Genomic DNA, 350,850 nt, shown 5'->3' on the forward strand with positions numbered 1-350,850 from the left:
TCACCGAGCCGGGCCCCGCGGCCCAGCCCGGCGCGGCCGCGTACGGAGACGGGCGTACCCGGCACGCGGTTGCGCGGTTGCTGCTGGAACGGGGGCCGATCGCCGCTGCGGCGGTGGCCGACGAACTCGGGTTGAGCCCCACCGCGGTACGTCGGCACCTCGACGTGCTGGTCGCCGAAGGTGAGGCCTACACCAGGGAGTCCTCGCCGCGAGGCCGTCGCGGTCGAGGCCGACCCGCGAAGTTGTTCCTGCTCACCGAGGTGGGCCGGGCGCGGTTCGGACACGCCTACGACGACCTGGCGGTGGCGGCGCTGCGGTTCATCGCCGAGCACGAGGGTGAGCGGGCGGTCCGCGAGTTCGCCGACCGGCGGATGGCCGAACTGGTGGCCAACCACCGGGAGGTGCTGGCGGCCGCGGCCAACCCGGCCGAGCGCGCGGAGGTCCTTGCCGACGCGCTCACCAGGGAGGGCTACGCTGCCTCGACGCGTAGCGTCGGAACCGGCGAACAGCTCTGCCAACACCACTGCCCGGTGGCGCACGTCGCTGCGGACTTCCCGCAGCTGTGCGAGGCCGAGACGGCGGCGTTCGCCGAAGTGCTCGGTACCCATGTGCAGCGGCTGGCCACCATCGCGAACGGTGATGCGGCCTGCACCACGCACGTACCAACCGCGCGGTTCGCGGATTCGGGCGGCGATTGCCCGGACCCCGCCCAGAAATCCGCTGGTCCAATCCCGAAGGATCAGTGGAGCACCGCCCCGATTCCTGATGGAGGGGAGTCCGTATGACTGCCGCTGCCGAGCAGCGCACACCCACCACGGCGCCCAACGCCTCTGGCCAGCTCAGCCAGGAAGAGACCCTCGCGACCTTGGGGGGTTACGAGTACGGCTGGGCCGACTCGGACGTCGCGGGCGCTGGTGCCCGCCGTGGTCTCAACGAGGACGTCGTCCGCGACATCTCGGGCAAGAAGGACGAGCCCGAGTGGATGCTTGAGGCCCGGCTGAAGGCGCTGCGGTTGTTCGACCGCAAGCCGATGCCGAACTGGGGCGCCGACCTGTCGGGGATCGACTTCGACAACATCAAGTACTTCGTCCGCTCCACCGAGCAGCAGGCCCAGACCTGGGAAGACCTGCCCGAGGACATCAAGAACACCTACGACAAGCTGGGCATCCCGGAGGCGGAGAAGCAGCGCCTGGTCGCGGGGGTGGCCGCGCAGTACGAGTCCGAGGTCGTCTACCACAAGATCCGCGAGGACTTGGAGGAGCAGGGCGTCATCTTCCTGGACACCGACACCGGTCTCAAGGAACACCCGGAGATCTTCAAGGAGTACTTCGGCTCGGTCATCCCGGCCGGGGACAACAAGTTCTCCGCGCTGAACACCTCGGTCTGGTCGGGTGGGTCGTTCATCTACGTGCCGCCGGGCGTGCACGTGGACATCCCGCTGCAGGCCTACTTCCGGATCAACACCGAGAACATGGGCCAGTTCGAGCGGACCCTGATCATCGTCGACGAGGGCGCTTACGTGCACTACGTCGAGGGCTGCACGGCGCCGATCTACTCCAGCGACTCGCTGCACTCGGCGGTGGTGGAGATCATCGTCAAGAAGGGCGGCCGCTGCCGGTACACGACCATCCAGAACTGGTCGACCAACGTCTACAACCTGGTCACCAAGCGGGCCAAGGCCGAAGAGGGCGCCACCATGGAATGGGTGGACGGCAACCTCGGTTCCAAGGTGACCATGAAGTACCCGTCGGTGTTCCTGATGGGCGAGCACGCCAAGGGCGAGGTGCTCTCGGTGGCCTTCGCCGGTGAGGGCCAGCACCAGGACGCGGGCGCGAAGATGGAGCACCTGGCGCCGCACACCTCCTCGACGATCGTGTCCAAGTCGATCGCGCGCGGCGGTGGCCGCACCTCCTACCGCGGCCTGGTCAAGGTCGCCAAGCGGGCGCACCACTCGTCGTCCAACGTCAAGTGCGACGCGCTGCTGGTGGACACCATCAGCCGCTCCGACACCTACCCGTACGTGGACGTCCGGGTCGACGACGTGTCGATGGGGCACGAGGCGACGGTGTCCAAGGTCAGCGAAGACCAGCTGTTCTACCTGATGCAGCGGGGCCTGACCGAGGACGAGGCGATGGCGATGATCGTGCGCGGCTTCGTCGAGCCGATCGCCCGCGAGCTGCCGATGGAATACGCGCTGGAACTGAACCGGCTGATCGAACTGCAGATGGAAGGGGCCGTCGGCTGAGATGAGCACCACCAAGACCGACGCCCAGCACGGCCTCGGCCAGCACTCGCACGGAGGCGGCACGGGCGTCCCGCAGTCCTCGCGCGGGGCCCGCTTCACCTCCTACGACGTCGAGGCGTTCGAGGTGCCCGGCGGCCGCGAGGAGGACTGGCGCTTCACGCCGATGAAGCGGCTCAAGGGCCTGCACGACGGCACCGCCACCGCCACCGGCAACATCAAGGTCGAGGTCATCGGCGCGGGTGCGTCGGTGGAGACCGTGGACCGCGACGACAAGCGGATCGGCGGCGGCGGGATCCCGTCGGACCGGATCGCCGCGCAGGCCTGGAGTTCTTTCACCGAGGCCACCGTGGTCACGGTGCCCAAGGACACCAAGCCCGCGGACCCGATCACCATCACGGTGCACGGTCCCGGTGCGGGCGAGGTCGCCTTCGGGCACCTGCAGGTGCGCGCCGAGCAGTTCGCCGAGGCCGTCGTGGTGATCGACTACCGCGGCTCCGGCACGCTGGGCGAAAACGTCGAGTTCGTCGTCGGCGACGGCGCGCAGTTGCGGATCGTTTCCGTGCACGACTGGGCCGACGACGCCACCCAGGTCAGCGCCGAGCACGCCCACCTGGGCCGCGACGCGGTGTTCCGGCACCTCGCCGTCACCCTCGGCGGCGACCTGGTGCGGGTCAACACGACCGTCACCTACGGCGATCGGGGCGGGGACGCCGAACTGCTCGGCCTGTACTTCGCCGACGCCGGGCAGCACCTGGAGCACCGGATGCTGGTGGACCACGCGGTGCCGAACTGCCGCAGCAACGTGCTCTACAAGGGGGCGCTGCAGGGCAACTCGGCGCACTCCGTGTGGATCGGCGATGTGCTGATCCGCGCCGCGGCCGAGGGCACCGACACCTACGAGCTCAACCGCAACCTGGTGCTGACCGAGGGCGCGCGGGCCGACTCGGTGCCGAACCTGGAGATCGAGACCGGCGAGATCGAAGGTGCCGGGCACGCCAGCGCCACCGGCCGGTTCGACGACGAGCAGCTGTTCTACCTGCAGGCCCGAGGCATCCCGCAGGACCAGGCCCGGCGCCTGGTGGTGCGCGGGTTCTTCGGCGAACTGCTGCAGAAGATCACGGTGCCCGCGGTCCGGGAGCGGCTGGAAGCCGCGATCGAGGCAGAACTCGCCGTCGTCGGCGCCTGACCAGAGCTTTCACACACCCAGGAGAACGAAGAAGAAATGGCCACCCTGGAGATCAAGGACCTGCACGGCTCGGTCCTCACCGCCGAGGAAGGCGCCAAGCCGATCCTCAACGGCGTCAACCTGACCGTCGGCTCGGGCGAGATCCACGCGATCATGGGCCCCAACGGCTCCGGCAAGTCGACCCTGGCCTACGCCATCGCCGGGCACCCGAAGTACCGGATCGACTCGGGTTCGGTGCTGCTCGACGGCGAGGACGTGCTGGAGATGACCGTCGACGAGCGGGCCCGCGCGGGTCTGTTCCTCGCCATGCAGTACCCGGTGGAGGTGCCGGGCGTGTCGATGTCGAACTTCCTGCGGTCCGCGGCGACCGCGGTCCGCGGCGAGGCGCCGCAGATCCGGCACTGGGTCAAGGAAGTCAAGCAGGCCATGTCGGACCTGGACATCGACCCGTCCTTCGCCGAGCGCAGCGTCAACGAGGGCTTCTCCGGTGGTGAGAAGAAGCGCCACGAGATCCTGCAGCTGGACGTGCTGGACCCGAAGTTCGCGATCCTCGACGAAACCGACTCCGGCCTGGACGTCGACGCGCTGCGGGTGGTTTCCGAGGGCGTCAACCGCTACCACACCAAGGGTGGCAAGGGTGTGCTGCTGATCACCCACTACACCCGGATCCTCAAGCACATCACGCCCGACTACGTGCACGTCTTCGCCGACGGCAAGGTCGTCGAGTCCGGTGGCGCCGAACTCGCCGACGAGCTGGAGGAGAAGGGCTACGTGCGCTTCACCGGCAAGAAGGAGGCGGCCGTCCAGTCATGACCGTTCAGCCTCCTCGCACCTCGGGTGCGAGGTCCTCGACCACGCCACTCGACGTGGCGGCCATCCGCGCGGACTTCCCGATCCTGGGACGCACCATCCGCGAGGGACGGCGCCTGGTGTACCTGGACTCCGGTGCGACTTCGCAACGGCCGCGCCAGGTGCTCGATGCGGAGCGCTCCTTCCTGGAGACCTCCAACGCCGCCGTGCACCGCGGCGCGCACCAGCTTGCCGAGGAGGCGACGGACGCGTACGAGGGTGCCCGCGGGCGGATCGCCGACTTCGTCGGTGTTGACGCGGACGAGGTGGTGTTCACCAAGAACGCCACCGAGGGCATCAACCTGGTCGCCTACGCCATGAGCAACGCCGCCACGTCCGGGGCGGAGGCCGAGCGCTTCCGCCTCGGGCCGGGCGACGAGGTCGTGGTGACCGAGATGGAGCACCACGCGAACCTGGTGCCGTGGCAGCAGTTGTGCGAGCGCACCGGCGCCACGCTGCGCTGGTTCGGGGTCACCGACGAAGGCCGCCTCGATCTGTCCGATGTGGACGGTTTGATCACCGAGCGGGCCAAGCTGGTGGCCTTCACCCACCAGTCCAACGTGCTGGGCACGGTCAACCCGACCGAGCAGATCGTGTCGCGGGCGCACCAGGTCGGGGCGCTGGTGGTGCTGGACGCCTGCCAGTCGGTGCCGCACTCGCCGGTGGACTTCAAGGCGCTGGACGTGGACTTCGCGGCGTTCTCCGGGCACAAGATGCTCGGCCCCTCCGGGGTCGGCGTGCTCTACGGCCGCCGCGAGCTGCTGGCCGCGATGCCGCCGTTCATCACCGGCGGTTCGATGATCGAGCTGGTGCACATCGATCGGTCCACCTTCGCCGCGCCGCCGCAGCGGTTCGAGGCGGGCGTGCCGATGACCTCGCAGGCCGTGGGGTTGGGTGCGGCCGTCGACTACCTCAACGCGATCGGCATGGACCGCGTCGCCGCGCACGAGCGGCAGCTCACCGAGCTGGCGCTGCGGGAACTGTCGGTGATCGACGGGGTGCGCATCATCGGGCCCACCAACACCGAGCACCGCGGCGGTGCGGTGTCCTTCGTGATCGACGGCGTGCACCCGCACGACGCCGGTCAGGTCCTCGACGATCAAGGCGTCGAGGTTCGGGTCGGACACCACTGCGCATGGCCATTGCACCGCCGGATGGGAATTCCAGCGACCGTGCGGGCGTCGTTCTACCTGTACAACGAACTGGACGAGGTCAAGGCGTTGGTGGATGCGGTGCGCGAGGCGCAGCGCTTCTTCGGGGTGGCTTGATCGAGACTGCCGGGGATTCTTGATGCAGCTGGAGCAGATGTACCAGGAGATCATCCTGGACCACTACCGCAAACCGCACCGCCACGGCCTGCGGGAACCGTTCGACGCCGAGTCGTTCCAGATCAACCCGACCTGCGGTGACGAGGTCACCCTCCGGGTGCGGTTGACCGGCACCGACACGGATGCCATCGTCGACGACGTTTCGTACTCGGGGCAGGGCTGTTCGATCAGCCAGGCTTCCGTGTCGGTGCTCACCGACCTGGTGGTCGGCAGGCCGCTGCGGGAGGCGATGACCACCGAGGCCGCGTTCAGCGAGTTGATGCACGGCCGCGGCAAGATCGAGCCGGACGAGGACGTGCTGGAGGACGGCATCGCGTTCGCGGGGGTGGCGAAGTACCCGATGCGCGTGAAGTGCGCGCTGCTGGGTTGGATGGCTTTCAAGGACGCGGTGTCGCGTGTCGTGGTTGAGGAGGCGTCATGAGCAGCCCTGTGTCAACCTCAGTCCTCCTCCTAAACCGCACCTCAGGGGACCGTGACGCAAGCCAGCCACAAGAAACCGCGAAACGCGAGATTGAGCCGGACGCAACCACCACTGAGAAACGCGGAGAGGCGGAACAGTGAATCGCGGAGAGGCGGAACTGTCATGAGCGACGAAGCCCTGGTGCAGGAAACCGACGTGGTGCGCAGCGCCGAGGCGTTGCCCGAGCAGGCCGCGCCGTCCGCTGAGGTCGCCGCGCTGGAGGACGTCGAGGAAGCGTTGCGCGACGTGGTCGACCCGGAGTTGGGGATCAACGTGGTTGATCTCGGCCTGGTCTACGACATCCGCGTCGAGCAGGACAACACCGCTACCGTCGACATGACGTTGACCTCGGCGGCCTGCCCGCTGACCGACGTCATCGAGGACCAGGCGCGCGCCGCGCTGACCAGCGGGCCGGGTGGCGGGCTGGTCAACGACTTCCGCATCAACTGGGTCTGGATGCCGCCGTGGGGTCCGGAGAAGATCACCGAAGAGGGCCGCGAACAGCTGCGCGCCCTCGGCTTCACGGTCTGAGCGCCTCTTTCCAACCGGTTTCGGGCAGTGGCCCCCGTGCGAGTCGCCGTGGCGGCTCCGCACGGGGGCCACTGCCGTGAAATCCGATTCCTGTCCCGCACTCTCTTACCCGAAGTCGCGGCGGCGGAGTGCGAGCAGTCCGCCGCCGAGCGGGGCCGCCGTGACCGCGAGCAGGACCAGGACCGGTCTGGCGTCCGGTGCTGCGGCGAAGGCGTTGGGGATGTAGTGGAACGGCTCCAGCGGGCTGCCGCCCCACGCCCCGTACAGGGGACCGGCGACCTGCCCGAGCGCGGCGGTCAGGATCCACGCGATCCAGGAGATCGCCGTGCTCGCCCGCGGCAGCATCGCGTAGGCGAGCACGCACACCGCTGCGACGCACCAGGCGGCCGGGACGGCGCCGAGCGCCCCGGCCAGGAAGCGGGGCAGGTCGGTGGCGAGGTCGCCCACGAGCACCGAGTACAGCGTGCCGAGCCCGGTCACGACCAGGTGCCCGACCGCCCACCGGAGCCGGGTCACCGGGGTGGCCAGTACCGCCTCCGCGCGGCCTGAGGTCTCCTCCGAGCGCAGCCGCAGCGTCATGAGCACGGGGTAGAGAGCGATGGCGTACGCGAGGATCAGGATCATGTACCAGCAGTACGCGCCGAGCGTCGCGTCCGCGGGCACGCCGAGGGTGTTCCTGATGTTGTCGACCACGATGCTCGGTCGCGCGAGCAGATCCCGGCCCAGCGGGCTCAACCCGGCGCCCGCCGCCGCGAAGAACGCGACTCCGGCCATCCATTTCACCAGCAGGCCGCGGTGCAGCCGCCAGGCCAGGCTGATCGGGCCGCGCAGCTCCGGGGCCGTCGCGCGCCCGAGGCGTTCGGGCAACAGTCCGGCGCCGAGGTCGCGGCGGTCGAGCAGCTGATAGGCGACGGCGAGCAGGACAGCGCCGACGAGGATCGAGATCCCGAGCATCCACCACCGCTCGTCCTGGTAGGCCCGCACCAGATGGCTCCAGCCGATCGGGGACAGGTACTTCAGCCAGTGCCGCGAGCTCGCGTCACCGGCATAGCGCAGCACGTAGGAGATGGCGAGCACGGACAGGCTGACCGCGGTCGCCGTGCGGGCATTGCGCGCCAGCTGGGCGGCGACGGCGGCGATGCCCGCGAACACCCAGCCCGCCACCGCGATGGCGGCCCCGTAGGCCAGGACCCGGAGCGATCGGCAACACGAGAGAATTTTGCGAGCGTTTACTCGCCAACTGCTGACGTGGCGGGGTCCGCGGCGCTAGATTCCTGATCACCTGTTCCCTTTGGGCGTTTTGACTGGAGGTCGGCGTGATCGGTCGAGGTCGTTGGTCGGGTGTCTGCGCGGTGGTCGCGGTCGCGCTGCTGGCCGTTCCTGGCGCGGCGTACGCGCACCACGGCCTGACCGGGGAGTACGCGGTGGGTCAGCCGGTCTACATCACCGGGACGGTGGTCTCCAGCGACTGGCGGATGCCGCACGGCAGCCTGGTCGTCGACGTGCCACCGACCGCTGCCTTGCCGGCGGATCGCAGCGGCCTGGCGCCGCTGGACGAAGGCGCCGGGCGCGAGGTCTCCGGTCTCCTGCGGCCTTCGCCGGGCGGACAGCACACGTTCCTGCTCGACGGGACCGTCACCTCGGGTTTCATCGACGATGCCGCGCGACCCGAGCAGGGCCACCAGATGCGGGCCGTGGCATATCCGCGCTGCGCGCAGGGCAGCGAGTACGACGGGGAGTTCCGCATCATGGCGCTGGCCCGACCCGACGGCCAGTGGGTGATCAACGACGACGACATCTCCGACATGCCGGACGAATGCCCGGCCGGTGACGCCGCGGCGGCTCCCGCCGACGGCGGATCCGGTGCCACCCTCGCGGTCGTGGGCATCGCCGGTGTCTTGGTGGTGGCGGGGATCGTCGGCGGAGTCGTCCTGGTGCGCCGCCGCTCGACCGGTGGTTGATCTTGCTCGACGATCTGTTGACGCTGGTCCAGGGCAGCCCGATCGCCCAGTTCGTCGGGGGCGGCTTCGCGTATCCGGTGCTGGAAGTCGTGCACTTGGCCGGGCTCGCCGTGCTGGTCGGTGCCGCGGCCGGGTTCGACCTGCGGTTGCTCGGGGTCGCCAGTTCGCTACCCGTGCGCACGGTCGCCGGGCTCCTGCTGCCCGCCTCGCGGATCGGGTTCTCCGTGGCGGTTTGCAGCGGGCTGCTCCTGTTCAGCAGCAGCGCGGTCAGCCTGGCCGCCAATCCCGCCTTCCAGCTCAAGGTCGCGCTGCTCGCCGTCGCCGGGGCGAACATCGCGGTGTTCCACTTCGGCGTCTACCGGCGGGTCGGCGAGTGGGAGGTCGGCGACACGCCCCTGCCCGCGGTGGCTGCCGGGGCCGTGTCGCTGGTGGTGTGGGTCGGGGTCATCGCCTGCGGGCGGTGGATCGCTTATGCGTGACGGAATTGCTGGTTTCTGCCCGGCCGGGTCGGGTGCTCGCCGCGGCGGAGTTTGACGATCAGGTTGCCGCGCAAGGGGAAACCGGTGCGGCGTCGGGACCGGTGGCCCAGTCGGTGGGTTGGTCGGCGAGGCGGTGTTCGATCGTGCCGCCCACCCGCAGCCGCTCCAGATCCACCCACACCCGCTCCTGCGGGACACCGGCGACCCGGACTTCGTCGATGTACTGCAACTTCGCGCCGTCGGCACCCGGCGCGCCGATCGTCAGCGGTGCCCCGCCGGGCAGTTCCACGACGGCGCTGGTGAACCGCGGCGCGTTCAGCACGAACTGGCCGGTGCCGGGTGTTGTCGGGTACAGGCCCAGCGCGCTGAAGACGTACCACGCCGACATGGTGCCCAGGTCGTCGTTGCCGGTCACCCCGTCCGGGGCGCCGGTGAACAGGGTTTGCTGGGCGCGCACCACCGCCGAGGTCTTCGCCGGTTGGCCGACCAGCGAGTACATCCACGGCGCGTGCAGGTCGGGTTCGTTGTTGGGGTTGTAGCGGAACTGCCCGTAGTAGTCGTACGGGTCGATCACCCACTCCTCCCGCGCGGTGCGGGCGGGATCCCGCACCAGCAGGTCGTAGGCGAAGAAGGTGTCCAGCCGCCGACCGGCCTGGTCCGCGCCGCCGACCGCATCGAGCAGTCCTGGCACGTCCTGCTGCACGAGCCACTGGTACTGCCACGCGGTGCCCTCGTGGAAACCCTTGTCCGAGATCGGTTCGTACGGCTGGAACCAGGAGCCGTCGGCGCCCCGGGGCCGGGGGAATCCGGTGAAGCCCCGCTGCGGATCGGCCACCTGCGGATCCCAGACGTTGCGCCACGACCGGCCGCGCCCGGCCAGCGCGGCGGCGTCATCGGTGCGGCCCAGCGCCCTGGCCAGCAACGACAGCGAGCAGTCCGCCAACGCGTACTCCATCGTCGCCGAACCGCCGTGCGCCGGGTCGACGTCCTGGCCCTTCTTCGGGAAGTTCGGGTCGTACTGCACGAAACCCCGTGCCAGGTAAGACGTATTGCCCGCGCGGCCCTCGAACGGCGACTGCGCTGGCGGGACTTCGGTGGCATTGCGCCACAACGCCTGGTAGGCCTGCTGCTCGCGCCCGCCCAGCGCGCCGAACCGCCACAGGTCCACCAGGAACGGCGTGACCGGGTCGCCGGTCATGGTGTTGGTCTCGAAGTTGGCGTAGGCCCACCTCGGCAGCCAGCCGCCCTGCTCGTGGACGGTCAGCACGCTTCGGGCGATGTCGCGGGCGCGGTCGGGAACCAGCAGCGCCAGCAGCTGGTTCTGCGTCCGGTAGGTGTCCCACAGCGAGAAGTACTGGTAGTAGGTCCAGCCGTCGGCGCGGTGGATCCGCTCGTCGAACCCCCGGTAACGGCCGTCCGTGTCGGTGGCGGTCAGCGGCTGCAGCAGCACGTGGTAGAGGGAGGTGTAGAACACCGCGGTGTCGTCCGGAGTTCCGCCGGAGACCCGGATCCGGTCGAGCTCCCGGCCCCAGCGATCTTGGGTGCGCTGGCGCACCGCGTCGAAGCCGAGCAGCCGCGCGCCGTCGGCGCCTTCGGCCGCTAGGTTGGCGTCCGCGCCGTTGGAGTCCACATAGGATATTGCCGTTGTCGCGGTGACCTGGCGGTCGGCGAAGGTCAGCCACGCGCCGCGCAGGCCTGCACCGCCGGAGACGGACCTGCGCTCGAACTGCCCGCCGTCGGGCTGCCAGGTGCCGAACGAGCTCAGCGGCCGGTCGAAGCGCGTGGTGAACCACAGCGTGTAATCCCGGCCGCCGCAGAAGCCCTTGCTGCGCACCCAACCTCGCACCGTCCGGTCGTCGACGACCTCCAGCCCGCTGGCCTTGACCGGGTTGCGCTCGTTGGCCTGGCCGACGTTGAGGAACAGGTGCGCGGGGTCGCCGCTGTCGAAGGTGTAGCGCTCGACGCCGATCCTGGTGTCCGCGGTCGCCTCGACGTCGATACCGCCGTAGTCGGTCAGCCGGGTGCGGTAGTAGCCCGCATCGCCGACCTCGCCTTCGTGCGTGGCGGCCGCGGCGTAGGTCTCGTGGTCGAAAGTGGACGGTGTGCTGATGTCGAAGTCGTGGCCAGCTCCCGCGCCGATGCTGCCGGTGGTCGGCAGCGTCGTGATCAGCCCGCCCTGCTCCCAGCATCCCGCGCCGGAGAGGAAGGAGTGGCCGAACCCCTTGATCCGGGCGTCGTCGTAGTGCCAGCCCGCGTAGTGCGAACCGATCGGGCTGACCTGCGTCATGCCGAACGGCGCGGCCGCGCCGGGGAAGGTGTTGCCCTCGTCCTTGGTGCCGATGAACGTGTTCACCGCCTGGACCGGGTCGACGGGTTGTGCGGCGGCGGGCAGCCCGGCCGCGGTCAGCGCGGTGAGCAGCAGCGCGCCGGTGGCCGTGATCCGGCGCCGGTGGTGTGGTGGCACTTGCCCTCCCACGGCTTGACAACGTTGTCAGCTGGTGCCTGGTCACCAGCCTAGGGTGACCTCGGGCGGGCAGGGCAATCGTCGAAAAGGGTGATTGGCGCGAAAAACACCCGTCCGCGCGGCATTTCCGCTGTTGGCGGGCAATCCGGGGGCGATCCGGTTTCGTGCCGTGATTACCAGTTGCGGCCGGGCAGCTGTTCCGGGTCGTAGGTCGGAAAACCCGTCGGCGGTGTTGGCGGAGCCCCCGGCCGCGACCCGCGGAGCACCTCGATGCGATCCGAACCCGGTCGCGACATGACCCAGCTGGAGCCGTGCAGCGACTTGGCGCGCTGCTTCAGCGGCGCCAACTTGCGGGACACCTCGTCGTAGCTGTCGACCGTGCTCTGCGTGCACACCAGGGTCGCCAGCGACATGCTCACGTCGAGTTCGCCCGCCGAGCGCGGCGGGTCGAGCACCATCTCGGCCAGCGCCACCAGGTCGTCCAAGTCGGCCACCAGCAGGAAGTCATCGCCGCCGACGTGCCCGACCTGCACCGAGCTCAACGACGCGGCCGCATCGGTGAGGCTGCGGCCGATCGCGCGGATCAGGTCGTCGCCCGCCGAGAAGCCCGCCGAGTCGTTGACCGTCTTGAAGCCGTCGATGTCCAGCCAGCTCACCGCGAAGATCTCACCGGAGGCGATCCGGCGCGCCACATCGCGAGCGATCGCGTCGCTGCCCGGCAGCCGGGTCAGCGGGTTCAGCGCGGCCGCCTCCTCCACCTTCAGCTCCGCCATGCCCCGGATCAGGTCGCCGGCGCGGACCGCCCCCAGGCAGCGGCCGGACTCGTCCACCACGATCGCGTCGTCGTACATCCGGTACTGGTCCGAGCGGGTCACCATGTTCAGCGCTTCGATCGCCGTCGTCGCGGTGTTGACCACCCGCGGCTCGTCGGCCAGCCGCGACGCCGGGCGCTTGGCGTGCAGCGCGTGCCCGTAGGGGCCGGTCACCGCCAGCAGGAACCGGTTGCGGTCGATGGTCCACTGCGGCCGGTTCTGCTCGTCGACCAGCACCACGCCGCTGATCTCCGGGTGGTCGGCCAGCACGCTGCGCACCTTGTCCGCGGTGACGTCGATCGGCAGCATCGTCGCCGGGGACAGGAACTCCGTCACCCGCGGCCCGCTGGCCAGGGTGCTGATCGACGGCACGTGCGGATCGGTCACCTCCGCGGCCACGCCCGGGACGCTGCTCGCCGTCGGCGGACGGCGGGCCGCCGGGGCCAGCAGGTTGCCCTGCACCAAGCGGATTCCGTTGTGGCGCAGCGCGGTCAGCTGGCGCTCGTTCTCCACGCCTTCGGCCACCAGTTGGCTCTCGGTCGACTCGCAGAGGTGGCGGACCGACTCCACGAGCGCGACCCGGGCCGAGCTGTCCGGCAGGCCCGCCACCACGCCCCGGTCCAGCTTCACCACGGCGGGCCCGATGTCGGCGACCAGGGTCAGCGGCACATCGCCCTCGCCCACACCGTCCAGGGCGATCTGGAATCCGTCGGCGCGCAGCTTCTCCACCCCGGCGAGCAGCTGGTTGCGGTTCAGCTTCGCGAACGGCGGGCCGATCTCCAGCGTCACCTCCTGCTCGCGGCGGCCGATCTCGCGGAGCTTCTTGCGCACCAGGTCGAACCGGCCGATGTCGTGGGTCACCGTGCCGCCGAAGACGTTCAGGTGCAGGGGGAGCAGCGACTCGTGCTCCGCAGCCGAATTCAACGCGGCCACGGCGAGTTCCACGTCCAGCTCGGTCAGCCGTCGCTGCCGGGCGGCCTCCCGGAACAGGTCCTGGACATGCGCACCCGCCGGCCGGGCCAACGCCTCGACCGCGACGATGGCACCGGTCTTGATGTTGATCAACGGCTGGAACGCGAAGCGCACTTCGTCAACCAGCGCAAGCACGGAGTCGATGTTGCCCGGACTCATGCCGCTCCATCGACGGTGTTCACGACCTGTTCACCGACATCTCAGTGTTCCTCCTCCTTCGCGGAGGACCGCTCACTCCCCGCAGACCAACCTAGCCTGCCTGAACAGGGGGGAACATCAGCCGGACGGGAAACCTGTGGCCATCGACACAGCGAAACGGAGCAGTTTCGTTACTGTCTGTAGGGATTTGTCGGTTCAAATCCGTTTGCACTGTGCACGGTGGGCGTACCTGATGTGAATACGGTAATCACAATTACATTTCCGTAATTCGCGTCCGACCGCGTCAACCGCCGCCGAGCCCGTGGCGGGCCGGCGGCCGCCCCACCGACAGACCGCCCAGCACCAGGCGTCGGCGGATCCGCCACGGCGCATTGCGGAACAGCGCCGACATCGCCGCCGCGGTCCCGGCCGCGCTGCCGCCGTCGGCGGCCAGGAACTCCCGCCGGTGCGGCTCGTCCAGCCGGAAGAACGCCTCGAAGAAGACCGGCACCAGGTCCGGGGGCAGCGACAGCAGGGCGCGCAGCGCCCGGTGCCGCAGCACGTGCGCGGCCACCGCGCTCGGCGGCCACAGGATCGACCAGCTTGCCCTGGCCGCGACCGCCGGGCCGGACGGGAGCGCGGCGCTGATCGCCGCCGCCAGCCACGGCGCGCGGTGCAGCGACGTCGCCACGCTGAAGCCGGTCGCCGGGTGCACGAAGCTCGCCGCCGCGCCGAAGGGGATCACCCGACCCGGCCGGGGCAGCGGATCGTCCACCGGGAAGCGCACCCGCTCCTCGGTGAGCCGCTCCGAAGCGCCCAGCCCGGCCGCGTCCAGCCGACCGACCAGCCGCCTGCGCAGCAACGCCAGCGGCAGCGCCGGGCGGCGCGCCAGCGACGTCTCCTCCAACAGCACCCGATCCGGACCGAGGTGGACGGCGTAGAGGAAGGTCGGCCAGCCGCCGCGGGTCTGCGGGGCCGGGCGCCAGTCCATGAACACCCCGGTGTCCGGCCCGCAGAACGGTTCCGCGGCCGCGGCGCTGACCACCCAGCCGACGGCGGTCTGCTGCACCGAGGTGTGCGCCGGTCGGCCACCGGTGAGCGCCCGCACCGGGCCGGTCGCGTCGACCACGACCGCCGCGGCGATCCGGCGGCCGTCCTTGAGCACCACCGTCGATCCGGTGGGCCCGTGCTCGGCGGCCATCGCGCGGCCGGTCACCTCGACGACGTCGGAGCGCCAGAAGTGCTTCCACAGCGCCGTGTTGTCCAGCACCGCGTACGGCCTGCGCCATTCGTGCCGGTCAGTGCCGTGCACCAGCATCCGCCGCTGGACCGAGGCCAGTGCGCTCGACGGCACCGACGGAGGAAGTTCGTCGAGCCAGGCCCCGTAGGTGTGCGGCCAGACGCGGCGCGGCGCCGGGTCGACCAGGGCGGCCCGCAGGCCCGTGTCGCTGCAGGCTGCCGCCGCCGCACGACCCGCCGGGCCGCCACCTACCACAACGACATCCACCACAGCATCAGATCACGGCGACCGGAGAAATCGCCGCGCGGGCGGCTAACGTGTGGCCATGCAAGATGTGCAGCCTTCTCGGACGGGTCGGCGCAGTGGTCGCTCCGGTCTCCGCAAAGCCCCTGGTGATCTTGCCGCGAGCCCGTTCCGGGCGGACCGCGACCGGGTGTCCAGCTCGGCGTTCTTCGCCCGGCTCGGCGGCGTGACCCAGGTCGTCAGCCCCAGCGGCTCGGGCCTGCTGCTGCACAACCGGCTGACCCACAGCCTCAAGGTCGCCCAGGTCGCGCGGGCGATCACCGAGCGGCTGATGGCCAATCCCGACCACCTGGCGCGGTTGGACCTGCTCGGCGGCTGCGACCTGGACGTGGTCGAGGCCGCCGGGCTCGGCCACGACCTCGGCCACCCGCCGTTCGGGCACCTCGGCGAGAGCGTGCTGGACCGGCTGGCCCGGCAGCGGTTCGCGCTGCCCGACGGGTTCGAGGGCAACGCCCAGACCTACCGCGTGGTCACCCGCATCGACGTGCGCGGCATCGACGGCGAGGGCCTGGATCTGACCGCCGCGGTGCGGGCCGCGCTGCTGAAGTACCCGTGGACGCGGCTGTCCCGCCCGCAACCGCACCCCAGGCACCTGCCGACGCCGCCGCGCGGCGCGTCCGAGCCGGCGGACCAGCCGGGCACCGGCTCGGCCAAGTTCTCCTGCTACAGCACCGAGCTCGACGACATGATCGACGCCCGCGAGCCGTTCCGGGGTCGCCTGGCGGACTGGCAGCAGACCGTCGAGGCGTCGATCATGGACACCGCCGACGACATCGCCTACGCGATCCACGACCTGGAGGACTTCCACCGCGTCGGGATCCTGCAGCACACCAGCGTCTCGCACGAGCTGGCCGAGTGGCTCGGGCACGTCGCCGAGTTCGCCGCCCGCAGCGACGCCGACCTGGCCGATGACGGGCTGCGCTCCGGCGGTTCGCTGGAGCGGCTGCGCCGCCGCCTGCACGCCAAGGACGACTGGATCGCCGACGACGAAGCGTTCGTCAGCGCGGTCAAGAAGGTGGTCGCCAACCTGGTGAACAAGCTGCTGGAAGTGCCCTTCGACCGATCCCAGCAGGCCGAGCAGGCCGTTGCGGCCTTCTCCGGAGAGTGGACCCAGCGGCTGGTGGAGGGCATCCAGGTCGCCGAGCACCCGAGCGTCCGGTCCGGGCACGTGGCGCTGGCCGTCGAGCAGTGGCACGAGGTGCAGGTGCTGAAGTTCGTGCACCGCCGGTTCGTGCTGCAACGGCCGGACCTCGCGCTGCACCAGCGCGGCCAGGACCGGCTGCTGAGCAAACTCGTCGAGGCGCTGGACAACTGGCTGATCGACCGCAGCGAGGCCGCCCGCCTGCCGCACCGGTTGCGGGATCTGTTCGACCGGGCCCGCGCGGAGTTCTCGCAGCTGCGCCGCGACGCCCCGGAACTGCTGGTCGTGCCGGGCGCGTCGCCCCAGGTCGGCGCCGAGCACCTGGAGCGGATGGCGCGCGGCCGGGCCGTGATCGACTTCGTGGCCTCGCTCACCGATGATCAGGCCGCTGCGCTGCTGGAGGCCCTCTCGGGCCGGACCACGCAGCTGTGGAACGACACGTTCGTGCTGTGAGCCGGATTCGCCAGCTCGCGGGCGGCGGGCGCGCGGTCGAGGTGGCCCCGGAACGGCTGGCGGGCTGGTTCGACCGCTTCGCCGCGTCCCACGGCGGCGCGGCGCGCACCGTCGTGCGGGCCCAACGGGTCGAGGTGCATGCCGCCGACGGTGCTTCGGCGGCGGTCGACGTGCCGTTCGGGCCGCTGCCGCCGCCGCACGGCGAGCAGCCGGGACTGGCGGTGCGCGCGTTGGTCGAGCACGTGAACCGGCCGCGGCGGATCGGCCTGGTGCTGGTGCGCCTGGGCGCGCACAGCGTGGGCATCGCCTACGGCGGCGAGGTCGAGCAGTCCGCGACCGACCGGCACCTGGTGCACGGCCGCAACAAAGCGGGCGGCTGGTCGCAGCAGCGCTTCGCGCGGCGCCGCGCGGGCCAGTCGCGGCGCTCGCTGGACGCGGCCGCCGACGCGGTGGCCCGCCTGCTGCTGCCCGCGCGGGATCGGCTGGACGCCGTGGTGCTCGGCGGGGACAGGCACGCGTTGGAGGCGCTGCGGACCGACAGCAGGCTGGCGGAGCTGCTCGCCCGCGCCGAGGCGCGGGTGCTCGACGTGCCCGAACCGCGTCGGGCGGTGCTCGACGACGCCGCCCGGCGGGCGGTCGCGGTCGAGATCGAGGTGCGCGAGGCCGATCGGGTGTGACCGATGTGATGCGATCCGCGATCAAATCGCTCGACATCGCCCGTTACACTGAATTCGTGGTCAGCAAGCGTTTCGTGGTTCGGGTTCCCCGTGCCACCCCAACCGCCAGCTAGCGCTGTCGCCAGCACCGCGACTTCTCAACCTTGACTTGTTCAGCGGTGTTCTACGCCCACTCGGTCCCGGCCGGTGGGCGCGTTCGTGGAACTGCTCGACCACTAGATCCCGGAGTTTCCCTTGATAGCTGCCACCGGCCTGGAACTGCGCGCCGGGTCCCGCATCCTGCTCTCCGGAGCGACGCTGCGCGTTCAGCCCGGCGACCGGGTCGGCCTGGTAGGCCGCAACGGCGCGGGCAAGACGACCACGCTGCGCGTGCTCGCTGGCGAAGGCCAGGCCTACGCCGGTGACGTGGTCCGCAGCGGTGAGCTCGGCTACCTGCCGCAGGACCCGCGCGAAGGCGACCTCACCGTGACCGCCAAGGACCGGGTGCTCTCCGCCCGCGGCCTGGACCAGCTGCTGCGCGACATGGAGAAGACCCAGACCGCGATGGCCGAGCTGGTCGACGACCGGGCGCGGGACAAGGCGATCGCCCGCTACGGTCGGCTGGAGGAGCGCTTCGCCGCCCGAGGTGGCTACGCCGCCGAGAGCGAGGCCGGGCGCATCTGCAGCAACCTCGGCCTGCCCGACCGGGTGCTGGGCCAGCAGTTGAGCACGCTTTCCGGTGGTCAGCGCCGCCGCGTCGAGCTGGCCCGGATCCTGTTCGCCGCCTCCGAGTCCGGGCCCGGCGGCCGGTCGGCCAGCACGCTGCTGCTCGACGAGCCGACCAACCACCTCGACGCCGACTCGATCAACTGGCTGCGGGATTTCCTCAAGGCCCACGACGGCGGCCTGGTGGTCATCAGCCACGACGTCGATCTGCTGGCCGCCGTGGTCAACAAGGTGTGGTTCCTGGACGCCGTCCGCGGCGAGGCCGACCTGTACAACATGGATTGGGGCCGCTACCAGGAAGCCCGCGCGGCCGACGAGAAGCGCCGCCGCCGCGAGCGCACCAACGCCGAGAAGAAGGCCTCGGCGCTGATGGCGCAGGCCGACAAGATGCGGGCCAAGGCCACCAAGGCGGTCGCCGCCCAGAACATGGCCCGCCGCGCGGAGAAACTGCTGGCCAGCGCGGAGGCCGAACAGGTGCGGGACAAGGTCGCCAAGATCCGCTTCCCGGATCCCGCCCCGTGCGGGCGCACCCCGCTGACCGCCGACGGGTTGTCGAAGTCCTACGGCTCGCTGGAGATCTTCAGCGGCGTGGACCTCGCCGTGGACCGCGGCTCGAAGGTCGTGGTGCTCGGCCTCAACGGTGCCGGCAAGACCACCCTGCTGCGGCTGCTCGGCGGTATGGAGAACGCCGACTCCGGGGCGGTCGTGCCTGGTCACGGGCTGCGCATCGGGTATTTCGCGCAGGAGCACGAGACCCTCGACCACGATGCGACGGTGTGGGAGAACGTGCGCAGCGCCGCCCCGGACACCGGTGAGCAGCAGCTGCGCACGCTGCTCGGCGCGTTCCTGTTCCAGGGCGAGCAGTTGCAGCAGCCCGCGGGCACTCTCTCCGGTGGTGAAAAAACCCGGCTCGCGCTGGCTGGCCTGGTCTCCAGCGCGGCGAACGTGCTGTTGCTGGACGAGCCGACCAACAACCTGGACCCGGCCAGCCGCGAGCAGGTGTTGGACGCGCTGCGCAACTTCGCCGGTGCGGTGGTGCTGGTCACGCACGATCCAGGTGCGGTGCAGGCGCTTGAGCCGGAGCGGGTCATCCTGCTGCCGGACGGCACCGAAGACCACTGGTCGGATGATTATCTGGACCTCGTCCAACTGGCCTAGCCGTGGTTGCGCTCGCGGTGCGCGCTACTACGGATGGATTAGTGCATTCCGGTGATCGCCGCGTGGTCATCTCGACCGTTGGCCGATCTTTTTTCCATGATCGCCTGGCGTTCCTGCCTTTCCTGTTCGATCATTGCGCTGACAGGGGTCGCGAGGCCCGACCTGCTCAGAGGGAAGGCGGGGACACCGTGGCTGAGCTGAAGAAAGGCGCGCGCATCACAGGTAGTGCGCGGGACAAGCTTGCCAGTGACCTGAGAAAGAAGTACGAGAAGGGGGCGAGCATCCGCGCTTTGGCGGAGGCAACTGGCCGATCCTACGGGTTCGTGCACCGCGTCCTGAGCGAATCAGGCGTTCAGCTGCGTGGCCGTGGGGGCGCGACGCGTTCGAAGAAGAAGTGAGCACGGCGGCCACCGGTCGCCTCCATTCGACATAACACGACTCCAGCGATCTGTTCAGATCTGCAATGGAGGTCCGCTTGGCGGAGTCGATAGTGGACGCCGACCTGTTGGATCGTGGCGGTGTGGGGCTCACGATCCACGGGCGGCGCGCCACGATCACCTTGAACCGCCCGGACAAGCTCAACGCGCAGACACCGCACACCTGGCAGGCGTTGCGGGAGATCGGACGACGTCTCGGCGCGGAGGTCCGGGTGGTGGTGGTGCGCGGCGCCGGTCGGTCGTTCTCGGCCGGGCTGGATCGTCGGCTGCTCGGATTCGCCGAGGTGGACGGGGCGCCTGGGCTGGGGGACCTCGCCCGGCGTCCGACCGAACAGGCCGATGCCGAGATCGCCGGGTTCCAGCAGGGCTTCAGTTGGTTGCGGGAACCCGATCGGGTGAGCATCGCGGCGGTGCAGGGGCATGCCGTCGGTGCTGGATTCCAACTCGCGCTGGCCTGTGATCTGCGCGTGCTGACCACCGATGCCCGGTTGCGGATGGCCGAGGCCTCGTGGGGTCTCGTGCCGGATCTTGGCGGTACGTTGCCACTGGTCAGGACTGTGGGATATGCGAAAGCGGTGGAGATCTGCCTGACCGGTCGGGAAATTCAGGCCGAGGAGGCGCTGCGGCTCGGTTTGGCGAACTCCGTCGTCGAGCCCGATCGGCTCGACGCGGCGGTGGATCAGCTCGCCGAAGCGGTCTGCCAACCGCCGGTCGGCGCAGTCCGCGAGACGCTGGCGCTGCTGGTGCAGGCCGACGAGGCGGTCGATCCCGAGCAGCAGCTCGCGGCCGAACGGGCCGCGCAGCTGCGCCGCATCGTGGAACTGGCCGATCGGTTCGACTCGGAGTAGTTCAGTGCAGGCCCGGGACCCGTTCGCCGTAGTGCGCGAGGTTGGCCGCGTTGGCTTCGTCGCCGCCGATGGTGTTCGAGCTGCGCCAGACCGGCAGCTCGACGCCCGCGGCGGCTGCCAGGTTGTACATCTGCACCAGCAGCATGTTCCACAGGAACGCGTTGGCCAGCGAGGACAGCGGCGCGGTCACCGGGGCTGCCGGTGGGTAGCTGGCGTCGCCGCCGGGCACCTTGGTGTCCAGCACGATTTCGGCTTGCTCGGCCAGCGTTGTGCCCGCGCGCTTGGGGGCTTCGGCGCTCGCGGCGGGCGAGGTGATCGCGACGACCGCTGATCCGGCCGCGCGCGCCAGTTTGGCCAGCTCCACCGGATACGGGTTCACCCCGGAGTTGGAGAACACCACGAGCGCATCCGCGCCACCCCGGAATCCGGCTGCGGTGAGCACCTCTTCGGCCAGGCCGCTGCGGCGTTCGGTCTTGGTGCTGGCCACCGCGCCGTGCAGCGGCAGCAGGTCGGGGTGGTACAGCGGCCGGACCGCGGCCAGGCCGCCGGCCCGGTAGAAGGACTCCATCACGCCCGCCAGCGAGTGGCCCGCGCCGGCGGTGAAGACCAGGCCGTCCGCCCGCACGGCGGCGAACAGCCGATCGGCGGCGGTGCGCAGGTTGGCGGCGTTGTGCGCGCCGATCCTTCGCAGGTGCTCCAGCGTTTGCTCGGCGTGGACCGGCCCGTTGTCCGACATTTTGCGCTCCTGTGGCGAGGTGATCGGTGAACATGAGGTCTATACCAATCTGCCGGATATCGGTCAAGACGCCGAGCGCCCCTGTCCACCACTGCTGTGGTGCGCGAGCTACGCTGTTGATCAGCAACCGAGATCGAACCGTCCAGACCCGAATCGTCCCAAGACCCCAATCGGCAGAGGATGCATGCCGCAACGAGGCAACCGCCGGGAACTGCTCGCCGACGCCGCCATCGAAGTGCTGGCGCGCGAAGGTGGGCGCGGGCTCACGCACCGCGCCATCGACCGCGAGGCCGAGGTTCCCGAGGGCACCACCAAGAACTACTACCCGACGCGCAGCGCGCTGTTCCTGGCCGTGGCCCGGTATCTCGCCGCCCAGCACATCGCCGCCCTGCACGGGCTGCGCAGCCAGATCCCCGCCGATGTCACCGGTGAGGACATCGCGGCGGTGTACGCGGCGATTTTGCGGCGGATGGCCACCAACGCGCGGTCGCAGTTCCTGGCGCTGTTCGAACTGCACCTCGAAGCGGTGCGCAATCCCGACGTGCGGGCGGCCCTCGGGGACATCACCGGGGCCAATGTGGACACTGCGGTCGAGCTGCACGCCGCAGTGGGCCGCCGGATGAGCCGCCGCGGCGCGGGACTGCTGGACGCGGGCATGCTCGGCGTGGCGCTGTCGATGCTCAGCCTGCCCGACGATCTGGTCGAGGAGCTCGGCTTCGACGACGCCGACGGGTTGGCGCGGGCCTTATTGTCACTCGGCTCGATTCGCGACGAACCGGCGATCGGCGTGCTGCGGGACTTCGCCAGCTGACCGCCGATGGCGCTGCGGGACCGCAGGTTGACGCGCGGTAGCCTCTGGGGAATCGAGATCTGGGCAGGACGTCCTGGGGGTCGTCCCTGATCGAAGTGGGATGCGGGGAAGGCATGTCGAATCCAGCGCAAGACGAGCCAGGCCCGCTCGTCGAACCGCCCGCGGTCGTGTTCGCCCGCCTCGCCGACGTGCCGGTGGACGCCCTGGACAAGCTGATCGAGACCACGCACGCCGTCTACGACGACCTCAACAAGGTGCTCGGCCACCCGTACTGGGGCGATCTGGTGTTCCACCAGGGCGCGGCCATCAAAGCGCTGAAGGAGGCGCGGATCTGCCTGGAGGGTCTGCGCGCCGAGGCGATCGGGGCCCGAAACACCGAATTGGGCGTCACCGTCGTGACCGCGGTGGCCGACGCCGAGCGGCACTACGCGCAGACCGAGGACGACAAGGCCGCGCTGGTCGACCGGGTGCTGCGCCCGCAGCGGCCCGGCGCCAGCCACCTCTACGTCTGGGACCGGCCGCACGAAGATCCCGAAGCCGCCGGGCCCTACCAGCAGATCCGGATCGTCACCGACGTGGAATCCGAGGTCGGGGTCCTGAACTTCACCGAGGAGTCCGAGGACGGCGAACTGCAGTCCTGGCACACCCGCAACCCGGCGCCGTCGGCGGACGCACCGGCGCTGCCGTTCGACGCGGGCAGCACGCTGAAGTTCCCGCGTGACGCCGTCCTGCCGTTCCGCGAACTGCGGGCGGCACTGGACGAATTCACCCGAACCGGTCAGAGACCGGAGGCGGTGCGCTGGCAGCCCGCGCGCTGGGGGGATCTGTAGCAGCTCGCCCGCGGATGCCCTGGATGACGCGGGGCGGGACCGGGCGGCACGCCGATCGGGTAACGGTTGAGTACCTGTGCGTGACGCGGGTCGGCGACAACCGCTGGTGAACTATTGACGAACAGCGCCCGAAGGTGGTTCCTTCTTCTCACCCATTGTTAAGGAGGGTTCAACGTGCGCAGACGACTCGCCGTGCTCTGGGCTGTCTTGCTGGTCGGTTTATTGGCGCCGATGCCAGCGTTGGCGCAGGAGGACGGCGCGCGCCCAGCCGGGGCGACGCTGCGGATCGGGCTGCAGCAGCAGGTCGACTCGCTGAACCCGTTCCTGGGCTACACGTTGGCCTCCACCGACATCTTCCGGATCATCTACCCGACGCTGACCACCTACAGCCCCGACGACTTCTCGGTGATGCCGGAGTTGGCCGACACCTGGGAGTCCGCACCGGACAAGCTCACCTGGACCTTCCGCATCCGGCCCGGCGTCAAGTGGTCCGACGGGCAGCCGGTGACCGCCCGCGACGCGGCCTACACCTACAACCGGATGATGACCGAACCGGCCGCGAGCACCGCCAACGGCAACTTCGTGGAGAACTTCGAAACCGTCACCGCGCCGGACGACGCCACCCTGGTGATCCGCACCAAGACGCCGCAGGCGACGATGCTGGCCATCGACGCGCCGATCGTGCCCGAGCACATCTGGTCGAAGGTCCCCGACGTCGCGACCTTCGCCAACGACCAGATGCCGGTGGTCGGCAGCGGACCGTTCACGCTCACCGGCTACCGCGCGGAGCAGGACGTCACGCTGACCGCCAACCCGGACTTCTGGCGCGGCGCACCGAAGACCGCCGGACTGCAGTTCATCCAGTTCAAGAACAGCGACGCGGCGGTGCAGGCGCTGCGCAAGGGCGACGTGGACGTGGTCCAGAAGCTCACCCCAGCGCAGTACGAAGCGCTCGCCGACCAGCCCGACATCACGCAGGTCAAGGGCCAGGGACGGCGGTTCTACGAACTGATCCTCAACCCCGGCGCGACCAACGTCGAGAACACCCCGATCGGCACCGGGCACCCCGCGCTGAGGGACGTGCGGGTGCGCCAGGCCATCGACCGGGCGATCGACCGGCAGGTCCTGGTGGACCGGGTGCTCGGCGGCTACGGGCAAGTGGGCGGCGGGTACCTGCCGCCGATCTTCGCCGATTTCCACTGGACCCCGCCGCAACCGCGCACCTTCGACCTTGCGGCGGCCAACCGGATGCTCGACGAGGCGGGCTACGCCCGCGGCGCGGACGGCATCCGCCGGACCCCGCAGGGCGAGCCGCTGAACTTCGACTTCGTGCTGCACGGCGACGAGTCCTACGACACGCAGGTCGGTGAGTACGTCAAGCGCTGGCTGGCCGATCTGGGCATCAACGTCGAACTGCAACCGGTGTCGGACAACCAGCTCAACGACCGCACCACCGCCGGTGACTTCGACATGGTCATCAGCGGCTGGTCGGCCAACCCCGACCCGGACTACGTGCTGCGACTGCAGACCTGCGGGGCCCGCCCGGACCCCGACGGCGGCGGCACCAACGACTCGTTCCTGTGCGACCAGCAGTTCGACGGCCTCTACAACCAGCAGCTCGCCGAATTCGACGCGGCCAAGCGGACGGATCTGGTCAAGCAGGCGCAGGCCCGGTTCTACGACCAGGCGGCCGGGCTGATCCTGTACTACCAGAACTCGCTGGAGGCCTACCGGTCCGACCGCTACACCGGATTCACGCTGCAACCCAGGGGCGAAGGCGTGATCACGGGCCAGCAGGGCTACTGGGGCTACTACGGAGCCCAGCCCACCGAGGCCGCGATGAGCGGTTCGTCGGGCACCGACTACACCGGTGTCGCCTGGGTGCTCGGCGGGGTCGTGGTGCTGATCGGCGTCGTGGTGGCGCTGGTGGTGGTCCGTCGCAGGGCGACCGCCGATACCCGGGAGTGAGCCGTGTCCGATCTACTGGTCACCGTTGCCGAACCGGCCGCACCATCCGGCGGTGGTCGCCGGATGGCGCGGTACCTGGGCGGCAAGATCGGCGGCGGCCTGGTGAGCCTGTTCCTGGTGGCGGTGCTGGGTTTCTTCCTGTTCCGCGTGATGCCCGGCGACCCGGTGCGCACCATGACCCGCGGCGCACCGGTCACCGACCAGCAGCTCGCCGTGCTGCGGGAGCGGTTCGGCCTGGACCAGCCGCTGTGGAAGCAGTTCGTGGACTTCCTGGGCAATCTGCTGCGCGGTGACCTCGGCACGTCCTACACCTACAGCCGACCGGTGGGCGAGCTCATCCTCGAACGCATCGGCCCGACCGTGCTGCTGGTGGGCACCGCGACCATCATCGCCGTGCTGCTGGGGTTGTGGATGGGGGCCCGCGCCGCGTGGCGGCACGGCGGTGCCTTCGACAAGACGTCGACCTCGATCGCCCTGACGCTGTGGTCGGTGCCGACCTTCTGGCTCGGTTTGATCGTGCTGATGGCCTTCGGCGTCGGGGTCGGCCCGATCCCGGGTCTGTTCCCGGTCGGCGGGATCTCCTCGCCGGACACCCCGCCGGAGCTGCTGCCGCAGATCCTCGACGTCGCCCACCACCTGGTGCTGCCCGCGCTGACCATGGTGGCGGTGATCTACGCCGAATACCTGATGGTGATGCGCTCATCGCTGCTGGAGGAGATGGGCGAGGACTACCTGACCACCGCCCGCGCGAAGGGCCTGCGCGAGGACCTGGTGCGGCGCAAGCACGCGGTGCCCAACGCGCTGCTGCCCACCGTCACGCTGATCTTCCTGCGGCTGGGGCTGGTGGTGGGGGGTGCGATCACGGTGGAGACGGTGTTCTCCTGGCCCGGGCTGGGGCTGCTGACCTTCGAAGCGTTGCGGGTGCCGGATCTGCCACTGCTGCAAGGCATTTTCATCGTGCTCGCGGGGAGCGTGGTGGTGATGAACGTGCTGGCCGATGTGCTCTACCGGGTGCTCGATCCGAGGGTGCGGGAATCATGACCGCCACCGCAGCCCAGATCATCTGGGCCCGCCGCAAGGCCAGGGTGGGCGAGGCGTGGCGGGTCTTCCGCGCGGACCGGGCCGGGGTGGTGGGCCTGGTGCTGCTGGCCGTGATCGTCGCGCTGGCGCTGTTCGCGCCGCTGCTCAGCGACTCCAGCGGCCTGGACGTCACGCGGGCGACCGGTGAGCCGCTGCAGGCGCCCAGCGGCGAATTCTGGCTCGGCACCGACGAATCCGGTCGTTCGGTGCTGCTGCTTACCTGGTGGGGCGCGCGGGTGTCGCTGGTCGTCGGGCTGTCCGCGGCGGTGCTCTCGGTGCTGATCGGCACCGTGGTCGGCGTGCTCGCGGCGCACTTCGGCGGCTGGACGTCCCGAATCCTGTTGCGCTTCACCGATTTCTTCCTGGTGCTGCCGTCGCTGGTGCTGGCCATCGCGCTGTCCACGGTGCTCGCCCGCGGGCTGTGGACGATCGTGCTGGCCATCGGGGTGACCGCCTGGCCGGCCACCGCGCGGATGGTGCGCGCCCAGACCCTGACCATCGAGGCCCGCCCGTACATCGAGCGGGCCCGGGCGCTGGGGGCCGGGCCCGGCCACGTCATCGGCCGCCACGTGCTGCCCGCCGTGCTGCCGCTGGTGTTCGCCAACACCACGCTTTCGGTGGCCAGCGCGATCATCGCCGAGTCGACGCTGTCGTTCCTCGGGCTGGGCGACCCGAGCCGGGTTTCGTGGGGCACGATGCTGAAATCCGCGATGGACACCGGCGCGGTCACCGGCGGTGCGTGGTGGTACCTGCTGCCGCCGGGCGTCGGGATCGTGGTGGTGGTGCTCAGCTTCACGTTGTGCGGGCGGGCGCTGGAGACGGTGTTCAATCCGAGGCTTCGGGGGCGACGGTGAGTCCGATTCTGCAACTGCGCGACGTGTCGGTGACCTACCGGGGCGTCGAGGAAGCCGCGGTGCAGGGCGTGAGCCTGAGCCTCGGCGAAGGCGAAACCCTCGGTCTGGCCGGGGAATCCGGCTGCGGCAAGACGACGCTGGCGATGTCGGTGCTGCGGCTGCTGCCCAGCTCGGCGCGCATCAGCGGCGAGATCCTGCTGGACGGCGAGGACGTGCGGGAGATGTCGTTCGGGCAGCTGCGCGCGGCCCGTTGGGCGGACGCGTCGGTGGTGTTCCAGGGCGCCATGCACGCGTTGAACCCGGTGCGCACCATCGGCGATCAGATCGCCGAGCCGATCAAGCTGCACGGCCTGGCCGACGGCGACCCGCGGGCACGGGTAGCGGAACTGCTCGCCCAGGTGGAGTTGCCCGCCGAACGGGCCGATGCCTACCCGCACGAGCTCTCCGGCGGGCAGAAGCAGCGGGTCATGATCGCGATGGCGCTGGCCTGCGACCCGCGGCTGGTGATCGCCGACGAGCCGACCACGGCGCTGGACGTGGTGGTGCAGGCCCAGATCCTGGAGCTGCTGGGACGGTTGGTCACCGAGCGCGGCATCGCGCTGATGATGATCAGCCACGACCTGTCGGTGCTGTCCGCCAGCTGCGCCCGGCTGGCGGTGATGTACCAGGGCCGCGTGGTCGAGCACGGCCCGGCGCGGCAGGTGATGGCCGAGCCGCAGCACGCCCACAGCCAGGCGCTGGCCAGCGCTTTCCCGACGGTCGGCGATGCGCGGTTCCGGCTCACCGAGGGCGCCCCGAGCGGTGCGGCGCTGCTGTCCGCCGAGGACGTCAAGGTCGACTTCACCAGCCGTTCCGGGCAAAGAGTGCAGGCCGTGCGCGGGGTGGACCTGGAGGTCGACGAGAACGAGATCGTCGCGCTGGTCGGCCAGTCCGGCTCCGGCAAGACGACCCTGGCCCGCACCCTGCTTGGACTGCAGAGGCCGACCGGCGGCGCGGTGCGCTTCGACGGCGTGCCGCTGCCGACCAGCAGCGCGGGCCTCCGCTCCTACCGCAAGCAGGTGCAGTTGGTGTTGCAGGACCCGACCGGCGCGCTCAACCCGCGGCACACGGTTTACGAAGCGGTCGCCGAAGGTCTGCGCATCCACGGCAGCACCGACGACGAGCGGGGCCGGGTCGCCGCGGCGCTGGAAGCGGCCGAGCTGCGGCCCGCGGAGAAGTTCTTCGGCCGCCTGCCGCAGGAGCTCTCCGGCGGTCAGCGGCAGCGCGTGGTGATCGCCGGTGCGCTGGTGCTCCAGCCGCGCGTGCTGGTCGCCGACGAGCCGGTGGCGTCGCTGGATGCCACGGTGCGCGGCGAGATCCTGGCGCTGCTGCTGCGGCTGCGCGTCGAGCACGGCCTGTCGACCCTGGTGATCACCCACGACCTCGGCCTGGCCTGGAACATCGCCGACCGGGTGGCCGTGATGTACCAGGGCGAACTGGTCGAAGTCGGTACGGTGGAACAGGTTCTGCTCGACCCCCAGCACGGCTACACCAAAACCCTGCTGGCCGCAGTCCCATCCGTAACCCGCCGCGCGGCGTAGCGGTCAGACGAGCATCATCGGGCAACTCCCATGAAGCGCTGTATGGCCAGCATTTCCGCCTCGATGTCCGGATCATCGTTCTCGGCCCGTTCCAACAGGAACTCGTCGTACGTGCGCAGGAGCGCGTAACGGACTGCTTCGGAGCGGCTGTGCGCAGCCACCACGTGTGACGGCTCAGTGCAGGCTGTCGACGATGGCGGGGTGGCCCGGGCGGTCGACGCGGACCACGAAGTCCGCGATCTGCTCCGGGCCGACTTCCTCGGTGTAGCGGCGGAAAGCGGGCAGCGTCCACCGGTCGGGCTCGGCGGTCCGCCGTTCGAGTGCTGCCCCGGGCAGCCACAGGTGCACCGCGAAGTCGAACGGCAGGCCCGTGCCGAGCAGCAGCGGTCCGTCCACAATGGCCACGCCGAGCACCGGCAGGGTGATGCGCGGTAGGCGGGGCGATCGATCCGCCCCGGCGTCCCAGAGCGCGGGTAGCACCTGGCCGTTTCCGCTGTCGGACAACGGGTCCAGCACTTCGCGGGCCAGCCCCTTGAGGTCGAACCAGCTCTCGTAGAACGAGTCCGGGTCGTGGTGCCCGTGCTCCAGCCGCAGCGATGCCGGGCGCAGGTAGTCGGTGGTTCGCACCCGGACCACCTCGCGACCGAGGGTCCGCAGCGGTTCGACCAGGCTGGCGGCGAAGCCGTCGGTGTCAGCGGCGGGCGCACCGTCGACCGCCACCCGCACCCAGCGGCGGGGGAGCGCGTCGATGCGCTCGACCACCTCCGACGCCAGCAGATCGGGGGTGATGGGTCGGACCCGCATGCCACACCTCTCGCCGAACGCGTACGCGGCCGACGCTACCAACCGCACCGCTGGGGCTGGCACTGCGCCGATTTCGCGCGAAATCGCCCGGGCGATCCGACGGTGCGGGGCCTAGAGCAGTGCGGGTTGGAGGATGGAGAGGCGCTGCGCGTCGGTGTCGAGTTCGGCGGCCACTCCGAGCGGGATGGTGCGCTGGGCCGTGCAGTGCCCGAAGCCGAGCTCCCACATGATGGGCACGCCCAGGCTGCCCAGCAGATCGGACATCACCGCGTGCACGTCCTCCAGCGGCCCGCAGTCGGTCCAGGAGCCGAGCGCGATCCCGGCGGCGTGGTCGAACCAGCCCGCGCGCAGCAGCTGGGTGACGAAGCGGTCCAGCCGGTACGGGTCCTCCGTGACGTCTTCGAGCATGGCGATGCCCCGCTCCGGCGGGGTCGGCGCATCCGATGCGCCGAGCGAGCCCGCGACGATGCTCAGGTTGCCGCCGTAGGTGATGCCCCGCGCGCGCCCGCGCACCAGCGCGCCCGCGCTGGAGCGGGTCAGGATGGTGACCGATTCGGGCTGGAACAGGGTGCGGCGCAGGTGCTCGCGCGCCGCCTCGTCCGCCACGAACGCCTTCGTGGCCAGCATCGGGGCGAACAGCGTGACCAGGCCGAGCTGGGTGGCGAAGGCGTCGTGCAGCGCGGTGATGTCGCTGGAACCGGCGAAGATCTTCGGCCCGGCCGCGGCCATCTCGGTCCAGTCCAGGTGGTCGAGGATGCGCATGCTGCCGTAGCCGCCGCGCACGCAGAAAACCGCGGCCACATCCGGATCGCACCACGCGTCCTGCAGGTCGGCGGCGCGGTCGGCGTCGGTGCCCGCCAAGTAGTCCAAGCGCGGATGGCGGTCCCGGACGTGTTTGCCGACCCGCGCGTGCAGCCCCCAGGAGCGCAGTTGCTCCAGCCCGGCGTCGAGCAGGTCTTCGGGCACCGGCCCGGCGGGGGCGACCAGCGCCACGGTGTCCCCGCTGTGCAGCCGGTGCGGGCGACGTAGTTCGCGCATGCTCATGGCGTGCTCCATCCCGCGATCTTGACCACCGCCGGTGAGGGTATCCGCAGTCGGCGCAACGCGCTGGAGTTCGCCATCGGCGAACACCGACGAAACCGGTGGTCGGGCGCCTGTTCAGCGAGTAAACCGGCGTGTGACCCGGTGGAAACCGGGCCGGTTCGAAACGGTGATGAACAAAACGGGGGCCAGCCGCGCAGCCCCGCTGCGCGGTGGCCTAGTGTCGGAGGTGCCATGGCTCGTGTCATTCACGTCTTCCGTCAACCCGACCGATTCGTCGCCGGAACGGTCGGGGAACCCGGTGACCGCACCTTCTACCTGCAGGCGTCCGAAGATGTCCGCACGGTGAGCGTGCAGTTGGAGAAGCAGCAGGTGTCGGTGCTGGCCGAACGCATCGGCGCGCTGCTGGAGGAAGTGCAGCGCCGGTTCAACACCGAACTGCCCGGTCAGGCTCCGGACAACCTCGTCGACACCGACCCGCTGGCGGTGCCGGTCGACGAGGAGTTCCGGGTCGGCACCATGGGTCTGGGCTGGGATGCCGAAACCGAGGCGGTGGTCGTCGAACTGCTCGCGGTCACCGACGAGGAGATCGACGAGTCGGTGGTGCTCGACGACACCGAGGAAGGCCCGGACGCGCTGCGGGTGTTCCTCAGCCCCGCACACGCGCGGGCGTTCGCCGAGCGCGCCGAACGCGTCATCAACGCGGGCCGCAAGCCCTGCCCGCTGTGCTCCGAACCGCTGGATCCCACCGGGCACATCTGCCCGCGCCAGAACGGCTATCGCCGTTCGGAAGAGGCCTGACCGGCGTGCACGCCGCTGATCCCGCGGTCCGCGAGCTGCTCCAGCACGGCCGGTTGGACGTGCAGGGACGGCTGGTGGAGGCATCCAACGCGACGCTGTTCTGCGGGATCGAGGTCAACGGCGCATCCGCCGAGTGCGTCTACAAGCCGGTGCGCGGCGAACGTCCGCTGTGGGACTTCCCGGACGGCACGCTCGCCGGGCGCGAGGTCGGCTCCTACCTGCTGTCCGAGGCCACCGGCTGGGCGCTGATCCCGCCGACGCTGCTGCGCGACGGCCCGTTCGGGCCGGGCATGGTGCAGCTGTGGGTGGACGTCGAGGAGGACTCGCAGCTGGTCGACATCGTCGCCCCGGACGAGGTGCCCGACGGGTGGCTGTCGGTGCTGCGCGCCCAGGACCACCACGGCGACCCGGTCGTGCTGGCGCACGCCGACCACCAGCAGCTGCAGCGGCTCGCGGTGCTCGACATCGTGATCAACAACGCCGACCGCAAGGGCGGGCACATCCTGCACGCTCCGGACGGCCGGGTGCTGGGTGTCGATCACGGGGTGAGCCTGAACACCGACGACAAGCTGCGCACCGTGCTGTGGGGTTGGGTCGGGCGGCGGTTATCGGACGAGGCCATCGACCGGCTCGGCGAGTTGCGGGCCCTCATGGAAGGCGATCTCGCCGTCGCGCTGGCCGAACACATCACGCCGAAGGAAATCCAGGCGATCAACACGCGCATCGAACGGTTGCTGGAGACCGCGGCGTTCCCCGCGCCGTCCGGCGACTGGCCAGCCATCCCCTGGCCCGCGTTCTGATCCGCGGGTGCGGGTGGGTGGTTTTGCGAGGCAGTCTGGTCGGGTGCGAATCCAGTACCAGCAGCCGATGATCCAGCCCTCGTACGCGGACCGGCTGCACGCGCCGTTGCCCAGCTTCCGGGACGTGATGCGGCTGATGTGGACCGGCGGTTTCCGGGGTCGAGTGGAGGACGCCGACCGGATCCCGGTGCTGCGCCGCGGACTGGTCCCCGTCACACCGCAGGACACCGCGATCACCTGGGTGGGTCACGCTACCTACCTGGTGCGCATCGCCGGTGCCGCGGTGCTGACCGATCCGGTGTGGTCGGCGCGGATCCCCGGTGTGCCGCGACGGCTGACCCCGCCGGGCGTGGCCTTCAGCGAACTGCCGCCGATCGACGCGGTCGTGATCAGCCACAACCACTACGACCACCTGGACGCACCCACCGTGCTGCGGCTGCCGCGCGCGACTCCGGTGCTGGTGCCCGCCGGGTTGGGCCGCTGGTTTCGGCGCCGTGGTTTCACCGCGGTCGTCGAGCTGGACTGGTGGCAGTCGGCGCAGGTGGCGGGGTTGACGTTCGACTTCGCGCCCGCGCGGCACTGGAGCCGCCGAGGACCGCGCGACACCTGCCGGAGCCTGTGGGGCAGCTGGGTGATCAGCGGCCCGAACCACCGCGTCTACCACGCCGGGGACAGCGGCTACGGCCCGCACTTCGCCGAGATCGCGCGGCGCTACGCGAACATCGACGTGGCGATGGTGCCGATCGGGGCGTACGACCCGCGGTGGTTCATGAAGCCGGTGCACATGGATCCGGAGGAGGCCGTGCAGGCGGTGGCGGACCTGGGTGCCGAGCACGCCGCGACCATGCACTGGGGAACGTTCGTGCTGACCCGCGAACCGGTCACCGAGCCGCTGAACCGGGTGCGCAAGGCATGGCGCGAAGCCGGTCGCGACCCGGAGCGGCTGTGGGACCTGGCGATCGGCGAATCCCGAGTTCTGGAGTCGTGAGTGCCGACGGACACCCCGAGGTTTGGTGGAGTGCCAGTCTTGCCGGAAACTGAAGCCCGATTCCACGTCGTCGGGGTGGTCAGCTTCAGCGTTTGTCTTTGTTCTTTTTTGAAGCGGCGCAGCCGCTTAGCCCACCCACGGCGCTTGCGTCGCCGCGGGTTCTCAGAAGTCTTCTCGGGAGGACAGCCACGACGTGGTGTATTGGCACACATGATGTCGGGGATCCCGGACCGAGAAGGCTTCTGAGGTTCCGCTACTCGCACCGCCACGCAAAACGAGTCCGAAGACAGGCTCTTCAGTCCACCAGGGACTGGTAGACGAGCTGGTGGAGCTGGGGGCGGATCGGGTTGGCGCTCGACGGGATCAGCTGGGTCAGGAACAGCACCGTCAGGTCCTCGGCCGGATCCACCCAGAACGCCGTGCTGGCCAGGCCGCCCCAGGAGAACTCGCCCGCCGAGCTGAGCACCTTCGCCGCCACCGGGTCGTCGATCACCGCGAAGCCCAGCCCGAAGCCCTTGCCCGCGTTGGCGACCTCCGAGAAGGCCCCGAGCGCCAGCTTCTCCAGGTCCGCGCCACCCGGCAGGTGGTTGCGGGTCATGTACCGCAGGGTGCGGTTGCCGAGCAGGCGAGTTCCGTCGAGTTCGCCGCCGCGCAGCAGCATCTGGCTGAACCGGTGGTAGTCGTGCGCCGAGGAGAACAGCCCGCCACCGCCGGAGAGCGCCTTGGGCAGCTCGAACGCCGCCGCGCGCATCTGCGCCTGCCGCGGGTGCTGCCGGGCCTTGCCCTGCGGATCGGCCGCGTAGAGGGTGGCCAGCCGGTCGGCGTTGGCGCGGTCGACGGAGAAGCCGGTGTCGGTCATGCCCAGCGGCTCGAAGATCCGGGTGCGGAAGAACTCGTCCAACGTCTGCCCGGACGCCACCTCGACGATCCGGCCCAGCACGTCGGTGGCCACCGAGTAGTTCCAGGCCTGGCCGGGGTCGAACAGCAGCGGCATGCTGGCCCACTCGTCGCAGCAGCCCGCCAGGTCCAGGTCGTCGGCCATGCCGTACTCGAAACCGGCGCGGCGGTAGAGCTCGTCCACCGGGTTCAGGTAGTGGAAGGCGTAGGTGAGCCCGGAGGTGTGCGTCAGCAGGTGCCAGATGCGCATCGGCTCGGTGGCCGGGCGGGTTAGCGGCGCGTTGGCGGTGCCGCCGCTGTAGACCCGGAGGTCGGCGAACGACGGGATGAAGTCGCTGACCGGATCGGTGAGCTCGAAGGCACCTTCCTCGTGCAGCATCATGATCGCCACCGAGGTGATCGGCTTGCTCATCGAGTAGATCCGGAACAGCGTGTCCGGCTGCACCGGTGCGTTGCTGGCGACGTCCCGCATGCCGTGCGTCGAGAGGTGCGCGATCTTGCCGTGCCGGGCGACCAGCACCAGCCAGCCGGGCAGTTTGCCGGTTTCCACGTATTGCGCGAAGTGTCGGTCGATTCGTCCCAAACGTTCCGCGTCGAAGCCGACTTCGCCGGGGTCCACCTCGATTTTCAATCCCACTAGGTCCTCCTGCGCGTGCCAACACGGGTTACGTCGTTTCTACTCCTACGTACCGGCATGCGAAATCCTTTCTGCTATGGCGGCGCGTGTCGGTTCCGGGCGGTAGCGTCGAAGGGGTGACGATCCCGACTCCACCTCAAGGGCTGCCTCGCACCGCGGGGGAGCTGCGGTCCAGCGGCCACGCGCCGCGCAGCGTGAAGGCCGAGCTGCGCGCCAACCTGCTGACCGCGCTGCGCTCCGGCCGGGCGCTGTGGCCCGGCATCGTCGGCTTCGACCAAACCGTGCTGCCGCAGCTGGAGCGCGCCCTGATCGCCGGGCACGACCTCGTGCTGCTCGGCGAACGCGGGCAGGGCAAGACGCGACTGCTGCGCAGCCTCACCGAGCTGCTGGACGAGTGGACCCCGGTGATCGAGGGCTCCGAGCTGGGCGAACATCCGCTGCAGCCGATCACTCCGGCGTCCCGGCGGCGGGCCGCGGAGTTCGGCGACGACCTGCCGGTGGACTGGCGGCACCGCAGTGAACGCTACGCGGAGAAGCTGGCCACTCCGGACACCTCGGTCGGTGACCTGGTCGGCGACGTGGATCCGGTGAAGGTCGCCGAAGGCCGCTCGCTGGGCGACCCGGAGACCATCCACTTCGGACTCGTGCCGCGCGCGCACCGCGGCATCGTCAACATCAACGAGCTGCCCGACCTGGCGGAGCGCATCCAGGTGGCGCTGCTGAACGTGATGGAGGAGCGCGACATCCAGATCCGCGGCTACAGCCTGCGGCTGCCGTTGGACGTGCTGCTGGTCGCCACCGCCAACCCCGAGGACTACACCAACCGGGGCCGGATCATCACGCCGCTGAAGGACCGCTTCGGCGCCGAGATCCGCACCCACTACCCGCTGGACGTCGACGAAGAGGTGTCGCTGGTGCGCCAGGAGGCGGACCTGCCAGCGGAGGTCGGCGATCACCTGCTGGAGGTGCTGGCCCGGTTCGTCGGCCACCTGCGCGAGTCCACGGCGGTCGACCAGCGCTCCGGGGTGTCGGCCCGGTTCGCCATCGCGGCCGCCGAAACCGTCTCGGCCGCCGCGCTGCACCGCGCCGCGGTGACCGGTGAACACCCGGCGGTGGCCCGGCCGATCGACCTGGCGGCGGTGCCCGCGGTGCTGCGCGGCAAGATCGAGTTCGAGGCGGGGGAGGAGGGTCGCGAGGACGAGCTGCTCGGCTACCTGCTGCGGCGTTCGGTCGCCGACACCGCGCGTGGCCTGTTCGCCGGGCTGGACCTGCAATCGCTGGCCCAGGCCGTTGCCGACGGCCACCCGGTGGCCACCGGGGAGCGCGTGTCCGGACGCGATGTGCTCACCGCGCTGCCGGAACTGCCGGTGCTGCACCAGGTCGCCGAGCGGGCCGGGGTGCGGGCCGGTGATCCGCCGGGCCGGATCGCCAGCGCTGTGGAGCTCGCGCTGGAGTCGCTGTACCTGGCGAAGCGGCTGGGCAAGGACGCTGAGGACGATCGGTCGGTGTACAGCTGATGAGCCGCCGGTTCCGGTACAACGCGTGGCACGGCGGGGCGGATCCCCTCGAACCGCCGGTGGATCTGCGCGCGGCGCTGGACCAGATCGGCCGCGACGTCATGGAAGGCGGATCACCGCGCGCCGCGCTGGAGGAGCTGCTGCGCACCGGCACCCGCGACACCTCCGGTCTGGACGAGCTCACCCGGCGGCTGTGGCAGCGGCGCAGCGAACTGCAGCGTCGGCACCGGCTGGACGGCACGATCTCCGAGGTCCGGCGGCTGCTGGACCGCGCGCTGGAGCAGGAGCGGCTGGCGTTGGCGGCCGACACCAGCGAGGACGCGCGGTTCCGCGAGCTGCAACTGGACGCGCTGCCGCCGGATGTCGCGGGCCAGGTGTCGGAACTGGCCAACTACGACTGGCGTTCGTCGGATGCGCGGGAGACCTTCGAGGAAATCCGGCAGATGCTGGGCACCGAGTTCCTCGAACAGCGCTTCCAGGGCATGAAGCAGGCCATGCGGCAGGTCACGCCCGAGGACGTCGAGCGGGTGCGGCAGATGCTCGACGACCTGTCGATGCTGCTGGCCGCGCACGCCCGCGGCGACGCCGATATCCAGCAGAAGTTCGAGCAGTTCATGGCCCAGCACGGCGAGTTCTTCCCGGAGAACCCGCGCAACGTCGACGAGCTGATCGACGCCCTGGCGGCCCGCTCGGCTGCTGGGCAGCGGTTGCTGAACTCGATGAGCGAGCAGCAGCGAGCCGAGCTGATGTCGTTGTCGCAGCAGGCTTTCGGCGATCCGCGCATCGGGCAGGCGTTGCAGCGGCTCGACCAGCAGTTGCAGGGGTTGCGGCCCGGCGAGGACTGGACGGGGCGGGCGCGGTTCCGCGGCGACCAGCCGATGGGGCTGGCCGAGGCGACGGCGGCGATGGCCGAGCTCGGCGAGCTGGAACGGCTGGCGGAGCAGCTCGGGCAGTCGTATCCCGGCGCGAGCCTGGACGACATCGACCTGGAGGCGTTGGAGCGGCAGCTCGGCCCGCAGGCCGTTGTCGATGCGCAGCGGTTGTCGGAGATCGAGAAGCAGTTGCGGCAGCAGGGTTTGTTGCAGCGGGCCCCGGATGGCAGCCTGCGGCTGAGTCCGCGGGCGATGCGTCGGCTCGGTGAGAACGCGCTGCGCTCGGTGATCTCCCAGCTGCGGTCGCGGCGCGGTGAGCGCGACACCGACCGCGCTGGCGCGGCGGGCGAGCTGACCGGCACGACGCGGCCGTGGAGCTACGGCGACGCGGAGCCGTGGGACGCGGTGCGCACGGTGCGCAACGCGGTGCTGCGGCGGGCGGCGGAGGGGCCCGATTCGGCGCGGCTGGACATCTCGGACCTCGAAGTGGCCGAGACCGAGCAGCGCTCCCGCGCGGCGGTGGTGCTGTGCGTGGACACGTCGTGGTCGATGGTGCAGGACGGGCGTTGGGTGCCGATGAAGCGCACCGCGCTCGCGCTGCACCACCTGGTGGCGACCCGGTTCCGCTCGGATGCGTTGCAGCTGGTGACCTTCGGACGCTATGCGTCCACTGTGGACGTCGGTGAGCTGGCGGCGATGGAAGGGGTTTGGGAGCAGGGCACCAACCTGCACCACGCCCTGCTGCTGGCCGGTCGCCACCTGCGCCGCCACCCCGACGCGCAGCCGGTCGTGCTGGTGGTCACCGACGGCGAACCCACCGCCCACCTGGAACCCGATGGTGAGGCGGTGTTCCAGTACCCGCCGAGTCAGCACACCCTCGCCGTCACGCTGTCCGAAGTGGACGCATTGCAGCGCCTGGGCACCACCCTGAGCGTGTTCATGCTCGGCGAAGACCCGAGCCTGGCGGCGTTCGTGGACATCATCGCCCGCCGCGGCGGCGGGCGGGTCCTGGCGCCGACCTCGGACGGCCTGGGCGCGGCGGTCGTCGGCGACTACCTCCGCACCAAACGCCGCCGCTAACCCCCCCGGATGGGTGGTGAGTGAAGGGCACCTTTGACCGACTATGCCGGTCAAAGGTGCCCTTCACCTGGAAAATTCGCTCGTTCGGGGTGGATGAAGCGGGCCTCGGCGTTGCGGGGGAAGGGTTCGGCGGCGGGTGCGTCGCCCAGCGCATCATGCTTGCCGCACACCTGCTTGGGCTCGGCTCCTGCCCGGTGACGTTTTTCTGGGCGGAGAACGCTGAACGCGTAACCGCCATCGTCGGCTACCCGCACCCGTGGCAGGTCCGCACAGTCATCGCGCTGGGCTACCCTGCCCGCACGCCCACCGGGCTACCGGCAATCCCAACTGGCCGCCACCCCCTCAATGCCCTCTGGACGTTCTGGCGGCGCTCCAGTCCGAGGGCTGCGCCATTCGGGTGAGATCGGCTGTACGGCACGTTCTGCTTCGTCCAAATTCCTTCTGGAGCAAGGACGCTCGGATACGGTGAGCCGCTGCAGATCATGTTGACACGAGTCGGGGGAGTACGTGTCCTGGGCCTGGCGCAGATGCCGCACAGCGTCGTGCAGCTAAACACTCATGGTTCGCGCATCCGTGAATTCCCCGACTTTCGAGACATGCCCAACGACGATCTGAGCCGCTCATCGGCGTGCGTGCGGAAGCGGTGCAGCTCGTCCGAGGCGAGAAAGGCAGGTATGGACGGCACGGATGTTGACCAGTTCCTCCCCGAACCCCCTGACCTCTCCGGGGTGCGCGACAGGCTGAACGAACTGGACGTGGAGCTCGGCAACCAGCGCTATTCGGCACGGTCTCGCAATGGGGCCGCAGAGGCCACAGTGGACGGACACGGCGGATTGCTCGACATCAGGATCGACGATCGAGCATTGCGGGGTGGGCACCCGGAGCTGGTGGGACAGGCCATCGTCGAGGCTGTCGCCGCAAGTCGTGCGCGTGCATCCGAAGCCTCGCGTCCCCAGGTCCACGCCGCGTTGGCGTCGGATCAGCCGCAAGCCGCCCCGAATCCCGCGTCCCCGCCTTCCGCCCCCGCGCTCCACGGCACCCCCGAGGTGTCCCGCCCGCACAGCGGTCCGCCGGTCAACAACCGGGTGCCGAGCGACGACGGGACCAGCATCTGGCGCGGGAAGGCTTCGCGCCGCCGCGATCCCGACGACATCGAGAACGAGGAACCGCTCTTCGGCGGCCTGTAGAACGAGGGAGGGCGACTGATGAACATCTACGATCAGCTGCACGCGTTGGCCAAGGAGATCGACGCGAATGTCGCACAGGTGCAGAAGGTTGCGGGTGATACCGCGCGGCAGCAGACCCGACTGCCCATTCCGGGTGGATTGGGTTCGGTTACCGTGACCGGTGGCGGACAGCTGGTTTCGGTCGATCTCGACCGACGTGGCCTCGGGGCGACGAATGGAGCGGCCCTCGGTAGACAAGTTGTCCAGGCAATTCGGGAAGCCGAATCGCGTGCGATGGACGCCAAGAAACAGCGGATCGACGCCGTGCAGCGGCGCTACGACTGACGTATTACGCGGACGAATCCAGGAAGAATCCTACCAGGAGCCAAAAGTTGGGTGAGCAGTACAGAGTTGTCCCGGAAGCTCTTCGGCGAGCACAGCAGTCGTTCGAACACACGGCGGAGAGGTGGAACGACTTCGCGATCAACACGTTGCCCGGCTGGAAGATGAGCCCGGGTGACTTGGGTCTGATCGGGCGCATGTCGGGAATCGTCGACGAGTACAACTCCGCAGTGGATGAGATCACCAGGCGGGTCCAGGCAGGCCAGCAGACGTTGGAGCAGGCCGCCGGTTCCTTGCACGACGTCGCCTTGGACTACGAGGCGCAAGACGAGGAGTACTACGCCAAGTTCGGCTGGATCAAGCGCGATTTGGACGAGGTCGCGCCGCCGCCCGGGAACTGACCCGAAGCCCGCGAACGATTTGTGAGGAAGCTCTTCGATGAACGCACCGGCAGCGGATCTCGCGAAGGCCCCTTACCCGATGGGGGCGGACCAGCAGATCCGGCAAGCAGCAGCACTTCTCCCGTGGGATCTGGGCGTGATCAGGACCCTCGACATGATCAGGACACAACTCTTTGGTGACGCCGAGAAAGCACAGCGGTTCGCACAAGAGTGGGCGCAGTGCGCAGTCATGGCCGATTCGCGCGAAGAGATCCAGAACGCCAAGAACAACTTGGCCGGACTCTGGGAGGGGGCGGCCTTCCAGCAGTTCGACCAGTACTCCGGAAGCGTCGTAGTCGCGCTCAACACCAACCACGCCGCCGTGACCGCAATCGGCAGAACGGTCGGCGAATTCGTGCAGATCGTCTACGACAACTACGCCGCCGCGATCAAGTTCATGGGTGATTGCGCGGCAGACCTCGCTGGGCTCATGGGCTACGGTGGCCTCGCGGTACTCACCGTTTACGTGCCTGGTGTCGACCTGGTTACCCTCGGGGTCTTCCTGACGAAGCTCGTGGACACGCTTTCGGCGTTCGTGAAGAACGTGAACAACCTGATCGTCGACGCCGTATCGAAGGTCGGCACTTACAAGACCAGTGCGACTTCGCTGCTCGCGTCCGCGAACAGCTTCCAGGTACCCAGCATCCCCGGCGGGGAGGTCGGCCACACGTCCAGTTGGGTTCCCGCGAACAGGAATGCCAACTGACGTCCTGCATGGCCGGGGTGGCGATATCGGTGAGAGGACCGGCGTTGATGCGGTGGACGTTTTTCTTTGTCATGGCGGGCGCACTGCTGCTCTCAAGCTGTTCCAGCGGGGCGACGAACGACGGTTCGCCGTCCGTGCGCGAACCGCTGGACATGACCAAATTCCAAGCAGTTCCCTGCGGTCTCCTGCTGGATGAGCAAATACGTGCGGCTGGCCTGAATGATCCACAGGTGATTACGCCGGAGTCGGAGTGCGATCGGTACGACCCGGTGAGCCAGCGCAGTGTCACCCTCGGGATCTCCAACCCAACCAATGGGCTGTCCGCTGAGACGATCGCCGAAATGCACGAGAACCGGAAGAACGTCCCGCAGAGCTACGCGTACTTCGTTCCGTCCTCAGTAGACGGATACCCGGCTATTTTCGCTTCTTCGATCGATCGGCGCGGCGGCGGCGAATGCGAAATCACCGTTGGGGTGGCCGATGATGCCTCGTTCAGCGTCGAGTTCTCGGTCAACGGCGCAGCAAGCGGTGGCGGACAAGTGGACGCCTGCCCGGAAGCGCAACGAATCGCCGGAATGGTGGTCCGCAACCTCAAGACCGGTCGGATCTAACAAACCTTCACCGGGGTGGCCATTGCTCGCGCGGCGGCCAGGGCTGGTTGGCCCTCCGCTCGTTCGCCCTTCTTCGGATCCAAAGGCCGCCCAGCACGGCTACCGTCATAATCAGCAGGAAACCCACGAACGACACGCCGAGCACCACGGCCAAGCCCACCCAGAAGGCCATATCCCCCACCCTCGTCGACTTTCAACAACGGTCGTCCTACCAGTCTCGCATCAGATGACCAATCGCGGAGATCGGTGCCGGGATTTCCGAATTTCGGGCCCGCCACAGTCTGAGCTCAGCGGGACCAGGGTGTTGGTGGTGCTGCAGGCGCTTGATCGATCTTGGGCGGGCTGCCCAGAACATCGTGCTCGCCGCACATCTGCTCGGGCAACGCGCACCGTCAAGCGTCCCAACCGCGGACGTCGACCAGTGCGTCGACGCCGTCCCACGGCATCGCGGAACCCCGACCGAACTCGGCGTCGAAACCCGCACCGCCCAAGGCTTTTCGGGCCGCAGCGGTGATCCGGTCGACGTCGTCGCGCTCTGCCGGAGGTAATGGGGCGCCGACGGAGTCCCGCGCCGCCGCGGCCGCGCCGAGCAGGCGGGCGGCCTGCGCCGGTTGGTCCGCCAGGGCCTCGGCACCGGCCAGGCCTTCGAGGGTCAGCGCTACCGCTCGGGGGTCCGTGCCGCGGCGGGCTATCCGGTAGGCCGACAGGTGGAGGTCGTGGGCCGCTGGGGCGTTGCCGCGCTGTTCGGCGAGGAAGCCCAGTTCGGCCAGGATCAGGGCGTTTCCCGGCTCGAACTCCACGCGGCGGTGCCATTCCAGCACGCGGCGCAGGTGCTGTTCGGCTTCGGCGAACCGGCCTTCCCGGCGCGAACCCAGCGCCAGCCCGATCTCCGCGTACATCTCCGCCGGGGTGAAACCGCGCTCGGCGGCCAGCCGCAGCGCGCGGGTGTGCAGGTCACGCGCCCGCGCGTAGTCGTGGGTGAGCAGTGCGACCCGGCCGAGCCAGGACGTCTGGTAGGCGACCTCCGCCCACAGTCCCAGGGCCTCGGCCTCGCGCAGGCCCTCGGCGTGGTGGCGCTCGGCGCTGGCGTAGTCGCCGACGATCTGGGCGATCGTGCCGAGCCCGTACGACGCCTGCGCCAGGCCCCAGCTGTCGCCGAGTTCCTGGAAGAGTTCGGCGCTGCGCGCGGCATCCCGGTGCGCTCCGGCCAGGTCGCCGCGCGTCATGCCGTAGGTCATCCGGTCGCTGAGCGCGGCTGCCAAGCCCCACCGGTCGCCCAGTTCCACGAACTCGGCGACCAGTTCGTCCACGTCGGGTTCGGTGTTGGACACATCGCCGATGGTTGCCTTCGCGTGGTACAGGAACCACCTGGCCCTTGCCCGATCGATGCGGTTTGCGATGCTCCGCCAGGCGTCGATGCGGTCGAAGGGCGCACCGGTCAGCAGCGCGATCCCGGCGTACCAGCTGGCTGCCTTGGTCCACGACTCGCCACCGCCCACGGCCAGCGCGGCGGCCAGCGACAGCCGGGCCTCGCTGAGCCTGCCGCGCAGGAACCAGCACCAGGTCAACGCGCTGGCCAGCCGCAACGCGCGTTCGGCGTCGTGTCGGATGCCGTCGTCCAGTGCGGTGCGCAGGTTCGCCGTCTCCGCGTCGAGCCGCTCCAGCCAGCGCTGCTGATCCCGGCCGCGCAACCGCGGTTCGGCTGCCTCGGCGAGCCGCAGGTAGTGGTCGTTGTGCCGCCGCCGCAGCGTTTCGTACTCGTCGGCGTCGTCGAGCCGGGCCAGGCAGTACGCCGCGACGGACTCCAGCAGCCGGTACCGACGGCCGCCGGTGGGCGTTTCGGTCGCGACGACCAGTGATCGGTCGACCAGCCGGGTCAGCAGGTCGAGCACCTCGGCGGGCTGGACACCGTCTCCGGAGCACACCGCCTCGGCGCTTTCCAGGGTGCAGCCGTCGCGGTGGATCGCCAGGCGGCGCAACACGATTCGCTCGGCGGTCGGCAGCAGCCGCCAGCTCCAGTCGATCACCGCGTGCAGCGTCCGCTGCCGCTCCGGGGCGTCGCGGGTGCCGAAGGTCAGCAGCGCGAATCGATCGTCCAATCTGGACTCAAGGATGCTCGTGCCGAGGGCCCGCACCCGGGTGGCGGCCAGTTCCAGCGCGAGCGGGATCCCGTCCAACCGGCGGCAGATCGCGGCGACAGCGGCCGAGTTCCCGGCGTCGACGGCGAACTCCGGCGACGCGGCGGCTGCCCGCGCGGTGAACAGCCGCACCGCGGCGGACGCCCGCACGGCGGCGAGATCGGCATCGGCCGCGGGCACGTCCAACGGCGATACCGGCAGCAGCGTTTCGCCGGAGATGCCCAGCGCCTCCCGGCTCGTGGCCAGCACCCGCAGTCCCGGCACGGCCCGCAGCAGTCGCGCGGCCATCCCGGCGGCGCTGGTGATCAGGTGCTCGCAGTTGTCGAGCACCAGCAGGACTTCCTTTGCGCGCAACGCGGCGACGAGCGGATCAGCGGGCGCGACGGGCACCGCGACGGCGTTCTCGCGCACGCCCAGCGCCGCCAGCACCGCGTGTTCCAGCGAACAAGTCTCGTCGCCGTCGGCGCGGATTCCGGCCAGCTCGATCAGCCACACCCCGTCCCGGAACGTCGAGGTGCGCGCGGCCTCGACGGCCAGCCGCGTCTTGCCGACCCCGCCCGGCCCGGTCAGCGTGATCAGGCGCGAGCCGCCCAGCAGCGACTTGACCTGCTCGACCTCCCGTTCTCGGCCGATCAGGTCGGTGACCGGCACCGGCAGGTTGTGCTCCGGCGGGGGTGGGGTGGCGAGCGCGACGTCCTGCGTCAGGATCGCCTGCTGCAGTTCGGCCAGCTCCGGGCTCGGATCGATGCCGAGTTCGTCGGCCAGCCGCTGGCGCAGGTCCGCGAGGCTCGCCAACGCCTCGCTCTGCCGCCCGGTGCGGTAGAGCGCACGCACCTGCACCGCGCGCAGCCGCTCGCGCAGCGGGTGTTCGGCCACCAGCTCGCCGAGCTCGCTGCCGAGCGCGGCGTGTTCGCCCAGCTCCAACCGGGTTTCGGCGAGTTCTTCCAACGCGCCGAGGCGTTCCTCGGCGAGCCGTTGGACGACGACCTGGGCGAACGGTTCGTCGGCGAAGTCGGCGAACGCCGGGCCCCGCCACAGCGCCAGGGCGTCGGCCAGCAGGGTCTTGCGCACCGCGGGTGCGCCGGTTTCGCGGGCCTGCGCGACGAGGCCGCGGAACCGGCGCGCGTCGACGGCCTCCGGTTCGATGTTCAGCGCGTAGCTGGGCGCCCGGTAGCTGATCAAGCCGGGTTCGCCCAGCGCCCGGCGCAGTTGGGACACCTTCGTCTGCAACGTGTTCGTCGGATTGCCGGGCGGCTGATCGCCCCACAGCACATCGATCAACCGGTCCGCGGACACCGGCCCGTCGTGGGCGAGCAGCACCGCGAGCAGGGTGCGCACCTTCGCCTCCGGCACCTGGACAGGGCTGCCGTCGGATGTCCACACCACCAGCGGGCCGAGCACACCGAAACGCACAACCGCCACGTTAGCCCGCGACCGCGACAGCACCCCCAGTCGATCATGCGCGGATCGTGCGCGGTCATCGGCAGAGTGGCTGCGAAAGCGACCGAAAGGAGCGAAATGTCCGACGACGAACCGGTTGTGAGCGTGCTCGGTCTCGGCGCGATGGGTACGGCACTGGCCGAAGCACTGCTGGCGACGGGGCACCGGACCACCGTGTGGAACCGCACCGCCGAGAAGGCGGACCCGCTGGTGGCCCGAGGTGCGGCCCGCGCGGACACGGCCGCCGACGCGATCATCGCGAGTCGGCTGGTCGTGGTCTGCCTGCTCGACTACGACTCGGTCAGCCAGGTGCTCGCCCCGCACACCGACGTGCTGGCCGGGCGGACCCTGGTCAACCTGACCAACGGAACTCCCGGCCAGGCCCGCCGGATGGCGGCCTGGGCGGCCGACCACGGGGCCGACTACCTCGACGGCGGCATCATGGCCGTGCCGCCGATGATCGCGACACCGGCGGCGTTCCTGCTCTACAGCGGGCCCAGCGGCGTTTTCGAGAAATCGCGGCCGGTGCTGGACGTCTTCGGCGAGAGCGTCTACCTCGGCAGCGACCCCGGCATGGCCGCGCTGCACGATCTGGCCCTGCTCAGCGGCATGTACGGCACGATCATGGGCGCGCTGCAGGCGTTCGCGATGGTCCGCTCGGCGGGCGTGCCGACGACCGAGTTCGCGCCGCTGCTGAGCCGCTGGATGGGCAGCATGGGCGGCTGGCCCGCCGCCGCGGCCGAACAGATCGACAAGGGCGACTACCGCGACGGCGTGGTCTCCAACCTCGCGATGCAGGCCGCCGCCTACCCGAACTTCAGGGCGGCCGCCGAAGAGTTGGGCATCAGCTTCGAACTGCTCGCCCCGCTGCACTCCCTGATGCGACGCAGGGTCGCCGACGGCCACGGCCACGAGGACCTCACCGGCGTCATCGAACTGCTCAAGAAGTGAGAATCCCTTGGAGGACAACGAAATGAATGAGTCCGTCACCCTGATCGGTCTGGGTCCGATGGGGCAGGCCATGGTCGACGCCCTGCTCAAGGGCGGCCACCCGGTGACCGTGTGGAACCGGACCGCCAGCCGCGCCGACGGCGTGGTCGCCCGCGGCGCGGTCCGGGCCGCCACCCCGGCGGAGGCGGTGCGGGCCAGCGGGCTGGTCGTCCTGAGCCTCACCGACTACCAGGCGATGTACGACATCCTGGGGCCGGTGGAGGACCTCAGCGGCCGGGTGATCGTCAACCTCAGCTCCGACACCCCAAAGAAGACCCGCGAAGCGGCGCGGTGGGCGGCCCAGCGCGGCGCCGAGTTCCTCACCGGCGGTGTCATGGTCCCGGCACCGCTGGTCGGCGGGGAATCCGCCTACGTCTTCTACAGCGGGCCGCAGGATGCCTTCGAAGCGCACGAGAAGACGCTGCGGCTCATCGGCAAGCCGAACTACGTCGGCGCGGATCCGGGCCTGGCGCAGCTCTACTACCAGGCGCAGCTCGACATCTTCCTGACCAGCCTGTCGGCGTTCCTGCACGCGACCGCGCTGGTCGGCGCGGCGGGCGTGACCGCGCAGGAGTTCGTGCCCTGGGCCGTGGACAACTTCAACATGATCTCCTACTACCTGCCGACGGCGGCGGCGCAGATCGATGGCGGCGACCATCCCGGTGACCTGAGCACCGCGACCATGATGGGCGCGACCGCCGACCACATCCTGGCGGCCAGCCAGGCCGCGGGCATCGACGTCGAACTGCCGCGCGCCATCAAGGCGCACTACGACCGCGCCATCGCCGCAGGTCGGGGCGGGGACAACTGGACCAGGCTGATCGACGGCATCCGGAAACCGCGGTGACGAAAGCGGCCGGTGGGCCAACACCCACCGGCCGCCTGGCAGATCTTCAGGTCACGGGGTGAAGAACGTGTTCACCACGGCCGGGTTCTGCGCCGCCCACTGCCTGGCGGCGTCGTCCTCCTTGCCCTTCCCGGCGTTGTTGATCGCGTCTTCCAGCGACGCGAGCTGCTGGTCGTCCAGCTTGAACTTCTTGATCATGTCGGTGACCTCGGGGAAGTCCTGGCTGAAGCCCTTGCGGCCGATCGCGTGGATCTCCTCGGCCTTGCCCATCGCGCCCTGCGGGTCCTGCAGGTCCTTGATCGGGTAGCGGGCGTAGGCCCAGTGCGGGTGCCACAGCGTGACCACGATCGGCTTCTGCTCCTCGGTCGCCTTCTGCAGCGCGGCCAGCATCGCGGTCGTCGACGAGGTCTGCAGGTTGTACTCGCCGCTGAGACCGTAGGCCGGGATCGCGTTGTCCTTGGTGATGCGGGTCAGACCGGCGCCGGGGTCGATGCCGGTGATCATACCGTTGAACTGCGCAGCCTTGCCCTTGAGGTCGGCGATGGTGTTGATGTCGGTCATGTACTTCGGCACCGCGATGTTCAGCGTCGCCTGGTTGTACCAGACCGTCAGGTCCTCCAGTTGCGGTCCGTACTGCCGCCAGTAGTCGGCGTGCGTCTCGGGCAGCCAGCCGTCCAGGAACACGTCGATGTTGCCCTGCGAGAGCCCGGCGTACATCGGGCCCGCCTCCAGCTCCTGGGTTTTGACCTGGTAGCCCTTCTGCTCCAGCAGCACTTTGTAGAGGTGGGTGACCGCGATGTCCTCGTCCCAGGCGATGAAACCGATGTTGATCGTCTTCTGCTGCTGTCCCGTCTGCACTTCGCGCCCACCGCACCCGGCGGCCACCAGTACCAGCGCGGCCAGCGCGGCGAGGAGCGCGAAGAGTCTGCGTGATCTTCTTCCGGTCAACATTCCTGCCCTGCCTTTCTGCGGCGACCGCTCAACCGGCTCATCCGGTCTTGGCCGCCTTGCGCTCCGCCCGCGCCACCGGCGAGCGGTCGGACAACACGGCGGTGATGCGGTCCAGGTAAACCGCGAGGATCACCACCGAAAGCCCAGCTTCGAAACCCAGGTCCAGTTGGACGCGGGTGACCGCCTGGTAGATCTCGGAGCCCAGCCCGGTGGCACCGACCATGCCCGCGATGACCACCATCGACAGCGCGAGCATGATCACCTGGTTGATGCCCGCCATGATCGACGGCATCGCCAGCGGGAGCTGGATCCCGGTGAGGATCTTGCGGTTGGGTGCGCCGAAGGCCTCCCCGGCCTCGACGACCTCGGCGTCGACCTGCCGGATGCCCAGTTCGGTCAGCCGGACCCCCGGCGGCAACGCGAAGATCACCGTGGCGACCACGCCCGGCACCAACCCGACGTTGAAGAAGAAGATCACCGGGATCAGGTAGACGAACGCTGGCATGGTCTGCATCAGGTCCAGCACCGGCCGCACGACCATGCTGACCCGCGCGTTGCGCGCCGAGAGGATCCCCACCGGAATCGCGATGACCACCGCGATGACGGCCGCGACCAGCACCAGCGAAAGGGTCTGCATCGCCGCTTCGAATTCCTGCATGCTCACGATCAGCCCGAAGCCGATCAGGCTGAACAGCGCGAACCGCCAGCTGCGCAGCCACAGCGCCAGCGCGGTGAACACCAGCACCATGACCAGATCGGGCAGCCAGGTCAGCGCGAAGGTCAGCCCCGTGACCGCCGAATCCAGCACCAGGTAGATGAAGTCGAAAACTGGGCCGATGTTGTTGTTCAGCCAGTCCACCACGGCCGCGAACCACGTCCCGACCGGGATTCTGGGCAGCTCGAACTGGGCGGCGAGGTAGAGGGTGCCATTAGCCATCGGATGCCTCCTGGATCTCGGCGGCCACCACTGGCTCCTGGCTCAACGCCTGGAAGACCGCGGCGGGCGTGACCACACCGAGCAGCCGGTGCTGCTTGTCGACCACCGGCAACGGCACCGAGCGGGCGCTCATCCGGCTGAAGAGCTCCTTCATCGGCGTGTTGTCGGCCACCGGGTCGGCGACCGGGGTCAGCGCCGAGGCCACGTCGCCGCGGCCGTCCCGCCGAGCCCGTTCGGCGGCGGTGGCGCTGAGCTCGCCGAGCAGGCGCCGGTCGCCATCGGCGACGAACAGCAGGTCGGTGTCGTGCCGGTGCATGAGGTCGAGAGCTTCGTCCGGGCTGGCCCCGGCCACCAGCGGCGTGGCCAGCGGCTCGGCGATCGATGCGGCGGTGAGCACTCGGCTGCGGTCGACGTCCTGGACGAACCTGGCGACGTAGTCGTCGGCCGGTTCGCTGAGGATCTGCTCGGAGGTGCCGATCTGCACGATCCGCCCGGCCCGCATCACCGCGATGCGGTCCCCGAGGCGCATCGCCTCGTTGAGGTCGTGGGTGATGAAGATGATCGTCTTGCCCAGCTTGGCGTTGAGGTTGAGCAGCTGGTCCTGCATCTCGCGTTTGATCAGCGGGTCCAGCGCGCTGAACGCCTCGTCCATCAGCAGCACGTCGGTCTGCGCGGCCAGTGCGCGGGCCAGCCCGACGCGTTGCCGCATGCCGCCGGAGAGCTGCTGCGGATAGCGGTCCTCCCAGCCCTCCAGGCCGACCAGGCTCAGCGCCTCGCGGGCCCGTTCGGTGATCTCGGACTTGTCTGCGCCCTTGATCCGCAGCCCGTACCCGGCGTTGTCCAGCACGGTGCGGTGCGGGAACAGGGCGAAGTGCTGGAACACCATGCTCATCCGCTGCTGGCGCATGGTGCGCAGCGCCTTGCCGGACATCGCGGTGATGTCCTCGTCATCCAAGAACACCTGGCCCGAGCTGGGCGTGAGCAGCCCGTTGAGCATGCGGATCAGGGTCGACTTGCCGGAGCCGGACAGCCCCATGACGACGAACGTCTCGCCCTCGGAGACGGTGAACGACGCGTCCACGACCGCGGCGGTCGCACCGGCCGCCTGGATCTCCTCCTGGTCGGCTCCCGCCTGCAGGCGGCGGACCAGTTCCTTCGGCTGTGGCCCGAAGACCTTGTAGAGCCGCTCCACACGTACCGATGTCACCGATCGCCTCCACCTGCTCTACCGGTACCGGGTTGTTCTCCTGGCCGCCGGTGGCCATGCGAATTTTTGATCTCGCCGATCCAATCGTCATGTCGCAGATTTGTGTTCAGTCCTTTCGCGTGGCCGTTGATCATAGTTAGCGGTGCGGCCGTGTCCAGCCATTCGGGTGAAGATGTGATTGCGGTACGGGTGTCCGACTTGGTTGGTCCGGGTCGTTAGCGTATGCCCTTAGTGGGCCTCTGACGTGCGATTATTTTATTTCTCGTCAAAATGGTCCCACTTCGTGACAGGCGTTGCGATGTGATAGATGGAATCGATCACAATTGGTCGTTCTGGGTTGTTTTGCCGGAAATTTCCCGGTCGGAAATGATCTTGACGTGGCCTTGATTCGTGAATTGCTGGCCGGAATTCGATCGGTTCCGACAAGATCTTTTGCCCGGTTGGTGCGCCCGGGGAGCCGCCGCGCGTCCCACGATGTGATACGGGTGTTGGTCCAGGTGGCGGCGTCCACCGCGCGGGGACGTTTAAGGTCGGATGCATGCAACCCTGGTCATCGGTTCCCGTGCCTCAGGTGCCCGGCACCCCTCGGCCCCTGCACCTCTTCGACACCGCCGCCGGTGAGATCAGGCCCACCGAACCTGGGCCCGTCGCGCGGATGTACGTCTGCGGCATCACCCCGTACGACGCGACGCACCTCGGCCACGCCGCGACGTACCTGGCGTTCGACCTGGTCCACCGGGTTTGGCTGGACAACGGTCACCAGGTCCATTACGTGCAGAACGTCACCGACATCGACGACCCGCTGCTGGAGCGCGCCGAGCGCGACCACGAGGACTGGGTTGTGCTCGCGATGCGCGAGACCGCGTTGTTCCGCGAGGACATGGAGGCCCTGCGGGTGGTGCCGCCGGTCGACTTCGTCGGCGCGGTCGAATCCATCCCCGAAATCGTCGAGGCGATCGGCAAGCTGCTGTCCTCCGGCGCGGCCTACCGGGTCGACGACGAGTACCCGGACATCTACTTCCGGCACGGGTCCACCGGCAACTTCGGCTACGAGTCCAACTACGACGAGGCGACCATGCTCGGCTTCTTCGCCGAGCGCGGCGGCGACCCGGACCGGCCCGGCAAGGAGCACCCGCTGGACGCGCTGCTGTGGCGGACGGCCCGGGACGGCGAGCCGTCCTGGGAATCCGAGCTCGGCGCCGGGCGGCCGGGCTGGCACCTGGAATGTTCGGTCATCGCGCTGAACCGGCTCGGGCTCGGCTTCGACGTGCAGGGCGGCGGCTCGGACCTGATCTTCCCGCACCACGAGTTCAGCGCCGCGCACGCCGAATCGCTCACCGGCGAGTTCCCGTTCGCCAAGCACTACGTGCACGCCGGGATGATCGGCCTGGACGGCGAGAAGATGTCGAAGTCCAAGGGAAACCTGGTGTTCGTCTCCCGGCTGCGCGGTGATCAGGTGGACCCGATGGCCATCCGGCTGGCGCTGCTGGAGGGTCACTACCGCTGCGATCGGTCGTGGACGGCGGACGCGCTGGCCAGGGGCACCGAGCGCCTGGCGCGTTGGCGGGCGGCCGTCGCGCTGCCAGCCGCCCCGGCGGCGGAGGCGACGGTCGCGAGGCTGCGCGAGCGGCTGGCCGACGACCTGGACACCGCGCAGGCGCTGCGCGCCGTCGATGCCTGGGCCGAGCAAGCGCTGGCGGGCGGCGGCTCCGATCAGGGCGCCCCGCAACTGATCCGCACCGCCGTGGATGGTCTCCTGGGCGTCGAGCTCTGAGGGCCCGCGGCGATTTCGCGCGAAATCGCCCACCCACCCGCACCATCGCCACCGAACTGGGCCCCGAAATCCGCAGTCAATACGGAGGGTGATCGGAAACCTGGAAATCGGGTTTCCGGTCACCCTTCCGGAGTTGATCAATTCCGATCAGTCATCTGCTGGATTTGGAAAAATAGCCTGGTCAGCGGTTATTTTCCACCACTCGGAGATACCGTCCGTTCGTACATGGACTTCCGCAATGCCCGTCTGGTTTGATCTCGCCCGGTTACTGGGAGCAATCGGCTGAATCCGCTGCGGCAACAAGCCGCGGTGGTCGGCTGCGCCCGAAGTTCGGGGATCAAAACGAGAGGTGACCGGGTATGCGGAAGGTCCTGATCATCGGGGCGGGACAATCCGGCTTGCAGCTGGCGCTTTGCCTGCAGGCGCGCGGATATGCCGTGACGTTGATCTCGGCGCGCACGCCGGAGGAGATCCGCGGCGGCCGGATCATGTCCACCCAGTGCATGTTCCACGCCGCGTTGCAGCGCGAACGCGAGTACGGCCTGAACCTGTGGGAGGCGCAGGCGCCGAAGATCACCGCGGTGCGGCTGTCGGTCGGCGGACCGGACGGCACCCCCGCGCTGGACTGGCGGGGAGAGCTCGCCGACTACGCCCAGTCGGTGGACCAGCGCGTGAAAATGGCTGGCTGGCTCGAACTCTTCGCCGAGCGCGGCGGTACCGCCGAGTACCGCGGCGTCACACTGTCCGAATTGGACTCGCTGAGCCGGGACCACGACCTGGTGGTGATCGCGTCGGGCGCTGGGGAGCTCGGCCGGATCTTCCAGCGGAACCCGCAGCGCTCCCCGTACGCCGCACCGCAGCGGGCGCTCTCGGTCGCCTACGTGCGCGGCGCCGCGCCGTCGACCGGGCTAGACGACGCCGGGGCGGTCCGGTTCAACGCGGTGCCGGGTGTCGGCGAGCTCTTCGTCATCCCCGGCTACACCTCGGGCGGCGCCTGCGACATCCCCTTCTTCGAAGGGATTCCGGGCGGCCCGCTGGACTGCTGGTCGGATCGTCCCGGCCCGGCGGAGCACTGGGCGCGGATGCTGGAGCTGATGCGCGCCCACCTGCCGTGGGAGTACGAGCGGTTCGCCGGGGCCGAGTTGACCGACGATCGGGCTGTCCTGGCCGGTGCGGTGACCCCGGTGGTGCGCGAACCGGTGGCGCAACTGCCCTCCGGTGCGCTGGTGCTGGGCATGGGAGATGCCGTGGTGACCAACGACCCGATCACCGGGCAGGGCGCCAACTCCGCGAACAACTGCGCGCAGTCCTATTTGGACAGCATCGTGGCGCGCGGCGACCGGCCCTTCGACCGGGAGTGGATGCAGCAGTCCTTCGACCGGTTCTGGGAATACGCCAAGCACGTGGCGGCGTGGACCAACGCCTCGCTGCAACCGGCGCCGCCGCACGTGATGCGGCTTTTCGGTGCGGCGGCGCAGATTCCGGCGATCCGCAACCGCTTCGCGAACGGCTTCAACAACCCCGAGGATTTCCAGACCTGGTTCCTCGACCCGACCGGCGCGGACGAGTACCTCAGCAGCGTTAGTGGGTGAGGGGCACCCGTGACCAAGTAACTGGGTCACGGGTGCCCCTCACCGGTCACCTGATCGAGGGTTGGTAGGCGTCGTGGCTGCGGGCGAACTCGTTGTTGTGGAAGGCGTCCCAGTTGATCGACCACGCCATCAGGCCGCGTAGTGCGGGGTAGGTGCCGTGTGGTTGGTACGGGCCGCAGCCGGCGCCCGCGCGCACGCAGTCGAGTGCCTTGTGGACTTCCGGCACCGGGGTGAATCCGTTGCCCGCCGGGTTGGCCGCGGGCAGGCCGATGGCGACCTGTGCCGGGCTCAGCGGGGCGAAGACGTTGTCCGGGTTCTTCGCCAGCGGGAACCCGGTCAGCAGCATGTCGATCATCGCCACGTGGAAGTCCGCGTTGCCCATCGTGTGGTACTGGTCGTCCAGCCCCATCACCGGACCCGAGTTGTAGTTCTGCACGTGCAGCAGATCCAGCTGCGCCCGCAGCGCCTCGATCACCGGCAGGTAAGCACCCGCCCGCGGGTCGGCGCCGCTGCCACCGCCGTAGTGCTCGTAACCGACCTGGACGAAGAACGTCTCGGGCGCCATGGTCAGCACGAACGCCTCGCCGTAGCGGTCGGAGAGCGCCCGGAGGGCGTCGATCAGGTTGACCACGACCGGCGTGGTCGGATTCTTCAGGTCGGTGTCACCGGGCGCGAGTTCCAGCGAGTGGCCCTCGAAGTCGATGTCGATGCCGTCCAGGCCGTAGCGGTCGATGATCGCGGCGGCGGATTCGACGAACGCGTCCCGCGCGCCCGTGGTCTCCAGCCGCACCTGCCCGTTCGCGCCGCCGACCGACAGCAGCACCTCCTTGCCTTCGGCCTGCTTCGCCTTGATCCCGGCGATGAACTCCGCTTCGGTCTCGACGTTCGGGCATTCCTCGACGGGGCAGAGGTTGAACTCCAACTGGCCGGAGGTCGGGGAGGTGGGTTCGGCGAAGGCCAGATCGATGACGTCCCACTCCGGGGGCACATCGGCGACCGGCAGGTAGCCGGAGCCGTTGGCGAAGCTGGCGTGCAGGTACCCGACCAGGGCGTGGCTCGGGATGTCCGGGGCGGCGGGCTCGGGTGCAGCCGACGCGGGGATCGCGGGTAGCGCCAGCCCGACCAGGGCGGCGAGCGCGATGCGGAACCGTGGCATGCGGTGCTCCGATCCGGGGGAATGATCCGAGGCACAAAAATGGACTGGACCATTGAGCGGAGTCAAGATCCAGTCCATTTGTCGCCACCGGGCCTCGCGAGCGGTCGTACCGGAACGACCCCTCACGGGCACCGACGCGGATCAGCCCGGGCCAGGCCCCAGCGGACCCTTGCCGCCGGGGCCGCGGCGGCGCAGGTAGCGCTCGAACTCCGCCGCGATGGCATCGCCGCTGGCCTCGGTCAACTTGACCTCCGCGTCCCCGCGCTCCTCCAGCGCGCGGACGTAGTTGCGGACGTCCTCGTCCTCCTCGGCCATCTCGCTGACGGTCTGCTCCCACTCCTCGGCCTGCTCGGGCAGGCTGCCCAACGGCACCTCGACGTCGAGCGCGTCCTCCACCCGGTGCAGCAGCGCCAGCGTCGCCTTCGGCGACGGCGGCTGCGACACGTAGTGCGGCACCGCCGCCCAGAACGAGATCGCCGGGATCCCGGCCTGCACGCAGGCGTCCTGGAAGACCCCGACGATGCCAGTCGGCCCCTCGTAGCGGGAGCGCTCCAGGCCGTAGCGGGCCGCTGAATCGGTGTCGTAGGCGGCGCCGCTGACCGGCACCGGCCGGGTGTGCGGCGCATCCGCGAGCAGTGCGCCCAGCGTGACCACGGTGCGGGCGCCGAGCTGCTCGATCTGTTCGACGAGCTCGGCGCAGAACGCCCGCCAGCGCATGTTCGGCTCGATGCCGTGCACCAGGACCACGTCGTGATCGCAGCCCGGCGGGCGGCAGACCGTCAGCCGCGTGGTGGGCCAGGTGACCTGGCGGGTGATGCCGTCGACCAGCTTGACCGTCGGGCGGGTGACCTGGAAGTCGTAGTACGGGTCCGGGTCGATCTCGCTCAACGGCGTCGCGTCCCAGATGAGCTGCAGGTGCTCGATCGCGGAGCTGGCGGCGTCGCCCGCATCGTTCCAGCCTTCGAAGGCGCTGACCACGATCGGATCGGTCAGCTGGGGGAGTTCGGCGCGCGATGGTTCGGTGATGTGTGCGTCGCGATCGGTCACTGGGTCAGCCTACGACGCCGCGCCGACGCCAGCTCCCGACATCCCGCAGCTCGTTGCGCCTGGCCGGGGCAGCGCTGCCGGGATGTTGCCGGATGCCGGTTTGACGTGGGGTGTTGTGGGAAAGACGCTTTACCCGGGTCGCCGCGCGGGGCGGCGCGGGGCAGCGGGAGAGGAAGTCCGATCCGGGCAGTGGACAACACCAGGCCGTCACCGAGCGACGAGATCGGGATCTCGCCGAGGTCCCGGCTGCGGTTGTCGATCGGCCGCCGCCCCAGGGACTTCGCCCAGCTCGGCCTGGTCGGCGGGCTGCTGGTGCTCGGCGTGCTGCTGGTGCTGGTGCCCGCCAACCCCGTCGAGATCGCCATCTACCAGCAACTCGGTCGCATCCCGGCGGTCTCCGACCCGCTCTGGGTGGCGCTGACCTGGCTGGGTTCGTGGGCCGGGATCGCGGGCGTCACCGCGTTGGCGCTGTACTTCGGCTGGATCCGGGTGGCGCTGCTGTGCGCCGGATCGGGCGCGTTGACCTGGGGATTGGCCCAGCTGATGCACCACCTGCTGGGCGCCCGTTCGGTGCCCGCGCCGCTGCTGGGGCTGTTTCCGTTCCCCGCCGAGGAAGTGGCCATCGTGGCAGTGCTGGTGGTGGTCGCCGCGCCGTACCTGGGCGGCTCGGCGCGGTATGCCGGGTGGGGGCTGACAGCGCTGGTCGGGGTGGCGGTGGTGCACCTCGGCGGCCACCTGCCGCTGGACGCCGTGGGCGGCGCGCTGCTGGGCTGGGGTGTCGGGACGTTGTCGCACGTCGTCTGGGGCGCTCCGGGGCGCAAGATCTCCGACCAGGTGATCTACGGCGAACTTGAGTTGGCGGGGCTGAAACCGACCTCGATCGTCGCGCTGCGGCAGCGGCTGCTGGAGCCGCGCGAGTTCGCAGTGCAAACCGAAGACGGGCGGACGCTGCGGGTCAAGGTGGTGCGGCGGTTGAGCCGCCGCGCCGGGCCCTGGTACAAGATCAAACGGCTGCTCACCTTGCTCGACGTCCAGGACGAGCCGCGGCTGTCGACCCCGCACCACGAGGTCGAGCACGAGGCCTACGTGACGCTGCTCGCCGAACGTGCCGGGGTGCGCACCCCGGAGGTCGTGCTGGCCTGCGACGTCAAGCACGCGCCCGCGCTGCTGGTGGTGTGCCAGGTGACGGGGCGCAGGCTGCCGGAGCTGCGGCCCGACGAGATCGACGACGAACTGCTGGTGGCGATCTGGGCGCAGCTCGCCGCGCTGGCCGAAGCCCGCATCGCCCACCACGATCTGCGGGCGAAGAACATCCTGGTCGACACCGAGAACCGGCCCTGGCTGCTGAGCTTCACCTTCAGCCACCCGGGTGCGGACGCCGCGCGCTGCGCCCAGGACCTGGCCGAGGCGCTGGTGTCGCTGGCCTCGGTGGTGGGCACCGATCGGGCGGTGTCCACCGCGATCCGCGCGCTGCCCGGCGAGCAGTTGGCCGCGGCGCTGCGGAACCTGATCCCGCTGGCCCTGCCGAGGCGGATTCGGGCCCAGGCCGAGCGCAGGCGCTATCTGATGGCCGAACTGCGCGAGACGCTCGCGGACGGCCTCGGTCGTCCGATCCCGGGTTTCCGCTCACCGGTTCGCCCGGTCACCGTGGTGGGCCTGCTGCTCATCGGCGCTGCCGTCTACCTGCTGCTGCCGGAGCTGTCCAGCATGGGTGAGGTGCTGGGCGCCGTGCGGCGGGCCAACTGGGGTTGGCTCGCGGTGGCCGTGCTGACCGGGTTCGTGGCGATCCTGCTGTCGTCGATCTCGGTGCAGGGCTCCAGCCGCATCCCGCTGCCGTTCTGGCGCACCTTCGCGGTGCAGATGGCCGCCGCGTTCACCGGGCGAACCACGCCCGGCGGCGCCGGGTTCTTCGGCATCAACGTGGTCTACCTGGAACGGCTGGGGCTGCGTCGACCGCTGGCGGTCGGGGTGACGTTGCTGAACCAGGCGGGCACCGGGGCGGTGGCGTTCGTGGTGGCCGTGGTCGGGGCGTTCGGCGCGGGCTTGGCGGGGACGTTCCGCAACCTGTCCATCCCGACCGGCTGGCCGGTGCTGGTGGCCGTCGTCGCGGTGCTGGTGGTGGCCGGTGCGGTGATCGGCTCGCCGTTCGGTCGCCGCAAGATCGTCGGCCCGGCGCTGGCGGTCGGCCGCGAGTTGTTCGACACGCTGCGGCACCCGGTCCGCGCCGTCCAGCTGTTCGGCGGCGCGTTCGGCTACCTGGTGGTGTCGGGCCTGGGCTTGGCCGCGACGCTGGCCGCCTTCCACTCGGAGTTCTCCTGGACGGCCGTGACGGTCGTGTTCATCGTCGGCAGCACCCTCGGCCATCTGGTGCCCTCGCCCGGCGGGCTCGGCGCGGTGGAGGCCGCGCTGCTGGCCGGGCTGGGCGCGATGGGCGTGCCCGCGACGGCGGCGGTGACGGCAGTGCTGGTCTCCCGCCTGCTGACCTACTGGCTGCCCGTCCTCCCCGGCATAGCGGTGTTCCGCTACCTGCAACACCACGACGTCATCTAGTGCTCGGCTTGGGTTCGGAAGCGGGCGGCCACCTCGAAGACAGGCGTCCCAGGGCTCGGACCACACTCTGAGAACCGGGTTGGCGACCCTCCGTACATTGGGTGCTATGCCGCATTCCCCCTGGTCACCCCTGCTGGAGGCGCTTGAGCGCCGGGTCTTGGTCGCTGACGGGGCGATGGGCACCATGTTGCAGGAGGTGCCGCTGAGCCTCGACGACTTCGCGGGGTTGGAGGGCTGCAACGAGATCCTCAACGCCACTCGCCCGGACGTGGTGCGCGGTGTGCACCGCGGCTACCTCGCGGCGGGCGCGGACGCCATCGAGACCAACACCTTCGGCGCGAACCTGGCCAACCTCGGCGAGTACGGCATCGCCGATCGCATCCGCGAGCTCGCCGAGCGCGGCGCGCAGCTGGCCCGCGGCTGCGCCGACGAGTTCGGCACCGCCGAGCAGCCCCGGTTCGTGCTGGGTGCGGTGGGGCCGGGCACCAAGCTGCCGACGCTGGGGCACGTGGGTTTCGAGGCGCTGCGCGACGCCTACGAACAGCAGACCGTCGGCATGCTCGACGGCGGGATCGACGCCGTGCTGGTGGAGACCTCCCAGGACCTGCTGCAGACCAAGGCGGCGGTGCTGGCCGCCAAGCGCGGCATGGCGCGGGCCGGGCGGCGGGTGCCGATCATCGCGCAGGTGACGGTGGAAACCACCGGCACGATGCTGTTGGGCACCGAGATCACCGCGGCGCTGACCGCGCTGGAACCGCTGGGCATCGACCTGATCGGGATGAACTGCGCGACCGGCCCGGCGGAGATGAGCGAACACCTGCGCCAGCTGGCCAAGTACTCGCGGGTGCCGCTGTCGGTGATGCCCAACGCCGGACTGCCCGAACTGGGGCCGGGCGGTGCGGTCTACCCGCTGACGCCGGAGGAACTGGCCGAGGCGCTCGCCGAGTTCGTCACGAACTTCGGCGCACGCCTGGTCGGCGGCTGTTGCGGTACGACCGGCGAGCACATCCGACAGGTCGTCGCGGCGGTGCGCGAGCTGGCGCCGCCGCGCAGCGAGTCGCGTCCCGAGCCGGGCGTCAGCTCGCTGTACCAGGCGGTGCCCTTCGACCAGGACGCATCGGTGCTGGTGATCGGCGAGCGCACCAACGCCAACGGCTCCAAGGCATTCCGCGAGGCGATGCTGGCAGGCGACTACGACGACTGCATCGAGATCGCCAAGGCCCAGACCCGCGACGGCGCGCACCTGCTCGACCTGTGCGTGGACTACGTGGGCCGCGACGGGGCCGCCGACATGGCCGAGCTGGCGTCGCGGCTGGCCACCGCGTCGACGCTGCCGGTCATGCTGGACTCCACCGAGCCGCCGGTGCTGCGCGCCGGGCTGGAGCGGCTCGGCGGCCGGTGCGTGGTCAACTCGGTGAACTACGAGGACGGCGACGGCCCGGACTCCCGCTACCGGCGGGTCATGGAGCTGGTCCGCGAGCACGGCGCGGCGGTCGTGGTGATGTGCATCGACGAGGACGGGCAGGCGCGCACCGAGGACTGGAAGCTGCGGGTCGCCAACCGGATGATCCACGACCTCACCACCAACTGGGGGCAGGCCGAATCCGACATCATCATCGACTGCCTGACCTTCCCGATCTCCACCGGTCAGGAGGAGGTGCGCCGGGACGGCATCGAAACCATCGAGTCGATCCGCGAACTCAAGCGGACGCATCCGGAAGTCCGCACCACGCTTGGCATTTCGAACATCTCCTTCGGGTTGAACGCGGCGGCGCGGCAGGTGCTCAACTCGGTGTTCCTCAACGAGTGCCGGGACGCGGGTCTGGACACCGCGATCGTGCAAGCCTCGAAGATCCTGCCGATGAACAAGATCCCCGACGAGCAGCGGCAGGTCGCCTTGGACCTGGTGTACGACCGGCGCCGCGAGGGTTACGACCCGTTGCAGAAGTTGATGGAGCTCTTCGAGGGCCAGACCACCAAGTCCAGCCGGGCGTCGCGCGCCGAGGAACTGGCGGCGCTGCCGCTGTTCGAGCGGCTGGAGCGGCGCATCGTCGACGGCGAGCGGGGTGGGTTGGAAACAGACCTGGACGTGGCGATGGGTGAGAAGCCGCCGCTGGAGATCATCAACGCGAACCTGCTGGCGGGTATGAAGGTCGTCGGCGAGCTGTTCGGTTCCGGGCAGATGCAGTTGCCGTTCGTGTTGCAGTCCGCTGAGGTGATGAAGGCCGCGGTCGCCTACCTGGAACCGCACCTGGAGAAGGATTCCGCCGACGGCAAGGGCACCCTGGTGTTGGCCACCGTCAAGGGCGATGTGCACGACATCGGCAAGAACCTGGTCGACATCATCGTGTCCAACAACGGCTACCACGTGGTCAACCTCGGCATCAAGCAGCCGATCAACACGATCCTGGAGAGCGCGCAGCAGCACGGCGCGGACGCGATCGGCATGTCCGGGCTGCTGGTCAAGTCCACGGTGATCATGAAGGAGAACCTGGCGGAGATCAACGCCAGGGGAATGGCGGACCGATACCCGGTGCTGCTCGGCGGTGCGGCGCTCACCCGGTCCTATGTGGAGAGTGATCTCGACGAGCTCTACCAGGGCGAGGTGCGGTACGCGCGGGACGCCTTCGAGGGCCTGCGGCTGATGGACTCCATCATGGCCCGCAAACGTGGCGGCGTGGTGGTCCCGGACCCGGCCGAGGAGGCGAAGAAGGCCGAGCGCAAGGCGCGTCGGGAACGGTCGCTGCGGATCGCCGAGCAGCGCAGGGCGGCGGCGGAACCCGCACCGATCGGCCGGTCCGATGTGGCCACCGACGTCCCGGTGCCCACCCCGCCGTTCTGGGGGACCCGCGCGGTGCGCGGCGTGCCGATCGGCGAGTACGCGGCTTATCTGGACGAGCGGGCCACCTTCTTCGGGCAGTGGGGACTGCGCGGCGCGAAGCAGGGTCCGTCCTATCGGGAACTCGTCGAGTCGGAGGGGCGACCGAGGCTGCGCTACTGGATGGATCAGCTTGCCACCGAAGGGATTCCGCAGCACGCGGCGGTGGTCTACGGCTACTTCCCGTGCGTGTCCGAAGGCGACGATCTGGTGGTGCTGGACAAGGACGAAGTGGACGCACCGGAGCGCTGCCGCTTCACCTTCCCCAGGCAGGCCCGCGACCGGCGGCTGTGCCTGGCGGACTTCTTCCGCTCGCGGGAGCGCGCCGAGGCCACCGGCCAACTGGACGTGTTGCCGTTGCAGCTGGTGACCATGGGGCAGCCCATCGCGGACCGCGCGGGCGAACTGTTCGCCCGCAACGCCTACCGCGACTACCTGGAGCTGCACGGCCTCGGTGTGCAGCTCACCGAGGCGCTGGCCGAGTACTGGCACCGCCGCGTCCGGCAGGAACTGCTGTTCGCGCCGGGCGTTCCGGTCGCCGCGGCAGATCCGTCCACAGTGGAGGAATTCTTCGAGCTGGGCTACCGGGGTGCCCGCTTCTCGCTGGGCTACGGCGCCTGCCCGAACCTGGCGGACCGCGCCAAGATCGTCGATCTGCTGCAACCGGAGCGAATCGGCGTGGCGCTGTCCGAGGAGTTCCAACTCCACCCGGAGCAATCCACCGACGCCATCGTCGCCCACCACCCCGAAGCCAAGTACTTCAACACCTGATCCGGTGATGAGTGAAGGGCACCTTCGACCGGCATAGTCGGTCAAAGGTGCCCTTCACCTCGATGCGGACGAGTGATTGGACACTTTTGGTGGGGTATTCCGGGTTCGGGTGTTGTACTTGGGATGGCACTGGTCGAACCTCTTCGGAACGGAGCTCGCCGCCTGATGACCCGCGATGCCGGACCCGCCGCTGTGCTGTTCGACATGGATGGCACGCTCGTCGACTCCGAGAAGCTGTGGACCATCGCCCTGGACGACTACGCCGCGCATCGCGGGGGCGCGCTCACCGACACCACCAGAGAAGCGATGGTCGGCTCCAACATGACCCGCAGCATGCGGTTGCTGCTGACCGACATCGGCGTCGCCGACGGTGACGCCGATGTCGACGCGGCGGCGCAGTGGGTCACCGCCCGGATGGTCGCGCTGTTCCAGCAGGGCCTGCCGTGGCGACCGGGCGCGCCGGAGGCGCTGCGCGAAGCCCGTGCGCTGGGCATTCCCACCGCGCTGGTGACCTCGACGATCCGCTCCCTGACCGACCTGGCGCTGGAGACACTCGGCCGGGACTCCTTCGACGTGACGGTCTGCGGCGACGAGGTGGACGGCAAGAACAAGCCCGACCCCGAGCCCTACCTGAAGGCCGCCCGGCTGCTCGACGTGGACCCCGCGGAATGCGTCGCCATCGAGGATTCGCCGACCGGTGTGGCCGCCGCCGAAGCCGCCGGTTGCGTCGTGATCGCCATCCCGTGCGAGGTCCCGCTGCAGTCCGGCCCGCACCGGGTGCTGCGCGAATCGCTGGCGGACGTGGACTTCGCCGCGCTCGGCGACCTGTTCACCAGGGCGGCCTGATGCTCGACGTCCCGATCGTCCTGGCCGGATACGGCCGGGTCGGCCGGGAATACGTCGAACTCGTCCGACAGCACAGCGTGCGGTGGCGTCAGCGCTACGACGTGGACCTGCGCGTCGTCGCGGTCCGCGGCCGGAGCACCCAGACAGAGGTCGACGCGGCCGTACCGCCCCGCGAGCAGTGGGCTGCGGCAGCGGATCTCGCCGAACTGCTCGCGCGCACCGGCGCCCGCGTGCTGGCACAGGCGGTGCCCTCCGACGGCAGTGAGCAACCCGGCCTGGACGCGCTGCTCGCCCTCCGGCACGGCGCGCACGTCGTGACAGCGACCAAGTCCCACCTGCTCGCGCGGTGGCGCCAGCTCGACGCCACCGCGCGGACCGCCGGGCGGTCGGTGCGGATCTCCGGCGCCACCGGGGCCGCGATGCCCGCCGGTGACCTGGCCCGATCGGCGTTGCGCGGGTTCGACGTCCGCGCCGTGCAAGGCTGCCTCAACGGCACCGCGACCTTCGTGCTCGACCAGCTCGCCGCCGGGCAGGGGATCGCCGCGGCCGTCGCCGAAGCCCAGCGGCGCGGCATCGCCGAAGCCGACCCCACCGCGGACCTCTCCGGCCAGGACGCCGCCACCAAGTTTCGGCTGGTCAGCGGCCTGCTGTGGGGTTGGGACCCGGCCGCTGCCACGGTCGAGACCGAGCCGATCCGCGAACCGTTGCCGCCCGCCGAGCCCGGCACGCGACTCCGGCAGGTCGCCAGCGCGCGGTTCGACGAACCCGACCTGGTGCGCGTGGAGCTGCGGGCCGAGCCGGTGGCCGGCCCGCTCGGGTCGCTGGTCGGCCCGGAGAAGGCGGTGCGCTACGACTGCGGCGACGCTGGCGCGGTCACCGTTTCCGGCGGACGATCCAGCCCGCAGGGCGCCGCGCTGGCGATGATCAAGGACACGCTGGGCGCGGCGCTGGAGGCGACCACCGGATTTCGGTGACGTGGATTCGCGGTGACCTGCCGTGATGCAGCCCGCAACGAACAGGTCCGCCGTCAACCTCGACGAGCGGAGATGCGAGGATCGAGCACGTGAAGACCTTCGACGAGTTGTTCGCCGAACTGCAGGAACGAGCCCGCACCCGCCCGGCGGGCTCGGCGACGGTGGCCGCGCTCGACGCCGGGGTGCATGCCCAGGGCAAGAAGGTCCTCGAAGAAGCCGGCGAGGTGTGGATCGCGGCCGAACACGAGTCCGACGATCAGCTCGCCGAGGAGATCTCGCAGCTGCTGTACCGGCTGCAGGTCATCATGCTGGGGCGTGGACTGTCCCTTGAGGACGTCTACCGCCACCTGTGACAGGCCATGCTGATCGGAGTGGGGATGTGCTCAGGCGCACGTGCCGCAAGGCGAGCGGCGAAGCCGCTTCCTGCCATGCTCGCACTGAGGTTTCGCTACCCGCACCGCTGCTCAAGATGATCCGTGCAATTTAGAAGAAGGAGATCGAGTCCCATGCTGCGTGTGGCTGTGCCCAACAAGGGCACGCTGGCCGGTCCCGCATCCGAGATGCTCGCGGAAGCCGGGTACCGGCAGCGCCATGAGCAGCGGGACCTGACCGTGCTCGACACCACCAACGACGTCGAGTTCTTCTTCCTGCGCCCCAAGGACATCGCGATCTACGTCGGCTCCGGGGAACTCGACCTCGGGCTCACCGGTCGCGACCTGGCCCTGGATTCCGGCGCCCCGGTCGAGGAGCGGCTCGGGCTCGGCTTCGGCAACTCCACCTTCCGCTACGCCGCACCGGCCGGGCCGCACGAGTGGACCGTCGCCGACCTGCAGGGCAAGCGGATCGCCACCTCCTACCCGAAGCTGGTCGCCGACGACCTGGCCCGCCACGGCGTGACCGCCGAGGTCATCCGGCTCGACGGCGCGGTGGAGATCTCCATCCAGCTCGGCGTCGCCGACGCCATCGCCGACGTGGTCGGCTCCGGTCGAACCCTGCGCCAGCACGGGCTGGTCGCCTTCGGCGAGCCGATCTGCGACTCCGAGGCGGTGGTGGTCCAGCGGCGCGGATCCGACGAGGAGTCGGCCAAGAAGCAGCTGGTCGCCCGCCTGCAGGGCGTGGTGTTCGCCCAGCAGTACGTGATGCTGGACTACAACTGCCCGCGCGAACTGCTCGACGACGCGACGAAGATGACCCCGGGCCTGGAGTCGCCGACGATGTCGCCGCTGGCCGACGACCGCTGGGTGGCGGTGCGCGCGATGGTCTCCCGCAAGGAAGCCCCCGCGATCATGGACCGCCTGGTCATCGTCGGAGCCAAGGCGATCCTGTCCTCGGACATCCGAGCCTGCCGCCTGTAGGGGCCCACCGGCCGGATGGCCGTAGCCACTGCTCTGTTCGAGCGAACGCCATGTTCAGCCCGCTCGCATCGCGCGAGGCTGGACATGGCGTTTCGTTCGGTCTTCCGACGAAATCGGCGATCCTCGGGAGGTTGTCCGAAACGTCGGGCTGCTCCATCGGAATGTGACCAGATTGGCCCACCGAGCCGCACGCGATGCGGATAATGGAGTGCCGTAGACGATCTTGGACAAGCCGGTGGGGGTGAGGAAATGGCCGTCGTGGTACCGGGAACGACCCCGCCGCGGTGGGAGCTCTACGCGGGAATGCCCTGTTGGATAGAGCTGATCAGCACAGATCTGGAACGAGCCTGCGAGTTCTACGCGGGGCTGTTCGACTGGGAGTACGAGACGCACCGCGATCCGATCTCCGGGGAGCACTTGATCGCGTTGCGGGAAGGATTCCCGGTGGCGAGCCTGCGCGCCGCATCCGGTGACCAGTCGAGCTGGCGGCTCTACCTCGCCACCTCGGACTGCGCCGCGTCGGTCGAGCGGGCCGAATCGCTCGGTGCCGCGCTGACCGTGCCGAGCAACCACGTGCCGCGGGTGGGTACCAAGGCCGTGCTGATGGGACCGGCCGACGCCGAGTTCGGGCTGCTGGAACCCGAGGAGTCCTGGCAGTTCGACGTCGGGTTGCCGGGCACCCTGATGTGGGCCGAGCTGGTCATCATCAAGGCGCAGACCGCGGATCTCTTCTTCCAGGAGCTGTTCGGCTACGCCGCCGAGCAGTTCGGCACCGAGCACCGCTCCGACTACTCGGTCTGGTACCTCGGCGACGAGTCGGTGTTCGCGCGGGTCAGCATGATCCGCGAGTTCATCTCCGAGAACACCCGCCCGCACTGGTTGCTGTACCTCGGTGCGGACGCGGCGGTCGGCACCGACGAGCTGGTGCACAAGGCGATCGCCCTCGGCGGTCGGGTCCGGGTGGATCCCTACGACTCCAGCATCGGCCGCGTCGCGGTGCTGCGTGATCCCACCGGTGGCCGCTTCGCGGTCGTCGACCCGACCCAGGCCGGCGACTTCGGCACCGCCGCCAACTACGACCCGTACGAGGACTGACCGCTCGTGAGCGGTTGTTCCGGTTCCTGCCGGAGCAACCGCTCAGTCGGTGCGGTCGAGGACCGACTCCGGCCCGGGGTCGGGTTCCGGCCAGCCCGGATAGGGCGGGGGTGTGCCGTCGAAGGCCGGGCAGAGCGCCTTGTGGTCGCAGTAGTCGCACAGGCGGCTGGGGTTCGGGCGGAAATCACCGGTCTTCCCGGCCCGCAGGATCGCCTGCCAGATCGCCTCCAGGGTGCGCTCGAAGCGGCGCAGCTCGGTCTCGTCCGGCGTGTAGGCCAGCGACTGCTTGCTGGCCAGGTACATCAGCAGCAACTGGCGCGGGATCTCGCCGCGGGTGCGCCAAACCACCAGCGCGTAGAACTTCATCTGGAACATCGCCTTGGCCTCGCCGATCTCCCGCGGCGCGGCACCGGTCTTGTAGTCGACCAGCCGGATCTCGCCGGTCGGCGCCACATCGACCCGGTCGATGAAACCGCGCAGCAGCACCCCGGAATCCAGCTCGGTCTCCACCCGCAGCTCGCAGGCCTCCGGCTCCAGCCGACGCGGATCCTCCAGCTCGAAGTAGGCGTCCAGCAGCGTGTTCGCCGATTCCAACCAGCCCGCCAGCTCGGGATCCTCCGGCCCGTCGAACAGCTCGCCGAGCTCCGGCTGCTGCGCGAGCAGGTTCTGCCACGCGGGGCCCAGCAGCTCCCGGGCCTGGGCCGGGTCGCGCTCGGGGGTCGGCAGCCCGAACAGCCGTTCCAGCACCGAGTGCACCACCGTGCCGCGCACCTGCGCCCTGGTCGGCGTCTCCGGCAGCCGGTCCACGGCCCGGAACCGGTACAGCAGCGGGCATTGCTTGAAGTCGCTCGCGCGGGACGGGGACAGCGCCGGGCGCTTGGCCCGCCCGTCCCGGGATGTCCCGTCTGCCACCACTGGTGCCGGTTCCGCCATGGCCCGAAACCCTAATCGAGCCGTCCGACACGCGATCACCCGTGTACGGATCACAACTGCCTCACAAGTGGGGGACTACCCTTCGCGCATGCCGCCGACCGCGACGCCGCCTGCCCGGCCCAAGCTCAACGACGGCGGCCTGCTGCTGTGCCGCGTCGCCGGAGTGCCGGTGCTGCTGTCGCCGTCGTGGTGGTTGGGCGCGGCGCTGATCGTGCTGCTCTACACGCCGCTGGTCGGCCGGATCCTGCCGAGTGCGGGCATCTGGGAGAGCGCGGTGCTGGCGGCGGTGTTCACGGTGCTGCTGGCGGTTTCGGTGCTGCTGCACGAGCTCGGGCACTGCATCGTGGCGCTGCGGTTGGGCCTGCCGGTGCGGCGGGTCCGGCTGTTCCTGCTCGGCGGGCTCTCCGAGATCTCCCGGACCCCGCCCAAACCAACCCAGGAAGGGCTGATCGCCGCCGCCGGACCGGCGGTCTCGCTGGTGCTCGCGGTGGTCACCGGGCTCGGCTGGCTGGCGCTGGCGCCCGGCGGCGCGGTCTGGCTGCTGGTCGCGCAGACCTGCGTGGCGAACCTCGCGGTGGCGGTGTTCAACCTGCTGCCGGGGCTGCCGCTGGATGGTGGCCGGATGCTGCGGGCGCTGACCTGGCGGCTCACCGGCAGACGCGGCACCGGCACCACGGCCGGCGTGATCGGCGCCGGAGTCGTCGCGGCGGCCCTGATCGCCTGGGCCCTGGTCGGTCTGCTGAACAACGCCCAGGACCAGTGGCTGCGGCTGGGGGTGTGCGTGCTGATGGCCTGGTTCGTGGTGGCCGGTGCGGGCGCGGAGCACGCCGCTGAACAGCGCAGGAGCTGGCCGGTCGGGCTGAAGCTGCAAGACCTGGTGCGCCCGGTCCTGCAACTGCCCGCGGAGAGCCCGGTGGGTGACGCGCTGCTGGCCGCGGCGGGTCGGGGCGTGGTGCTGGTGCGCGCCGACGGCATCGCCGTGGGACTGCTCGACCAGACCGCGGCGGAGCGGCTGGCCACCTACGCGCCGAACGAGCCGGCCGAACGGGCCGCCGAACCGGTCGATCCGGACACCATCCTGCTCGACAGCGAGCCCCCCGACGCGGTCCTGGAACGCGTCCAGTCGGTGCTGGCCTGGCAGTTCCTGGTCGTCGACGCCGAAGGCCGCCCGAGCGGCGTGCTCCGCCGCGAAGACCTCCGCAACGCCCTCCGCACCCGCCGCGAATGACGGACACCCGATGAGTGACAGGTGAAGGGCACCTTCCACCAACTAACTTGGCGAAAGGTGCCCTTCACCCCCCACCCAATCAACGCACACCCGCGCTGGTCACCTGGATGGGGCACTCCTAACCGGATCGGGGAGTTGAGGCGAGGTGGGTTGGGTTCGGGGGGTCTGGGACGATTGGGGGCTGTAGCTGTAGCGAGAAGGTGGGCAGCAGTTGAGTGGCACCGTTAGCGGTGAGTTTCAGGTCGGTGACCGGGTTCAGTTGACCGACCCCAAGGGGCGGAAGTACACGGTTGTCCTGGAGCGGGGCGGGGAGTACCACACGCATCGCGGTGCGCTGGCGCACGACGATCTGATCGGCCAGCCGGAAGGCTCGGTGGTGAGTTCGGCGGGCGGTACGTCGTTCCTGGCGCTGCGTCCGCTGCTGGCCGACTACGTGCTGTCCATGCCGCGCGGGGCGCAGGTCATCTACCCCAAGGACGCGGCGCAGATCCTGATGTGGGGCGACATCCGACCCGGCGCGCAGGTGCTGGAGGCGGGTGCCGGATCCGGTGCGCTGAGCTGCTCCCTGCTGCGCGCCGTCGGCCCCGAGGGCAGCGTCACGTCGTACGAGGTGCGCGAAGACCACGCGGAGCACGCCGAGCGCAACGTGCAGCGCTTCTTCGGCGGGAAGCCGGAGAACTGGGCGCTGCGCCTGGGCGATGTCCGGGAGTACGACGGCGACCCGGTCGACCGGGTGGTGCTCGACATGCTCGCGCCGTGGGAGGTGCTGGACGCCATGCACGACAAGCTGCGTCCCGGCGGCGTGCTGGTGGTGTACGTCGCCACCACGACCCAGCTGTCCCGGATCACCGAAGCGATCCGCGAGCAGCAGAACTGGACGGAGCCGCAGGCCTGGGAGACGCTGCTGCGCCCCTGGCACGTGGTGGGCATGGCGGTCCGCCCGGAACACCGGATGGTGGCCCACACGGCGTTCCTGCTGACCACCCGCCGCCTGGCCGACGGAGTGACCCCACCCCGCCCCCAACGCCGCCCCAGCAAGGGCTGACGCGAAACGGCCCGCCCCGAGCGCTCGGGGCGGGCCGTTCGGTGTGGTCCAGCGGCGGTCAGCAGAGCTTCCAGTCGCCGCCCTCGACGATCATCTTGATCTCTTCGTCGATCGGCATCGGGGGCATTTCGCCGAGGCTCTGCCCCATGATCTCGACGTCACCGGCGAAGGTCATCTGGCCGGAGATCTTGGCGGTGGCGGTGTTGTCGCCGTTGTCCTTGACGTCGCCCAGCTTGACCTCGAACTTCATGCTGTCGATCATCTTCTGGATGTCGGCGTCGCTGATGCCGAGCTCCTTGAGCTCGGCGAACTCGCTGCCCTTGCCTTCGAAGGTGTCCAGCATCTTCTGGAAGTCTTCCTGGTCCTTCTGGCAGGCCATGCCCTGGAGACCGGCGAAGTCCTTGGCATTGATCTTGTCGATGCCTTCCTGGGCGACGTCTCGGGGGTCGCCGGGGCCGCCGGTGAAGACCACGACCAGGGCGATGACCACACCGATCACGACCACGGCGCCGACGCCGCCGAGGATCCAGGGCAGCGGGGACTTCTTCTTCGGCGGCTCCGCGCCGAAGCCCGCCTGGCCGTACGGATCGCCGCCCTGCGGCGGGTACGGCGGCTGCTGGCCGTAGCCCTGCTGCGGCTGCGGGCCGCTCTGCGGGTAGGCGCCGCCGGGCTGGCCGTAGCCCTGCTGGCCGTAGCCGGGCTGACCGTAGGGCTGCTGGCCGTAGCCCTGCTGGGGCTGGCCGCCGCTGGGCGGGTAGGCGCCACCGGGCTGCGGGCCGCTGGGTGGGTAAGCGCCACCCGGCTGCGGGCCGCTGGGCGGGTACTGCCCGCCCGGCTGCTGCCCCCAGCCGCCCTGACCGGGCGGTTGCTGAGGTGGGTAGGTCACTGGTCTTCCCCCTTGTCGCGATTCTTGCGCTGCTGGCTCATTGGTCGAGTTGGCAGACCTTCCACTCGCCGTTCTCGACCGTCAGGCCCATGGTCTGGTCGACAGGTTGGGACGCGCCGCCCATTTCCCAGGTTCCTAGCAACTGTGCGGTGGCCTGTTCACCACGCTCGGTGACCTGGCCGAGCCGGATGTTGAACCTGCCCGATTCCAGTTGCTGCAGCTGGCTCTGCAGCTCGGTCCTGTTGGCCTGGCAGAAGAGGTTGCGGACGCCGTTGAAGTCGTGTGCGTTGACCCTCTCGACGACCTGCTGGGCGATCGGTCGGGCCTCGCCCGGCCCGCTGGCCAGCAGGAAGTACACCCCGACACCGATTCCGGCGAGGACGACCAGCGCCCCGACCAGCCCCAGGATCAGCGGAAGCTTGGACTTCTTCTTCACCGGCGGCTCGACGTCGGCGAAACCATTGGGTTCCTGGATCCAGGAACCGGGGCCGAACTCGCTGCCCCACTGGGGGGCCATGGGCGCCTGCTGCGGCTGCTCCTGCCCCGGCTGGCCCCAGCCCGTGTGCTGGTTGCCGTACCAGGCGGGCTGCTGCTGCGGGGATTCCTGCGGACCCTGCGACGGGAATCCGTTGCCCGCGGGTTGCTGGCCCCACCCGCCCTGTCCAGGCTGCTGCGGCGGATAGGTCATGAACTCCTCCCGGAGTGGTGTGCTGCGGCTTGCGGCTGCCGTCTGCGCGGCGGCCGTAAGTAGATCAGAGCCCGTGGTGCGACGTGCACGGAGTGGACTTTTCGGCACCGAATCGTCACGGGGAGTTCGCCCCCCTGGCGTTGCGGCCGAATGCAGTTGTTCCAAATGATGGGAGAAGTGCAAGTTGGGTCGGCAGCGCTTCGGCGGTAACGCCACCCGGTTGCCGGATCGGTTAACCCAGATGTTCGCTTGGCCGCCGCGATCGGTGTGGCGCAACGGAAAACCGGTGTTCGCAAGGTGCGCTGCGGACCGCGCGCCGCCGGTGCGGAACGTATCGAACGGCCCATGATCGTCAACGCACCGTGTCCGCCCGACCAGGTCGAATCCCGACCCGCCAGTACCAACCTGGCCTACTTCATGGGTATTCGCGGATTTTTGTGGCACGCTGGGCGATCCGGCGGGCATTCACGACGCCGCCGTCGTCGGTGATCGCCGGTACCGTGGTGGTACGAGCACGGGAGGAGGGTGCCGACATGCAGCACGACCGTCCCGGCAGCCGACCTAATGAGGAGGGCGGCGAGCAGTACAGCGGTGGCTCCGCAGAACTCCGCAGCCAGATTCGTCTCCTGGAAGACGAGGTCGCTCTGCTACGCCGCAGGCTCAACGAGTCTCCCCAACAGGTCCGGTTGCTGGAAAAGCGGCTGGCCGAGGCATCCGAGAGAGTGAGCCAGCTCACCGAACGGAACGCCAAACTCACCGAGACCCTTAAGGAAGCGCGGGGCCAGCTGATGGCACTGCGCGAAGAGGTCGACCGACTTGCCCAGCCCCCGAGCGGCTACGGAGTGTTCCTGCACCGCTACGAGGACAGCACGGTCGATGTGTTCACGTCTGGTCGCAAGATGCGGGTGGCGGTATCACCCAACGTCGAGACGGAGGAACTGAGACTGGGCCAGTCAGTGCGCCTCAACGAGGCCCTGACGGTGGTAGAGGCTGGTGCGTTCGAGCAAACCGGTGAGGTGTGCACCTTCCGGGAGCTCCTGTCCAGCGGCGCCGGGGAAAGTCCGCGAGCGCTGGTGCTGGGCCACACCGATGAGGAACGCGTGGTGTGGGTGACCGAACCACTGGCCGCGTCCGGGCTGAAGGCCGGCGATTCGGTGCTGGTCGACAGCAAGGCTGGCTACGCCTACGACGTCGTGCCCAAGGCCGAGGTCGAAGACCTCGTGCTGGAAGAGGTCCCCGACGTCGGTTACCAGGACATCGGCGGTCTGGCCGGTCAGATCGAGCAGATCCGGGACGCGGTTGAGCTGCCGTTCCTGCACTCCGACCTCTACATCGAGTACCAGCTGCGGCCGCCCAAGGGCGTGTTGCTCTACGGCCCGCCGGGCTGCGGCAAGACGCTGATCGCCAAGGCGGTGGCCAACTCGCTGGCCAAGCAGGTCGCGGCCGCCCGCGGCGACGACGATGGTCAGGCCAAGTCGTACTTCCTGAACATCAAGGGCCCCGAACTGCTCAATAAGTTCGTCGGGGAGACTGAGCGGCACATCAGGCTGATCTTCCAGCGGGCGCGGGAGAAGGCCTCGGAAGGCACCCCGGTGATCGTGTTCTTCGACGAGATGGACTCGATCTTCCGGACCCGCGGCAGCGGGGTGTCCTCCGATGTGGAAACCACCATCGTGCCGCAGCTGCTCAGCGAGATAGACGGCGTCGAAGGGCTGGAGAACGTCATCGTCATCGGTGCCTCCAACCGGGAGGACATGATCGACCCGGCGATCCTGCGGCCCGGCCGACTGGACGTGAAGATCAAGATCGAGCGTCCGGACGCCGAATCGGCCAAGGACATCTTCTCCAAGTACCTGACCAAGTCACTGCCGATCCACGAGGAGGACCTCAAGGAGTTCGGCGGGGACAAGGGCGCGTGCGTGGAGGCGATGATCCAGACCACGGTCGAGCGGATGTACGCCGAGACCGAGGAGAACCGGTTCCTGGAGGTCACCTACGCCAACGGTGACAAGGAGGTCCTGTACTTCAAGGACTTCAACTCGGGCGCGATGATCCAGAACATCGTGGACCGGGCGAAGAAGGCGGCGATCAAGTCGGTGCTGGAGACCCGCCAGCCGGGCCTGCGCGTGCAGCACCTGCAGGACGCCATCATCGACGAGTTCGCGGAGAACGAGGACCTGCCCAACACCACCAACCCGGATGATTGGGCCCGCATCTCCGGCAAGAAGGGTGAGCGGATCGTCTACATCCGCACCCTGGTCAGCGGGAAGAACCAGGAATCCGGCCGAGCCATCGACACGGCCACCAACACCGGCCAGTACCTGTGACAACCGGTCCAGGGCTGGTTTGACGGAACTCGGGGCCGCCACCCCTCGCGGGTGGCGGTCCCGAGCTGTGCGCAGGGCCGACAGCGGTTAGGTTCGCAGGCATGATCCCAGCGCAACAGCCGGTGCAGCGCCTCGGCGTCGGACTCGCCGCGCTCGGCAGACCGGCCTACATCAACGTCGGTCGCGTCGATGTGCTGCCCGTGCAACGCACCGCGGAGGCGATGCGGGAACGCACCCGCACGGTGCTCGACGCCGCCTACGCCAACGGGATCCGCTGGGTGGACACCGCCCGTTCCTACGGCAGCGCCGAGCAGTTCCTCGCGGACTGGCTGCGCGAACGCGGCCACGAAGACGTCGCGGTATCCAGCAAGTGGGGCTATGCGTACGTCGCGCAGTGGCGCATCGAGACCGAGGTGCACGAGGTCAAGGAGCACTCGGTGGAACGGCTGCGCAGCCAGTGGGCCGAGACCCGGACCCTGCTCGGCGACCGGATCGACCTGTACCAGGTGCATTCGCTGACCACCAGCAGCCCGCTGTTCGAGGATCTGGCGCTGCAGCACGAGTTGGCGCGCATCCGGGACTCCGGGGTGCAGCTCGGTTTCTCCACCAGCGGCGCCGCGCAGGGCGAAACCATCGAGCGCGCCTGGGAGATCGAAGTGGGCGGGCGGCAGCTGTTCGGCGCCGTGCAGTCCACTTGGAACTCGCTGGAGCCGTCGGTGGGCCGCACGCTCGCCGAAGTGCACACCGGGGGCTGGCGGGTGCTGGTGAAGGAGACCCTGGCGAACGGGCGGCTGGCGGTGGATCCGCCGCCGGAGCTGACCGAGGTCGCGGATCGGCACGGCGTGCGGACCGATGCGATCGCGCTCGCGCACGTCCTGCGGCAGCCGTGGGCCGACGTGGTGCTGCTCGGCGCGGCCAGCGTGGCGCAGCTGGAGTCGAACCTGGCGGCCTGTCGGGTGGAGCTGACCGACCAGGACATCAGCGCGCTCAAACCGCTGGCCCGCGACGCCGCCACCTACTGGGGAGAACGCGCCGAACTCCCGTGGCTGTGAGCCTTGGACTATTTCCAGGCTCGTTTTGCATAGCGGTGCGGGTGGCGGAACCTGAGTGCCTGTTTTTGAAGTGGTCGTGTCGGGCCGTCCGCCTCGGGTGAGGTGGACGATTTCGCGCGAAATCGCCGTCTCCCACGCGGGGCGGGTGGCGATTTCGCGCGAAATCGCCAGCCCTGCCACCCGCACCGCGAAGCAGGACGAGTTCGAAGACAGGCCCTCAGACGCCGTCTCGACTCCGGGATCCCCGACTTGTGTATCTCCGATACGCGGCGTCGGGGCTGTCCTCGCGAGATATCCCGGGGTGCGGGGTGTCCCCGCATGGCACAGTTGAGAACCCGCGGCGGTGCGAGTGCCGTAGGTGGGCTAAGCGGCTGCGCCGCTTGCGGCAGCACAGGTGCGTGCGTCTGTTGTTCGTCGCGGTGGCGGTTTACCGCCGAAAGCGGCGTCGCCGCTTACCTGACGAGGCTCGCGTTGAGCGCTACACCCGCCGTGCGTTTCTTGCCGGAAGTGTTCACGTGCGGGCGAACCATTCTTCGATGAATTGGCGGCCGTCGGGTACGAAAGGCCACTGCGGGTCGCTCAGGCGGTCGTGGAGCTCCCGAAGCGGCATCCACCAGCCCGCGGCTACTTCTTCGGGCTGGTGGACGATCGGGCCGTCCCAACGGGCCTCGTAGAGGAATCCGTGGAACCGCACGCTGCCCAGCTCGTGGACGGTTCGGAACAGGAAGCGCACCGGCGCCTCGCGCACCCCCAGCTCCTCGGCGAGTTCGCGCCGCGCGGTGACGTCCGGGTGCTCCCCGGCGGCGACCACCCCACCGGCCCAGCAGTCGTGCATGCCGGGATAGATGTCCTTGGTGTCGGTGCGGCGGTGCACGTAGACCTCGCTGCGGTCGGGGGAGAGCACCAACACCGACGACGCCGCGTGCCAAAGACCTTCGGCGCGCATCCGCCGCCGCGGGGCGCTGCCCACGACACGCCCGGCCGCGTCGTACACGGCCACCGATTCCTCGTTCGAATGCCTGTTTTTGTTCTTGCTTCTTTGAAGCGGCGCCAGCCGCTTGGCCCACTCTCGCAACTTGCACCGTCCCCTGAGGTTCCGCTACCCGCACCGCAACGCAAAACGAGTTCGAAGACAGGCCCTGAACTCACACCCCGATCGTCGCACCCGCCCACCGGAGCACACGCGTTGCGCCGAACCGGGGTCATGAGTCGAACGAGTCGGGTGCCTGTGGCGTGCGGCACTCCGCTTGGTCGGCGATACCCCGTACGCTGCGAGGTATGCGGCGGATCATGGGAACCGAGGTGGAGTACGGCATTGTGGTGCCGGGTGACTCCAGCGCCAATCCGGTACTGACCTCCACGCACATCGTGCTGGCCTACGCGGCGGCGGCCGACATCCCGCGGGCGCGGCGCGCGCGCTGGGACTACGAGGTCGAATCGCCGCTGCGCGACGCCCGCGGCTTCGACCTCAGCAGCGCGGCGCAGCAGAACAACGGCTCGGACGGTGACGACCTCGGGGCGGCCAACGTCATCCTCACCAACGGCGCGCGGTTGTACGTCGACCACGCGCACCCGGAGTACTCGGCACCAGAAGTGACCAATCCGCGCGATGCGGTGATCTGGGACAAAGCGGGCGAACGCGTCATGGAAGAGGCGGCGATCCGGGCGGCCAGCGTGCCCGGTACCGCGCCGATCCAGCTGTACAAGAACAACGTCGACGGCAAGGGCGCCAGCTACGGCACCCACGAGAACTACCTGATGTCCCGCAGCACCCCGTTCACCTCGGTCATCGGCGGTCTGACCCCGTTCTTCGCATCGCGCCAGGTGATCTGCGGGTCGGGTCGGGTCGGTGTCGGCCAGGCCGGGGAGAAGGCCGGTTTCCAGCTCTCCCAGCGATCCGACTACATCGAGGTCGAGGTGGGCCTGGAGACCACCCTCAAGCGCGGCATCATCAACACCCGCGACGAACCGCACGCCGACGCCGACAAGTACCGCCGACTGCACGTCATCATCGGCGACGCCAACCTCGCGGAGACCTCGACCTACCTGAAGCTCGGCACCACCGCGCTGGTGCTGGACATGATCGAGTCGGGGCTGCGCTTCGACGACCTGAAGCTGGCCGATCCGGTGCACGCGGTGCACGTGATCAGCCACGACGCCACCCTGAAGCAGACCGTCGAGCTCACCGACGGGCGCCGGTTCACCGGTCTGGACCTGCAGCGCGCCTACCACGAGCGCGCCGCCGAGCACCTCGACGAGCGCGGCGGCGAGCGCACCGCCCGCGAGGTGCTGGAGACCTGGGCCGAGGTGCTGGACCTGCTCGATGGCGATCCGATGGACTGCGCCGACCGGCTGGACTGGCCAGCCAAGCTGCGGGTGCTGGAGAGCTACCGGTCCCGCGACAGCCTGGGCTGGGCGTCGCCGCGGCTGCACATGATCGACTTGCAGTACTCCGACGTGCGGCTGGACAAGGGCCTCTACAACCGGTTGGTTGCCCGTGGCTCGATGAAACGACTGGTCAGCGAGGACGAGGTGCGGGACGCGGTCACCGCGCCGCCGGAGGACACCCGCGCCTACTTCCGCGGTCGGTGCCTGGAGCGCTACCCGGCCGAGGTGGCCGCGGCGTCCTGGGACTCGGTGATCTTCGACCTGGGGCGGGAATCCCTGGTGCGCATCCCGACGTTGGAACCGCTGCGCGGCACGCGAGCGCACGTGGGCGCGCTGCTGGAGGCCGCCGCGAGCGCTGAGGAACTGGTCGATTCGCTGACGAAGGGGTGACCTACCGGCCGGAAGGCCACGTTTCGCGCATGTCAACCGGGCTCGAAGATCGAAATGACGCCCGGCTGGCTGTGGGCGAACGGGTGGTCGGATAGGTAGTGTTCACAGCAGGATGTCCCCACGGCCAGGGGACACCCGAAGGAAACCACCGGGAGGCAAGATGTCCCAGGAAAAGGTTCAGCGACACGGCGGCGGCGACGGGGACGAAGAGCAGGGCCCAGAGGCCGCCGGTCAGGAACGTCGCGAAAAGCTCGGTGAGGACGTTGACGCCATCCTGGACGAGATCGACGACGTCCTGGAGGAGAACGCCGAGGACTTCGTTCGCGCCTACGTGCAGAAGGGCGGGCAGTAGCCAGCGGGCCCGGAGTCTGACGCTGTCCTAGCGGGCCACGTCCGGGCCGGTGTCGAACCGGCCCGGTACTGTCTGCCGCGCGCCGGATCATGACTAAAGTGCTGTTGCAGTCGCAAGCCTTCGATCGGGAGACGATGTCGCTGATGGAACCGAGCTCGGCCCAGTTTCCGGGTCAGGCCCTGCCCGCCGCCTACCTAACGCCGGGATCTTCTTCGTTCACCGACTTCCTCCGCGCCACCGCGCCCGAACTGCTGCCCGGCGGCCGGGCGGTGCCAGACGGCGTCGTGCAGGCGCCGCACGGCACCACGATCGTGGCGGTGACCTTCCGCGGCGGCGTGCTGCTGGCCGGTGACCGCCGGGCCACCATGGGCAACGTGATCGCCCAGCGGGACATGGAAAAGCTGTTCGTCACCGACGCCTACTCGGCCGTCGGCGTCGCCGGTACCGCCGGGGTCGCGCAGGAGATCGTCCGGCTGTACGCGGTGGAGCTGGAGCACTACGAGAAACTCGAAGGCGTCTCGCTCTCGTTGGACGGCAAGGCGAACAAGCTGGCCACCCAGCTTCGCGGCAACCTCCCGGCCGCGATGCAGGGCCTCGCGGTGGTGCCGTTGTTCGTCGGGTACGACACCGAAGCCGACGACCCGGACCGGGCCGGTCGGATCGTCTCCTACGACGTCGTCGGAGGCCGGTACAACGAGGTGAGCGGTTACCACGCGGTCGGGTCGGGTTCGCCCTACGCGAAATCGGCGTTGAAGAAGCGCTTCGACCCGGACGCCGACGTCGACGCGGCCGCGCACGCCGCGGTCGAGGCGCTCTACGACGCCGCCGATGACGACACCGCCACCGGCGGCCCCGACGTGTCCCGCCGCATCTACCCGTCGATCATCACGATCACCGGTGCGGACGGCTCCGTGCGAATGTCCGAGGACCGGACGGCCGAGATCGCCACCGAGGTGGTCAACGGTCGGTTGGAGAACCCCGGCGGCTGACGCCGTGCCCGATCCCGCCTGCCCGAGCGAGCAGATTCGAACCAGGAGTGCACAGCCGTGACGATGCCGTTCTACACCTCTCCCGAGCAGTTGATGCGGGAGCGCTCCGAGTTGGCCCGCAAGGGCATCGCGCGGGGCCGCAGCGTGGTGGTGCTGAAATACGCCGGTGGCGTGCTGTTCGTCGCCGAGAACCCGTCGCCGACGCTGCACAAGGTCGCCGAGATCTACGACCGCATCGGATTCGCGGCGGTCGGCCGCTACAGCGAGTTCGAGGCGCTGCGGGTGGCCGGGGTGCGCATCGCCGACGTCCGCGGTTATTCCTACGACCGCCGGGACGTCACCGGCCGGTCGCTGGCCAACACCTACGCCCAGCACCTGGGGGCGATCTTCACCGAGCAGATCAAACCGTTCGAAGTGGAGATCTGCGTGGCCGAGGTCGGTTTCACCGCCGACAACGACCAGCTGTACCGGCTGACCTACGACGGGTCCATCGTGGACGAACCGCAGTACGTCGTGATGGGCGGCCAAGCCGACGCGATCGCCAGCACGCTCAAGGATTCCTTCAGCGACGGGCTGGAACTGGCCGACGCGGCGAAGCTGGCGATCGAGGCGCTGTCCTCCGGCGGGGACAGCACCCGGGAGTTGGGCATCGCCCAGCTGGAGGTGGCGGTCCTCGACCGCGCCCGGCCGAACCGCACCTTCCGCCGCATCCAGGGCGCGGCCCTCGAAGCACTCGTCCCGGTCCCGGAGTCGACTTCGGACGCCGACGAGTCCAACGGCGAGGACGCCGAGAGCGCGCCCGAAAAGGACGAATGATCGATCAGGTGAGGGGCACCCGTGACCAAGTAACTGGGACACGGGTGCCCCTCACCGTTCATCGGTCCGTTGTGGACGGCCGGTAGACCTGGAGGGCGTCCTTGTGGGCGGCGAAGGTGAACCTGGTGCCGGTGGGGCCGATTTCGCCGTCCGTGGCGACCGCGACGGGGCGGCCGTGCACCACCACGTCCAGTTCGGGGCAGGAGTGCTCCACATAGGTTCGGCTGCGCTTGAGGGCACCGGTCATCGCCGCGATTACGAAGCGCAGCCGGGAGAACCGGGTGTCGGCGCGCACGTAGCGCACGTCCAGCAGACCGTTGTCCAGGTTCGGCCGCCAGGTCGGTGCGAAACCGCGCGGGGCGTAGGCACCGTTGCCGATGAACAGCACCCACACCTTGTGCCGGACACCGGCTATCTCCAGGTCCAGCGGCGTCGAGTCGTAGAGCACCCGGACCGAGGCCGCCGCGGCGGCGGGCCACTTGCCCCAGCGCGGCGCCCACTTCTCCCGGAACCGCACCATTTCCGGGTAGCCGCCGAGGCTGGCGGTGTTGAGGAACCAGCGGATCGGCTGGCCGTCCACCCGTGCGGTGCCGAGGTCCACGGTGCATCCCCAGCCGTGGCGCACCGCCTCGGTCACCGGCGTCGGTCCCGGAAGCCCCAGGTCCATGGCGAAGTGGTTCAGCGTGCCGGTCGGTAGTACGGCCAGCGGGAGCCGGTGGCGGGCGGCGACAGCGGCGACCGTCGCGACCGTGCCGTCACCTCCGGCCACCCCGAGTGCGCGCACCGACTTCGCGGCCACCAACCGGTCGAGCTCGGCGACGAGATCGCCGGAGGAGGCGGGGTAGACGACCTTCGCGGCGGGCCAGTGCCGGGTGACCCACTGCTCCGGGGCCAGCGTGCCAACCCCGGCCTCCGGGTTGACCAGCACCGCGAGCCCTGCCCCGTCGGGCAGCGCGGGGAGTTCCGCCGGGCTGGCACCGGCGGCCTGCTCCGCCGGGCGCACCGGCCACCACCGCCGGGTCGCCCACGCCATCCCGGCCCCCAACGCGGCGCCGCACACCACATCGCTGGGCCAGTGCACACCCGTGTGCACCCGCGAATACGCGACTGCGGCGGCGATCGGCGCGATGATCGCACCGGCGGCCGGGGATTCCATGGCGACCGCGGTGGCGAACGCCGCGGCCGACGCCGCGTGCCCGGACGGGAAGGATGAGGACAGCGGGGGCTCGGTCAACCTGCGGTGCGGGGCAACGAGTTCGGCGGGCGGTCGGCGGCGCGGCAGCAACGGTTTGCCGAGTAAATTCGTGATTGCGCTGGCGCAGGCGATCGCCGCGATTCCCCGAATGGCTGCCCGCCGGGTGCTGCCGCTGCGCAAGCCCAACACCGCCGCAGCGGTCAGCCACAACATGCTGTGGTTGGCTGCGTTGCTGAGCACCTTCAGTGCGATGTCGGCCGTCGTCGGTGGAAGTCGCGCGCTGCGTAGCGCCAGGTCGCGGTCGGTCTTGCCGACCCCGCTGATGACGCGGTGCAACCGGTCCAGCACGTGGAACACGCTACCGGTGCCCGAACGGCGGACCGCCGAGGACCGGTGTTTGCGCCTAGTGTGGAGGCATGCAGCGGCGGATCTTCGGCATCGAAACCGAGTTCGGGGTCACCTGCACGTTCCACGGGCAGCGGCGACTGTCCCCGGACGAGGTGGCCAGGTACCTGTTCCGGCGGGTCGTGTCGTGGGGAAGGTCGTCGAACGTCTTCCTGCGAAACGGGGCGCGGCTCTACCTCGACGTGGGGTCGCACCCCGAGTACGCCACGGCCGAATGCGACGACCTCGTCCAGCTCGTCACCCACGACAAAGCAGGCGAGCGGATCCTGGAGGACCTGCTCATCGACGCCGAACGCCGACTGTCCGACGAGGGCATCGGCGGGGACATCTTCCTGTTCAAGAACAACACCGACTCGGCGGGCAACTCCTACGGCTGCCACGAGAACTACCTGGTCGGCCGGTCCGGGGAGTTCTCCCGGATCGCGGATGTCCTGCTGCCCTTCCTGGTGACCCGCCAGCTCATCTGCGGTGCCGGGAAGGTACTGCAGACGCCGCGCGGCGCGGTGTACTGCCTGTCGCAGCGCGCCGAGCACATCTGGGAAGGCGTGTCCAGCGCGACGACGCGGTCGCGGCCGATCATCAACACCCGCGACGAGCCGCACGCCGACGCGGAACGCTACCGCCGACTGCACGTCATCGTCGGTGACTCCAACATGTCCGAGGTCACCACGCTGCTCAAGGTCGGCGCGGCGAACCTGGTGCTGGAGATGGTCGAGCAGGGCGTGCAGTTCCGGGACTTCAGCCTGGACAACCCGATCCGGGCCATCCGCGAGATCAGCCACGACCTCACCGGGCGGCGCACCGTCCGGCTGGCCGGTGGCCGGGAGGCCTCCGCGCTGGACATCCAGCGGGAGTACTTCGGCCGGGCGGTCGACCACGTCGCGCGGCGCGGCTCGGACCCGATGACCGAACGCATCCTGGAGCTGTGGGGCCGGACGCTGGACGCGGTCGAGCAGCAGGACTACTCGATGATCGACCGGGAGATCGACTGGGCGATCAAGCACCGGCTGCTGGAGCGCTACCGCAACAAGCACGGGTTGGAGCTGTCCAGCCCGCGCATCGCGCAGCTCGACCTCGCCTACCACGACATCCGCCGGGGTCGCGGGCTGTTCGACATGCTGCAGCGCAAGGACCTGGTGGATCGGGCCACCGAGGACGGCGAGATCGAGGCCGCCAAGGACACCCCGCCGCAGAGCACCCGGGCCAAGCTGCGCGGCGACTTCATCGCCGCCGCGCAGGCCGCGGGCCGGGACTTCACGGTCGACTGGGTGCACCTCAAGCTCAACGACCAGGCCCAGCGCACAGTCCTGTGCAAGGACCCGTTCCGCGCAGTGGACGAGCGGGTGGAACGCCTGATCAGCTCCCTCTGACCGGAATTCACTCGATCGTGTGAGAGGTGAGGGGCACCTGTGACCAACTTACTGGGTCACAGGTGCCCCTCACCTCGAAAAATTCAGCGATCTGGGTGTTGGCCGGTGGGGCGGATGGTTAGTTCGTTTACGTCGACCGTCGGCGGCTGCTGGAGGGTGTAGAGGACTGCGTTGGCGATGTCTTCTGCGTGGAGTTTGGGGACGTTTTGGGTGGCTGCGGTCATTTCGGTTTCGACCATGCCCGGTTGGATCAGGGTTACGCGGACGCCGGTGCCGACGCATTCGGCGCGGATGTTCTGGGCCATGCCGGTCACCGCCCACTTGGTGGCCGAGTAGAGGTTTCCGGGGCGGATGCCGCGTCCGGCGTTCGAGCCGGTGAGCACCAGGTGGCCCTTGGTGCGGGTGAGCGCCGGTAGCACCGCGCGGGCGGTGATGGCCGCGCCGTAGACGTTGGTCAGGACCATCTCGCGCCACTGCTCGGGGTCCGCGCCGCCGTTGCCCAGGAACGACGTCGAGATGCTCGTCCCGGCGTTGGCGAAGGTCGCGTCGAGGCGCCCGAAGTGGTCTTCGACGCGTTGGGTGACGGCGGTGAGGTCGGGCCAGCTGGTGATGTCGCAGGGCAGGGCGAGCGCCTTCTCGGCGCCCAGTTCGTCGACCAGGGCGGACAGGGATTCGGCGGAGCGGGCCAGCAGGGCGAGGCGGTAACCGGCCGCGGCGGCGACCCGCGCGGTGGCCGCACCGATGCCGCGTGACGCCCCGGTGATCAACATGACGGGATCGGACATACCGCCAGCCTAGGAACGCGCGAGCCCCATGAATGTTTTTCATTTCCGCGATTCCTTCAGTGCTGGCCGAAACCTGTTCCTCGGCAAGGCGAATCGGCCGGGCTGGCGAAGCGGATCGGCTCGCACCGGCGTGTCGTGGGTGCGATGTGTCGCGGTCGTGCGGGATGCGCCCGATTCCGCCGAAGATCGAACACCGGCCTTTCCGGCGGAATCGGCCGCGATCGGCGCGCCGCAGTGGCCTCACCCCGCGCCACTAGGGATGATGGGTCCCGACCCAAACACATGATCGAATACTGCGGAGCTAGAGTTTCGAAGTGGCCACTGTGCGTGCTGAACGCTTGGTGAACCTGGTGCTGTGTCTGCTGTCGACCCGCCAGTACCTCACCGCGGAGCGGATCCGGGCGATCGTGCCGGGCTATGCCGACGCGCCTTCCAGCGAGGCCTTCTTCCGGACCTTCGAACGAGACAAGGCCGAGCTGCGCGATCTGGGGATCCCGCTGGAGACCGGGCGCAACTCGGTCTTCGACGCGGCCGACGGGTACCGCATCGCCCGCCGCGACTACGAGCTCGGCGACATCGACCTGGAACCCGACGAGGCGGCCGCGGTCGCCCTCGCGGTGCGGCTGTGGGACTCCCCGGAGTTCACCTCGGCGGCCCGCGGCGCGCTGCTGAAGCTGCGGGCCGCCGGGGTGGACGTCGACGAGCGCTCCTCGGCAGCGGTCGAACCCAAGGTCCGCACCAGCGAACCCGCGTTCGCACCGCTGCTGGCGGCGGTGCAGTCCGGTCGCGTGGTGGAGTTCGACTACCGGCGCCCGAGCAGTCCGGAGGTGCGTCGCCGCACCGTCGAACCGTGGGGCGTGGTGTCCTGGCGGGGCCGGTGGTACCTGGTCGGGCACGACCGCGACCGGCAGGCGCCCCGGTGCTTCCGGCTGTCCCGGATCCTCGGGCAGGTCGAGGCGGGGGGACCGGCCGGGCAGGTGCAGCGCCCGCCCGACACCGACCTGCTGCGATTCGTGGCGGGCGAGCAGCGCGAGCCCCCGCCCGGCACGCCCGCCAGGTTGTGGGTCGCGGCCGGTCGGGCGCAGGGCTTGCGCCGCAAGGCGACCGTCGTCGACACCGTGGAGCTCGGCGGCGATCCGGGCGACGTGCTGGAACTGGAGCTGAACTACCCGGAGTCGGCGTCGAGCTGGATCGCCGGGTACGGGCCCGACGTCGTGGTGCTGGAACCGGACACGCTGCGCAAGACGGTGCACGAGATCCACCTGGACGTCGTCGACCGGGAGGCCTCATGACGAGTGCGACCGAGCGGCTGCCCCGGTTGCTGGCGCTGGTGCCGTACCTGCTGAGCCGCCCGGGGATCCCGATCGCCGATGCCGCCGCGGATTTCGGGGTTGGCGAGCAGCAGCTGCGCAAAGACCTCGAACTGCTGTGGATGTGCGGGCTCCCGGGCTACGGGCCTGGTGACCTGATCGACCTGTCCTTCGAAAGCGATTCGATCACCGTCACCTACGACGCGGGCATGAGCCGACCGCTGCGGCTGACCGCCTCCGAGGCGACCGCGCTGCTGGTGGCCCTGCGGGCGCTGGCCGACACCCCGGGGATCGCCGACACCGACGCGGTGCAGCGCACCCTGGCGAAGGTGGAGGACGCGGTCGGGCAGGCGCGCCCGGCGGGCGTGGTCGTCGGCCTGGAAGGCCGGGGCGGCGCGGTGGCACCCGAGGTGCGCTCGACGGTGCAGGAGGCGACGACCCGGCGCAGGGCGCTGCGGATGCGCTACTACACCCCGTCCCGCGACGCGATCAGCGAACGGACCGTGGATCCGATGCGGGTGCTGCTCATCGACGGCCGCAACTACCTGGAGGCCTGGTGCCGCAGCGCGGCCGGGGTGCGGTTGTTCCGGCTGGACCGCATCGACGCGGTCGAGGTGCTCGACGAGGCCGCGCAACCGCCCTCGGAAGCCGAACCGACCGATGTCTCGGCCGGGCTGTTCCGCCCGACGCCCGACCAGTCCGTCGCGGAGCTGGAGCTGACCCCCGACGCGCGTTGGGTTGCGGAGTACTACCAGGTGGACGAGCTGGTCGAGTTGCCGCAGGGGTGCGCGCGGGTGCGGATGCGGTACTCCGACCAGGCGTGGATGGCCCGGCTGCTGCTCGGACTGGGCGGCCAGGTCCGGGTGATCAGCCCGCCGGAGCTGGCCCGTGACGTGCGTCAACGAGCCGAAGACGCATTGGCACGGGCGCGTCACCTGCCGTCCACCTGAGCGGGATACGGTGACCCGCGTGCCGTACGTGTGGAGTCTTGTGCTGCTGGCCGTGGGCTTGGTCCTGCTCGCGCTGCTGCTGTTCCGCCTCTTCCGGGAGCTGCGCAGGTTCAAAGCCGTGCAGCGGCAGGTCGCCCACGACCTCAGCGACCGCAGCGGCCTGGTGAAGGCGCGCGTGGCCGGCTTGAAGGTGGCGTTCGCCCAACGTCGCCATCGGTGACGCGCAAGCGGCCCCTATTTGTCGACCCCTGCCGCGCGTACCATTGCGCCTGCAGGAACATCACGAAAGGTTGTGCACGGATGGGTTTGCCAGGTGGCTGGGAGCTAATTCTCATCGTCTTGGTCTTGGTGCTGCTCTTCGGTGCCACCAAGCTCCCGCAGATGGCCCGCTCGCTCGGCCAGTCCGCGCGCGTCTTCAAGGCCGAGGCGCGCGGCATGAAGGCCGACGAGGAAGCGGCCAAGAAGGACAAGACCGAGCAGCAGCCGGAGCTGACCGCTGGTGAGCCCAGCCCGCCCCCGGTCACGGCGCCGTCGGTCGAGGAAAAGCAGCGCAACGACCCCAAGAAGTGACTGAGGACGGGACAACACGGTGGGTGCCAGCGCACTGCGTCGACTGAACCCGTTCCGCAGGGATCGCCGTCGGTGGGGGCGCAGGCACAACCCCGACGGCACCATGACGCTCGTCGATCACCTCTACGAGCTGCGGTACCGGTTGGGCGTGGCCATCACGGCGGTGGTCGTCGGTGGCATCTTCGGTTTCATCTGGTTCACCTACGCCCCCTTCGGGCTGCCCACGCTGAGCGACATCCTGCTCGGGCCGTACTGCCAGCTGCCCGTTGAACAGCGGCTGAGCCCGAACGGGCGTTGCCAGCTGTTGCAGACGGAGCCGTTCGAGATCTTCATGCTGACGCTGAAGGTCGGTCTGTCGGTCGGCGCGGTGCTGCTCAGCCCCGTGTGGCTGTACCAGCTGTGGGCGTTCATCACGCCGGGGCTGTACGCGAAGGAACGCAAGTTCGCCCGTACGTTCGTGTTCTTCGCGAGCATCCTGTTCATCGCGGGCGCGGTGCTGGCGTACTTCGTGCTGCCGGAGGCGCTGAGGTTCATGTCCGGGTTCGGCGGGGATGCCTTCTTCTCCGCGTTCACCGGTGGCAAGTACATCAACTTCATGTTGCTCCTGCTGCTGATCTTCGGTGTCAGCTTCGAGCTCCCGCTGGTCCTGGTGATGCTCAACCTGGCCGGGATCGTCAGCTACGCGAAGCTGAAGAGCTGGTGGCGGGGACTGGTGTTCGCGCTGTTCGTGTTCGCCGCGGTCGCCACGCCTGGGCAGGACCCGTTCTCGATGCTGGCGCTGGCCGCGGCGCTGTCGGTGCTGTTCGGCGTCGCGATGACCATCTGCCGGTCCAACGACAAGCGCCGGGCGAAGAAGCTCGCGGAGCAGGGTCTGGAAGGCGTTGGGCTGGACGAGGCGTCGAAGATCGACTACCGGGCCTCCGAATTGGACACCACACCGGCGCAGGGTCCCAGGCAGCACGACGACGTCACCTGATCTGCTGGCCAAGCCGGGGCCGGGTGGGCGAAGATGATCCCTCGTGCGCTGTGTCCTGGTGATCAACCCGGCTGCCGGTGGTGGGTTTTCCGCGAAGGTGGCCGGTGAACTCGTCGGCCATCTCCGCGCCGCGTGCGATTTGCAGACGGTGGTCGCCACGGATGCCCGTGGCACCGCCGATGCCGCGCAGCGCGCGGTGGCCGACGGAGCAGATGTGCTCGCGGTGGTCGGCGGCGACGGGGCCGCGCACCTGGCGGTGCAGGCCTGCGCTGAGTCGGAGACGGCGTTGGCCCTGATCCCGGCCGGGACCGGCAACGACCTCGCTCGCGGGCTCGGGGTTCCGCTCGATCCGATCGCCGCGTCGCACACCGTGGCGCGGGCGCTGCGCACCGGCCAGCGGCACCGCATCGACCTCGGCAAGGTCGCCGGTGCGGACTGGTTCGCGACGGTGCTGTGCGCCGGGTTCGATTCGCGGGTCAACGCGCGGGCGAACCGGATGCGCTGGCCGCGCGGCAAGCGCAGGTACGACCTGGCGGTGGTGCGCGAACTGGTGGGGCTGCGCCCGATGCCGTTGCGGGTGGAGACCGAGGAGGGCACCGCGGAGCTGAACGCCACGCTGGTCGCGGTCGGCAACACCGCCTGCTACGGCGGCGGCATCCCGGTCTGTCCGGACGCCGACGCTGCCGATGGCCTGTTCGACCTGACGGTGGTGGGCGAGCTGTCCCGGCGCGATCTGGTGCGGATCCTGCCGACGCTTCGAACCGGTCGGCACATCGAGCACCCGGCGGTGTGCACGCTGCGGGCGCGGCGGGTCCGGTTGGGCGGCGAGAACGGCTGGCTGGCGTACGCGGACGGCGAACCGCAGGCCCGACTGCCGCTGAGCATGCGGTGCGTGCCCGCTGCGCTCGCCGTGGTGGGGTCGTGAGCGCGAAAACCGGCTGGAGCCGGTTTTCGCACTCACGACTGTGACGAGGCGAGCGTTGACGGCTGCGACGTCGGTCGGTGGGATGTGAAAACCTTGGGGTGTGGCTGCCAGCCGTTCCAACCCGACCAAGCTCTCCCCGGCCCAGGCGTACGCGGCGAACACCCGCCGCAGTGCCCACCCGAAGTTGGCCGAATTCGCGGGTGAGCTGTCCTTCGAACTCGATCCGTTCCAGCGCACCGCCTGCCAGGCGCTCGAAGACCGCCGCGGCGTGCTGGTCTGCGCGCCCACCGGCGCAGGCAAGACCGTGGTCGGCGAGTTCGCCGTGCACCTCGCTCTCTCGGAAGGGCGCAAATGCTTCTACACCACGCCCATCAAGGCGCTGTCCAACCAGAAGTACGCAGACCTGTGCGATCGGCACGGTAGCGACGCGGTCGGGCTGCTGACCGGCGACACCTCGATCAACGGCGAAGCGCAGGTGGTCGTGATGACCACCGAGGTGCTGCGCAACATGCTCTACGCGGGCTCCCGGAGCCTCGACCAGCTCGGCTACGTCGTGATGGACGAGGTGCACTACCTCGCCGACCGGTTCCGCGGCGCCGTGTGGGAGGAAGTGATCCTGCACCTGCCGGAGTACGTGCAGGTGGCGAGCCTGTCGGCGACGGTGAGCAACGCCGAGGAGTTCGGCGAGTGGCTGCAGGAGGTGCGCGGCGACACCACGGTGGTCGTCGACGAGCACCGGCCGGTGCCGCTGTGGCAGCACATGCTCGTCGGGCCGCGGATGTTCGACCTCTTCGGTGGCGAGACCCCGGACCGGGAACTGCAGATCAACCCGAACCTGCTGCGGCACACCCAGCAGCTGGCCCGCGTGCACCTGCCCTACGGCGGGCGGCGCGGCGGGCCGAACGCCAAGCGCCGGGGCCCGCGCCCGCCGCGGTTCTTCCCGCCGTCGCGGGTGGAGATGCTGACCGGGCTGGACGCGGCCGGGCTGCTGCCGGCCATCGTGTTCATTTTCAGCCGCAACGGCTGCGATCAGGCGGTCGCCCAGTGCATGCGGGCCGGACTGCGGCTGACCAGCGAAGCGGACGTCGACGAGATCCGCGAGGTGATCGACGAGCACACCGCCAACCTGCCGGAGTCGGACTTGGCGGTGCTGGGCTTCTGGGAGTGGCGGGAGGCGCTGGAGCGCGGGCTCGCCGCGCACCACGCCGGACTGCTGCCCGCGTTCAAGGAAACCGTCGAGGAGCTGTTCGTCCGCGGCCTGGTCAAGGCCGTGTTCGCCACCGAGACGCTGGCCCTGGGCATCAACATGCCCGCCCGCACGGTGGTGCTGGAGCGGCTGGTGAAGTTCAACGGCGAGTCGCACGTGGACCTCAGCCCCGGCGAGTACACGCAGCTCACCGGCCGGGCCGGGCGGCGGGGCATCGACATCGAGGGCCACGCGGTGGTCGTCTGGCAGCCCGGCATCGACCCCAAGCAGGTCGCCGGACTGGCCTCCACCCGCACCTACCCGCTGCGGTCGTCGTTCCGGCCGGGCTACAACATGGCGGTCAACCTGGTGCAGCGCGTCGGCCAGGCCGCCGCGCGGGAACTGCTGGAGCAGTCCTTCGCGCAGTTCCAGGCCGACCGCTCGGTGGTGGGGCTGTCCCGACGGGTGGACCGCAACAACGACGCGCTGACCGGCTACGCCGAGTCGATGCACTGCCACCTCGGCGACTTCGACGAGTACTTCCAGCTGCGCCGCCGCATCTCCGAACGGGAGAAGCACCTGGCCCGGCAGAACCGGCAGTCGCGCCGCGCGGAGGCGGCCAAGTCGCTGGAGAAGCTGCGCAAGGGCGATGTGATCGAGGTGCCCGCGGGTCGCCGCTCGGGGTTGGCGGTGGTCATCGATCCGGGTCTGGAGCCGATGGGCGAGCCGCGTCCGCTGGTGGTCACCGAGGACCGCTGGTCGGGGCGGCTTTCGGTCGCCGACTTCACCTCGCCGGTGGAGCCGTTGGGCAAGATCAAACTGCCGAAGCACGTCGACACCCGTTCGCCGAAATCCCGCCGCGACCTGGCGTCGACGCTGCGCAACACCGGCCTCGCCGCTTCCGGCGGGCGCACCAAGCGGCACTCCGACGCCGCTGACGACGCGGAGCTGGCGACGCTGCGCCGCGCGCTGAAGGCGCACCCGTGCCACGGCTGCGACGACCGGGAGAACCACGCCCGGTGGGCCGAGCGGCACGAGCGACTGCACGGCGAGAACGAGCAGTTGCGGCGCAAGGTCGCGGCGACCACCCACTCGCTGGCCCGCTCCTTCGACCGGATCGTGGCGCTGCTGACCGAGCGGGACTACCTCCCGGCGGAGAACTCGGCAGCGGGCCAGGTCACGCAGCACGGGCGGCGGTTGTCCCGGCTCTACAGCGAGTCGGACCTGCTGGCCGCCGAATGCCTGCGGGTCGAGCTGTGGCGCGGCCTCGGGCCTGCCGAACTGGCGGCCGTGGTGTCGTCGCTGGTGTACGAGTCGCGTCGGGAGGGGCTGGCTCCGCAGGTCCCGGCCGGTGCGGTCAGCGACGCGCTGGCGGGCACCTGGCGGCTGTGGGCGGAGCTGGAGGACGACGAACGGCGGCACAAGCTGGACCGCACTCGCGAACCCGATGCGGGTTTCGCTTGGCCGGTGTTCCGCTGGGCGCGCGGTGAATCGCTGGAGAAGGTCCTCACCGCCGCGGAGTCCAGCGGGCACGAGCTCTCGGCCGGGGACTTCGTGCGCTGGTGCCGCCAGGTCATCGACCTGCTCGACCAGATCCGCGAGGTCGTCGGGGTGTCGGACCCGGTTGGCGCGGCGGCGGCGAAGGCGGTCACCGCGATCCGACGCGGCGTGGTCGCGGCAGGTGCGGTGTGACGACCGCCCGGCCGATTCGGGCGTCCGGTCTGTTGTGGTTGGATCTCCTGGCGTCGGCAACGTCGCGATCGCCAAGTGAACATCCTCCGGAGGTGTAGATGTCGTCCCCCTACGGTCCGCCAGGGGGCCACCCGCAGTGGGGGCAGCAACCCCAGGGCCCTGGGATGCACTCGGGTGGGTTTCCACCGGCCCCGCCGGGCTATCCGCAGCCGGGTGGCTTCGCGCCGCGACGACCACCGCAGCAGCCCTACGGTGGTGGTTACGGCCCGCAGCCGCGCCCGCCGCAGCGCGGCGGCCAGTTCCCGCCCCCGGGTGGCTACGGCCAGTACGGCCCTCCGCCGAAGAAGAAGCGATCGGTGCTGCCGTGGGTGCTCACCGGCTTCGGAGCGTTGCTGGTGATCGCCGTGGTGCTGGTGCTCGGCTTCGTCGCGCCGGGCTGGTTCGTGCGGCCGGTGTTCGACGCCACCAGCGTGGCGAAGGGCGTGGCGCAGACCCTGAAGGGCTCCTACGGGCTCACCGGCGTTGGTGAGGTCAACTGCCCGGCGGGCCAGCCGGTGGCGGCCGCGCACCGCTTCGACTGCCAGGTCAGCATCGATTCGCAGCCCAGGACCGTCACGGTCACGGTCAAGAACGACAGGGGCGTTTACGAGGTCGGCCACCCGAAGTGAAAACCGGTCGACGCGGCCGCGGGTTGTCGGGAAGATCTGGGACGTGACCCAGCACGAGGTGCGTCCGCTGACCGAATCCGAGTTCCGCGAGGCGTACGAGCTGTTCCGGCGTGCGTTGTTGGAGCCGCCGTCGAAGGACGAGGACTGGGCCCGCAACTCCGGCCGGTACGAACCGGGTCGGGTGCTGGGCGCGTTCGTCGACGGCGAGCTCGCCGGAACGGTCATGTCGACGACGAACGTGCTGGCGGTGCCGGGCGGTCGGCGGCTGTCGGCGGGCGCGGTGACCGCGGTCGGCGTTCGAGCCGACCACACCCGTCGCGGCCTGCTCACCGCGCTGATGCGCGCGCAGCTGCATGACGTGGGGCAGCGCGGCGAGCCGCTGGCGATGCTGCACGCGTCCGAAGCGGTGATCTACGAGCGGTTCGGTTACGGCGTGGCCACCAGGGCCCGGAACGTGGAGCTGGCGCGGGTGCGGGCCGCGTTCCGCGCGGACGCGCCGCTCGGTGGCCGGGTGCGGCTGGTGGAGTCGCCGAAGGCGGAGACCGGAGACGATCTTGCCGACGATCTACCGGCGGTGTGCGTTGTCCCGGCCGGGCCGGATCGGCCGGGATGACGCGTGGTGGTCGTCCCGGCTGGCGATGCTCGACAGGGGCTACCTGGTCGCGGTGCACACCGACGACGACGGCGTGGACGACGGTTTCGCCCTGTGCGAGCCGAAGCAGAACGACGGGGTCACCACGCTGCGGGTCTACGACGTGGTGGCGGCCGATACGGTCGCGACGGCGCAGCTGTGGCGCTTCCTGCTCGGCATCGATCTGGTGGACCGGATCGCGGCCTTCGACCGGCCGCTGGACGAACCGCTGGAGTGGTGGCTGACCGACCGCCGCCAGTGCCGGGTGACCGAAGTCGCCGACGATTTGTGGCTGCGGCTGGTGGATGTGCTCGCCGCGCTGCGGGCGCGCACCTACGGTCCCGCCGATCCGGTGGTGATCGAGGTGCGCGACGCGTTCCTGCCGGTCAACAACGGCTGCTACCGGGTCGGTCCCGACGAGGTGCGCCGGTGCCCCGACGAGCCGCAGCTCAGCCTCGACGTCGCCGCTCTCGCCGCGCTGTTCCTCGGTGACCAAGCGGCATCGGCGTTGGTCGCGGCCGGTCGCATCGCGGTGCACGACCCGGCTGCGGTCCCGGCGGCGGACCGGCTGTTCACCACCCTCGAATCCCCGTGGTGCGGCACGGGCTTCTAGCGCCGCGCCGGGAGCAGCCGTCCTGCTCGACCTGTTCTGCGCGCAGCTCGACCTGGTCTCCCACGGTGAGCGAGCGGAATCCCGGTGCGCGGACGAAGCAGCAGATGCTCGACACCGCGATGGAGCTGTTCCGGCGGCAGGGCTACCACGCCACCGGGGTCAACCAGGTGCTGGCGGAGGCCGCCGCACCGCGCGGCTCGCTGTACTTCCACTTCCCGGGTGGCAAGCAGCAACTCGCCGCCGAGGCCGTCGAGGCTTCCGGGCGGCAGGTGCACGACCTGCTGGCGGCGGTGCTGGACGAGGCGGGCGGACCGCGCGAGGCGGTCACGGCGGTCGTGGCGTTGTTCGGTAAGGCGCTGGAGGATTCGGATTTCCGCAGCGGATGCCCGGTGGCCACCGTCGCGCTGGAGGCGAGCGCGGACAGCCCGCAGGTCCGGTCGGCGTGCGACGGCGCGTACGGCTCGTGGCTGGCGCGCCTGAGCGCGAGGTTCGTGGGCTGGGGGATCCCGGCGGCCCGGTCGGGCGAGCTCGCCGTGATCGCGCTGTCGATGCTGGAAGGTGCGTTGTTGCTCTGCAAGGTGCAGCGAGACCTGACGCCCTTGCGGACCGTCGGCGATCAGCTGGTCGAACTGCTCACCCGGAAGGAACTCTGATGCGGGTCCACCACCTGAACTGCGGCACGACCCGTCCGGTGCTGGACGTGGCGGAAACCGCTGTGGCGCAGGTGAAACGCCTCGGCTACCGCACCGAGGACGTGCGGCACATCGTGCTGACCTACCTGGACCGCGATCACGCGGGCGGCCTGCCGGACTTCCCGCAGGCGCGGGTCCACGTGCACGACGTGGAATACCAGGCGATGCTGCACGGCCCGGAGCGGGTGCGCTACCTCGGCCACCAGTGGCAGCACGGTCCACAGTGGAGCATCCACAGCAGTGTCGACGGGGAGCGCTGGTTCGGGTTCGAGGCGGTGCGCGACCTGCCCGGCCTGCCACCGGAGATCCTGCTCGTCCCGCTGCCCGGCCACACCCGCGGGCACACCGGGGTGGCTGTCCGGGGATCGGACGGTCGTTGGTTGTTGCACGCCGGTGACGCGTACTTCTTCCACGGCGAGATGGCGCAGCGGTCGCACTGCCCGCCGGGGCTGCGGCTGTTCCAGAACCACGTGCAGGTCGAGGGTGCGTCGCGGCGGCGCAACCAGCAGCGGCTGCGCGATCTCGGCACCGCGCATCAGGGTCAGGTTCAGGTGTTCTGCGCGCACGACCCGGTCGAGTTGGACCGCTACCGCGCTTCCGAATCCACAGTGGACTTCTGAGTGTCGCTGCTGCGCCGAATGGTGCCTGTTCCGATGGGCCCTTCGGGGTAAATACCGAGTGGTGGCACGGCCATTCGGTGCGATCTTCGCCCGCTGTCTTCCCTTTGATCGTCGCGCTGCTTTTACTACGTCGGACCACGGCCGTGGGGTGCCCACGCCGGATGGAGTCGTCCAGCCACGGCTCACCTGGAGGCCCGATGAGAAGAAGCGTTGGAATCGCGATCGCCGCGTTCGCCTTGGTGGCCGCGAGCGCGTCGCCGGCTCAGGCGGAACTCGGCAGCGGTGCGGTCGGTCGCTACATCGTCGTCCTCAAGGACGGGACCGATTCGAACCTGCTGGCCCGATTGCACACCAGTGAACTCGGTGTTGCGGTTGGGCACATCTACCGCTCGGCGCTGAGCGGCTATTCCGCCACCATGACCGAAGCCACCAAGAACCGGATCGCCCGCGATCCGGCGGTCGCCTGGGTCCAGCCCGACCGGGTTTACCGCACCACCGCGCAGACCACGCCCACCGGGGTGGACCGCGCGGACGCCGACCTCAGCGGCACGGCCAACATCGACGGCGTCGACGAGCGCACCGACGTGGACGTCGCGGTGATCGACACCGGTGTCGATCTCGATCACCCGGACCTCAACGTCTACCGGGAGGGCGCCCAGAACTGCTCGCTGCTGGGCCTGAACCCCGACGACCGCAACGGGCACGGCTCCCACGTGGCGGGCACCATCGGGGCGCTGGACGACGACAACGGCGTGGTCGGTGTCGCGCCGGGTGCGCGGATCTGGCCGGTGAAGGTGCTGAACGACGCGGGCATGGGCAGCACGGCGGACGTGGTGTGCGGGATCGACTACGTCGCCGCGCACGCCGACGAGATCGAGGTGGCCAACATGAGCCTCGGCGGTGCCGGGGTCGACGACGGCAACTGCGGCGCGACCGAAGGCGACATCGAGCACGAGGCCATCTGCCGGGCCGTCGCGGCCGGGGTGACGTTCGTGGTGGCCGCCGGGAACGACGCGGCCGACGCCAAGGATTCGGTCCCGGCCGCCTACGACGAGGTGATCACGGTCAGCGCGCTGGCCGACTTCAACGGGCAACCCGGTGGCGGCGCGGCCGCGACCTGCCGGGAGGACGAGGACGACACCTTCGCCGACTTCTCCAACTTCGGCGCCGACGTCGACATCATCGCGCCGGGTGTGTGCATCTACTCGACGTGGATGAACGGCGGCTACAACACGATTTCCGGCACCTCGATGGCCAGTCCGCACGTGGCCGGTGCGGCGGCGCTGTTCAAGGCGAACAACCCGACCGCCACGCCGGAACAGGTCAAGCAGGCCCTCCAGCAGGCGGGCACCCTCGACTGGACCTGGCCGTCCCAAGACAGCGACCAAACCCAGGAAAACCTCCTGAACGTCGCCGACTTCTAGCGGTAGTGATTGGAGTGAAGGGCACCTTTGACCGGCTATGTCGGTCAAAGGTGCCCTTCACCTGTTCAACGATCGAGCAGTGCGCCGAGGGGGCGCGGCGCCTGAATCGCTTGCGCCGCCCCGAATTCGACGAGGTGTTCCCGGGGCTTCGCCGAGGTCGGGAGTGCGTGAGGGGCTCCGGCTCGGGGCTCAGGACGTCAGGGCGGTGATCAGGCGGTCGATGCTGGCTCCCAGGCCCCAGGTCCGCTGGAGGGCCACCAGGCGTTCGGTGTCTACAGTGGACCGCGGGATCTGATCCGGGCGGTCCAGGACCACCGGGGCGTCGCGGGCGACCTGGACCACCGATGGGGCGGCGGCCAGGTAGTCGGCGGCTTCGGCGAGCTTGCCCCGAATCCGCGGGGTCAGGCTGGAATCACCGGCTGCGGCGGCGGCCAGCAGCGCTTCGAGGGAACCGAACTGGGTGATCAGCTTCGCGGCCGTCTTCTCGCCGATGCCCGCCACCCCGGGCAGCCCGTCCGACGGATCGCCGCGCAGCACGGCCATGTCCGCGTAGTCGTCGCCGGCCCGGTCGGCCGTCAGGGCGTACTTCTCGGCGAGTTCGGCCGGGCCGTAGTCCTGCGCCTTGGCCAGTCCGGCGCCGATGTAGATCACCCGAACCGGGGTGGGTTGGGTGCGCACCAACTGGAACAGGTCGCGGTCGCCGGTGACGACCTCCACCGCGTCGCGGTCCTCGCGGTCGGCCAGCGCGCCGATCACGTCGTCGGCCTCGAAGCCCTCCGCTTCGGCGGTGGCCACGCCCGCCGCGTCGAGCACTTCGAGGATCACCGGGATCTGCGGGGACAGCGTGTCCGGCACCTCCTCCGCGGCGGGATCGTCGGCGGCGACGCGGTGCGCCTTGTAGGACGGCAGCGCGTCGACCCGGAACTGCGGGCGCCAGTCGTTGTCCAGGCAGGCCACCAGCCGCGACGGGCGGCGGTCGCCGATCAGCTTGGCGAGCATGTCGCAGAACCCGCGCACCGAGTTCACCGGCGTGCCGTCCGGGGCGGTCAGCGAGTCGGGCAGGGCGTAGTACGAGCGGAACCACAACCCGGCCGAGTCGACGAGCATCAGGGGGCCAGTCACAGTGCGCCAGCTTGTCACGTCACCCCGACACGTGCGTGCCGGGCCTGGAGCAACCACCAAGAAGTCTTCGCAGAGAGTTCTTGGTGGTTCTATGCTCGCCGCATGGACCGGATGCTGGACGCGAAGAGCCTGCGCGGATTGGCGCATCCGCTGCGGGTGCGGTTGTTGGGGATGCTGCGCAGCGACGGGCCCGCCACGGCCACCCAGTTGGCCGAGCGGGTGGGGGAGCGCAGCGGCACCACCAGCTGGCACCTCAGGCAGCTCGCCGAGCACGGTTTCGTCGAAGAGGACACCGAGCGGGGCAACCGGCGGGAGCGCTGGTGGCGCGCGGTGCACGAGCACACCGTGCTGGACACCGACGAACTCGCCCAGCACCCCGACTTGCGCGGTGCGCTGGAGGTGTACCTGCACGAGGTCGTCACGACGCACTACCACGAGAGCGCGGCGTTCCTGGCCGAGCGACAGCGGTGGTCGCGGGCCTGGATCAGGGCATCGTCCATGTCGGACACGCTGCTTTCGCTGACCCCGCAAGAACTTTCCGAGCTGACCCGGCGGTTCCACGATCTGCTCGACGAATACCGCCGACCTGCCCAGGACGGTGACGAGCAGGTCAGCGTGCAGTTCCACGCCTTTCCGCGGTCGCGCCCGTGACGACGCGGCGCGCTCCGATCGTCCTGCTGTGGTTGTCGACCGGTGTGTCGGTGTTGGCGACCGTGGTGGCGCTGCTGGTGATCCCGTGGTTCGTCCTGGCGCTCACCGGGAGCGCCTCGACGGTGGGTGCGGTCGCGGCGACGGAGCTGGTCGGACTGGTGGCGTTGGCGGCCGTGGGCGGTCCGCTGGTGGATCGGTTGGGTACCCGCCGCAGTGCCGTGGGTTCCGATCTCGCGGCCGCCGCGGTGGTGGCCGCGATCCCGCTGCTGCACGCCACATCCGGGCTGGCGATGTGGCAGCTGTTCGTGCTCGCCGCTTTGCTCGGGGCCAGCCGGGCACCCGGGCAGACCGCTCGCCGGGCGGTGGTTCCAGAGCTCATCACCATGGCCGGAATGCCGCTGGAGCGCGGCTCGGCGGGCATCGACGCGGCCACCCGGGCAGCGCAGCTGTTCGGTGCACCGCTGGGCGGTGCGGCCCTGGTGTTCGTCGCCGAGCCCACCGTGTTGGCTTGGACCGCAGCGGTTTTCGCGCTCGCCGCCGGTTTGGTCGCGGTCGCCGTGCCCAGCACGCCCGCCAAGCGGCCCAACACCGGTTATCTCGACGATCTGCGCGACGGCGCTCGCGCGCTGCTGGCGGACCGGCTGTTGGTGCTGATCGTGCTGATGGTGCTGTTGATCAACACCCTGGACCTGGCCGCGATCAGCGTGCTGCAACCGGTCTACGCCGCCGAGGTGCTGGGCAGCCCGGTGGCGCTCGGCGCCATCACGGGAGTCACCGCCGGTGCCGCGCTGCTTGGCAACCTCGGTTACACGTGGCTGGGCCCTCGGCTGCCCCGACGACTCGTCCTGGTCACCGCGATCGCGATCTCGGGAGCGCCGCGATACGCGGTCCTGGCGCTCGAACCGGGTCTGCCCGCCGTGCTGGTCGCCGTCGGGATCGCGGGACTTGCCTCCGGAGCGATCAATCCGATCCTGGCGGTGGTCTGCTACGAGCGCGTCGAACCGGCCATGCGCGGTCGGGTGCTCGGGCTGACCGCCGCGGTCGCGTTCGCCGGTGCTCCGGTCGGTGCGCTGGTCGGTGGGTTGCTGGTGGACGGTATTGGGCTGCGCAGCGCGCTTTGGTCGGTCGCCGCGGTCTACCTGCTGGTGGCGGCTTGGTTGGTGGCGTCCCGGGTGTGGCGGGGCGTGGACCGTGCGGGCGTCGGGGCGCTGCGGCGGCATTAGGCTGGGGCCATGGCCACCGTCTCGATGAAGCAGGACCCATCCGTGCTCGCCGCTCGCCTGACTCGGGCCGCCGAAACGGCTGCCGCGGCCGACCTCGACGCGTTGTTGATCTCGCCGGGTTCCGACCTGCGCTACCTCCTCGGCGCCGCCAAGGAATCGCACGAGCGGCTGACCTGCCTGGTGCTGCCGACCGGTGGTCGGCCCGCGCTGGTGGTGCCGAAGCTGGAGGAGCCCGGCTTCGCCGACGTGCCGCTCGCCGAACTCGGCATCGACGTCGTGACCTGGGTGGACGGCCAGGATCCGCACGCCGTGGTCGCCGACCTGGCCAGTCGCGCTGGCGCACCGGCCCGGGTGGCCGTCGCCGACGTGATGCCCGCGCTGCACACCATCCCGCTGCGCGGCGCCCTGTCCGATGCCGAGCAGGTGCTGGCCGGGGACGTGCTGCGGGAGTTGCGGATGCGCAAGGACGCCGCCGAGGTCGAGGCGCTGCGCAAGGCCGGGGCGGCCATCGACCGGGTGCACGCCCGGATGGCCGAGTTCCTCAAACCGGGCCGGACCGAGGCCGAGGTCGGCGCCGACATCAGCGCCGCGATCCTGGAAGAGGGCCACACCGAGGCGGCGTTCGTCATCGTCGGATCGGGCCCCAACGGCGCCAGCCCGCACCACGCGCTGTCGGACCGGGTGGTCGAGCGCGGCGACATCGTCGTCATCGACATCGGCGGCCCGATCGCGGAGGGCTACAACTCCGACTGCACCCGCACCTACGCCGTCGGCGAGCCCGCCCAGTCGGACGTCCGCGAGACCTACGCCGTGTTGCAGGCCGCCCAGCGCGCCGCGGTCGAGGCGGTGCGACCGGGTGCGACCGCCGAGTCGATCGACGCCGCCGCGCGGGAGCCGATCGCCGCCGCCGGATTCGGCGAGTTCTTCGTGCACCGCACCGGGCACGGCATCGGACTCGACGTGCACGAGGAGCCCTACATCGTCGGCGGGAACGCGCTCGTGCTGGAGCCGGGCATGGCCTTCAGCGTCGAGCCGGGTATCTACCAGCCGGGGCGTTGGGGGGCTCGGATCGAGGACATCGTCGTCGTCACCGACGACGGCGTGCAGCGCGTGAACGACCAGCCGCACGAGTTGGTGGTGCTGCCGGCGTGAGCGACAGGTCCGCACCGCCCGCCGTGCTGGAGGCCACCGACCGGGCGATTCTGCGCGAGTTGGCCAGCGATGGCCGGTGCAGCTTCACCGACCTGGCCGAGCGCGTCGGGTTGAGCGTTTCCGCGGTGCACCAGCGGGTTCGGCGGCTGGAGCAGCGCGGCGCCCTGCAGGGTTATGCGGCCAAAGTGGACGGTGATCAGATCGGCCTGCCGCTGACCGCGTTCATCTCGCTGACCCCGATCGATCCGGCCGCACCGGACGACTACCCGCAGCGGCTGGAGCACCTGCCGCAGATCGAATCGTGCTACTCGGTGGCGGGCGACGAGTCCTACATCCTGCAGGTGCGGGTCGCCTCACCGCTGGGTTTGGAGGAGCTGCTGCGCCAGATCCGCGAAGCCGCCAAGGTGTCGACCCGCACCACGGTCGTGCTCTCCACCCCCTTCGAAAACCGCCCCCCGTCGATCTGAGCCCCCATCCGCGACGTTCGGGTGAATGGTGAAGGGCACCTTTTACCAACTATGTTGGCGAAAGGTGCCCTTCACCTCGCCCTGATCGTGTGAGTGCGGGACCTGCCTCGGCCGAGCGGTGGCGGGGATTCAACGGGGCAGATCGGCGGCGGGTGCTGGTTGGTGGAGCAGTCAGGGGTGGGGTTGTAGGGCGGCGATGTGGTCGGGGACGGCGTGCAGGTTGCCGCGTTCGTCGGCGAGGCACACCGCTTTTGGTTCGGTACCGGCCACGAACTCGCTCAGGCAGCGGCCGAGCTGGGCGTGACCAGCGGCGTTGGAGTGGAAGGACTCCTGCATCGCGTGCGGGGCGCGGCGCTCGTCCCGGAGGCTCTCCCAGTCGACGGTCAGCCTGGTGAACCACTCGCCGTCGGCCGTCTTCGGATCCCCGGTGCACGCCTCGTGGCCCGAACCCGCCCGGGACAGGTCCAGGAACCGCGCATCGGCCTGCCGAGCCACATCCCGCAACCCGGCGGACAGCTGCGGGACACCGGTATCCCGGATCCACGCCAGGTCACCGGTCAGGAACGGGCACCCGGAGAGGTCCTGCAGCTCGGGCCGCACACCGGGCCCGACCGGCGAGGCGTAGGACTGCACGATCAGCGAATAGCTGCTCGGGGTGTAGCCCGCGCTGTCCATGGCCGCTCGGATGTCGTGCAGCGCGGCGAGCACCTTCGGTTTCATCCGGTCGATCCGCTGCGGCCACGTGGTGCGCAGCTGTCCGGCGCAACCGTCCGCCGCCTGCCGCACCCAGGCCTCGACGCACTGGTTGACCACATCGGTGAAGCCCGGTTCGTCGTTCGCGCCGACCTGCACCACGACGTTGGTGATGCGGAAGCGCTGCGCCAGCGCGCCCAGCTGCTGCGCCTGGGAACCCTCGGCGGTGCCGGGTTCCGGGTCGGCGCCGACCAGGTCGGTCTTCGCGCCGGAACAGGCCAGGTTGATGCGGGTCACCCCGGGCGGCAGCCGCAGCTGGTTGACCGCCGCGGCGGGCGAGCGGTGGCACCAGTTGTCACCTTCGCCGTTGGTCCCGGCCACGTAGTTGCCGCCGCCCTCACCGGACAACGTGCTGTCGCCGAGCGTCACCACCGCGGCCGGGAGCTGCTTGGGCTGCAACGGCAACCCCGGCAAGTACTGGTCGCTGATCAGCAGCGCGAGCGCCAGCACGCTGCCGATCAGCAGCAGGATGAGTGATTTCGACTTGTGCGCCCGCATCACGTGGAAGTCTATGGGGCCCGTACCCGACGACGTTCATCACCTCGATGGCCTGCCGGGAGCATTTGTCGGGCCTGGTTCGTTGGACCGGGTGACTGCCATTGACAGGAGGTCTCCGCGCCGTGCCGATCCTCGTTCTGCTTCTCGTCGCCGGTGTGGTCGAAATCGCCGTGCTCGTCGCCCTCGGCCAGCTGATCGGCGTGCTGCCCACCATCGGCCTGCTGCTGGCCGCCGCGGTGCTGGGCAGCTGGCTGCTGCGCCGGGAAGGCCGCCGAGCGCTGCGCGAGTTCCGCGAGGCCGCCCGCGAGCGGCGGCCACCGGAGCGCGAGCTCACCGACGGTGTGCTCATCGCCGCCGGAGGCCTTCTGATCATCCTGCCCGGTTTCATCAGCGACGTCTGCGGGCTGCTGTGCCTGTTGCCGCCGACCCGCGCCCTGCTGCGCAAGCGGCTGATGCGCGCGGCGCAGCGGCGGTCGAAGGAGATGCAGGACCAGGTGTGGCTGCACGCCCAGCGGGCCCGCCGCGAGCAGGGCTCGGCAGGCCCGGGCAGCGACGTCATCGACGGCGAGGTGGTTTCGGTCACCGACGACGACGAGCACACCCCGGACAGCGGTCCGCAACAGCTCCCGCCGCAGCGGTCTGCGCAGGCAGAACGGTCGGACGAGCAGCCGCGCAGGTGATCGGGTCGGCGTCGCGTCGGGGTCCGAGGGGCGACCGGTAAGCTCGCCAGAACGATCGCGGCCGGGTTCGCTCGTGGAGTCGTGCGCCGACCCGTCGGCCGACGTCGACCTGCGCAGTTGGAAACCCGGAACAGGGAACACTAAGGACATGTCCGAGACCACGTTGTTGCTCGGCGGACGAATTCATTCGCCCGCCGACGCGGGAGCCACCGCGATGGCCGTCACCGATGGCATCATCGCGTGGCTCGGCGGCGACGAGGTCGGCCGTGCGCTGCATCCCGATGCCGAGGTCATCGACCTCGGAGGCGCGTTCGTGGCGCCTGCTTTCGTCGACGCGCACGTGCACGCGACCTCGACTGGTTTGCTGCTCAACGGCCTCGACCTGACCGGTTGCGCGTCGCTCACGGAATTCCTGCACGCGCTGCGGGATCACGTGGCGGAATACCCGGGCGCACTGGTGTGGGGCCACGGATGGGACGAGACGTGGTGGCCGGAACGGCGGCCCCCGACCCGTGACGAGATCGACCGCGCCGCGGCGGGCGCCGCGGTGTACCTGTCCCGGATCGACGTGCATTCCGCGCTGGTGTCCACGGCCCTGGTGGATCGCGCACCGCTGGCCCGCAGTGCGGAGGGTTGGAGCGAGGACGGCCCGCTGACGCGCGCGGCGCACCACCACGTGCGCCGCGCCGCGCGCGAATCCCTCGGTGCCGGGCAGCGCAAAGACGCGCAGCTGGCGTTCCTGCGGCATGCCGCTTCGCGGGGCGTGGCGTGCGTGCACGAGTGCGCTGGGCCGGACATCTCGGGTGCCGATGATCTGGTGGATCTGCTCGCGATTTCGGCGCGCGGCGGGGTGCCGGAGGTCGTCGGCTACTGGGGTGAGCTCGGTGCGGTGGACCGCGCCAGGGAGCTCGGGGCCCGCGGACTGGCCGGAGACCTCTTCGTCGACGGTGCGGTCGGTTCGCGCACCGCGGCGCTGCGCGAGCCCTACGCGGACGACCGGACGACGGCGGGGGTGCTCTACCTCGACGCGCATGCGGTGGCCGAGCACCTGGTGGAATGCACGCGCGCCGGTTTGCAGGCCGGATTCCACGTGATCGGCGACGCGGGGGTGGCCGAGGTCTGCGACGGTTTCCGCAAAGCCGCCGAGATCGTCGGTGTGCCGGAGCTGGCGAGCATGCGCCACCGGCTCGAACACCTGGAGATGGTCGACGAGCAGCAGGCCGCTGAACTCGGCAAGTTCGGCGTGGTGGCGTCCGTCCAGCCGACCTTCGACGCGACCTGGGGTGGTTCGGAGGACATGTACGCGCGGCGCCTCGGCGTCGAACGCGGCACCCAGCTCAACCCGTTCTCGAAGCTGGCGGCGAGCGGCGTGCTGCTGGCGTTCGGTTCGGACGCCCCGGTGACGCCGGTCGAGCCGTGGAGCGCGGTGCAGGCCGCCGTCCACCACCGCACCAGCGGTTTCGGTGTTTCGCCGCGCGCCGCGTTCACCGCGCACACGCGTGGCGGCTGGCGGGCGGCCGGGGTCGACGACGGTGTCACGGGCATGCTCGTGCCCGGCGCGCCCGCGACCTACGCCGTGTGGGACGCCGGAGAACTCGTTGTGGCAGCACCGGATTCGCGGGTGCAGCGGTGGTCCACCGACCCGCGGGCCGGAGTGCCGGGGCTGCCGGACCTCTCCCCGCAGGCCCCGCAACCGCGCTGCCTGCGCACCGTCCTGCGCGGCCAAACCCTCTACACCCGCTCCCAAGACGACGACGAAATCGTCTGACAGACAAGGTGAAGGGCACCTTTGACCGGCCTAGTCGGTCAAAGGTGCCCTTCACTCTCCGCCCGAACGGGGGGGCGGCGTCGCTCGTGAGGGAGAACGGGTTCGCAGGCGGGTGTTCAGAGTGTTGTGTCTAGGTCGCCGAGGCGTTGGGTGAGGCGGAGGTTCTCGCTGTAGTCGACCGGGCAGGCGATGATCGAGACTCCTGGGTCGTCCAGTGCGGTGCGCAGGGTCGGCAGCAGCTCCGCCGCGTTGGAGATCCGGTATCCCTTGGCGCCGAAGCTTGCCGCGTAACCGACGATGTCCGGGTTGGTGAACGAGGTGGCGGCGTGCTCGCCGACTTCGAGGTCCATCTTCCACTCGATGAGCCCGTAACCGTTGTCCTCCCAGATCAGCACGGTGAGCGGGAGCTGTTCGCGGACCGCGGTTTCGATCTCCTGGGAGTGCATGAGGAAGGAACCGTCGCCGACCGCGGCCAGCACCTTGACCTCCGGTTTGGCCAGCGCGACGGCCAACGCACCGGGCAGCGCGAAGCCCATTGTGGACAGACCGTTGGAGATCAGGCAGCTGTTCGGCGTGTACGTCGGGTATAGCCGCGCCATCCACATCTTCAGCGCACCGGTGTCGACCAGCACGATGTCGTCCCTGCCGAGGGCGGCGCGGGTGTCAGCGACGATTCGCTGCGGCGCCAGCGGATATCGGTCGTCCGTGCGCCCGCGCTCCAACTCGTCGTGCACCATTTCGCGGTACAGCGCTTTGGGCGGTTCGTGGTGTTGGTCGGCGACCGCGGCCGACAGCGCGTCCAGGGACGCGGAGATGTCGCCGATGATGCCGACGTCGATCGAGTAGTGGGCGTCGACCTCCGCCGGGAACCGGTGCACGTGGATGATCTTCTTGTCGCCGCGCGGATTGATCCGCGCCGGGTCGAACTCCTGCAGTTCGTAACCGACCGCGATGATCAGGTCGGCTTGGTCGAAGCCGAAGTTGGTGTAGTCGCGGCGCATGAAGCCGATCGAACCCATCGAGTTGGGGTGGTCGTCGGCGATGACGCCCTTGCCGTGGAAGGTGGTGGCGACCGACAGTCCCAGGGCAGTGGCGAACTCGGCGAGCGACTTCTCGGCCCCGTTGCGGGCGGCGCCGTGACCGGCGAGCACGATGGGGCTGCTGGCACCGCGCAGCAGCGCGGCGGCCCGCGCGATCTGGCCCGGAGCGGGTGCCTCGGCGCGCACCACGTTGCGGGGCAGTGGGTGCAGCGCGGCTTCGGCCTTGGCGGCGTCGATGTCCTCGGGCACCGCCAGGTACACCGCGCCGGGCCGTTCGGTCTCCGCGGTCTTGAAGGCGCGGCGCACCATTTCGGGGATCGCCTTGGCGCTGGGCACGCTGCCCGACCACTTTGTGATCGGGGCGAACATGTTGACCAGGTCGACGAACTGGTGGGATTCCTTGTAGTTGCGGTCCTGGCCGACCTGCGCGGACAGCGCGACCAGCGGTGTGCTGTTGGTCATCGCGTCGGCGACGCCCAGTTGCAGGTTGATCGCCCCCGGGCCGAGGGTGGCCGACACGACCCCGGCCGATCCGGTGACCCGGCCGTACATCTCCGCCATGAACGATGCGGCCTGCTCGTGCCTGGTCAGCACGTAGCGGATGTCGGAGCGGGCCAGGGCCACGGTCAGGCGGATGTTCTCCTCACCTGGAATGCCGAAGACGACGCGGACGCCTTCGTTCTCCAAGCAGCGGAGGAGCAGTTCCGCCGCGGTCTGCTCATCTGGGCTCTGCTGGTCGTCGACGCCACTCATGCTTACCGCCCCCTTCTGGTGCTCGACTCCACCGTAGTTGCGGCAGCGGCGCATGGTGCTGGCCCGTAGGTCCCGACTTTCGGCCCGACCCTCGGTGGGGCTCTGGAGCGCCGCCACGCCCCCGCTGTGGGTGACGGCGAGCACGTCGCGCCTACGGTCGGTGACCGGTGAGCGCAGCCCCGCGGGGCTGGCGGGCGGCGATCTTTCCGGCGCGGTCACGGCCTGCTCGCCGCAGTGGCGGCGCTGGTGGCCAGCGCCGCGCTCTGCTCCGCCCCGAACTTCCGAACGCGACGGCCGACCGACGCGGATTTCGCCGCGTCAGCGGAGCAGTTCGGCGACGGCGCGGCGGATCTTCGGGCCCTCGGGGTTTTCGCGGGCGAGGAACACCGGCAGTTCGGTTGGCGGGAAGTCCAGGTAGGGCGCCGACTTTCGGGCGATGTCGGCCGGGTCTTCGCCGAGACCGTGCTCGATGAGCAGGGCCACCGTTTCGGACCACAGGTTCGGCAGGTCCATCAGTTCGCGCACGGTCGAAACCGGGCCCGGCGCATCGGTGCACGGGTCGGCCACCGTCCAGGAGTGCTGGCCGTGCCCGACGGTGACGGTCTCGGCGCCGGGGAGGTGGACGGTGGCGCGGGTGCCGACCGGGATCACCACGTCGAGCGTGAACCGACCGCCGTCCCGGCGCCACGTCACCGACGCTTCGCCGTAGGGCGTGTGGTGCCGGGCCGAGGCGTGGGTGAGCGCGGCGTGCGGCTGCGGCCGGACGGTTATCTCGCGGAATCCGGGTTCGGCCGGGGCGAGACCGGCGACGGTGCGGTGCATCCAGTCGGCGACCGCGCCGAGGGCGTAGTGGTTGAACGAGGTCATCTCGCCGGGATTGATGGAGCCGTCGGGGAGCATGCTGTCCCAGCGCTCCCAGACGGTGGTGGCGCCCATCGTGACCGGGTAGAGCCAGGACGGGCAGCCCTTTTCCAGCAGCAGCCGGTAGGCGAGGTCGAGGTGCCCGGTGGCGGTGAGGGCGTCGGCGATCAGCGGCGTGCCGACGAAGCCGGTGCTGATGCGGAATCCGTTGGCCCGCACCAGATCGGCGAGCCGCTGCCCGGCCTGCCGGCGTTGCGCGGCGGTGGGCAGCAGCGCCCATTGGATGGCCAGCGCGTAGCCGGTGGGTGCGTCGGAGAGGACGCGGCCGGAGCTGGTGACGTAGTGGCGGGCGAACGCCTCGCGGGTTCGGGTGGCCAGCGCCGCGTAGTGCTCGGCGTCGCGGCCCAGCACCCGCGCGGCGTCGGCGACGATCTCCGCCGAGCGCACCAGGTGCGCCGTGGCGACGACGTCCGGGTCGGCCTTGGCGGCGAAGGGGTTGTCGGGCGGCGCGGTGGGGTCGAGCCAGTCACCGAACTGGAATCCGCCGCGCCACACGCCGTCGGTGGTCAGGGAAGCGATCTTGTCGACCCAGGCGCGCATGCTGTCGAACTGGCGCGCCAGGACCTGCGGATCGCCGTAGCGCTGGTAGAGCACCCACGGCACCACGGCCGCCGCGTCGCCCCAGGCGGCGGCGGTCGGGGTTTCGGTGTGCAGCACGTCGGGGATCACCCACGGCACCGAGCCGTCCGAGTGCTGGTCGGCGGCGAGGTCGGCGAGCCAGGAGGACAGGAATCCGGCGGTGTCGAACAGGAAGCTCGCGGTGGGGGAGAAGACCTGGATGTCGCCGGTCCAGCCGAGCCGCTCGTCGCGCTGGGGGCAGTCGGTGGGCACGTCGAGGAAGTTGCCGCGCATGCCCCAGACGACGTTGCGGTGGAACTGCTCCAGATCCGGGTCGGAGCAGCTGAACCAGCCGGTGCGGCGCAGATCGGTGCCCACCACCACGGCTTCGAGGTCTTCGGCGCGGACCTCGGCTCCGGTGATCTCGGCGTAGCGGAAGCCGTGGAAGGTCAGGCTGGGCTCCAGCACCGCAGCGCCCGCATCGGCGAGGAGGTAGCTGTCGGTGGCCTTCGCGCTGCGCAGCGGGCGCACCCCGAGTTCGCCGTCCTCCAGCACTTCGGCGTGGCGCACGGTGACTTCCCGCGCGTCGCGCACCCGCAGCCGAACCCAACCGACGACGTTCTGCCCGAAGTCCACCAGGGTCCGCCCGGACGGCGACTGCCACACCCGCACCGCGGGCAGCACCTCGGTGACCCGCACCGGCGGCCCCTCGGGCGCGACCAGCCCGGTCGGCTCGACATCGAGCACCTCAACGGCGTCCACTGTGGACTCGGTGGGGCGGAGGTCGGTGCGCTGTCCGTCGTAGAGGTCGTCTTCGAGGATGCCGCTGCTGGTCGCCGACCACTGCTCGTCGGTGCCGATGACCTCGACCGATCCGTCGTCGTAGGTCACTTCGAGCTGGGCCAGCAGGGCGAGCCGGTCGCCGTAGAGCGCGCGTTGGCCGTACCAGGCGAGCCGACCGCCGTACCAGCCGTTGCCGAGCAGCACTTCCAGGCTGTTCGCCCCCTCCCGCAGCAGCGCGGTGACGTCGTGCGTCTGGTAGCGCAGCCGGTGCTGGTAGCTGGTCCACCCCGGTGCCAGCACCTCGTCGCCGACCCGGTTGCCGTTGATCGTCGCGACGTAGACGCCGTGCGCGGTGGCGTACAGCCGCGCGGCGGCGATGCCGGATCGCAGCGTCGCGGTGCGGGTCAGGATCGGCGCCGGGCCGCCGATGGTGCGCGGGCTGATGAACCGGGCCGACCAGTCCCTGGCGGACAGCAGACCCGTCTCCGCAGTGGACGGTTCGCTCCAGTCGGACCACTGCTCGCCGCTGGCCACCCGGACCCGCACGTTCGCGCTGGTCCGCGAGGGCAGCGGTTCGAACGGCCACGGCACCAGCACCTGCTCCGCGGATTCGACCCGCGCGGTCGTGCCGTCGAGTTCCAGCTCGTAGGCGGTCTGGGACCAGTCCGGATCGCCGGTGACCACCTGCCACGACAACCGCGGCGTCGCGGTCCCGATACCCAGCGCGCAATCCCGGTGCTCGAAACGAACAGGGCTGACGATCAACGGATCTGCTCCTTCGCAACGGTGACCATTTCCAAACCGCACAGCTCGGCGACCGACTGCAATTCGGCTCGCCGGTGGCCGGTGCCCAGCGCCCAGTGGTGGCCGATCCCCGACACGCTCCACGCGTCGGTCCACTCGCCGGGATGGCAGCCGAAATCCACTCGGGAGGTGGTGTTGCCGATCTGCAGCAGCGGTCCGGCCACCACGGCGCCCTCGGAGGCCACGAAGCGCAACGATCCGTCCCGGTCCTGCCCGAGGCCGAAGGCGGTGACCGGGCCGTGCCTGACGTCGAATTCCACCGACACGCCCCAACCGCGTTTGCCGTGGTATGTGCCGAGTCCGCGCAGGACCGGCCTGCCGTCGCTGATGGCAAGGTGCGCGGGTCCGTCGTGCCCCATCTCCACCACGTCGTCCCGGAAGTTCAACGCCTGCAACTCGGTGAACGAACCGCCCGCCCCGAGCCGGTCCAGGATCAGCATGGCCAGCGACGTGCGCAACTCGTACTCCCCGGCGGCCGGAATCCCGCGAGCGGTGAGCAGCGACGCGCCGAGGACCAGCCCGGCGCCCAGCCGTTCGTGCGTCTCCCCGTCCAGGCCGCGGTGGTAGTAGGCCAGGCTGTCCAGCTCGAAGTCCTCGACGAGCCGGTCCAGGGCGACCGAAACCCGGGCGGCCCAGCGCAGATCCTCCTCGACCACGCTGGAATCCACGGTGAACACCTCGCGGGTGTGCGCGATCCGCTCGTCGGTCGCGGCGTCGCCGACCTTCTCCACCCGCACCCGCAGGTCGTCGATCTCCAGCACCTCGACGTGCCCGCCGAACTGGGACGGCACCAGCGTCAGGTCGGTGGAGACGTCGAGCATCCCCGGGTACAGGTGGCCCAGCAAACCGTGCCGACCGTGCCGCAGTGCGGCGCGCACCCCGGCGGCCCGCACCCACCGCGCGATCTTCTCCCAAGCGGCCGGTTCGTCGAGATAGCCGCTGACGCAACGGGTTTCGACGCCGCAGCGGCGGAAGGCGTTCACCATCTCCGGCAGCGGGCAGGCCCCGCAGTAGGCCAGCCAGGCGCCCGTGTCGAAGTTGGCGTGGTCCATGGCCTCGGTGGGTTGCAGGTTCAGCAGCAGCACCGGCGCGCCGCTGCGCTGCGCGATCGGCACCAGCATGCTGGAGGTCATGTAGGTGGTCAGGAAGGCGACGATGATGTCGCACCCGGCGACCCGCAGCTGCTCGGCGGCGCGGGCGCCTTCCTGGGCGTCGGAGATGAACCCGACGTCGACCACCTCGCAGTCCAGTCCGCGCATCCGCGTCGAGACCTGCTCGGCGGACTTCTTGAGCTGCGGCAACAGGTCCGGGAACTGCGGCCAGTAAGCGCCCAGTCCACCCGCGACCAGACCCACCTTGGTCATCGCTTTCCGCCTCTCCGCATTTCACAGTTGTGGTCGCGCCCAGCCCGATCTCGGCGTTTCATGGTTTCTTGTGGCTGGTTCGCGTCACGTTCCCCTGAGGTGCGGTTCGGGACGACTGAGGTTGACACAGAGGGTGTCATCGGACCTCCTGGTGTTCGATCAGCCGCACCGGACCGAACAGGCCGGTGCGGACCTGTCCGGCGCCCACGGCGGTGGTCGGCGACGCGTCGTCGAGGTACCCGGCGAGGGTTCCGCGGACGATGAGTTCGAGCTCGTTCTCGCCCGGCCGCAGTGCGTCGGTGATCTCGGTGCGCCACGGCCCCCAGACGAGTTGGTCGACCAACCGTCCGTTGACCAGCACATCAGCCGTGCCGCGCACCGCACCCAGGTCGAGCACGACCCGGCCTGGCGGCGCCGGGAAGGTCGTGCGGTAGCGGACCTGCCCACCGAGCGCACGCAGGCCGAGCTCTTCCCAGCTGAGCAGATCCGTCTCGGTTTCGGCTACCTCGACCTCGATCGCGGTGTCGAGCAGGGCGCCACCGCGCCGCCCGTCCACCGCGCTCACCCGCAACCGGATCGGCGTTCCCGCCGCGAGGGGTTCGGGCAGCTTCACGTGCTGGTCGATCGGCTGGTATTCGGCGTCGCCGATGCACACCACGACATCCAGGTCGGTGGGGATCCGCAGCGCCGTGGTGCCCAGCGGGGCGGGAAACCGCAGCCATTCGGTGCGCTGCCCGCCGGGCGCCAGGTCGGGGATGACCGGCACGACGGTGTCGCCCGGTGCCGCGGCGGGTTCGAGCCAGTGCGCGCCGGGCAGCGGGTGCGGGCGGGCGCGGGCGCAGTGGAAACGCGGGTCGCGCTGGTGGTTCCGGCGCAGCCGCCCCCAACCGGGTCCGCTGCGCAGCCCGAGCCCGTCGACCGCGACGGCACCGTCCGCGCCGAGCCGCAGCGTGATGGTGTTCTCGCCGACCCGCAGGACCTCGCCGAGGTCGTAGGGGTGCACGCGGATCTCCCGAAATGCCGGGTACGGGTTGAAATCGCCCTGCCTGCCGACCTCGACGCCGTTGACGAGCACGGTGCACGCGCCCTCGCTGGCCACCTGGACTGCCGCGTCCGCTGGCACTTCGTCGAGCCGGAACCGGTGCGTGATCTGCTCACCGACCAGCCATTCGGGCCTGCGGTAGGCGTCGGGATCGGTGACCACCGCGAACGAAGCGCGCAGCGGACCGTCTTCTTCGGCGGTGAACTCGATCTCCAGCGAGACGGTCCGGCCGCGCGGCAGCGGGCTGAAGGACTGGTATCCCGCGCCGTCCACCGGCGTTTCGGCGCCGTCGACCAGGACCCGGCGAGCGGCGCCCGAACCCACCGCCAACCACAGCCCGGTGCGGTCCGGCAGCGCCAGGTGGGTGCGCACCGCGACCCGACCGCCCGCCGGGACGTGGCGCCAGTCGAGGAATTCCTCGGGCACGTAGCCCTTGGGACCGAGGGTCTGGTTGTGCACCGGGTCGTTGCGGATTCCCCGGGACAGCGACCACTCCGCCGGGCGCCAGTCGCCGCCGGTGTCGCGGACCTCGGCGAACGGACCGTAGCTCGCGGTGACCGCGCCGCTGGCGTGCTCGAAGCGCCACACCTCGATGGGCAGCGCACCGTCCCGCTCGACAGCCGCGAGATCACCATGCTGGTTGTCCAAAGTGGACTCCGCGACCGCTGTCCATGGGCCTTCGACGGCGGTCGCGCGCGCTGCTGCGCCCAGTGGCTCGGTGGTGGCTTCGGGCAGGTCGTCGCCGAGCACGACGAGCGAGATCGGCCCGTCGGTGAAGGGCACCTCCAGGAACCCGTCGTCGGTCACCGCCAGCTCGGTGCGCCGACCGGTGCGGGGATCCCACCGCTGGGCGCGCAGCGGCAGGCCGTCGATCCGGACCCGGGCGACCCGATCCGCGGGCGGGACGAACTCGTAGCCGTCCTCCCGCAGCTGCCGCCAGTACTCGTCCCACGGGAATCCCGAGCTGTACCAGTCCTTTTCCTCGATCTTGACGATCGGCGCCTTCGTCCCGCTGCGGTCGTCGTGCGCGGTGAGCAGCAGGACGTAGCTGTCGCCGCAACGCCGCAGCAGGAACGGCGCGTCGGCGCGCACCGGCCCCGCCGGGAGCACACCAGGCACGTCCGCCGGGCTCGCCACCTGGATCGCGCCGTCGACCGGCGCGGTGCCCACGCACACCACGGTGCCGCCCGCCCGCGCGAACTCCGCCAGCCTGCTCGCGGCGGCCGGGTGCAGCAGCTCGACCTCGGGAAGGATCACGGTGCGGTACGTCTCATCGCCGATGCGGAGTCCGTTGTGGACGATCACCGCGTTGGCGATGGTGTTCTCGTCGAGGGTGTCGTGGTCGATCCCGGCCCGCTCCAGGACGCCGCGCTGCTCGGCGAACCAGGCGCTCACGCCGTTCAGCTCGTGGTAGCAGGCGGTGGCGCGTTCGGCCGGTGGCAGCGGGCCGTCGAGGGTCAGGTACGCCTGCGCGGTCGTGGTCGGGGAGAGCAGCACGGTGTCGCAGACGTGGGTTCCGGCGCTGAGCACCGAGCACAGCCGGGTCACCGCGGTGGCGAACTGGTGGTAGGCGGGCCAGTACGGCTGCCGCCAGCAGGTCGACGGCGGCGCCCACTCCCACCAGCCGCCCACCGTCGAGTAGTAGACCGCGTGCGGGTCGTAGAGGTTCGCGCCGCGGCGCAGGAACGGCGCGAGCCAGTCGTAGGTCTCCTCCAGCGAGCCGCCCCAGCCGGAGGAGTGGAAGGCCTCGATCCAGGTGCGCGGTCGACCGTGGGCGTGCGCCAGCGAGCTGTGGACCTTCGCGTCGCCCCAGTGGTCGCTGCCCGGCGCGCCGTAGCCGCGATGGGTGCCCAGGTAGTCGCCGTAGACCTGCACACCGCCGACCGGGTCGCCTTCGCGGGCCGGGGACGGCTGGTCGAAACCGCAGATCAGACCGCGCTCGGCGAACCAGGCGTCCAGCGGGTCGAAGAACGCCCGCCGCGCCAGGCGGGCCCGGTGCTCGTGGTAGTCCCGGCGAATCCGCGCCGACTCGGGATCGGCGCCTTCGAACAGCGCCGGGAGCACGAGTTCGTAGCCGTAGTGCGCGGCGAAGGTTTCCGCGAAGTCCCGGCCCCAGGTCGGCATCGCGGGCAGTTCGTCCTGGAAGAAACCCGGGATGACGCTGCCGAACCACCGGCCCACGTGCCGCTGCAACGTGCCGTGCACCTGGTCGAGCAGCGCCGCGCACGCCTCGACGCCGAAGTAGTCGAATCCGCTGATCCGCGGCTCGATCCGGTCCCCGTCGCGGTGCAGCGCCAGGCCCGCGAACTCCGGGTTGGCGGCGATGAGGCGGCCTTGGAAGTTCGCCCCGGAGAAGCCGATCTGGTCGTACATCCACAGGTGGAAGCCGAGTTCTGCGGCGTCCTCGCACGCCCCGTCCAACAGCTCGATCCACTGTGGACTGAGAAAGGGCGGGTCGTCGGCGAGCGAGCCGAACATCGGGCCGGTGGGCGCCAGGCACATCACCACGGCCTGCCGGACGCCCTGCGACACCAGCTGCCGCATCTGCCAGCGCAACCGCTGCCGCGTGACCCTCGCCCCGCTCCACCACCAGATCGGCAGCGGGCTGTACTCGGGGCGAGGATCGGTGAACCGTTCGAGCAGGGTCATGCGAGCACGCGTTCCGCTTCGATCTGCTCCAGCGACTTGCCGGAGGTGTTGGGCATGAAGAAGAAGCCGACCACCCCGCTGATCAGCAGGAACAGCGCCAGCAGCGCGGCAACCGGGCCGATGCCGACACCCGCGAGCGCGGGCACGAAGAAGCTCCAGATGCCGAGAAAGGTCCGGGCGACGGCGAAGGTCAAGCCCTGCGCGGTGCCGCGCAGCATGGTCGGGAAGAGCTCCTGGCTGAAGATCTTGTAGAACGCCTCACCGGCGAACGCACCGCCCACCCCGAACAGCACGATGTTGACGATGATCACCGGCACCGTGAACGGGAATACCAGGTAGGCCACGAAGGCGAGGACCTGCATCACCGCGCCGACGCCCCACATCGCCTTGCGGGTCAGGTGCGAGCGGTCGACCAACCGCATGACCACCAGCCCGGCCAGGATGCCGAGCAGGAAACCCGCGCAGGACAGCGCCACGCTGGCCGCCTGGCTGCCCGCGTTGAGCGTCCTGATGATGTATGGGGTGAAGATCCCGTTGGTGCCCGCGGCGATGTTCCAGAACAGGTAGAAGGTTCCGGTCCACACCAGGGCCTTCAGGTTCGAGCCGCGGAACAGGGCGCCGAGCTTGTGCTTGGCCGAAGTGTCCGATGTGGACGCCGTCTGCCAGCGCGCCGATTCGGACAGCCCCTGGCGCAGCGCCCAGGTCACGATGGCGACCACGAACAGGTGCAGGAAGACGATCCGGATCCCGATCAGATCGAGCGCGGACAGCGCCAGGGCGAGCAGCAGCACGACCACCGGCCCGAGGTTCCAGGCTATCTGGGTGAACGAGACGAGCTTGCCGCGCGCCTTCGACGGGGAGAACTCGCCGACCAGGGCCAGCGAGGTGGGCACGTCCGCGCCGACCGCGAGACCCACGATGAAGGTGCCGATGAACAGCATCGGCGTGTTGAAGGCCAACGCGATGCACAGGATGCCCGCCGCGTACACCAGCAGGTCGTACTTGTAGATCCGCTTGCGGCCCAGCTTGTCACCGAGCCGTCCGCCGACGAACGCACCGATCGCGCAGCCGATGGCGTTCGGGCCGATCGCGGCGAGCGCACCGACCGCGCCGTCGGAAAGGCCGAGGGAGGATTGGAAGAGGGAGAGTCCGGCGCCGAGCGCGACGATCGAACCGGCATCCAGGTAGGAAGCCATCCCGGCCAGGATGGACCACTTCCACTGCTGACGAGTGACGGTGCCGCCGTCCTCGGTTGCGCTTAGGCCGACCGCGTCCTGAGAGGTCATTTGCGGGGTCTCCTAGTCCACGTTGACGTAGGTCACCTTTTGAAACGTATTAACCGGTGAGGCTAATGATGTCCGTGCTCCCGCACAAGGCTTTGCGCGAGTTCTGGGCCTTGGAGTTCGCGCGGATTGGTGCAGGGCTCAACGCGAGTCCTCGTCAGACAAGCGGCGTAGCCGCTTTCGGTGGTATGCGCCGCAGCGACGAGCAACTGAAGCCCACACCTGGGCCGTCGCAAGCGGCGCAGCCGCTTAGCCCACCTACGGCACTTGCACCGCCGCGGGTTCTCAGAGGCATTCTCGCGAGGACAGCCACGACGCCGCGTATTGGACATACGTCAGTCGGGGATCCCGGAGTCGAGAATGCCTCTGAGGTTCCGCTACCCGCACCGCTATGCAAGCCAATCCCGTACGCTCTCCTGAATGAATCGTTTCATCGTGGTTGATAGGTAGTCAGCGGCTGAGTGTGCCGCAGCAACTCGCGCATGGTGCGCCGATCGCCGCTGAACGAGCCGTGCGCGCGGGCCTGCACGAGCACGTTGCCCAGGGCGGTGGCCTCCACCGGTCCGGCGACCACCGGGAGCCCGCAGGCATCCGCGGTGAGCTGGCACAACAACTCGTTGCGGGATCCGCCGCCGACCACGTGCACCACGTCCACCCGGCGGCCCGACAGCCGCACCGCGTCTTCGATGGCCAGCCGGTAGGCCGCCGCGAGGCTGTCGAGCACGCAGCGGGTGAACTCGGCCGGTCCGCTCGGTACCGGCTGCCCGGTTTCGGCGCACGCCGCCGCGATCCGCGCGGGCATGTCGTCCGGCGGCAGGAATCGCGGATCGCCTGCGTCGATCACGGCCCGCCGGGGCAGCGTCGCCGCCTCGGCGAGCAGGCCCGTGATGTCGGAGATTCCCCACTCCCGCTGGCATTCCTGCAACAGCCACAGCCCGGTCACGTTGCGCAGGTACCGGATGGTGCCGTCGATGCCCACCTCGTTGGTGAAGTTGGCGGCGCGGCTTTCGCCGGTGAGCACCGGCGCGTCCAGCTCCAGGCCGACCAGCGACCAGGTGCCCGAGGAGATGTAGGCGAAGTTCTCGCCCTCGGCCGGAATCGCCGCCACCGCGGAGGCGGTGTCGTGCGAACCGACCGCGTAGACCGGGGTCCGCTCGTGGAATCCGCTGTGCTCGCCGGGTTTTCGAAGCGGCGGGAACAGGCCGAGATCGATCCCGGCCCGCTCGGCCACCTCTTCGGACCACCGGCCGGTGCGCGGATCGAGCAGCGCGGTGGTGGACGCGTTGGTCAGCTCGGTCCCGGCCGTTCCGGTGAGCCAGTAGGAGATCAGGTCCGGGATGAGCAGGGCCCGCTCGGCGGTCGGTGCCCGCGGGTCGGCGGCGAGCTGGAAGATCGTGTTGAACGGCAGGAACTGGATGCCCGTCGCCGCGTACAGCTGCTCGGCCGGGATCTTCGCCAGCACCTCGTCGATCACCCGCTCGGTGCGGTCGTCGCGGTAGTGCACCGGGTTTCCCAGCAGCGAGCCATCGGCATCGAGCAGGCCGTAGTCGACCGCCCACGAATCGATGCCGATCGCATCGACCTCGCCCGCCGCCCGCAGCCCGTCCAGAACTCCCCGGTAGAGCGCGAGAACGTCCCAGTGCAGGGTGCCGCCGATGCGCACCGGTCGGTTCGGGAAGCGGTGCACCTCGGTGAGTTCGAGGCCGGACGCCGAGAGGTCGCCGACCATCACGCGGCCGCTGGAAGCTCCCAGGTCGACCGCGGCGAAGGCGCTCACTGTGCCGCCTCCCCGCGATTTTCAGTGCTGGTCACGTCCAGTCCGATCGCACGTTTCGTCGTTTCTTGTGGCTGGTTTGCGTCACGGTCCCCTGAGGTGCGGTTCGGAAGAACTGAGGTTGACAGAGGATTTCTCACCGCAGGAATGCGGCGGCTACCCCGGCATCCACCGGCACGTGCAGCCCGGTGGTGTGGGACAGCTCGCCGCCGGTCAGCACGAACACCGCGTTCGCGACGTGTTCCGGCAGCACCTCCCGTTTGAGCAGGGTGCGCTGGGCGTAGAAGGCGCCGAGTTCCTCCTCCGGCACGCCGTACACGGCCGCTCGCTTGGCACCCCAACCACCGGCGAAGATGCCCGAACCGCGCACCACGCCGTCCGGGTTGACCCCGTTGACGCGGATGCCGTGCGGACCGAGTTCGGCGGCCAGCAGCCGGACCTGGTGCGCCTGGTCGGCCTTCGTCGCGCTGTAGGCGATGTTGTCCGGCCCGGCGAACACCGCGTTCTTGCTGGCGATGTAGACGATGTCGCCGCCGAAGCCCTGCGCGATCAGCACCCGCGCGGCCTCCCGCGAGACCAGGAACGAGCCGCGCGCCATCACGTCGTGCTGCAGGTCCCAGTCGCGGACCGAGGTTTCCAGCAGGGGCTTGGAAATCGACAGACCAGCGTTGTTGACGACCAGATCCACCCCGCCGAAGGCCAGGACTGCCGCCTGGAACGCCTTGGCTATCTGGGTTTCGTCGGTGACGTCGGCGGTGACCGCGACGGCGGTGTCCGGGCCGCCCAGCTCGTCGGCGACCCGCTGGGCCGCCTCGGCGTTCAGATCGGCGACCACCACGCAGGCGCCCTCGGCCGCCAGGCGCTGCGCGACGGCCTTGCCGATCCCGGAGGCCGCGCCGGTCACCAGCGCGACCCGCGTCGCGAGGGGTTTCGGCGCGGGCCGCCGTTTGAGCTTGGCCTCTTCCAGCGCCCAGTACTCGATGCGGAACTTCTCCCGCTCGTCGATCGGGGCGTAGCTGGACACCGATTCCGCGCCGCGCATCACGTTGATCGCGTTGACGTAGAACTCCCCGGCCACCCGCGCGGTCTGCGCATCCGCGCCGAAGGAGAACATGCCGACGCCGGGCACCAGCACGATCGCCGGGTCCGCGCCGCGCATCGGCGGGGAGTCCGGCTCCGCGTGGCGCTGGTAGTAGGCCCGGTACTCCTCCCGGTACGCCACGTGCAGTTCCCGCAGCCGCTCGACGACCTCTTCCAGGGCCGCGGTCGGCGGCAGGTCGAGGACCAGGGGCCGGACCTTGGTGCGCAGGAAGTGGTCGGGGCAGGAGGTGCCGAGCGCGGCCAGCCGGGGATGTTCCCGCCTGGACAGGAAGTCGAGCACCACCTCGGAATCGGTGAAGTGGCCGACCTGGCGCCGGTCGGTCGAGGCGAGGCCGCGGATCACCGGTGCGAGCGCGGCGGCCCGTTCGCGGCGCTCGGGCTCGGCCAGCGGTTCGTGCGCGACCGGACCGAACGGCTCCGGGCGGCCGTGCTCGGCGAGGAACCGGGCGGCGGTGCGGATGATCTCCAGCGAGTGCGCCTCGGCTTCGGCCGAGGTGTCGCCCCAGGCGGTGATGCCGTGCCCGCCCAGGACGCAGCCGAACGCGTTCGGGTTGTCGGCCTTGATCTTCGCGATGTCCAGTCCCAGCTGGAAACCCGGGCGGCGCCAGGGCACCCAGACCACCCGGTCGCCGAAGCACTGCTCGGTGAGCTTCTCGCCGTCGGCCGCGGTGGCCAGCGCGATGCCGGAGTCGGGGTGCAGGTGGTCCACGTGCGCGGCGTCGACCAGGCCGTGCATGGCGGTGTCGATGGACGGCGCCGCGCCGCCCTTGCCGTGCAGGCAGTAGTCGAACGCGGCGACCATCTCGTCCTCGTGCTCGACCCCCGGGTAGACGTCCACCAGCGCGCGCAGCCGGTCCAACCGAAGCACGGCGAGGCCCTGTTCGGTGAGCGTGCCGAGGTCGCCGCCGGAACCCTTGACCCACAACAGGTCCACCGGCTGCCCGGTGACCGGGTCGGGCGCGCTGCCCTTCGCGGAGGTGTTGCCGCCCGCGTAGTTGGTGTTGGCCGGATCGGCGCCCAGCCGGTTGGAGCGGGCGAGCAGTTCCTCGATCATGCGCCCCACCCCGCCTGGCTGCCGCCGACGCGTTCGGCGACGATGCGCTCCTGGTAACCCGAGCGGCGGTAGGCGGCCACCGGGGCGGGGTCCAACCCCATCTCGGTGCGCAGCTCGGCCAGCAGGGGGCGGACGTCGGTGTGGTAGGCGTCCATGAACACGTCGTTGGCGGCCAGCACATCACCGGATTGCTGCGCCTCGGCCAGCGCGTCGCGGTCCACCAGCAGGGCCTTGGCGGTGGCTTCCTGGACGTTGCACACCGAGCGGATCTGACCGGGGATCTTCGCCTCGATGTTGTGGCACTGGTCGAGCATGAACGCCACCCCGGCTTCGGGGTCGTACCCGCCGCCGCGCACCACCTCGTACATGATCCGGAACAGCTGGAACGGATCCGCCGCACCGACCATCAGGTCGTCGTCGGCGTAGAAGCGGGAGTTGAAGTCGAAGGCGCCGAGCTTCCCGGCCCGCAGCAGGAAGGCGACGATGAACTCGATGTTCGTGCCCGGTGCGTGGTGCCCGGTGTCCACGCACACCTGCGCCTGGTCGCCGAGCTGCACGCAGTGCGCGTACGAGGTGCCCCAGTCGGGCACGTCGGTGGTGTAGAAGGCGGGCTCGAACAGCTTGTACTCCAGCAGCATCCGCTGGTGCGCGCCGAGGCGTTCGTACACCGCGGCCAGCGCTTCGGCGAGCCGGTCCTGCCGGGTGCGGATGTCGTCCTGGCCGGGGTAGTTGGTGCCGTCGGCGAACCAGAGCTTGAGGTCGCGGGAGCCGGTGGCGTCCATGATGTCGACGCACTCCAGCAGGTGGTCCAGGGCCTTTCGGCGGATCTTCTGATCCGGGTTGGTGATGCTGCCGAGCTTGTAGTCGTCGTCCTGGAAGACGTTGGCGTTGATGGCGCCCAGCCGCACACCGGCCGATTCGGCGTAATCGGCGAGCTTGCGGTAGTCCGCCACGCGGTCCCACGGGATGTGCAGGGCGACGCTCGGCGCGACACCGGTGCAGGCGTGCACCTGCGCGGCGTCGTCGATCTTCTCCTCGACGGTTCGCGGTACGCCGGGTTGGGCGAAGACCTTGAACCTGGTGCCCGAGTTCCCGTACGCCCAGGAGGGCGTTTCGATCCGCTGGTTGCGCAGCAGATCCTTGATCGCCGACTTCGCGGCCATAGGTCATCTCCCCGTCGAGTGGACCGGTCAACGCTGTGCGGAGTAGTCACATTTGAAACGTTTCATCGGGATGGTAGGCTGCAAGTCGTCGCAGAGCAAGGGGAAGCATGGTCGGCATCAAGGATGTGGCGCGGCGGGCTGGGGTTTCCATCGGCACGGTGTCCAATGTGGTCAATCGGCCGCACGTGGTTTCGGCCGCGACCCGCATGCGCGTGCTGTCGGTGATCGAGGAACTCGGCTACGTCCGCGACGAGTCCGCTAGGCAACTGCGGGCCGGTCGCAGCCGGATCATGGCGCTGCTGGTGCTGGACCTGGGCAACCCGTTCTTCGTGGACCTGGCGCGCGGCGCGGAGCAGGCGGCGCACGAGGCCGGTCTCAACGTCATCACCTGCAACAGCGGCCAGCGGGTGGCGACCGAGGCGTCCTACCTGTCGATGCTGGCCGAGCAGCGGGTGCGCGGCGTGCTGCTGAGCCCGGTCGAGACCTCCAGCGACCGGTTGCGGACCTTCTCGCGCAGCGGGATCCCGTACGTCTTCGTCGACCGCAAGGTGCCGCCGGAAGAGGCCAGTTCGGTGTCCGTCGACGACGTGGCCGGGGGAGAGCTCGCGGCCCGGCACCTGCTGGAGACCGGCCACACCAGCATCGCCTTCGTCAACGGACCGGCCATCCTGGCGCAGTGCCGCGACCGCGAGGCCGGGGTGCGATCGGCGCTGGAGAGGACCGGCGTCTCGCTGTCGGTGCTCGAATCGGCCGCGCTCGACGTGTCCTCGGGGCGCGACGCCGGATCGCGATTGCTCGGCATGAGCCCGCGGCCGACCGCCGTGTTCTGCGCCAACGACCTGCTGGCCCTCGGGGTGCTCCAGACGATGGTGGGCGCGGGCGTGCGGGTGCCGGAGGAGATGGCGATCGTCGGCTACGACGACATCGAATTCGCCGGAGCCGCCGCGGTCCCGCTCACCTCGGTCCGCCAACCCGCGAAGCGGCTGGGCCACACCGCCGCCGAACTGCTCATCGCCGAGACCTCCGGAGCGGAGGCGCCGGAGCACCAGCAGGTGGTGTTCCGCCCGGAACTCGTCGTCCGCGCCTCCACCCGGACCAACCGCTGAAACGCTTCAAACCCCGTTTCGGCGCTGTACCGATGATATGCAATTTCGTGTATCGTTGATGAGATGGATGCGCGGGAACGGATTCTGCACGCGGCTGCCCGGCTGTTGACCGAAGCCGACGGCGAACCGGTGTCGACCCGTGCGATCTGCGCGGCGGCGGGTGTCGGCGCACCCACGCTGTACCACCACTTCGGCGACAAGGCGGGCCTGTTCGAGGCCGTGGTGACCCACGGTTTCGAGTCCTACCTCGCGGAGAAGCGGGCCACGCCCAGCACCGGGGACCCGGTCGAGGACCTCGTGCGGGGCTGGGACGCCCACGTCGAGTTCGGTCGAACCCATCCGGCGTTCTACACGCTGATGTACGGCTCGGCGAAGCCGGGCAAGCTGCCCGCCGCGGCCGGTGAGGCGCACGCCTCGCTGGTGCGGCAGCTGACCGAGGTGGCCCGCGCCGGGCGGCTGCAGGTCGACGTCGAACTGGCCGCCGGTTGCATCGAAGCCGCCGCCGTCGGCGTCACCCTGCAGGCCATCACGCGACCCGAGGACCCGGATGCGCCGCGGAAATCCGAGCTGATCCGGGACGCGCTGCTGGATGTCCTGATCACCGGCCGGAAAACGCCCGCCAGGAAGAAGGGCACCTCGGCCGTCGCGGCGCAACTGCTCGTCCTGATCGAGGACGGTGCCGACGAGCTCGCCGACCCCGAGGTCGCGCTGCTGCGCCACTGGCTGGCCCGGCTGTCCGGCCGAACCGGCACCTGACCCGCGACAGGTGCCCGTCGCGCAGCGGATCTTCGTTGGTGTGCAACGACAATTCCGAGTCGCCGGTGCACCGGGCGCCGAGTAGTCTCGGCCCGGAATCCGCGAGAGGCGTGCCGGATGGGACTGGTGCCCGAGGACTTGCCGGGTGGTCGGCAGTGCCGCCTTCGGATGGTGACCGGAGCCTGCGGAGCTCGACGGGAAGAGCATGTTCGAGGGCGGTAGGGACACCGATTTCAGCGGGTTGCCGGGCGACTGGGCCGGGCGGCCTTCCCGGATCGAGCGGAATTTCGAGATCGCCTCCGGCGGTGACGCCGACCTCGACCACATCGTCATCGAGCGCGGCCTGCGGCGCGCGCGCCGCAGGCCGCATTGGGGCAGCGCTCCGGCCAAGCACCTGGTCGCGATGTGCTGCGGGCGGACCGCGTGCCTGGAGTGGACCGTCGACGGGCGGCGATATCAGGCCCGCTTCCAGGCGGGCGACATCGTCGTGCAGCCCGCCGGACTGCGCGCGTCGCCGAGGTGGGACGCCGATGTGGAGCTCGCCGTCGTCGTGATCGCTCCCGAATGCGTGGCCCGGTTCCGGTCGGAATCCGGCGGAGACGGCACGCTCGTCCCAGCGTTCGCGGTGCGGGACGTGATGTTGCAGATGCTCGTCCAAGCCCTGCTGACCGAGCACGAGAGAGCCGCCCCCGCCGACCGGCGCTACGCGGATTCGATGGCCACCGCGCTGGTGGCGCACGTCGCCAAGCAGTACTCGCCAGCGGAGGCCGGGCATCGGCTGGTGCTGACCTCGTTGCACAGCAACCAACTCGACGCGGTCCTCGACTACCTCTGGGCGAACCTCGCCAGGCGGCCGTCGCTGGAGACGATGGCCGCGATCGCGGGCGTCTGCCCGTCGCACTTCGCCGCCCTGTTCCGGGAATCGACCGGACTACCACCGCACCGGTACCTGGTCCGCCTCCGATTGCAGGAAGCCCAACGCCTGCTGACCCAAACCGACCTGCCGATCGCCGAAATCGCCATCCGCACCGGCTTCTCCGACCAAAGCCACTTGACCCGGGCAATGCGCCAAACCACCGGCCTAACCCCAGGCACCCTCCGCTCGTAACCGAGGTGAAGGGCACCTTTCACCAACTAACTCGGCAAAAGGTGCCCTTCACTCATCAAACGATCGTGGATTTCGGGTGCGGGTGAGGGGCACCTGTGACCCAGTTAGTCGGGCACGGGTGCCCCTCACCTGTTGGTTACAGCAGGTGTTCGAGTCTGATCGGTAGTTCGTGGATCCGGCGGCCGGTGGCGTGGAAGATCGCGTTGGCGATCGCGGGCGCTGTGCCGACCATGCCGATCTCGCCGACGCCCTTGACTCCGAGCGGGTTGACGAACTTGTCCTCCACCTCGACCAACTCGACCTCGATGTCGGGGGCGTCGGCGTTGACCGGGACGAGGTATTCGCCCAGGCTCGCGTTCGCCCACCGGCCGTCGCGGCTGTCCATGACGGTGCCCTCCAGCAGCGCCTGGCCGATGCCCCAGATCATGCCGCCCACCAGCTGGCTGCGGGCGGTCTTCGCATTCAGCACGCGGCCCGGTGCGAAGGCGCCGACCATGCGCCGGACCCTGATGATCCCCAGGTCGGGGTCCACGGCGACCTCGGCGAACTGGGCGCCGAAGGTGGCCAGACCGCAGGGCACGTCCTGGCCGGGCGGCGTCCAGCTGCCGGATGCCTCGGCGTCGGTCATGAAGTGGCGTTGCAGCACCGCCGCGTAGGTTTCGCCGATGTCGGTCCGCTCGCGCAGCGCCATCCGGCCGTCGGTGACGGCCACCGCGCTCGGATCCGCGCCGTGCAGCGGTGAGTTCTCGTCGGCGATGGCCTGACCGATGAGTTGATCGCGCAGTGCCGCCGCGGCGTTGTGCACGGCCGCGCTGACCATGCCCGATCCGGCCGAACCGACCGATGCCGCGGTGCTGGGCAGATCCGTGTCGCCGTACTCGAACCGCACGCAACGCAGCGCGACGCCGATGGCATCGGCGGCGACCTGGGTCATCGCGGTGGCGGATCCGGTGCCGAAGTCCTGGGTTCCGGTCTGCACGATGACGTTGCCGTCGGCGTAGATGCGGGCGCGGGCCCGCTGCGGCTGCGGCGGGAAGTACACCGGGTAGCCGGAGGTGGCCATCCCGCTGCCGATCAGCCAGTTCCCGTCCCGGCGCGAGCGCGGCGCCGGATCGCGATCGTGCCAGCCGAAGCGCTGCGCGGCGCGCTGGTAGCACTCCAGCAAACCGTTGCTCGACCACGGTTTGCCGCTGGTCGGGTCCACGTCGGTGCGGTTGCGCATCCGCAGTTCGAGGGGGTCGATGCCGAGCACGTAGGCGAGTTCGTCCAGCGTCGTCTCCAGGGCGAACATGCCCGACGTCTCGCCCGGCCCTCGGGTGAACGTGGGCGTCATCGTGTTGGACTTGATCAGCCGGTAGACGCTCTCGTAGTTCGGGCAGGCGTAGGCCATCGCGGCCACCCCCATCGACGGCTCCGCCCAGTCGTCGAACGGCGAGGTCAACGAGAGCTTGTGGTGCCGCAGCGCGGTGAGGCGGCCATCGGTTCTGGCGCCCACCTCGATGTGCTGCTCCTGCTCCTCCCGGTGGCCGCACGAGGAGAACATCTGTTCTCGGGTGAGCACCAGCTTGACCGGGCGGCCGATGTGCCGGGCGGCCATCGCGGACAGCGCGACGTGCGGCCAGACCATCGCCTTGCAGCCGAACCCGCCACCGATGTAGTGCGAGATCACGCGGACGTTCGCCGCCGGGATCCCGAGCAGCGCCGCCACGGTCAGCTGGGATGCCGCGACGCCCTGCGTGGCGTCGTAGAGCGTGAGGCGATCGCCGTCCCAGACGGCCGTCGTCGCGGACGGCTCGATCGGGTTGTGGTGGTTGGCCGCGTACCGGAACGTGCGGTTCAGGCGCACCGACGCTTCGGCCAGACCGGCTTCGACATCGCCGCGCTGGGTGCGCGCCGGGATGAAGCCCGCGAAGATCGCGTCCGGTTCGTAAGCGTGCTCCCGGCCCTCTTCGAGGGTCGTGATCGACGCGGTGCGGTGGTAGCGGACGTGCACCAGGCTCGCGGCGTGCTCGGCTCGTTCGTGGGTGTCGGCGATGACGAGCGCGATCGGTTGACCCGCGTAGTGCACGACGTTGTCCTGCATCGGGAAGAACGTCTCCCCCGGCGCGGCGTGCCCGGCCAGCGAGGGCAGCAGCGGCGGCACGGCGGCGACCTGAGGCAGGTTGTGGTGCGTCAGCACGGCGAGCACGCCCTCGGCCCGCTCGGCGTGCGAGGTGTCGATCGAGTCGATGGTCGCGCTGGCCACCCGAGCACCCACGATGACCGCGTAGGTCGTGCCGGTCAGCCGGATCTCGGCGGAGTAGCGGCCGCTGCCGGTGACCTTGGCGGTGCCGTCGACCCGGTCGACGGGCTGACCGATGGCGGTGGTCATGCTGCCCCTCCCATCCGTGCGGCGGATTCCAGCGCGCGGATCATCGCCCGCTGCGCGAGTTCGATCTTGAACGCGTTGTGCGTCCGGGGTGTGGCCTGCGCCAGTTCGGCGGCCGCGGCGCGGGCGAAGCTGTCGGTCTGGGCCGGTTGCCCGAGCAGCAGTTCCTCGGCGCGGCGGGCGCGCCAGGGCTTGGTGGCCACGCCGCCCAGCGCCAGCCGCACCCCGCCGATGACCCCGTTGTCGTCCACGTGCAGCGCCACCGCGACCGAGGTCAGGGCGAACTCGTAGGACTCGCGGTCCCGGACCTTCAGGTACAGCGACCGGCGGGCCATCGGCAACGGCGGCACCTCGATGCCGGTGATCAGCTCGCCGTGTTCGAGCGGGTGCTCGCGCTCCGGGGTGTCGCCGGGCAGCAGGAAGAAGTCGTCGATCGGGATCGTCCGGGCACCCCTGGCCCCCTCGACGTGCACGACGGCGTCCAGCGCGACGAGCGCGACGGCGAGGTCGGATGGATGCGTGGCGATGCAGTGCGCACTGGTGCCGAGGATCGCGTGCCCCCGGTTGAACCCGTCCAGCGCGGCGCATCCGCTGCCGGGCCGCCGCTTGTTGCACGCCGAGCCGGGGTCGCGGAAGTAGCTGCACCGCACGCGCTGCAGCAGGTTGCCGCCGATCGAGGCCATGTTGCGCAGCTGCGGCGACGCACCGAGCACGAGCGACTGCGAGATCACCGGGAAGCGCGCCACGACCGCGGGCGCCTCGGCCACATCGCTGATCCGGGCGAGCGCACCGATGTGGATGCCACCGTCCGGGAGTTCTTCGATGAGCTTCAAGGGCAGGTCGTTGATGTCGATCAGCAGATCGGGGTGGACGACGTTCTGCCGGAGCAGGTCGACCTCGGTGGTGCCACCGGCGAGGAACGCGGCGCTGGGGTGGTTGCGGATGGTCCTGATCGCGGTGTCGGCGTCCGGCACGCGCGCGTAGCTAACGGGTCGCATGGCCGCCCTCCTCGGAGGTCCCGCGCGCCTCGCGGATGGCCTCGCGGATGTTGGGGTAGGCGGCGCAGCGGCAGATGTTGCCGCTCATCCACTCCCTGATCTCGGCGTCGTCGGTGGCGTGGCCCTCCGCGATCAGCGCCACGGCGGACAAGATCTGCCCCGGTGTGCAGTACCCGCACTGGAGCGCGTCGTGCTTGAGGAAAGCCTGTTGCATCGGGTGCAACCGCCCGCCGTCGGACAGGCCCTCGATGGTGGTGACCTGGTGGCCGACGCAGCTGATCGCCAACGTCAGGCAGGCCAGCACCCGGCGGCCGTCCACCAACACCGTGCAGGCGCCGCAGGTGCCCTGGTCGCAGCCCTTCTTGGCGCCGGTGAGGTCGAGGTGTTCGCGCAGCGCGTCCAGCAGGCTGACCCGCGGTTCGATGTCGAGGATGTGCGTCTCCTGGTTGATGGAGAGCTGGACCCGGACGGGTTCGGGTCCCTGGGTTCGCACCTGGTCGGCGAGGCCGACGGGAGATGTTCGGTGGTCGGGCACGGCGTCCTCCTTCATCCGGCAACACCACCAATCTCGGTAGCGCGTCCTGCGGAGTTCTTGAAGGAACCGCCGACGCGTAGAACGTTCCGCTGCGACGCGGGCGGCGATTTCGCGCGAAATCGCCGCCCCACCCGTGGCGGGTGAGGCCCGCGCAGCCGTAGCCAACGGGCACGGCGCTTGAATCGCCGCTAACTGGATCTGTGTAGCGCGGTTGCTGTCCCTGTATCAATGATCTAGAGTTATCTGTAGCGATATTTAGCGAAGGGGAGCATGATGGAACACCGCGTACTGGGCGTTGAAGGCGTCGAGGTATCCGCGATCGGCCTCGGCTGCATGGGGATGTCCGACCTGTACGGGCCAGCCGACCGGGACGAGAGCATCGCCACCATCCACGCCGCGCTGGATGCCGGTGTGACGCTGCTCGACACCGGCGACTTCTACGGCATGGGGCACAACGAACTGCTGATCCGCGACGCCCTGCGCGCGTCGGACCGGCCGTCGATCAGCGTGAAGTTCGGCGCGCTGCGCGACCCGGCTGGCGGCTGGTCCGGTAACGACGGGCGGCCCGCGGCGGTGCGGAACTTCCTCGCCTACACCCTGCGGCGGCTGGGCACCGACCACGTGGACATCTACCGGCCCGCCCGGTTGGACCCGGCGGTTCCGATCGAGGACACCGTCGGTGCCATCGCCGAGCTGGTGCAGGCGGGCTACGTGCGGCACATCGGGCTGTCCGAGGTCGGCGCGGAGACGATCCGGCGGGCCAACCAGGTCCACCCGATCAGCGACCTGCAGATCGAGTACTCGCTGCTGTCCCGCGGGATCGAGGACGACATCCTGCCCACCTGCCGCGAGCTGGGCATCGGCGTCACCGCCTACGGCGTGCTCTCGCGCGGCCTGCTGTCCGGGCACTGGTCGGCGCAGCGCGAGCTGACCGGGCACGACTTCCGCGGCTTCAGCCCGCGCTTCCAGGGCGACAACCTGCGGCACAACCTCGCGCTGGTCGACGTGCTGCGCGAGATCGCCGAAGCGAAGGGCGCCACGCCCGCGCAGATCGCCATCGCGTGGGTGGCCAACCAGGGCGCCGACATCGTCCCGCTGGTCGGCGCGCGCCGCCGGGACCGCCTCGGCGAGGCGCTCGGGGCGTTGGACGTGCCGCTCGGCGAGGCCGATCTCGCGGCCATCGAGGACGCCGTTCCGGCGGATGCCGCCGCCGGAGCCCGCTACGCGGCCGCGCAGCTGGCCCAGCTGGACAGCGAGCGCTGAGCCGCCGGTCCGGATGCGCAGGTTGACCCAGGTGAGCGGCACTCTCGTCCGGTTCCGGGCGAAAGTGCCGCTCACCTGGCGCGTTTCGCGCCCACGACCGGTGTTCTTAACGCCGTGGCGCGGTGTTGATAGGAACGCGTAAGCGTGGCCGTGCGGGCCTTGCGCCGCGCGCCCCGCACGGGTTGCATGACTGGCATGGGTATTGGCGTTGGTGGGCGTCGCGCGTCGTGCGTGCGCTGCGGTGATCAGCCGCCCAATCCCGTGCTGGCTCGCGATCCCGTGCTGTGCGCGATTCGCTGACCAGCCAGCTCTCTCCACGCGGTTGACCGCGTTGTTCCGTACCACCAGGTGTGGTTTCTGCCTCGCTGCGCGCCCGTGCGCCAGCTTGTCCTTTGTGGATGGACGAAGTTCATGTCATCTGTCGTTCTGGTCACCGGCGCTTCCGAAGGAATCGGTTTCGAAGTCGTGCGGCAGTTGGGCGCCGACGGCGCGACGACGATCCTGCACGCCCGCACCCGCGAGGAGGGTGAGGATGCGGTGGAGCGGCTGGTGAAGTCCGGTAGCGAGCCGCTGCGGCTGCGGTTGGCCGTTGCCGACTTCACCTCCCTGCGCGAGGTCGCCGTCATGGCCGATGAGATCGCGGCCGAGTTCCCCCGGCTGGATGTCCTGGTCAACAACGCCGCCATCGTCGGTTCGCAGCGCCGGGCGCTCACCGAAGACGGCCACGAGGCGACGTTGCAGGTCAACTACCTCGCCGCATACCTGCTGACCACCCTGCTGACCGAACCCATGAGCCGGGTGTCGGCCAGCCGCGTGGTCAACGTCTCCTCATCGCTGCACAACGGCGGCAGCGTCAATTGGACCGACCTCAACCGCAGCCGCCGGTACACCCCGGCCGTGGCGTATGCGCAGTCCAAGCTCGCGCTGACCATGTTCACCAAGGCCCTCGCGGAACGCGGCCCGAGCAACCGAACCGCGGTGAGCGTGCACCCGGGCATCGTCAACACCAAGTTGCTGTCGAGCTACGCACACCGGGGCCGTCCGGCGAGCGAGGGTGCCGAACCCGTCGTGCACCTGTGCTCGCCGGATGTCGCGGTCCGAAACGGCGCCTACTACGAGGGACGGTTGCCGGCCGAACCCGCCCCGGCAGTCCAGGATTCACGCTCGATCGAACGCCTGTGGAAGCTCAGCGCCCGACTGACCGAGCAGTAGCAGCAGACCACCACGAGGAGCGCCCGGTCGTGGGCGCTGTGTGGCTCCAGCCGACTGCAGCGGCTGGAGCCACACCACTTCTACAGCTCTTCGGATGACGAGTGAGGGGCACCCGTGACCCGGTTACTTGGTCACGGGTGCCCCTCACCTCGTCCTAATTCGGTTATTGGTGGGGTGGATTGGGATAGTTTGGGGGTGTCGGGTTGTCGATGGTGTGCCGGGAAGTCGGGTCGGCGTGGCGGAAGAACCTGCGGCGAAAGGGGTCTGTCATGCCGTTCGGTAGGCGCGTGCTGGTCGTGGGTGCGGGGATCGCCGGTCTGGCCACGGCGCTTCGGTTGCGGCGCAACGGTTGGGATGTCGTGGTGGTGGAGCGCGCGCCGCGCCTGCGGGGTGGCGGGTACCTGCTCAACCTCGGCGGTCTGGGCTACGACGCCGCCGAGCGCATGGGCCTGGTCGCGGAGTTGCGGGCCGCCCAACCGGAACCCTTCGAGCTCGTCTACATCGATGGGCGCGAACGGCGGCTCGGCGCGGTGGACCCGCGGATGCAGCACGCGCTCCTGGGGTCTCGGACGCTCAACCTGTTCCGCGGCGACATCGAGCGCGTGCTCCGCGACGCGCTGGACGACCTGGTGGACTTCCGGTTCGGCACCACCGTCGAGGAGATCGAGGAGCGCGGCGGCGAGGTGTCGGTGCGGTTGAGCGATGGCACCGCGGTGCGGGCCGACCTCGTGGTGGGCGCCGACGGTGTGCATTCCGAGGTGCGTTCGCTGCTGTTCGGTCCCGAAGAGGCGTTCCGGTACGACTTCGGCGACATCGTCGCGATCAGCCTGCTCGACGAGGCGCCCGCGGTGGTCCCGCCCGGCACCGGGGTCAGCATGAGCCTGGTGGGCCGAGGGGTGAGCGTCATCAACCCGCGCGGTTCCCGGCCCGCCGCGTTCTTCGGGTTCCGCAGCGATCAGGTCGAGGCGGAGTTGGCGGCGGGGGCGGCGGCGACGCTGCGCCGCCGGTACGGCGATCTCGCCTGGGTCGTCCCCGAACTCCTGGACACAGTGGACGATTCGGAATCGGTTTTCTTCGACCAGATAAGCCAGATCCAGCTCGACCGGTGGAGCGCCGGACGCGTGGTCCTGCTCGGCGATTCGGCGTGGTGCGTGAGCCTTTTCGCCGGGTACGGCGCGTCCCTCGCACTCGGTGGCGCGGAACTGCTCGGCAACGTCCTGGACGCCAATCCGGCGGATGTGCCGCGTGCGCTCCAGCGGTGGGAACAGCTGCTGCGACCCGTCGCCGAGCGCCGCCGTCGGCAGGGGCGGCGGCTCAAGCGGTTGTTCGTCGCCTCCAACCGCGCCTCGCTGTACGCGCGTGGCCAGCTGCTCCGGTTCTCCAACAACCGCGTCGTCACCGGGCTGATGCGCCGATTCCTCGCGCTCCCCAAAGCGGCCGACTAGCACTGGCGCCGCCGCACCGTCACCGGTGTTCGTGCTCCGTCGCTGCTTCGCGGGCACCTGGACGGGGCGATGTCCAGGTTCGCGGGCTCCTGAGGGGCGGGCTCAGGACACCGTTGCGGGTCGCCAGCCACAGCACGAAACCGCCCAGGGACAGCGCGATCCCGGCGATCACCACCGCGCTCCAACCGCCCGCCGCCCAAAGCAGCGTCGCCGCGATGGATCCGACCGCGCCGCCGATGAAGTTGCCCGCCACGTATGCGGTGTTGATGCGGCTGCGGCTCGCCGCCGAGATGGCGAAGATCTGGGCCTGGTTCATGATGTTGCGCGCCTGCGTGGCCACGTCCAGGGCGAGGATCGCGATCAGCAGCCACACCAGGGAATGGGCGCCGAGCTCGGCCGCCGCCCACGCCGCGACGGCCAGCAGCCAGCTCACGCCGGTGGCGCTGACCGAACGACCTCGGTCGTGCAGGCGCCCGGCGGTCTGCGCGGCCAGCGTGCCGACCAGACCGGCCACCCCGAACAGGCCGATCACGGCAGCGGAGTAGTGGTAGGGCGGACCGCTGAGCAGGAAGGTCAACGCGGTCCAGAACATCGTGAAGGTGGCGAAACCGATGGCCCCGAAGACCATCACGACCCGCAGCAGCGGTTCGCCGCGGATGATCGTCGCGATCGAGCGCAGCAGTGCCCGGTACGGGACCGAGGTCTTGGCCGCAACGACCGGTGTCTGGCGGTACAGCAGCACGGCCAGCACCACCAGGAGCACGGCGGCGGCGACGAACACGATCCGCCAGCCGGTGATTCCCGCGACGAGACCGCTGACGATGCGCGCGGCGAGGATGCCGGTGAGCAGTCCGCTCACCACCATGCCGACGACGCGGCCCCGCGTGGCGTCGTCGGAGAGATCCCCCGCGAACGGCACCAGGATCTGCCCGGAGACCGTCGTCAGACCGACGGCGACCAGTGCGACGGTGAGCAGGACGATGTTCGGTGCCACCGCGCACCCGACCAGTGCGACGGCGGAGAGGACCATCATCAGCGGCACGAGGTTGCGCCGGTTGTGCCGGTCGCCGAGCGGCACGATGAACAGGATTCCGACCGCGTACCCCAGCTGGGTCGCCGTCACCAGCAGCCCGGCCGTTCCCTCACCGACGTGCAGATCCCGGGCGATGATGTCCAGCAGCGGCTGCGCGTAGTACAGGCTGCCGACGGCGGCGCCGCTGGCGATCGCGAACAGGATCATCAGCGTGCGGGTCATGGGATGCCGTTCGGCGGCGGAAGCCGGTGTTGCGGACATGTGTGATCCTCGGACGAGCTGGGTGTTGGTGGCTGGCCGCATCGCCAGCGTGCCGGGGGCCCCGGTCGGCAGACAGGGTGTTCGGCAGACAGGGTTGTTCGGCAGACAGGGTGTGCTGCATCCAGGGTGCGCCCCGACCACCCGCGAACGTCGACTTTGATCTCGTTGCGGTGGCCAACTTCACTCGTGGGTTCGCTGGCGGGGCCGGTGGTGACCCGAACCCGGCGTCCACGTTGGCTCGTGAGCGATCAAGCCGGTTGATCACTCACGAGCTTCCCGATATCGACGCGCGGTTGCCCGCAAAACCGGCGAAAGGTGGCGTGGTCAGCGATCGATCGAGCTCATGTCGGGGTAGCGGTCGCCGACCGGCGGCGCGATCGCGTCGAGCCGCGCGAGCTGGGCCGCGGTCAGCGCGACCTGGTCGGCTCCGGCGTTCTCCTCCAGGCGGGCGACCCGCTTGGTGCCGGGGATGGGGGGATGTCGTCGCCCTTGGCGAGCAGCCAGGCCAGCGCGACCTGCGCGGACGTCGCGTCGACTTCGGCCGCGATCGCCCGCACTTCCTCGACGATGCGGAAGTTCTGCTCGAAGTTGCCGTCGGCGAACCGGGGGTTGCGCGCCGCGAGTCACCTTCGTCGAGTTGGTCCTTGGAGCGGATCTGCCCGGTGAGGAAACCCCGGCCGAGCGGCGAATACGGCACGAAACCGATGCCGAGCTCGCGCACCAGCGGCAGGATCTCGGCCTCGGGATCGCGGGTCCGCAGCGAGTACCGCGGCTGAACGCCTCGCGGCGTCGCGGACCGGGTATTCGGCGAGTGCCGTTGTCGAGGACTCCGACCGCGCCGGGTGGTGGTTGCTCGCGGCAAGCCCGCGAGAGCGCACCGAGCCGGTTGTCCACGCACTCCAGTGCAGGTCTGCGTGCGCGGCCCACCCGCTGCTCGGCGAGGGGGCGCTGCGCCACTCCCGACCGGACGGCAGCGCGATTCCCGGTCCGGTTTCGGCGATTCGCGGCCTTTTCGTCCAGTTAGGACTGTGGTGTCGCGCCGGTGACCGACAGGCGGTCCCTGGGTGGTCGTCAGCCCGCCCGCTCGATTCGCCGCGGAGCACCCGCGTCCACCAGCCAGCCGCGTTCCGCGGCCTTGACACCGGCTTGGAACCGGCTGCGCGCCCCCAACCGGTCCATCACGTCGGCGACCACCCGACGCACCGTGCGCACCGAGATCTTCAACCGACCTGCTGCTGCGGCGTCGGTGCAGCCCGCGGCCAGCAGCGCCAGCAGTGCCTTCTCCCGCGCGTGCAGCGGGGCGATGTCCGCTTGGTCCGACGCGGTCAGCGGCGCCGCCGTGCACCACACCCGCTCGAACAGCTCGACCGTCGTGGTGATCACGCTGGGCAGCCGCAGCGCGGTGGCCCCGCTGCCGGTCGGCAGCACCACCATGGCGCGATCGATCACCAGCGCGTCCACCGGAACCACCGGGACCGTTCGGGTGGCGGCCCCGGCGAGCGCCAGTTCGGCGAGCCGAACGGCCAGGCCAGGAGCGGTGCGGGCGGAGTCGGACACGATCACCCGGTAGCGAACGCCCCGCCGCACGTTGTCGCGGTCGACCGGGCGAACCGCGCCGATCGGGCTCTTGGTCGCGGGGGTGTGCGAACTCATCACCAGCACCTCGGACTTCGCCGCGGCGACCAGGGCGTTGGTCCCGCCGCCGAACCGGCTGGGCGTGACCAGTTCCAGCGCTGGCGCGCCGGTGCGTTCTTCGGTTGCGAGGGCGCTCATGCCAGAAGTCCTCCGATGGGTAGCGATGCGACCGGCACCGACGTGGCGTCCCGGGTGCCTGCTCGCCGAAGCGCAGCCAGCAGCCTCCCGTGCGGATCCGACGTCGGACGCATCTGATCAATCCCGACATGAGCATTTGATGACACCGCACCTGGGACCGGTCCCGCGATGTCGGTTCGGCGGAGCTGTCACCTGCGCAAACAACCGCGCGTGAGGTCTGAGGGCCGGGCGTCTGCCGGTGGTCGCCGCGCGCCGGGCCGAACGCGGTCGGAGCGAGCCGTTCCGCCCTCCCGAGGGCCGCTCAATCCAAGAGCGCCAATCCGTCCACTATGGACTCGCGGGAGCGCGGCGCAACGCCGCACCTGGGTGCGCCGGAGGACTAGGCGATTTCGCGCGAAATCGCCGCCCAGCGGGCCGAGCCCTCGCGGCCTGGAGCCCGCCGCTGCGGCCTGATCAACAGGCAGCGGCAGTGTCTCGCGTCTCAGGCGCGCTTCACCGAACCGTGCTCACCGAACCGGGCGGTGCTAGTGGGAGTGCTGGTGCACGTCGTCGTGCACGTGGTAGTGGCTGTGGCAAACCCCGTTGACGTGGCAGTGCCAGTGGTTGTGCCCATCGCCCCCTTGCTGCGGGCCGAGCTGCACCGCCGCGGCAGGGACAGCGGCCAGCGATCCCGCCAGGGCAGGTGCGGAGACTCCGAACAGGAGCGGCAGTACCAGCGAGAGGCCCACCAGGCCACGCAGAACGATACGCATCACTCCTCCTTCGAGTCGCTGTTCGACGGATTCCCGTGCGGCGCATCGCGGAAGATCACCGACGAAGACGCGGTCAACGGGAGACAGGGATGCGTTCAGGATAGAACCGGCAGGCTGACCGCGAACCCCGGCGACCATGATTCTTCCCGGGCGCCAGGCCGCGAAGCCCTGAACCCGCGACGAACCGGTGTTCTGTTCGATCGCTTCGGCCGACCCGATCGCCGACGTGCGGGCGCCGCTGCGGCGCGGTCAGCACGAACACCGCGATTCCGGGGACCCGTCCCAACACCACCCCCTAATCTCGGGGCAGGCGACGAAGAGGTGGTGGCAGCATGCGGAACCCGACGGCCGCAGGACATCCGAGGCGAGCGACCGGGCTCGTGCTCGGCACGGCCTGTGCACTTCTCACCGCGACTGGATGCGGTGCCGCCGAGGACACCCGGCCCGGCACCGGCGACCCGGCGGGCACGACCGGCCCCCCGGTCGCGGCCGACGGCACGAACATCGAGGCCTGCTCCGACGGGAACTGCGAGGTGGCGCTGTCCGGTCCCACCGACATCCGGCTGACCGGTCAGGGCGGTGGGATCACCACGCTGTCCGTGGTCGAGGTCAGCGCCGCCGGAATCCGCTTCACCACGACTTCGGAGGAAGGCGGCAGCAGCTCGGGAGAGCTCACCGATGGCTGCACCCTCAGCTTCTACAGCGGTGGCGGGGGCTCCTCCTGCGGCGGCGCGCAAGGACTGCCGGAGCAGGAGACCGGTGTGCTCGCGATGCAACTGGTGGACTTCGCGAGCGGAACCGCGGTGCTGCGGCTCGTCGCCGGAGAACCCGGCCCACCGCCGAGATCGCTGGTGCCGCCGATTCCCGAGCTTCCCCAAATTCCCGACATCGATTGGTGAACAACGACCGGTCCCGCGATCTCGGCCACGCACGACGCTGCGGCGCGCGGGTTTGACCTTCCCCCTGGGACAACGTGCAGTGTCGAAGCACCGGGCAAGGGGTCCGGGGTGAGGAGGGGGACATGGCCAGCCTGAGCATCGGTGAATTCGCACAGGCATCGGGTCTGACGCCGAAGGCCTTGCGGCTCTACGACGAACTCGGGCTGCTACCCCCGGCTGCCGTCGATCCGCGTTCGGGTTACCGCTCCTACGACCGATCCCAGCTGGGTCGGGCCCGACTGGTCGCGTGGCTGCGCGGGCTAGGCATGCCGTTGGCCCGGATCCGGGTGGTCTGCGACCTCCCGCCGCTGGCCGCCGCCGCCGAGGTCGCCTCGTACTGGCGCCAGGTGGAGGCCGATACCGCGGCCCGCAAGGAGTTGGCCAACTTCCTCATCGATCAGCTGTCCAGAAAGGACACCGACATGACCGATGTGGCCGCGCGATGGGAACTCCGCTCCGCGTCCCGCAACGACCGAGGACTGGTGCGGGAGAGCAACCAGGACGCGACGTTCGAGGGCAGGCACCTCTTCGCGGTCGCCGACGGATTCGGCGCCCAGGGCACGGGCAGCACGGCGAGCGGCGCCGCGATCGACGCACTCGGCCCGCTCGACGATGCGGTGCCCGCCGGGAACCTGCTGAAAGTGCTTGGTACGGCGGCAGGTGTCGCGCAGCGCGCCGTGCACGACTTCACCGCATCCGACCCGTCGCGCGAGAACACCGGTACCACGTTGACCGCGATGCTGTGGTCCGGCGGCCAGTTCGCGCTCGCGCACGTCGGCGACTCGCGGGCGTACCTGCTGCGGGGCGGCGACCTGACGCAGATCACCCACGACCACACCTTCGTCCAGTCCCTGGTCGACGAGGGCAAACTCGCGCCGGAGGAAGCCGCGGCACACCCCGAGCGGGCCACGCTGGTTCGGGCGCTCAACCGCGACCACACCGCAGAACCGGACCTCCACCTGCGCGAAGCGCACACCGGAGACCGGTACCTGCTGTGCTCCGACGGACTGCACGCGGTGGTCCCGGAACACCGGCTGCGCCACGTCCTCGACACCGCCAGCACCCCGCGGGAGGCGGTGGACCGCTGCGCCGAACTCGTGCACGACGCAGGTGCCCCGGACAACGCGGCATTCATCGTGGTCGACGCGCTCCGCGCCGCGTAGTTCCGCGGCTCGGCCAGCGAACTTCCGACCGGGCGAATTGATCGTTTCGGGACCCCTCCCGGCTTCGTTGCCCGACAATGGGAAACCGGTTTCCACCAGTTCCCCCGAGGAAGGGCCCCCGATGGATCCATGGACGCTGGCTGAGCCGCAGCCCGAGCCCGCGGTCCAGTCCCGCGACCCGCTGGCCGTTGCGCTCGCCAATGCCTCGCTGCTCAGCCTCGGATACCTGATGCTGCGCCGCTGGTGGCTGGCCATCGCCAGCGGGTTGATCACGATCGTGCTGGTGGTGCTGCTCACCGCGGTCGTGCGGTCGGTGTGGTTCGAGGTCGTCGTGCTGCTGTGGTGGGCGGCCCTCATCGCGCACGGCTGGTACCTGGCGGGTGGGCGCCTGCACGGCCCCCGCCAGGTCGGGGCGGGAAAGCAGCGGTTGGTCGCCCTCGCGGTCACGGTTGTGGTGGTGCTGGCCATCGGCCTGCTGCGGTTCGACGCCGCGCGGATCGAACGGGACGTCGCCGAAGCCCGCCGCAGCGGCGACTGCGCGCAGGCGCTGGCCGCCCTGGACGGGCGGTGGGTGGGCCACCGCGTGGCCGACGCCCCACTGGCCGCCCGTGGCGACGACACCGTCCAGGCGTGCGAACTGCTGGCGCAGGCCAGGGCCGAGTTCGGCACCGCTCGCGGCGGCGACACCGAGGCCCTGAAGACCGGCTTCAGCAGCCTGGCCGCGGTCCTCGCGGAGTTACCCGGCCACCAGAAGATGGTCGAAGTGGGCCTGCACGGGTTCGTCGGCGGCCTGCCCGTCGAGGACTCCTGCGACACCGCGGCGATCTCCGACTGGCTCGCCCAGCGACCGGCCAGCGGCGACGTGCTGGACCGCGCCGTCGATGTCGTGCCCAGGATCGCGCCCGCGGCGCTCGTCGGATGCGGCGACGACCTCATGGCGCGCAGCGACTGGCAGCAGGCACGGGCGCGGTACCAGCAACTGCTCGACCAGTACCCCGGCCACGAACTCGCCGCCAAGGCCGCGGAGGGTGTCAAGCAGGCCACCCAGGCGATCGAACTGGCGAACGTACGAGGCCTGCTGCAAACCTCCTCCACCGACGTGCAACCCGCCTACTGCTCCGGCCCCGCGCCCTACAGCGGCGCCGCGCCCGTCGGCGTGCCCGGACCGGACCGCGCACTGGTGTTCGGCAACGACGAGTACGCGGGTCGGCTCCCCGCCGACTGGCGGGCCCAGGACGCCGCCGATGCCGTGCTGGTGATCTGCGCGGGCGAGGCCGAGTACGGGGCGCCGGTCGAAACCTGCCCGTACGAATCGACCTTCGCCATCGGCGGGTATGACGACGTGACGTTCCACAAGATCGCGATTCCGGTCCGCGTCTACGAGGTGCGCACCGGAGCGCTGGTGGTCGACACCAGGGTCGAGATCGGCGGCGCGAGCTGCCCGGAGTTCCTGGAGTACACCACCTACGGCTACGTCGATCTCGGCCCGCCATCGGAGGAGTACGTCGCGGCATCCGACGCCGACGTGCACGCCGCCTTCGCGCCGCTGATCGCCCCGTGACCGCCACCAGCCGCCGCAGAACCTGCCTTCGAACTCGTTGGCGGTGGGGGACAAGATTCAGGTGCGCTGCGTCGCCACCTCGGCACTGCGCGCGGCGGCGTCCAGCACCACTCGGGTGAACTGGGCGGCGTGCGTCATCGGCAGGTAGTGACCGGCGCCCGGGACGATGGTCAGCCGCCCGTCCCGGCACGCGGCGAAGAACCGCGCTTCCTGCGCGCGGAAGTGGTCGTGGCGACCGTTGACCAGCCAGGTCGGCCCCGGGTAGCGGGTCAGCTCGGCCACCGGGTCGAAGTCGGCGGCCGCGGCCAGCACGTCCGGGATCACCTCGGTGGCGAAGCCCCCGGCCAGCACCGGCTCCGCGACGGGGCCCGGCACCGCGGCACGCAGCATTCGGCCGCTGAGCGCATCACCACCATCGGGCAGCACGGACAGCGCCCGGTGCGCCAACCGGAACGACGCGGCGAGCAGCAGACCGGGCCGCACGGTGCAGCCAGCGGCGACCAGCCCGGCCACCCGCTCGGGATGACGCGCGGCGGCGGCGATCGAGGCGTAGCCGCCCAGCGACATCCCCGTCACCAGTGCCCAGCCGCCCAGTTCGTCCACGGCGTCCGCGATCGTGGCGATCGCGCCGTCGACGGTGAAGCGCTCACCCCTGCGGCGACCGTGTCCCGGCAGGTCCGCGGCGAGCACCCGATGACTGCCGGAGAGCAGGTCCACCACCTCGGACCACATCCCCCCGGACAACCGGATTCCGTGCACCAGCACAATCGGCAACCCATCCACCACAGCCCCCCCGTGGTCCGAACGCGGACGGTGCTTTTCAACGTAACGGCACTGGTACGGCCCCGCACCGGGCGCCGCTTCGGGGTTAGGAGAACGGTGTCTGCGGCGGCTGCTGGCGTTGGCCGTCGATGGTGATTTCGACGTGTTCGTCGTAGAAGCAGGCGAGACCGGCGATCTTCTGGCTCTCCGGCAGCGGTGTCGGGTAGGTCCACACGATGTCGGAGTGCTCGGTGCCGTCGACGAGCACGTGCCAGTACGTCGCGGTTCCCTTGTAGGGGCACTGGGTTTGGCGACCCGACGGCCGCAGCAGATCCATCCGGACATCGGTCAGCGGCAGGTAGTACCGCGGCGGCAGGCCGGTTTCGAACAGAATGTGCGGGTGCCGCGAATCGGCCACCACGACGCCGCCGATGCGCACCACCACGTGCCTGGAGCTGGGCAGGATGTCCACCCGCTTGTACGGGTCGCGCGGGTGGACGTAGACGGGTTCGTCCTCTTCGAACCACTGGTCCATGGCGCTCCAGCTCAGCCGCACCAGGTCGCGCAGGGCGGTGGAGTCGGTGAACCGGACGGCGGCGCCTTCGGCGGTGGTCCCGTCGACCAGCACGTCGTAGACCTCGCCGTCGCCCAGGCCGTCGGTGAGCCGGGTCTCGCCGGTCGCCCGCAGCTCGGCCCGCACGTCCTCGGCCGGGATGTAGTAGGTCGGGTAGTACGGGTGTTCCCATACCAGGACCGGGTGCCGGGTGTCGGCGACCAACCGCCCGCCGAGGTAGGTCCGCACCCGCTTGGCCGATGGCTCGGCCGCCACCTGCGCACCTGAGTTGTTGGTCATGAAGCCCTCCAATGCCGAACTCCGCGGCGAGTCTGCCGTCAGTAGACACCGCCGGTGCGCATCTGGCCAGGATCCGCGTTCGCACAGGTCGTCGACGCCCCGCCGGGCGGTCGGCACGGCGGTCGGTAACGCTGCCTTTCGAATTCCGCTTATCCCATTCACGCAGTGGATCAATTGAGATCCATTTGAGTGGTGACCAATTCGGATCTTGTTGTATTTCGCACGCCTGGTCGGTGTGCACCGACGGTGCCGGGATATGTCGCCAGGCCTTGTTCGATGTTGTTTCCGAACGGGAATGAATCGTTGATCTCGGCGCGGCGATGGCGCGTTGGCAAAGATCTCCAATGGCCCGCTTGATCGGATTTGTGATCGTCGATCAGAACTGGTCGGCACACCTTCTGGCAGGTGGATCTGTCCATTTAGTTCGGCTCGTGTCGCGGGTGGACGGGGTATTTCTAGATCCTTTCAACAATTGATCTCGGCAGTTAGGCAATCGTGTCGATCCAGCTATGTGGACGATCGTCGGGCCGGTCCCTATTCGGATGTGACGATCAGTCGCCGCGCCACCTGCTTTGCGGTGTTAATCATCTATCGGGTGAGACCCAGTGGGGCGACGATGGGGCGTCGATCTCACATGGCGTGATGAAAACTCCCGATTGGACTTATCAACACTTACTCAACCGAGTGATCATGTATTCCTGCGCTGCCAACGTTGAAAACCCTGCTTACCGTACGAAGAGTCGCCTTCCAAATATCACGAGGTGACTGGAAGAGATCTTGAGTGTGGATCCACAAATACGATCATTTTCTACCGGATCTGCGCTCACACGATCAAAAGGAGGCTGGGGTGTCCTCAACGTTTGTTCGCCTTGGCGGCGTAACCGCCTTTGTACTGGGTGCATCGATTGGACTGGCACCCATTGCGGGTGCCGAAGAGCATTCGGCGCAGCCACCGTATGTGCTCGCCCAGGGCGAGTGCCAATTCGGGGTGTGCCCACCACCGAACGACTTCAAGCCGCCGCACGACTTCAAGCCGTGCCCAGGCTGCCCTCCGGTGCAGAAGCCTCCGGAGCAGAAGCCTGTTCCGGTTGCTCCGCCGCCGGTTGCTCCGCCGCCGGTTGCGCCGCCACCGGCGGCCCCGCCGCCGGCAGAAGTTCCGCCGCCGGCGGCCCCGCCGCCGGCAGAAGAGGTTCCGCCGCCGGCGCCCGAACAGGCACCTGCCGTGCCGCCGCAGGAGCAGGTGCCGACGCAGGAGCAGGTGCCGCAGCGGCAGGTGCCGCAGGTCGTCCCGCAGGTGCCACAGGTTCCTCAGGTACCCGTGGGTGCGGTCCAGGCGGGCGGCGGAGCCGCCGCGCAGGACTCGTCCGACGCTTCTGGACCGCTGATGGCGCTGGGCGCCGCGACGGCAGTGGCCGCAGCGGCAGCTGGTGGTGCATACCTGCGCCACCGGCGTGCGGGGCAGCGCGGCTGACCCGACCCGGATAGGTGGTGTGCGCTCCTGGAACGCACACCACCGATCTGGGCGAATTCAGCTCGCGTGGTGCGGCTGCGAAATTCGGTGCGCACCTGTTCGCCGTGAGCGGGTGCCCCGGGGTGGCGGGGGGTGGGATGTGAAAGTCGCAATCCTGGCCGTGTGGTTCACCTTGCTGTTCGCGCTGCTGGCGGTGGCCGGTCCCACCGGTTTCCGCTCGGCGGAGGGGCCTGCCGCGCAGCCGCTCGCAGCGCATCCGGTCGCGGCGGGTCCGGCCGAACCAGCGGCCGGACCGGTCCCGGGGGATTCCCGACCGCAGAGCATCTCCATCCCGGCTATTCGGGTGACCTCGGCTCTCGTGCCGCTCGGGCTCAACGCCGACGGCACGGTCGAGGTGCCGCCCATCGAAAAGCCGATGCAGGCCGGTTGGTACAGCCGGGGACCTGGCGCCGGTGCAGCCGGGCCGTTCGTGGTACTGGGCCACGTCGACTCCTACACCGAGGCCGGCGTGTTCCTCCGACTGCGCGACCTGCGCCGCGGCGACCGGATCCTCGTCGAACGCCAGGACCGATCCCAGGTCAGCTACGTCGTCGACCGCGTCGACCTGGTCCGCAAGGACGAGTTCCCCACCGAGGCCGTGTACGGCGACGTGCCACGACCCGAGATCAGACTGATCACCTGCGGCGGGGATTTCGACGAGTCCCAGCGCAATTACGAAGAGAACTTGATCGTGTTCGGACATCTCACCCAACGCTGATCCCCAGCGAGACCGCACACCGCCGGGATCCGCCTCGGCAGTGTTGTTGGCCGTGCGTGCTTCGGGCCGCCACACCGTCCCGAAGCACGCACGGGTTCTCGTGGGACAGGTGCTGGGTGCGGAACGAACCACGCGGCCGAGATCCGTGGGGTGGCCGAAAATTCCGGGGCCACCTCCGAACATTCGGCGGACAAGGGCGGGTGGGCCTGGTCCCAGGTCGCCGATCTCTTGTCCCGCCTGCTCGCCCGGCGAGCTGCGCACGCCGTGCTCCCCGAAGGAATTCAGCCGTTTCCGGGCGTCCGCACCGAATTCATCGGCGCGTTCGGCCAAGCAGCGGCGTTGCTCCTCGGCGGCAGCGCCTCGAACCGGTTGGCGCGCAGCGCATCCGTGGCTCGCTGGCAGCAACGGGCCACCGGCGTTTCGGCGGTTGCCGAGCCCGCTATCTTTGCCCGATGTCGATCTCACGACGCTCTTGGCAAGCGGGTTGTGCGTTGTTCGCCGCAGTGCTCGCGGCAGGCTGCGGTACCGCGCAGGAAGGCGCGCCGGTGACCACGACGGCGCCGCCCGTCGACACCATCGCGCCAAGCACGACGACCTCCACCACGACCGCGCCGCCGCCGGTCACCGCCGCGGACGGCACGAACTACGGGGCCTGCGCGGACGGCACCTGCGAGATTTCCTTGTCCCAGCCGATCGACATCCAGCTCAGCGGCGGCAGCCTTTCGGTGACCAGCGTGAACCCCGACGGGATCGACATCGACCTGAGCCTGGACGGCGGCGGTGGCGGCAACGGCACGTTGAAGGGCACCTGCGGCGCCATTTTCCGCTTCTACATCGGCGGCGGCGGAGGCGGCCAGTTCTGCAACCCCGATGGCAGCGTGCAACCACCGCCGGAACCGGAGCCGGGTTCGGTCGCACTGCAACTGGTGGGCTTGTCCGATGGCGCCGCCGTGCTGCGGGTGGTCTCGGGCTGACCCGAGATCGACGGGTGCCAGCGGCGATCACCAGAGCATGGGGGGTGTGCTCTGGTGATCGCGGTCAGGTTTCCTCCGCCGGGGCGCGGGGCGGTTCGGCGGCGATCCGGTTGAGCACGGCGAGGTGGTGGGTGAACGCCTGCCGTCCCTGGTCGGTGAGGGCGAGCCAGGTCTTGGTGCGCCGTCCCGCGCGCCCCTTGCTGACCTTGACGTAGCCGACCTGTTCCAGCGCCGCCACGTGCTGCGACAGCGCCGAGTCGCTGACCTCGACGGTGTCGCGGATGAACCGGAAATCGGCCCGTTCCACGGCGCTGAGCGCCGCGGCGATCGAGAACCGCACCGGGGAGTGGATGATCGGGTCGAGCTCGCGCCGCAGGTGGGTCATCGACGCGTCTTGACCAGTACGGCCGCGATGAAAAACGGCAGGGACAACCCGAGCGCCGCCAGCACCCACGGCAGCAACGACGTGCCGAACTGCCAGCGGATCAGCGGCCCTACCAGGACCGCGTAGCAACCGAACCACACCGCCATCGCCCCCATCACATACCACTTCGCCTTGGCGGGAAAGACCGCGCGGCGCTCGGCCCACAACCCGGCCAGCGTCCAAACGATCGCCCACCCGGCTATGACGACGTAGCGCGCGAATCCCTCCGAAAAAACCGTCTCCACCAGCGCGATCTGCACGGCGGAGACGATGCCGAGCGCCACCAGGTACCACCTGAACCAACCACCGGCCGCAGCCGCGCGGGCGCGCAACGACGCGGCCCGCGCAAGCCTCTCATCGGGCGTGCCTTCGGCTTCCGTGATCATGACCCATCCTTCCGTGTTCGTGGACCTAAATCACTTTAGCACTCATAAAGTAATTGTCCAGCGCTGAAGCCCAACCTCGGGCATGGCGGATCAGGATGGCTGTCGAGCCAGGTGGATCGGCATGCGTGGCGCTGGGGCTCGTGAGTGGAAATCCCGGTGAGAACTCGGATTTCCACTCACGAGCACGCGATGCTCACCCGTCTGAGGCGGTGCGGGCGCCTGGTGCGTCTGCCGCTGTGATGTCGATGTCCTTCGTCTCGCGGGCGAAGGCGAACGCGACCAGCGAGACGATCGCGGTGCCGACCATCCACGCCGCCACCAGCCAGCCCTCCCCGTCGGCCTGGATGACCAGCGCGGATGCGACCAGCGGGGAGAACCCGCCCAGTGCGGCGCCGATCTCGCGGGACGCGGCGAAGCCGGTGTAGCGCACCCGGGCGCCGAACAGCTCCGCGTAGAACGCCGGTTGGACCGCGATCATCGGTGCCAGCCCCAGCGACGCCGCGACGACCAGCGCGAGCCAGATGAGCACCGGCTGCTCGGTGGCCAGCAGCGCGAAGAACGGGAAGGCGAACAGCGCGGTGAACACCACGCTGAACAGGTTCAGCGGCTTGCGGCCGATCCGATCGGACAACGCGCCGTACACCGGCTGCAGGATGATGACGACGACGGTGAAGGTGATGACCCCGGTCAGTCCGATCCAGCGCGGTAACTCCAGGGTTTGCTGGAGATAAGCGACGCTGAACGTGGCGTAGATGTAGACCACCGCGGTGTCGCAGATGTGCGCCCCGATGCCGATCAGGAAGTTGCGCGGATAGCGGCGCAGCGCGTCGAACACCGGGAGCTGAACGGTGCGCCGGTCGCTGGCCATGCGTTCGAAGACCGGTGATTCGGCGACCCGCAGCCGGACGTACAGCGACACGGCGATCAGCGCGAAGCTGAGCAGGAACGGCACCCGCCAGGCCCAGGCCTGCACGGTCTCCGAACCCAACCGCTCGACCAGCAGGAAGGACACGGTGCCAAGCAGAAGTCCTATTTGGACACCGGTTTGCGCGTACGAGCTGAGGTAGCCGCGCCGCTGCGGCGGAGCGTGCTCGCACAGCAGCGTCGAAGCCCCGCCGAACTCCGCCCCCGCGCCGAGGCCCTGGCAGATCCGCAGCAGGGTCAACAGGATCGGTGCGGCCACGCCGATCGTCTCGTAGGTCGGCAGCAGTCCGATGAGCCCGGTGGACAGACCCATGATCAGCGTCGTGATGACCAGGGTGGCCCGTCGGCCGACGCGGTCGCCGAGGTGTCCGAAGAGGAATCCGCCCAGCGGGCGGATCGCGAATCCGACGCCGAAGGTCGCGAATCCCGCGATGGTGCCCACGGTCGGATCGGTGGTCGGGAAGAACAGCGTGTTGAAAACCAGGGTGACGGCGAAGCCGTAGATGAAGAAGTCGTACCACTCCAGGGCGGTGCCGACCACGGATGCGGTAACAACCCGGCGGAGTTCCCGTTGCTGGGTCGGTGGGATGTCGTCGTTGTCGATGGCCGCGCTGCTCATCGTCATCGCTCCCTCGATGTCCGGGCGGAAATCCGTGGAATTCGGTGCGCGCCGGTGCCGAGCGTGGTGATTCCGCCGAATGCCACCGGCATTCCGGGCAATTCGCCCGACATCGTGCCACGGCGAACTCGATCTGTGAAGCGGCTCAGCTGCGCCGTTATCCCTCTGCCGTCCGGCCGTCACATGTGGTCGGACAGACACCTCGACGGCGTTCGCAGCGTGACATCCTTTGTGCCACGCTGATCGTCGCCGAGAGAAGGACCGCATGATCGAGCATCGCCTCCAGCCCGCTGCGAACACGGTGACCGACTTCTTCAGCCGGGATGCGCAACCGGTGCTCACCGTCGACCCCGGCGACACCGTGGTGGTGGGTTCGCTGGATTCGCGGGGATACCTGGAGCGCCAGGACAAACCGGGGGAGCAGCGGCCGACGATGTTCGGCGGTCGGCGAAGGGGGCATTGCCTCACCGGCCCGATCGCCGTTCGCGGTGCCGAACCCGGTGCGGTGCTCGCGGTGCACCTGGAGTCGATGCGCCCCGACGAGTGGGGTTGGACGGTCGCCGGTGCGAAGGACGATTGGCTGAACCGCAAGCTCGGTGTCGCCAGCACGCCGACCTGGCTGCTCTGGGAGCTCGACGCCGAGCGCGGCACCGGCACCAACGACCGCGGCCACACGGTGCCGCTCACCCCGTTCCTCGGCGTGATCGGCATGCCACCGGACGAGCCGGGCGAGCACTCCACGATCCCGCCGCGGCCCTCCGGCGGCGGCAACATCGACTGCCGCGAGCTCGTCGCGGGATCGACCATCTACCTGCCGATCACGGTGCCCGGCGGACTGCTGCTGCTCGGCGACGGCCATGCCGCGCAGGGCAACGGCGAGGTGAGCGGGACCGCGATCGAATGCGGCATGACCACGCGGGTTCGCCTGGACATCGTCCCCGAACCCCAGGCACCGGGCATCCACGCCGAAACCCCAAGCGGACGCGTCACTTTCGGCTTCCACGAGAACCTCAACGAAGCAACCGCCATCGCCCTGAACGCGATGCTCACCTGGATGCAATCCCACTACAACCTAGACCGCCCCACCGCCCTAGCCCTCGCCAGCTCAGCGGTAGACCTACGCATAACCCAAATCGCCAACGAAACCTGGGGAGTACACGCAGTCCAACCAGAAACCGCAATCCGCTGACCCCCGGCGCAACGGAGTGAAGGGCACCTTCGACCGACTATGCCGGTCAAAGGTGCCCTTCACTCCTACCCCATCAGGTGACCAGCCGCGCCAGCTCGGTGTGGGTGCACTGATTGGGTGGTAGGTGAAGGGCACCTTTCGCCAACATAGTTGGTAAAAGGTGCCCTTCACCTACCACTCGAACGGGTTCAGAGGACGAGGTCGGCTAGGCGGTCGATCTCGTCGAGGTGGGCGAGTGTTGGGGTGAAGACCAGTTCTGTCATGCCGATTCCGGCGAATTGCTCGATGATGCCGCGAATGTGGTCGGGGGTGCGCACCGCGCCCTCGGCGATGGTGTTCGCGTGGTCGCCCGCGTAGGCGTAGTAGCTGCGCAGGTAGCTGTCGGATTCGGTGCTGAAGCGGTCATCCGCGCAGAAATAGGCCAGCCCGAGCAGCCTCGGGTCGCCCTCGCGTCCGGCTTCGCGCCAGGCCGCCTGGACGTCGCGCACCATCGGTTCCGCGCGACGTGGTCCGCCGCCCGCGCCCGTCCACCCCGCGCCCCAGCGCACGGTGCGCCGGATCGCCTGTGCGCTGTGCCCGCCGATGAGCATCGGGATCTCCCGGCCGGGCGGTGCCACCGGGCGGTGTTCCCCGGCGAAATCGCCGTCGGCCACCGGTTCGCCCCGCCACGCCCGCTGCAGGAAGTCCAATTGCCGGTCGAAGGCCCGGCCGCGCCCGGCGAAGGGCCGATCGCTGGGCAGGTAGTCGGATTCGCGGGCACCGACGCCCAACCCGAGCGTGAGCCTGCCGCCGGAGACCTGGTCGACGGTAGCGCTGATCTTGGCCAGCACCGCGTCCGGATAGGTCGGCCCGAGCACCGCGTTGGTCACCAGCCCGATGCGCGAGGTGGCACCGGCGACCGCGGCCAGGGCGGTGAGCGAATCGAAGGACGGGTAGCCGACCCGGCCGATGGTGGAGACGAACGCGAAGCCGCGCTCCTCAGCCCGTCGCGCCCAGTCCAGCAGCAAGTCACCGGTGGTTCCGGGGACGGTGTTCGGCAGTCCGATCCCGATGCGCACAGCACCTCCTGACGTCGTCACCTGGCATGATCGAGCCTAGCCCACGAGCCAGCCGGACGCCGGACCGGCGCATCCGTGTCCTATGTGGACAAATCTGGTAATCGAATACTTCCATCGCCAAGTCGCGCTTCACCCACGCGAGGCACCGCAATAACTTCGTCTGCACGGAACACGCCGCCCGAGCGCGCTGCGGCAGGTTGTGCGGAGGGGATCGCAGATGAGCGACGTATCGCGCCGGAGGCTCCTCGTCGGCAGTGCGGCGGTGCTCGGTGGCGCGGTGGGGCTCGGTGGCGCGGTGGGGCTCGGTGCGGGATCGCCGGGATCGGCCGCCGCTGCCGGAAGCGGATCCGGCCCGGTCGTGGTCACCCCGGACGACCCCCGATATCCGGACCTGGTGCGGGGCAGCAACCGGCGGTGGGTCGGCACACCGGAGTCGGTCCAGCTGGCCGGGAACACCGAGCAGGTGATCACCTCGGTGCGCGATGCGGTGCGCGGTGGGAAGCGGCTGGCGGTCCGCAGCGGCGGGCACTGCTACGAGGACTTCGTGTACAACCCGGACGTCGAGGTCGTCGTCGACCTGTCCGTGCTGAACTCGGTGCACTACGACCACGATCGCGGTGCGTTCGTCGTCGAGGCCGGGGCAACGCTGCTGGACGTGTACGAAACCCTGTACCGGAGATGGGGCGTGACGATTCCGGGCGGTTCCTGCGAATCGGTCGGTGCCGGTGGGCACATCTGCGGCGGGGGCCACGGCCTGCTGTCCCGCGCGCACGGCCTGACCACCGATCACCTCCACGGGGTGGAGGTCGTGGTCGTCGACGCGCAGGGCGCGGTCCGCTCGGTGCTCGCCACCGCCGAGCCCGACGACCCGAACCGCGACCTGTGGTGGGCGCACACCGGCGGCGGTGGCGGCAACTTCGGCGTCGTCACCAGGTACTTCCTGCGCACTCCGGGCACGGCCGGACTGGCTGCCGAGCAGCAGTTGCCGAGGCCGCCGGGCGAGGTGTTCGTGCACGGGCTGTCCTGGTCGTGGCGCGATTTGACGGAAAGTTCGTTCCGCGCGCTGCTGAAGAACTACGGGAGCTGGTGCGAGCGCAACAGCGCGCCCGGTTCGCCGTACGCCGCGCTGTCCAGCAAGCTGGCGCTGAGCACCAGGGCCAGCGGCGGGATTTCGCTGTACACGCAGATGGACGCCACCGCACCGAACGCCGCGGTGCTGCTGGACCGCTACCTCGCGGCCATCGCCGACGGGGTGGGCGCGCCGCAGGTCGATGCGCGGCGGATGCCTTGGCTGCTCGCGACGCGGGAACACGCGGCGACGAGCTGGAACCGGCATTCCGACTACAAGTCCGCTTACCTGCGAACGGGTTTCCCGGACGACCAGATAGCCGTCATCTACCGATACCTGACCGGCTACGACAATTCCGGCGATCTGCTCCAGGTCGACACCTACGGCGGCCAGATCAACGCGATCGCGCCGGATGCCACGGCCGCCCCGCACCGCGACTCGGTGATGAAGCTGCAGTATCAGTCCTACTGGGATGATCCGGCCGAGGAGCCCAGACGGGTGCGGTGGTTGCGGGAGTTCTACCGGGACGTCTACCGCCAGACGGGCGGGGTTCCGGTGTCCGGCGAGGTGACCGACGGCTGCTACATCAACTATCCGGACACCGACCTCGGCGACCCCGCCTGGAACACCTCCGGCGTCGCATGGCACCAGCTCTACTACAAGGACGCCTACCCGCGACTCCAGCAGGTCAAGCAGCGCTGGGACCCGACCAACACATTCCGGCACGCCCAATCCGTCCGGTTACCCGGCACGCGGTAGCGGTCCCGGCCCGACGGCTATTTCCCTTGCAACGGAGGAGAACGGGTACCGCTACTGCCCGGTTCTGCCTTCGGCTATCAGGGCTGCCTGGAGCATGGCTCGGCAGTAGCCGGTGTCGTACAGCTCGCCCGCGTGTCCACCACCACCGACTTCGGCGTACTGGCCGGTGATCTCGTCGTGCTCGCGGTCGTAGTCGAGCGCGCGGGGATGCTCGGGCAGGATGCCGCGGTTGTAGCCCTGCCGGACGAGTTCGCGCATGAACGCGAACATGTCGGTCTGGCCGCTGTCCGGGAAGACCTCGGCGTACTTCACCCTCGGTTCGTCCACCCGGACGTTGCGGTAGTGGATGTGGTTGATCCGGTCCCGCTCGCCCATGTAGCGCACGAATTCGACGGCGTCCGCGCCGACCTCGGTGGCCACCCCGGAGTGCACGGTCATCCCGTTGGCCGGGCTGTCCACGGTTTCGACCATGCGCTGCCAATCCCGCACCGAGCCCAGGATCTGCGGATTGCCGCGACTGATCGGGGCGGGCGGATCGTTGGGGTGCAGCGCCATTCGCACCCCGGCCTCGTGCGCGACCGGGATCACCTCGCGGAGGAAGTGCTCGTAGTGCTCCCAGAGCTGCTCGTAGCTGAACTCGGGCGTGCCCGGCTCGCGCGGCAGATCCTGCACCGGCACACCGTCGACCTCGCGGTGGTAGTCGAAGGCCGTGTACCCGGCGCCCAGCCGGTCCTCGTCGTCGAGGAGCTCGTAGTAGCCCTCGGTGAGCCGGTGTACGTACCAGTTGTACTCGACCACCGGGATGCCCGCTTTTCCCGCCGCGACAAGGGAACGCTTGACGTCGTCGATCGCCTTGTCGCGGTCGCCGGTGCCGAGGATCGCGCTTTCCGGCGCGCTGATCAGGTACGCCGTGACGTGCAGCCCCAGCGCCTCCAGCCGGGCCCGGTCCGCGCGCAGCGTGTCGAATCCCCATGGCAGCGGGGGCGTGTCGGTGATCAGTGCGCCGGTGACACCCACCTGGCGCCAACGGCGCACCGTCTTCTCGTCGGGATTGCGGGAGAACCACTGGCAGAGCTTCGGGGTGTCCGACCGCTCCCGCACGTCGTCCGGCCAGTTGACGTCCGGGTACGGCAGGTCCGTTGTCGTCGCGGCAGCCGAGGCGCTTCCCGCCTCGGTCGCCGCGAGTGCCGACAGGGCCGCCACCGACGCGGTTCGGGTGACGAATTCTCTGCGAGTGCTTCCCATGGTCGAACCCCTTCGGCTCATCCGGGCCGGGCAGCTTGCGGGTGGCCAAACCGACGCTAGACGCGCGGGCGGGGTGCGTTAAGAACATGTTCCGGATAGCGACATCCAGATCGGTGATATCGGGGCCGGGGTGCCCGTTGTTCCCGGAAAAGCGTTTACTACCCGGTTTCGGGTGATCTACGATCGTCTCAGTGCTACCTAGCGAAGAACGATGAGGTTCAGAACGGGTGCCACGCGTGCCTGGTGGAAAGCGGGGTGCGCACGGCGATGTTGCGTCCGGACGTTCGCCTGGAGTGGTTCGTTTCCTTCCTCGCCGTGATTGACACCGGCAGTTTCAGCACGGCCGCCGCGACCACGCACCGTTCCCAGTCGCGGGTGAGCATGCACGTCGCGTCGCTGGAGCGCGCGGTGGGTCTGCCGCTGTTCGACCGGCGGAAGCGGCCGGTGGTCCCCACCGAGGCGGGGCGCAGCTTGGCCGATCACGCGCAGACGATCCTGCGGGAGCTCGACATCGCCGAAGCCGCCATGGCGGCACGTCGCGGCGCTGCTCGCGGAGTGGTGACGCTGGGCAGCTTTCCCAGCGCCAGCGCGGCTTTCGTGCCGCTCGTGCTGGAGCACTTCACGCGCACCAGCCCCGATGTCAAGGTGATCCTGGTGGAGCGGGCCACGCTGGAACTCGACGACGCCCTGATCAACGGTGATGTCGACGTGTACCTGCGGCCGATGGCGCCGCCTCCGGTGTCTTCGACGGTGCAGTGCTTCCCGCTGTGGCAGGAGCCGCTGGTCGTGGTGCACCCGCCCGGACATCCGCTGTGCCTGCTCGACGAGCCGCTGTCCATCGAGGCGGTCGCCGCGCATCCGCTGATCACCATCGGGCAGCGGGAAACGTCCGACCTCGCCAGGTTCGAGCCGAACCGGGTGTTCCACGAGCGCGGTCTGGAGATCGACCTGGTGCAGGCGACCAACCAGCCGCAGACGTTGATCTCGCTGGTCCGGCACGGGTTGGGCGTCGGGGTGACGAATGCGTTGGCGGCGCTGGTTTCCGACACCCGCGGCGTGCGGGTGCGCCGACTGGAGAGCTCGTTCGGCCGACGCGTAGCGGTGTACTGGGATTCCGCCCGACCGATCGCACCGGCGGGCTGGCACCTGATCGAAGAGATCAAGCGCGGCCCCCGCCCGAACGGCACCGAGGCCCTACCGGACGTCGAAGAACCCGAACCAAAACGATTCGCCTACCTGGATTCCTAACGCCCACCCCGGCGCCGCTACCCGCACCGGTGAAGACCGAAGGGCACCTTTCGCCAACTATGCCGGTAAAAGGTGCCCTTCACTCGGAAAAAGTCATCCGTACGGGCCGCGATTCGGTGGATTCGGGCCCTTGATCGGGTGGGGAGTGAAGGGCACCTTTTGCCAAGTACGTTGGTGGAAGGTGCCCTTCACCTCTTATCTGGTGGTGCCGAGGGGGGTGATTGGGCCGATGGCGAAGGCGTAGATCGTGGCGCCGGTCAGGGCTACCAGTCCGGCTACGGTGAGTGGGAGGACGTAGGAGCCGCCGGTGATGTCGAGCAGGATGCCGACGACGATCGGGCTGACCGCGCCCGCGAGGTTGGAGGCGAATCCTTGGATCCCGGCCAGCGATCCGACGTTGCCGGGAGAGGGCGCGACGTCGCCGGGTAGCGCCCACAGGCTGGAGGCGGCGAAGGTCAGCGCGCAGTACGACACCGTCAGCAGCACCAGCGCGACCCCGGCGTTGGGGGCCTGACCGGCGAAGACGATGACCGACGACAGCACCAGTCCACTCACCAGCGGCACCTTGCGGGCCACCGACACCGGATGACCCCGGCTGATCAGGCGGTCCTGCAGGAGCCCGCCGAGCCACTGCGCGGGCATCGCCAGCAGCGGCGGGAGCATGCCGAGGATGCCCAGCTGGAGCAGGTCGAAGCCGCGCGCGTCCACCAGGTAGGAGGGGAACCAGGTGACGAAGAAGTACAGCACGAAGGACAGGCAGAAGAAGCCGCCCACCATGCCCCAGGTGGTGCGGTAGGCGAGCAGTTCCCGCCACCGCATCGCCGGGCCGCTCGCGTCCTCCGGCGCGCTGCCGCTGCGGATGTGCGCCAGTTCGGTGGCGGTGACCGTCGGGTGGTCGCCGGGATCGCGGTAGACGCGCAGCCACAGCACGGCGAAGACCAGCCCGACCAGGCCGCACACCAGGAACGAGGCGCGCCAGCCGATCAGCCCGATGAGCACGGCGATCAACGGCAGCGCCAGCGCGGTTCCGGCGCGGCCACCGCTGTCGAAGATCGATGCCGCTATGCCGCGTTCGCGCACCGGGAACCACCGGGACACGATCTTCGAGTTGGCCGGATAGGTCGGGGATTCGCCCACGCCCAGCAGGAAGCGCAGGAGCAGCAGGATGGCGAAACCGGTGGCCGCGCCGATGAGCATGGTCACCACCGACCACACGACCAGCGCGGCGAACAGCATCCGCCGGGGCCCGAGGCGGTCCACCAGGTAGCCGGAGGGCATCTGCATGAACGCGTAGGTCCAGAAGAACGCCCCCAGCAGCACTCCGGACGCGGTGCTCGACAGGCCCAGGTCCTCGGTCATGTAGGGCAGTGCCACGCCGAGGTTCGCGCGATCGACGTAGTTGATGGTGGTGGCCAGGAAGGCCATCGAGATGATCGTCCAGCGCGCGCGCCCGACACCGGAATCCGGTTTCGAACTCGCGTGCCGCCGTTGCGGCGTGGTCATGGGCGGCCTCCCCGTCTCAGCTGCGATGTCCAAGCTAGGAGCGCCGACCGCGTGGTGTTAAGCGCGCAAGCGGGATAGCACTATTCCGATCTCTGATCGCGCTGTTCGCGACCGCGCCCGTCGAACAGCGGGTCTACTGTGGACCTGGATGCTCGTCCGGTCGTTGACAGGGCGGCACCGGAGCAGCACAATTCATCCCGTATTGAATTTCTGGGCAGCCGTGCGACGGCTCATCCTGGGAGGCAGCGCACGATGGACGAACACACGCAAGGCCCCGCCCTCTCCCCTGAAGAAGCCGACTTCGACGCGATCTACCGGGGTGAATCGCCCTTCGGCGAAAGCGCGTTCCGGTTCGAGCGCGTCCCCTGGGACATCGGCGAACCACAACCGCGGCTCATCGAGCTCGCGGACACCGACCGGATCCGCGGCGAGGTGCTCGACGCCGGATGCGGGCTCGGCGAGAACTCGCTGTTCCTCGCCGAGCGCGGCTACCGGGTGCTGGGAGTCGACGCCTCGCCCGCGGCGATCGAGCAGGCGCGGCAGCGGGCCCGGCAACGGGGCGTCGCCGTGGAATTCGAGGTGGCGGACGTGACCAGCCTCGACGGCATCGAGCAGCGGTTCGACACCGTGCTGGACAGCGCCCTCTACCACTGCCTCGTCGAGCAGCAGCGACGGGACTACAGCGCGGCGCTGCACCGGGTGACCAAGCCCGGCGCACAGCTGAACCTGTTCTGCTTCTCCGACGGCCCCGACTCGCTCATGCCGTTCCAGGTAAGCCAGGACGACCTGCACGCCAATCTCGGCGGGCACTGGAACATCACCAGCATCGAATCGACGTACTACACCTCAGCCTTCACTCCGGACTCGATCCGCGCCATGGCCGGGCACAACGACTTCGAAGCGGCCGGGCTCGCATTCAACCTCGACGCGGTGGAAACCGACGAACAGGGGCGAATCCTGCTGCCGGTGTGGCAAGTGCACGCCGAACGCCGGTAGCGGCTCCGCCGATTTCGCGGCCAGGACGAGCGAGCCTCAGAGCGTCATCCAGGCCAGGACCGGTAGCGACTGCAGGTAGACGAGCACGCACATCAGGGCCAGGAAGGCGATGCTCCACGGCAGCACGCGGCGGAAGATGTCGCCTTCCCGGCCGGTCATGCCGACCGCGCCCGCCGCGATGGCCAGGTTCTGCGGCGAGATCATCTTGCCCAGCACACCACCGGAGCCGTTCGCCGCCGCGGCGAGCAGCGGGTCGATACCGGCCTGCTGGGCGGCCGCCACCTGCAGGGCGCCGAACAGCGAGTTGGACGAGGTGTCGGAGCCGGTGACGGCGACGCCCAGCCAGCCGAGGATCGGCGAGATCAGCGCGAACAGCCCGCCCACCGCGGCCATCCAGGTGCCCAGCGTCGCGGTCTGCCCGGAGGCGTTCATCACGTAGGCGATCGCCAGCACCGACATGACGGTGACGATCGGCCACTTCAGCTGCACGTAGGTGCCGAGGTAGCGGGACAGCGCCGCGCGCGGCCGGATCCCGATCCCCGGGATGGTCAGCAGGCCCGCGATCAGCAGCAGCGACCCGGCGCTGGTCAGCCAGTTGAACTTGAACTGCACCAGGGACAGCGCTTCACCCTCGGGATTGCGGATGTCCAGGCCCGGCCAGCCGAACTGCAGCGTCACCACGTCCAGGGCGCGGGCGATCGGGCCGATCTGGGCGACCACGAACACGGCGATGATGATCAGGTACGGCAAGTAGGCGCGGAACACCACGCCGTGGCCGTCCGCCGCGGGCGGCGCCTGCTCACCGGCGCCGGGCGGCGTCCACACCCGCAGCAGCAGGACCGTGGCGCCAGCGGCGACGAGCGCGGCGATGATGTCGGTCAGCGGCACGGAAACGTAGTTCGCCGCGACGAACTGGGCGATCGCGAAGGTCACGCCGCACACCAGCGTGGCGGGCAGGGTTTGCCGCACCCCGCGCAGGCCGTCGATGATCCCCACCAGCACCAGGGGCACGAAGACCGCCAGCAGCGGAGTCTGGCGACCGGTCATCGCCCCGAGTTCGGCCAGCGGCAGCCCGGTGACGCTGGCGAGCGTCACCAGCGGCGATGCCAGCGCCCCGAAGGCGACGGGAGCGGTGTTGGCCACCAGCGCGACCACCGCGGAGGTGATCGGGCTGAACCCCAGCGCCAGCAGCATCACGGTGGTGATCGCGACCGGGGTGCCGAAACCGGCGAGGGCCTCCAGCAGCGCCCCGAAGCAGAACGCGATGATCACGGCCTGGATGCGGCGATCGCTGCTCACCCTGGAGAACGACCGTTGCAGCACGTCGAAATGGCCCGTGGTGACGGTCATGTTGTAGATCCAGATGGCGTTGATCACGATCCACAGGATCGGGAAGAACCCGAACGCCGCACCCAGCGTCGCGGACAGCACCGCCTGGTCCACCGGCATCGGGTAGATGAAGATGGCGATCGCGATCGCGACCAGCAGTGCGATCAGGGATGCCTTCCACGCCGTCATGCGCATGATGCCGAGCAGCGCGAACAGCACCAGCAGCGGCAGCGAGGCCGCGAGAGCACTCCAGCCGAGAGAGCCGAACAGCGGATCGAGAATCTGTTGGTACACGGCCACTCCCTCGGGGCAGATGCACATCTCGTCGCGCGTCCAGGTGGGGCAGAAGATAGTGCCTGCCGCCGTGGACTACACCTCGACCGCGGCGAACGCGGTCGCTGGGAAACCCTGACCGCCGGGCGCGCCGACGTCAACGCCGCCCTGGACATCGAAGCCGACTTGTCATGTCGTTGGTACGAAAGAGGGTTCCAGCATCACAGCCGATTTGTCCGAATTGGACCGCGGGTTTTTCGGGGGGAAATGGGGATTTTTCGGACAGCGAGCAGGCCACCGACGCCGGGGATGACGGCGCACCACCGGGCGGCTGGGGAGCGGGTCGTCGCGAAGGTGATCGCGATGACGACCAGGTAGGCCATGCCGTGCAGCGGGCCGCCGAGCGTCGTGATCACCCGGAGGTGCGCGGTGCACAGGTTGATCAGCAGGGCCGCCAGGGAAGCGGCCTCGACACCGGCCGCGATTCGCAGGATGCGCACGCCGGTCACACTCCCGTGGTCGAGCCGGGGCGGACGATCATGAGGACGACGACGATCGCCCACAGGACGTTGAAGATGCCGGTGAGCATGGTCAGCCGGGTCGCCAGGGCGAGCGTCCCGTCGTGGTTGGCCGGGTCCCTCGGCAGCGCTAGCAGGCGCTGCTGGTTGGGCAGGATGGCCAGCGCGAGGATCCCGGCGGCGATCGCGGTCAACGCCAGCGACACGATCAGCCAGGCGTCGGTGAGGACGCCGAGTTGGGCCCCGGTGGCGATCCCGAAGACCGGAACGGCCACACCGACCACCGCGTAGCCGCGGCAGATCCGGTTCAGCAGTGCGGCGATCCCGGCATTTCGCCCGCCCGGATCGTCGCCTCCGGTAGCCCGCGCGTAGCGGGGGAACAGCGAGGCGGCGACGGCGATCGGTCCGACCACCAGGATCGCCGCGAGGACGTGGATGGACAGCAAAACCTTGGTCACTGCGGTCCTCTTTCGATCAACAGATGCGTTCTCTACCAATATGTCGCCTGGCAATATATACGCCACCTACGGCCCTATGGGTAGGCTGTCGACTCATGCGGACAGATGCGGTGCGGGGACACCTGGACGGACTGCTGCTGGCCGTGCTCGAACCCGGCCCACTGCACGGCTACGCGATCATCACCGCGGTCCAACAGCGCAGCAGCGGCGCGCTTGAGCTGCGCACCGGCACGATCTACCCGGCGTTGAACCGGCTGGAGCGGCTCGGGCTGCTGCGCAGCAGCTGGCAATCGATGGGCGAACGACGACGGCGCTGCTACCAGCTCACCGAAACCGGACGGCGCGGCCTGGCCGTCGAGCGGACCCAGTGGCAGGAGTTCACGACCGCGATCGGCGCCGTCCTGAACCCCGACCCGTCGCCGCAGGGGGTCACGTGACCGCCGACCCCATCGAGGACCACACCGCGGCGCTGACCGTCGCCCTGCACGGCCCGGCCAAGGTCAAGGCCCGGATGATCCGCGAGATGCGCGACGGTCTCACCGACACGGTGGCGGCTTACCGCGACGAGGGGATGCCCTACGAGCGCGCCGTCCAGTTGGCGGTGCGCGAATTCGGAACCGCCGAGCAGCTCGCGCCGAGCTGCCAGCGGGAACTGACCGTCGCCCAGACCCGGCGCACCGCCCGAGCCATGCTCGCCACCGTCCCGTTCCTGATCGCCTGCTGGAGCCTGATCTGGACCGCCGACTCAGGCCTGGGTCTGCCGCCCGCCGTCGCAGTGCTGTCCGGTGTCGCGGTCACCGCCGCACTGCTGGCCGCGACGACCCTGGTCGCCACCGGCGTCCTCGCCCGCTGGCTGCCGATGCCGGACCGGCTGCCGTTCGTGGTCGCCTGGACCGGTACCACGGCCAGCGTGGCCATGGCGCTGGCCACGGTCACGCTGGCCGGCGCATCACCCCTGGCCGTCGCATCACCCCTGGCCGTCGCATCACCGCTGGCGGTGAACTGGCCGCTGATCGCGCTGGTCGGCACGTTCAGCGTGGTGTCGCACGGCGTGGTGGCGTCCTCGGCCCGGGCCTGCCGCGAATGCGCCCGCCTGCCGATCACCAAGCCCGCCATCCGCTGACGCCGTCCCGCGCCGGGCCCGATCTTCGTTCTCGCCTGGCCTCAGGTGGCGTGCCGATTTCGCGCGAAATCGGCGTTTCCCATCGGCGTGGGTGGCGATTTCGCGCGAAATCGCTCGCACCGCTGCGCAGCGCGAGTTCGGGGACGGACGGTCACTGCCGGGCGATGTGCACTGCTGCGAGTCGTTCGTACACCCGTGAGAGTGCTTGGTTTCCGTTGGTCGCCTCGCCGTGCGCGACGGCTTCCAGGTACAGGTCCTGCACGCCCGCCGCGCCCGGCAGCGGGGTCGCGGTTCGGGCCGCGGCGTCGGTGGCGATGCGGAGATCCTTGACCTGCAACGCGATCCGGAATCCGGCGCTGTCGTCGCCGTCGATCATCTGCGGGCCGAGGTGTTCGAGCACCCAAGATGCGGCGGAGCCGCCCAGCAGCGCCTTCCGGAGCGGCTCGGGATCGACACCGAGCTTGACGCCCAAGGTGAACGCCTCGCACACCGCCTGGATGTTGATGGCCACCGCGACCTGGTTGCAGGCCTTGGTCGCCTGCCCCGCCCCGGCGGGGCCCATCCGGGTCACCTCGCCCATCGGCGCCAGCACCGGCCGCGCCCGCTCGACGTCCTCGGGTGCGCCACCGACCATGATGGACAACGCGCCCGCGACGGCGCCCCGGACGCCGCCGCTGACCGGCGCGTCCACCATCGCCATCCCGGCGTCGGCGAGCGTGCGGGCGAGTTCGGCGGTCGTCAGCGGCGAGATCGTGCTCATGTCGATCAGCAGGGTGCCCGGTCGGCAGGTCGCCAGCACCTCTCGGGCCACCTGCTCGACGTGCGGGGTGTCGGGCAGCATGGTGATCACCACGTCGGCGGGCGCGAGTGCGTCGGCCGACGTGTCCACCACGGTGTGGCCGTGTTCCCGGGCCCTCTCCCGGGCCTGCGGCGCGATGTCGAAGGCACGCGCGTCGAAGCCCGCGCCCGCGACGTTGGCCAGCATCGGCAGGCCCATCACCCCGAGCCCGACGAACGCCACGGCCGTCGTGTTCGGTGCTTCGAAGCCGGTCATGCTCGTGCTCCTTCGCCGGATGCCTCGTCCGCCGCAGCGGTTGTGGTGTCGGTGAATGCCGGGTTTTCGACGTAGTCGTCCACGTCGACGTCCACGTGCGTCGGATCCCAGCGGATCAGCAGCAGGCACAGCAGCCCGAGGAAGGGAACGGCGGCCAGCCAGAGCAGGGCGTCGAGACCGTAGGCGGCGGTGAGGACCGGCCAGATCACCAGCCCGGCGGTTCCGCCGGTCCGGTTGCCGATCTGCGCGAAACCGACACCGGCGCCGCGGATCGAGGTCGGGTACGACATCGTCGCCAGCACCACGCCCTGCGTGCCGGGGCCGGAGGCGTGGGAGAGGATGAACATCCCCAGGAACAGCGCGGCGATCCAGATCGCCCCGCCGAACGGCTCCTTGCCGAAGATGTTGACCACCAGCAGCGAGGTGAAGGTGCCGCAGAACCCGAACAGGGCGAGCTTGCGGACCCCGACGCGCGGCGCGAGGAAGACGCCGAGCACGCCGCCGCCGACGCCGAAGATCAGGTTGAAGACCAGCGGACCGACGATGCCGGTCAGCACGGTGTCGCCGAGGACCTGTTGGGTCACCACGCCGATCGAAAAGCCCACCGCGTAGTACTGGCCGCCCTGGCAGAAGTTCACGGCCAGCGACAGGATCGTGCGCATCCGGTACTTGCCCTGCCAGAGCCTGCCGAACGCCAGCCGGGCCGGGAGCTTCCGGTCGGCGTGCGGCATCCGCAGCACGGCGTCCTCGGCCACCACGACGTCGATCTTGTACGCGCGGCGCAGCACGGCGGCGGCCCGGTGCAGGTCGGCGTTCATCGCCAGCCAGGTCGGCGACTCGGTCAGGTATTTCCGCCGCAGCACCAGCACGATGATCGTGGGCACGACCCCGAAGGCCACGATGACCCGCCACAGTTCGCCGATGTCCCACGAGAACGCGTCGAACAGGAAGTAGCCCGCGAGCAGCAGGACGAACGTCGAGCCCACCGCGACGTACCACACCGGCGCGTACATGTTCAGCGCGCGACCTTTGTTGCGCTGCGCCGAATACTCCGAGATGAAGCTCAGCGCGACCGGGTAGTCGATGCCGACCGAGAGCCCCATGATGAAGCGCGCGATGAAGAAGAACCAGGCGTTCGGCGCTACGGCGCACAGGATCGTGGCGATGATCAGCACGATGAGGTCGGCGGTGAAGACCTTCTCCCGGCCGATGCGGTCCATCAGGATGCCGCCGGTCAGCGAACCTATGAGCGCGCCGACGAGGATCACGCCCGAGGTGAGACCGAGCATCAGCGGCGAGAGGCCGAAGTCCTCCTGCACGTAGCTGAGCCCGAACGCGATCGACGTGAAGTCGTAGGCGTCCATGAAGATCCCGGCGAGCGCGATGACGACGACCAGATGCGACTTGCCGCCGCTGATCCGTCCGGAATTGACCAGGTTGACCACGTCCTGCGGATGCCGCAGCACAATTGGGGCAGACATGTGCGTCCTCGCGTAGCTGGTGGGCTTGTTCCGTTCGCTTCGCATTCCCCGCAGCGGCGTCCCCGCCGGGGATCCGCGGCGATCTCTCAGTCGTGATCGGAAGAGCTGAGCTCCGCCGCGGCGTCCAGCTCCATCTGCCGCAGCTTCGCGACCCGCCGCGCGGTGTCGGCGTCGTTGTCGAAGGTGGCACCGAGGAACGCGGCGAGCACTTCACCGGCCATCGCCGGTCCGATCAGCCAGGCACCCATGGCGATCACGTTGGTGTCGTCGTGCTCGACTCCCTGGTGCGCGGAGTAGACGTCGTGGCCGAGTCCGCACCGGATGCCGGGGATCTTGTTGGCCGCGATGACCGCGCCCACCCCGGTTCCGCAGACCAGCACGGCGCGGTCGGCCTGCCCGGACCGGACGAGCTCGCAGGTGGCCCGCGTGATGTCCGGGAAGTCCACCGGGCTCTCGGTGTCCGTCCCCCGGTCGATCACCTCGTGACCGAGTTCGCGCAGGGTTCGGGACACGTGGTCCTTCAGCCCGAGCCCGGCGTGGTCGTTGCCGAGTGCGATCCTCATGGCGTCCTCCCGGAGGTCCGTGCTGCGGCCGCTGCCGCCCGATCGCGCGCCCGTGCCTCGCTCGCATCCGGCGGTGCTGACCCGCTGGACGGGTGCCACGGCAGCGGGAACCCCGCGCCGCGCCCGTCCCAGCTCGCCAGGACCTGCGAGTTCGACCCGTGCATCGCCCGGCGCAGCTTAAGCACCCGAATGCGGGACAGCAATACCCTTTTCACGCCTTCCGGCACCGAGGTGGAGCCGAGGTCAATCCCTTGTCGCGTAGACGATTCTGTTGTCGATTCCGCCGGGAGTCTCCGCCGGAGCATGCGCCGCCGCGCGGAAGCCCTTGCCCCGCAGCTTGGCCAGCACGCGTTCGAGGGAGTGCTGAGCTTCGTGCACTTCGATCGCGATCTGCTTGATGCGGTCCCAGTCCGGGTCCTCGATGCCGTCCAAGGCGGCTTCCTCGCCGCCCTCGATGTCCATCTTCACGAGTTCGATGCTGTCCGATGTGGACGCCGATGCCCGCAGGATCTCCGAAAGCGTCCGCACCGGAACGCGAACCGGCTCGTGCCGGTAGAGCTGCGCCGCGATGGCCGGGTTCGCGTAGGTCGCGATGGTGTCCTTGTCCTTGAGCTTCTCGTCCAGGTGCGCCGTGGAGTTGCCCGGCATCGAGGGGAAGAAATAGAACTGCGCCGACCCGGCGTGGTCGGACAGTCCTTCCGGGTGCACGGTGACACCTTCGACGCCGTACAAGCGGATGTTCGCGCGGAGCGCGTCGACGTTGTGCGGGATCGGCTCGATGGCCAGCACCGAGGCCTTCGGGAAGTGGCGCTTGATGAAGAGCGTGAAGATGCCGATGTTGGCCCCGGCGTCGACGACGAACCCGGTGGGGCTGATCGGTTTCAGGCCGCGCAGGTAGGTGTTCCGGCGGAAGATCTCGTCGTAGATCAGCTTCGCCTCGGTGAGCACCGGGTTGCCGCTCGCTGGGGAGTAGCACTTGAAACCGCCGTCGATTTCGACGAGGTCTAATTCGGTCACGTCATCACCACCGACTATCGGGAGGACTGTTGGCAGCACGGGCTCAGCGGCGTCAACCGGTGGGCGCTCGGTGCGGCTCGCGGGCCAGGAAATCCGTCAAGGCATCGGCTCCCAGTCCCGCTGCGTCGACGCCGCGGAGTTCGCCGCGCCAGCGCGCGAGGTTGGCCGAGATCGCGGGATCCGCGGCTACCTCGTCGACGGTCCGGCGCAGCACTGCCGCCGTCACCGTCTCGGTGTCCACCGCGCGGCCGAGCCCCAGCTCGGCGGCTCGCCTGCCGTTGAGGGCCTGCTCGGGCGTCTGCGGCACCGACACCAGCGGCACGCCGTGTTGCAGCGATTCCATCGTGGACCCCATGCCCGTGTGCGAGACGAACGCGGCGGCGCTGCGCAGCACCGCGAGCTGCGGAACCTGTTGGTGCACCTCGAAGTTGTCCGGAACGCAGCTCGGCCGCGCGGCACGACCGGTGGCCATGACCACGTGCCACGGGCTGTTCGCGAAGGCCTCGATGCACACGTCGAGCAGGTCGGGCCGATCGTTGAACACGGTGCCCAGCGAGATCAGCAGCACCGGAGCATCGCTGCGCGGTTGCCAATCGCCGGTCCGCGCCCGCCTGGGCAGGGCCGGGCCGAGGAAGCGGAACTCGGCGCCGAACGTGTCGCCCGCGATTTGGAAGCCGCGCGGCACGAACACCAGGTTGAGCCGCGTTCGGGCATCGGTGGGCCGCAGCGATTCGAGGCGCAGGCCGTGCTCGGCGGCGAACTCGGCGAGCTGGCGGCCGATGGCGAGCAGCCTGGGGTCGGCGGGGTTGAAGTCAGCTGGCCACATCAGCGCCTGCAAGGAGAAGTGCTCGTTGCCGACCATGTTCGGGGCCAGCCCGACACCGGGCACGGCGAGCTTTTCCGCCAGCGCCCGACCGGGCAGGCCCATGACGTCGAAGCACACGCAGTCGGGCGGGTCGGTGCGAAACGGCGCCACCAGATCGGCGAAGGTCTCCGTCACCTCGTCGGCGCCGTGGGTCATCATCTTGACCAGGTTGTCCATTGTGTACCCGCGACCCGCCATGGCGGTCAGCTCGACCCGCCACGGCATCTCCACGGCGGTCGCACCGGCCCGCACGACTGCCGGTACCTGCTCGCGGCCGGTCGCGTAGCTGACCCGATGGCCGCGGGAAACGAGTTCCTCCACCAACGGCAACGTCGGATTGACGTGGCCGTGCGCGGCGAGCGATACGAAAGCGAAGTGCTTGGCCATGATCCTCCCGCATCGTCGGCGCACGCCGAGGGTATTTTCGCCACCCGTTGGACTCGTACGCCGGTGTGGTCCGGCCCGTTCGCCGCCAGCCTACGGGGCGAGGTGATCGAATTGCCAGCGAACCGAATCGTCGACGTCGACCGACCGCCCACCTTACCGAAAGCGCGAGTTGCGCCGATGGCGAAACTGGGACATCGAAACTTGGACATCGAAGCTGGGACATCGAAGCTGAGACATCGAAACTTGGACATCGGCGGGAAATCCTTGGTTGAATGCGTGCGACCCACATTTCCTCGGGAGCGGGATGAACGAGAACCAGCCGGAGAACCCGGACGCCAATACTTGGCACGGTGCGCAGGTCTACTTCTACGAGGAGAACAAGGACGACCTGGTCCTGGATTGCGTCCAGCCGTTGTTCGACGGGCTCGCGGCCGAGGCGAAGCGGATGTTCTTCACCCGGCATTGGCGCCGCGGGCCGCACCTGCGGTTGTGCTTCCTCGCGCCGCGGCAGTCCTTCCGAGCGATGATCGGTCCGGAAACCGAGCGGGTGGTCAGCAGCTACCTGGCCGATCATCCGTCCACCGCCCGCATCGACGAGCAGGACCTGCTCGCCACCCACCGAGCGGTGGCGGTGCAGGAGCAGGAGACCGGTCCGCTCACGCCGTTCTGCCCGGACAATTCGCTCCAGCACGACCCGTACGACCGGCGCATCCCGGTTCTCGGCAGCGTGGCGGCGGCGGAACTGCTGGAGGACTTCTACCACGAGACCAACGCGGCGACCTTCGCCATGCTGGGGCACGTCCGCGCCGGTCACAGCCGTCTCACCCTGGCGCTGGACCTCATGCTGGCCACCGCTCACGCGCTGTGGCCCGGGATCGACCGCGGATTCATCTCCTTCCGCTCGCACGCCGAGGGTTTCATCGTGCGGGCCGCCGACCCGGTGGCACGGCGGGAGTTCTGCGTGGCGAAGTACCGGTCCCAGGCCGCTGCGCTGCGGGAACGATTGGTGACCGTGCTCGACTGCCTGGCGGGTGACCACGACGCGGTGCCGTTCATCGCCGACTGGGTCGCGGTGCTCGGCCGGTACCGCGCGATCGCCGAACCGCTGATCTCTTCGGGCGAGCTGTCGTTCTCCGCGGCGGTACCCCGCGACGGGCAGCAGAGCTGGGATACCGAAATGCTGGCGCACAGCACGTTCCACCGCCTGCTGCAGAGCGAAGGCGGGCGAATGGCGAGCCTGCAAAGCGACCTGGGCTTCCTCGGGTACCGGTTCGCGCTCAACTACCTCTACCTGCACCTCAACCGGATCGGCGTGCGCCCCGTCGAGCGGTTCCTGCTGTGCCACCTGATCGCCGACACCGTGGAGAGCTACTACGGCATCTCGGCCAACGACTTCGTCGCATCCTGACCGCTCACGTCGGAATCGAACCGCACATGGAGAACTCCAGCTGGCGAGGTCGTGCCGCAGGTGACCGCGACGTGGTCTCGGTGCCGGTTTCCCGACCGGGACTGATCGGCGTCCTGCACCACCCGAACTCGGCCGGGCCCCATCCGGCCGTGCTCGTGGTGGGCGGTTCGGAGGGCTCGGTACCCGAATACGCCGCCGCGCAACTGGCCCGGGAGGGGTTCGCGGCGTTGGCCGTCGCGTACTTCGGGATCGCGCCGCTACCAGGCGATTTGGTCGAGATTCCGCTGGAGTACTTCACCGCTGCGCTGGACTGGCTCGGGCAGCGCCCGGAAGCCGACCTCGACCGGCTCGCGGTGCTCGGCCGGTCGCGGGGCGGCGAACTGGCGCTGCTGCTCGCCGCTGCCCACCCGGAGCTGATCAGGGCAGTGGTCGCCTACGTGCCGAGCAGCGTGGCTTGGCAGGCCGTGCCATCGGATCCGCGCGCCATGATGGCGACTCCGCGCTCCTCGTGGAGTCGTGGCGGTGCGCCGGTTCCGTTCGTCCCCATGGCGCGGCCCACCGCCGCCGACGCGGCCGAGTTCATGGGCTTCCTCACCGGGAAACCGGTGTCCTTCCGCTCGTCGTTCGAGCGCGCGATGGGCCAGGAAGCGGCGGTCGCCGCCGCGACCATCGAGGTGGAGCGGATCAACGGACCGGTGCTGGTGCTCAGCGGCGGTCAGGACCAGCTCTGGCCGTCCGAGCAGTTCGGTGCGCGGATCATCCAACGACTGGCCGAGCACGACCACCGATTCCCGCACCGCCACCTCTGCTACCCCGACGCCGGTCACCTGCTGGGCGTGCCGGGCACCGCGCTGCGGCCGCGCCGCGAGGGATTCGACCGCCTGCTGATGGGCGGCAGCCCGGAAACCGACGAGGCGGCGAGCCGGGACAGCTGGTCCCAAGTACTCGAACTCCTCACCGGAATCTAACCGCACCGCCTCGGATTCGGGGCTGCATTGTGCGCGATCGCGCCGTTTCTAAGGTTGTTCTCAGCTCTTCGGTTCCGAGGTGGTGCGCTCCTCGATAGCAATTCCGCTGGAACTCTGCCGCGCGAGAATTCTAGTGATCCTCTAGCGATTTTCCGTCTACCTGGGATTATTCGCGGCGTGCGGAATGCGGATCCGCGGCGAAGTCGAATTCCGTGACACCGCAACGGAAACCGTGCTACAACTGGCACGTCGGCGCCAGCTTCCCGGGAAATGCGTTGACAATTCAACTATTCCGATGACTGATTGGGGAATGGCATGGAAGATCTGAAGCTGGAACTGGAGAGCCTTGAGGTGGAGAGCCTCGCCTTCGGTGGCGACGCGGACCGCGACCTGCAGTCCCTGGGCATGGGCCACGGGATGACCGAGGTCGGCGCTTCCGCCGGTTGCTGCTGCTGCACCTGCAGCTGCTGCTGCTGCCCCTGTGGCTGACGCACTCCACGTGCGGAGATCCGGGAGTTAGCCCTGCGAGCTCGTCCGGATAGGCGGGTCCGCCCGCCTGCCGCATAGGCGGGCGCGGGGCTTCGCACGTGGTTTCGCACCGCGTTGCCCGGAGTCCCGTGCTCGTCGTGCGCCCACCACGTTTCGCCCTGATCCGCTTCGAAGTCGCCGGGATGGAGCAAGTGAAGCCGAAGCTCAAGAACGACACGCTGTACCTTCCTTCCGCCGAAGGAATCTACTTCGTGAGCAACCACGGAACCCTGACGCTGGACGGCAAGCACATCTACCAGTGGGTCGACAAGCTGGCTCCGTTCCTCACCGGCGCGCACACCCTCGACGAGATCACCGCCAACCTGTCCGAGGACCGCAAGCGGATGGTGGTCGGGCTGATCAGCGGATTGGCCGAGAAGGGCTTCATCAAGGACGTCAGCGACGACCGTCCACATGGGCTGGACGAGGACGAACTGGCGGCCTACGAGTCGGAGATCGCGTTCATCGACTACTACCGCGACTCGGCCGCGCACCGCTTCCAAACCTTTCGGGACAGCAAGGTGTTGCTGATCGGCTCCGGGCAGACGGCGGTGGCACTCGTGCAGGCGTGCTTGCACGCCGGTGCGCGGGAGGTGCGCGTCGCGGTCACCACCGAGTCGGCGACGGACCGCTCGCGCATCGCGACCTACGTCGAGCACGCTCGCACCCGCGACCGGCGGCAGTCGCTCGTCGAACTCCCAGACCTCGACGGCTCGCGCGACGCGCTCGAATCAGCGGTTGAGCCGTTCGACGTCGTGATCCACGTGTCCGACAAGCCGATGCTCGACCGGGCGCGACTGCTCAACCAGATCTGCGTCGAACGGGGCACGGTTGTCATCCAAGCCGTCGTCCACGGCGGACATGCCTGGATCGGTCCGCTGGTCACCTCTGCCGACCGCGACGGCGCCTGCTGGGAGTGCGCGTGGTTGCGCGTGCTGGGCCGCAGCGCGGCGATCGACGCGCGGTTCGAAGACCGCGCCGATGCGGTCCCGAGCGAATTCCTGGCCGGACCCACCGCGGCGATCGTGGCCAACCAACTGTCCTTCGAAGTGTTCAAGCACATCACCGGGGCCGGGCCGGTCGAGACCACCGATGCGCTCGTCCGGCTGGACCTGGAGACCCTGCAGAGCAGCGTGCACCCGGTCACCCCGCACCCGCTGTGCGCGGCGCACGGCGAGCCGACGCCACCGACCGAGCAGGAGTTCCTGAACGCGGTCCGCGAGCTGGCCGCCGGACCGGAGATTTCCCGGGAGGCGTTCTCGAACGCGGCCGCCGCTTGCTTCGACGCGGCGACCGGCTTGCTCGGCGACCTCGACGAAGGCGACTTCGGGCAGTTGCCGCTGAAGGTGTCCAGGGCCGAATACGCCAACGCGATGCTGCTGCCGGACTTCGCGCCCGAGCAGTCGGCCGCTGTTGAGGTGGCCACCGACTTCACCGAGGCGCGCGAGCGCGCCACCCGCCGCGCCTGCGAGCGCTACGCGGCCAGCGTGGTGGACCGCCGGAAGCTGCCCGTTTCGGGCGACGGCGAACCGCGCACCTGGGGCTTGGACCTGACCACGGGTGGTGCCCGTTCGTTGTCGGCAGCCGATGTTTTCCCCGCGCTGAGCGGAAAACCATCCGCCGAAGCGGATTCGGTCGGGTTGGCGTCCGGGTTCAGCTGGTCGGAAGCGGTGAGCCGGGGCCTGCTCGCGCTGATCAACCGGATCACCGCCGCCGAGGCGCGCACCGCGGAATCCGCGTTCCCCGGCATCGAGGTGACCGCGCTGCCGCAGACCGACCTGGCCCAGCGCTACTCGAAGATGCTGGAAATCCTCGACGTCGAGGTCTCGGTGCACGACATCACCGGTTCGCTCGGGGTACCGACCTTCGCGGCCTGCGCGGGAGCGGACACCGTCGGCTGCGCTTCGGGCCTCGACGTCTCGCAGGTGGTCGAAGCAGTCCTTGAGCAGGCGCTGCGATACCACCAGGCGCGGACGCAGAAGTGGCCCGCGTACGCGGTCGGCGCGACCGACCACCTGCCGCAGCTGCCGTCCGAACTCCGCGGCGCGCCGGGGGACGCTCCGGCTCAACCCGCGCCAGGGGAGTGGCCCGAGATCCAAGCGCTGCTGCTGCGCCGCCTGCGGGAGGCCGGGCACCGGCCCGTGGCGGTGCCGCTCGATCACGACCCGGTGCTGAACCGGGTGTTGCCCTACATCGTCAAAGTCGTGCTCGAAGAAGAGAACTAGGGTGGCCGAAGACGTGCACGAGGTAACCGGCGGAGCCATCCGGGTCGGCATCACCGGCGAGGGCAGGCTCTACGAAGCGACCCTGCGGAAGCTCTCCGATCACCACGAAGTGGTGCCGACGCGGGCAGGTGACCGCGCCGAATCCGGTCGCGGGGTGGACATCCTGCTGCTGGTCGAGGACGGCTGGGACCAGCAGCGGCAGCACGAGTGGAGCGACTGGTGCCGCACCAACGCGGTTCCGCTGCTGCCCGCGTACGTCCCGCCCGGTGCCGCCATCATCGGCCCGCTGGTGTCCACTGCGGACGGTGGTTGTCTGGTGTGCGCGACCGAGCGCCGCCTTCGCGCCCGCAACGACCACGGCGACTACGGCAAGGCCCTGGCGACCCACGCCGTACGGATGTCGTCGATCGGAGCGATGTGGCTGACCGCCTTCGCCACGGACCTGCTCAGCACCCTGATCACCCGCGAGGTGGCCCGGTTCGCCGCGGACCGGACCACGATGACCACGCGAGGCGGGCTCGTCCGGCTGGCCACGGACAGCATGCGGACCAGCGTGCACCGATGGCTGCCCGACCCGCTGTGCGAGCACTGCGGTCAGCTGCCCGAGGACACCCGGGAGGCCGCCGAGATCGAACTGCGGTCCCGACCGAAGGTTTCGCCCGACACCTACCGGATCCGTTCGTTGGCGGGCGAGAAGAACAAGCTGCACCGGGTGTACGTCGACTCGGAAGCGGGGTTGCTGCGCGCCGTGTACAAGGAAGGGCGCAGCGTGTTCCCCAGCGCCAGCTCGCCGATGGGGTTGCGCGCCACCACCCGCACCGAAGTCGGCTACGGGCACCAGCTGAACTTCGCCGCGAGCCAGCTCACCGCGGTCGCCGAGGGCATCGAGCGCTACGGCGGGATCGAGCCCGGTGGGAAGCGGACCGCGGTGCGGTCCAGCTACCGCGAACTCGGCGCGGACGCGCTGGACCCCACGACATTCGGCCTGCACGCCGACGAGCTGTACGACCTGCCGGGTTTCCCGTACCCGCGCTACCACCACGACCTGACCTTCAACTGGGTGTGGGGGTACTCCTTCGCCAGGCAGCGGCCCATCCTGGTGCCGGAGAACTACGCCTACTACGGCACGGTGTACCGCAACACCCGGGACCACCCGTTCGTCTACGAGATCTCCAACGGCTGCGCGCTCGGCGGCTGCCTGGAGGAGGCGATCCTCTACGGCATCATGGAGGTCGCCGAACGGGATGCGTTCCTGATGACCTGGTACGCACGGCTGCCCGTGCCGCGAGTGGACCCGCGCTCCGCGCCCAGTCCCGACGTGCCGCTGATCATCGAGCACATCGAGAACTTCTCCGGCTACTCGATCGAGGTCTTCAACATCACCCTGGAGCAGGGCGTCCCGTCGTTCTGGGTGATGGCCGTGGACCGCCGGGGCATGCCGGACATGCCCAAGGTGCTGTGCGCCTCCGGATCGAACCTGAACCCGGAGAAGGCCCTCGCCAACGCGCTGATGGAGCTCGGGCCACTGGTGAGCAGACCGCCGGAGTTCCACCGGCAGAACCGGCCGCGGGTGGAGCGGATGTTGGCCGATCCGTACGCGGTGGTGTCCATGGAGGACCACGCGGCGTTGAGCGGCGCACCGGAGGTGTTCGACCGGTTCGACTTCCTGCTGAACGGCTCGCCGGTTCGGCAGACCTTCGCCGAGGCGTTCAAGGACTACTACCAGAAGCCCAAGAACGCTGACCTGCGCGCCGATCTGGAGGAGACGGTGCAGCAGTACCTGCGCACCGGTCTCGACGTCATCGTGGTCGACCAGACCACCCCGGAGCACCGCGCGGGGGACTTCAACTGCGTCAAGGTGATCATCCCCGGCTGCCTGCCGATGACCTTCGGCCACCAGCGGCGCCGGGACCGGGGTTTCGAGCGGCTGCACCGGATTCCGCACGAGCTCGGGTACTACGACCGGCCGCTGACCGACGCGGACATCAACCCGCATCCGCATCCCTTCCCGTGACGCCGGACGAGGAGGTGTCCGGACGAGGAGGTGGAATGGGCAACTGGGACCTGGAAGTCGGTGAGCGCTACCTGCGCCGAACCGTGCACGAGGCCGAAGACCTCTTCGCGCAGGTGCTCGGCGAGGACCCGATCGGCGAAGATCCGCTGCCGTTCAAGGTCTACCGCGGCGTGCGGCGCCATGCGCTGCCCGGCGGGCTGCCGCTGGAAATCGGGGACGTGCGCGGTACTTTCACCGACTTCGCCGCGACCGACACCCCGGTGGACCACGGCTGCTCGGCGGATCAAGTCCTGTCGACCCTGCTGTTCTACGGGTACGGCTTCTCCCGCTGGGACGAGGGGCCGGGGGCGGTCTGGCCGCACCACCGCATGGTGCCGTCCGCGCGCTGCTACTTCCCCACCGAGCTGTACCTGTGGATACCGCGAACCGGGGACATCCCGGCCGGGGTCTACCACTACGACAACCTGCACCACGCCCTGGCCCTGATCCGCGACGGCGACTTCCGCGCGGAGCTCGCACAACTGCTCGGCGCCGACCTCGACGGGGTGCGTTGCGTACTGCTGCTGTCGTCGCTGTTCTGGAAGAACGCGTTCAAGTACCGGGGCTACTCCTACCGGCTCTGCTCCCAGGAGGCGGGCATGGTCGCGGGCAACGCGCTGCTGGTGGCCGGTGCGTTGGGCCTGCGCGGCGCGGTGCACTACCAGTTCCCGGACCGCCAGTTCGGCCGGTTCCTCGGCCTTGAGCAGTCCGAGGAGCAGCTCTTCGCCGCGCTGCCGCTGTTTCCAGCCGACCAGCCCAGCGCCGATGGCGTGCGGCAGGTGGCGTCAACCGCACCGGAGGTTCGGTTTCCGCCGTTGTCGCACACCTACGTTCGTCCGGAAGGACCAACGCATCCGCACGACTCGTTGTTCACCTCGATCGCCGAGAACTCGCTGTTGGCCGGTGCGCACGAGTTCGCCAAGGAGCTGTCCGGTTGTCGGTGCGACAGCACAGCACCGACGCGGCCGATGCCGCCCGCCCGCCGCGATCCCCTCGGCCTCGGTGCGTCGCTGCGGGCGCGGAACTCGGGCAACGTGCTGTTCAACCCGGTCGCCCGAACGCTTCCGCTCGCCGACTTCTGGGAGATCGTGCGGTATGCGACGAGCCCCTACCCGAGCGACCTGCGCGACGGGATCGCCGAACCCGGGTTGAGCCTGCACGTCGTGGCGTTCGACATCGAGGGGTTGCCCGCCGGGATCTACCGGTTCTGCCGGGAGCACACCGGCCTGCACCTGGTGGCCGAGGGGGACTTCTCCCGACCGCTGCAGGGAACTCTGCCGGTGCCCAACCTGAACCTGTGCGCCGCCAACATGGTGCTGTACCTGGCCGCCGATTACGCCGAGGCGAGCCGCACCTTCGGCAACCGCGCCTACCGGATGGTGAACATCGAAGCCGGACTCATCGCCCAGCGGCTCTGCGTGCTCAGCGCCGCTCACGGGGTGGCGGCGCGGGTGCACAACGGATACGACGTGGCCGGGGTCGCGGCGATCCTGAAGCTGGACGATGCCAAGCGCATCCCGTTCTTCCAGATCGCCGTCGCGCACAACCGGCCGGGAGTCCAACTCGGGCTTCCGATCACGTTCTGAAGGGGGAGGGATGAGCTACCGGGTCGAACCCACCTTCGTGGTGCGCGTCGCGGGCCTGCCGCTGTCTGCCCTGGCTCGCCTGCGCACCGGACGAACTGCCGAGCTGGTCGCGGAAATCCTCGACGCCGAGCAGTGGTTGACCGGGCAGCAGGACACCCTCTCCGACGCGCTGCACGGCATCGTCGGCCGCACTGCGGACACCGGCCTGCGGCGTCGGCTGATCGCGCTGCGCCGCGACGTGTACCAGGGCCGCCCGCCCCGGCCCGACATCGACGCCGAACTGCTCGCGCGACTCCCGGCGGGGCTGGCCGAATCGCTCGCCGAATGGCATCGATGCATCCGCGACCGCGGTGCGCTGGTCAGCCGGGCGGATGCCGAGTTGGCGGCGGAAACCGCGCGGCAGCGGCATGCGCTGCACGACATCGCCTCCGATCCCGCTTTCCGGAGCGGTCTGGTGTTGGCCAGCAGGGACCTCTACCTGAGCCTCGCCAAGTGGGTGCCGTCCCGGCCGGACCGCAAGCTGGAGCGCAAACTCGCCAAGTACCTCTCCCGGATGGCCGCGAAGACCAGTCCCTACAGCACTTTCACCGGCTCGGCGCAGGGGCGGTGGGTCTCCGATGGCCAGCACCCGCGCTGCTCGACCGGCTCGCGGCGCAGCGTGGTCGAGCTCAACGCCTTCACCCAGCAGCAGATCCCCCGCGCGCTGTCCGGCTGGCCGGAGATCCGGCCGCAGCTGCCGGTCGCGGTGAACAGCAGCGTCGTCGAGGACGGCGAGGTGATCCGCTTCCTGGGCCGCAAGGACGGGGAAGCCATCATCGAGCTGCCGAACACGCCGACGCTGCGGCGGTTCCTGGCGCAGATCCGGCACGGTGCGGACCGCACCTTCGGCGGTGTGGTCCGCGCGCTGGCCGGTCTCGAACAGGCGGACCGCAGCGCCGAGATCGCCGGGTTCCTGGACCGGCTGGTCGACATCGGCCTGGTCGAGATCGGGTTCGCGATCCCGGACAACGAGCCGGATCAGCTCGGTCGGCTCGCCGGGGAGCTCGAACGCTTCGAAGGGGAGCGAGTCGGGTCGGTGCGCGACTCGCTGACGCGGCTGCGGGACGATCTCGACACCTACGGTCGGCTCGACGAGCCCGGGGAGCGGCTCGCCCAGTCCACCGCGGTCACCAACCGGCTCAAGGACGTCTACGACCAGCTCGGGTGGGATTCCACCGGCGAGGAGTTCCCGAGCAACGCCTTCTACGAGGACGTGCTGATCGCTGGCAGCGTGCCAGTCGGTCCGCTGGAATCCCGGCGGGGACTGTTCGACGAGTTGGAGGTGGTGCGGCGCCTGGCCGGGCTCTACGACCGGTTCCTGCCGGGCCGAATCGCCGCCGAGGCGTTCTTCGCCGACCACTACGGCGTCGGCGCCCAAACGCCGTTCCTCGACTTCTACGGTGCTTTCTGCAAGGAGATGGGGCGACCGGCGCGCTCGGGTTCCCGGGTCAGCGGTGCGGATCTGGTGACCTGCTTCGAGCAGGCGCTCCCGGTGCCCAGGGTGGGACTGGCGGGACTGGACCAGCTCGCCGAACTGCAGGAGCAGCTGGTTGCCTTGGTGGCCGATGTGCCGGTGGACGATGTTCCGGTGGACGGTGTGGCTGTGCGGCAGGTCGCCCCCGAGCGGATCCGCGAATTCCTGGACCGGCTGCCGGGATTCGTCCGGCCGATCGAGTCGATGACCTGCTACCTCCAGCCCTTCGCCACCACCGATGGCCGACCGCGTGCGGTGCTCAACGAACTCATGACCGGCTTCGGCCGCAGCCAGGCGCGGCTGCTCAGACTCGCCCAGAAGTCCGGCACCGCCGCGTTCACACCGCCCGAACCGGCGCGGCCGAGCCCCGGTGGTCGCCAATACGTCGAGGTCACCGGCACGGTCGGGTCCAACCTCAACCTGAAGCACCCGATGACCCACTACGAGATCAGCTACCCGATGAGCACCAGCGACCGGCCGCCCGACCAGCGGATCGCGCTCAGCGATCTCCAGGTCGTGCACGATCCCGGCGCGCAGCAGCTGCGCCTCGTTTCGAAGAGCCGGGGCATCGAGATCATGCCGGTGCACCTGGGCATGATGGTCGAATTCCTGCTGCCGCCCGCCTACCGGTTCCTCATCCAGATGTTCGGACAGGCCGTGCCCCGCTTCGAGTTCGTCAAACAGCTGGCCACCGCCTCGCCGTCCGGCGACCAGGACGGGGTTCGCCGCTACCCCCGGCTGAACTTCGGCGACCTGGTGGTCAACCGCGGGTCCTGGGTGGTGCGGGCTGCCGACCTGCCGAGGCGGTCCAGCAGCGGTTCCGCGCTGGACCACCTGATCGAGGTGAACCGGTGGAGACGACGGCACCGGATCCCGCAGCAGTGCTTCGTGCGGGCCATGGCCGGGCAGGGCAACGCCGCGCAGCGGTCGCGGGTGGACGGTCTGTTCGACAAGACCCGGAAACCGGTGTACCTGGATTTCTCCAGCGAACTCTTCCTGAACGTCTTCGAAGAGGTCGCCGCTGGCACGGACCAGCTGCTGGTCTTCGAGGAAATGCTGCCGAAGCAGGAGGATCTGGTGCTGCGGGACGGAGACGTCGGCTACGCGGCCGAATTCGTCGTAGAGCTCGCCGAGGACGGTCGTGATGGCTGAGCCGGAGTGGACGAGCGCGCACATCCACTACCACGACTCGCTCGACGACCTGATCATCGACGCGGTCCGCCCGCTCGTCGAAGAGCTCACCGACAGCGGCCTCACCGACGGCCACTTCTTCGTGCGGCACTGGCAGGCCGGACCGCACCTGCGGCTGCGGCTGAAGCCGGCGTCGCCGAGTGCCGGGGCGAAGGTCGCCGAACTGCTGGACCGCCACATCGGCGGATTCCTCGACTCCCGCCCCTCCCGGACGGTCATCGACGAGCCGGACTACCTGCGGGTCGCCAACCCGCTGGCCGGGATCGAGCGGGGCCAGGACGTGGTGGAACCCCTCCAACCGAACAACTCGATCCGCGCCGTGCCCTACGAGCCGGAGTACGCGCGCTACGGCGGGACGCGGGAGGCGATGCGGGTCGTCGAGCGGCATTTCACCGAGTCCAGCGACCTGGTGGCCGAACTCCTGGCGACTGGGAAAACGGGTGACCAGCGCACCGGCCAGGCGCTCGCGATGATGTTGGCAGGTGCGATGGTGGCCTCAGGCGGTGCGGACGGGCTGCTCGGCCACCTCAGCACCGGTCAGCGCGACTGGGGACGGCGGCTCGTCTTCGGCCACCCGGCGGTCAGCGAGAACCGGTTCGAGGAGAAGTTCCAGCGGCAGCGGAGCCACCTGGTCGGTCTCGTCGAGAAGCTGGTTCGGCTGGTGGATTCAGGCGCCACCGAACGGGCCGGGTCCGCGGTGGCGCGCTGGACCGCATCGACGACTTCCTTGCGGGACAACCTCATCCGGCTCCGACGACAGGGGCTGTTCGCCCCGCAGGAGCTGCTGACGGCACCCGCGGAGCGCGACGACGCCGATCTGCGGAGCGTGCTGCTGTTCTGCTCGCACATGCACAACAACCGCCTGGGCGTGTCGCTCCCGGAGGAGTCCTACCTGATGTACCTGCTGTGGCGGGCCGTTTCCGAGATCACCGGGGGTGCGAGCTGAGTACTGACCAGCCGGGCAGCGCCGCACGCGAGTACGTCGAACTGTCCGAGAGCATGCCCATTCCGGAGGAGGTCGACTGGGACGACGCACCAACCCAGTTCAAGCTCTACCGGGACCGCCCGAGGATTCCGCTCGGCTACGGGACTTCCGCACCCGGCGGTCGGTTCGACTTCGAGCAGCTGGGCCAATTGCTGCTCGACTCCTACGGGGTGACCCGGTACCGGTGGACGGCCACCGATGCGCTGCGGCGGCTGATCGGCACCAGAGGGGCCGAGCCCGGCGGTGGCGCGAAGCTGGCCAGGAACTCGCTGCGACCGCTGCCCTCGGGAGGTTCCCGGTTTCCCGCCGAGCTGTACTTGGTGTCCGGCCCGGAGGGCGCCGTGCCGCCCGGCGTGTACCACTACGACGCCGCGCACCACGCCCTGGTGACGCTGCGCGACGGCGACTGGACGCCCGAACTGGCCGCGGGCTTGGGCATTCCTGGTGCGAAGCTTCCGCTGACCCTGCTGGCCAGCGTGTTCTTCTGGAAGAACGCGTTCAAGTACGGCGAGCTGACCTACCGGCTGTGCGGACTGGATCTGGGTGTCCTGATCGGACAGGTGCTCGCGGTGGCCGCAAGCCGCGAACCCGAGAACAAGGTGCGGTACCAGTTCGTGGACCACGACCTGGACCGGTTGCTCCGACTCGACCCGATGAAGGAGAGCGTGTACGCGGCCATCACCTTCGGAGCGGTCGAGCAGCCTGATCGATCCCCGGTGGCGAATGGTTCCCGGCTGTCCTCGGGAGATGCGGACGTGCCTCGTACCGGCGCGTTATCGATGGCCGAGCGGGACTGGTCGCTCGACGCGCGCCCGTTGCAGGCGCGTGTGCACCGCGCCGCGCGGCTGCGGACGTCGGGGTTGTTCCGCGCCGAAGGCTCCGCACCGGGGCTCACATCGGCGGGTGTGCCGAACACGACGTCGCTGAATCTGCCCGCCAAGCAGGCTGATCTGGTCGACGGGCTGCGCACTCGACGTTCGTCGATGGGGTACTTCACCCCGGCGGACATGGGCCTGGACGCGTTGTCGGCGTTGCTCGCGGCGGCGGCCGACGGCTATCCGAGCGACCTCGACGGCCATCAACCGGCGGTCCGGCACACCGCGCTCTTCTGCGCGGTGAACCGGGTTTCCGGGATCCAACCCGGTGTCTACCGCTACCGGCCCGGTGATCAGCCCGGTCTTGAGCTGGTGCGGGCCGCTGAACTCGGGGCGGAACTCCAGGACGCGTTGCTGATCAAGCTGTTCAACCTCACCCACACCAGCCTCTGCGTCTACCCGGTTGGTGACTACGAGTCCGGATTCGGCGTGCACCACGACCGGTGGTACCGGATGCAGAACATGGAAGCGGGCATCGTCACGCAGCGGCTCTACCTCGCGTCGGCGGCACTCGGACTGCGGTGCCACGCCAGCCTCGGCTACGACGTGCGGCGGACCAACCAACTGCTCGGCCTCGGTTCGACTGGCCTGACCAGCCTGATCCAGGTGATGATCGGCGCGGGCCGGGCACCGGGAGATTTCTACGAAGCGGCCTGGCACTAGTGCCTCGGGTTGGTGGCGATTTCGCGCGAAATCGGCAACTCCGCTGCTCGGCTCAGCGGCCGGACCGCGAACCAGACCGAACGGTCCTCACGGTCCGTGGCGGCTGCTGGCGCCGACGCCGCATCATGCTGTTGAGGGCGCGGAAGAAGATACGCGACAGGGACACGGCGAATTTGTTGCTCTGCAAACCTTGCCGCTGGTAGCGCAAGGCCTTGCGCACGGCGGCGAAGCCGTAGTCGAGCATGGCCGCTTCGTAGCTGCGGATCGCCTCGGCGGTCGGCATGCTGCCGTCGCGCAGCAACACGAGTTGTCGGCACAGCAGGTCGGCGTCGCGCAGCGCCGTGTTGCCGCCCAAACCGCCGACCGGGGACATGCTGTGCACGGCGTCGCCGAGCAGCGTGACGCTCGTGCTCTCCCAGGGTTCGATCGGCACGGATGTCTTGTACGGCACGAGAAGCGTGCTGCCCGGATCGGACTCCGCGATGATGCGGCGCAGCTGCGGATGCCAGCCGGAGACCAGGCGTTCGGTGAAGCTCTTCAGCTCCGCGCCGTCCAGGGCCTCGATGTTGGCCGGGCACGTGCTGCGACGGACGACGAACGCGGTGCCGACGTAAGCGTCATCGCCGCGCGTCGAAGGCAGCAGCCCGTCGTTGGTGGGGTCGAAGATCGAGATCGAGAGGAAGCAGGGAGCCGGTGCCATGATCATGCTGCGCCCGGTGGACAGCGGCGGTTGCAGCCAGGCCCGGACCTCGTCGGTGAGCGGCAGTTTGAAACCGATGCCGTAGGCGTCGGTGTCCACCCGTTCGACGTTCGGCAGGTACTGCGCGCGCACCGGGGAATTCACGCCGTCCGCGCCGACGAGGACATTTCCGGTCGCCGTCGTGCCATCGGCGAAATGCGCGATGATCGCGCCCTCCGCCGTGCGCTCGTAACGCTCGAACTTCTTGTCGAAATGCAGCACGTCGTCGAGTTCGGTGAGCAGGACTTCGCGCAACGTGACCCGATCTATCGCGCTGGAACGCTCGGTCGGATCGGCGGCGCCGGTCCCCTCCGCCTCCACCACCATGAGTTCTCGCAGATCCTCGGTGAGGAATCGGAAACTGCCGAGATCCACCGTGCTGGCCACGAACGTGTCCCAGATCTTCTCCGGAAGGCAGGAGTGCAGCGCCTTCGCCCCGTCCGGATCGATGTGGATCCGATAGCCCTCCAGACGATCGGTCCTGGTGCGGTCGCGCTCGTACACCGCGACGTCGACTCCGGCGCGCTTCAATCCCTGCGCCAAGCAGAGACCTCCGATGCCACCGCCGATGACAAGAACCTTGAAAGATGTTTCGGGCATGCTTTGCAGGCCTCCTGCGCTTTTCCGGTCACTTCCGGCGATGCTGTGGACCGCGACGCGGATTTCGCTGCTGCCGCGGTGTTTGGTTGCCTCCCAGATTATCCGGTTCTAGACTGCGCGTGCGACGATTGCCGAGAAGATGTCTGGCGGTGAAGATGTCTGGCGCTGTCGCGAAGTTCTCCGATCGGCGAATTCACCGCCAACTCCTTTCCCCGCACCCTTCGGACGGTCCAGCATGCAACTGCAAGACATCCAGACCAAGGCCGGGTACGATCTCTGGGCGAGTTCTTACGAGCAGACGCCCAATCCGGTCGTCGCGGTCGACGCGCGGCACAGCCTCGGCCTGCTCGCGCCGGGTCGGGGGGAGCGGATTCTGGATGCGGGCTGCGGAACCGGGCGCAACCTCGCGGCGATGCTCGACGCGGGAGCCGCACCGCAGGGCATCGACTTCTCGCCGGGCATGCTGGCGGTAGCCCGTCGTCGCCACCCCGACGTGCCGCTGTTCGAAGCGGACCTGCAAGGCGAGATCCCGTTCGCGGACGGCGAATTCGATGCGGTGTACTGCGCGCTGCTCGGTGAGCACCTGGATCATCCGGACCGCGCCGTCGCGGAGTTCTACCGCGTGCTGCGGCCGGGTGGCCGACTGGTCTTCTCCGTCTTCCACCCCACGATGGCGGCGACGGGGATGTCGGCGCAGTTCGAGAACGACGGCACCGCGTACAAGCTCGTGGCGCATCCATACACCGTGGAAGATTACGAAGGCTGGCTGGCGCAAGCGGGTTTCACCGAGGTCGAACGCCACGAGGTCGTCGGCGACGACCAGATGGTCTCGGACGTGCCGTGGGCCTCCTGGCTGGTCGGCAAACCGATCCTGCTGGTCCTCCGAGCCGAAAAGCCAGCGCCCTGACGGCCTGTCGGGTGCCGCACCATCGCTGACCTGGTGCTTCCGGTCATCGCCAGGGTTGGCTTGAGCGCACCCCGAGGATGGCTTTATCGCTGTAGACGGCGCATTCGCCCCCCGCCGGGCGAAATGCGGTGATAGGTTGTGCTTGGAATGATCGTGACGGACGGAAGGGCTTTGGAGCATGGGAGTTGAGGCCTTCTGGGAGTTGACAACAGGGCCTTCTGGGGTGCCTGGCTGAGTCGAAGAACGTCTTGTTCTCGGTCCAGCAACCAAGCTCGGTCGGCGCGGATAGGAATTCCGCGCAAGGTCGTTCAGGTGCCACGCCAAGCGTTTCTGGGGCACGTTCTTGACGAGTGAGGCGGAGAATCCGGTATCGGGCGATGCGTGCCGATGCGGGATGACCGGGCGTTTCCACGGCCTGCTTCGTCAATCGAATTTCGGGGGACTTTCCAGTACTGGGTGGAAGGCTGGAGTTGGCATGTCCGGCGTGTTGGGACTGACATGAGGTCGTATCCGTTGGATGTGCGGTTCCGGGGGACCGCCGTCCGCGGTTGAGGCGACCAGTCCTGCCGCTGGAGAACTTCGTCCAGCTCTAGTCGGATAGGCGACTGAGAATGCATTCCTTGGAAATCAACGTGCTCGGACCATTAGTGGTCCGGATCCAGGACGGATCAATCGTACCGACGGCGGGAAAACCGAGGCAACTGCTCGCCTTGCTCGCATTGCGGTGTGGTCGAGTCGTGCGCGTTTCGACCCTGATGGAGGAGGTTTGGGCCGACGCCATTCCGCGCAGCGCGGCGACCACCCTGCAAACCTACGTCCTGCGGTTGCGACGGTTGATCACGGAGTCGCGGCAGCCCGATTCGCCGTGGACGGCCAAGGATCTGCTCGTCACGAGCTACCACGGGTACCAGCTCGCCCCGACGCCGAGTTCGTTCGACCTCGTGGCGTTCAACCGGCTGGCGACCAGCGGTGATGCCGCCCTCGAAAAGGGCGACGCCGCAAGCGCTTCGAAGTACTTCAGCCAGGCGTTGGACCTGTGGCGGGGACCCGCGCTGATGGACGTGCCGATGGGCCGCGTGCTGACCAAGGAGGTCATCGGCATCGAGGAAGCCCGCGCTCGGGTGCACGAGCAGCGGATCATCGCCGACCTCCAGCTCGGCAAGCACGCGATGTTGATCCCCGAACTGCGCAAGCTGGTGGCCGAGAAACCCACCGATGAGAACGCCAGCGCGCTGCTGATGATCGCCTTCCAGCGGTCCGGGGCCGCGCCCCGTGCGCTCCAGGTCTTCCGCGATCTGTGCCAAGCGCTGAGCGGGGAACTGGGTGTCGAACCGTCCGGCCGCCTGCGGAAGCTGCACCAGGCACTGCTGTCGGACACGACGGAGATCTCAGTGCTGTCGTTCTTCGACCCGTCCGGCCTGGGCCTGGCCGAGACCGTCTGACCGGCTGGGTTGGGTCAGCTGTCCACTCGCCCGGTTCGCTTCGCGGGCAGGGTTCCCGCCAGCGGAGGCGTGTCTGGCGGGCAGCGTGCGATGGTTCTGCCCACAATCGTGGCAACGACGGACGTCTTGGCCGGTAGGCTGGTGGTCGGTGGTGGGGCTCACCGGTCCGCGCAGCGGAGAACCGCGGTATTGCCGCCAACAGTCCCTACTGGACCTGACCGATGTCGGGCTGCGGTAGGGAGATGCCTGTGACCAGTGATGCCGAAGTTGTCGAACCCATCGACCCGGATGTGGACCTGCGAGTCGGCATGCGCGAGCTCGCGCACTCCCACCTGCCGGTCCTCGCCGTCATCGCCCTCGGCGGCGGCCTCGGGGCGCTGGCCCGCTACGGGCTCTCCCAGCTCCTGCCGACCGCCCCCGGCCACTTCCCCTGGGCCACGTTCTGGACCAACATCATCGGCTGCTTCCTGATCGGCATCCTGATGGTGCTCATCACCGAGGTCTGGTCCGCGCGGCGGTTGCTGCGGCCCTTCATCGGGGTCGGATTCCTCGGCGGCTTCACCACCTTCTCCACCTACGCCGTCGAATTCCGCGGCCTGCTGCAGCCCGGTTCGGTCGGCACCGCCTTCGGCTACCTCCTCGCAACCCTGCTCGGCGCACTGCTTGCCGTGATCCTCGGCGTATGGCTCACCCGCTGGGCCATCCGCCGCCCGGCGAAAGGTGACGGGGAATGAAGCTGACCAGTTCCGCCATGCGGTTGTCGATCTTCATCGGCGCCGACGACACCTGGCACCACAAACCGCTCTACCACGAGATCGTTCGGCGAGCCCGGAAAGCGGGCCTTGCCGGGGCGACCGTGCTGCGCGGCAGCGAAGGCTACGGATCCCACTCGACGGTGCACACCAACCGGCTGCTCGACCTCGCCGAGAGCCTGCCCATCCTGGTGATCATCGTCGATGCCGAAGACCGCATCCGCGCCTTCCTGCCCGAACTCGACGAACTCGTCAGGGAGGGCACCGTGCTGCTCGACGAGGTCCACGCCATCCGCTACACGGGGAGCCGCGAGTCGTGACCGTCGTACTCGTCTTCGTCGGGGCGGTGATCGGCGCACCCCTGCGCTACCTCACCGACCGCGCCGTCCAGGGCCGCCACGACAGCGTGTTCCCCTGGGGCACCTTCGTCGTCAACCTCTTCGGCTCGCTGCTGCTGGGCTGCCTGGCCGGGGCCGGAACCGCGCTGCCCGAACCCGTGATGGTGCTGGTCGGAACGGGCTTCTGCGGAGCCCTGACCACCTACAGCACCTTCAGCTACGAAACCCTCCGCCTGATCGAAGAACACGCCTACTTCTACGCCGTGCTGAACGTGGTCGTCAGCGTCATCGCCGGAGTCGGCGCGGCCCTCCTCGGCTACACCACCGTGCATGCCATGGTCGGTTGAGCCTGCGGAGATGGTGTTGACGCAGCAGGGTTTGGCCGCGCGGATGCAGCGGCACCAGGTCGCGGTGTACGTAGCGGCGATCGCGCTCGGCGTGCTGCTGGGGTGGGCGGTGCCCGGTGCGGGACCAGGCCTGGAGAAGGCGATCAGCCCGGTCCTGGGTGCCCTGCTGTACGTGACGTTCCTGCAGGTGCCCGTTCGCGAGTTGGCGCGCTCGCTGCGGGACGGACGTTTCCTGGCGGCCGCGCTCGCGGTGAACTTCCTGGTCGTGCCGGTGGTCGTCGCCGCGATCTTCGCGTTCCTGCCCGACGACCAGGCGGTCCGCGTCGGGGTGCTGCTGGTGCTGCTGACCCCCTGCGTGGACTACGTGATCGTCTTCAGCGGGCTGGCCGGTGGCAGTGCTCGACGGTTGCTGGCCGCCACTCCGCTGCTGTTGTTGGCCCAGCTGCTGTTGCTGCCGTTGTTCCTGCTGATCTTCCTGGGGCCGCAGTTGGCCGATGTGGTCGAGGTCGGTCCGTTCCTGGCAGCCTTCCTGGGGCTGATCGTCATCCCGCTGGCCCTGGCCTGGGCGACCCAGGCGTGGGCCACGCGGCGGCGCACCGGGATGAGGGTGGTCGAGGCGATCGAACCGGCGATGGTGCCGCTGATGGCCGTCACCCTGTTCGTCGTGGTCGCCTCCCAGGTGCCGGAGCTTGGCGGCAACGTCGCCTCGGTCGTCGTGGTGGTGCCCGGCTACCTCGCTTTCCTGATCGTGATGCCCTTCGCCGGGCTGGCGGTGGCTCGCGCATTCGGTCTGGACACCGCGGCCAGCCGCGCCGTCGTGTTCACCGGAGCCACCCGGAACTCGCTGGTCGTGCTGCCACTGGCGCTGGCCCTGCCGGATGAGCTGGCCGTCGCGGCGGTGGTGGTGGTCGCGCAAACCCTCGTCGAAGTCGTGGGCATGGTCCTCTACGTGCGACTGGTGCCAAAACTCGTTCCGGACCGCTGATCCACCGCACTGGGATCGTGCCGACCGCCGATTTCGCGCTGCTGGTCAGCCGATGAACTGGTCGTAGAGCAGGTACGCGTTGAGCCCGATGATCACGGTCGCGATCGTCGTCATGAGCCTGGTCAGCCAGCGGGGGTTGGTGAAGGTTCCCATCACCGCCGGGTCGCGGGTGATCAGCAGCAGCGGGATCAGCGCGAAGGGGATGCCGAAGCTGAGCATGACCTGGCTGAAGTTGAGCACATCGGTCGGGTTCACGCCCAGGGCGATCACGATCAGCGCGGGCAGCATGGTGATCAGCCGCCGCAGCAGCAGCGGGATGCGGAGGTTGAGGAACCCGGCCATCACCACCTGACCGGCGAAGGTGCCGACGCTGGAGGAGGAGATGCCGGAGGCCAGCAGCGCCGCGGCGAACACCAGCGCGGCGGCGCCACCGGCGAGCGTGGCCAGTCCGGTGTGGGCTTCCTCGATGCCGCCGATGCTGGTGTTTCCGCTGCCGTGGAACAGCTTGGCGGAAACCACGAGCATCGAGAGGTTGATGATCCCGGCCAGGCCGAGGGCGATGATCACGTCCCAGCGTTCGAAGCGCAGCACCTTGCGGCGCTCGATGTCGGTGGAGCACGCGACGCGGCGGCTGGTCAGGGCGGAGTGCAGGTACACGACGTGCGGCATCACGGTGGCGCCGATGATGCCCACCGCCAGGTAGGCGCTGCCGCTCGGCAGGGTGGGCACCAGCCCGGTCAGGGCTTGACCGGGGGAGGGGCCGATGGAGAACAGCTCGTAGGCGAAGCCGCCGATGATCAGCCCCAACATCGCCGCGATCGCGCGCTCGAAGGCGCGGTAACCGCGGGTTTGCAGGCCCAGCACCACGAAGGCGACGACCGCGGTGATCAGGGCGGCAGGCAGCATCGGGATGCCGAAGAGCAGGTACAGGCCCAGTGCGGCGCCGACGAATTCGGCGAGATCGGTGGCCATCGCGACGATTTCGGCCTGCAACCACAACGCCCAGCGCACCGGAGCGCGGTAGCGGGCCCGGCATGCTTCCGGCAGCGTTCGGCCGGTGACGATGCCGATCTTCGCGGACAGGAACTGCACGGGCATCGCCATCAGGTTCGCCAGCACGACGACCCACACCAGCGCGTAGCCGAACTCGGCACCGGCGCTGATGTTGGTGGCGAAGTTGCCCGGGTCGACGTAGGCGATCGCGGCGACGAACGCGGGCCCGAGCATGGCGACCGTGCCGCGAACCCGCCCACGGGCGAGCACCTGGGCGACCGGAACCGGCGCAACCTGCTCGGTGGGCCCCTCGGTCGTCCTCATCGACCCACCTCTACCACGACCGCGGCCAGTTCGATGTCCGAAGTGCGCAGATTTTTCGCAGCGGCAATCACCGCTTTACGTTACACCGAAAAATGTCTTTCTCCGCAGGGGAACTTCGGGCCGCCGATTTCGCCGGATCACGGCTGTTCGGAGCGCCGGTGTTCGGCGCGCCGGGCGGCCAGGCGGGCGTCGAGCGACCAGGCGCCAGCGCCGACCAGCAGCAGGAAGACCGAGCCGAAGAGCTGGCTGAGTTCGCTGCGGGCTTCGTGCAGGTAGTCCCAGACGCCGTCGTCCAGCAGGATCGGAACCTTGGTGAAGACCTCCGCCCCGATCATGTTGATGATCATGGGAATGGTCGCCAGCCGGGTGAGCAGCCCGATGATGAGCAGAACGCCGCACACGATCTCGAAAACACCGTCGAGGTAGGCGAAGAACTCCGGCGCGGGCAGCGGCGTCTCCTTGGCGAACCGACCCGGCCCAAGCTCACCGGGAAAGAGGAACTTCTGAACCCCTTCCGACAAAAAAATCCCACCAACCACAATGCGGATAAGGATCACCGCCGCAGGCGCTCCGGTACCCACCAACAAAAAGCCCCGACTACCCATCCCTCCTCCTAACCGGCCAACCGGCACCCCCGCTGAAGCCCCGGGCCCGACACTCACCAACCAGCAAACCCGCCACCCCCAACCACCGCACCACGAGTTCCAACACGGAGTGAAGGGCACCTTTCACCAACTATGTTGGCGAAAGGTGCCCTTCACCTACCACCCAATCGGCGCCCCCCCCCACACCGACCTGGCGCGACTGGTCACCTAATGAGGTAGGAGTGAAGGGCACCTTTGACCGAGTAAGCCGGTCGAAGGTGCCCTTCACTCCTCGCCGGAGTGGGTTACGAGTGAGGAGGATGGTGCGCGCGTTCCTGGCGTGCAGCGTCGAGGTCGCCGCGGCGGTCGAGAACTCGAAGAAGTTCTACGTGCCCAACCAGGTCGTCGAGCCGCGCCCCGCGGTGCCAGCTGCGGGGGTGCTGGCACCGCGTCGGGGCGGGTTACTTCATGCCGGTGGTGGCTATGCCCTTGACCAGGTACTTCTGTCCGAACAGGAAGATGAGGAAGATCGGGATCAGGGAAACGACCGACATCGCGAACAGCGCGCCCCACGAACTGTCGGCGGTCGAGTCGACGAAGGTGCGCAGCGCGACCGGCACGGTGTACATGTCCGGATCGGTGAGGAAGATCAGCTGGCTGAAGAAGTCGTTCCAGGTCCAGATGAACGTGAAGATCGCCGTGGTGGCCAGCGCCGGGACGGACAGCGGCAACATGATCTGCAGGTAGATCCGCCCGTGCCCGGCACCGTCGATGTGGGCCGCCTCGGTCAGCTCGCGGGGGATGCCCCGGAAGAACTGCACCATCAGGAAGATGAAGAAGGCGTCCGTGGCGAGCATCTTGGGCACCACCAGCGGCAGGTAGGTGTTGATCCAGTCCAGCTGCGAGAACAGGACGTACTGCGGGACGATCACCACGTGGATCGGCAGCATGATCGACATCAGCATCACCGCGAACCACAGCCTGCGACCCCGGAAGTTCAGCCGTGCGAACGCGTAGGCGGCCATCGAGCAGGACGCCAGGTTCCCGAGCACCGCGCCCGCCACGATGATGATCGAGTTCAGCAGGTAGTGGGTGAACGGGTGCGACAGCGCGTTCCACCCCAGCGCGTAGTTGCCGAGATCGATCTCGCTGGGGATCAGCGACGGATCGCGGAAGATCAGCGCGTTCGGCTTGATGGAGCTCACGATCATCCACAGCAGCGGGTAGAGCATGACGAACGCGGCGGCGATCAGCACGGCGTGCTTGCCGATCCGGCGCAACCGGGTCGGCCACTTCGGTCGTCGTCGTACTGGCGCTGGAGTGTCCACAGTGGATGTCGGTGTTCGCGGCGGCGTGCGCACCAGATCTTGTTCAGTCATCGTAGAAAACCCAGTACTTCGAGAGGTGGAAGTTGATGGCGGTGAACGCTGCGATGATCACCAGCAGCAGCCAGGCCATGGCGGACGCGTAGCCCATGTGCAGGTTGGTGAAGCCTTCCTCGTACAGGTAAAGCGTGTAGAACAGGGTCGAGTCGACCGGTCTGCCGGTGCCGCCGCTGACCACGAATGCCTGCGTGAACGACTGGAACGCGTGGATGATCTGCAGCACCAGGTTGAAGAAGATGATCGGCGTCAGCAGCGGAACCGTGATGCTGCGGAACTGCCGGATCTTGCCCGCCCCGTCGATCGCCGCGGCCTCGTAGAGGGGCTCCGGGATCTGGCGCAGCCCCGCCAAGAAGATGATCATCGGCGAGCCGAACGTCCACACGTTGAGCACGATCAGCGTGCCGAGCGCGAAGTCCGGGTGCGAGATCCAACCCACGCCCTGGATGCCGAACCAGGACAGGATCTGGTTGATCAGACCGGAGTTGCCGAAGATCTGGCGCCACAGGATCGCGATCGCGACGCTCGCACCCAGCAGCGAGGGCAGGTAGAACGCCGAGCGGTAGATCGCCAGGCCGCGCAACCCCCGGTCGAGGAACAGCGCGAGCGCCAACGCCGCCGCCAGTTGCAGCGGCACGGAAACGAAAACGTAGCTGAACGTGACCCGCAGCGAGGTGAGCAGCCGCTCGTCGCCGAGCATCTCCAGGTAGTTGCTCAGGCCGGTCCACTCGGGCGAATCCAGCAGGCTGTAGTCCGTGAACGACAGGTACAGCGATGCGGCCATCGGCCCGACGGTGATCAGGGCGAGGCCGACGAACCACGGCGCGAGGAAGAACGCCGCCGCCTTGTTGTCCCCGCGCTCGGCGGGGCTGAGCTTCGCTCGGGCACCCTTCGCGCGGCGCAGGCTCGCGAGCTCACCGACCACCGACATGTGGCCTCCCCGAGCAGTTGGCAACCGCGTCGAGGGCGGGCAATCCGAGCTCCGCGACGCGCACCGGCTGGCCGGTGGTCATCGAGGTGTTGGCCGCGAGGCCGACGGCCACCGAAGCCAGGCCGTCGAGGTATCCGGCCTGCCGACCGAGCGGATCGGCCGCCGCGCCCCGGAAAACGTCGTGCAGCAGCAACGCGTCCCCGCCGCCGTGGCCCCCGCCGCTGGCGCTGGCGATCGGGACCAGCCGCGCTTTCTCCCAATGCCGCTGCACGGTGAGCCGCGCGCCCGGGCGGCGTTCCTGCTCGTCGCCAGCGGTGTCCTCGACGGAGCTCGCGTCGAGCACGAACCGGCCGTCCGGATCGGGCAGCACCGCGGCCCGCTCCACCACGTCGAGCTCGGCGCGCCCGCCGGTGCCGTTGATCGTCACGCGGTAGCCCTCCCACGGGCTGTGCGCGTTGAGCGAGTAGCTCATCACGGCGCCGCGCCCGTAGCCGACCAGCGCAGACAGGTTGTCCTCGATCGTGATGCCCGCCGCGAAGACGTCCCGGTCGCGCAGGTAGCCGTCGTGCTTCTCGGCGTCCCAGTACAGCGACCGCAGCACCGGATCGGCGCGCAGGTCGAGGGCGAACGGATCGGTGCTCGGCGGGTCGACCGTGCCGCGCTCCGGCCGCTCGCCCAACCCGCGGGCGCGGGCGTTGTCGGCGCCGTAGAAGCGCAGGCCGCCGTCGGCGAAAACCCACGCGGGCACATCGGCCAGCCACCAGTTCACCAGGTCGAAGTGGTGCGAGGCCTTGTGCACGGCCAACCCGGCCGAATGCTGCTTCTCCCGGTGCCAGCGGCGGAAGTAGTCGGCCCCGTGCATGGTGTCCAGCGCCCATTCGAAGTGCACCGAGGTGACCTCGCCTATCTCGCCCGAGGCGATCACCTCCTTGAGGGCGGCATTGCGCGGCGAGTACCGGTAGTTGAAGGTCAGCACCAGCGACCGGCCGGTCTGCTCGATGGCCCGCACGATCTCCCGGCAGCCCGCGGTGGACGTGGTCAGCGGCTTCTCCAACACCACGTCGGCCCCGGCCCGCATGGCCCGCGTGACGACCTCGGCGTGCGTCCAATCAGGACTGGTCACCACGACCGCGTCCAGCCGCTCCGCCGCGATCATGCGTTCCAGATCGGCCGGTGCGTAACGGGCCGGTGGCGCCGCATCCGGCGCGTGGGCGGCCACCAACCGGTCCGCGTGGTCCATCCGCGCCGGATTGGGTTCGCACCACGCCACCAATTCCGCGACATCGGCGTGCGCACCCACCAGCGCCACGACGTACATCTGCGCACGAGCACCGGTACCGACCACCCCGTACCGGCGCGCCACTTGGTCGATCATGCTCCTCCTTCGTCGTTGGACGTCGCAGCGCCCCGTTCGGGTGAGGAGTGAAGGGCACCTTTGACCGGGTAAGCCGGTCGAAGGTGCCCTTCACCTCGACCCGATCAGGGCGAGCGGATGAAGCCCTCGTGTCGTAGTGCCCAGGTTCCGTCGCGTGGGAAGCCGGGGCAGGGCACCGCTCCGTCGTCGTCCCAGCCCGCCACCATCAGCGCAAGGGCGGCGAGCAGTCCGCCGTTTCCCGGCAGGTACAGCGGAAGGGCATCGGTCTGGCGGTTGTGGCCGTTGCGCAGGAAGGTGTTCTTCGGGCTGTCGCGCAGCAGCGCGTCGAGCGCGGTTGTCGGCTCGTGCAGCCGAGTCGCGGTCATGGCGAGAGCGGGGTGGTCCCAACCCCAGGTGCTCGCCCAGTCCCAGTCGCCGAGCACGTCGTGCAGGGTCGAGCGGATCACCTCGGGATCGACGACGTCGACCGCTGGCACCGGGCCCAGCGCGTAGACCATCGACGGGTGGTCGACGCGCACGGTGAACGGCTCGACCGCGATGGCCGCGTACCGGCCGTCGCGGACCAGTGGCCGCGCCATGCCGTCGCGGACCGCGTTCCAGCGCGGTTCCGGCGGTCGACCGGAGCGCGTCCGCCACTGCTGCGCCACACCCAATCCCCAGGCCCAGTAGGCGAGTTCGAACGGTGGATTGCGGACCCGCTCGCGCCTGGCCGCGTAGCACTCCTGGGCTGGGACCAGCGGCGGGCCCAGCGCGAAACCGTCCGAAGTGGACTCGACGACGTCGGCCATGAAGTGCGCGGTCTGCTCGACCAACTCGCCGAAGTCGTCGATCGCGCCGCCATCGCCAGCGCGGCGCAGCAGCTCGGCGAGGTGGATGACGTGCGGTTGCTGCCAAAGCAGGAACGGGCCGATGTCGCTCGGGCTCTCCCGGCCGTCCGGGGCGACCTGCTTGGGCCAGCGCGCGCCCCGGTAGCCCTGCGTCGCGGCGGTCTGCTGGGCCACCGGGAGGATGCGCCGGTAGAAGTCCATGCTGCGGCGCAGCAACTCCGGCCGACCCCACAGCGCGAAGTGCGCCGCATGCCACCAGTGCATCTCCAGGTGGAACCGGCCGCGCCAGCTGTTGCACGTCAGCCCGGTCTCCTGCGGCGGCAGGGATCCGGCGCACTGGATCGCCGTGAGGTACTGGGACAGCACCGCGCGGCGTTCCAGTTCGTCGGCTCGCGGATCGGTGCTGCCCGCGAAGTCGACCGCCGCGCCGCGACTCCAGAACTCCGGCCAGTGCGCGCGGCTGGCCGCGAACACGGCGGCCGCGTCCGAGCCGGGCGGGTCATCGGCTCCGGCGGCCAGCGAGACGGCCACCTCCAGCACGGATCCGGTCGGGTGCACGACGATTTCGTGTTCGCCGACCTGCCGGACGACGGCATCCCGCGACGTCCGAATCCGCAGGCGGTACAACGGATCCGGCGCCCCGTCGAAGCGGCGCCGGACCAGCGCGCCATCGGCCTGCGGCTCGACGGCGCTGGTGTGCGCCTCGGGACGGGACCAGTCGGCGGCGTTGCTCCACGACTGCGACCCGTACGGGAACGCGATCCGGATCCCCACCGCGAGCTCGTCGCCCGCAACGATCCGCACCGCGATGGTGTCCTGATCCGGGTGGCAGGCCGTGCTGACCCGCAGCGTCCGCCCGCCGAGGGTGAGCTCGCTGCGGATCACGCCCGTCCACAGGTCCAGCACCTGCTGGCTGGTTCCGAGATCGGACGCGGCGGGCATCCGGTGCCCGGCGGCGTCCAGCAGCACCAGACCGATGCGGGCCAGGTCCAGGCGGTGCGGATTGGCCCGCAGCCACCGGATTTCGGCGGGCAACGCGGAGTCGTCGGAGCCGGACAGCGGTCCGGAGTCGACGTAGCGGACCTCGCCGCGCCCGGTGCGGTACGGCCGCAGCGTCCGCGCGAGGTCGGCGCCGTCCGGGCGCGGGTGGCTGTGCCAGCCCCACTGCGACTGGGTGCCGAGCAGCGTGCCCGCCACCCCGCCACCCGGATCGGCCACCGGGTACCGCTCGGGGAAGGTCTGCAGGCCCGTGACGTCCACGGTCATGCAGAGCTCCCCGTTGCCCACCGACAGCGGCGCCTGCGGGTCGATGCCGGTCAATACGATGTTGTGCCGCGCTACCAACGCTTTCCGGTCGATCGCGGCGACTCCGGCGCGGTCAGGAGACGGCATCGGTGATCTCGGCGACGAGCTGCTCCGCCGCCCGCGCCGGTGGCACCCGGCCGAACAGCACCGAGTCGTTGATCCGGTTCACGATTCCGACGCTCTCGGTGGAACCGGTCGGGCCGATCACGAAGTCGCCGTCGACGAGTCCGCTCATCCGGTTGATGAAATCGAACTCGACCTTCCGGTTCTCGTCGAGACTGCTCTCCAGGTGGGTGCGCAGGTCCGGGTTGGCGGGGATGCCCCGGTCGGTCTTGATGAAGTCGGCCGCCCGGGGGTCGGAGACCAGGAAGTTGATGAGCCTGGCCGCCGCTTCGGGGTGCTCGCTGCGCTTGCTGATCGTGTAGAGCTGCGAGGCCTGCAACCACATGCCGGTGCCCTGCGCGGTGGTTTCGCCCGGGGCGCGCAGCATGATCAGGTCCGCGCCGGATGCCTGCCGGTACGCCGGGAGCAGGTTGGACCAGCCGAACTTCATCGCCGCGAGACCCCGGCCCAGCAGCGTCTGCTCGGGGGCTGGCTGCCCGGCGAGTTCGGCGGTGACGCTGGCCGGGGGAGTGGCGCCGGTCGACATGAGCCCGGTGGTCAGATTCCACCACTCCTGGACGGTGCCGGGTTGGATCGCGATGCCGCCCGCCGGGCTGTAGAGGCCCTGGCCGGTCTTCTGGTTCGCGTAGAGGTCCAGCGTGTCGGGGGCGGTGGGATCTTCCGAGCCGAACGTCCCGGCCGGGCTCTTCGCCGAGATCTCGGTGGCGATCCGGGCGTAATCCTCCCAGCTCCAAGTGTTGTCGTCGGGCAGCGGGACACCGGCCGCGGCGAACAGCGCCGGATTGGCGAGGACGCCGAAGGTGTTCACGCCGGTCGGCACGCCGTACTGGATGTTGTCGAAGTTGGCGTTGGCCAGCGCGCCCTCGTCCAGCGCGGTCAGGTCGAGTTGGCCGGAGACCTCGGCCAGGTCGAGCAGGACGCCGCGGTCGGCGTACTCGCGCGGGTAGGCGCCGCCCATCGTGATCACGTCAGGCTCGTCACCTGCCGCGACCGACGTGGCCAGCCGGTCGAAGTAGGAGTTGTAGTCGATCGACTCGCCCTGGACCGTGATTCCGGGGTTGGCGGCTTCGAAGGCGTCGATGGCCTGGTTGGTGGCCCGCGCCCGCTCTTCGTTGCCCCACCAGGAGAACCGGATGGTCACCGGCCCGTCGTCCGTGCCGCCAGCGCTGCATGCCGTGGTCAGCACGGCGGCCCCGAACAGCACTGCCAGCAGGCGTAACGGTGTCCGTCGGCCCGCGGCCCGCCGGGGCGAGCGTCGAAAGGTTCGCATGCGATGTACTCCCTCGCCACGTCGTTGAGGTCGTCGAGAGTGGTGCCGGGATCTCCACCTGTCGCGGCTCCGGTCCGGCCCGCGATCAGACGCTGGTCCAGCGGCCAGCGCGGTGAGGTTTCCGCAGGCCGGGGCGTCCAGCCGCAGTCGATCAGGGTGGTGCAGATCCCCGGGTGAGGGGCACCCGTGACCAACTAACTGGGTCACGGGTGCCCCTCACCTACCATTTACACCGGTGTAATTGCAGCACGTGTGGCGCCGACGGGTCAATCCCCGCGATCACCCCGCGGTCGACTCGCGCACGATTAGCCGGTGTGTGGCCACCACTTCCGCGCCGCCCGATCCCGACTCCGCGCCGGAGAGGCGGTCCACGAGCAGCCCGACGGCGGTGCGGGCGATCTGCGAACGGCCGGGCTGCACGGTCGTCAGGCTCGGGCGGGCGAAGCGCCCGTCCTCGATGTCGTCGAAACCGGCCACCGCGACGTCTTCGGGAACCCGCAGCCCGCGCTCGAAGAGGACCCGCATCGCGCCCAGCGCCAGCACGTCGTTGAGCCCGAAGACGGCGTCGATGCGCACCCCGCGGTCGAGCACCTGGCGCATCGCTTCGGCACCCGTGGCGCGGGTCCAGTCCAGCGCCTCGCCGGTGCGCGCCGGATCGTGCGCCAGCCCAGCGGCGGCGAGGGCGTCCAGGAAGCCCTGGGTGCGCAATGACCCAGCGCCAGCACCACGTTCGTCGTAAGAGCCCACGAGCGCGATGCGCTTTCGCCCCTGTGCCAACAGGTGCTCGGCGACGGCCCGCGCCCCGGCCGAGTTGGCCATCGCGACGTGGTGCACGTTGCCGTGCAACGCGCGTTCGCCCAGCAGCACCAACGGATAGCCGACCTCCAGCTGGGGCGCGTCCTCGGCGCGCAGGCCCAGTGGCGAGAAGATCAGCCCGTCGGTCATCCGGCGGCGCGCGCTGGACAGCACCGCCAGCTCCCGCTCGCGCACTCCGCCGGTCTGCTCGACCAGCACGGTGTAGCCGCGCTCGGCCGCCGCCACGATGATCTCGTCGGAGAGTTCGGCGAAGTACGGCAGTCGCAGCTCCGGCACCGCGAGCGCGATCATCCCGGTGCGCCCCAGGCTCAGGTTCCGCGCCGAGAAGTTCATCTGGTAGCCGAGTTCGGCGATCGCGGCGAGCACCCGGGCCCGCGTCCGGGCGCTCACGTGCGGGAAGTCGTTGACCACGTTGGACACGGTTTTCACCGACACCCCGGCGAGCCGCGCGACGTCGCGCATCGTCGCGGACACTGCTGGTCACCCCCGTTGTTGGTTCGTCGAACCGGTATCCGCTTCGGCACCGGCCCGGTCCGGGCCTGTGGACAACGGGCGCGGGACCGATTTACGTTTAAGGTAACCGGTTACCGCTCCCGAGGAGAAGTCGTGACGACACTGCCATGGCTGCATGTCGAAGGTGCCCGGATCGTCGATGAGCAGGGCCACGCGGTCGTCCTCCAAGGCGTGGGGCTCGGCGGCTGGCTGAACATGGAGAACTTCATCACCGGCTACCCCGGTCCCGAGCGGTTGCGGCGCGCCGCCCTGCGGTCCGCGCTGGGGGAGCAGGCCTACCAGCGGTTCTTCGCCGAGTTCCTGCGCGGGTTCTTCGCCGAGGCCGACGCGGCGCACCTGGCCTCGCTCGGGCTCAACTCGGTGCGAATCCCGGTGAACTACCGCCATTTCGAGGACGACGACCGGCCGTTCCAGCTCAAGGAGAGCGGTTTCGCCGAGCTGGAGCAGCAGCGCACGCACAACGGGCGTCGCCCCGTCGGCACCTTTCACCGCAGTCCGAGCCAAGAGTGCCGCGTCGCGCGGGTTGCCGATGTTCGCGATTGTGCCCGTGAGGGCCGGAGGTTGTGCGCTACCGGGAGGGGTCCCGGGCGACCGCAGTAGCCTGCCGTCCATGTCCAAGAACAACTCATGGACCGCGGGCAGTGCGGTAGTGGGTCTTCTAGCGGTCGTCGGTATTACCGCCGTAGTAGCCCCGACTTGGCTCAAGTTCGTGCGCACGCCTGCCGGTTTTGCGGATTGCCCGGGGTGCACGTCCGAGTCGGCTGCGTACCTCGGCTTGCTGTAACCGCGAACGGAGACACGATGGGCTTGCGGCAAACCCTGGCGATGGTGGTCTACATGCTGATGATGGTCGTCGGGTTCGGCGCCTCAGCTGTCGGGCTGATCGCGTTGTTGGTCGTCGGGTTGGCCACCCCCGACGAGGGATCGCCGACGTGTGACGGCGAGGTCATGCACCCCGGCGACAGCTGCTACACCTCCTACAACGGCAACGCACACGTGTCCAGCTACGACGAAATCATGCAGCGCCGCGAAAGCGGGCAGCGCCAGCAGCAGGTGCTGATCGTGGGCGGCGTCGGTCTTGGTGGTGGCGTGGTGCTCCTGCTCGGCGGCCGCTGGATACTGCGCTGGGCAAGCCGCGACCAATGAACCTCGGGAGCAAGGCGAGGAGCCGGTGCTTCGCGTGCCGCGGGTCGAATGCCCACGCCGTGCTGATCCCGGCACCCTTCGCGGCGGTCTCTAATTGTCCACTGCGGATATTGGTTTCCGGTGGTGGCGAGCGGTCGGTCTCGCCACCACCGGGGTCTTCTCTTACTCGAACAGGTCGCTGCGGGCGGCGGCGAGCTTGATCAGGCCGCCCGCGTCGAGCATCTGGAGCAGGAAGGGATCCGCTGGATCAGCGGTCCGGGCCGCTCCGGTGGTCTCGTTGCGGAACTCGCCGGTGGCGATGTCGACCGTGAGCCGGTCGCCGTCGGCGACCAGCCCCGTCACCCCGTCCAGCGCGAGCGGGGGCAGACCGATCTCGAAGCAGTTGCGGTAGAAGGTCCGGGCGAAGGTATCGGCCACGACGCAGCCGATACCGGTGGCCCGCAGGGCCTTCGTGGCGATCGCCCGGCCCGAGGACTGGCCGAAGTGCTTACCGGCCACCACGATGTCGCCCGGCTGGACCTTCGCCGGGAACTCCGGGTTGAGATCCTCCAGCACGTGCTTGACGATCTCGTCCATCGGGTCGAACACGTAGCGGGACTTGACGAGCTGGTCGGTCGGGATGTTGTCGCCGAACTTCCAGCACCGGCCGGTGAACCTCATGCGCGGGCCTCCCTCGGATCGGTGAGCACGCCCGTCACCGCGGCTGCCGCGACCGAGGCCGCCGAAGCCAGGTACATCTCCGCCTCGGGGCTGCCGTTGCGGCCCGGGAAGTTCCGGGAGTGGGTGGAGATCATCGCTTCGCCGGGCGCCATCGCTCCCATGTTGATGGCCTGGTTGGACCCGGTGCTGGGCGGGAACCAGGTCGCACCCGCCTCGTGCAGCTGGAGCACGAGCCCTTCCCCGGCCGCTTCGGCGAACACCTCGCGGCTGGAGGGGACGATGTTGAACCGGACCGACGGGTGCACCTTGCGGTCCTTGAGCATCGCCGCGGCGACCCGGATGTCCTCCAGCCGTCCGCCGCCGTGGCCGCCGAGTTCGGCCCAGCCGACCGGTTTTCCGGCCACCGAGGCGACCGACTTGACGTTGCCGACGGTGGGCGGGCAGGCGACCTGCGGATCCACCTCGCCGACGTCGAAGCGCAGCACTTCGGCCGCCTCGCCGCCATCGCTGCGCGGGAACACCGCGGGCATCTCGCCGGGCAGGGTGCGCAAGTAGGCCTCGGTCGCCTCATCGGGCTCCACGAAGCTGCACTTGGCGCCCAGGTCGACGCACAGCAGCGGGAACAGCCACCGGTCCCAGAACTCCAGCTGCTTCACGTACGGCCCGGCGAACTCGACGGCCGCGTAGTTCAGCGCACCCTCACCGATCTTCGCCACCAGCCACAGCGCGATGTCGCGCGCCGAGGTGCCCGGCTGCGGTGTGCCCGACAGTTCGATGCGCACGGTGTGCGGCACCTTGAACCACGCCTTGCCGTAGGGCAGCACGGTGCCCGCGTGCGAGTCGTTGCCCAGCGCCACCGCGAGCGCGCCGACCGTGCCGTGCACGGGGGTGTGGCTGTCCGAACCGACCACGATCATGCCCGGCTTGACCAGGCCGCGGCGCACCAGCACGTGGTGGATGTTCCCGCTGCCGCAGTCGAACAGGTGGATGCCGTGCTCGCGGGCCCAGGCGCGGTTGGATTCCAGCACCTTCGCCTGCTGCTCGGTCGGCGGCGAGAAGTGGTGGTCGAAGACCATCACGATCCGGTCCGGGTAGCGCACCGCGCCGCCCACCTGCTTGTCGAACACGCCCGAGGTCAGGTAGCCGGAGAGGTCGTGCATGATCAGCCGGTCGACGTTGGCGATCACGATCTCGCCCGGCTCCACGGTCTTGCGGCCACTGGCCTGGGCGAGGATCTTCTCGACGACGTTCATCCCGCCACCGCCATGACCTCGGCCGGGTTGGCGATGGTGCCCTTGATCGCGGTCGCCGCCGCGGTGGCCGGGCTGCCCAGGTAGATCTTGGACTGGTAGCTGCCCATCCGACCCTGGAAGTTGCGGTTCGCGGTGGAGAACGTCGCCTCGCCGTCGGCCATCGCACCGCCGTTGCCCGCGCAGGCGCCGCAGCCGGGGTTGGTGATCATCGCGCCCGCGTCGATCAGGGTGCTCACGATCCCGTCGGCGGCGGCCTTCGCCATCACCGAGCTGGACGCGGGTGTGACGATCAGCCGGACACCGCTGGCGATCCGGTGCCCCTTGAGCACCGACGCCGCGATCGCCAGGTCGTCGTACTTGGCGTTGGCGCAGGAGCCGATGAACACCTGGTCCACCTTGGTGCCCGCGACCTCCTCCACCGACACCACGTTGTCGACCGTGTGCGGCACCGCGACCTGGGGCGAGAGGTTCGTGCCGTTCACGCTCAGCGTCTGCTGGTACTGCGCGTCCGCATCGGGCAGCAGGACCTCGTAGTCAGCCGCCCCGGCCTCGTTGAGGTAGCGCAGGGTGGTCTCGTCCGGAGCCACGAAGGCGTTCTTGGCGCCCATCTCCATGGCGAGGTTGCAGAAGGTCATCCGCTCCGACACCGACATCGAGGAGGTGAACGATCCGGCGAACTCCACCGAGCAGTAGGTCGCCCCGTCCGCCCCGAGGTCGCCGATCAGCCGCAGCATCACGTCCTTCGGGTACGTACCGACGGGCAGCTCGCCGTCGATGTCGATCCGGATGCTCTGCGGCACCTTCATCCACAGCTTGCCGGTCACCCAGGCCGCGGTGATCTCGCTGAACCCAACCCCGGTGCCCAGTGCACCGAGCGCACCGTAGATCGTCGAGTGCGAGTCGGTGCCGATCACCAGCTGGCCGGGCTTGATGAGACCGTTCTCCATCAGCACGATGTGCGCGATGCCCGCGTTGACGTCGAAGAAGTGCTTGACGCCCATCTTCACCGCGAACTCGCGGCACAGCTGGTGGTCGGCCGCCGTCTTCGCGGTCTGCGCTGGCGAGATGTGGTCCATCACCATCGCGATGCGGTCGACGTCGTAGAGCTCGGTCACACCCATGCGCTCCAGGGTGCGGATGCATCGCCAGCTCGCGGTGTGGCTCATGTACAGGTCCGGGAAGGCGTCGACGATCTGGCCTGGTTCCAGGTCGGTCTCGCCGGAGGCGCGTTCCAGGGCCTTCTGCGCGAAAGTCTTGCCTGCCACTAGTCCGCCTCTCCGCGATTCGCAGTGGTGGTTGCGTCCAGCCCAATCTCGCGTTTCGCGGTTTCTCGTGGCTGGCTTGCGTCACGGTCCCCTGAGGTGCGGTTGAGGAGGCGTGGGGTTGAGACGGGGCTACTCATGCGGTCCTCCGCATCAGGTAGGGGATCAGCCCACCGCTGGCCAGGATTTCTTGGATGCCCTGCGGGTACGGCGCGAAGTGGAAGCGCTGTTCGCCCACCTCGACCACACCGGTTTCGTAGTCGACCCAGACCGGGGTGTCCTCGCTGATGGCGGCGACCGCCTCGGGGCTCTCCACGGCGATCAAACCGGTGTTGATCGAGTTGCGGAAGAACACCCGCGAGAACGATTCCGCGACCACGGCCTTGATGCCCGCGCCGATGAGGCAGCTGGCCGCCTGCTCGCGCGCGCTGCCGCAGCCGAAGTTGCGGCCCGCCACCACGACGTCGCTGCTGCGCAGCTGCTGCTGGACTTCCGGCCCGAGCGGCTCGAAGGCGTGCTCGGCCAGTTCCGCCGGGTCGATGCTGACCAGGTAGCGGCCGGGGATGATCACGTCGGTGTTGATGTCGTTGCCGAACACGATCGGCTTGCCGCCCACCCGGGTGGTCGACGCTTTCTCGGTCACGGGCTCGTCTCCTCAAGGAACCAGTCGGTCGGCACGTTGTGGCCGAGTTCTTGCTCCTCCGCGAGCTTGAGCGCGCGGGCGCACACGGCGGCGAACTGGATGCCCATGCCGGTGTTGTTGGCGAAGATCGTCACGTCGTCGTGGCTGGTGCGCACCGGCTTGTCGTCGAGCAGGATGTCGCCGAGCTCCTTGATGTCCTCCCACGTCATCCGCCCGCGCTCGACCGGTCCGAGGATGTCGAACTGCTTGTCGTGGTGGACCTGCTCGCGGGAGAGCACCACGATGCGGTCGGCCCGGTCGAACGTCGCGTCGTCGAGCTCGCGGCGGGTCGCCGTGCCGTCCGGGGACGTGATCGCGGTGATGTGGGTGCCGGGATCGACCCAGTCGCCCTCGAAGCACGGGTCCATCGCGGCGGTCGCGCAGGTGACGATCCCGCAGCCCTCGACGGCTTCGCGGGGGTGTTCGGCGGCCACGATGCGGCGCCCGGTGCGTTCGCTCCAGGTCTTGGCGAAGGAGATCCGGTGCTCCGGGGTGGGGCTGTAGACCCGCACCTCCTCGATCTCGGGCCGCACCATCAGCAGGCACTCCAGGTGCGCCTCGGCCTGCCAGCCGGAGCCGAACATCCCGGCCACCCGAACGTCCTCATTGGACATTTCGCGGATGCCCAGCGCCGAGGTGGCGCCCACCCGCATCTTCTGGATGAAGCTGTCGTGCAGGATCGCCAGCGGTTCGAGGGTGGTCATGCTGTAGAGCGTCACCAGGCCGACGTAGCGCCCGCCGGGTGCCGCCGGGATCAGGCGGCGGCGCTTGACGCCGCTGGGCAGCGTCTCCACCCCGGCGATGTCGGAGGTGATGCGCAGCGCCCAGACGCCGCTGGAGACGTTGCCGCCCTCCTGCGACTTGAACCGGTACCGGAATCCGGGGTGGCGCGGGTCCTCCACCGGGAAGTAGGTGTGGTTGCGCGGGCGGTTGGCGCCCTGGCCCGAGGACAGCTCCCGGTATGCGGTCTCCAGTGCGTCGATCGTCTCGTCGGGGGTGAGGACCTTCTCGACGTCCGCGTTGGACAGAACTCTCATGAGGCTCAAACCTCCTTTCCGGTCAGGTTTTCCGCGCCCGACTCGGTGATCAGAATTGTGTCCGCGACCGCGGACTTGTCGTTTTCCACCGACACGACCACCACGTCACCGGCCGCGAGCTGGCGGTCGGGGGACTGGCTGGCGTACTCGCCGTCGGTGGACAGGTCCGCGTGGTGCACCACGCGCACCCGCGCGGCGGTGGCCTCGGCCAGGGCGCCGATCGTCGCGCCGTCGGTGACGGCGGCCAGCACGTCCCGCAGCGCGGTGGTCGCCTCGCCCGGTTCGACCTCGCGGGCGATGCGCAGCCAGCTGTTGCGGTGCTGACCGGTGATCTCGACCGCGGCGTCGGTGGCCCGCACCAGCACATCCGTGAACCCGGCGCCGCGCACCACGCGCTCGGCGACGGAAATCCGCTCCTGACGGGAAAGTCCGGCAGCGGTCGCCGCATCGGCGGCCTTGGTCAGGGTGGTCCCCGCCTGGCGCAGCAGGGCCTGCTCCGCGTCGGAGGGCCGGATGCGGAACTGGCGGATGAGGCCTTCCAGCGGGCGCACCACCCAGCCGGGGGCGGCGGCGCTGACCTCGTCGATCAGCGCGGTGGGCCACAGGCTGGCGTCCACCAGGCCGATCGTGCCGGGCTCGCGGTCGGCGACGAACTGGGCGACCAGCGAGCCGAACGCCTTGCCGCTGCGCAGATCCGTCAGCGTCGAGGTGCGGCGCATCCAGGTGTGCACCCGGGGGGAGAGCTTGGTCAGCAGCGCCGGATCCCCGTCGGCGGGGATGGCGAGCATGCCCTCGTTCCAGTAGATGCACAGGTTGGTCAGGTAGGCGATGTCGTCGGAGCGGAACACGTCGCCGTAGACGAGCGCGACTTCGACCTCCTCCGCCCGCAGCTGCGCGCGAACCTGCTCGATCCGCCGCTGCCACTGGGTTTCCGGGATCTCGTCGTGGTCGAGGACCACGAGACCTCGCTTCATCAGGCGTTCACCTCGCTCGTCTCGAAGAGCTTCCGCTCGGTTTCCAACAGCACCTCGTAACCGTCGGCGGTGACCCGGACCGGGTCGCCCAGCACGTGGTAACCGGCGATGGGGGTGTAGGTGTTGGGGTGGATGATGAACACCGCGTTCTCCGGCAGCACCGTGTGGTTGCCCTCGATGATCGGCGTCTCGTCCAGGTGCAGCCCGTGGCCGTGCCCGCGCACCCGGGTGTACTGGCTGGTGCAGTACTCGCCGTAGCCGTACTTGCGGAACACGTCGTTCTGCGCCACCGCGACCTCGTGGGCGGTGATGCCGGGCCGGACCACCGACATACCGGCCTCGACCGCCTCGTTGAACAGGTCGAACGACCGCTTCTGCGCGTCGCTGGCCCGACCCACCACCGCGGAGCGGCAGATCTGCAGCCAGTACCCGTCCATCTGCGGGGTCAGCTCGGTGCGCACCATGTCGCCGTCGGCCAGCAGCCGACCCGATGGCGGGGTCATGCCGCGCACCTCGTCCTTGCCGGAGGCGATCAGCATGAAGTTGTCCTCGGCGCCGAGCCGCTTGATCTCGGCTTCGACGGCCGCGACGATCTGGTATTCGGGCAGGCCCGGTTCGAGGACGTCGACGAAGGCGCGCCAGCCAGCGGCGCAGACCTTCGCGCTGCGGCGCATCCGCGCCAGCTCCCATTCGCTCTTGACCATCCGGGCGTTGTCCAGCAGGGCGGTCGCCGACACGATCTCCGCGTCGGGCAGCGCCTCGCGCAGGATGTTCAGCAGCACCGAGGGCAGCAGCTCGTAGTGCGCGACACCGACCCGCCGGGCCCCGCTGTCGCGCAGCCAGGTCCGGAACTCGGCCGGGTCGTGTGGGTCCAGGTGGTGCACATCGGTGACCCAACCCTGACCGGCGATCTCCGGCAGGTCCTGCCGCCGGGTGGAGAACGCGCTGGGCGCACCCGTGGCGGGCAGCGCGACGAACGCGGCGCTGCCGGTCACCCGCGCGTCGGCCAAGTAGCGCACGTTCTCCCGGCGCCAGCCCGGTCCGAACGCCAGCAGCAGATCCAGCCCGGTTTCGGCCATCGCGTCGCGGACCCGCTGGAAGCGCAGCTGCCGCTCGGCGTTGTCGCCCTGGTCTGGTGGACCGGCGTCCACCACGGCATCGGTCAACGTCATGCTTTCCTCGATTCCTGGACAAACGGTGATGTTCAAGAGGAGACCGGATCTGCCTGCCGGTCCGGTTGGCTTGGTGCGCGGCTGAGTTCGGCCGCGATCTGCTCGACGCTCTTGCCCCGGGTCTCCAGCGTGGCGATGGCGCCCGCGAGCGCGGCGATTCCCGATATGACGGCGAAGAGCACGAAGAAGATGTAGGTGGAGAGGTGCCAGGACAGCACGAAACCGACCGTCACCGGCATGAGCAGCCCGCCCACCTTCTGCCAGGCGGCGGCCCAGCCCAGCCCGGTGGCGCGGTTGGCCGTCGGGTAGAGCTCGCTGGCGTAGACGAACAGCGTGCTACCGGCGACGCCGCTGCCGAAGAAGGTGGCCAGCGCGCCGGTCACGACCACCGCGGCCGTCCCGGAAACCGAGCCCCACACCAGGCACAGCAGCCCGCTGAGCAGGAAGGCCGGGGCCAGCGCCCAACGCCGACCGACCCGGTTGACGACCTGCCCGGCGGCGACCGCACCCGCGACGCCCGCGGCCGTGATGATCCCGGTGTAGGCGAAGCTGGACAGGATTCCGATGCCGCGTTCCTTGAGCACCGTCGGCAGCCAGGTGGACAGTCCATATAGGAATGCCCCGGCGCAGACCTCCATCACCCACATCGAGATCGTGTAGCGCAAGTACTTGCCGCGCAACAGGTTCCGCACCGATCCGGCCGCCTCGCCGGAAGCCGGGGCGGCCGACGCCGCTGGTTCCGACGCGCCTGGCGACTGCCGGGCGAGCCGGTCCACGATGGCGCTCGCCTCCCGGTGTCGACCTTTCTGCAGCAGGCAGCGCACGGATTCCGGTAGCGTGAGGGCGACTGCGAGCGCGATCAGCAGCGGGATCGCACCGACGAAGAACATCGAGCGCCAACCGAGCGCTGGCACGATCGCGATCGCAACGGCCGCGGCGACCGGCAGGCCGATCAACCAGCACGCGGTGGCCAGCGTGACCAGCGGACCGCGCTTGCTGATGGGCACGAATTCCGTGATGTAGGGCAGCACGATCGCGATCTCCGCGCCCAGCCCGATGCCCTGCACGGTCCGCGCGGCCACCAGCACGGGGAAGTTCCAGGCGAAGGCCGCCAGCAACGAGAACCCGGCGAAGACGAGGATGGCCAGGGCCAGCGGGTACCGGCGGCCGAGCCGGTCCGAGGCGATGCCCGCGACCGCCGCGCCCACCAGCATCCCGGCGAACATCGCCGAACTGAGCACGCCGGCTTGGCCGCTGGTGATCGCGAACGTCGCGATGATGCCCGGCAGCACGAAGCCGGTCATGTTGATGGTGAAACCGTCGAAGAAATGCCCCGCCACCGCGGTCAGGTAGATGCGCGCGTGCCGCGGGGTGAAAGTCGAATTGTCCAGACGGTGCAGCAATTGCGCGTCTGTGCTGCCTGTTCTAGCCATGGGTGGGTGACACCTCTCTGTGTACGGGCACCCCGGTAGTCAGCGCGATTCGCCGAACCCACGTGTCGACCGTCAGTGGTCGTCGAGACGGCCTTCGGTCTCGGTGTGGAGCCGGTGAATGACGTTGAGGAGATCTTCTTTGACCTGCTCGTCCAGCCCGGCCGTGAGCTCGGAGCTGAACTTCTCCAGCGCCAGGCGCCCGGCTTCGTGGGCCTCGCGCCCGGTCGCGGTCAGCGCCAGCGCCATCGTGCGCCGGTCGGCCGCTTCCATCGTGCGGGTCAGCAGTCCCTGCTTGACCAGCTTGTTGACACTTTCCGACATGGTGGGCGGGTTGCGGTGCGCGAGGCGGCACAACGCCATCAGCGAGGTGTGCCCGGCATCGACCCTGGAGAGGATGCGGTACTGCCGAATGGTCAGCGGCACCTCCAGTCCGCCGAGGATTTCCGTTTGCAGACGGGTCAGCCGACCGGCGAACGAGAGCAGCATCTCGCCGAGGGGCTGCACAGCGGGCTTGGCCGGCGCCGCTGTACGCTCAACTTCTTCGCTCACTTCGCCCACCATAACTTTCGGTGCCCGAAACATTGATGGAGCGGACAGTACCGCCGGGTCGGTACCGCTGACAAGACCCCACCCGACGCGGACATACCTGATGTCGGGAACCGGCGGAGTTGGGGCGGCCGATTTCGCGCGAAATCGGCGTTTCCCGTGGGGAGTGGGTGGCGATTTCGCGCGAAATCGTCAGGTTCCGCCACCCGCACCGCCACGCGAACCAACTCGCGCACTCTCGAACCGGTCAGGTCGGGCAGTGGGATGCGGGGCGTGCCAGGTTGGTCAGCAACCGGTTGAGCACGTTGGGATTGCTCGGTAGCGAGAAGTGGTCGACGCCGGGATTGCCGGTCAACTCGAAGTGGAAGCAGGGCATCGCCCGCCAGGCGACGACGGCGTCGTTGGTGATGTCCTCCTGGTTGCCGTCGCCGTCGCGGGTGATGAAGGGGGTGGACGGCCCGACGACCTGACCGGGCACCAGGTTCGCCAGCGGTGCCCCCACGATGGTCGGCACGCCCGACCCCTTCTCGGCGTAGACGTCGACGTCGGGCAACGATCGGGGACCGGTGAACCGGACGAAGCCGATGTAGTGATCGGCGATCTCCTTGGCCACCGGCAGGTTCGCGTCCACCAGCAGCCGCTGGTAGTCCCGCGGCGTGTAGTCCCGTCCGGTCGAGGTGTCCCGCACGACGACCTCTCGATCCCCGAAGACCTCGGGATCGGCCGCGCTCATGTAGGAGGTCGGGGCGGCGAGGTACAGGCGCGCACTGCTGGCGGCGTTCTCCGGTGTGCTCGGGTACCCGAAGTCCTGGACGTTGAGCCCGGTGAACAGCGTGGGGTAGAGCAAACCCTGCCCCGGCATGTTCCCGGCCAGCGGTGTGAACCCGTGGATGTACTTCTCGCGCCACTGCCTCGTGGTGTGGGTGAGCAGGTACTGCGCGTAGAGCGGTCCGTTCGAGTGCCCGACCAGGTGCACGGGGCGGTCGCCGTTGTCGCGGTAGGTGTCCTCGATGAGCTTCACCGCGCGCGGGAGGAAGTCGCCCATGTCGGGGGTGAGCCGCCCGTCGTATCCGGCGACGCGGATGTCCTCGTTGCGCACGTGACCGGCTGACTCCAACGAGCTGTACAGCGGTTCGTAGAAGGGAGCGCTCTCGGTTCTCCCGTAGTCCTGGACGCGGACGTCGACGCCGGGTTGCTCGGTGAACCGCGCCGCCATCGGCTTCGCGGGATCCGGGTCGTAGCGCAGCGTCAACAGCTTGTCCTGGCAGACCTGGTTGAACGAGGTGCTGGGGTGGTCGTTGTGGTACCAGTCCTCGAACCGGCCGGACCGGGGGCATTCCGGTGCGGTGGCCTGGTCGCGCACCGCCACCGCGAGTTTGGTGAGGTGGAACGCCGGGAAGAGGACCACCGGCGCGCTGACCGCAGCCGCGCTCGCCGCGACCGAGCTCGCGACCAGTGCCAGCACCGCTGCGAGCGCGATTCCCGCCCCGCGCATGGACATGCCCACGCTGATCGCCTCTTCCCCCACCGGTTGGTAGCGCGCACCAGGTGCGCCCGGTAAGGCCAGGTTGCCCGCAGTCGACGGGAACGCACCGGAGTCCTTCGTCCCGACCGGCTCGAATAGCCCCGCCGCGGGCCGGTTGCCGCTACCGGCGGACTAGCAGGCGCTGGGCGATCGAGACCAGGAAGGCCCGGTGGTCGGCGCGGGACCGGTCGGTGCCGGGGTCCTCGCCGAGGATCATGTCCCCGAGTTGCGGGACGTAGAGGGTCCACTCGGCCATCCCGATCAGGAGCAGCAGCACGCGGCGTGGGTCGAGATCGGGATCGATGTGGCCGTGGCGCTGCGCTTCGGCGATGGCGGCGACCTTCTCGTGGTAAGCGGTCGACCGCTGGGCGTGCCTGGGGGCTTGGCGAGGCGGCAGCGACAGCGCCTCCCACTGCACGAGGCGGACGAGTTCCGGATGGGCGGCGCAGTAGTCGAACAGTTCGCCCACGAATTCGGGAATGCGCTCGCCCTGCAGTTCGACGGCCTTGGCCAGCAGGTCGAGCTGGTCGGCGAGCACGATGCCGAACAACTCGTTCTTGTCGCCGAAGTAGTCGTAGATCGCGCGCTTGTTGGCTTCGGCGCGCGCCGCGATGCGGTCGATCCGAGCGCCGTCGATGCCGTGTTCGGCGAACTCCGCCGTGGCAGCGGCGAGGATGCGCTTCTTGGTGGGCGTGGCGTCTCGGGGCATGGCCCGAGTAGTGTGCCAGACCCGTTTCGAACGAACCAGTTCGTTTGATACGGTGCCGGTTCGAAAAGGGATCAGCGCGCGGACCCGCGACGTGGTGGTTCAGCTGCGCCCCGACACCGCACTGGGAGAAACATCCATGTCCTCATCGCCTGCCACCCCGCCTGCCGGGTTGAGCCGGAGGAACGTGCTGCGCACGACGGTGGCAGCTGGCGTAGCCGGGACGGCCGCGCTGGCCGCCGCGTGCGCTCCGGCGGCCGCCCGGGCGGCGGCTCGACCGGCCCCCGGCGGCCGCAGCGGGGTGCGGCTGCGCTGGCTCGGCTTGGCGGGCTGGGAGATCACCTCCGACGACCACCGCCTGCTCGTCGACCCGTACCTCACCCGCCAGTAGTACGCCGGATCCAACGGCAAGATGGACCCGGACCGTCCGATCGAGGTGGACTCCCGGATCATCGACTGGGTGCTCGACCAGCACGTGACGGCCGCACCCGAGTTCGTCCTGGTCACCCACGGCCACTGGGACCACCTCGCCGATGTCGCGCCGCTGCTGAACCACCCCCGGTGGCAGGATCGGCGGATCCGGGTCCTAGGCGGCGAGACGCACCTGAACCTGATCCGGGCGATGGGCGTGCCGTCCGCGCGCGAGGCCGACCTGGTGCTGGTCACCGGCGGCGAGAACCTGCGCTATCCGCTCAAGAGTCCCGAACAACCCCGCCCCGCCTACACGGTCGAGGTGTTCCGGAGCTTGCACAGCCAACTCGGCGAATACGGGTTCGCTCCGGCCGGAACCCTGACCGCTGCGCCGAAAACGCCGACCACCCTCGGCGAACTGGTGGAAGGCGGCACGCTCGGCTACCAGGTCGCCGTCGGTGACCGGTTGCGCGTGATGTTCCTCAGCGGAACGGCCAACTTCGCCGAGCGGGAGGTCGCCGGGGCCGCTCCGGACGTGCTCGTCCTCGGTGCCAGCGGCCACGCGGCGGTGCACGACTACTTCGAGCGCGCGTTGAACGCGCTCGGCTGGCCCAGGGTCGTCATCCCCAGTCACCACGACGACATGGTGACCCCGCTCGACAGCCCCGAAGTGCACAACAGCGTCAACCGAGAGGTGGTCGGCACGTTGCAGAGCATCCTCGGCGATCGCGGCCAGGTCCTCGACCCGCGCCACCTGGAGCAGTTCGAACTCTGACCGCCGCAGCGGCGGGAGGGCCTGTCCTCGGGAGTGCGCACCGGCCCGCGCGCGCATTTCCAATGCGGCGGTAGGAGATCACGTGAGTTGAGATCGGACCCTTTGTCCACATAGGATGCATGATTGTCGGGATCAACCCCGCGAGTGCCTGGCCGCGAGCAGGTTCGTCGCGGCCTCGCACGCTTCGTCGGTGATGATGTGCTCGGTTCCGGGGTCGATGCGCAGATCGACCGACGCCCCGGCGCCGCGCAGCGCCGCCGCCGTGTCCTCGACCCGGTGCGGTGGCACGAACGGATCCTCTTCGATGCTGCGGACCACGGCCGCCACCCCGCGCAGCGGTTCACCATCCGGTGGCCGCAGTGCTTCCGTCCCGAGGTAGCCGCCGGTGAACAGGACGATGCCGCCGAACCGCCTCGGCGCGGTGGTGAGCACGTAGTGCGAGAGCAGGCACGCACCCTGCGAAAAGCCCCACAGCACAACACGTTCCGGTGGGAAACCGCTGAACTCCAGCTGAGCCACGCACTCGCCGATCACGCCGAGCGAAGTGTCCAGCGCGGGCTGGTTCGCCTCGATGGTCGCCAGGAACGGCTGCGGGTACCAGGTGTTGTCGGCCGCCTCCGGCGCGTGGAAGCGAACCGGTGCCGCACCGAAGCGATCCGCGGTCTGCCGCATGAAGCTCGGGTCCTGACCGCGTCCGTGCACCGCCAGCACGGCGAGCTCCGCGTCTTCTCGCGCCACACCCCACTCGACCATCGGGACGCCACCGGTCGTCATGCCACCACCACCGGAACGTTGTCGGCTGCGGCCCTCATTCCTGCTCCTGCAGGTCGAGGAACACCCAGTGCGCGTTCGGGGCCAATCCGCTGAGCAGCTTGCCGCAGTTCTGCAACACCACCGGTCCGGACGTGACGTGCTGGGTGCCCGCGTGCAGATCGCGGAAGAAGCGCTGCAACGCGCCCCGGCGCAGCGCCGCGGTGCCCGCCCACTTGTACACCGTTTGGCCGACCGCGTGCACCGACCACGTGGTGTTGTTCAGCATCAGCCGGGTGAGGGTCTCCTGCTCGGTGGTCAGGTTCTCGCCTCGGTCCAGCGTCGCCTCGATGTCCGCCCACACCTCCATGGCGAACGCGCGCGCGGCGCGCAACTTCGCCTCCGCCTGGGCGTACTCGGCGTAGAACTGCTGGGTGTCCACGGTGGCGTTGGGAGCGCCCGACTTCTTGGCCGCGAGCACGCGCATCTCGTCCAGCATGCGCCGCCCGACCCCGAGGGCCCACCCGGTGTGGCAGATGCCCGCCATGTTCGCCAGGCCCACCCGGTAGACGGTGCCGCCGGTGTGCACCTCCATCGTGGCGATCTGGTAGACGTAGCCGTCCGGGACGAACACGTCCTCGCAGATGTAGTCGTTGCTGCTGGTCGCGCGCAGACCCATCACGTCCCAGTTGTCCACCAGGGTGGCCTGCTCGCGGGGCAGCGTGAAGATCAGCGCCTCGCCGGTCTCCTCGCACAGCGCCGCGGTGTGGATGTGGGTGGCCATCGAGATGCCGGAGGCGAAGTGCCAGTGCCCGCTGATCCGGTAACCGCCGTCGACCCTGATCGCCTTGCCCAATTTGGTGCCCTGCCCGGCGATCAGCGCGTGGTGACCATTGTGGACATCGGGGAACAGCTCCCGCGCGGCTTCCGGACCGAGGTAGGCGGCGGTCGTGCCGGTGGCCATCTGCAGCGCCATGAACGCCCAACCGGCCGAGGCGTCCGCGTAGGAGATCTCCGCGATCGTGTCGATCACCTGGCTCGGCGAGAACTCGTAGCCGCCGAGCGAGTGCGGGAGGCCGATCCGGAACGCGCCGCTGGTCAGCAGGGCCTTGGCGGCGTCGTCGGTGAGCCGCCCGAGTTCCTCGCCCTCCTCCGCGCTTTCCCGCAGCACCGGGGAGATCTCCCGCAAGCGCCCGATGAGGGCGTCGAACTCGTCGCTGACGTGCAGCTGGCTCATGGTCGGTCCTCTTCCACGGCGCGGATCCAGTCGATGACCGGTTTTACCGTATCGTCGGAGTTTGCTTCGAAGATCAGAGCGTGTCCGTTGCCGGTGATGCCATGGTCGGGCAGGTGCAGGTGTTGCGCGCGGGCCCCGGCGGCGGCGAGGAACTCAACGACCTGCGGTGCGAACCCGGCGAACGCCGAAGCACCACCGGTGACCACCGCGACGGGCAGGTCCGCCAGGGCCGGAATCCGCCGCCCGGCAACGTCTTCGGGGCGCTGCGCCGGTGGCTCGCAGGTGATCTCCGCGCTGGTCAGCCCCCAGGTGAGGGCGCCGAGGCCGGGGAACTCCGCGTACGCCGGGCCCATCGGCTCGATCGCGGCGATCGCGGCCACCTCGTCGGGTCGGGCGTCGGCGGTCAGCCATCCGAGCGGCCCGCCCGCGGAATGCGTCACCAGCACCGCTTCGCCGATGACATCCAGCAGACGGCCCAGCCGGTCGGCGTCCAAGCGCTGCGATTCGGCGAGGTCCGCCGGTAGCGGTCCCATCGGGCTGACCAGCTGGTCCAAATCGGCCGAACCGATCTCCCGCTGGTAGGTCCACTGCGTCTGCTCGTCGCGAACCTCATCGGGCAGGAACAGCGCGGTGGCCGCCTCGTACGGGAACTGCGCGCCCATCGGCCCGACGACCTCCGGGTGGTAGGGCGAGCGCCCGTGGCCGCAGCGGTCCACGACGTACACCGCGAAACCCGCCTCGACGAAGCGGGTCGCCCAGCCGGGCCGCCCGTCGGGAGTGCCGGTCCAGTCGGTGCCCTGCCCGCCGCCACCGTGCACCAGCACGAGCGGGAGCGGGTGCGCGCCGTCGGGCGGCGCCTCCCACTGCACGAACATCGGTGCCCGCTGCACCGTGCCACCGGGGGTCGCCACCCGCTCACCGGGGATCCAGAACTGGCCGCGTCGGATCGTGATCGCCCGGCCGGGGACCTCGTGTGGTGCTGCCATCGCCTCTTCGCCCCTAGATGCTGATCGGTTCGAGCTGGCTGAAGATCTCCGCCCGGCGGTCCTCGAACTGCTCGGGCAGCTGGAACTTCGTGCCGAGTTCCTGTGGCGACTCGTCGCAGGTCCAACCGCCCTCGGCGTGCGTGACCGCGAGCTCGAACAGCGCGCCGCTGGGGGTGCGCACGTAGACGCTCTTGAAGTACTTGCGGTCCTTGAGCTCCGAGATGTCGGTGTAGCCCTGGCCCTCGATCCCGAACTTGACCTCGTCCTGGTTCTCCAGCGTGGCCACGTTCCACGCGAAGTGGTGGTAGGTGCCCGCGCCGTACCGCCAGGTGCCCTGGTCGTCGGTCCGGTTCACGGTGATCTCGATGTGGTTGCCGTACTTCTGGTTGCCGACCTGCAGCGCGGCCACGTCGCCCTCTTCGGCGAGTTGTCCTTGGGAGAAGAACGATTCGCTGGCGAACTCGACCATCCGATCCGGCGTGGTCATGTGCACGCCCACGCCGTGCAGGCCGTGGATCGCGTGTTCCTGCGGCACGCCGTGACCGGTGTGCCCGACCCGCTGGTCATCGCTGTTGCCGACGAAGACGTACTCGATGCCGCTGGGGTGGCGGAAGGCCAGCCGCCGCTGCCCGAACCGCTCGATGTCGGTCACCTCGACGTCGTGCTCGGTGAGCCGCTGGTGCCAGTAGTTCATCGAATCGTGCGGGATCGACAGCAGCACCTCGCGGGCCTGGTTGGTGCCGCGCTTGCCGAAGAAACCGGCCTGCGCCCACGGGAACGTGGTCACCACGCTGGAGGGATCGCCATTGGCGTTGGAGTAGTACAGGTGGTAGATGGGCAGCGAACCGTCGAACAGCACGGTCCGCTTGATGAAGCGCAGGCCGAGGACCTTGACGTGGAAGTCGACGTCCTCCTGGGCGTGCGCCACGGACAGCGTTACGTGATGGGAACCTTCGACGAAAGCCATGAGCAACCTCCGCATCGCGGCAGGGACTTGCTGCCGACCCTAGAAACGGGCCGTTCGGCAGGAGTCGCGCGAGAGCGCACGGTGGTGTCATTTCCGCGCATGGTCGTGGCATGTGACGTGTATCATATCGACGTTTTGTCCCGTGGTTGCGCTTGAACGGCTCGTCCCGATCGAGCGCGCAACTGTGAGCCGTGGAGATGACGATGACGTCGCTGGCGGAGCACACGGCCGACCTCCTCGTCCCGCCCGGCGAGTTGAAGGTGCCCTTCGGCCAGTGGACCACTGCCGTGCGGCGCAACGTGATGAGCTTCCAGTTCGACTGCGATCGGCCGCGCGCGTTCGCCGGCATGATCCACAACCGGTCGCTGGGCGGCGTCGACTTCGTCAACATGGCCTGCGCGAAGCACGCGGCCTACCGGGATCACAGCGCGATCTCGGATGCCGACGCCGGTTTCTACGTGATGACCTTGCAGCTGTCCGGGCAGTTCTGGATCGAGCAGGACGATCGCGTCGCACTCCTCAAACCCGGCATGTTCGCGATCTACGACTCGTCCAGGCCCGCCGCGCTGACCGCCAGCGATGACTACCGATCGACCTGCATCCGGTTCCCCAAGGAGCGACTGGGCTCCCGCAACGCCGACCCGCTCAGTGGCATCACCGCGACCGCCTTCGAGTACGCGCCCGGCCTGCCGTCGGTGGTGTGGGACATGCTGATCAGCCTGAACCGGAACCTGGATTCGCTGGGCACCGGCGGCACGATCGCGGTGCACAACGTGATGGACCTGGTCAGCGCCATGCTGCGAACCGAACTCGGCGGGCAGGTCGAGCCCGTCGCGGCGCGGCGAGATGCGCTGCTGCAACGCATCCGGGAGTACATCGACGACCACCTCGGCGACCCCGAGCTGGGACCGGCGCAGATCGCCGCCGCGCACTACATCTCGCTGCGGTATCTGCACAACCTGTTCGAGCAGACCGATTCCAGCGTGGCTCGATGGATCCGCACGCGCCGGATCGAACTGTGCCAACGGGACCTCTCGGATCCGGCGATGGCGAACATCGCGGTGTCGGCCATCGCGGCGCACCGGGGTTTCACCAGTCCGTCGCACTTCGGGCAGGTGTTCAAGCGGGAAACCGGGCAGGCCCCGACCGAGTACCGCCAGCAGGCCATGATCGCACCGAAGGGCACCACCGGGCTGGTGCGCTGACCTGCTGCCGAACCCGCTGTCCACAGTGGTCACATGGGGCCGGTGGGTGTCGTGGCAGCGGGTCGGTGCGGCGGTTAGGGTGGGTGGAGTGCGCGTGATTTTCACTTCCCTGGCGACCCACGGCCACATGTATCCGCTGCTGCCGTTGGCGGTGGCCGCTCGCGAAGCCGGTCATGATGTCGCTTTTGCGACGGCTGACGAGTTCCTGCCGACCGCCCGCAAGGCCGGTCTGGAAGCCGTGCCCGCCGGGCTCAGCGTGCGCGCCGCGTTCGCCGCGGCGCTCGCCGGGGAGACCCGGCCACGCGAGGAGATCCCTGCGGCGGAACTGGATACGATCATCGCGAAGGTGTTCGGCGACACCCTGCCGCGCCGGTTCGTCGCCGATCTCGGTGCGCTCTTCGAACGGGAGCGGCCGGATCTGGTGATCTACGAGGCCGGAAATCCCGGCGGTGCGATGGCCGCCCAGCTGGCCGGGATTCCCGCGGTCGGCCACCTTTTCGGCCGGGTCTCGCAAAGCGACCTCGGCACCGTGATCCACCAGTCCATCGCCGCCACCGCTGCCGAATTCGGTGTCACCGGCGCCGATCTGCCGTCCTTCGGCAACCCCGTGGTGGACATCTGCCCGGAATCGGCGCAGTCGCCCGAATTCAAGGCCACCGCGAACCGCATACCGTTGCGGCCGGTCGGCTGGAACGAGCCGGGTGACCTGCCCGCGGGTGTGGTGCGCGAGGACCGCAGCCGTCCGCTGATCTACCTGACCCTGGGTACCGCGATGGGCAGCGCCGCGGTCCTGCGCGAGGCCATCGCGGGCCTCGCCGTGCTCGACGCCGACGTCCTGGTCGCGACCGGCCCGACGGTGCAGGTCGAGGCACTCGGCGAGGTCCCGGCGAACGTGCGGCTCGAAACGTGGGTGCCACAAGCCGACCTGCTGCCGCACCTCGATCTGATCGTGCACCACGGCGGCAGCGGCACCACCCTCGGCGCATTCGGAGCCGCACTCCCACAACTGCTGCTCCCACAGGGCGCAGACCAGTTCACCAACGCCGAAATGGTGGTCGACCTAGGCACCGGCAACCGCCTCGTCGGCGAGGAAGCGGTTGCAGAAGCCATCACCGAACAAGCCCAAAACCTCCTAACCAACCCAGCAGTCCAAACCGCCACCAAACGCCTAGCAACCGAAGTAACCACAATGCCAACCCCACCCGAGGTAGCCGCACAACTCCCCACCTTCGCGAACTGAACCGGAGTGAGGGGCACCGATCGGCGGGGAGCGGAGCTGGCATCGTGCCGGTTCACCTGGACGGAGCACGGGTGAAGGGCACCTTTGACCGGCATAGTCGGTCGAAGGTGCCCTTCGGTCTTCACTCGGGTGGGGGGCGGGCTGCCTCGGCAAATACGTGCGTTGATCGATGCCTACGGATTACCCGCGATCGCACTCTTTTTCGTTCGGATCGACGCCAAAGGAAAGCAGTTCTTCTGGGGTCCAGACGACCTCTTGGCTGAAGTCGCGCTGACTCGGCGCAGATGCCCGGTACCTGGTACGAAGCGTCCTCGGTCCCGCTTTGTTGTTCGCTTCGCGGGGACACGGGGCGCTTTCGTGTGCGCGTTCCGAAATGCTCGGTGATTGATCAATCGACGGTCGATATCGGCGCCGACACTCAGCGTCCAGAGGTTCCTAGCAGCTCTTGCAGCGCCGCGACGCTCATGCCCGTGTCCTCAAGGGGAGTCGCCTCGCGGTAGCCGCTCCATACGATGCATGTTGGTCGCGCTCCTGTCGATGCGAACTCCTCGGCCGCATCGATCACCATCGCTGCTTCGATCTCCGATCCCGGTGGGAACGCGATCTCGCTCAGTCCATAGATGATGGTCTCGACGTTGTCACCCCCGGAGGACACGAGATCCGCTGCGGCACGCTCCCGCCAGTAGCACACGCCGTGCTCCCCGCGGAAGCCGACCGTCAGTTGCGCTTCCCCTTGCGTCAGGTGCAGGACGACACGATCTGTCGCGGAATACCTGGTCACCGTCTCCCGTAGTGCTTCCACGCCGAGCGCGGTCCCGTCGTCGAGCTCCACAGCGAGTGTCATCGTCGCGCCCTTCCGTGGTAGGTCCGCTGGTACGGCCGCCCCTTGCGGTCCGTGCCTTGCACGGTTACGTCCGAGCCTTCCGGTAGGAACTGTTCTAGCAGTTGGTGACAACCTGGCGGGCGCGTCTGGTACCCGCACGGGACATTGTTGAGCACCACTGTTGCCGATCGGATTCCGGCCCGCAGCATCATCGCGGCGGCGCGTACTTCCACATGGTTGGCCAAGTAGTCAGGCACGTCTATGCCCAGTGAGCTGATTCGTTCGGCCGCTTCCTCGGACCACACATCACGTTGCCCGGAGCGGAACGAGCCCGGTAGTGGTGTATCTCCAATCTTGATCTTCGCCACGGTTCGGTCTCCGAGCTGGCGCACGCGCGGCGGGAGTTCCGGCACCGCCCACGCGGCCTCCGGCGGGTATTCGGAACCGTCGACGCCGACTGCGTTCGGCGGCTGCTTCGGCGGGGCCGGGCGCCCCGACTCCAGCGGCTTGCTCTCGGAGGCGGAGCTTCGGTCGGCGCCGATGCTGGCCAGGTAGGTGGTGATCCGATCCCGGATGGCCTTCACCTTGCCGCGTGCCTCGTCCAGTTGCTCGGCCGTCGTCCGTTGCGAGCGGAGCGCGCCGATTACTTCGGCGTCGGTGGCGCCTGCGAGCGCCTGTCCGAGGGCTTCCCTGCTCTCCTCGCACTGCGTGAGGGCGGTATTGATCTGCTCGGTGGCTCCATCGAGCTTGCCGACGGCGTTCGCCAGCCGCTGCTGGACGTCTTCGAGTGCAGCCATGCGCCCCCGATCCCGTCACCGTTCCGGTCGGTACCGACGATTGTGCCGACTGCCACCGACACCTACCTGGAAGCCTGCCGAACTGCGTCGTTTCGAACGCACGCCTTCCAAGCCGTACATTGGCCTGGCCCAACGTGGATCTTCGCTCTTCTCACTCGATTGGTGGGGGGCGCGGGGCCGGAGTGGAATCGGGTGCTGTGGGTTCGCTTGGGTGTGGCATGGGTGAAGGGCACCTTTGACCGGCATAGTCGGTCGAAGGTGCCCTTCGGTCTTCACTCGGTTGGGGAACGTGAGTGGTGGTCGGGTTAGGTGTGGAGGGTTGGGGTGTCTGGCCATTCGTCCAGGCGGGTTCCGACGTGGCCGGGGTAGTCCTCCAGGGCGTTGAGGCGACGTCGGATTTCTGCCTGGACGACGAGCACTTCACGGCGGTGCCGCTGCACGAGCTCCCAACAATGCTGTTCGAGTGCGTGGTTCATGCAGAGTTCGGCGAGATTGGCGCGCCGATCGAGTTCATCCAGGGAGCAGGAGGAGAGTTCCGCGTTGCGGGACTGCTGGATGAGCTGGGACATGGTCACACCCCGATTCCTCGGTGGATTTCTGTTGGGTCGACCTGTTTGCTGTGCCATCCAGCGTGACGTTCGACACCGGAGTCGGATATGCGCCGAACTACTCATCCCGTCACCGCATTCGCCCTGAGTACTGCTGCCGTCGAGGTGCCGCCGACCGGCCGCGCGCCGGTCAGTCGCTGCTGGTCAGCAGGTCTTCGGACAGGGTCCACAGGCGCCCTGCGTTGGCCGGATCGAGGGCGTAGCGGGCCACTCCGCGCAGGTTGCCGGTACGCCGGTCGACGACCTCTGCCTCGTTGCAGTCGACGAAGTAGCGCCCGCCGACGCCGTCGAGCAGCGGTGCGGCGGCCAGCAGCGTCGACGTCGCCGCGCCCTGCTCGACCGACTTGATCTGCTCGGGCAGGACGCGTCCGCTTCCCCGGCCGCCGGTGTGGCGTTGCAGGTTCGTGTGGATCGCGCCGGGCATGAGCGCGTTCGCGGTGATTCCGTCCCGGGCCCAGCGGCGGTTCGCCTCCACCGCGAACAGGACGTTCGCGGTCTTGGACTGGCCGTAGGCCAGCCACGGGTCGTAGCGGCGGAAGCGGAAGTGCGGGTCGTCGAAGATCATCGGCGAGCCCTGGTGCCCGGTGGAGCTGACCACGACGACGCGCGCCGACCCGTCGGCGGCCATCGCGGCGTGCAGGCCGGTGGCCAGCGCGAAGTGGCCGAGGTGGTTGGTGGCGAACTGCAGTTCCCACCCCTGGGCGGTGTACTGCTCGGGGCAGGCCATCACCCCGGCGTTGTTGACCAGCACGTGCAGCGGTCCCCGCCAGGCGGCGACGAACGCCGCGACCGATGCCGGGTCGGCCAGGTCCAGTTGTGCGACGTGCACCGCGCGGTTGCCGGTGGTCGCGATGAGGTCCTTGGCGGCGGCCTCGCCTGCCGCGAGGTCGCGGACCGCGAGGGTGACGTCGGCGCCGGTGGTGGCCAGCGCACGCGCCGTCGCCACGCCGATGCCGGACGAGGCGCCGGTGACCACGACGCGTCGGCCGGTGAGGTCGACGCCCGCCGCTACCTCGGCAGCCGTGCTCGCGAAGCCGAACGGGGTCTGGATGAGAGGCACTGAAGAGCTCCTAGGTTGGACTGTGGTGAGCGCCTGTCTTTGAACGATGCCCGATGCCGGGCGGAGCCCGAGAACCTGCGGCGGCAGGCATGCGGATCGGGCCCGGCGCTGCGTGCAGGATTCCGGTTCTCAGCGGAACGATCGCTCACGAGCCGCAGCGGCACGCTCGCCAATCCGCGCAGCTTTGCGGAGCCTCGCCGCGTCGGGACGAGATCGAAGCGCCGGGACCGGTTCGGGTCATGCGGTGAGCGTTTGGTCCTGGGCGTGGTGCGGGGTTCCGTCGTGCCAGGGCAGCACCTGGCCGCAGCGGTTGAGTTCGCCGTAAGTGGCCGGGTCGATCCGGTCGGACATCACCAGGTCGAGCACCGGGCGTGCGGCCTGTTCCGGGGTCTGCGCCTGGCTGAAGTCGTCGAACCACGGCCGCGACAGCGGGGTGTCCACCAGGCCCGGGCAGATCGCGGCGAGCAGGGTGCCGTCGGCGAGATCGGTCGCGCGGCGCTGCGCCGCGACCGCCCGCACCGCGGCGACCTGGGCCACCTTGGACGGCACGTTCAGCCAAGGCGACCAGCCCAGTTCCTGGGCCGTCCCGGCGTGGATGGCGGCCCGCCAGGACTCGACGGCGGCCTCGACCTGGTCCAGGGAGACGTCGTCGAACAGGGCACGCAGCGGCGGCGCCAGCTGGCCGAGGGTGCCCAGCGAGCTGGCCACGACGATCAGCCGCCCGCCGGGGCGCAGCACCGGGGCGAACGAGCGCAGGACGGCGTGCGTCCCGCCGTTTGCGACGTCGATGAATTCGTCGGCCTGCTCGGCCTGCGGGCGATCCGGCGTGAGGCGGGCGACCGCGTTGGACACCACGATGTCGACCCCGCCGTGGCTCTCGCGCAGCTCGGCTGCCAGCCGGGCCACGGCATCGGCATCGGTGACGTCCAGAACCCGACCCGCCACCTGGCTCTTCGTGTCGGGGGCCGTCGCGACGGTCGCGGCGGCGTCGGCGACCCGCTGGGCGTTGCGGCCGGTGAGCAGTACCTGGTCAGCTGGTCCCAGTCGGGCGGCCAGCCCTGCCGCGAAGGCCAGGCCGAGGCCTTGGTTGGCCCCGGTGACCAGTGCGATTCGTGCAGCCGTCATGGCAGCAACGCTAGGAGCGCCTGGGCCATGCGGCCAACGAAAGTTCCGCAGGCCTGGTATGCGTGGACGTCATGGACTTCAGCGATGTTTCCCTGACCGGGCTGCGGGTGTTCCGGGAGGTGGCCGAGCGGGGCACGCTCACCGCTGCGGCGGCGCAGCTGGACTACACCCAGTCCGCGGTGTCGCGGCAGATCGCCGGGCTGGAACGGGCGGCGCGAGCACCGCTGCTGGAGCGGCGCCACGACGGGGTGCGGTTGACCGCCGCCGGACGCGTGGTGCTCCGCCATGCCGTGGCGGTGCTGGAGCAGCTCGACGCCACCGCGCGCGAGCTGGCTGGCCTGCCCGCCGAGGGCGGCACGGTGCGGCTGGGCTGGTTCGCCAGTGCGGGCGCCGCACTGGTTCCCCGGGCGGTCGCCGCGTTGCGCCGCACCCATCCGGCCATCGAGGTCACCACCCGGGAGGGCAGCACGCCCGCGCTGATCCGCGCGCTGCGGGCGGGCAGCCTGGACGTGGCGGTGTTGTCCTCGGTGCCGCCGTTTCGCCCACCCGATGCCGAATCCCCACCGCTGGCCCTGCGGACGCTCACCGAACGCAGCCTGCTGCTGGCGGTTCCCGCCACCCATCCGCTCGCCGGGGCCGATTCGGTCGACGTCGCGGAGCTGCGCGGCCAGCGCTGGATCGCCAGCCGGGCTTCTGGCGAGGAGAAGCTGATGGGCGTCTGGCCAGGCCTGGGCGAACGGCCCGAGATCGCGCACACCGCGCGCGACTGGTTCGCCAAGCTGCACTTCGTCGCCGCCGGGTGCGGACTGACCACCGTTCCCGCCGCGCTCGCACCCGCCGTGCCGCCGGGCGTTCGGGTGTTGACCGTGCGCGGCGGTCCGGCGGAACAGCGGCGCATCCTCCTCGCGAGCCTGCCGCGGCCGCTGCCAGCAGCGGCCGGGCATCTCGTCGACGCGCTGCGCGCTGCCGCGGCGGACATCGGCGCACCGGCATGACTTCGCAGATATGTCCATTGTGGACTAATATTTGTCCATGATGGACCCATGTGTCAATTGAGATCGAAAACCTATCAATTGCGCTCGCAAAACGAATCAAAGCGCGTTCCGGATTCGGGCTAATGTCGCCGATCAAAACGGGGTTTTCTCGACGGGGTGAGGTTGGCATGGGTCGATCGAGATGGCAGGCGCTGCTCGCCTTGACCGCCGCGCTGCTGGCGGGACTGGCGCTCGCCGGGTGCGGTTCGGGATCGCGCAGCGGAGCAGACACCTACCCCACGAAGCAGATCCGCATGCTGGTGCCCTACACCGCAGGCGGCCCCACCGACATCGCGGCCAGGTCCCTCGGGCGCTACCTGGCGCAGGACCTCGGCCAGCCCGTCGTCGTGGAGAACATGCCCGGCGCGTCCGGCACGGCGGCGTACCAGGAGTTGCTGTCGGCGAAGCCGGACGGCTACACGATTTCGATGTGCGCGCTGCCGACCGCGGTGCTCAACTACCTCACCAACGACGTCGGCTACACCCGCGACAGCTTCAAACCGATCGCCGTCGCGACGCAGGTGCCATCGGCGCTGGTGGTGCCCGCCGACTCGCCCTACCGGGACCTGAAGGCCCTGTTCGACGACGCCAAGGCGAACCCGACCAAGGTCAAGGTCGGGACACCCGGCGCCACCAACACCCACGCCGCGGAGACCAGGCGGATCACCAAGCTCTACGGCGTGCCGCTGGAAGTGGTTCCGTTCAACGGGAACTCGGAGGTGCAGGCGGCGTTGCTCGGCGACAACGTCACGGTCGGGTTCGTCAACGCCTCGCAGGACGTGCTGCCCGCCATCGAGTCCGGGCTGCTGCGACCGCTGGCCGTGGGCACCCCGCAGCGGCTGGACTACCTCGACGCGCCGACCTTTGTCGAGTTGGGCTATCCCGAACTCGTCCACAGCACCACGACGTTCGGCGTGCTCGCCTCGCAGGAGACGCCCGATGCGGTGGTGCGCAAGCTCGAAGACGTGCTGCGACGCGCCTCGACCGACCCCGGCGTCCTCGACGGCCTGGACCGGCGTTACGTCCCCCAGCAGTTCCTCGGCAGCGCCGAGTTGGCCCGCATGTTCGCGGAGACCGAGGAAACCTTCCGCGGCGTGGTCGGCAACTGAACCGGATCAGGCGGGGCGCAGCACGACCTTTTCGTACTTGTTGGCGAAGAAAGCGACGAAGGCCAGCGCCTCCGGGATGCCGCCGGTGCTGTTGCTGGTCGCCGACAGCAGGGCCGTGCTGTCCTGGCCCCGGACGCCGTAGAGGGTGAACCGGCGGTTCGGCGGAAGACCACGCATGTCGAGGGTGACCTCGTCGATTCCGGGCAGGGCGCGGATGAAGGCCGTGCCCGTCCCGGGAGTCGCCTGCACCTCGACGGGCAGGCCCTCGATCCGCATGTCCAAACCCTGCCGACCCAGGTTGGCGCTGCCAGCGGGGTTGCTGCGCGCGACGTACACCAGCGCCATCGGGGACTGCCCGATGCGGAGCGTATCGACCACCTCCATCGTCCTGGTGTCGATCACGTCGACGGCATCGGAGTTCTGCAACCCCACGTAGACGCGGGTGTTGTCCGGACTGGGCCAGATGCCGTGCGAACCGGCGCCGTGGTTCTGGATCCGCTTGACCAGCTCGGGCGGTCCGCCCTGCGGTGCGCGGCGGTAGACGAGGGTCTGGTTCAGGTCACCGACCGTGACGTAGGCGTAGTCGACGCCGTCGACGGTGACGAAGTTCGGGTGGTTGGACCGCGGCCCGGTGTCCAGCACGGCCTGGACCCGGTAGGTCTCGGTGTTGACGACCGTCGTGGTCCGGCCGTTGTTGGGCATGCCCAACCAGATCTCCTTGCCGTCCGGGGAGATCGCCTCGTCGGACGAGCCCCCCGCTTCGGCCGGGAGCGCGACGCGTTGCACGATGCGGCGGCTGGCCACGTCGATGACGTCGAGCGCGGACGCCCGCAGGTGGTTGACGTAGGCCAGCCGACCGTCCGGGCTGAACACGACCTTCGACGGGCCGTCCTCGGTGCGGATGCGGTCGAGGACCTGGTTGTTGCGCCAGTCGATGACCGCGACGGTGTCCTGGCCGCGTTCGGCGATCCACAGCTGGTTGCCGTCCGGGGAGAAGAAGCCCTCGTGCGGGGCGCGGCCGACGTAGATGGTGCGCAGCACCTGGTTCGTGGTGGTGTCGACGACGTGCGCGGCGTTGCTGGTCACGTTGATGACGCAGAGGTGCTGGCCGTCGCGGGAGAAACCGAGACCGTGCACGTCGATCTGCCCGTGGTACATGGCACCCAGCACGTCCGCGTCGGGAGCCATCCGGGGTTGCCCCAGCGCGATCGTGCCCAGCACGGTGCCCGCCTTCGGATCGATCACGCTCACCGTGTTGGAGTCCTGGTCGGCGGTGTACACCCGGTCGTTCGCCGAGATCGGCTGCGCGCCGGGCAGTGCGGGGGCCTGCGTGATGGTGGGTGGCTGCGGCGGGGCAGCGGGGGCGCTCGGACCGCAGGCCGCCACGAGGGCCAGGGCAACTGCGCTCAGCACCGCCGCGGGCGTGCGCACCCTGCTCCGAGTGGGAGGCGGAAGGCGTTGTGACAACCTCATGTTCTGCTCCCGGCAAGAGGTGTCAGCAGGGCAAATGTCCCACAGGGTGTGAGGTGCCGCTACTCGCCCGAGAACTGGGGTTCTCGCGCACGAGCGTTCAGCAGGAGCCGTCGGCGACGGTGGCCGTGAGCGTGTACCAGTAGCTGGGCGGCAGGTAGGGCGACGGGAACGCTTCGCCGATGTTGGTGGCGCTGACCGTCATGCAGACCGCGGGGGCGTCCTCGGCGCTGACCGTGTAGTGCTCCACGGTCACTTGGCCGTCCTGCTCCACGGTGTCCTCCGGCGGCGGCTCCTCGGCCTGCGAGACCGTGAACATGCCGTTGTCGTCGGCCGCGTCGGTGTTGCGCAGCTTGTCCTGGAGGTAGGCCGCGAAGTTGTGGTCCGTCGGGTCCCGGAGGATGCCGTCGTCGTCGTTGGGCAGCTGCTCGGCGACTTCGTCGGCGGCCGCCTTGATCTCGCCACCGCTGAGCGAGACGTCGTCGGCGGCGCCGTAGAGCTGGAAGGCCCCGAACGCCAAGCCCGCCGCGCCGATGAACCACGCCACCCGCTGCATCGCGAACGCCGCGTCCGAGGGTTCGTTGGCTCCCGGGTTCGCGTACCACATCGCCTGGAAGCTCCACCACAACTTGCGTTGGTCCTGGAACCCGAGCACCGCGAGCACCAGGGCAGCGAGCAGGGCGAGAACCGCGAAGGCCATGAACATGCGGTGGGCTTCCTCCTGTGCGCAAGGTCTCCGCCACCGGTCACCGTTCGATGGCGCACTGGCTGGGACGTGCCCCGAGCGGACTGGGTTCCCGCTGGTGGTTTCGACTTTCGCCGCGCCTGGAAACGATAGCGCGCCGTCACACCCGGTACGGCCGATGGTGCGGCTGTGAACCGCGGTCCGCACCGCGACGATCACCCGCGACCCGAGGCGGTCAGCTGTCCTCGATGAAGTACTGCTCGGGGTTGGTCGGGGCGGGGTTGTTGTAGACCGCCGAATCGTAGATCTTGTCGGGCACGTTGTGGAAGTTGTCGGCCACGATCCCGTACCCGGACGGGGACAGGTTCAGCCCCATCACCAGGAACTCGTCGGCCGCGATGCGCAGGATCTGGCGCATCAGCTCGTACCGCTGCTCGACGTCCGCGACGGCCTGCACCCGCCGGTACAGCCGCATCTGCTCCTGGACCGGTTCGGGCGGCGCCTCACCCTCGCTGCCGAGGCTGTTGTACCACTTGGCCCACGGGATCGCGTAGCCCGACTCGGTGCTGTTGATGGGCAGGTACCAGCGGGGCTCGAACATCGCGTCGAGCAGTCCGTTGTCACCGGGCCAGACGTTGGCGTCGTGGTCGCCGGTTTCCTTGCGCCACTGGAACAACGACCGGTCCTCGGTGTCCACCTGGACGTTCAGGCCCACCTCTCGCCAGTGGCGTCGTACCAGATCCATGGCGTCGAGCAGATCCGGCCGGTCGCCACCCGGGATCGCCACGGTGAAGGCGATGGGTCGACCGTCGGGACCGAGCCGGAACCCGCTGCCGTCGCGTTCGGCGTACCCGGCGCGGTCCAGGTGCTCGTTGGCCAGCGCCACGTCGTACTCGGTGTACTGCTTGGCGAGCCGTTCGTTGAAGAACGGCGTCTGGCGGCGCGGCGCGGCCTGCCACGGTTCACCGCGGCCCTGGTACACCACCTGGATGATCTCCGGCCGGTTGATGGCGTAGGACAGCCCGATGCGGAAGTCCTTGTTGTTGAAGATCTCCCGCTTCACCGGGTCCTGGTGCGTGAGGTTCAGCGAGATCAGGCAGGTGTTCATCTCGCCGGGGTCGGTTTCGAAGAAGCGGTAGCCGCCACCGGCGCGGTTGTGCGCGAGCACCGGTTTGTTCGGCTGCGTGGTGAAGTGCCGCATGTGCATGTCGAAGTCGCCGTTCAACGCGCGGGTCAGCATCACCTCCTCGTCGAGCAGCACGGCGAACACGACCCGGTCGATGTAGGGCAGCTGGCTGCCTTCCGGATCGACCTTCCAGTAGTAGGGATTGCGTTCCAGGATCACCCGGTTCGACGTGCCGAGCGAGGTCATGAGCTTCCACGGGTAGAGGGTCGGCATCTCGGGGTTGTGCCAGTGCAACGCGGGGTTGATGGTTCCGGCTTTGGCGTCGAACAGCTCGATCCAGCCGCCGTGGCCTTCCTGGCGAGCCAGCTCGTCCGCGTCGGGGTTGTACTTCTTGTGGAACTTCCGCAGGTAGTGCAGCGGTTTGTTGACGATCTGGTAGGCCAGGTTGTCGTAGGAGGCGAACAGCCCGTTGGGTTCCGGGAAGACGAGCCGGACGGTGAGATCGTCGATCTTGACGGCAGTGGCCTGGTCCGCGGCCTTGTTCGGGTACAGGGTCCCGTCGTTGAAGACGTCGTTCTGCGCGAACACGATGTCGTCCGCGGTGAACGGCACCCCGTCGGACCACCGGAGTCCCTCGCGCAGCCGGAAGGTGAGCTCGGTGGCTTCGTTGTTGTAGTGGAACTCCTCGGCGAGGTTCGGGATCGTGCCGGTCCAGTCGACGGTCCACCGGGTCAGGTTCTCGTGACCCACCGTGCGCCCCAGCCACGGCCAGTCCGAAGAACCGAGGATGGCGGTGTGCCACTCGCCGCCGTAGTTGCCGATCCGCGAATTCGGTTGCACCACCAGCGGATTCTTCGGCAGCCGGGCTTCCACCGGCGGTAACTCGCCGCGGCGCACCAGCTCGGCCAGCATCGGCGCCTCGCGGCCCTTGGGGCCGACCGGTGCGCCACCGGCCTTGGCCGGTGCGAGCTCGAAGAACCCGCAGCCGGTCGTGGCGCCGACCAGCACGCTCATCCCGCCCAGCCGCAGGAGATCACGCCGACCCATGCCGTTCATCGCTGATTCCTCCCGTGTCGTCACTGGATCCCGCGCAGCGCCAGCTCATCGGCGTAGTGGCAGGCGGCGTACTGCCGAGGCGCGACCTCCCGCAGCCGCGGGGTCTGCTCGGCGCACAGCTGCGTGGCGAAGCGGCAGCGAGTGCGGAACGCGCACCCCGACGGCGGGTCGGCGGGATCGGGCACGTCGCCCTGCAGCACGATCCGCTGCCGTGCGCCGCGCAGCCGAGGGTCGGGTTTGGGCACCGCCGACAGCAAGGCCTCGGTGTAGGGGTGCGCGGGTTGGGCGTACAGCGCCGCGGTGTCGGCCAGTTCGACGACCTTGCCCAGGTACATCACCGCCACCCGGTCGCAGACGCACTCCACTATGGACAGATCGTGCGAGATGAACAGGAACGTCAACTGGAACTCGTCCTGCAGGTCCTGCAGCAGGTTGAGGATCTGGGCGCGCACCGAGACGTCCAGTGCGCTGACCGCCTCGTCGGCCACCACCAGCCGCGGCTGGAGCACCAGTGCGCGGGCGATGCTGATGCGCTGCCGCTCGCCACCGGAGAAGGCGTGCGGGTAGCGCCGCAGGTGCTCCGGGCGCAGCCCGACCTTGCGCAGCATCTCGGCGACCCGGTCCGCGAGCTCCGCGCCGCTGGCCACCCCGTTGACCTTGAGCGGTTCGCCGATGATGTCCAGCAGGGTCAGCCGCGGGTTCAGCGAGGAGTGCGGATCCTGGAAGATCATCCGGATTTCCCGGCGGCACGGTTTGAGCTCCTTGCGGCCGAGCCGGACCAGGTCGACCGAGGTGCCGTCGGCGCGCCGGTAGTGGATCTCGCCGCTGATCCGGTCGTGGGCCCGGAGCACGCTGAGGCCGAGAGTCGTCTTGCCGCAACCGGATTCGCCGACCACCCCGACGTTCTCGCCGCGCCGGACGGTCAGGTCGACGCCGTCTACGGCGCGGACCTGACCGGTGGCGCGGCGCAACACCCCGCTGCGCACGGGGTAGTGGACCCGGAGGTCCTTGATCGCCAGCAGCGGGTGCTCGGCCGGTTCGACAGCGGTCATGGGGCGACGCTCCCTCGGGTCTGGCCAGGGATGATCTGCTCGTGCAGCAGGCAGCGCGCGAGGCGGTCGGGGCCCAGCCGCACCGCGCTGGGCACGTCGGTGTCGCAGCGTCCCGGCATGACCTCCGGGCAGCGGGGGTGGAAGGGGCACCCGGCGGGCCGGTCGTGCGGGGAGGGCACCGCGCCGCTGATGGAGTCCAGCCGGTGCCGCCCGGCCCGGCCGATGCGGGGGATCGACTTCAGCAGCGCCCGGGTGTACGGGTGCTGGGGATCGTGGAAGATGTCGTCCACCGGCGCCTGCTCCACCACCGTGCCCAGGTACATCACCGCGACCTCGTCGGCCATCTCGGCCACCACGCCCAGGTCGTGCGTGATGAGCAGGATCGCCATGCCGAGTTCCCGCTGCAGTTCGGTGAGCAGCTCCATGATCTGGGCCTGGGTGGTGACGTCCAGCGCGGTGGTCGGTTCGTCGGCGATCAGCAGGTCCGGTTCGCAGGACAGCGCCATCGCGATCATGACCCGCTGCCGCATCCCGCCGGAGAGCTGGAAGGGGTAGCCGTCCACCAGCTTGTCCGGTCGCGGGATCCCGACCTTGGCGAGCAGTTCGATCGCCTGCTCGCGCGCCTGCCGCTTGTCGACGTCGCGGTGCACCCGGATCGCCTCGATGAGCTGGTCGCCGATGTGGTGCACGAGGCTCAGCGAGATCATCGGCTCCTGGAAGATCATCGCGATGTCCCGGCCGCGCACCTCGCGGATCTTGCGCCCCCGGGGACTCAGCGCCGCGAGGTCGATGGTCTCGTGCCCGCGGTGCAGCAGCACCTCGCCGTCGACGATCTTGCCCGGCGGCTCGACGAGCTGCATCACCGAGCGAGCGGTCATGCTCTTGCCGCAGCCGCTCTCGCCGACGACGCAGAGCGTCCGCCCGGCGCGCACCGTCAGATCCACGCCGTCCACGGCGCGCACCGCTCCGGCGTGGGCCGGGAAGTGGGTCTTCAGCCCGCGCACTTCCAGCAGCACGTTGTCGTTGTCTGGCATCGCTCACCTGCTGTAGGGGTCGGCCGAGTCGCGGAGACCGTCTCCGACGAAGTTGAGCGCCAGGACCGCGATCGCCACCGCGATGCCCGGCGTGAGAACCCACGGCGCGGTGGCCACCGCGACGATGCTCTGCGCTTCCTGCAACAGCACTCCCCAGCTCACCACCGGCGGTTGCAGGCCGAGGCCGAGGAACGACAGCGCGGTCTCGGCCAGGATCATCAGCGGGATCGCCAGCGTCAGCGACGCGATGATGTGGCTGGTGAACGACGGCAGCATGTGCCGGAAGATGATGCGCGGCCTGCTGCACCCGTCGAGCACCGCCGCGCGCACGAAGTCCTCCTCCCGCAAGGCGAGGAACCGGCCGCGGACCACCCGGGAAAGATCGGTCCAGCCGATCAGCGCGAGGATCACCGAGATCGCGAAGTAGGTCTTCAGCGGTCCCCAGTCGGCGGGCAGCGCGGCCGACAGGCCAAGCCACAGCGGAATCGTGGGGATCGACATCAGCAGCTCGATGATCCGCTGGATGACCGTGTCGACCGCCCCGCCGAAGTACCCCGAGATGCCGCCGAGCAGGACGCCGAGGACGAAGGTGAGGGCGACGCCGGTCAGTCCGATCGACAGCGAAATCCGGGCGCCGTGCACGATCCGGGACAGCACGTCGCGGCCGAGCCGGTCCGCGCCGAGCAGGTACATCGGCTGGTCCGGGTTGGTGGGGCCGATCAGGTGCACGTCGGCCGGGATGAGCCCCCACAGCTCGTAGGGCTCACCCTTGACGAACAGGCCGATCGGGATCTTGTCCGCCGTATCGACCACATTGGACCGTTCCAGCGTTTCGGGGTTGACCTGGGTGTCGAACCCGTTGACGTACAGGCCGAAATCCAGTTCGCCGCCGGAGGTGTCGACGAAGTGCAGCCGCTGCGGGGGGAGGTAGGTGTAGCGCTCGTCCACCGCGTCGGCGCTGCGCGGTGCGATGAGCTCGGCGAAGATCGCGACCAGGGCGAACAGCAGCATGATGGCGCTGCTGATCATCGCCAGCCGGTGCTTGCGGAACCGCCACCAGATCAGTTTCCACTGCGGCGCCACGTATTCCCTGGCGACCGGTGCTCCGGCGGTGTCCTGCACGTTCGCGACGCTCATACCCCACACCTCCAACTCACCTGTAGCGGATGCGCGGGTCCCACCACGCGAGCAGCAGATCGGACAGCAGCGTGCCCAGCACGGTGAGCACGCTGAGGATCAGGATGAAGCCACCCGCGAGGTACATGTCCTGGCTCATCAGCGACTGCAGCAGCAGCGGCCCGGTGGTCTCCAGGCTCAGCACGATCGACACCATGATCTCGCCGCTGATCAACGTGGGCAGCAGCCAGCCCGCGGTGCTGATGAACGGGCTCATCGCCATCCGGACCGGGTACTTCACCAGCAGTCGCGGTTCGCTGAGACCCTTGGCGCGGGCCGTGGTCACGTAGGGTTTGCGCAGTTCGTCGAGCAGGTTGGCGCGCATCACCCGCATCAGGCTCGCGGTGCCCGCCAGGCCGATGATGATCATCGGTATCCAGGTGTGCGAGAGGACGTCGAGCACCTTGCCCAGGTTCCAGGCGGCGTCCTGGTATTCGGGGGAGACGAGGCCGCCGACGCTCTGCCCGAACAGCGCGAAGGACAGGTACAGGAACAGCAGCGCCAGCAGGAAGTTCGGCACGGCCAGGCCGAGGAAGCCGAGGAAGGTGAAGGCGTAATCGCCGACCGAGTACTGCCGCGCGGCGGAGTAGATCCCGATGGGCAGCGCGATCGCCCAGGTCAGCAGCATGGTGCCCAGCGAGAGCGCGATGGACAGGCCGAGTCGGTCCCAGATCAGGTCCGATACCGGCAGACCCCATTCGAAGGACTGGCCGAAGTCGCCGTGCAGCACGATCCCGGAGATCCACTTGAAGTACTGCAGCAGGAACGGATCATCGAGACCGTAGCGCTGCCGCAGGGCGTCCAACTGGACCTGGTCGACGTTCTCGCCTTCCGAGGCGAGCTTGGCCACGTACGAGGTGAGGAAGTCGCCGGGTGGCAGTTGGATGATCACGAAGCACACCAGCGAGATCGCCAACATCGTGGGGATCATGTAGAGCAGGCGGCGAATCACGTACCGAGCCACTGGTTCCTCCTGGGGCGGGGGAGTCAGTGCGCGAGAATGCCGTGTCCACGTCGGACTCGCGCCATTGCGACCGGTGGTGTCCTTCTGGCAACTGGAAAGCGGTATCCAAAAGCTAGGTGTCCCGCATCACAGTGTCAAGATTTACTTTGTGTCCCAATGGAGAACTTTGCGAGGTGTCCGCAATGGACAGTCGAGGGCGAGCGCGCCGGAGCCGCGCGGGACGTAGTCGTCTCGCGCGGCCCGATATTCGGCTGTTCTACCTACCCGTCAGTGGAAGTGGCTCCGGTCTCGTGCAGCTGGTCTCGACATCGACGACGGTCCGGTCCCGGGTGGCCCGCTCCAGCGCGTCCACCACCGCGAGGAAGTGCACGGCCAGCTCGGCGGATGCCCGGTGCGGACGTCCTTCGCGCAGCGACTGCGCGAGATCGCTGATGCCGCACCCGCGACCGCCGTCGAGGAATCCGGCCGAGTGCTCGATCTCCTGCCACTCGGTCGCTGCGCCGCGCCGCAGCCGCACGGCGCCGTCGAACCGGTTCGGGTCGGGCACCGACACGGATCCGGCGGTTCCGTGCACCTCGATCCGCGGCGCCTCCGAACCGGCCACGTCGAAGCTCATCACCATCGTGGTCAACGCCCCGCCGTCGTGCTCCAACAGCGCGGTGACGTGCGTGTCCACCTCGACGGCGAACCGGTTTCCGGCGCGCGGACCTGAGCCGACCACGCGCTCGTCGAGGTGGCGCCCCGCCATGCCCGCCACGCGGCGGACGGGGCCGAGCAGGTGCACCAGCGCGCTGAGGTAGTACGGGCCCATGTCCAGCAGCGGCCCACCACCGGGCTGGTAGTAGAACTCCGGGGAGGGGTGCCAGCGCTCGGGGCCCGACCCCAGCATGAACGCGGTCGCCGAGCTCGGTCGGCCGATGAGACCGTCGTCGACGACCCGGCGCGCGGTCTGGATCCCGCTGCCCAGCACGGTGTCCGGGGCGCAGCCCAGCCGCACGTCGTTATCGGTCGCCAGCTGCAGCAGCTGGGTCGCCTCGGAAAGCGTGCTGCCCAACGGCTTCTCGCTGTAGACGTGCTTGCCCGCGTCGAGGCTCGCGGAGCTGACGGCGAGGTGCGCGGCGGGGATGGTGAGGTTGACGACCAGGTCGACGTCGTCGGAGGCCAGCAGCGCTTCGGTGCTCAAGGCGGCCGCGCCGGTGGCGCGTGCCGTCGCCCCGGCGCGTTCGGGGTCGGCGTCGGCGACGGCGGTCAGCTGGACGTCCGGAAGCCGTTCGAACGTCGCCAGGTACTGGCCGCTGATCGTGCCGCAGCCGATCATCCCGACGTTCAACGACTCGCCCACAGCAGGCCCCTTTCGGTGATGGTGCGGATTTCCGGAACTTCCAGGTCGGAGAGCTGGTGGCCGACGGTCGAGACGAACACCCGGCCCGCGCCCCAGCGCCTCGTCCAGACCGCTGGCACGGTGATCGGATCCGGCCACTCGGTGTCCGGGTCTGCCGCGATCGTGGTGGTGGCCAGCACGTCGTTGGCGGCGTCGGACAGCGGCCAGTACTGCTCGGTGTGCACCTCGATGCGCTCGATGCCGGTGACCACCGGGTGGTCGGCGCGTTCCGGGACGACGTCGATCGAGTGGGTCACGAATCCGCCGGGGTGCGCCAGGAACTGGCCGCCGGTGAGCCGTTGGTAGGTGATGTCGCCGCGGAAGGAGTCGACGATGCCGCCGTGCCAACCCGCCAGGCCGGTCCCGGTGGCCACCGCGGCGGCCAGCCCGGCGGACTGCTCCGCCGTGATCGTCCCCATGGTCCAGCACTGCACGACCAGGTCGGTGCGCGCGAGCAGGTCGGCGTCCAGGTAAACGTCCAGGGAATCGGAGATCGTCGTGGTGAATCCGTTGTCCTTGAGCCATGGCGCGAAGGCGTCGGTGGTCGCCACCGGCGAGTGCCCTTCCCATCCTCCGCGCACCACCAGGGCGTGCCGTTTCGCGGCTTCCGAGGTCACCGCACCTCCTGACCAGTGGTCGAAACTTTTTGAAAATTTTGCGCAGTTCTTTCGGACATTGAGGCTAGAGTTCCGCCGAACCATGGTCAATGCCGGTAGAACCGGCGGACGACCCGCGCCAGCAGCACATCGACGGGCTCGCGCGGCGTGCGGCCGTTCCCGGCGGGCAGATCTTGAGCGGGCGGGCCGCTCCACTCGACCCGATTCGACCTAGGAGTGAAGCGATGACGCTGATGCGATCGAATCCATTCCGGGACTGCGACAGGCAACGCCGGGACAGCTAACGCCGGGCGGGCCTCGCGGCGCGCCAGAAGCCGAGTCCGAACAGCAGCGCCCCTCGGCCCGCTTCCGTTGACAGGAGCTACACATGGCCAAAGCAGTCGGGATCGACCTTGGTACGACCAACTCGGTGATCGCGGCCTGGGAAGGCGGCAAAGCCGCCCGCGAGGGTGGTGTCGTGCGGGTGACCGTCCGCGACGACGAGCTGCACATCTCCTACCAGGAGGGCGACCAACAAACGCAGGCGGCATGAGGACGAACGCATCCCGCACGGGACGACGGAAATCCATTGTGGATACTGCTGTCCCGCTGATCTCCCGGCGCCGTGCTTGCGGCTGTTCGCACCCGAAAACACGGCGAACGAGTTGCTGACGCCGAAAGTCAGTCGCGTGTGGTGCTCAGCTGGGTTGGGGAGGAGTTTCCCGGTTGACCGCTGCGTCGATCTTCGCCGCCAGCGTCACCGCGTCGTCGGTGTAGGTGTTGAACTTCACCCGTCGGCCACCGGTCAGTCGCAGCACGCACTGGAAGTCGATGCCGAACATGTGCGGGGCGCCCTGCTGGACCATGCCCCGCGGGCGCACCGACTCGATGTCGGACCACCGGATCACCGAAGCCGCATCGGCTACCCGGTGCACGATGCCCTGCTCGTAGAGCTCGAAGCATTCGCCCTTGGTGCGGGCGATTCTCACCAGCAACGCGATCCCGACGCACAGGCCAAGCGCGCCGAGCGCCGTCGACCCACCGGGGAGCAGCCCCGATCCCGACCAGTGGCGCGGATCCTCGGCGACGGACCCCCATAGAGCCAGTTGGCCGGTCCCCGGTCGTGCCCCGGGTCGGGTGCGTGCGGTTCCTGCGACATGTGTCCCTACCTGCTGTTGTGGCGACATGCGCTTGGTGCCGGGCATCATCCGGTCCGGAAAGGGCGGCAGTGGCGCAGTTCCGCCGAGCCGAAGTAGTACGGATTGGCGCGAAGTTGTTCCAGCGCGTCGGCGAGGTGATCATCCGTGCAGTCCACGCATTCCAGCCGCGTACGCCCGATGAGAAAACCCGCGTCCCTGGCCATGTCGCGGTTGCACTTGTCGCAGATCCCCTTGCTGCGTCCGGTGGCGGACCACCAGGTGCGGGCATCCGCTCGCCAGTGCCTGCGCATGGCGGCCACGGTCTCCGCGTCGATCTCCGCGACCGGGAAGAGTTCGTAGGCCAAGAAGCTCTCCGCGCTGCGGCACCGCGTGCACACCCCGGTCTTGCCGAACTCCTCGAACCCGGGTGTGCCGCCCGACATGCGGCCCGGTGACAGCATTCCCAACAGGCTCATCCGGTAGGAGCCGGGAAAAGTCCAGCCACAACCCGTGCAGATGAGTTCGGCATACCGGAAAGCGCGGTATTCGGGTGCGGCGTTCTCGTAGTCGGCGTCGAACCGTTCGATCAGGGTGGTCAGCACTTCCTCGTACTGCGAGGTGGAAAGGCGCAGCGCGATTCGGCGCTGCGTGCCGACCGCTGCCATGAATTCGTCGAGCTGGCTCACCGGTACGAATCGGGCCCCGTCCAGTTGGAGGTACCCATCGACCATGGTCGGTGCCTGGTCCGGCGTGAATCCGCTGGCAGCCGGTGGTGTCTGATCCGGTGCCCGCGAGGATCGCCCGAACGCGGCAGCGACTCGTTGCACGAAGCGAAGCATGATCACGCCCGGCCTTCTCTGGAGAGTTTCCTTCGGACCCATGTTGCGGCCCGTTTCTACCGCGCCGTGCGCGGGATCGGTCCCGCGCACATCGATGATCCACCTCGAACGCAGCGGGGCAGCGGATCTGCGGTCAACGCCCGGCGAGGTGTCCGACCGCTGCGCTAGGTTTCCGCCATGGCGGAATTCGTACTGGTAGCGGGCGCATGGCTGGGATCTTGGGCGTGGGACGAGGTGGTGCCGGAGCTGCGTGCGGCAGGGCACGGCACCCACCCGTTGACGCTGTCCGGCCTCGCCGACAAGCAACACCTGCCAGCCGGGCAGCAGACCCACGTGCAGGACATCGTCGGCGAGGTCGAACGACTCGACCTGCGCGACGTCGTCCTGGTCGGGCACAGCTATTCGGGCATCCCGGTCGGTCAGGCCGCCGAGCGGATCGGCGACCGGCTGACCCGCGTGGTGTTCGTCGATTCCAACGTGCCGACCAATGGCGAGTCGTTCATTTCACCCTGGCCGGGGGAACGTCGGGACATGATGGAGGAAGCCATCGACGATGGCGGTGGTTTCTGGATACCCCTGACCGCACCCGACTACGCGGGCCAGGGCCTCTCCAGCGAGCAGATCGCCCGGATCGTACGCGGCTCAACGCCGCACCCCGGCGCCACGCTGACCGAACCAGCCGTCCTGGCGCGCCCACTCGGCGACCTCCCGGCGACGTACCTCAAGTGCCTGCTCGACGGCCCCGAACCCACCGACGACGTAGCGCGCCTGCTGAAAAGCGAACACTGGCAACTGGTCCAGATGAACACCGGCCACTGGCCCATGTTCTCCCAACCCCACCAACTAGCCCGGATCCTCCACCACGCGATCGGGTGAGAGGTGAAGGGCACCTTTCGCCAACATAGTTGGTAAAAGGTGCCCGTCACCTCGCTAGGAGTCTGCGGGGGTCACGGTTCCAGCGGAACCCAACCGGCCGCCTTGACGTTCGGTGGCAGCGCCCCGAGCTGCTGGGCATCGGATGCTTCGACCGCGAGCACGAACTCGGCGGCCACCTGCCGGGCGGCTTCGACGACGCAGCGCAGGGCCAACGGCACCATCGGGAAGGCGTGGCCGATCCCCGGGATGGACACGAACAGCAACCGCATCTGCATCCACCGCCTTTCTAGAAAACGATCCGTTCTCTATAGGGTGCTTTGGGAACGCAACGTTCACTATGGCTGGTGTGGTAGCGCTTGCCGTTGGCCGCCGTGTGGTCCCGCTACCCTGATCGCGCCTCGGGCCAACGCTTTCGTGGCTGGCCGCTGAATGCCAAGGTCTACAACGAGTTGGGCGGGTCCGGGAGGATGCGGCGGCATGTACTTCGTGATCAAGTGGAGCGGGTGGGGGCCGCTGGTCATCCCGCTGATGCTGCTCGGGCTCGTCTTCGGCGTCGTCGTCCAGGAACTGTTCGACGGAACACCGATGATCACCGACCCCGCCTGGGTGACCGGGTTCCTGATCAGCGCGGTCTTGATCCGGACCATCGGCCGCAGGCTGAACCGCTACGGCGACCTGCACACCCTCTACGACATACCAATGCAGCACTGGTGGTGGCTCGGCCTAACATGCGCGGCACTCACCCTCGGCCTCGTAATCCTCATCCGCGCCTAAGCCCGGCGCACCCCGACCGGATGAAGAGTGAAGGGCACCTTTTACCAACTATGTTGGCGAAAGGTGCCCTTCACCTACCCTCCAGTCGGTGCGCCCACGCCGAGCTGGCGCGGCTGGTCACCTGATGGGGTAGGAGTGAAGGGCACCTTTGACCGAGTAAGCCGGTCGAAGGTGCCCTTCACTCGGTTCTTGTCGTTCGCGGATGACGCGTGCCGCGATTGCGGGCGCACTTGGCAATGAGCGCAACTTGGACCGCGTGGTACCTGCTCGGGCCGAGCATGTTTCCGTTGGGTCCGGGGCTGAGGGCTTGTTCGTCGGGGTCAGGTGTTGGTCGGGTGGTGGTGTTGGATGCGGTCGTTGTGTTGCGGTTGGTTGGTCGGTGGCAGTGGTGGGTCGCCTGAGGGGTGGGCCGAGTCTGGTGTGGGTTGGGTTTGGTCTGCGTGGCGGAGGAGTTCGACGACCTCGGCGTCTGAGGTTTGGGTGAAGTCCCGGTACCACTGCCCGATCGCCATGAACCACCCCGGGGTTTCCAGGCAGACCTGCTCGTCGGTGACCTCCTCCAGTCGCTCCAACGCCTGCGGTGGCGCGACCGGCACGGCCAGCACCACGTGCGCGGCGCCCTGCTCGCGGGCCACCCGGCAGGCGACGTGGAAGGTGGAACCGGTGGCGATGCCGTCGTCGACCACGATCGCCGTCCGCCCGGCCACGTCCAGTCGCGGCCGGTCGACGCGGAACAGCCGGGCCCGCCGGTCGAGTTCGATCCGCTCGCGCTTCTCGACCTCGGCCAGCTCCTTCGGGCTGACCCCGGTCTTCCACAGCACCTCGTCGTTGATGATGCGCACGTCGCCTTCTCCGATGGCGCCCATGCCGAGCTCGGGGTGGAACGGGACGCCGAGCTTGCGCACCACGATCACGTCCAGCGGCGCGTGCAGCGCCTGGGCTATTTCGAAGGCCACCGGCACGCCGCCGCGCGGCAGCCCCAGGACCACGGGGTTCGCGGCACGCAGGTGCGACAACTGGTGGGCAAGCCGACGCCCAGCATCTTTGCGGTTCTCGAAAGGCACGCCCACGCACCTCCTCACCCGGCCCATCGCAGCGTCGCCCGGAACGCGGCGCCTGCCTGGCGGCGGCGCACTTCCCGTTGCGCGCGGCCGGGATCCTCTCGCTCGACCGGGGCGACCAGCCGTTCAGACCGACCGGCCCGTTGCCGCCGGACGCGCTGCGGGTACCCGGCCAGCGGTGGGCGTGAAACCGGCGGTGCGGGAGATCAGAACGGCCCGTCGCTTCGAGGCGGTGCGCTCGGCGTCAGCAGGCGCGGCGCAGCGCCCGGAAGGGACGGGCGGCGTCGACGGTGGGGAAGTCGACGGCGTAGTTCAGGATGCCTTCAAGCCGTTGCCGAGGCATTTCTCGGTTCGTCCGGCGCGACGGCGACCAGCGCGGTGCGGACCTCGCCGTGTCCGTGCGTGTCGAGGAGCTGGCGAAACCGTGCGATCGCGAGGTCGTCGTGGGCCCCAGCTAAGTCCAGCAGGCGCCAGATCTCGGCCATGACGCCCGGATTCGGATCATTGCTCATGAGAGTCCACATTAGTCGTCGGCAGGTCGGCTCAATGCGACCGGTGACCCTGGGTGCCCGAACGGCCACTCGCGCCGCACACCCGGACCGCGTTTCGCCGACGTCATCGCGGAGTCGGTGAACGACGGATGAACGCCGATGGCACGCGAGCCCGGCTACCTACCGTCCGGTAGTCGCCTCGACTGTCGTCGCGCCACGGGCGAACAGCTGCCCCGATGCCCGACCGGCTCCGGGCGATCGGGCCGACGACTGGGTCTCCGGTGTCCTCACGCGCCATACAATGTCCACTGTGCTCGGTCGCGTTGGCGCTACCCGCGATTTCCAGGACCGCCCGCAGCGTCGGCTCCGGGCGGACGCTCGGCGAGTGCGGCTGGGGACGTGCCCGCTGCGACGACGACCAGGCCTCTCCGGCGCTTCGGACAGGCGATGTCGAAGCTGCCACGTGCCAGTTGAACTGGATCTATAGCTGGCGTTGATGGTTTGCCAACGATTTGTTTATTTCCGCGCGGCCGGATGCCTCCCTAATGTGTGATTTATGCCGCACCCGCTCACGGACCTGCAGGTCCGGACCGTCACCAAGCCCGCAGGCTCGATCACGCACGACATCTCCGCCGACGTCTGCGTCATCGGCGCTGGTATCGCCGGGCTTTCCGCAGCGGTGGAATCGGCCCGCCTCGGCAAGCGCGTCGTGCTGGTCGACGCGCTTCCGGTGCTCGGCGGGCAGATGGTCAATTCGCTGATCGGGCTGTTCTGCGGCGTGTTCGGCAACGCCCCGGAATACCGCCAGCTCACGCACGGGATCTTCGACGACCTGTTCCGGGACCTCGAAGGCACCGGCGACCTGCACTACAACCGCAAGCACACCATGACCGTCAACTACGACGAGGTCGCGCTCGGCCGATGGGTCGAGAACACCGTGATGTCCTTGGGAATTCAGGTGATCACGGGCGCGGTGCTCACCGGCGTGACCCGCGACGACCGGATCCACGCGGTGCGCCTGGCCACCCGGTACGGCAACGTCGAGATCACCGCGACCGGGTTCGTCGATGCCAGCGGTGATGCGTCGCTGGCGTGGGAGGCGGGCTTGCCGTGCCGGTTGCCGGAACGGGAGATCTACGGATCGCAGCAGCTCATCGTCGAGAACCTCGACGACAGCCACCGTCCCGAACCTGGCGAGTTGAGCGAGCGGCTAGCCGCCAAAGCCGACGAGTACGGGCTGATGCGCCGCGACGGCTTGGCGTTCTTCTTCCCCGGCCGAGGCACCGCGGTGCTAAACATGACGCACATCGAAGCGCCGCTGGATCCCATCGAGGCAGCGCAGGCGCAGCTGAGGGGCAAGGCGCAAGCCGACCGCGTGGTGGCGTTCCTGCGCACCGAATACCCGGAGATCTTCGGCAAAGCACGCGTGCGGGCCTACGGTTTCCCCGGCCGCCGCCAAACCCGTTGGGTGCAGGGCGCGCACCAGCTGACCGTCGAAGAAATCCGCTCCGGCACCCGCTTCCCCGACTCGGTGGCCCGCACCGCCTGGCCGATCGAACTGCACGACCGGCCCGAAGGCTACGTCTGGGAGACCTTCGGCCCCGATCACGTGCACTACGTCCCGCTGCGCTCGATGACCCCGCCCGACGTGCACAACCTGGTCGTCGCCGGGCGATGCGTGGATGCCGATGCCGCGGCGCTGTCGAGCATCCGCGTGATGGGTCCGTGCGGGGCGATGGGCGCGGGTGCCGCGCATGCCCTCGACCTCGCCGGTTCGGGGTCGGTGCACGAGATCGACCACGCCGAGCTCGGCGGCCGGTTGACGGCGAACCTGGACGGTTGACAGGTACGCGTGGCAAGAAACCGCAGCAATTCCGCCCGATTCGTCTCGACGACGCACTGATCCCCGAGACCTGGCAAGACCCGCGCAGCTGGGAAAACCAGCCGCGCGTCCGCGTAACCCACAGGAGGCCAGCAATGGCGCTGCCCGAGGACAAACCCGATTCGACCCTCACCGAAGCCGACGAACGCAGGTCGGCCCGCGGTGGCGCCGTTTCCATGTTCGTCGACAGCTTCGACGTGTACTTGCCCGCATTCGTCCTGCCCGCGGCGATGGGGTACTTCCTACCACCCGGCCTGCCGGTGGAGATCAAGGCCACGTTCACCACGCTGCTTTTCACCATCGGACTGCTCGCCCGGCCGATCGGCAGCGTCATCTTCGGCAACCTCTCCGACCGGATAGGCCGCAAACGCGTCACGATGATCAGCGGTTGGGGCTTCACCATCGTGACCCTGATCATGGGTCTGCTGCCCGGATACGGGCTGTGGGGATACGGCGCGATCGTCATGTTCGCCACGCTTCGGCTCATCGGCGGCATCTTCCTCGCGGGCGGGTACGCCGCGCCGATCCCGTTGGCGCTGGAACAGGCCAAGGAGTCGCGGCGCGGTCTCGTCGGCGGACTGATCGGCATCGGCGCACCCGCGTCGGTGCTGATGGTGAACCTGCTGCTGTTCGTCCTGCTCGAAGCGATTCCGCAGGACGGTTTTCTCAGCTGGGGATGGCGGATTCCGTTCTTCGTGGGCTTCGTGCTCGGCGTGGTGTACCTGATGCACTACCGCAAGGTCGTCGAGGACGAGTCGGTCTACACCGAACGGCGCGCAGCCGGTCGCAAGCAGCCCGTCGTGGAGCTGTTCACCACCCACCGCGCCCTGATCACCAGCGTGTTCCTGTTCACCTGCGGCTACTGGTTCACCGCGCAGATGTCGGTGTCGTTCCTGCCGACCCTGATGGTGCAGGTGCTCAACCAGAGCCCGCAGCTGACCACGACCACGGAGATGATCTCCTCCGTCGTCACCATCGGGATGATCCTGGCGTTGGCCGCGTGGGGACAGCGGATCGGCCGCCGCGCGCTGCTGGTGCGCTGGTCCGTGGTGATCACGATCGCGGTCTGCGGCTCGTTCCTGCTGCTGGGAGTGCTAGCCCCCGCCGGGGCACCGCCCTGGGTCATCGTCCTGCTCGGCGTGATCGCCAAGGCGACCCCGTCGGCGCCGCTGGGCGTGATCCTGGTCTACCTGAACGAGCGCTTCCCGGCCAGCGTCCGCGCCAGCGGCTACGGGATCGGATACATGTTCGGGTTGATCCTGCCCGGTCTCTACAGCGTGTGGCTGCTGCTGCTGAGCGCGATCATGCCCTACGAGTTCGGTCCGATCGTGCTCGTGCTGATCGGTGGCGTGCTGATGTTCACCGCGGTCCGGAAGGGGCCGGAGACCAACCCGCCCGCGCTCCGCGCACCGCAGCAGGTCTCCGCCGCGTCGTGACGTGCGAGTGCGAAAGCGGGCGCCAAACCCGCTTTCGCACTCACGACCCGGTCACCGGCTAGTCGTCCTCCAGCTGCGCCGCGTACATCGTCACCTCGGCCGCGCACCCGATTTCCTCGAACTCCGGGGTCTGCCAGTCAACGAGTTCAGGCCGAGTGGCAACGGATTCCATGACCTGGCACCTCCTCTGCGCCTCCAGGCACTAGTCCTTGGGGCGCTAGTCCTTGGGCAGCGCGAAGACGAACAGCGCGTCCCCGTGCGGGGCCCCGAGCATCCCGGGCAGGAATCCCTCGACCCAACTGCCCCATCCGACCGGCACGGCGATGTGCTGCCGTCCGTCGACGCTGAAGGTCGTCGGGCTGCTGTGGTGGCCGCTGCCGGTCTGGAACTGCCACAGCAGCTCCCCGGTGTTCGCGTTGTAGGCGTTGAACTCCCCCGTCGGCTCGCCAGCGAACACCAGGTCGCCGCCGGTGGCCAGCACCGACGCGCACATCGGCACGTCGTTGCGCCACCGCCAGACCTCGTTGCCGGTGGCCGGGTCGAAGGCCTTGATGAACCCCTGCATGTCCGTGGCGTCCACGGTGACGTTCGCGCCCCAGTAGGGAATGCTCTCCTTGAACTCCCGGCGCCGGCGCGTGACCTGCGCGCCGACGTCCTGCACCGGCACGTAGAACAGCTGCGTCCGGGGGCTGTAGGCGGCGTGCGTCCACTCCTTGCCACCGGCCGGTCCCGGCCAGAAGTGCACCGGCTCGCCTTCCTCGTCCGGATAGACCTTTGGCGTCACGTTGCCAGCCGCGTCGATCTCGCCCCAGGTGATCCGTTCGGCGAACGGTGCCACCCGGACCAGTTCGCCGTTCGTGCGGTCCAGCACGAAGAAGTACCCGTTCTTGTTGAAGTGCGCCAGCAACTTCCGCCCGTCCAACTCGAAGAGGATGTGCTCCATGTTGCTGTCGTAGTCCCACAGGTCGTGCGGGGTGTACTGGTAGTGCCAGCGGATCTCGCCGGTGTCGGCATCGACGGCGATCACGCTGTCGGTGTAGAGGTTGTCGCCTTCGCGGACACCGCCGTCGAAATCCGGTGCCGGGTTGCCGGTCCCCCAGTACAGGAGGTTCAGCTCCGGGTCGTAGGTGCCCGTGACCCAGCAGTTCCCACCACCGCGCGCCCAGGCCTGACCGTCCGGCCAGGTTTGCGAGCCCGGCTCACCGGGCTTCGGGATGGTGTAGGTCCGCCAGACGCGCTGCCCGGTCTCCAGGTCGAAGGCGTCCAGGTGACCGCGCACCCCGAACTCCCCGCCGGAACTGCCCACGATGACCAGGTCCTTGACCACCAGGGGTGCGACCGTGGCGCTCTCCCCGGCCCGCACGTCCCCGTACGTGGTGTCCCAGACGCACTTGCCGGTGACCGCGTCGAGCGCGATCACGTGCGCGTTCAGGGTGACCACGAAGACCTTCCCCCTCGCCACGGCGACCCCGCGGTTGACGTTGCCGCAGCAAAGCGAGGTGTCGTAGGGCACCTCGTGCTTGTACCGCCACAGTTCCTGCCCGGTCCGGGCGTCGATGGCCCAGACCCAGCCGTCCCAGCCCGATACGTACATGACGCCGTCCACGACGATCGGCGCGGCCTCGAACGAGTAGGTCGACGGGCCCGCCTGCATTCCGGCCGAGCCGAACTGGAAGACCCAGGTGGGTACCAGGCGATGCACGTTGTCGGTGTTGATCTGGTCCAGCGGGCTGTAGCGCTGCCCGTCGTAGGCGCCGTAATAGGTGAGCCAGTTCTGCGGCTCCGCGCGGGCTTCGAGAATGCGTTCGTAGGTGACGTTCTGGGCCACCGGCGGCGCGCTCCCGACCAGACCGCTCACGGACGCCTGGTTGATGGCATGCCCTGCCGGCACGTATTCCGTCATCACCGCTCCTCTCTACGGCCGCGGCTGGTCCGGGCGGTCGAGGCGAGCCTCCTGCGGAACGTCCCCGAGCACGACGATCGCCCCGACCAGGCCCCGGCCTTCGTCGTTGCCGATGGGGGAGCTGAACCAGTAGTAGCCCGGGCCGTCGAGGTTGAGGCTGGCCGTACCTCGGGAGTAGACCGGCAACCAGATCCATTGCCGGTCGCCGTTGCTCGGCAAGAGCGCGCAGTGCGTGTTCTGGTCGTCGTTGATGAGTTCGAGCTCAAGGTCGCCCCCGTGGGGCATGACGAGGATCGAAGGGTCCCAGACCAGCTCATCGGGCATGATCCGGATTTGGGCGTGCATCCGGCCGTCGGCCCGTTCCTCGGCGTACGCGAGGTTCCCGTGCGCGACCAGCCGACCCAACGTCGCCTTGTTCTGCCTGTCCAACCCGATCTCGCTCACCAGCGCCGACAGCTCCCGTGTGGTCGCCATCGGCCTCACCTCCTAATACCGATGCATCCACACCCGTCGGCGACCGCGCCGCAACGGCGTGGTCGCGCACCAGGACCAGCGTGTTAGCGCGCTGGCCGGGCAGTGCGTTCATCTCCCACATCGACCCCCGATGCCGAGAGTTGACGAAGAGGTTGCGCAGCTCGGCACGCGTGGTGTCTGGGTGGTTGTTCCGGTGCGAAACGGGATTTCCGCCCATGGGCACGGACTGCCGAATCTGCTTGCCTGCCAAGACGGTCAGGGCGGCTGGCGGAACCATCGGCGCCCAAGACTCGTCGACGGGCGATGAGAGTTGTCGCGCGGGTGCTTCGTGGATGCGGATGCGCAACGCGTAGTGAATGTCGATCAGCGGCGGATGAACGCGGCGGCTGGCCGTTGCCACAAGACCCATGCCAGTTGCGCTCGCCGCAACCGGTATGCCCGTCGGCCTCGCCTGGGCCACCCGACACCTCCTCGTCGCGTGTTCCCATCGCAGGCCGAGCGTAACTCGACTTTCGCGGTTCTGTAAGCCGGAACACACTGGCGGTTGGTCGGCTGAGCGAAACGATCAGAAGGGGGGCAAGGCGATGACGGACGTTGCGACGACGGTGGATGTGACGATGGAACAGGCGGAGGCGATCATGCAGGCGACCGTGCGCAAAGCACGTGAGTTGGATCTGCTGATGAACATCGCCGTGGTCGATGTGGGCGGGAACCTGAAATCTTTCGTGCGGATGGACGGGGCCTGGCTGGGCAGCATCGACATCGCGATCAAGAAGGCGCGCACCGCGCGGCTCTTCGACATGCCGAGCGGGGATCTCGGCCCGCTGGCCCAGCCCGGCCAGTCGCTGTACCACATCGAGTTCTCCAACGACGGTCTGATCACCTTCCCCGGCGGAATTCCGCTGAAGAGCGGCAATGGCCAGGTGGTGGGTGCGGTGGGCGCCAGCGGCAGCACCGTCGACAACGACCAGGCGGTGGCGAACGCCGGTGTGGCGGCGTTCGACTCGGCGGTCGCACGGTGACGGTGGGCATCGATCAATCCACCTGAGGACAGCAGGACTGTTCGGCGTCGCACGGCGAGTTTCGCGCGGGATCGCTAAACCGCGTTCGAGGCGACTTGGTGTCACCGGAATTGGCAACAACTCGGCTCTGCCGCCGCAATTTCCACGCGCGCTCCGGTAATTCACTTTTCTTCCGCCGCACCCCGAGTTCATCCCGCGACACCGCGTGGCGGGGTCGGCGGAGCGTCGTTCGCCGTTGGGTGGAAGAACGGGCGGTTTCGCGCGAAATCGCCACTTCCCGTGGGGAGCGGGCGCCGATTTCGCGCGAAATCGCCAGTGACACGCACCGAGCCGGACAATGGTCGCGCGGAATTTGCGGCTTTCGTCGCGTTGCCGATCGGACGGGTCCGCAACGCTCGCGGGCGCTCGCGTCGCGGGAGGCGTACCGCATGCCGGAACCACTTCTTGTGGCCGCCGGAACCTGCTGCGAACGTCCTGGCGCACCACAGATCTGCCTGCCTGCTCCCCGGACGGCGCGCTCGGCATCGGTGACGGCCAACCGGGGACTTCCTTGGAGACTCAATGACGAGTGAGCTGACACGTACCGGCGGGACCAGGCCGCGCTCGCGGTACGCCCACCGCGCGCGGATCGTCCTGGCGCTGGTACTGGGCGCCGTTCTGGCGGCTGGCGCGTGCGGTACCGGCGCGCAGTCCGGATCCGCGAACGGCCCGGTGCAGGAGATGACCTACCTGAACACCCTGCCGATCGAAAGCCTGACCTACGCGCCGGAACTGATCGCCGATACGAACGGGTACTTCGCGGCCCAGGGCCTGCGGGTCAACTTCCAGTACATCAACGGCACCCCCGCGGCCACCGCGGCGATCATGTCGGGTCAAGGCGTGCTCACCCGCGCCGGGGACACCGACATCATCAACAGCATCTCGTCCAAGGGCGCGCGGGTGGTCAACGTCGGCACCGGGCAGAAGGGTGGCACGACCATCCGCATCGTCTCCAGCAAGCGGAAACCGATTGCCACGCCTGCCGATCTGCGCGGCAAGGTGATCGGTGAAGCCGCGCTGGGCGGCACCACGGAGGGAATCCTGACCCTGGTGCTCAACTCGGCGGGCATGCGGATCAGCGATGTCCAGCAGCAGGTCGTCGGAATGAGTTCCGGCGTCTTCAACCTGGTGCAGGCCGGGCGCCTGGACGGCTACATGGTTTCGATGGACACCGCGCTGCAGTTGCAGGCGAGCCAACCCGATGCCGTCATCCTCGACCCGTCGCAGTACATCGCGGCCGGTTCGCAGGCCTACATCACCTCGACCGAGCAGAGCGCCGACCCGGCGAAGCGAGACCAGATCCAGCGGTACCTGCGGGCCATCAAGTCGGCGATCCAGTTCATCGCCGACGACCAGCGCAACGGCTACGCGAACACGATCCGGCTGATCAGCGACAAGTACCGGGTTCCGGTCTTCTCCGATCCGGCCGTCACCAGGGCGTCCCTGGACGCCTACCTCCAGACGTGGACCTTCGGGGGCATCGACAAGGCGGTCCAGGTCGACGACGCCAGGTGGACCCAGACCTACGACGAGATGGTCGCCGCAGGCATGGTCGCCGGAGGCGCGAACCCGCGCGAATGGATCGACGGTCGGCTGGCACCGACCTCCTGAGAACAAGGACAGGCGGGAGTTGGAGACGTGCGGATAACGGCTCTGGAGAGCCTGCACTGCGCTGCGGGAACACGTGTCTGGTCGTTCCTGAAGCTGTCCACCGACCGGGGTGTGACGGGATGGGCGGAGTACACCGACAACCAGTTGGGCAGCACCGCGCTCAGCGCGGTCATCGAAGGTCTCGGCAAGCGGGTCATCGGCGCCGACCCCCAGCAGATACGCAGGCTGGAGGCGGTCCTGCAGTCGAGGACGCGGGAAGCCGCCGGCGGGCTGACGCAGCGCGCGATCGCGGCGATCGTCAACGCCGCGCTGGACGTCAAGGCCCGTGCCCTCGACGTCCCGGTCCACGCGCTCTTCGGCGGCCCGGTGCGGGAGCGGATCCCGCTGTACTGGTCGCACTGCGGCCTCGGCCGCATCCGGATGACCGAGGCGCTGGGCACCCCACCGCTGCGCGACCTCGACGACATCAGGGCGCTGGGCGCGGAGGTCCGGGAACGCGGTTTCCGGGCGTTGAAGGCCAACCTGATGGTCTTCGACGGGCAGCGGATCGTGCTGCGGCTTCCGGCGTGGGGCGATGCGGGATTCCCGGCGCTGGAACCCACTCCCGAGTTGCTGTCGGGAGTTGCCGAGGTGGTCGCGGCGTTCCGGGACGGCGCGGGGCCCGGCGTGGAGGTGTTGCTCGACGTCAACTTCAACGTGAAGGGGGAGGGGATCGGCCGCATCGCGCGGGAACTCGGGCCGCTGGGCCTGTCCTGGCTGGAGGTCGACACCTTCGAGCCGCAGGCACTGCGGTCGGCGCGCGAGGCGGTTCGCATCGCGTCCTGCGAGGCGATGTACGGATTGCGGGGCTACCGGCCGTTCTTCGAGGCGCGGGCGGTGGACGTGCCGGTGATCGACGTGGCGTGGAACGGCCTTCCGGAGGCGGTTCGCATCGCCGACCTGGCCGATTCCCACGACCTGAACATCGCGCCGCACAACTACGCCGGTCACCTCCTGTCGTACATGAGCGCGCACTTGGCGGCGGTGGTCCCGAATCTCGCGATCATGGAGTACGACGTGGACGGGGTGCCGTGGCGGGACGACGTCTTCACCGCGACACCGACCATCGTGGACGGTGAGCTGGTCGTCCCGGACGGCCCCGGCTGGGGCTGCGAGCCCGACGAGAACGCCATCCGGGCGCATCCGGTGACCGGCTGAGGACCCACCGGTTTCCCCTTTCCAGAACGCAGGAGTAACGAATGCCCCGCATCGCCAGCCTCGACGCGCGCGTCGTGAGCTACCGCTTCGCCTCCCGGCCACAACCGCTCAGCCTCGGCAGCGCACTCCGGCGCGATGTCGTGCTCGTCCGCGTGACCTGCGAGGACGGCACCGTCGGCTACGGCGAATCGTTCCACGGGCACGCCGGCAGCGCGGTGGCCGAGATCGTCAACACCACGATGCAGGACGTGGTGGTCGGCCGGGAACCGCACGAGACCGTCGAGGTCAACGCGGAGACGTTCCGGCGGTTCGTGCTGGCCGCCGGGATGTCGGACGGCTTCCTGCTCGCCTTGAGCGGCATCGACATCGCGATGTGGGACGCCTGGGGCAAGGTCAAGGGCGAACCGGTGCACCGCCTGCTGGGCGGTTCGGCCACCGACTTCGAGGTGTACGGCGGCGGGTTCACCCTGGGCTTCCAGCCGCCCGACGAACTGGCTCAGGAAGTGCTGCGGATGGTCGACGTGCTGGGGTTCCGCGCGGTGAAGCTCCGCATCGGCGACTCGCCGGAACGCGATCTGGCCAGGGTGCGGCACATCCGCGAGACCTTCGGCGGTGAACTGGACATCATGGTCGACGCGAACCTGGGCCACCGCTACGACGTCGCGCGGCTGGCGCCCGAACTCGGTGAGCTCGGTGTCGGCTGGCTGGAGGAGCCGTACCCCAAGGGCGCTCCGGAGTCGTTCGTGGCGCTGCGCTCGCGCGGGCTGGTGCCGGTGGCGGCGGGGGAGAACCTCGGCGGCGCCCACGAATTCGCCGACTGGATCCGCCGAGGCGCGCTGGACGTCGTGCAGCCGGACGTGAGCCGGGTTGGCGGCATCACCGAGGCGCTGCGCATCGCGGCGCTGGCCCGGGCGGCTGGCCTGCGCTTCGCGCCGCACATCTCGCACAGCTGCCTCAACCACGCGGCGACCCTGCACGTGCTTTCGGCAGCGGGCGGGGGCGGCCTGTTCGAGGCGGACGGTTCGGTGGTGAACCCGTTCCGCGACGGCGTCTTCTCCAGCGGCACGGTGCTCGCCGACGGCCGCGCGCGCCTACCGCAGGAACCCGGCCTCGGCGTCGTCGTCGACGAACCAGCCCTGGCCGACTACCCCGGCGAACGCGGATCCCCGTTCCCACGAACCTGATCACCCGCGCCCCGAACCGCACTGCGGCGCCACGGGGTGATCGGGGACGAGGTGAGGGGCACCCGTGACCCAGTTACTTGGTCACGGGTGCCCCTCACTCCTCACCTGAACGGGTCGTGAGTGCGTAGCCGCCTCTGGACATGGGTGCGGAACCGGGCTCCAGCAGCGTGAGGTTCGGCGAGCCCAGTTGCCGGGAGAGCGCCAGCGAGGCGGTCAGGACCGCGGGCGCCAGGTGGCGGGCGGTCGAACGGCTCTGCAGTCCGGTGACCGATACGGCGGCGATCACGTCGCCGCGCCGGTCGAACAGGGGTGCCCCGACGCAGTGCAGCCCGACGAGGGATTCCTCCACGTCGTAGGCGACGCGGCGTTCGCGCACGGTGGCCATCTCGGCCCGCAGCGCGTTGGGGTCCATGGTCGTCTTGGGGGTCAGGCGGCGCAGGCCCGTCGCGACCACCTCGTCGAGCAGCGCGGCCGGTGAGAACGCCAGGATCGCCTTGCCCAGCGCGGTGCAGTGGATCGGCAGGCGCCCACCCGCGCGGGAATGCGGCACGGGCACGTTGGGCGCCACGAGCTTCTCCACGTAGACGATGTCCATGCCGTCCCGCACCGCGAGATTCACCGTCTTGCGAGTGGTGGTGTACAGATCCTCCAAGTACGGCAACGCGATGTCGCGCAACTGGCGCGGCGAGGGCACCAGGTGGCCGAGTTCGAAGAGCCGCATGCCGAGGCGCAGGCCGTTGGACGTTCGCTCCAGCGCGCGCCATTTGACCAGGTCAGAGACGAGGCGATGGGCCGTCGACTTCGGCATGCCCGCCTTGTCGGCGAGTTCGGTGAGCGTGAGTTCGCCATCACCTCTGTCGAAGGCGTCGAGGAGGGTGAGCGCTCTGCTGAGGGAAGAGACTTGGTTCCGCATGTCGGGACGAAGACTGGCATCGTGCGGGGCAGCTGACAAGGTCCCTGTAGCGAAAACAGCCGAGGACGCTGCCGTGGATGCCGGTTTCGAGCCCACTTCGACCGTCCTTGGCTTCCCGAAGGAGACAGTTCAATGACCGCGCTGAAGCAGCTCAACGGAAGCGCTGCTCGTCGCTGGGGCCGGGCACGTCGGCTCGGCACCGCACTCACAGGGGCGGCGATGCTGTTGCTGACGGCCTGTGGCGGGCCGTCCGGCGGCGGAGCTGCGGGCCTGCAGGACGTGACGTTCTTGACGAACGTGCCGACGGCCGACCTGACGTTCGCACCCGACCTCGTCGCGCAGACCTGCGGCGAGTTCGAGAAACAGGGGCTGAACGTCAAGTTCCAGTACATCAACGGCGCACCCGCGGGGATCCAGGCGATGCTCGCCGGTTCGGCCCTGCTGGTGCGGCCGGGCGACACCGACACCATGCAGTCCGTCGCCACCGGCGCGCCGATCGTCAACGTCGGCGCGGTGCAGAAGGGCGGTTCGACGCTGCGCATCGTGTCGCACCGCGACCGCCCGCTGACCTCGGCGGCCTCGCTGGCAGGCAAGACGATGGGCGTCGGCTCCACCGGCGGTTCGACCAAGGTGACCCTGGACCTGCTGCTGGCCAGCGCGGGTCTCAAGCCCGAGTCGCTCAACCGCCAGGTGGTGGGTCTGACCCCAGCGGTGTTCAACCTGGTCCAGAGCGGGAAGCTGGACGGGTACGTGGTGTCGCTGGCGACCGCGCTTACACTGCAAGCGCAGCAGCCGGACGCCGTCATCTTCAACCCGGCGACGGTCATCACGGCCGGATCGAACAACTACGTCAGTTCGGTCGAACAGACCCGCGACCCGGTCAAGGCCGACCAGATCCGCCGGTACGAGCGGGCGATCCAGGCGTCGATGCGGTTCATCATGGCCGACAAGGCGACCGGTTACGCCGAGACGAAGAAGTGCATCGCCAAGCAGTACGACGTTCCCGGTCTGGACGACGACAACGTGGTGCGGCAAGCCCTGGACACCTATGTGGCGGCCTGGACCGCAGGCGGTCCGGACGCGCTGTTGCAGACCGATCAGGTGGCCTGGCAGCGCACCTACGACGACATGGCCCGAGCCGGGCTCATCGCAGGTGGTCAGGACCCGAGTCGCTGGTACACCAACGAGTTCGCCACCTCGGGCTCATGACCGCTCGATCCGTCGGCGACGCCTCGCACCGCACGAGGCGTCGCCACCAAATCCGCGATGCCATCGGCAGCTGGCAAGGGAGCAACAAGCATGGTGAGCAATAGCGTGGTGGCCGGTGGCCGGTCCAGCAGCGAGCCGGACGCGCCGGGGCAGGACCCCGCTGGCGCTGGCCTCCGGTTGGTCGGTGTCAACAAGACCTACCAGGCCCGGCGCGGCGAGGTGCACGCGCTCAGCGACGTCAACCTGCACATCAAGCGCGGGGAGTTCATCTCGCTCGTCGGGCGGTCCGGGTGCGGGAAGACGACGCTGCTGCGGATCCTCGCCGGTCTGCAGTCGCCGAGTTCGGGCACCGTCGAGGCGGATGGCCGCAGCGTCTGGGCGGGTTCGCGCCGCAACGACGAAGCGCTGTCGAAGTTCGGCGTGGTGTTCCAGGACGCCAACCTGTTCCCCTGGTACACGGTCCGGGAGAACATCGGGCTGCCGCTGAAGCTGCGGGGCGAGACCAAGGCCGCCCGGCGGGCCCGCGCCGACGAGCTCTGCCAGCTCGTCGGTCTGGGCGGCTTCGAGGGCGCGTACCCGCAGGAGCTCTCCGGTGGCATGCGGCAGCGCGCGGCCATCGCCCGCGCGCTCAGCTACCAGCCGAGCGTGCTGCTGATGGACGAGCCCTTCGGCGCTCTCGACGCGCTGACCAGGGACAAGATGAACCTGGAGTTGCAGTCCATCCACGCGGCGACCGGGGCCACGGTCGTCTTCGTCACGCACTCGATCACGGAGGCCGTCTTCCTGGCCGACCGGGTGGTGCTGCTGACCCCGCGGCCGGGCCGGATCCGCTCGGTGACCTCGGTCGGCTTCGAGCGGCCCAGGTCCCTGGAGACCGAGAGCAGCACCGATTTTCAGAACATCGTGCGTCAACTCCGCTACGAACTGGACGAGGAATCAGAGCAATCATGAGCAAGCAGCGGGAGGGGCAGTCCAAGGCACTGCCCTGGGTGAGTTCCCTGATCATCCTGGTCGTCCTGCTCGCGGCCTGGCAGATGGCGGTGTCCGTCTTCCAGGTGTCGAGCTTCATCCTGCCGTCGCCGAGTGCCGTGCTGGACTCGCTGATCGGCATGCTCAGCACCGGCTCGGCGAGCTCGGCCTGGTTCCACGCGCAGGTGACCCTGATCGAGGTGGTGGCCGGGTTCCTGATCGCGCTGGTGACGGGCGTCGCGGTCGGTGCCGTGCTGGGGCGGCTGGTCTGGCTGGAACGCGCCCTGCAGCCGACGATGGTCGCCTTCCAGGTGGTGCCGAAGGTCGCCTTCGTGCCGCTGATGGTCATCTGGTTCGGCTTCGGCGTCAGCTCCAAGATCATCATCGCCGCGATCCTGGCGTTCTTCCCGATCATGCTGAACGTGCTGCTGGGGGTCCGCTCGGTCGATCCCGGCCACCGCGACGTGATGCGCAGCCTGGGCGCCAGCCGGTGGGCGACGTTCAAGAGCCTGGAACTGCCGAGCATGCTGCCCTACGTCTTCGCGGGCGCGGAAGTCGCGATCGTCTTCTCGGTCATCGGCGCGATCGTCGGCGAATACCTCGGCGGCAGCCAGGGGCTGGGCTACCTGGTCGTCTCCAGCCTGAACGCGCTCGACGCGCCGGGGCTGTTCGCGGTCATCGTGATCCTGGCGGTCATGGGCTCGCTGCTGTTCGCCGTGGTCACCTCGCTGAAGCGGTTCCTGATCCCGTGGCACGACTCCGTGACCAAGAGCTGAAGCCGGGTCACCAAGAGCTGAAGCCGGTCCCCGGACTCGTTTCCCGCGGCGAGACGAGGTCCGAGAACCCGCGGCGGTGCAAGCGGCTTCGCCGCTTCGAACAAGAACGAAGAACAAGCGCCGCACAGATACCGACTGTCGTGCGAGCCGAAGCGGGCTGGCGCCCGCGAACGCACCCACGATGAACAAGCGATTCGGAGCAAGGCCATGGTTCTCGTCGAGGTTGCCCGGCTGCGGGGCATCGTGCTCGACATCCTGCTCACGCACGACGTACCCGAGCAGGCCGCGAAGCTGCAGACCGATCTGCTGATCGCCGCCGAACTGCGCGGCCACCCGTCGCACGGCGTGCTGCGCCTGCGCCGGATCGTCGAGCGGATCCGCGCCGGGGTCTCCGATCCGCGCACCACCGGTCGGCACGAGTGGACCGGTACCGCGCTGCTGGACGTCGACGGCGAGCAGGGACTCGGGCCGGTGGTGGCCATGTCCGCGCTGGGCGCCATCCGGGAACGCGCCCGGACCACCGGGGTGGCCGCCGCGGTCATCCGGCACAACAACCACCTGGGCATGCTCAGCTGGTACGTGGAGCAGATCGCGCAGGACGGCCAGGTCGGGATCGCCACCTGCACCAGCGAGGCGCTGGTGCACCCGTGGGGTGGTCGGCGCCCGCTGATCGGCACCAATCCGATCGCGATCGGCGTACCGGCGGCACCGCAGCCGCTGGTCTTCGACATGGCGACCGGTCTGGTGTCGATGGGCAAGATCCACGATCACGCGCAGCGCGGCCTGGCGCTGCGGCCCGGCTGGGCGCTGGACGCCGACGGTGAGCCGACCACCGATGCGGCAGCGGCGATCAACGGCGCGATCGCGCCGTTCGGCGAGGCGAAGGGCTACGCCCTCGGGCTTTCCCTCGAAGTGCTGGTGGCGACGCTGACGGCGTCCGCGACCGGCACCGAGGTCCGGGGCACCCTCGACTCCGATCAGCCCAGTTCGAAGGGCGACGTCTTCATCGTCTTCGACCGGCCCGACCGGTCCGTCGTCGACGAGATAGGCGAGTACCTCCAGTCGATCCGCGGCACCGAGCCGACGTCTGGCACCGCTTCGGTGCTCGTGCCCGGGGACCGGGCACGACTGCGGCGCGAGGTGGCCCTCGACCACGGCGTCGAAGTCGCCGACGAGGTGTGGCGGGACTTGTCGACACTCGGGAAATCTCCGGGGAATTCTCCGGCCAAAGCGAAGAGCGAGCACTGATGACCTTGCGATCCACGACCCCGGCGGCGCCGCTGACGGCCTCCGACGCGTTCGGGTTGATCCGCGTACCACGACAGATCGTCTTCGGGCCCGGCCAGCGGCACGGCCTCGGCGACGTCGTCGCCGACCTCGGCACCAGCGCCCTGGTCTGCACCGATGCCCGGATGGCCGAACAGCCCGAATTCCGGGAAATGCTGGCGAACCTGCGTGCCTCGGGAGTGGCCGTGCGGGTGTTCGCGGGGGTGGCGGCGGAGCTGCCCGCCGACACCATCGTCGATTGCGTCGACGAGGTGTCCGGGGTGGACATCGACGTGGTGGTCGGCATCGGCGGCGGTAGCTGCATCGACCACGCCAAGGTCGTCTCCGCCCTGCTGGTCCACGGCGGCGCGCCCCGCGACTACTACGGCGAGTTCAAGGTCCCCGGACCATCCCTGCCGGTGGTCGCCGTCCCGACCACGGCGGGCACCGGCTCCGAGGTCACCCCGGTGGCCGTGATCGCCGACCCCGACCGGGAGATGAAGGTCGGCATCTCCAGCCCGCACCTCATCCCGCACACCGCGCTGGTGGACCCGGCGCTGACCTACACCTGCCCGCCGTCGCTGACCGCGCACGCCGCGGCGGACGCCCTGTCGCACTGCGTCGAGGCGTTCACCGCGATCCGCCGCGAACCCGATCCGGGGCTGCCCACCGAGCGGGTGTTCGTCGGCAAATCCGTGCTGACCGACAGCTACGCGCTGGCCGGGATCGAGCTGATCGGCCGCAGCATCGTCGCCGCCTGCCAAGACGGCGACGACCTGGCCGCGCGCCACGACCTGCAACTCGGCGCCATGTACGGCGGGTTCGCGCTCGGCACGGCGGGCACCGCCGCCGCGCACGCGTTGCAGTACCCCATCGGCGCGCTGACGCACACCCCGCACGGCGCGGGCGTGGGCGCGCTGCTGCCGTACGTGATGGCCTACAACATGCCCGCCCGGATCGCGGAGTTGGCGACCGTCGCGGCCGCACTGCACTGCCCGGTCGCCGACGGCGCGTCGGATCTGGACCGCGCGCACGCGGCAGTGCACCGGGTCGCGGAGCTGCTCGGCGCCGCGGGCGTTCCCCGCGACCTGGCGGAACTGGGCCTGCCCGAGGACCGCCTCGACTGGACCGCCAAGCAGGGCATGACCGCCGCCCGGCTGGTCGACAACAACCCGCGCCCGCTGAATCCCGCCGAGCTGGGCCGCATCGTCCGGGCGGCCTTCGACGGCGACCTCACCGGGCTGTTGGCCGCGACATCCCCCTCCGACACCGACACGAGGAACTGATGACCGATCTGAACCCGGCCGAGCTGCGGACCCAGCTGTTCATCGGCGGAGCGTGGCGCCCGGCCGCCAGCGGCCGCCGCCTCGACGTCGTGGACCCTGCGACCGCCGAGCCCATCACCGCCGTCGCGGACGCGGGCGTCGACGACGCCCTGCTGGCCGTAGACGCCGCCGCTGCTGCGATGCCAGATTGGGCCGCGCGTCCGCCGCGCGAGCGCGCCGAGATCCTGCGCCGGTGCTACGAGGTCATGGTGGAGCGCGCCGAGCACCTGGCCACGTTGATCTCGCTGGAGAACGGCAAAGCACTGCCGGACGCGCGCGCCGAGGTGTCCTACGCGGCGGAGTTCTTCCGCTGGTACGCCGAGGAAGCGGTGCGCGTGATCGGCGACATCAGCATCGCACCCAGCGGCGCCAACCGGATCCTGGTGCAGCACCAGCCGATCGGGGTCGCGGTCCTGGTGACGCCGTGGAACTTCCCGGCGGCGATGGCCACCCGCAAGATCGCCCCGGCGCTGGCGGCGGGCTGCTCCGTCGTCCTCAAGCCCGCGGCGGAGACGCCGCTGACGGCGTACGCGATCGCCGAGATCCTCGACGAGGTCGGCGTGCCCGCCGGGATCGTCAACGTCATCACCACCGACGACCCCGCTCCGGTGGTGTCGGCGATGCTGCACGAACCCCGGGTGCGCGCGCTGTCGTTCACCGGCTCCACCGAGGTGGGTCGATTGCTGCTGCGGGAAGCCGCGGACCAGGTGCTGAAGTGCTCGATGGAGCTCGGCGGGAACGCCCCCTTCATCGTCTTCGACGACGCCGATCTCGACGATGCGCTGGACGGCGTGCTGATCGCGAAGATGCGCAACGGTGGGCAGGCGTGCACCGCGGCCAACCGGATCTACGTCCAGGAAGGACTGCGCGAGGCGTTCGTGCGCGGACTCGCCGAGCGGATGGGCGCGCTCACCGTCGGTCCGGGGACCGCCCCCGACACGCAGTGCGGCCCGCTGGTCGACCAGCCGAGCGTGCAGAAGATCGAGCGGCTGGTGGCCGAAGCCGTCGACGGCGGCGCCCGGGTGGTGCTCGGCGGCAAGCGCCTGGAGCGGCCGGGGTACTTCTATCCGCCGACCGTCCTCGACGACGTTCCCGGCGGCGCCCGGATGGCCCGCGAGGAGGTGTTCGGCCCGGTCGCGGGAATCATCCCGTTCACCACCGAGGACGAGCTGATCGCCGCCGCCAACGACACCGAACACGGCCTGTCCGCCTACGTCTACACCCGCGACCTCCAGCGCGGGCTGGCCGTCGCGGACCGGCTGGAGAGCGGCATGGTGGCGATCAACCGCGGGCTCGTCTCCGATCCCGCCGCGCCGTTCGGCGGCGTGAAGCAGAGCGGGCTGGGCCGCGAAGGCGCCCACCACGGCCTCCTGGAGTACACCGAGACCAAGTACGTAGCGCTGAGCTGGTGATGAGGAGGAAGGTGCGGGTTGGTTTGAGTGGCGGTGCGGGTGCGGAACCTCAGAGGCCTTCTCGTCTCCGGGATCCCCGACTCATGTATGTCCGATACACCACGTCGGGGCTGTCCTCGCGAGAAGACCTCTGAGAACCCGCGGCGGTGCGAGTTGCGAGGGCGGCGGGAAGCGGCTCACGCCGCTTGCCTGACGCCTACCTGCGGTCACATCCAATCCGCGCGAATTCCAAGGCACGAGAGAGAAGGGCTGTCATGAGCGACGACCTGCGCATCCGCCGCGTGGTGGTGCGCGAGCTGAAGTGGACGATGCCCGATCTGGGCAAGGACCGGACGGGCCTCAACCCGGTGTACGAGAAGGGCGCCGAGTCCCGCAACACCGGCTACGTGGTGACGATCGAGACCGAGGGCGGCGCCACCGGTGATTACTCCTGGTCGCAGGGTGGAACGGGCGTTTCCGCCACTCAGATCGCGATGGTGGCGCGATATCTGATCGGCAAGAACGCCTTCGACCGCGAGCGGATCTGGAACGACCTCAAACGGGCGCTGCGCAAGCAGGACCGGTTCGGCATCGGGCCCATCGACATCGCGCTGTGGGACCTGGCGGGCAAGAGTCTCGGGGCGCCCGTCCACGCACTGCTGGGCAGCTACCGGAAGCGGCTGCCCGCCTACGCCTCCACCTATTTCGGCGACGAGAACGGCGGACTGGACAGCCCGCAGGCGTTCGCGGACTTCGCCGTGCAGTGCCAGGAGTTGGGGTACCCCGGCTTCAAGATCCACGGCTGGGGCGGTGGGCCGATCAAGCGCGAGGTGGACACCGTTCTCGCGACCCGCGCGGCGGTGGGCGACGAGATGGATCTGATGATCGATCCGGCGTGCGAGTACGAGACCTTCGCCGACGCGCTGCGCGTCGGCAAGGCCTGCGACCAGGCGAACTACTTCTGGTACGAGGATCCCTACCGCGACGGCGGCATCTCGTCGTTCGCGCACCGCAAGCTCCGGCAGCTGATCTCCACGCCGCTGCTGCTGGGCGAGCACGTGCGCGGGCTCGAAGCGCACGTCGACCAGATCATGGCCGAGGGCACGGACTTCGTTCGCGCGGACCCGGACTACGACGGCGGCATCACCGGCGTCATGAAGATCGCCCACGCCGCCGAGGGCTTCGGCTTGGACTGCGAGATCCACGCGGCCGGGCCCGCCCACCGGCAGTGCATGGCCGCCATCCGGAACACGAACTACTACGAACTGGCGCTGGTCGGGCCGAAACTCGACCCGAAGAGTCGGCACTACCACGCCTACGCCGACGGTTACGCCGACGATCTGGTCTCGGTCGAGGCCGACGGATGCGTTCCGGTGCCCGACGGTCCCGGCCTCGGCGTGACGCTGAACTGGGACTGGATCCGCAGCAGCGAAACGAGCAGCGCCGTCTACGAGTAGGTCTGCTGCTTCGACCCGCCGGTCGACCGGCCTGGCGCAGTCGGTTGGCGATTTCGCGCGAAATCAACGGCCCACGTGCGGGGCTGGCGGCGATTTCGCGCGAAATCGCCGCCCGCACCGCTGCGGGCGACCGCGTCGAAAACAGGCGTTCAGGGTTTGCGGGCGATGCCGCCCAGCTCCCAGAGCGTCTTGGGGCCTACCGGATCTGGTGGGAATTCGCCGAACGGCGAATCGGTCACCGACCACACGGGCTCCGCCGCGTCGGGACGCCAGTCCACGACATCGACGAGCCCCGGCTCCAGCAGCTCCAGACCGTCGAAGAGCTCGGCGACCTCCTGGGGACTGCGCACCCGGCCCCAGGTCGTGGTGCTGGTCATGAACTCGGTGAAGCGCGCCGCGGCTGCCGCGTCGTCGCTGACGATGTGCGACAACACCAGGTAGCTGCCGGAGGGAACGGCATCGAGCATCCGAGCCACCACCTCGGCGGGCGCGGCGTCGTCGGGAATGCAGTGCAGCACCGACACGTACAGCACCGCGGTGCGTTCGGTGAAGTCGATGAGCTGCTGGGTCCGATCGTCGGCGACGATCTCCACCGGTGCGGTCATGTCCGCGTGCAGCACCGCGGTGTTGCCGTCTTCGGCGAGCAGGGCCCGCCCGTAGGCGAGCACGACCGGGTCGTTGTCGACGTAGACCACCCGCGCGTCTGGTTCGGAGCGCTGGGCGATCTGGTGCACGTTGTCGGCGGTCGGCAGACCGCTGCCGTTGTCGATGAACTGGCGGATTCCGCACTCGGCGGCCAGGAATCGCACCGCCCGGCGCAGGAACGAGCGGTTCTCCCTCGCGAACAGCAGCGCTTCCGGGACCTGGGCGACGAGGGCTTGGGCGACGTCCCGGTCCACCTTGAAGTTGTCCTTGCCCCCGATGGCGTAGTCGTAGATGCGGGCGACGCTGGGCACCGTGGGGTCCACTGCGGCGCTCCACATGTCGAAGCGGCCTGAGCTCGGCGATTCAGGCGTGTGCATGCGCGGCCCTCGCAAGTTCATGATCAAGATGCTGCCGCAAGGTTAGCTCAAATTTCCCGCGAACAACCCCTCAGTTGCCGGATTGGCGCAAATCGACAGGAACGATCGTCAACTATGGGTTGACGATATGGCATCGTCAACTTATGGTTGACGTATGACTGATCCGACTCAAATGACCAACCCGGTCCGGCTCGACGACCTGATCGAGTCCATCAAGAAGGTGCACAGCGATGTGCTGGACCAGCTGTCCGACGCGGTCATCGCGGCGGATCACCTCGGCGACGTCGCCGATCATCTGATAGGCCACTTCGTCGACCAGGCCCGGCGTTCGGGTGCGTCCTGGACGGAGATCGGCAAGAGCATGGGGGTCTCCAAACAGGCCGCCCAGAAGCGCTTCGTCACGAAGGGCTCCGGTGAGACGGGCATGGATCCCAGCCAGGGATTCGGCCGGTTCACCGACCGGGCCCGCAACGTCGTGGTGTCGTCGCAGAACGCGGCCCGCGAGGCGGGCAACACCGAGATCCGCCCCGAGCACCTGGTGCTGGGCCTGCTGGGCGAGCCGCAAGGACTCGCCGCGAAGGCGATCGTCTCGCTGGGCGTCTCGCTGGACGACGTCCGCCAGGCCGCGGCCGGGGCGCTGCCGTCGGCCGTCGAGGAGGTGCCCCCGCTCATCCCGTTCGACGCCCAGGCTCGCAAGGTCCTGGAGCTGACCTTCCGGGAAGCCCTGCGACTGGGCCACAACTACGTCGGGACCGAGCACATCCTGCTCGCATTGCTGGAGAACGAAGACGGCTCCGGCCTGCTCTCCGACCTCGGCATCGACAAGGCGGCCGCCGAAACCAACATCACCGCCGCGCTGGCAGCCATCGTCGCCAAGCTGCAGGAGTGACCTGGCGGGATCGCCAGGTGGACGCGGGGGCCTGGCGATCCCGCCTGCCGCAGCGGATCGACCTCCGGTCGGCAGTGGCGCCGGAACAACCATTCACGCACGTCAATCCGCTAAGCCAGATCGCTGGATACCGGGTTCCGCGTTTCCAGGGTCTCGCGCAGTTCGGCCAGCTTTTGCCGGTACGCCGCCACGTTCGCGAGTTTGACCTCCTCGTAACCCCGGATGAGATCCGGTAGTTCGGCCAGTTCCAGCACCACCGGATGGTGCGGCGTGGCCAGGGCCTGGCTGACGGTGCTCCGGTACTCCTCGATCAGGGCCCGCTCGATCCGGCGGACCTTGGCGTAGCCGAACGGATCCAGCCGGGTCCCGCGCACCCGGCGCATCGCCCGCAGCAGGCGCAGCACTGGGCGGAACCACGGCCCGAGGCTGATCTTGCGGTTCAGCCCGAGCGCGCGCAGCACCGGCGGGTGCAGTCGGAAGGCGTACCGGGAGCCCGCGCCGAACTGGGCCTCGATGTCGGCCAACAACCGCTCATCGAGCGACAGCCGGGCGACCTCGTACTCGTCCTTGTACGCCATCAGCTTGTGCAGGTTGCGGGCCACCGCCTCGGTGACGGCGTCCGAGCCGTGGCGGCGCACCTGCTCGACGAACTCCGCATAGCCGCGCGCGTAGCTCTCGCTCTGGTACTCGACGAGGTCGGGAATCCGGATGTCCAGCAACCGCGCGAGTTCGCCATCCTCCTCGGCATCGACCAGGGCCCGCACCCGCCGCGCGGCGGCGCTGGGCGCCGGGGCCGCCGGTGGCGCCGGGGTGATCTCGGCCCGCAGGGCGTCCGGGTCCGCGACGGCCTGGCGGCCACGGCGGAAGGCCTGGATGTTGGCCGCCACCGCGGTGCCGTTGAGCTCGATCGCCCGCTCGATGCTCGCGGCGGACAGCCGCAGCGAACCGCACTGGTATGCCGCACCGAGCTGCAGGATGTTGGCGAACTGGTCGTCGTCGAACAGCGCCTCGGCGAGCCCGCGCGCGTCCAGGTAGAAAGCCCGCGCGCTGGCGTCGTCGAGCGCGGCGCGAATACCGGACTGGGTCGGGAACGACACGCCGGTGTCCACGATCATCCGGCCGGTCGGGACCTCGGTGCTGGACACCACCGCCGTGGTCCGGCCCGGATCGGCCGCCGCCAGGTGCACCGGATCGGCCCCGACCAGCAGGTCGCAGGCCAGGTAGAGATCGCACTCACCGGCGACCAGCTTCGGCGCCTGCACAACGGGTTCCGCGGTGATCTTCAGGTCGGAGACCACCGCGCCGCCCTTCTGCGCGAGGCCGATCTGGTCCAGCGTGCGGACCTGGCGGCCGTCGATCACTGCCGCGGTGGCGAGGATCTGCGTCACGGTGACCACCCCGGTGCCGCCGATGCCGGTGATGCGGACGGTGAAATCGTCGGCCCCGCCTGCCGGTTCGGGCAGCGCGTCGGCGCTGAGCGCGGCGCGTTCGCGGTGCGCTTTGCGACCGCTGGGCAGCACGGTCAGAAACGACGGGCAGTCGCCGGCGAGGCAGGAGTAGTCGACGTTGCACGAAGACTGGTGGATCCGGGTCTTGCGGCCGAACTCGGTGGCCACCGGCTGCACCGAGAGGCAGTTGGACTTGGTGCCGCAGTCCCCGCAGCCCTCGCAGACCCGCTCGTTGATCAGCACCTTCTCCGGCGGGGTGGACAGCTTGCCCCGGCGGCGCTTGCGGCGCTTCTCCGCGGCGCATTCCTGGTCGTGGATGAGCACCGTCACCCCGGGCACCGCAGCCAGCTCTTCCTGGGCGCGCAGCATCTCGTCGCGGTGCCGGACCTGGACGCCACTGGGCAGCTTCCCGGTCAGCCGCTTGGGTTCGTCGCTGGTGATGATGACCTTGGCGACGCCTTCCAGGAGCAGCAGTTCGGCCAGCTTCACCACCGGCAGAGCGCCGACCGCCTGCTGGCCGCCGGTCATCGCGACGGCCGAGTTGTGCAGCAGCTTGTAGGTGATGTTCACCCCGGCGGCGACCGCGGCGCGCACCGCGAGGCTGCCGGAGTGGGTGAAGGTGCCGTCGCCGATGTTCTGCACGAAGTGCTCGGTGTCGACGAACGGCGCCATGCCGATCCACTGGGCCCCTTCGCCGCCCATCTGCGTGATGCCGACGACGTCGCCGACCTGGTCCGGATCCATGAACAGGGCCATCGTGTGGCAGCCGATCCCAGCACCGACCAGCGTGCCGTCCGGCACCTTGGTGGCGGAGTTGTGCGGGCATCCGGAGCAGAAGTACGGCGTGCGCGCCAGCAGTGCTACGGCGATGCGCTCCGGGCGGCGGCGCTGCTGCCAAGCGCTGATCGCCGCCACCTCGCCGTGCGCGGTCAGTCGGCCCGCGAGCCCCCGGGCGATCCGGTCCGGGTCGAGTTCGCCGAGCTCGCTGAACAGGGTCTTGCCGTCCGGACCGGTCTTGCCGTGCACGGCAGGCGCGTCGGGGCGGCCGTAGAGGATCTCCTTGATCGCCGGTTCGAGGAACGAGCGCTTCTCCTCGACCACCACGATCTCGGCCAGTCCGGTCGCGAAGTCCTGGACGATGGTCGGCTCGACGGGGTGGATCGCGCCGAGCTTGAGCAGCCGGATCCCGTACCGGGCGAGATCCCGTTCTTCCAGGCCCAGCAAGCGCAACGCCTGCCGAAGGTCCAAATAGGACTTTCCGGCGGCCACGATGCCGACCCGGTCGGCGGGTCCGGACCGCACGATCTGGTTGACGCCGCTGGCCCGGATGTACTCCAACGCCAGCGGCAGGCGCACGTTGTAGAGGCTGCGCTCCAGCCCCGCGAGCTCGGCGCCCAACATGCGCGCGCTCGGACGGTGCGAATACGCCCGCGGTGACATCGCGGGTGCGGCCCAGTTCGGGTCCACGACAGCCGTTGCCGCCGCATCCGCCACGTTGGCGACCACCTTCATCGCCGACCACAGCCCACTGGCCCGCGACAACTCCACCGCGTGCGGGCCGAAGTCCAACAGGTCCTGCGAATCCGCCGGGAAGAACACCGGGATGTGCAGGTCGGCGAGCGAGGCTTCGGAAGCGGCGGGCACCGTCGAGGACTTTGCGTTCGGGTCGTCGCCGACCAGTGCGACCGCCCCGCCGCGGGGATCGGTACCGGCGAGATTGGCGTGCCGCAGCGCGTCAGCGGCCCGGTCCAGCCCCGGCGCCTTGCCGTACCAGACCCCCACCACACCGTCCGGCCGCTGCGCGCCCAGACCGGCGGCCAGTTGGCTGCCCAGCACCGAGGTCGCGGCCAGTTCCTCGTTCAGCCCGGGCCGGTGCACCACGTCGTGCTCGGCCAGCAGCTTCGCGCGGCGGGCCAGCTCCAGGTCGAACCCGGCCAGCGGCGATCCCTCGTAGCCGGAGACGAACGCCGCCGTGCGCTGCCCGGCACGCCGATCGTGCCGGATCCGGTCGAACAGCAGCCGCACCAAGGCCTGCACACCGGTCAGGTAGACGGTGCCCGATTCCTGGCGGTAGCGGTCGTCCAGGGTGAAGGCCGCCATGTCGAACTCCTTCTTCGCGGACCCGCAGAACGTGATCGTCGCCACTTCAACCGACGGTCAGTGTCGCGCACAACAGCGCGCCCGGAAATGGTGGCCAGCACGCAAACATCGGTGGTGCGTGCCCTACGATGCGCCCGAATTTTGCGTATCATCGCTGCTCATGGCCGATGTGACGCTCGACCCGACAGATCACGAGATCCTGGCGCTGCTGCGCGAGGACGCCCGGCGAACGCTGTCGGACATCGCCACCAGGGTGACCCTGTCGACGGCCGCTGTGAAGCGCCGGATCGACCGGTTGCAGGAGCTCGGCGTGATCCTCGGCTACACCGTGCAGGTGGATCACGCGAAGCTCGGTTGGGGCGTGGAGGCCTTCATCGAGCTGCGGTTCCTGGGTACCAGCGGGGTCGACGAGATCATCCAGACGACGACACGGATGCCCGAAGCGCAAGCGGTGTTCACCATCGCCGGTGACCCCGACGCACTGGTCTGGCTGCGGGTGCGCGACATGGCGCACCTGCAGAGCACCATCGACGAGATCCGCCGGAGCCGCCGGGTCACCAGCACCAAGACCCTGATCGCGCTCAACTCCTGGCAACGCGGCCGCCCGTGAACCTCGGCGTTTCCGCTGGTCATATGCCGTGAGCGCGGTGCGTTGTCGGAGTCCTCGAAGAAATCGCCACAAGCTCGGCACGGAGTTCGGCATCAGTTCGCGATCGCGCGTGGTTGGGTCAGGTCGTGGTGGGTGGCTCCGTAGGTGTCCTCGCCCAGGGTTCGTTCGGCGAGGCTCCAACGGAGTTCGTCGCGGTTGCGGCGACCGGCCTGCCGCAGCAGCTGGTCCAGGCGCTGCTGCGCGTCGTCGAAGCTGGCGTGCAGCGAGATGTGCCTGCGCCGCCCCTCGAAGAGCGGCACACGAGTGCCTTCGCCGTCCACGACGAGCACCCAAACCGCGGCGGCGGCGCGATCGGCGCTCATCCGGGCGCGGATCGCGGTGGTGCTGCCCGGCGCCGCACCGAGGTGTTCGACGACCTCGCTCACCGAGCCCGCCAGGCCGAGTCGGCAAAGTTGCCGCGCCACCTGGAAATCCGAGGCGCGCAGGTGCTCCGCCAATGCGGGCAGGAAGGTCCGCCGCCGCCAGCCGTCGATGAGTTCGCGTTCATCGGTCGCGGTCCAGTAGCGCCGTTCCGCCGCGGCGTAGTTCCGCAGGATCACCGCGCGCCAGTCGTAGTCGGGGTCTTCGGCGAGCTTGGTGCGCAACCAGTTCTCCCGCGCCTGCGCGCCCCGCTCCGGGACCGCTCGGCCCGGAATCAGGTATTTGACCCGGTCTTCGACCGCGCGGACGCTGCGCTGCAACTCCGCGGCGATGTCCGCCAGGCTGTCGCCCTGCCGCAACGCGTCGATGAGCTGGGCGTAGTCGCTGTCGAACCAGTACTCGTGCTCCCGACCGCCGGTCTGCGGTTGTTCGCTCATGCATTCGAAGCTAGCTACCGAACGTCGCCACGAGTAGCGCCAACAGTGCGAGAACATGCCGCTGATCAGGCGGTTCCAAACCACCATCCGCCGCAGCCATCTCGGTCGGGTGAGGGGTGAAGGGCACCTTCGACCGAGTAAGCCGGTCAAAGGTGCCCTTCACCCGGAACGTCACATCACGGTGCCGATGTGCCAGGGGACGAATTCTTCTTCGCCGTAGCCGAGGTCCTCGCTCTTGGTGTGCTCGCCGGAGGCGACGCGCAGGACGTGGTCGAAGATCTGCTGCCCAAGCTCCTCGACGTTGGTTTCGCCGTCGATCACACCGCCGCAGTTGATGTCCATGTCCTCGCTCATGTGCTCGTAGAGCGGGGTGTTGGTGGCGAGTTTCAGGCTGGGCACCGGGGAGCAGCCGAACGCCGAGCCGCGGCCGGTGGTGAAGCAGACGACGTTCGCGCCACCGGCCACGATGCCGGTCACCGACACCGGGTCGTAGCCGGGCGTGTCCATGAACACGAAGCCGTTGCTGGTGACCGGCGCGGCGTAGTCGACGACGTCCCGCAGCGTCGTGGTGCCGCCCTTGGCGACCGCGCCCAGCGACTTCTCCAGGATCGTGGTCAGCCCGCCCGCCTTGTTGCCTGGGGAGGGGTTGTTGTCCATCGAGCCGCCGTTGCGGGCGGTGTAGTCCTGCCACCAGGCGATCTTCTCCAGCAGCTTCTCGCCGACCGCGCGGCTGGCAGCGCGCCGGGCCAGCATGTGTTCGGTGCCGTAGATCTCCGGGGTTTCGCCGACGATGCCGGTGCCGCCGTGCGCGACCAGCCGGTCCACCGCCGCGCCCAGCGCCGGGTTGGCGGTGATGCCGGAGTAGGAGTCGGAGCCGCCGCAGTTGGTGCCCAGGATCAGCTTGCTGGCCGGGACGGTGCTCCGCTCGACCTCGTTGACCTCGGGCAGCAGTTCGGTGAGCCGCGCGATGCCTTCGCGGACCGTCTTGGTGGTACCGCCGAGTTCCTGGATGGTCGCGGTGACCACCGGCAGTCCGCTGCGCAGCTCGACGTCCTCGGTGAGCTTGACGATCTGGTTGTCCTCGCAGCCGAGGCCGAGCACCAGGAAACCGGCGAAGTTGGGGTGGGTCAGGTAGCCGCGCATCACCCGGCGCAGCACGTCGATGCCCTCGCCGTCGGGGGCCATCCCGCAGCCGGTCCCGTGGGTGAGCGCGACCACGCCGTCGACGTTGGGGAATTCGTCCAGGACACCGGAGAAGCGCATCTGCTGGGCGATCAGCTTCGCTGCGGTCGCCGAGCAGTTGACGCTGGTGAGCACACCGAGGTAGTTGCGGGTGCCGACCTTGCCGTCGCTGCGCTCGTAGCCCTGGAAGCTCGCGCGTTCGCCCGCGGGCAGCAGCTGCTCTGGCTGGGCGTCGACGGCGAACTCGTAGGCGCGCTCGAACTCGCGGTATTCGAGGTTGTGCAGGTGGATGTGTTCGCCACTGCTGATGTCCCGGCCTGCGAAGCCGATCACCTGGCCGTAGCGGCGCACCGCGCTGCCCGCGGCGATGTCGTGCACCGCCACCTTGTGGCCGCGCGGCACGGCTGCGCGGAGCACCACCGCGCCGTTGCCGACCCGTGCTTCGGTGCCTTCACCCAGGTCGGCGCCGGCGATGGCGACGTCATCCTCGTCGCGCAGGTGGATGAGGGTCGGGCTGTTCGGCATGCCTGCTCCGCGTCTGGTATTTCGAACACTGGTTGATATACCGTATTTCGCTCGGGTGGCGGGTGTCAACGCCCTGGTAGGCGCCCAGCAGTGGAGTTCCACGCCTGCGGCTTGGGCGGAGTCGGGTTGTCCCCCATCGACAACGGGGTGCGCCCTACCGCGATTCGGCGGGTTCTGTCAAGCGCATCGACGCGTGCGCCCCCTCGAAACAGGGCTGCTCGCGACCGCACCATTTCTGCCAACGGCGGTCGAACAGCGGCGGCGGCGACAACGTGGCGAATCCGTCGCAGTCGAACAGCGGCGGTGGGGACAACGCCGCGAATCCCTCCCAGGTGAATGAGAGTTGGGGCGACAATGTCGCGAATCCGTCGCAGACGAACAGCGGTGGCGGCGACAACGTCGCCAACCCGACCCAGACCAACACCGGTGTTGGCAACCCGTCGCAGCCTGGGCCGCACCAGATCCAGTGCGTTGCGGCTCCCTGTGAACTGCCGAGTGCTGGTGGCGCCCACAACCCCGGCCCCGCCGACCTCGACCAGGCGCACGTCATGCCGATCCTGGAGAAGTGGTGGTCCTGGGCCGCCAACTGGTTCTGATGGCGCCCTGCTGCAGACCCAACTGAACAGGTGATAACGGTCACGGGCCGGGTCCGAGAGAACAACTCCGGGCCCCGGCCCGTTCCCACTCGGCGGGGTCTCCGAGCACCGAAAATCCACTGTGGATCGGTCGAGTTGACTTCGAGTAATGTCGAAGTTTCAGGATGGTGCCACAAGTCCGTCGTCCGGAGAGGGAGAGAACATGTCAGAGGACGCTCTGCGGCTGGGCATCATCGTCGGTAGCACCAGGGAAGGCCGCTTCGCCGCAACGGTGGCCGGGTGGTTCGCCGACGTCGCCCAACAGCACCCGGAACTCGTCGTCGACGTCATCGACCTGGCCGAACTCGGCCTCCCCGCGGTGCATCCGGCCGCGGCAACCCCGGAGCTGCGCGAATACGCCGCCCGGTTGGCCGCCGCCGACGCGTTCGTGGTGGTCACCCCGGAGTACAACCACGGTTATCCGGCGTCGTTGAAGTTCGCGATCGACTCCGCGCACGTGCAGTGGCAGACCAAGCCGGTCGGATTCGTTTCCTACGGCGGCATCTCCGGTGGGTTGCGGGCGGTGGAGCAATTGCGCCAGGTCTTCGCCGAACTGCACGCGGTGACCGTGCGCGACTCGGTCAGCTTCCACGACGCGCACGGCCGCTTCGACGAAACCGGGAATCCCAAGGACAGCACCGGTCCCGCCGCAGCGGCCAAGACCATGCTGGACCAGATCGTGTGGTGGGCGCGTGCGGCGGCGGAGGCGCGGATACGGCGTCCGTACCGGTGACTCTCGACCACTCGGCCCCTTGTCCGGGCTGCCGGAGCAGGTGAAGCTACCCGGCAGCGGACGGCTCCCGCCGGGGAGGGGCGATGTGGTGGTTGCGCGTGCTCGGCACTCTGGTCACGGCCGTGATCGTGCTGCTCGGTGGGTTGGGCCTGCAACCCACCGGGACCCGGCCGGTGCCGACTGTCGAGCCGCCCCCGCCACCTCCGCCACCAGCACCGCCCCCGCCGCCGGTCGGACCGCCGGTGCTCGCGGTCAAAGTGGACAATTCGCCCCCGGCTCGTCCGCCGACCGGGTTGGGTGCGGCGGACCTCGTCTTCGTCGAACCGGTCGAGGCCGGAATCAGCCGACTGGTAGCGGTTTTCGCATCGCGGCAGCCGCCGGTGGTCGGTCCGGTGCGCAGCGCTCGGCAGACCGATCTGCGCCTGCTGCCGCAGTTCGGCCATCCGACGCTGGCGTTTTCCGGTGCGGCACCAGAACTTCTACCCGAGATCGGTCGGGCGCCGGTGAACAGCGCCTCGCAGGCGAGCGTTCCCAGCGCCTTCTTCCGGGGTCCCGGTAGCGCTCCGCACAACCTCTTCGTGCGGCCGCCGCGGTTGCCGCCGGGTGCGGGGTGGTCGCCGAATGCTCCGCTGGTGTTCGGCCCGGCCCCCTCCGGCGGCGTGCCGGATGATCACGAGGAGGTCGCCTATCGGGCCGCCCGGGTGGGTTTCACCTGGTCACCTGCCGATCAGCGGTGGCTGGTATCGATGGACGGCCAGCCGTACTCGGCGACCGACAGTGGTCGACTCGGTGCGAGCACGGTGGTGCTGCAGGAAGTTCCGGTGTCCGGCTCGCCGTTGCAGGACGTGGTCGGGAACGTCTCGCCGTTCGCCGAGACGGTCGGCGGCGGGCGTGCCGTGGTGCTCCGCGACGGCCTGTCCTTCGAAGCGCACTGGTCGCGACCCGCGCCCGAGGTCGGCACCAGCTACACGACCCCGACCGGCGAGCCGATCCAGTTCGCGCCCGGCCAGGTCTGGGTCGTCCTGGTCCCGGTCTAGGAGGAGCGGGGGTTTGGTTGTGCTTTGTGGCGATTTCGCGCGAAATCGCCACTTCCCATGGGGAGACGGCGGCGAGTTAGCGCGAAAAAGCCCGTCTGACGACCGGGCCCCACCGCGCCGGGTGGGCGCGGCGCTCTCAGACCCGGTGCGGGGCTGCGGTCAGGGCGGCCGCTGGGGTCAGCGGGAGGCGGAGGCGGCACACCACCGCGTTCGTGCTGCGCGACAGCCGCCGGGCGATCACGGCGCCGCGGTGGTTCTTCAGCAGCCGCTCCCAGCGCCGATCGGGCTGGACTTCGCCGATCAACACGATCACCCGCTCGGCGTCGGCGTCCCGGACGAAGCGCGCCAGCGGGGCGCCGAGCTCGCGCCGGTCGGCCTCCAGCACGACGATCGGCACCTCCGGCCGCCATTCCAGCCACGCCTGCTGGATCGCGCTGGCCTGCTCGGACTCACCGGGGAAGGTCACGTGCACCGCCACCACCCGATGTCCCATCCCCAGTGCGGTGGACAACGCCTCCGCGGCGAGCCGGGTGGGCGCGGCGATCGGCACCACGACGAGGGTGTCCAACTCGTGCGGCTGCGGCGGCAGGCTCCCCACCCCGAGTTCGCGGCCGATGCGGTCGTAGGCGGCGCGCACCCGGCTGAAGACCACCACCAGCACCGGCACCACCAGCAGGATCAACCACGCGCCCTCGATGAACTTGGTGGCGATGATGACGATCGCGGCGAGCGCCGTGAGCACCGCGCCGACGCCGTTGATGGCCGCCCGCAGGCGCCACCCGCTGCCCCGGTCGGCTGCCCAGTGCCGCACCATGCCGACCTGGCAGAGGAAGAATCCGATGAAGACCCCGACCGCGAACATCGGCACCAGCACGGCGACGTCACCGCCGCTGAACAGCAGCAGGGAACCGGCGAGGACGGCCAGCACGAGCACGCCGTAGCGGTGCACCAGCCGGTCGGCGCGCAGGCCGAACAGGTGCGGCAGGTAGCCGTCGGAGGCCAATCGCGCTGCCAGCACGGGAAGTCCGCCGAAGGACGTGTTCGCCGCGAGGGCCAGCAGCACCACGGTCGCCATCTGCACGACCACATATCCCACCCCGCTGCCCAGCGATCCCTCGGCGACCAGTGACAGCAGGGTGCGTCCCGCCACCGGCCGGGCATCGAACTGCCCGATCAGCGCCGCCAACCCGAGCAGCAGCAGGCCCAGCACCGCCCCGAGAGCGGCTTCGGCCCGGCGCGCCCGCCGAGCTCGCGGCTCGCGGAACGACGGGGTGGCGTTCGCGATCGCCTCCACCCCGGTGAGCGCGGCGCAGCCGTTGGCGAAAGCGGCGAGCACCAGCAGCACGCCGACCGCGCCGACCGTGGCCGGTTGGGATGACGGTGGCAGCGGGTGCAACGGCGCCCCGCGGACCAGGCCGACCACCACCACGGTCACCACCGAGCCCACGAAGATCAGCGTGGGCAGGATGAAAAGCCGCGCGCTGGCCACCAAGCCGCGCAAGTTCACCAGGGTGATCAACGCCAGCGCGCCGAGGCAGAGCTCCACGGTCCAGGGCAGCAGGGCCGGAAACGCGGAGGTGAGCGCCGCGACTCCGGCGGCGACCGAGACCGCCACGTTGAGCACGTAATCCACCACCAGCGATGCCGCGGCGATCAGTGCCGCCTTCGTGCCCAGGTTCCGGCGCGCCACGGTGTAGGCGCCGCCGCCGTCCGGGTAGGCCCGGATCACCTGGCGGTAGCACGCGACCAGCACCACCAGCAGCAGCACGATCACCCCGGTGACCGGCAGCGTCCAGGTCATCCCGACCGCGCCCGCGGCGGCCAGCACCAGCACGATCGCCTCGGGCCCGTAGGACACCGATGCCAATGCGTCCAGGCCGAGCCCGACCGTTGCGGTCAAAGCGGTGAGCCGATGCCGATCCTCGACCGATCCTGCAGATTTCACGGTTCTTCCCGTCTCGACTGTTCGAGCCGCGTTGGCAGCGGCCGGATGCCGAGCTCAGGCTAGGAATATTCCAACGGGATCGATTTCAAGGAACCATCAAGACCTGTGCGCCTGGCGTATGGAAACCGACAAAGTGATCATGTGCGGGTCGTGGGTGTGTGCGCGATCACCAGTCTCTTCCACGCCCACGACCGTCAGCTGAGTTCGATCAGGGCCTGCACCGGCAGGTGGTCGGACGGGAACCAGCCGTCCCGGCGGTAGGTGTTGATCGCGGCCTGCCGAACCCGGACGTGGCTGTTGTGCAGGATCCAGTCGATCCGGTCGTTGCCCACCACCGGTTCCTGGTACCCGGCGAAGGTGCCCCATGCCGGGGTGAGCTGCTCGGCGGCGCTGATCCAGCCGTCGGCCAAGCCACCACCGGTCAGGATGCGGTAGGACTCCGACTTCTCGGCCGGGGTGTTGAAGTCGCCGGTGAGCACCACTGGCAGCGCGGCGTCGAAACCGGCGATCCGCTCGCGCACCAGTTGCGCGCTGCGCTGCCGGGAGTTCTCCGACTGGTGGTCGAAATGCGTGTTGACGTGGATGAATTCGCGACCGGTCCGGTGATCCCGGAACCGCACCCAGGTGACCATCCGGACCACGGTGTTGCCCCACGAAGCCGAGCCGATCACGTTCGGCGTGTCCGAGAGCCAGAAGTGGTCGTAGTCCAGCGGCGCCACCCGGCGGGTGTCGAAGTAGATCGACATGAACTCGCCGCGCCCACCGCCCTCCCGGCCCAGCCCGATCCAGTCGTAGTGCGGCGCGATGTCCGACAGCACCTCCTTGACCTGGCTGTACAGCGCTTCCTGGACGCCCAGCAGGGTGGGCTGCTCGGTGCGCAGCAGTTCGGCGAGGATCGGCCGCCGCGTGCTCCAGGCGTCGGGGCTGGGCGGGGCGGCTTTGGCGTCGTAGCGGATGTTGAAGCTCATCACGTGCAGCTGCTCGCCCTTGGCCGGTCCGATCAGCGCTTCGCCGGTCGGTTTCGCGGTCGTTTTCGCGGCAGCCTGACCGGTTCCGAGCGCACCGGCGACGGCCGCGACTCCGGCCATGCCCAGGACTCCCCGTCGGGTAACACCAGACACAATGCCTCCTCGATTGGTTCGCCGAGATCGTCGCGCGCGTCGGCCCGGATCCGGTTGACCGGTGGGCGAACAATGCCGGAATTTCCCCGCCCGGATGTGACCTGTTCGGTGCTCGCCGTCCGATGTCGGTCGGGCTGGCTAGGCTCGGCGACCATGAGCGATCGCCGTCTGCTGCTGGTCCATGCCCATCCCGATGACGAGTCCACCGCCACCGGCGCGACGATGGCCCGGTATTGCGCGGACGGCGCATCGGTGGCGTTGGTGACCTGCACCAGCGGGGAACACGGCGAGGTCGTCGCCGACGATCTCGCGCACCTGCGCGGCAAACCCGATGAGCTGGGCGAATTCCGGCGCGGCGAGATCCGCGCGGCGTTGGCCGAATTCGGCGACGTCCGGCACCACTGGCTGGGCGGTCCGGGCCGCTGGTGGGACAGCGGCATGGCCGGTTCGGACACCAACGCTGCCGAGGGCGCCTTCGCCGGGGCCGATCCCGCCGAGGTCACCCGGGCCATGGTCGAGATCCTGCGCGCCGAACGTCCCCAGGTGGTGGTCACCTACGACGAGTTCGGCGGTTACGGCCACCCGGACCACATCGGCGCGCACCGCGCGGTCACCACCTCGATCGACCCGGCCGCCGATCCCGATTACGCCCCGGAGCTCGGCGAACCGTGGCAGGTGCGGAAGCTGTACTGGACGGTGCTGCCGCGTTCGATCCTCAAGTGGGTCGACGCGGCGGATGTGGAGGGTTTCGAGCCCTACACGGTGCCGGACGAGGAGCTGACCGCGAGGCTCGACGGCCGCGCCTTCCACACCGCGAAGATCGCCGCGTTGCGCCACTACCGCAGCCAGGTCGACCTCGACGACGGTGGTTTCTTCGCGGCGATGACTTCTCGGCCGGAGTTCGCCATCGAGCACTACCTGCTGGTGCGCGGCGACCGAGGCCCCGGATCGGGGCCCCACGACTTGGAATCCGACCTCTTCGCGGGCCTGTCCTGAACCGAGCGATTTCGCGCGAAACCGCCAGATCCACCGCCGGGGTGCGGGACACCAGAATCTCTGAGGGACTGGTTCTCAATTCCAGCTGACCGCGCACGGCCGGGTCAGCTGGCGGATCGGCGCGCTTCGTCCGGGATCGGATCGGGGTGCGGCGGCCACGGGCCGAGTTCCGGCAGCGGTCCGGTCGGGGACTGCTCGGGTGTCCGCCCGGCCAGCCAGGCCGCCAGATCGCGCGCCCGGCCGTTGATCTCGGCGTGCCCGTCGGATTCGGCGTCGCCGGTCGACCACCGGCGCGGCCCGTCGGCTTGCCGCAGGGCGACGCCCGCTGGTAGTCGGGACAGCAGGAAATCGATGGTGTGGCAGGAGAATTCGTCGCTCCACTCCTGCGGTCCGACCCCGAGGTCCAGGTCCACCAGGTGGATCCAGACCTCCCGCCAGCGCATCTGCACGATCCCGGCCAGATCACCGTTGCGGAACCGCACCGGCCGGTCCCAATCGTCGACCGTCGACCACACGGCTTCGAGCGCGGCGGCGTGCCGAGCGACTCCGGCCCGGTGCTCATCGGCGGTGCGGCCCGCGAGTCCTTCGATGATCGCGTCCCGCTCCGCGCTCCCGCCGTCGTAGGCGTCCACCAGTTGGCCGCGCAACGCGAGCGCGGAAACCCGTGCGAAGGCCCGCGCATTGTCGGTCAGGTGAGCCAGCACGTGGCCCCGACTCCAGCCCGGCAGCAGCGATGGCGCGGCGACCTGATCGTCGGTCAGCGCCGAGAGGACCTCGACGAGTCGCCGATGACCCTGAGCAACAGCATTCAACGGAGGCGTCACGCGCGCCGATCCTAGGCGACGCCCGACGGCGACTGAATGGCGTATCGAAAACAGCCGATCGTCGCAGTACTCCGGCTCTCAGTGCCTCTCTTCGATCTTGTTTTGAAGCGGCGAAGCCGCTTAGCCCACTCTCGCAACCGGCGCCGCCTCGGGTTCTGAGTGCCTGTCTTTGAAGTGGTCGTGTCGGGCCGTCCGCCTCGGGTGAGGTGGGCGATTTCGCGCGAAATCGCCGTCTCCTACGCGGGGCGGGTGGCGAGTTCGCGCGAAATCGCCAGGTCTGCCACCCGCACCGCGAAGCAGGACGAGTTCGAAGACAGGTGCTTATTCCGGGCTGTAGGTCTTGTAGGCCGCGACGAGCTGGGTTTCGGCGGCGTCGAAGTACTCGTCGAGGCGGTCGGCGGCCGCCTGCACCGCGCGGTTGCCGATCAGGTCCGCGATCTCCCGGTTCAGCTCCAGGTACGGCTCGTGGAACTCCTGCGCGCGCGACATCACGTGGAAGGCCAGGCGCAGTTCGGCCAGCAACTGGCGCATCGTGTCGTTCACCCGCGGGCTGGCGGCCAGCGCGGCGAGCGCTTCGTGGAAGCGCATGTTCGCGGTACCGACGTCCAACCAGCGCTCGGTCTCGGCGGCGCGTTCGCCGTCGGTCACGGCGCGGTCCACGGCCGCCACCAGTTCCGGTGCGGCATCGGCGGCGAGGCGCACCGCGCTGGTCTCCAGCAGCCGCCGCATCCGGTAGAGATCGATCACGTCGTCGGCGCTGAGCACGCGGACGAAAACGCCTCGGTGGAATTCGTGCACCAGCAGCCGCTCGTGCACAAGCAGCCGGAACGCCTCGCGCAGCGTGTTGCGCGAGACCGCTAGCGCTCGGCCCGCGCTCTCCTCGGACAGTCGAGTGCCCGGGGCGAGCGCTCCTTCGATGATGCGTTGCCGCAGCACGTCGGCGACTCGTTCGGCTGTGCTGGTGCGGTCCAACAGCGACCGATCGGCCGCGAGTAGGTCCACCCACGGATCCGCGGTGGTCAATCCAGCTCCCAATGACGCTCTGCCAGTTGGTTCGCAGTCTAACGAGAAAGTTCCGCACAGGGTATTGCAGAATTGTTCAACAATTCTCTATCTTGACTGAACGATGTTTACGCTGATCCCAGACGTTCGTCCCCGGCCCCCAGTTGATCCCGAACTTCTAGCTGATCCCGAAACCCAGTCGATCCCGAAACCCAGTCGATCCCGAAACCCAGTCGATCGGAGTGCCATGGTGCAGACGACCACGGCCAAGACGGGCCTTCGGCCGCCGAGCACCGCGACCCGCTCAGCGGATACCGGACCCCGCAGGGGGCGCTGATCGTGGGTGTGGTCGCCTGGCCGCTGACTTCGTCCCTGGGATTCAACTCGCTCGGCGGCAGCGCCGCGCTGTGGAAGTGAGGTGGGCATGGACCTCAACTCGGACCTCGCGGAAGGCTTCGGGCGCTGGGAGCTCAGCGACGACGAGGCGCTGCTGGGCGTCGTCACCAGCGCGAACGTCGCCTGCGGCTACCACGCGGGTGATGCCACGGTGATCCGGCAGGCCGTGCAGCAGGCCGCCAAGCTCGGGGTCGCGGTCGGCGCGCAGGTCAGCTACCGGGACCTGGCGGGATTCGGCCGCCGGTTCATCGACGTGCCGCCGACGGAGCTGACCAACGACGTGATCTACCAGATCGGTGCGCTGGCCGGTTTCGCCCGCATCGCCGGGACCGAGGTCGGTTACGTCAAGCCGCACGGCGCGCTCTACAACGCGATCGTGCACCACGTCGACCAGGCCGCCGCCGTCGTCGAGGCGGTGCGCAGCTACGACCCCTCGCTGGCGGTGCTGGGCCTGCCGGGCTCGCAGTGGCTGGCCCAGGCCGAGCGGGCAGGGCTGCGGGTGTTCCGCGAAGCCTTCGCCGACCGCGCCTACACCCCGGAAGGCACCCTGGTTTCGCGGCGCGAACCCGGTGCGGTGCTGCACGATCCCGAGGCCATCGCGGACCGCTGTCTGAAGCTGGCCGCCGGGGAGCCGATCAGGGCCATCGACGGCACCGACATCACGATCAGCGCCGATTCGATCTGCGTGCACGGCGACAGCCCGGGTGCGGTGGCCATCGCCGAAGCCGTGCGGGACAGGTTGGCGACCGCCGGAGTGGTGCTGGCACCGTTCACCTCGCGAGGTCTGTGATGCGCTTCCTGCGATGTGCCGATTCGGGGTTGCTGATCGAGTTGGCCGATCTCCGAGCAGTGCAGGCGCTTTACGCCGCGCTGGTCGAAGAACTGCCCGACGGCGTCACCGACCTGGTCCCGGCGGCGCGGACCCTGCTGCTGCACCTGGATCCGCGGCGCGCCAACGTCGCCGAGATCGAGGCCGCGGTGCGGGCGGTCAAGCCGCGCGGCGGCGCGCGCAGCGGCGGTGACCTGCTGCGGGTGCCGGTCGTCTACGAGGGCGCCGATCTCGCCGAGGTCGCGAAGCTGACCGGACTGACCGAGCGGGAAGTGGTGCAGCGGCACACGACCGCGGAGTGGACGGTCGCCTTCGGCGGGTTCGCCCCCGGTTTCGGTTACCTCTCCGGCGGACCACCGGAACTGGTGGTGCCGCGCCGGACCGAATCGCGGACCAAGGTGCCGCCGGGTTCGGTGGGTCTCGCGGGTTCGTTCAGCGGCATCTACCCGCGCGAATCACCCGGCGGATGGCAGCTGATCGGCCGCACCGACCTGGAGATCTGGCGCGTCGACCGGGATCCACCGGCCTTGCTGCGACCTGGCGTGCGGGTGCGCTTCCAGGAGGTCGGATGAGTGGCCCTGTGTCAACCTCAGTCCTCCTCAACCGCACCCCAGGGGACCGTGACGCAAGCCAGCCACCAGAAACCACGCAACGGGAGATTGGGCTGGACGCAACCACCACTGTGAATCGCGGAGAGGCGGACCAGGCATGAGATTCCTGGAAGTCCTCGCCACAGGTCCGCTGTCGACGATCCAGGACCTGGGGCGGCCGGGCTTGGCCGACATCGGCGTGGGGCCATCGGGCGCCGCCGACGGCGGTGCGTTCCGGCTGGCGAACCGACTGGTCGGCAACGCCGAGGCCGCGGCGGCCGTCGAGGTCACGTTGGGTGGGCTCGCGGTCCGCGCCACCCGCGACCTGACCGCCGCGGTGACCGGCGCCCCCTGTCCGATCACTGTGGACGGTCGGATCGCGGCGGCGAACTCGGTGTTGCGGATCCCGGCCGGTGCCGAACTGCGCATGGGCGTGCCCGGCCGGGGACTGCGCAGCTATCTCGCCGTGCGCGGCGGCATCGCCGTGCCGCCGGTGCTCGGTTCCTGCGCCACCGATGTGCTCGCCGGGCTGGGACCCGATCCGCTGGCGCCCGGCACGATGCTGCCGGTCGGTCCGGCTCCCGCGCGGTTCCCGCTGGTGGATCTCGCGCCGGTGGCGGCATATCCGGCCGATGAGGTTGTGTTGCACGTGGAACCCGGACCGCGCCACGATTGGTTCGCCGACAGCGCCCTGGCCACCCTGGTCAGCCGACCGTACGAGGTGACCGCGGACAGCAACCGGATCGGCATGCGGCTGGACGGACCGGCGCTGGAGCGCTGCCGCACCGAGGAGCTGCCCAGCGAGGGCATGGTGGCCGGTGCGCTGCAGGTACCGCCATCGGCGCGGCCCACGCTGTTCCTCGCCGACCACCCGGTGACCGGGGGATACCCGGTGATCGCGGTGGTGACCGCCGCCGATGTGGACAAGGCCGCGCAGGCCCGGCCCGGCCAGCGGGTTCGTTTTCGCTTCAAGGCCAGGAGGAAAGTTCGATGACGCAGCCGCAGGCGATGTCCCCGGCGCAGGCGCGCGCCGCCTTCCGCGCCGGTTTGCGGGTCCCGACCTCGGGATACAGCGCTGGTTGGACGCAGGCGAACCTCATCGCGCTGCCGCGTGCGCACGCATACGACTTCCTGCTCTTCGCGCAACGCAATCCGCGTTCCTGCCCGGTGCTCGACGTGACCGAGCCGGGGGAGACCAGCGCCTCGATCTTCGCCGGTGATCTGCGCACCGACCTGCCCGCCTACACCGTCTACCGCGACGGCGAGCTGGTCGAGGAACGAACCGAGGTCACCGACCTGTGGCGGGACGATCTGGTGTCGTTCCTGATCGGTTGCAGCTTCACCTTCGAAGCCGCGCTGCTGGCAGCGGAAGTCCCGGTGCGCCACGTCGAGGCGGGCAGCAACGTGCCGATGTACCGGACGAATCGGGAATGCCGCCCGGCCGGTCGGCTGTCCGGGCCGCTGGTGGTGTCGATGCGGCCGATCCCGGCGGAACTGGTCTCGACCGCGGTGCGCGTCACCTCCCGGTACCCGGCGGTGCACGGCGCCCCGGTGCACGTCGGCTCGCCGGAAGCATTGGGAATCCGGGACATCGCCGAACCCGACTTCGGCGCGGCGGTCGAGATCAGACCCGGTGAGATCCCGGTCTTCTGGGCCTGCGGTGTAACCCCGCAAGCGGCGGTGATGCGGTCCAAACCGCCGTTCGCCATCGGCCACGCACCGGGCCACATGGCGATCACCGACGCTCGGGACAGTCGATTCCTGGTCCCCTGACGCGACGCGAAGCAGCCCCGCTCGGGTTGACGCGCGGCGGCGACTGCCGCGGTAGCGGGCCGTTCGCTGCCGAAAAGATCAAGAAGTTCGTGCGTTCTGCGGTGTGTTGTCTCCTTTTCGGACTGTTGACTCCTGTTCGGAGATCACAGACGAAACTAGGAGGTGGCCGTGGGGGCGCTTTCCGGCCGGTTGGGTCGAGCGTTGGCCATTGCGGCGAGCGCGCTTGTCGCGGGTACGGCATTGGTGGCGGGAACACCGGCGGTGGCACAACCGTCCGGCGCCGCACCGGTCTCCTGGGGCGAGTGCGACCAAGAGGCGTTGAGCGGGGTGCCGGTCACCCAGTGGTACCTGTACAGCTGCGCGAGTTATCCGGTACCGATCGATCACGACGATCCGGGCAAGGGCACCATCGATCTGGCGATGATGCGCCGCGCGGCGGCAAGTCCGAACGAGAAGATCGGTTCGCTGTTCCTGAATCCGGGCGGACCCGGTGGCGCCGGGTTCACCATGCCGGTGTCCGCGGTGAACAGGTTCCAACCGGCCGTGTTGAACCGCTTCGACATCGTCGGCTTCGACCCGCGCGGTGTGGACCGCAGCACCCGGTTGCGCTGCTTCGAATCCGCCGAGCAGGCTGGCGAGGTGCTGGGCCGGATGACGTCGGTGCCGGTCACCGACGAGCAGATCAGCACCACGATGGACGCCTACCAGGACTACGGCGAGTCCTGCTCGCAGCACGCCGGTGACCTGCTGCAGCACATGTCCACCAAGGACGTCGCGCGGGACCTCGACCTGATGCGCCAGGGCGTGGGTGACGAGCAGCTCACCTACGTCGGCTTCTCCTACGGCACGCTGCTGGGCGCCACCTACGCGAACGTTTTCCCGGAGCGCAGTCGCGCGATCATCCTGGACGGCAACGTGGATCCGGCGCTGCGCACCGCCGACGGCGTCCAGTACGACCGCGAGCGGGCGGGCGGCTTCGAGCTGGCCTTGGACGCGTTCCTGAAGCGCTGCGCCGAAACGGCGGACAAGTGCGCGTTCGGGGCGGGCGATCCGCGGGCGAAGTTCGACGAGATCCGCGACCGCCTGCGGCAGGGGCCGATCACCATGCCGGACGGCACGGAGATCACCCTCTCCCCGTTCATCGACAGCGTCGGCGGCATCCTCTACGACCCGGAGAGTTTCCGGCAGCTCGCCACGGATCTGCAGTCGCTGTACCAGCAGCTGCACCCCGAGCAGGGGTTCGCCCCGGCGCTGCTTCGCGTGCTGAACAACCCGACCTCGATCGGTCGGTTCGACGCGCTGCCCGATGCCGCCGAGGAGAGCTATGTGGACGACACGTACTTCGGGGTGAACTGCACGGACAAGCCGATCCCCAAGGAGCCCGAGAACGTGCCGGGCATCGCCGCGCAGTGGGAGGCCGAGTCACCGACTTTCGGCCGCTCGCAGGCGTTCAGCGACGTGGCCGGGTGCTCGACCTGGCCGTCGGTCAGCGCGGACGTGCATCGCGGCCCGTGGCAGCACCAGGCCGCGAACCCGGTGCTGCTGTTCGGCAACTTCTACGACCCGGCCACCCAGTACGAGTTCTCGCGCCGGATGGAGCAGCAGTTGGGCAACGCCCGCCTGGTCAGCGTCGACTCGTTCGGGCACTGCATCCTCGGTGACAGCTCGTGCACCGACAAGATCGCGGCCGACTACCTGATCAACCTGGCCGTCCCGGAACCGGGTCAGGTCTGCCAACCTGACAAGCAGCCCTTCGACTGAGAACTCGGTGGCCCAGCTGGGAAGACCGAGCATCGCAGCAGCATGAACAGACCCCCGCCCGAGGAGATGGGCGGGGGTCTCGTTCTGCTGGCGGCCGATGCGCCGGTCGCCTCTCGGCGATAGGCGCGACGCGGCTCCAGCCGGACGGTATTCCGCGAAGGCGGTAGTTGCGGCCCGGGGGACACGGGCGCATCGACCAACCTGTCCAACGGTCCTGCCGTACGCGGAGTTCCGAACTGGCATGTGAGCCGCCCCTCACTCGATCGAGAAGTGGTCTCAGGCGCGGAATCGCCGCTCGACGCGGCGGATTCGCGAGTAGCCGCTCGGGCTCGCTGCTGCCCGTGCCGGTCCGGCTGAGCGCTCGCCGAGTCGTGCCGTCGGCGCACGTCGCGGGTGGTTGTTCCGGGCTCCGGGCATCGTGCCTTCGCGCCGAGAAGAATTCGGTCAGGGCTGGCGAATTAATGTTTTGCGGTGCCCCGAAAAGTTCCTTTGGTATTTGGGAAAAGGCAATTCAACCCAGCCTTCCGGGGGTGGTGTTTTGATTTTTTCGAGGAACTCTGTAAAGTGCGTGGCGCGAGAAGGGGAGTAGTCCGCAATATCGCGGTCGACATGCTGGTGCGGCGCAAATGTGCACCCGGTCGCGGAGCCTTGGGATTCGAGGTGGGCGAGACCTTCGGTAACCGGCAGCCATTGCCGGGCCGAAGCTGCTGCGCGCCTTCGGTTCGGGCCTGATCGGAAAGGCGGACATTCGTCGTGCTGGGAAGTCTCGCGTTGAGCTCGGCGGCCATCTTCGTGGCCGAACTGGGGGACAAATCGCAATTGATGGCGATGACCTTCGCAACTCGGTACCGGGCGTGGCAGGTGCTGCTCGGCATCACCGTGGCCACCACCCTGGTGCACGCGGTTTCGGTGGCGCTGGGATTCGGACTCGGTGAACTCCTGCCCACCGAATGGATCGCCCTGTTCGCGGGGGTGGCGTTCCTGGGGTTCGCCACCTGGACGCTGCGCGGCGACCACCTGAGCGAGGCGGAGAAGAACAAGGCTTCCCGGCGGGCCGGTTCCGCGGTGCTGGTGGTGACCGTCGCGTTCTTCCTCGCCGAACTGGGCGACAAGACGATGCTGGCGACGGTCACGCTGGCCACCCACCACGACTGGCTCGGCACCTGGATCGGTTCGACGCTCGGGATGGTGCTGGCCGATGCGCTGGCGATCGGTGTCGGCCTGCTGCTGGGAAAGCACTTGCCGGAGCGGGTGATCCGCTACGGCGCGACGGCCCTGTTCGTGGTGTTCGGGGTCTGGCTGGTGGCCGACTCGCTGCTGCGGATGTCGTGAGCGCGAAAGCGCGCTGCAGCCCGATTCCCGCGCTCACGACCCCGCTCAAGTCCGGTTCAGCACTGTTCGAAGGTGCTCGATGCCGAGCGGTACGTCGCACCCGTGGAGCTGACCGTCTCGGTGTGCACGGTGACGGTGCTGCCGGTGTTGCACGGGGCCTTCGTCGTCAGGTTGATCTCGGTGCCGCTCTGCGCCAACTCGCCAATGATCTTCGGTGTGCTTTCCTTCTGCTCCACGACGATCCGCACGTTGACCGTCGCGTTGTTCAGGCAACCGGTGCGGCCGCCGTTGGCGGTCAACGTGTTGCCTTCCCGAGTGGGTTGATAAGCGAACAGCGCGCACTTCGGGGCTTGTTCGGGGCTGGCGATCGCGGGTGCGGCTGGCGCGATGGCCAGAGCTGCGAGGGTCAGCGCGGCGAGGGTCAGTGCGGGGAGGGCCAGTGCGGCGCTGAACAGGACGGGCGAGTGTCGCATTCGGGTTCCTTCTTCCTTCTACCGAATTGCTGACAGGTGCACGGAAAGTCGATCACCGGGTGTGGTGACTGTCAATTTTTGGATGGCCGAAACAGCATTTTTCACCCGGGAGGGTTTCGGCATTCGCAGGGCCGAGTCGGGTTCGCGAACTCGCAACAAAAAGTTGCTCGGGCAACAATTATCTCCGCCCGGATCGAGCCCTTTTTGAATGCGATTCCGCGCCGGTTCGCGGTGGTTTCGAACGGTGCCGCGGGTGTTGGACCTGACCTGCTAGGATGCAATATTTGCAAGCTCGATGCTAATGCTGCAATCCGATCGAGGTGTGTTGATGTCGAAAACGGTCGCCAAGGCGGTCCACGTGCTCGAAACCCTCGCCGGGGCGCCCAAGACGATCGCGGAGCTGGCCCGCGAGCTCGGGGTGCACAGTTCGACCGCGCTGCGGATGCTGCAACCACTGGCCGACGGCGGCTTGATCGCCCGCGGCCCGGACGGCCGGTACCGGCTGGGGCTGCGACTGGTCGAGCTCGGCCAGCAGGTGCTGGACGAGATGGACCTGCGGGCGGTCGCCCGGCCGCACCTGATCTCGCTGGCCGACGCCGCGCACGCGACGGTGCACCTGGCCCAGCTGGTGGACGACCAGATCGTCTACGTCGACAAGATCGAGGGCGCGGCGTCGATCCGCACCTGGTCGCGCATCGGGCGGGCGATGCCGCTGCACACCGCCGCCGCCAGCAAGGTGATCTTGGCCGGGCTGCCCGCCGAGCATCGCGATCGCCTGCTGTCCACGCACACCTTCACCCGCTACACCGAGCACACCATCACCGACGAGGCCGAGTTCCGCGCGCACCTGGCGGAGGTCGCACGGCTCGGCTACGCCACCGACCAGGCCGAGTTCGAGCCGCTGGTGCACTGCATCGGCGTCCGGATCCCGGACGTCACCGGGCAACTCGCGGCGGCCGTCTCGCTGACCACGGTGCGAGCCGGGGCGGATCCGGCCGCGCTGAAACAACTGCTCGGCCGCGTCCACGACACCGCAACCGCGATCGCCACCGCCCTCGGCCGCCCGCCCCGCAAAATCCCCCGCACCAGGTGAGAGTCCCGTTCGCCCGGTACAGCCGGGCGGCCGCGACTCCCATCGGGATCCGGTTGGCGTGCCGTCGGCCGGTACGGGCGGGTGTTTTGGTCGCGAATTCGGGTGATCAGGGCAACTCGGGGCAACCCGTGACCGGCCCCAGGGGTGTTCGTTACCGGGATGTTCGGCGGTAATCGGGAGGATCGCGATGACCTGGATGATTTACGGCGCTAGCGGCTACACCGGTCGGTTGGTCACCGACCTGGCGCTGGCCCGCGGCGAACGTCCCGTGCTGGCTGGTCGTGACCCGGTGAAGATCGCCGCCTTCGCCGGGCCGCGCGGCCTGCCCTACCGGATCTTCGACCTCGGCGACCCCGACGCGGTGGCCGCGGGCCTGCGGGACATCGACGTCGTCGCGCACTGCGCCGGGCCGTTCTCCGCGACGTCCGCGCCGATGGTGCACGGCTGTCTGCGAGCCGGTGCGCACTACCTGGACATCACCGGCGAAATCGACGTGTTCGAGGCGATCTTCGCGCGCCATGACGACGCCCGGCGAGCCGGTGTGGTGCTGCTGCCCGGCTCGGGTTTCGACGTGGTGCCCACCGACTGCCTGGCCGCGATGGTCGCCGCCGAACTGCCCACCGCGACGCACCTCGACCTGGCCTTCCACGCCAGCGGCGGGATCAGCGGTGGCACGCTGAAGAGCGCGCTGGAGGGCGCTGCGCTGGGTGGTCGGGCTCGCGTCGATGGCGAGGTGCGCGCTGTGCCGCTGGCGTGGCGGCGGCGCGAGGTGCCGTTCCCGTCCGGGCCCCGGCGGGTCGCCTCGCTGCCCTGGGGCGATGTCAGCTCGGCCTACCGCAGCACCGGAATCGGCACCATCACCACCTTCGCCCACCTGCCCGGACTCGACCGAACCGGGCGCCGCTCATCGCACTTGTCGCAGGTCGTGATGGGTTCGCACGTGGTGCAGCAACTGGGCCGGGCGGCGATCGGCGCGGTCGTGCGCGGTCCCGGTCGGGCCACCCGCTCGCGCAGTTGGGTCGAGGTGTACGCGGAGGCGACGGCATCGGACGGGACGAGCGTGTCGGCGGCCCTGATCGGCCCGGACACCTACGACCTCACGGCCGATGCGGTGCTCCGGGCGGTCAGCGCCCTGCACTCCGAACCACCCGCGCCGGGCGCCCACACCCCGGCGACGGCCTTCGGCGCGGACTTCGTCCGCCGCCTGCACGGCATCAGGATCATCGAACCGGCACACCGCTAGCACCATCCACAATGGACCATCCGGAGAGCTCCCGCGAGAGGCCGGATGCCGCGTGGCGTGGTGGGTCAGCTGCGGCCGCCGAGTTGGCGGGATGCTTCGCGGGCCGCGGTCTGCACTCGGGGCGTCCAGTCGTGGCAGCGCTGCGGGGTCAGGCGGTTGGTCGGACCGGAGATGCCGATCGCCGCGACCAGGTGGCCCTGCGCGTCGAAGACCGGTGCGCTCACCGACGCGGCTCCGGCGTCGCGTTCCTCCGAGGTGATCGCGAAGCCCTGCTTGCGGGTCTGCGCGAGGGCGATCCGCAGCAGCTCCGCATCGGTGATGGTGAAGTCCGTGTAGCGCGCCAACTCGCTTTCGAGGACGACCTCGGCCGCCTCGTCGTCCCAGGCCAGCAGCACGCGGCTGGCCGAACCGGCGTGCAGCGGCATGAGCTTGCCGACGTGCATCTCGCGGCGCACGGCGTGGTGCGTCTCCGCCATCGCGACGCACACCCGCAGGTTGCCCTCGCGGCGGTAGATGCACGACGTTTCGCCGGTTTCGTCCCGCAGCTCCCGCACGATCGGGGCGAGCTGTTGCACCACGTCGAGGCCGGTCGAGGCCGGTGCCGCCCAGTAGGCGAGGCTGAGCCCGATGCGGTACCGGTCGCCGGTGCGGTCCAGGAAGCCTTCGGCGACGAGGTTGGCCACGATCCGCTGGCAGGTGCTGGGCGGGAAACCCGTCGCCCGCCGGATTTCCGGGAGGCTCAGTTCCGGGCGTTCGGTGCTGAACGCGGCGAGCACCTCGCGGATCTTGCCCAGCACCAGCAGCGGTTTGACACCACGGGGCAGCTCCCGCCCCGGCACCCCGGCGACGTCGAGATCAGCGTCCGGGAGGTCGATCTCCGCACCCGAATCGAGTTCAGACATCTGATCTCCAGGTCCTCCTGCGGCTGTTCCGGGGCCAATCGTACCGGGCCGGGAATCGGCGACCTGCGGCGTTGCGATCAACCGGGGCGGCTGCCCCCGAGGGGGCTGGCGCGACCGGGTCCCGCGGCACCCGGCGCCACGGGATCGTCCACATCGGACGTCCTGCCGCGTCAGATCACCTGCTTCCCGCGCAGTTCGCGCCGAGCCTGCTCGTCGAGCCCGAGCAGTTCGCCCAGCACCTCGTCGTTGTGCTCGCCGAGTTCGGGACCGAGCCAGCGGATCTCCGCTGGCTCGCTGTCGAGCCGAGGGACCACGCCGGGGAACGCGACCGGTCCGAAGTTCTCCTCGCCGTCGCGCACCTCGCGGCGCTGCAGCATGCCGCGAGCCAGGAAGTGCGGATCCTTGCTGATGTCGGCCGCGTCGTAGATCGGACCGGCGGGCACCCCCGCCTCGTCGAGCAGGCCGAGCACCTCGTCGATCCCGCGATCGCCGGTCCAGGCGCTGATCGCGGCGTCCAGTTCGTCGCGCCGCTGCCACCGGCCGGGGTTGGTGGCCAGTTCCGGGTCGTCGCGCAGGTCGGTGCGGTCGAGCACGGTCATCAGGCGGCGGAAGATCGCGTCGCCGTTGCCCGCGATCACCACCCACTTGTCGTCCCGGCATCGATAGGTGTTGGAGGGTGCCAGGCCCTCCATCCGGCCGCCGGTGCGTTCCCGCAGCACGCCGTAGGCCTCGTAGTCGGGCAGCAGCGACTCCATCATGCTGAACACGGCCTCGTACAGCGCGACGTCGACGATCTTGCCGGGCTCGTGCTTGCCCTGCTCGCGGCGCAGCAGGCTCATCAGGACGCCGATGGTCGCGTACAGCCCGGCCACCGTGTCGCCGAGGCTGATGCCGACGCGGGCCGGTGGGCGGTCGGGGTCACCGGTGAGCAGCCGCAGGCCGCCGAGGGCTTCGGCGACGGCGCCGAAGCCGGGCCGGTCCCGGTACGGGCCGGTCTGCCCGTAGGCCGAGACGCGCACCAGCACCAGGTCGGGCCGGGCCTGGGTGAGCTGCTCCGGACCGAGGCCCCACTTCTCCAGGGTGCCGGGCCGGAAGTTCTCGATCACCACGTCGGACTGCCGGGCCAGGTCGAGTGCGATGGCCCGGCCTTCGTCGCTGCGCAGGTCGAGGGTGATGCACTTCTTGTTCCGGTTCATGGTGCGCCACAGCATCGAGGTCTCGCCCCGGAAGAGACGCCATTTTCGCAGCTCGTCGCCGGTTCCGGGGCGTTCGACCTTGATCACTTCAGCGCCGAAGTCGGCGAGCAGTCGGCCGGTCGTGGGCGCGGCGATGTAGTTGCCCAGTTCGAGCACCCGAATCCCGGACAACGGCCCTTGCATACCCATCCCACTCCTTGCCACTATGTGGTAGCCAAACCCCTATGTGGTAAGCATAGCTCCCCCCAAACCCGATCAGCAAAGAACCACAACCCGCCGCTCAACCACGCCCCCACCGCACCCTCGTCGGGCTGGAGGAGAGGTGAAGGGCACCTTTCGCCAACTAAGTTGGTAAAAGGTGCCCTTCACCCTTCGCCTGAACGGTGAATCGGGGCGCTCAGTCGCAGTCGTGGGCGGATCGAGTTGGTGGGCAGGTGCTCGGTGAGTGAGGGGCGGATCGCCTCGGGTTGGCGTGTTCAGGTTGAGGATAACTTTCCACGATGTGGTTGATTTGTGGGTTCTTTTTGGTCGGGGGTGGGAAGGGCGGGTTTGTGGTGGTCGTTTCGTGGCGGGTACTCACTCGGCGTGGAGGGGTGCAGTCGGCACGCCCTGGCCGAACTTGAAGCGATCACCAATGCGGCGGCTCGGCGGCGCGACCCGGAGGTGGCCCGGTAGGCCTGCTTGCGGCACTTGGGCGCGAAGGTCGGCCTGGAGCAGTTGCGGCTGCGCGAACCGCAGTGGCCCGATGCACGATCCACTGTGGACCAGTTGGGTTCGGCAGCGGGTGCTCTCCCGGTTCTTGCCGGAACAACCACTCGCGAGCCCCAACACCAAGCACGCCTATCCGCGCAACCTCAGCGCCGGTGTTCGAGCTCGTTTTGCGTGGCGGTGCGGGTGGCGAACCTGGCGATTTCGCGCGAAATCGCCCCCCGCCCCGCATGGGGAACGGCGATTTCGCGCGAAATCGCCCACCTCACCTGAGGCGGTCGGCCCGACACAGCTTCGAAGACAGGCTGCCCGCCGCGCGGAGCAGAACGAGCGGGGGACCGCGCCTCACTCGGCGAGGACGCGCAGCATGCCCTCCGGACCGGACTCGTTCTCCAGGAACTCCACGTAGGGGCCTTCACCGGAGGGCGGTCGCAGCGAGGCGAATTCGCAACGGTCACCGGTGAGCTCCATGCCGGTGGCCGTCGCCAGGGCGCGGGCGTCCGAGCGCGGGTCCGGGGTGTCGATGACGACCGCGGCGACCGGTCCGGTCTCGGCGTAAACCGTCCGAGGTTCGAGCACGCACAGCTCGTTGCCCTCGATGTCGGCCATCACCACCCACGGGACCTCGCTGCTCTGGTCGATGTCGGCGAACCGGGCACCGGCGTTGAACAACCGCTCCACGATCTTGTTCTGGTCGTCGTGCGACTCGCTGCGCAAGTCCAGGTGCACGCCGTTCTTGCGGCTCTTGGCCCGCGCGCTGGCGACGAACCGCAGCGGCACGCCAGCGCCGGACGGCCGGACCGCGATCCCGGCGTGCGTGTCGACGTGCCAGCCGAGCACGTCGGCCCACCACCGGGCCAGCCGTTCCGGTTCCCGCGCCGAGAACTCCACAACGATCGAAGCCATGCCGAGAAGTTACGGCCATTCCCACTGCTGCGCAGTGCTTCGGCGATAACCGGTGGCGATCCGCCGGTCGATCGCGCAAGCTCGCTGTCCATGCGGATTCGCGACGCAAACCCCGCCGACTGGGCGGCGATCTGGCCGTTCATGCACGACATCGCGGTGGCGGGTGAGACGTTCTCCTGGGACCGCGACATCGACGAACAGCGCGCGAGGCAGCGGTGGTTCCCGGCGCTGCCGGGCCGCACGTTCGTGGCCGTCGACGACCGCGGCGCGGTGGTCGGCACCGCGGTGTCCGGCCCGAACCACGAAGGTCCGGCCGCGCACGTCGCGACCGCCAGCTTCATGGTCGCGCCACGGCACTCCGGCCGGGGTGCGGGCCGAGCGCTGGGACGTCATGTGCTGGACCGGGCGCGCGCCGACGGCTTCCGCGCGATGCAGTTCAACGCGGTCGTCGAGACCAACACCCGAGCCGTCGCGCTGTGGCGCTCGCTGGGCATGGAGATCGTCGCGACCCTCCCGCAGGCGTTCCACCACCCGACCCACGGCTACGTCGGCCTGCACGTCATGTACCAGCTGTTCTGATCCCGGACGGTTTCCTTGGGAAGGTCCGCCGATTGGGTGTGACCACAGGTGGTCGTCAGACAAGTGGTGTCAGCCGCGTCCATCCGCTCTCGCGGCTTGCGCCGCCAAGGCCTCCGAGGTTCCGCTACGCACCGTTTTAAGCGTCGGTGCGGGCCAGGCCGGTGCCGTCCCAGGTGGTGTGGGTGCAGGCGATGCCGTGGCCACTGCGGGGGCGCAGCACGTCGTAGATGTGCATCTTCGGGATCTTCGGCGACACGCCCCAGCCGCTGGGCCAGGTGATCAACCAGTCCATGTCCAGGTCCACCAGCAGGCCGAGCATCCGCGCGATCGTCGGGTCGTCCAGCCGCTCGAACGCCTCGTCCAGCAGCACCAGCCGCAGCGGGCCGCGCCCGTCGGAGGCGACGCTGACGGCGTCGTAGAACGCCGCCGCGGCCGCGAAGAGCGTCACGTAGGAGATCAGCCGAGTCTCGCCGGAGGACAGCTGCCGCAGCCGCCGCACGCGCGGCTTGCCGCCCGGCCCGGTGTCGCGAACCCGCACCGTGAAGGCGAACCACGACCGGTAGTCCAGCGCCCGCGCCAGGATTTCCGCGTACCCGCCGGAGGCGCTGTCCCGTTCGGACTCGATGAGATCGGTGAACACCCGCCGCAGCAACGCATCCTGGTCGTCGCTGCGGTTGGCGAAGGGGGTGCGCACCAAGTCGATGGCCTGCTTGATGTCCTCGCCCAACGCCGCCGAGGGCTGCCACTCCAGCTGGACGTGCACGCCTTGGCTGGACCTGGCGCCGTCGAGCACCTCGTTCATCCGGTTGCACAGGTCCTCGGCGATGCCGACCTGACCGCGCAGCCGTTCGGCGAGGTCCCGGATCAGGTAGTCGGCGAAGATCGACTGGTAGCGCTCGTTGAGGTAGCCGCGCTGTTCGCCCAGCCGCTCGCCGACCCGGCGGGCGGCGTCGGCCACCGGCTGCGGGCCCTCCTCCCCGGTGACGGTCACGGTGAGCAGGCCGTGCTGGTCGGCGGCGGTGATGTCGTAGTTGCCGCTCAGCGAGTGCTGCAGGCTTTGCAGCCGGTTGAGCACCGTGGCCTCCGCCGAGCCCCGGCGATCCGCCTCGGCGAGCACGCTCGCCGCTTCGTCCAGGTCCGCTGGCGTGGTCTCGGCGACGTCCGCCGCCGACCACAGACCGGGGATGCGAAGCGCCTGCCGGAACGCGTCGGTCGCGGCAGCCGCGTCGTGCTCCCGGCCCGCGAGCTGGGATTGCTTGTGCTCCAACTGGGTTTCCAGCCGCGCCGCGGACTCGCGCAGCGAGCTGATCTTCTCCCGCGCCTGCGGCAGCCGCTGGCGCAGCTGTGCGCGCTCCCGCTCGAACGCGCCGACCTTGTCGGCGATCTGCTGCGCCTCGCCGCCGACGGCGGAGGTGAGCTCCGCGAGCCCGGTGGCCTGCTCCGCGTACTCGGCGCAGCGCTGCTCGGCCTGTGATTCGGCCTCCATCCGGTCGGCCACCGCCGCGTCGTGGTGCAGCGAGAGGTCCCGCAGGTCGGAAAGGGTCGGCAGGCAGCGCGATTCGATCGCCTCGCGCAGCGCGTCGATCGCGGCGCGGGCGTCGGCGGCGGCTCGGTGGGCGGCGTCGAGCGCGTGGGTGTCGGCGGGCAGGTCTGCTTCCCCTGCCGAGCGAACCAGCTCGCCCTGCGACGCCTGCCAGCGCTGATCGGCATTCTCGTGCTGTTCGCGCACCTGCACGGCCCGCTGCTCGGCGTCCGCCGCGGCCTCGATCGCGGTGGTCAGCTTGGCGTGCGCGGTCAGCAGGTCGCTGTCGTCCGGATACGACTCAAGGTGCTGTTCCAGCGCGGCGGCGTGCTCGCTCACCTCGCGGTGCCGACGCTCGGCGTCGCCGATCTCGGCGCGCAGCCGCGCCAGGTCTTCCTCCAGCTCCGCGATGCGCCGTGCGCGGGCCGCGTCGCGGGCGCCCGCGCCGACGTACTCCGCCGTTTCCTTGCGCCACGAGCCGGAGAGCACCCCGGCCTGCCAGGAACCGGTCACCGAAACCGAAAGTCCAGCGCCGCCATCGATCGGCACCGAGGCCAGCAGCGCGGCAACCCGCTCCGGCGGCACCGGGCAGTCGGCGTCGGTGGCCGGGGAAAGCAGCTCGGCCAATGTGCCGCCGGAGCGGTGTTCGGCCGGTGCGGCGAGCAGGTCGGCGAGGCCGGGCACCGCGCCGTCGGCGGTGACCCATGCGTTGAGCAACCCGCTGGACTGCAACGCTGCTTCCAGCCCGGCCCGGTCGGGTTCGCTCAGCGACGGCTGGAAGTCGACCAGTTCGTGGAAAGCCCGGCCCTGGGCGGCATCCCGTGCTGCGTCGGCCCAGCCGGGGCGGGCTGGGGTCCGTTCACCTCCGGCGCGCAGTTCGGTGAGTTCGCGTTCGCGGGTCTGGGCGTCCGCGCGCAGTTCGGCGATCTCCTGCTCGCATCCGGATACCTGCTGACGGGCCGCGTGCAGCTGGGGCCTGGCCCAGCGACGTACCTGGTCCCGGGCCTGCCTGGTCGCCGACCGGTCCGCGGCGAGCTCTTCGGCCAACGGTGGTTCGGGGCGCGGATCGTCCACAGTGGAGGGCCATTCGACGCGCCACTTCTGGGCGCGCTCCACCCACACCGCGGCCGCGTCGGAAAGCTCCTGCTGGGCCTGGTTGCGCCGCCCGGCCGCCTCGGTCGCGGTCAGCTGCGCCTGCCGGGCCAACCGCTGCAGTTCGGCGACCTCGTCCTGCTCCCCGTCCAGCTCCAAGGCCTGCTGGTGCAGCGCGAGGGTCAGTGCGGAACGCTGTCGGACGACCGCTTCGAGCTGTGCGGAACTTCCCACCACCGCTTGGAATTCGGCGGCCACCACATCGGTGTCCAGTTGCGGCGCGGCGTAGCGCTGCACGGGCAGCGGCTCGGCGTCGGACTCCGGTGCGGTGCGCACCTGAGCCTGCTCGGTGCGCACCTCGGCGGCCGGGATCGCGGGTGGTCGCGGCACCAGGGAGCCGTCCAGGCCCGCAGCGGACAGTTGCCGCGTCGCGCGCGCCGCGGCCGCCGCGGCGGCCTCGGTGTCGCCGGTCAACCGGCGCAGCATGCCCACCACGGATTCGGCGGACCGATGCTCCTGCGCGCGGTGCTTGTTGGCCGTGTCCAGCGCCGAAACCGCTGCGGTGCGGGCGCTTTCGACCAGCCGCTCGCGGTCGCGCAGGTTCTGCAGCTCGGAATAGGCGGGGTGGGAGCGCAACGCGTCGATGCTGGATTCCAGCTCGCCTTCGCGCTGTTCCAGCGCGGCGATCGCGTGCTGCGCGGTTTCGCGATCGTGCTGCTTGCCGGTCACCTGCTCGCCCAGACCGGTCAGCTCCTCGCGCAATGCCCGCAGTCTCTGCCGCGCGCTGCGCATCGCCTCGGCGCGGTCGCGCAGCGCGCCGAACGCGTATCCGGAATAGGTGGCCAGGAAAGCGGTGAGCGCCTTGTCCGCGCCGGTCAACCGGACGATGTTCTCCCGGATCGACTCCAGGTCGTCGAACGAGGTGGCCAGCCGTTCGATCAACCCGGGATCCAGCGGCGGCAGCGCGTCCGAGAGGATCTGCTCCAGCTGTCCTTCCAGGACTTTCAGGCCGACATCGGGGTTGCGCAGGGTGCGCTGCAGGTGCAGCAGGTCGCCGTAGCGGGCGGCGGGCATGCCGTAAACCGTGGCGGCGACCTTCGCGCGGAAGGACTGCTCGTCGAGCACGCAGTCGGCGCCGAGCAGCTCGCGCAGCTGCGCCGAACCCAGCGGAACCCGGTCCGCGCCGACCAGGTAGAGGTTGATGCCGACCCGACGGCCGGTGATGAACCGCCACGAATCGCTGATCGACTGCGAGGTCTTCGACGCCTTCACCCCGATGCCGCAGGTGAGGAATTCCTCGTCGCCGTCCGGGGTTTCCCGGCGGAGCTCGATCCAGGCGTAGCCGATCCGGTTCGGCCCGCCGGGGTACTCGTCGAGCATCAACCGCCGGATGCTGACCGTGTCGAAGCCCTTGGAACCCAACTGCCGCAGGTCGCCGTCCAGGCACAGCGGCAGCAGCAGCTCCAGGGTGCGGGACTTGCCGGAACCGTTGGTGCCCTGGAAGATCGCCCGACCGCCAGCCAGGTCGAAGGTGGTTTCGGCGTACTGCCAGATGTTGACGATCCCGCCGCGGTGCAGCCGCCACCGGTTGGCCGCGGGTACCGATTCCGCGCCGTCTGCGCTCACTGCTGACCTTCCTCTGCCATCTCGTCGAACAGCGACCAGCCCGGAGATTCCGGGGCGGGGGGTTCCGGTTCCCGGCCTGCCGCCGGGGTGGCGTCCGGCTGCGGCAGCCAGCGGTGCGCCGCCGGGCTGAGCAGCCAACCGGCGTCGGAGTCGGGGGAGTCTTGCAGCAGGCCGAGTCGGCGCAGCAGCGCGACGACCGAGCGCACCAGGTCCTGGTGGTCCTCGGTGGCCTGCCGGGACCACGCGGCGGGATAGGAGTCGACCAGGTCCTGGCACACGTCGGTGAAGTCCGGCCAGCTCACCGGGTGCTTGCCCGATGAGTCCGGCGCCGCGCGGCCGAGCAGTTCCGGCAGCGCCAGCAGCGCGATGCGGGCGACCGTGCCGGGACCGGGGAAGACGAGGTCGGTGAGGTAGTCCTCCGGATCGCAGACCACCACACCTTCCGCGCGGCACTCGCTGACCAGCCCGAAAAACCGCTCCAGCAAACGGGATTCGTTCCTCACGTGCTCGCGCAGCCAGTTCGCGTGCTCGGCCGAGAGGTCGCTGTAGAGCACGACCGGGTTCTCCACGAGCCGCCGCCGCACCGAGTGCGCCAGGTCCCTGGGCCCGGCGGCGGAGGCCAGGTCGACCAGCTGCTCGGGACTGTTGGCCTCGGCCAGCGGCGCGGCGATGAGCTGCCCCAGCAGATCGGTGTCGATGGTGATCAGCGCCTCGGCGGTGGATTCCGCGGTCACCGAGCCCTCGGTCTCGGTGATCACCCCGAGCGCCACCAGCTGCCGCAGCGCGGCGGTCAGCGCCCGGCGATCCGCCGGATCGTCGACCACCTGGATCTCCGCTTCCACCGCGGCCGAGCGGACATCGCTGACCAGCCTGGACAGCAGCACCTGGCGGCCGATGCCGGTCAGCGCGGCCAGCGTCAGCGCCAGATAGGTGTAGCCGCGCGGCGACAGCGATGCCTCGCCGCGCGTCGCATCCACCCCCGGCCCGGCCTTGTACAACCGGGCGAACCGGCGCTCCACCACCAGCCGGTAGCCCAGCAGCGTGGCGAACAACTCCTGGAGCACGACGCGCTGCCGGTAGATCATCGGCAGCAGTTCACCGTCCGGGCCACCAGAGCGCAGCAGCGGTCGGCGCAGCAGCACCCGCGCGCAGCGGACCGCGTTGGCCGCGTCGATGTCCGGGAGTTCGTCGAAAGTCGCGATCATCGGGCGGCTCCCCGAACCGGCTCCGGGTTTTCCGGGGCGGTTTCCGGGATGGCGCCGTCGCCGGAGACCTCCAGGACCGCGTCGCGCAGCGTCAGGGTGCCCGAGGTGCTGGAGATCCGGGTTTCCCGACCTGGTTCGGGGCGGACCGTGACCCGCAGCCGGTGCACCGGATCGAGCGCAGTGCCGGGATCCTCGGAACCTTCGCGCTGCGCCATCGCCAGCGTCAGCAGCTCGCACAGCACCCCGAGCGCATCGGTGGACAGCGACCGCTCCGCCAGCCGCGAACTCGCCGCGGCGAGTTCCGCGACCGCCGCGCTGCGCCGCTCGTCGGCCTGCCGTGCCTGCGCCAACAGGGTTTCCTCGGTCATCGGGTCGTCGAGCACCCGGGAGGTCCGGCCGCGCGCCCCGCGGTCGCCCCGGCTGCGCACGCTCACCGTCACGTCGAGCACCGGTCCATCGCGCCACGGCACCTTGTCGTTGTCGCTGTCGTAGTCCGGCGCGGGCAGCAGGTGCCGCGCCGAGTGCAGGCCGAACGCGGCCGAATAGATCTGGTGGGCGGTGGTTTCGTCGGCGCCGTCGAACCACTTCGCCAACTTCAGCAGCTCGCCGCGCCGACCCGGCACCAGCCCACCGCCGGAAGTGGCGCGCTTGACGCTGGCCAGCAGCGAGCCGATCGCGCGGGCGGTGGCCTCGCGCAGCGCGGCCACCTGGCTCGGTCGACCCGGCGAGTCGACGAACCAGTCGGTCAGCTCCTGCCAGTCGGCGGCCGTGCGGCCCCGTGCGCGCTCCACATCGGTGCCCAGCTGATCGGCCGGGCCGAGCAGCCGGAGCAGTTCGGTGCGCACCCCGGCCAGCCCGGCCAGCGAACCGGCGATCGTCTCGGTGTGCCGCAGCACGTCCTCGACGACCATCTGGATGTACTCCACCAGCAGGTTGCGGAACCCGGAGATCTCATCGGGCGCCAACTGGTGCCGGGTCACCACCTGCCCCAGGTAGGCGTAGAAGTCGCGGACCGTGGCGGCCAACTCGGCGTGCTGCAGGAACACCGTGGTGACCTGCTCGGCGAGCCGTTCGACCGCCTGCCGGGCGGATTTCGTCCGCGGCTCGCGCTGTTCGGCGGTCAGGGCATCGGAAAGCGCCGCGCCGATCCGGGACAGCCCGCGGTCGATGGCGGGCAGCAGTTCGCGCGACACCTCGCGGGCGCCCTCCGGAACCCGCAGCAGCGCGTCGACGTCCCGCTGCACCCGGACCGCGAGCTTGCTGACCTGGTAGCGCACGCTGCCGTGCTGGAACTCCGCGATGCTCGACGCGATGGTCTCGCGGCGGCCCACCACCAGGTTGCCCCACTTGACCAGCTGCTTGAGCCGGTCGATCACGGTGTCCACATCGGACTCACCGGGTGCCACCCGGCCGTCCCGCTCGGCCGCGGCCAGCGCCGCGCCCACCTCACCGGCGGACAGGTCCGCCAGCAGCGTCGCGGTGAACAGCCGCATGATCGCCAGGTAGGTGCGGTGCTCGGGCGCCTGCAGGTATGCGAACAGCTGCAGGCGCTGCCCGCCGTCGCGGGTCTGCTCGGGAGCCTGTGCGCTCGCAACGTCCGTCGCGGAGGTTCCCGCGACGCCCGCGCGCAGCACATCGGCATCGTGGTCCGGGGCCGTCACGGTCCGCCACGATATCCGGTCCGGCCGACACGGCCGGTCACCTGGCATGCGGTGGCCGGTCCCACCAGTCCCAGCGGTAGCGTTTCGGGCAACTTCGCGAGGTGCGGGACACCCGTGCCCGCGCGATGTTGCCGGAACTCGGGACCCGGGAACGCGGTTGGTGCCATGCTCCTCGTGTTCCGGGCAGCGGCTCGGGGAATGCAGGTCGATCAGGAGGAACGGCACCGGTGAGCGCGGGACGGGCGGTCGGACTGCTACTCGGGGTGGCCGCGGACGCGGCGATCGGCGACCCGAAGCGCGGGCATCCGGTCGCGATCTTCGGCAAGGCAGCGCAGGCCGCCGAGCGGCTGCTGCACCGGGACCAACGGCTCGCCGGAGTCGCCTACACCGGCCTGCTGGTCGGCGGCACGGTCGGCCTCGGGGTGCTCGCGCAGCGGTTGTCGCAGCGCAGCCCGGTGCTGGAGGCCGCAGCCACCGGGCTGGTCACCTGGGTGGTGCTCGGCGGCTCGTCGCTGGCGGACGAGGGCACGGCGATGGCCCGGATGCTCGACGCCGGGGAGATCGACGCGGCTCGGGTGCGGTTGCGCAACCTGTGCGGCCGGGACTCGGCGGTGCTCGATGGCCAAGGCCTGGCGCGGGCGACGGTCGAATCGGTCGCCGAGAACACCTCCGATGCGGTGGTGGCGCCGTTGGTGTGGGGCGCGATCGCCGGAATCCCCGGCCTGATCGGCTACCGCGCGGCCAACACCCTCGATGCCATGGTCGGCCACCGCTCGCCGCGCTACCGCAATTTCGGTTGGGCCGCCGCGCGGTTGGACGACGTGCTGAACCTGCTGCCGTCCCGGTTCGCCGCCGTGCTCACCGCTGCCTGCGCGCCGGTGGTCGGCGGCTCGGCCAGCGGTGCGTGGCGCACCTGGCGGCAGGACGCCTCGGCGCACCCGAGCCCCAACGCCGGGCAGATCGAGGCGGCGTTCGCCGGTGCCCTGCAGATCCGGTTGGGCGGGCGGACGGTGTACGGCGAGGTCGTGGAGCAGCGCCCGGTGCTGGGCGAGGGGCGCACGGCGGACGCGGGGGACGTCACCCGCAGCGTCGAGCTCTCGCGGGTGATCGGCACGCTCACCGGGGTCCTCACGGCGGGTGCGGCCCTGGCCCGCGGCCTGCGCCGCAAACCCTGACCGAACGGTTCGCCGAGCAGTGCTGGCCGTGGCGAACTTGCCGGTGATATCGGGTATCTGGCCCGTGGTGGCGAGCTCCGACGGGGTCAGCCTTGGCGGGTTGGCTCGTTCTCGTGGGTCGGGGCTCCAGCGCGTTCCGCTGCTTCGCGGCGTTCGTCCGCGGCGATCGCCTCGGCCACCGACATCCTCCGGCGGCGACCGCCCTTGCCCCGCCCGCCGGTCGGCGTCGGGGCGCCGTCTTCGGCGGGGGTGTCGGACTCGTCGTCCTCGGCGGTCGCGTCGAGCCAAGGCGGACGGGATTCGGGGCGCAGCTCCGAGTAGACCAGGTAGCCGATCGCGAGGATCGCCATGATGCCGAAGGTGATCCACTGCAGCGCGTACGAGAAGTACGGCCCGGACTCCAGCTGTGGCAGCGGTAGGGCGTCCAGCACACCCGGCTGTCCCTCGGCGAGCATGAAGTAGCCCGGCCGCAGCGGGATTCCGATGCCGTCGCTGACGGCCTGCGCGTTCACCGCGTAGGCCCACCGGTGCCCGTCGTGGTCGAACAGCGGTCGCTGCTTGCTGTCATGCTCGTCGACTCGGACGCGGGCGGTGAGCGTGACATCACCGGTCGGTGTCGCTGCGAAGTCCGGCGCCTGGGTGCCGTTGACCGGGCGGATGTAGCCCCGGTCGACCAGCACGGTCGTGCCGTCGTCGAGCCGGAACGGGGTGAGCACCTCGAAGGCGGGTTCGCCCTGCACGGTGCGCTGCCAGGCAAGCGTTTCGCCGTTCGGCAGGTACTGCCCGTGCAGCAGGACCTTCGTCCACTCGGTCCGCTGGTCCGGCGCCTGTCCAGCGGGCAGCACCTCGGCCAGCGGTTTCGGTGTCGCGTGGAACGATTCGCTGATCGCGTTGTTGCGCGCCTGCGCCTCGTCGTTGCGGCCGAACTGCCAGGGGGCCAGCAACGTGAAGCACAGCGAGGAGAACACCACGACGAGCCCGATCAGGCCGAGCCAACCGGGGCGTAGCAAGAACTTCAGACGCACGACCCCACCGTAGCTCAGCTGTCCTGACCTGCGGTTTTGGGCTCACTCTCGGCGATCGTGGCAGGTCAGCCCGCTTTCGGCGGCCGGGACGTGCCGTGGCGAGAATGCGCAATCGTGATCAGGAGGGCGCTGAACCGCCCGACGGTTTCGCTACTTTCGAAAGGTGTGGGGAACGCTTTGGACGCGGAGCCGGTGGGCACGCGGGCGCTGAAATCTGACACGTCGATTCGGATCTGGCAGGCGTTGGCGATCGGCGCCGGTGTCGGGCTGGTGGGCGGCGCGCTGACCATGCTGGGGCAACGGGTGCTCAGCGGTTCCGGCGGCTGGTTCATGCTGGTCAACTCGGCAACGCCGTGGGTGGTGCTCGCCTTCGTCGTAGGCGTGTGCATCCCCGGCCGCCACTGGCTGGCCGCTGGCGCGGGTGCGTTGACCGAGGCCGGGATGGTCCTGGGCTACTACGGGACCGCGTTCGCGAGCGGTTTCGCGGTTTCGGCGTCCTCGACCCTGATCTGGGTCCTGGCGGGCGTGATCGCCGGTCCGGTTTACGCGGCGGCCGGGTCCGCCCGGCGGCACCCGCGCACCCTGCCGCGGGTCGCTGGGCTCGGGCTGCTCGGCGGTGTGCTGATCATGGAAGGCTGCTGGGCACTGTGGTTGGCGACGGACGCCAACTCGAACTCCGGACCCGGCCCGGTGGCGGGTTGGTCCGCGATCGCGATCGGTGTGGTGCTTCCTCTCGTCCTCGGTCGCTCGATCAAGGACCGGATCTTCGGCCTGCTGATGACGATCCCGGTGATGGGCCTGGTGCTGGTGGGCTACCTCGGCGTCACATGGCTGTTCATGCACAGCTGAGAGGGCGCGGGGGTTGGTTCGCGTGGCGGTGCGGGTGGCAGACCTGGCGATTTCGCGCGAAATCGCCACCCGCCCCGCGTGGGAGACGGCGATTTAGCGCGAAATCGCCCACCTCGCCCGAGGCGGACGGCCCGACACGACCACTTCAAAGACAGGCACTCAGGCAGTGTCTGTGCGGGGACACCCCGCACCCCGGGCGATCTCGGTCCGGGGTCCCCGACATCATGTATGCCGATACACCACGTCGAGGCAGGCCTCCCAGAGAACGTCAGTGGGCACAGCCTGAGAACCCGCGGCGGTGCAAGCGCCGTAGGCGAGCCAAGCGGCTTCGCCGCTTCAAAGCAAGATCAAAACAGGCACTGATGGCGAACGCGGGCGCCAACCGGCTTCGCTGCTCGGGACCCATTTACACTGCCTCCGATGAACAGCGGGCACGATCCGGATTCGTTGCGTCACCACGGCGATGTCGACGCCGAGCGCGGCCTGCTCGACTTCGCGGTCAACGTCCGCCTGGACCGCCCACCTGCGTGGCTCCGCGACCGCCTGGCGGCGGCGCTGGACCGCCTCGGCCGCTATCCGTCCGCCGCCGACGACCACGCCGCCCGCACCGCTGTCGCCGCTCGCCACGGCCGCGCCGCGGCCGAGGTCCTGGTGCTCGCTGGCGCGGCCGAGGGCTTCGCGCTCCTGCCGTCGCTGCGCCCCCGCCTCGCCGCGCTGGTGCACCCCTCCTTCACCGAACCGGAGCTGGCGCTGCGCACCGCAGGTGTCGAGGTGACCCGGGTTCAGCTCGACCCCGCCGATTACCGACTGCGTGCCGAAGCGGTGCCCGAGCAGGCGGATCTCGTGGTGCTGGGCAATCCGACCAACCCGACATCGGTGCTGCATCCGGCCGCGGAGATCCGGCGGCTGCTGCGGCCGGGCCGCGTGGTGGTGGTCGACGAGGCGTTCAGCGACGCCGTGCCGGGCGAACCGGAATCGCTGGCCGGTTGCCGGGAGCCGGGACTGCTGGTGGTGCGCAGCCTGACCAAGATGTGGGGCCTACCGGGGTTGCGCGCCGGATACGCGCTGGGCGAACCGGAGCTGTTGCGGCGACTGGCCCACAACCGTCCACATTGGCCGATCAACGCCCTGGTGCTGGAGGCGGTGATCGCCTGCTGCGATTCGGCCGCGCTGGCGGAATCCGAGCGGGCCGCGGTCGAGTTCGACGCGCACCGGGCCGGACTGGTCGCCGCGCTGGCCGACATTCCGGGGCTGCGGGTCGCATTGCCCGCCCGCGCCCCGTTCCTGCTGCTCCAGGTGGACGACGGGCCGCAGGTGCGCGAGGCGTTGCGGGGGCACGGCATCGCGGTGCGCCGCGGTGACACCTTCCCCGGTCTCGGCCCCGACCACCTCCGGGTCGCGGTGCGCGATCCGGTACAGAACGCCTTGCTGGTCAAGGCTTTTCGCGATGTCCTTGGGATGGGGGTGAACCGGTGACGGTTCGGCTTCGAGAGGTGATCGAAGCACTGGAGGCGGCGTATCCGACCGGCTTGGCCGAGAGCTGGGATGCGGTCGGCCTGGTGTGCGGCGACCCGGAGTCCGTGGTGCAGCGGGTGCTGTTCTGCGTGGACCCGGTCGAGGCCACTGTGGACGAAGCGGTGGATTTCGGTGCGCAGCTGCTGGTTTCGCACCATCCGCTGCTGCTGCGCGGGGTGCACGGGGTGCCCGCCGACGATCCGAAGGGCCGGATCGTGCATCGGCTCATCCGTTCCGGGATCGGCCTGTACTGCGCGCACACCAACGCCGACAGCGCAGCCCTCGGGGTGTCGGACGCGCTGGCCGAGGCGATCGGCCTCACCGTGACCAGGCCGCTGGTGCCGCACGAGGAAGGCGCCGCCACCGGTCTGGGACGCATCGGCGAGCTGCCCGAAGCCGAACCGTTCCGCGACTTCGTGCGGCGCGTCGCGCAGAACCTGCCGACCACGGCGTGGGGCGTGCGCGGCGCGGGTGACCCGGAGCGGCCGATCCACACCGTCGCGGTGTGCGGCGGTGCCGGTGACTCCTACCTGGCCGCCGCGGCGGCGGCCGGGGTCGACGCCTACGTGACCGCCGACCTCCGGCACCACCCGGCCGGTGAGCACCTCGCGCGCGCCGATGTGCCCGGCACCGAGGTACCGGCGCTGGTGGACGTCGCGCACTGGGCAAGCGAGTGGCCGTGGTGCCAGCAGGCGGCCGACACCGTCGCCGCCGCGCTGCCGGATACAGTCGAAGTCCTCGTTTCCACCCGCCGCACCGACCCGTGGACCGTTCACGCCGGTACGGCACCCGACCCAGGGAGGGCGCTCGCGTGAAAGCCGACCCCGCCGTTCAGCGACGCCTGCTCGATCTCGCGGAGGCGGACGCGGAGCTCAACCGCGTCGAGCACCGCCGCCGCACGCTGCCAGAGTTGGAGCAGATCGGCCAGGCCGAGCGCGACGCGCGGGCCAAGCGCGATGAGCTGGTGGTCGCCCAAACCGCCTACAGCGACCTGGACCGCGAGGTCAAGCGGCTGGAGAACGAGGTCGACCAGGTGCGGGCCCGCGAACGGCGGGACCGCGAGCTGATGGCCGCCGGTGGATCCGCCAAGCAGCTCGAAGACCTGGAGCACGAGTTGCAGACGCTAGCTCGTCGGCAGGGCGTTCTCGAAGACGAGCAGTTGGAGGTCATGGAGCAGCGCGAGGCCCTCGAAACGAACGTGACGAGGTCGCGCGAGGCGGTCGACGCGGCCGAGCAGCGGTTGGTGGAGGTGCAGTCGCGTCGCGACGAGGCGGTCGCCGACCTCGAAGTGGCGGAGTCCCGCCGCAAGGCGGAGCGGGACCTGATCGTCAAGGCGCTGCCCGAGAGCCTCGCCGCGCTCTACGAGCGGATCCGCGCGCAGCGCGGCGTCGCGGCCGGGCTGCTGCAGGGTGCTCGCTGCGGCGCGTGCCGGATCGAGCTGGACCGCACCGCGCTGAACGAGGTGCGCGAAGCGGCGGCCGACGACGTGGTCCGCTGCGAGGAGTGCGGCGCGATCCTGGTGCGGACCGGGGCGAGCCGGTGAGCACCCGCGTCGTCGTCGAGGCCGATGGCGGGTCGCGCGGCAATCCCGGCCCCGCCGGGTGCGGCGCGGTGGTCCGCGACGCCGAATCCGGTGCGGTGCTGGCCGAGCGCTCGATCGGGTTGGGCATCGCGACCAACAACGCGGCCGAGTACCAGGGCTTGATCGCTGGGCTGCGGGCCGCGGCCGACCTCGGTGCGGCCGAGGTCGAGGTGCGGATGGACTCCAAGCTGGTCGTCGAGCAGATGTCCGGGCGCTGGAAGGTCAAGCACGAGAACCTGCGGCCGCTGGCCGCCGAGGCGAGGCAGCTGGTCGCCGGATTCGAGTGGGTGCACTTCGAGTGGGTGCCGCGTGCGCAGAACGCGCACGCCGACCGCCTGGCCAACGAGGCGATGGACCAGCAGACCGGCACCGGGCAGGTGAGCGGCGACGCGGGTCCTGGCGTCGAGGACGGCGGTGCTGCGTCGACACCGAGCACGGCGCGGATCCGCCCGGCCGGGTGGCTCGGTGCTCGCGGGACCCCCACGAAGGTGTTGTTGCTGCGCCACGGGCAGACCCCGATGTCGATCGATCGGCGCTATTCCGGTCGTGGCGACGTCGCGTTGACCGAACTGGGGGCGCAGCAGGTGCGCGCGGCCGGTAAGCGGCTGGCCGCCATGGACGGGGTGGTGGCCCCGGATGGAATCGCGCCGGTGATCGCCTCGCCGCTGACCCGAACCCGGCAGACCGCGCAGGCCGTCGTCGACGCCACCGGCGGCGAACTGCACTTCCACGACGGACTGCTGGAAACCGACTTCGGCGACTGGGAAGGCCTCACCTTCCTGGAGGCCGCCGAGAAGTACCCGCAGCTGCACCGGAAGTGGCTCGGCGACTCCGGTGTCCAGCCGCCCGGCGGCGAAAGCCTCGACGAGGTCTTCCAGCGGGTCACCGCCACCCGCGACGACCTGCTGGAGCGCTACGCGGGTCGAACGATCATCGTGGTCAGCCACGTGACCCCGATCAAGGCCCTCCTGCGCCTGGCCCTGGGCGTCGGCCCGCAGCTGTTCTACCGCCTGCACCTCGACTTGGCCTCACTGTCCATAGTGGAGTTCTACCCGGACGGCAACGCCTCGGTCCGCCTCGTGAACGACATCTCCCACTGGTCCTGACCCCAACCGCGAAAGTCCCGCCCGGTCGTTTCGGGTGAGAGTCCCGCCAGCCTGGAATGCGCTGGTTCGGACCATTGACATCGTGTGGGGGTGCTTCTAGCGTGCCGTGAAACCGTCTGGGAAGTTAACGGTTAGGGGTGCGGGTGGCGCGCGAAGGGCACGCGGCTCGGGACGGTAGTCCGCGGCTGCTGCGGGAGATCAACGATCGAGCCGCGATCGAGGCGATGCTGCGGCGCGGCGCGCTCACCCGCGCCGAGCTCGAAGCCGCCATCGGCCTGTCCAAACCCGCGACCGTCGCACTGCTGGCCCGGTTGGAGAAGGCGGGCATGGTGCGCCGCGGCGAACTGCGCGGCGGCAACCGGGGCCCCGCCGCCCAGATGTGGTCGGTCGACGGCGCGCTCGCGCACGTCGCGGGCGTGAGCCTGACGCCCGCTGACGCGGACATCGTGATCGCCGACATCACCGGCGAGATCCGGGTCGAGCAGCGCAGCGCGCTGCCGGTTGGCAACGACGCACCACAGGCCTTCGCCGACGCGGTGGCGCAGGCCGCCGAACGCGTCGACCTCCGACCCGACCAGCTCACCAAGATCGTGATCGGTTCACCGGGCGCGGTGAACCCGGCCACCGGACACCTCGGCTTCGCCCCGCACCTGCCCGGCTGGGAGGGCTTCGACCTGCCCGGTCGGCTGCGCGCCGAACTGGGCACCGACGTGATCGTCGACAACGACGTCAACCTGGTCGCGCTCGTCGAGATGACCACCGGCCGGGCGCGGCAGGCCCGGGACTTCGTGCTGGTCTGGCTCAGCGACGGGCTCGGCTGCGCGGTCGTGATCGATCGCGTGCTGCACCGGGGAGCCACCGGCGGGGCCGGTGAGATCGACTGGATGCACGTGCCCGACCGAGCCAGGCTGGACACCGGTGTCGACCGCACCGGCTCGCGGCTCGGCGGCCTGCTCAGCTACCGGTCGATCAACAAGCTCGCTCGGGCGCACGGCATGCGAACCCGCAATGGCGCGGCGGCGGTGCGGGCGGCCCACACCGCTGGTGCCGCCGGTCAGGCGTTCCTCACCGACCTGGCGCGCCGCGTCGCGACCGGCGTCGCCGGGGTGGTGAGCGTCCTGGATCCCGAAGTCGTGCTGCTGACCGCCGAGATCGCGCAGGCGGGCGGCCAGCGGTTCGCCGATCTGGTCGCCGCCGAACTGCACCGGCTCGTCGTGCCGCGCACCCCGGTGGAACCGGCGCAGTGCACCGAGCACGCGGTGCGCGCGGGCGCCTTGCAAGTGGCTCTCGGCCTCGCCAGGGAGCAGGTCTTCGGCCTGCCCGCCACCGCGGTGGGAGTCCGATCCGACCCGAACTGACCGGAAAAACCAGCTGGAGGAGGCACGATGAGACGATCAAGGGTCGTGAGTGGTTCTCCTGGTAAGAACCGGAATTATCGCTCACGAATACTGGCGGCAGCGGGTGTGGCGGTTGGTGCGCTGATCGCCGCGTCCTGCACCGCGGGCTCCACGTCGGAGGGTCCGCAACCCGCCCCGGGCCCCGACGAGCAGGTCACCATCACGGTGTCCAGCCAGTTCACCGACCGCGAACTGGACGTGCTGAACCAGGTGCTCGACGGATTCCACGCCAAACACCCGAACATCACCATCAACAGCCAGGGCAACCAGGACGACGACAAGATCACCCAGGCCATCCGCGGCGGCAACCCGCCGGACGTGGCGATTTCCGCCGAGACGATCAACCTCGGCCAGTTCTGCTCCAGCGGCGCGTGGCAGGATCTCGGCCCCTACCTGCAACGCGACCAGGTCGACCTGAACCAGATCCCCAAAGTGGTCCAGGACTACACGCAGTTCCAGGGCAAGCGCTGCGCGATGCCGCTGCTCGCCGACGTCTACGGCCTGTTCTACAACGCCGACGCCTTCGCCCGCGCCGGTCTCACCGCGCCGCCGAAGACCACCTCCGAACTCACCGAGATGGCCAAACGGCTCACCGAGTTCAATCCGGACGGCTCGATCAAGGTCGCCGGGTTCCTGCCGGTGCTTGGTTCGCAGGCCAACCACCCGTGGAACTGGGCCCCGCACTTCGGCGCGCAGTGGACGGACGCGCAGGGCAAGTCGGTGCTCGGCCAGGACCCGGCCTGGCAGGAGATGTTCCGCTGGCAGAAGGAACTCGTCGACTTCTACGGCTGGGACAAGCTCGTGCAGTTCACCTCCGGGCTGGGGCAGCAGTACTCCGCCGACAACGCCTTCCAGCGCGGCCAGATCGCGATGATGATCGACGGCGAGTACCGCACCGGGTTCATCGAGGACGAGGCGCCGAACCTGCGCTTCGGCACCGCGCCGTTCCCGGTCGTCGACTCCAAACCCGAGCTCTACGGCACCGGATTCGCCACCGGCACCATCATCGGCATCCCGCGCGGTGCGGAGCACGCCGGTGCGGCTTGGGAACTGGTCCGCTACCTGACCACCGACACGACCGCGCTGGTGGAACTGGCCAACGGCCTCAAGAACGTGCCGACCACCGCGGCGGCGTTGCACGATCCGAGGCTGCAACGCACCGAGCAGTACCAGACTTTCCTGGACCTCTTCGACAACCCGCAGCTGGTGCCGAGCCCGCCGAGCCCCAACGGCAGCGCCGCCATCAAGTCCACCGAGGACTTCGCGGTGAAGTGGCAGAGCGGCCAGGTCACCGACCTCGGCGGGGCGTTGCGGGAGTTGGACGCCCAGATCGACGCGGCCAAGGCGCTGGGCGGCGGCTGAGGCCATGACGGCGACGTTGGAACGGACGCGGCCGGAGCGCACCGCCCCGGCCCGCGCCCGCGCAGTGCGCAGGCGCCTGCGGGTGCTCGGGTTCATGGCCCCCTGGATCATCGGGTTCAGCTGCTTCTTCGGCTATCCGCTGCTGGCCACCGCCTACTTCTCGTTCACCGGCTACGACCTGCTGAGCCCGCCGGAATGGGTGGGGCTGCGCAACTACGCGTACCTGCTCTTCGGCGACCCGGTGGTGCGCATCGCCGCGGCGAACACGCTGTGGCTGGTCGTGGTCCTCACCGTGCTGCGGGTGGTTTTCGCGCTCGGCGTCGCCGCCGTGCTGGCCCGGCTGCGCAGCGGTGTCGGCCTGGTCCGCACGCTGTGCTACCTACCCGCGCTCGCTCCGCCGGTGGCGGCCACGCTGGCGTTCACCTTCCTGTTCAACCCCGGCACGGGCCCGGTGAACGGGCTGCTCGGTCTGCTGGGCATCGACGGTCCACTGTGGTTCAACGATCCGGCGTGGGCCAAACCCGCCCTGACCCTGCTGACGCTGTGGGGCAGCGGCGAATTGATGATCATCATGTTGGCCGCGCTGCTGGACGTGCCGAGGGACCTGCACGAGGCGGCGGCGCTGGACGGTGCCGGGGCCCTCGGCCGCTTCTGGCACGTCACGATTCCCTCGATCGCCCCGGTGCTGCTGTTCGGCGTGGTCAACTCGATCATCTTCGCGCTGCAGTACTTCACCCAGGCGGTGGTGGCGGGCTCGGTGGCCTCCGGTCAGGCCGAACTGGTGGGCAGCAGCAAGGTGCTCGGTTACCCGGACAACGCGACGCTGACCTTCCCGGCCTGGCTCTACCAGCAGGGATTCCACTACTACAACATGGGCTACGCCGCCGCGATGGCCGTCGTGCTGTTCGTGTTCTCCCTCGGGTTCACGGTGTTGCTGATCCGCCGGATGCGCGGCGGCACCAACGCCGAGGAGGTGGGCTGACGTGTCGCACGGTCGGTTGTATTGGGTGGCTGTGCACAGCATCGGGCTGGCGCTCGGGGTGATGTTCCTGCTGCCGCTGGTGTTCGTGTTCCTCACCGCGACGATGTCCGATCAGCAGGCGCTGACCGCGAACCTGTGGCCGCAGGAATGGCATTGGGAGAACTTCGCGGAGGTCTTCGCCGAGGCACCGATGCTGCGCTACCTCGCCAACAGCGTGCTGTACTCGGGGCTGGCCACCGCGTTCATGCTGATCTCCAGCATCCCGGTCGCCTATGCGCTGGCGAAGCTGCGCTGGCGGGGCCGCAGCACGGCGTTCGTGCTGGTGATCGCGGCGATGATGCTGCCACCGCAGGTCACCGCGGTGCCGCTGTACATCATGTGGACCAGGTTCGACCTAACCGGCAGCCTGTGGCCGCTGATCATCCCGCACCTGTTCGGCGACGCGTTCAGCATCTTCCTGCTGCGGCAGTTCTTCCTGACCATTCCGCAGTCCTACGTGGACGCCGCGAAGGTGGACGGCTGCTCCGAGTTCACCGCGATGCTGCGGGTCGTGCTGCCGATGGCCCGGCCCGGGGTGGCCGCGGCGGCGATGTTCTGCTTCCTCTACACGTGGAACGACTTCTTCGGTCCGCTGCTCTACGCCGGGGAGAGCCAGCAGTCCTGGACGCTGTCGCTGGGGCTGGCGTCGTTTCGCGGCATGCACCGCGTGGAGTGGAACCTCACGATGGCCGCGACCGTGCTGGTGATGCTGCCGGTCATCGTGCTCTTCCTGTTCGCGCAACGCGCTTTCGTGCGCGGCATCACCTTCACGGGAGTCAAGGGATAGCGATGAAACTGACGGTGGTGGGCGGCGGCTCCACCTACACGCCCGAGCTCATCGACGGTCTGGCGACGCGATCCGATCCGGCCATCGAGGAGATCGTGCTGGTCGATCCGGATGCGCAGCGGCTGGCGGTCGTCGCCGGGTTCTGCCGTCGGCTGTTGCGGCAGGCCGGTCATCCGGCGCGGCTGCGCACCACCTCGGATGTCGTGGCCGGGGCCGCCGGGGCGTCGGCCGTGCTGCTGCAACTGCGGGTGGGCGGCCAGCGGGCCAGGCTCGGTGATGAGACGTTTCCGCTGGACTGCGGCTGCATCGGCCAGGAGACGACCGGAGCGGGCGGGCTGGCGAAGGCGCTGCGGACCGTGCCGGTGGTGCTGGACATCGCCGAACGGGTGCGGGCCGTCGCGCCGCGGGCGTGGATCGTGAACTTCACCAACCCGGTCGGCATCGTCACCCGAGCGCTGCTCGGTGAGGGACATCGGGCGGTCGGGCTGTGCAACGTGGCGATCACCTTCAGCCGCTGGATCGCGCGGCTGCTCGACGTGCCGCCCGAATCCGTCCGGCTGGAGCACACCGGCCTGAACCACCTCACCTGGGTGCGCGGCGTGCGGGTCGACGATCGTGACGTGCTGCCGGAACTGCTCGCGGAGCACGCCGACGAACTGGCCGAGCACATCGGCCTGCCAGCGGGCCTGATGCGGCGGTCGGGCATGGTGCCGTCGTACTACCTGAAGTACTTCTACGCCCACGACGAAGTGCTTGCGAAGCAGCGCGATTCCCCACCGCGGGCGACCGTGGTGGCCGCCGTCGAACGCGACCTGCTCAAGCGCTACGCCGACCCGTCGGTCACGGCCAAGCCGGCGGAACTGGCGCAGCGCGGCGGCGCCTACTACTCGGAGGCAGCGGTGCAGCTCGTCCACGCCCTGACCGCGGGCGGCCGGCAAGAGCACGTGGTGAACGTGCGAAACGGCGGCACCCTGCCGTTCCTGCCGGACGACATGGTCGTGGAGACGAACTCCACTGTGGACTCCTCGGGTGCCCGGCCGCTGCCGGTTCGTCCGGTGGAACCCGCCCTGGCCGGTCTGATCGGCCATGTCGCGGGCTACGAGCAGCTGGCCCTGGACGCGGCGTTGCGCGGCGGCCGGGACCGGGTCGCGGACGCGCTGCTCGCGCATCCGCTGATCGGCCAGCACGCGGTCGCCGACCGGTTGGCCGATGAGCTCCTCGGCCGCAACGCCGCGTTCCTGCCGTGGGCCCGATGACGCCCGCGGTGCTGGCCATCGACGGCGGCAACAGCAAGACCGATGTGCTGCTCGTCGCCGCCGACGGCTCGGTGCTGGCGTCCGTGCGCGGACCGGGTGCGTCGCCGCAGCACGTCGGCGTGCGGCGGTGCCTGGACGCCCTCGCCGAACTGGCCGATCGGGCCGCCGCCCAGGCCGGGCTGCCGAGCGGGCCGCCGTTCGCGGCGCACACCTCGGCCTGCCTGGCCGGTGCCGACCTGCCGCGCGAGGAGCACGAGCTGCACCGGGCGATCCGGCAGCGCGGCTGGTCGGGGTCGGTGACGGTGGACAACGACACCTTCGCGCTGCTGCGGGCCGGGACCGAGGACGGGATCGGGGTCGCGGTGGTCTGCGGCGCCGGGATCAACAGCGTCGGTGTCGCACCCGATGGCCGGACCTCCCGATTCCCGGCGCTGGGGCGGATTTCCGGCGACTGGGGCGGTGGGGCGTTCCTCGGTCAGGAGGCGCTGTGGTGGGCGGTGCGCGCCGAGGACGGTCGCGGCGCGCCGACCGCGCTGCTGCCCGCGGTGTTGAGCCACTTCGGGGTGCGCTCCACGGCGGAGGTCGTCGAGGCGCTGCACTTCGGCGAGCTGCCCGCGTCCGCGGTGCACGAGCTGTGCCCGGTGCTGTTCGAGGTGGCCGAGGGCGGCGACACGATCGCCACCGAGCTGGTCGATCGACTCGCCGAGGAGATCGGGCTGCTCGCCACTGTGACCTTGCGGCGACTCGGGCTGCACGACGGTCCGGCCACCGTGGTGCTCGGCGGCGGGGTGCTCACCGGAGCCGGTCGGCGGCTGCTGCCGGACATCCGGCGGCGCTGCGCCAAGGTCGCTGCCGAGGTCGACGTCCGCGTCGTCGAGGCGCCGCCGGTGATCGGTGCGGGCCTGCTCGGGCTGGACCGGATCGGCGCCGATCCCGTCGCGTTGCAGCGGCTGACCGGGGCTGATCCCCGTCCGGCGCGGCGTCGCGGCTAAACTGGACGGTGCGGATGAGTCGGCTGGGTGACCGCGGCGGGAGGTATCTCGTCGAGGAAAGTCCGGACTCCTCAGAGCAGGGTGGTTGTCAACGGCAACCCGGGGCGACCCGCGGGACAGTGCCACAGAGAACAGACCGCCCGGCGAGCTTCGCCGGGTAAGGGTGAAACGGTGGTGTAAGAGACCACCAGCACCTCGGGTGACCGGGGTGGCTCGGTAAACCCCACCCGGAGCAAGGCCAAGAGGACGCCGCTGCGGCGTCTGCGCGGACGTTCGAGGGCTGCTCGTCCGAGGTCCGCGGGTAGGCCGCACGAGTCTGTCGGCGACGGCAGGCCCAGATGGATGGTCACCAACCGGGAGCGCCGCAAGGCCCCCGAGAACAGAATCCGGCTTACAGGCCGACTCATCCGCCCAGCGCTCTTGCCGAGGTTCGCCGCGGCGCCCAGGGGGGATTTCAGGGCGATTTCGCGCGAACGCTCCGTGCTGCACTGATCGGCCTAATGGGTTACGCCGCAGGGCGGCTGGAAATCAGCGGTATCTCGGCAATCGCATGGATGATTCCGATCATCCGTGGTGGATCGTCCACAGTGGGCGCCGCCGATTGGGCCGATCGGGTCGGTTGTCGGATCAGGGTCGCCCTGGGCGGAACCGGTGGCAGTCCAACCGCTACCCTGAATTTGCGTCAAGATCACTTTTCGCCGATCCGGCCGCGCGAGGTCACCTCCGCGTGATCCGGTCGGGTGCATCGTGGCGCGATGTGCGGAAATCCACTGGCTCACCGATCCGTGCACGGTGCGTTACGAAGGGGCTCGCAAGCGGGTGAACAGCCACGAGATTCCAGGCGGGAACCGGCCCGTTGAGCGCGTTTTCTCCTGCGGTACGCCGAAAGTGGCATGCCCGAACAGCCTATTCGCGGCGTGACGGCGACGGCAGTGCGAACACCGTTTCCGCCACTCCCGAACTCGCAACCACTACTTCTGGTCACCATGTCATGTTCTACTCGTACCTGCGTGCCGGGCCCAATCCGGCGCGTTGAGGTACCGGCCCGACGACACTCCGCGCAATCAGGGGTAAAGAGATGACCGCCATGCCACTGGAAACACTGGCGCAACTGGACGTGCTGGCGCAGGCAGAGGTCGGCACCGCTGGTATCCGGACCTGGATCATCGAGAACCTGCTGCCGCTGCTGCTGCTGACCGTCGCGGTCCTGCTGCTGTGGCTGGGCGGCGGCAAGGGCGACAACGCGGGTGTCATGCGCCGCGTCGGTGGGGTGATCGTCGCGTTGGCGATCATCGGGTTGGCCGTGAACGGGGCAGGCGTGAACATCGGCACGTTCATCGCCGGCCTGTTCAGCAGCAGCGGCGGGTGATCCGCGGTGCGAATACGGACCGACGACGAGATCTACCGGGTCGACGCGGTCTGGCTGGGCCCGCCCAAGGCGACGTTCCCGTGGCGGGCCCGCTACGTCGCCTGGGGAGTCGGAATCGTGGTGTTCCTGCTCGTGCTCGCCGTGGAACGCCGGATGAACATCGGTTTCAGCTTCTTCTCCACCGCGTGGGCCGTGGTCATCACGATCGTTGTAACTCGGATCATCTGCTCGCGGATCGGCCACGAACGACCGCTGGGTGCGGTAATGGTGATGTGGCTGCGCGAACTCACCGCGCCCAGGGAGAAGACCGCCGGTACGGGAGGAGCCGCCAGTGCGGCGCGGATCAGGGTGAGGGCGCAGCGGCCCCGTCCGAGGAAGTCCAGACGTGGCCGCTCGCAGCGGCAGCAGCGGCCCGTCCGGTCCACGCAGCCGGTCGCCCGCCGCACGGTTCCCAGCAGTCGCGCGCGTAGCAAGGAGGTTCGCGGTGTTCGGTCGCCGGCGAGGCCGTGAGCGCAACACGCACCAAGTTCCGGGTCCCACCCGCGGTTCGAACGGCAAGGTTCGCGGCGCCAAGGGCAAGCCGCGCAAACGCGGCCGGGGACTCGGCGACGAGCAGTCGATTCCCAGCTACACACCGTCGATCGCCGCGCGGTCCATCGACGGCCACCTGGTGCGCACCGGTCAGGACGTGTTCGCCTGGTACCGGCTTTCCCCGCAGCGCTGGTCCTTCCGCTCCGATTCGCAGCGCCAGGACCTGATCGCCGCGATCGCGGGCCAGTACGCCGAACTGCAGGGGCGCTGGATGCACCTGCGGGTGACCAACCGGCCGTACCCGATCCGGATGTGGGCCGAGGCGCACGTGCACAACGCGCGCAACCCGATGCCGGACGCGCCCGGCGCGCTCACCTTCGACGACTACATGGTCGGCGAGCAGCAGCAGCTGATGGGCCGCTCCATGGCGGAGAAAGAGGTCTACCTGGGTGTCCAGGTGCAGACCCGAAACGTGGTGGACCGGGCCGTCGAACGCGCCGCACCGCTGCTGCGCCGGGTCTTCCCGGAAGCGGTGGACGCCGAACTCGTCGCGCTGGACAGCGAGATCGATCACCTGGACCAGGTGATCGGCTCGGCCGGGCTGGACGGCCGGCCGGTGACCGCCGAGGAGATCTCCTGGCTGATGCACCGATCGTGCTCGCTGGGTCTGCCCGCACCGCGCAACCTGCCCGCGGTGCCCGGTGCGCCGTGGGAGCCCGAGGACCTCGCGTCCTTCACCGATGCCTCCGACATGCACCAGGACCCGTACTCGCCGACCGTGACGGTGCGCGGGCGCACCGGCTCGAACGCGGGCGTCACCCGGCACCTGGCGGTGCTCACCGTCGGGCAGAGCCACGGTCTGCAGATCCCGGAGATCGACGATCCTTGGATGCAGCACTCCGACCGGCTGCCCGCGCCGGTGGAGTGGTCGGCGCGGATCTACGTGCGGCGCCCCGAGGACGTCGGCGGCGAACTGCAGCGGCAGATGAACAAGGTGCGCTCCCAGGTGCGCCACTACACCGAGGAGCACGGTCTTGAGCCGCCCACCTCGCTGGCCCGGCAGGCCGGCCGGGTGCTGGAGGTCGACGACGAGATGACCTCCGGGTTCACCGCGCTGGCGACCCGGGTCAAATCCTGGTGGCGGCTGGCGGTTTCCGGCCCCACCGAGCGGGACGCACTGCGGTTGGCGCAGCAGATCCTCGACCTGTACAAGCCGAAGGTCGCCATCGAGCATCCCGAGGCGCAGTACGCGATGGCCCGCGAATTCATCCCCGGCGAGCCGCTGGCCAACAGCGCCTACCTGCGGCGCGGTTCGGTGGTGTGGGCGGCTTCGGCGGTGCCGCAGGCGACCGCGGAGGTCGGCGACCGGCGCGGCATCCTGCTCGGCGAGACCTGCACCGCGACCCGACGGCCGGTGGCCTGGGATCCGTGGATGGCGCAGGAGGTCCGGGACGCTTCCGGGCTGACCGCGATGGTCGCCGGGCTCGGCGGCGGAAAGTCCTTCCTGGGCGGCGGAATCGTCTACAAGACGCTGCGCGCGGGGGCGCACTGGACGCTGCTGGACCCCTCCGGTCCGCTGGCCGAGCTGTGCAGCCTGCCGGAGCTGCGGCCGTACGCCCGGCCGATCAACCTGCTCAACGCGCAACCCGGCATCCTCAACCCGTACCGGGTGGTCGCCGAGCCGGAGTTGGAGCACTTCGTCGACGAGGACGACCCGGAACGCAGCTGGCGGCGGGAACGCGCGCTGGCCGCGGCCACTCGGCGTCGGCTGGTGCTCGACGTGCTCAACGGCCTGCTGCCCTACGAGGTGGCGCGGTTGCCGCAGACCCGGATCGTGCTGCTGCGCGCGGTCCGCGCCGTCGGCGGTCGGCCGGATGCCCACCCGGGCATGGTCTTCGAGGCGCTGCGCCGCGACGCGAGCGAGCACCACGAACACGCGGTGGTGGTGGCCGACTTCCTCGACGAGATCCGGGAGCGGATGTCGCTGCTGATCCCGGAGGCCAACGCCGACCCGTACTCCGAGCGCCGCGAAGACCGGCTCACCGTGCTGACCATGGCCGGGTTGACGCTGCCCAAGGACGGGGTCGGCCGGGAGCACTGGACCGACGCGGAAGCGCTCGGCGTCGAGATGCTGAACCTGGCGGCCTGGTTGACGCAGCGGTCGATCTACGAGCGGCCCAAGAACGAGCGCAAGGGCGTGTGGATCGACGAGGCGTTCTTCCTCTCCGAGGTGCCGACCGGCCGGGTGCTGATGAACCGGTTCGCCCGCGACTCGCGGAAGTGGAACGTCCGGGTGCTGCTGTCCAGCCAGATCCCGGCGGACTTCCTGCGCATCCAGGGCTTCGTGTCGCTGCTGGACTCGGTGTTCATCGGTCGGCTGGACGACGAGCAGGCGCAGGCCGACGCGTTGCGGCTGCTCAAGGTGCCGGTCGGGGCCGGGTACGAGCAGGTGGTGGCGGCGTTGGGCCGCCGACCGGGCCCGGCCCGCAACAACACCGAGCGGGACCGTTCGCCGCGGCAGTTCATCTTCGGTGACGGCGCTGGCGGGGTGGAGAAGATCCGCATCGACTTCTCCGGCCCGCACCTGGAGCACCTGCGCAACTCGCTGGACACCACCCCGGCCGCCGACGAGAACGTCGAACGCCGGGCGCTGCGACCGGCCCAAGACGGGGCCAACTCCGACTCCAGCGCACCGGTGCTGCGCTCGGCCGAGGAGTATCCGGACGATTTCGAGTCGTTCGACGAGTTCGAGCTTGAAACGGTCGGCATCGGCTACAGCGATGACGGCAGCGAGCGCTCGACCCGCCGCCCGGGCGAGCGGGGTGGGGAAGACGTCCGGTGAGCGCGGCACTGCTGGTGATCGCACCGGCCGCGGTGCTGGTCGCGGTGCTGCTGCGGCGGCGCCGCCGGGGTCGTGAGCGCGAACCCGCTTTCGCGACTCCCAAGCGCCGCGCCCTCGTGCTCGTCGCCGGGCTGCTCGCGATCCAGGCACTCATCGGTGCGCCCGCGTGGGGGCAGGGTTTCGACTGCCGGGAGGCGCCGAACCCGGAGCGCCCCGGCTCCGGCATGGTCGGCGCGATCGACCCGGCGCCGATGGGCGTCGGGAACCCGGGCAGCGCCTACGACGAGGTCGGCTACGCCGGGCTGGTCTGGCACACCTACGACCTCGGCTGCGGTCCGCAAGGTGTGACCAACCCGAACGCGCTGGTCGACACCTGGGTCGGCAACGAGCTGTTCAACATCGCCAAGAACCTCGTCGGTGCCACCAACGGCCTGCACTACGCGCTGCTCAACGGCGATCTGATGGATCCGCTGGACGAGGTCATCGCCACCGGCACCGTCGCGCTCTACGACAGCGTGTTCACGCCGTGGTTCGGACTGGTCGCGCTGGTGCTGGCGATCGTGCTGTTCCGCTACATCTGGTCGGGCGACCTGGCCAGCATCGGCAAGCGCGGCATGTGGGCGCTGGCCGGGCTCTGGTTCGCCTCCGCGACCTACCTGACCCCGCTGGTCTACACGCACGCGCTGGACGACGTGGTGATCACCGGCACCTCGGCGGTGCAGGCCGGGTTCCTGCGCGAGGTCGGCGTCGACGAGAGCAATGCGCTGCCGACGCTGCTGCACGACCAGGTCGTCTACCGGGCCTGGCTGCGCGGCGAGTTCGGTTCGCCGGATTCTCCGCAGGCCCAGCAGCTCGGGCGCGAGCTGCTGCGCGCGCAGGCGTGGACCAAGCAGGAGACGAACGCGGGTCTCGACGCCGGTTCGCCGGAGCCGAAGAAGCAGGCGTTCGAGGACGTCGCCGGGCAGATGGGCAGCGCCTACGGCTACTTCCAAGGCATCGATGGCAGCCGCGTCGGCGCCGGGATGCTGGCGCTGGTGCAGGGTTTCTCCTACGCCTCGTTCCAGCTGCTGGCGAAGGCCACCATCCTGCTCGCGCAGGTGCTGCTGCGGGTGTTGATCTTGGCCGGGCCGCTGATCGGGCTCGTCGCGCTGCTCTACCACCAGGTGCTGCGCACCATCGGCCGGGTGGCCGGTGCCGCGGTGCTCAACGTGGTGATGATCTCGGCGATGGCCGGGCTGCACACCCTGATCCTGACCTGGATCTTCGACCCGCTGCGCGGCTTCTCGGTGCTGACCCAGATCCTGCTGGCGGCCCTGGTGACGATCGTGTTCCTGCTGGTCGGCAGGCCGATCCGGCGGATGGGGCAGATGGTCGAGCTGTCGGTGGGCACGGTCGGCCGCGCGGTGCCGCGCGCGCCGCAGGGGCTGTTCTCCCGGTTCCGCGGTCGCCGCCCCCAGTCCGAAGAGGACGGTGGCGACTTCTGGGACCAGGTGCGCGGCATGGATCCCGACGAGGAGTACGCCGCGCCGCAGCGAACCCGTCGGCGCAGTCGACCCGAGGCGCAGCACCCGTCGTCGATCGCGGCGACCGCGCAGCGGTTGGACCGCGATGCGTCGGTCGCGATGGCAGGCGGTGCGGGCGCCGCGCTGGCCGCCGGGCGGCGACCGGGCGGCGCGCAGGCGCTGCCGGAGGCGCGCAGCACCAGTCGAGTGGTCGATACCAACCCGGTGGCGGATGCCAAATGGGACGGAATGGACGAAGATCCGGTGCTGATCCCGTCCCGCGCGGCCGGTTCACCGACCCCCGGCCCGCCCGAACCACCAAGCCCGCGCCGCGCCGAGATGGAGGTCGTAGCAGGCCGCCCGGTCTACGTGATCTACCGGCCGTCCAGAGGACTGGAAGTGGCCGATGACTGAGGACTTGACGATGAACTCGTTTTGCGTGGCGGTGCGAGTGGCGGAACCTCAGGCGCCGTCTCGCTCCGGGATCCCCGACTCATGTATGTCCGATACACCACGTCGTGGCTGTCCTCCCGAGACGACGTCTGAGAACCCGCGGCGGTGCGAGTTGCGAGGGTGGGCTAAGCGGCTACGCCGCTTCGAAAACCCCTCTGAGCGGAAGAGGGGTTGCTGCTGATGCCGATCCGGACGCACCGCGGCCGAGCGGCGGTGTACCGCAGGTTGTGGGGCTGGCCGTTGCGGTCGCCGAAGCACCTGGTCGCCGCGGTGATCGCGCTCGCCGCGGTGGCGACGGTAATCGGCTTCCTGCTGCCCGAACCGCCCGCGAACACCAACATGGCCGCCCCGCGCAGCAGCACGGCCACCCAGCATTCCGCCGTAGTACCACCGAGTCGGACCAAGTCGCCGCCGACGATCTCGGTGCCGCCGGTCGCGCCGCCGCCGGTCGCCCCGGATCCGGCCGGGCTGGCCGCGGTCGAGGAGTGGGGCAAGGCGTGGGTGGATCATCCGGTCGGCGCCGACCGGCAGCAGTGGCTGGCCAAGCTCCGGCCGTACACCACCGACGAGTTCATCACCGAGATGGCGTCGGTGGACCCGAGCAACGCGGGCAACGTGATCACCGGCGCGGCCACCGCGATCAACTCCACCGCGGGCTCGATGGAGGTGCGTTTACCGACCGACATCGGCGTGCTGGTGATCACCGTGAACAAGACCCCATCCGGTTGGCGCGTGGCCCAGTACGACAAGGAGGGTTGACATGCGAAAACTCGTGGTTGCGATCGTCGTGTTCGCGGGTTTCGCAGGTCTGATCGGTATTGGCGCGGTGACCGCGCTGCTGGGCAGCGGCGGTCGGACGGGCTGGTCGGACTGCAGCGCCGGGCTCGGCCCGTGGGGTGACGGCGCGGGCCGCGGTGAGCAGGATGCGGCGACGCTCACCGACGAGTCGGTCGGCATCGCCAAGCGCATCATCGAGATCGGCGAGCAGCGCGGCCTGCCGCCACGCGCCTGGCAGATCGCGATCCAGGCGGGCAAGACCGAATCGAACCTGGCCAACGTGTTCCACGGCGACCGGGATTCGTTGGGGATCTTCCAGATGCGGCCGTCCATGGGTTGGGGCACCGTCCAGCAGGTCACCGACGTGGACTACCAGATCAACAAGTTCTACGACGTGCTGCTGGCGGTGCCCGGCTGGCAGGAGATGCGACCCGGCGACGCCGCCCAGCGGGTGGAGCGGTCGGCGTTCCCGCTGCGCTACCACAAGTGGGAGCCGATGGCCGCGCACCTGGTGAGCGTGGAAGGCAACGTCGAGGGTGTCAGCGCTTGCGGGAACCTGCCCGGTGCCAGTGTGCTGGCCCAACAGGCGATCAGCTACGCCCAAGCCCAGCTCGGCAAGCCCTACGTGTGGGGCGCGGCCGGGCCGGACTCGTTCGACTGCTCCGGGCTGACGCAGCAGGCCTGGAAGGCCGCCGGAGTGGAGATCCCGAAGTATTCCCAGACGCAGTACTTCCAGGGCGGCGTGCACGTTCCGCTGTCCCAGGCCCAGCCGGGCGACCTGGTCTTCTGGGGCTACGGCCGGGATCCGAACGGAATCCACCACGTGGCGCTCTACCTGGGCGACAACGAGGTCCTGCACGCTCCGCAACCAGGCGAGTCCGTCGAGGTGGAGAAGCTGTGGGACGGCGGCCAACTGCTGCCCACGGTGGTGCGCCCGGCCGCCGACACGCCGCCGCCGGCCGCTCCGGCTCCAGCCGCCGGGGGCCAGCGGTAGGTAAGAATGGCGGCGGCCTGCTGACCTTCGGAAAGGGTTGATCATGTTCACGCCAGACCCGATTCCGCGGCCATCCGGTCCGCCCGCGTCGAGCACTCCGCTCGGGGACTACCTGACCCGCGCCAGACTCGGTGTGGACGCCGGTTACGCGGTGCTGCCGCGGTCGTTGGCCGAGGCCATGCCGCTGCCGTGGCAGCAGCAGATGAGCAATCTGCTCGCCGAGTTCCACCAGGCCTTCGGACATCTGCAGTGGCCGGTTTACCGGGTGGTCCCGTCCCGCTACGAGCGGCTGGTGGACCTCGACGACGACCAGCTGGCCGAGGTCGGCTGCACCGTCGAGGTGGGCGACAACGGCGACCTGGAATACCGGATGCGGGACGGGCGCCGGATCGACAAACCGGAGACACAAAAGGTGCTGGTGTCCTGTCTGGACCCGATTCCGCGGCAGGGTCCGGGCGGCCCGCAGCCGACCCCGGCCGCGCCGCCACCCCCGGCCTGGTGAGTGGTTCGGACATCCCGGTCGTCTCACCGCTCGGTGCGTGACAGGTGCGCGGACTCGTGCGAGGCTCGAAGCATGGGCGGCGGAGGTTGGTACTTCTGTTTGAAGCATCGGCAGGTCGAGTCGAAGGCGGGTTGTCGCGCGGCTGAGCGCCTGGGGCCCTACCCGGACCGGGAGACCGCGGCCCGCGCCCTGGAGATAGCCGAGGAGCGCACCAAGGAGGCCGACGAGGCGGACCGACGCTGGAACAGCGAGGACTGAGCTCGTGGCGGCGGCGGGAACTCCACCGGGTGGCACTGGAGCTGCCGCCGCTTTACCTCCCGGCCGAGCCCGGCCGGAACTGGGGATGGATTTCTCGGCGATCCGCACCGAGCTTGGGTTGCCCGTCGACTACCCGACCGCTGCGCTGGTCGAAGTGGAGCAAACCGTCGCGCAGCCGGTGCTCAACGGGGCACGGGTCGACGCCACCGACTTGCCGCTGGTCACAGTGGATCCACCGGGGGCCAAGGATCTCGACCAGGCGGTGCTGGTGCGGCGTCGGCGCCACGGGTTCCGGATCCACTACGCGATCGCCGACGTCGCCGCGTTCGTAGTGCCCGGCGGTGCGCTGGACGTCGAGGCGCGGCGGCGCGGGCAGACCCTGTACCTGCCGGACGGCAACGTTCCGCTGCACCCGACTCGGCTGTCCGAAGACGCCGCGAGCCTGCTGCCCGACCAGGTGCGCGCGGCCGTGCTGTGGACCATCGACCTGGATTCCGATGGGCTGCCGGTGGGCGTCGACGTCCGCCGGGCGCTGGTGCGGTCGGTGGCGCAGTTGGACTACGACTGCGTGCAGCGTTCGCTGCGGCTCGGTGTCGCGCACCCGTCGATCGAGCTGTTGCCGGTGGTGGGGCGGCTGCGCCGGGAGCAGGCGGTGCTGCGCGGCGCTATCGAACTCGTGCTGCCCGAACAGCAGGTCGAGTCCGACGGTGTTGGTGGGTGGCGGTTGGCGCTGCGGCCCCGGTTGGTGGTCGAGGCGTGGAACGCGGAGATCTCGCTGCTCACCGGGATGTGCGCGGCCGAGATGATGCTGTCCGCCGGGATCGGCGTGTTGCGCACGGTGCCTGATCCGGAGCCGGAGACGGTGGCCGGGTTGCGCCGCTCAGCGGCCCGGCTCGGCGTGCACTGGCCGGTGGACACCCCGCCTGCCGCCGCGCTCGCGGGGCTCGACCCGATCCAGCCGGAAGCGCTGGCGGTGCACGTGGCGGCCACCCGTTTGCTGCGCGGTGCCGGGTACACCGCCTTCGGTGACGGCGCACCCGCGAAGGCCAACCACGCGGGCATCGGCGCCTCGTACGCGCACGTGACGGCGCCGCTGCGGCGGCTGGTCGACCGGTACAGCGCCGAGGTGTGCCTGTCGGTGGCGTCGGACCGGGAAGTACCCGAGTGGGTGCACGCGGCGCTGGCCGCGCTGCCTTCGGCGATGGGCAGTTCCGACCGGGTGGCCGGGCAGGTGGAGCGGGCCTGCATCGCGCAGGCGCAGGCCTGGTCGCTGGCTTCGCGGGTAGGTGAGGAGTTCGCCGCGACCGTGCTGCGCGTGCCCAACGGTTCGGCTGGCGAGGTGTTCGTGGCGGATCCGCCGATCATCGCCCGCTGCACGGGCACCGGGCTCAGCGAAGGCCAGCGGGTCCGGGTGCGGCTCGTCGAGGCCGACCCGGCGCGCCGCGACGTCGCGTTCGAAGTGGCCTGAAGCACACCTCGCGATGGTGGCGGTTTCGCTGTCTCAGGTCGATCGTGGTGTTCCTATGCTCGGATTGTGGCGAAAGGGGCCGGGGTGGCTGACGTGCGTGAGATGACCGTCGGAGTGCTGGGTGGCACCGGGGCGCAGGGCCGCGGACTGGCGATCCGGTGGGCGAAGGCTGGTTTGAAGGTCGTGATCGGCTCGCGCAACGCCGAACGTGCCCAGCAGGCGGCGAAGGAGATCAACGAGATCGCCGGCGGTGACGTGACCGGCCAGGACAACGCCGGGTGCGCCGCGGCCTCGGACATCGTGCTGGCCGCGCTGCCCTGGGAAGGACATGCCGAGACGCTGAAGTCCCTGGCGGCGGAGCTCGCGGGCAAGATCGTGATCGACTGCGTCAATCCGCTGGGCTTCGACAAGTCGGGCCCGTACGCGTTGCCGGTGCCGGAGGGCAGTGCGGCGCAGCAGGCCGAGCAGCTGCTTCCGGACTCGCGCGTGACGGCGGCGTTCCACCACGTCTCGGCGGTGACCCTCGCCGACCTCGGGGTCAGCCACGTCGACCTGGACGTCCTGGTGCTCGGCGACGACCGCGAGGCCACCGACGTGGTCCGCGAGCTGGCCAACGTGATCCCCGGGGTGCGCGGCATCTACGGCGGTCGGCTGCGCAACGCCCACCAGGTGGAGGCGCTCACCGCGAACCTGATCGCGATCAACCGCCGCTACAAGGCCCACGCGGGACTACGCATCACCGACGTCTGAGAACCCGCGGCGAGGGTGGGCGGCGATTTCGCGAGAGATCGACTTCACGGCTGGATGAACGGACATTTCTCGCGAAATTGTCAGCTTGCTCGGGTGGCGGGACCCTGATCGGCGGAGGTGGTCGCGGTGCTGCCGGAGGAAGCGAGCTGCTGGAGCGATGACGAGCGGGAGCGGGCCGACGCCCTGTTCGACGGCCACACCATCGTGGTCAACGTCCGCAAGGGCGGGCCGCACAAGCACCTGGTGCCGTGGCTGGTGGATGCGGGCCTGCTGACCTACGTCGGGCACGCGGGCTCGCGGCATTCCTGGCCGGAGTCGGAGTTCGCGAACCCGTTCCTGACGGAAGCCAAGACCGATCGGGAGGCGATGGTCCGGCACTACGAGCTGTGGTTGGACGAGCAGCCCAACCTGCTGGCCAAGCTGCGCGAGGGCGAGCTGGCCGGGCGCGCGCTCGGCTGCTGGTGCGCCCCCAAACCCTGCCACGCCGACGTCCTCGCCAAACGAGCCGGGTGATGCGACGAGGTGAGGGGCACCCGTGACCCAGTTACTTGGTCACGGGTGCCCCTCACTCTTCACCTGAATGGCCCGGTCACATCTCGGCGCGGCGGCCGCCGTCCACTGTCCAGGCGGCCCCGGTGACGTAGGAAGCCTTGGGGGACAACAGGAATGCGGCGACCGCGGCCAGCTCCGCCGGGTCGCCGGAGCGGCGCAGCGCAGCTTTGTTGATGGCTTCTTCCTGGGCCTTCGGGTTCTTGGCGGCGAGTTCGCGGGCGCGTTCGGTTTCGAAGCGGCCCGGCAGCAGCACGTTGACCCGGATGCCGCGCGACCCGACCTCGTTGGCCAGGTCCTTGATGAAGCCCTGCGTCGCGGGTCGGGCGACGTTCGAGCTGGCCAGCCCGGTCAGCGGCTCCGCGCCGGAAGTGGAGGTCAGCACCACGATCGAGCCGCCCTCGCCGAGTTCGGCGGCGACCTCGCGGGCGATCCGGATGGGGGCGATCGCGGCGATCTCCAGGCCGCGGCGCAGCGTGTCGTCGTCGAGCTTGCTGGGCAGCCCGGCAGGCGGACCGCCGTGGCTGACGAACAGCCCGTCCAGCCGCCCGAACTGCTCGCGCGCGTAGTCGATCAGGCGGCGCGGCGTTGCGGAGTCGGTGATATCGGCGGCGAGTCCGCGAGCACCATCGCCCAACGCGGCGACGGCAGCAGCGGTGTTGTCCTCGGACGAGGAGGACACGACGACGTTGGCGCCCTCGTCGACCAGCGCGCGGGCGGTGGCGAAACCGAGCCCCTTGCTGGCACCGGTGACGAGAAAGCAGCGACCAGACAGATCCAGATCCATGCCCAGAACCCTAATCCGCGCCAGCCCACACCCGAAACCTTCCACCATGCGGAACCCGCTGTCGGGCAGTTCTATCGAAGCGTCCGGCCGGGCCTCGACCGCTGCGGGCAGGACGGGCGATTTCGCGCGAAATCGCCGCCCACCCCACGGCAAAGCGCCGATTTCGCGCGAAATCGCCAACACCGCCACCCGCACCGGTGCGCGAGACAAGGCAGGCACTGGAACTGACAAGGTGTTCCGTCCGGTTCGGTGGTGGAGATCCTGGTCGAAACCGCCACCGGGCCCTGTGTCGGGACTTCGCATCCGGCGGCGGGCGAGCCTAGGGTGGGGTCATGGTCAAGGCGCAGTTCGGGACGGAGACCTCGAAGCGGGGCGAGTGGGTGCGGCAGGCGAACCGGTTCACCGAGCGGATCACCGCGGACGGTTCGTCCGGGTGGCCGGTGCAACCGGACCGGTACCGGCTGGTGGTCAGCCTGGCCTGCCCGTGGGCGCACCGGTCGGTGATCGTGCGCCGCCTGCTCGGGCTGGAAGACGTGCTGTCGCTGGGAATCGTCGATCCGGTCCGCGACGAACGCGGCTGGCGCTTCACCCTCGACCCGCAGGGGAAGGACCCGGTGACCGGGATCTCGTTCCTGTCCGAGGCATATCTGGCCGCCGACCCCGAATTCGACGGCCGCTACACGGTTCCCGCGGTGCTCGACGTCGCCGAGCGCAAGGTGGTCACCAACGACTACCCGCAGCTGACCCTCGACCTGTCCACGGAATGGGCGCAGTACCACCGAAACGGCGCCCCGCAGCTGTACCCCGAACACCTGCGCGCGGCGATCGACGAGGTCAACGCGGTGGTGTACGCGGATGTCAACAACGGCGTCTACCGCTGCGGTTTCGCCACCTCGCAGCAGGCCTACGAGGAGGCCTTCGAGCGGCTTTTCGCCCGCCTGGACTGGCTTTCCGAGCGCTTGGCCGATCGCCGCTACCTGGTCGGCGACGCGATCACCGAGGCCGACGTCCGGCTGTTCACCACGCTGGTCCGCTTCGACGCCGTTTACCACGGCCACTTCAAGTGCAACCGCCAGAAGTTGGCGGAGCTGCCGGTCCTGTGGGCGTATGCCAGGGATCTGTTCCAGACGCCGGGTTTCGGCGACACGGTCGACTTCGACCAGATCAAACGCCACTACTACGCCACCCACCACCAGATCAACCCGACGGGCATCATCCCGGCGGGCCCGGACTCCTCGGGTTGGCGAACCCCGCACGGCCGAGAAGCCCTCGGCGGTACGCCGTTCGGCACCGGAACGCCGCCCAGCTGGCCGCCGTTCGGGTGCAGATTCCGCAACCCGCCAACTGACGCCGCCGAGCGCCGTATCTTCGATCTTCATGGTGGTCGGCCAGGGCAGTTCGACACCCGCCGAACCCGAGCCGTGGCACGTCCGGATCTTCGACGTCACCGCGAACGTGGTCCTCGGATCCGGTGTGCTGCTCGGTGGGCGGCAGGTGCTGACCTGCGCGCACGTCGCCAACGCCTGCGAACCCGACCGGCTGCGGGTCGACTTCCCGTTCAACGCCGAGCGCGACCCGTGCGGCGTGCAGACCGTGCGCGGTTCGGACGGGAGTTCCGCCGATGTCGACCTGAGCCTGCTGGATCTGGCCGAGTCGCAACCGGAATCGTGGTCGGCCCCGTTGGCGGCCACCCCCGGGGTACCGCGGGATTCGGTGGTGTGGGTCTACGGCCATCCCAAGGACGGCACGGACAGCCGCTGGGTGCGGTTGCAGGTCGCGGGTCCGACCGCGCAGGGCCGGGTGCAGTTGGACGCGGACCCGCACGCGCGCGTGGTGGTGCCGGGCTTCAGCGGGGCCGCGGTGTGCGCCAACGACAACAACGCGGTGCTCGGGATCGTGGCGATGACCGACCCGAACCATTCGCAGGGCCTGGCCTGGATGATCCCGATCGAGACGATCCGCGAACACCTGCCGGTGCAGGAGTTCCTGGTGGCCGAACCGCCCCGGGTGAGTCGGCGGCGTCGGTTCGGCCAGCTGGAGACGCGGGTCGAGGACCTGCGGGACGCCGAGATCGAAGCTGAGCGGCAGCAGTACGCCAGCCGCCGGGTGTCCCCGGTGCGGCCGTTGGCGAAGAAGGCGTACGCACTGCGGATGCAGCTGACCGGGCTGCGCAGGCAGGAGCACGAAGCGCCGGGTTCGGTCCCGCTGCACGAACTCGAAGCCCTGGAACGGACCGTGGAGCAGGCGCTGGACGTGTTGGCGCTGCGGCGCAGGCGCTGGGACGAGCTGATCGATCAGCCGGAGTCGGGTGTCACCACGTGCCGTCGCCCGGGATGTTCGGGTGAGGTCGAGGAAACCGGGTTCTGCGACACCTGCGGCCGTCGGCCGGAGAGCCGCCGAGTGCCCCAATCCGCGATCCCGAACCCGTCGGACCACTGGACCTGCGCGAACCTGATCGAGTTGCCGGTGCTGGACTTCCCCGACCCCGGCGACCGGATCATCCGCGATCCCCGGGTGCCCGAGCACGAGCGGTTCTGCGGCAAGTGCGGGTGGGCGGTCGGGCGTGCCACACCGGAGAAACCGGGACTGGACAAGGGATTCTGCCCGCATTGCCGAACCCCGTTCTCCTTCGTGCCGAGCCTGCGCAACGGCGAATGGGTCGGCAACAACCGCTACCGCGTGCTGGGTTACCTGGCGCACGGCGGGTACGGCTGGATCTACCTGGCCGAGGACACGAACCTGCATGGCCGTTACGTCGCGCTGAAAGCGCTGATCGACCAGCAGGGCGAGCACGCGGCGGCCGAGTTGCTGCGCGAGCTGCAGTACCTGACGAAGTTGGATCACCCGAACCTGGTTCGCGCGCTGGATTCGTTCCGGCACCAGGCCGCGGGGGAGGAGCCCACGGACTACATCGTGATGGAGTACGTGGAGGGCGTGCAGCTGGCCGAGCTGCCGGAGTTCCAGCAGCGGGTCGATACCGGGGCCGCTCTGCCCCGGATCGCCGAAATCGCCGCGTACGGCTGCGAAATCCTGGCCGTGTGCGAATACCTGCACCAGCGGGACCTGCTCTACACCGACATGAAGCCGGAGAACGTGATCCGCAGCAGGGACCGCATCAAGATCATCGACCTCGGCGGGATCCGACCCGTCAACGACCAGGTTTCGGCGGTGCTGACGTCGGGATTCCACGTGCCGTGGTCGGAGATCGAGCAGTACGGCTTGTCGGTGGGCTCGGATCTGTACTCGGTGGCCAAGACGTTGAAGGAAATGGCCAGGTGGGGCACCGACGGCGGGGCGGAGCTGGATTCCGGCATCGAGTCGTTCCACTGCGTCTTGGACCGCGCGCTGCAACCAGATCGTCAGCGCCGGTTCGCCTCGGCTGAGGAGATGGCCGACCAGCTGAAAGCCGTGCTGCGGGAGATCTTGTCGTTGCGCGATCACCGGGCGCGCCACGAGGCGTCCCGGTACTTCCAGCCGATCGCGAGCCTGTTCGACGCCGGGCTCGGTGTGGTACCTCCGCTGGAAACCTGGACCCGGCAAGGTGGTGCGCTGCGTGACTTCGGCAGGCCGAGCCCCGAACAGGTCGCCCTCGACCTGCCCAGGCCGAACATCGATCCGGCCGACCCGTATGCGGGTTATCTCGCCCGGGTCAGCGGTAGCGACCCGGGTCGCATCACCGGCCGATTGCCCGAGTCGCCGGAAAGTCGGCTGCTCGAATGTCGGATCCGGCTCGCCTCCGATGTGGACGGTGCGCAGCGGTGTCTGGAGCAGGCCCGGGAGTTCCCGACCGTGACGCAGTGGCGGCTGGACTGGCATGCCGGGCTGATCGCGCTGGTCCGGGACCAGATCGCGGTCGCGCGAAGGCATTTCGAGCGGGTGCACGCCGTGCTGCCGGGCGAGATGCTGCCGAAGGTCGCGATGGGCTTCTGCTGGGAGCAGCAGGACCGGGTGTCCGACGCGCGACGCTGCTTCGAGGCGGCCTGGTGGCGGGATGCCGCACCCGCCTACGCCGCGTTCGGACTGGCCCGCATGTGGCTGGCCGAAGGGCAGCGCGCGGAAGCGGTGCGGGTGCTCGACGAGGTTCCCGAAGTCTCGCGCCACTACGACGCCGCCCGGATCGCCGCGGTGCGCGCGCTCACCACCTCCTTGGGCGATGCGGCGCGCCCGACGGCCGAGGACTTCCGGCAAGCCGCTCGTCGCCTGCGGGATCTCGAACTGGACGACGCGGCCGCCCACCGCCGGTTGACGACGTCGGTGCAGCAGGCCGCGTTCGACTGGCTGAAAACCGCGGAATCGGGCGAAGTCCTGCATCGCGGCGGCGAGATCCTGGGTGACCCGCCGGACGAGCCGACGCTTCGGGACCTGCTCGCCGAATCATTCAGCGCGCTCGCTGAACAGGCCCGCGACGCTGACGAGCACGATGCGCTGATGGACGGCAAGAACACGATTCGTCGCGTGACCTGGTGGTGAGGAGGGCGAGATGGACCAAGAACCGGTCTGGATGCGACTGTGGCAGGACCCTTATCTGACCGCGCAGGAGCGGGTCGTCCGGGTGCGGGTGGCCGTCACCGTCGCGGAGCCGGGCCCGCCGCTGCGGCTGCGGATCCGCCTGCGGCTGGCCAGGCGGGTGCGGTCGGTGCGGCAGGTCGAACCGACGGCGGACCTGACTGCGCGCCTGGTCGGTGCGATGGGCAGCGTCGAACTCCCGCTGGGTGCGGGCTGGTCGGGTGACCGCGAGTACGAGATCGGCTTCGACATCGATCCGTCCGCCGGTCCGCATGGTGAAGACCTGCAGGCCGCCGTGATCGAACTCGGCGAGGTGACCGACACCGGGTTCCGGCGAATGGGGCGGGGCAAGGCGGTTCGGGCGCACTGGTCGGATCCACCCGGCCCCCATCCCGCCACGTCGACCCGGGACGGGGGTGAGCTCGGCAACGCGATCTGGGCGGGTTGCGAGGCGTACGAGGCCGGTGATCTGGAGCGGGCGCGGCGGCATTGGCAGCTGGCGCAGAACCTGGCGCGGCGTTCCGGCGACGAAGACAGCCTCCGGCGGCTGAACCGGTTGGTCGAGCCGGATTGGCTGCGGCCGGATGACCTCATCGAGGCGGGCCGGGTGCAGGCATCGGCCGAACTGTCCGCTGCGGCGCAGGTGCTGACCTGCCCTGGCCCGGATTGCGGCCGTCCGGCGGCGGAGTCCGACGAGTTCTGCGAGCAGTGCGGGCGGCCGTTGCGCGCGGTTGGCGCGACATGAGCAACGCGCCGGTCAGCCGGACTTGGAGATCCCTGACGATCTGGTGCGCCATCCTGCTGGTGTTGGTGTTGCTGGCAGTGCTCTCGTCGTTCTGGTACTTCCGCGAGGTGCACGGCACCGCGGAATCCATCCGGGACCGCGACGGGGTGATGATCGTCGACGTCTCGGTGGCGCGCAACGCCCTGGTCATGGCGAACGGGGCGGCGATCGGCAGCTTCTACTCCGGGCAGGCCAGGTTGGCAGGCCCCGGCCAGGACTACTACAGCCAGATGTCCATCGTCAGCCAGAGCCTCACCCAGGCGGCGGAGTTCAACTCGCTTGACCGGCGCGGTAGCGATGCGCTGCAGACCGTTGAAAGCCTGCTGGCGTCCTATTCGGACTCGATCAACCAGGCGGGCGCGTACTTCCGGGCCAACGACGATCTGCTGGCCACGGTCGCGCTGTGGAACGCCTGGCGAACCCTGCATGACGACGGCGCGATCCTGGGCAAGCTCCAGGAACTGCGCGACGAGCAGCACGCCCTGCTCGGCGCCCAGGTCCGCGACGGCCTGGGCACCACCTGGAAAACCAGCCTGTGGTTGGCGGTGAACGGGGTGGCGCTGTTCGGGCTGATCGTCGTCCAGGTCTACTTCCGCCGGAGGTTCCGACGGGTGTTCAACGCGCACTTGCTGATTGCCAGCGCTGTGCTGGTGGCCCTGTGCGCGACGACGGGCTATGCGGTGGCCAAGGCGAGCGAGGATGTCGTGCGCACGGCCGGGAGTCTCGATCTGGTGCTGCGGCCGAGCTTCGCCGAGGCCCCGTACGACCTGCGCGAGTACAGCAGGAACGCCTTGGCGGCGATGGTGAACGCGCATTGCGGCATCCAGGACGGCAGTTGCGGCGAAACGGTGGGCAAGCCGCAGTACCTGCCGCGCGTTCCGCAGCCGGAGCTGACCAGTGATGATCATGGTCTCGCGGCCGTCGACAAGGACGAGCGAAACGCTCAGCAGGCGATTCGAGGCGCGGCGCAGCGGTCGGATTGGTGGCCGATCTTCCCGCTGGCCGGCGGCCTCGGGCTGCTGTTCGTGTTCCTCGGATTCCGCCCGCGCCTCAACGAGTATTGGTTCAGGAAGCTATGACCCACGGCAAGCTGCGCTGGTTGGCGATGGTCGTCCCGCTGCTGCTCGCGGCCTGCACGGCTCCGGAGGCCGGGCAGCCGAGCGTCACGGTGCTCGCCTCGTGGACCGGGGTCGAGGAGCAGCGCTTCCGGCAGGTGATCGACGCGTTCGAGCGGGAGACCGACATCACGGTCAACTACCAGGGAACCCGTGCGCTGGAGCAGGTGCTGCTGGCCGATGTGCAGAAGGGCACGCCGCCGGATGTGGCGATCGTGCCCAGCCCGGGGGAGTTGCAGCGCTTCCTCGACGCGGGCCTGCTGCATCCGATGGGGGATCAGCGACCCGACGAGGACTACTCGTCCCGCTGGTGGAGCGTGCTGCGGCTGGGCACTGACCTGCGGTACGCGGTGCCGGTGAAGGCCGATCTGAAGAGCATCGTCTGGTACCACCGCTCCGGGCCGGAGCTGGCGCCGCAGACCTGGGAGGACATGCTCGAACTAGCTGCGGAGCCCGGGTCGTGGTGCATGGGGATGGGCGCGCCACCGGTGTCGGGTTGGCCGGGCACCGACTGGATCGAGGACATCCTGCTCCAGCAGTCCGGCGTGGAGGCCTATCGGCTGTGGGCACAGGGCGAGTTGTCGTGGCAGCAGGACCCGGTGCGGCGGGCCTGGCAGGCGTGGCGGCAGATCGTCGGCGATCCGGCGGCCATCGGTGGGACCGCATCGGCCCTGCTCACCGACTTCGGCGATGCGGGCAGCGGCATGCTGGCCGATCCACCGCGGTGCTCCTTCGACCACGCCGGTTCGTTCGTGTCGAGCTATCACGACAGCGCGGACCTGGATTTCTTCTGGTTCCCGCGCTTCCCGGACCAGCCGAGCAGGCAGCAGCCGATCGTGACGGCGGACCTGGCGGTGATGGTGAAGGCGTCACCGGAGGCCGCCCCGACCCCGGAGGCCGTCGCGTTCATGAACTTCCTGGCTTCGGAACGCGGCCAGCGGATTTGGCCGTCGCAGCCCGGCAGCGGGGCGTACTCGGTGAACCTGGGTGCCGCGGGCGACGAAGCGGCCAGCGGCGATGCGCGCATCACCCAGGCGCTCAGCTACCCGAGCCAGATCTGCCTGGACGCCTCCGACCTGATGCCCGCCGCGATGCGCAACGCCTTCTACCGCGCGGTGCTGGAGTTCGTCCGCGACCCGGATCGCATGGACGAGATCCTCGCCCAGCTCGACCAGGTCCAGGGCGAGCTGAAAAATCGCGGCGAAAGCTGGGCCCGCTTCTCCTGCGGCTGAGGTCGTGAGTGCGAAAACCGGCTCCAACCGGTTTTCGCACTCAAGACCCGTCAGTGGAAGGAGTGCTCCGCGGCTGGGAACGCGCGGCCGCGGACTTCGGTCGCGAAGCTGGTGGCCGCGTCGGCGAGGATGCCGCCGACATCGGCGTAGCGCTTCACGAACTTCGCGGTGCGCCCGGTGTTCATGCCCGACATGTCGGTCCACACCAGCACCTGGGCATCGCAGTCCGGTCCCGCTCCGATGCCGACGGTGGGGATGCGCAGCTCACCGGTCACCCGCTTCGCCGCCTCCGCCGACACCATCTCCAGCACCACCGAGAACGCACCGGCCTCCTGCACCGCTCGCGCGTCCGCCAGCAGTTCGTCGGCCTGGTCGCCGCGGCCCTGCACCCGGTATCCGCCGAGGCCGTGCTCGCTCTGCGGGGTGAACCCGATGTGCGCCATCACCGGGATGCCCGCCGCCACCAGCGCCTCGATCTGCGGGGCGTAGCGACGGCCGCCTTCCAGCTTGACGGCGTGCGCGCGGCCTTCCTTCATGAACCGCGTCGCGGTCGCCAGCGCCTGCTCCGGCGAGGCCTGGTAGGAGCCGAACGGCAGGTCGGCCACGACCAGCGCGCGTTCGACCGACCGGGTCACCGCGCGGACCAGCGGCAGCAGTTCGTCCACGGTCACCGGCAGCGAGGACTCGTAGCCGTAGACGTTGTTGGCGGCCGAGTCGCCGACCAGCAGGACCGGGATTCCGGCCTGGTCGAAGATCCGGGCGGTGTACATGTCGTAGGAGGTGAGCATCGGCCAGGGCTCGCCGTGCTCCTTCAACTGCTGGAGGTGGTGGATGCGGACCCGCCGCTTGGTCGGTGTGGAACCGTACGGCGCCGCCGTCTCGCTCTGGTTCTGGGCAGCAGTCATCGTGGACCGTCCTTCTTCCTCGAAGCCCGCGAAAGCGGGTCCCCGGGTCGTTTCGGATGGTTGCGCGAAAAGCGTGCCACGCACGCCACCGCTGCGGCACAGGCAGCGGGGCAACGTCACAGTTGCGAGGTCAGCCGATCCATGGCTGGGCGATCCGCGCGTACGTGCCGTCGTGCAGCACGAGGTTGAGCCACTGGTTCACCCACTGCTGGAACACCACGTCGCCCTTGGGCAGCAGGTACGCCTTCTCGCTGAAGGTGAACGGCTGGTCCGGGTGCACCGAGCACAGTTCGAGGTGCTGCTTGGCCTGCCACTTGGTCTCGGCGGCGTCGGTGATCATCAGATCGGCGCCGCCGTCGAGGATCTGCTGGAAGATCGTGTTGTTGTCCGGGTGCTCGACGATGGTGGCCTGCTTGAGGTGCTGCTTGGCGAATTGCTCGTTGGTGCCACCCGGGTTGACGATCGCCCGGACGCCAGGTTGGTCGATCTGCTGCACCGTCTGGAACCGCGAAGCGTTCTCGCAGCGGGTGATCGGCGTCTTGCCATCGACCACGTAGGCGGTGCTGAAGAACGCCTCCTTCGCCCGGTCCAACGTGATCGACACCCCGCCGACGGCGATGTCGCACTTCGTGTTGAAGTCGGCGACCAGCGTCTTCCACGTGGTGGGCACGATCGTCGCCCGCACCCCGAGCTTGGCGGCCATGTCGTGCGCCAGGTCGATGTCGATCCCGCTCCACGCGCCGCCCGCGTCCCGGTAGGTGAACGGACGGTAGTCGCCGGTGCTGCAAACCCGCAGCTCACCGCGCTGCACGACATCGTCCAACCGACTCGCGGCCGGTTCCCGCGGCGCGGCAGGCGGCGGCGCGGAGCACGACGCCCCCACCACGACAACGCTGGCCGCGACCAACCCGACACCGATCTTCTTCCACCGCATGGCGCCCGCCTTTCGATCTTCGCGGCACATGCATAACCGCTCGAAGCCCCGAAAGCCAGTGCCGATCGCCACCGCTCATCCGGCAAAACTGGGAAAAACACCTGGGCAACCGGACGACCGATCAGGCGTCTTAAGGCAGGGAGAGCGTGGGAAGCCCGGGAGGGAGGCAACTGGGGGTGCCTCCCTCCCGTCGATCAACCCCTTCCACCCTCCCAACACGCGCAGCCGCCCCGATCGGGCGAGAGGTGAAGGGCACCTTCTACCAACTAACTTGGTGAAAGGTGCCCTTCACCTCGCCCTGATCGTGTGGCGGTGCTGGTTGCGCCGGTTCTCGGGAGTGGGGTCAGGGTGCGGCGCCGAGTCGGATGATGTGGGACTCTCCCTGGCCGAGTGGTTCTCCGCAGTGCGCGCACACGATTTCCGGGTGCAGTTCGGCGCCGCAGCTGTGCTCCCAGATCGTCGGAGGCGGGCCGGTGGTGACGTAGCGGTCGCCCCACGCCATGAGGCCCAGCAGGATCGGCTGCAACGCCCGACCGGCCTCGGTGGGCAGGTACTCGCAGCGCGGCGGCCGCTGCTCGTACTGCCGCTTCTCCAGCACACCGGCCTCGACGAGCTTGCGCAGTCGGGCGGTGAGGATGTCGCGGCTGGCTCCGGTGTTGCGCGCGATCTGGTCGAACCGCCGCACGCCCAGCATGACTTCGCGCAGCACCAGCAGGCTCCAGCGTTCGCCGACGACACCGAGCGCATTGGCGATGGAACACGCGCGCCCCTTCGCGCTCATGCCGCACCTCCTAAGTCTTGAAATCCAACTTAACAGATGAGACAGTGAGTCTGATTTTCCAACTCGCTGTCCGGGAGAGATCATGGCCTCGGAGAACTCCGCTGTTCCGCGAAAGCTCGCCCAGCACCCGTCGGTGCGCGCGGTGCTGTCGCGTCAGGCGGACCGCCCGGCGAAGCCCGCGGTGATCGATGCGCAATGGCTGCGCCAGGTGTGCCTGGACGCGGGCGCCGACGACGCTGCCGCGGTGTCCCTGGACCATCCGGACCTCGCCAGCGAGCGCGAGCCGGTCCACACCGCGCTACCCGGCACCCGCAGCCTGGTTTCCCTGGTTGTGCGGATGAACCGGGACAACGTGCGATCGGCCGTGCGCAGCGTCGCCAACCAGGAGTTCCACCGCAGCGGCGAGATCATCAACGAGGCGGCCCGCACCGTCGTCCGCACGTTGCAGGACGCCGGTTATCGGGCGGTGAACCCGTCGGCGACGTTCCCGATGGAGATGGACGAGTACCCGAACCGCTCGTGGGTGGTGGCGCACAAGACGGTCGCGGTGGCGGCGGGCCTGGGCGCGATCGGGATCCACCGCAATGTCATCCACCCGAAGTTCGGCAACTTCGTGCTGCTGGCAACGCTGCTGGTCGACGCCGAGATCAGCGAATACGGCCAGCGGTTGGACTACAACCCGTGCCTGGAGTGCAAGCTGTGCGTCGCGGCCTGCCCGGTGGGTGCCATCTCGAAGGACGGGGAGTTCGACTTCCGCGCCTGCTTCACGCACAACTACCGCGAGTTCATGGGCGGCTTCACGGACTGGGTCGAGACGATCGCGGACAGCGCCGACGGAGCCGACTTCCGCGCCCGCGTGACCGATGCGGAGAACGCGTCGATGTGGCAGAGCCTGTCGTTCAAGGCCAACTACAAAGCGGCTTACTGCATGGCGGTCTGCCCAGCGGGCGAAGACGTCCTGGAACCGTACCTGGAAGACCGCAAGCAGTTCATGAACCAAGTCCTACGCCCCCTCCAAGACAAACGAGAAACCCTCTACGTCGACCCCAACTCCCCAGCAAAGACGTACGCAGAACGAAGATTCCCCCACAAAACCATCAAAGAGGTAACCACCAACAGCCGCCGCAAGGCCGACTAGCCACGCCCCTCCCGGCCGGTTTTCGGAGTGAAGGGCACCTTTGACCGGCATACTCGGTCAAAGGTGCCCTTCACTCTTGCCCTGAACGGGTGGTTCACCTGTCGAGGCTGTGCAGGAACCGCTGCCAGGCGGCGCTGCCGAACCGGAGGATCGGCCCGTCGGGGTCCTTCGAGTCCCGGATGTCGATACCACCGCCGGATAAGCGGGCTTCGACGCAACTGTTGTTGTTCGGGCCGCTGTGGCTGCTCTTGAACCAGCTGTGTTTCCTGGCGTCATTGGTCATGCTCTAGCTCCTCTGCCCGTTGAGCGATGAACGACCGTGACTCCTCCGGCCCGAGCGCTACCGCGCGGAGCTGGTCGAAGGCGCGCATGCACTCACCGATGTCCGTTTCGTCGACGACATAGACACCGCCGCCTATGAAGGTTGGCTGATGTACGAGGTCGGGAGCAAGGCCGCCGAATCGGAGGATTTCGATCGATCCGCCAAGCAGCGGATGGTCCACGATGGACAGTGGGGCGACTTGGATGACGACGTGCGGATGCTGCTCGACTAGGTCGAGTAGTCGCTGGAGCTGACTGTGGAGCACCTTCCAGCGTCCGATGGGGCGCCGTAGGGCTGCCTCGCCGATCACAAACCACATCTGCGGAGGGTTCTCGCGGTCGACGAGTTCTTGGCGGTCGAGCCGAAATTGGACTCTTGCCTCGATGTCCTCGCGACTTGAGCCGAGCACGGCCGAACGTCCGACGCTCATCATGGCGCGTATGTAGTCCTCGGTCTGCAATAGGCCGGGAATGAGCTCGCTGTCCGAGTAGTAGATCTCCGTGGCGTCCTGTTCGTGGTCGCTCAGCCTGCGAAACGCCCCTGGGAAGGCGTCGGAGTACATGCGACGAGGTTGGCGCTGGCGAGCAACCTGCGCCAGATGCGTGATCTGCGCACGAGCTTCCCTTGGGGCGCCGTAGAAATCGAGGAGTGCTTCGATTTCCAGCACTTTGAAGGCGCGTTCGCCGCGCTCGACTCTGCTGATCTGGCTGACGTCGCACTCGATCGCCGCAGCGGCTTCCTTCTGCTGTTTCCCTGCTGCTTCCCGGAGCCTGCGGAGTTCTGCGCCGAGCTGGCGTCGTTCGAGCGTGGCGCGCGGTTTGCCCATGTCGAAGATCAGCCTTTCGTGGACATGTGTCCCTGTCAAATGTCAGTTAGCCTTGAAGTGTCTCAGAACACAACTCCGTCGCGGTGGCGACGGGAGTTTATCCGGTGGGTAGGGGAGTGGTGACGGTGCGTTTCGGGTACGTGCTTGATGCCGTGCGGTCGGGTTCCGAGGTGGATGTCGAGCTCGCCAGGGAGGCGGTCGATCCGGAGGCGCGCGACCCCGAGGAGCTGCGGCAGGAGTTGCGACCTTGGGCCGAAGCCGAGCTCGCCCGTCTGAAGTGCGAATTCGGGCTCTACACCGCCGAATTCGGTTCCTGGAACGACGGCCGATCCGCCTACTACCTGCGCATGCTCTACATCGTCTGGGGCGGTGACGACATCATCTCGGTGCACGTCGACGACAGCCCGGTGAACTACGCGGGCGTGCGCGTCCTCGCCAACCAGGCCGAGGCTTTCCGAGCGCTGCGGGCCAGCGAGCGTCAGGAAACTCCGGAAACCGCCTGGAGTTCCTTGTCCGGTGCGTCGTCGTAGCGGTCCGCCGAACTCCTGAACAGCAGTCCCTCCCCGGTGGGTTGCTTCCGGAGTCGGGTGTTCGTTTGATGTTCGTGGTCGGGTGGGCGACCGCTACCGGCTCGGTCACGTTGCCGCTCAAGGCTGGGGCTCCATTCACTGACTCCATTCGGAGGAGCCACCATGCGCATCACCGGGTTCCGCCTGGGCGCAACCGCTGTTTCGTTGGCCGCGTGCCTCGGCCTGCTGATGTCCACCGCGAACGCCGCAGGCGGGCGCGAAGACCTGCGGATGAACCAGATCCAGCTCATCGGGACGCACAACAGCTACCACCGCGAATTGTCGTTCGCCGAACAGCAATTCCAGTCCGCCGCCAACAACCTGTGGTACTCGCACGCATCGCTGCCCGTGCAGTTCGACCGCGAGCCGGTGCGGGGCATCGAGCTGGACCTGATCCCGGACAGCGACCAGGGCGGGTTGTACACCTACCCGCTGATCCGCCGGGACGCCGGGCTGGGACCGCTCACCGATCCGGACCTGGCCAAGCCGGGGATCAAGGTCATGCACGTGGCCGACCACGACTACAACACGACTTGCTCAACGCTGGTCAACTGCTTGCAGCAGCTCCATGACTGGTCGGACGCCCACCCGCGACACGACCCGATCCCGGTCATGATGGAGCTCAAGCAAACCGATCCGGTGCTGGAACAGCGCGGCGGCGCGGTTTCGCCGCCGTGGGACGCAAAGCGGTTCGCCGACCTGGACGCCGAGATCCGGTCGGTCCTCCCGGCGGACGAGATGATCACGCCTGACGACGTCCGCAAGCCCGGCCTGACGCTGGAGCAGTCGGTGTTGCGCTTCGGCTGGCCGACGATGGCCGACTCCCGCGGCAAGTTCATCTTCCTGATGGACAACGACGATCCGCAGTTGCAGGCGCCGTACCTGGAGAACCGCCCGAACCTGGAAGGCAGGGTCCTGTTCACCAACGCCACCCCCGGTCGGCCCGACGCGGCGTTCGTGAAGCGGAACGACCCGACCGGTGCGAACACCGCGCAGATCCAGGACTTGGTGCGCCGGGGATACCTGGTGCGCACCCGTGCCGACGAGCCGTTCGCCCAGGCCAGCACGGGCAGTACGGAGCAATTGAGCGCTGCGCTGGCCAGCGGAGCGCAGATCATCAGCACGGATTTCCCGGTACCTGGACTGGCCGCCCGCTACGGCTCGGACTACGTCGCTGAACTCCCCACCAGAACCCCGGTCCGCTGCAATCCGCTGAACGCCCCGAAGTCCTGCTCGACCGACCAGATCGAACGACGTCCATGACCGCCGAGTCCCGTCCATAACCAGAGCGCCCGCATCACGCGAAGCGCGCTCTCGGCCTGCGTCGAGGCAGAGCGATTTCGCGCGAAATCGTCGCCACCCGTGAGGGAAAGGTGCCGATTTCGCGCGAAATCGGCGTGTCCACCGCCTGGGTTTCGCTGGTTTCTCGCGAAATCGGCATCCCGCTGTCTTCGCGGTCTTGCGCGAACCCACCAAACGGGTGTCGCGAGTTGTCCACAATGGGCAGGTTTATCCACAGATTTGAAAACCCTCGGTGACAGCCGGTGAGCTGACCTGCACGGTGGACGGCATGACAGCTACAACACTCGCTATCACACCGGCAGACCTCGGACTTCTCACCCGCACCCAGGCGCTCGCCCAAGGCATCACCGATCGCCAGCTCAGGAAGAGCGGCGAATACCGGCGCGTCGTCCACGGCGTCTACTGCAGCAGCGCGACGGAGATAACCCATGAAATGCGCTGCCACGCCGCAGCTCTCGTCCTTCCACCAGCGGCTATCATCACCGGTCGCTCCGCCGCCACCTTGTACGGAGTGCCGTTGGCGAGGGCCAGTGATCGGGTCGAAGTGCTGGTCAGCGGTCAGAAATACGTGAACAGGCGTTCCGGCCTGCGATGTTGGTCGGTCAGGAGTTCGGCGTTTGAGCGGGTGGAGTGGCGAGGAATCCACCTCGCGACCATCGAACGCACGGCGTTCGATCTGCTCGCCCGGAACCCGCAGCGACTCGCCGTCGCGGCTGGCGATGCGCTGATCCACGCTGGGTTGATCGACCAGCAGACGATCGACGCCTTCCTCGCTGGGCGTCATGACCACGGCATAATCCGGGCGCGTTCGGCGGCCGCGCTGCTGGACGGACGAGCGGAGTCACTTCCCGAATCCGAACTGCGCGTTGTCCTGGTGCAGGCGGGTTTTCGCCCGACCCCGCAGGTGGAGATCCACGACGACCGAGGATTCGTAGCTCGGGTAGATCTCGCCTTGGAAGAGGCGAAGATCGCAGTTGAATACGACGGCGCTTGGCATGCTGATCCCGTTCAGCACGCGCTCGACCAGGAACGGTTGCGTCGAATCCGGCGGTCCGGCTGGCATGTCGTCGTGGTGACGGCGGAGCGCCTGTACCAGCGTTTGCCAGAGCTGCTCGCTGAGATCCGAGCAGCGGTGGCCGCGCGTCGGTGAAGACGGCGATTTCGCGCGAAATCGTCGCCACCTGTGAGAAGCCGGTGCCGATTTCGCGCGAAATCGGCACCTCACTCCGGCGACGTCATGGCGCGGTAAGCGGGGCGGAGGAGGTCGACGGCGTTCTTGGCGCCGACCTTCACCGGGAGGGGGTCGAGTTCGTCGAGCAGGGCATCCGGGGCGGTCGGTTCCGGTTCCGGCATCGTCGCGGCGGCCGGTGCTTCCGGGGCCGCCCAGAAGGTCTCCAAGCATTCCGACAGGGGCGCGACATCGTCGGATTCCTCCGCCACCGGTCCGGAAGCGCTCCCGCGCAGCGCGCGCAGGCGGTCCAGCAGCTCTTCCCGCCCGCGACCGCGCCAGGCGAGGATCTGGAACGGGTCTTCGTCGAAGGACTCCGCCAGCAGGTAGCAGGTCGCCGCCAGGTGCTTGCACGGGATTTCCCAGTCCGGGCAGGAACAATCCATCGTCAGTTCGCGCATCGTCGTCGGGAACAGCTGCAGCCCGAGTCCGGCGAAAACGCGCTCGATGTCCGTCGGCATCTCCCCGGCCAGCAGCTTCGCCGCGTACAACGCCTGCCCGGCCAGCTCCTGTTCGATCCGCTCCCATTCGGTCGCGGTGAACGACTTGATCGCGATCCGCGCCCGGTACGGCTGCGGCCGGGAGCCCTGCACCAGCCCGACCACCACGTTGGTCGACAACGTCAGGCTCAGCACCTGACCAGCGCGGGCGTAGTTCTTGCCGCGCTGCAGCCGCCCGCCCATGCCGAAGGACTCCAGCACCTCGATGAACCGCCGCGACCACCAGGTCTGCGCGATCTCGCCGCGTTTGCTGCGGGCCTTGATGCCGCCCTCGACCCGGATCGGCTTGGCCGCCGGTGGGAATCCGCGCCAGCTATTCACCGATGGCCTCCGCGTCCAGCGTGATCAGCTCGCGCAGCTCGCGGGTGGACAGCTCGGTCAGCCAGTTCTCGCCCGTGCCGACCACCAGCTGCGCCAGCGCCTTCTTGTCCTCGATCATCCGGTCGATCTTCTCCTCCAGGGTGCCGAGGCAGGTCAGCTTGCGCACCTGCACGTCCCGGCGCTGGCCGATCCGGAACGCCCGGTCGGTGGCCTGGTCCTCGACCGCCGGATTCCACCAGCGGTCCAGGTGGACGACGTGGTTGGCGGCCGTGAGAGTCAGCCCGGTACCACCGGCCTTCAGCGACAGCAGGAAGATCGACGGTCCGTCCGCGGCCTGGAACCGCTGGACCATCTCGTCGCGGGCCTTCTTCGTCGTGCCGCCGTGCAGGAACAGCACCTCGGTGTCGAACCGCGCCGACAGGTGCGGCACCAGCATCCCGCCGAACTCGGCGAACTGCGTGAAGCACAGCGCCTTGTCACCGTCGGCCAGCACCGATTCGAGGATTTCCTCCAGCCGCAACAACTTCCCCGACCGGCCGGAGAGCGCGGAGCCGTCGCCGAGGAACTGCGCCGGGTGGTTGCACACCTGCTTCAGCTTGGACATCGTCGCCAGCACCAGCCCACGGCGCTCCATGCCCTCGCTGTTCGCGATGCGCGCCAGCATGTCGTCCACCACCGCCTGGTACAGCGACGCCTGCTCGGTGGTGAGGTTGCACAACTGCTTCATCTCGATCTTGTCGGGCAGATCGCTGATGATCGCCGGATCGGTCTTGAGCCTGCGCAGCACGAACGGTCCGGTGATGCGGCGCAGCCGGGCCGCGGCGTCGGTGTCGCTGTCGCGTTCCACCGGCACCGCGAACCGCGCGCGGAACGTGCTCAGCGAACCGAGCACACCTGGATTGGTGAAGTCCATGATGGACCAGAGCTCGGCGAGCCGGTTCTCCACCGGCGTGCCGGTCAACGCGATCCGCTGCCGAGCCGACAGCCCGCGCACCGCTTTCGCCTGGCGGGAGGAGCTGTTCTTGATGTTCTGCGCCTCGTCGAGCACCACCCGGTCCCAGCGGATCTCCCGCAACGCGGCCGAATCCCGCGCAGCCAGCGGATACGTCGTGATGACCAGGTCGTGCGCGCCCACCTCCTCCTGGAGTTCCGCGCCGCCGAGCCGGTTCCAGCCGTGGTGGACGTGCACCTTCAGCGACGGCGCGAACCGGGCCGCCTCCCGCTGCCAGTTGCCGACCACCGACATCGGGCAGATCAACAACGTCGGGGCGCGCGAACCCGCCGAGCGGGCCAGCGCCTCCAACGCCAGCAGTTGCACGGTCTTGCCGAGACCCATGTCGTCGGCGAGGCAGGCACCCAGTCCCAGTCGGTCGAGGAACGCCAGCCACGCCAGCCCGCGACGCTGGTAGGGGCGCAGCGTCGCGGTGAAGCCCTTGGGCGGCTCCACCGGTTCCAGGTACTGCTCGACCTGCCCGGACAGCAGATCACCGAGCCAACCGCGCCCGCCCACCTCGATCACCGGCATCGGCAGGCTGCCGTCGTCCGGGTGAAGTCCGGCCTGCAGCAGCACGTCACCGGCCGTCATCTGCCCGGTTCCGGCGCGCTCCAGGTACGCCAGCCCGGCCGCCAGCCGCTTGCGGTCCACCTGAACCCACTTGCCGCGCAGCCGCACCAGCGGAACCTTGGCGGCGGCCAGCTCCGCCAACTCCGACTCGGTCAGTTCCTCGTTGCCCAGCGCGAGATCCCAGCGGTAGTCGACCACGGCATCCAGGCCGACCCCGGATTCCTTCGTCACCACGCCCGCCGTGCCGGAACTGCTCGCGGTCAACTTCAACCCGAGCTGCTCGGTGCGCCCCCACCAGGACGGCAGCAGCACCCCGAAACCGGCCTGGTCCAGCAGGTTCGCGTGGCTGAGGAACTCATACGCGCCGGAGGCGTCCAAGAACAACTCGGCCGGATGCGGTACCCGCAGCGCCGCGTCGAGCGCTGGCAGGATGCGGCTGGCCTTGCCGAGGTCGGCGAGCAGCAGTTCCTGCGGCTGGGCGACCCAGCGCTGCAGAACCCGGCTCTCCTCCCGCCAAACCTCGTTCGCCGACACCAGGACGCTCGGATCGTCCGACGCTTGCAGCAGGAACTCCAAGCACCACTCCGCCTCGTCGTCGTCCTCGGGCGCGTGCAAACGGAAACAGGTCCGCACCGGACTCTCCTGAACGCCGCTGGCGTGCCAGGCGTCCAACTGTCGAGCCAGCCTCCGCACCTGCACGGGATCCGCGTCGAACCGCGGCTCGCGAGTCAGCGCGTTCAACCACGTCGCAGCCACGGTCCGGCCGCTGGAGAGGCGGACGTCCGCGACTCGGCTGCGGGCGATGCCGTCGACGAGCGTGTCCAGCGCCGTGCGCAGGACCTCGGCGGGCGGGGCGTCGTGCGCGCAGCGGAACGCCGGTGGCATCGCTTCGCGAAGCGCGACGAACCGCGCGGAATCCGTGCCGGACAACGACGGCCGCCAGCGGGCCGCAGGCCGTTCCGCCTCGAAGACCAGCGCGGGCAGCACCCGGCCCTGCGACACCATCTGCTCAGCCAACTCGGCGACGCCGCGCAGGAAGTGCGCGGACGCGCCGAGCCGACATCCAGGCACACCTTCGGCAAGCACGTCGATCGCCGCCGCTGGCCCGCACGACACGGCCGGGACCAGCCAGGAGCGCAGCCGCGGCTTCCCGCGCGGTGCGGGCCCGGCGGTCAGCGGATCCCGCACCAGTTCGGGAGACGCCACCGGCGCGGAGGCGTAGGAAGGCAGTTGCAGCGGCACGGAATCGACCTTGAGCTGATCGACCGGCAACGCATCGCGCAGCGCCTCGCCCGGCACCGCGAACGGGTGTGCCACCGGGCCGCGCGGCGCACGTCCGGGCACCCGCTGCGGCAGCTCCGAATCCTCCGCCCACAGCACCAGCCGCCCGTCTTCGGTGCACGTTCCGTGCACGACCCACACGGTCAAGCCTCCTTCAGCGGTCGTGAGTGGTCATTCCGGTGAGAGCCGGGACAACCGCTCACGACCTCACGGTGCGGTCTCGCGCCAGCGGTTGGTCACCGGCAGCCGCCGGTCCCGCCCGAACGCCTTGAACGTGATCTTGGTGCCCGGCGGGTACTGCCGACGCTTGTACTCGGCGCGGTCCACCATCCGCAGCACCCGCTCCACGAGCTCGGCGTCGAACCCGTCGGCGATCAGGTCCGCGTAGCTGCGATCACCTTCTACGTAACCGTCCAGCACCACGTCCAAGACGTCGTACTCCGGCAGCGAATCCTGGTCCACCTGGTCCGGCCGCAGCTCCGCCGACGGCGGCTTGGTGATCGAGTTCTCCGGGATCGGCGGCACTTCGCCGCGCTTCTCCGCATCGGCGTTGCGCCACTTCGCCAACTTCCACACCAGCGTCTTCGGCACGTCCTTGATCGGTGCGAACGCACCCACCGCGTCGCCGTAGATCGTCGAATAGCCAACCGCCAGCTCGGTCTTGTTCCCGGTGGCCAACACCAGATGCCCGTGCTGGTTCGACAGCGCCATCAGCAGCACGCCCCGGCACCGGGCCTGCACGTTCTCCTCGGCCAGGCCGGACAGCTCCAGCTGCCGCACGAACACCTCGACCATGTCGGGGATCGGATGCACCTCGAAGTGGCAGCCGATCCGCTGGGCCAGCTCGGCGGCATCCGAACGGGAGTGCCCCGACGAGTAGTTCGACGGCATCGACACGCCGTGCACCGCGTCCGCGCCGAGTGCGTCGGCGGCCAGCGCGGCGCACACCGCCGAGTCGATGCCGCCGGAGAACCCGAAGATCACCGAGCGGAAACCGTTCTTCTGCACGTAATCCCGCAGCCCCGTGACCAGCGCCCCCCAGACCTCGGCCTCGTCGTCCAGCGGCTCCGCCGGAGGCGTGGTGGGGCGCGGCTCGTAGCTCGGCAGCGGGTCCGGCTGCAGCACGATCCGCTGCACGTCGAAGGCGGGCATCCGCATCGAGCCGGGCTCGGCGGGCACCGTCGTCGAGGTGTACCCACCGGCGGGCAGGTCCAGGTCCAACACCATCAGGTGCTCGGCGAACTGCGGCGCCCGCGCGATGACCTCGCCCTCCGGCGTGGTGACCATCGAGTCGCCGTCGAAGACCAACTCGTCCTGCGCGCCGACCATGTTCACGTACGCCATCGGCGCACCGGCTTCGGCGGCCCGCCGGGCGATCAGCGGCGTGCGCACGTCGTCCTTGGCGCGCTCGTACGGCGAGGAGTTGGGGCAGATCACCAGGTCCACCCCGACCTTGCCCAGCGCCGCCACCGGACCACCGTTCTGCCAGATGTCCTCGCAGATGACCACCCCGATGTCCAGGCCGTGCAGCCGCACGATCGGCAGGTTGGAACCGGGCGCGAAGTAGCGCGCCTCGTCGAAAACGCCGTAGTTGGGCAGGTGGTGCTTGTGGTAGGTCGCGACGATCTCGCCGCCGTACAGCAGCGACGCCGAGTTCCGCGGACCTTCGTCGTCGCGGCCGAGGTGACCGACCACCACCAGCGCGTCCCCGCAGCCCGAGTCCTGCAGGCGCCGGGCGAGCTGCTCCAGCTCGACGAGGTTCGCCGCGGCGAACGACCTGCGCAACGCCAGGTCTTCGATCGGGTAGCCGGTGAGCATCATCTCCGGGAACGCCACCACGTGGGCGCCGTCCTGCACGGCCCTGCGAGTCCAGTCCAAGACCATCGAACCGTTACCGGCGATATCGCCGACGCATGCGTTTACCTGTGCGAGTGCGATCCGCAACTGGGGCATGGGCCCATCTTCGCGCACGCCGCCACGCAGCGTCGTCCCGCCTGCTGTGAGCCGCGCCGCTAAATGCATGTCACCATTCGGTAGTGAACCGCCTACTGCCCGTGCTGGCCGTGCTCGCTGTGCTGAGCCTCGTAGCGTGCGCCCCGCCAGCACAAGATCCCCAGCCGTTGCAGCCGCACACCGAGAGCAAAGGACCGGTCGGGCCCGTCCCGGCAGGTCTGGAGCGTTATTACTCGCAGACCTTGTCGTGGGGACCGTGCGCCCCGTTCGCCACGACCGACAGTGATCAGACGGCCTTCCGGGACCCCAGCCTGGAATGCGCGCGGCTGGAGGTCCCGATGGACTACGCCGACCCGCAGGGCCAGACGATCACGCTCGGCGTGCTGCGCGTCCCGGCCACCGATCCGGCGCATCGGATCGGCTCGCTGGTGATGAACCCGGGCGGCCCGGGCGCCTCCGGGATGAGCGCGGCGGTCAGCCTGTCCTCGCCGTTCTCGCAGAGCGAACTGGGCAGCCGATTCGACATGATCGGTTTCGACCCACGCGGGATCGGCTCCTCCGAACCGGCCGTGCGATGCCTGACCGGCCCGGAGCGCGACGCCGAACGGCTGGACCCCGACTCGGACGCCACGCCGAACGGGGTGGCCCGCACCGAGCAGGAGGAACGCGACTACGCGGCCAAGTGCACCGAGCGCACCGGCGTCAAGATGCTGGCCAACGTCGGCACCCGCGAGGTCGTTCGGGACATGGACGTGCTGCGTTCGGTGCTCGGCGACCAGAAACTCACCTACCTCGGCTATTCCTACGGAACCCGGATCGGTTCGGAGTACGCCGAGGAATTCCCGGGCAACGTGCGGGCGATGGTGCTGGACGGCGCGATCGATCCTGGGCAGTCCCCGACCGACGCCGAGGTCGCGCAGGGCGTCGGGTTCCAGCACGCCTTCAACGACTTCGCGGCGTGGTGCACGGCGCGCGAGCAGTGCTCGCTGGGCCACGACCCGGCCCGCGCGGTCACCGCGTTCCAGCAGCTCACCCGCCCGCTGGTGCAGCACCCGGCGCCGGCGGGCCCCGGCCGCCAACTGTCCTACACCGACGCCACGATGGCGGCGATCCAGGCGCTGTACGCACCCAGCCTCTGGGAGCAGCTCGACACCGGGCTGACCGACCTCCGGCAGGGCAGCGGTAGGGGCCTGCTGACGCTGGCCGACAGCTACTACAGCCGCGGCGCAACCGGCCGGTACTCCAACACCACCGATGCCTTCGACGCCGTGCACTGCGTCGACGACCAGCGGATCGAAGATCCGGCCGCGGTCCGCGAGGGAGACCGCCGCTACCGCGAGGCCGCGCCGTTCCTGAACGACGGGTACCCGCCGAATCCCGCGCGGGAGGTGTGCGCGTTCTGGCCGGTGCCGGTCACCGGCGAGACCACCCAGCCGCAAGTGGGCGCCCTGCCGCCGATCGTCGTCATCTCCACCACCGGCGACCCGGCCACGCCGTACGACTCGGGGGTGAAGCTCGCGGCGGCACTGCACGGCAACCTGCTGACCTTCGAGGGCACCCAGCACACGATCTTCCTGCAGGGCAGCAACTGCGTGGACGACATGGTGACGCGGTACCTGATCGACCTGACCCCGCCAGATCCAGGCGCCCGCTGCAAGTCCTGACGGCCAGGTTTGCGCTGGTGCAGGCCGGTGGGCGTGATCAGCTCGGCAGCACGTCCACCGGCACTGGGCAGCGCATCCCGAACAGGGCTGCCGTGCGACTTCTTCCGATCGACCTCTAGTGAAGTCGATCACAGGATCCTATGGTCTGGGCATGGACAAAGCGGGTGATGCAGGCCAACCGGCCGAGGCGCAGAGCGTGACATCGGTGTTGCTGTCCGGCAGCACGTATCGAGGTCTGGGTGAACAGGTGCTCTCCCCGGCCGAAGAACGGTTCGAAAGGGGTCGCCGCACCGTTGGACTGATCCTCGCCCCGGTGCTGACCATCCTGTTCCTCCTCCTACCGATCCAACTCGAACCAGCCCAGCACAGCCTCGCCGCCGTGCTGCTCGGCGTCGTCGTGCTGTGGGTGTGCGAACCGGTGCCGATCCCGGTCGGTGGCCTGATCGGCGTCGCGGCCATCGTGGTCCTCGGCGTCATGCCGCCCGACGACGTGCTCGCGCCGTTCGGATCCTCGACGGTGTTCACCTTCATCGGGGCGTTCATCCTCGCCCAGGCGATGCTCCGGCACGGTGTGGCCAGGCGCTTCGCGTTCACGATCCTGTCGCTGCCCGGTGTCGGCCGCAGCGCGGCGCGGGTGATCATCGCCTTCGGTGCGATCACCTGCCTGCTCTCGTCGGTGGTGTCCAACACGGCCACAGTCGCGATGCTGCTGCCCACCGCGGTCGGCATACTCGCCGTGATCGCCGACCTGGTCCGCAAGCAACTGCCCGAAGGCGCCCCCTTCGACCCGCTGCGACTGCGGGTCGGTGTGGCGCTGATGCTGATGCTCGCCTACGGCGCCAGCGTCGGTGGCCTGCTCACCCCGATCGGCTCGCCGCCGAACCTGATCGGCCGCGGCCTAATCGAGGAGGCCACCGGGCAACGCATCTCCTTCCTGCAGTGGATGGCCATGGCCGCGCCGGTCTGCGTGCTGATGTTCCTGGTCTTGGCGGGCGTCCTGCTGCTGCTCAACCGCCCGGAGATCAACAAGCTCTCCGGAGTCGAGGAATACGTGGCGTCCGAACGCGCCAAGCTCGGCCCGCTGTCCAGGGCCGAGAAGAACACGCTGATCGCCTTCGCCGTCACCGTCGGGCTGTGGGTGACGCCGGGTGTGGTCGCGCTGATCGCGGGCAACGACTCGGCGGCCTACGACGCGATCAGCAACCGGCTCGACGAAGGCATCGTCGCGGTGCTCGGCGCATCGCTGCTGTTCCTGCTGCCGACCGACTGGTCCAAGCGCCAGTTCACGCTGACCTGGACCGAGGCCAGTCGCATCGACTGGGGAACCGTGGTGCTGTTCGGCACCGGCATCATCTTCGGTTCGCTGCTCGCTGACACCGAGCTGGCCAAGACCATCGGCGAGGGCACCGCGCACAACCTCGGCTTCACCAGCGGTGTCGCCATCACGGTGTTCGCCATCGTGCTCGCGGTGCTGGTCTCGGAAACCACCTCGAACACCGCCGCGGCGGCCGTGGTGGTGCCCATCGTCATCCCGATCGCGGTGGCGGCGGGCGTCAACCCGTTCGTGCCCGCGCTCGCGGCCACCTTCGCGGCGTCGTTCGGGTTCATGCTGCCGGTGTCGACCCCGCAGAACGCCATAATCTACGGCTCGGGCGCGGTCCCGATCACCAAGATGATCAGGTCCGGAGTGGTCTTCGACGTCGCCGGTGCGATCCTCATCGCGCTGATCCTGCCCCTCATGATCGCCGCGCTCGGGTTCGGATGAGCGCGCCTTTCGGCGAGGTTCATGGACCAGTTACGCAATTCGCGCTCGGAACTCTTAGGCTGCGTGCATGAACCGCCAGCAGGAGTTCGTGCTCCGCACCCTGGAGGAACGTGACATCCGCTTCGTGCGGCTGTGGTTCACCGATGTCCTCGGCATGCTCAAGTCGGTGGCGATCTCGCCCGCCGAGCTTGAAGGCGCCTTCGCCGAGGGCATCGGGTTCGACGGCTCGGCCATCGAGGGATTCGCCCGGGTCTACGAGTCGGACATGGTCGCCAAACCGGACCCCGGGACCTTCCAAGTGCTGCCCTGGGAGACCCCCGACGGCGAGCACTACTCGGCCCGGATGTTCTGCGACATCCACATGCCCGACGGCTCGCCGTGCTGGTCGGACCCCCGCCACGTGCTGCGCCGCACGCTGGCCAGGGCCACCGAGTCCGGCTTCACCTGCTACGTGCACCCCGAGATCGAGTTCTTCCTGCTCAAGAACCTGCCGGACGACGGCAGCGAGCCGCTACCGGCCGACTCGGGCGGCTACTTCGACCAGTCCAGCCACGACGCCGCACCGCACTTCCGGCGCAACGCCATCGAAACCCTGGAAGCGATGGGGATCTCGGTGGAGTTCAGCCACCACGAGGGCGCGCCCGGCCAGCAGGAGATCGACCTGCGCTACGCCGACGCGCTGACCATGGCCGACAACGTGATGACCTTCCGGTACGTGGTCAAGGAGGTCGCGATCACCCAGGGCGTGCGCGCCTCGTTCATGCCCAAGCCGTTCAGCGCACAACCCGGCTCCGGCATGCACACCCACTTCAGCTTGTTCGAAGGCGACCAGAACGCCTTCTACCACCCGGAGAACCCCTACGAGCTGTCCGACATCGGCCGGGCGTTCGTGGCCGGGATCCTGCACCACGCCCGCGAGATCAGCGCTGTCACCAATCAATGGGTGAATTCCTACAAGCGGCTGGTCGTCGGCGGCGAAGCCCCGACCGCGGTCTGCTGGGGCCACGCGAACCGGTCCGCGCTGGTCCGGGTCCCGATGTACTCACCGGGCAAGGCGTCGTCCCGCCGCGTCGAGGTCCGCAGCCTCGACTCGGCCTGCAACCCGTACCTGGCCTACGCGGTGATCCTCGCGGCCGGACTGCGCGGCGTGCAGAAGGGCTACGACCTGCCGCCCGCCACCGAGGACGACGTGTGGGGGCTCACCGAGCGCGAGCGCAAAGCGGCCGGCTACGCCAACCTGCCGCAGAACCTCAACGAATCGCTGTCCGAGATGGAATCCTCCGAGCTGGTCGCGGAAACCCTCGGCGAGCACGTGTTCGACTTCTTCCTGCGCAACAAGCGCGACGAGTGGAACGCCTACCGCAGCCACGTCACGCCCTACGAGCTGCGCACCCTGATGCCGATGCTGTGAGCGCCTGACGTGCGGTCGAGCGAGCGGCCGGTGGACTCCTGGGGTTGGGCGTGTTGTTGGGGCGCGAGGAGCGATAGGTTGCGCGCGTGACTGATTCGCAGGCGCGGCCCGACCCCGTGACATCCGGGAGTTCCGATGGCGAGACCGTCACGGAATCCACTCTGCAGTCCGGTGTTCTGGAACAACCGGCGGAGCTGTTCGGCGAGCCGGAGTGGCCGGCCGAAGCCCCGGACGAAATCGACGCGAGCACGCTGCTCGGCTGCACCGTCGCGTGCCGGGACCAGCTCCCGGCCGCGCGGGTGCTCCGGGAGACGTTCCGCCGACACCATCCGGACGCCCAGTTCGCGCTGCTGGTGGTCGACCTGCCCAGCTCGGTCCGGCCGGAAGCCGACGGGCTGACCGTCGCGGACATCGAGCTCGACCTGCAGGAGTTCGCCAGGCTGGCGATGGGCTGCACCGCCGAGCAGCTGCGCAACGTGCTGCGCCCGAGATTCCTGCAGCACCTGCTGGCATCGGGCTCGACCGTGCTGTACCTCGAACCGTCCGTCCAGGTCTTCGGCCGGTTCGACGATCTGCTGACGGGCCTCACCCAGCAGCGACCGGTCGGCCTGGTGCCGCGAGTGCTGCGTCCGCTGGCGGTGGACGGGCTGCGCCCCAGCCCCACCGACCTCGCCGAATCGGGCACCTTCGACCCCAGCGTGTTCGCCGTCCGCCCCGGCGCCGAGCCCCTGCTCGCGACGTGGGTGGAGCAGCTGGCCGCCGATCCCACCATGGCAACGCCGATGCTGGACGGCGTGCCCGCCCTGGTCGATCACCAGGTGATCCGCGATCCCGGAGTGGGCCTGTCGGTGTGGAACGCCGCGCAGCGCGAAGTGACGGTGGCTGGCGACGGTCGGCACGACGTGGATGGCGCTGCGCTGCGCAGCGTGCACTTCGATGGCTTCCAGCCGCAGCGGCCCTGGCTGCTGTCCACCAACTACGCCGACCGCCCGCGGATACTGCTCTCCGAGAACCCGGTGCTCGCCGGGCTGTGCGCGGGTTACCGAAATGCGCTGGTCGGGGCCGGTTACACCCGTGAGCAGCCACATCCGTTCGACGTGCTGCCCGACGGTGTCGTGCTGCCAACAACACTGCGCCGCGAGTACCTCGACGCCTGGATCGCAACCGGCCACCCGCCGCCCAGCCCGTTCGAACCGGACGGGCCGCTGGCGGAGTTCCGGGAATGGGCATGTGCACCGGTGGACGACCGCCAACGCGCGGCAGGCGGGTCCCGCTGGACCGCCGCGGTGTGGGCAGACGATCCGATCCTGCGTCGCGACTACCCGGAGCCGTTCGGCAGCCACGCGGAGACCTTCCGCGAATGGTGCGTCGGGGTCGGGGTGGCCAGCGGCCGGGTCCCCGCCGAGGCGGTGCACCGCCGAGTCGATCACCGGGCCGCGCTGGTCGACCAACTCGGCGTGGCGGTCTTGGGTGACGGGCAGCTCGCGGAGCTGATGCGCACCGCCGTGCGCGCCTCCGGCTTGCCCTCGGCGGACACGGCCTACTACCCGGTGGTGCTGCGCTGCGAACCGGGCCTGCCGGTGCCCGCGGGCCGGTACGTGATCGACATCCACCCCGGCACGACCGACGCCGCGACCAGCGACGTGGCCGAGACCTGGGTGCTCTCGGAGAGCAGCCGCGCCGCAGCCCGCCGGGGCGGCACGAAAACACGGGTCGTCGCGCTGCCCGCGCCGGAGCGCGAGCGGGTGGATCTTCCGACCCGCAAAGGGGCCCGAGCCCGGTTCGGGCTGTCCGACGAGTTCGTGTTCGGTGCGTTCGTGGACCACGCCGCCGAGCGCGCGGACAACGCACTCGGCGTGGTCAGCGCCTTCCTCGCGGCCTTCCCGGAGCGCGATGACGTGCGCCTGCTGATCGGCGTCGCCGGTGCGGTCGAGCATCCGGAGGCGGCCGAGCGCCTGCGGCTGGCCACCGTGACGGACCCGCGCGTGCTGTTGGTCGAAGAAGACCTCGACATCCACCCGCTGCTGTCCGCGTCCGACTGCTTCACGTCGCTGCACCGGGGCGAAGCGGGCGACGAGCACGTGCTGCGGCTGCTGGAGGTCGCCGCGCACGGAGTGCCGGTGATCGCGGGCGAGCACGGCGCGGTCGCAGAGCTCTTCGGAGCGGAAGCCGCCCGCCTGGTGCCCTGCCAGGGACCCGGTGAACCGGACATCGACGCGGCCGCCGAGCTGCTGCGCGCGGCTGCCGACGACCCCGAGGGCACCGCGGCTTTCGGTGCGGCGGCAAAGGAAAACCTGCTCGCGGCGCACACCGTCGCGCGTGCGGGCGCGCGGCTGCGCGAGCGCGTGGAGCACGCGTACCGGAACTGGCGCACGAAGTGGTCGCGCGACAGCCACGGCCAGTTCGACGACCCGTTGCGTCCGCTGCTGGTGGCTCGCCATGCGCTGCACCGCGCGCCGGATGTGGGCGTCAGCAGCCGGAACTCGATGGCCCCGGCCCTGCGCAAAGCGGTGCTCAAGGCGCTGAGCCACTACGACGAGCACATTCGCGACGTGATGCGCTCGCTCGTCGACGGCGTCGAGCAGACCGCTTCCGAACTGCTCCGCCGCCAGTACGAGGCGGATGGTGAGGGCGACCTGGAGGCGATGCGCACCGAGCTGGCCAAACTGGTCCAGCGCCACGAGCAGCTGACCGCCCAACTGCTCGGCACCGATGACGGCATGGTCCGAGCCCGCGCTGACCTGGCCGAACAACACCGCAGGCTCCGCAAGCTCGAAGACGGCGCGGGTGGTGACCAACGCGTCGACGCCCTCGCCGAACGCCTGGACAGCCTGACCGGCGCGGTCGAGCGAATCCTCGACCGGATGGACGCGCTGGAACAGCGGCCGACCACCGACCGGGGGGTCGAGGCGGGACTGCGCAGCGCATCGCACGATGCCGCGAACGCCTTGCAGCGCACCGACGTCCTGCAGCGCATCTTGCTGCGGGAGCACGAGCGCAACACCGGCGCGGGCGATGGCACCACGACGCCGGTGCTCTGCGATGCGGGCCTGCTCCGGCTGCCCGCGGACGACAGCTTCATGCTGCCCTGGCTGTCGTCGCATTCGACCTGGGATTCCGAGGTGTCGACGCTGATCGACTCGCTGCTGGAACCGGACGGCGTCTTCATGGACGTCGGCGCCTACATCGGCTACCAGACCGTGCGCGTGCTCAGCCGCCTCGGAAACAGCGGTGCCGTCGTCGCGGTGGAGCCGTGCCCGCAGAGCACCGCGCTGCTCAAGCACAACGTCGAGGTCAACGTTCCAGCTGCGTGGGGGCACCGGCTCGTGGTGGTCGAGGGCGCGGCATGGGACGGGTCCTGCCACTTGGCGGCCGAGCCGTCGCTCACCGGCGGCTTGTCGGTCACTCCGGTGGACCAGGACAACGCCCCAGCGGTGCGCGGCATCCGGCTCGACCGCGAGCTGGAGAACCACGAAGCCATGCGGAACCTGAAGCTGTCGGTCGTGCACGTCGACGTGGGTGGCCGAGTGCACCGGGTGCTCGGCGGTCTGGTCCGGTTGCTCCGCCGCGACCGTCCTTCGATCGTGTGCTCTTTCACACCGGACTCAATACGCCAGCTGGGTGATGACCCGGCGGCGGTGCTACGCGAGTTCAGCACCTGGGGTTACGAACTCGTCCCGGTCGGCCGGGCCGAGCCGGTAGCCGCCCCTGACCTGCTGGAAGCGATCAACGCGACCAGTTCGGCGAGCACTGTGAAGCTTTGGCTGCGGCCGAAGCGCAAGTAACCGAAATCCGCCAGACGAGCGACGTCAAGAGTCTGACCAGGCGATTTGACTTTGACGCAGAGTGTGCGTAATTTTCTTTTCACCGCACGGAAGGCCGGACGGAACAGGACGCAAGAGCCTGGCGAGGACGGCTGCGGGAGCGCCCCGGGGTTCGGATACGAACTTCGCGGAGCGCACACCGACCGGGGCGCGCGATTTGACACTGCGGAGCGCACCGGGTAACGTAAAGCGGTCGCCGAGTAGACGACAAAGCTACGAAGCGCGTTGATAACTCAAGTAACAGGCTCGACCTCCGGGACGATCAGCGCGGGGCCTACCCCCCTGAAAACACCGAAAAGAAGGCCTGCTAGAGTTACCAACACAAGAAAGCAACGAGGAAATGCTCCGCTAGATGTTTGTTGTCTGGTGTGGGTGTGTTCTTTGAGAACTCAACAGTGGACTGTTTTGGTTAGTGTTCTTGTATGCCCCTGACCATGATGTTTGTGGTTGGTGGTTTCTTTGAGTAGCACTCGCTCTGTGGGGTGGGTGTGCTGGGATTGTCCAATTTTATGCATTGTTGGAGAGTTTGATCCTGGCTCAGGACGAACGCTGGCGGCGTGCTTAACACATGCAAGTCGAACGCTGAAGCATCTTCGGGTGTGGATGAGTGGCGAACGGGTGAGTAACACGTGGGTA

305 protein-coding genes, 1 rRNA gene, 1 other RNA gene and 2 pseudogenes (1 of these 309 only partly in view) are annotated in these 350,850 nt (G+C 69.4%); 180 read left to right on the forward strand and 129 right to left on the reverse strand.

Translation table 11 applies throughout. The annotated features are described in order from the left end of the window. From ACTWQN_RS07280 to ACTWQN_RS07310, 7 genes are all read left to right on the forward strand, one after another. On the forward strand, positions 1-785 hold the 3' portion of the coding sequence (locus tag ACTWQN_RS07280; protein ID WP_443202563.1) for a helix-turn-helix transcriptional regulator. The gene continues 58 nt to the left of window position 1, outside the view; only the last 785 of its 843 coding nucleotides appear in the window; the start codon falls outside the window, past its left edge; the stop codon is at positions 783-785. Next, positions 782-2,245, forward strand: a complete 1,464-nt coding sequence (gene sufB, locus ACTWQN_RS07285) for a Fe-S cluster assembly protein SufB (RefSeq protein WP_443202564.1) — start codon at positions 782-784, stop codon at positions 2,243-2,245. The genes ACTWQN_RS07280 and sufB overlap by 4 nt, the downstream gene beginning before the upstream one ends. 1 nt (position 2,246) lies before the next feature. Continuing rightward, a complete protein-coding gene (gene sufD, locus ACTWQN_RS07290) occupies positions 2,247-3,431 on the forward strand; it encodes a Fe-S cluster assembly protein SufD (protein WP_443202565.1) in 1,185 nt (394 codons plus the stop codon). A gap of 36 nt (positions 3,432-3,467) precedes the next feature. Next, complete coding sequence (sufC, locus tag ACTWQN_RS07295; protein ID WP_443202566.1) at positions 3,468-4,244, forward strand: Fe-S cluster assembly ATPase SufC; 777 nt, start codon at positions 3,468-3,470, stop codon at positions 4,242-4,244. Further along, positions 4,241-5,548: a cysteine desulfurase gene (locus ACTWQN_RS07300; protein WP_443202567.1), complete on the forward strand. Its 1,308-nt coding sequence runs from the start codon at positions 4,241-4,243 to the stop codon at positions 5,546-5,548. The genes sufC and ACTWQN_RS07300 overlap by 4 nt, the downstream gene beginning before the upstream one ends. A 22-nt stretch (positions 5,549-5,570) precedes the next feature. Beyond that, positions 5,571-6,029 carry a Fe-S cluster assembly sulfur transfer protein SufU gene (gene sufU / locus ACTWQN_RS07305; RefSeq protein WP_443202568.1) on the forward strand — a complete coding sequence of 153 codons (459 nt, stop codon included), beginning with the start codon at positions 5,571-5,573 and terminating at the stop codon, positions 6,027-6,029. 162 nt (positions 6,030-6,191) lie between these two features. Then, positions 6,192-6,599: a metal-sulfur cluster assembly factor gene (locus ACTWQN_RS07310; protein ID WP_242183803.1), complete on the forward strand. Its 408-nt coding sequence runs from the start codon at positions 6,192-6,194 to the stop codon at positions 6,597-6,599. 105 nt (positions 6,600-6,704) lie between these two features. On the opposite strand, the gene ACTWQN_RS07315 is transcribed toward ACTWQN_RS07310, so the two are convergent. Next, on the reverse strand, positions 6,705-7,763 hold the full coding sequence (locus ACTWQN_RS07315) for an efflux permease Rv1217c-related protein (protein WP_443202569.1): 1,059 nt from the start codon (positions 7,761-7,763) through the stop codon (positions 6,705-6,707). A gap of 152 nt (positions 7,764-7,915) precedes the next feature. On the opposite strand from ACTWQN_RS07315, the gene ACTWQN_RS07320 reads away from it, so the two are divergent. Both ACTWQN_RS07320 and ACTWQN_RS07325 read left to right on the forward strand, forming a co-directional pair. Next, the gene (locus ACTWQN_RS07320; protein WP_443202570.1) at positions 7,916-8,560 is read left to right on the forward strand and encodes a hypothetical protein; all 645 of its coding nucleotides are present in this window, start codon (positions 7,916-7,918) and stop codon (positions 8,558-8,560) included. Between the two features lie 2 nt (positions 8,561-8,562). Then, positions 8,563-9,039 carry a DUF6644 family protein gene (locus tag ACTWQN_RS07325; RefSeq protein ID WP_443202571.1) on the forward strand — a complete coding sequence of 159 codons (477 nt, stop codon included), beginning with the start codon at positions 8,563-8,565 and terminating at the stop codon, positions 9,037-9,039. A gap of 58 nt (positions 9,040-9,097) precedes the next feature. Here the strand turns inward: ACTWQN_RS07325 and ACTWQN_RS07330 are convergent, their stop codons facing one another. The 3 genes from ACTWQN_RS07330 to ACTWQN_RS07340 all read right to left on the reverse strand — a co-directional run bounded on the left by ACTWQN_RS07330 (position 9,098) and on the right by ACTWQN_RS07340 (position 14,935). After that, on the reverse strand, positions 9,098-11,503 hold the full coding sequence (locus ACTWQN_RS07330) for a GH92 family glycosyl hydrolase (RefSeq protein WP_443202572.1): 2,406 nt from the start codon (positions 11,501-11,503) through the stop codon (positions 9,098-9,100). Between the two features lie 173 nt (positions 11,504-11,676). Then, positions 11,677-13,446 carry a GGDEF domain-containing protein gene (locus tag ACTWQN_RS07335; protein ID WP_443202573.1) on the reverse strand — a complete coding sequence of 590 codons (1,770 nt, stop codon included), beginning with the start codon at positions 13,444-13,446 and terminating at the stop codon, positions 11,677-11,679. A gap of 283 nt (positions 13,447-13,729) precedes the next feature. Next, positions 13,730-14,935, reverse strand: a complete 1,206-nt coding sequence (locus tag ACTWQN_RS07340; RefSeq protein WP_443202574.1) for a lycopene cyclase family protein — start codon at positions 14,933-14,935, stop codon at positions 13,730-13,732. A gap of 55 nt (positions 14,936-14,990) precedes the next feature. Between ACTWQN_RS07340 and ACTWQN_RS07345 the strand changes: the two genes are divergently transcribed. The 5 genes from ACTWQN_RS07345 (at position 14,991) to ACTWQN_RS07365 (ending at position 20,387) form a co-directional block, all read left to right on the forward strand. Further along, positions 14,991-16,562, forward strand: a complete 1,572-nt coding sequence (locus ACTWQN_RS07345; protein WP_443202575.1) for a deoxyguanosinetriphosphate triphosphohydrolase family protein — start codon at positions 14,991-14,993, stop codon at positions 16,560-16,562. Next, positions 16,559-17,239 carry an acVLRF1 family peptidyl-tRNA hydrolase gene (locus ACTWQN_RS07350; RefSeq protein ID WP_443202576.1) on the forward strand — a complete coding sequence of 227 codons (681 nt, stop codon included), beginning with the start codon at positions 16,559-16,561 and terminating at the stop codon, positions 17,237-17,239. Before ACTWQN_RS07345 ends, ACTWQN_RS07350 begins: the two co-directional genes overlap by 4 nt. Positions 17,240-17,473: 234 nt before the next feature. Continuing rightward, on the forward strand, positions 17,474-19,102 hold the full coding sequence (locus tag ACTWQN_RS07355) for an ABC-F family ATP-binding cassette domain-containing protein (protein ID WP_443202577.1): 1,629 nt from the start codon (positions 17,474-17,476) through the stop codon (positions 19,100-19,102). A gap of 188 nt (positions 19,103-19,290) precedes the next feature. Beyond that, a complete protein-coding gene (locus ACTWQN_RS07360; protein ID WP_010310662.1) occupies positions 19,291-19,500 on the forward strand; it encodes a helix-turn-helix domain-containing protein in 210 nt (69 codons plus the stop codon). 77 nt (positions 19,501-19,577) lie between these two features. Further along, on the forward strand, positions 19,578-20,387 hold the full coding sequence (locus tag ACTWQN_RS07365; RefSeq protein WP_443202578.1) for an enoyl-CoA hydratase/isomerase family protein: 810 nt from the start codon (positions 19,578-19,580) through the stop codon (positions 20,385-20,387). Between the two features lies 1 nt (position 20,388). Here ACTWQN_RS07365 and ACTWQN_RS07370 read toward each other — a convergent pair whose 3' ends face one another. Beyond that, positions 20,389-21,123, reverse strand: a complete 735-nt coding sequence (locus ACTWQN_RS07370; RefSeq protein WP_443202579.1) for a sugar isomerase domain-containing protein — start codon at positions 21,121-21,123, stop codon at positions 20,389-20,391. A 184-nt stretch (positions 21,124-21,307) separates the two neighbouring features. On the opposite strand from ACTWQN_RS07370, the gene ACTWQN_RS07375 reads away from it, so the two are divergent. The 6 genes from ACTWQN_RS07375 to ACTWQN_RS07400 all read left to right on the forward strand — a co-directional run bounded on the left by ACTWQN_RS07375 (position 21,308) and on the right by ACTWQN_RS07400 (position 28,246). Continuing rightward, positions 21,308-21,934, forward strand: a complete 627-nt coding sequence (locus ACTWQN_RS07375) for a TetR/AcrR family transcriptional regulator (RefSeq protein ID WP_443202580.1) — start codon at positions 21,308-21,310, stop codon at positions 21,932-21,934. Positions 21,935-22,047: 113 nt separating this feature from the next. Then, positions 22,048-22,764 carry an Imm1 family immunity protein gene (locus ACTWQN_RS07380; RefSeq protein WP_443202581.1) on the forward strand — a complete coding sequence of 239 codons (717 nt, stop codon included), beginning with the start codon at positions 22,048-22,050 and terminating at the stop codon, positions 22,762-22,764. A 174-nt stretch (positions 22,765-22,938) separates the two neighbouring features. After that, entirely contained in the window at positions 22,939-24,732 is a 1,794-nt protein-coding gene (locus ACTWQN_RS07385; protein ID WP_443202582.1) for an ABC transporter substrate-binding protein, read from the forward strand. Between the two features lie 3 nt (positions 24,733-24,735). Then, positions 24,736-25,773 carry an ABC transporter permease gene (locus ACTWQN_RS07390; protein ID WP_443202583.1) on the forward strand — a complete coding sequence of 346 codons (1,038 nt, stop codon included), beginning with the start codon at positions 24,736-24,738 and terminating at the stop codon, positions 25,771-25,773. Continuing rightward, a complete protein-coding gene (locus tag ACTWQN_RS07395; protein ID WP_443202584.1) occupies positions 25,770-26,666 on the forward strand; it encodes an ABC transporter permease in 897 nt (298 codons plus the stop codon). The genes ACTWQN_RS07390 and ACTWQN_RS07395 overlap by 4 nt, the downstream gene beginning before the upstream one ends. After that, a complete protein-coding gene (locus tag ACTWQN_RS07400) occupies positions 26,663-28,246 on the forward strand; it encodes a dipeptide ABC transporter ATP-binding protein (protein ID WP_443202585.1) in 1,584 nt (527 codons plus the stop codon). The genes ACTWQN_RS07395 and ACTWQN_RS07400 overlap by 4 nt, the downstream gene beginning before the upstream one ends. 14 nt (positions 28,247-28,260) lie before the next feature. Here the strand turns inward: ACTWQN_RS07400 and ACTWQN_RS07405 are convergent, their stop codons facing one another. From ACTWQN_RS07405 to ACTWQN_RS07415, 3 genes are all read right to left on the reverse strand, one after another. Beyond that, positions 28,261-28,410, reverse strand: coding sequence for a hypothetical protein (locus ACTWQN_RS07405; protein ID WP_443202586.1), 150 nt, complete (start codon positions 28,408-28,410; stop codon positions 28,261-28,263). Positions 28,411-28,420: 10 nt separating this feature from the next. Beyond that, entirely contained in the window at positions 28,421-29,050 is a 630-nt protein-coding gene (locus ACTWQN_RS07410; protein ID WP_443202587.1) for a nucleoside/nucleotide kinase family protein, read from the reverse strand. A gap of 111 nt (positions 29,051-29,161) precedes the next feature. After that, positions 29,162-30,094, reverse strand: coding sequence for a S66 peptidase family protein (locus tag ACTWQN_RS07415; RefSeq protein ID WP_443202588.1), 933 nt, complete (start codon positions 30,092-30,094; stop codon positions 29,162-29,164). 231 nt (positions 30,095-30,325) lie between these two features. Here ACTWQN_RS07415 and ACTWQN_RS07420 point away from each other — a divergent pair, with 231 nt between their 5' ends. The 3 genes from ACTWQN_RS07420 to ACTWQN_RS07430 are packed head-to-tail and all read left to right on the forward strand — an operon-like array spanning position 30,326 to position 32,680. Further along, the gene (locus tag ACTWQN_RS07420; protein ID WP_443202589.1) at positions 30,326-30,892 is read left to right on the forward strand and encodes a DUF3090 domain-containing protein; all 567 of its coding nucleotides are present in this window, start codon (positions 30,326-30,328) and stop codon (positions 30,890-30,892) included. Between the two features lie 5 nt (positions 30,893-30,897). Further along, positions 30,898-31,692, forward strand: a complete 795-nt coding sequence (locus ACTWQN_RS07425) for an SCO1664 family protein (RefSeq protein WP_443202590.1) — start codon at positions 30,898-30,900, stop codon at positions 31,690-31,692. 43 nt (positions 31,693-31,735) lie between these two features. Further along, positions 31,736-32,680 carry an MBL fold metallo-hydrolase gene (locus tag ACTWQN_RS07430; RefSeq protein ID WP_443202591.1) on the forward strand — a complete coding sequence of 315 codons (945 nt, stop codon included), beginning with the start codon at positions 31,736-31,738 and terminating at the stop codon, positions 32,678-32,680. 295 nt (positions 32,681-32,975) lie between these two features. On the opposite strand, the gene ACTWQN_RS07435 is transcribed toward ACTWQN_RS07430, so the two are convergent. Then, complete coding sequence (locus tag ACTWQN_RS07435; RefSeq protein ID WP_443202592.1) at positions 32,976-34,214, reverse strand: serine hydrolase domain-containing protein; 1,239 nt, start codon at positions 34,212-34,214, stop codon at positions 32,976-32,978. 116 nt (positions 34,215-34,330) lie between these two features. On the opposite strand from ACTWQN_RS07435, the gene ACTWQN_RS07440 reads away from it, so the two are divergent. The 8 genes from ACTWQN_RS07440 (at position 34,331) to ACTWQN_RS07475 (ending at position 40,948) form a co-directional block, all read left to right on the forward strand. After that, positions 34,331-35,731 (forward strand): ATP-binding protein, encoded by a 1,401-nt coding sequence (locus ACTWQN_RS07440; RefSeq protein WP_443202593.1) that lies wholly within the window; start codon positions 34,331-34,333, stop codon positions 35,729-35,731. Next, a complete protein-coding gene (locus tag ACTWQN_RS07445) occupies positions 35,731-37,683 on the forward strand; it encodes a vWA domain-containing protein (RefSeq protein WP_443202594.1) in 1,953 nt (650 codons plus the stop codon). Before ACTWQN_RS07440 ends, ACTWQN_RS07445 begins: the two co-directional genes overlap by 1 nt. 56 nt (positions 37,684-37,739) lie before the next feature. Further along, entirely contained in the window at positions 37,740-38,084 is a 345-nt protein-coding gene (locus ACTWQN_RS07450; RefSeq protein ID WP_443202595.1) for a nitroreductase family protein, read from the forward strand. A 273-nt stretch (positions 38,085-38,357) separates the two neighbouring features. Continuing rightward, entirely contained in the window at positions 38,358-38,870 is a 513-nt protein-coding gene (locus ACTWQN_RS07455; protein ID WP_443202596.1) for a YbaB/EbfC family nucleoid-associated protein, read from the forward strand. Positions 38,871-38,888: 18 nt separating this feature from the next. After that, positions 38,889-39,194 (forward strand): YbaB/EbfC family nucleoid-associated protein, encoded by a 306-nt coding sequence (locus tag ACTWQN_RS07460; protein ID WP_443202597.1) that lies wholly within the window; start codon positions 38,889-38,891, stop codon positions 39,192-39,194. Between the two features lie 47 nt (positions 39,195-39,241). After that, positions 39,242-39,592, forward strand: coding sequence for a hypothetical protein (locus tag ACTWQN_RS07465; protein WP_443202598.1), 351 nt, complete (start codon positions 39,242-39,244; stop codon positions 39,590-39,592). Between the two features lie 37 nt (positions 39,593-39,629). Next, entirely contained in the window at positions 39,630-40,337 is a 708-nt protein-coding gene (locus ACTWQN_RS07470; RefSeq protein ID WP_443202599.1) for a hypothetical protein, read from the forward strand. 47 nt (positions 40,338-40,384) lie between these two features. Then, the gene (locus ACTWQN_RS07475) at positions 40,385-40,948 is read left to right on the forward strand and encodes a DUF3558 domain-containing protein (RefSeq protein WP_443202853.1); all 564 of its coding nucleotides are present in this window, start codon (positions 40,385-40,387) and stop codon (positions 40,946-40,948) included. 7 nt (positions 40,949-40,955) lie between these two features. Here the strand turns inward: ACTWQN_RS07475 and ACTWQN_RS07480 are convergent, their stop codons facing one another. Both ACTWQN_RS07480 and ACTWQN_RS07485 read right to left on the reverse strand, forming a co-directional pair. Continuing rightward, positions 40,956-41,120, reverse strand: coding sequence for a hypothetical protein (locus ACTWQN_RS07480; RefSeq protein WP_443202600.1), 165 nt, complete (start codon positions 41,118-41,120; stop codon positions 40,956-40,958). A gap of 220 nt (positions 41,121-41,340) precedes the next feature. Continuing rightward, entirely contained in the window at positions 41,341-44,499 is a 3,159-nt protein-coding gene (locus tag ACTWQN_RS07485; RefSeq protein ID WP_443202601.1) for an ATP-binding protein, read from the reverse strand. A gap of 105 nt (positions 44,500-44,604) precedes the next feature. Between ACTWQN_RS07485 and ACTWQN_RS07490 the strand changes: the two genes are divergently transcribed. After that, the gene (locus ACTWQN_RS07490) at positions 44,605-45,477 is read left to right on the forward strand and encodes an NAD(P)-dependent oxidoreductase (protein WP_443202602.1); all 873 of its coding nucleotides are present in this window, start codon (positions 44,605-44,607) and stop codon (positions 45,475-45,477) included. Positions 45,478-45,499: 22 nt separating this feature from the next. Continuing rightward, on the forward strand, positions 45,500-46,363 hold the full coding sequence (locus ACTWQN_RS07495; RefSeq protein ID WP_443202603.1) for an NAD(P)-dependent oxidoreductase: 864 nt from the start codon (positions 45,500-45,502) through the stop codon (positions 46,361-46,363). 51 nt (positions 46,364-46,414) lie between these two features. Here ACTWQN_RS07495 and ACTWQN_RS07500 read toward each other — a convergent pair whose 3' ends face one another. The 3 genes from ACTWQN_RS07500 to ACTWQN_RS07510 are packed head-to-tail and all read right to left on the reverse strand — an operon-like array spanning position 46,415 to position 49,443. Further along, complete coding sequence (locus ACTWQN_RS07500) at positions 46,415-47,314, reverse strand: glycine betaine ABC transporter substrate-binding protein (RefSeq protein ID WP_443202604.1); 900 nt, start codon at positions 47,312-47,314, stop codon at positions 46,415-46,417. A gap of 37 nt (positions 47,315-47,351) precedes the next feature. Further along, positions 47,352-48,251 carry an ABC transporter permease gene (locus tag ACTWQN_RS07505; protein WP_443202605.1) on the reverse strand — a complete coding sequence of 300 codons (900 nt, stop codon included), beginning with the start codon at positions 48,249-48,251 and terminating at the stop codon, positions 47,352-47,354. Then, the gene (locus ACTWQN_RS07510) at positions 48,244-49,443 is read right to left on the reverse strand and encodes a quaternary amine ABC transporter ATP-binding protein (RefSeq protein WP_443202854.1); all 1,200 of its coding nucleotides are present in this window, start codon (positions 49,441-49,443) and stop codon (positions 48,244-48,246) included. The genes ACTWQN_RS07505 and ACTWQN_RS07510 overlap by 8 nt, the downstream gene beginning before the upstream one ends. A 553-nt stretch (positions 49,444-49,996) precedes the next feature. On the opposite strand from ACTWQN_RS07510, the gene mshC reads away from it, so the two are divergent. Together mshC and ACTWQN_RS07520 are read left to right on the forward strand one after the other, a co-directional pair. Next, on the forward strand, positions 49,997-51,232 hold the full coding sequence (mshC, locus tag ACTWQN_RS07515; RefSeq protein ID WP_443202606.1) for a cysteine--1-D-myo-inosityl 2-amino-2-deoxy-alpha-D-glucopyranoside ligase: 1,236 nt from the start codon (positions 49,997-49,999) through the stop codon (positions 51,230-51,232). Positions 51,233-51,591: 359 nt separating this feature from the next. Beyond that, positions 51,592-52,824, forward strand: coding sequence for a styrene monooxygenase/indole monooxygenase family protein (locus ACTWQN_RS07520; protein WP_443202607.1), 1,233 nt, complete (start codon positions 51,592-51,594; stop codon positions 52,822-52,824). A 46-nt stretch (positions 52,825-52,870) separates the two neighbouring features. Here ACTWQN_RS07520 and ACTWQN_RS07525 read toward each other — a convergent pair whose 3' ends face one another. Both ACTWQN_RS07525 and ACTWQN_RS07530 read right to left on the reverse strand, forming a co-directional pair. Next, a complete protein-coding gene (locus ACTWQN_RS07525; RefSeq protein ID WP_443202608.1) occupies positions 52,871-53,980 on the reverse strand; it encodes a chitinase in 1,110 nt (369 codons plus the stop codon). Positions 53,981-54,121: 141 nt separating this feature from the next. Next, a complete protein-coding gene (locus ACTWQN_RS07530; RefSeq protein ID WP_443202609.1) occupies positions 54,122-55,027 on the reverse strand; it encodes a PAC2 family protein in 906 nt (301 codons plus the stop codon). Between the two features lie 189 nt (positions 55,028-55,216). Here ACTWQN_RS07530 and ACTWQN_RS07535 point away from each other — a divergent pair, with 189 nt between their 5' ends. From ACTWQN_RS07535 to ACTWQN_RS07565, 7 genes are all read left to right on the forward strand, one after another. Further along, positions 55,217-57,577: a lysylphosphatidylglycerol synthase domain-containing protein gene (locus tag ACTWQN_RS07535; protein WP_443202610.1), complete on the forward strand. Its 2,361-nt coding sequence runs from the start codon at positions 55,217-55,219 to the stop codon at positions 57,575-57,577. Positions 57,578-57,683: 106 nt separating this feature from the next. Further along, positions 57,684-61,226: a methionine synthase gene (gene metH / locus ACTWQN_RS07540; protein WP_443202611.1), complete on the forward strand. Its 3,543-nt coding sequence runs from the start codon at positions 57,684-57,686 to the stop codon at positions 61,224-61,226. 165 nt (positions 61,227-61,391) lie between these two features. Then, complete coding sequence (locus tag ACTWQN_RS07545) at positions 61,392-62,072, forward strand: HAD family hydrolase (protein ID WP_443202612.1); 681 nt, start codon at positions 61,392-61,394, stop codon at positions 62,070-62,072. Continuing rightward, positions 62,072-63,046, forward strand: a complete 975-nt coding sequence (locus ACTWQN_RS07550) for a homoserine dehydrogenase (protein WP_443202613.1) — start codon at positions 62,072-62,074, stop codon at positions 63,044-63,046. The genes ACTWQN_RS07545 and ACTWQN_RS07550 overlap by 1 nt, the downstream gene beginning before the upstream one ends. Positions 63,047-63,135: 89 nt before the next feature. After that, the gene (locus tag ACTWQN_RS07555; RefSeq protein ID WP_443202614.1) at positions 63,136-63,399 is read left to right on the forward strand and encodes a phosphoribosyl-ATP diphosphatase; all 264 of its coding nucleotides are present in this window, start codon (positions 63,136-63,138) and stop codon (positions 63,397-63,399) included. Positions 63,400-63,552: 153 nt separating this feature from the next. Further along, positions 63,553-64,401: an ATP phosphoribosyltransferase gene (hisG, locus tag ACTWQN_RS07560; protein WP_443202615.1), complete on the forward strand. Its 849-nt coding sequence runs from the start codon at positions 63,553-63,555 to the stop codon at positions 64,399-64,401. A gap of 249 nt (positions 64,402-64,650) precedes the next feature. After that, a complete protein-coding gene (locus tag ACTWQN_RS07565; protein ID WP_443202616.1) occupies positions 64,651-65,496 on the forward strand; it encodes a VOC family protein in 846 nt (281 codons plus the stop codon). 42 nt (positions 65,497-65,538) lie between these two features. Here ACTWQN_RS07565 and ACTWQN_RS07570 read toward each other — a convergent pair whose 3' ends face one another. After that, the gene (locus tag ACTWQN_RS07570) at positions 65,539-66,429 is read right to left on the reverse strand and encodes a RecB family exonuclease (protein ID WP_443202617.1); all 891 of its coding nucleotides are present in this window, start codon (positions 66,427-66,429) and stop codon (positions 65,539-65,541) included. Between the two features lie 88 nt (positions 66,430-66,517). Between ACTWQN_RS07570 and ACTWQN_RS07575 the strand changes: the two genes are divergently transcribed. Beyond that, positions 66,518-67,657: a site-2 protease family protein gene (locus ACTWQN_RS07575; RefSeq protein ID WP_443202618.1), complete on the forward strand. Its 1,140-nt coding sequence runs from the start codon at positions 66,518-66,520 to the stop codon at positions 67,655-67,657. A gap of 211 nt (positions 67,658-67,868) precedes the next feature. Then, a complete protein-coding gene (locus tag ACTWQN_RS07580) occupies positions 67,869-68,702 on the forward strand; it encodes a tRNA (adenine-N1)-methyltransferase (protein WP_443202619.1) in 834 nt (277 codons plus the stop codon). Positions 68,703-68,760: 58 nt separating this feature from the next. Here the strand turns inward: ACTWQN_RS07580 and ACTWQN_RS07585 are convergent, their stop codons facing one another. Together ACTWQN_RS07585 and ACTWQN_RS07590 are read right to left on the reverse strand one after the other, a co-directional pair. Beyond that, entirely contained in the window at positions 68,761-69,588 is an 828-nt protein-coding gene (locus ACTWQN_RS07585; RefSeq protein WP_443202620.1) for a hypothetical protein, read from the reverse strand. Between the two features lie 37 nt (positions 69,589-69,625). Continuing rightward, positions 69,626-70,276: an Rv0361 family membrane protein gene (locus tag ACTWQN_RS07590; protein ID WP_443202621.1), complete on the reverse strand. Its 651-nt coding sequence runs from the start codon at positions 70,274-70,276 to the stop codon at positions 69,626-69,628. A gap of 533 nt (positions 70,277-70,809) precedes the next feature. On the opposite strand from ACTWQN_RS07590, the gene arc reads away from it, so the two are divergent. Further along, on the forward strand, positions 70,810-72,603 hold the full coding sequence (gene arc, locus ACTWQN_RS07595; protein ID WP_443202622.1) for a proteasome ATPase: 1,794 nt from the start codon (positions 70,810-70,812) through the stop codon (positions 72,601-72,603). A 101-nt stretch (positions 72,604-72,704) separates the two neighbouring features. After that, entirely contained in the window at positions 72,705-73,655 is a 951-nt protein-coding gene (locus ACTWQN_RS07600; protein ID WP_443202623.1) for an aldo/keto reductase, read from the forward strand. A 511-nt stretch (positions 73,656-74,166) separates the two neighbouring features. On the opposite strand, the gene ACTWQN_RS07605 is transcribed toward ACTWQN_RS07600, so the two are convergent. After that, positions 74,167-74,601, reverse strand: a complete 435-nt coding sequence (locus tag ACTWQN_RS07605; RefSeq protein WP_443202855.1) for an NUDIX domain-containing protein — start codon at positions 74,599-74,601, stop codon at positions 74,167-74,169. Positions 74,602-74,933: 332 nt separating this feature from the next. Here ACTWQN_RS07605 and dop point away from each other — a divergent pair, with 332 nt between their 5' ends. The 4 genes from dop to prcA all read left to right on the forward strand — a co-directional run bounded on the left by dop (position 74,934) and on the right by prcA (position 78,590). Beyond that, positions 74,934-76,433: a depupylase/deamidase Dop gene (dop, locus tag ACTWQN_RS07610; protein WP_443202624.1), complete on the forward strand. Its 1,500-nt coding sequence runs from the start codon at positions 74,934-74,936 to the stop codon at positions 76,431-76,433. 160 nt (positions 76,434-76,593) lie between these two features. Beyond that, positions 76,594-76,785 (forward strand): ubiquitin-like protein Pup, encoded by a 192-nt coding sequence (locus tag ACTWQN_RS07615; RefSeq protein WP_150068176.1) that lies wholly within the window; start codon positions 76,594-76,596, stop codon positions 76,783-76,785. 143 nt (positions 76,786-76,928) lie between these two features. Next, complete coding sequence (gene prcB, locus ACTWQN_RS07620; protein ID WP_443202856.1) at positions 76,929-77,774, forward strand: proteasome subunit beta; 846 nt, start codon at positions 76,929-76,931, stop codon at positions 77,772-77,774. A gap of 57 nt (positions 77,775-77,831) precedes the next feature. Next, positions 77,832-78,590 (forward strand): proteasome subunit alpha, encoded by a 759-nt coding sequence (prcA, locus tag ACTWQN_RS07625; RefSeq protein ID WP_443202625.1) that lies wholly within the window; start codon positions 77,832-77,834, stop codon positions 78,588-78,590. 58 nt (positions 78,591-78,648) lie between these two features. On the opposite strand, the gene ACTWQN_RS07630 is transcribed toward prcA, so the two are convergent. Further along, complete coding sequence (locus ACTWQN_RS07630) at positions 78,649-80,133, reverse strand: bifunctional phosphatase PAP2/diacylglycerol kinase family protein (RefSeq protein ID WP_443202626.1); 1,485 nt, start codon at positions 80,131-80,133, stop codon at positions 78,649-78,651. Between the two features lie 68 nt (positions 80,134-80,201). Between ACTWQN_RS07630 and pafA the strand changes: the two genes are divergently transcribed. Then, positions 80,202-81,560 carry a Pup--protein ligase gene (gene pafA / locus ACTWQN_RS07635; RefSeq protein WP_443202627.1) on the forward strand — a complete coding sequence of 453 codons (1,359 nt, stop codon included), beginning with the start codon at positions 80,202-80,204 and terminating at the stop codon, positions 81,558-81,560. A gap of 83 nt (positions 81,561-81,643) precedes the next feature. On the opposite strand, the gene ACTWQN_RS07640 is transcribed toward pafA, so the two are convergent. Next, positions 81,644-82,345, reverse strand: coding sequence for an SDR family oxidoreductase (locus ACTWQN_RS07640; RefSeq protein WP_443202628.1), 702 nt, complete (start codon positions 82,343-82,345; stop codon positions 81,644-81,646). 314 nt (positions 82,346-82,659) lie between these two features. Between ACTWQN_RS07640 and ACTWQN_RS07645 the strand changes: the two genes are divergently transcribed. From ACTWQN_RS07645 to ACTWQN_RS07705, 13 genes are all read left to right on the forward strand, one after another. After that, positions 82,660-83,637, forward strand: a complete 978-nt coding sequence (locus tag ACTWQN_RS07645) for a helix-turn-helix transcriptional regulator (protein ID WP_443202629.1) — start codon at positions 82,660-82,662, stop codon at positions 83,635-83,637. Next, positions 83,634-84,605, forward strand: coding sequence for a helix-turn-helix transcriptional regulator (locus ACTWQN_RS07650; RefSeq protein ID WP_443202630.1), 972 nt, complete (start codon positions 83,634-83,636; stop codon positions 84,603-84,605). Before ACTWQN_RS07645 ends, ACTWQN_RS07650 begins: the two co-directional genes overlap by 4 nt. A gap of 19 nt (positions 84,606-84,624) precedes the next feature. Further along, positions 84,625-84,825 (forward strand): bacteriophage holin, encoded by a 201-nt coding sequence (locus ACTWQN_RS07655; protein WP_443202631.1) that lies wholly within the window; start codon positions 84,625-84,627, stop codon positions 84,823-84,825. Positions 84,826-84,905: 80 nt separating this feature from the next. Next, entirely contained in the window at positions 84,906-85,175 is a 270-nt protein-coding gene (gene tatA, locus ACTWQN_RS07660; protein ID WP_443202632.1) for a Sec-independent protein translocase subunit TatA, read from the forward strand. A 19-nt stretch (positions 85,176-85,194) separates the two neighbouring features. Further along, positions 85,195-86,151, forward strand: a complete 957-nt coding sequence (tatC, locus tag ACTWQN_RS07665; RefSeq protein ID WP_443202633.1) for a twin-arginine translocase subunit TatC — start codon at positions 85,195-85,197, stop codon at positions 86,149-86,151. Positions 86,152-86,194: 43 nt separating this feature from the next. Beyond that, positions 86,195-87,076, forward strand: a complete 882-nt coding sequence (locus tag ACTWQN_RS07670) for a diacylglycerol/lipid kinase family protein (RefSeq protein ID WP_443202634.1) — start codon at positions 86,195-86,197, stop codon at positions 87,074-87,076. Between the two features lie 100 nt (positions 87,077-87,176). Continuing rightward, positions 87,177-89,954, forward strand: a complete 2,778-nt coding sequence (locus ACTWQN_RS07675) for a DEAD/DEAH box helicase (protein ID WP_443202635.1) — start codon at positions 87,177-87,179, stop codon at positions 89,952-89,954. Between the two features lie 98 nt (positions 89,955-90,052). Next, positions 90,053-90,622, forward strand: coding sequence for a DUF4333 domain-containing protein (locus ACTWQN_RS07680; RefSeq protein WP_443202636.1), 570 nt, complete (start codon positions 90,053-90,055; stop codon positions 90,620-90,622). Between the two features lie 43 nt (positions 90,623-90,665). Beyond that, positions 90,666-91,235: a GNAT family N-acetyltransferase gene (locus ACTWQN_RS07685; protein WP_443202637.1), complete on the forward strand. Its 570-nt coding sequence runs from the start codon at positions 90,666-90,668 to the stop codon at positions 91,233-91,235. After that, positions 91,177-91,866, forward strand: a complete 690-nt coding sequence (locus ACTWQN_RS07690; protein WP_443202638.1) for a GNAT family N-acetyltransferase — start codon at positions 91,177-91,179, stop codon at positions 91,864-91,866. Before ACTWQN_RS07685 ends, ACTWQN_RS07690 begins: the two co-directional genes overlap by 59 nt. Positions 91,867-91,931: 65 nt before the next feature. Then, entirely contained in the window at positions 91,932-92,519 is a 588-nt protein-coding gene (locus ACTWQN_RS07695) for a TetR/AcrR family transcriptional regulator (RefSeq protein ID WP_443202639.1), read from the forward strand. Further along, complete coding sequence (locus ACTWQN_RS07700; RefSeq protein ID WP_443202640.1) at positions 92,519-93,178, forward strand: MBL fold metallo-hydrolase; 660 nt, start codon at positions 92,519-92,521, stop codon at positions 93,176-93,178. The genes ACTWQN_RS07695 and ACTWQN_RS07700 overlap by 1 nt, the downstream gene beginning before the upstream one ends. Positions 93,179-93,375: 197 nt before the next feature. Next, complete coding sequence (locus ACTWQN_RS07705) at positions 93,376-94,602, forward strand: S8 family peptidase (protein ID WP_443202641.1); 1,227 nt, start codon at positions 93,376-93,378, stop codon at positions 94,600-94,602. Positions 94,603-94,791: 189 nt separating this feature from the next. On the opposite strand, the gene ACTWQN_RS07710 is transcribed toward ACTWQN_RS07705, so the two are convergent. Continuing rightward, entirely contained in the window at positions 94,792-95,709 is a 918-nt protein-coding gene (locus ACTWQN_RS07710; protein ID WP_443202857.1) for a 5'-3' exonuclease, read from the reverse strand. A gap of 117 nt (positions 95,710-95,826) precedes the next feature. Here ACTWQN_RS07710 and ACTWQN_RS07715 point away from each other — a divergent pair, with 117 nt between their 5' ends. From ACTWQN_RS07715 to ACTWQN_RS07730, 4 genes are read left to right on the forward strand one after another with little or no spacing between them, the layout of a single operon-like run. Beyond that, a complete protein-coding gene (locus tag ACTWQN_RS07715) occupies positions 95,827-96,375 on the forward strand; it encodes a helix-turn-helix domain-containing protein (RefSeq protein ID WP_443202642.1) in 549 nt (182 codons plus the stop codon). Next, positions 96,372-97,598 (forward strand): MFS transporter, encoded by a 1,227-nt coding sequence (locus tag ACTWQN_RS07720; protein WP_443202643.1) that lies wholly within the window; start codon positions 96,372-96,374, stop codon positions 97,596-97,598. Before ACTWQN_RS07715 ends, ACTWQN_RS07720 begins: the two co-directional genes overlap by 4 nt. A 9-nt stretch (positions 97,599-97,607) precedes the next feature. Continuing rightward, the gene (locus ACTWQN_RS07725) at positions 97,608-98,750 is read left to right on the forward strand and encodes a M24 family metallopeptidase (RefSeq protein ID WP_443202644.1); all 1,143 of its coding nucleotides are present in this window, start codon (positions 97,608-97,610) and stop codon (positions 98,748-98,750) included. Between the two features lie 26 nt (positions 98,751-98,776). Further along, positions 98,777-99,217, forward strand: a complete 441-nt coding sequence (locus tag ACTWQN_RS07730) for an Lrp/AsnC family transcriptional regulator (protein WP_443202858.1) — start codon at positions 98,777-98,779, stop codon at positions 99,215-99,217. A 171-nt stretch (positions 99,218-99,388) separates the two neighbouring features. Here the strand turns inward: ACTWQN_RS07730 and ACTWQN_RS07735 are convergent, their stop codons facing one another. Further along, positions 99,389-100,468, reverse strand: a complete 1,080-nt coding sequence (locus ACTWQN_RS07735; RefSeq protein ID WP_443202645.1) for a GDSL-type esterase/lipase family protein — start codon at positions 100,466-100,468, stop codon at positions 99,389-99,391. 122 nt (positions 100,469-100,590) lie between these two features. On the opposite strand from ACTWQN_RS07735, the gene ACTWQN_RS07740 reads away from it, so the two are divergent. Together ACTWQN_RS07740 and ACTWQN_RS07745 are read left to right on the forward strand one after the other, a co-directional pair. Next, positions 100,591-101,148 carry an FxsA family protein gene (locus ACTWQN_RS07740; protein ID WP_443202646.1) on the forward strand — a complete coding sequence of 186 codons (558 nt, stop codon included), beginning with the start codon at positions 100,591-100,593 and terminating at the stop codon, positions 101,146-101,148. A gap of 148 nt (positions 101,149-101,296) precedes the next feature. Then, the gene (locus tag ACTWQN_RS07745; protein ID WP_443202647.1) at positions 101,297-102,916 is read left to right on the forward strand and encodes an amidohydrolase; all 1,620 of its coding nucleotides are present in this window, start codon (positions 101,297-101,299) and stop codon (positions 102,914-102,916) included. A 116-nt stretch (positions 102,917-103,032) separates the two neighbouring features. On the opposite strand, the gene ACTWQN_RS07750 is transcribed toward ACTWQN_RS07745, so the two are convergent. From ACTWQN_RS07750 to rhaI, 8 genes are all read right to left on the reverse strand, one after another. Beyond that, positions 103,033-104,709 (reverse strand): acetolactate synthase large subunit, encoded by a 1,677-nt coding sequence (locus ACTWQN_RS07750; RefSeq protein ID WP_443202648.1) that lies wholly within the window; start codon positions 104,707-104,709, stop codon positions 103,033-103,035. 318 nt (positions 104,710-105,027) lie between these two features. Further along, positions 105,028-107,736 (reverse strand): family 78 glycoside hydrolase catalytic domain, encoded by a 2,709-nt coding sequence (locus ACTWQN_RS07755; protein ID WP_443202649.1) that lies wholly within the window; start codon positions 107,734-107,736, stop codon positions 105,028-105,030. After that, the gene (locus ACTWQN_RS07760) at positions 107,733-109,139 is read right to left on the reverse strand and encodes an arabinose isomerase (RefSeq protein WP_443202650.1); all 1,407 of its coding nucleotides are present in this window, start codon (positions 109,137-109,139) and stop codon (positions 107,733-107,735) included. Before ACTWQN_RS07760 ends, ACTWQN_RS07755 begins: the two co-directional genes overlap by 4 nt. A gap of 136 nt (positions 109,140-109,275) precedes the next feature. Continuing rightward, positions 109,276-112,830 carry a hypothetical protein gene (locus tag ACTWQN_RS07765; RefSeq protein WP_443202651.1) on the reverse strand — a complete coding sequence of 1,185 codons (3,555 nt, stop codon included), beginning with the start codon at positions 112,828-112,830 and terminating at the stop codon, positions 109,276-109,278. After that, complete coding sequence (locus tag ACTWQN_RS07770; RefSeq protein ID WP_443202652.1) at positions 112,827-114,116, reverse strand: MFS transporter; 1,290 nt, start codon at positions 114,114-114,116, stop codon at positions 112,827-112,829. Before ACTWQN_RS07770 ends, ACTWQN_RS07765 begins: the two co-directional genes overlap by 4 nt. Positions 114,117-114,543: 427 nt before the next feature. Further along, complete coding sequence (locus ACTWQN_RS07775; protein WP_443202859.1) at positions 114,544-115,842, reverse strand: rhamnulokinase; 1,299 nt, start codon at positions 115,840-115,842, stop codon at positions 114,544-114,546. Positions 115,843-116,023: 181 nt separating this feature from the next. Beyond that, a complete protein-coding gene (locus ACTWQN_RS07780) occupies positions 116,024-118,042 on the reverse strand; it encodes a bifunctional aldolase/short-chain dehydrogenase (RefSeq protein WP_443202653.1) in 2,019 nt (672 codons plus the stop codon). Continuing rightward, positions 118,039-119,205, reverse strand: coding sequence for an L-rhamnose isomerase (rhaI, locus tag ACTWQN_RS07785; protein WP_443202654.1), 1,167 nt, complete (start codon positions 119,203-119,205; stop codon positions 118,039-118,041). The genes ACTWQN_RS07780 and rhaI overlap by 4 nt, the downstream gene beginning before the upstream one ends. A gap of 107 nt (positions 119,206-119,312) precedes the next feature. On the opposite strand from rhaI, the gene ACTWQN_RS07790 reads away from it, so the two are divergent. From ACTWQN_RS07790 to ACTWQN_RS07800, 3 genes are all read left to right on the forward strand, one after another. Further along, complete coding sequence (locus tag ACTWQN_RS07790) at positions 119,313-120,311, forward strand: LacI family DNA-binding transcriptional regulator (RefSeq protein ID WP_443202655.1); 999 nt, start codon at positions 119,313-119,315, stop codon at positions 120,309-120,311. A gap of 63 nt (positions 120,312-120,374) precedes the next feature. Continuing rightward, positions 120,375-121,067: a TetR/AcrR family transcriptional regulator gene (locus ACTWQN_RS07795; protein WP_443202656.1), complete on the forward strand. Its 693-nt coding sequence runs from the start codon at positions 120,375-120,377 to the stop codon at positions 121,065-121,067. A 205-nt stretch (positions 121,068-121,272) separates the two neighbouring features. Continuing rightward, positions 121,273-122,175: a helix-turn-helix domain-containing protein gene (locus ACTWQN_RS07800; RefSeq protein ID WP_443202657.1), complete on the forward strand. Its 903-nt coding sequence runs from the start codon at positions 121,273-121,275 to the stop codon at positions 122,173-122,175. A gap of 136 nt (positions 122,176-122,311) precedes the next feature. Here ACTWQN_RS07800 and ACTWQN_RS07805 read toward each other — a convergent pair whose 3' ends face one another. From ACTWQN_RS07805 to ACTWQN_RS07815, 3 genes are read right to left on the reverse strand one after another with little or no spacing between them, the layout of a single operon-like run. After that, positions 122,312-124,546, reverse strand: a complete 2,235-nt coding sequence (locus ACTWQN_RS07805) for a xanthine dehydrogenase family protein molybdopterin-binding subunit (protein ID WP_443202658.1) — start codon at positions 124,544-124,546, stop codon at positions 122,312-122,314. Beyond that, positions 124,543-125,541 (reverse strand): FAD binding domain-containing protein, encoded by a 999-nt coding sequence (locus ACTWQN_RS07810; RefSeq protein ID WP_443202659.1) that lies wholly within the window; start codon positions 125,539-125,541, stop codon positions 124,543-124,545. Before ACTWQN_RS07810 ends, ACTWQN_RS07805 begins: the two co-directional genes overlap by 4 nt. Next, positions 125,528-126,091 carry a (2Fe-2S)-binding protein gene (locus ACTWQN_RS07815; RefSeq protein ID WP_443202660.1) on the reverse strand — a complete coding sequence of 188 codons (564 nt, stop codon included), beginning with the start codon at positions 126,089-126,091 and terminating at the stop codon, positions 125,528-125,530. The genes ACTWQN_RS07810 and ACTWQN_RS07815 overlap by 14 nt, the downstream gene beginning before the upstream one ends. 258 nt (positions 126,092-126,349) lie before the next feature. Between ACTWQN_RS07815 and ACTWQN_RS07820 the strand changes: the two genes are divergently transcribed. The 3 genes from ACTWQN_RS07820 to ACTWQN_RS07830 all read left to right on the forward strand — a co-directional run bounded on the left by ACTWQN_RS07820 (position 126,350) and on the right by ACTWQN_RS07830 (position 129,996). Further along, complete coding sequence (locus ACTWQN_RS07820; protein WP_443202860.1) at positions 126,350-127,339, forward strand: aldo/keto reductase; 990 nt, start codon at positions 126,350-126,352, stop codon at positions 127,337-127,339. Positions 127,340-127,750: 411 nt separating this feature from the next. After that, a complete protein-coding gene (locus ACTWQN_RS07825) occupies positions 127,751-128,551 on the forward strand; it encodes an SDR family NAD(P)-dependent oxidoreductase (RefSeq protein ID WP_443202661.1) in 801 nt (266 codons plus the stop codon). Positions 128,552-128,820: 269 nt separating this feature from the next. Continuing rightward, complete coding sequence (locus tag ACTWQN_RS07830) at positions 128,821-129,996, forward strand: FAD-dependent oxidoreductase (RefSeq protein WP_443202662.1); 1,176 nt, start codon at positions 128,821-128,823, stop codon at positions 129,994-129,996. 19 nt (positions 129,997-130,015) lie between these two features. Here the strand turns inward: ACTWQN_RS07830 and ACTWQN_RS07835 are convergent, their stop codons facing one another. From ACTWQN_RS07835 to ACTWQN_RS07855, 5 genes and pseudogenes are all read right to left on the reverse strand, one after another. Further along, positions 130,016-131,290 carry an MFS transporter gene (locus ACTWQN_RS07835; protein WP_443202663.1) on the reverse strand — a complete coding sequence of 425 codons (1,275 nt, stop codon included), beginning with the start codon at positions 131,288-131,290 and terminating at the stop codon, positions 130,016-130,018. A 407-nt stretch (positions 131,291-131,697) separates the two neighbouring features. After that, positions 131,698-131,847, reverse strand: coding sequence for a hypothetical protein (locus ACTWQN_RS07840; protein WP_443202869.1), 150 nt, complete (start codon positions 131,845-131,847; stop codon positions 131,698-131,700). Between the two features lie 110 nt (positions 131,848-131,957). Next, positions 131,958-132,188, reverse strand: a pseudogene (locus tag ACTWQN_RS07845) (aldo/keto reductase); the annotation flags it as partial. A 173-nt stretch (positions 132,189-132,361) separates the two neighbouring features. After that, positions 132,362-133,063 carry a LuxR C-terminal-related transcriptional regulator gene (locus ACTWQN_RS07850; protein ID WP_443202664.1) on the reverse strand — a complete coding sequence of 234 codons (702 nt, stop codon included), beginning with the start codon at positions 133,061-133,063 and terminating at the stop codon, positions 132,362-132,364. A 524-nt stretch (positions 133,064-133,587) separates the two neighbouring features. Continuing rightward, positions 133,588-133,815, reverse strand: a complete 228-nt coding sequence (locus ACTWQN_RS07855) for a hypothetical protein (protein WP_443202665.1) — start codon at positions 133,813-133,815, stop codon at positions 133,588-133,590. Between the two features lie 332 nt (positions 133,816-134,147). Here ACTWQN_RS07855 and ACTWQN_RS07860 point away from each other — a divergent pair, with 332 nt between their 5' ends. From ACTWQN_RS07860 to ACTWQN_RS07870, 3 genes are all read left to right on the forward strand, one after another. Then, the gene (locus ACTWQN_RS07860; RefSeq protein ID WP_443202666.1) at positions 134,148-134,714 is read left to right on the forward strand and encodes a hypothetical protein; all 567 of its coding nucleotides are present in this window, start codon (positions 134,148-134,150) and stop codon (positions 134,712-134,714) included. A gap of 122 nt (positions 134,715-134,836) precedes the next feature. Next, positions 134,837-135,916 carry a MerR family transcriptional regulator gene (locus ACTWQN_RS07865; RefSeq protein WP_443202667.1) on the forward strand — a complete coding sequence of 360 codons (1,080 nt, stop codon included), beginning with the start codon at positions 134,837-134,839 and terminating at the stop codon, positions 135,914-135,916. A 121-nt stretch (positions 135,917-136,037) separates the two neighbouring features. Continuing rightward, positions 136,038-137,477 (forward strand): tetratricopeptide repeat protein, encoded by a 1,440-nt coding sequence (locus ACTWQN_RS07870; protein WP_443202668.1) that lies wholly within the window; start codon positions 136,038-136,040, stop codon positions 137,475-137,477. Positions 137,478-137,534: 57 nt separating this feature from the next. Here the strand turns inward: ACTWQN_RS07870 and ACTWQN_RS07875 are convergent, their stop codons facing one another. Continuing rightward, positions 137,535-138,242 carry an alpha/beta fold hydrolase gene (locus ACTWQN_RS07875; protein ID WP_443202861.1) on the reverse strand — a complete coding sequence of 236 codons (708 nt, stop codon included), beginning with the start codon at positions 138,240-138,242 and terminating at the stop codon, positions 137,535-137,537. Positions 138,243-138,345: 103 nt separating this feature from the next. Next, positions 138,346-139,092 (reverse strand): DUF427 domain-containing protein, encoded by a 747-nt coding sequence (locus tag ACTWQN_RS07880; protein ID WP_443202669.1) that lies wholly within the window; start codon positions 139,090-139,092, stop codon positions 138,346-138,348. A 1,240-nt stretch (positions 139,093-140,332) separates the two neighbouring features. On the opposite strand from ACTWQN_RS07880, the gene ACTWQN_RS07885 reads away from it, so the two are divergent. The 3 genes from ACTWQN_RS07885 to ACTWQN_RS07895 all read left to right on the forward strand — a co-directional run bounded on the left by ACTWQN_RS07885 (position 140,333) and on the right by ACTWQN_RS07895 (position 142,294). Beyond that, a complete protein-coding gene (locus ACTWQN_RS07885) occupies positions 140,333-140,563 on the forward strand; it encodes a GVDTG sorting domain-containing protein (protein WP_443202670.1) in 231 nt (76 codons plus the stop codon). Positions 140,564-140,702: 139 nt separating this feature from the next. After that, positions 140,703-141,320 (forward strand): class F sortase, encoded by a 618-nt coding sequence (locus ACTWQN_RS07890; protein ID WP_443202671.1) that lies wholly within the window; start codon positions 140,703-140,705, stop codon positions 141,318-141,320. Between the two features lie 452 nt (positions 141,321-141,772). Beyond that, a complete protein-coding gene (locus ACTWQN_RS07895) occupies positions 141,773-142,294 on the forward strand; it encodes a hypothetical protein (RefSeq protein ID WP_443202672.1) in 522 nt (173 codons plus the stop codon). 64 nt (positions 142,295-142,358) lie between these two features. Here ACTWQN_RS07895 and ACTWQN_RS07900 read toward each other — a convergent pair whose 3' ends face one another. From ACTWQN_RS07900 to ACTWQN_RS07910, 3 genes are all read right to left on the reverse strand, one after another. Next, a complete protein-coding gene (locus tag ACTWQN_RS07900) occupies positions 142,359-142,679 on the reverse strand; it encodes a winged helix-turn-helix domain-containing protein (protein ID WP_443202673.1) in 321 nt (106 codons plus the stop codon). Further along, entirely contained in the window at positions 142,676-143,104 is a 429-nt protein-coding gene (locus tag ACTWQN_RS07905) for a hypothetical protein (RefSeq protein ID WP_443202674.1), read from the reverse strand. Before ACTWQN_RS07905 ends, ACTWQN_RS07900 begins: the two co-directional genes overlap by 4 nt. A gap of 193 nt (positions 143,105-143,297) precedes the next feature. Next, on the reverse strand, positions 143,298-144,647 hold the full coding sequence (locus ACTWQN_RS07910) for an MFS transporter (protein ID WP_443202675.1): 1,350 nt from the start codon (positions 144,645-144,647) through the stop codon (positions 143,298-143,300). A gap of 265 nt (positions 144,648-144,912) precedes the next feature. On the opposite strand from ACTWQN_RS07910, the gene ACTWQN_RS07915 reads away from it, so the two are divergent. Continuing rightward, a complete protein-coding gene (locus tag ACTWQN_RS07915) occupies positions 144,913-145,836 on the forward strand; it encodes an acetamidase/formamidase family protein (RefSeq protein ID WP_443202676.1) in 924 nt (307 codons plus the stop codon). A 188-nt stretch (positions 145,837-146,024) separates the two neighbouring features. On the opposite strand, the gene ACTWQN_RS07920 is transcribed toward ACTWQN_RS07915, so the two are convergent. Continuing rightward, on the reverse strand, positions 146,025-146,894 hold the full coding sequence (locus ACTWQN_RS07920; protein WP_443202677.1) for an LLM class flavin-dependent oxidoreductase: 870 nt from the start codon (positions 146,892-146,894) through the stop codon (positions 146,025-146,027). Positions 146,895-147,111: 217 nt separating this feature from the next. On the opposite strand from ACTWQN_RS07920, the gene ACTWQN_RS07925 reads away from it, so the two are divergent. Continuing rightward, entirely contained in the window at positions 147,112-148,722 is a 1,611-nt protein-coding gene (locus ACTWQN_RS07925) for an FAD-binding oxidoreductase (RefSeq protein WP_443202678.1), read from the forward strand. Between the two features lie 51 nt (positions 148,723-148,773). Here ACTWQN_RS07925 and ACTWQN_RS07930 read toward each other — a convergent pair whose 3' ends face one another. Next, a complete protein-coding gene (locus tag ACTWQN_RS07930) occupies positions 148,774-149,967 on the reverse strand; it encodes a mannonate dehydratase (protein ID WP_443202679.1) in 1,194 nt (397 codons plus the stop codon). A gap of 267 nt (positions 149,968-150,234) precedes the next feature. Between ACTWQN_RS07930 and ACTWQN_RS07935 the strand changes: the two genes are divergently transcribed. Next, complete coding sequence (locus ACTWQN_RS07935) at positions 150,235-151,215, forward strand: LysR family transcriptional regulator (RefSeq protein WP_443202680.1); 981 nt, start codon at positions 150,235-150,237, stop codon at positions 151,213-151,215. Between the two features lie 195 nt (positions 151,216-151,410). Here the strand turns inward: ACTWQN_RS07935 and ACTWQN_RS07940 are convergent, their stop codons facing one another. Next, positions 151,411-152,718 carry an MFS transporter gene (locus ACTWQN_RS07940; RefSeq protein WP_443202681.1) on the reverse strand — a complete coding sequence of 436 codons (1,308 nt, stop codon included), beginning with the start codon at positions 152,716-152,718 and terminating at the stop codon, positions 151,411-151,413. A 252-nt stretch (positions 152,719-152,970) separates the two neighbouring features. Between ACTWQN_RS07940 and ACTWQN_RS07945 the strand changes: the two genes are divergently transcribed. Beyond that, on the forward strand, positions 152,971-153,714 hold the full coding sequence (locus ACTWQN_RS07945; protein ID WP_443202682.1) for a class I SAM-dependent methyltransferase: 744 nt from the start codon (positions 152,971-152,973) through the stop codon (positions 153,712-153,714). A gap of 36 nt (positions 153,715-153,750) precedes the next feature. On the opposite strand, the gene ACTWQN_RS07950 is transcribed toward ACTWQN_RS07945, so the two are convergent. From ACTWQN_RS07950 to ACTWQN_RS07960, 3 genes are all read right to left on the reverse strand, one after another. Next, positions 153,751-155,337 carry an L-lactate permease gene (locus tag ACTWQN_RS07950; RefSeq protein WP_443202683.1) on the reverse strand — a complete coding sequence of 529 codons (1,587 nt, stop codon included), beginning with the start codon at positions 155,335-155,337 and terminating at the stop codon, positions 153,751-153,753. A 200-nt stretch (positions 155,338-155,537) separates the two neighbouring features. Continuing rightward, positions 155,538-155,816, reverse strand: a complete 279-nt coding sequence (locus ACTWQN_RS07955; RefSeq protein ID WP_443202684.1) for a hypothetical protein — start codon at positions 155,814-155,816, stop codon at positions 155,538-155,540. A 5-nt stretch (positions 155,817-155,821) separates the two neighbouring features. Continuing rightward, the gene (locus ACTWQN_RS07960) at positions 155,822-156,292 is read right to left on the reverse strand and encodes a hypothetical protein (RefSeq protein ID WP_443202685.1); all 471 of its coding nucleotides are present in this window, start codon (positions 156,290-156,292) and stop codon (positions 155,822-155,824) included. A 95-nt stretch (positions 156,293-156,387) separates the two neighbouring features. Here ACTWQN_RS07960 and ACTWQN_RS07965 point away from each other — a divergent pair, with 95 nt between their 5' ends. Beyond that, positions 156,388-156,729 carry a PadR family transcriptional regulator gene (locus ACTWQN_RS07965; RefSeq protein WP_443202686.1) on the forward strand — a complete coding sequence of 114 codons (342 nt, stop codon included), beginning with the start codon at positions 156,388-156,390 and terminating at the stop codon, positions 156,727-156,729. Beyond that, positions 156,726-157,415 (forward strand): permease prefix domain 1-containing protein, encoded by a 690-nt coding sequence (locus ACTWQN_RS07970; RefSeq protein WP_443202687.1) that lies wholly within the window; start codon positions 156,726-156,728, stop codon positions 157,413-157,415. Before ACTWQN_RS07965 ends, ACTWQN_RS07970 begins: the two co-directional genes overlap by 4 nt. Before the next feature lie 151 nt (positions 157,416-157,566). Here the strand turns inward: ACTWQN_RS07970 and ACTWQN_RS07975 are convergent, their stop codons facing one another. The 5 genes from ACTWQN_RS07975 to ACTWQN_RS07995 all read right to left on the reverse strand — a co-directional run bounded on the left by ACTWQN_RS07975 (position 157,567) and on the right by ACTWQN_RS07995 (position 162,782). Beyond that, the gene (locus ACTWQN_RS07975; RefSeq protein WP_443202688.1) at positions 157,567-158,469 is read right to left on the reverse strand and encodes an NAD(P)-dependent oxidoreductase; all 903 of its coding nucleotides are present in this window, start codon (positions 158,467-158,469) and stop codon (positions 157,567-157,569) included. Beyond that, positions 158,466-159,950, reverse strand: a complete 1,485-nt coding sequence (locus ACTWQN_RS07980; protein WP_443202689.1) for an MFS transporter — start codon at positions 159,948-159,950, stop codon at positions 158,466-158,468. The genes ACTWQN_RS07975 and ACTWQN_RS07980 overlap by 4 nt, the downstream gene beginning before the upstream one ends. Before the next feature lie 86 nt (positions 159,951-160,036). Further along, complete coding sequence (locus ACTWQN_RS07985; RefSeq protein ID WP_443202690.1) at positions 160,037-160,513, reverse strand: RpiB/LacA/LacB family sugar-phosphate isomerase; 477 nt, start codon at positions 160,511-160,513, stop codon at positions 160,037-160,039. 243 nt (positions 160,514-160,756) lie between these two features. Continuing rightward, a complete protein-coding gene (locus tag ACTWQN_RS07990; protein ID WP_443202691.1) occupies positions 160,757-161,530 on the reverse strand; it encodes an FkbM family methyltransferase in 774 nt (257 codons plus the stop codon). Between the two features lie 52 nt (positions 161,531-161,582). Beyond that, a complete protein-coding gene (locus tag ACTWQN_RS07995) occupies positions 161,583-162,782 on the reverse strand; it encodes a macrolide family glycosyltransferase (RefSeq protein WP_443202692.1) in 1,200 nt (399 codons plus the stop codon). 304 nt (positions 162,783-163,086) lie between these two features. Between ACTWQN_RS07995 and ACTWQN_RS08000 the strand changes: the two genes are divergently transcribed. The 9 genes from ACTWQN_RS08000 to ACTWQN_RS08040 all read left to right on the forward strand — a co-directional run bounded on the left by ACTWQN_RS08000 (position 163,087) and on the right by ACTWQN_RS08040 (position 176,777). Beyond that, positions 163,087-164,190 carry a thiopeptide maturation pyridine synthase gene (locus ACTWQN_RS08000; RefSeq protein ID WP_443202693.1) on the forward strand — a complete coding sequence of 368 codons (1,104 nt, stop codon included), beginning with the start codon at positions 163,087-163,089 and terminating at the stop codon, positions 164,188-164,190. A 26-nt stretch (positions 164,191-164,216) separates the two neighbouring features. Next, positions 164,217-165,158: an acyl-CoA thioester hydrolase/BAAT C-terminal domain-containing protein gene (locus ACTWQN_RS08005; RefSeq protein WP_443202694.1), complete on the forward strand. Its 942-nt coding sequence runs from the start codon at positions 164,217-164,219 to the stop codon at positions 165,156-165,158. A gap of 315 nt (positions 165,159-165,473) precedes the next feature. After that, positions 165,474-165,647, forward strand: a complete 174-nt coding sequence (locus ACTWQN_RS08010) for a hypothetical protein (protein ID WP_443202695.1) — start codon at positions 165,474-165,476, stop codon at positions 165,645-165,647. 137 nt (positions 165,648-165,784) lie between these two features. Next, on the forward strand, positions 165,785-167,911 hold the full coding sequence (locus tag ACTWQN_RS08015) for a TOMM precursor leader peptide-binding protein (RefSeq protein WP_443202696.1): 2,127 nt from the start codon (positions 165,785-165,787) through the stop codon (positions 167,909-167,911). A gap of 1 nt (position 167,912) precedes the next feature. Continuing rightward, a complete protein-coding gene (locus tag ACTWQN_RS08020) occupies positions 167,913-169,925 on the forward strand; it encodes a TOMM precursor leader peptide-binding protein (RefSeq protein ID WP_443202697.1) in 2,013 nt (670 codons plus the stop codon). Between the two features lie 35 nt (positions 169,926-169,960). Continuing rightward, positions 169,961-171,550 carry a SagB family peptide dehydrogenase gene (locus ACTWQN_RS08025; RefSeq protein ID WP_443202698.1) on the forward strand — a complete coding sequence of 530 codons (1,590 nt, stop codon included), beginning with the start codon at positions 169,961-169,963 and terminating at the stop codon, positions 171,548-171,550. Between the two features lie 10 nt (positions 171,551-171,560). Continuing rightward, positions 171,561-174,215, forward strand: a complete 2,655-nt coding sequence (locus tag ACTWQN_RS08030; RefSeq protein ID WP_443202699.1) for a lantibiotic dehydratase — start codon at positions 171,561-171,563, stop codon at positions 174,213-174,215. Then, complete coding sequence (locus ACTWQN_RS08035; protein ID WP_443202700.1) at positions 174,208-175,200, forward strand: thiopeptide-type bacteriocin biosynthesis protein; 993 nt, start codon at positions 174,208-174,210, stop codon at positions 175,198-175,200. The genes ACTWQN_RS08030 and ACTWQN_RS08035 overlap by 8 nt, the downstream gene beginning before the upstream one ends. A 53-nt stretch (positions 175,201-175,253) precedes the next feature. Next, positions 175,254-176,777, forward strand: a complete 1,524-nt coding sequence (locus tag ACTWQN_RS08040; RefSeq protein WP_443202701.1) for a SagB family peptide dehydrogenase — start codon at positions 175,254-175,256, stop codon at positions 176,775-176,777. Positions 176,778-176,829: 52 nt separating this feature from the next. Here the strand turns inward: ACTWQN_RS08040 and ACTWQN_RS08045 are convergent, their stop codons facing one another. Then, the gene (locus ACTWQN_RS08045) at positions 176,830-178,116 is read right to left on the reverse strand and encodes an FAD-dependent oxidoreductase (protein WP_443202702.1); all 1,287 of its coding nucleotides are present in this window, start codon (positions 178,114-178,116) and stop codon (positions 176,830-176,832) included. A gap of 235 nt (positions 178,117-178,351) precedes the next feature. On the opposite strand from ACTWQN_RS08045, the gene ACTWQN_RS08050 reads away from it, so the two are divergent. From ACTWQN_RS08050 to ACTWQN_RS08075, 6 genes are all read left to right on the forward strand, one after another. After that, positions 178,352-179,023, forward strand: coding sequence for a class I SAM-dependent methyltransferase (locus tag ACTWQN_RS08050; protein ID WP_443202703.1), 672 nt, complete (start codon positions 178,352-178,354; stop codon positions 179,021-179,023). A 611-nt stretch (positions 179,024-179,634) separates the two neighbouring features. Continuing rightward, a complete protein-coding gene (locus tag ACTWQN_RS08055) occupies positions 179,635-180,465 on the forward strand; it encodes an AfsR/SARP family transcriptional regulator (protein ID WP_443202704.1) in 831 nt (276 codons plus the stop codon). Positions 180,466-180,713: 248 nt separating this feature from the next. Then, the gene (gene crcB / locus ACTWQN_RS08060) at positions 180,714-181,199 is read left to right on the forward strand and encodes a fluoride efflux transporter CrcB (RefSeq protein ID WP_443202705.1); all 486 of its coding nucleotides are present in this window, start codon (positions 180,714-180,716) and stop codon (positions 181,197-181,199) included. Beyond that, positions 181,196-181,537, forward strand: coding sequence for a DUF190 domain-containing protein (locus ACTWQN_RS08065; RefSeq protein WP_443202706.1), 342 nt, complete (start codon positions 181,196-181,198; stop codon positions 181,535-181,537). Before crcB (ACTWQN_RS08060) ends, ACTWQN_RS08065 begins: the two co-directional genes overlap by 4 nt. Beyond that, on the forward strand, positions 181,534-181,902 hold the full coding sequence (gene crcB / locus ACTWQN_RS08070) for a fluoride efflux transporter CrcB (RefSeq protein WP_443202707.1): 369 nt from the start codon (positions 181,534-181,536) through the stop codon (positions 181,900-181,902). The genes ACTWQN_RS08065 and crcB (ACTWQN_RS08070) overlap by 4 nt, the downstream gene beginning before the upstream one ends. A 10-nt stretch (positions 181,903-181,912) precedes the next feature. Beyond that, positions 181,913-182,887, forward strand: a complete 975-nt coding sequence (locus ACTWQN_RS08075) for an arsenic resistance protein (RefSeq protein WP_443202708.1) — start codon at positions 181,913-181,915, stop codon at positions 182,885-182,887. Positions 182,888-182,932: 45 nt separating this feature from the next. Here ACTWQN_RS08075 and ACTWQN_RS08080 read toward each other — a convergent pair whose 3' ends face one another. The 8 genes from ACTWQN_RS08080 to ACTWQN_RS08115 all read right to left on the reverse strand — a co-directional run bounded on the left by ACTWQN_RS08080 (position 182,933) and on the right by ACTWQN_RS08115 (position 193,291). After that, positions 182,933-184,204: an Nramp family divalent metal transporter gene (locus tag ACTWQN_RS08080; protein WP_443202709.1), complete on the reverse strand. Its 1,272-nt coding sequence runs from the start codon at positions 184,202-184,204 to the stop codon at positions 182,933-182,935. Positions 184,205-184,341: 137 nt separating this feature from the next. Continuing rightward, positions 184,342-184,809 carry a DoxX family protein gene (locus ACTWQN_RS08085; RefSeq protein ID WP_443202862.1) on the reverse strand — a complete coding sequence of 156 codons (468 nt, stop codon included), beginning with the start codon at positions 184,807-184,809 and terminating at the stop codon, positions 184,342-184,344. 440 nt (positions 184,810-185,249) lie between these two features. Then, positions 185,250-186,167 (reverse strand): carbohydrate ABC transporter permease, encoded by a 918-nt coding sequence (locus ACTWQN_RS08090; RefSeq protein WP_443202710.1) that lies wholly within the window; start codon positions 186,165-186,167, stop codon positions 185,250-185,252. Then, on the reverse strand, positions 186,160-187,101 hold the full coding sequence (locus tag ACTWQN_RS08095) for a carbohydrate ABC transporter permease (RefSeq protein WP_443202711.1): 942 nt from the start codon (positions 187,099-187,101) through the stop codon (positions 186,160-186,162). The genes ACTWQN_RS08090 and ACTWQN_RS08095 overlap by 8 nt, the downstream gene beginning before the upstream one ends. After that, entirely contained in the window at positions 187,085-188,476 is a 1,392-nt protein-coding gene (locus ACTWQN_RS08100; protein ID WP_443202712.1) for a Gfo/Idh/MocA family protein, read from the reverse strand. Before ACTWQN_RS08100 ends, ACTWQN_RS08095 begins: the two co-directional genes overlap by 17 nt. Positions 188,477-188,580: 104 nt before the next feature. Beyond that, positions 188,581-190,695: a hypothetical protein gene (locus tag ACTWQN_RS08105; RefSeq protein ID WP_443202713.1), complete on the reverse strand. Its 2,115-nt coding sequence runs from the start codon at positions 190,693-190,695 to the stop codon at positions 188,581-188,583. Then, positions 190,682-192,001, reverse strand: a complete 1,320-nt coding sequence (locus ACTWQN_RS08110; protein ID WP_443202714.1) for an ABC transporter substrate-binding protein — start codon at positions 191,999-192,001, stop codon at positions 190,682-190,684. The genes ACTWQN_RS08105 and ACTWQN_RS08110 overlap by 14 nt, the downstream gene beginning before the upstream one ends. Before the next feature lie 279 nt (positions 192,002-192,280). Continuing rightward, complete coding sequence (locus tag ACTWQN_RS08115) at positions 192,281-193,291, reverse strand: LacI family DNA-binding transcriptional regulator (RefSeq protein WP_443202715.1); 1,011 nt, start codon at positions 193,289-193,291, stop codon at positions 192,281-192,283. Between the two features lie 132 nt (positions 193,292-193,423). Here ACTWQN_RS08115 and ACTWQN_RS08120 point away from each other — a divergent pair, with 132 nt between their 5' ends. Together ACTWQN_RS08120 and ACTWQN_RS08125 are read left to right on the forward strand one after the other, a co-directional pair. Continuing rightward, positions 193,424-193,930 (forward strand): hypothetical protein, encoded by a 507-nt coding sequence (locus ACTWQN_RS08120; RefSeq protein ID WP_443202716.1) that lies wholly within the window; start codon positions 193,424-193,426, stop codon positions 193,928-193,930. A gap of 201 nt (positions 193,931-194,131) precedes the next feature. Then, on the forward strand, positions 194,132-194,476 hold the full coding sequence (locus tag ACTWQN_RS08125; protein ID WP_443202717.1) for a hypothetical protein: 345 nt from the start codon (positions 194,132-194,134) through the stop codon (positions 194,474-194,476). 162 nt (positions 194,477-194,638) lie between these two features. Here the strand turns inward: ACTWQN_RS08125 and ACTWQN_RS08130 are convergent, their stop codons facing one another. The 11 genes from ACTWQN_RS08130 to ACTWQN_RS08180 form a co-directional block, all read right to left on the reverse strand. After that, positions 194,639-195,136, reverse strand: a complete 498-nt coding sequence (locus tag ACTWQN_RS08130; protein WP_443202718.1) for a LeuD/DmdB family oxidoreductase small subunit — start codon at positions 195,134-195,136, stop codon at positions 194,639-194,641. Beyond that, a complete protein-coding gene (locus ACTWQN_RS08135) occupies positions 195,133-196,389 on the reverse strand; it encodes an aconitase family protein (RefSeq protein WP_443202719.1) in 1,257 nt (418 codons plus the stop codon). Before ACTWQN_RS08135 ends, ACTWQN_RS08130 begins: the two co-directional genes overlap by 4 nt. Further along, entirely contained in the window at positions 196,386-197,654 is a 1,269-nt protein-coding gene (locus ACTWQN_RS08140) for an aconitase/3-isopropylmalate dehydratase large subunit family protein (protein WP_443202720.1), read from the reverse strand. Before ACTWQN_RS08140 ends, ACTWQN_RS08135 begins: the two co-directional genes overlap by 4 nt. A gap of 133 nt (positions 197,655-197,787) precedes the next feature. Further along, on the reverse strand, positions 197,788-198,294 hold the full coding sequence (locus tag ACTWQN_RS08145) for a LeuD/DmdB family oxidoreductase small subunit (protein ID WP_443202721.1): 507 nt from the start codon (positions 198,292-198,294) through the stop codon (positions 197,788-197,790). Then, positions 198,291-199,370, reverse strand: coding sequence for an ornithine cyclodeaminase family protein (locus ACTWQN_RS08150; protein WP_443202722.1), 1,080 nt, complete (start codon positions 199,368-199,370; stop codon positions 198,291-198,293). The genes ACTWQN_RS08145 and ACTWQN_RS08150 overlap by 4 nt, the downstream gene beginning before the upstream one ends. A 5-nt stretch (positions 199,371-199,375) precedes the next feature. Further along, a complete protein-coding gene (locus tag ACTWQN_RS08155; RefSeq protein WP_443202723.1) occupies positions 199,376-200,344 on the reverse strand; it encodes an aminopeptidase P family N-terminal domain-containing protein in 969 nt (322 codons plus the stop codon). Then, positions 200,344-201,516, reverse strand: a complete 1,173-nt coding sequence (locus tag ACTWQN_RS08160; RefSeq protein WP_443202724.1) for a M24 family metallopeptidase — start codon at positions 201,514-201,516, stop codon at positions 200,344-200,346. The genes ACTWQN_RS08155 and ACTWQN_RS08160 overlap by 1 nt, the downstream gene beginning before the upstream one ends. Positions 201,517-201,548: 32 nt before the next feature. Next, positions 201,549-202,949: an MFS transporter gene (locus ACTWQN_RS08165; protein WP_443202725.1), complete on the reverse strand. Its 1,401-nt coding sequence runs from the start codon at positions 202,947-202,949 to the stop codon at positions 201,549-201,551. A gap of 72 nt (positions 202,950-203,021) precedes the next feature. After that, the gene (locus tag ACTWQN_RS08170) at positions 203,022-203,507 is read right to left on the reverse strand and encodes a MarR family winged helix-turn-helix transcriptional regulator (protein ID WP_443202726.1); all 486 of its coding nucleotides are present in this window, start codon (positions 203,505-203,507) and stop codon (positions 203,022-203,024) included. 235 nt (positions 203,508-203,742) lie between these two features. After that, a complete protein-coding gene (locus ACTWQN_RS08175) occupies positions 203,743-204,996 on the reverse strand; it encodes a lipase/acyltransferase domain-containing protein (RefSeq protein ID WP_443202863.1) in 1,254 nt (417 codons plus the stop codon). A 145-nt stretch (positions 204,997-205,141) separates the two neighbouring features. Beyond that, on the reverse strand, positions 205,142-205,729 hold the full coding sequence (locus tag ACTWQN_RS08180) for a TetR/AcrR family transcriptional regulator (RefSeq protein WP_443202727.1): 588 nt from the start codon (positions 205,727-205,729) through the stop codon (positions 205,142-205,144). Positions 205,730-205,865: 136 nt separating this feature from the next. On the opposite strand from ACTWQN_RS08180, the gene ACTWQN_RS08185 reads away from it, so the two are divergent. Both ACTWQN_RS08185 and ACTWQN_RS08190 read left to right on the forward strand, forming a co-directional pair. Next, on the forward strand, positions 205,866-206,117 hold the full coding sequence (locus tag ACTWQN_RS08185; protein ID WP_443202728.1) for a hypothetical protein: 252 nt from the start codon (positions 205,866-205,868) through the stop codon (positions 206,115-206,117). A gap of 21 nt (positions 206,118-206,138) precedes the next feature. Further along, positions 206,139-206,912 carry an MBL fold metallo-hydrolase gene (locus ACTWQN_RS08190; RefSeq protein WP_443202729.1) on the forward strand — a complete coding sequence of 258 codons (774 nt, stop codon included), beginning with the start codon at positions 206,139-206,141 and terminating at the stop codon, positions 206,910-206,912. A 132-nt stretch (positions 206,913-207,044) separates the two neighbouring features. Here ACTWQN_RS08190 and ACTWQN_RS08195 read toward each other — a convergent pair whose 3' ends face one another. The 4 genes from ACTWQN_RS08195 to ACTWQN_RS08210 are packed head-to-tail and all read right to left on the reverse strand — an operon-like array spanning position 207,045 to position 210,852. Then, positions 207,045-207,686, reverse strand: a complete 642-nt coding sequence (locus ACTWQN_RS08195; protein WP_443202730.1) for an alpha/beta hydrolase — start codon at positions 207,684-207,686, stop codon at positions 207,045-207,047. 34 nt (positions 207,687-207,720) lie between these two features. Beyond that, on the reverse strand, positions 207,721-208,899 hold the full coding sequence (locus ACTWQN_RS08200) for an acyl-CoA dehydrogenase family protein (RefSeq protein WP_443202731.1): 1,179 nt from the start codon (positions 208,897-208,899) through the stop codon (positions 207,721-207,723). Next, a complete protein-coding gene (locus ACTWQN_RS08205; protein WP_443202732.1) occupies positions 208,896-209,885 on the reverse strand; it encodes an alpha/beta fold hydrolase in 990 nt (329 codons plus the stop codon). The genes ACTWQN_RS08200 and ACTWQN_RS08205 overlap by 4 nt, the downstream gene beginning before the upstream one ends. Positions 209,886-209,898: 13 nt before the next feature. Further along, positions 209,899-210,852 (reverse strand): VOC family protein, encoded by a 954-nt coding sequence (locus tag ACTWQN_RS08210; RefSeq protein WP_443202733.1) that lies wholly within the window; start codon positions 210,850-210,852, stop codon positions 209,899-209,901. A 203-nt stretch (positions 210,853-211,055) separates the two neighbouring features. Between ACTWQN_RS08210 and ACTWQN_RS08215 the strand changes: the two genes are divergently transcribed. Together ACTWQN_RS08215 and ACTWQN_RS08220 are read left to right on the forward strand one after the other, a co-directional pair. Continuing rightward, the gene (locus ACTWQN_RS08215; RefSeq protein WP_443202734.1) at positions 211,056-212,057 is read left to right on the forward strand and encodes an AraC-like ligand-binding domain-containing protein; all 1,002 of its coding nucleotides are present in this window, start codon (positions 211,056-211,058) and stop codon (positions 212,055-212,057) included. 88 nt (positions 212,058-212,145) lie between these two features. Beyond that, positions 212,146-213,297, forward strand: coding sequence for a glycosyltransferase (locus tag ACTWQN_RS08220; RefSeq protein WP_443202735.1), 1,152 nt, complete (start codon positions 212,146-212,148; stop codon positions 213,295-213,297). Positions 213,298-213,715: 418 nt separating this feature from the next. Here ACTWQN_RS08220 and ACTWQN_RS08225 read toward each other — a convergent pair whose 3' ends face one another. The 5 genes from ACTWQN_RS08225 to ACTWQN_RS08245 form a co-directional block, all read right to left on the reverse strand. Then, complete coding sequence (locus ACTWQN_RS08225; protein ID WP_443202736.1) at positions 213,716-214,141, reverse strand: Imm1 family immunity protein; 426 nt, start codon at positions 214,139-214,141, stop codon at positions 213,716-213,718. Continuing rightward, the gene (locus tag ACTWQN_RS08230; RefSeq protein ID WP_443202737.1) at positions 214,138-214,917 is read right to left on the reverse strand and encodes a DddA-like double-stranded DNA deaminase toxin; all 780 of its coding nucleotides are present in this window, start codon (positions 214,915-214,917) and stop codon (positions 214,138-214,140) included. Before ACTWQN_RS08230 ends, ACTWQN_RS08225 begins: the two co-directional genes overlap by 4 nt. 305 nt (positions 214,918-215,222) lie before the next feature. Next, entirely contained in the window at positions 215,223-215,486 is a 264-nt protein-coding gene (locus ACTWQN_RS08235) for a hypothetical protein (protein ID WP_443202738.1), read from the reverse strand. 169 nt (positions 215,487-215,655) lie between these two features. Further along, entirely contained in the window at positions 215,656-216,585 is a 930-nt protein-coding gene (locus ACTWQN_RS08240) for an SDR family NAD(P)-dependent oxidoreductase (protein ID WP_443202739.1), read from the reverse strand. A 237-nt stretch (positions 216,586-216,822) separates the two neighbouring features. Further along, positions 216,823-217,710, reverse strand: coding sequence for an SDR family NAD(P)-dependent oxidoreductase (locus ACTWQN_RS08245; protein WP_443202740.1), 888 nt, complete (start codon positions 217,708-217,710; stop codon positions 216,823-216,825). Between the two features lie 71 nt (positions 217,711-217,781). Between ACTWQN_RS08245 and ACTWQN_RS08250 the strand changes: the two genes are divergently transcribed. Together ACTWQN_RS08250 and ACTWQN_RS08255 are read left to right on the forward strand one after the other, a co-directional pair. Further along, complete coding sequence (locus ACTWQN_RS08250) at positions 217,782-218,705, forward strand: LysR family transcriptional regulator (RefSeq protein WP_443202741.1); 924 nt, start codon at positions 217,782-217,784, stop codon at positions 218,703-218,705. Positions 218,706-218,872: 167 nt separating this feature from the next. Further along, positions 218,873-219,853, forward strand: a complete 981-nt coding sequence (locus ACTWQN_RS08255) for a tripartite tricarboxylate transporter substrate binding protein (RefSeq protein WP_443202742.1) — start codon at positions 218,873-218,875, stop codon at positions 219,851-219,853. 6 nt (positions 219,854-219,859) lie between these two features. Here the strand turns inward: ACTWQN_RS08255 and ACTWQN_RS08260 are convergent, their stop codons facing one another. From ACTWQN_RS08260 to ACTWQN_RS08300, 9 genes are all read right to left on the reverse strand, one after another. Continuing rightward, positions 219,860-221,284 (reverse strand): YncE family protein, encoded by a 1,425-nt coding sequence (locus ACTWQN_RS08260; RefSeq protein ID WP_443202743.1) that lies wholly within the window; start codon positions 221,282-221,284, stop codon positions 219,860-219,862. A gap of 139 nt (positions 221,285-221,423) precedes the next feature. After that, positions 221,424-222,029: a DUF6199 family natural product biosynthesis protein gene (locus tag ACTWQN_RS08265; RefSeq protein ID WP_443202744.1), complete on the reverse strand. Its 606-nt coding sequence runs from the start codon at positions 222,027-222,029 to the stop codon at positions 221,424-221,426. Between the two features lie 214 nt (positions 222,030-222,243). Then, positions 222,244-224,190, reverse strand: coding sequence for an ABC transporter substrate-binding protein (locus ACTWQN_RS08270; RefSeq protein ID WP_443202745.1), 1,947 nt, complete (start codon positions 224,188-224,190; stop codon positions 222,244-222,246). A gap of 20 nt (positions 224,191-224,210) precedes the next feature. Further along, positions 224,211-225,242: an ABC transporter ATP-binding protein gene (locus ACTWQN_RS08275; RefSeq protein ID WP_443202746.1), complete on the reverse strand. Its 1,032-nt coding sequence runs from the start codon at positions 225,240-225,242 to the stop codon at positions 224,211-224,213. Next, a complete protein-coding gene (locus tag ACTWQN_RS08280; RefSeq protein WP_443202747.1) occupies positions 225,239-226,276 on the reverse strand; it encodes an ABC transporter ATP-binding protein in 1,038 nt (345 codons plus the stop codon). The genes ACTWQN_RS08275 and ACTWQN_RS08280 overlap by 4 nt, the downstream gene beginning before the upstream one ends. A gap of 3 nt (positions 226,277-226,279) precedes the next feature. After that, on the reverse strand, positions 226,280-227,413 hold the full coding sequence (locus tag ACTWQN_RS08285; protein ID WP_443202748.1) for an ABC transporter permease: 1,134 nt from the start codon (positions 227,411-227,413) through the stop codon (positions 226,280-226,282). Positions 227,414-227,429: 16 nt separating this feature from the next. Continuing rightward, a complete protein-coding gene (locus ACTWQN_RS08290; RefSeq protein WP_443202749.1) occupies positions 227,430-228,416 on the reverse strand; it encodes an ABC transporter permease in 987 nt (328 codons plus the stop codon). Between the two features lie 256 nt (positions 228,417-228,672). Beyond that, the gene (locus ACTWQN_RS08295; protein WP_443202750.1) at positions 228,673-229,758 is read right to left on the reverse strand and encodes a Gfo/Idh/MocA family protein; all 1,086 of its coding nucleotides are present in this window, start codon (positions 229,756-229,758) and stop codon (positions 228,673-228,675) included. Next, positions 229,743-230,414: a ThuA domain-containing protein gene (locus tag ACTWQN_RS08300; protein WP_443202751.1), complete on the reverse strand. Its 672-nt coding sequence runs from the start codon at positions 230,412-230,414 to the stop codon at positions 229,743-229,745. The genes ACTWQN_RS08295 and ACTWQN_RS08300 overlap by 16 nt, the downstream gene beginning before the upstream one ends. 367 nt (positions 230,415-230,781) lie before the next feature. On the opposite strand from ACTWQN_RS08300, the gene ACTWQN_RS08305 reads away from it, so the two are divergent. Next, positions 230,782-230,946, forward strand: coding sequence for a hypothetical protein (locus tag ACTWQN_RS08305; protein WP_443202870.1), 165 nt, complete (start codon positions 230,782-230,784; stop codon positions 230,944-230,946). 145 nt (positions 230,947-231,091) lie between these two features. Here the strand turns inward: ACTWQN_RS08305 and ACTWQN_RS08310 are convergent, their stop codons facing one another. Beyond that, positions 231,092-231,382, reverse strand: coding sequence for a hypothetical protein (locus ACTWQN_RS08310; protein WP_443202752.1), 291 nt, complete (start codon positions 231,380-231,382; stop codon positions 231,092-231,094). Positions 231,383-231,597: 215 nt separating this feature from the next. Further along, positions 231,598-232,359, reverse strand: coding sequence for a hypothetical protein (locus ACTWQN_RS08315; RefSeq protein WP_443202753.1), 762 nt, complete (start codon positions 232,357-232,359; stop codon positions 231,598-231,600). Positions 232,360-232,548: 189 nt separating this feature from the next. On the opposite strand from ACTWQN_RS08315, the gene ACTWQN_RS08320 reads away from it, so the two are divergent. Then, on the forward strand, positions 232,549-233,247 hold the full coding sequence (locus tag ACTWQN_RS08320) for an alpha/beta fold hydrolase (RefSeq protein ID WP_443202754.1): 699 nt from the start codon (positions 232,549-232,551) through the stop codon (positions 233,245-233,247). 71 nt (positions 233,248-233,318) lie between these two features. Here ACTWQN_RS08320 and ACTWQN_RS08325 read toward each other — a convergent pair whose 3' ends face one another. Beyond that, positions 233,319-233,522 carry a hypothetical protein gene (locus tag ACTWQN_RS08325; protein WP_443202755.1) on the reverse strand — a complete coding sequence of 68 codons (204 nt, stop codon included), beginning with the start codon at positions 233,520-233,522 and terminating at the stop codon, positions 233,319-233,321. Between the two features lie 202 nt (positions 233,523-233,724). On the opposite strand from ACTWQN_RS08325, the gene ACTWQN_RS08330 reads away from it, so the two are divergent. Further along, positions 233,725-234,021: a hypothetical protein gene (locus ACTWQN_RS08330; protein ID WP_443202756.1), complete on the forward strand. Its 297-nt coding sequence runs from the start codon at positions 233,725-233,727 to the stop codon at positions 234,019-234,021. 320 nt (positions 234,022-234,341) lie between these two features. Here the strand turns inward: ACTWQN_RS08330 and ACTWQN_RS08335 are convergent, their stop codons facing one another. Together ACTWQN_RS08335 and ACTWQN_RS08340 are read right to left on the reverse strand one after the other, a co-directional pair. Next, entirely contained in the window at positions 234,342-235,085 is a 744-nt protein-coding gene (locus ACTWQN_RS08335) for a phosphoribosyltransferase (RefSeq protein WP_443202757.1), read from the reverse strand. A gap of 320 nt (positions 235,086-235,405) precedes the next feature. Beyond that, the gene (locus ACTWQN_RS08340; RefSeq protein ID WP_443202758.1) at positions 235,406-235,594 is read right to left on the reverse strand and encodes a hypothetical protein; all 189 of its coding nucleotides are present in this window, start codon (positions 235,592-235,594) and stop codon (positions 235,406-235,408) included. Positions 235,595-236,129: 535 nt separating this feature from the next. On the opposite strand from ACTWQN_RS08340, the gene ACTWQN_RS08345 reads away from it, so the two are divergent. Both ACTWQN_RS08345 and ACTWQN_RS08350 read left to right on the forward strand, forming a co-directional pair. After that, entirely contained in the window at positions 236,130-237,416 is a 1,287-nt protein-coding gene (locus tag ACTWQN_RS08345; protein WP_443202759.1) for an FAD-dependent oxidoreductase, read from the forward strand. A gap of 134 nt (positions 237,417-237,550) precedes the next feature. Continuing rightward, the gene (locus ACTWQN_RS08350; RefSeq protein WP_443202760.1) at positions 237,551-238,891 is read left to right on the forward strand and encodes an MFS transporter; all 1,341 of its coding nucleotides are present in this window, start codon (positions 237,551-237,553) and stop codon (positions 238,889-238,891) included. A 58-nt stretch (positions 238,892-238,949) separates the two neighbouring features. Here ACTWQN_RS08350 and pqqA read toward each other — a convergent pair whose 3' ends face one another. Genes pqqA through ACTWQN_RS08365 form a run of 3 tightly spaced genes read right to left on the reverse strand, consistent with a single transcriptional unit; the run spans position 238,950 to position 241,268 of the window. After that, positions 238,950-239,063, reverse strand: coding sequence for a pyrroloquinoline quinone precursor peptide PqqA (gene pqqA / locus ACTWQN_RS08355; protein WP_443202761.1), 114 nt, complete (start codon positions 239,061-239,063; stop codon positions 238,950-238,952). Between the two features lie 45 nt (positions 239,064-239,108). After that, positions 239,109-240,794 (reverse strand): PQQ-dependent dehydrogenase, methanol/ethanol family, encoded by a 1,686-nt coding sequence (locus ACTWQN_RS08360; RefSeq protein WP_443202762.1) that lies wholly within the window; start codon positions 240,792-240,794, stop codon positions 239,109-239,111. 12 nt (positions 240,795-240,806) lie between these two features. Continuing rightward, complete coding sequence (locus tag ACTWQN_RS08365; RefSeq protein ID WP_443202763.1) at positions 240,807-241,268, reverse strand: MSMEG_3727 family PQQ-associated protein; 462 nt, start codon at positions 241,266-241,268, stop codon at positions 240,807-240,809. Positions 241,269-241,852: 584 nt separating this feature from the next. On the opposite strand from ACTWQN_RS08365, the gene ACTWQN_RS08370 reads away from it, so the two are divergent. The 4 genes from ACTWQN_RS08370 to ACTWQN_RS08385 all read left to right on the forward strand — a co-directional run bounded on the left by ACTWQN_RS08370 (position 241,853) and on the right by ACTWQN_RS08385 (position 246,321). Continuing rightward, positions 241,853-242,290, forward strand: coding sequence for a GlcG/HbpS family heme-binding protein (locus tag ACTWQN_RS08370; protein ID WP_443202764.1), 438 nt, complete (start codon positions 241,853-241,855; stop codon positions 242,288-242,290). A gap of 561 nt (positions 242,291-242,851) precedes the next feature. Beyond that, on the forward strand, positions 242,852-243,940 hold the full coding sequence (locus ACTWQN_RS08375; protein WP_443202765.1) for an ABC transporter substrate-binding protein: 1,089 nt from the start codon (positions 242,852-242,854) through the stop codon (positions 243,938-243,940). Positions 243,941-243,967: 27 nt separating this feature from the next. Continuing rightward, complete coding sequence (locus ACTWQN_RS08380) at positions 243,968-245,137, forward strand: mandelate racemase/muconate lactonizing enzyme family protein (RefSeq protein WP_443202766.1); 1,170 nt, start codon at positions 243,968-243,970, stop codon at positions 245,135-245,137. 41 nt (positions 245,138-245,178) lie between these two features. Continuing rightward, complete coding sequence (locus ACTWQN_RS08385) at positions 245,179-246,321, forward strand: mandelate racemase/muconate lactonizing enzyme family protein (RefSeq protein ID WP_443202767.1); 1,143 nt, start codon at positions 245,179-245,181, stop codon at positions 246,319-246,321. A 94-nt stretch (positions 246,322-246,415) separates the two neighbouring features. On the opposite strand, the gene ACTWQN_RS08390 is transcribed toward ACTWQN_RS08385, so the two are convergent. After that, on the reverse strand, positions 246,416-247,234 hold the full coding sequence (locus ACTWQN_RS08390; RefSeq protein WP_443202768.1) for an IclR family transcriptional regulator: 819 nt from the start codon (positions 247,232-247,234) through the stop codon (positions 246,416-246,418). Positions 247,235-247,366: 132 nt separating this feature from the next. Between ACTWQN_RS08390 and ACTWQN_RS08395 the strand changes: the two genes are divergently transcribed. The 7 genes from ACTWQN_RS08395 (at position 247,367) to ACTWQN_RS08425 (ending at position 255,627) form a co-directional block, all read left to right on the forward strand. Continuing rightward, complete coding sequence (locus ACTWQN_RS08395; protein ID WP_443202769.1) at positions 247,367-248,443, forward strand: ABC transporter substrate-binding protein; 1,077 nt, start codon at positions 247,367-247,369, stop codon at positions 248,441-248,443. 90 nt (positions 248,444-248,533) lie between these two features. Next, positions 248,534-249,394, forward strand: coding sequence for an ABC transporter ATP-binding protein (locus ACTWQN_RS08400; protein ID WP_443202770.1), 861 nt, complete (start codon positions 248,534-248,536; stop codon positions 249,392-249,394). After that, positions 249,391-250,188, forward strand: coding sequence for an ABC transporter permease (locus ACTWQN_RS08405; RefSeq protein WP_443202771.1), 798 nt, complete (start codon positions 249,391-249,393; stop codon positions 250,186-250,188). Before ACTWQN_RS08400 ends, ACTWQN_RS08405 begins: the two co-directional genes overlap by 4 nt. Positions 250,189-250,395: 207 nt before the next feature. Then, on the forward strand, positions 250,396-251,436 hold the full coding sequence (locus ACTWQN_RS08410; protein WP_443202772.1) for an Ldh family oxidoreductase: 1,041 nt from the start codon (positions 250,396-250,398) through the stop codon (positions 251,434-251,436). Beyond that, positions 251,436-252,740, forward strand: a complete 1,305-nt coding sequence (locus ACTWQN_RS08415) for an iron-containing alcohol dehydrogenase (protein WP_443202773.1) — start codon at positions 251,436-251,438, stop codon at positions 252,738-252,740. The genes ACTWQN_RS08410 and ACTWQN_RS08415 overlap by 1 nt, the downstream gene beginning before the upstream one ends. Beyond that, positions 252,740-254,191, forward strand: coding sequence for an NAD-dependent succinate-semialdehyde dehydrogenase (locus ACTWQN_RS08420; protein ID WP_443202774.1), 1,452 nt, complete (start codon positions 252,740-252,742; stop codon positions 254,189-254,191). The genes ACTWQN_RS08415 and ACTWQN_RS08420 overlap by 1 nt, the downstream gene beginning before the upstream one ends. 254 nt (positions 254,192-254,445) lie before the next feature. Further along, positions 254,446-255,627, forward strand: a complete 1,182-nt coding sequence (locus ACTWQN_RS08425; protein WP_443202775.1) for an enolase C-terminal domain-like protein — start codon at positions 254,446-254,448, stop codon at positions 255,625-255,627. Between the two features lie 149 nt (positions 255,628-255,776). Here ACTWQN_RS08425 and ACTWQN_RS08430 read toward each other — a convergent pair whose 3' ends face one another. Next, the gene (locus ACTWQN_RS08430) at positions 255,777-256,670 is read right to left on the reverse strand and encodes an SAM-dependent methyltransferase (RefSeq protein ID WP_443202776.1); all 894 of its coding nucleotides are present in this window, start codon (positions 256,668-256,670) and stop codon (positions 255,777-255,779) included. Positions 256,671-256,803: 133 nt separating this feature from the next. Between ACTWQN_RS08430 and ACTWQN_RS08435 the strand changes: the two genes are divergently transcribed. Beyond that, positions 256,804-257,538: a Clp protease N-terminal domain-containing protein gene (locus ACTWQN_RS08435; RefSeq protein WP_443202777.1), complete on the forward strand. Its 735-nt coding sequence runs from the start codon at positions 256,804-256,806 to the stop codon at positions 257,536-257,538. 110 nt (positions 257,539-257,648) lie between these two features. On the opposite strand, the gene ACTWQN_RS08440 is transcribed toward ACTWQN_RS08435, so the two are convergent. After that, the gene (locus ACTWQN_RS08440) at positions 257,649-261,086 is read right to left on the reverse strand and encodes an indolepyruvate ferredoxin oxidoreductase family protein (RefSeq protein ID WP_443202864.1); all 3,438 of its coding nucleotides are present in this window, start codon (positions 261,084-261,086) and stop codon (positions 257,649-257,651) included. 160 nt (positions 261,087-261,246) lie between these two features. Between ACTWQN_RS08440 and ACTWQN_RS08445 the strand changes: the two genes are divergently transcribed. Beyond that, positions 261,247-261,696: an Lrp/AsnC family transcriptional regulator gene (locus ACTWQN_RS08445; protein ID WP_443202778.1), complete on the forward strand. Its 450-nt coding sequence runs from the start codon at positions 261,247-261,249 to the stop codon at positions 261,694-261,696. Positions 261,697-261,788: 92 nt separating this feature from the next. Here ACTWQN_RS08445 and ACTWQN_RS08450 read toward each other — a convergent pair whose 3' ends face one another. Both ACTWQN_RS08450 and ACTWQN_RS08455 read right to left on the reverse strand, forming a co-directional pair. Then, positions 261,789-262,553 (reverse strand): hypothetical protein, encoded by a 765-nt coding sequence (locus ACTWQN_RS08450; protein ID WP_443202779.1) that lies wholly within the window; start codon positions 262,551-262,553, stop codon positions 261,789-261,791. Positions 262,554-262,724: 171 nt separating this feature from the next. Further along, a complete protein-coding gene (locus ACTWQN_RS08455) occupies positions 262,725-264,260 on the reverse strand; it encodes a UxaA family hydrolase (RefSeq protein WP_443202780.1) in 1,536 nt (511 codons plus the stop codon). Between the two features lie 332 nt (positions 264,261-264,592). Between ACTWQN_RS08455 and ACTWQN_RS08460 the strand changes: the two genes are divergently transcribed. The 3 genes from ACTWQN_RS08460 to ACTWQN_RS08470 all read left to right on the forward strand — a co-directional run bounded on the left by ACTWQN_RS08460 (position 264,593) and on the right by ACTWQN_RS08470 (position 266,665). Continuing rightward, on the forward strand, positions 264,593-264,856 hold the full coding sequence (locus ACTWQN_RS08460) for a hypothetical protein (RefSeq protein ID WP_443202781.1): 264 nt from the start codon (positions 264,593-264,595) through the stop codon (positions 264,854-264,856). 202 nt (positions 264,857-265,058) lie between these two features. Continuing rightward, the gene (locus ACTWQN_RS08465; RefSeq protein ID WP_443202782.1) at positions 265,059-265,628 is read left to right on the forward strand and encodes an NADPH-dependent FMN reductase; all 570 of its coding nucleotides are present in this window, start codon (positions 265,059-265,061) and stop codon (positions 265,626-265,628) included. 83 nt (positions 265,629-265,711) lie between these two features. Continuing rightward, a complete protein-coding gene (locus tag ACTWQN_RS08470) occupies positions 265,712-266,665 on the forward strand; it encodes a DUF3048 domain-containing protein (RefSeq protein ID WP_443202783.1) in 954 nt (317 codons plus the stop codon). A 136-nt stretch (positions 266,666-266,801) separates the two neighbouring features. Here the strand turns inward: ACTWQN_RS08470 and ACTWQN_RS08475 are convergent, their stop codons facing one another. Continuing rightward, positions 266,802-268,565 carry an APC family permease gene (locus tag ACTWQN_RS08475; protein ID WP_443202784.1) on the reverse strand — a complete coding sequence of 588 codons (1,764 nt, stop codon included), beginning with the start codon at positions 268,563-268,565 and terminating at the stop codon, positions 266,802-266,804. Between the two features lie 239 nt (positions 268,566-268,804). Continuing rightward, positions 268,805-269,698 (reverse strand): endonuclease/exonuclease/phosphatase family protein, encoded by an 894-nt coding sequence (locus ACTWQN_RS08480; RefSeq protein WP_443202785.1) that lies wholly within the window; start codon positions 269,696-269,698, stop codon positions 268,805-268,807. Between the two features lie 204 nt (positions 269,699-269,902). On the opposite strand from ACTWQN_RS08480, the gene mshB reads away from it, so the two are divergent. Then, positions 269,903-270,727, forward strand: coding sequence for an N-acetyl-1-D-myo-inositol-2-amino-2-deoxy-alpha-D-glucopyranoside deacetylase (gene mshB / locus ACTWQN_RS08485; RefSeq protein ID WP_443202865.1), 825 nt, complete (start codon positions 269,903-269,905; stop codon positions 270,725-270,727). A 104-nt stretch (positions 270,728-270,831) separates the two neighbouring features. On the opposite strand, the gene ACTWQN_RS08490 is transcribed toward mshB, so the two are convergent. Together ACTWQN_RS08490 and ACTWQN_RS08495 are read right to left on the reverse strand one after the other, a co-directional pair. Then, a complete protein-coding gene (locus tag ACTWQN_RS08490) occupies positions 270,832-271,551 on the reverse strand; it encodes a maleylpyruvate isomerase family mycothiol-dependent enzyme (RefSeq protein ID WP_443202786.1) in 720 nt (239 codons plus the stop codon). Positions 271,552-271,872: 321 nt separating this feature from the next. Beyond that, positions 271,873-272,574 carry a GntR family transcriptional regulator gene (locus ACTWQN_RS08495; protein WP_443202787.1) on the reverse strand — a complete coding sequence of 234 codons (702 nt, stop codon included), beginning with the start codon at positions 272,572-272,574 and terminating at the stop codon, positions 271,873-271,875. A gap of 403 nt (positions 272,575-272,977) precedes the next feature. Here ACTWQN_RS08495 and ACTWQN_RS08500 point away from each other — a divergent pair, with 403 nt between their 5' ends. The 6 genes from ACTWQN_RS08500 (at position 272,978) to ACTWQN_RS08525 (ending at position 279,234) form a co-directional block, all read left to right on the forward strand. Further along, on the forward strand, positions 272,978-273,739 hold the full coding sequence (locus tag ACTWQN_RS08500) for a LamB/YcsF family protein (protein WP_443202788.1): 762 nt from the start codon (positions 272,978-272,980) through the stop codon (positions 273,737-273,739). Further along, the gene (locus ACTWQN_RS08505; protein WP_443202789.1) at positions 273,739-274,350 is read left to right on the forward strand and encodes a 5-oxoprolinase subunit B family protein; all 612 of its coding nucleotides are present in this window, start codon (positions 273,739-273,741) and stop codon (positions 274,348-274,350) included. The genes ACTWQN_RS08500 and ACTWQN_RS08505 overlap by 1 nt, the downstream gene beginning before the upstream one ends. A 136-nt stretch (positions 274,351-274,486) precedes the next feature. After that, positions 274,487-275,362, forward strand: coding sequence for a 5-oxoprolinase subunit C family protein (locus ACTWQN_RS08510; protein ID WP_443202790.1), 876 nt, complete (start codon positions 274,487-274,489; stop codon positions 275,360-275,362). 14 nt (positions 275,363-275,376) lie between these two features. Then, positions 275,377-276,141 carry a putative hydro-lyase gene (locus ACTWQN_RS08515; RefSeq protein WP_443202866.1) on the forward strand — a complete coding sequence of 255 codons (765 nt, stop codon included), beginning with the start codon at positions 275,377-275,379 and terminating at the stop codon, positions 276,139-276,141. Positions 276,142-276,309: 168 nt separating this feature from the next. Continuing rightward, positions 276,310-277,902, forward strand: a complete 1,593-nt coding sequence (locus ACTWQN_RS08520) for an alpha/beta hydrolase (RefSeq protein WP_443202791.1) — start codon at positions 276,310-276,312, stop codon at positions 277,900-277,902. A 753-nt stretch (positions 277,903-278,655) separates the two neighbouring features. Continuing rightward, positions 278,656-279,234, forward strand: a complete 579-nt coding sequence (locus ACTWQN_RS08525) for a TMEM165/GDT1 family protein (protein WP_443202792.1) — start codon at positions 278,656-278,658, stop codon at positions 279,232-279,234. A gap of 56 nt (positions 279,235-279,290) precedes the next feature. Here ACTWQN_RS08525 and ACTWQN_RS08530 read toward each other — a convergent pair whose 3' ends face one another. Continuing rightward, positions 279,291-279,707, reverse strand: a complete 417-nt coding sequence (locus ACTWQN_RS08530) for a hypothetical protein (protein WP_443202793.1) — start codon at positions 279,705-279,707, stop codon at positions 279,291-279,293. Positions 279,708-280,035: 328 nt separating this feature from the next. Here ACTWQN_RS08530 and ACTWQN_RS08535 point away from each other — a divergent pair, with 328 nt between their 5' ends. Next, a complete protein-coding gene (locus tag ACTWQN_RS08535) occupies positions 280,036-280,800 on the forward strand; it encodes an IclR family transcriptional regulator (protein WP_443202794.1) in 765 nt (254 codons plus the stop codon). A 187-nt stretch (positions 280,801-280,987) separates the two neighbouring features. After that, complete coding sequence (locus ACTWQN_RS08540) at positions 280,988-282,043, forward strand: saccharopine dehydrogenase family protein (RefSeq protein WP_443202795.1); 1,056 nt, start codon at positions 280,988-280,990, stop codon at positions 282,041-282,043. Between the two features lie 65 nt (positions 282,044-282,108). On the opposite strand, the gene ACTWQN_RS08545 is transcribed toward ACTWQN_RS08540, so the two are convergent. The 3 genes from ACTWQN_RS08545 to ACTWQN_RS08555 all read right to left on the reverse strand — a co-directional run bounded on the left by ACTWQN_RS08545 (position 282,109) and on the right by ACTWQN_RS08555 (position 285,755). Continuing rightward, positions 282,109-282,945, reverse strand: a complete 837-nt coding sequence (locus ACTWQN_RS08545; RefSeq protein WP_443202796.1) for an IclR family transcriptional regulator — start codon at positions 282,943-282,945, stop codon at positions 282,109-282,111. A gap of 170 nt (positions 282,946-283,115) precedes the next feature. Beyond that, positions 283,116-284,330, reverse strand: coding sequence for a CaiB/BaiF CoA transferase family protein (locus ACTWQN_RS08550; protein WP_443202797.1), 1,215 nt, complete (start codon positions 284,328-284,330; stop codon positions 283,116-283,118). 864 nt (positions 284,331-285,194) lie between these two features. After that, entirely contained in the window at positions 285,195-285,755 is a 561-nt protein-coding gene (locus ACTWQN_RS08555; protein WP_443202798.1) for a VOC family protein, read from the reverse strand. Between the two features lie 90 nt (positions 285,756-285,845). Between ACTWQN_RS08555 and ACTWQN_RS08560 the strand changes: the two genes are divergently transcribed. Continuing rightward, entirely contained in the window at positions 285,846-286,334 is a 489-nt protein-coding gene (locus ACTWQN_RS08560; RefSeq protein ID WP_443202799.1) for a GNAT family N-acetyltransferase, read from the forward strand. A gap of 136 nt (positions 286,335-286,470) precedes the next feature. Here the strand turns inward: ACTWQN_RS08560 and ACTWQN_RS08565 are convergent, their stop codons facing one another. Genes ACTWQN_RS08565 through ACTWQN_RS08575 form a run of 3 tightly spaced genes read right to left on the reverse strand, consistent with a single transcriptional unit; the run spans position 286,471 to position 293,440 of the window. After that, positions 286,471-290,574: a TIGR02680 family protein gene (locus ACTWQN_RS08565; RefSeq protein ID WP_443202800.1), complete on the reverse strand. Its 4,104-nt coding sequence runs from the start codon at positions 290,572-290,574 to the stop codon at positions 286,471-286,473. Beyond that, positions 290,571-291,779, reverse strand: coding sequence for a TIGR02678 family protein (locus ACTWQN_RS08570; protein WP_443202801.1), 1,209 nt, complete (start codon positions 291,777-291,779; stop codon positions 290,571-290,573). Before ACTWQN_RS08570 ends, ACTWQN_RS08565 begins: the two co-directional genes overlap by 4 nt. Continuing rightward, entirely contained in the window at positions 291,776-293,440 is a 1,665-nt protein-coding gene (locus ACTWQN_RS08575; protein WP_443202802.1) for a TIGR02677 family protein, read from the reverse strand. Before ACTWQN_RS08575 ends, ACTWQN_RS08570 begins: the two co-directional genes overlap by 4 nt. Before the next feature lie 227 nt (positions 293,441-293,667). Between ACTWQN_RS08575 and ACTWQN_RS08580 the strand changes: the two genes are divergently transcribed. Further along, a complete protein-coding gene (locus tag ACTWQN_RS08580; protein ID WP_443202803.1) occupies positions 293,668-294,615 on the forward strand; it encodes a cobalamin biosynthesis protein in 948 nt (315 codons plus the stop codon). An 86-nt stretch (positions 294,616-294,701) separates the two neighbouring features. Here the strand turns inward: ACTWQN_RS08580 and ACTWQN_RS08585 are convergent, their stop codons facing one another. Next, positions 294,702-295,640, reverse strand: coding sequence for an SURF1 family cytochrome oxidase biogenesis protein (locus ACTWQN_RS08585; protein WP_443202804.1), 939 nt, complete (start codon positions 295,638-295,640; stop codon positions 294,702-294,704). A gap of 165 nt (positions 295,641-295,805) precedes the next feature. Between ACTWQN_RS08585 and ACTWQN_RS08590 the strand changes: the two genes are divergently transcribed. The 23 genes from ACTWQN_RS08590 (at position 295,806) to ACTWQN_RS08700 (ending at position 319,466) form a co-directional block, all read left to right on the forward strand. Further along, positions 295,806-296,489: a DUF6518 family protein gene (locus ACTWQN_RS08590; protein WP_443202805.1), complete on the forward strand. Its 684-nt coding sequence runs from the start codon at positions 295,806-295,808 to the stop codon at positions 296,487-296,489. Positions 296,490-296,909: 420 nt separating this feature from the next. Beyond that, positions 296,910-297,965 (forward strand): Rv2231c family histidinol phosphate aminotransferase CobC, encoded by a 1,056-nt coding sequence (gene cobC / locus ACTWQN_RS08595; protein ID WP_443202806.1) that lies wholly within the window; start codon positions 296,910-296,912, stop codon positions 297,963-297,965. Then, positions 297,962-298,819 carry a Nif3-like dinuclear metal center hexameric protein gene (locus ACTWQN_RS08600; RefSeq protein WP_443202807.1) on the forward strand — a complete coding sequence of 286 codons (858 nt, stop codon included), beginning with the start codon at positions 297,962-297,964 and terminating at the stop codon, positions 298,817-298,819. Before cobC ends, ACTWQN_RS08600 begins: the two co-directional genes overlap by 4 nt. Then, positions 298,816-299,547, forward strand: coding sequence for a zinc ribbon domain-containing protein (locus tag ACTWQN_RS08605; protein WP_443202808.1), 732 nt, complete (start codon positions 298,816-298,818; stop codon positions 299,545-299,547). The genes ACTWQN_RS08600 and ACTWQN_RS08605 overlap by 4 nt, the downstream gene beginning before the upstream one ends. After that, entirely contained in the window at positions 299,544-300,692 is a 1,149-nt protein-coding gene (locus ACTWQN_RS08610; protein WP_443202809.1) for a bifunctional RNase H/acid phosphatase, read from the forward strand. The genes ACTWQN_RS08605 and ACTWQN_RS08610 overlap by 4 nt, the downstream gene beginning before the upstream one ends. Positions 300,693-300,835: 143 nt before the next feature. Further along, positions 300,836-302,050: an ROK family transcriptional regulator gene (locus tag ACTWQN_RS08615; protein ID WP_443202810.1), complete on the forward strand. Its 1,215-nt coding sequence runs from the start codon at positions 300,836-300,838 to the stop codon at positions 302,048-302,050. Positions 302,051-302,155: 105 nt separating this feature from the next. Next, the gene (locus ACTWQN_RS08620) at positions 302,156-303,451 is read left to right on the forward strand and encodes an extracellular solute-binding protein (RefSeq protein WP_443202811.1); all 1,296 of its coding nucleotides are present in this window, start codon (positions 302,156-302,158) and stop codon (positions 303,449-303,451) included. A 4-nt stretch (positions 303,452-303,455) separates the two neighbouring features. Further along, positions 303,456-304,433: a carbohydrate ABC transporter permease gene (locus tag ACTWQN_RS08625; protein ID WP_443202812.1), complete on the forward strand. Its 978-nt coding sequence runs from the start codon at positions 303,456-303,458 to the stop codon at positions 304,431-304,433. A gap of 1 nt (position 304,434) precedes the next feature. Beyond that, entirely contained in the window at positions 304,435-305,259 is an 825-nt protein-coding gene (locus ACTWQN_RS08630) for a carbohydrate ABC transporter permease (RefSeq protein WP_443202813.1), read from the forward strand. Between the two features lie 2 nt (positions 305,260-305,261). After that, positions 305,262-306,515 carry a 6-phospho-beta-glucosidase gene (locus tag ACTWQN_RS08635; RefSeq protein ID WP_443202814.1) on the forward strand — a complete coding sequence of 418 codons (1,254 nt, stop codon included), beginning with the start codon at positions 305,262-305,264 and terminating at the stop codon, positions 306,513-306,515. Then, positions 306,512-307,507 (forward strand): N-acetylglucosamine kinase, encoded by a 996-nt coding sequence (locus tag ACTWQN_RS08640; RefSeq protein ID WP_443202815.1) that lies wholly within the window; start codon positions 306,512-306,514, stop codon positions 307,505-307,507. Before ACTWQN_RS08635 ends, ACTWQN_RS08640 begins: the two co-directional genes overlap by 4 nt. A gap of 15 nt (positions 307,508-307,522) precedes the next feature. After that, positions 307,523-307,917: RNase P RNA component class A (gene rnpB / locus ACTWQN_RS08645), an RNA gene on the forward strand. A gap of 668 nt (positions 307,918-308,585) precedes the next feature. Then, complete coding sequence (locus ACTWQN_RS08650; protein WP_443202816.1) at positions 308,586-308,876, forward strand: hypothetical protein; 291 nt, start codon at positions 308,586-308,588, stop codon at positions 308,874-308,876. A gap of 6 nt (positions 308,877-308,882) precedes the next feature. After that, positions 308,883-309,386 carry a hypothetical protein gene (locus ACTWQN_RS08655; protein WP_443202817.1) on the forward strand — a complete coding sequence of 168 codons (504 nt, stop codon included), beginning with the start codon at positions 308,883-308,885 and terminating at the stop codon, positions 309,384-309,386. After that, complete coding sequence (locus ACTWQN_RS08660; protein ID WP_443202818.1) at positions 309,361-312,249, forward strand: ATP-binding protein; 2,889 nt, start codon at positions 309,361-309,363, stop codon at positions 312,247-312,249. The genes ACTWQN_RS08655 and ACTWQN_RS08660 overlap by 26 nt, the downstream gene beginning before the upstream one ends. Next, a complete protein-coding gene (locus ACTWQN_RS08665; protein ID WP_443202819.1) occupies positions 312,246-314,165 on the forward strand; it encodes a hypothetical protein in 1,920 nt (639 codons plus the stop codon). Before ACTWQN_RS08660 ends, ACTWQN_RS08665 begins: the two co-directional genes overlap by 4 nt. A gap of 219 nt (positions 314,166-314,384) precedes the next feature. Next, a complete protein-coding gene (locus tag ACTWQN_RS08670) occupies positions 314,385-314,963 on the forward strand; it encodes a hypothetical protein (RefSeq protein ID WP_443202820.1) in 579 nt (192 codons plus the stop codon). Position 314,964: 1 nt separating this feature from the next. Next, positions 314,965-315,975 carry a C40 family peptidase gene (locus ACTWQN_RS08675; protein ID WP_443202821.1) on the forward strand — a complete coding sequence of 337 codons (1,011 nt, stop codon included), beginning with the start codon at positions 314,965-314,967 and terminating at the stop codon, positions 315,973-315,975. A gap of 43 nt (positions 315,976-316,018) precedes the next feature. Continuing rightward, the gene (locus ACTWQN_RS08680) at positions 316,019-316,477 is read left to right on the forward strand and encodes a hypothetical protein (protein ID WP_443202822.1); all 459 of its coding nucleotides are present in this window, start codon (positions 316,019-316,021) and stop codon (positions 316,475-316,477) included. A gap of 72 nt (positions 316,478-316,549) precedes the next feature. Then, positions 316,550-316,735: a hypothetical protein gene (locus ACTWQN_RS08685; protein ID WP_443202823.1), complete on the forward strand. Its 186-nt coding sequence runs from the start codon at positions 316,550-316,552 to the stop codon at positions 316,733-316,735. 4 nt (positions 316,736-316,739) lie between these two features. Continuing rightward, positions 316,740-318,203: an RNB domain-containing ribonuclease gene (locus ACTWQN_RS08690; protein WP_443202824.1), complete on the forward strand. Its 1,464-nt coding sequence runs from the start codon at positions 316,740-316,742 to the stop codon at positions 318,201-318,203. 84 nt (positions 318,204-318,287) lie between these two features. Next, on the forward strand, positions 318,288-318,953 hold the full coding sequence (gene npdG / locus ACTWQN_RS08695; protein ID WP_443202825.1) for an NADPH-dependent F420 reductase: 666 nt from the start codon (positions 318,288-318,290) through the stop codon (positions 318,951-318,953). A gap of 126 nt (positions 318,954-319,079) precedes the next feature. Continuing rightward, positions 319,080-319,466 (forward strand): DUF4326 domain-containing protein, encoded by a 387-nt coding sequence (locus ACTWQN_RS08700; RefSeq protein ID WP_443202826.1) that lies wholly within the window; start codon positions 319,080-319,082, stop codon positions 319,464-319,466. Positions 319,467-319,542: 76 nt separating this feature from the next. Here the strand turns inward: ACTWQN_RS08700 and ACTWQN_RS08705 are convergent, their stop codons facing one another. Next, on the reverse strand, positions 319,543-320,289 hold the full coding sequence (locus tag ACTWQN_RS08705) for an SDR family NAD(P)-dependent oxidoreductase (protein WP_443202827.1): 747 nt from the start codon (positions 320,287-320,289) through the stop codon (positions 319,543-319,545). A gap of 332 nt (positions 320,290-320,621) precedes the next feature. Between ACTWQN_RS08705 and ACTWQN_RS08710 the strand changes: the two are divergent. The 5 genes and pseudogenes from ACTWQN_RS08710 to ACTWQN_RS08730 all read left to right on the forward strand — a co-directional run. Further along, positions 320,622-321,605, forward strand: a pseudogene (locus ACTWQN_RS08710) (glutathione S-transferase family protein); the annotation flags it as partial. A 61-nt stretch (positions 321,606-321,666) separates the two neighbouring features. Then, positions 321,667-324,759: a tetratricopeptide repeat protein gene (locus ACTWQN_RS08715; protein ID WP_443202828.1), complete on the forward strand. Its 3,093-nt coding sequence runs from the start codon at positions 321,667-321,669 to the stop codon at positions 324,757-324,759. Positions 324,760-324,769: 10 nt separating this feature from the next. Then, a complete protein-coding gene (locus tag ACTWQN_RS08720; RefSeq protein ID WP_443202829.1) occupies positions 324,770-325,540 on the forward strand; it encodes a hypothetical protein in 771 nt (256 codons plus the stop codon). Then, positions 325,537-326,658, forward strand: coding sequence for a GlnX family signal transduction membrane protein (locus tag ACTWQN_RS08725; RefSeq protein WP_443202830.1), 1,122 nt, complete (start codon positions 325,537-325,539; stop codon positions 326,656-326,658). The genes ACTWQN_RS08720 and ACTWQN_RS08725 overlap by 4 nt, the downstream gene beginning before the upstream one ends. After that, positions 326,655-327,926 (forward strand): ABC transporter substrate-binding protein, encoded by a 1,272-nt coding sequence (locus ACTWQN_RS08730; RefSeq protein WP_443202831.1) that lies wholly within the window; start codon positions 326,655-326,657, stop codon positions 327,924-327,926. Before ACTWQN_RS08725 ends, ACTWQN_RS08730 begins: the two co-directional genes overlap by 4 nt. 50 nt (positions 327,927-327,976) lie before the next feature. On the opposite strand, the gene panB is transcribed toward ACTWQN_RS08730, so the two are convergent. The 3 genes from panB to ACTWQN_RS08745 form a co-directional block, all read right to left on the reverse strand. Beyond that, positions 327,977-328,831, reverse strand: coding sequence for a 3-methyl-2-oxobutanoate hydroxymethyltransferase (panB, locus tag ACTWQN_RS08735; RefSeq protein ID WP_443202832.1), 855 nt, complete (start codon positions 328,829-328,831; stop codon positions 327,977-327,979). A 130-nt stretch (positions 328,832-328,961) separates the two neighbouring features. Then, on the reverse strand, positions 328,962-329,765 hold the full coding sequence (locus ACTWQN_RS08740) for a transporter substrate-binding domain-containing protein (protein WP_443202833.1): 804 nt from the start codon (positions 329,763-329,765) through the stop codon (positions 328,962-328,964). A gap of 343 nt (positions 329,766-330,108) precedes the next feature. Next, entirely contained in the window at positions 330,109-330,546 is a 438-nt protein-coding gene (locus ACTWQN_RS08745) for a winged helix-turn-helix transcriptional regulator (protein ID WP_443202834.1), read from the reverse strand. 82 nt (positions 330,547-330,628) lie between these two features. Between ACTWQN_RS08745 and ACTWQN_RS08750 the strand changes: the two genes are divergently transcribed. After that, positions 330,629-331,684: a 4Fe-4S binding protein gene (locus ACTWQN_RS08750; protein WP_443202835.1), complete on the forward strand. Its 1,056-nt coding sequence runs from the start codon at positions 330,629-330,631 to the stop codon at positions 331,682-331,684. Between the two features lie 94 nt (positions 331,685-331,778). Here the strand turns inward: ACTWQN_RS08750 and ACTWQN_RS08755 are convergent, their stop codons facing one another. Both ACTWQN_RS08755 and ACTWQN_RS08760 read right to left on the reverse strand, forming a co-directional pair. Continuing rightward, positions 331,779-331,967, reverse strand: a complete 189-nt coding sequence (locus tag ACTWQN_RS08755) for a DUF397 domain-containing protein (RefSeq protein WP_443202836.1) — start codon at positions 331,965-331,967, stop codon at positions 331,779-331,781. Continuing rightward, entirely contained in the window at positions 331,957-332,832 is an 876-nt protein-coding gene (locus ACTWQN_RS08760) for a helix-turn-helix domain-containing protein (RefSeq protein ID WP_443202837.1), read from the reverse strand. Before ACTWQN_RS08760 ends, ACTWQN_RS08755 begins: the two co-directional genes overlap by 11 nt. A 119-nt stretch (positions 332,833-332,951) precedes the next feature. Between ACTWQN_RS08760 and ACTWQN_RS08765 the strand changes: the two genes are divergently transcribed. Then, on the forward strand, positions 332,952-333,362 hold the full coding sequence (locus ACTWQN_RS08765; RefSeq protein ID WP_443202838.1) for a hypothetical protein: 411 nt from the start codon (positions 332,952-332,954) through the stop codon (positions 333,360-333,362). 162 nt (positions 333,363-333,524) lie between these two features. Beyond that, positions 333,525-334,664 carry a phosphatidylinositol-specific phospholipase C1-like protein gene (locus ACTWQN_RS08770; protein ID WP_443202839.1) on the forward strand — a complete coding sequence of 380 codons (1,140 nt, stop codon included), beginning with the start codon at positions 333,525-333,527 and terminating at the stop codon, positions 334,662-334,664. A gap of 34 nt (positions 334,665-334,698) precedes the next feature. On the opposite strand, the gene ACTWQN_RS08775 is transcribed toward ACTWQN_RS08770, so the two are convergent. Further along, positions 334,699-335,487 (reverse strand): hypothetical protein, encoded by a 789-nt coding sequence (locus tag ACTWQN_RS08775; protein WP_443202840.1) that lies wholly within the window; start codon positions 335,485-335,487, stop codon positions 334,699-334,701. Between the two features lie 120 nt (positions 335,488-335,607). Between ACTWQN_RS08775 and ACTWQN_RS08780 the strand changes: the two genes are divergently transcribed. After that, positions 335,608-335,853, forward strand: a complete 246-nt coding sequence (locus ACTWQN_RS08780) for an endonuclease domain-containing protein (protein ID WP_443202867.1) — start codon at positions 335,608-335,610, stop codon at positions 335,851-335,853. Positions 335,854-335,924: 71 nt separating this feature from the next. Here ACTWQN_RS08780 and ACTWQN_RS08785 read toward each other — a convergent pair whose 3' ends face one another. From ACTWQN_RS08785 to ACTWQN_RS08795, 3 genes are all read right to left on the reverse strand, one after another. Beyond that, a complete protein-coding gene (locus ACTWQN_RS08785) occupies positions 335,925-336,752 on the reverse strand; it encodes an SWIM zinc finger family protein (protein WP_443202841.1) in 828 nt (275 codons plus the stop codon). Further along, positions 336,745-339,738, reverse strand: coding sequence for a DEAD/DEAH box helicase (locus ACTWQN_RS08790; protein ID WP_443202868.1), 2,994 nt, complete (start codon positions 339,736-339,738; stop codon positions 336,745-336,747). Before ACTWQN_RS08790 ends, ACTWQN_RS08785 begins: the two co-directional genes overlap by 8 nt. A 66-nt stretch (positions 339,739-339,804) precedes the next feature. After that, on the reverse strand, positions 339,805-341,550 hold the full coding sequence (locus ACTWQN_RS08795) for an NAD+ synthase (RefSeq protein WP_443202842.1): 1,746 nt from the start codon (positions 341,548-341,550) through the stop codon (positions 339,805-339,807). A gap of 83 nt (positions 341,551-341,633) precedes the next feature. Here ACTWQN_RS08795 and ACTWQN_RS08800 point away from each other — a divergent pair, with 83 nt between their 5' ends. The 5 genes from ACTWQN_RS08800 to ACTWQN_RS08820 form a co-directional block, all read left to right on the forward strand. Further along, a complete protein-coding gene (locus ACTWQN_RS08800) occupies positions 341,634-343,214 on the forward strand; it encodes an alpha/beta hydrolase (RefSeq protein WP_443202843.1) in 1,581 nt (526 codons plus the stop codon). A gap of 151 nt (positions 343,215-343,365) precedes the next feature. Continuing rightward, positions 343,366-344,979: an SLC13 family permease gene (locus tag ACTWQN_RS08805; RefSeq protein WP_443202844.1), complete on the forward strand. Its 1,614-nt coding sequence runs from the start codon at positions 343,366-343,368 to the stop codon at positions 344,977-344,979. A 67-nt stretch (positions 344,980-345,046) separates the two neighbouring features. Continuing rightward, on the forward strand, positions 345,047-346,390 hold the full coding sequence (gene glnA / locus ACTWQN_RS08810; RefSeq protein WP_443202845.1) for a type I glutamate--ammonia ligase: 1,344 nt from the start codon (positions 345,047-345,049) through the stop codon (positions 346,388-346,390). Between the two features lie 86 nt (positions 346,391-346,476). Then, entirely contained in the window at positions 346,477-350,175 is a 3,699-nt protein-coding gene (locus ACTWQN_RS08815; protein WP_443202846.1) for an FkbM family methyltransferase, read from the forward strand. A gap of 553 nt (positions 350,176-350,728) precedes the next feature. Beyond that, a 16S ribosomal RNA gene (locus tag ACTWQN_RS08820) occupies positions 350,729-350,850 on the forward strand; the annotation flags it as partial.

It is taken from the genome of Saccharopolyspora antiqui (assembly GCF_052246905.1).
Taxonomy (GTDB): domain Bacteria; phylum Actinomycetota; class Actinomycetes; order Mycobacteriales; family Pseudonocardiaceae; genus Saccharopolyspora.

What these genes read in the sequence shown, in the direction of transcription:
- ACTWQN_RS08370 (WP_443202764.1), top strand. Translation starts at nt 241,853, where the DNA reads ATGACGGACGTTGCGACGACGGTGGATGTGACGATGGAACAGGCGGAG.
- mshC (WP_443202606.1), top strand. Translation starts at nt 49,997, where the DNA reads ATGCAACCCTGGTCATCGGTTCCCGTGCCTCAGGTGCCCGGCACCCCT.
- ACTWQN_RS08110 (WP_443202714.1), bottom strand. Translation starts at nt 192,001, where the DNA reads ATGCGAACCTTTCGACGCTCGCCCCGGCGGGCCGCGGGCCGACGGACA.
- ACTWQN_RS07710 (WP_443202857.1), bottom strand. Translation starts at nt 95,709, where the DNA reads ATGCTCGTCGACTCGGCCGGGTTGTGGTTCCGCTCGTACTACGCCCTG.
- ACTWQN_RS07910 (WP_443202675.1), bottom strand. Translation starts at nt 144,647, where the DNA reads ATGAGCAGCGCGGCCATCGACAACGACGACATCCCACCGACCCAGCAA.
- ACTWQN_RS08365 (WP_443202763.1), bottom strand. Translation starts at nt 241,268, where the DNA reads ATGGCGACCACACGGGAGCTGTCGGCGCTGGTGAGCGAGATCGGGTTG.
- ACTWQN_RS08360 (WP_443202762.1), bottom strand. Translation starts at nt 240,794, where the DNA reads ATGACGGAATACGTGCCGGCAGGGCATGCCATCAACCAGGCGTCCGTG.
- ACTWQN_RS08090 (WP_443202710.1), bottom strand. Translation starts at nt 186,167, where the DNA reads ATGACTGAACAAGATCTGGTGCGCACGCCGCCGCGAACACCGACATCC.
- ACTWQN_RS07455 (WP_443202596.1), top strand. Translation starts at nt 38,358, where the DNA reads ATGGACGGCACGGATGTTGACCAGTTCCTCCCCGAACCCCCTGACCTC.
- ACTWQN_RS08530 (WP_443202793.1), bottom strand. Translation starts at nt 279,707, where the DNA reads ATGCGACACTCGCCCGTCCTGTTCAGCGCCGCACTGGCCCTCCCCGCA.
- ACTWQN_RS08230 (WP_443202737.1), bottom strand. Translation starts at nt 214,917, where the DNA reads ATGGCTGCACTCGAAGACGTCCAGCAGCGGCTGGCGAACGCCGTCGGC.
- ACTWQN_RS07985 (WP_443202690.1), bottom strand. Translation starts at nt 160,513, where the DNA reads ATGAGGATCGCACTCGGCAACGACCACGCCGGGCTCGGGCTGAAGGAC.
- ACTWQN_RS07930 (WP_443202679.1), bottom strand. Translation starts at nt 149,967, where the DNA reads ATGGGAAGCACTCGCAGAGAATTCGTCACCCGAACCGCGTCGGTGGCG.
- ACTWQN_RS08205 (WP_443202732.1), bottom strand. Translation starts at nt 209,885, where the DNA reads ATGGCAGCACCACACGAGGTCCCCGGCCGGGCGATCACGATCCGACGC.
- ACTWQN_RS08035 (WP_443202700.1), top strand. Translation starts at nt 174,208, where the DNA reads ATGGCTGAGCCGGAGTGGACGAGCGCGCACATCCACTACCACGACTCG.
- ACTWQN_RS07770 (WP_443202652.1), bottom strand. Translation starts at nt 114,116, where the DNA reads ATGACCTCTCAGGACGCGGTCGGCCTAAGCGCAACCGAGGACGGCGGC.
- ACTWQN_RS07415 (WP_443202588.1), bottom strand. Translation starts at nt 30,094, where the DNA reads ATGAGCATGCGCGAACTACGTCGCCCGCACCGGCTGCACAGCGGGGAC.
- ACTWQN_RS07790 (WP_443202655.1), top strand. Translation starts at nt 119,313, where the DNA reads ATGGTCGGCATCAAGGATGTGGCGCGGCGGGCTGGGGTTTCCATCGGC.
- ACTWQN_RS07490 (WP_443202602.1), top strand. Translation starts at nt 44,605, where the DNA reads ATGTCCGACGACGAACCGGTTGTGAGCGTGCTCGGTCTCGGCGCGATG.
- ACTWQN_RS07565 (WP_443202616.1), top strand. Translation starts at nt 64,651, where the DNA reads ATGGCCGTCGTGGTACCGGGAACGACCCCGCCGCGGTGGGAGCTCTAC.
- ACTWQN_RS08640 (WP_443202815.1), top strand. Translation starts at nt 306,512, where the DNA reads ATGACGCCCGCGGTGCTGGCCATCGACGGCGGCAACAGCAAGACCGAT.
- ACTWQN_RS07545 (WP_443202612.1), top strand. Translation starts at nt 61,392, where the DNA reads ATGACCCGCGATGCCGGACCCGCCGCTGTGCTGTTCGACATGGATGGC.
- ACTWQN_RS08050 (WP_443202703.1), top strand. Translation starts at nt 178,352, where the DNA reads ATGCAACTGCAAGACATCCAGACCAAGGCCGGGTACGATCTCTGGGCG.
- ACTWQN_RS07495 (WP_443202603.1), top strand. Translation starts at nt 45,500, where the DNA reads ATGAATGAGTCCGTCACCCTGATCGGTCTGGGTCCGATGGGGCAGGCC.
- ACTWQN_RS08540 (WP_443202795.1), top strand. Translation starts at nt 280,988, where the DNA reads ATGACCTGGATGATTTACGGCGCTAGCGGCTACACCGGTCGGTTGGTC.
- ACTWQN_RS07820 (WP_443202860.1), top strand. Translation starts at nt 126,350, where the DNA reads ATGGAACACCGCGTACTGGGCGTTGAAGGCGTCGAGGTATCCGCGATC.
- ACTWQN_RS08180 (WP_443202727.1), bottom strand. Translation starts at nt 205,729, where the DNA reads ATGCCCCGAGACGCCACGCCCACCAAGAAGCGCATCCTCGCCGCTGCC.
- ACTWQN_RS08080 (WP_443202709.1), bottom strand. Translation starts at nt 184,204, where the DNA reads ATGAGGACGACCGAGGGGCCCACCGAGCAGGTTGCGCCGGTTCCGGTC.
- ACTWQN_RS08390 (WP_443202768.1), bottom strand. Translation starts at nt 247,234, where the DNA reads ATGCGGAACCAAGTCTCTTCCCTCAGCAGAGCGCTCACCCTCCTCGAC.
- ACTWQN_RS08385 (WP_443202767.1), top strand. Translation starts at nt 245,179, where the DNA reads ATGCCCCGCATCGCCAGCCTCGACGCGCGCGTCGTGAGCTACCGCTTC.
- ACTWQN_RS08165 (WP_443202725.1), bottom strand. Translation starts at nt 202,949, where the DNA reads ATGGCTAGAACAGGCAGCACAGACGCGCAATTGCTGCACCGTCTGGAC.
- ACTWQN_RS08635 (WP_443202814.1), top strand. Translation starts at nt 305,262, where the DNA reads ATGAAACTGACGGTGGTGGGCGGCGGCTCCACCTACACGCCCGAGCTC.
- ACTWQN_RS08100 (WP_443202712.1), bottom strand. Translation starts at nt 188,476, where the DNA reads ATGATCGACCAAGTGGCGCGCCGGTACGGGGTGGTCGGTACCGGTGCT.
- ACTWQN_RS08410 (WP_443202772.1), top strand. Translation starts at nt 250,396, where the DNA reads ATGGTTCTCGTCGAGGTTGCCCGGCTGCGGGGCATCGTGCTCGACATC.
- ACTWQN_RS08150 (WP_443202722.1), bottom strand. Translation starts at nt 199,370, where the DNA reads ATGAGAGTTCTGTCCAACGCGGACGTCGAGAAGGTCCTCACCCCCGAC.
- ACTWQN_RS08075 (WP_443202708.1), top strand. Translation starts at nt 181,913, where the DNA reads ATGGTGTTGACGCAGCAGGGTTTGGCCGCGCGGATGCAGCGGCACCAG.
- ACTWQN_RS08395 (WP_443202769.1), top strand. Translation starts at nt 247,367, where the DNA reads ATGACCGCGCTGAAGCAGCTCAACGGAAGCGCTGCTCGTCGCTGGGGC.
- ACTWQN_RS07815 (WP_443202660.1), bottom strand. Translation starts at nt 126,091, where the DNA reads ATGAAGGAGGACGCCGTGCCCGACCACCGAACATCTCCCGTCGGCCTC.
- rhaI (WP_443202654.1), bottom strand. Translation starts at nt 119,205, where the DNA reads ATGGCCGCGAAGTCGGCGATCAAGGATCTGCTGCGCAACCAGCGGATC.
- ACTWQN_RS08130 (WP_443202718.1), bottom strand. Translation starts at nt 195,136, where the DNA reads ATGAGGTTCACCGGCCGGTGCTGGAAGTTCGGCGACAACATCCCGACC.
- ACTWQN_RS08470 (WP_443202783.1), top strand. Translation starts at nt 265,712, where the DNA reads ATGTGGTGGTTGCGCGTGCTCGGCACTCTGGTCACGGCCGTGATCGTG.
- ACTWQN_RS07830 (WP_443202662.1), top strand. Translation starts at nt 128,821, where the DNA reads ATGCCGTTCGGTAGGCGCGTGCTGGTCGTGGGTGCGGGGATCGCCGGT.
- ACTWQN_RS07380 (WP_443202581.1), top strand. Translation starts at nt 22,048, where the DNA reads ATGTCGAATCCAGCGCAAGACGAGCCAGGCCCGCTCGTCGAACCGCCC.
- pafA (WP_443202627.1), top strand. Translation starts at nt 80,202, where the DNA reads ATGCAGCGGCGGATCTTCGGCATCGAAACCGAGTTCGGGGTCACCTGC.
- ACTWQN_RS07900 (WP_443202673.1), bottom strand. Translation starts at nt 142,679, where the DNA reads ATGACCCACCTGCGGCGCGAGCTCGACCCGATCATCCACTCCCCGGTG.
- ACTWQN_RS08760 (WP_443202837.1), bottom strand. Translation starts at nt 332,832, where the DNA reads ATGGGCAAACCGCGCGCCACGCTCGAACGACGCCAGCTCGGCGCAGAA.
- ACTWQN_RS08405 (WP_443202771.1), top strand. Translation starts at nt 249,391, where the DNA reads ATGAGCAAGCAGCGGGAGGGGCAGTCCAAGGCACTGCCCTGGGTGAGT.
- ACTWQN_RS07745 (WP_443202647.1), top strand. Translation starts at nt 101,297, where the DNA reads ATGTCCGAGACCACGTTGTTGCTCGGCGGACGAATTCATTCGCCCGCC.
- ACTWQN_RS08435 (WP_443202777.1), top strand. Translation starts at nt 256,804, where the DNA reads ATGACTGATCCGACTCAAATGACCAACCCGGTCCGGCTCGACGACCTG.
- ACTWQN_RS08675 (WP_443202821.1), top strand. Translation starts at nt 314,965, where the DNA reads ATGCGAAAACTCGTGGTTGCGATCGTCGTGTTCGCGGGTTTCGCAGGT.
- ACTWQN_RS08805 (WP_443202844.1), top strand. Translation starts at nt 343,366, where the DNA reads ATGGACAAAGCGGGTGATGCAGGCCAACCGGCCGAGGCGCAGAGCGTG.
- ACTWQN_RS07500 (WP_443202604.1), bottom strand. Translation starts at nt 47,314, where the DNA reads ATGTTGACCGGAAGAAGATCACGCAGACTCTTCGCGCTCCTCGCCGCG.
- ACTWQN_RS08285 (WP_443202748.1), bottom strand. Translation starts at nt 227,413, where the DNA reads ATGAGCGTCGCGAACGTGCAGGACACCGCCGGAGCACCGGTCGCCAGG.
- ACTWQN_RS07570 (WP_443202617.1), bottom strand. Translation starts at nt 66,429, where the DNA reads ATGGCGGAACCGGCACCAGTGGTGGCAGACGGGACATCCCGGGACGGG.
- ACTWQN_RS07445 (WP_443202594.1), top strand. Translation starts at nt 35,731, where the DNA reads ATGAGCCGCCGGTTCCGGTACAACGCGTGGCACGGCGGGGCGGATCCC.
- ACTWQN_RS08320 (WP_443202754.1), top strand. Translation starts at nt 232,549, where the DNA reads ATGGCGGAATTCGTACTGGTAGCGGGCGCATGGCTGGGATCTTGGGCG.
- ACTWQN_RS08480 (WP_443202785.1), bottom strand. Translation starts at nt 269,698, where the DNA reads ATGGCCGGAGTCGCGGCCGTCGCCGGTGCGCTCGGAACCGGTCAGGCT.
- ACTWQN_RS07980 (WP_443202689.1), bottom strand. Translation starts at nt 159,950, where the DNA reads ATGTCTGCCCCAATTGTGCTGCGGCATCCGCAGGACGTGGTCAACCTG.
- ACTWQN_RS07870 (WP_443202668.1), top strand. Translation starts at nt 136,038, where the DNA reads ATGGATCCATGGACGCTGGCTGAGCCGCAGCCCGAGCCCGCGGTCCAG.
- ACTWQN_RS07705 (WP_443202641.1), top strand. Translation starts at nt 93,376, where the DNA reads ATGAGAAGAAGCGTTGGAATCGCGATCGCCGCGTTCGCCTTGGTGGCC.
- ACTWQN_RS07935 (WP_443202680.1), top strand. Translation starts at nt 150,235, where the DNA reads ATGTTGCGTCCGGACGTTCGCCTGGAGTGGTTCGTTTCCTTCCTCGCC.
- ACTWQN_RS08155 (WP_443202723.1), bottom strand. Translation starts at nt 200,344, where the DNA reads ATGAAGCGAGGTCTCGTGGTCCTCGACCACGACGAGATCCCGGAAACC.
- ACTWQN_RS08445 (WP_443202778.1), top strand. Translation starts at nt 261,247, where the DNA reads ATGGCCGATGTGACGCTCGACCCGACAGATCACGAGATCCTGGCGCTG.
- ACTWQN_RS08775 (WP_443202840.1), bottom strand. Translation starts at nt 335,487, where the DNA reads ATGACGCCCAGCGAGGAAGGCGTCGATCGTCTGCTGGTCGATCAACCC.
- ACTWQN_RS08755 (WP_443202836.1), bottom strand. Translation starts at nt 331,967, where the DNA reads ATGACCAATGACGCCAGGAAACACAGCTGGTTCAAGAGCAGCCACAGC.
- ACTWQN_RS08045 (WP_443202702.1), bottom strand. Translation starts at nt 178,116, where the DNA reads ATGCCCGAAACATCTTTCAAGGTTCTTGTCATCGGCGGTGGCATCGGA.
- ACTWQN_RS07865 (WP_443202667.1), top strand. Translation starts at nt 134,837, where the DNA reads ATGGCCAGCCTGAGCATCGGTGAATTCGCACAGGCATCGGGTCTGACG.
- ACTWQN_RS08215 (WP_443202734.1), top strand. Translation starts at nt 211,056, where the DNA reads ATGACGTCGCTGGCGGAGCACACGGCCGACCTCCTCGTCCCGCCCGGC.
- ACTWQN_RS08350 (WP_443202760.1), top strand. Translation starts at nt 237,551, where the DNA reads ATGGCGCTGCCCGAGGACAAACCCGATTCGACCCTCACCGAAGCCGAC.
- ACTWQN_RS07375 (WP_443202580.1), top strand. Translation starts at nt 21,308, where the DNA reads ATGCCGCAACGAGGCAACCGCCGGGAACTGCTCGCCGACGCCGCCATC.
- ACTWQN_RS08005 (WP_443202694.1), top strand. Translation starts at nt 164,217, where the DNA reads ATGGAGAACTCCAGCTGGCGAGGTCGTGCCGCAGGTGACCGCGACGTG.
- ACTWQN_RS08000 (WP_443202693.1), top strand. Translation starts at nt 163,087, where the DNA reads ATGAACGAGAACCAGCCGGAGAACCCGGACGCCAATACTTGGCACGGT.
- ACTWQN_RS08065 (WP_443202706.1), top strand. Translation starts at nt 181,196, where the DNA reads ATGAAGCTGACCAGTTCCGCCATGCGGTTGTCGATCTTCATCGGCGCC.
- ACTWQN_RS07760 (WP_443202650.1), bottom strand. Translation starts at nt 109,139, where the DNA reads ATGACCAAGGTGGGTCTGGTCGCGGGTGGACTGGGCGCTTACTGGCCG.
- ACTWQN_RS08715 (WP_443202828.1), top strand. Translation starts at nt 321,667, where the DNA reads ATGGTGGTCGGCCAGGGCAGTTCGACACCCGCCGAACCCGAGCCGTGG.
- ACTWQN_RS08125 (WP_443202717.1), top strand. Translation starts at nt 194,132, where the DNA reads ATGGGCTTGCGGCAAACCCTGGCGATGGTGGTCTACATGCTGATGATG.
- ACTWQN_RS08745 (WP_443202834.1), bottom strand. Translation starts at nt 330,546, where the DNA reads ATGAGCGCGAAGGGGCGCGCGTGTTCCATCGCCAATGCGCTCGGTGTC.
- ACTWQN_RS08720 (WP_443202829.1), top strand. Translation starts at nt 324,770, where the DNA reads ATGGACCAAGAACCGGTCTGGATGCGACTGTGGCAGGACCCTTATCTG.
- ACTWQN_RS08740 (WP_443202833.1), bottom strand. Translation starts at nt 329,765, where the DNA reads ATGCGGTGGAAGAAGATCGGTGTCGGGTTGGTCGCGGCCAGCGTTGTC.
- sufC (WP_443202566.1), top strand. Translation starts at nt 3,468, where the DNA reads ATGGCCACCCTGGAGATCAAGGACCTGCACGGCTCGGTCCTCACCGCC.
- ACTWQN_RS08510 (WP_443202790.1), top strand. Translation starts at nt 274,487, where the DNA reads ATGAGATTCCTGGAAGTCCTCGCCACAGGTCCGCTGTCGACGATCCAG.
- ACTWQN_RS08550 (WP_443202797.1), bottom strand. Translation starts at nt 284,330, where the DNA reads ATGGGTATGCAAGGGCCGTTGTCCGGGATTCGGGTGCTCGAACTGGGC.
- prcB (WP_443202856.1), top strand. Translation starts at nt 76,929, where the DNA reads ATGGAACCGAGCTCGGCCCAGTTTCCGGGTCAGGCCCTGCCCGCCGCC.
- ACTWQN_RS08555 (WP_443202798.1), bottom strand. Translation starts at nt 285,755, where the DNA reads ATGGCTTCGATCGTTGTGGAGTTCTCGGCGCGGGAACCGGAACGGCTG.
- ACTWQN_RS08085 (WP_443202862.1), bottom strand. Translation starts at nt 184,809, where the DNA reads ATGGGTAGTCGGGGCTTTTTGTTGGTGGGTACCGGAGCGCCTGCGGCG.
- ACTWQN_RS07345 (WP_443202575.1), top strand. Translation starts at nt 14,991, where the DNA reads ATGCAAGATGTGCAGCCTTCTCGGACGGGTCGGCGCAGTGGTCGCTCC.
- ACTWQN_RS07925 (WP_443202678.1), top strand. Translation starts at nt 147,112, where the DNA reads ATGAGCGACGTATCGCGCCGGAGGCTCCTCGTCGGCAGTGCGGCGGTG.
- hisG (WP_443202615.1), top strand. Translation starts at nt 63,553, where the DNA reads ATGCTGCGTGTGGCTGTGCCCAACAAGGGCACGCTGGCCGGTCCCGCA.
- dop (WP_443202624.1), top strand. Translation starts at nt 74,934, where the DNA reads ATGCGGCGGATCATGGGAACCGAGGTGGAGTACGGCATTGTGGTGCCG.
- ACTWQN_RS08425 (WP_443202775.1), top strand. Translation starts at nt 254,446, where the DNA reads ATGAGCGACGACCTGCGCATCCGCCGCGTGGTGGTGCGCGAGCTGAAG.
- ACTWQN_RS08465 (WP_443202782.1), top strand. Translation starts at nt 265,059, where the DNA reads ATGTCAGAGGACGCTCTGCGGCTGGGCATCATCGTCGGTAGCACCAGG.
- ACTWQN_RS07850 (WP_443202664.1), bottom strand. Translation starts at nt 133,063, where the DNA reads ATGAGCGCCCTCGCAACCGAAGAACGCACCGGCGCGCCAGCGCTGGAA.
- ACTWQN_RS08195 (WP_443202730.1), bottom strand. Translation starts at nt 207,686, where the DNA reads ATGACGACCGGTGGCGTCCCGATGGTCGAGTGGGGTGTGGCGCGAGAA.
- ACTWQN_RS07525 (WP_443202608.1), bottom strand. Translation starts at nt 53,980, where the DNA reads ATGCCACGGTTCCGCATCGCGCTCGCCGCCCTGGTCGGGCTGGCGCTA.
- ACTWQN_RS08450 (WP_443202779.1), bottom strand. Translation starts at nt 262,553, where the DNA reads ATGAGCGAACAACCGCAGACCGGCGGTCGGGAGCACGAGTACTGGTTC.
- ACTWQN_RS08455 (WP_443202780.1), bottom strand. Translation starts at nt 264,260, where the DNA reads ATGCCGAACAGCCCGACCCTCATCCACCTGCGCGACGAGGATGACGTC.
- cobC (WP_443202806.1), top strand. Translation starts at nt 296,910, where the DNA reads ATGAACAGCGGGCACGATCCGGATTCGTTGCGTCACCACGGCGATGTC.
- pqqA (WP_443202761.1), bottom strand. Translation starts at nt 239,063, where the DNA reads ATGGAATCCGTTGCCACTCGGCCTGAACTCGTTGACTGGCAGACCCCG.
- ACTWQN_RS07945 (WP_443202682.1), top strand. Translation starts at nt 152,971, where the DNA reads ATGGACGAACACACGCAAGGCCCCGCCCTCTCCCCTGAAGAAGCCGAC.
- ACTWQN_RS08400 (WP_443202770.1), top strand. Translation starts at nt 248,534, where the DNA reads ATGGTGAGCAATAGCGTGGTGGCCGGTGGCCGGTCCAGCAGCGAGCCG.
- ACTWQN_RS08280 (WP_443202747.1), bottom strand. Translation starts at nt 226,276, where the DNA reads ATGCCAGACAACGACAACGTGCTGCTGGAAGTGCGCGGGCTGAAGACC.
- ACTWQN_RS08770 (WP_443202839.1), top strand. Translation starts at nt 333,525, where the DNA reads ATGCGCATCACCGGGTTCCGCCTGGGCGCAACCGCTGTTTCGTTGGCC.
- ACTWQN_RS07835 (WP_443202663.1), bottom strand. Translation starts at nt 131,290, where the DNA reads ATGTCCGCAACACCGGCTTCCGCCGCCGAACGGCATCCCATGACCCGC.
- ACTWQN_RS07650 (WP_443202630.1), top strand. Translation starts at nt 83,634, where the DNA reads ATGACGAGTGCGACCGAGCGGCTGCCCCGGTTGCTGGCGCTGGTGCCG.
- ACTWQN_RS07810 (WP_443202659.1), bottom strand. Translation starts at nt 125,541, where the DNA reads ATGCGACCCGTTAGCTACGCGCGCGTGCCGGACGCCGACACCGCGATC.
- ACTWQN_RS08025 (WP_443202698.1), top strand. Translation starts at nt 169,961, where the DNA reads ATGGGCAACTGGGACCTGGAAGTCGGTGAGCGCTACCTGCGCCGAACC.
- ACTWQN_RS07310 (WP_242183803.1), top strand. Translation starts at nt 6,192, where the DNA reads ATGAGCGACGAAGCCCTGGTGCAGGAAACCGACGTGGTGCGCAGCGCC.
- ACTWQN_RS07795 (WP_443202656.1), top strand. Translation starts at nt 120,375, where the DNA reads ATGGATGCGCGGGAACGGATTCTGCACGCGGCTGCCCGGCTGTTGACC.
- ACTWQN_RS08175 (WP_443202863.1), bottom strand. Translation starts at nt 204,996, where the DNA reads ATGTCCATGCGCGGGGCGGGAATCGCGCTCGCAGCGGTGCTGGCACTG.
- ACTWQN_RS08190 (WP_443202729.1), top strand. Translation starts at nt 206,139, where the DNA reads ATGGACCCGGACCGTCCGATCGAGGTGGACTCCCGGATCATCGACTGG.
- ACTWQN_RS07725 (WP_443202644.1), top strand. Translation starts at nt 97,608, where the DNA reads ATGGCCACCGTCTCGATGAAGCAGGACCCATCCGTGCTCGCCGCTCGC.
- ACTWQN_RS08545 (WP_443202796.1), bottom strand. Translation starts at nt 282,945, where the DNA reads ATGTCTGAACTCGATTCGGGTGCGGAGATCGACCTCCCGGACGCTGAT.
- arc (WP_443202622.1), top strand. Translation starts at nt 70,810, where the DNA reads ATGCAGCACGACCGTCCCGGCAGCCGACCTAATGAGGAGGGCGGCGAG.
- ACTWQN_RS08680 (WP_443202822.1), top strand. Translation starts at nt 316,019, where the DNA reads ATGTTCACGCCAGACCCGATTCCGCGGCCATCCGGTCCGCCCGCGTCG.
- ACTWQN_RS08325 (WP_443202755.1), bottom strand. Translation starts at nt 233,522, where the DNA reads ATGCAGATGCGGTTGCTGTTCGTGTCCATCCCGGGGATCGGCCACGCC.
- ACTWQN_RS08560 (WP_443202799.1), top strand. Translation starts at nt 285,846, where the DNA reads ATGCGGATTCGCGACGCAAACCCCGCCGACTGGGCGGCGATCTGGCCG.
- ACTWQN_RS08730 (WP_443202831.1), top strand. Translation starts at nt 326,655, where the DNA reads ATGACCCACGGCAAGCTGCGCTGGTTGGCGATGGTCGTCCCGCTGCTG.
- ACTWQN_RS07470 (WP_443202599.1), top strand. Translation starts at nt 39,630, where the DNA reads ATGAACGCACCGGCAGCGGATCTCGCGAAGGCCCCTTACCCGATGGGG.
- ACTWQN_RS07575 (WP_443202618.1), top strand. Translation starts at nt 66,518, where the DNA reads ATGCCGCCGACCGCGACGCCGCCTGCCCGGCCCAAGCTCAACGACGGC.
- ACTWQN_RS07915 (WP_443202676.1), top strand. Translation starts at nt 144,913, where the DNA reads ATGATCGAGCATCGCCTCCAGCCCGCTGCGAACACGGTGACCGACTTC.
- ACTWQN_RS07300 (WP_443202567.1), top strand. Translation starts at nt 4,241, where the DNA reads ATGACCGTTCAGCCTCCTCGCACCTCGGGTGCGAGGTCCTCGACCACG.
- ACTWQN_RS07825 (WP_443202661.1), top strand. Translation starts at nt 127,751, where the DNA reads ATGTCATCTGTCGTTCTGGTCACCGGCGCTTCCGAAGGAATCGGTTTC.
- ACTWQN_RS07475 (WP_443202853.1), top strand. Translation starts at nt 40,385, where the DNA reads ATGCGGTGGACGTTTTTCTTTGTCATGGCGGGCGCACTGCTGCTCTCA.
- ACTWQN_RS07410 (WP_443202587.1), bottom strand. Translation starts at nt 29,050, where the DNA reads ATGCGGGTCCGACCCATCACCCCCGATCTGCTGGCGTCGGAGGTGGTC.
- ACTWQN_RS07765 (WP_443202651.1), bottom strand. Translation starts at nt 112,830, where the DNA reads ATGACCCTGCTCGAACGGTTCACCGATCCTCGCCCCGAGTACAGCCCG.
- ACTWQN_RS07975 (WP_443202688.1), bottom strand. Translation starts at nt 158,469, where the DNA reads ATGACCGGCTTCGAAGCACCGAACACGACGGCCGTGGCGTTCGTCGGG.
- ACTWQN_RS08245 (WP_443202740.1), bottom strand. Translation starts at nt 217,710, where the DNA reads ATGACGGCTGCACGAATCGCACTGGTCACCGGGGCCAACCAAGGCCTC.
- ACTWQN_RS08275 (WP_443202746.1), bottom strand. Translation starts at nt 225,242, where the DNA reads ATGACCGCTGTCGAACCGGCCGAGCACCCGCTGCTGGCGATCAAGGAC.
- ACTWQN_RS08420 (WP_443202774.1), top strand. Translation starts at nt 252,740, where the DNA reads ATGACCGATCTGAACCCGGCCGAGCTGCGGACCCAGCTGTTCATCGGC.
- ACTWQN_RS08030 (WP_443202699.1), top strand. Translation starts at nt 171,561, where the DNA reads ATGAGCTACCGGGTCGAACCCACCTTCGTGGTGCGCGTCGCGGGCCTG.
- ACTWQN_RS08255 (WP_443202742.1), top strand. Translation starts at nt 218,873, where the DNA reads ATGGGTCGATCGAGATGGCAGGCGCTGCTCGCCTTGACCGCCGCGCTG.
- ACTWQN_RS08415 (WP_443202773.1), top strand. Translation starts at nt 251,436, where the DNA reads ATGACCTTGCGATCCACGACCCCGGCGGCGCCGCTGACGGCCTCCGAC.
- ACTWQN_RS07640 (WP_443202628.1), bottom strand. Translation starts at nt 82,345, where the DNA reads ATGTCCGATCCCGTCATGTTGATCACCGGGGCGTCACGCGGCATCGGT.
- ACTWQN_RS07995 (WP_443202692.1), bottom strand. Translation starts at nt 162,782, where the DNA reads ATGGCCAAGCACTTCGCTTTCGTATCGCTCGCCGCGCACGGCCACGTC.
- ACTWQN_RS07505 (WP_443202605.1), bottom strand. Translation starts at nt 48,251, where the DNA reads ATGGCTAATGGCACCCTCTACCTCGCCGCCCAGTTCGAGCTGCCCAGA.
- ACTWQN_RS07370 (WP_443202579.1), bottom strand. Translation starts at nt 21,123, where the DNA reads ATGTCGGACAACGGGCCGGTCCACGCCGAGCAAACGCTGGAGCACCTG.
- ACTWQN_RS08505 (WP_443202789.1), top strand. Translation starts at nt 273,739, where the DNA reads ATGCGCTTCCTGCGATGTGCCGATTCGGGGTTGCTGATCGAGTTGGCC.
- ACTWQN_RS07780 (WP_443202653.1), bottom strand. Translation starts at nt 118,042, where the DNA reads ATGATCGAGGAACTGCTCGCCCGCTCCAACCGGCTGGGCGCCGATCCG.
- ACTWQN_RS07775 (WP_443202859.1), bottom strand. Translation starts at nt 115,842, where the DNA reads ATGGTCGGCGACCTCTCGGCGTCCGGCCTCGAACTCACCGAGGTGCAC.
- ACTWQN_RS08040 (WP_443202701.1), top strand. Translation starts at nt 175,254, where the DNA reads ATGCCCATTCCGGAGGAGGTCGACTGGGACGACGCACCAACCCAGTTC.
- ACTWQN_RS08535 (WP_443202794.1), top strand. Translation starts at nt 280,036, where the DNA reads ATGTCGAAAACGGTCGCCAAGGCGGTCCACGTGCTCGAAACCCTCGCC.
- glnA (WP_443202845.1), top strand. Translation starts at nt 345,047, where the DNA reads ATGAACCGCCAGCAGGAGTTCGTGCTCCGCACCCTGGAGGAACGTGAC.
- ACTWQN_RS07895 (WP_443202672.1), top strand. Translation starts at nt 141,773, where the DNA reads ATGTCGATCTCACGACGCTCTTGGCAAGCGGGTTGTGCGTTGTTCGCC.
- ACTWQN_RS07715 (WP_443202642.1), top strand. Translation starts at nt 95,827, where the DNA reads ATGGACCGGATGCTGGACGCGAAGAGCCTGCGCGGATTGGCGCATCCG.
- ACTWQN_RS08705 (WP_443202827.1), bottom strand. Translation starts at nt 320,289, where the DNA reads ATGGATCTGGATCTGTCTGGTCGCTGCTTTCTCGTCACCGGTGCCAGC.
- ACTWQN_RS08235 (WP_443202738.1), bottom strand. Translation starts at nt 215,486, where the DNA reads ATGTCCCAGCTCATCCAGCAGTCCCGCAACGCGGAACTCTCCTCCTGC.
- ACTWQN_RS07880 (WP_443202669.1), bottom strand. Translation starts at nt 139,092, where the DNA reads ATGACCAACAACTCAGGTGCGCAGGTGGCGGCCGAGCCATCGGCCAAG.
- sufB (WP_443202564.1), top strand. Translation starts at nt 782, where the DNA reads ATGACTGCCGCTGCCGAGCAGCGCACACCCACCACGGCGCCCAACGCC.
- panB (WP_443202832.1), bottom strand. Translation starts at nt 328,831, where the DNA reads ATGACTGCTGCCCAGAACCAGAGCGAGACGGCGGCGCCGTACGGTTCC.
- ACTWQN_RS08265 (WP_443202744.1), bottom strand. Translation starts at nt 222,029, where the DNA reads ATGTTCATGGCCTTCGCGGTTCTCGCCCTGCTCGCTGCCCTGGTGCTC.
- ACTWQN_RS08515 (WP_443202866.1), top strand. Translation starts at nt 275,377, where the DNA reads ATGTCCCCGGCGCAGGCGCGCGCCGCCTTCCGCGCCGGTTTGCGGGTC.
- ACTWQN_RS07700 (WP_443202640.1), top strand. Translation starts at nt 92,519, where the DNA reads ATGCGGGTCCACCACCTGAACTGCGGCACGACCCGTCCGGTGCTGGAC.
- ACTWQN_RS08330 (WP_443202756.1), top strand. Translation starts at nt 233,725, where the DNA reads ATGTACTTCGTGATCAAGTGGAGCGGGTGGGGGCCGCTGGTCATCCCG.
- ACTWQN_RS08305 (WP_443202870.1), top strand. Translation starts at nt 230,782, where the DNA reads ATGGCCAAAGCAGTCGGGATCGACCTTGGTACGACCAACTCGGTGATC.
- ACTWQN_RS07680 (WP_443202636.1), top strand. Translation starts at nt 90,053, where the DNA reads ATGTCGTCCCCCTACGGTCCGCCAGGGGGCCACCCGCAGTGGGGGCAG.
- ACTWQN_RS07605 (WP_443202855.1), bottom strand. Translation starts at nt 74,601, where the DNA reads ATGCGCGCCGAAGGTCTTTGGCACGCGGCGTCGTCGGTGTTGGTGCTC.
- ACTWQN_RS07940 (WP_443202681.1), bottom strand. Translation starts at nt 152,718, where the DNA reads ATGACCACGCCGCAACGGCGGCACGCGAGTTCGAAACCGGATTCCGGT.
- ACTWQN_RS08670 (WP_443202820.1), top strand. Translation starts at nt 314,385, where the DNA reads ATGCCGATCCGGACGCACCGCGGCCGAGCGGCGGTGTACCGCAGGTTG.
- ACTWQN_RS08650 (WP_443202816.1), top strand. Translation starts at nt 308,586, where the DNA reads ATGACCGCCATGCCACTGGAAACACTGGCGCAACTGGACGTGCTGGCG.
- ACTWQN_RS07905 (WP_443202674.1), bottom strand. Translation starts at nt 143,104, where the DNA reads ATGATCACGGAAGCCGAAGGCACGCCCGATGAGAGGCTTGCGCGGGCC.
- ACTWQN_RS07335 (WP_443202573.1), bottom strand. Translation starts at nt 13,446, where the DNA reads ATGAGTCCGGGCAACATCGACTCCGTGCTTGCGCTGGTTGACGAAGTG.
- ACTWQN_RS07520 (WP_443202607.1), top strand. Translation starts at nt 51,592, where the DNA reads ATGCGGAAGGTCCTGATCATCGGGGCGGGACAATCCGGCTTGCAGCTG.
- ACTWQN_RS07550 (WP_443202613.1), top strand. Translation starts at nt 62,072, where the DNA reads ATGCTCGACGTCCCGATCGTCCTGGCCGGATACGGCCGGGTCGGCCGG.
- ACTWQN_RS08200 (WP_443202731.1), bottom strand. Translation starts at nt 208,899, where the DNA reads ATGAGCCAGCTGCACGTCAGCGACGAGTTCGACGCCCTCATCGGGCGC.
- ACTWQN_RS08750 (WP_443202835.1), top strand. Translation starts at nt 330,629, where the DNA reads ATGGCCTCGGAGAACTCCGCTGTTCCGCGAAAGCTCGCCCAGCACCCG.
- sufD (WP_443202565.1), top strand. Translation starts at nt 2,247, where the DNA reads ATGAGCACCACCAAGACCGACGCCCAGCACGGCCTCGGCCAGCACTCG.
- ACTWQN_RS08340 (WP_443202758.1), bottom strand. Translation starts at nt 235,594, where the DNA reads ATGAGCAATGATCCGAATCCGGGCGTCATGGCCGAGATCTGGCGCCTG.
- ACTWQN_RS08210 (WP_443202733.1), bottom strand. Translation starts at nt 210,852, where the DNA reads ATGGCTTTCGTCGAAGGTTCCCATCACGTAACGCTGTCCGTGGCGCAC.
- ACTWQN_RS08160 (WP_443202724.1), bottom strand. Translation starts at nt 201,516, where the DNA reads ATGACGTTGACCGATGCCGTGGTGGACGCCGGTCCACCAGACCAGGGC.
- ACTWQN_RS08225 (WP_443202736.1), bottom strand. Translation starts at nt 214,141, where the DNA reads ATGACACTCGCTGTGGAGCTCGACGACGGGACCGCGCTCGGCGTGGAA.
- ACTWQN_RS08685 (WP_443202823.1), top strand. Translation starts at nt 316,550, where the DNA reads ATGGGCGGCGGAGGTTGGTACTTCTGTTTGAAGCATCGGCAGGTCGAG.
- ACTWQN_RS08430 (WP_443202776.1), bottom strand. Translation starts at nt 256,670, where the DNA reads ATGAACTTGCGAGGGCCGCGCATGCACACGCCTGAATCGCCGAGCTCA.
- ACTWQN_RS08500 (WP_443202788.1), top strand. Translation starts at nt 272,978, where the DNA reads ATGGACCTCAACTCGGACCTCGCGGAAGGCTTCGGGCGCTGGGAGCTC.
- ACTWQN_RS07965 (WP_443202686.1), top strand. Translation starts at nt 156,388, where the DNA reads ATGCGGACAGATGCGGTGCGGGGACACCTGGACGGACTGCTGCTGGCC.
- ACTWQN_RS08725 (WP_443202830.1), top strand. Translation starts at nt 325,537, where the DNA reads ATGAGCAACGCGCCGGTCAGCCGGACTTGGAGATCCCTGACGATCTGG.
- ACTWQN_RS08440 (WP_443202864.1), bottom strand. Translation starts at nt 261,086, where the DNA reads ATGGCGGCCTTCACCCTGGACGACCGCTACCGCCAGGAATCGGGCACC.
- ACTWQN_RS07735 (WP_443202645.1), bottom strand. Translation starts at nt 100,468, where the DNA reads ATGCGGGCGCACAAGTCGAAATCACTCATCCTGCTGCTGATCGGCAGC.
- sufU (WP_443202568.1), top strand. Translation starts at nt 5,571, where the DNA reads ATGCAGCTGGAGCAGATGTACCAGGAGATCATCCTGGACCACTACCGC.
- ACTWQN_RS08570 (WP_443202801.1), bottom strand. Translation starts at nt 291,779, where the DNA reads ATGATCGCGACTTTCGACGAACTCCCGGACATCGACGCGGCCAACGCG.
- ACTWQN_RS07600 (WP_443202623.1), top strand. Translation starts at nt 72,705, where the DNA reads ATGATCCCAGCGCAACAGCCGGTGCAGCGCCTCGGCGTCGGACTCGCC.
- ACTWQN_RS08055 (WP_443202704.1), top strand. Translation starts at nt 179,635, where the DNA reads ATGCATTCCTTGGAAATCAACGTGCTCGGACCATTAGTGGTCCGGATC.
- ACTWQN_RS08185 (WP_443202728.1), top strand. Translation starts at nt 205,866, where the DNA reads ATGTCCTCATCGCCTGCCACCCCGCCTGCCGGGTTGAGCCGGAGGAAC.
- ACTWQN_RS07750 (WP_443202648.1), bottom strand. Translation starts at nt 104,709, where the DNA reads ATGAGTGGCGTCGACGACCAGCAGAGCCCAGATGAGCAGACCGCGGCG.
- metH (WP_443202611.1), top strand. Translation starts at nt 57,684, where the DNA reads ATGCCGCATTCCCCCTGGTCACCCCTGCTGGAGGCGCTTGAGCGCCGG.
- ACTWQN_RS07395 (WP_443202584.1), top strand. Translation starts at nt 25,770, where the DNA reads ATGACCGCCACCGCAGCCCAGATCATCTGGGCCCGCCGCAAGGCCAGG.
- tatA (WP_443202632.1), top strand. Translation starts at nt 84,906, where the DNA reads ATGGGTTTGCCAGGTGGCTGGGAGCTAATTCTCATCGTCTTGGTCTTG.
- ACTWQN_RS08105 (WP_443202713.1), bottom strand. Translation starts at nt 190,695, where the DNA reads ATGCCGTCTCCTGACCGCGCCGGAGTCGCCGCGATCGACCGGAAAGCG.
- ACTWQN_RS08375 (WP_443202765.1), top strand. Translation starts at nt 242,852, where the DNA reads ATGACGAGTGAGCTGACACGTACCGGCGGGACCAGGCCGCGCTCGCGG.
- ACTWQN_RS08250 (WP_443202741.1), top strand. Translation starts at nt 217,782, where the DNA reads ATGGACTTCAGCGATGTTTCCCTGACCGGGCTGCGGGTGTTCCGGGAG.
- ACTWQN_RS07860 (WP_443202666.1), top strand. Translation starts at nt 134,148, where the DNA reads ATGCGGAACCCGACGGCCGCAGGACATCCGAGGCGAGCGACCGGGCTC.
- ACTWQN_RS07615 (WP_150068176.1), top strand. Translation starts at nt 76,594, where the DNA reads ATGTCCCAGGAAAAGGTTCAGCGACACGGCGGCGGCGACGGGGACGAA.
- ACTWQN_RS08095 (WP_443202711.1), bottom strand. Translation starts at nt 187,101, where the DNA reads ATGTCGGTGGTCGGTGAGCTCGCGAGCCTGCGCCGCGCGAAGGGTGCC.
- ACTWQN_RS08270 (WP_443202745.1), bottom strand. Translation starts at nt 224,190, where the DNA reads ATGAACGGCATGGGTCGGCGTGATCTCCTGCGGCTGGGCGGGATGAGC.
- ACTWQN_RS08135 (WP_443202719.1), bottom strand. Translation starts at nt 196,389, where the DNA reads ATGAACGTCGTCGAGAAGATCCTCGCCCAGGCCAGTGGCCGCAAGACC.
- ACTWQN_RS07590 (WP_443202621.1), bottom strand. Translation starts at nt 70,276, where the DNA reads ATGACCTATCCGCCGCAGCAGCCTGGACAGGGCGGGTGGGGCCAGCAA.
- ACTWQN_RS08625 (WP_443202812.1), top strand. Translation starts at nt 303,456, where the DNA reads ATGACGGCGACGTTGGAACGGACGCGGCCGGAGCGCACCGCCCCGGCC.
- ACTWQN_RS07855 (WP_443202665.1), bottom strand. Translation starts at nt 133,815, where the DNA reads ATGCGTATCGTTCTGCGTGGCCTGGTGGGCCTCTCGCTGGTACTGCCG.
- ACTWQN_RS07805 (WP_443202658.1), bottom strand. Translation starts at nt 124,546, where the DNA reads ATGACCACCGCCATCGGTCAGCCCGTCGACCGGGTCGACGGCACCGCC.
- ACTWQN_RS07480 (WP_443202600.1), bottom strand. Translation starts at nt 41,120, where the DNA reads ATGGCCTTCTGGGTGGGCTTGGCCGTGGTGCTCGGCGTGTCGTTCGTG.
- ACTWQN_RS07800 (WP_443202657.1), top strand. Translation starts at nt 121,273, where the DNA reads ATGTTCGAGGGCGGTAGGGACACCGATTTCAGCGGGTTGCCGGGCGAC.
- ACTWQN_RS08010 (WP_443202695.1), top strand. Translation starts at nt 165,474, where the DNA reads ATGGAAGATCTGAAGCTGGAACTGGAGAGCCTTGAGGTGGAGAGCCTC.
- ACTWQN_RS08795 (WP_443202842.1), bottom strand. Translation starts at nt 341,550, where the DNA reads ATGCCCCAGTTGCGGATCGCACTCGCACAGGTAAACGCATGCGTCGGC.
- ACTWQN_RS08345 (WP_443202759.1), top strand. Translation starts at nt 236,130, where the DNA reads ATGCCGCACCCGCTCACGGACCTGCAGGTCCGGACCGTCACCAAGCCC.
- ACTWQN_RS07420 (WP_443202589.1), top strand. Translation starts at nt 30,326, where the DNA reads ATGGCTCGTGTCATTCACGTCTTCCGTCAACCCGACCGATTCGTCGCC.
- ACTWQN_RS07460 (WP_443202597.1), top strand. Translation starts at nt 38,889, where the DNA reads ATGAACATCTACGATCAGCTGCACGCGTTGGCCAAGGAGATCGACGCG.